The 461,373-nt window shown below is 52.2% G+C and carries 410 protein-coding genes, 5 tRNA genes and 3 pseudogenes (2 of these 418 cut by a window edge); 218 read left to right on the top strand and 200 right to left on the bottom strand.

The window, feature by feature from the left end; all coding sequences use genetic code 11:
• The 4 genes from RAHAQ2_RS06615 to RAHAQ2_RS06630 all read left to right on the top strand — a co-directional run.
• A protein-coding gene (locus RAHAQ2_RS06615; protein WP_015696488.1) for an Ig-like domain-containing protein crosses the window boundary here: on the top strand, nucleotides 1-4,129 show its final stretch. 9,659 nt of this gene lie to the left of the window's left edge; 4,129 of the gene's 13,788 nt are visible here — the last part of the coding sequence; the start codon falls outside the window, past its left edge; it ends in the stop codon at nucleotides 4,127-4,129.
• Nucleotides 4,130-4,205: 76 nt separating this feature from the next.
• On the top strand, nucleotides 4,206-5,582 hold the full coding sequence (locus RAHAQ2_RS06620; protein ID WP_015696489.1) for a TolC family outer membrane protein: 1,377 nt from the start codon (nucleotides 4,206-4,208) through the stop codon (nucleotides 5,580-5,582).
• 50 nt (nucleotides 5,583-5,632) lie between these two features.
• Nucleotides 5,633-7,810: a type I secretion system permease/ATPase gene (locus RAHAQ2_RS06625; protein WP_041682455.1), complete on the top strand. Its 2,178-nt coding sequence runs from the start codon at nucleotides 5,633-5,635 to the stop codon at nucleotides 7,808-7,810.
• A gap of 17 nt (nucleotides 7,811-7,827) precedes the next feature.
• Nucleotides 7,828-8,997, top strand: a complete 1,170-nt coding sequence (locus RAHAQ2_RS06630) for a beta-barrel domain-containing protein (protein ID WP_015696491.1) — start codon at nucleotides 7,828-7,830, stop codon at nucleotides 8,995-8,997.
• A gap of 444 nt (nucleotides 8,998-9,441) precedes the next feature.
• Here the strand turns inward: RAHAQ2_RS06630 and RAHAQ2_RS06635 are convergent, their stop codons facing one another.
• The gene (locus RAHAQ2_RS06635; protein WP_015696492.1) at nucleotides 9,442-11,430 is read right to left on the bottom strand and encodes a DUF4034 domain-containing protein; all 1,989 of its coding nucleotides are present in this window, start codon (nucleotides 11,428-11,430) and stop codon (nucleotides 9,442-9,444) included.
• Between the two features lie 775 nt (nucleotides 11,431-12,205).
• Between RAHAQ2_RS06635 and ompC (RAHAQ2_RS06640) the strand changes: the two genes are divergently transcribed.
• Nucleotides 12,206-13,333: a porin OmpC gene (gene ompC / locus RAHAQ2_RS06640; RefSeq protein ID WP_015696493.1), complete on the top strand. Its 1,128-nt coding sequence runs from the start codon at nucleotides 12,206-12,208 to the stop codon at nucleotides 13,331-13,333.
• 112 nt (nucleotides 13,334-13,445) lie between these two features.
• Here ompC (RAHAQ2_RS06640) and RAHAQ2_RS06645 read toward each other — a convergent pair whose 3' ends face one another.
• From RAHAQ2_RS06645 to RAHAQ2_RS06665, 5 genes are all read right to left on the bottom strand, one after another.
• On the bottom strand, nucleotides 13,446-13,832 hold the full coding sequence (locus tag RAHAQ2_RS06645) for a helix-turn-helix domain-containing protein (RefSeq protein ID WP_013574628.1): 387 nt from the start codon (nucleotides 13,830-13,832) through the stop codon (nucleotides 13,446-13,448).
• A 528-nt stretch (nucleotides 13,833-14,360) separates the two neighbouring features.
• Nucleotides 14,361-16,133, bottom strand: a complete 1,773-nt coding sequence (locus RAHAQ2_RS06650) for a penicillin-binding transpeptidase domain-containing protein (protein WP_015696494.1) — start codon at nucleotides 16,131-16,133, stop codon at nucleotides 14,361-14,363.
• A gap of 220 nt (nucleotides 16,134-16,353) precedes the next feature.
• Nucleotides 16,354-16,596: a DinI family protein gene (locus RAHAQ2_RS06655; RefSeq protein ID WP_015696495.1), complete on the bottom strand. Its 243-nt coding sequence runs from the start codon at nucleotides 16,594-16,596 to the stop codon at nucleotides 16,354-16,356.
• Nucleotides 16,597-16,789: 193 nt separating this feature from the next.
• Entirely contained in the window at nucleotides 16,790-18,571 is a 1,782-nt protein-coding gene (gene yejM, locus RAHAQ2_RS06660; RefSeq protein ID WP_015696496.1) for an LPS biosynthesis-modulating metalloenzyme YejM, read from the bottom strand.
• Nucleotides 18,572-18,595: 24 nt separating this feature from the next.
• The gene (locus RAHAQ2_RS06665; protein ID WP_015696497.1) at nucleotides 18,596-18,823 is read right to left on the bottom strand and encodes a YejL family protein; all 228 of its coding nucleotides are present in this window, start codon (nucleotides 18,821-18,823) and stop codon (nucleotides 18,596-18,598) included.
• A 178-nt stretch (nucleotides 18,824-19,001) separates the two neighbouring features.
• Between RAHAQ2_RS06665 and yejK the strand changes: the two genes are divergently transcribed.
• The gene (gene yejK, locus RAHAQ2_RS06670) at nucleotides 19,002-20,006 is read left to right on the top strand and encodes a nucleoid-associated protein YejK (RefSeq protein ID WP_015696498.1); all 1,005 of its coding nucleotides are present in this window, start codon (nucleotides 19,002-19,004) and stop codon (nucleotides 20,004-20,006) included.
• A gap of 123 nt (nucleotides 20,007-20,129) precedes the next feature.
• On the opposite strand, the gene rplY is transcribed toward yejK, so the two are convergent.
• Both rplY and radD read right to left on the bottom strand, forming a co-directional pair.
• Complete coding sequence (rplY, locus tag RAHAQ2_RS06675) at nucleotides 20,130-20,420, bottom strand: 50S ribosomal protein L25 (RefSeq protein ID WP_037038592.1); 291 nt, start codon at nucleotides 20,418-20,420, stop codon at nucleotides 20,130-20,132.
• A gap of 160 nt (nucleotides 20,421-20,580) precedes the next feature.
• Nucleotides 20,581-22,344: a DNA repair helicase RadD gene (gene radD, locus RAHAQ2_RS06680; protein WP_015696500.1), complete on the bottom strand. Its 1,764-nt coding sequence runs from the start codon at nucleotides 22,342-22,344 to the stop codon at nucleotides 20,581-20,583.
• A 332-nt stretch (nucleotides 22,345-22,676) separates the two neighbouring features.
• Here radD and rsuA point away from each other — a divergent pair, with 332 nt between their 5' ends.
• From rsuA to RAHAQ2_RS06700, 4 genes are all read left to right on the top strand, one after another.
• Nucleotides 22,677-23,384: a 16S rRNA pseudouridine(516) synthase RsuA gene (rsuA, locus tag RAHAQ2_RS06685; RefSeq protein WP_015696501.1), complete on the top strand. Its 708-nt coding sequence runs from the start codon at nucleotides 22,677-22,679 to the stop codon at nucleotides 23,382-23,384.
• A gap of 26 nt (nucleotides 23,385-23,410) precedes the next feature.
• A complete protein-coding gene (locus RAHAQ2_RS06690; protein ID WP_015696502.1) occupies nucleotides 23,411-24,610 on the top strand; it encodes a Bcr/CflA family multidrug efflux MFS transporter in 1,200 nt (399 codons plus the stop codon).
• A gap of 146 nt (nucleotides 24,611-24,756) precedes the next feature.
• The gene (locus RAHAQ2_RS06695; RefSeq protein ID WP_015696340.1) at nucleotides 24,757-25,263 is read left to right on the top strand and encodes a transposase; all 507 of its coding nucleotides are present in this window, start codon (nucleotides 24,757-24,759) and stop codon (nucleotides 25,261-25,263) included.
• Entirely contained in the window at nucleotides 25,263-26,090 is an 828-nt protein-coding gene (locus RAHAQ2_RS06700; protein WP_238532073.1) for an IS3 family transposase, read from the top strand. Before RAHAQ2_RS06695 ends, RAHAQ2_RS06700 begins: the two co-directional genes overlap by 1 nt.
• Before the next feature lie 68 nt (nucleotides 26,091-26,158).
• Here RAHAQ2_RS06700 and RAHAQ2_RS06705 read toward each other — a convergent pair whose 3' ends face one another.
• Together RAHAQ2_RS06705 and RAHAQ2_RS06710 are read right to left on the bottom strand one after the other, a co-directional pair.
• On the bottom strand, nucleotides 26,159-27,511 hold the full coding sequence (locus RAHAQ2_RS06705; RefSeq protein WP_015696503.1) for an MFS transporter: 1,353 nt from the start codon (nucleotides 27,509-27,511) through the stop codon (nucleotides 26,159-26,161).
• 174 nt (nucleotides 27,512-27,685) lie between these two features.
• Nucleotides 27,686-28,669 (bottom strand): LacI family DNA-binding transcriptional regulator, encoded by a 984-nt coding sequence (locus tag RAHAQ2_RS06710; RefSeq protein ID WP_015696504.1) that lies wholly within the window; start codon nucleotides 28,667-28,669, stop codon nucleotides 27,686-27,688.
• A 205-nt stretch (nucleotides 28,670-28,874) separates the two neighbouring features.
• On the opposite strand from RAHAQ2_RS06710, the gene idnO reads away from it, so the two are divergent.
• Both idnO and RAHAQ2_RS06720 read left to right on the top strand, forming a co-directional pair.
• The gene (idnO, locus tag RAHAQ2_RS06715) at nucleotides 28,875-29,639 is read left to right on the top strand and encodes a gluconate 5-dehydrogenase (RefSeq protein ID WP_015696505.1); all 765 of its coding nucleotides are present in this window, start codon (nucleotides 28,875-28,877) and stop codon (nucleotides 29,637-29,639) included.
• Between the two features lie 11 nt (nucleotides 29,640-29,650).
• Nucleotides 29,651-30,406: an SDR family oxidoreductase gene (locus tag RAHAQ2_RS06720; protein ID WP_015696506.1), complete on the top strand. Its 756-nt coding sequence runs from the start codon at nucleotides 29,651-29,653 to the stop codon at nucleotides 30,404-30,406.
• A 60-nt stretch (nucleotides 30,407-30,466) separates the two neighbouring features.
• Here RAHAQ2_RS06720 and RAHAQ2_RS06725 read toward each other — a convergent pair whose 3' ends face one another.
• The 3 genes from RAHAQ2_RS06725 to RAHAQ2_RS06735 are packed head-to-tail and all read right to left on the bottom strand — an operon-like array spanning nucleotide 30,467 to nucleotide 34,139.
• The gene (locus RAHAQ2_RS06725) at nucleotides 30,467-31,870 is read right to left on the bottom strand and encodes a cytochrome c (protein ID WP_015696507.1); all 1,404 of its coding nucleotides are present in this window, start codon (nucleotides 31,868-31,870) and stop codon (nucleotides 30,467-30,469) included.
• A complete protein-coding gene (locus RAHAQ2_RS06730; protein WP_015696508.1) occupies nucleotides 31,867-33,522 on the bottom strand; it encodes a GMC family oxidoreductase in 1,656 nt (551 codons plus the stop codon). The genes RAHAQ2_RS06725 and RAHAQ2_RS06730 overlap by 4 nt, the downstream gene beginning before the upstream one ends.
• Complete coding sequence (locus RAHAQ2_RS06735) at nucleotides 33,522-34,139, bottom strand: sorbitol dehydrogenase family protein (RefSeq protein WP_015696509.1); 618 nt, start codon at nucleotides 34,137-34,139, stop codon at nucleotides 33,522-33,524. The genes RAHAQ2_RS06730 and RAHAQ2_RS06735 overlap by 1 nt, the downstream gene beginning before the upstream one ends.
• Before the next feature lie 675 nt (nucleotides 34,140-34,814).
• Between RAHAQ2_RS06735 and RAHAQ2_RS06740 the strand changes: the two genes are divergently transcribed.
• The gene (locus tag RAHAQ2_RS06740) at nucleotides 34,815-35,159 is read left to right on the top strand and encodes a YejG family protein (RefSeq protein ID WP_015689537.1); all 345 of its coding nucleotides are present in this window, start codon (nucleotides 34,815-34,817) and stop codon (nucleotides 35,157-35,159) included.
• A 43-nt stretch (nucleotides 35,160-35,202) separates the two neighbouring features.
• Here RAHAQ2_RS06740 and yejF read toward each other — a convergent pair whose 3' ends face one another.
• From yejF to RAHAQ2_RS06780, 8 genes are all read right to left on the bottom strand, one after another.
• A complete protein-coding gene (gene yejF / locus RAHAQ2_RS06745) occupies nucleotides 35,203-36,810 on the bottom strand; it encodes a microcin C ABC transporter ATP-binding protein YejF (protein ID WP_015696510.1) in 1,608 nt (535 codons plus the stop codon).
• A 1-nt stretch (nucleotide 36,811) separates the two neighbouring features.
• Nucleotides 36,812-37,855 carry an ABC transporter permease gene (locus RAHAQ2_RS06750; RefSeq protein ID WP_037038600.1) on the bottom strand — a complete coding sequence of 348 codons (1,044 nt, stop codon included), beginning with the start codon at nucleotides 37,853-37,855 and terminating at the stop codon, nucleotides 36,812-36,814.
• Nucleotides 37,856-37,860: 5 nt separating this feature from the next.
• A complete protein-coding gene (gene yejB, locus RAHAQ2_RS06755) occupies nucleotides 37,861-38,955 on the bottom strand; it encodes a microcin C ABC transporter permease YejB (protein WP_015696512.1) in 1,095 nt (364 codons plus the stop codon).
• 10 nt (nucleotides 38,956-38,965) lie between these two features.
• Entirely contained in the window at nucleotides 38,966-40,771 is a 1,806-nt protein-coding gene (locus RAHAQ2_RS06760) for an extracellular solute-binding protein (RefSeq protein ID WP_015696513.1), read from the bottom strand.
• A 194-nt stretch (nucleotides 40,772-40,965) separates the two neighbouring features.
• Nucleotides 40,966-42,549, bottom strand: a complete 1,584-nt coding sequence (locus tag RAHAQ2_RS06765) for a cyclic di-GMP phosphodiesterase (protein WP_015696514.1) — start codon at nucleotides 42,547-42,549, stop codon at nucleotides 40,966-40,968.
• 165 nt (nucleotides 42,550-42,714) lie between these two features.
• A complete protein-coding gene (gene mepS, locus RAHAQ2_RS06770; protein WP_013574652.1) occupies nucleotides 42,715-43,290 on the bottom strand; it encodes a bifunctional murein DD-endopeptidase/murein LD-carboxypeptidase in 576 nt (191 codons plus the stop codon).
• 428 nt (nucleotides 43,291-43,718) lie between these two features.
• The gene (locus RAHAQ2_RS06775) at nucleotides 43,719-44,432 is read right to left on the bottom strand and encodes a phosphatase PAP2 family protein (protein ID WP_015696515.1); all 714 of its coding nucleotides are present in this window, start codon (nucleotides 44,430-44,432) and stop codon (nucleotides 43,719-43,721) included.
• 60 nt (nucleotides 44,433-44,492) lie between these two features.
• Nucleotides 44,493-45,467, bottom strand: coding sequence for a CobW family GTP-binding protein (locus tag RAHAQ2_RS06780; protein ID WP_015696516.1), 975 nt, complete (start codon nucleotides 45,465-45,467; stop codon nucleotides 44,493-44,495).
• A gap of 215 nt (nucleotides 45,468-45,682) precedes the next feature.
• On the opposite strand from RAHAQ2_RS06780, the gene RAHAQ2_RS06785 reads away from it, so the two are divergent.
• Both RAHAQ2_RS06785 and RAHAQ2_RS06790 read left to right on the top strand, forming a co-directional pair.
• A complete protein-coding gene (locus RAHAQ2_RS06785) occupies nucleotides 45,683-45,994 on the top strand; it encodes a hypothetical protein (protein ID WP_015696517.1) in 312 nt (103 codons plus the stop codon).
• Nucleotides 45,995-46,241: 247 nt separating this feature from the next.
• Nucleotides 46,242-46,973, top strand: a complete 732-nt coding sequence (locus RAHAQ2_RS06790; protein ID WP_041682445.1) for an FCD domain-containing protein — start codon at nucleotides 46,242-46,244, stop codon at nucleotides 46,971-46,973.
• Nucleotides 46,974-47,033: 60 nt separating this feature from the next.
• Here the strand turns inward: RAHAQ2_RS06790 and RAHAQ2_RS06795 are convergent, their stop codons facing one another.
• Together RAHAQ2_RS06795 and yeiP are read right to left on the bottom strand one after the other, a co-directional pair.
• A complete protein-coding gene (locus RAHAQ2_RS06795) occupies nucleotides 47,034-48,503 on the bottom strand; it encodes a mannitol dehydrogenase family protein (RefSeq protein ID WP_015696519.1) in 1,470 nt (489 codons plus the stop codon).
• A 270-nt stretch (nucleotides 48,504-48,773) separates the two neighbouring features.
• Nucleotides 48,774-49,346, bottom strand: a complete 573-nt coding sequence (gene yeiP / locus RAHAQ2_RS06800) for an elongation factor P-like protein YeiP (RefSeq protein WP_015696520.1) — start codon at nucleotides 49,344-49,346, stop codon at nucleotides 48,774-48,776.
• Nucleotides 49,347-49,590: 244 nt separating this feature from the next.
• Between yeiP and RAHAQ2_RS06805 the strand changes: the two genes are divergently transcribed.
• A complete protein-coding gene (locus RAHAQ2_RS06805; protein WP_015696521.1) occupies nucleotides 49,591-49,845 on the top strand; it encodes a YkgJ family cysteine cluster protein in 255 nt (84 codons plus the stop codon).
• Here the strand turns inward: RAHAQ2_RS06805 and RAHAQ2_RS06810 are convergent.
• Nucleotides 49,842-51,056: a sugar efflux transporter gene (locus tag RAHAQ2_RS06810; protein WP_015696522.1), complete on the bottom strand. Its 1,215-nt coding sequence runs from the start codon at nucleotides 51,054-51,056 to the stop codon at nucleotides 49,842-49,844. The two genes, RAHAQ2_RS06805 and RAHAQ2_RS06810, sit on opposite strands and share 4 nt — an antisense overlap.
• A gap of 463 nt (nucleotides 51,057-51,519) precedes the next feature.
• On the opposite strand from RAHAQ2_RS06810, the gene fruB reads away from it, so the two are divergent.
• Genes fruB through fruA form a run of 3 tightly spaced genes read left to right on the top strand, consistent with a single transcriptional unit; the run spans nucleotide 51,520 to nucleotide 55,298 of the window.
• Nucleotides 51,520-52,650: a fused PTS fructose transporter subunit IIA/HPr protein gene (gene fruB / locus RAHAQ2_RS06815; RefSeq protein WP_015696523.1), complete on the top strand. Its 1,131-nt coding sequence runs from the start codon at nucleotides 51,520-51,522 to the stop codon at nucleotides 52,648-52,650.
• A complete protein-coding gene (gene fruK, locus RAHAQ2_RS06820) occupies nucleotides 52,647-53,582 on the top strand; it encodes a 1-phosphofructokinase (RefSeq protein WP_013574663.1) in 936 nt (311 codons plus the stop codon). Before fruB ends, fruK begins: the two co-directional genes overlap by 4 nt.
• Nucleotides 53,583-53,597: 15 nt before the next feature.
• Nucleotides 53,598-55,298: a PTS fructose transporter subunit IIBC gene (fruA, locus tag RAHAQ2_RS06825; protein WP_015696524.1), complete on the top strand. Its 1,701-nt coding sequence runs from the start codon at nucleotides 53,598-53,600 to the stop codon at nucleotides 55,296-55,298.
• 230 nt (nucleotides 55,299-55,528) lie between these two features.
• On the opposite strand, the gene nfo is transcribed toward fruA, so the two are convergent.
• Both nfo and RAHAQ2_RS06835 read right to left on the bottom strand, forming a co-directional pair.
• Nucleotides 55,529-56,395, bottom strand: a complete 867-nt coding sequence (gene nfo, locus RAHAQ2_RS06830; RefSeq protein WP_015696525.1) for a deoxyribonuclease IV — start codon at nucleotides 56,393-56,395, stop codon at nucleotides 55,529-55,531.
• A 90-nt stretch (nucleotides 56,396-56,485) separates the two neighbouring features.
• On the bottom strand, nucleotides 56,486-57,592 hold the full coding sequence (locus RAHAQ2_RS06835; protein WP_015696526.1) for a YeiH family protein: 1,107 nt from the start codon (nucleotides 57,590-57,592) through the stop codon (nucleotides 56,486-56,488).
• A gap of 188 nt (nucleotides 57,593-57,780) precedes the next feature.
• On the opposite strand from RAHAQ2_RS06835, the gene yieE reads away from it, so the two are divergent.
• From yieE to RAHAQ2_RS06855, 4 genes are all read left to right on the top strand, one after another.
• On the top strand, nucleotides 57,781-58,653 hold the full coding sequence (yieE, locus tag RAHAQ2_RS06840; RefSeq protein WP_015696527.1) for a DNA-binding transcriptional regulator YeiE: 873 nt from the start codon (nucleotides 57,781-57,783) through the stop codon (nucleotides 58,651-58,653).
• A gap of 131 nt (nucleotides 58,654-58,784) precedes the next feature.
• Nucleotides 58,785-60,260: an amino acid permease gene (locus RAHAQ2_RS06845; RefSeq protein ID WP_015696528.1), complete on the top strand. Its 1,476-nt coding sequence runs from the start codon at nucleotides 58,785-58,787 to the stop codon at nucleotides 60,258-60,260.
• Between the two features lie 233 nt (nucleotides 60,261-60,493).
• Nucleotides 60,494-61,576 (top strand): FecCD family ABC transporter permease, encoded by a 1,083-nt coding sequence (locus tag RAHAQ2_RS06850; RefSeq protein WP_015696529.1) that lies wholly within the window; start codon nucleotides 60,494-60,496, stop codon nucleotides 61,574-61,576.
• A complete protein-coding gene (locus RAHAQ2_RS06855) occupies nucleotides 61,576-62,412 on the top strand; it encodes an ABC transporter ATP-binding protein (protein WP_015696530.1) in 837 nt (278 codons plus the stop codon). Before RAHAQ2_RS06850 ends, RAHAQ2_RS06855 begins: the two co-directional genes overlap by 1 nt.
• 193 nt (nucleotides 62,413-62,605) lie before the next feature.
• Here the strand turns inward: RAHAQ2_RS06855 and RAHAQ2_RS06860 are convergent, their stop codons facing one another.
• Entirely contained in the window at nucleotides 62,606-63,412 is an 807-nt protein-coding gene (locus tag RAHAQ2_RS06860) for a 5'-nucleotidase, lipoprotein e(P4) family (RefSeq protein ID WP_015696531.1), read from the bottom strand.
• A gap of 202 nt (nucleotides 63,413-63,614) precedes the next feature.
• The gene (ompC, locus tag RAHAQ2_RS06865) at nucleotides 63,615-64,724 is read right to left on the bottom strand and encodes a porin OmpC (protein WP_015696532.1); all 1,110 of its coding nucleotides are present in this window, start codon (nucleotides 64,722-64,724) and stop codon (nucleotides 63,615-63,617) included.
• Nucleotides 64,725-65,048: 324 nt separating this feature from the next.
• Between ompC (RAHAQ2_RS06865) and dinG the strand changes: the two genes are divergently transcribed.
• The 4 genes from dinG (at nucleotide 65,049) to RAHAQ2_RS06885 (ending at nucleotide 70,768) form a co-directional block, all read left to right on the top strand.
• The gene (gene dinG, locus RAHAQ2_RS06870; protein WP_015696533.1) at nucleotides 65,049-67,223 is read left to right on the top strand and encodes an ATP-dependent DNA helicase DinG; all 2,175 of its coding nucleotides are present in this window, start codon (nucleotides 65,049-65,051) and stop codon (nucleotides 67,221-67,223) included.
• 45 nt (nucleotides 67,224-67,268) lie between these two features.
• A complete protein-coding gene (ybiB, locus tag RAHAQ2_RS06875; protein WP_015696534.1) occupies nucleotides 67,269-68,231 on the top strand; it encodes a DNA-binding protein YbiB in 963 nt (320 codons plus the stop codon).
• A 220-nt stretch (nucleotides 68,232-68,451) separates the two neighbouring features.
• Nucleotides 68,452-68,793 (top strand): zinc ribbon domain-containing protein YjdM, encoded by a 342-nt coding sequence (locus RAHAQ2_RS06880; RefSeq protein WP_015696535.1) that lies wholly within the window; start codon nucleotides 68,452-68,454, stop codon nucleotides 68,791-68,793.
• Between the two features lie 112 nt (nucleotides 68,794-68,905).
• On the top strand, nucleotides 68,906-70,768 hold the full coding sequence (locus RAHAQ2_RS06885; protein WP_015696536.1) for a M3 family metallopeptidase: 1,863 nt from the start codon (nucleotides 68,906-68,908) through the stop codon (nucleotides 70,766-70,768).
• Between the two features lie 86 nt (nucleotides 70,769-70,854).
• Here RAHAQ2_RS06885 and RAHAQ2_RS06890 read toward each other — a convergent pair whose 3' ends face one another.
• Nucleotides 70,855-71,484, bottom strand: coding sequence for a flavin reductase family protein (locus RAHAQ2_RS06890; protein WP_015696537.1), 630 nt, complete (start codon nucleotides 71,482-71,484; stop codon nucleotides 70,855-70,857).
• A gap of 206 nt (nucleotides 71,485-71,690) precedes the next feature.
• Here RAHAQ2_RS06890 and rlmF point away from each other — a divergent pair, with 206 nt between their 5' ends.
• Complete coding sequence (gene rlmF / locus RAHAQ2_RS06895; RefSeq protein ID WP_015696538.1) at nucleotides 71,691-72,659, top strand: 23S rRNA (adenine(1618)-N(6))-methyltransferase RlmF; 969 nt, start codon at nucleotides 71,691-71,693, stop codon at nucleotides 72,657-72,659.
• A 457-nt stretch (nucleotides 72,660-73,116) separates the two neighbouring features.
• Here the strand turns inward: rlmF and RAHAQ2_RS06900 are convergent, their stop codons facing one another.
• The 10 genes from RAHAQ2_RS06900 to rhtA form a co-directional block, all read right to left on the bottom strand.
• Nucleotides 73,117-73,356 carry a hypothetical protein gene (locus RAHAQ2_RS06900; protein WP_015696539.1) on the bottom strand — a complete coding sequence of 80 codons (240 nt, stop codon included), beginning with the start codon at nucleotides 73,354-73,356 and terminating at the stop codon, nucleotides 73,117-73,119.
• Between the two features lie 757 nt (nucleotides 73,357-74,113).
• On the bottom strand, nucleotides 74,114-74,836 hold the full coding sequence (glnQ, locus tag RAHAQ2_RS06905) for a glutamine ABC transporter ATP-binding protein GlnQ (RefSeq protein WP_015696540.1): 723 nt from the start codon (nucleotides 74,834-74,836) through the stop codon (nucleotides 74,114-74,116).
• Nucleotides 74,833-75,492, bottom strand: coding sequence for a glutamine ABC transporter permease GlnP (gene glnP / locus RAHAQ2_RS06910; protein ID WP_013574682.1), 660 nt, complete (start codon nucleotides 75,490-75,492; stop codon nucleotides 74,833-74,835). The genes glnQ and glnP overlap by 4 nt, the downstream gene beginning before the upstream one ends.
• Nucleotides 75,493-75,599: 107 nt before the next feature.
• Nucleotides 75,600-76,343 (bottom strand): glutamine ABC transporter substrate-binding protein GlnH, encoded by a 744-nt coding sequence (glnH, locus tag RAHAQ2_RS06915; RefSeq protein ID WP_013574683.1) that lies wholly within the window; start codon nucleotides 76,341-76,343, stop codon nucleotides 75,600-75,602.
• A gap of 400 nt (nucleotides 76,344-76,743) precedes the next feature.
• Nucleotides 76,744-77,010, bottom strand: a complete 267-nt coding sequence (locus tag RAHAQ2_RS06920; RefSeq protein WP_015696541.1) for a DksA/TraR family C4-type zinc finger protein — start codon at nucleotides 77,008-77,010, stop codon at nucleotides 76,744-76,746.
• Nucleotides 77,011-77,136: 126 nt separating this feature from the next.
• Nucleotides 77,137-77,640, bottom strand: a complete 504-nt coding sequence (gene dps, locus RAHAQ2_RS06925; RefSeq protein ID WP_015696542.1) for a DNA starvation/stationary phase protection protein Dps — start codon at nucleotides 77,638-77,640, stop codon at nucleotides 77,137-77,139.
• Between the two features lie 412 nt (nucleotides 77,641-78,052).
• Complete coding sequence (locus RAHAQ2_RS06930; RefSeq protein WP_015696543.1) at nucleotides 78,053-78,730, bottom strand: anti-sigma factor; 678 nt, start codon at nucleotides 78,728-78,730, stop codon at nucleotides 78,053-78,055.
• Nucleotides 78,727-79,308: an RNA polymerase sigma factor gene (locus RAHAQ2_RS06935; protein WP_015696544.1), complete on the bottom strand. Its 582-nt coding sequence runs from the start codon at nucleotides 79,306-79,308 to the stop codon at nucleotides 78,727-78,729. Before RAHAQ2_RS06935 ends, RAHAQ2_RS06930 begins: the two co-directional genes overlap by 4 nt.
• Nucleotides 79,309-79,372: 64 nt before the next feature.
• The gene (locus RAHAQ2_RS06940; protein WP_015696545.1) at nucleotides 79,373-79,936 is read right to left on the bottom strand and encodes a fasciclin domain-containing protein; all 564 of its coding nucleotides are present in this window, start codon (nucleotides 79,934-79,936) and stop codon (nucleotides 79,373-79,375) included.
• 189 nt (nucleotides 79,937-80,125) lie between these two features.
• Nucleotides 80,126-81,112, bottom strand: coding sequence for a threonine/homoserine exporter RhtA (gene rhtA, locus RAHAQ2_RS06945; RefSeq protein WP_015696546.1), 987 nt, complete (start codon nucleotides 81,110-81,112; stop codon nucleotides 80,126-80,128).
• Between the two features lie 397 nt (nucleotides 81,113-81,509).
• Here rhtA and ompX point away from each other — a divergent pair, with 397 nt between their 5' ends.
• Nucleotides 81,510-82,043 carry an outer membrane protein OmpX gene (ompX, locus tag RAHAQ2_RS06950; RefSeq protein WP_013574702.1) on the top strand — a complete coding sequence of 178 codons (534 nt, stop codon included), beginning with the start codon at nucleotides 81,510-81,512 and terminating at the stop codon, nucleotides 82,041-82,043.
• A 94-nt stretch (nucleotides 82,044-82,137) separates the two neighbouring features.
• On the opposite strand, the gene RAHAQ2_RS06955 is transcribed toward ompX, so the two are convergent.
• The 3 genes from RAHAQ2_RS06955 to RAHAQ2_RS06965 are packed head-to-tail and all read right to left on the bottom strand — an operon-like array spanning nucleotide 82,138 to nucleotide 84,186.
• Nucleotides 82,138-82,902 (bottom strand): molybdopterin-dependent oxidoreductase, encoded by a 765-nt coding sequence (locus RAHAQ2_RS06955; RefSeq protein WP_015696547.1) that lies wholly within the window; start codon nucleotides 82,900-82,902, stop codon nucleotides 82,138-82,140.
• Nucleotides 82,895-83,536: a cytochrome b/b6 domain-containing protein gene (locus tag RAHAQ2_RS06960; protein WP_015696548.1), complete on the bottom strand. Its 642-nt coding sequence runs from the start codon at nucleotides 83,534-83,536 to the stop codon at nucleotides 82,895-82,897. The genes RAHAQ2_RS06955 and RAHAQ2_RS06960 overlap by 8 nt, the downstream gene beginning before the upstream one ends.
• Nucleotides 83,537-83,562: 26 nt before the next feature.
• The gene (locus tag RAHAQ2_RS06965) at nucleotides 83,563-84,186 is read right to left on the bottom strand and encodes a hypothetical protein (protein ID WP_015696549.1); all 624 of its coding nucleotides are present in this window, start codon (nucleotides 84,184-84,186) and stop codon (nucleotides 83,563-83,565) included.
• A 213-nt stretch (nucleotides 84,187-84,399) separates the two neighbouring features.
• Between RAHAQ2_RS06965 and RAHAQ2_RS06970 the strand changes: the two genes are divergently transcribed.
• The 4 genes from RAHAQ2_RS06970 (at nucleotide 84,400) to RAHAQ2_RS06985 (ending at nucleotide 89,654) form a co-directional block, all read left to right on the top strand.
• Nucleotides 84,400-85,074, top strand: coding sequence for a heavy metal response regulator transcription factor (locus tag RAHAQ2_RS06970; RefSeq protein WP_015696550.1), 675 nt, complete (start codon nucleotides 84,400-84,402; stop codon nucleotides 85,072-85,074).
• Entirely contained in the window at nucleotides 85,067-86,503 is a 1,437-nt protein-coding gene (locus RAHAQ2_RS06975; RefSeq protein ID WP_015696551.1) for a heavy metal sensor histidine kinase, read from the top strand. The genes RAHAQ2_RS06970 and RAHAQ2_RS06975 overlap by 8 nt, the downstream gene beginning before the upstream one ends.
• A gap of 221 nt (nucleotides 86,504-86,724) precedes the next feature.
• A complete protein-coding gene (gene eptB / locus RAHAQ2_RS06980; RefSeq protein WP_015696552.1) occupies nucleotides 86,725-88,401 on the top strand; it encodes a kdo(2)-lipid A phosphoethanolamine 7''-transferase in 1,677 nt (558 codons plus the stop codon).
• Between the two features lie 140 nt (nucleotides 88,402-88,541).
• Nucleotides 88,542-89,654: an endonuclease/exonuclease/phosphatase family protein gene (locus RAHAQ2_RS06985; RefSeq protein WP_015696553.1), complete on the top strand. Its 1,113-nt coding sequence runs from the start codon at nucleotides 88,542-88,544 to the stop codon at nucleotides 89,652-89,654.
• A gap of 125 nt (nucleotides 89,655-89,779) precedes the next feature.
• On the opposite strand, the gene RAHAQ2_RS06990 is transcribed toward RAHAQ2_RS06985, so the two are convergent.
• The gene (locus tag RAHAQ2_RS06990; protein WP_015696554.1) at nucleotides 89,780-91,834 is read right to left on the bottom strand and encodes a choline transporter; all 2,055 of its coding nucleotides are present in this window, start codon (nucleotides 91,832-91,834) and stop codon (nucleotides 89,780-89,782) included.
• Nucleotides 91,835-92,069: 235 nt separating this feature from the next.
• Between RAHAQ2_RS06990 and betI the strand changes: the two genes are divergently transcribed.
• The 4 genes from betI (at nucleotide 92,070) to RAHAQ2_RS07010 (ending at nucleotide 96,439) form a co-directional block, all read left to right on the top strand.
• Nucleotides 92,070-92,669: a transcriptional regulator BetI gene (gene betI / locus RAHAQ2_RS06995; RefSeq protein WP_015696555.1), complete on the top strand. Its 600-nt coding sequence runs from the start codon at nucleotides 92,070-92,072 to the stop codon at nucleotides 92,667-92,669.
• 44 nt (nucleotides 92,670-92,713) lie between these two features.
• Nucleotides 92,714-94,183, top strand: a complete 1,470-nt coding sequence (gene betB, locus RAHAQ2_RS07000) for a betaine-aldehyde dehydrogenase (RefSeq protein ID WP_015696556.1) — start codon at nucleotides 92,714-92,716, stop codon at nucleotides 94,181-94,183.
• A 23-nt stretch (nucleotides 94,184-94,206) separates the two neighbouring features.
• Complete coding sequence (gene betA / locus RAHAQ2_RS07005; RefSeq protein ID WP_015696557.1) at nucleotides 94,207-95,892, top strand: choline dehydrogenase; 1,686 nt, start codon at nucleotides 94,207-94,209, stop codon at nucleotides 95,890-95,892.
• A gap of 88 nt (nucleotides 95,893-95,980) precedes the next feature.
• Nucleotides 95,981-96,439 (top strand): GNAT family N-acetyltransferase, encoded by a 459-nt coding sequence (locus RAHAQ2_RS07010; RefSeq protein ID WP_015696558.1) that lies wholly within the window; start codon nucleotides 95,981-95,983, stop codon nucleotides 96,437-96,439.
• Between the two features lie 297 nt (nucleotides 96,440-96,736).
• Here RAHAQ2_RS07010 and RAHAQ2_RS07015 read toward each other — a convergent pair whose 3' ends face one another.
• The gene (locus RAHAQ2_RS07015) at nucleotides 96,737-97,666 is read right to left on the bottom strand and encodes a LysR family transcriptional regulator (protein ID WP_015696559.1); all 930 of its coding nucleotides are present in this window, start codon (nucleotides 97,664-97,666) and stop codon (nucleotides 96,737-96,739) included.
• Between the two features lie 101 nt (nucleotides 97,667-97,767).
• Between RAHAQ2_RS07015 and RAHAQ2_RS07020 the strand changes: the two genes are divergently transcribed.
• The gene (locus RAHAQ2_RS07020) at nucleotides 97,768-98,202 is read left to right on the top strand and encodes a DMT family transporter (RefSeq protein ID WP_015696560.1); all 435 of its coding nucleotides are present in this window, start codon (nucleotides 97,768-97,770) and stop codon (nucleotides 98,200-98,202) included.
• A 3-nt stretch (nucleotides 98,203-98,205) separates the two neighbouring features.
• Nucleotides 98,206-98,658: a DMT family transporter gene (locus tag RAHAQ2_RS07025; RefSeq protein ID WP_015696561.1), complete on the top strand. Its 453-nt coding sequence runs from the start codon at nucleotides 98,206-98,208 to the stop codon at nucleotides 98,656-98,658.
• A 27-nt stretch (nucleotides 98,659-98,685) separates the two neighbouring features.
• Here RAHAQ2_RS07025 and RAHAQ2_RS07030 read toward each other — a convergent pair whose 3' ends face one another.
• Nucleotides 98,686-99,144 carry an RES family NAD+ phosphorylase gene (locus tag RAHAQ2_RS07030; protein WP_015696562.1) on the bottom strand — a complete coding sequence of 153 codons (459 nt, stop codon included), beginning with the start codon at nucleotides 99,142-99,144 and terminating at the stop codon, nucleotides 98,686-98,688.
• Nucleotides 99,141-99,602, bottom strand: coding sequence for a type II RES/Xre toxin-antitoxin system antitoxin (gene parS / locus RAHAQ2_RS07035; RefSeq protein WP_013574723.1), 462 nt, complete (start codon nucleotides 99,600-99,602; stop codon nucleotides 99,141-99,143). The genes RAHAQ2_RS07030 and parS overlap by 4 nt, the downstream gene beginning before the upstream one ends.
• A 351-nt stretch (nucleotides 99,603-99,953) precedes the next feature.
• On the opposite strand from parS, the gene RAHAQ2_RS07040 reads away from it, so the two are divergent.
• Nucleotides 99,954-100,841: a nucleoside-specific channel-forming protein Tsx gene (locus RAHAQ2_RS07040; protein WP_037038636.1), complete on the top strand. Its 888-nt coding sequence runs from the start codon at nucleotides 99,954-99,956 to the stop codon at nucleotides 100,839-100,841.
• Nucleotides 100,842-101,026: 185 nt separating this feature from the next.
• Nucleotides 101,027-102,619 carry an ABC-F family ATPase gene (locus RAHAQ2_RS07045; RefSeq protein WP_015696564.1) on the top strand — a complete coding sequence of 531 codons (1,593 nt, stop codon included), beginning with the start codon at nucleotides 101,027-101,029 and terminating at the stop codon, nucleotides 102,617-102,619.
• A 180-nt stretch (nucleotides 102,620-102,799) separates the two neighbouring features.
• Here the strand turns inward: RAHAQ2_RS07045 and moeB are convergent, their stop codons facing one another.
• Nucleotides 102,800-103,561, bottom strand: a complete 762-nt coding sequence (moeB, locus tag RAHAQ2_RS07050; RefSeq protein ID WP_015696565.1) for a molybdopterin-synthase adenylyltransferase MoeB — start codon at nucleotides 103,559-103,561, stop codon at nucleotides 102,800-102,802.
• Between the two features lie 2 nt (nucleotides 103,562-103,563).
• On the bottom strand, nucleotides 103,564-104,805 hold the full coding sequence (gene moeA, locus RAHAQ2_RS07055) for a molybdopterin molybdotransferase MoeA (protein WP_015696566.1): 1,242 nt from the start codon (nucleotides 104,803-104,805) through the stop codon (nucleotides 103,564-103,566).
• Nucleotides 104,806-105,050: 245 nt separating this feature from the next.
• On the opposite strand from moeA, the gene RAHAQ2_RS07060 reads away from it, so the two are divergent.
• Nucleotides 105,051-105,284 (top strand): DeoR family transcriptional regulator, encoded by a 234-nt coding sequence (locus RAHAQ2_RS07060; protein WP_013574728.1) that lies wholly within the window; start codon nucleotides 105,051-105,053, stop codon nucleotides 105,282-105,284.
• Between the two features lie 69 nt (nucleotides 105,285-105,353).
• Here RAHAQ2_RS07060 and tsgA read toward each other — a convergent pair whose 3' ends face one another.
• Nucleotides 105,354-106,553 carry an MFS transporter TsgA gene (gene tsgA / locus RAHAQ2_RS07065; protein WP_015696567.1) on the bottom strand — a complete coding sequence of 400 codons (1,200 nt, stop codon included), beginning with the start codon at nucleotides 106,551-106,553 and terminating at the stop codon, nucleotides 105,354-105,356.
• Nucleotides 106,554-106,830: 277 nt separating this feature from the next.
• Here tsgA and RAHAQ2_RS07070 point away from each other — a divergent pair, with 277 nt between their 5' ends.
• The 5 genes from RAHAQ2_RS07070 (at nucleotide 106,831) to gsiD (ending at nucleotide 113,286) form a co-directional block, all read left to right on the top strand.
• Nucleotides 106,831-107,844 carry an isoaspartyl peptidase/L-asparaginase family protein gene (locus tag RAHAQ2_RS07070; RefSeq protein ID WP_015696568.1) on the top strand — a complete coding sequence of 338 codons (1,014 nt, stop codon included), beginning with the start codon at nucleotides 106,831-106,833 and terminating at the stop codon, nucleotides 107,842-107,844.
• Nucleotides 107,841-109,697, top strand: coding sequence for a dipeptide ABC transporter ATP-binding protein (locus RAHAQ2_RS07075; protein ID WP_015696569.1), 1,857 nt, complete (start codon nucleotides 107,841-107,843; stop codon nucleotides 109,695-109,697). Before RAHAQ2_RS07070 ends, RAHAQ2_RS07075 begins: the two co-directional genes overlap by 4 nt.
• A gap of 72 nt (nucleotides 109,698-109,769) precedes the next feature.
• Entirely contained in the window at nucleotides 109,770-111,326 is a 1,557-nt protein-coding gene (gene gsiB / locus RAHAQ2_RS07080) for a glutathione ABC transporter substrate-binding protein GsiB (protein ID WP_015696570.1), read from the top strand.
• Between the two features lie 110 nt (nucleotides 111,327-111,436).
• The gene (gene gsiC, locus RAHAQ2_RS07085) at nucleotides 111,437-112,357 is read left to right on the top strand and encodes a glutathione ABC transporter permease GsiC (RefSeq protein WP_015696571.1); all 921 of its coding nucleotides are present in this window, start codon (nucleotides 111,437-111,439) and stop codon (nucleotides 112,355-112,357) included.
• Nucleotides 112,358-112,365: 8 nt separating this feature from the next.
• The gene (gsiD, locus tag RAHAQ2_RS07090) at nucleotides 112,366-113,286 is read left to right on the top strand and encodes a glutathione ABC transporter permease GsiD (RefSeq protein WP_015696572.1); all 921 of its coding nucleotides are present in this window, start codon (nucleotides 112,366-112,368) and stop codon (nucleotides 113,284-113,286) included.
• A 166-nt stretch (nucleotides 113,287-113,452) separates the two neighbouring features.
• On the opposite strand, the gene fghA is transcribed toward gsiD, so the two are convergent.
• From fghA to ptrR, 3 genes are read right to left on the bottom strand one after another with little or no spacing between them, the layout of a single operon-like run.
• A complete protein-coding gene (fghA, locus tag RAHAQ2_RS07095) occupies nucleotides 113,453-114,310 on the bottom strand; it encodes an S-formylglutathione hydrolase (protein ID WP_015696573.1) in 858 nt (285 codons plus the stop codon).
• Between the two features lie 11 nt (nucleotides 114,311-114,321).
• Nucleotides 114,322-115,446: an S-(hydroxymethyl)glutathione dehydrogenase/class III alcohol dehydrogenase gene (locus RAHAQ2_RS07100; RefSeq protein WP_015696574.1), complete on the bottom strand. Its 1,125-nt coding sequence runs from the start codon at nucleotides 115,444-115,446 to the stop codon at nucleotides 114,322-114,324.
• Nucleotides 115,447-115,490: 44 nt separating this feature from the next.
• A complete protein-coding gene (ptrR, locus tag RAHAQ2_RS07105; protein WP_015696575.1) occupies nucleotides 115,491-116,420 on the bottom strand; it encodes a putrescine utilization regulator PtrR in 930 nt (309 codons plus the stop codon).
• A 199-nt stretch (nucleotides 116,421-116,619) separates the two neighbouring features.
• On the opposite strand from ptrR, the gene RAHAQ2_RS07110 reads away from it, so the two are divergent.
• From RAHAQ2_RS07110 to mglC, 7 genes are all read left to right on the top strand, one after another.
• Nucleotides 116,620-117,747: a YbfB/YjiJ family MFS transporter gene (locus RAHAQ2_RS07110; protein WP_015696576.1), complete on the top strand. Its 1,128-nt coding sequence runs from the start codon at nucleotides 116,620-116,622 to the stop codon at nucleotides 117,745-117,747.
• A gap of 125 nt (nucleotides 117,748-117,872) precedes the next feature.
• Entirely contained in the window at nucleotides 117,873-118,538 is a 666-nt protein-coding gene (gene folE / locus RAHAQ2_RS07115; protein ID WP_015696577.1) for a GTP cyclohydrolase I FolE, read from the top strand.
• A gap of 247 nt (nucleotides 118,539-118,785) precedes the next feature.
• On the top strand, nucleotides 118,786-119,940 hold the full coding sequence (gene yeiB, locus RAHAQ2_RS07120; protein WP_015696578.1) for a DUF418 domain-containing protein YeiB: 1,155 nt from the start codon (nucleotides 118,786-118,788) through the stop codon (nucleotides 119,938-119,940).
• Nucleotides 119,941-120,210: 270 nt separating this feature from the next.
• Nucleotides 120,211-121,242, top strand: a complete 1,032-nt coding sequence (gene galS, locus RAHAQ2_RS07125; protein ID WP_015696580.1) for an HTH-type transcriptional regulator GalS — start codon at nucleotides 120,211-120,213, stop codon at nucleotides 121,240-121,242.
• Nucleotides 121,243-121,492: 250 nt separating this feature from the next.
• Entirely contained in the window at nucleotides 121,493-122,491 is a 999-nt protein-coding gene (mglB, locus tag RAHAQ2_RS07130) for a galactose/glucose ABC transporter substrate-binding protein MglB (protein ID WP_015696581.1), read from the top strand.
• Between the two features lie 226 nt (nucleotides 122,492-122,717).
• Nucleotides 122,718-124,250 carry a galactose/methyl galactoside ABC transporter ATP-binding protein MglA gene (gene mglA / locus RAHAQ2_RS07135; RefSeq protein WP_015696582.1) on the top strand — a complete coding sequence of 511 codons (1,533 nt, stop codon included), beginning with the start codon at nucleotides 122,718-122,720 and terminating at the stop codon, nucleotides 124,248-124,250.
• Nucleotides 124,251-124,268: 18 nt separating this feature from the next.
• Nucleotides 124,269-125,279, top strand: coding sequence for a galactose/methyl galactoside ABC transporter permease MglC (mglC, locus tag RAHAQ2_RS07140; RefSeq protein WP_015696583.1), 1,011 nt, complete (start codon nucleotides 124,269-124,271; stop codon nucleotides 125,277-125,279).
• Nucleotides 125,280-125,432: 153 nt separating this feature from the next.
• Here the strand turns inward: mglC and sanA are convergent, their stop codons facing one another.
• From sanA to RAHAQ2_RS07185, 9 genes are all read right to left on the bottom strand, one after another.
• Complete coding sequence (sanA, locus tag RAHAQ2_RS07145) at nucleotides 125,433-126,356, bottom strand: outer membrane permeability protein SanA (protein WP_015696584.1); 924 nt, start codon at nucleotides 126,354-126,356, stop codon at nucleotides 125,433-125,435.
• 226 nt (nucleotides 126,357-126,582) lie between these two features.
• The gene (locus RAHAQ2_RS07150; protein ID WP_015696585.1) at nucleotides 126,583-128,280 is read right to left on the bottom strand and encodes an NAD-dependent malic enzyme; all 1,698 of its coding nucleotides are present in this window, start codon (nucleotides 128,278-128,280) and stop codon (nucleotides 126,583-126,585) included.
• Nucleotides 128,281-128,437: 157 nt separating this feature from the next.
• A complete protein-coding gene (gene cdd / locus RAHAQ2_RS07155; RefSeq protein ID WP_037038665.1) occupies nucleotides 128,438-129,322 on the bottom strand; it encodes a cytidine deaminase in 885 nt (294 codons plus the stop codon).
• Nucleotides 129,323-129,495: 173 nt separating this feature from the next.
• Nucleotides 129,496-130,230, bottom strand: coding sequence for an arginine ABC transporter substrate-binding protein (locus RAHAQ2_RS07160; protein ID WP_015696587.1), 735 nt, complete (start codon nucleotides 130,228-130,230; stop codon nucleotides 129,496-129,498).
• 222 nt (nucleotides 130,231-130,452) lie between these two features.
• Complete coding sequence (artM, locus tag RAHAQ2_RS07165) at nucleotides 130,453-131,124, bottom strand: arginine ABC transporter permease ArtM (RefSeq protein WP_015696588.1); 672 nt, start codon at nucleotides 131,122-131,124, stop codon at nucleotides 130,453-130,455.
• Entirely contained in the window at nucleotides 131,124-131,840 is a 717-nt protein-coding gene (gene artQ, locus RAHAQ2_RS07170; RefSeq protein ID WP_013574753.1) for an arginine ABC transporter permease ArtQ, read from the bottom strand. Before artQ ends, artM begins: the two co-directional genes overlap by 1 nt.
• Nucleotides 131,841-131,852: 12 nt before the next feature.
• Nucleotides 131,853-132,584, bottom strand: coding sequence for an arginine ABC transporter substrate-binding protein (artJ, locus tag RAHAQ2_RS07175; protein WP_013574754.1), 732 nt, complete (start codon nucleotides 132,582-132,584; stop codon nucleotides 131,853-131,855).
• 47 nt (nucleotides 132,585-132,631) lie between these two features.
• Nucleotides 132,632-133,360, bottom strand: a complete 729-nt coding sequence (artP, locus tag RAHAQ2_RS07180) for an arginine ABC transporter ATP-binding protein ArtP (RefSeq protein ID WP_086935294.1) — start codon at nucleotides 133,358-133,360, stop codon at nucleotides 132,632-132,634.
• 210 nt (nucleotides 133,361-133,570) lie between these two features.
• On the bottom strand, nucleotides 133,571-134,152 hold the full coding sequence (locus RAHAQ2_RS07185; protein WP_015696590.1) for a lipoprotein: 582 nt from the start codon (nucleotides 134,150-134,152) through the stop codon (nucleotides 133,571-133,573).
• Nucleotides 134,153-134,340: 188 nt separating this feature from the next.
• Between RAHAQ2_RS07185 and RAHAQ2_RS07190 the strand changes: the two genes are divergently transcribed.
• Together RAHAQ2_RS07190 and RAHAQ2_RS07195 are read left to right on the top strand one after the other, a co-directional pair.
• A complete protein-coding gene (locus RAHAQ2_RS07190) occupies nucleotides 134,341-134,667 on the top strand; it encodes a heavy metal-binding domain-containing protein (protein ID WP_013574757.1) in 327 nt (108 codons plus the stop codon).
• Nucleotides 134,664-135,512 carry an N-acetylmuramoyl-L-alanine amidase gene (locus RAHAQ2_RS07195; protein WP_015696591.1) on the top strand — a complete coding sequence of 283 codons (849 nt, stop codon included), beginning with the start codon at nucleotides 134,664-134,666 and terminating at the stop codon, nucleotides 135,510-135,512. The genes RAHAQ2_RS07190 and RAHAQ2_RS07195 overlap by 4 nt, the downstream gene beginning before the upstream one ends.
• A gap of 22 nt (nucleotides 135,513-135,534) precedes the next feature.
• Here the strand turns inward: RAHAQ2_RS07195 and RAHAQ2_RS07200 are convergent, their stop codons facing one another.
• The 7 genes from RAHAQ2_RS07200 to RAHAQ2_RS07230 all read right to left on the bottom strand — a co-directional run bounded on the left by RAHAQ2_RS07200 (nucleotide 135,535) and on the right by RAHAQ2_RS07230 (nucleotide 145,017).
• Nucleotides 135,535-136,569, bottom strand: coding sequence for an NAD-dependent epimerase/dehydratase family protein (locus RAHAQ2_RS07200; protein ID WP_015696592.1), 1,035 nt, complete (start codon nucleotides 136,567-136,569; stop codon nucleotides 135,535-135,537).
• Nucleotides 136,570-136,725: 156 nt separating this feature from the next.
• The gene (locus RAHAQ2_RS07205) at nucleotides 136,726-138,180 is read right to left on the bottom strand and encodes a DUF2867 domain-containing protein (protein WP_015696593.1); all 1,455 of its coding nucleotides are present in this window, start codon (nucleotides 138,178-138,180) and stop codon (nucleotides 136,726-136,728) included.
• Nucleotides 138,181-138,261: 81 nt separating this feature from the next.
• Nucleotides 138,262-139,275, bottom strand: a complete 1,014-nt coding sequence (gene ltaE, locus RAHAQ2_RS07210) for a low-specificity L-threonine aldolase (protein WP_015696594.1) — start codon at nucleotides 139,273-139,275, stop codon at nucleotides 138,262-138,264.
• A 101-nt stretch (nucleotides 139,276-139,376) separates the two neighbouring features.
• Nucleotides 139,377-141,101 (bottom strand): ubiquinone-dependent pyruvate dehydrogenase, encoded by a 1,725-nt coding sequence (gene poxB, locus RAHAQ2_RS07215; RefSeq protein ID WP_015696595.1) that lies wholly within the window; start codon nucleotides 141,099-141,101, stop codon nucleotides 139,377-139,379.
• Between the two features lie 179 nt (nucleotides 141,102-141,280).
• On the bottom strand, nucleotides 141,281-142,294 hold the full coding sequence (gene hcr, locus RAHAQ2_RS07220; RefSeq protein WP_015696596.1) for an NADH oxidoreductase: 1,014 nt from the start codon (nucleotides 142,292-142,294) through the stop codon (nucleotides 141,281-141,283).
• Nucleotides 142,295-142,300: 6 nt separating this feature from the next.
• On the bottom strand, nucleotides 142,301-143,953 hold the full coding sequence (gene hcp, locus RAHAQ2_RS07225) for a hydroxylamine reductase (protein WP_015696597.1): 1,653 nt from the start codon (nucleotides 143,951-143,953) through the stop codon (nucleotides 142,301-142,303).
• Nucleotides 143,954-144,117: 164 nt separating this feature from the next.
• On the bottom strand, nucleotides 144,118-145,017 hold the full coding sequence (locus RAHAQ2_RS07230) for a LysO family transporter (RefSeq protein ID WP_015696598.1): 900 nt from the start codon (nucleotides 145,015-145,017) through the stop codon (nucleotides 144,118-144,120).
• 189 nt (nucleotides 145,018-145,206) lie between these two features.
• Between RAHAQ2_RS07230 and RAHAQ2_RS07235 the strand changes: the two genes are divergently transcribed.
• Nucleotides 145,207-146,940, top strand: coding sequence for an ATP-dependent endonuclease (locus tag RAHAQ2_RS07235; protein ID WP_015696599.1), 1,734 nt, complete (start codon nucleotides 145,207-145,209; stop codon nucleotides 146,938-146,940).
• Here the strand turns inward: RAHAQ2_RS07235 and RAHAQ2_RS07240 are convergent.
• Together RAHAQ2_RS07240 and cspD are read right to left on the bottom strand one after the other, a co-directional pair.
• A complete protein-coding gene (locus RAHAQ2_RS07240; protein WP_015696600.1) occupies nucleotides 146,937-147,926 on the bottom strand; it encodes a VirK/YbjX family protein in 990 nt (329 codons plus the stop codon). The genes RAHAQ2_RS07235 and RAHAQ2_RS07240 overlap by 4 nt on opposite strands.
• Nucleotides 147,927-148,218: 292 nt before the next feature.
• Entirely contained in the window at nucleotides 148,219-148,440 is a 222-nt protein-coding gene (gene cspD, locus RAHAQ2_RS07245; protein ID WP_015696601.1) for a cold shock-like protein CspD, read from the bottom strand.
• A 393-nt stretch (nucleotides 148,441-148,833) separates the two neighbouring features.
• Here cspD and clpS point away from each other — a divergent pair, with 393 nt between their 5' ends.
• Both clpS and clpA read left to right on the top strand, forming a co-directional pair.
• Entirely contained in the window at nucleotides 148,834-149,154 is a 321-nt protein-coding gene (gene clpS, locus RAHAQ2_RS07250; protein ID WP_015696602.1) for an ATP-dependent Clp protease adapter ClpS, read from the top strand.
• 27 nt (nucleotides 149,155-149,181) lie between these two features.
• Nucleotides 149,182-151,464: an ATP-dependent Clp protease ATP-binding subunit ClpA gene (gene clpA, locus RAHAQ2_RS07255; protein ID WP_015696603.1), complete on the top strand. Its 2,283-nt coding sequence runs from the start codon at nucleotides 149,182-149,184 to the stop codon at nucleotides 151,462-151,464.
• 220 nt (nucleotides 151,465-151,684) lie between these two features.
• Here clpA and infA read toward each other — a convergent pair whose 3' ends face one another.
• From infA to trxB, 5 genes are all read right to left on the bottom strand, one after another.
• Nucleotides 151,685-151,903 carry a translation initiation factor IF-1 gene (gene infA / locus RAHAQ2_RS07260; RefSeq protein ID WP_002211347.1) on the bottom strand — a complete coding sequence of 73 codons (219 nt, stop codon included), beginning with the start codon at nucleotides 151,901-151,903 and terminating at the stop codon, nucleotides 151,685-151,687.
• Between the two features lie 93 nt (nucleotides 151,904-151,996).
• Nucleotides 151,997-152,731 (bottom strand): leucyl/phenylalanyl-tRNA--protein transferase, encoded by a 735-nt coding sequence (aat, locus tag RAHAQ2_RS07265; RefSeq protein WP_015696604.1) that lies wholly within the window; start codon nucleotides 152,729-152,731, stop codon nucleotides 151,997-151,999.
• A 51-nt stretch (nucleotides 152,732-152,782) separates the two neighbouring features.
• Nucleotides 152,783-154,504 (bottom strand): heme ABC transporter ATP-binding protein/permease CydC, encoded by a 1,722-nt coding sequence (cydC, locus tag RAHAQ2_RS07270; RefSeq protein ID WP_015696605.1) that lies wholly within the window; start codon nucleotides 154,502-154,504, stop codon nucleotides 152,783-152,785.
• A 2-nt stretch (nucleotides 154,505-154,506) separates the two neighbouring features.
• The gene (gene cydD, locus RAHAQ2_RS07275; protein ID WP_015696606.1) at nucleotides 154,507-156,273 is read right to left on the bottom strand and encodes a heme ABC transporter permease/ATP-binding protein CydD; all 1,767 of its coding nucleotides are present in this window, start codon (nucleotides 156,271-156,273) and stop codon (nucleotides 154,507-154,509) included.
• 129 nt (nucleotides 156,274-156,402) lie between these two features.
• On the bottom strand, nucleotides 156,403-157,371 hold the full coding sequence (gene trxB, locus RAHAQ2_RS07280; RefSeq protein WP_015696607.1) for a thioredoxin-disulfide reductase: 969 nt from the start codon (nucleotides 157,369-157,371) through the stop codon (nucleotides 156,403-156,405).
• Between the two features lie 731 nt (nucleotides 157,372-158,102).
• Between trxB and lrp the strand changes: the two genes are divergently transcribed.
• The 12 genes from lrp to RAHAQ2_RS07340 all read left to right on the top strand — a co-directional run bounded on the left by lrp (nucleotide 158,103) and on the right by RAHAQ2_RS07340 (nucleotide 174,950).
• Entirely contained in the window at nucleotides 158,103-158,597 is a 495-nt protein-coding gene (gene lrp, locus RAHAQ2_RS07285; protein WP_013574775.1) for a leucine-responsive transcriptional regulator Lrp, read from the top strand.
• Nucleotides 158,598-158,717: 120 nt separating this feature from the next.
• Nucleotides 158,718-162,188, top strand: coding sequence for a DNA translocase FtsK 4TM domain-containing protein (locus tag RAHAQ2_RS07290; protein WP_015696608.1), 3,471 nt, complete (start codon nucleotides 158,718-158,720; stop codon nucleotides 162,186-162,188).
• Between the two features lie 196 nt (nucleotides 162,189-162,384).
• Nucleotides 162,385-162,996: an outer membrane lipoprotein periplasmic chaperone LolA gene (gene lolA / locus RAHAQ2_RS07295; protein WP_015696609.1), complete on the top strand. Its 612-nt coding sequence runs from the start codon at nucleotides 162,385-162,387 to the stop codon at nucleotides 162,994-162,996.
• A gap of 7 nt (nucleotides 162,997-163,003) precedes the next feature.
• Nucleotides 163,004-164,347, top strand: a complete 1,344-nt coding sequence (locus tag RAHAQ2_RS07300) for a replication-associated recombination protein A (protein ID WP_015696610.1) — start codon at nucleotides 163,004-163,006, stop codon at nucleotides 164,345-164,347.
• Nucleotides 164,348-164,454: 107 nt separating this feature from the next.
• On the top strand, nucleotides 164,455-165,747 hold the full coding sequence (gene serS / locus RAHAQ2_RS07305; protein WP_015696611.1) for a serine--tRNA ligase: 1,293 nt from the start codon (nucleotides 164,455-164,457) through the stop codon (nucleotides 165,745-165,747).
• A gap of 199 nt (nucleotides 165,748-165,946) precedes the next feature.
• Nucleotides 165,947-168,403: a selenate/tellurate reductase subunit YnfE gene (gene ynfE / locus RAHAQ2_RS07310; protein ID WP_015696612.1), complete on the top strand. Its 2,457-nt coding sequence runs from the start codon at nucleotides 165,947-165,949 to the stop codon at nucleotides 168,401-168,403.
• 82 nt (nucleotides 168,404-168,485) lie between these two features.
• Nucleotides 168,486-170,933, top strand: coding sequence for a dimethylsulfoxide reductase subunit A (dmsA, locus tag RAHAQ2_RS07315; protein WP_015696613.1), 2,448 nt, complete (start codon nucleotides 168,486-168,488; stop codon nucleotides 170,931-170,933).
• Between the two features lie 11 nt (nucleotides 170,934-170,944).
• Entirely contained in the window at nucleotides 170,945-171,562 is a 618-nt protein-coding gene (locus tag RAHAQ2_RS07320) for a DMSO/selenate family reductase complex B subunit (RefSeq protein ID WP_015696614.1), read from the top strand.
• A 1-nt stretch (nucleotide 171,563) separates the two neighbouring features.
• Nucleotides 171,564-172,421, top strand: a complete 858-nt coding sequence (locus RAHAQ2_RS07325) for a dimethyl sulfoxide reductase anchor subunit family protein (RefSeq protein ID WP_015696615.1) — start codon at nucleotides 171,564-171,566, stop codon at nucleotides 172,419-172,421.
• A 69-nt stretch (nucleotides 172,422-172,490) separates the two neighbouring features.
• Entirely contained in the window at nucleotides 172,491-173,099 is a 609-nt protein-coding gene (gene dmsD / locus RAHAQ2_RS07330; protein WP_015696616.1) for a Tat proofreading chaperone DmsD, read from the top strand.
• On the top strand, nucleotides 173,099-173,671 hold the full coding sequence (gene napF / locus RAHAQ2_RS07335) for a ferredoxin-type protein NapF (RefSeq protein WP_015696617.1): 573 nt from the start codon (nucleotides 173,099-173,101) through the stop codon (nucleotides 173,669-173,671). Before dmsD ends, napF begins: the two co-directional genes overlap by 1 nt.
• A gap of 133 nt (nucleotides 173,672-173,804) precedes the next feature.
• Entirely contained in the window at nucleotides 173,805-174,950 is a 1,146-nt protein-coding gene (locus RAHAQ2_RS07340; RefSeq protein WP_015696618.1) for an MFS transporter, read from the top strand.
• Nucleotides 174,951-175,032: 82 nt separating this feature from the next.
• On the opposite strand, the gene pflA is transcribed toward RAHAQ2_RS07340, so the two are convergent.
• From pflA to RAHAQ2_RS07355, 3 genes are all read right to left on the bottom strand, one after another.
• The gene (gene pflA, locus RAHAQ2_RS07345) at nucleotides 175,033-175,773 is read right to left on the bottom strand and encodes a pyruvate formate lyase 1-activating protein (protein ID WP_015689580.1); all 741 of its coding nucleotides are present in this window, start codon (nucleotides 175,771-175,773) and stop codon (nucleotides 175,033-175,035) included.
• Between the two features lie 97 nt (nucleotides 175,774-175,870).
• Nucleotides 175,871-176,857 carry a phage integrase gene (locus RAHAQ2_RS07350; RefSeq protein WP_015689581.1) on the bottom strand — a complete coding sequence of 329 codons (987 nt, stop codon included), beginning with the start codon at nucleotides 176,855-176,857 and terminating at the stop codon, nucleotides 175,871-175,873.
• 102 nt (nucleotides 176,858-176,959) lie between these two features.
• A complete protein-coding gene (locus tag RAHAQ2_RS07355) occupies nucleotides 176,960-177,259 on the bottom strand; it encodes a helix-turn-helix transcriptional regulator (protein WP_015696620.1) in 300 nt (99 codons plus the stop codon).
• A 100-nt stretch (nucleotides 177,260-177,359) separates the two neighbouring features.
• Between RAHAQ2_RS07355 and RAHAQ2_RS07360 the strand changes: the two genes are divergently transcribed.
• The 6 genes from RAHAQ2_RS07360 (at nucleotide 177,360) to RAHAQ2_RS07385 (ending at nucleotide 181,516) form a co-directional block, all read left to right on the top strand.
• Nucleotides 177,360-177,731 carry a Cox family DNA-binding protein gene (locus RAHAQ2_RS07360; RefSeq protein WP_015696621.1) on the top strand — a complete coding sequence of 124 codons (372 nt, stop codon included), beginning with the start codon at nucleotides 177,360-177,362 and terminating at the stop codon, nucleotides 177,729-177,731.
• A 178-nt stretch (nucleotides 177,732-177,909) separates the two neighbouring features.
• Nucleotides 177,910-178,410 carry a hypothetical protein gene (locus RAHAQ2_RS07365; protein ID WP_015696623.1) on the top strand — a complete coding sequence of 167 codons (501 nt, stop codon included), beginning with the start codon at nucleotides 177,910-177,912 and terminating at the stop codon, nucleotides 178,408-178,410.
• Nucleotides 178,411-178,469: 59 nt separating this feature from the next.
• Complete coding sequence (locus tag RAHAQ2_RS07370) at nucleotides 178,470-178,712, top strand: DUF2732 domain-containing protein (RefSeq protein ID WP_015696624.1); 243 nt, start codon at nucleotides 178,470-178,472, stop codon at nucleotides 178,710-178,712.
• Nucleotides 178,712-178,930 (top strand): TraR/DksA family transcriptional regulator, encoded by a 219-nt coding sequence (locus tag RAHAQ2_RS24810; protein WP_013574793.1) that lies wholly within the window; start codon nucleotides 178,712-178,714, stop codon nucleotides 178,928-178,930. The genes RAHAQ2_RS07370 and RAHAQ2_RS24810 overlap by 1 nt, the downstream gene beginning before the upstream one ends.
• A gap of 2 nt (nucleotides 178,931-178,932) precedes the next feature.
• On the top strand, nucleotides 178,933-179,211 hold the full coding sequence (locus RAHAQ2_RS07380; RefSeq protein WP_015696625.1) for a DUF5405 family protein: 279 nt from the start codon (nucleotides 178,933-178,935) through the stop codon (nucleotides 179,209-179,211).
• A 7-nt stretch (nucleotides 179,212-179,218) separates the two neighbouring features.
• Nucleotides 179,219-181,516, top strand: a complete 2,298-nt coding sequence (locus RAHAQ2_RS07385; protein WP_015696626.1) for a replication endonuclease — start codon at nucleotides 179,219-179,221, stop codon at nucleotides 181,514-181,516.
• On the opposite strand, the gene RAHAQ2_RS07390 is transcribed toward RAHAQ2_RS07385, so the two are convergent.
• Both RAHAQ2_RS07390 and RAHAQ2_RS07395 read right to left on the bottom strand, forming a co-directional pair.
• Entirely contained in the window at nucleotides 181,482-182,468 is a 987-nt protein-coding gene (locus RAHAQ2_RS07390) for a DNA-processing protein DprA (protein ID WP_015696627.1), read from the bottom strand. The two genes, RAHAQ2_RS07385 and RAHAQ2_RS07390, sit on opposite strands and share 35 nt — an antisense overlap.
• Nucleotides 182,465-183,922: an HAD-IA family hydrolase gene (locus RAHAQ2_RS07395; protein ID WP_015696628.1), complete on the bottom strand. Its 1,458-nt coding sequence runs from the start codon at nucleotides 183,920-183,922 to the stop codon at nucleotides 182,465-182,467. The genes RAHAQ2_RS07390 and RAHAQ2_RS07395 overlap by 4 nt, the downstream gene beginning before the upstream one ends.
• Nucleotides 183,923-184,552: 630 nt before the next feature.
• Between RAHAQ2_RS07395 and RAHAQ2_RS07400 the strand changes: the two genes are divergently transcribed.
• Entirely contained in the window at nucleotides 184,553-185,281 is a 729-nt protein-coding gene (locus RAHAQ2_RS07400) for a hypothetical protein (RefSeq protein ID WP_015696629.1), read from the top strand.
• A 104-nt stretch (nucleotides 185,282-185,385) separates the two neighbouring features.
• Here the strand turns inward: RAHAQ2_RS07400 and RAHAQ2_RS07405 are convergent, their stop codons facing one another.
• Nucleotides 185,386-186,399: a phage portal protein gene (locus RAHAQ2_RS07405; RefSeq protein WP_015696630.1), complete on the bottom strand. Its 1,014-nt coding sequence runs from the start codon at nucleotides 186,397-186,399 to the stop codon at nucleotides 185,386-185,388.
• 1 nt (nucleotide 186,400) lies between these two features.
• Nucleotides 186,401-188,170: pseudogene (locus RAHAQ2_RS07410) on the bottom strand (terminase ATPase subunit family protein).
• 164 nt (nucleotides 188,171-188,334) lie between these two features.
• Here RAHAQ2_RS07410 and RAHAQ2_RS07415 point away from each other — a divergent pair.
• From RAHAQ2_RS07415 to RAHAQ2_RS07530, 26 genes are all read left to right on the top strand, one after another.
• Entirely contained in the window at nucleotides 188,335-189,180 is an 846-nt protein-coding gene (locus RAHAQ2_RS07415) for a GPO family capsid scaffolding protein (protein WP_015696631.1), read from the top strand.
• Nucleotides 189,181-189,223: 43 nt separating this feature from the next.
• Nucleotides 189,224-190,324 carry a phage major capsid protein, P2 family gene (locus RAHAQ2_RS07420; RefSeq protein WP_015696632.1) on the top strand — a complete coding sequence of 367 codons (1,101 nt, stop codon included), beginning with the start codon at nucleotides 189,224-189,226 and terminating at the stop codon, nucleotides 190,322-190,324.
• 2 nt (nucleotides 190,325-190,326) lie between these two features.
• Nucleotides 190,327-191,076, top strand: a complete 750-nt coding sequence (gene gpM / locus RAHAQ2_RS07425) for a phage terminase small subunit (RefSeq protein WP_015696633.1) — start codon at nucleotides 190,327-190,329, stop codon at nucleotides 191,074-191,076.
• Nucleotides 191,077-191,171: 95 nt separating this feature from the next.
• Entirely contained in the window at nucleotides 191,172-191,666 is a 495-nt protein-coding gene (locus RAHAQ2_RS07430; RefSeq protein WP_015696634.1) for a head completion/stabilization protein, read from the top strand.
• Nucleotides 191,666-191,869 (top strand): tail protein X, encoded by a 204-nt coding sequence (locus tag RAHAQ2_RS07435; protein WP_015689595.1) that lies wholly within the window; start codon nucleotides 191,666-191,668, stop codon nucleotides 191,867-191,869. Before RAHAQ2_RS07430 ends, RAHAQ2_RS07435 begins: the two co-directional genes overlap by 1 nt.
• A 2-nt stretch (nucleotides 191,870-191,871) precedes the next feature.
• Nucleotides 191,872-192,081, top strand: coding sequence for an HP1 family phage holin (locus RAHAQ2_RS07440; protein ID WP_015696635.1), 210 nt, complete (start codon nucleotides 191,872-191,874; stop codon nucleotides 192,079-192,081).
• Nucleotides 192,065-192,574, top strand: a complete 510-nt coding sequence (locus RAHAQ2_RS07445) for a lysozyme (protein WP_015696636.1) — start codon at nucleotides 192,065-192,067, stop codon at nucleotides 192,572-192,574. The genes RAHAQ2_RS07440 and RAHAQ2_RS07445 overlap by 17 nt, the downstream gene beginning before the upstream one ends.
• Nucleotides 192,571-192,993 (top strand): Rz-like lysis system protein LysB, encoded by a 423-nt coding sequence (gene lysB, locus RAHAQ2_RS07450; RefSeq protein WP_015696637.1) that lies wholly within the window; start codon nucleotides 192,571-192,573, stop codon nucleotides 192,991-192,993. Before RAHAQ2_RS07445 ends, lysB begins: the two co-directional genes overlap by 4 nt.
• The gene (gene lysC / locus RAHAQ2_RS25910) at nucleotides 192,875-193,120 is read left to right on the top strand and encodes an Rz1-like lysis system protein LysC (RefSeq protein WP_238532061.1); all 246 of its coding nucleotides are present in this window, start codon (nucleotides 192,875-192,877) and stop codon (nucleotides 193,118-193,120) included. Before lysB ends, lysC begins: the two co-directional genes overlap by 119 nt.
• Entirely contained in the window at nucleotides 193,083-193,550 is a 468-nt protein-coding gene (locus RAHAQ2_RS07455) for a phage tail protein (protein ID WP_015696638.1), read from the top strand. The genes lysC and RAHAQ2_RS07455 overlap by 38 nt, the downstream gene beginning before the upstream one ends.
• Nucleotides 193,543-194,001: a phage virion morphogenesis protein gene (locus RAHAQ2_RS07460; protein ID WP_015696639.1), complete on the top strand. Its 459-nt coding sequence runs from the start codon at nucleotides 193,543-193,545 to the stop codon at nucleotides 193,999-194,001. Before RAHAQ2_RS07455 ends, RAHAQ2_RS07460 begins: the two co-directional genes overlap by 8 nt.
• 87 nt (nucleotides 194,002-194,088) lie before the next feature.
• Nucleotides 194,089-194,718, top strand: a complete 630-nt coding sequence (locus RAHAQ2_RS07465; RefSeq protein WP_015696640.1) for a hypothetical protein — start codon at nucleotides 194,089-194,091, stop codon at nucleotides 194,716-194,718.
• A gap of 147 nt (nucleotides 194,719-194,865) precedes the next feature.
• A complete protein-coding gene (locus tag RAHAQ2_RS07470) occupies nucleotides 194,866-195,507 on the top strand; it encodes a phage baseplate assembly protein V (protein ID WP_037038675.1) in 642 nt (213 codons plus the stop codon).
• Between the two features lie 17 nt (nucleotides 195,508-195,524).
• Nucleotides 195,525-195,875 (top strand): GPW/gp25 family protein, encoded by a 351-nt coding sequence (locus RAHAQ2_RS07475; RefSeq protein ID WP_015696642.1) that lies wholly within the window; start codon nucleotides 195,525-195,527, stop codon nucleotides 195,873-195,875.
• A gap of 4 nt (nucleotides 195,876-195,879) precedes the next feature.
• Complete coding sequence (locus RAHAQ2_RS07480) at nucleotides 195,880-196,788, top strand: baseplate assembly protein (protein ID WP_015696643.1); 909 nt, start codon at nucleotides 195,880-195,882, stop codon at nucleotides 196,786-196,788.
• Nucleotides 196,781-197,311, top strand: coding sequence for a phage tail protein I (locus RAHAQ2_RS07485; RefSeq protein WP_015696644.1), 531 nt, complete (start codon nucleotides 196,781-196,783; stop codon nucleotides 197,309-197,311). The genes RAHAQ2_RS07480 and RAHAQ2_RS07485 overlap by 8 nt, the downstream gene beginning before the upstream one ends.
• 14 nt (nucleotides 197,312-197,325) lie before the next feature.
• On the top strand, nucleotides 197,326-199,062 hold the full coding sequence (locus RAHAQ2_RS25915) for a phage tail protein (protein ID WP_015696645.1): 1,737 nt from the start codon (nucleotides 197,326-197,328) through the stop codon (nucleotides 199,060-199,062).
• A gap of 18 nt (nucleotides 199,063-199,080) precedes the next feature.
• On the top strand, nucleotides 199,081-199,512 hold the full coding sequence (locus RAHAQ2_RS07495) for a tail fiber assembly protein (protein ID WP_015696646.1): 432 nt from the start codon (nucleotides 199,081-199,083) through the stop codon (nucleotides 199,510-199,512).
• A gap of 120 nt (nucleotides 199,513-199,632) precedes the next feature.
• A complete protein-coding gene (locus RAHAQ2_RS07500) occupies nucleotides 199,633-200,820 on the top strand; it encodes a phage tail sheath protein (RefSeq protein ID WP_015689609.1) in 1,188 nt (395 codons plus the stop codon).
• A gap of 11 nt (nucleotides 200,821-200,831) precedes the next feature.
• Nucleotides 200,832-201,350 carry a phage major tail tube protein gene (locus RAHAQ2_RS07505; RefSeq protein ID WP_015689610.1) on the top strand — a complete coding sequence of 173 codons (519 nt, stop codon included), beginning with the start codon at nucleotides 200,832-200,834 and terminating at the stop codon, nucleotides 201,348-201,350.
• Nucleotides 201,351-201,404: 54 nt separating this feature from the next.
• Nucleotides 201,405-201,701: a phage tail assembly protein gene (locus tag RAHAQ2_RS07510; protein WP_015696647.1), complete on the top strand. Its 297-nt coding sequence runs from the start codon at nucleotides 201,405-201,407 to the stop codon at nucleotides 201,699-201,701.
• Between the two features lie 32 nt (nucleotides 201,702-201,733).
• On the top strand, nucleotides 201,734-201,856 hold the full coding sequence (locus RAHAQ2_RS24815; protein WP_015689612.1) for a GpE family phage tail protein: 123 nt from the start codon (nucleotides 201,734-201,736) through the stop codon (nucleotides 201,854-201,856).
• On the top strand, nucleotides 201,846-204,299 hold the full coding sequence (locus RAHAQ2_RS07515; RefSeq protein ID WP_015696649.1) for a phage tail tape measure protein: 2,454 nt from the start codon (nucleotides 201,846-201,848) through the stop codon (nucleotides 204,297-204,299). The genes RAHAQ2_RS24815 and RAHAQ2_RS07515 overlap by 11 nt, the downstream gene beginning before the upstream one ends.
• 12 nt (nucleotides 204,300-204,311) lie before the next feature.
• A complete protein-coding gene (locus RAHAQ2_RS07520; RefSeq protein ID WP_015696650.1) occupies nucleotides 204,312-204,776 on the top strand; it encodes a phage tail protein in 465 nt (154 codons plus the stop codon).
• Nucleotides 204,773-205,936 (top strand): phage late control D family protein, encoded by a 1,164-nt coding sequence (locus RAHAQ2_RS07525; protein ID WP_015696651.1) that lies wholly within the window; start codon nucleotides 204,773-204,775, stop codon nucleotides 205,934-205,936. Before RAHAQ2_RS07520 ends, RAHAQ2_RS07525 begins: the two co-directional genes overlap by 4 nt.
• Nucleotides 205,937-206,019: 83 nt before the next feature.
• Complete coding sequence (locus tag RAHAQ2_RS07530) at nucleotides 206,020-206,238, top strand: DNA-binding transcriptional regulator (protein ID WP_015689616.1); 219 nt, start codon at nucleotides 206,020-206,022, stop codon at nucleotides 206,236-206,238.
• Nucleotides 206,239-206,654: 416 nt separating this feature from the next.
• Here the strand turns inward: RAHAQ2_RS07530 and pflB are convergent, their stop codons facing one another.
• The 3 genes from pflB to ycaO all read right to left on the bottom strand — a co-directional run bounded on the left by pflB (nucleotide 206,655) and on the right by ycaO (nucleotide 212,134).
• A complete protein-coding gene (pflB, locus tag RAHAQ2_RS07535) occupies nucleotides 206,655-208,937 on the bottom strand; it encodes a formate C-acetyltransferase (protein ID WP_013574828.1) in 2,283 nt (760 codons plus the stop codon).
• Between the two features lie 77 nt (nucleotides 208,938-209,014).
• Nucleotides 209,015-209,872, bottom strand: a complete 858-nt coding sequence (focA, locus tag RAHAQ2_RS07540; RefSeq protein WP_015696652.1) for a formate transporter FocA — start codon at nucleotides 209,870-209,872, stop codon at nucleotides 209,015-209,017.
• A gap of 498 nt (nucleotides 209,873-210,370) precedes the next feature.
• Nucleotides 210,371-212,134, bottom strand: a complete 1,764-nt coding sequence (gene ycaO, locus RAHAQ2_RS07545) for a 30S ribosomal protein S12 methylthiotransferase accessory factor YcaO (RefSeq protein ID WP_037038710.1) — start codon at nucleotides 212,132-212,134, stop codon at nucleotides 210,371-210,373.
• A 160-nt stretch (nucleotides 212,135-212,294) separates the two neighbouring features.
• Here ycaO and RAHAQ2_RS07550 point away from each other — a divergent pair, with 160 nt between their 5' ends.
• The 15 genes and pseudogenes from RAHAQ2_RS07550 (at nucleotide 212,295) to RAHAQ2_RS07620 (ending at nucleotide 228,737) form a co-directional block, all read left to right on the top strand.
• Complete coding sequence (locus RAHAQ2_RS07550) at nucleotides 212,295-212,984, top strand: DUF421 domain-containing protein (protein ID WP_015696654.1); 690 nt, start codon at nucleotides 212,295-212,297, stop codon at nucleotides 212,982-212,984.
• 172 nt (nucleotides 212,985-213,156) lie between these two features.
• Complete coding sequence (gene serC, locus RAHAQ2_RS07555; RefSeq protein ID WP_015696655.1) at nucleotides 213,157-214,242, top strand: 3-phosphoserine/phosphohydroxythreonine transaminase; 1,086 nt, start codon at nucleotides 213,157-213,159, stop codon at nucleotides 214,240-214,242.
• 104 nt (nucleotides 214,243-214,346) lie between these two features.
• Nucleotides 214,347-215,630, top strand: a complete 1,284-nt coding sequence (gene aroA, locus RAHAQ2_RS07560) for a 3-phosphoshikimate 1-carboxyvinyltransferase (protein WP_015696656.1) — start codon at nucleotides 214,347-214,349, stop codon at nucleotides 215,628-215,630.
• A gap of 196 nt (nucleotides 215,631-215,826) precedes the next feature.
• Nucleotides 215,827-216,525, top strand: coding sequence for a (d)CMP kinase (gene cmk / locus RAHAQ2_RS07565; protein ID WP_015696657.1), 699 nt, complete (start codon nucleotides 215,827-215,829; stop codon nucleotides 216,523-216,525).
• A gap of 156 nt (nucleotides 216,526-216,681) precedes the next feature.
• A complete protein-coding gene (gene rpsA / locus RAHAQ2_RS07570) occupies nucleotides 216,682-218,355 on the top strand; it encodes a 30S ribosomal protein S1 (protein WP_086935295.1) in 1,674 nt (557 codons plus the stop codon).
• A gap of 57 nt (nucleotides 218,356-218,412) precedes the next feature.
• Nucleotides 218,413-218,700, top strand: a pseudogene (gene ihfB / locus RAHAQ2_RS07575) (integration host factor subunit beta); the annotation flags it as partial.
• Between the two features lie 227 nt (nucleotides 218,701-218,927).
• Nucleotides 218,928-221,207 carry a ComEC family protein gene (locus tag RAHAQ2_RS07580; RefSeq protein ID WP_072010211.1) on the top strand — a complete coding sequence of 760 codons (2,280 nt, stop codon included), beginning with the start codon at nucleotides 218,928-218,930 and terminating at the stop codon, nucleotides 221,205-221,207.
• Nucleotides 221,208-221,245: 38 nt separating this feature from the next.
• Entirely contained in the window at nucleotides 221,246-222,994 is a 1,749-nt protein-coding gene (gene msbA / locus RAHAQ2_RS07585; protein ID WP_015696660.1) for a lipid A ABC transporter ATP-binding protein/permease MsbA, read from the top strand.
• Nucleotides 222,991-223,980, top strand: a complete 990-nt coding sequence (gene lpxK / locus RAHAQ2_RS07590; RefSeq protein ID WP_015696661.1) for a tetraacyldisaccharide 4'-kinase — start codon at nucleotides 222,991-222,993, stop codon at nucleotides 223,978-223,980. Before msbA ends, lpxK begins: the two co-directional genes overlap by 4 nt.
• A gap of 349 nt (nucleotides 223,981-224,329) precedes the next feature.
• Nucleotides 224,330-224,539, top strand: coding sequence for a transcription antiterminator/RNA stability regulator CspE (gene cspE, locus RAHAQ2_RS07595; protein WP_013574839.1), 210 nt, complete (start codon nucleotides 224,330-224,332; stop codon nucleotides 224,537-224,539).
• Between the two features lie 261 nt (nucleotides 224,540-224,800).
• The gene (locus RAHAQ2_RS07600; protein ID WP_015696662.1) at nucleotides 224,801-225,013 is read left to right on the top strand and encodes a cold-shock protein; all 213 of its coding nucleotides are present in this window, start codon (nucleotides 224,801-224,803) and stop codon (nucleotides 225,011-225,013) included.
• Nucleotides 225,014-225,108: 95 nt separating this feature from the next.
• Nucleotides 225,109-226,332 (top strand): winged helix-turn-helix domain-containing protein, encoded by a 1,224-nt coding sequence (locus RAHAQ2_RS07605; RefSeq protein ID WP_015696663.1) that lies wholly within the window; start codon nucleotides 225,109-225,111, stop codon nucleotides 226,330-226,332.
• 378 nt (nucleotides 226,333-226,710) lie between these two features.
• Nucleotides 226,711-226,893 carry a Trm112 family protein gene (locus RAHAQ2_RS07610; protein ID WP_013574842.1) on the top strand — a complete coding sequence of 61 codons (183 nt, stop codon included), beginning with the start codon at nucleotides 226,711-226,713 and terminating at the stop codon, nucleotides 226,891-226,893.
• Nucleotides 226,890-227,648, top strand: coding sequence for a 3-deoxy-manno-octulosonate cytidylyltransferase (kdsB, locus tag RAHAQ2_RS07615; RefSeq protein WP_015696664.1), 759 nt, complete (start codon nucleotides 226,890-226,892; stop codon nucleotides 227,646-227,648). The genes RAHAQ2_RS07610 and kdsB overlap by 4 nt, the downstream gene beginning before the upstream one ends.
• 195 nt (nucleotides 227,649-227,843) lie before the next feature.
• Nucleotides 227,844-228,737, top strand: coding sequence for a YcbJ family phosphotransferase (locus tag RAHAQ2_RS07620; RefSeq protein ID WP_015696665.1), 894 nt, complete (start codon nucleotides 227,844-227,846; stop codon nucleotides 228,735-228,737).
• 1 nt (nucleotide 228,738) lies between these two features.
• Here the strand turns inward: RAHAQ2_RS07620 and elyC are convergent, their stop codons facing one another.
• Nucleotides 228,739-229,518 carry an envelope biogenesis factor ElyC gene (gene elyC, locus RAHAQ2_RS07625; RefSeq protein WP_015696666.1) on the bottom strand — a complete coding sequence of 260 codons (780 nt, stop codon included), beginning with the start codon at nucleotides 229,516-229,518 and terminating at the stop codon, nucleotides 228,739-228,741.
• 156 nt (nucleotides 229,519-229,674) lie between these two features.
• Between elyC and cmoM the strand changes: the two genes are divergently transcribed.
• The 7 genes from cmoM (at nucleotide 229,675) to RAHAQ2_RS07660 (ending at nucleotide 240,578) form a co-directional block, all read left to right on the top strand.
• Nucleotides 229,675-230,460: a tRNA uridine 5-oxyacetic acid(34) methyltransferase CmoM gene (gene cmoM, locus RAHAQ2_RS07630; RefSeq protein ID WP_015696667.1), complete on the top strand. Its 786-nt coding sequence runs from the start codon at nucleotides 229,675-229,677 to the stop codon at nucleotides 230,458-230,460.
• Entirely contained in the window at nucleotides 230,457-231,779 is a 1,323-nt protein-coding gene (mukF, locus tag RAHAQ2_RS07635) for a chromosome partition protein MukF (RefSeq protein WP_015696668.1), read from the top strand. Before cmoM ends, mukF begins: the two co-directional genes overlap by 4 nt.
• Nucleotides 231,760-232,491: a chromosome partition protein MukE gene (gene mukE, locus RAHAQ2_RS07640; protein WP_015696669.1), complete on the top strand. Its 732-nt coding sequence runs from the start codon at nucleotides 231,760-231,762 to the stop codon at nucleotides 232,489-232,491. Before mukF ends, mukE begins: the two co-directional genes overlap by 20 nt.
• Nucleotides 232,488-236,936, top strand: coding sequence for a chromosome partition protein MukB (gene mukB, locus RAHAQ2_RS07645; RefSeq protein ID WP_015696670.1), 4,449 nt, complete (start codon nucleotides 232,488-232,490; stop codon nucleotides 236,934-236,936). Before mukE ends, mukB begins: the two co-directional genes overlap by 4 nt.
• Nucleotides 236,937-237,297: 361 nt before the next feature.
• A complete protein-coding gene (gene ldtD, locus RAHAQ2_RS07650) occupies nucleotides 237,298-239,148 on the top strand; it encodes a L,D-transpeptidase (protein WP_015696671.1) in 1,851 nt (616 codons plus the stop codon).
• 179 nt (nucleotides 239,149-239,327) lie between these two features.
• Nucleotides 239,328-239,879, top strand: a complete 552-nt coding sequence (mepK, locus tag RAHAQ2_RS07655; protein ID WP_013574851.1) for a peptidoglycan L,D-endopeptidase MepK — start codon at nucleotides 239,328-239,330, stop codon at nucleotides 239,877-239,879.
• Between the two features lie 51 nt (nucleotides 239,880-239,930).
• The gene (locus RAHAQ2_RS07660) at nucleotides 239,931-240,578 is read left to right on the top strand and encodes an MBL fold metallo-hydrolase (protein ID WP_015696672.1); all 648 of its coding nucleotides are present in this window, start codon (nucleotides 239,931-239,933) and stop codon (nucleotides 240,576-240,578) included.
• A gap of 84 nt (nucleotides 240,579-240,662) precedes the next feature.
• Here the strand turns inward: RAHAQ2_RS07660 and RAHAQ2_RS07665 are convergent, their stop codons facing one another.
• The 4 genes from RAHAQ2_RS07665 to pncB form a co-directional block, all read right to left on the bottom strand.
• On the bottom strand, nucleotides 240,663-241,853 hold the full coding sequence (locus RAHAQ2_RS07665; protein WP_015696673.1) for an amino acid aminotransferase: 1,191 nt from the start codon (nucleotides 241,851-241,853) through the stop codon (nucleotides 240,663-240,665).
• A 241-nt stretch (nucleotides 241,854-242,094) separates the two neighbouring features.
• Nucleotides 242,095-243,243: a porin OmpC gene (ompC, locus tag RAHAQ2_RS07670; RefSeq protein WP_015696674.1), complete on the bottom strand. Its 1,149-nt coding sequence runs from the start codon at nucleotides 243,241-243,243 to the stop codon at nucleotides 242,095-242,097.
• Between the two features lie 300 nt (nucleotides 243,244-243,543).
• Nucleotides 243,544-244,944, bottom strand: a complete 1,401-nt coding sequence (asnS, locus tag RAHAQ2_RS07675; protein ID WP_015696675.1) for an asparagine--tRNA ligase — start codon at nucleotides 244,942-244,944, stop codon at nucleotides 243,544-243,546.
• Nucleotides 244,945-245,203: 259 nt separating this feature from the next.
• Nucleotides 245,204-246,409 (bottom strand): nicotinate phosphoribosyltransferase, encoded by a 1,206-nt coding sequence (pncB, locus tag RAHAQ2_RS07680; RefSeq protein WP_015696676.1) that lies wholly within the window; start codon nucleotides 246,407-246,409, stop codon nucleotides 245,204-245,206.
• A 690-nt stretch (nucleotides 246,410-247,099) separates the two neighbouring features.
• On the opposite strand from pncB, the gene pepN reads away from it, so the two are divergent.
• The gene (gene pepN / locus RAHAQ2_RS07685; RefSeq protein WP_015696677.1) at nucleotides 247,100-249,715 is read left to right on the top strand and encodes an aminopeptidase N; all 2,616 of its coding nucleotides are present in this window, start codon (nucleotides 247,100-247,102) and stop codon (nucleotides 249,713-249,715) included.
• A gap of 192 nt (nucleotides 249,716-249,907) precedes the next feature.
• On the top strand, nucleotides 249,908-250,366 hold the full coding sequence (tnpA, locus tag RAHAQ2_RS07690; protein ID WP_014333746.1) for an IS200/IS605-like element IS1541D family transposase: 459 nt from the start codon (nucleotides 249,908-249,910) through the stop codon (nucleotides 250,364-250,366).
• A 136-nt stretch (nucleotides 250,367-250,502) separates the two neighbouring features.
• Here the strand turns inward: tnpA and ssuB are convergent, their stop codons facing one another.
• The 5 genes from ssuB to ssuE are packed head-to-tail and all read right to left on the bottom strand — an operon-like array spanning nucleotide 250,503 to nucleotide 254,873.
• Nucleotides 250,503-251,285: an aliphatic sulfonates ABC transporter ATP-binding protein gene (ssuB, locus tag RAHAQ2_RS07695; protein ID WP_015696678.1), complete on the bottom strand. Its 783-nt coding sequence runs from the start codon at nucleotides 251,283-251,285 to the stop codon at nucleotides 250,503-250,505.
• Nucleotides 251,282-252,073 (bottom strand): aliphatic sulfonate ABC transporter permease SsuC, encoded by a 792-nt coding sequence (gene ssuC / locus RAHAQ2_RS07700; RefSeq protein WP_015696679.1) that lies wholly within the window; start codon nucleotides 252,071-252,073, stop codon nucleotides 251,282-251,284. Before ssuC ends, ssuB begins: the two co-directional genes overlap by 4 nt.
• 11 nt (nucleotides 252,074-252,084) lie before the next feature.
• The gene (ssuD, locus tag RAHAQ2_RS07705; RefSeq protein ID WP_015696680.1) at nucleotides 252,085-253,239 is read right to left on the bottom strand and encodes an FMNH2-dependent alkanesulfonate monooxygenase; all 1,155 of its coding nucleotides are present in this window, start codon (nucleotides 253,237-253,239) and stop codon (nucleotides 252,085-252,087) included.
• Between the two features lie 59 nt (nucleotides 253,240-253,298).
• Entirely contained in the window at nucleotides 253,299-254,273 is a 975-nt protein-coding gene (locus RAHAQ2_RS07710) for a sulfonate ABC transporter substrate-binding protein (protein WP_015696681.1), read from the bottom strand.
• An 18-nt stretch (nucleotides 254,274-254,291) separates the two neighbouring features.
• Entirely contained in the window at nucleotides 254,292-254,873 is a 582-nt protein-coding gene (gene ssuE, locus RAHAQ2_RS07715; RefSeq protein WP_013574862.1) for an NADPH-dependent FMN reductase, read from the bottom strand.
• 315 nt (nucleotides 254,874-255,188) lie between these two features.
• Here ssuE and pyrD point away from each other — a divergent pair, with 315 nt between their 5' ends.
• Entirely contained in the window at nucleotides 255,189-256,199 is a 1,011-nt protein-coding gene (pyrD, locus tag RAHAQ2_RS07720; protein WP_015696682.1) for a quinone-dependent dihydroorotate dehydrogenase, read from the top strand.
• A 184-nt stretch (nucleotides 256,200-256,383) separates the two neighbouring features.
• Nucleotides 256,384-256,932, top strand: a complete 549-nt coding sequence (locus RAHAQ2_RS07725) for a cell division protein ZapC (RefSeq protein WP_015696683.1) — start codon at nucleotides 256,384-256,386, stop codon at nucleotides 256,930-256,932.
• Nucleotides 256,933-256,962: 30 nt separating this feature from the next.
• Here the strand turns inward: RAHAQ2_RS07725 and RAHAQ2_RS07730 are convergent, their stop codons facing one another.
• Complete coding sequence (locus RAHAQ2_RS07730) at nucleotides 256,963-258,066, bottom strand: YcbX family protein (protein ID WP_015696684.1); 1,104 nt, start codon at nucleotides 258,064-258,066, stop codon at nucleotides 256,963-256,965.
• A gap of 110 nt (nucleotides 258,067-258,176) precedes the next feature.
• On the opposite strand from RAHAQ2_RS07730, the gene rlmKL reads away from it, so the two are divergent.
• The 6 genes from rlmKL (at nucleotide 258,177) to rmf (ending at nucleotide 266,207) form a co-directional block, all read left to right on the top strand.
• Nucleotides 258,177-260,297 (top strand): bifunctional 23S rRNA (guanine(2069)-N(7))-methyltransferase RlmK/23S rRNA (guanine(2445)-N(2))-methyltransferase RlmL, encoded by a 2,121-nt coding sequence (gene rlmKL, locus RAHAQ2_RS07735; protein WP_015696685.1) that lies wholly within the window; start codon nucleotides 258,177-258,179, stop codon nucleotides 260,295-260,297.
• A 5-nt stretch (nucleotides 260,298-260,302) separates the two neighbouring features.
• A complete protein-coding gene (locus RAHAQ2_RS07740; protein ID WP_015696686.1) occupies nucleotides 260,303-262,207 on the top strand; it encodes an ABC transporter ATP-binding protein in 1,905 nt (634 codons plus the stop codon).
• Between the two features lie 77 nt (nucleotides 262,208-262,284).
• Entirely contained in the window at nucleotides 262,285-263,559 is a 1,275-nt protein-coding gene (gene pqiA / locus RAHAQ2_RS07745; RefSeq protein ID WP_420802814.1) for a membrane integrity-associated transporter subunit PqiA, read from the top strand.
• Nucleotides 263,546-265,198 (top strand): intermembrane transport protein PqiB, encoded by a 1,653-nt coding sequence (gene pqiB / locus RAHAQ2_RS07750; protein ID WP_015696688.1) that lies wholly within the window; start codon nucleotides 263,546-263,548, stop codon nucleotides 265,196-265,198. Before pqiA ends, pqiB begins: the two co-directional genes overlap by 14 nt.
• Entirely contained in the window at nucleotides 265,198-265,764 is a 567-nt protein-coding gene (pqiC, locus tag RAHAQ2_RS07755) for a membrane integrity-associated transporter subunit PqiC (RefSeq protein WP_015696689.1), read from the top strand. The genes pqiB and pqiC overlap by 1 nt, the downstream gene beginning before the upstream one ends.
• Nucleotides 265,765-266,039: 275 nt before the next feature.
• Entirely contained in the window at nucleotides 266,040-266,207 is a 168-nt protein-coding gene (gene rmf, locus RAHAQ2_RS24830; protein ID WP_013574871.1) for a ribosome modulation factor, read from the top strand.
• Between the two features lie 149 nt (nucleotides 266,208-266,356).
• Here rmf and fabA read toward each other — a convergent pair whose 3' ends face one another.
• Together fabA and RAHAQ2_RS07765 are read right to left on the bottom strand one after the other, a co-directional pair.
• Nucleotides 266,357-266,875: a bifunctional 3-hydroxydecanoyl-ACP dehydratase/trans-2-decenoyl-ACP isomerase gene (gene fabA / locus RAHAQ2_RS07760; RefSeq protein WP_013574872.1), complete on the bottom strand. Its 519-nt coding sequence runs from the start codon at nucleotides 266,873-266,875 to the stop codon at nucleotides 266,357-266,359.
• Nucleotides 266,876-266,943: 68 nt separating this feature from the next.
• Entirely contained in the window at nucleotides 266,944-268,710 is a 1,767-nt protein-coding gene (locus RAHAQ2_RS07765) for an AAA family ATPase (RefSeq protein ID WP_015696690.1), read from the bottom strand.
• A 210-nt stretch (nucleotides 268,711-268,920) separates the two neighbouring features.
• On the opposite strand from RAHAQ2_RS07765, the gene matP reads away from it, so the two are divergent.
• A complete protein-coding gene (gene matP, locus RAHAQ2_RS07770; protein WP_015696691.1) occupies nucleotides 268,921-269,382 on the top strand; it encodes a macrodomain Ter protein MatP in 462 nt (153 codons plus the stop codon).
• Between the two features lie 106 nt (nucleotides 269,383-269,488).
• Here the strand turns inward: matP and ompA are convergent, their stop codons facing one another.
• Both ompA and sulA read right to left on the bottom strand, forming a co-directional pair.
• A complete protein-coding gene (gene ompA / locus RAHAQ2_RS07775) occupies nucleotides 269,489-270,565 on the bottom strand; it encodes a porin OmpA (RefSeq protein WP_015696692.1) in 1,077 nt (358 codons plus the stop codon).
• Between the two features lie 357 nt (nucleotides 270,566-270,922).
• Nucleotides 270,923-271,429 carry an SOS-induced cell division inhibitor SulA gene (gene sulA / locus RAHAQ2_RS07780; protein ID WP_015696693.1) on the bottom strand — a complete coding sequence of 169 codons (507 nt, stop codon included), beginning with the start codon at nucleotides 271,427-271,429 and terminating at the stop codon, nucleotides 270,923-270,925.
• A 216-nt stretch (nucleotides 271,430-271,645) separates the two neighbouring features.
• On the opposite strand from sulA, the gene RAHAQ2_RS07785 reads away from it, so the two are divergent.
• Nucleotides 271,646-272,278 (top strand): TfoX/Sxy family protein, encoded by a 633-nt coding sequence (locus RAHAQ2_RS07785; RefSeq protein WP_015696694.1) that lies wholly within the window; start codon nucleotides 271,646-271,648, stop codon nucleotides 272,276-272,278.
• 21 nt (nucleotides 272,279-272,299) lie between these two features.
• On the opposite strand, the gene yccS is transcribed toward RAHAQ2_RS07785, so the two are convergent.
• Together yccS and RAHAQ2_RS07795 are read right to left on the bottom strand one after the other, a co-directional pair.
• Nucleotides 272,300-274,441, bottom strand: coding sequence for a YccS family putative transporter (yccS, locus tag RAHAQ2_RS07790; protein WP_015696695.1), 2,142 nt, complete (start codon nucleotides 274,439-274,441; stop codon nucleotides 272,300-272,302).
• A gap of 44 nt (nucleotides 274,442-274,485) precedes the next feature.
• Nucleotides 274,486-274,947, bottom strand: a complete 462-nt coding sequence (locus RAHAQ2_RS07795; RefSeq protein WP_015696696.1) for a YccF domain-containing protein — start codon at nucleotides 274,945-274,947, stop codon at nucleotides 274,486-274,488.
• 177 nt (nucleotides 274,948-275,124) lie between these two features.
• Here RAHAQ2_RS07795 and helD point away from each other — a divergent pair, with 177 nt between their 5' ends.
• Nucleotides 275,125-277,179 (top strand): DNA helicase IV, encoded by a 2,055-nt coding sequence (gene helD, locus RAHAQ2_RS07800; RefSeq protein ID WP_037038739.1) that lies wholly within the window; start codon nucleotides 275,125-275,127, stop codon nucleotides 277,177-277,179.
• A gap of 66 nt (nucleotides 277,180-277,245) precedes the next feature.
• On the opposite strand, the gene RAHAQ2_RS07805 is transcribed toward helD, so the two are convergent.
• Nucleotides 277,246-277,707: a methylglyoxal synthase gene (locus tag RAHAQ2_RS07805; RefSeq protein ID WP_015696698.1), complete on the bottom strand. Its 462-nt coding sequence runs from the start codon at nucleotides 277,705-277,707 to the stop codon at nucleotides 277,246-277,248.
• A gap of 119 nt (nucleotides 277,708-277,826) precedes the next feature.
• Nucleotides 277,827-278,486 (bottom strand): DUF2057 family protein, encoded by a 660-nt coding sequence (locus tag RAHAQ2_RS07810; RefSeq protein WP_015696699.1) that lies wholly within the window; start codon nucleotides 278,484-278,486, stop codon nucleotides 277,827-277,829.
• Nucleotides 278,487-278,675: 189 nt separating this feature from the next.
• On the opposite strand from RAHAQ2_RS07810, the gene RAHAQ2_RS07815 reads away from it, so the two are divergent.
• The gene (locus RAHAQ2_RS07815; RefSeq protein ID WP_015696700.1) at nucleotides 278,676-279,089 is read left to right on the top strand and encodes a CoA-binding protein; all 414 of its coding nucleotides are present in this window, start codon (nucleotides 278,676-278,678) and stop codon (nucleotides 279,087-279,089) included.
• Nucleotides 279,090-279,171: 82 nt separating this feature from the next.
• Here the strand turns inward: RAHAQ2_RS07815 and hspQ are convergent, their stop codons facing one another.
• Together hspQ and rlmI are read right to left on the bottom strand one after the other, a co-directional pair.
• Complete coding sequence (hspQ, locus tag RAHAQ2_RS07820) at nucleotides 279,172-279,489, bottom strand: heat shock protein HspQ (protein ID WP_013574884.1); 318 nt, start codon at nucleotides 279,487-279,489, stop codon at nucleotides 279,172-279,174.
• A 126-nt stretch (nucleotides 279,490-279,615) separates the two neighbouring features.
• Nucleotides 279,616-280,809 carry a 23S rRNA (cytosine(1962)-C(5))-methyltransferase RlmI gene (gene rlmI, locus RAHAQ2_RS07825; protein WP_037038742.1) on the bottom strand — a complete coding sequence of 398 codons (1,194 nt, stop codon included), beginning with the start codon at nucleotides 280,807-280,809 and terminating at the stop codon, nucleotides 279,616-279,618.
• 98 nt (nucleotides 280,810-280,907) lie between these two features.
• Here rlmI and yccX point away from each other — a divergent pair, with 98 nt between their 5' ends.
• Entirely contained in the window at nucleotides 280,908-281,186 is a 279-nt protein-coding gene (yccX, locus tag RAHAQ2_RS07830; RefSeq protein WP_015696702.1) for an acylphosphatase, read from the top strand.
• A 6-nt stretch (nucleotides 281,187-281,192) separates the two neighbouring features.
• Here the strand turns inward: yccX and tusE are convergent, their stop codons facing one another.
• Both tusE and yccA read right to left on the bottom strand, forming a co-directional pair.
• On the bottom strand, nucleotides 281,193-281,522 hold the full coding sequence (gene tusE, locus RAHAQ2_RS07835; RefSeq protein WP_015696703.1) for a sulfurtransferase TusE: 330 nt from the start codon (nucleotides 281,520-281,522) through the stop codon (nucleotides 281,193-281,195).
• 106 nt (nucleotides 281,523-281,628) lie between these two features.
• Nucleotides 281,629-282,291 carry an FtsH protease modulator YccA gene (gene yccA / locus RAHAQ2_RS07840; protein ID WP_037038768.1) on the bottom strand — a complete coding sequence of 221 codons (663 nt, stop codon included), beginning with the start codon at nucleotides 282,289-282,291 and terminating at the stop codon, nucleotides 281,629-281,631.
• 387 nt (nucleotides 282,292-282,678) lie between these two features.
• Here yccA and RAHAQ2_RS07845 point away from each other — a divergent pair.
• Nucleotides 282,679-282,766 (top strand) — tRNA-Ser (locus RAHAQ2_RS07845).
• Nucleotides 282,767-282,965: 199 nt separating this feature from the next.
• A tRNA-Ser gene (locus RAHAQ2_RS07850) sits at nucleotides 282,966-283,053 on the top strand.
• Nucleotides 283,054-283,136: 83 nt separating this feature from the next.
• Here the strand turns inward: RAHAQ2_RS07850 and RAHAQ2_RS07855 are convergent.
• A complete protein-coding gene (locus RAHAQ2_RS07855) occupies nucleotides 283,137-284,054 on the bottom strand; it encodes an AraC family transcriptional regulator (protein WP_015696706.1) in 918 nt (305 codons plus the stop codon).
• 118 nt (nucleotides 284,055-284,172) lie between these two features.
• Here RAHAQ2_RS07855 and RAHAQ2_RS07860 point away from each other — a divergent pair, with 118 nt between their 5' ends.
• The 5 genes from RAHAQ2_RS07860 (at nucleotide 284,173) to RAHAQ2_RS07880 (ending at nucleotide 291,004) form a co-directional block, all read left to right on the top strand.
• Nucleotides 284,173-285,063: an SDR family oxidoreductase gene (locus RAHAQ2_RS07860; protein ID WP_015696707.1), complete on the top strand. Its 891-nt coding sequence runs from the start codon at nucleotides 284,173-284,175 to the stop codon at nucleotides 285,061-285,063.
• A gap of 198 nt (nucleotides 285,064-285,261) precedes the next feature.
• Nucleotides 285,262-286,350 (top strand): ABC transporter substrate-binding protein, encoded by a 1,089-nt coding sequence (locus tag RAHAQ2_RS07865; RefSeq protein ID WP_015696708.1) that lies wholly within the window; start codon nucleotides 285,262-285,264, stop codon nucleotides 286,348-286,350.
• A gap of 97 nt (nucleotides 286,351-286,447) precedes the next feature.
• On the top strand, nucleotides 286,448-288,217 hold the full coding sequence (locus tag RAHAQ2_RS07870; RefSeq protein ID WP_013574892.1) for an ABC transporter permease: 1,770 nt from the start codon (nucleotides 286,448-286,450) through the stop codon (nucleotides 288,215-288,217).
• Nucleotides 288,210-289,280, top strand: coding sequence for an ABC transporter ATP-binding protein (locus RAHAQ2_RS07875; protein WP_015696709.1), 1,071 nt, complete (start codon nucleotides 288,210-288,212; stop codon nucleotides 289,278-289,280). The genes RAHAQ2_RS07870 and RAHAQ2_RS07875 overlap by 8 nt, the downstream gene beginning before the upstream one ends.
• Before the next feature lie 98 nt (nucleotides 289,281-289,378).
• The gene (locus tag RAHAQ2_RS07880) at nucleotides 289,379-291,004 is read left to right on the top strand and encodes a methyl-accepting chemotaxis protein (RefSeq protein WP_015696710.1); all 1,626 of its coding nucleotides are present in this window, start codon (nucleotides 289,379-289,381) and stop codon (nucleotides 291,002-291,004) included.
• A gap of 8 nt (nucleotides 291,005-291,012) precedes the next feature.
• On the opposite strand, the gene RAHAQ2_RS07885 is transcribed toward RAHAQ2_RS07880, so the two are convergent.
• Nucleotides 291,013-291,612 carry a hypothetical protein gene (locus tag RAHAQ2_RS07885; RefSeq protein WP_015696711.1) on the bottom strand — a complete coding sequence of 200 codons (600 nt, stop codon included), beginning with the start codon at nucleotides 291,610-291,612 and terminating at the stop codon, nucleotides 291,013-291,015.
• A gap of 240 nt (nucleotides 291,613-291,852) precedes the next feature.
• Here RAHAQ2_RS07885 and osmE point away from each other — a divergent pair, with 240 nt between their 5' ends.
• The gene (gene osmE / locus RAHAQ2_RS07890; protein ID WP_013574896.1) at nucleotides 291,853-292,185 is read left to right on the top strand and encodes an osmotically-inducible lipoprotein OsmE; all 333 of its coding nucleotides are present in this window, start codon (nucleotides 291,853-291,855) and stop codon (nucleotides 292,183-292,185) included.
• A 54-nt stretch (nucleotides 292,186-292,239) separates the two neighbouring features.
• Here the strand turns inward: osmE and RAHAQ2_RS07895 are convergent, their stop codons facing one another.
• The gene (locus tag RAHAQ2_RS07895; RefSeq protein ID WP_015696712.1) at nucleotides 292,240-294,072 is read right to left on the bottom strand and encodes a glycosyltransferase family 28 protein; all 1,833 of its coding nucleotides are present in this window, start codon (nucleotides 294,070-294,072) and stop codon (nucleotides 292,240-292,242) included.
• Between the two features lie 171 nt (nucleotides 294,073-294,243).
• Complete coding sequence (locus RAHAQ2_RS07900; RefSeq protein ID WP_015696713.1) at nucleotides 294,244-294,993, bottom strand: GntR family transcriptional regulator; 750 nt, start codon at nucleotides 294,991-294,993, stop codon at nucleotides 294,244-294,246.
• Between the two features lie 241 nt (nucleotides 294,994-295,234).
• Here RAHAQ2_RS07900 and RAHAQ2_RS26110 point away from each other — a divergent pair, with 241 nt between their 5' ends.
• Together RAHAQ2_RS26110 and RAHAQ2_RS07910 are read left to right on the top strand one after the other, a co-directional pair.
• Nucleotides 295,235-295,714, top strand: coding sequence for a PTS sugar transporter subunit IIB (locus RAHAQ2_RS26110; RefSeq protein ID WP_015696714.1), 480 nt, complete (start codon nucleotides 295,235-295,237; stop codon nucleotides 295,712-295,714).
• A gap of 13 nt (nucleotides 295,715-295,727) precedes the next feature.
• A complete protein-coding gene (locus RAHAQ2_RS07910; protein WP_015696715.1) occupies nucleotides 295,728-296,657 on the top strand; it encodes a DUF7916 family protein in 930 nt (309 codons plus the stop codon).
• 67 nt (nucleotides 296,658-296,724) lie between these two features.
• Here RAHAQ2_RS07910 and RAHAQ2_RS07915 read toward each other — a convergent pair whose 3' ends face one another.
• Nucleotides 296,725-298,452, bottom strand: coding sequence for a potassium/proton antiporter (locus RAHAQ2_RS07915; protein ID WP_015696716.1), 1,728 nt, complete (start codon nucleotides 298,450-298,452; stop codon nucleotides 296,725-296,727).
• 194 nt (nucleotides 298,453-298,646) lie between these two features.
• Here RAHAQ2_RS07915 and RAHAQ2_RS07920 point away from each other — a divergent pair, with 194 nt between their 5' ends.
• Nucleotides 298,647-298,841: a hypothetical protein gene (locus RAHAQ2_RS07920; protein WP_015696717.1), complete on the top strand. Its 195-nt coding sequence runs from the start codon at nucleotides 298,647-298,649 to the stop codon at nucleotides 298,839-298,841.
• A gap of 63 nt (nucleotides 298,842-298,904) precedes the next feature.
• On the opposite strand, the gene RAHAQ2_RS07925 is transcribed toward RAHAQ2_RS07920, so the two are convergent.
• The 3 genes from RAHAQ2_RS07925 to puuD are packed head-to-tail and all read right to left on the bottom strand — an operon-like array spanning nucleotide 298,905 to nucleotide 301,634.
• A complete protein-coding gene (locus RAHAQ2_RS07925) occupies nucleotides 298,905-300,218 on the bottom strand; it encodes an NAD(P)/FAD-dependent oxidoreductase (RefSeq protein WP_015696718.1) in 1,314 nt (437 codons plus the stop codon).
• Nucleotides 300,219-300,268: 50 nt separating this feature from the next.
• Nucleotides 300,269-300,826, bottom strand: a complete 558-nt coding sequence (gene puuR / locus RAHAQ2_RS07930; RefSeq protein ID WP_015696719.1) for an HTH-type transcriptional regulator PuuR — start codon at nucleotides 300,824-300,826, stop codon at nucleotides 300,269-300,271.
• Nucleotides 300,827-300,830: 4 nt separating this feature from the next.
• Nucleotides 300,831-301,634: a gamma-glutamyl-gamma-aminobutyrate hydrolase gene (gene puuD, locus RAHAQ2_RS07935; protein ID WP_015696720.1), complete on the bottom strand. Its 804-nt coding sequence runs from the start codon at nucleotides 301,632-301,634 to the stop codon at nucleotides 300,831-300,833.
• Nucleotides 301,635-302,003: 369 nt separating this feature from the next.
• Here puuD and RAHAQ2_RS07940 point away from each other — a divergent pair, with 369 nt between their 5' ends.
• Both RAHAQ2_RS07940 and RAHAQ2_RS07945 read left to right on the top strand, forming a co-directional pair.
• Nucleotides 302,004-303,428, top strand: coding sequence for a glutamine synthetase family protein (locus RAHAQ2_RS07940; RefSeq protein WP_049796151.1), 1,425 nt, complete (start codon nucleotides 302,004-302,006; stop codon nucleotides 303,426-303,428).
• Nucleotides 303,429-303,889: 461 nt separating this feature from the next.
• A complete protein-coding gene (locus RAHAQ2_RS07945; protein WP_015696723.1) occupies nucleotides 303,890-305,266 on the top strand; it encodes an APC family permease in 1,377 nt (458 codons plus the stop codon).
• 146 nt (nucleotides 305,267-305,412) lie between these two features.
• Here the strand turns inward: RAHAQ2_RS07945 and sbcB are convergent, their stop codons facing one another.
• Complete coding sequence (gene sbcB, locus RAHAQ2_RS07950; protein WP_037038778.1) at nucleotides 305,413-306,840, bottom strand: exodeoxyribonuclease I; 1,428 nt, start codon at nucleotides 306,838-306,840, stop codon at nucleotides 305,413-305,415.
• A gap of 229 nt (nucleotides 306,841-307,069) precedes the next feature.
• Here sbcB and RAHAQ2_RS07955 point away from each other — a divergent pair, with 229 nt between their 5' ends.
• Both RAHAQ2_RS07955 and RAHAQ2_RS07960 read left to right on the top strand, forming a co-directional pair.
• The gene (locus RAHAQ2_RS07955) at nucleotides 307,070-308,167 is read left to right on the top strand and encodes an FUSC family protein (protein ID WP_015696725.1); all 1,098 of its coding nucleotides are present in this window, start codon (nucleotides 307,070-307,072) and stop codon (nucleotides 308,165-308,167) included.
• Nucleotides 308,168-308,335: 168 nt separating this feature from the next.
• The gene (locus RAHAQ2_RS07960; protein WP_013574907.1) at nucleotides 308,336-308,668 is read left to right on the top strand and encodes a DUF496 family protein; all 333 of its coding nucleotides are present in this window, start codon (nucleotides 308,336-308,338) and stop codon (nucleotides 308,666-308,668) included.
• 76 nt (nucleotides 308,669-308,744) lie between these two features.
• Here RAHAQ2_RS07960 and RAHAQ2_RS07965 read toward each other — a convergent pair whose 3' ends face one another.
• Nucleotides 308,745-309,704 (bottom strand): D-2-hydroxyacid dehydrogenase family protein, encoded by a 960-nt coding sequence (locus RAHAQ2_RS07965; protein ID WP_015696726.1) that lies wholly within the window; start codon nucleotides 309,702-309,704, stop codon nucleotides 308,745-308,747.
• Between the two features lie 93 nt (nucleotides 309,705-309,797).
• Entirely contained in the window at nucleotides 309,798-310,901 is a 1,104-nt protein-coding gene (locus tag RAHAQ2_RS07970; RefSeq protein ID WP_015696727.1) for an ABC transporter ATP-binding protein, read from the bottom strand.
• Between the two features lie 276 nt (nucleotides 310,902-311,177).
• Here RAHAQ2_RS07970 and RAHAQ2_RS07975 point away from each other — a divergent pair, with 276 nt between their 5' ends.
• The 6 genes from RAHAQ2_RS07975 (at nucleotide 311,178) to RAHAQ2_RS08000 (ending at nucleotide 318,404) form a co-directional block, all read left to right on the top strand.
• Entirely contained in the window at nucleotides 311,178-312,404 is a 1,227-nt protein-coding gene (locus RAHAQ2_RS07975) for an extracellular solute-binding protein (RefSeq protein WP_015696728.1), read from the top strand.
• An 85-nt stretch (nucleotides 312,405-312,489) separates the two neighbouring features.
• Nucleotides 312,490-313,791, top strand: a complete 1,302-nt coding sequence (locus RAHAQ2_RS07980) for a carbohydrate ABC transporter permease (protein ID WP_037038756.1) — start codon at nucleotides 312,490-312,492, stop codon at nucleotides 313,789-313,791.
• Between the two features lie 14 nt (nucleotides 313,792-313,805).
• Nucleotides 313,806-314,657 (top strand): sugar ABC transporter permease, encoded by an 852-nt coding sequence (locus RAHAQ2_RS07985; protein WP_015696730.1) that lies wholly within the window; start codon nucleotides 313,806-313,808, stop codon nucleotides 314,655-314,657.
• Nucleotides 314,658-314,721: 64 nt separating this feature from the next.
• Nucleotides 314,722-315,873 carry a glycoside hydrolase family 53 protein gene (locus RAHAQ2_RS07990; RefSeq protein WP_238532079.1) on the top strand — a complete coding sequence of 384 codons (1,152 nt, stop codon included), beginning with the start codon at nucleotides 314,722-314,724 and terminating at the stop codon, nucleotides 315,871-315,873.
• 64 nt (nucleotides 315,874-315,937) lie between these two features.
• The gene (locus RAHAQ2_RS07995; RefSeq protein ID WP_015696732.1) at nucleotides 315,938-318,007 is read left to right on the top strand and encodes a beta-galactosidase; all 2,070 of its coding nucleotides are present in this window, start codon (nucleotides 315,938-315,940) and stop codon (nucleotides 318,005-318,007) included.
• A 79-nt stretch (nucleotides 318,008-318,086) separates the two neighbouring features.
• Complete coding sequence (locus tag RAHAQ2_RS08000) at nucleotides 318,087-318,404, top strand: PTS sugar transporter subunit IIB (protein ID WP_015696733.1); 318 nt, start codon at nucleotides 318,087-318,089, stop codon at nucleotides 318,402-318,404.
• Between the two features lie 322 nt (nucleotides 318,405-318,726).
• Here RAHAQ2_RS08000 and RAHAQ2_RS08005 read toward each other — a convergent pair whose 3' ends face one another.
• On the bottom strand, nucleotides 318,727-319,983 hold the full coding sequence (locus tag RAHAQ2_RS08005) for a maltoporin (protein ID WP_015696734.1): 1,257 nt from the start codon (nucleotides 319,981-319,983) through the stop codon (nucleotides 318,727-318,729).
• 278 nt (nucleotides 319,984-320,261) lie between these two features.
• Here RAHAQ2_RS08005 and RAHAQ2_RS08010 point away from each other — a divergent pair, with 278 nt between their 5' ends.
• A complete protein-coding gene (locus RAHAQ2_RS08010; protein ID WP_015696735.1) occupies nucleotides 320,262-321,332 on the top strand; it encodes a LacI family DNA-binding transcriptional regulator in 1,071 nt (356 codons plus the stop codon).
• 215 nt (nucleotides 321,333-321,547) lie between these two features.
• Here the strand turns inward: RAHAQ2_RS08010 and RAHAQ2_RS08015 are convergent, their stop codons facing one another.
• The 9 genes from RAHAQ2_RS08015 to RAHAQ2_RS08055 all read right to left on the bottom strand — a co-directional run bounded on the left by RAHAQ2_RS08015 (nucleotide 321,548) and on the right by RAHAQ2_RS08055 (nucleotide 329,653).
• Nucleotides 321,548-322,096, bottom strand: coding sequence for an RBBP9/YdeN family alpha/beta hydrolase (locus RAHAQ2_RS08015; RefSeq protein WP_015696736.1), 549 nt, complete (start codon nucleotides 322,094-322,096; stop codon nucleotides 321,548-321,550).
• Complete coding sequence (gene citG, locus RAHAQ2_RS08020; RefSeq protein ID WP_015696737.1) at nucleotides 322,093-322,932, bottom strand: triphosphoribosyl-dephospho-CoA synthase CitG; 840 nt, start codon at nucleotides 322,930-322,932, stop codon at nucleotides 322,093-322,095. Before citG ends, RAHAQ2_RS08015 begins: the two co-directional genes overlap by 4 nt.
• Nucleotides 322,910-323,449 (bottom strand): citrate lyase holo-[acyl-carrier protein] synthase, encoded by a 540-nt coding sequence (gene citX, locus RAHAQ2_RS08025; RefSeq protein ID WP_015696738.1) that lies wholly within the window; start codon nucleotides 323,447-323,449, stop codon nucleotides 322,910-322,912. The genes citG and citX overlap by 23 nt, the downstream gene beginning before the upstream one ends.
• A complete protein-coding gene (gene citF / locus RAHAQ2_RS08030) occupies nucleotides 323,449-324,975 on the bottom strand; it encodes a citrate lyase subunit alpha (protein WP_015696739.1) in 1,527 nt (508 codons plus the stop codon). The genes citX and citF overlap by 1 nt, the downstream gene beginning before the upstream one ends.
• 30 nt (nucleotides 324,976-325,005) lie before the next feature.
• Complete coding sequence (gene citE, locus RAHAQ2_RS08035) at nucleotides 325,006-325,881, bottom strand: citrate (pro-3S)-lyase subunit beta (protein ID WP_015696740.1); 876 nt, start codon at nucleotides 325,879-325,881, stop codon at nucleotides 325,006-325,008.
• Complete coding sequence (gene citD, locus RAHAQ2_RS08040; protein ID WP_015696741.1) at nucleotides 325,878-326,168, bottom strand: citrate lyase acyl carrier protein; 291 nt, start codon at nucleotides 326,166-326,168, stop codon at nucleotides 325,878-325,880. Before citD ends, citE begins: the two co-directional genes overlap by 4 nt.
• Nucleotides 326,169-326,183: 15 nt before the next feature.
• Nucleotides 326,184-327,278 (bottom strand): [citrate (pro-3S)-lyase] ligase, encoded by a 1,095-nt coding sequence (gene citC / locus RAHAQ2_RS08045; protein WP_015696742.1) that lies wholly within the window; start codon nucleotides 327,276-327,278, stop codon nucleotides 326,184-326,186.
• An 86-nt stretch (nucleotides 327,279-327,364) separates the two neighbouring features.
• Nucleotides 327,365-328,252, bottom strand: a complete 888-nt coding sequence (locus RAHAQ2_RS08050) for a fumarylacetoacetate hydrolase family protein (RefSeq protein WP_015696743.1) — start codon at nucleotides 328,250-328,252, stop codon at nucleotides 327,365-327,367.
• Nucleotides 328,253-328,288: 36 nt separating this feature from the next.
• Nucleotides 328,289-329,653 (bottom strand): 2-hydroxycarboxylate transporter family protein, encoded by a 1,365-nt coding sequence (locus RAHAQ2_RS08055; RefSeq protein ID WP_015696744.1) that lies wholly within the window; start codon nucleotides 329,651-329,653, stop codon nucleotides 328,289-328,291.
• 370 nt (nucleotides 329,654-330,023) lie between these two features.
• On the opposite strand from RAHAQ2_RS08055, the gene RAHAQ2_RS08060 reads away from it, so the two are divergent.
• Nucleotides 330,024-331,691, top strand: coding sequence for an ATP-binding protein (locus RAHAQ2_RS08060; RefSeq protein WP_015696746.1), 1,668 nt, complete (start codon nucleotides 330,024-330,026; stop codon nucleotides 331,689-331,691).
• Nucleotides 331,681-332,367 carry a response regulator gene (locus RAHAQ2_RS08065; RefSeq protein WP_037038781.1) on the top strand — a complete coding sequence of 229 codons (687 nt, stop codon included), beginning with the start codon at nucleotides 331,681-331,683 and terminating at the stop codon, nucleotides 332,365-332,367. Before RAHAQ2_RS08060 ends, RAHAQ2_RS08065 begins: the two co-directional genes overlap by 11 nt.
• Nucleotides 332,368-332,377: 10 nt before the next feature.
• Here the strand turns inward: RAHAQ2_RS08065 and RAHAQ2_RS08070 are convergent, their stop codons facing one another.
• Together RAHAQ2_RS08070 and RAHAQ2_RS08075 are read right to left on the bottom strand one after the other, a co-directional pair.
• Entirely contained in the window at nucleotides 332,378-333,808 is a 1,431-nt protein-coding gene (locus tag RAHAQ2_RS08070) for an EmmdR/YeeO family multidrug/toxin efflux MATE transporter (RefSeq protein ID WP_015696748.1), read from the bottom strand.
• Between the two features lie 232 nt (nucleotides 333,809-334,040).
• Nucleotides 334,041-335,489 (bottom strand): AMP nucleosidase, encoded by a 1,449-nt coding sequence (locus RAHAQ2_RS08075; protein WP_015696749.1) that lies wholly within the window; start codon nucleotides 335,487-335,489, stop codon nucleotides 334,041-334,043.
• A gap of 127 nt (nucleotides 335,490-335,616) precedes the next feature.
• On the opposite strand from RAHAQ2_RS08075, the gene RAHAQ2_RS08080 reads away from it, so the two are divergent.
• Nucleotides 335,617-336,258, top strand: a complete 642-nt coding sequence (locus RAHAQ2_RS08080) for a glutathione S-transferase family protein (RefSeq protein ID WP_015696750.1) — start codon at nucleotides 335,617-335,619, stop codon at nucleotides 336,256-336,258.
• A gap of 66 nt (nucleotides 336,259-336,324) precedes the next feature.
• Here the strand turns inward: RAHAQ2_RS08080 and shiA are convergent, their stop codons facing one another.
• The 5 genes from shiA to RAHAQ2_RS08105 all read right to left on the bottom strand — a co-directional run bounded on the left by shiA (nucleotide 336,325) and on the right by RAHAQ2_RS08105 (nucleotide 341,898).
• Nucleotides 336,325-337,644: a shikimate transporter gene (gene shiA, locus RAHAQ2_RS08085; protein ID WP_015696751.1), complete on the bottom strand. Its 1,320-nt coding sequence runs from the start codon at nucleotides 337,642-337,644 to the stop codon at nucleotides 336,325-336,327.
• Between the two features lie 200 nt (nucleotides 337,645-337,844).
• The gene (locus RAHAQ2_RS08090) at nucleotides 337,845-338,543 is read right to left on the bottom strand and encodes an RluA family pseudouridine synthase (protein WP_015696752.1); all 699 of its coding nucleotides are present in this window, start codon (nucleotides 338,541-338,543) and stop codon (nucleotides 337,845-337,847) included.
• A gap of 132 nt (nucleotides 338,544-338,675) precedes the next feature.
• Nucleotides 338,676-340,184 carry a YfcC family protein gene (locus RAHAQ2_RS08095; protein WP_202946912.1) on the bottom strand — a complete coding sequence of 503 codons (1,509 nt, stop codon included), beginning with the start codon at nucleotides 340,182-340,184 and terminating at the stop codon, nucleotides 338,676-338,678.
• The gene (locus tag RAHAQ2_RS08100; RefSeq protein ID WP_015696754.1) at nucleotides 340,181-341,116 is read right to left on the bottom strand and encodes an N-acetylglucosamine kinase; all 936 of its coding nucleotides are present in this window, start codon (nucleotides 341,114-341,116) and stop codon (nucleotides 340,181-340,183) included. Before RAHAQ2_RS08100 ends, RAHAQ2_RS08095 begins: the two co-directional genes overlap by 4 nt.
• Nucleotides 341,113-341,898 (bottom strand): hypothetical protein, encoded by a 786-nt coding sequence (locus RAHAQ2_RS08105; protein ID WP_148267117.1) that lies wholly within the window; start codon nucleotides 341,896-341,898, stop codon nucleotides 341,113-341,115. The genes RAHAQ2_RS08100 and RAHAQ2_RS08105 overlap by 4 nt, the downstream gene beginning before the upstream one ends.
• Before the next feature lie 590 nt (nucleotides 341,899-342,488).
• Between RAHAQ2_RS08105 and RAHAQ2_RS08110 the strand changes: the two genes are divergently transcribed.
• Nucleotides 342,489-344,231, top strand: coding sequence for an ROK family transcriptional regulator (locus RAHAQ2_RS08110; protein ID WP_015696757.1), 1,743 nt, complete (start codon nucleotides 342,489-342,491; stop codon nucleotides 344,229-344,231).
• Nucleotides 344,232-344,305: 74 nt separating this feature from the next.
• Here the strand turns inward: RAHAQ2_RS08110 and RAHAQ2_RS08115 are convergent, their stop codons facing one another.
• Genes RAHAQ2_RS08115 through RAHAQ2_RS08125 form a run of 3 tightly spaced genes read right to left on the bottom strand, consistent with a single transcriptional unit; the run spans nucleotide 344,306 to nucleotide 346,890 of the window.
• On the bottom strand, nucleotides 344,306-345,118 hold the full coding sequence (locus RAHAQ2_RS08115) for a PfkB family carbohydrate kinase (RefSeq protein WP_015696758.1): 813 nt from the start codon (nucleotides 345,116-345,118) through the stop codon (nucleotides 344,306-344,308).
• 11 nt (nucleotides 345,119-345,129) lie between these two features.
• Nucleotides 345,130-346,107: an SIS domain-containing protein gene (locus tag RAHAQ2_RS08120; protein ID WP_015696759.1), complete on the bottom strand. Its 978-nt coding sequence runs from the start codon at nucleotides 346,105-346,107 to the stop codon at nucleotides 345,130-345,132.
• A 3-nt stretch (nucleotides 346,108-346,110) separates the two neighbouring features.
• Complete coding sequence (locus RAHAQ2_RS08125) at nucleotides 346,111-346,890, bottom strand: ABC transporter substrate-binding protein (protein WP_015696760.1); 780 nt, start codon at nucleotides 346,888-346,890, stop codon at nucleotides 346,111-346,113.
• A 234-nt stretch (nucleotides 346,891-347,124) separates the two neighbouring features.
• Between RAHAQ2_RS08125 and RAHAQ2_RS08130 the strand changes: the two genes are divergently transcribed.
• Nucleotides 347,125-347,889 (top strand): GntR family transcriptional regulator, encoded by a 765-nt coding sequence (locus RAHAQ2_RS08130; protein WP_015696761.1) that lies wholly within the window; start codon nucleotides 347,125-347,127, stop codon nucleotides 347,887-347,889.
• Between the two features lie 23 nt (nucleotides 347,890-347,912).
• Here the strand turns inward: RAHAQ2_RS08130 and RAHAQ2_RS08135 are convergent, their stop codons facing one another.
• On the bottom strand, nucleotides 347,913-349,376 hold the full coding sequence (locus RAHAQ2_RS08135; protein WP_015696762.1) for an efflux transporter outer membrane subunit: 1,464 nt from the start codon (nucleotides 349,374-349,376) through the stop codon (nucleotides 347,913-347,915).
• 89 nt (nucleotides 349,377-349,465) lie between these two features.
• On the opposite strand from RAHAQ2_RS08135, the gene RAHAQ2_RS08140 reads away from it, so the two are divergent.
• From RAHAQ2_RS08140 to RAHAQ2_RS08150, 3 genes are all read left to right on the top strand, one after another.
• Nucleotides 349,466-350,080 carry a TetR/AcrR family transcriptional regulator gene (locus RAHAQ2_RS08140; RefSeq protein WP_015696763.1) on the top strand — a complete coding sequence of 205 codons (615 nt, stop codon included), beginning with the start codon at nucleotides 349,466-349,468 and terminating at the stop codon, nucleotides 350,078-350,080.
• A gap of 75 nt (nucleotides 350,081-350,155) precedes the next feature.
• Nucleotides 350,156-351,265 (top strand): efflux RND transporter periplasmic adaptor subunit, encoded by a 1,110-nt coding sequence (locus RAHAQ2_RS08145; RefSeq protein WP_015696764.1) that lies wholly within the window; start codon nucleotides 350,156-350,158, stop codon nucleotides 351,263-351,265.
• Nucleotides 351,262-354,375, top strand: coding sequence for an efflux RND transporter permease subunit (locus RAHAQ2_RS08150; protein WP_015696765.1), 3,114 nt, complete (start codon nucleotides 351,262-351,264; stop codon nucleotides 354,373-354,375). Before RAHAQ2_RS08145 ends, RAHAQ2_RS08150 begins: the two co-directional genes overlap by 4 nt.
• An 873-nt stretch (nucleotides 354,376-355,248) precedes the next feature.
• On the opposite strand, the gene RAHAQ2_RS08155 is transcribed toward RAHAQ2_RS08150, so the two are convergent.
• Nucleotides 355,249-355,791 (bottom strand): TetR/AcrR family transcriptional regulator, encoded by a 543-nt coding sequence (locus RAHAQ2_RS08155; RefSeq protein ID WP_015696766.1) that lies wholly within the window; start codon nucleotides 355,789-355,791, stop codon nucleotides 355,249-355,251.
• Between the two features lie 134 nt (nucleotides 355,792-355,925).
• On the opposite strand from RAHAQ2_RS08155, the gene RAHAQ2_RS08160 reads away from it, so the two are divergent.
• From RAHAQ2_RS08160 to RAHAQ2_RS08180, 5 genes are all read left to right on the top strand, one after another.
• On the top strand, nucleotides 355,926-357,017 hold the full coding sequence (locus tag RAHAQ2_RS08160; RefSeq protein WP_015696767.1) for an alkene reductase: 1,092 nt from the start codon (nucleotides 355,926-355,928) through the stop codon (nucleotides 357,015-357,017).
• Between the two features lie 60 nt (nucleotides 357,018-357,077).
• Nucleotides 357,078-357,860 carry an SDR family NAD(P)-dependent oxidoreductase gene (locus RAHAQ2_RS08165; RefSeq protein WP_015696768.1) on the top strand — a complete coding sequence of 261 codons (783 nt, stop codon included), beginning with the start codon at nucleotides 357,078-357,080 and terminating at the stop codon, nucleotides 357,858-357,860.
• A 132-nt stretch (nucleotides 357,861-357,992) separates the two neighbouring features.
• On the top strand, nucleotides 357,993-358,811 hold the full coding sequence (locus RAHAQ2_RS08170) for an oxidoreductase (protein WP_037038835.1): 819 nt from the start codon (nucleotides 357,993-357,995) through the stop codon (nucleotides 358,809-358,811).
• Nucleotides 358,812-358,814: 3 nt separating this feature from the next.
• Nucleotides 358,815-359,225 (top strand): hypothetical protein, encoded by a 411-nt coding sequence (locus RAHAQ2_RS08175; RefSeq protein WP_015696770.1) that lies wholly within the window; start codon nucleotides 358,815-358,817, stop codon nucleotides 359,223-359,225.
• Nucleotides 359,222-360,241, top strand: a complete 1,020-nt coding sequence (locus RAHAQ2_RS08180) for an NADP-dependent oxidoreductase (protein ID WP_015696771.1) — start codon at nucleotides 359,222-359,224, stop codon at nucleotides 360,239-360,241. Before RAHAQ2_RS08175 ends, RAHAQ2_RS08180 begins: the two co-directional genes overlap by 4 nt.
• Nucleotides 360,242-360,599: 358 nt before the next feature.
• Here the strand turns inward: RAHAQ2_RS08180 and RAHAQ2_RS26115 are convergent, their stop codons facing one another.
• Nucleotides 360,600-360,722: an IS3 family transposase gene (locus tag RAHAQ2_RS26115; RefSeq protein WP_274378176.1), complete on the bottom strand. Its 123-nt coding sequence runs from the start codon at nucleotides 360,720-360,722 to the stop codon at nucleotides 360,600-360,602.
• Nucleotides 360,723-360,832: 110 nt separating this feature from the next.
• Here RAHAQ2_RS26115 and RAHAQ2_RS25930 point away from each other — a divergent pair.
• A pseudogene (locus RAHAQ2_RS25930) lies at nucleotides 360,833-361,096 on the top strand (IS630 family transposase); the annotation flags it as partial.
• A gap of 125 nt (nucleotides 361,097-361,221) precedes the next feature.
• Nucleotides 361,222-362,241, top strand: a complete 1,020-nt coding sequence (locus RAHAQ2_RS08190) for a DUF4917 family protein (RefSeq protein WP_015696773.1) — start codon at nucleotides 361,222-361,224, stop codon at nucleotides 362,239-362,241.
• Between the two features lie 158 nt (nucleotides 362,242-362,399).
• On the opposite strand, the gene RAHAQ2_RS25685 is transcribed toward RAHAQ2_RS08190, so the two are convergent.
• The 6 genes from RAHAQ2_RS25685 to RAHAQ2_RS26290 form a co-directional block, all read right to left on the bottom strand.
• Nucleotides 362,400-362,543, bottom strand: coding sequence for a hypothetical protein (locus RAHAQ2_RS25685; RefSeq protein ID WP_015696774.1), 144 nt, complete (start codon nucleotides 362,541-362,543; stop codon nucleotides 362,400-362,402).
• A gap of 68 nt (nucleotides 362,544-362,611) precedes the next feature.
• On the bottom strand, nucleotides 362,612-364,492 hold the full coding sequence (locus RAHAQ2_RS08195) for an AAA family ATPase (RefSeq protein ID WP_015696775.1): 1,881 nt from the start codon (nucleotides 364,490-364,492) through the stop codon (nucleotides 362,612-362,614).
• Nucleotides 364,489-364,983, bottom strand: a complete 495-nt coding sequence (locus tag RAHAQ2_RS08200) for an ABC-three component system middle component 2 (protein ID WP_032693520.1) — start codon at nucleotides 364,981-364,983, stop codon at nucleotides 364,489-364,491. Before RAHAQ2_RS08200 ends, RAHAQ2_RS08195 begins: the two co-directional genes overlap by 4 nt.
• Complete coding sequence (locus tag RAHAQ2_RS08205; protein WP_015696777.1) at nucleotides 364,980-366,068, bottom strand: ABC-three component system protein; 1,089 nt, start codon at nucleotides 366,066-366,068, stop codon at nucleotides 364,980-364,982. The genes RAHAQ2_RS08200 and RAHAQ2_RS08205 overlap by 4 nt, the downstream gene beginning before the upstream one ends.
• Nucleotides 366,065-367,060: a restriction endonuclease gene (locus RAHAQ2_RS08210; RefSeq protein WP_015696778.1), complete on the bottom strand. Its 996-nt coding sequence runs from the start codon at nucleotides 367,058-367,060 to the stop codon at nucleotides 366,065-366,067. Before RAHAQ2_RS08210 ends, RAHAQ2_RS08205 begins: the two co-directional genes overlap by 4 nt.
• 477 nt (nucleotides 367,061-367,537) lie before the next feature.
• The gene (locus tag RAHAQ2_RS26290) at nucleotides 367,538-367,825 is read right to left on the bottom strand and encodes a JAB domain-containing protein (RefSeq protein ID WP_428829825.1); all 288 of its coding nucleotides are present in this window, start codon (nucleotides 367,823-367,825) and stop codon (nucleotides 367,538-367,540) included.
• 287 nt (nucleotides 367,826-368,112) lie between these two features.
• Between RAHAQ2_RS26290 and RAHAQ2_RS08215 the strand changes: the two genes are divergently transcribed.
• The 4 genes from RAHAQ2_RS08215 (at nucleotide 368,113) to RAHAQ2_RS08230 (ending at nucleotide 373,588) form a co-directional block, all read left to right on the top strand.
• Nucleotides 368,113-369,057 carry an ArdC family protein gene (locus tag RAHAQ2_RS08215; RefSeq protein WP_015696779.1) on the top strand — a complete coding sequence of 315 codons (945 nt, stop codon included), beginning with the start codon at nucleotides 368,113-368,115 and terminating at the stop codon, nucleotides 369,055-369,057.
• A gap of 746 nt (nucleotides 369,058-369,803) precedes the next feature.
• Nucleotides 369,804-371,645 carry a retron Ec67 family RNA-directed DNA polymerase/endonuclease gene (locus tag RAHAQ2_RS08220; protein ID WP_015696780.1) on the top strand — a complete coding sequence of 614 codons (1,842 nt, stop codon included), beginning with the start codon at nucleotides 369,804-369,806 and terminating at the stop codon, nucleotides 371,643-371,645.
• Nucleotides 371,646-371,936: 291 nt separating this feature from the next.
• Nucleotides 371,937-372,434 (top strand): hypothetical protein, encoded by a 498-nt coding sequence (locus tag RAHAQ2_RS08225; protein ID WP_015696781.1) that lies wholly within the window; start codon nucleotides 371,937-371,939, stop codon nucleotides 372,432-372,434.
• Nucleotides 372,435-372,712: 278 nt separating this feature from the next.
• On the top strand, nucleotides 372,713-373,588 hold the full coding sequence (locus RAHAQ2_RS08230; RefSeq protein ID WP_015696782.1) for a hypothetical protein: 876 nt from the start codon (nucleotides 372,713-372,715) through the stop codon (nucleotides 373,586-373,588).
• 421 nt (nucleotides 373,589-374,009) lie between these two features.
• Here RAHAQ2_RS08230 and RAHAQ2_RS08240 read toward each other — a convergent pair whose 3' ends face one another.
• Entirely contained in the window at nucleotides 374,010-375,446 is a 1,437-nt protein-coding gene (locus RAHAQ2_RS08240) for a protein kinase domain-containing protein (RefSeq protein ID WP_015696783.1), read from the bottom strand.
• Nucleotides 375,447-375,990: 544 nt separating this feature from the next.
• On the opposite strand from RAHAQ2_RS08240, the gene RAHAQ2_RS08245 reads away from it, so the two are divergent.
• Nucleotides 375,991-377,079, top strand: coding sequence for a hypothetical protein (locus RAHAQ2_RS08245; protein ID WP_015696784.1), 1,089 nt, complete (start codon nucleotides 375,991-375,993; stop codon nucleotides 377,077-377,079).
• A 538-nt stretch (nucleotides 377,080-377,617) separates the two neighbouring features.
• Here RAHAQ2_RS08245 and RAHAQ2_RS08250 read toward each other — a convergent pair.
• Both RAHAQ2_RS08250 and RAHAQ2_RS08255 read right to left on the bottom strand, forming a co-directional pair.
• The gene (locus RAHAQ2_RS08250; protein WP_015696786.1) at nucleotides 377,618-378,055 is read right to left on the bottom strand and encodes a hypothetical protein; all 438 of its coding nucleotides are present in this window, start codon (nucleotides 378,053-378,055) and stop codon (nucleotides 377,618-377,620) included.
• 306 nt (nucleotides 378,056-378,361) lie between these two features.
• Complete coding sequence (locus RAHAQ2_RS08255) at nucleotides 378,362-378,922, bottom strand: hypothetical protein (protein WP_015696787.1); 561 nt, start codon at nucleotides 378,920-378,922, stop codon at nucleotides 378,362-378,364.
• A 382-nt stretch (nucleotides 378,923-379,304) separates the two neighbouring features.
• Here RAHAQ2_RS08255 and RAHAQ2_RS08260 point away from each other — a divergent pair, with 382 nt between their 5' ends.
• A complete protein-coding gene (locus RAHAQ2_RS08260) occupies nucleotides 379,305-380,642 on the top strand; it encodes a HEPN/Toprim-associated domain-containing protein (RefSeq protein ID WP_015696788.1) in 1,338 nt (445 codons plus the stop codon).
• Between the two features lie 27 nt (nucleotides 380,643-380,669).
• Here the strand turns inward: RAHAQ2_RS08260 and RAHAQ2_RS08265 are convergent, their stop codons facing one another.
• The 4 genes from RAHAQ2_RS08265 to RAHAQ2_RS08280 all read right to left on the bottom strand — a co-directional run bounded on the left by RAHAQ2_RS08265 (nucleotide 380,670) and on the right by RAHAQ2_RS08280 (nucleotide 384,108).
• Nucleotides 380,670-380,849, bottom strand: a complete 180-nt coding sequence (locus tag RAHAQ2_RS08265) for a hypothetical protein (RefSeq protein ID WP_015696789.1) — start codon at nucleotides 380,847-380,849, stop codon at nucleotides 380,670-380,672.
• A gap of 235 nt (nucleotides 380,850-381,084) precedes the next feature.
• The gene (locus RAHAQ2_RS08270; RefSeq protein WP_015696790.1) at nucleotides 381,085-381,372 is read right to left on the bottom strand and encodes a hypothetical protein; all 288 of its coding nucleotides are present in this window, start codon (nucleotides 381,370-381,372) and stop codon (nucleotides 381,085-381,087) included.
• 107 nt (nucleotides 381,373-381,479) lie between these two features.
• A complete protein-coding gene (mobC, locus tag RAHAQ2_RS08275) occupies nucleotides 381,480-382,226 on the bottom strand; it encodes a MobC family replication-relaxation protein (protein WP_015696791.1) in 747 nt (248 codons plus the stop codon).
• 10 nt (nucleotides 382,227-382,236) lie between these two features.
• On the bottom strand, nucleotides 382,237-384,108 hold the full coding sequence (locus RAHAQ2_RS08280; protein ID WP_015696792.1) for a type IV secretory system conjugative DNA transfer family protein: 1,872 nt from the start codon (nucleotides 384,106-384,108) through the stop codon (nucleotides 382,237-382,239).
• 394 nt (nucleotides 384,109-384,502) lie between these two features.
• Here RAHAQ2_RS08280 and RAHAQ2_RS08285 point away from each other — a divergent pair, with 394 nt between their 5' ends.
• The 4 genes from RAHAQ2_RS08285 (at nucleotide 384,503) to RAHAQ2_RS08300 (ending at nucleotide 387,780) form a co-directional block, all read left to right on the top strand.
• Nucleotides 384,503-385,312, top strand: a complete 810-nt coding sequence (locus RAHAQ2_RS08285) for a pentapeptide repeat-containing protein (RefSeq protein ID WP_015696793.1) — start codon at nucleotides 384,503-384,505, stop codon at nucleotides 385,310-385,312.
• A gap of 2 nt (nucleotides 385,313-385,314) precedes the next feature.
• Nucleotides 385,315-385,950, top strand: coding sequence for a nucleotidyltransferase domain-containing protein (locus tag RAHAQ2_RS08290; protein WP_015696794.1), 636 nt, complete (start codon nucleotides 385,315-385,317; stop codon nucleotides 385,948-385,950).
• Entirely contained in the window at nucleotides 385,943-386,260 is a 318-nt protein-coding gene (locus tag RAHAQ2_RS08295) for a hypothetical protein (protein ID WP_015696795.1), read from the top strand. The genes RAHAQ2_RS08290 and RAHAQ2_RS08295 overlap by 8 nt, the downstream gene beginning before the upstream one ends.
• Before the next feature lie 149 nt (nucleotides 386,261-386,409).
• Nucleotides 386,410-387,780 (top strand): hypothetical protein, encoded by a 1,371-nt coding sequence (locus RAHAQ2_RS08300; protein ID WP_015696796.1) that lies wholly within the window; start codon nucleotides 386,410-386,412, stop codon nucleotides 387,778-387,780.
• A 920-nt stretch (nucleotides 387,781-388,700) separates the two neighbouring features.
• On the opposite strand, the gene RAHAQ2_RS08305 is transcribed toward RAHAQ2_RS08300, so the two are convergent.
• From RAHAQ2_RS08305 to RAHAQ2_RS08330, 6 genes are read right to left on the bottom strand one after another with little or no spacing between them, the layout of a single operon-like run.
• On the bottom strand, nucleotides 388,701-389,006 hold the full coding sequence (locus RAHAQ2_RS08305) for a hypothetical protein (protein WP_015696797.1): 306 nt from the start codon (nucleotides 389,004-389,006) through the stop codon (nucleotides 388,701-388,703).
• Between the two features lie 18 nt (nucleotides 389,007-389,024).
• Complete coding sequence (locus RAHAQ2_RS08310) at nucleotides 389,025-389,327, bottom strand: TrbM/KikA/MpfK family conjugal transfer protein (protein WP_015696798.1); 303 nt, start codon at nucleotides 389,325-389,327, stop codon at nucleotides 389,025-389,027.
• Nucleotides 389,328-389,376: 49 nt separating this feature from the next.
• Nucleotides 389,377-390,405: a P-type DNA transfer ATPase VirB11 gene (gene virB11, locus RAHAQ2_RS08315; protein WP_015696799.1), complete on the bottom strand. Its 1,029-nt coding sequence runs from the start codon at nucleotides 390,403-390,405 to the stop codon at nucleotides 389,377-389,379.
• Nucleotides 390,395-391,690 carry a VirB10/TraB/TrbI family type IV secretion system protein gene (virB10, locus tag RAHAQ2_RS08320; protein WP_015696800.1) on the bottom strand — a complete coding sequence of 432 codons (1,296 nt, stop codon included), beginning with the start codon at nucleotides 391,688-391,690 and terminating at the stop codon, nucleotides 390,395-390,397. Before virB10 ends, virB11 begins: the two co-directional genes overlap by 11 nt.
• On the bottom strand, nucleotides 391,687-392,571 hold the full coding sequence (virB9, locus tag RAHAQ2_RS08325; RefSeq protein WP_015696801.1) for a P-type conjugative transfer protein VirB9: 885 nt from the start codon (nucleotides 392,569-392,571) through the stop codon (nucleotides 391,687-391,689). Before virB9 ends, virB10 begins: the two co-directional genes overlap by 4 nt.
• Nucleotides 392,571-393,254, bottom strand: a complete 684-nt coding sequence (locus RAHAQ2_RS08330) for a VirB8 family type IV secretion system protein (RefSeq protein ID WP_015696802.1) — start codon at nucleotides 393,252-393,254, stop codon at nucleotides 392,571-392,573. The genes virB9 and RAHAQ2_RS08330 overlap by 1 nt, the downstream gene beginning before the upstream one ends.
• Here RAHAQ2_RS08330 and RAHAQ2_RS25745 point away from each other — a divergent pair.
• Entirely contained in the window at nucleotides 393,253-393,447 is a 195-nt protein-coding gene (locus tag RAHAQ2_RS25745) for a hypothetical protein (protein ID WP_162470875.1), read from the top strand. The two genes, RAHAQ2_RS08330 and RAHAQ2_RS25745, sit on opposite strands and share 2 nt — an antisense overlap.
• Nucleotides 393,448-393,476: 29 nt before the next feature.
• Here RAHAQ2_RS25745 and RAHAQ2_RS08340 read toward each other — a convergent pair whose 3' ends face one another.
• From RAHAQ2_RS08340 to RAHAQ2_RS08395, 12 genes are all read right to left on the bottom strand, one after another.
• The gene (locus tag RAHAQ2_RS08340) at nucleotides 393,477-394,508 is read right to left on the bottom strand and encodes a TrbL/VirB6 family protein (RefSeq protein WP_015696804.1); all 1,032 of its coding nucleotides are present in this window, start codon (nucleotides 394,506-394,508) and stop codon (nucleotides 393,477-393,479) included.
• A gap of 73 nt (nucleotides 394,509-394,581) precedes the next feature.
• The gene (locus tag RAHAQ2_RS08345) at nucleotides 394,582-394,857 is read right to left on the bottom strand and encodes an EexN family lipoprotein (RefSeq protein WP_015696805.1); all 276 of its coding nucleotides are present in this window, start codon (nucleotides 394,855-394,857) and stop codon (nucleotides 394,582-394,584) included.
• A 10-nt stretch (nucleotides 394,858-394,867) separates the two neighbouring features.
• On the bottom strand, nucleotides 394,868-395,587 hold the full coding sequence (locus tag RAHAQ2_RS08350) for a TrbJ/VirB5 family protein (RefSeq protein ID WP_015696806.1): 720 nt from the start codon (nucleotides 395,585-395,587) through the stop codon (nucleotides 394,868-394,870).
• Between the two features lie 23 nt (nucleotides 395,588-395,610).
• Entirely contained in the window at nucleotides 395,611-398,358 is a 2,748-nt protein-coding gene (locus RAHAQ2_RS08355; protein ID WP_015696807.1) for a VirB4 family type IV secretion/conjugal transfer ATPase, read from the bottom strand.
• 11 nt (nucleotides 398,359-398,369) lie between these two features.
• Nucleotides 398,370-398,648 carry a TrbC/VirB2 family protein gene (locus RAHAQ2_RS08360; protein ID WP_037038866.1) on the bottom strand — a complete coding sequence of 93 codons (279 nt, stop codon included), beginning with the start codon at nucleotides 398,646-398,648 and terminating at the stop codon, nucleotides 398,370-398,372.
• Nucleotides 398,648-399,295: a lytic transglycosylase domain-containing protein gene (locus RAHAQ2_RS08365; protein ID WP_015696809.1), complete on the bottom strand. Its 648-nt coding sequence runs from the start codon at nucleotides 399,293-399,295 to the stop codon at nucleotides 398,648-398,650. The genes RAHAQ2_RS08360 and RAHAQ2_RS08365 overlap by 1 nt, the downstream gene beginning before the upstream one ends.
• 68 nt (nucleotides 399,296-399,363) lie before the next feature.
• Nucleotides 399,364-399,585: a hypothetical protein gene (locus RAHAQ2_RS08370; RefSeq protein ID WP_015696810.1), complete on the bottom strand. Its 222-nt coding sequence runs from the start codon at nucleotides 399,583-399,585 to the stop codon at nucleotides 399,364-399,366.
• A 394-nt stretch (nucleotides 399,586-399,979) separates the two neighbouring features.
• Nucleotides 399,980-400,189, bottom strand: a complete 210-nt coding sequence (locus tag RAHAQ2_RS08375; RefSeq protein WP_015696811.1) for a TraR/DksA family transcriptional regulator — start codon at nucleotides 400,187-400,189, stop codon at nucleotides 399,980-399,982.
• Nucleotides 400,179-400,766 carry a DUF2857 domain-containing protein gene (locus tag RAHAQ2_RS08380; protein ID WP_015696812.1) on the bottom strand — a complete coding sequence of 196 codons (588 nt, stop codon included), beginning with the start codon at nucleotides 400,764-400,766 and terminating at the stop codon, nucleotides 400,179-400,181. The genes RAHAQ2_RS08375 and RAHAQ2_RS08380 overlap by 11 nt, the downstream gene beginning before the upstream one ends.
• Before the next feature lie 14 nt (nucleotides 400,767-400,780).
• Nucleotides 400,781-400,975, bottom strand: coding sequence for an AlpA family transcriptional regulator (locus RAHAQ2_RS08385; protein WP_015696813.1), 195 nt, complete (start codon nucleotides 400,973-400,975; stop codon nucleotides 400,781-400,783).
• Between the two features lie 286 nt (nucleotides 400,976-401,261).
• The gene (locus tag RAHAQ2_RS25940) at nucleotides 401,262-402,023 is read right to left on the bottom strand and encodes a hypothetical protein (RefSeq protein ID WP_337999433.1); all 762 of its coding nucleotides are present in this window, start codon (nucleotides 402,021-402,023) and stop codon (nucleotides 401,262-401,264) included.
• Between the two features lie 54 nt (nucleotides 402,024-402,077).
• The gene (locus tag RAHAQ2_RS08395) at nucleotides 402,078-402,698 is read right to left on the bottom strand and encodes a TetR/AcrR family transcriptional regulator (RefSeq protein WP_037038853.1); all 621 of its coding nucleotides are present in this window, start codon (nucleotides 402,696-402,698) and stop codon (nucleotides 402,078-402,080) included.
• Nucleotides 402,699-402,745: 47 nt separating this feature from the next.
• Between RAHAQ2_RS08395 and RAHAQ2_RS08400 the strand changes: the two genes are divergently transcribed.
• Complete coding sequence (locus RAHAQ2_RS08400; protein ID WP_015696816.1) at nucleotides 402,746-403,594, top strand: N-acyl homoserine lactonase family protein; 849 nt, start codon at nucleotides 402,746-402,748, stop codon at nucleotides 403,592-403,594.
• A gap of 178 nt (nucleotides 403,595-403,772) precedes the next feature.
• On the opposite strand, the gene RAHAQ2_RS08405 is transcribed toward RAHAQ2_RS08400, so the two are convergent.
• Nucleotides 403,773-404,390 (bottom strand): TetR/AcrR family transcriptional regulator, encoded by a 618-nt coding sequence (locus RAHAQ2_RS08405; RefSeq protein WP_015696817.1) that lies wholly within the window; start codon nucleotides 404,388-404,390, stop codon nucleotides 403,773-403,775.
• A gap of 237 nt (nucleotides 404,391-404,627) precedes the next feature.
• Here RAHAQ2_RS08405 and RAHAQ2_RS08410 point away from each other — a divergent pair, with 237 nt between their 5' ends.
• From RAHAQ2_RS08410 to RAHAQ2_RS08425, 4 genes are all read left to right on the top strand, one after another.
• Nucleotides 404,628-405,692 carry an efflux RND transporter periplasmic adaptor subunit gene (locus tag RAHAQ2_RS08410; RefSeq protein ID WP_015696818.1) on the top strand — a complete coding sequence of 355 codons (1,065 nt, stop codon included), beginning with the start codon at nucleotides 404,628-404,630 and terminating at the stop codon, nucleotides 405,690-405,692.
• Nucleotides 405,693-406,784: an efflux RND transporter periplasmic adaptor subunit gene (locus RAHAQ2_RS08415; RefSeq protein WP_015696819.1), complete on the top strand. Its 1,092-nt coding sequence runs from the start codon at nucleotides 405,693-405,695 to the stop codon at nucleotides 406,782-406,784.
• On the top strand, nucleotides 406,781-409,831 hold the full coding sequence (locus RAHAQ2_RS08420; RefSeq protein ID WP_015696820.1) for an efflux RND transporter permease subunit: 3,051 nt from the start codon (nucleotides 406,781-406,783) through the stop codon (nucleotides 409,829-409,831). The genes RAHAQ2_RS08415 and RAHAQ2_RS08420 overlap by 4 nt, the downstream gene beginning before the upstream one ends.
• 67 nt (nucleotides 409,832-409,898) lie before the next feature.
• Nucleotides 409,899-411,356: an efflux transporter outer membrane subunit gene (locus RAHAQ2_RS08425; RefSeq protein WP_015696821.1), complete on the top strand. Its 1,458-nt coding sequence runs from the start codon at nucleotides 409,899-409,901 to the stop codon at nucleotides 411,354-411,356.
• 77 nt (nucleotides 411,357-411,433) lie between these two features.
• On the opposite strand, the gene RAHAQ2_RS08430 is transcribed toward RAHAQ2_RS08425, so the two are convergent.
• Nucleotides 411,434-411,916 (bottom strand): MarR family winged helix-turn-helix transcriptional regulator, encoded by a 483-nt coding sequence (locus tag RAHAQ2_RS08430; RefSeq protein WP_015696822.1) that lies wholly within the window; start codon nucleotides 411,914-411,916, stop codon nucleotides 411,434-411,436.
• Nucleotides 411,917-411,986: 70 nt separating this feature from the next.
• Between RAHAQ2_RS08430 and RAHAQ2_RS08435 the strand changes: the two genes are divergently transcribed.
• Complete coding sequence (locus RAHAQ2_RS08435) at nucleotides 411,987-412,922, top strand: quinone oxidoreductase family protein (protein ID WP_015696823.1); 936 nt, start codon at nucleotides 411,987-411,989, stop codon at nucleotides 412,920-412,922.
• Between the two features lie 456 nt (nucleotides 412,923-413,378).
• Here the strand turns inward: RAHAQ2_RS08435 and RAHAQ2_RS08440 are convergent, their stop codons facing one another.
• Nucleotides 413,379-414,647, bottom strand: a complete 1,269-nt coding sequence (locus RAHAQ2_RS08440) for a tyrosine-type recombinase/integrase (RefSeq protein ID WP_015696824.1) — start codon at nucleotides 414,645-414,647, stop codon at nucleotides 413,379-413,381.
• 161 nt (nucleotides 414,648-414,808) lie between these two features.
• Nucleotides 414,809-414,884 (bottom strand) — tRNA-Asn (locus RAHAQ2_RS08445).
• A gap of 527 nt (nucleotides 414,885-415,411) precedes the next feature.
• Between RAHAQ2_RS08445 and nac the strand changes: the two genes are divergently transcribed.
• Nucleotides 415,412-416,338, top strand: a complete 927-nt coding sequence (nac, locus tag RAHAQ2_RS08450) for a nitrogen assimilation transcriptional regulator NAC (RefSeq protein ID WP_037038858.1) — start codon at nucleotides 415,412-415,414, stop codon at nucleotides 416,336-416,338.
• Between the two features lie 68 nt (nucleotides 416,339-416,406).
• Here nac and RAHAQ2_RS08455 read toward each other — a convergent pair whose 3' ends face one another.
• From RAHAQ2_RS08455 to spy, 4 genes are all read right to left on the bottom strand, one after another.
• Nucleotides 416,407-416,706 carry a phage holin family protein gene (locus tag RAHAQ2_RS08455; RefSeq protein ID WP_231572388.1) on the bottom strand — a complete coding sequence of 100 codons (300 nt, stop codon included), beginning with the start codon at nucleotides 416,704-416,706 and terminating at the stop codon, nucleotides 416,407-416,409.
• A gap of 235 nt (nucleotides 416,707-416,941) precedes the next feature.
• Nucleotides 416,942-417,247, bottom strand: coding sequence for a YbdD/YjiX family protein (locus tag RAHAQ2_RS08460; protein ID WP_015696827.1), 306 nt, complete (start codon nucleotides 417,245-417,247; stop codon nucleotides 416,942-416,944).
• Nucleotides 417,240-419,306, bottom strand: a complete 2,067-nt coding sequence (locus tag RAHAQ2_RS08465; protein ID WP_015696828.1) for a carbon starvation CstA family protein — start codon at nucleotides 419,304-419,306, stop codon at nucleotides 417,240-417,242. Before RAHAQ2_RS08465 ends, RAHAQ2_RS08460 begins: the two co-directional genes overlap by 8 nt.
• Nucleotides 419,307-419,594: 288 nt before the next feature.
• Entirely contained in the window at nucleotides 419,595-420,104 is a 510-nt protein-coding gene (gene spy / locus RAHAQ2_RS08470) for an ATP-independent periplasmic protein-refolding chaperone Spy (protein WP_015696829.1), read from the bottom strand.
• Between the two features lie 368 nt (nucleotides 420,105-420,472).
• Between spy and RAHAQ2_RS08475 the strand changes: the two genes are divergently transcribed.
• Nucleotides 420,473-421,906, top strand: a complete 1,434-nt coding sequence (locus RAHAQ2_RS08475) for an aminotransferase-like domain-containing protein (RefSeq protein ID WP_015696831.1) — start codon at nucleotides 420,473-420,475, stop codon at nucleotides 421,904-421,906.
• A gap of 10 nt (nucleotides 421,907-421,916) precedes the next feature.
• Here RAHAQ2_RS08475 and RAHAQ2_RS26120 read toward each other — a convergent pair whose 3' ends face one another.
• From RAHAQ2_RS26120 to RAHAQ2_RS08500, 6 genes are all read right to left on the bottom strand, one after another.
• Nucleotides 421,917-422,048, bottom strand: coding sequence for a hypothetical protein (locus RAHAQ2_RS26120; RefSeq protein ID WP_274378169.1), 132 nt, complete (start codon nucleotides 422,046-422,048; stop codon nucleotides 421,917-421,919).
• Between the two features lie 25 nt (nucleotides 422,049-422,073).
• The gene (locus RAHAQ2_RS08480) at nucleotides 422,074-423,714 is read right to left on the bottom strand and encodes an FGGY-family carbohydrate kinase (RefSeq protein ID WP_015696832.1); all 1,641 of its coding nucleotides are present in this window, start codon (nucleotides 423,712-423,714) and stop codon (nucleotides 422,074-422,076) included.
• Between the two features lie 29 nt (nucleotides 423,715-423,743).
• Nucleotides 423,744-424,697, bottom strand: a complete 954-nt coding sequence (locus tag RAHAQ2_RS08485) for an ABC transporter permease (RefSeq protein ID WP_015696833.1) — start codon at nucleotides 424,695-424,697, stop codon at nucleotides 423,744-423,746.
• 1 nt (nucleotide 424,698) lies between these two features.
• Nucleotides 424,699-425,688 carry an ABC transporter permease gene (locus RAHAQ2_RS08490; protein ID WP_015696834.1) on the bottom strand — a complete coding sequence of 330 codons (990 nt, stop codon included), beginning with the start codon at nucleotides 425,686-425,688 and terminating at the stop codon, nucleotides 424,699-424,701.
• Nucleotides 425,681-427,201 (bottom strand): sugar ABC transporter ATP-binding protein, encoded by a 1,521-nt coding sequence (locus RAHAQ2_RS08495; RefSeq protein WP_015696835.1) that lies wholly within the window; start codon nucleotides 427,199-427,201, stop codon nucleotides 425,681-425,683. Before RAHAQ2_RS08495 ends, RAHAQ2_RS08490 begins: the two co-directional genes overlap by 8 nt.
• A 265-nt stretch (nucleotides 427,202-427,466) precedes the next feature.
• Nucleotides 427,467-428,453, bottom strand: a complete 987-nt coding sequence (locus tag RAHAQ2_RS08500; protein ID WP_015696836.1) for an autoinducer 2 ABC transporter substrate-binding protein — start codon at nucleotides 428,451-428,453, stop codon at nucleotides 427,467-427,469.
• An 816-nt stretch (nucleotides 428,454-429,269) separates the two neighbouring features.
• Here RAHAQ2_RS08500 and RAHAQ2_RS08505 point away from each other — a divergent pair.
• The 6 genes from RAHAQ2_RS08505 to RAHAQ2_RS08530 all read left to right on the top strand — a co-directional run bounded on the left by RAHAQ2_RS08505 (nucleotide 429,270) and on the right by RAHAQ2_RS08530 (nucleotide 436,185).
• Nucleotides 429,270-430,490 (top strand): aspartate aminotransferase family protein, encoded by a 1,221-nt coding sequence (locus RAHAQ2_RS08505; RefSeq protein WP_015696837.1) that lies wholly within the window; start codon nucleotides 429,270-429,272, stop codon nucleotides 430,488-430,490.
• A 28-nt stretch (nucleotides 430,491-430,518) separates the two neighbouring features.
• Nucleotides 430,519-431,592: an arginine N-succinyltransferase gene (gene astA, locus RAHAQ2_RS08510; protein WP_015696838.1), complete on the top strand. Its 1,074-nt coding sequence runs from the start codon at nucleotides 430,519-430,521 to the stop codon at nucleotides 431,590-431,592.
• Nucleotides 431,589-433,067, top strand: a complete 1,479-nt coding sequence (astD, locus tag RAHAQ2_RS08515) for a succinylglutamate-semialdehyde dehydrogenase (protein ID WP_015696839.1) — start codon at nucleotides 431,589-431,591, stop codon at nucleotides 433,065-433,067. The genes astA and astD overlap by 4 nt, the downstream gene beginning before the upstream one ends.
• A gap of 10 nt (nucleotides 433,068-433,077) precedes the next feature.
• Nucleotides 433,078-434,421 carry an N-succinylarginine dihydrolase gene (gene astB / locus RAHAQ2_RS08520; protein ID WP_015696840.1) on the top strand — a complete coding sequence of 448 codons (1,344 nt, stop codon included), beginning with the start codon at nucleotides 433,078-433,080 and terminating at the stop codon, nucleotides 434,419-434,421.
• Nucleotides 434,422-434,441: 20 nt separating this feature from the next.
• A complete protein-coding gene (astE, locus tag RAHAQ2_RS08525) occupies nucleotides 434,442-435,422 on the top strand; it encodes a succinylglutamate desuccinylase (RefSeq protein WP_015696841.1) in 981 nt (326 codons plus the stop codon).
• 244 nt (nucleotides 435,423-435,666) lie between these two features.
• Nucleotides 435,667-436,185, top strand: a complete 519-nt coding sequence (locus RAHAQ2_RS08530; protein ID WP_015696842.1) for a DUF4760 domain-containing protein — start codon at nucleotides 435,667-435,669, stop codon at nucleotides 436,183-436,185.
• A 63-nt stretch (nucleotides 436,186-436,248) separates the two neighbouring features.
• Here the strand turns inward: RAHAQ2_RS08530 and RAHAQ2_RS08535 are convergent.
• A tRNA-Ser gene (locus tag RAHAQ2_RS08535) sits at nucleotides 436,249-436,338 on the bottom strand.
• A 194-nt stretch (nucleotides 436,339-436,532) separates the two neighbouring features.
• Nucleotides 436,533-436,622: transfer RNA gene (locus RAHAQ2_RS08540), tRNA-Ser, on the bottom strand.
• Between the two features lie 395 nt (nucleotides 436,623-437,017).
• Between RAHAQ2_RS08540 and RAHAQ2_RS08545 the strand changes: the two genes are divergently transcribed.
• The 4 genes from RAHAQ2_RS08545 (at nucleotide 437,018) to RAHAQ2_RS08560 (ending at nucleotide 441,019) form a co-directional block, all read left to right on the top strand.
• Nucleotides 437,018-438,499 (top strand): peptide MFS transporter, encoded by a 1,482-nt coding sequence (locus RAHAQ2_RS08545; protein WP_015696843.1) that lies wholly within the window; start codon nucleotides 437,018-437,020, stop codon nucleotides 438,497-438,499.
• 125 nt (nucleotides 438,500-438,624) lie between these two features.
• Nucleotides 438,625-439,566 (top strand): glyoxylate/hydroxypyruvate reductase GhrA, encoded by a 942-nt coding sequence (gene ghrA, locus RAHAQ2_RS08550; protein ID WP_015696844.1) that lies wholly within the window; start codon nucleotides 438,625-438,627, stop codon nucleotides 439,564-439,566.
• Between the two features lie 67 nt (nucleotides 439,567-439,633).
• A complete protein-coding gene (locus RAHAQ2_RS08555) occupies nucleotides 439,634-440,374 on the top strand; it encodes a phosphatase (protein WP_015696845.1) in 741 nt (246 codons plus the stop codon).
• Between the two features lie 60 nt (nucleotides 440,375-440,434).
• Nucleotides 440,435-441,019, top strand: coding sequence for a TorD/DmsD family molecular chaperone (locus tag RAHAQ2_RS08560; protein ID WP_015696846.1), 585 nt, complete (start codon nucleotides 440,435-440,437; stop codon nucleotides 441,017-441,019).
• Nucleotides 441,020-441,092: 73 nt separating this feature from the next.
• Here RAHAQ2_RS08560 and RAHAQ2_RS08565 read toward each other — a convergent pair whose 3' ends face one another.
• The 3 genes from RAHAQ2_RS08565 to mdtH form a co-directional block, all read right to left on the bottom strand.
• On the bottom strand, nucleotides 441,093-441,656 hold the full coding sequence (locus RAHAQ2_RS08565) for a lipoprotein (RefSeq protein ID WP_015696847.1): 564 nt from the start codon (nucleotides 441,654-441,656) through the stop codon (nucleotides 441,093-441,095).
• Between the two features lie 142 nt (nucleotides 441,657-441,798).
• Nucleotides 441,799-442,446 (bottom strand): glutaredoxin 2, encoded by a 648-nt coding sequence (grxB, locus tag RAHAQ2_RS08570; RefSeq protein ID WP_015696848.1) that lies wholly within the window; start codon nucleotides 442,444-442,446, stop codon nucleotides 441,799-441,801.
• 209 nt (nucleotides 442,447-442,655) lie between these two features.
• Nucleotides 442,656-443,861: a multidrug efflux MFS transporter MdtH gene (mdtH, locus tag RAHAQ2_RS08575; protein WP_015696849.1), complete on the bottom strand. Its 1,206-nt coding sequence runs from the start codon at nucleotides 443,859-443,861 to the stop codon at nucleotides 442,656-442,658.
• A 212-nt stretch (nucleotides 443,862-444,073) separates the two neighbouring features.
• On the opposite strand from mdtH, the gene rimJ reads away from it, so the two are divergent.
• From rimJ to murJ, 4 genes are all read left to right on the top strand, one after another.
• Nucleotides 444,074-444,661: a ribosomal protein S5-alanine N-acetyltransferase gene (rimJ, locus tag RAHAQ2_RS08580; RefSeq protein WP_015696850.1), complete on the top strand. Its 588-nt coding sequence runs from the start codon at nucleotides 444,074-444,076 to the stop codon at nucleotides 444,659-444,661.
• A 10-nt stretch (nucleotides 444,662-444,671) separates the two neighbouring features.
• Complete coding sequence (locus tag RAHAQ2_RS08585; RefSeq protein ID WP_015696851.1) at nucleotides 444,672-445,325, top strand: YceH family protein; 654 nt, start codon at nucleotides 444,672-444,674, stop codon at nucleotides 445,323-445,325.
• Nucleotides 445,326-445,337: 12 nt separating this feature from the next.
• On the top strand, nucleotides 445,338-446,249 hold the full coding sequence (locus RAHAQ2_RS08590; protein WP_015696852.1) for a Gfo/Idh/MocA family protein: 912 nt from the start codon (nucleotides 445,338-445,340) through the stop codon (nucleotides 446,247-446,249).
• 193 nt (nucleotides 446,250-446,442) lie between these two features.
• Nucleotides 446,443-447,978 (top strand): murein biosynthesis integral membrane protein MurJ, encoded by a 1,536-nt coding sequence (gene murJ, locus RAHAQ2_RS08595; RefSeq protein WP_015696853.1) that lies wholly within the window; start codon nucleotides 446,443-446,445, stop codon nucleotides 447,976-447,978.
• Between the two features lie 66 nt (nucleotides 447,979-448,044).
• On the opposite strand, the gene argS is transcribed toward murJ, so the two are convergent.
• Nucleotides 448,045-449,778 (bottom strand): arginine--tRNA ligase, encoded by a 1,734-nt coding sequence (argS, locus tag RAHAQ2_RS08600; RefSeq protein WP_015696854.1) that lies wholly within the window; start codon nucleotides 449,776-449,778, stop codon nucleotides 448,045-448,047.
• Between the two features lie 216 nt (nucleotides 449,779-449,994).
• Here argS and RAHAQ2_RS08605 point away from each other — a divergent pair, with 216 nt between their 5' ends.
• Complete coding sequence (locus RAHAQ2_RS08605) at nucleotides 449,995-450,564, top strand: VOC family protein (protein ID WP_037038898.1); 570 nt, start codon at nucleotides 449,995-449,997, stop codon at nucleotides 450,562-450,564.
• Here RAHAQ2_RS08605 and RAHAQ2_RS08610 read toward each other — a convergent pair.
• Nucleotides 450,561-451,709, bottom strand: a complete 1,149-nt coding sequence (locus RAHAQ2_RS08610) for a MalY/PatB family protein (RefSeq protein WP_015696856.1) — start codon at nucleotides 451,707-451,709, stop codon at nucleotides 450,561-450,563. The genes RAHAQ2_RS08605 and RAHAQ2_RS08610 overlap by 4 nt on opposite strands.
• A 113-nt stretch (nucleotides 451,710-451,822) precedes the next feature.
• On the opposite strand from RAHAQ2_RS08610, the gene cutC reads away from it, so the two are divergent.
• Nucleotides 451,823-452,581: a copper homeostasis protein CutC gene (gene cutC / locus RAHAQ2_RS08615; protein ID WP_013575024.1), complete on the top strand. Its 759-nt coding sequence runs from the start codon at nucleotides 451,823-451,825 to the stop codon at nucleotides 452,579-452,581.
• A 386-nt stretch (nucleotides 452,582-452,967) separates the two neighbouring features.
• Here cutC and RAHAQ2_RS08620 read toward each other — a convergent pair whose 3' ends face one another.
• The 6 genes from RAHAQ2_RS08620 to RAHAQ2_RS08645 form a co-directional block, all read right to left on the bottom strand.
• Complete coding sequence (locus RAHAQ2_RS08620) at nucleotides 452,968-453,171, bottom strand: hypothetical protein (protein WP_015696857.1); 204 nt, start codon at nucleotides 453,169-453,171, stop codon at nucleotides 452,968-452,970.
• 171 nt (nucleotides 453,172-453,342) lie between these two features.
• The gene (cmoB, locus tag RAHAQ2_RS08625; RefSeq protein WP_015696858.1) at nucleotides 453,343-454,314 is read right to left on the bottom strand and encodes a tRNA 5-methoxyuridine(34)/uridine 5-oxyacetic acid(34) synthase CmoB; all 972 of its coding nucleotides are present in this window, start codon (nucleotides 454,312-454,314) and stop codon (nucleotides 453,343-453,345) included.
• Complete coding sequence (cmoA, locus tag RAHAQ2_RS08630) at nucleotides 454,311-455,054, bottom strand: carboxy-S-adenosyl-L-methionine synthase CmoA (RefSeq protein ID WP_015696859.1); 744 nt, start codon at nucleotides 455,052-455,054, stop codon at nucleotides 454,311-454,313. The genes cmoB and cmoA overlap by 4 nt, the downstream gene beginning before the upstream one ends.
• A 136-nt stretch (nucleotides 455,055-455,190) precedes the next feature.
• Complete coding sequence (locus tag RAHAQ2_RS08635) at nucleotides 455,191-455,586, bottom strand: MAPEG family protein (RefSeq protein ID WP_013575030.1); 396 nt, start codon at nucleotides 455,584-455,586, stop codon at nucleotides 455,191-455,193.
• 111 nt (nucleotides 455,587-455,697) lie between these two features.
• Complete coding sequence (locus RAHAQ2_RS08640) at nucleotides 455,698-456,516, bottom strand: DUF72 domain-containing protein (RefSeq protein WP_015696860.1); 819 nt, start codon at nucleotides 456,514-456,516, stop codon at nucleotides 455,698-455,700.
• Nucleotides 456,517-456,599: 83 nt separating this feature from the next.
• Nucleotides 456,600-457,175 carry a hydrolase gene (locus RAHAQ2_RS08645; protein ID WP_015696861.1) on the bottom strand — a complete coding sequence of 192 codons (576 nt, stop codon included), beginning with the start codon at nucleotides 457,173-457,175 and terminating at the stop codon, nucleotides 456,600-456,602.
• A 334-nt stretch (nucleotides 457,176-457,509) separates the two neighbouring features.
• On the opposite strand from RAHAQ2_RS08645, the gene aspS reads away from it, so the two are divergent.
• The 5 genes from aspS to ruvA all read left to right on the top strand — a co-directional run.
• Nucleotides 457,510-459,306 (top strand): aspartate--tRNA ligase, encoded by a 1,797-nt coding sequence (gene aspS / locus RAHAQ2_RS08650; RefSeq protein ID WP_015696862.1) that lies wholly within the window; start codon nucleotides 457,510-457,512, stop codon nucleotides 459,304-459,306.
• Nucleotides 459,306-459,752 (top strand): dihydroneopterin triphosphate diphosphatase, encoded by a 447-nt coding sequence (gene nudB, locus RAHAQ2_RS08655; protein WP_015696863.1) that lies wholly within the window; start codon nucleotides 459,306-459,308, stop codon nucleotides 459,750-459,752. Before aspS ends, nudB begins: the two co-directional genes overlap by 1 nt.
• A 25-nt stretch (nucleotides 459,753-459,777) precedes the next feature.
• Nucleotides 459,778-460,521, top strand: a complete 744-nt coding sequence (locus RAHAQ2_RS08660; protein ID WP_015696864.1) for a YebC/PmpR family DNA-binding transcriptional regulator — start codon at nucleotides 459,778-459,780, stop codon at nucleotides 460,519-460,521.
• A gap of 107 nt (nucleotides 460,522-460,628) precedes the next feature.
• Nucleotides 460,629-461,150 carry a crossover junction endodeoxyribonuclease RuvC gene (gene ruvC, locus RAHAQ2_RS08665; protein ID WP_015696865.1) on the top strand — a complete coding sequence of 174 codons (522 nt, stop codon included), beginning with the start codon at nucleotides 460,629-460,631 and terminating at the stop codon, nucleotides 461,148-461,150.
• Nucleotides 461,151-461,237: 87 nt separating this feature from the next.
• Nucleotides 461,238-461,373 carry the 5' portion of a Holliday junction branch migration protein RuvA gene (gene ruvA / locus RAHAQ2_RS08670; RefSeq protein ID WP_013575037.1) on the top strand. 479 nt of this gene lie beyond the right edge of the window, so 136 of the gene's 615 nt are visible here — the first part of the coding sequence; the start codon lies at nucleotides 461,238-461,240; its stop codon lies off the right edge, out of view.

The following is a 461,373-nucleotide window of genomic DNA, read 5'->3' on the forward strand; positions in this document are numbered from 1 at the left end:
CACGACGGTGACCGCATCAACGCTTGTTCCGGTGACCAATGTCACGCAAGGCGTGCTGGTGGATACCACTGCACCGACCCTGACCATCAGCGCCTTTACCGGCGATGATATTCTCAATAATACCGAGTCGAAATCCGCCCAGCTGATTTCAGGGACGGCGGATACCAGTGAAGTGGGCCGTGTGGTCACGGTCACCCTGAATGGCAAAACCTACAGCGGCACGGTGCAGACCGGCGGCACCTGGTCAGTCAGCATACCCGCCGCCGATTTGCAGGCATTACCGCAAGGTACCGGCGCAACCAACGTGATCTCCGCCACCCTCACGGACGCGGCAGGCAACGTGGGCACGGCGGTTCCGCATACGGTGAACGTTGATACGTCAGCGCCGTTACTGGCGCTGAATGCCGTCGCCGGTAATAACGTCATTAACCTGGCGGAATCCCTGCTCAACGTGCTGGTGGGCGGAACCTCCAGCGGTGCGGACGGGCAGACGGTGAATGTCACCCTGGGCGGGGCGTCTATCGGTACGGCGCTTATCCAGCCTGGCGGCGCATGGTCGCTTAACCTGACACCTGAACAACTGATTTTGCTCAATGACGGTACCCTGACCCTGGCTGCGACCGTAACAGATGCAGCGGGTAACACCACCAGCGTCAGTACCGGTCTGGATATCTTCTTCAATAAACTGCTTGATCTGAATGTCACCAGCGGACTGGGGCTGACGGATGGCTTCCTTAATCTGGCGGAATCGCAGGTAGCGCAAACCCTCAGCGGCACGGCGATTGGCGCGGGTGTCGGTTCTGTGGTCTCGACGGTTATCAACGGCACGCCGCTCTCGGCGATTGTCGGGGCGAATGGCGCGTGGTCGCTGAACATTCCGGCAGCGTTACTCGGTGCGCTGGGTGAAGGCCAGCAGGTGCTTAACATTAACCTCACCGATGCGGCAGGTAACGTGACCGCGTCCGTGCTGAATCTGAATGTCCTCAAAACCATTCCGGTTCTGGGTGATCTGGAGCCTCTCTTCGGTGGCAACGGCCTGCTCAATGCTGCGGAAGCCCTGCTGGCGCAAACCATTGGCGGGGTGGCAAATGCGGTCGATGGCACTCTGGTGACCGTGACCCTCGGCGGTAAAACCTACAACACGACCGTAACGGCAGGCACCTGGGATCTGCAAATTCAGCCGGGCGATCTGGGTGCGTTGCTGGACGGCAACCTGAATCTGGGCATCACCCTGACTGACCCGGCGGGCAACTCGTCTACCACCAATATTCCGGTGGGGATTGCAGTCCAAAATCTGCCGCAAGTGGTGCTTAACACCGTGTTTGGCGACGGCGTGCTGAATATCGCCGATCTGCTGGTCAATCAGACCATCAGCGGCACGGTCTCTAACGTGGCTGCGGGGACAGCCATTGCGGTGCAGGTCGGTACACAAACTATTAACGGCGTGGTCGATGCGACGGGGCATTTCCTGGTCACCGTTCCGCCGTCCGTTCTCGGGTTGCTGAGTGGTACCACTGCGGCGGTCAGCGTGACGGTTGCCGATGCGGCGGGCAACGTCGGCAGCGCGGCCGCGAATGCGGTGCTGGATCTGGTCAGGCCGGTCATTAACCTGACGTCGGTTCTGGGCGATGGCTTGCTGAATGCGGCCGACGCGCTGACCACGCAGGTGATTGGCGGTACGGTCAGCGGCGTGACCACCGGGACGCAGGTGCAGGTGACGCTGGGCGGGAAAACCTTCCTTGGCGCAACCGATGCCAGCGGTGCGTTCAGCATCACCCTGCAACCGGGTGACCTGAAAGCGCTGGGTGATGGCACCTTCCCGGTCGTGGTTTCTGTTACCGATGCCGGCGGTAATACCAGCACCACCAGCGGAACGCTGAACTCCATCATCAACGCGGTACCGAAAATTGTGCTGGATCCTGTTTTCGGTGCAGACGGCATCCTTAACGCGGCTGAAGCCCTGCTGACGCAAACCATCAGCGGGACAGTCACCAACGGGCATGTCGGTGAAACGGTCAATATCAACATCGGCGGGGGGCTGATTAATCTGACGGCCGCCGTAGGCAGTGACGGCAAATTCACCGCGTCGCTGACGCCGCTACAACTGTCCGGCCTGCTGGACGGCAATCTGACTCTCGTCACCTCGGTGACTGATGCGGTGGGCAACACGGCGTCCAATACCGTGGGGCTGAATGTCGGTATCCACAATCTGCCGTCGATTGTCCTTAACCCGCTGTTCGGCGACGGTGTGCTGAATGTGGTTGACCTGCTGACCGGACAGACCATCAGCGGTGTCGCCACCAACGTGGCGCAGGGCACTCAGGTTCAGGTTTCCCTGAATGGCAAAAATTATCTGGCGACGGTGGGCGCGGGCGGCATCTTCAGTGTCACCGTGCCGGCGCTCGATCTCTCCGCCATCCTTAACGGCACGCAGTCGGTGGTCGCCAGCCTGACGGACGGATCCGGTAACCCGGCCTCTGTCACCGGTCTGCTGAATGTGGTGTCGCAGTCGCTGCCAACCATCACGCTGAATCCGCTGTTTGGCGATGGCCTGCTGAATGCGGCAGATGCGCTGCTGACCCAAACCATCAGCGGTACCACCACCAACGCGCAGGGCTCAACCGTGACCCTGAACGTGGGCGGGAATACCCTGACGGCGCTGGTGAAAGCCGACGGCACCTTCAGTGTGGCGATCCCGCAACTCACCCTGGCGGGCTTGCTTGACGGTACGCTGAACGTCGGTGCCTCGGTGACCAACGCCGCCGGTCATGCCGTCAGCGGCAGTGCCACGGCAACGGTCGGGATCCATACCTTGCCGACGCTGCTGGTCAATACTCTGTTCGGCGGGGACCAGTATCTCAATGCCGCAGAAGCCGGGGTGAATACCAATATTACCGGCACATCTAACCTGCTCAACGGCACGGTCTCAGTCACGGTCGGTAACGTCACACACAACGGTACCGTCACCAACGGTGTCTGGAGCGTGCCGTTCACCACTGCCGAACTGAAAGGACTGGCGGACGGTTCCACCCAGGTTTCCGTGGTGGTGAGAGACAGCGTGGGTAACACCGCGACGTCTTCCAACCTGCTGAATGTCCTGACCCATGATCTGCCGCTGGTGGCGCTGAATCCGGTTCTCGGGCTGACGCTCGGTCTGGTGAGCAACATCCTCAGCGGTCAGGGGCTGACGCTGAGCGGCACCAGCCGCAACATCGCGCAGGGCGGTCTGGTCAGTGTCACCCTGTTGGGGAATACCCTGGCGGGTACGGTGCAGGCAGACGGTTCGTGGACGGTGAAATTCAGCAGTGCGTTGCTGAGCAGTTACGGACTGGTGGGCTTACTGTCGGCCTTGCTGGGTTCGATTGTTGAACTGAAAGCCGTCGATGCCGCCGGTAACGGATTTGATGCCCACGTCGGGCTGACCGTCGGTTCATCATTACCGCCAGAAACGGCCACGCTGATGGCGACATCGCTGTCTGTCGAGAATAGCGATACGCACACACTGGCAGCCAGTATGACAGCCGACTCCTCCACAACCTCCGCAACGGACTCCACCGACACCACACATGCCACCAGCACACGGGTCTCGTCGCTGGCGACCACGGAATCCGCCACGACGACATCAGAAATCCCCGCGCATGCTGATACCGCCTTCTCGATTGGCGGGATGACTATCGATCTGACGGCAACGGACGGTGTCGCACTGGGCGGCACCGGCGACGACGTGATTGCGGTTCACACGCTGGACTTCGGTCTGATCGACGGTGGAACCGGTGTCGATACCTTGCTGCTGGCAGGCACCCATCAGCATCTGGATCTGACGCTGCTCGGGCTGAAAGTTGAGCATATCGACATTTTCGATTTGGGCAATTCCGGCACCAACAGCATTTCGCTGAACCTGCATGAGGCGCTGAGCGTGAAGGATAACCCGGCCGATGAAGTGATCATCAAAGGCGGCGAGGGCAGCCTGGTGAATCTGCACATCGGCACTGACGGCGCGTGGAACGAAACCGGGCAACGCACGGTGGATGGCCTGACATTCGACGTTTACCACAATGCCGCCATGGAAATCTCAAATACGCTGGGAGACGTTCTGGTGCAGCACGGCCTGCACGTACAACAAAGTTAATTTCTGTACGCCTCCCCCTGCGAAGGGGGAGGGAGCAGTAATAACAAAAAATCGGCGTAATTAAGTGGTGTCGGTAATGAAAAATAAGAAAGTGATGCGGTCACTGACCGTGATGTTGGGCACCTTGTGCCTGACGGGTTTAACAGGGAATACGGGTGTGATGGCGGCGGTGAAACAGCCGGAATTTAACTGGCAGGCCGCGCCGACTGAGGAGATGCGTGCCAGCCTGACGTTACAGGATGCCATCCTGCGGGCGTTTGCACGCAATCCGCAAATTTCAGAAGCGGCGGCGCAAATTCGCGTCGGCAGAGGCAACCTTGATGAGGCCAAAAGTGCGTGGTATCCGCAGATCTCCTTACAGGGAACCGCCGGAAAATCGCATCAGACCGACTCCGCAGGTAGCCTGAGCAACAACGCATCGGCGGGTGTCCAGCTCAGCCAGTTGCTGTATGACTTCGGTCGTACCGGCGGCAGCATCAGTCAGCAGGAATACCTTTCTGATTCCTATCGTTATTCGCTTTACAGCACGATGACCGACGTGGCGCTTAGCACCCTGCAGGCCTATCTCTCGGTCAAACGCTATCAGGCGCTGAGCCTGGCAGCGCGCGACAACATCGCTTCTCTCGAACGTGTGCGTGACACCGCCAGACTGCGGGCAGACGCCGGGCTGAGTTCGCAGTCTGACGTGTTGCAGGCGCAAACGCGTATCGCCGGAATGAAAGCCACCGTTGAGCAATATCGCGCACAGCAACGTTCCGCACAGGCACAGCTGACGGTGCTGACCGGCGTGGTCTCCGATAATTTGCCGGATCTGCCGCAAAGCCTGCTGGATCAGAAAGTCACCCTCAACAAAATCCCTTATGAAAACAGCACGCTGGTGCGTGCCGCACAGGCTAAACAGCAGGCGGCAATCGAGGAAGTCAATCAGACCGAAGCTCAGCACTGGCCGACCCTGAAAGTCCAGGCAGGACGTACGCGCTATGAAAACAGCGGCGGTGGCGGTTCTTACTGGGACGATCAGGTACAACTGGCGGTGGATGCGCCGGTGTATCAGGGCGGGGCGGTCAGCGCCAAAATCCGCGCGGCAGAAGGCCAGCGGCAGGCGGCGCAGGCGGAAGTCGAAAAAGCCAAGCTGGATATCAACCAGAAGGCGTCGGCGGCTTATGCCGACATGATCGGCGGCCAGCAGCGGCAGCTCGCGGGCGAGGAGCAGTTCGGCAGCGCGACGCATACCCGCAGCGTATATCAGGACGAATACAAACTCAGCAAGCGCAGTCTGAACGATTTGCTCAGCGTCGAGCAGGACGTTTTTCAGGCTGATACGTCGCGCATCGGCGCGCTGTATGACGGCTGGGACGCGACGGTGCGCTACGCCGCTGCCGTGGACAATCTGGTCGACATGTTAGGCATCGACCGGCACAAACAAACAGGTGACACCATCCCGTCGCTGTAAGGGTCGGGCAGGACATGAATAAACCAGAAGCATTCGATATCGAGGTTGAAATGAGTAATGAAGCAACAACACCGTTGTCGATCGACATCTGGATAAGCGCCATGGGGCGTGTGGCCGAAATATTTGGTAAACCCGCAGATCCGCTTTATCTTCGCCAGCAGATGCGCTGGTTTGAACATCAGCCGTTGCGGCGTCAGCTTGACCGCCTCAGCGGTCTGATGGGCCTTCAGGTCGGTATGGTCAGCTGGGATCAGGTGCGATGGCGTCAGGAAGTGTTACCCGCAGCGATTACGCTGCAACAGGGCGGCATCGCGGTACTGGAAAATCTGCATGACGACGGCACGGTGGACTACTGGCTGAGCGACGGCGGCAATTTATTGCGTTCGGCCGAACTGGTGGTGTTGCTTGAGCAAAGTACCGGTCCGGTCTTTCTGGCTGGCGTGGCACCGCGCGGGCGCGATCAGCGTATCGACCCGTTCGTTCAGCCGCATAAAAAACACTGGTTCTGGGATAATTTTCGCGGTTCGGGGCGCAAAATTGCGGAAATCTCGCTGGCTTCCGTACTCGGTAACGTGCTGGCGCTGGCCGGTATTTTGTTCTCGATGCAGGTGTATGACCGCGTTATTCCTGCGCAATCTTACCCGACGTTGTGGGTGCTGTTTTTCGGCGTGGTGCTGGCGGCGGGGATGGAATATGTCATCCGCCTGATGCGCACGCTGGTGTCAGATCTGATGGGCAAGAAAGTTGATCTGAAAGTTTCCTCACTGTTTTTCGTGCGGGCGATGAATATCAAAAACGACGACCGGCCAAAATCCACCGGTTCCTTTATTTCTCAGTTGCGTGAAATCGATCAGGTGCGTGAATTGCTGACCTCGACCACCATCAGCGCGGCGGCGGATATGCCTTTCGTGTTGCTGTTCCTCGGCATTATGTTTTTCATCGGCGGCCCGCTGGTGATTATCCCGCTGCTGGCGATCCCGCTGATTGTCATTCCCGGTATTCTGATCCAGTGGCCAATGGCCAAACTGGCGAAAGAAGGCATGCGCGAAAGTGCGCTGCGCAACGCCGTGCTGGTGGAAACCATTGAAGGGATTGAAGACATCAAGGCGTTACAGGCGGAAGCCTATTTTCAGCGTCAGTGGGAACAGACGCACGAAGTCAGCGCCGCTGTGGGCATGAAACAACGCGTGTGGGGTGCGCGCCTGACTGGCTGGGCCTCCACCGTGCAGCAACTGACTTACGGCGGCATGCTGGTGTTCGGCGTGTATCTGGTGCTCAGCGGCGACATCACCACCGGTACGCTGGTCGCCAGCAGCATGTTGTCATCGCGCACTATCGCGCCGCTGATGCCACTGACGATGGTGTTTTCCCGCTGGCAGCATGCCAAAAGCGCGATGCGCGGGCTGGATGAATTGCTGAAAAAGCCTGTCGACCGGCCCGCCGATGCGCAGTTGTCACATTGCCCGACGCTCAGCGGCCATTTTAACGTGCGCAACCTGCAATATACCTACGACAAAGAGAACGCGCCGAATGTGTTAGGTATCGGCCAACTGGAGATTAAACCGGGCGAACGTGTGGCCATCCTCGGGAAAGTCGGCGCGGGTAAATCCACGCTGCTCAAACTGCTGGCGGGTCAGGCCAGCCCGTCGCAGGGGAAAATTCTCATCGATGGCGTCGACATGACCAAAGTAGAACCGGCGGATATCCGCCGCCAGCTCGGTTATCTGTCGCAGGATTCGCGGCTGTTTTTCGGCACGTTGCGTCAGAACCTGATGCTGGGTTATCCGCACGCCACTGACCAGGAAATGCTGCAGGCACTGCGTATCAGCGGTGCGCTGTCGATGGTGCAGGCCGACGCATCGAGCCTGGATAAAATCATCAACGAAGGCGGTCGCGGGTTGTCCGGCGGTCAGCGGCAGATGGTGATGCTGAGCCGCATGATCCTGCGTAATCCGCAGGTGGTGCTGATGGACGAACCGACCGCGTCGATGGATGAACAACTGGAAGAATACGTCATCCGTCAGTTACATGGCTGGCTGGTGGGGCGGACGCTGATTGTGGTGACGCACCGTCCGGCGCTGCTCAGGCTGGTGGACAGGATTGTGGTGATGGATAACGGGCGCGTGGTGGCTGACGGACCGCGTGATCAGATCCTCGCCAAAGCAGCCAGCACCACACCCGCTCCGGCAGCGGCGATGGCGGACGATAAAAAACAAGGCGCAGCCTGAGCGGCTAAGGACACTGAATGGCACATCTGACATTGCATGATGAACTGGAAGCTGAAGGCCGCAAAGTCTCATGGATTATCTGGGTCACGCTGGGCAGTTTGCTGATGTTTTTTGTCTGGGCTCGTTTTGCCGTGCTCGATGAAGTGACGGTCGGCACCGGCAAAGTGACGCCATCGAGCAAAGCGCAGCAAATTGATTCACTGGACGGCGGCGTGATTTTAAAACTGATGGTGCAGGAAGGCTCGGTGGTCAATCGCGGACAGCTTCTGGCGCAGCTTGACCCGACACGCTCCCGGTCAAACTACGGTGAAGCGGCCTCCCGTGTGCGGACATTGCGTGCGTCATCCGAGCGTCTGAGTGCGGAACTGACCGGTGCACCGCTGAAATTCAGCGCCGAAACCATGAAATCCCCGGAACTGGTGGCGCGTGAGCGTCAGTTATATTTATCGCGTAAGCAGAACCGTGATGAAACGGTGACGAATCTGCAACAGTCCCTCAGGCTGGTGAACGATGAAATCAACATGACGCAACCGCTGGTGGCAAAAGGCGCGGCGGGGCAGGTTGAGGTCATTCGTCTTAAACGTCAGGCCAGCGAACTGCGCGGAAAAATCGACGATGCGACGAACCAGTACGCGGTGCGTGCCCGTGAGGAACAGGTGAAAAATAACGCCGATCTGGACGCTGAACTGCAGGTGCTGGCCGGTAAAGAAGATCAGGTGACGCGCTCCGAGCTGTATTCGCCGGTTCACGGTATCGTTAAAGACATTCAGGTTTCCACTGTCGGCGGTGTTCTGCAACCCGGCGGTAAACTGATGGAGATCGTGCCGATTGAAGATCAGTTGCTGATCGAAACCCGCATTAATCCGCGCGACATCGCCTATATCCGCCCCGGACTGCCTGCCACGGTAAAAATCTCGGCGTACGATTCATCAATCTATGGCGATCTTGATGGCAAAGTAGAAGGTGTCTCGCCGGATACGTTGCAGGATGAAGTGAAGCGCGACCAGTACTATTACCGCGTGTATGTCCGCACCGATAAAGCTTTCCTGACCAACAAAGCCGGCCGCCAGTTCCCGATCGTGCCGGGGATGGTGGCGAATGTGGATATCAAAACCGGTCAGAAAAGCGTGCTGGATTATCTGATTAAGCCGTTGAATAAGGTGAAAGAATCCCTGAGGGAGAGGTAAGCAGGAGGCGGGTGCTTGTGCGCCTTCAACTTCAACATCAAGGTCGTGGGCTCTTTCACTGCGCGCTGTCGCTCGCTGACTATGTTTCATCAACCACAGCGGCGGACATAAAGCTCCCTCCCCGCCTCCCCCTTCGCAGGGGGAGGAGCAAAGATGAAAAACAATCTGCTTTTGAATTTAAGATCGTGCGGGCGATTCAGAAATCTTGCTGAACGGAGCGGCTTCGAGACCTGTGGCTCGAAGACCGAGAGAAGGAACCGCGCAGCGGCAAGATTTCCAGCCTGTCGCGGTGGTTGCTGAAACATAGCCAGCGAGCAGAGCGCGCAGTTAAAAAACGCAGGATTCCAAAGGGTTTCGTTTAAAACCCTTTGGGCCCGTGTGGGCGGCGAGCCCACGGTGTTGATCTTAAGGCCGGAGTGGGCAGCAACCCAAGATATCAGCCCGCTATTGCAACGGCTCCTGCAACCGAAACTCCGCTACCGGATCTTCCACCTCGGTTTTCCGCTTATCCTGCCAAAGATTCATCCTCGCACGCAGGGAACCGTTGAGGTCATCGTGAACCTGCTTCGCGGCCTCAGATCCCGGGTTAAGCTCGAGCACGAATTCCATGAATTTACCGGCGATGTAGCGGTTTTTCTTAACGCCGGTGCCGGTCAGCCATGCCATGCCAAGGGTATAAGCGGCTTCGGCGCGATCAGGGTGCGCGGCGTTATGCAGAATTTCCGGCAGCCAGACTTCTGCGGCCTGACGTTTTTCAGCATCTGAACCGTTATCCAGCGCACAACTGGCGCGGTAGTAGGCGGCGGAGAGGTGCCCGGCGTCCATTGCGCGCTGATACCAGTGCATCGCCTGTTCGTAATCCGGTTCCCCGCCCAGCCCTTCGCGCAGTGCGTTAGCGCAGGTAAACATTGCAGGGACCATGCCGGCGCGGGCGGCGCTGAGAACACAATCCATCGCATTGCTGTCATTGTGATAATGCTCAGGCACATCGTGATGCCAGCCGTTGCGGTAGAAGAAATACAGCTCGTAGCAGTGGATGGCGCTGCCGTGGCGCGCCATGCCGGTCATCAGAAAATGGGCGGCGTCGATATCGTCATTGATTGCCATATCATGCGCCAGCGTGACCAGATCGCTGACCGGTTGTTCATCGCCCGATTGCTGGATAAGCGACCACGCGTGTTCCATCAGCCCTTCACTTAATTCCGGGCGGGCAGGCAACCCGTACAATCCGAATTGCAACGCCGTGGCAGCAAAAGCCACCAGCACCGGATCACTGGCCTGGCTCAGACCGCGGGTCAGTAACTGGGTAAGTACCGGCAAGCCTTCTTCATGGCCGTTTGCCAGCACAGCACGGGAAATAAACATGCGGGCAGAATGGCCCGGCATCGCCTGCGGTGAAACGGCGAATAATGTGTCATACACGGCCAGCCCGGCCTGATCATCATCCTCCCAGTACGCGGTACAAATCCCGGCGAGATCCAGCAGACGGATACGGGTTTCAGGTTCGAGAGGCTGAGCCAGTAAAGTGGCCAAACGCTGCCGGAGTTCCAGTGCCTGCGGCGATTCGCGGTCTGCAATATCGCCGGAAAGTGCATCGCACAGCGCATTCGCACGAAACTGGTTACGTTCTTCCTCACTGAATTCCGCACACAGCGGGCTGTCGATGATCCGCATCTGTTGCTCGTCGCTGCCGCCCCAGAAAGCGGAGTGGAATAACAGGTAGGATCCCATGGTGCCGACGTCGGCGTGACGCACGGACATCGCCATGCGCAGCCAGTAATCCAGCGCTTCTTCGCCGCTTTTCCGGGTTTGCTGTAACGCGGCAGGTAACATTTGCGGCCAGTGTGTGGCGGGTTCGAACCCGAGGGCGTGGATATGCGCCACACCGGCTTGCCAGATTTCACTGTCCTGAATCGAAAACTTCTCATGCAAAGGCTGGGGGATTTCGCCAGCGAAAAGGGATTTCAGCCAGTAAGGCTCACCGAAACCTCCGCTGAGGTTCATCAGATGCCGGAAGGCATGGGTCGGGCGCGGGTGTAATTCGATGGCGCGTAAAAACGCCAGCACAGCGTAATCGCAACACAACTGGGCACCGAGCCACTGGTGATCTTCAATTTCATTTTCGCCCTGCGACTGGCGAATTAACCAGGCATTTTCATGCCAGACCATGCCCAGTAATACGTGAGCATGGTAGCTCTGCGGGCATTGCTGCGCCCAGTCACTGAGCACTTCCAGCGGGTTAAGGGCAGGCGATTCCGTACCGGTAAACAGGGTGCCCGGATGCAGCAGCAGGCCATAATCGCGTTGACCTTCGCCCTGATTCTGCCAGCCACGCATCAGTGACAACAGCCACTCGTCGAGTTTTAGAAAACGGCGGGTTGCCAGAAGCATTCTGGCTTTGGAGATGTTGTCGAGCTGATCCTGTTGTGGCATGGGGTTCCCTGAACTATTGAATAAAGAAGATGTTGCGTGGCACCGCAGTCTATCGGTCTTCCCGGCAGTGATCAGCGGGATTGGTCTGACTTTGGCTATAATAACGGATCTGACGTGTCGCTGACCAACAAAGCCTCTCCACAATATTCATTAATAATTTTCCGAAAATACCTTATTAATTTAATGGATTAGATATCAACTATTAATAAAATCGTAATTTAAAAGATGGAGAAACGATGAAGTCATTATGGAGAAATACAGTCAACCTGCGCGATATAATTAGTGATGAATATCACAGAGTGTAATTATATCTTTGTAAACCAAAAAAAAACCGGCCACAAAGGGCCGGCTGTTGTTTCCACAAAACGGGGAATGAGGGTAATTGAATAACAAATAATGATGATAGCGAGAGAAAGTATATATTATTGCTGAATAGATGATTTATCACTTAGTGCGGTAATTATTTAAGATAACTCATTGATAATGATTAAATTTTCGATATATTAGCTTTGAGTGCTTTATTTTTACAAAAATAAATAGACGTAAATTTACTCAAAATTAATATTTTGTTACAGGTTCTAATATATAAGTAATGTCTTCACTAATTTCGTATCATTTTCTTTCTGGATTAAAAGAATCTATATCATGAGAATGGAACTGCCATGTCGGGCCAACATTTATACAGATACAAAAAAACCTTATGCAGATTTAAAGCAGTAGAAAACCTGTACTTTACATTCAGTGGCACGGTCCGACACTTATTGAGGACAAAAAAATGAAAATCCGTGTTCTTTCACTCATGATCCCTGCTTTAGTGGTGGCAGGATCAGCAAGTGCGGCAGAAGTTTATAATAAAGATGGTAATAAACTGGACCTGTACGGTTTAGTTGATGGTTTGCACTACTTCTCTAACGACAAAGGTTCAGACGGCGATCAGAGCTACATCCGTCTTGGTTTCAAAGGCGAAACTCAGATTACTGATCAACTGACCGGCTACGGCCAGTGGGAATATCAGGTTCAGGCTAACCAGGCTGAAAGCTCTGATGACGGTGACCGTGCATTTACCCGTTATGGTTTCGCAGGTCTGAAATTTGGTGACATGGGTTCATTCGACTACGGTCGTAACAATGGCGTGATGTATGACGTTGCTGCCTGGACCGATTTGCAACCTGAGTTCGATGGTTCCACTTACGGTGCTGACCAGTTCCTTTATCAGCGTACCAATGGCGTGGCAACTTATCGTAACGATAACTTCTTTGGTCTGGTCGATGGTCTGCACTTTGCCCTGCAATATCAGGGTAAAAACGACAGCGGCGGCGGTGAACCGGGTACCCGTGATGTGTTGACACAAAACGGCGACGGTTACGGTATGTCTCTGAGCTATGATATTGGTGCGGGCGTCAGCGTGGCGGGTGCATTCTTTAACTCTGACCGTACTGACGAGCAGAACTCCGCACCCGGTATCATGGGCGACGGTAAAAAAGCTGAAGGCTACACCGGTGGTCTGAAATATGACGCCAATAACGTCTATCTGGCTGCGATGTTCACCCAGGCTTACAATGCTTCCCGCTTCGGTTCTACCGATTCAGAAGCTTACGGTTATGCTAACGAATCCCAGGCATTTGAAGCTTACGCAAGCTATCAGTTTGATTTCGGTCTGCGTCCGTTCGTGGCTTATAACCAAACCCGCGGTAAAGATTTAGGTTCAGACCGTCTGGGGAATAACTATCAGGATCAGGATCTGGTTAAATTTGTTGACCTGGGTGCGACTTACTACTTCAACAAAAACATGTCAGCCTACGTTGACTATAAAATTAACCTGATCGACAGCAGCACCTTCACCGACAACGCCGGTATCAATACCGATGATGTCACTGCGGTAGGTCTGGTGTATCAGTTCTAAGCGTGCCTTTCTCAGACACAGAACAGCGCTTAGTTTTTAGTGGTAAAGAACAGCAGTAAAGCACAAGAACGCGGCCTGTGATGGCCGCGTTTTTTGTGGGTTTCTGACCGCTTCAGGCTGATTTCTGGTGGATCAGATGCAGCGGGGGAGATACATCAAGTTTGATGTCCGGGTTCTGACGGAATTCATGCGGCGTTATGTTGAAACGCTTGCGGAACATGTAAGTGAAATGCGATTGCGAACCGAAACCGAAATCCATCGCGATATCAAAAATCGGGGTTTCACTGCTGCTCAGCTGATAAACAGCACTCGCCAGACGGCGTTCCCTGATGTACTTCCCCAGAGAAATGCCTGTCGATTCTTTGAACAGTTTTTGCATGTGCCAGAGCGAATAGCCTGAATACTCAGCCAGTTCTTCAAGATGGATCACACGACCAAGATGGCCTTCAATCCATTTGCTGAGTGCGCAGACGATAGCGATATGAATGTCTTGAGCCATAACCAGTCTGTATTAAGGTTGAATACCGCTATTATACACGAGTTCGTCAGGTTGGCGTGGCAGGTGTTGCTCAGAGAGGTTCAGGGATTGACCAGACAATAATGGCCCGGTGGGCAGGACTGTCGTGACAGCCTGACGGGCCATGTTTTAACGCAACAGGATCCAGTGGATTAACCGGGCGATGCCATCGTCCACCATAACCATCCCGACGAGAATAAGAACGATTAAAATCGCGAAGTTCTTACCGGTTGGCAAAATGATGTCTCCTTTTATCCCTTTTCAGGAAACGGAACTCAATTACCACGGGCCGCTGCCCTGCATATTCAGTGCAATCACACCCAGACAAACCGCGACAAATATCAAAAATACGATAAGAAGCCGTTTCATGCTTTTTCTTACAGAGCGTGCGCTCTTCCTCCACCGTGTCAGCCAGAAATTTCATCAGCCAATAAACACTGCGAACGTTAACCGCTTATTTCTGCAAGATCCAGTCTGTCAGAAGTTTTTAATGATTTTGCTTGTCTTGGGTTAACCATCCGTGGCCGGGCGACGCACCAGATCGGTTTTTTGACCCCCATTAATCACGGTGGTTGGTGGCGTTTCCGGCACCAGCGCATCCGGCGCAATGTTCATATGGTTGAGGATTTCGCCCATAATCTGTCCGAAAATCGGGCCGGCAACTGAACCCCCAAAGTGCTTACCCGCTTGCGGATTATTGACCATCACCACCAGTGCGACACGCGGATTACTGGCTGGCGCAACACCGGCGGTGTAGTTGATGTAACCGCCGTCATATTTGCCACTGGCCCCCATTTTTTCCGCTGTACCGGTTTTAATCGCCAGACGGTATCCCGGCACCGCCGCGCTGAGGCCGGAGCCGCCGGGCAGGGCGTCACTTTCCATCATATGAATCACGGTTCTGACCACGTCAGCCGACATCACACGGGTGCCGAGCACCGGCGGTGTCACTTTGGTTATCGACAGCGGGCGGTAAATACCTTCCGCGCCGATCGTGGCGTATTCGCGGGCGATTTGCAGTGGCGTGACGCGCAGGCCATAGCCGAAGGAGAAGGTCGCACGTTCGATATCGGCCCAGCGGTCACGGTGTGCCGGGAAATAACCACTGCTTTCGCCACCGATACCCAGATCTGTCGGTTTGCCCAAACCAAAGGATTGATAAAGCTGAACCAGTACGCTGGCAGGCATCGCCAGCGCAATATGCGAAACCGCAATGTCGCTGGATTTTTGCAAGATACCGGTAATGGTCAGCGCCGGCCAGTGGCCCACGTCGCGGATCAGGTGGCCGTTAACGGTGTACGGATGGGTATCGAGAACCGAATCCGGGCGGATCATATGTCGGTTCAGACCTGCCATTACCACCAGCGGTTTGACCGTCGAACCCGGTTCGAAACTGTCGCTGATCGCCACATTTCGCATGTCTTTTGCCTGCACACCGGCGTAGTTATTCGGATTATAGGAAGGGTAGGACGCCATCCCTAAAATCTCACCGGTATTCACATCCACCAGAACAGCCGCTCCGGATTCGGCCTGGTTAAGCGTCACACCGTCGCGCAGCCGCGAGTACAACACGTACTGCATAAAGCTGTCGATACTCAGGTTAATGGTCGGTGGCTGTTGCGGTGCCACTTCTTTCAGGATGCCGATCACATTGCCGTGGCGATCCTGACGGTATTCCCGCATGCCCGGTTTGCCCTGCAGCAGGGCATTAAAGCCTTTTTCAACGCCCGTCAGACCTTCATTATCTGTCCCGACCACGCCGACCAGATTGGCAGCGGCTTCGCTCATCGGGTAATAACGGCTGTCATCCAGCTGACTGCTGATACCGCCGAGATGAAGCTGGCTGATATCTGCGGCAATGCCTTCTTCTATTTTGCGACCGAGATACACGAAGCGGCGCTGGGGATCACTGGTGATGGTTTGCTGTAGCTGCGAAAGCGGCATATTCAGCGCAGAAGCCAGATATTGCCACTTCGGACTGTTCAGATCACTGTGTAACTCCAGCACACGGAACGGGTCGGCGATAATGTCTTTTGAGGCGACGCTCAGCGCCAGCGGATGACCGTTACGATCAACAATGGTACCGCGCCCGGCAGGGATAACGGTGGAACGCAACGAGCGGGAGTCGGCCTCTTTTTCCAGCATCGGCTGGTTGAGCAATTGCAGGTAACCTACCCGACCCAGCAGAAGCGCCAGACAACAGACAATACCGAGACAAATCAGCGCAAAGCGCTTGGTGTAGAAATTAGGTTGGGCGCTGGATTTTTTTAGGCTCGGTGGCATGGCGGTTTCGCAAAGTCATTGGCGCGTGTGAAGCGAAAAGCAAAGGTGCCGGGAACAATGTACCGGATGAAATCAGCCCGGTCTGTACCGCATTAAGTGCAACTCATCGCTCTGATTGATAATGAATTTCGTATAACACGCACATCTTATAGTAAGCCATAGCGATGGATTGTTTATTTCAATTGCGCTTTGTAAGTAAGTGCAACGGCAGGGCGGATTTTTACTCCATGGCGAGCCAGTCATCGGCTTCTTCGAACATTTCCTCTAACATTTGGTTTAATTGCGAACGTTCCTGCTTGCTGGCACCGTGGGTGTTCAGCCCGTTAGCCTGCATGGGTTTCACTTTTACTTCAGCCTCAGGAAACAGCCGGTGTACACGTTTAACCAGTTCCGCTTCAATCTTTTCACTGGCATTGGGGATGCCGGAGACATTCCGTTTGTCAAAAATCAGTTCGACCCGCATAACTTTCCTCATAAAAGAAGGGAGAAATAACTGTTAAAATATACAGTGTTATCCGTGCGGGTCCAAGCGATTTTTAGTCTGTTAACGGCATAACACCGCGACCGCTAAAACGCTGACGATCAGGGGGACGCCGCGCCAGTAAAAAAGCCAACCGGTCAGGGTTGGCTTTCATCCTTGCGCTTAACGGTGAACGTCAGTTTGCCAGGAAGCGTTTTTCATCTGTCAGCACCTGGAGCAGCAAACCCAGTTCCGGTTTCTGATTTTTAATCCGCTTGCCGTTAATGTCAAAGGCGCGGTAATCACCGTTACTTTCCAGCTCCAGCGTCTGGTCCGGGGTGGTGATCACCAGCGTACCGTCATCGCTGGTCGTGACCCAGTTATGACGTCGCTTGGCGGCGAACAAATCTTCGCCCTGCGAGTAATCCGCCGGAGCCGTTGTCGCGTGCAACAGACGTTGCATCAGCGTGGTCATCACATCAGCATGATCCGTCAGCTTATCGATATTCTGCGCCGGTGTGCCCGGCCAGTGAATGATCAGCGGAACCTGTAACTGGCGACGGTTCATTGCATTGCCTGAACCCCATGTCCCGTTCTCGTTGAATTCAATACCGTGTGAGGCGGTAATGACGACCACCGTTTTATCCAGCTCCCCGCGATCTTTTAACGACTGCAGGATGGCTTTGATTTGGTCATCCACATCCTGTGCACCGTTCTGGTAACGACGAATAAAGGTGTTACCGGTTGGCACACTGGCCCCGTCCTGACGCAATGCGCTGCTGATCCCGTTCAGGTTCATGTAGGAGAACCACGGGCCGTTGCCTACGCCATTCAGCCATTGCTGCCACTGGTAGACGGTTTGCTGGTCAGTTTGTTTGACCGGCGGCGGCAAGGTGAAATCGGTCAGTAATGCCTGACGGTACAGCGGACTGTTAAAACCGTCTGAAGCAAATAAACCGAATTCGTAACCTTGTTGTTCCAGCGACGACACCAGCGCAGAAGGTTTTCGCGCCGCCAGAATGCCCTGCATATAGCTCGGCGAAATCCCATAGAACAGGCTGAACTGCCCGGTGTCATTACGGTTTCCGGAACTGAAATGCTGATCAAAACGAATGTTATGTTTGGCGAAATCGCTGAGCGCTGGCATGTCTTTATCCAGCGTGGTGGTATGAACACCATCGAGCACGACCATCAGCAAATTATACTTCGAGCCGGTTTTCGCAAAGCTGATGTTGTTCAGCGGGTATTCCACTGCCAGCGCTTCAGGATTGCCTTGTTCTATCAGCCGTTTCTGGTATTCCCCGGCATTCAGCAGGCCGTGTTTTTCGAGGAATTTGCGTGCCGTCATCGGATACGACAGCGGCAGATTCGCACGCTGCATGGTGATCGGACGATAGAAGTTGGCATCCGCCCAGATGTACATCAGGTGCGAAGCAAAGAAACTGCTTATAAACAGCACCACAATCGGTTTGGCGAAATTGCGGCGGTTGAGGCTGCGCAGCTTCTGCCAAGCCCAGGTACCAAACAGCATTTCGAGCAGGAATATCACCGGCACAGCGATAAACATCAGCTGCCAGTCACGCGCCATTTCGCCCTGACCGGGATTGACCACCAGTTCCCACACAACCGGATTAATATGCAGGTGGAAACGGGTAAAGACTTCGGTATCCACCAGGAGCAGTGTCAGCCCGGTGGTAGCCAGAATGGCGGATAAGAACCGCAGCAGGCGTTGCGACATCACCACAAAGGTGAGTGGGAAGATGATCAGCAGATACGCCGCAAAACCGATAAAGCTGAAATGCCCAAGCCAGCTGACCAGCGCGTAAATACGCCCCTGCAATGAAGAAGGCCAGTCGGAAACAAACAGGTAGCGGCTGCCGATCCCCAGGATGAGCAGGATATTAAACAGGGCGAACCAGTGGCCCCAGCTGATCATCTGGGATACTTTTTCGCGATAGCGCTGACGATTTGTCACCATGAGAGGGTTTGGGCAAGTTGTGAATTAATGGGCTTTATCTTCTCTTATCGACGCTTGCAACGCTTTCGCAAAGGACTGCGACAAGGCTTTACGCTGTGCAGGAGCGACGCTGGTATTAATAAGGTTTGTCACCATATTGCCCAGAACCATCAGAGACAGGTCTGTCGGCGCGCGGTGTTTTTCCAGAACTGTCGCCAGCTCGGAAAGCAGCTGTTCAACGTGTTCGTCACTGTAACGGGATGATTGTGCCATAGAGTATTGTGCTTCTTGATCTGACAAAGTCCAATATCTTAGCCGATCACAGACTCACTTTCCGCATTTTTATAATCCCTTCATACTTCGGGTTGCGGCTTCGTCGCTTCGGTGTTTGAATACGCCCCGCAGACAAACCCTTCTTGCACGGCTGCAATTCTTACAGGAGAAAATCCCCATGAGTCTGGATCTTGAGCAGATCGCTCTGCACCAGTTGAACAAACGTGATGAGCAAACGCTGGATGTTGTGCTGCGTGATACGCTTCTGACGCCCAATGCTGCCGTTGATGAAATGATGGCAGAACTGCACCGTGTTTACAGTGCAAAAAGCAAAGCGTACGGTCTGTTCAATGAAGACAGCGAGCTGGCAGTCGCATTACGCAGTTGCCGCAAAGGGGACGACGATTTCCTGTCATTCAGCCGCGCTGCCACGGGGCGTCTGCGTGACGAACTGGCGAAATACCCGTTTGCCGAAGGCGGCGTGGTGCTTTTCTGCCATTACCGTTTCCTGGCAGTCGAATATTTACTGGTTGCCGTGCTCAACAGCCGCAGCAGTATGCGTGTCAATGAACAGCTGGATGTCAGCAGCATTCACTATCTCGACATCAATCATGCGGATATTGTGGCGCGCATTGATCTGACGGAATGGGAAACCAATCCGGAATCGACCCGTTACCTCACCTTCCTGAAAGGCCGGGTAGGGCGCAAAGTCTCTGACTTCTTTATGGATTTTCTCGGCGCATCCGAAGGTCTGGATACCAAGGCGCAGAACCGTGGCCTGTTGCAGGCCGTTGACGACTTTTGTACTGAAGCGCAGCTCGATAAAAACGAGCGTCAGAACTACCGTCAGCAAGTTTATACCTACTGCAACGAGCAGTTACAGGCGGGCGAAGAGATCGCGCTGGATGATTTGTCCGAAGAACTGCCGCCGTGGAATGACAAGAAATTTAAAGAATTTACTCAGGAGCAGGGTTATCAGCTGGAGGAAACCTTCCCGGCCGACCGCAGCACCTTGCGTCAGCTGACCAAATTCGCCGGCAGCGGCGGTGGTCTGAGTATTAACTTTGACGCCATGCTGATGGGCGAACGCATTTTCTGGGATCCGGCCACGGATACCCTGACCATCAAAGGCACACCACCGAATTTGCGGGATCAGTTGCAGCGTAAAGCGGGTCATAAATAATCGCTCCCTCCCCTGCGAAGGGGAGGCGCAAATCAGAATAGCGCCCAATAAAAAACGCCGCATAAGCGGCGTTCTTTATTTGTTCTCGCACGGCGTCCCGATGCGCAACAACTCAGTCAGCGATTAAACGCGAACGAAGTCAATGTGAGCCAGTTTTGGCTTGAACGGGTGACGCTGTACAGCCTGAACTTTAACTTTGGTTTCTTTACCGTCGATAACCAGAGTAATAGCTTCAGAGTAGAACTCCGCTCTAACTTCCATGTTCTTAACAGAATCATGGTCCAGTTTGATAGAAACCGGAGCAGCTGAGCCACCGTAAACGATAGCCGGGAATTTGTTTTCTGTACGCAGGCGGCGGCTCGCACCTTTGCCCTGCTCGTCCTGTGGACGTACTTCTACATTGATAGTGATCATTGTATGTTTCTCTATTAGAACTACTTCTAAAATGTGCCCCGCCACCTGCGACCGAGTGACGAGTTGAGTACTGCGGCTTTCACACAAGGCGAAAGCGGGCGGTATGATACCGGAGTCGGCGCGCAGCAACAACGAATAATTACCGATTTGATCATCCCTGTTACCCGCGCAGTTCATTCGCGCGCCGGTAGCGGCCTTCATAATCGAACACTTTTTCCCGCACCTGCCAGAACTGGCCTTTCATGCGCGCCACCACAAAATCAGGATGGCGCAATAAAATCTGCTTCGCGATGATATCCGCTGCGCTATTCCATTCCAAAGGCACGCCCGGTGCGCGCTGGTGCGGACGCAGGAAGTTATGCAGAAACGCCAGGCGCTGTGCAGGCGTTTGCAGACGAAAGCGCTCAGAAACGTCAGCGCCGTCTTCATCGTAATAGGTAATTTTCAGCCATTCCCCTTTGTCATCACGACCGTTTTCCAGATTCATACCACCGCAGCGCAATACCAGCGCATCTTTCAGACGCAGTGCGGCTTTCAGCATGTCATCGGGGTCGACCAGAATTTCCTGACACTGATGGCAACGCCGAGCGGCGATATCATTTTCTGCACCACAGTGCGGACAGCTCTTAAAGCGGAAGCGGAAATCGCATTGCTCACGGTTGCCTTCATCATCTTCCAGCACGCCCTGACAACGGCGGCCAAAATGCTCGATGATGGTGCCGTCTTCGGTGGTTTTCCCCCAAAAAATATTGGCGAAACCGCAGGCCGGGCAGAATACCTGCACGGGCTTATTATCGCCCGCTGGCTTGTGGCTGCCGACTTCCGGCGTAAACAGGTCGTGCGGGTTTCCGGCGTAATCGAGGATCAGGCAATCCGTTTTGCCCGGTGAGAGCCGCAGCCCGCGACCGACAATTTGCTGATACAGACTGACAGACTCAGTCGGGCGCAGGATGGCGATAAGATCCACGTGCGGTGCATCAAAGCCGGTGGTCAGCACGGATACATTCACCAGATAGCGTAACTGCTGAGCTTTAAAAGCGGTGATCAGCCGGTCACGTTCTACCGCGTGAGTTTGCGCGCTGATCAGCGCCGCTTCGCCTGCGGGCAGCAGACCAAAAATCTCACCTGCATGTTCTACCGTAGAGGCAAAAATCATCACCCCTTTGCGGTCCTGTGCGAATTCAATAATCTGGCTGATGATGTGCGGCGTAATGCGCTTTTGCTGACGCAGTTCGTCATTCAGATCGGCTTCGCTGAACAGACCATTACTGTTGGCCTGCAGGCGGCTGAAATCATAACTGACCACCGGCATATCGAGCCGTTCGGGTGGCACCAGAAAGCCGTTTTTGATCATATAACGCAACGGCAGTTCATAGATGCAGTCACGGAACAGGCTGTTGGCATCGCCGCGCACAATACCCTGATGGTGATACTGATAAATCCAGCCTTTGCCAAGCCGGTAGGGCGTGGCAGTCAGGCCGAGCAGCCGCAGGCGCGGGTTTTGTGCTTTGAGATGGCCGATGATTTGCTGATACTGACTGTTGTCATCGTCGGAAATACGGTGACATTCATCGACAATCAGCAGGGAAAACTCACCGCTGAACGCCGCCAGGTTAGGCGCGACGGACTGCACGCTGCCAAACACCACTTTGCCGCTGCTTTGTTTCAGGTTCAGACCGGCGGCGAAAATATCCGCTTCCAGCCCGTAGGAAAGGTATTTGCTGTGGTTTTGCGCCACCAGCTCTTTGACGTGGGCGAGCACCAGCACACGTCCGCGAGCAACGCGCGCCAGTTCGGCGATCACCAGACTTTTTCCCGCACCGGTCGGCAACACAATGACGGCCGGTTCGTCATGCTGGCGGAAATGACGCAGCGTGGCATCCACGGCATCTTGCTGGTAGGGGCGGAGGGTAAAAGCAGTCACGCGATGATCACCTGTTGATTTTCCGGTTAACAACCCTGTTTATAAAAACAGTAATGCAGTATGCCAAGAAATCTGCCCGATGGCGATGAGCAAAGAAATCATCTGCCATGAATCTTTAGCCTGCTTATTTTCCTTCTTCCTTACAGGATGCGCGGCTATACTAATGTGCTCAATGCGGCAGTGTTTCTGCCCCCCCGAAGTAATAATAACTCTTTGCAATTATTACGAAACGAACAAACCTGAACCCTGTCAGTTGCAATATTGCGACGGCGGGGTCTTGTGTTTTATCAGTAACGCGATCACTCAGATCGCCATGAAGGCAAGTTGATCCAATGCGTCTGGACAAGTTTCTCTCTCAGCAATTAGGCGTAAGCCGCGCGCTGGTTTTGCGCGAACTGCGTAACAAACGTGTCACCGTAGACGGTGAAATCGTCAAAACCGGCTCAATGAAAATCAGCCCTGAACAGCGCGTCGAATTTGATGGCAATGTGCTGGATCAAATTACCGGCCCGCGTTATTTCATGCTCAACAAACCGCAGGGGTATGTGTGCTCCACCGATGATCCGGATCACCCGACCGTGCTGTATTTCCTCGAAGAACCCGTTGCCTACAAACTGCATGCGGCGGGGCGTCTGGATATCGACACTACCGGTCTGGTGCTGATGACCGACGATGGTCAGTGGTCACACCGCATCACCTCGCCGCGCCATCACTGTGAAAAAACCTATCTGGTGACACTCGAACATCCGCTGGCTGACGACACCGCCGCGCAGTTTGAAGCGGGCGTACAATTGCATAACGAAGATTCCCTGACCAAACCGGCACAGCTCGAAAAAATTGAAGATTGTCTGGTGCGTCTTACCCTCAGTGAAGGCCGTTACCATCAGGTAAAACGCATGTTTGCTGCGGTCGGTAACCGGGTGATTGCGCTGCACCGTGAGCGCATCGGCGAGATTGTGATGGATGAAGATTTGGAACCGGGTCAGTATCGTCCGTTAACGGAGCAGGAAGTGGCCAGCGTTGGCGTTCCTTCGCGATAGTTTTTTTCTAACTGGAGCAGCGTAAAGTGCAAGAAAAACCGGTCTCCCACGTCGGACTGATTTTCATCCTGGGACTGATATCGATGCTGATGCCTCTGGCCATCGATATGTATCTGCCAAGTATGCCCGTCATTGCGCAGGAATATGGTGTTCCGGCAGGCAGCGTGCAAATGACGCTCAGTGCTTACGTGCTGGGGTTTGCGATAGGGCAGCTGTTTTACGGACCGATGGCGGACAGCCTCGGACGTAAGCCGGTTATTTTCTGGGGCGTGATGATCTTTGCCGTCGCGGCCGGTGCCTGTGCGCTGGCGCAATCTGTCGAGCAACTGGTCTGGATGCGTTTCCTGCACGGTCTGGCAGCCGCTGCTGCGAGTGTGGTCATCAACGCGCTGATGCGCGACATGTTCACCAAAGATGAATTCTCGCGAATGATGTCTTTTGTGGTCCTGGTGATGACGGTTGCGCCGCTGCTGGCACCGATGATCGGCGGTTTGCTGATGGCCATTTTCAGCTGGCACGCGATTTTCTGGGCGATGGCCATCGCCGCGCTGATTGCCGCGACGCTGGTGGGCGTGTATATCAAAGAAACGCTGCCCAAAGAGCGGCGGCAAAAATTCCACCTGCGCACCAGCGTCGGCAATTTTGCTTCCCTGTTCCGTCATAAACGTGTGCTCAGTTATATGCTGGCGAGTGGTTTCTCATTTGCCGGGATGTTCTCTTTCCTCAGCGCCGGTCCGTTTGTGTACATCGAGCTTAATGGCGTTTCGCCGCAGAATTTCGGTTTTTACTTTGCGCTGAACATCGTCGCTCTGGTCATTCTGACACTCATCAACAGCCGTAATGTGCGCCGCACGGGCGCGGTGAAAATGTTCCGTTTCGGGTTGTTTGTGCAACTGACGATGGGGATGTGGCTGGTGATCGTCTGTACCTTCGGATTGCCGTTCTGGGCGATGGTGATTGGTGTGGCGGGGTACGTTGGTGTGATTGCGATGGTCACGTCTAATGCGATGGCCGTCATTATGGATGATTTCCCGCACATGGCCGGTACCGCCGCTTCTCTGGCCGGCACGATTCGTTTCGGCACCGGTGCGGCGATAGGTTCTGTGTTGTCACTGTTTACCGCGAAAAGCGCCTGGCCGATGGTGGGGTCGATGGCGTTCTGCATTCTGGCCGCCACGTTGTTGTATCTCTATGCCAGCCGTCCGGCGAAAGCAGTATCTGCATAACTTCCTCCCCCTTCGCAGGGGAGAAACAAAGTCCGGTTGGCCTGCTGATTTTACAGATGTCGAAGCAGGAATTCGGTCTGCTCCCTCCCCTTCGCATGAACTGAACCCCGAATGTTGGACGTTTTAATCCTCATTCGGAGTTTAGTATGAAGTACGATTTTCAAATCAAAATGATAGCCGTCAGGCACTATCTTGACGGCCACGATGGCTTCAAAATTACCGCCCGCAAATATCACGTTCCGGCATCCTCACTTCGTGCATGGACTGCTGCCTATCAATTTCACGGTGAGCAGGCTTTTCGTAAGGCGACTCGCATCTATTCCGAACAGTTTCGTGCTCATGTCGTCGATGTGACTCTTCGCGAACATCTTTCTATGCGTTCTGCCGCCGCCCGATTTAATATTGCTGATTATCAGACAATCAAACGCTGGATCCTGGCTGCTAAAAACTCAGCTTTTCCAGCTCTGAAAGAGAGGAATAACATGGCGCAGAAAACGCAAAAACCTGAGATAAAGCCTGAAGACATGACGCCTGCCGAGCTTCTGGAAGAGGTGCGCTATCTGCGTGCTGAACGCGCTTACAACGAAAAGCTCGACGCCCTGATGAAGTCAAAAACAGAACGGAAGAAAAAATCCACGCCATCAGGGCATTAATCGGAGAACACCGTCTCCAGGATCTGTTGAAATCTGCGAGGTTGCCACGAAGCACCTGGTACTGGTGGCAATCGCGGGAGCAAGCCGGGGATGACGTGACGTTATGTGACGCCATCGGGCAACTGGCCGTCCGCCACAAGCGGTGCTATGGCTATCGCCGCGTCACGTTAGAACTGCGCAATCAGGGCGTGCGGGTCAATCATAAAAAGGTGTTCCGCCTGATGCGGGAAATGGATGTACAGGCGCGGGTGCGGCCTAAAAAATACCGGAGTTATAAGGACGATATCGGGATGGCGCCAGCGCCCAATCTGCTGAGACGGAAATTTAACGCCTCCGGACCGGGGGTAAAGCTGGTGACGGATGTTACCGAGTTCAATGTGGGCGGGGATAAACTGTATTTATCGCCGGTCATGGATTTATACAATGCAGAAATCATCGCGATGAGTATAGGTACGCGGCCGACTTTCGAGCTGACTGAAAAGATGCTAAATGATTTACTTACATCAGGTTACGTCAGAAAAAAAGCCATTCTACATAGCGATCAGGGCTGGCAATATAGGATGCCTTCGTGGCAAAAAAGGCTCAAAGAGGCAGGGATAAGACAGAGCATGTCGCGAAAAGGCAATTGCTATGACAATGCCGCAATGGAAAGCTTTTTTGCGGTGTTGAAGACGGAGATGTTCCACGGTTATAAGTTCGAGAGCAGGGAAAAACTGGCTGAGTCGATAGAAGCGTATGTCGCTTACTATAACCACGATAGAATAAAGATGAAGTTGGGTGGAATGAGTCCAGCAGATTACCGGACTCAAATGTTCCCCCTGCACTAACCTGGTGTCCAAGTTTAGGGGTTCAGTCCACGCAGGGGGAGGAGCTAAACCAGCACCGTTTTGGATCATTAAACTACTTCTGCTTTCACTCCCTGAACCCTGCGCGCTGCTTTGGCACGGGCGTATTCATCCGCCATGGCTTTGGCTTTCGCACCCGGCACCAGCGCCATATCGCACTCTTTTGGCAGCAATGTGGTCACCGCTGCGGCAATCAGTAATGAGGCCACCAGCGCATAAATTGCGGTGCTCTGGCCGTACAGGCTGACCAGCACGCCCACCAGATACGGACCGCAGAAACCACCCAGATTCCCCAGACCATTAATTACACCGCGTGCGCTGCCTGCCACTTCCGGCGTGGTGACTTTGCCCGGAATGGTCCAGAAGGCGCTGGTTGCAGCCTGCAGGAAGAAACCGGCCCCGACCAGGAATCCGTAGGCCGCCATGATGTTATGGCCAAATGCTACGGATGCCGCCAGACAAGCGGCGAAACCACACAGCGGCAGGGCGATAAACATACGACGCTTACCGGTTTTATCCGACAGCACAGACATCGCCAGGATCCCCAGCATGGTGCCCACGTAAGGGATAATCGCCAGCATACCCACTGAACTCATATCTCCGCCGGTCAGGTTTTTCAGGATGGTCGGCAACCACAAGGTGTAGCCGTAAATCCCGGTCTGATAGAAGAAGTTAATAATGATCAGTTTGATGATAGACCGGTTGCGGAACACTTCTTTCAGCGGGGCGTTATTTACCGGTGCCAGTGCTCTCAGGGCTTCACGTTCGCGGTTCAGTTCCGTCACCAGATAGTCGCGTTCGCGCTCTGACAGCCATTTCGCTTCTTCCGGACGATCGCTGATGGTGAACCACCAGAACAGCATCACCACGAAAGACAATGTCCCTTCAATGATGAACAACCAGCGCCAGTCGAGCGTATCGAGAATCAAACCAGACAGCGGGGCGGTGATCATGCCGCCGAGGGGCGCGAACATCAGCACGTAAGCATTGGCGCGTCCGCGTTCTTTATCGGGGAACCAGTTGCTGACCATCGTCAGCACCACCGGCAACATCCCGCCTTCTGCCACACCCAGCGCAAAGCGCAGGAACAGCAACTGATACTGATTGGTAATCAGCCCGGTCAGAATCGAGATAATCGCCCAGGCAACCAGGGAACAGGCGATAAATTTCCGTCCGCTGCCGTGCACGGCCAGGCTGCCGCCCGGAACCTGCAGGAATAAATACCCGATAAAGAAAATACCGGCGGCCAGACCGGCCATTGAAGCAGTAATCCCCAACTCGGCATCCATCCCGCCGGGCATGGCAAAACTAATATTGACCCTGTCCATGAAGGAAATAATGCAAGCGATAAGGATTGGCGTAATGACACGTAACCAGCGGGCCTTAGGAATTTTATTATCCATGTTCTTTCCTCTGTGTACTTGTAACGGCGATGGCTTAATAAAAGCATTTTGAGGAAAGTATTTCGTGACAGGAGTCACGTTGAATTATGTTAAGAAAAGGTGTTACCACTTACGTGATCCTGCACCGGAGTTGGCGTGCAGGACGGCGGGGGAGAAATGGACGGGAAAGCAGAATTAAATGGTGCCGCCGAGGGAGATACGGTAGTGCAAATCCACCCGTTCGATCGTAGGCAGGTTTCTGATTTTTTTGAGTAATATCTCCGCCACCACTTTTCCCATTTCAAAGCGCGGGGTGATAACACTGGCTAATAAAGGTGTGGTCGCGAGACCGATATCCAGCCCGTGGAAACCGGAAATAGCCATATCTTGCGGTACGCGGATCCCCAGTTTGATACATTCCTGTAACACGCCGACGGCAATATCGTCATTGGTACACAAAATCGCGTTGGTCTGCGGATATAACTGACGCGCCATGGCCAGCATGCCCGCACCGATAGATACCGACGACACTTTATTAGGCGTGATATGCACCGGCGTCAGTCCGCGTTCATTCATGGCGCGGCTGTAACCCTGATAACGCTTCTGGTCGCGGGCATCCGACATCGAACCGAAATACACCACATGTTGTTTGCCACTGGCGAGCAATGTATTCGCCATATCGTAACCGGCCTGCTGGTTATCAAAACCGACGGCAATCCGCCCGTGCGGGTCGTCGAGATCCATCACCTGGGCAACAGGAATTTCTGCGGCATTCAGGTACTTATCGGCTTTCAGGGTATGCACGGAATCGGTGAGGATCAGCCCGGCCAGTTGATAACCAAGCAGATTAATGATGTGTTCTTCTTCGCGCTCTTTGCTGTAATCGTAATTGACCACCAGCGTCTGAAAGCCCTGCGCGGAAGTGACCGACTCAATGCCCGCCAGCAAGTCGGAGAAAATCTGGTTGTTAAACGAAGGCACTAAAATACCGATACGCGGCGCTTTGGCCGGTCCGCGGGCTTCTTCCAGCGGATAGCCCACTTCTTCCATCACCTTCGTGATGCGTTCGCGGGTTTCAGGAGACACCTTTTCCGGCGTGCGCAGAAAACGGCTCACCGTCATCTTCGTGACATCCGCCAGTTGGGCGATGTCCTGTAGTGTCACGCGCTGGTTTCTCATGCGGAGTTTTCCTGATTGGGCCTGCAAAGAATCTTTGTTATTGAAACAGAAAGCGCCGGAGATTGTTATCAAAATGATGATGATCACACCGGGAGTAACAGGGTTTTTTAACATCCCGTCAGGTGATCTGCATCACAGTTTAGCGCGGAGTAAACCGGTGTAGTGAAGCTAACTTTTTAAATCCGCATTCAATAAGGCCAACGTCATGACAAATCTCTTCTCACTGGACAATAAAAAGATTCTGATTACCGGTTCGACGCGCGGTCTGGGTTTCCTGCTGGCGAAAGGGCTGGCGCAGCATGGTGCAGAAATTATCGTTAATGGTACACAACAGGGATCCACGCAAAAAGCCGCTGAAGCCTTGCGGGCAGAGGGTTTTATCGCCCATGCGGTGTCATTTGATGTCACCAGCAGCCAGGCGGTGAATCAGGCGATTGATCATATTGAAAGCACCATCGGGCCGATTGATGTGCTGGTGAATAACGCCGGTATTCAGCGTCGCCATAAATTTACCGAGTTTCCGGAAAAAGACTGGGACGACGTGATTGCCGTGAATCAGAAATCCGTGTTTCTGGTGTCACAGGCGGTGGCGCGTTACATGATCCGGCGCGAACGCGGCAAAATCATTAATATCGGTTCGATGCAAAGCGAGCTGGGCCGCGACACCATTACGCCCTATGCCGCCTCGAAAGGTGCGGTAAAAATGCTGACCCGCGGCATGTGTGTTGAGCTGGCACGCTACAATATTCAGGTGAACGGTATCGCGCCTGGCTATTTCAAAACCGACATGACGCAGGCGCTGGTGGATAACAAAGAGTTTTCCGAATGGCTGTGTAAACGCACACCAGCCGCGCGCTGGGGCAATCCTGAAGAGCTGGTGGGCGGCGCGGTTTATCTGTCCTCCAAAGCCTCGGATTTCGTCAACGGACATCTTCTTTTCATTGATGGCGGCATGTTAGCTGCTGTGTAGAAGGAGCCGAAATGAGCACTGAAGACATAAAAATCGCCTTAGTGACCGGCGGCGGGAGCGGTATCGGGTTAAGCGCCGCGAAAGCGCTGGAAGCGATCGGATTTAAAGTGATCCTGGCCGGACGCAATAAAGAAAAACTCGATCAGGCGGTTGCGTTGTTTGCACCGGGGCAGGCGGTGGCACGTCAGCTGGATGTTACCAGCCCGCAATCGGTCGCCGCGCTGTTTCAGGATATTCAGGAAACCTTCGGGCGGTTGGATCTGCTGTTCAATAACGCCGGTAATAACGTGAAGGATGTGCCGGTCGATGAACTGCCGGTAGAAGACTGGCTGTCGGTGATCAATACCAATCTGACCGGCGCATTCTTGTGTACGCAGGCGGCGGTTAAGCTGATGAAACGTCAGACGCCGCAGGGCGGACGTATCATCAATAACGGTTCGATTTCGGCACAATCGCCGCGTCCGAATTCCGCCCCTTACACCGCCAGTAAACATGCGATCACCGGCCTGACCAAATCCACCGCGCTGGACGGACGGGCGTTCAACATAGCCTGCGGGCAAATCGATGTCGGCAATGCGGCGACGGACATGGGTAATAAGGCGCTGGCGGGCAGGATGCAGGCGGACGGACATATCGCTGAGGAGCCGGTTATTCCGGTGGAACGCGTCGGCGAGGCCGTGGCGTTTATGGCCGGTTTACCGCTCGACACCAACGTACTGACCATGACCGTGATGGCAAGTGCCATGCCGCTGGTCGGGCGCGGTTAAGCTGAGTTTCAGGCATAAAAAACGGCCCGTCATGGGCCGTTTTGCATTTCAGTGTACGGATTACGCCGCTTTGGTTTTGCGTTTCCGGCCGAGCCAGAAAATCAGCACCAGCAGAACAATCACGCCAGCCACCATCGCCGGAGCCATGAACGGTTGCAGTTTTGCCAGCAATGTCACCGGACCGCCTGCGCGTAACACCGCCACATCCTGCGCGCTGACCTGAATGGCCGCGTTGCCGTAGTTCTTCAGCACGTAGTTGGAGATGTCGGCAATCTGCTGATCATCGAGCTGACCGACATACGAGCCCACGCCGAATTTCGGCATCAGCACGTGATGGTCGCCGACCTGACGATCCACGCCGTAAAGGATGGCAGAAATCAGGTTAGAGGCATTACCCATACCGGTCGCAGTATTATTAAACAGCGACGGATAAGCCTGATTTTCGCTGCCAGAACCATCCGGCTGGTGGCAACTGGCGCAATAGCCGCTGAACAGTGCCGCACCGTTGTCGATGGTTTTATTGGCGTTAAACGGATGGGTGCCGCGTAAACCTTCTTCCACATTCACCGGTTTACCGAAGGTGTCCGCCGCCTGCGTATCACGCGGGTCGCGAACCGGCGTGCTGTTTTTCAGGTAGAAGGCGATCGCGTTCAGGTCGCTGTCAGACATGTATTGCAGACTGTTCTGTACCGCTTCCGCCATGCCGCCCGCCGCCTGGTTTTTCCCTGCGGTGCGACCGGTTTTCAGATATTCCACCAGTTGCGCCTGCGACCAGTTGCCAATACCGCTGACCGGGTCCGAGCTGATATTGGGGGCATACCACGGGCCGACCATGCCACCCGCCAGCGGTTTATCGGTCACGGAACCCATCATCAGGTTACGTGGCGTATGACAGGTATCACAGTGACCGGCACCGTTAACCAGATACGCACCGCGGTTCCATTGCTCACTTTTCGACGTATCCGGCTTAAACGGCGTGCTGTCGAGATACATCATGTTCCAGCCCGCCATGGCAATACGCATGTTGAACGGGAACGGCAGAGCGGTTTCAACATTCGGCTGCTCGACCGGCTTCACTCCCTCTTTGAAATAGACATACAGCGCATGCATGTCGGCATCGCTCATATGGCTGTAAGAGGTATAAGGCATGGCCGGATACAGATTCGCGCCGTCAGGACGAACGCCTTCACGTACAGCACGAGTGAACTGCTCTTCAGTGTAATTGCCGATACCGAACTGCTTCGACGGCGTAATGTTGGTGGTATAAATCGTGCCCATCGGCGAGTGGATTTCATAGCCACCGGCAAAAGGTTTGCCCCCTTCCGGTGCGGTATGACAGGCCTGACAGTCGGCGGCTGTTGCCACTTCCTGACCCTGACGGATCAGCTCTGCCTGATTATCTGCGGCAAAAGCCATTCCGCTAAGGGATGCGCTTAACAGGCAGGCGGTAAGAAGTTTTTTCATGCCGCACCTGCCAGTTTTTTCGCCATGTCATCTGCGGCTTTCAGGCCCAGTGCCGCCATGGTCAGCGTACTGTTCACCACGCTCGATGACGGGATCGCGCCGCCGCCCGGTAGCCACAGGTTGGCATGGTCATGAGTACGACAGTTGCCGTCAACCACAGAATCTTTCGGATCACTGCCCATGATGGTACCGCCCATGATGTGGTTATTGGCGTTCAGGCTGGTGGTGATATTGAATTCTTCGGCCATGAACAGGGAACCGATGTGCTCAAGCTGCTTATGAGCGGCTTCTGCGCCTTTGCGCACGTAATCGCCGACATCATAATGAATGTCCGGGCACGGCAAACCGTGCGGATCTTTACGTGTGGTACTGAGCGTCAGGCGATTATTCGGATCCGGTAACGGTTCCAGGCTGATGGAAAGATCTACGCCGAAGATTGAACGACGGCGGATCTCTTCATCCAGTTCTTTACCCACCAGCCCCATCTGCAACGCTTTAGACGTTGCCGGGATCACGCGGCTGATGTTGTTGAGGATCATTTTGTTGGCCGAATAATCTTTGCGGAAATCGCCGTCGCGCGGACCCACCAGACAACTGCTCTGCGCCGGACCACGGCCAATCCACAGCGGCTCTTTGGCAATGAAGGTGCAGTGGAAACCGGAGTGATCCATCATGTTGCGACCTACGTGATCGGACGAATTGGCGATACCGTTCGGGTTCTTTTCGTTGGCGGCCATCAGCAGCAGGCGCGGCGTCTCGATGCCGTTACAGGCCAGCGCGAACACTTTACCGGTGGCTTTATGTGATTTCTGCTGATTGTCCAGCCAGTGAACGGCAGTCACATTGTTGTTTTCATCGGTGTCAATTTTGTAGACCACCGCTTCAGCCAGTACCACGGCACCTTTATTCTCAGCGCGTTCGACGTGCGCAATTCCGTTATACATCGCGCCAATCGGGCAGATCGGCTGGCAGTTGTTGTTACCGCAGCAGGTCGGGCGACCGTTCCACGGACGGGTACTGCGACCCTGTGGGATCGGCACTGAACGGTAACCGTGCGGATTCACGATTTCAGCAAAACGGGTGTCGCCGTAACCGTAAGGCACCTGCTCCATCGGATAGGGTTTGCTGCGCTCAGAAGGCGACTGCAACTCAGGGTCATTCGGACCGGCTACGCCAATCTCTTCTTCAGCACGGCAGTAATAAGGTTCAAGTTCATCATAGGAAATCGGCCAGTCGCGGCCCACGCCGTACAACGTTTTCATTTTGAAATCGTTGGGAACGTGACGCCAGCAGGACGCTGCCCAGTGCCAGGTGGTGCCGCCAACGGTGCGCAGATAACCTTGTTTGAAGCTGCTGGCGCTGGGCCCGGTCAGATGGACGTAGTTATTTTCCGGAAAATACAGCGGTGCGGGCGCTTTTTCAGACTGCGGGTAAAGCCCCTGGAAGTCAGAACCGGCGCGGTTTTCGAACGGCATGTTGCGCCAGTTTTCAACGGCCTGAGCACGCTCAATGCGTAAACCCGCTTCCAGCACCAGCACAGAATATCCCTGGCTGACCAGCTGATCGGCAATCATGCCGCCCACGATGCCGGAACCGACAACAATCACATCAGCAGACGCATCGCCGTCTGCCGTAAATTCAGGTTTTTTCATCAGGCTTTGCTCACAACATTTGATTCAGAAGGATGGGTAAAACGGTCTGCGTTCATGGATTCCGGCATCGCTGCGGCGGGAGGTGCGGCGGTGAAGTACAGCGGACCATTTCCACAGTAAGTCGGCACAATCAGGCCGTCACTGACGGGACGATACATCAGCGCATCTTTATAGGAAATTAAAATGGAATCGGTTCCATGTCCAACCGTGCCGGTGTACCAGGCGGTGACGATGCGGGTCACCAGTTCACCTAAACCGTTTTGCTTTGCCACTTCCTGCAAATCTTTTGCCGCCTGGCCCGGTTTTACCAGCGCATGCAGCTTGCTGACCTGCGCTGGGAAGTCGGGTTGTGAGCGATAAAAGGCGTTGAAAATCTGGGCAGAAGAACCCTCGCTGATATTTTTATGTTCAGTGATGGCCTGTGATACCAGATAGAACTGGCCGAAGATGACCGGATCCTGCGTGGCAGTTTCTTTCTCCGCCTGGCTCAGGAACGGGAAGCCGAGCAGGGTAGTTGCCACCATCGCAGACGTCAGACCTTTCAGCAGTTCACGACGACTGAAACCGGTTCCATTTTCGGGTGTGTTGCTTCCAATGATTGAAGGATCGTTTTCCATCTCTTTCTCGCTGGGAATGGGATTTTGCCAAAAGGCAGGGAGTTCGCTTATGTGATGCTTATTATAATTTGCGTAATACGAGATTTATCATTGGGTTAGTTTCCGCCGATGTCTGTCCCGATAGGGTATATCACTTATCACGGTGCGGATGATAAGCCAGAGAAGAGGGATTTGTGCAAACAAATTGTGCTGATTTATTAACATTAGATCCTTATTTTAACGTATGATGCGCGGCGGAAAAATGTAACCTACTGGTTCATTTCTAAATGAAATTAACTGAACCCGCATCATACCCGCGCTCTCATCTATTCATATCTTGTTGATATTATTTAATTTAATGAATAACGGTATCGTTCGTGCAATCTGATTTGTATATTAAATGTAAATAATTAAGAAATGAAAGGTAGCGCTAATTGATTAAAATGGTTGAGAATAAAGGCGAAAAAGGTTACAAATAAGCCAAAACGAGATCTGCATCTCAGTATGTCCGGGAGCAGAGATAAAAATAACGATAGCCTGTCAATTTGTATCCGACGACGTTAATTTAATGTTAATTATTTGAACGCAAAGTGGGCAAAGTGCAGCCTGTCGGCTATAACTTAAACAGTGCGGTTGTAGCAATTTTGTAAAAACATTGTGTAAATGATTTGCATGAATCATTGTCTGGGGAACCACGTGAATAATATCCAGCTTTCGGTAGTACATCGTTTGCCGCAAAGTTATCGCTGGTTGTCAGGTTTTGCGGGTATTAAAGTTGAACCGATTCCGCTGCCTGGTAATGATGAAGATAACAATCTGATCGGCCTGAAACTGCTCAGCCATGAGGGCGAATTCGCCTGGCAGGTGATGCATCAGCTGACCGATGCTTTAGAAGATATTCAGGTTAAAGCGGCGATTGTAGAAATCGACGGTGAGCCTTGTTTATTCGTTCATCGTGAAGATGAAAGCGCCACGCTCTGTTGCCTGAAAAATATCGGCGCAGCTATCGCGGAATCGGTGACCGCACTTTATCCTTTCTGAAACGCCGGAATTTCGATGCATTCCGGCGTCTTCTTCCTGCGTCTCAGGGCAGGGTGTCGAAAGCATCTGATGCCGCCAGTAACGTGCGGGTGTAAGCCTGTTGCGGTGCAGTAAAAATCTGTTCACACTCTCCCTGCTCCACCACTTCTCCGTTTCGTAAAACCATCAACTGGTGGCACAAAGCCCGTACTACCTGTAAATCATGACTGATAAACAGATACGTCAGGCCGTGGCGCTGTTGCAACTCGCTTAAAATAGTCAGAATCTGTGCCTGAACCGATTTATCCAGCGAGGATGTCGGTTCATCCAGGATCAGCATTTCCGGTTGTAAAATTAACGCACGGGCGATCGCGATACGCTGGCGCTGGCCGCCGGAAAACTCCGTCGGGTAACGGTAGCGGGATTGCGGATCCAGCCCCACTTCCTGCATGGCGCGGATCACTTCTTTATCACGTTCCTGCTCGCTGACATGGCGGTGCACCAGCAAACCTTCGGCGATGATTTGCCCGACGGTAAAGCGTGGATTTAACGCAGAGAAAGGATCCTGAAACACCACCTGAATCCGGCTGCGGAACGGCAGCATTTTCTTGCGTGAGAAAGCATGCAGCGGCTGGCCGTCAAACCAGATTTCTCCCTGCGATTTAAGCAGACGCAGCAATGCCAGTCCGGTGGTGCTTTTTCCCGAACCTGACTCACCGACCACGCCGAGACTTTCTCCGCGACGAAGCTGGAAACTGACTTGTTTCACCGCGTGTTTGATAGCGACCGTGCGACGCAACAGGCCGCGCCTGACGGGAAACCCGACATCCAGATTTTTTACATCCAGCAGAACTGGCGGTTCGCCGGTCAGCGGTTGCGGACGGCCTTGTGGTTCGGCCTGTAAAAGCTGGCGTGTGTAAGGGTGCTGAGGCTGGCTGAACAGCGTGGTTCGTGATTGCTGCTCAACGACACGCCCGTTTTGCATTACCGCTACGCTGTCCGCCAGACGGCGCACAATGCGCAGGTTGTGGGTGATAAACAGCATCGCCATCCCCATTTCCTGCTTCAGTTCGTCGAGCAGAGATAAAATCTGTGCCTGTACGGACACGTCAAGCGCGGTGGTCGGTTCATCGGCAATCAGCAGTTTTGGCCTTGTCAGTACCGCCATGGCAATCATCACGCGCTGGCGTTCTCCGCCGGAAAGCTGGTGCGGAAAATCCCGCAGGCGCGAGGCGGCCTGCCTGATCCCCACCCGGTCCAGACAGCGCAGAATTTCAGTGCGTGCCGCTTCACCGTGAAGATTACGGTGCAGCGTCAGCACTTCAGTCAGTTGTTTTTCGAGGGTATGCAACGGGTTCAGCGATACCATGGGTTCCTGAAATATCATCGAAATCTGGTTGCCACGGATTTGGCGCAACGTGTTGGCATCGGCTTGCAATAAGGACTGACCGGCAAACAGAATATCACCCTGAGGATAAATCGCCGATGAGGGCAGCAGACGCAGGACCGACAACGCTGTCACGCTTTTGCCGGAGCCGGATTCCCCCACCAGCGCCAGCGTTTCGCCGGCACGGATATCGAGTGATACATTGCTGACCACTTCACGTTTCAGTTTTCCCTGACGAAAAGCGACGCTGAGGTTTTTAATTTGTAAAAGAGGAGTATCCGTCATCTCAGAGCACCTCATTGTGGTGTGCGGACGGATTGAAGGCATCACGAACAGCTTCACCAATGAAAATCAATAATGACAGCAGCGCGGCCAGTACCACGAAAGCGCTGATCCCCAGCCACGGTGCCTGCAAATTGTTCTTACCTTCCATCAGCAGTGTGCCCAGCGACGGCGAGCCCAGCGGCAGGCCAAAACCGAGGAAATCCAGCGACGTCAGCGTGGTGATCGAGCCACAAAGAATAAAGGGCAGATAGGTCAGGGTGGCGACCATCGCGTTAGGCAGCATATGCCGCCACATAATGGCGCGATCGCTGACGCCCATTGCCTGTGCGGCGCGGATGTAATCAAAGTTGCGGGTGCGCAGGAATTCCGCGCGCACCACGCTGACCAGCGTCATCCAGCCGGAAAGCACCGTAATCAGCAGCAGCCACCAGAAGTTGGGCTGAACCACGCTGGCCAGAATAATAATCAGGAACAGAGTCGGGATGCTCGACCACACTTCGATAAAGCGCTGCCCGAGCAGATCAATTAATCCGCCGTAATAGCCCTGCGTGGCACCGACCATAATACCCATCACCGAGGTCATCACCGTCAGCAGAACGCCGAAGAACAGCGAAATCCGCAACCCATAGAGAATTTGCGCCAGCACGTCGTGCCCGTTGCTGTCGGTGCCCAGCCAGTTCTGCGCGGAGGGCGGAGAAGGGAAGGGCCGGGTGGTGGAAAAATTGATGGAGCTATAACTGCTGCGAATCGGTGCCCACAGCGCCCAGCCGTGGTCTTCAATCTGGCGCAGAACAAAGGGATCCTGATAATCGGCCGGTGTTTCCAGCTCTCCGCCAAATGTTGTTTCGCTGTAATTGACCATAAAGGGCACATACCAGTGCCCCTGATAGCGCGCCAGCAGGGGTTTATCATTCGCCAGCACGTTAGATAACAGCACCAGAATCAGCATCACCATGAAAATCCACAGTGACCAGAAGCCGCGACGGTTCTGACAGAAACGTGCCCGGCGCGCCTGACTGACGGTGCTCAGCTTAAAAAATTTCATACGCATCAGTGGCGGCCCTCAAAATCAATACGCGGGTCGACCAGCGTGTAAGTGATGTCGCTGACGATATTGAGCAGCAAACCAATCAGGGTGAAAACGTACAGCGTGCCGAATATGACCGGGAAATCGCGCTGTACAATGGCGTCGTAGCCCAGTAATCCCAGCCCCTGTAATGAAAACATCACTTCAATCAGTAATGAACCGGTGAAAAACATGCTGATGAAAGTGGCCGGGAAACCGGCGATCACCAGCAGCATGGCGTTGCGGAAAACGTGGCGGTACAAAATTTGTTTTTCGTTCAGCCCCTTCGCGCGGGCAGTCATTACATATTGTTTACCGACTTCATCCATAAATGAGTTTTTGGTCAGCATCGTCAGGGTTGCGAACCCGCCAATCACGGTCGCCAGCACCGGCAACGTGATATGCCAGAGGTAATCGGTCACTTTGCCGTACCAGGGCAGCGTATCGAAATTCGGCGACGTCAGGCCACGTAACGGGAACCAGTCGAGATAGTTACCGCCGGTGAATAACACAATCAATAAGATCGCAAATAAGAAAGAGGGGACGGCATAACCGACGATGATGACTGAACTGCTCCAGGTATCGAATTTGGTGCCGTTGCGCACCGCTTTGCGGATACCCAGCGGGATTGACACCAGATAGATAATCAGCGTGCTCCACAGGCCGAGGGTTACGGATACGGGCAATGCGCTTTTCACCAGCCCCATCACGGATGAGCCGCGGAACAGGCTGTCACCGAAATTGAAGCGCACATAATGGGATAACATCTCGACATAACGTACATGCAGCGGTTTGTCGAAGCCGAAGCGGTGGGTGATTTCGGCAATGACTTCCGGGTCCAGGCCACGTGCACCACGGTACTGGCCCTCGCCAAACTGCGCTAAGCCCGGCGAGGCTTTGCCATTTCCGCTGCCACCGTCGGCGCCAGGCAAACCGCTGGATTGCCCCATTTCAATAGCGGCAATGGCCTGATCGACCGGGCCGCCGGGGGCAATCTGCACAATAAAAAAGTTAATCGTGATGATCGCCCACAGCGTCGGGATCACCAGAAGCAGTCGTCTTAACAAATAGGCGGCCACAATATGCTCCTCAGCGGCGTTGCGCAGGTAAACGGGCTGCGCGGTTAACGTCGTACCACCACGTATCAAGTTCCATTCCGTTGGACGGGGTGACGGCAGGCATAGAGAATTTATCCCAGTACGCGTAGCGCTCGTGATGGGTGTACCACATCGGGATCATCAGCATATTCCATGTCAGCACCCGGTCAAGCGCATGGCCCAGCGACAATAATGCCTCAGGTTTGCCCTGATTCGCGGCGATCTCGTCGGTCAGTTTGTCAATGGCCGGATCGCTGACACCTGATTTGTTGTAGGTGGAATCGAGATATTTGCTATTCCAGTAAATCTGCAAATCGCTGCTCGGATACGACGTGGCGGGATAAACCGTCGGCAGCATATCGTAATCACGCTGGCGCATACGGCGCACGAATTGCGAGTTATCCACTTCACGGATCGACATCTTAATGCCCAGTCGCTGTAAATTATGCTGGAACGGCAAGACGTACTGCGAATTCCCGCCGCCGGGTAACAGCAGCTCGAAGGTAAACGGCTTGCCGGTTTTACCGTTCACCAGCACCTGATTTTTCACTTCCCAGCCCGCTTCTTTCAGTAATGCGGTGGCTTTCAGCAAATTCGTCCGGTCATTTCCGCTGCCGTCAGAGCCGGGGGGCTGATACATCGTGGTGAAGACTTCCGGGGGCACTTTACCTTTCAGCGGCCCCAGCCACGCCAGTTCCGCAGAGTTGGGATAATCTTTTGCCGCGTAGTCGGTATTCTGGAAATAACTGTTCACACGCTGGTAGGCACCGAAATACAGCGCCTTGTTCATCCAGTCAAAATCAAAGGCCAGCGTGATGGCTTCCCGCACCTTGCGGTCAGCAAATTGCGGGCGATGAATGTTGAATGCCAGCCAGCGCGTATCCTGCGCCGCCTGGTTTATCTCATCGGCTTTAACAATAAAGTTTTTGCTGAAATTACCGCCCTGATATTGCGTCGCCCAGTTTTTCGGCGAAGTTTCCATACGGAAATCAAATGCGCCGGACTTAAACGCCTCCAGTGCCACCTTGTCGTCGAGATAATAATCATAGCGGATGGTGTCGAAATTATAGCGGCCGCGGTTGACGGGCAAATTGGCAGCCCAGTAATCCGGCACGCGGGAATAGGTGATGTACTGACCGAGTTTGTAATCGCTGATACGGTAAGGGCCACTGCCCGGCGGCGGCACACTCAGCGGTTCATTGAATTTATGCTTTTCCCAGAATGTCTGCGGCAGAACAGGCAAGCCCAGCAGGCCGAGCATCATGTCTTTATCTGCTTTCGGCAACACCATGCGTACTGTCAGGCGCGAAATGGCTTTCACTTCCACGCCTTTATACACCACACGAAATTGCGGTACGCCTTCGGTCATGAATTTGCGGAAGCTGAAGGCCACATCGCTGGCGGTGATGGGCGTATTATCGTTAAAGCGCGCACGCGGATTGATATCGACTTCGACCCAGCGGTACTGGCTGTCATAACGGGCAGAATCGGCGATCAGCGGATAATAGCTGCCGATTTCGTCGCTGGAGGTGGTGAACAGGCTGTCGTAAAGCGATCCGCTGCGCGCGGCCGGATTACCGCGTGAAGCAAAGCGGTTGAAGTTGTCGTAGGTACCAATGGCCGCCAGGGTGATCTGACCACCTTTCGGGGCGGCAGGATTGACGTAGTCAAAACTGGTGAAATTTGAGACATACTTTGGCTCGCCTAATATGGCGAAGGCGTAGCTATCCTGTATGACTTCAGCTTGTGCGCTGAGACTCAGCAGGCACAGCACACCGGCAAAAACGCGAGAAAACATCCTGAATCTGCACTCCTGTGATGACGACAGCATGATGCGGCATTGCCGCAGGCTATTTCGATATTAATCAATTGAAAGCAAAGATTTTGTCACGTACGACGCTTCAGTTTCGTCCCTGATTTTGGCCTTTTTAACACAACCGGATGCAGACGCCTAAAAGAAAAATGGAACAAAAGATGCGGGACTGATGCAGGTCAAATCTGCCAGGTGGCTTCTTTCTCATTGAAATCACGTACAAAGTCCAAAAGCTCGGGAACACCCAGAGACTGACTGTACAGATATCCCTGCAAATAGGTCACGCCGTGATTGCGCAGATATTCCGCCTGCGTCTGGGTTTCGACGCCTTCGGCTACGGTTTTGATCTTCAGCTCTTCCGTGAGTTTAAGGACGGTATCCAGCACCGGCGCGATCAGGGTTTTCTGATCAATTGACATGACAAAGCCGCGATCGATTTTCAGATAATCCAGCGTAAACTTCTCAAGATAAATCAGCGCGCTATGGCCGGTGCCAAAATCATCAATGGCTATTTCAATCTTATGGCGGCGCAACCAGTTAAACTCCCGTAAGGCACCTTCCGTATCAATCATCCCACGTTCTGTAATTTCGAATACCACCTGAAAAGCATTTTCAGGTAACGCTTCAATAAAATTCATCACATCGTCATGAAAGCTGATTTTGTTCATGTGGTGAGGGGAAATGTTGATGCTGAGTTTTCCCGGTTCGGGAAAAGCGTGTTGCAAGGTATGGGCATCTGCCGCCACCAGCGCCATCATATGTTGTGTCAGTTCGACGATAAGTCCCTGATTTTCAGCGTAGCTGATAAAAACATCGGGCGGGATGCGCCCTTCAATCGGGTGCTGCCAGCGCAGCAGGGCTTCAACGCCGGTCACTTTCAGGCTTTTTGCGTCGATAACAGGCTGATATTCTACAAAGAATTCTTTATCTTTCAGCCCGCGGAGGACCTCGCGCTCAAGGTTATGGCGGTTCAGCAGGCTGTGATAAATCAGCGCACAAACCAGCAGACTCAGCAGCAGACCACCGGAGAACGTAAAAAATACATTAGCGTGGGTCAGGGCAGGGGAGTAGAGACGAATACTGAAAGGATAATCACCGATTTTGACGTGAGTAAAATGGCTACGGGGTAAATCATTGACCCTGATCAGATCTGTCTGAGAAGAAATCAATGCGCGGTCTCCTACCAGCAGCGCAAAGCCACGGTAGCCGGAACCTGGCTGTGCAAAAAGCATATAAGGCGACAGCGTCAGTTCCAGCGTGGCTATGACACCGTCATCCGTTGCGCCGGGGTTACGCTGCCATACCAGGATCACCGCGCGATTAGGAACGGCCGGCGTTCCCATCTGCAGGCCGATACTCATACTTTTATCGAAATCGATGTCATGCAGGGTACTGTTTACAGGAATGTGTTGATTGCCGGAAGCCGAGGAACAAAAAACGATGCCATTACGCACCAGTTGGAAATCACGAACGCCAATGCTGAATGCAACGTCACGGTTTAATTCCCCGGCAATGGAATGGCAGGATCCCGTCGTGAGCAGCCCGATTCTGAGCATCGTGTCGGTTAACTGGCGCAGGTAATCAGAGGTAAATTGCGCTGTTCTCTGCGCGATTTCATTTTGTTCGCGGAGATTGTTGGTTTTAATAACGGTAAGGGTGGCAGCAGTGAATAAAATGAAAAACAGGGCTGAAAAAAACACGCTTCTCTTTAAATACAGGCGTTTGGGCAATACGGTGTGTGTTAACGCCGTTTTTAAACCCATATGTTGTGCCCTTTTCGCGCAGAGGAAATAAAAGGATTATGTCGTCAAAAAAACAACAGACACTTAATACACTTTATTACAGGCATAAAAAAACGCCATCCAAAGATGACGTTTTTTTATTCGCTTGGCATAGGACAACAAGAACTAAATCATAAGGTAACGGGATTAACCGTTAGCTAAAACTCGTCTTGCTTCACGATAACGTGCATTCCAGTAGGACTCTTTCAGATTTGAAATCATCACACCGTTGCTGGTGGAGGCATGTACAAACTGATCGTTGCCTAAATAAATACCGACGTGACGGCCTGTTGAACCCGCACGGAACAGAACCAGATCACCCGGACGCAGTTTCGTGCGCTGGATTTTCTTGCCTTTCTCTTCCTGTTCATAGGTTGAACGAGGTAAATCCATACCAAATTGTTCGCGGAATGTTACCTGAACGAACGCTGAGCAATCGATACCACGCTTGCTGTCACCGCCTAACCGATAACGAACGCCTTTCCAGCCAGCGTACTGATCCATAATTTTGGATTTAACGTTGACGTTGCGAACCATTGCTTCGAATTCATCCTGAGAGGCTTGCAGTAGAAGGCCATCATTGCCATTTACTGCACGCATATCAGTTTGCGCGTTTTCTGTGTTCGAAGAATGTGTACCACTACATGCAGAGAGAATAATTGCTGCACCAATCGCGGGAATTATCCGCGTGATATATCTCAGAAACGGTTGAGACTTGACCATTATTGTTGTTATCCCTTGCTGTCCTTAACGATGAAATCGTTATTAAAATTGCCAAACGAAGCGAGACTACCTGCCATATATCCGTGGGACAAATACTTCAGGGGGGAAATGTGCGTCAGAGCACGTTTATTCTCTCAACCGGGGTATTTTTAACACATTTCTATACAGGCGAACTGGAGATTACCGTAATGAACAAGTGATTGCGAGAGGTATTATGAGATTTTTTATAAGAAATTGTGATGTAAGGTGATGTAAGTAAACATGTTAAAAATGATGACTGATCTTTATACAAATTTTGGTTAAAACAGCATCATTAGGGCGTTGAAGGCACATTATACCGGGCAGAAGCGTTAAGAAACATCCCATAAAAAGGCCCGGCAGATCATCAGCATCTGTCGGGCCATAATTATTATGTATGTGTCCTAACATTATGCGCGTGGCTTAGGATTTTTTTTACCGGGTAATTTTTTGTCAAGCCAGTTAATCAGCATATCGCTGGCGGGCGTCATTAACCACCAGCTTGCACCGACCAGTACGACGGACATTGAGCCTACCGCGATGTCAGTAAACCAGTGCGCACCAATCATCACACGGGGTAGTGAGAAGACGAGGGTGATGATCAAGGCGACAGCGAATGCTGACTTGCTCAGGTAGCGCAGCATAAAGCACGAGAAAATAATCAGCATCATGCCATGGTCGCCGGGGAAGCTGTCACTGGAGGCATCTTTAGTGGGAATGCCCGTCAGTTCGCTCACCCGGTTTACGCCCGGGAAACTCAGCGACGGACTTTTATGGCTGACAGGCAATAAATGTCCGAGCTGGTTGAGTACCACAGCGGTCAGCAGCATCACAATACCAATAATGATGTAGCGGCGACGCCCGTCGCTATCCTGCTTCAGGAAATAGCCCAGATACAATATTCCCATCGCCAGCAGTGAAATAAGATCAAAAGCACGATTATTGGTCACGGCGACCAGGTGCAGAAACCACGCATCAGTTGCCAGATGTTGATTAAAAAAGAAGAAGATCGATTTATCAATCGGGAACCAGAAACCATGGTTTGCTGGCAGATAGAAAGATAAAAATAAGGCAACGCCTAAGACATTAAGTATCAGGATTGCGGGAATATTGCGGCGCCACATAAAGGAAAACCTATTCTTAGCAAGGTAAGGAATAACTTAGTTAGCGTTAACTTAATCCGATCAACTTAAACGAAACTTCAACAAAGATGATTGTATTGTATTCCATTGCACTTCATTTTGCGTAATAAGCTCAATTCTGCTGTCTAACGGCGCCACCGGTTTCGTTTCTATGTGTAAGTCATTGCCCTGGCGGTTAATCAGTAATGTGCCTTCTTTAATGCGCATAATCCCTTTGACGCGATCAACCGGTACCGCACGTGCCCAGTCGAGAATGCCCGCGGTCTCAAACTGCGTTTCTCCATCAAATATCCATCCACAACTGGTATAACCGTCTGCCTGATTTAGCGCACGACGCCAGCGCTGTTTCCCCGGCAGGCTCAGCGCAGCAAGCCCAGGTTTTGCAGCATGCGCGTGATGATGTTTACCTTGCGGTAACTCAACCAGATTCTGGCGCGGTAAATCAAGTAATGCAGGGTCGATCCGGCCTTGCGAAGCTGTCACCAGAAGGCGCTCGCGGCCATTATGCTGATACCACTCTTCCAGCTTCTGTTTGTCCTGCGCCTGCATCACATCAGACTTATTCGCCACGATAACGTCTGCCGAGGCCAGTTGATCGCGGAAGTTTTCATTATCAATGACGCGCTGATCGCTTAACTGGCGTGGATCCAGCAGACAAAGCGTGGCATTGAGTGTCAGCCAGTTGCTGTAAACGTCAGACGTCAGTAAAGAAAGGATCTGTTTCGGATGCCCCAGCCCGGTGGGTTCTATCAGCAAGCGGTCAGGTTTAGCCTGCTGCAATAACATATTCAGGCCGACCTGCATGGGCAAACCGTTCACGCAGCACATGCAACCACCGGGAATTTCCTTCAGCACCGCACCACTGTCAGCCAGTAATGCACCATCGATGCCGACTTCGCCGAATTCATTCACCAGCACGGCCCACTTTTCACCTTCAGGCTTCTGAGCCAGAAGGTGGCGAAGCGTGGTGGTTTTTCCGCTTCCCAGAAAGCCGGTGATCAGGTTGGTTTTGGTCATGGTTGCACATCCTTTTTGAAAAATTCCCCGCCAATGTGCAGCGACTCCTTAAGAAAATCCAGCGTTGCGCCGATGTAAGACATGGATTGCTTATTTTTGTCGGCAGGCAAGCAAGATTTATTTTTGCCTCCGGATGTGTAAATTCAATTAGATGTATTAATGTTAAATTGTGGTTGCGGGAATTTTAAAATTAATAGTTATGATGAGGTGTCACCATGAACAGAATGACCTGTGTACTGTTTTTGGGAGTCATGGCCTCAGGGACGATTCAGTTTGCCAGTGCCGCTGCAACAGGCGGAATTATTCATTTTACCGGGTCAATTGTTGACGGAGGATGTCACTTCAGTGCCGCACATAATGCGGTGATCAGCGACTGTGATCGTGGCGGAAAACAGGTGAGGCAAGTTCACACTCTGAATGCGCAAAATCCTTCTTCTTTCGCCTTGCCTTTGTCTCTCGGGCAGGTCACCACGCAGCATATTAATCATGATCCTCGCCTTGCGGTGATGACGGTAAGTTATAACTAAGTAGCCGTAAATAGTGAGTATCTTTAATATGTTTCGCTCCGGCATTGAGCGCGATAACGCAATCTATTGTTATGTGGCCGGACAACTTTACGAACTGGCTGGCCCAATCTTGATCGGGCCGTCAGTTTTCCCTTCCCGTCCTTTCCCTTTCTGCCGACATGTTATAATTTTCTCTCTTATTTCAGACATCAGAACGATTAATCAGGTGTCAGACCAATTGAGATTGTGTCAGAGAAAGGGGCAAAAAATGCGACTTTATCAGGAGATAGGCGGTCATCTGCGCCGCGATATCCATGCCGGGAAATATGCTCCTGGCGATCGCCTTCCTCCGGAACGTGACATTGCTGAATCTTATTCCGTCAGCCGAAGCGTGGTACGTGAAGCGCTGATCATGCTGGAGCTGGAAAAAGTGGTAGACGTGCGTAAAGGTTCCGGCGTCTATGTGTTGCCCCAGCCGCAAAACAGCCCGCCGGAAGACGCGGACAGCGGGTATGGTCCGTTCGAGCTGTTACAGGCACGGCAATTGCTGGAAAGCGAAGTCGCGGCTTTTGCGGCGATGCAGGCCACGAAGACGGATATTCTGCAAATGCGTGATGCCATTGATGCACAGCGTGAATGCATTGCCCGTGGCGTATCCGATGATGCTGAAGATCAGCGTTTTCATGCCTTGCTGGCACAGGCTTCCCAGAACAGTGTACTGGTTAAACTGGTGGATGATTTGTGGCTGATCCGCCAGCGCAGCTCAATGTGGCAGGGGATCCATCAGCATGTCGGCGATAAAAACTACAGTCAGATTTGGTTGCAGGACCATCAGACCATCTTGCAGGCCGTACTGCGCCGGGATCCGAAAGCCGCCAAGCAGGCGATGTGGCAGCATCTGGAAAATGTTAAAGACATGCTGTTACAGGTTTCGGATGCCGATGATCCGTCTTTTGACGGATTCCTTTTCTCCTCAGTCCCCTCCGGGCTGAACGACTGATACCGCCGGATAAATAAAAACGGCTGCCGCAGCAGCCGTTAACCGTTTCAGTTGCCGTGCTTAACCCACGTATTTTGCGACGGTTTTCTTCGCGCCGATCCTTTGCAGATCGGCATACGCGCTCAGTATGGCCTCTACGACTTTCTCTTCATGAGGCAATTGCTCACCGAATACGCCTGTCAGAGCCAGCAGGGCTTTCACTCGCGGTTCGCCATCTTCGGTTGATGCCACAATTTCAGCGACCGTTTCAGCCATCGGATCTTTAATCTCGATCGGCTGCCCGGCATCATCCGTACCGCCGACATAACGCATCCAGCCAGCCACACCGAGCGCCAGCAATGCATAGGAACCGCCATTCTTCACATGCCAGCGGATGGAATCAAGCATACGCTGTGGCAATTTCTGGGTGCCGTCCATAGCGATTTGCCAGGTACGATGCTTCAGTGCCGGGTTGCTGTAACGTGCAATCAGGCTGTCAGCATACGCGCTGAGATCAACACCCTCGACGCTCAGTGTCGGTGCCTGCTCATGCAGCATCAGATGATGGGCAGCGGCCTTATAGTTGGCATCTTCCATGCAATCGTTGATGTGCTGATAACCGGCCAGATAGCCGAGATAGGCGAGGAAGGAATGACTGCCGTTGAGCATGCGCAGCTTCATCTGTTCGAAAGGTAAAACGTCGGAAACCATCTGCGCACCGGCTTTTTCCCAGTCCGGACGGCCCGCCACGAAGTGGTCTTCCACCACCCACTGAATGAACGGTTCACAGGCGATACCGCAAGGGTCGGTCACGCCACCGAGCGCTTCGGTGATTTCTTCCAGCGTGTTTTCCGTTGCGGCAGGAACAATGCGGTCAACCATGGTGCTAGGGAAAGAGACGTTTTTGGTGATCCATTCCGCCAGTTCTGCGGAACGCGCTTTCGCCATGCCCAGAACGGCGTTTTTCACCACCAGACCGTTTTCAGGAATGTTATCGCAGCATAAAACAGTAAAGCCCGGCAGGCCGCGTTCATGGCGCAGGCGCAGAGCTTCGACCAAAACGCCCGGAGCGGTACCCGGTGCCTGACCGCCCGCCAGATCCTGCTGAATTTTTGGATTTTGCAGATCCAGTTCACCGGTGCCCGGCTCAATGCAGTAGCCTTTTTCGGTGATGGTCAGGGAAACAATCGCTACCTGTGGCTCGGTGAGTTTTTCAAGTACCGCTTGCAGCCCGTCAATGCTGCCGTGCACAGATTCATGCGCAGAGCCGATGATGATCGCCTGATTGCCGTCCGCACCTTTTTCCAGCACGGTAAACAGATGATTTTGCTGGCGTAAACTTTTTATCAGCGTTTCATTGCCAAACAGACTGATTTCGCAAATGCCCCAGTCGCCACCCTGGAGATTCAGCACTCGGTTGGTCAGCAGCGCCTGGTGAGCGCGATGGAAGGCACCAAATCCGAGGTGAACAATACGGCTTTTCAACGCATCGCGATCATAAGCAGGCAATGACACTGCTGCAGGCAGGGACGCTGTGGCAATAGTTTTCATGCAATACTCCAGGCAAGTCAGAAATAAATAATTGGTCAGGCCAAATTGGGGCTGTTTACCCGTCAGTTCAATTTTATGCTGGATAAAGCGACGATTTAAGCCGAAATCAGGGCTTAGAGTGTAAAGTCATATGATAGAAAGGGGAATTGGTAAGTCCAGATAGCCACTGATTTTGTGATGCAGATCCATTGTCTGAGGGATTAATCGCAAAATGCAGACAATAAAAAAGGAACGCCGGGGCGTTCCTTTCAGCAGGGTGCGGAGCGCAGATTAATCCGCGCGACCCATATAACGACGTTCTGCGATATGAATACGGATTTTGTCGCCAGAACTCAGGTATTCAGGAACCTGAATGTTCAGACCGGTGCTCATTACCGCAGGTTTTGTACGGGAACTGGCGGAAGCGCCCTTGATGCCCGGTGCTGTTTCCACGATTTCCAGATCCACCGTCTGTGGCATTTCCAGCGCCAGCAGCTGGCTGTCCAGCGTCAGAACCTGCATACCCTGCAAACCTTCTTCAGGGATGAACAGCAGTTCGTCTTCAATCTGCGCCTTGTTAAAGGTGTAGGGCGTGAAGTCTTCATCATCCATGAAGATATATTCGTCACCATCGACGTAAGAAAAGTTCACTTTACGACGGGTCAGGGTAACGGTATCCAGAATATCGTCGCCTTTGAAGCGTTCTTCCACTTTGCCACCAGTACGAACGTCAGCGAAACGCATTTTGTACAAAGTGCTGGCACCACGGGCGCTCGGGCTCTGAACATCAATATCTTTTACCAGCAGCAATTTGCCGTCGTAGTTCACAACGAAGCCGCGTTTAATTTCGTTAGCACGTGCCATATAAATAACCTGTCAGGAGAGAGATAAATAATTTGCGACACGTTACCCGCGCCGCTGTTTTCAGGCAAGCAGATAGCGTAAAAAGAGTCGCGAAAATCCGCTTTATAACGCATTTTTCACGCGCTACCTGCCAGCATGAAAAATGTTTAGTACAGGGTGTTAAAGAGTCGTGAATATTTAGCTGGTGGCGCTTTACGCCGCCTGCTATTGTCGCGCCTCAAAATGACGCCTGAGGAGGCTGTTGATGGACTGTCGTACTGATTGCGGAGCCTGTTGCATAGCGCCTTCAATCTCCAGCCCGATCCCCGGAATGCCCGATGGCAAGCCGGCGAATACGCGCTGTGTTCAACTGGCCGATAACTTTCGGTGTAAGATTTTCACCTCACCGCTGCGCCCGAAAGTTTGCGCCAGCCTGCAGGCCAGCCGCGAAATGTGCTTTACACATCGCGACCAGGCGCTGACTTATCTGATACAGCTTGAGACGGATACCGCGCCTTAAACCACCGCCGCGGATACGTCTTGCGTCGTTTTATCGACGTTTTTCACATTCCAGATACACAACACCGAACCGATCACCATCGCCAGTGCGGCATAAAACACCGCATGGTATGTCCAGAACTGCGCGATAACCCCAGCCAGTGAACCGGCGAGGATCCAGCCCGCACGCGTTGAATTGGTAAACAGCGTGGTGGCAGCACCCGCCTGACCCGGCATCAGATCCTGAAAATACAGCATGCCGATCCCGGCCAGAATGCCGATGAATATCGCGTTCAGCAACTGTAAAGCAATCAGCATTGCCGCACCGGTGGTAAACAGAATACCGCCGTAGAAAATCACGCCCGCCAGCACAGCGAAACGCATCAGGAAGCGTTTCCCCAACTGCTTAGCCAGATATCCGGCGATCAGCATGGTCGGAATTTCCAGACAGGCCGCACTGCCCATCAGCACGCCCGCCAGTTTTTCGGGCAGGCCCAGTTCACGCACCACATACAGCGGCATATTGATCAGATAAATGCTATTTGCTGCCCACATCAGTGAACAGGCGATGAACAACATCAGCGTATCGCGGCGGTTACGGCGTGGCGCTTCCAGCGTGGCGGTGGTCTTAATGTGCGCCTTAGGCATCGAAGGCAGGAACATCCATACCATCACGCCGCACAGCATGAAGGCCAGCGTCGCAGCGCAGTACATAAAGGTAAAACCAAAACCCATCGACAGGGCGAAGGCCAGCGGCGGGCCGACGACCCATGCCAGCGAAACCTGTGCGCGCAAAATGGAGCTGAACATCACGGCTTCGCGGCCGGTTTTTTCGGAATGCTCCCGTGCTAACGCGAACATTTGCGGGTTTGCCGTGGAACCAAAACTCGACAGCAAAACGCCGATGAACAGCAGGATAAAATAATTACGGTTGAAAGCGAAAAGCACACAAGCCAGTGCACCCAGAATGCAGCAATACAAAATCAGCGTCTTGCGGTCGCCGCGTTTATCAGACCAGGTCGCCAGCAACTGGCTAACGAAAATGCCAATCACGGCACTGCCGGTAAAGAAGATACCCACCATAAACGGGCTGACGTGCACCTGAGAAGTCAGGAACAGGCTGAGGGTCGGGGTCTGTAACGCGCCCGCAATGCCGGTAAGGAAGGCGATGATCAGAAAAGCAGTCGACGTCATGTCGGGTAAACGGCGGGCTGACGTTGTAGAAATTCGCATTAGCTAAGTGAACCAGAAGTAGGAGAGGGGACGAAATTTGCGCGAATGTTACGACAGTTTAAAAAAAACAAAAACAGGTTTTGATCATCAAAAATGTAAACCGGGGTGAATTTGCCATACTGAATAATTAAACCGCACTTTGTGTCAAAAATAACCGGATGATGGGCCGGTCTTTCACCCTGATATTTCCGTTAGAAATAAGGTCAGCTTGCTTCAGCTTTTTACGTCAGCCTGACTTCAGCATTTGCGTTAAGTTATCTGTTTCAGAAAGCTCTCAGAAAGGAAACTGTGCGTAGCATCAAAAAATTGTGACGTAAAATCAGGGAATGCTTGATTTAAAAACAGGCCCGATTGAGACTCCTTGAAACGTTTCAGCGTTGTCAGTTTTTCTCCTGAAATCTGATGGCGCTCCTTTTTTCTCAGTAAAGCTGAAACGATTCAATTTCAGCAGGAGAGGAGAATTATGTTCCAACTGTCACAGCAAGATATTCATCCCGGTGCAGTGGCCAGCGATAAGCAGGACGCTATTCGCCAGGTTGCAGCAGCATTGACTCAGGCCGGTCGCGTCAGCGAAGGCTATGTAGACGGCATGCTGGCGCGTGAGTTGCAAACCTCTACTTACCTTGGCAACGGCATCGCCATCCCGCACGGCACCACGGATACCCGTGATCTGGTACTTGATACCGGTGTGCAGGTTTTCCAGTTTCCGCAGGGGATTACCTGGGGCGAAGGCCAGACGGCATATGTCGTGATCGGCATCGCGGCCCGTTCTGATGAGCACCTCGGTTTGCTGCGCCAGCTGACGCACGTCTTAAGTGACGACAGCGTGGCCGATCGTCTGGCAAAAACAGATTCTGCTGAAGAGTTACGCAGCTTGCTGATGGGCGAGAAAAATGCGGCTGAGTTCCTGTTTGATACCCAGTTGATCGCCGTCGATGTGGCCGCTGAAAACCTGATCACGTTACAGGCGCTGAACGCGGGTCGCCTGAAAGAGATGGGTGCCGTCGATACCGCTTTTGTCAGCGATGTGATCAGCCGTAAACCGCTGAACCTCGGGCAGGGCATCTGGCTGAGCGACAGCACCGAAGGCAACCTGAAAAGTGCTGCAACGGTCAGCCGTGCGCAGCAGGCGTTTGATGTGGATGGCGAACAAGTGGCCATGTTGCTGACCATTTCCGTTGCCGATGATCAGCCGCTCGATGTGCTGAACTACCTCAGTGATTTGCTGATTGCCAACAAAGCTGAACGCTTGCTGACGGCAGATTCCGTCGGTGTGCTGGCATTGCTGACCAGTGAAGTTGAAGAACAAGCCAACGTGCTGACCGCTGAATACGTGATCCGTAACGAACACGGCTTGCATGCACGTCCGGGTACCGCACTGGTGAACGTGATCAAACAGTTCAGCAGCGAAATCACGGTAACGAATCTTGATGGCAGCGGTAAACCTGCCAACGGCCGCAGCCTGATGAAAGTCGTGGCGCTGGGCGTGAAAAAAGGTCATCACCTGCGCTTTACTGCCAGCGGTGAAGATGCAGAACTGGCATTAAAAACCATCGGTGAAGCGATTGCTGAAGGTCTTGGGGAGGGCGCATGAGCCGTCGGGTCGCCACAATTACCTTAAATCCGGCCTACGATCTGGTCGGTTACTGCCCTGAAATCGAACGGGGTGAAGTCAATCTGGTACAAACCACCGGCCTGCACGCGGCAGGTAAAGGGATTAACGTTGCCAAGGTGCTGAAAGATCTCGGCATCGACGTCACCGTTGGCGGTTTCCTGGGTAAAGAAAATCAGGATGGTTTCCAGCTGTTATTCAGCGATCTGGGCATTGCGAACCGCTTCCAGGTGGTTAATGGCCGTACCCGTATCAACGTCAAACTGACCGAAAAAGACGGCGAAGTCAGCGACTTCAATTTCTCCGGCTTCAACGTCACGCCTGCTGACTGGGAACGTTTCGTGACGGATTCCCTGTCATGGCTGGGCCAGTTCGACATGGTGGCTGTCAGCGGCAGTCTGCCAGCGGGTGTTGATCCTGACGCCTTCACTGACTGGATGAAACGTCTGCGCGCACAGTGCCCGTGCATCATCTTCGACAGCAGCCGTGAAGCACTGGTTGCCGGTCTCAAAGCCGCTCCCTGGCTGGTGAAACCTAACCGTCGTGAGCTGGAAATCTGGGCTGGCCGTAAATTGCCTGAACTGAGTGACGTGGTAGAAGCCGCACACGCCTTGCGTGATCAGGGTATCGCCCATGTGGTGATTTCTCTGGGCGCTGAAGGTGCTTTGTGGGTTAACGCATCCGGTGCGTGGATCGCCAAACCGCCAGCCTGTGAAGTCGTCAGCACCGTGGGTGCCGGTGATTCCATGGTCGGTGGTCTGATCTACGGTTTGCTGATGCGTGAATCCAGTGAACATACGCTACGACTGGCAACGGCTGTTGCTGCCCTGGCTGTCAGCCAGAGTAATGTCGGTGTCACCGATCGTCCGCAACTGGCGGCGATGATGGCCCGTGTTGATCTGAAACCCTTTTAACCCGCAGGAGGCAGAATGAAAACGCTGCTGATGATAGACAGTTCGCTGGGACAAGCTCGCAGCCAACTGGCGAAAAATTTACTCGCTGCTGCTGCGGCGAAAGCAGGCCACCAGCTGACTGAACTCGTCGCTGATGCTGATGTAGTGATCGTAGCGGGTGAAACCGTGCCAAACGATCCTGCACTGGCGGGCAAAAATATTTATACCGGTAATGTGGCTGATGCAGTCCGTGATCCGGAGGCTTTCCTGCAACGCGCTGTGGCTGAAGCTAAACCTTATGTCGCACCTGTTGCGGCAGCCGTTGCCGCTCCGGCAGCCAGCGGCCCGAAACGTATCGTCGCCATCACTGCCTGCCCGACCGGTGTTGCACACACCTTTATGGCTGCAGAAGCGATTGAAACGGAAGCTAAAAAACGTGGCTGGTGGGTAAAAGTTGAAACCCGCGGTTCTGTAGGTGCCGGTAATGCTATTACGCCGGAAGAGGTGGCAGCCGCCGATCTGGTGATTGTCGCAGCTGACATCGAAGTAGATCTGGCGAAGTTTGCCGGTAAGCCGATGTACCGCACATCTACCGGTCTGGCACTGAAAAAGACCAAACAGGAACTGGACAAAGCGCTGGTTGAAGCTGAAGTATTTGAGCCGAAATCTCAGGGCGCAGCGACGGGCACCAGGAAGAAAGAAGCGGGCGGCGCAGGTCCATACCGTCACCTGCTGACCGGCGTGTCTTACATGCTGCCAATGGTGGTGGCGGGTGGTCTGTGTATCGCACTGTCATTTGTCTTCGGTATCAAAGCCTTTGAAGTGAAAGGCACGCTGGCGGCGGCATTGATGCAAATCGGTGGCGCTTCAGCCTTCGCGCTGATGGTGCCGGTTCTGGCCGGTTTCATTGCCTTCTCTATCGCTGACCGTCCGGGTCTGACGCCGGGTCTTATCGGCGGCATGCTGGCTGTCAGCACCGGTGCTGGCTTCCTCGGCGGTATTATTGCCGGTTTCCTGGCGGGTTATGTGGCGAAAGCCATCAGCGGCAAGCTGAAATTACCGCAAAGTATGGAAGCGCTGAAACCTATCCTGATCATTCCGCTGGTGGCGAGTCTGATTACCGGTCTGGTGATGATTTATGTGGTCGGTACGCCGGTGGCTAAAATCATGGCGGGTCTGACTGCCTGGCTGCAATCTTTGGGTACAGCCAATGCGGTTCTGCTGGGCGCAATCCTCGGTGCGATGATGTGTACCGACATGGGTGGCCCGGTGAACAAAGCCGCTTACGCGTTCGGCGTGGCACTGCTGAGTTCCTCCGTCTATGCACCCATGGCCGCCATCATGGCTGCCGGTATGGTGCCACCTCTGGCGATGGGACTGGCAACATTGCTGGCGCGTCATAAGTTCGAGCAAAGCGAACGTGAAGGCGGTAAAGCGGCGCTGGTATTGGGCTTGTGCTTTATCTCTGAAGGTGCGATTCCGTTTGCAGCCCGTGACCCGATGCGTGTTCTGCCATGCTGTATCGCAGGTGGCGCACTGACCGGTGCTCTGTCGATGGCATTCCACGCACAACTGATGGCACCACACGGCGGTCTGTTCGTACTGCTGATCCCGGGTGCAATCACGCCGGTTCTTGGTTATCTGGTGGCGATTATCGCCGGTACGGTTCTGGCGGGTGGTGCATACGCGATTCTGAAACGTTCAGATGCTTCGGTAGCGGCAAAAGCGGCGGCATAACGGTAAATCGTTAAAAGCCAAAAGGCGCGACATGTGAATGTCGCGCCTTTTTTATTACGCCTCCCCCTGCGAAGGGGGAGGCGGGGAGGGGGTTTTAAGGACTAACATCCTTGCCCATGCACACTTCAGCTTTCGTTTTTGACCTTAATACCCCACCCCAACCCTCCCCTTCGCAGGGGAGGGAGCTGACCGAAATCCTACTCAATGACCGCGCATGAAAATGCTATATCTTAAGCTGCGGCTTCGTCATTCTCCGACTTCTGCTGCGCTTTCAGCCAGGCGATTTCATCTATCCAGATATCCGGATTGACGGTTTCGAGGATCATCGGGATGCCGTCGAAACGCGCATCTTTCATGATCCAGCTAAATACGGTATTGCCGATATTGCCTTCACCGAGGCTGTGGTGGCGGTCTACCCGGCTGTTGAACGCGCTTTTCGCATCGTTGAGGTGCATACCGCGCAGGTATTTAAAACCGACCACCTCGTCAAAGTGCTTAAAGGTTTTCTCGCATTCTTCCACTGTGCGCAGGTCGTAACCCGCAGCGAAGGCATGGCAGGTATCAATGCAGACGCCGACGCGGCTTTTGTCTTCCACGCCTTCAATAATTTTGGCCAGGTGCTCGAAGCGGAAGCCGAGATTACTGCCCTGACCGGCGGTGTTTTCGATAACTGCCGTCACGCCTTTGGTTTTATCCAGCGCAATGTTCAGAGATTCAGAAATCAGCGCCAGACATTTATCTTCTTCGATTTGCATCAGGTGGCTGCCTGGATGGAAATTCAGCAGCGACAGGCCCAGTTGTTCGCAACGCTGCAACTCATCAAGGAACGCCTCGCGGGATTTCTCCAGCGCTTCGGTGACCGGATGACCGAGGTTAATCAGGTAGCTGTCGTGCGGCAAAATCTGATGACTTTGGTAGCCGTATTTTTCACAAGCCACTTTGAATTTTTCGATGACGTCTTCCGGCAACGGTGCGGCTTTCCACTGGCGCTGATTCTTGGTGAAAAGCGCAAAAGCCGTGGCTTCCAGCTCGTGTGCCCTCAGAACCGCCTGATCGACACCCCCGGCCGCACTCACGTGTGCTCCCACAAACTTCATTTTTGCTCCTCAGTTATTCATCGCGTTTATGGACAAATGATAGCGCCTCCCGGCAGGAGGCGCAGCACTGAAGTGTTAAAAGCAGCAACATCAGCCAAAAAGATGCTGAACCAACTGGTTGATACCGGCACCGCCGACAATCAGCCAGATAAACAGCACCGCTGCCAGCAGCATGGGTTTCAAACCTGCCTGACGCAATGCGCTCATGTGAGTGGTCAGGCCGAGCGCCGCCATTGCCATCGCCAGCAGTACGGTATCGAGCGTGATCAGCGCCGGGATCCAGCTGTGCGGCAGAATATTCAGCGAGTTAAAGGCTGCCACCAGAATAAACAGCAGGGCAAACCACGGGATTGTAATGTTGCGCATACCTGCATTCCGGCCGCCTTGCTGCGCGGCTTTGCGAGATTTCCAGCCAGAGAGCAGCAGCAGGAACGGTGCCAGCATCATCACGCGGATCATTTTGGCGATCACCGCCGCGTTTTCCGCATCCGGGCTGACCCCCTGACCGGCCGCCACGACCTGTGCCACTTCATGCACCGTCGACCCGGTGTAAATGCCGAACTGGGCAGCGGTAAAACTCAGCCAGTGATACTGTGCATTGAGATGCCATAACCACGGATACAGAAAGATGGCGGCTGTCCCGAAGATAACGACAGTGGCCACCGCAACCGTCACTTTCTCCGCTTTGGCATCCAGCACCGGTTCCGTCGCCATCACCGCCGCTGCACCACAGATGCTGCTGCCCGCGCCAATCAGCATCGAGGTATCGCGATCCAGTTTAAATACCCGCTGTCCAAGCCAGCAGGCGAGGGTGAAAGTGGAGCACAGCATCAGTGCGTCAATCAGAATACCGGTCGCGCCAACGTCCGCGATTTGTGCAAACGTCAGCCGCAAGCCGTAAAGGATAATGCCCAGACGCAGAAGACGTTGCTTGGCCAGCGTCACGCCTTCCTCACACCAGGGTTTTGCCGCCGGATACACCGTATTGCCGATGACCATGCCGATGACAATCGCCAGGGTCAGCGCGCTCAGGCCGAGATGATTCAATGCAGGAATATCGCTGAGCCAGACCGCGAGTGCAGTGATTACACCGGTCAGCGCCAGGCCGGGTAACCGGTGGCGAAAGCCCGACAAAGGCGGGAAAGGGTGTTTATCCGCCGCTTTCTTATTTTCGTTTTTAAGCGCAAGTGTATTCATTGCCCGTTCCTCATTCAGGAGTGATGAGGTAAGGCTACGCCGCGCTTATATAAAAATGAAATAGATTATTACTTTATAACCTATCGCTAAAACTGGTATAAAACAATCAATCAAAACAGGCCGGTTATGCAAAGGTCTATACTTAAAGCACGGCGTGCCGACAGGCGCGTGAGAATAGCGGGACATTTATGCACATAACATTGCGACAACTTGAAGTTTTCGCCGAGGTGCTGAAAAGCGGTTCGACCACGCAGGCGTCGGTTGTGCTTTCATTATCACAATCGGCGGTCAGTGCGGCGCTGGCCGATATCGAAGGGCAGCTTGGCGTGCAGTTATTTGACCGTGTCGGGAAGCGGCTGGTAATTAATGAGCATGGGCGTTTGCTCTATCCGAAAGCGCTGGCGTTGCTCGAACAGGCGGGCGAAATTGAGCGTCTGTTTAATCACGATAACGGTTCGCTGCGCATTGGCGCGAGCAGCACCATCGGCAACTATATGCTGCCGGCGATGATCGCGGATTACCGTCTGGATTTCCCCAATACGCCACTGGAGCTGAACGTCGGTAACACTAACGATGTCATTAATGCGGTGGCGGATTTTCGTGTTGACCTCGGGCTGATCGAAGGCCCGTGTCAGATGCCGGAACTGATCACACAACCCTGGCTGGATGACGAACTGGTGGTGTTTGTTGCACCGGAAAATCCGCTGGCGGGACGGGTCATTTCGCTGGAGTCGCTGGCGCGTGAACCCTGGATCCTGCGCGAGCGCGGATCCGGTACCCGTGAAGTGCTGGATCACCTGCTGTTGCCTCAGTTGCCCGATTTTAATCTGGTGATGGAGCTTGGGAATTCCGAGGCAATCAAGCACGCGGTACGGCATGGCATCGGGATCAGTTGCCTTTCGCGGCGGGTGATTTCTGAGCAACTGAGCACGGGTTCGCTGGTGGAAATCCGGCTGCCTGTCGCGCCGCTGGTGCGTAAACTTTACCTGATCCATCACCGGCAAAAACATATCTCCGGGGCATTATCACGGTTTCTAACCTATTGTCGCGAAGCCCAATAACGGTCTTTCACTAATGATCCGCGGCCAGTTATGAAGGTGTCTTATAACAGGTCGTTCCTGCTATTCAGAGCGGCAGGTTTTGCTACAATCCGCGCTTAAATTTCCACATGACGAGCGGATATAGGGAAAAAATGGCTCAACAACCTACAAAAAATACGCAGGTGGCTCCCACACTGCGTCGCGAGCTGAAGGCACGTCACTTAACGATGATCGCCATCGGCGGTTCAATTGGTACGGGGTTATTCGTTGCATCAGGTGCGACAGTTTCCCAGGCAGGGCCGGGCGGGGCACTGCTTTCGTACGCATTAATTGGCATCATGGTTTACTTCCTGATGACCAGTCTCGGTGAACTGGCGGCCTTTATGCCGGTTTCCGGTTCATTCTCCACCTACGGCTCCCGCTATGTCGAAGAAGGCTTCGGTTTCGCACTGGGCTGGAACTACTGGTACAACTGGGCTGTCACCATCGCGGTTGACCTGGTCGCCTCACAACTGGTGATGAACTACTGGTTCCCGGACGCGCCGGGCTGGATCTGGAGCGCCTTGTTCCTCGGTCTGATCTTCCTGCTCAACTACATTTCCGTGCGCGGTTTTGGCGAGGCGGAATACTGGTTCTCGCTGATCAAAGTGGTGACCGTCATCATCTTTATCGCCGTCGGCGTACTGATGATCACCGGCATTATGCGCGGTGCTGAAAGCGCGGGCTGGCATAACTGGGCCATTGGTGATGCACCGTTTGCAGGCGGATTTGCCTCAATGATAGGCGTGGCGATGATCGTCGGCTTCTCCTTCCAGGGGACTGAACTGATCGGTGTGGCGGCGGGTGAATCTGAGGATCCGGGCAAGAATATTCCGCGTGCGGTTCGTCAGGTGTTCTGGCGTATCCTGCTGTTCTATATTCTGGCGATTCTGGTCATCAGCCTGATCATTCCTTACACCGACCCGAGCTTGCTGCGTAATCAGGTCGGCGATATCTCCGTCAGCCCGTTCACACTGGTGTTCCGTAATGCCGGTCTGTTATCCGCGGCGGCGGTAATGAATGCCGTGATCCTGACGGCGGTATTGTCTGCCGGTAACTCCGGAATGTACGCCTCAACCCGCATGCTGTTTACGCTGGCAAGTGAAGGTAAAGCGCCGCGCATGTTCGCCAAACTGTCGAAAGGCGGTGTACCACGCAACGCGCTGTATGCCACCACCATCGTGGCTGCGCTGTGCTTCCTGAGCTCAATGTTTGGTAATCAGACCGTTTACCTGTGGCTGCTGAACACCTCGGGCATGACCGGTTTCATCGCCTGGCTGGGGATTGCGGTCAGCCATTACCGCTTCCGTCGCGGTTATGTTTTGCAGGGGCGTGATCTGAAGAAACTGCCTTATCTGTCTGGTTTCTTCCCGTTCGGTCCGGTTTTCGCCTTTGTGCTGTGTCTGATCATTACGCTGGGCCAGAACTATCAGGCGTTCCTGAAAGACACCATTGACTGGGGCGGTGTGGCGGCAACTTACATCGGCCTGCCGCTGTTCCTGATCATCTGGTTCGGCTACAAGTTGAGCAAAGGCACCAAAGTGGTGAAATACAGCGACATGGAATTCCCGGATCACGTCGATAAGTAACAGACCCGGATTTTCATATTCTTGAAGCGCGGAGCCCAGGCTCCGCTTTTTTTTGTCTGCGATCCATGCCGGGAGCCTTATAACGTCATGCTTTGTTACCCCTTGTTTAATCTGCACGCCTGATAGGTTTTGCAAAACACATTGATAATTATTATCATTTCTTTCCTTCCTACGGGAACCACAAAACATGTTCTCCCGCCGTAAGTTTTTAACTTAATGAGATTGAAGCGAAAATGAGTGCAACTACCGAACCCGCCCTGAGGGTGAACGTCAACGCCGAAGACAGCGTTATGGGGCGATACCAGAATATCGTGCGCCGCCGTCTGTTCGTTATGCTGATCCTGGTACTGGCGATTGTCGTCTCCCTGGTGATTGATTTCATTATGGGGCCTTCGGGGTTATCGCTCGGCACGTTGTGGAAAACGCTGTTTGACGCCGCAGCGGCGGATCCGGGCACGCGGGTGATTGTCTGGGATATTCGTTTGCCTTACGCGCTGATGGCGGTGGCGGTCGGGATGTCGCTGGGCCTGGCCGGTGCTGAAATGCAGACCATCCTCAATAACCCGCTGGCCAGCCCGTTTACGCTGGGCGTGTCGTCTGCCGCGGCGTTCGGTGCCGCGCTGGCGATTGTGCTGGGTATTGGTATTCCGGGCGTGCCGGATCAATGGTTTATCTCTGCTAATGCCTTTATTTTTGCCTTATTTGCCGCACTGATGCTCGACGGCATCACCCGCTGGACGCGCGTCGCCAGCTCCGGTGTGGTGCTGTTTGGTATCGCGCTGGTCTTCACTTTCAACGCACTGGTTTCGCTGATGCAATTTATCGCCACCGAAGACACCTTACAGGGGCTGGTTTTCTGGACGATGGGCAGCCTGGCGAGAGCATCCTGGGTGAAACTGGGTGTGATGGTGCTGGCTTTCCTGATCCTGCTGCCATGGTCGATGATGAGTGCGTGGAAACTCACGGCGCTGCGACTGGGCGAAGATCGCGCCGTCAGCTTTGGTATTGATGTCCGCCGTCTGCGTCTGGGTACATTGCTACGTATCAGCATCCTTTCCGCGCTGGCGGTGGCATTCGTCGGGCCGATTGGTTTTATCGGACTGGTGGCACCGCATATCGCCCGCCTGATGTTTGGTGAAGATCACCGTTTCTATCTGCCCGCCAGTGCGCTGATTGGTGCACTGGTGTTGTCAATGGCGTCGGTGGCCTCTAAAAATCTGGTGCCGGGCGTCATTATTCCTGTCGGCATCGTGACGTCTCTGGTTGGCGTGCCGTTCTTCCTGAGTATTATTCTGCGCCACCGGGGGAATGTCTGATGTCTGTGATGTTAGAAACGCATCCTGAAGATTTACTGAATGCCGCGACACAAGGGTTGCAAATTCGTGATTTCAACGCCGGATATCCGAAACGACAAGTGATCCGTCATCTGAATGTGCCGATGTTGCCACGCGGGAAAATTACGGTTCTGCTCGGACCAAACGGCAGCGGAAAATCGACCCTGTTGCGTTCTCTCGCCGGGCTTAACCGCGCAGAAGGGCAACTGATGCTCGACGGACACGATTTAATGCCGATGCCGTTTGCACGACGTGCAGAGCAGGTGGTGTACCTGCCGCAAACTCTGCCTGCGGGCGTGCATCTGCATGTGCTGGAATCCATTATCGTGGCGCAGCGTGCGTCCGGCGGAAAAGGCAAAAATGCGGAAGGCACCGACAAAGTGATGGCGCTTTTGCGTCAGTTGGGTATCGAACATCTGGCGCTGAGTTATCTCGATCAGCTTTCCGGTGGTCAGAAGCAACTGGTCGGCCTGGCGCAATCGCTGATCCGCCAGCCGTCATTACTTTTGCTCGACGAACCGCTGAGCGCACTCGATCTCAACTACCAGTTCCATGTCATGGATCTGGTGCGTAAGGAAACGCAGAAACGCAATATCGTGACGGTGGTTGTGGTGCATGACATCAATATCGCCCTGCGTCATGGTGACCGCGTGCTGATGCTTAAAGATGGCAATCTGATCGCCGATGGCGAACCGGAAGACGTGATCACCGCCGACAGTCTGGCCCGCGTTTACGGCGTACGGGGGAGAATTGAGCGCTGCTCGCAGGGGACACCACAGATATTGATTGACGGGTTAGTGGGGGATCCGGAGATTTAACGTTATGTCCTGACAAAAGGCAGACATTACTCAGGCGTTCACCGATCCGCTCCCTCCCCTGCGAAGGGGAGGGCCGGGGTGGGGTATTAACGCAAACACATTGGGTGATGTTTCCGCTCAGACCATTGATTTACAGTCTAAAACCCCCTCCCAACCTCCCCCTTCGCAGGGGGAGGAGCAAACCGCAACGGGCTTACTTCCCGCTCCACGCCTTCAAATTCTGATCCCGCGCTGACAGTTTCTGCTCAGGCGTCAGCTTGTTGTAATCCTTCGCCAGACCGCTTTCCCAGTCGCCATACAGCGGGTTCGGCAGCACGATATATTGTGTGCCGAAGTGCTGATGGTTCTGATTCACAAACGCACGACGTTGCTCGTTACCCTGATGGTAAGTCGCTGAACCAAAATCATTCAGGTTATCGCCGATATAAATCACAACGTGATAGCCCGCGGCCTTGATGGAATCAAAACGTGGCTGCTTGTTAGAGGTATCAGAACTCAGCAACATGGTTTTTTCGTTGGCGCCGGTAAAGCCCAGACGGTTCATGTTGTCCAGTGTCGCGGCATATTCGCTGGTTTTGCGGTTAGACACGTAGAACATCGTGCCGCCGTGAGTGTTGACGTAATTAGCGAATTCAACAGCGCCGGGCACGGCCGTTGCCTGGCGGGCAGCGGTCCACTGAGCCCAGGTTTTGCTGTCGAATGGCTTGTTCGCTTTGACCTGCCACGCACTGTATGCGCTGTTATCTAGCATGGTTTCATCGAGGTCAACGACAACCGCTTTCTTCTGGCCGGCCAGAGGCTGCGCCTGATCAAAGGCCATTTTTGCCGTGTTAAATGCCTGATAAGCCAGCGCCTGATATTCACCAGATTGCTGGAACCAGTTCAGCGCCATGACGGACTGATCGTTGAGCTTCTGCTGGGCATCCGTTTTTTGCTGCGCACAGCCGCTGAGGGCCAGCATGATTAAGGCACTGGTGGTGCAAAGCGAAATTTTATTCATTGGTTGTCCCTATGCTTGTTAAGAAAGATTCGCATTCATGAAAATCGTTAAAACTTTAGCAGATTCAGCGGGGTGTGAAAGAATAAATGACAATTTACGCGAGATGCGCCGGAAAATGGCAAAAATGAAAAAGGCCGGAGGGTGAGTCCGGCCAAAAAAATCAAAGACAGAGAAATAACAATGAGGGGGTAAACGCTTAAATTTAGAACTGATAAACCAGGCCAACGGCAGTAACATCGTCGTTGTTCAGCGCCAGTTTATTGTCGTCAGACAGTTGGTTGATTTTATAATCAACATAAGCAGACATATTTTTGTTGAAATAATAGGTCGCGGCTACGTCAACGTATTTAACCAGGTCGGCATCACCGATGTTTTCAATATCTTTCGCTTTAGTCTGGACGTAACCCAGTGAAGGGCGCAGGCCATTTTCAAACTGATATTGTGCAACAGCTTCGAAGGTTTGTGTTTTATTCGCAAAACCGCTGCCAGCCGGTGCGTCTGCAATTCCGCCAGGCACGGTAATAGCCAGCATATTACGGGTTTCAGCATACATGGCGGCTAAATAAACGCCATTAGCGTCATATTTCATGCCGCCTGTCCATGCGTCCGCTTTATCACCTTTGCCGTAAGTGGAATTACTCTGAGCCGTGGTGCGGTCTGAAGAAGCATACGCGCCGCCGAAGCTCACACCAGTGTCACCCAGTGCGTAAGTGGTAGAAAGTGCATAACCGTCGCCGTTAGCTGTGCTGCTGCCGCGACCGTCGTTTTCATTTTTGCCCTGGTACTGAACGGCAACGTTCAGACCGTCAACCAGGCCGAAGAAGCCGCGGTTACGGTAAGTGGCTACGCCGTTAGTACGGCCAGTCATGAAGCGGTCAGCTTTGGTATAACCGTCGCCGCCGAATTCAGGGAACATATCGGTCCAGGCTTCAACGTCGTACAATGCGCCGTAGTTACGGCCATAGTCGACGGAACCGTATTGACCAAATTTCAGACCTGCAAAGGCCAGACGGGTTTTCGTGCCGGTGGTGCTTGGCGTTTTGCTGTCAGATTCAGCATGGTTAGCCATGACGTTGTATTCCCACTGGCCGTAGCCGGTGATCAGGTCATTAATTTGTGTCTGGCCTTTAAAACCGAAACGAATATAGCTCTGGTCGCCGTCATTGCTGGCAGAGTCAGAGAAGTAATGCAGACCTTTTACTTTACCGTACAGATCCAGTTTATTACCGTCTTTATTATAAACTTCCGCTGCGTGAGCTCCTGATGCAATCAGTAAACCAGGAATTAAAAGTGCCAGAATATTACGTTTCATGAATTTTTACCCTGCATTTTCTATTAAAAGCTTTTCGGGAAAGCTTTATATGAAGTCTTATGGAAAGACGCTAATTATCATTTTTTGCTGTGCATTCCGTGTGGACTCGGATTTTTCTCAGCGAGAGTTTTTTACCGTATATTTGTGATCAATTTATGACAAACAGAAATGAACTTTTTCTTTTTTTACACGTCGTGCATTTTTTCTCCATAAAGTTTGACCCCGCCAAATGCCTGGATCCACGATTTCGGGCTGCGCCAGAAGCCGGTCTGTGTGACAATAGCCCCTGACACTCCGGTCCTACTTTCAACTAAAAAGAGATGCATGGCGCTTTCCCCCGCAGTAAAAAATCAGATAAGCCAGTGGTACAAAGCCCTGCAACAGCAAATCCCGGACTTCATTTCCCGCGCTCCGCAACGTCAGATGATTGCAGAGGTGGCGAAAGCGTTCTCGGGTGACTCGGCACGGCATCTGGCCATTGAGGCGCCAACCGGCGTCGGGAAAACGCTGTCCTATCTGATCCCCGGCATTGCCGTCAGCCGCGAGGAAGAAAAACCGTTGATTGTCAGCACCGCCAACGTGGCGTTGCAGGATCAGATTTTCAGTAAAGATTTACCGCTGCTGAAAAAAATCATTCCTGACCTGAAATTCACCGGCGCATTCGGGCGCGGTCGGTATGTCTGCCCGCGCAATCTGGCGGCAATGAGTAACGAAAATGCGCAGGGCGATCTCGGCTTATTCCTCGGCGATGAACTGGCACCTTCCAGCGGCGAAGAACAGAAACTCTGTAAAACGCTGGAAACCGCTCTGTCCCGCTACGAGTGGGACGGATTACGCGATCACTACCAGAAAACTATTGACGATCCGCTGTGGATAAAAATCAGTACTGACAAAGCCAACTGCCTCAGCCGTAACTGCCACTATTTCCGTGAATGCCCGTATTTTGTCGCGCGCAAAGAGATTGAAAGTGCCGATGTGGTGGTAACCAACCATGCGCTGGTGATGGCCGCGCTGGAATCGGAATCGGTGCTGCCGCCGGCGAAAGATCTGCTGCTGGTGCTCGACGAAGGCCATCATCTGCCGGACGTGGCGCGCGATGCGCTGGAAGTCGATGCCGAAATCACGGCGGTGTGGAATAACCTGCAACTGGATAACTTTGTGCGCCAGATTGAGCAATGTCTGGCGCTGTTCACCCCGAAAAATCCGCCGCCGTTGACCCATGCTGAACGCCTGCATAATCACTGCGCCGAAATGCGTGAACTCATAGTGCTGGTTGAACAGTCGGTCAGTCAGCATCTGCCGCCTGCGGAACCGGAAGCCGAATACCGTTTCGAGCTGGGTGCTTTGCCGCCGGAACTCACCGAACAGTGCAGCCGCCTGTTTAAACTCACCGATGGCCTGCGCAGTCTGGCGGAATACATGGTCAACGACCTGAGCGAGAAGACCGGCAAACATGACATTATGCGTTTGCATCGCGCGATTTTGCATATGAGCCGCATGCAGGGGTATCTCGAAACCATGAGCAAACTGTGGCGGCTGGCGGCGATGGACAAAGCTTCGAATGCGCCGATTGGCAAATGGGTGACGCGAACGTATTTCGATAACCAGACGCATCTGGTGTTTCATTGCGCGGGGATCCGGGTCAGTGAACAGCTGGAAAAAATGCTCTGGCGCAAAGTGCCGCACGTGGTGATCACTTCCGCGACACTGCGCTCGCTGAACAGTTTTTCCCGACTTCAGGAAATGAGCGGACTGACAGAAAAAGCCGGTGACCGGTTTGTCAGCCTGGATTCGCCGTTCAGTCATGTCACTCAGGGCAAGCTGGTTATTCCACAAATGACGCTGGAACCGGTGATGGCGAATGAAGCCGCACATATTCAGGAAATGGCGGATTTCTTCCGCACCGAGCTGGCGAAAGGGCTGCATACCGGTCAGCTGGTATTGTTTGCCAGCAACCGGGCGTTACAGCAATTCGTCGCCCTGTTGCCGGACCTGCGCCTGATGTTGCTGGTGCAGGGTGACCAGCCGCGTTACCGGCTGGTGGAGGAGCACCGTAAACGTGTGGCGGCGGGCACCACCAGCGTGCTGGTCGGTCTGCAATCGTTCGCGGAAGGCTTAGATCTCAAAGGGGAATTACTGACGCAGGTGCATATCCATAAGATCGCTTTCCCCCCAATAGACAGTCCGGTTATTCTGACGGAAGGCGAGTGGCTGAAAACGCTCAAACGCTATCCGTTTGAAGTGCAGAGTTTGCCCAGCGCGTCATTCAATCTGATCCAACAGGTCGGGCGACTGATCCGCAGCCATGAATGCACGGGTGAAATCGTGATTTATGATAAGCGCCTGCTGACGAAAAGTTACGGCGCACGCCTGCTGGCCGCATTGCCAGTGTTCCCGATTGAACAGCGTGAAATGCCCGCGCCCGGTACAGTGAAGCGCCCTGATATTCTCAAGACCGCGAAGAAAGACCCGGTTCGTCGCCGTGCGCGCAGACGATAACTTCTTTGCACTGACACATGCTTGCACAGACAAGGTAAGGCTACGATGGATTACACTAAACTTATCAAAGAAGTGGGACGGGGCAAGAATCACGCCCGTGATTTGGACCGGGAGCAGTCGTATGCGTTGTATCGCGCCATGCTGGCGGGCGAGGTGCCGGATCTGCAACTCGGTGCGCTGTTGATTGCATTTCGTATCAAAGGCGAAGCGGAAGAAGAAATGCTCGGTTTTTATCAGGCGATGGAAGAGTGCGTGATGCACCTTCAGGCACCCGCTGACCGTCCGCTGCCGGTGGTGATCCCAACCTATAACGGCGCACGTAAACAGGCGAATCTGACGCCGCTGCTGGCTATGCTGCTCAGCCGTCTCGGTTTGCCGGTGCTGGTGCATGGTGTGGATGAAGATCCGACCCGTATCACCAGCGCTGAAATTTTCCGCGCCCTCGGCATCCACGCAGCGCAAAGCCAGCAGGAGGCACAACAGTTGTCAGATGCGGCTAACGCCCCGGTGTTTGTGCCGATCTCCGTACTTTGTCCGCCAGTCGAAAAACAGCTCGCGTTACGCTGGCAAATGGGGGTGCGAAACAGCAGCCATACCCTGGCGAAGCTCATCACACCGTTTACCGGTCAGGGTTCCCTGCGTTTATCGAGCGTTTCTCACCCTGAATACGTGCAGCGTGTTTCCTCGTTCTTCCGTCAGATTGATGGCCGCGCGCTCCTGACGCAGGGCACCGAAGGGGAAGTGTATGCCAACCCGTCACGCTTCCCGCAAACGCACTTTATCGCCGGTGGCGAATATCGTGTTCTGGCAGAAAAGGAAGAGATTTTCGGTGCGGACGTACCGGCAAGCAAAGACGTGGAGACCACCGTCGCGTACATCACCCAGTGTCTGAATGGCGAGCGCGCCATCCCGCAGGCGATTCTGACTCAACTGATGTGCTGTCTGGTGGCAACCGGCGTTTGTGCCGATATGGCCGAAGCGAAAATGATTGTGGATCCGATATTCTGATTACGTTCTGGCGAACTCGATCCGCTCCCTCCCCTGCGAAGGGGAGGAGTTAAAAAACTGCCTGTATTCCTCTATAAATCCTGCGTTTAAGTCCGGCTCAGCTCCCAAAAAACTCCATTACCCTGTTCAAAAGTGTGGTTAACCGCTAAAATAGAGAAACTACGAAATCTATTAACTGATTTCATTCGCTTTTTTTATAAAGCTTTATGGAGATTTAACTATGGAAACGTTACCGGCTTGCCCGACGTGTCAATCCGAATTCACCTGGCAGGACGGTGAAATGCTTAACTGCCCTGAATGTGGACATGTGTGGTCCATGAACAGTGATGCTGCTGCGGAAGATGATGTGCTGAAAGTCGTGGATGCCAACGGTAATCTGCTGGCGGATGGCGATTCTGTCACGGTGATCAAAGACCTGAAAGTGAAAGGCAGTTCTTCGATGCTGAAAATCGGTACCAAAGTGAAAGGCATTCGTTTAGTCGAAGGTGATCACAATATCGACTGCAAAATTGACGGTTTTGGCCAGATGAAACTCAAATCTGAGTTTGTTAAGAAAAACTGATCTCCGCACTATCCTGCCTGACATTCAAAAGCGGTTCTGCCATATCGACATAACCGCTTTGCGAACATACACTCAATGCATAATCTCGTTAACTTTCAGCAGAGAAGAATGCATGAAACAGGCTCAGGACTACTTTAACGCCCTCAATCGCGATTACCTCAAAGTCCATCAGGACAAAGAAAATTTGTTCTGGCAACACTATATGGGCATCGGTGATGACACTGTTTCTGCGGCTTTCTCCGCTGCCGAAACGGCGTACAAACGCTTTATCGCCGAACCTTCCCGCCCGCAGGCATTGCGTGATGCGATTGCCCGCGTCGAAAAAGAACCCGCCAGCGAAGCGCGTGATGCCTTACTTCACGGCCTGCGCGGCTGGCTGAGTTTCTTTGACTGCAACGTGATTGAAGACCCTCAGGCGCAGGCGCTGCTGGACGAAATCATTCAGGCGGAATCCGCGCTGTTTGGCAAACGTAAGCAATACCGCATGACGCACATCAACAGCAAAGGAGAGCGTGTTAACGCTTCTCTCGGCGAGTTGCTGACCAATCAGGCGAATAACGAAAATGAAGCTTATCGCCGCAGTTCGCAAAATGCGTTGCGCGAACTGGAGAACTGGCTGCTGCATAACGGATTGCCTGAGCTGATCGGTTTGCGTAACCGCTTTGCGCGTCAGCTTGGGTACCGCAACTACTTCGACTATAAAGTGAATAAAACCGAGCGCATGTCGCCGGAACAGTTATTCGCCATTCTCGATCGTTTCGAAGAACAAACCCGTGAAAGCAACACCCGCAGCCTCAATGAACTGGTCGCACGTGAAGGCGACGCCGCACTGCTGCCGTGGAATATCCGCTTTGCCAGTGCCGGTGACGTTACCCGCCAGCTTGATCCTTACTTCCCGTTCGCCGATTCCCTGCGTCGCTGGATAGACAGCTTCAAACGCCTGAATATCGGTTTCAACGGCGCAGAGATGCAACTGGATTTACTGGTGCGTGAAGGCAAATATGAGAATGGTTTTATGCACGGGCCGGTGCCGCCGTTTTACGACAACGGTAAATGGGTGCCAGCGGTGATTAACTTCACCAGCCTGGCGAAGCCTGATCAGATTGGCAGTGGCGCGAATGGCCTGAATACGCTGTTCCATGAAGGCGGCCATGCGGCGCACTTTGCCAATATCCGCCAGAATGCGCCATGTTTCTCGCAGGAATTCCCGCCGACATCGATGGCCTATGCGGAAACGCAATCCATGTTCTGCGACAGCCTGCTGGAAGATGCGGACTGGCTGAAGCGTTACGCAAAAAATACCGCCGGTGAGCCGGTGCCGGATGAACTGATCCGGGCAAGCATTGAAGCCCGTCAGCCGATGCGTTCCTTCAATGAGCGTCACATTCTGCTGGTGCCGTATTTTGAATGGCAGCTTTATCAGTGGCCGGATGAGAAACGCACGCCGGAAGCTATGACGGCGCTGGCGCGTGATGTCGAAACCCATATTCTGGGCGTAACCGGCAGCCCGCGTCCGACGCTCGCTATTCCGCATCTGCTTTCCATGGAATCCGCCTGTTCCTATCAGGGCTATCTGCTGGCGATGATGGCCGTAGAACAGACCCGCGCATTCTTCCTGAAACGCGACGGCTATCTGACCGATAACCCGGCTATTGGCCCGGATCTGGCCAGACACTACTGGACGCCGGGTAACAGCGTCAGTCACGACGATACGCTGCGCAGCCTGACCGGCGAGGGATTCAATCCCGATTATCTGGCACAGGCCTGTAATCAGACGGTGGATGCGGCGTGGCAGGATGCGCAGCAGACCATTGAAAAAGCCTCAAAACGTGAACAGCCCGAAGCGGATTTCGACCTGAATGTGCATATCCGGGTGGTGGACGGCAGTTTGATCCTCGCGGACAGCGCCGACGGCGATGACGCGATGTGTCAGGATTTTGCCGATTTCGTTGAGCAGAACTACGGTAATAAATAGTTACGGCAGCGAATAACCGTCATTGATGAAAAAGCCACCGGCAGTGTGAACTGCACGGTGGCTTTTTTTATCGCAAGATTGTTAACTCAGCGGGCGTCGGGGCGCGTCAGATCGAAACGTAAGTCTTCGGAAATGGCGTAATACGCCGACGGGCCGCCCGCGCGTAATACCGGTTCCGCCAGTGCAGTCTGATAAATCCCGTCCACCAGCAGATGTGGCGCGATATGTACGGCGACCACTTCACCCAGCACCAGCCAGGTATCGATATCGCCGCCAGCGGCGGTTTTCAGCTGAATGCATTGCGTGAGCCTGCATTCAAAATTCACCGGGCTTTCCAGCACACGGTCAGCGGCTACAAGCGTGCCGGGCTGCGCGGTCAGTCCTGCAAATTCAAATTCATCCACGCCGCGCTCAAGAGAGGTCGAGCTTTCATTCATTTTGACCGCCAGCGAGCGGGTGGTCAGGTTCCAGACGAATTCGCCGGTTTCCACAATGTTTGCCACGCTGTCTTTCCAGCCGCTGCTGGCGAAACCGATGATCGGTGGCCGGTAATTGAAGCAGTTAAAGAAACTGTAGGGCGCGAGATTGCGCTGTCCGGCGGCATTGCGTGAAGAGATCCAGCCAATCGGACGCGGGCCGACAATGGCGTTTAACGGGTCATGGGGCAGCCCGTGGCCTTTAGCCGGTTCGTAGTAATAGCGATCATCAGTGCTCATGATTTTCCTCAGCAAACAATTCATAAAGACTATGATTTGTACATTACCCGATTTAACCGGGCGGTGACCGTTTTTATGTGCCCGGTTCAGCCTGCATGCATCCGGCAGGCGGCGGCGCTTTGTGGTATCTTGTGCGCCATTCATGAATATCCAACGCCCCATCGCATATTTTATGCGTCGCGCACACCTTTCGGAGAGTCACTCAGGTGGAAAAAAAGAAAGTCTTCCCTCAGGAAAAAAGCGGTCTTCACCCGCGAAATCGTCATCGCAGCCGCTATGATTTCCCGGCCCTGATTGCCAGCAGCCCGGAACTTGCCCCGTTCGTGGTCGAAAATAAATGGGGCGATTTGTCGGTTGATTTCGCCAATGCTCAGGCGGTAAAAGCCCTGAACCGTGCCTTGCTGCGCGACTGCTATCAGATTGAAAACTGGGATATTCCGGCTGATTATCTGTGCCCGCCCATTCCGGGGCGTGCGGATTATATTCACCACCTGGCTGATTTACTGGCTGGCAGCAATAACGGCAATATCCCGCAGGGCAAAGACATCTCTGTGCTGGATATCGGTGTCGGTGCAAACTGTATTTATCCGATTATTGGCTTGCGTGAATACGGCTGGCGCTTTACCGCCAGTGAGATTGACCCGGTTTCTATGGCGGCGGCCAAGAAAATTGTCGCCACCAATCCGCAACTGACCAATCAGGTACGTTTCCGTTTGCAGGCGAAACCGCAGCGTATTCTCGACACCATTATCCGCCACGATGAGCGCTACGACGCGGTGTTATGTAATCCGCCATTCCACGCTTCGGCGGCAGATGCGGCATCCGGCAGTCAGCGTAAACGTCAGAACCTCGGTCTGGACAGACGTGCGGGTACGGCGGAGCTTAATTTCGGCGGCCAGCATAACGAATTGTGGTGTGAAGGCGGCGAAGAAGCCTTTGTTGTCCGCATGGCAGAAGAAAGTGCCGGTAAGGCGCAGAACTGTTTCTGGTACACCGTGCTGGTTTCCAAAAAAACAACGCTGCCGTTACTGTATGACGCACTTCGCGAAGAGGGCGCAACGGATGTCCGCACGGTCGAAATGGTGCATGGCAACAAGATCAGCCGTTTTGTCGCCTGGACTTTCCTGACACCTTCGCAGCAAAAAAGTTGGGCAATCAAACGCTGGTCAGTCTGATCACGTTGTGAATTCCTCTGGCGGTTGAAATTGATCAGTTCACGCAAAGCATCCGCGACGGCGAAGGCATGAGTTGCAGGGAGCCGCTGCAACGGGGCGGCTAACCGAACGCTTTCTCACTCGCCGTGAAGGCTGAATTGTGAAAATTTCGGTTTCTCAAGTGCGGTGAACGCTTAACGCGCTGCGCCGAAACCGCCCAAGAGAGGGAAGTGCTTTCCCTCTCTTGGATCTCTCCCCGCTTTTTTTACTGCGCGCTCCGCTCGCTGGCTATGTTTCAGGTACCACCGTGACAGGCTGGAAATCTTGCCGCTTTGCGGTGCCTTCTCTCGGTGTTCGAGCCATAGGTCTCGAACCCGCTCCGTTCAGCAAGCTTTCTGAATCGCCCGTGAGTTTCCACATACTCGATCTGCTCCTCCCCCTGCGAAGGGGGAGGCGGGGAGGGGGTTTTAAAGACGACTCAAACGGCTATTTGATCCATAACGTCTTCATCATTTGCTGAAAATGCCAGCACATCGTTTAAGAGGTTCAGCCTTTCCAAAAGAACAAAATTCAGTATTTCTTTAGCGACTGGATTGCAGATCTCGGTGATAGCCAGACACAGTGCTCGGCATTGATCACAAAGTTCATCGGGTTCAAGCGGTGTCTTATCGAACAGGCCATCAGCGGTAGGATTCGGTAAAGAAGTAGAAGTAATCATGGTAAACCCTCAAATGTTTGGTGTGGCGTCATACATGCGTTGCAAATCGCATGGGTGGCAGATCAAACAGAGTTTGCAATACCGGACATTTGAGAAAACCAGCCAGCCCGAAGGCTGCTCTGTCTGATCCGCCATAATATGCTGGCGGAGATCCACGGTGTATTTAACCATGAATATTTCAAATGTCACAGGTTGCAAATCCTGGCTACGGATTTTGCCGCAGCAGGAAACAATTTACGCCGATTAATTTAATAAAAAACTGGCTTTTCAAAGCATTGGAAAGCATCTCGCAAACAAAAATGTAATCAATGTAAAGCATAGATTCAGGTAATATTACGAGTAACTTCATCACTGAGTCGTTATTAAAACCCCCTACCCGCCTCCCCCCTTCGCAGGGGGAGGAGCAGATCGAGTATGTGGAAACTCCCCCTTCGCAGGGAGGAGCAGATCGAGTACGTGGAAACTCACGGGCGATTCAGAAAGCTTGCTGAACGGAGCGGCCTGAAGACCTGTGGCTTCAGGACCGAGAGAAGGCACCGCAAAGCGGCAAGATTTCCAGCCTGTCACGGTGGTACCTGAAACATAGCCAGCGAGCGATAGCGCGCAGTAAAAAAGCGAGGGGAAATCCAAAAGGGGAAAAGCACTTTCCCCTTTTGGGCGGTTTCGGCGCAGCGCGTTAAGTGATCATCGCACTTGAGAAACCGAAATGTTTTCGATCAAAGGGGGTTAAAAGCCGCCTTTGCAGCGGCCTTCTGCATCACGAAACGTGTTGCAGGAACTCACGCAGACGTTCACTCGGCGGATTGTTCACCAGATCAGCCGGTTTGCCGTCTTCTGCAATGCGACCTTTGTCGATGAAGATTAAGCGTGATGCCACTTTCTCGGCGAAGCCGACTTCATGGGTCACGATAACCATCGTCATGCCTTCTTCCGCCAGTTGCTTCATGACGGTCAGCACTTCGTGACGCAGTTCAGGGTCGAGCGCAGAGGTGGGTTCATCAAACAGCATCAGTTTAGGTTTCACTGCCAGCGCACGGGCGATTGCCACGCGCTGCTGCTGACCACCGGAAAGCTCTGACGGATAGTGGTGCGCGCGTTCGGACAAGCCCACTTTTGCCAGCAGTTCTTTCGCCAGTTTATGGGCTTCATCCTTCGACGCACCACGAACGCGAATCGGGCCGAACGCCACGTTTTCCAGCGCTGTCATGTGCGGGAACAGGTAGAACTGCTGGAACACCATACCGGCTTCCTGGCGGATCAGACGTTCATCGACTTTCGGGTCGTTCACTTTCAGACCATCGACAATCAGCTCGCCGGACGTGATTTCTTCCAGCTTGTTGATGCAGCGCAGCAGCGTGGATTTACCGGAGCCGGATGGCCCGATGATAACCACGACTTCACCCTGAGAAATGTTCAGATCGATGTCATGGAGCACCTGGGTTTTACCAAAGTGTTTTGAGACGTTCTTGAATTCAATCATATAATTTTCAGTTTGCGTTCTAAGCGGCGCAGAACAAAGCTCAGAGCCAGCGTGATGATCAGATAGATAACAGCAACCGCACTCCAGATTTCCATGGCGCGGAAGTTGCCGGCGATGATTTCCTGGCCCTGACGGGTCAGTTCGGCGACACCGATGACGATAAACAGTGAGGTATCTTTGATACTCACAATCCACTGGTTACCCAACGGTGGCAGCATACGGCGCAATGCCAGCGGCATGATGATGTAACGCAGCGTCGCACGGCGCGACAAACCCAGCGCCAGGCCAGCTTCACGGAAACCGTTGTGAATCGACAACACCGCGCCACGCGTAATTTCAGCGATATAAGCACCGGAGTTGATGATGATCGTCACCACCGCCGCGCTGAACGGGTCGATCCGCAGATCGGGCACCATCATCGGCAGGGCGAAATAAATGAACATTACCTGTACGACGATAGGCGTGCCGCGAATAAGCTCGATAAAGACCAGTGCGACGTTGCTGCTAAACCAGCCACCGAACGCGCGGGCAAAGCCCGCAATCACACCAATAATCAGGCCGCCAACCAGACCGAGGACCGAAATCCACAATGTCATTTTGGCGCCTTCGAGCAGGATAGGCAGAGCGGGCCAAATTACGCTCCAGTCAAACTGCATGGATTATCTCCTGGTAAAACAAAAAACTGCGCCTGGTCAGGATCGCTGGCAGGCGCTTCTTATCAAGTGCTCTTTCTGAAAAAGGAACGACTTAAATGAAAAAGGACTTATTTAGGTTCGGTATCAAACCATTTTTTGTAGATTGCCGCGTAAGTACCATTCTCTTTGATGGTTTTGAGCGCTGCGTTGGCTTTTTCGCGCAGATCACTGCCTTGCGGGAAAGCAATACCGTATTGCTGGCCAGCCAGTGAATCGCCAACCGCTTTGAACTGACCTTTGCCAGCCGTTTTGATGAAGTACAGAATGTTTGGCGTGTCGTGCATGACCGCATCAGCACGGCCGGTGCCCAGTTCCATGTAAGCGCTGTCGATGTTCGGGAACTGACGCAGATCTTTGGTCTGTACGTTAGCTTTCATGTAATCAACGGAGCTGGTGCCGCTTTTCACTGCAACGGTTTTGCCTTTCAGATCAGCAACGCTTTTGATGGCGTCGTTGTTGCTCTTAACCATGACCATCAGACCGCTGTTGTAATAGCCGTCAGAGAAGTCGATGGCTTTTTTACGTTCAGGCGTGATGGTGATACCCGCCAGCGCCAGATCGATGTTATGCGTCTGCAGGGCAGGAATGATGCCGCCGAAGTCCATTGGTTTCAGTTCATAGGAGACTTTCATCTCTTTAGCGACCGCGTCCCACAGGTCAATGTCGAAGCCGACGTACTTGTCGCCTTGTTTGAATTCAAACGGTACAAACGCAGTGTCGGTAGCTACGATCAGTTTTTTGTCTGCTGCGTGGGAGCTCACGGCAAAGGCCAGGGTTAACGCGGCCAGGGAAACTTTTAAGAGTGACTTCATCAGTGAATTTCCTTTGTACATATTATGGGAACGACTTTATATTACGGCGCTTTAATGCAATATTCATGCCAAATTCCATGCATATTAAAATTCAATAGCTTAACGCTTTGCTGAACCGTTCAGGCAGGGATTAAAAGCTGAAGCGCACCATGATAGTGCGTTGTTGCACATTGTCATGTTCTCTCGTGGTGCACGGCATCATCATTAACCATATGTTGTATTTTAAACAATCATTAATTAACAAGTACGCTGCTCAAATGATAACTTGCTCTAACTTTATCGGTACATGCGTAAAACGTGTGCTCAAATATGAAGCAAATGTAAAGGGGGGCAGGGAGGAATAACAGAGAAAATGCCTTTTGTTGAACCATAATGGTGCAAGGTAATATAAGAGAAAGTTCTAGCGTAGCTGGCTGTCTTTACTGCCACGACGATTGTAGCCCGCATGATCCTGCTGTTTTTTATCCAGAGCTGCCTGACAGGTGACACAATACTGCACACCCTGAAGCGCTTCCCGGCGCGCCTGTGGAATGGGTTCGCCACACTCCTTACAAAAATGCGCGCTTTCGCCATGCCCGAGAGACTGACGTGCGCGATCGACCGCATCATTTACCGTTGAATCAATCTGATCCTGCACTGCGCCGTCTTGCGCCCATCCGCTTGCCATAATGACCTCCTCAGAAGCGTATCAAAAAAGGCAAAACGGGCCGGTGATTGTCACCCGCCCGTTTCACATTCATCATGAAGCAATTATGGTAGCCACTGTTTTATGATTGTGGCTACCGGATCCTGATTACTCGATATTTGATTCGATGAACCACAGGAATTTATCCAGGTCGCGCGATGCGGCAGTGAAAATATCTGCGGTGTCTTCATCTTCGACTTCGCTTATGGCTTTGCGGGTATCATTAGCGACGACGGCATAACGTTCTGCCAGTGCTTTCAGATGTTCCTGCACGGTATGGATGTTGGTCGGGTAACTTTTCAGCGGAGTTTTATCGTTAACCACCTGCACGGTACCCAGCGCTACGCCACCTAACTGCACCACACGTTCTGCGATGGTGTCCTGATGGTCGATAATCGCGGTACGGAAACCATCAAGCATTTCATGCACGGCAATGAAGTTTGCGCCACGCATGTTCCAGTGAGCCTGTTTGGTGATCAGCGACAGATCGATGTATTCAGTCACCAGACGGTTCAGCACCTTGATAGTATTGAGTTTGACGCTTTCATCTAAATCATTGCGTGTATAGATAAGCTCAGAAGATTTCGTTTTGACCAGTTTAGCGGTACTCATATACATATCTCCTTGTTTCATTAAAATTAATCGCTACTATTGTATTTCGTAACTGCATTCAGTATAGCAATAAATTGAAAATTTGCAGGGCGTCTATTCCTATCGTTCTGATAGCGTGTGTCTTATAGACCCTGCGGCAATTTCACTTCTACCTTATCACGCTGATTTATAAGGTAGATAGGATTCATCCTGAACGTCACGCTCTATTAAGGTGATAAAATACACTAAAAGTGATAATTATTTTCATTACGCAGGGAAGATATTTTTAAATGTAAGTGGGCGTGTGTGGATATATTATTATCAGGCGTTTTCCTCTGGGGCGGAATACGAAAAATAAACCTAACCGTTGCAGTATCAATATTGAAAATATAACAGCGGGATAATACCCGCCGTTAATCACCGTTTACTGTTTTTAAAGCGCCATCGCACCGCTATACAAAACGGCGCCCGTCGGTTGCCCTGTCGTTGAACCGCCGCGCGGCTCGAGGCTTATCGCCAGCGTAAAACCTGCATCCGGCATTTTCGCTGCCAGCGCCAGTTGCGTGGGTTGTTGCGTATTCAGTAATCCGAGGGAGCGCGGCTTACCGCCCGGCGGAATAGCCCACAGTTCAAGACTGCGGTCCGCGGCAATATTCTGCGCATTAATTGGCGTCAGCAACAGGCTGCGGGTGCTCTTGTCAGCGCTGACCACCCATTGCCCGTTTTGTGCACCGGTACTGCTGGCCAGTATCGCCACCGGCAACGGGGCTTCTGGCTGGACCAGCAGACGAGGGATCAGCAACAACGCGGCAAGTCCGGCGGCCAGCGCCCAGCCCATGTACGCCCGCACCGGTCGTCTGGCCGGTAGCGGAGGTCTTGCCGGTTGCAGCGCAAGGCTGTGCTGAATGCGTTTCCACACCGATGCAGGCGGTATGACCGGAGTAATCTGATTATCCAGTTGCGTGAAGGCTTCCTGCCAGCGCGCCACTTCGGCCGCCAGTGCCGGGTCTTCCCGCATTTTTTGTCCGAACTGAATCCGGGCTGCGCCGCGCAAGGTGCCGAGCGCATATTCAGCCGCGAGGGCGGCATGATAATGGCTTCTGCTTTTCATAGTCCTACGCAGCTCTTTAAGTGATCCAGGGCGCGACGGATCCAGCTTTTGATCGTCCCGAGAGGTTGCTGAAGATGCGATGACACCTCGCCGTGCGACAGGCCCTGATAATAGGCAAGGATCAGGCTTTGTCTTTGTTCGGCAGGCAGATGGGCCAGGCAGGCGGCCAGAATTTTGGCGTCGCTGTCCTGTTGCAGCCGTTGCAAGGGTTCATCATGGTCGCTGGCATCACCGTCACTCATTGTCTCGTCCAGTTCATCTACCTGGTTGTCGCTCCCGCGCATCCAGTCGATAGCGCGGTTGCGGACAATATGGGTGAGCCAGGTCATCGGGGAACTGAGTGCCGGATTATACGAGGCAGCCCGGTTCCACGCGGTGATATAGCTGTCGTGCAAGACTTCTTCTGCCCAGGCATGCCGCCGCAACATACGTAATGCAACGGCGAACAGCCGGGGGGACGTCAGACGATATAACTGCTCAAATGCCTGATGGTTACCAACGGCCATGGCGCTCATCAGTTCGCGCTGTACTGCCTGCGCATTCTCTGGTGTTGGCTTAATTAAAAAATTGTCATGCATTCGCGCATCCTGGCTTACTGAAGTGCTGTTTCATAAAGAAATCATGCCCTCAGTATAGCCGGTATTATTTTGGCATCAGAACGGTATCAATGACGTCGATCACACCGTTCTTCTGCTGGACGTCATAAGTACTGATATTGGCGATATTTCCCTTGCCATCTTTCAGCTGAATATTGTGCGGGCCGTTGTTTAGGATCCACAATGGCTGACCGTTGACGGTTTTCAGTTCCGCCGTGCCGTTGCCTTTTTTCAGCAATTTTTCCAAATCTTTCATTTCATATTTACCGGCCACCACGTGATAGGTGAGGACACTGGTCAGCGTGGCTTTGTTTTCTGGTTTCACCAGATTATCCACGGTGCCTGCGGGTAATTTTGCGAAGGCGGCGTTGGTCGGCGCAAAGACAGTAAACGGCCCTTTGCCTTGCAAGGTTTCCACCAGACCGGCTGCTTTTACCGCCGCGACCAGGGTGGTGTGGTCTTTCGAATTCAGGGCATTTTCTACGATATTTTTGGACGGATACATTTCAGCGCCACCGACCATGGTGGTGTTTTGGGACATCATTGCTGCCATTGACGCGGTGCTGAGCAGCAGAGAAGCACAGATTGCGGTACGGAGTAATGTTTTCATGATGGTGTCCTTCGTCAGTTAAGTAGGTAAGGTCTTGCCTCACATCTATACATACGAATGACCCCCTGCTTTTGGATGCAGGAAAAGATGAAAAAAAGTGAAATAAATGAAAGGAATTTGCAACCTGCTGATAGAAAAGAAAAAGCCATATCGTGATGACATGGCTTTTATGAGGTCGACGTCGCGGAATTATTTTCCTGAAGGGGTATTCCCGGGGATATCCACCGTTTCGATTTTGATTTTGCGCTGCAGGGTCAGCGTTGAACCGGCGGAAGCCGCGATAATCGCCGCCAGCCCGAGCCACTGCGTCGCGGTCAGGAATTCACCGAGGAAGATAATGCCGGAAAGCGCGGCCATCGCCGGTTCCATACTCATCAGCGTGCCGAAGGTTTTGGCTGGCAGTTTAGTCAGTGCCATCATTTCCAGTGAATAAGGAATGGCGGAAGTGAGCAGGGCGATCAGCAAGCCGAGCGGTAAAATCCCCCAGCTGAAAATGGAGGTGTGCGCCTGTATTGCGCCAATCGGGAAGAAAATTAACGCCGCAATCACTGACCCCATTGCGGCGGTACCCGGCCCGTAACTGCTGCCTGCGCGTTGTCCGGCGAGGATATAAACGGCCCAGCAGGCACCGGCGATCAGCGCAAAACACGCGCCTTTGAGGTCAACCCCCCCGGCGCTTTGCCCGAGAGGCAACAGGAACAGTAAACCTGTCACAGCCAGCACGACCCAGATGAAATCCACCGGACGTCGTGAGGAGAACATTGCCACTGCCAGCGGGCCGGTAAATTCCAGGGCAACGGCAATGCCCAGCGGCACGGTACGCAGGGCCAGATAAAACGAATAGTTCATGCAGCCCAGCGCCAGGCCATACATCAGCAGCGCACGCAAATTACCGCCGCGCATTTTCAGACGCCACGGACGAAAATAGAGAAGTAACAGAATGGAGCCGATGCCGAGACGCAGAGCCGTGACACCTTGCGGGCCGACCACCGGGAACAGTGTTTTCGCCAGCGAAGCGCCGCCTTGTAATGAAAGCATGGCGATCAGTAACAACATGATCGCCACCAGCGGTGAGGCTTTTTTCGGTAATGCAGGAACGGGCGGGCTGTGGTTATGCGTCGCCGCCTGCAGAGCGATCTGCGGTTTTTTCGGCTGATTTTGTCCTGACTGTGTCATCCATTGCGCCTTTTGAGGTGATCCATGAATCCGGAAACTTCAGATTTATAGTTTTGAAAAGAAAGGTAAAGCGCTGTCAGTGTAGAGGGAAATGTGGCGAGAAAAAATCCTCGCAAAAAGTTTTTTTCGGAACGTTTCTGTTTAAAATCTTCCTAAAATCGTTCTTTTTTTGAGCATAATTTTAGGAATTATCTGCTAATCTCAAAAAGTTCAATAAGTTTACCTTATAGTTTATGCGACTAAAATCTCAATAAAATTAAATGGATAACCTATGCTGGAAACTTCCTGTTACACCATATGATGCTTTGGACATCTTAATTGAGGCAGAGTTTCACACTAGTTTTTGTTATATTTTCAAACGTGAAGGTTACTTTGGTTTCTCTTTTTGAGGTGGTTTATGAAAAAAATTGCATGTCTTTCCGCATTAGCTTGCGTCGTTGCATTGGGCGTTTCTTCCAGCGCTTTCGCTGATACCAGCACCGTAACTGCTGGCTACGCTCAGGGTGACGCACAAGGCGTTGCTAACAAAGCAAACGGCTTCAACTTAAAATACCGTTGGGAACAAGATAGCAACCCACTGGGCGCTATCGGGTCTTTCACTTATATCGAAGATGACAGCTCTCCGGCATCTGGCGACTACCGTAAAGCGCAATACTACGGTCTGACTGCGGGTCCTGCTTACCGTCTGGCTGACTGGGTTTCCATCTACGGTGTTGTGGGTGTTGGCTACGGTAAATTCCAGTACAACGAAGCAGCAGCATCAACTGCTAACCGTGAAAAGAATGACACCAGCGATTACGGCTTCTCTTACGGTGCTGGTCTGCAGTTCAACCCAATCCAGAACGTTGCTCTGGACGTGTCCTACGAACAGTCCCGCATCCGCAGTGTTGATGTCGGTACCTGGATCGCAGGCGTGGGTTACAGCTTCTAATTCTTCGCCGCAGCGTAACGCTTTGCCGTTACCCTCCCGCGAAAACGAAAACCGCTCAATTGAGCGGTTTTTTTATGCCTGTCTTTTATACCTGTCAAATACCACTGAACCAGTTATAGCCCTGATCTTCCCAGTAGCCGCCGGGATATTCGTTGGTGACGAAAATCGCGCCGATATGCTTGGCGTTTTTAAAGCCGAGTTTGGTTGGCATGCGCAGACGTAACGGGTAACCAAAATCGGGCGGTAAGGGTTTGCCGCCAAAATCCAGTGCCAGAATGGTTTGCGGATGCAGCGCGGTGGCCATATCAATACTGGAATAATAGCGGTCGTCACATTTGAATCCGACATATTTGGCCGTCAGATCCGCGCCGACATGTTGCAGGAAGGTTTTCAGCGGTACACCTTTCCACTGGCCGATGGCACTCCAGCCTTCAATGCAAATCAGCCGGGTGATCTGGCTTTCCTGCGGCAGGCGCTGCAATTGCTCCAGCGTCCACGGGGCTTTCTTTTGCACCAGACCCGAGACTTCCAGCCGGTAATTAGAGATGTCGATTTCCGGCACGTTGTATTCGGGGTAATACGCGTTGAAACGAAACGGCGTGGTGATCTGATCCGCACGATAGGTTTGCGCCAGTTTCTGGCCGCTGAACAGCCAGCTTTGTACCCGGTCGTTCCAGCGGGACATGGCCCACAGCACCTTATCGACCTGATCGCCGTCCTGCAAATTACAGCCCGTCAGCATCGCGACGCCGCCGAGCGTCAGCCCTGAGCGCAGCAATAAACGGCGCTGAATATTGACCAGTTGTTTACGCTGGTCGGGCTCAGGAATAATTTTTGGCCGTTGTGATTTTTCACTCATCGGCGTGGTTCTCCGTGCTCATCTTTTTGCCGCCGGTCAGCATCGCCACGAAGGTTTTAGGCACCAGCAGAACCATCAGTACGTGAATAATGACGAACAGCAACACGCCGCTCATCGCAAAGAAATGCACATAACGGGCGATACCAAAACCGCCAAACAGCCAGACCAGCCCGCTGAACTGCACTGGTTTCCAGATGGACAGACCCGACAACACCAGTAATGCGCCCAGCAACAGAACCCCGCTGTACATCAGTTTCTGCACGGCGTTGTACTGACCGGGCTTGTGGGGAAGTTTGAATGTCAGTGCGCGAACGGTATCGCGCCAGACGGCGCGGGGCGAAAAGGGGAAAAAGTCGCGCCTGAAATGACCGCTGAAAATCCCCCACAGCAGATAGAACAGGGCATTGGCCGCCAGCAGCCACATCACCGCCAGATGCCAGGCAATATTGCCGCCCAGCCAGCCGCCGAGGGTAGTGTTCTGCGGGAATGTGAAAGCGAAAAGCGGGTCGGCGTTATAAATCCCCCAGCCGCTCATCACCATGCCAATCATTGCCAGCACATTAATCCAATGACAAATACGAACCGGCCAGGAATGAATCCGGCGCTTGCGGGGCGATGAGAGCTGAGGTTTCACGCTTAATCTCCTGTTGACTGGCCGGATTACATCGGTGGCGCGATACCGTCTTTACCGGCAGCAATACCACGGGCAACCAGCGCACCTTTGTCGTCTTTTATGGCAAACAATACGATTTTAGTGCCCGGTTTCAGCAGGCTGCGGTCGCCCGGTGCCAGCAGAACGACCGGCACATCGTCAGGCACGACGACAGTTTTCTCAGCATCGTGATATTTCACGGTCAGGGTGCGGCCGTTGCTGTTCACCAGCTTGCCGACGGTGCCGTTGGTCATGGTATTGATTTTGCCATCGGCGGATTCAAACGGATTGAAGCCTTCACCGCTGCCGCGCAGGCTGGGTGCGAATACGTGAACTTCAAGCGCTTTCAGCGTACCGTCAGCCTGCGGAACGGCGGCCGTCCCGATGAAGCTGTCCGCTTTGATATCGCTGATTTTGCCTTTGGTGACGGCATTGATTTTGGTCTGATCAGTCAGCTTAACGTCAAGTTTCTCACCCTGACGGGTGGTGATTTGTACCGATGAGTCATTAACTGAATCAATGGTTCCGCGTGTGGGTTTAATCACATTATCGGCGGCAAATGCCGATGTCATCCCGCTGCACATCAGCAGGGAACCCAGTAACAGACCAGCGAGACGTGTTGGTGCATTCATGATTAATTCTCCATTTTCCAGCGTTTTTTCATTCTGTTAGATGAATCACTGAACCTGCCAGTGATGAATAACTTTCTTAAGAGTGGACGATAAACCGGTATTGGCTGATGACAAATTGATGACAAAATTGTCATCAAAGGTGTCTGACGAAACTGGTAAACTTTCGGATGAATCATTCTCTAGGTGAATGGTCATGCGGCGCTGAGGGCCTGAATGCGAATACTGGTGATTGAAGACGATGTCAGTACAGGCGACTACCTGAAAAAAGGGCTGACAGAAGCGGGTTACAGCGTGGATCTGGCGCGCAACGGTGCCGATGGCCTGTTTCTGGCGCTTGAGGAAGGTTACGACGCGGTGATCCTCGACGTCATGCTGCCGGGGCTGGACGGCTGGCAGGTGATGGAAGTCCTGCGCAAAAAAAGCGACGTACCGGTGTTGTTTCTCACCGCCCGCGATGAAGTGCAGGATCGCATTCACGGGCTGGAGCTGGGTGCTGACGATTATCTCATCAAGCCGTTCTCCTTCACCGAACTGGTGTTGCGTATCCGCACTTTGCTGCGCCGCCCGGCCGCCCGTGAGCCGGATGTGTATTCGGTGGCGGATCTGAATCTTGATGTGCTGCGCCGGCGCGTGACCCGTCAGGATCAGACCATCGCGCTGACCAACAAGGAATTCATGTTGTTGCAGTTGCTGATGCGCCGCGAGGGCGAGGTGCTGTCGCGCACTATGATTGCCTCCCAGGTCTGGGACATGAATTTCGACAGCGATACCAATGTGGTGGATGTCGCCATTAAGCGTCTGCGTGCCAAAGTTGACCGGGCATTTGAGGTGAAACTGATCCACACCGTGCGTGGCATTGGCTACGTATGCGAAGTGCGACATGAGTGATCGTCAATTGACTCACCTCCCGAAACGCGCCATGTCGCTGACGCTTCGCGCGACCTTACTGTTCGCGCTGATCGCCTCGCTGGTGGTCAGTGCGGTGGGATTTTATCTTTATTACTCGATGGATAAAGAGCTGGTGCGACGCGCGGATTATCAGGTCAGTGGCCGCGTGCAGTATTTCCGTCATCTGCTGGCCAACGAATTCCCGCTGTCGCAACTCAGCCGTAATCCCGGTCTGTTTGAAAATATGCTCGGCAACGAGCGCGATATCCTGACGTTTGGTCTGTCCGGTGAGAAGCTGCTGATCAACGTCAATCCGTCACGGCTGGCATTGCCGCCGGTGGCGGCGGTGGCGGACGGTCAGCCGCTGACGCTGAATACGGTGCATCATCTCGCCGCCCCTGATGGCACGCCGGTACGCTTTGCCCGTGCGGCGGTAAAAATTCAGGACGGACGGACAGTTGAAATCACCGGCGCGCATTTCATGACCGAGGAGTCGCGTCTGTTACAGACTTTTCGCTGGGAAATCATTGGCGCGGTGTTGTTCGCTTATTTGCTGATTGCCGCGCTGGGTTATCTGGTGATCCGCCGCGGATTGCGGCCGCTGCGCAATATGGCGCATGAGGCGGCGCAGATCCATCCGGCCAGTCTGTCTACGCGATTGTCTTCTGAGAACGCGCCGCAGGAATTGCAGCAGTTGATTTATTCTTTCAACGACATGCTCGACCGGCTTGCCGAAGGGTATCAGCGGCTGACGCAATTTTCCGCCGATCTGGCGCATGAAATCCGTACGCCGGTAGGGGCGCTGATGGGGCATTGTCAGGTGGCGTTATACCAGCCGCGCACGGTGGAAGAATACGAAACGCTGCTGGCGAACAATATGGAAGAGCTGGAACGCATTTCACGTATGGTGGAAAACATTCTGTTTCTGGCGCGGGCTTCAGATGCACGTTCCGTTCTGACGATCACGGCCATCGATGTTTCATCTGAAATGATCCGCATTCAGGAATATTTTGAGGGCCTGGCGGAGGAGCGCGGTATGACGCTGGGCGGCAAAGGCGCGGGCGTGCTGCATGCCGATGCCATTTTATTCCAGCGCGCGCTCAGTAATCTGGTGGCAAATGCAGTGCGTTATGGCCGCGAGGGAAGTGCCATCTTGTTGCGCGCCGAACCGCAGGGAAAAGGTATGAATATCCATGTGATCAGTCAGGGGGAGCCTGTCCCGCCGGAAAAACTCGGAAAACTTTTCGACCGCTTCTACCGCGCCGATGCTTCCCGCAGCGAAGGCGGCAGCTCCAGCGGTCTTGGATTGTCGATTGTTCAGGCCATTATGGCCCTGCATCAGGGCAGTGTAAGCGTGACCAGTTCCCCACAGGGAGAAACGTGTTTTACGCTTTCTTTTCCCGCTGCTGATCACAAGTTTTCTCAATAAAAGAGAAAAATTGCGTGAAAACATGGGAGAACTGTATTTTTCATTTCATTGAAAATTAAGGATTTCGTTAATTTCGTTACATTATCACATTGGAAGAAACCAATCAGTTTGAACGAAAATGCCCGGCCCGGAGTCTGAATGTCCTAAGGAGTGGGTTCCAACCTCCGGTACGAGCGGTCAGTTCGACGCAACCAGACTCACAAAAGAGCCAGTTATTACCAATGCATAAAATTCGTTCACTTTCGCAACAGAGCATTTCTTTGTTCATTGCACTTTATCTTGGGCTTCTGCTAAACCTTCCGATTTTTATCCGTCGTTATCAGCAACTGCATTATGACAATGCCTTGTCGATTGCTGTCGAAATGGTGGCCTGCTTCGCGCTGGTCTATTTCCTTTGTATGTTGCTGTCTTACACCGGAAAAACTATTTTCCGTGTGCTGATGACCGCCATTGTGATTTCATCCGCCGCCGCCAGTTACTACATGATTCTGTTTAACGTCGATATCGGCTACGGAATTTTAGCGGCGGCGCTGGCGTCTGATTCCATTGATTTATCGAAAGAATCTATCGGGACACATTTCATCGCCTGGACAGTACTGGTGAGTGTGTTGCCGGTACTGCTGCTGTGGCTGAGCAAAATGCCGGGCGCGGCACTGAAACAAACGACCTTTAAAAAACTGGCGGTCAAAACCCTGTTGCTCGCGGTCTCCGGCCTGCTTTGCTATATGCCGCTTCAGCTGATGGGTAAAGTGCAGGATCGTCACGACATCGTAAACAACCGCATGATGGCGAGTTACGGCGGCGTGGTGGCCGGAACCTATTCGCCATCCAACTGGCTTTCAGCACTGGGTTTGTATTCTTACAGCAGCTACAGTCAGGCGGAAGACACCAAAAATCTGTTCGATCCGGCCAAACACTTCACGTATACCGCACCGGCGGATGCCAAAGATATGTATGTGGTGTTTGTGATCGGTGAGAGCGCCCGCCGCGACCACATGGGGCTGTACGGCTACGATCGTGACAACACGCCCAATCTCGACAAAGAGAAGAATCTGGTCGCCCTGCAGGGTTATTCCTGTGATACCGCCACCAAGCTTTCCCTGCGCTGTATGTTTGTCCGCGAAGGCGGGGCGTCTGAAGAGCCACAGCGCACGCTGAAAGAAATGAACGTGTTTTCCGTGCTGAAAAGCAATGGCTGGAGTTCAGAGCTATATTCCATGCAGAGTGAAGCCTGGTTCTATAACAAAACCCGTGCGGATGATTATTCGTTGCGTGAAAACATCGCCTCTGAGAAGCGCAACGCCGGTAAACCGGTGGATGACATGTTGCTCATCGATGAAATGAAAGACTCGATGAATAACCATCCGAAAGGTAAGCACCTGATTATCCTGCATACCAAGGGGTCGCATTACCTGTATTCGGATCGCTATCCACGTTCTTTTGCCAAATATAAGCCGGAATGTATGGGCATTGATGATTCCTGTTCTACCCAGGAAATGATCAACGCTTATGATAATTCATTGCTGTATACCGATTACTTCCTGTCGCAGGTTTTTGACCAGTTGCGCGATAAGAATGCAATCGTGTTCTATGCCTCCGATCATGGTGAGTCGATTTCCAAAAGTATGCACTTCCACGGTACCCCGCGTGATCATGCTCCGGCTGAGCAACGCACGGTGCCGATCATGGTCTGGGCGTCAGACAAATTCCTGTCCAATGATCAGAACAAGGCCAGTTTCGAACAGCTGCAAAAACTGGCTGTCGCGAAAACGCCTGTTTTCCATGAAAAGCTGTATGACTCTATTCTGGGCTGTATGGGTTATACCTCGCCAAATGGCGGGATTGTCGAGCAGCACAACTGGTGCCATGTGCCTGAACAGGCCGCCGCAACAAAATAATCTTTGCTAAATTTGCCGCCTTTTTCTGATGACATGAGAAGGCGGCGACATCTCCCTTTTTTTCAGTCACAATCAGTTAACAACAAATATCCTTCATATTCAGGGTATTATTTTTGCTTTTTTATCAGGGTCGATAACCCATGCAAGCACTGAGAATCACCATTTGCGTACTGACAGTCATTATGACTCTGCTGACGCTCCTTCCTCTTTCTAAAAATCAGCACTGGTGGGTGCGTGTCTGGGATTTTCCGCGTTTACAGATGGCTTCGCTGTGCCTGTTTTTTCTGCTGACTGAACTGGCCATTATGCCGTTTGGTGATGCGATCACCACCACGGTGATCATCCTGACCGTTGCCTGCATGGCGTATCAGAGCTGGTGGATTTTGCCTTATACCCGCCTGTATCCGTTACAGGTGAAGAAAACCGTGCCCAACGGTCATTCACGGATCACGATCATGAACAGCAACGTGCTGACCACCAACCGTGAACCGGAAAAATTACTGGCGCAGGTCAGGCATTATCAACCGGATATTCTGGTGCTGCTGGAAACCGATCAGTGGTGGGAAGATCAGATGGCAGAACTGGATGCTGATTACCCGCACAGCCTGCGTTGTCCGCTGGAAAATCTGTACGGTATGCATGTGTATTCGCGCCTGCCGATGCAGGCGGCGAAGATTCAGTATCTGGTGGCTGATGACATTCCCTCCATGCATTTTCGCGCTGAACTGCCGTCAGGCGAGCAGGTGATTTTGCACTGTCTGCACCCGATGCCGCCCAGTCCGACGGAAGCGGATGAGTCTACCGCCCGTGACGGCGAGCTGATCGCCGTTGGGCATACCGCCGCCAAAGCACTTTATCCGACCATCGTCACCGGTGATCTGAATGATGTGGCATGGTCGCGCACCACTCGCCTGTTTATGAAAATCAGCGGCCTGCTGGATCCGCGTCGCGGTCGCGGCATGTACAACACGTTTCACGCCAGCTATCCGTTCCTGCGCTGGCCGCTGGATCACGTTTTCCACAGCAAAGATTTCACGCTCATTGATCTTAAACGTCTTGATTTTATGGGCTCAGATCACTTCCCGATCCTGGTGGAACTGGCGCTGACGCCTTCTCAGGGTATCAGTCAGGAATCACTGGAAATCGACAGTGAAGATATTGAGGAAGCGGAAGAAAAACTCTCCAGTGCCGGGGTGAAAAGCAGTGATGTGCATAAGGCAGAAAAGCTTAACCAGCCGGTTTACGGACGTTAATTCAAACTGCCCTGAATACCTCCCGCAAAGGATGTTCTCCGTTGTTGAACCTGTGGGGAGAAAGGGAAAAGGGTATGTAAGCGTATAAGAAACCCGCATGGCGCGGGTTTTTTTGTGGGTTCTTATCAGACCGGCAGTTCCGGGAAGGTGAGGGTGTTGCCCGGCGCTTCGCGGTTGATGTGCAGGAAGTTCAGATGACGCTCGTACTGATCCAGAATGTCATTGATCACCTGATGTTGGGTGAAGTCCATCAGGTCATTGCCCTGCGTGCCTTCCAGCAGGAAGGTTTCCAGACGGTAATAATGCGATTTACCGGCGCGTGCGCGATAGGTAAAGGCAGGCACCGCATAGCGTACCGGCCAGATCTGATAGACAAAGTTTTGCTCTTCGCCCAACGCGACCTGCAATTCCAGCGGCCCGATTTTCTCGTCTTCCTGCGGCTCGTGCTCGTTAAAAATCACTTTTGCCCCGCGCAGCTCCAGCTCCTGCGCCACTTCCTGCATCGCAGGGCGGCAAACGGTGTCCATCATTTTCTGCGTATGGCGCGTGCCGGGGTAATTCATCACCCGCGACAAACGTTGTTTCCAGTTCAGTGCCGCGTCGCTGGTGGCAGGCAGCGGAGCCAGAGTCTGCTGGGTACTGGCGCGGCGGTAATCTTCCAGGCGCAGCGATTTATACAATCCGGCCATAATGAAGAAAATCACAAAGCTGAACGGCAGACCCATAATCACCGTGGTGTTTTGCAGCGCGGAAACACCGTCGGTCATCAGCATACCCAGCGTCAGCACGCCGATGGTGACGGACCAGAAAATCCGCAGCCAGTTTGGCGCATCGTTATTAATGTCTGCCAGTTTTGAGGTGAAGTTACCCAGCACCAGCGAGCCGGAATCCGCCGAGGTGACATAAAACAGCAGGCCGGTGATGGTTGCGACGGACGCGCTCAGCGTAAAGCCCGGATACTGTGCCAGCAGGCTGTAAACGCCGCGTTCAGGGTGTGAAATCACTTCGTTGGCAAAATCCAGATTGCCATGCAGGATCTGATACAGCGCACTGTTACCGAAAATTGACAGCCACAGCAGGGTGAAGACGAACGGAATAATCAGGGTGCCGAGCACGAACTGACGAATGGTGCGTCCGCGTGAGATACGCGCCAGGAACAGGCCGACAAACGGCGACCACGCCACCCACCAGGCCCAGAAGAACAGGGTCCAGCTGTTCATCCATTCGGTTGGCCGGTCAAAGGCAAAGGTATTGAGCGTCATCCCCATAAAACGGTTGATGTAATCGCCAATATTGAGCACCAGCGCATTGAGCAGGAATTCGGTGTTGCCGAAAAACAGCAGGAACAGAATCAGCCCCAGCGCCAGCAGCACGTTGAGTTCCGACAGAATCCGGATGCCTTTGTTCACACCGGAGGTTACCGACACCGTCGCCATAATCACAGAAAGCAGGATCAGTGCGGCCTGAACGGTCAGGTTTTCCGGAATATGGAACAGCACTTTCAGGCCGTAGTTAAGCTGTACCACACCAATGCCGAGCGTGGTGGCGATACCAAAAATAGTCCCGACCACGGCAGCGATATCCACGCTGTGGCCGATCGGACCGTTAATGCGTTTGCCAAAAATCGGGTACAGCGCTGAACGGATGGTCAGCGGCAGGTTATAGCGGTAGCTGAAATAGCCCAGGGCGATGCCCATCAGTGCGTACATCGCCCAGCCGGTCAGCCCGTAGTGGAACAGCGTCCAGGTCATGGCCTGCCGCGCCGCCTCCAGCGTTTGCCCGTTGCCTTCCGGCGGCAACATGTATTGCGTGACCGGTTCGGCAACCGAGAAGAACATCAGATCGATGCCGATCCCGGCAGCAAACAGCATTGCGGCCCAGCTCATCATGCTGAATTCGGGTTTGGATTGTTCAGGGCCCAGTTTGATCGAACCAAAACGTGAACAGGCTATGAACACTACAAACACGATGTACAGCGTAGCCGCCAGCATGTAATACCAGCCGAAGGTGGCGGACACCCAGTTAAGGGTCAGGCTGATCCATTTCCCCGATAAATCGGTGAAGAAAATGGTCATTAATGTGAAGGCTAAAATCAGCCCGGCGGAGGTGAAGAACACAACCTTGTTCAGCGGGTCGCGCGGTTTTTCGCTCTTTCTCTCTGTCGTATCGGCAATCGCCATCTTTTCCCCTGTTATGTTAATTAATCACTATTTTTCAATAAAATAGATGCTTTAAAATCCCAAAATTCATACAAATTACTAACGTATTGGTAATAAAATATATGCATTTTTAATTGAACGTTCAATCAAAAAAAAGTTAAATAGGGGGTGTCAGAGCGTTGTAACGAGGTTGAGCAGGCGCGTAAAAAAGTTTTTTAAGCGTGCTTCAACCCGCTCATTTTCAGGAGCCGGAACCATGCCCAAAGTAGGAATGCAGCCCATCAGACGGCAGCAATTAATTGAGGCAACACTGGCCGCAGTGAACGAAGTCGGGATGCATGATGCTTCGATTTCGCAAATTGCCCGCCGTGCTGGCGTCTCCAACGGCATCATCAGTCACTACTTTCGTGACAAGAATGGACTGCTGGAAGCGACCATGCGCTTTTTGCTCAGTCGCCTGGGGGAAGGTGTGCAGTTGCGGCTATCGCAACTGACGGATACCGCACCGACGGCGCGGCTGCATGCAATTGCAGAAGCTAATTTTGACGACAGTCAGACCAACAGCGCGGCGATGAAAACCTGGCTGGCCTTCTGGGCGAGCAGCATGCACCACCCGCAGTTGTACCGGCTGCAACAGGTTAACAGCCGCCGGCTCTATTCAAATTTATGTTCTGAATTCAGACGCTTTCTGCCTAAAAGTGAGGCGCGTCTGGCGGCGCAGAGCACCGCCGCACTGATTGATGGCCTGTGGCTGCGCGGCGCGCTCAGCGGTAAAGGGTTCAACCGCGCCGAGGCGATGCAAATCACGCACAGCCATATCGAATCGCAGATCGCGCCGCGCGTTACTGCGCAGTAAACCGGGCTGAAAACTTTCAGACCGCACAGACCGAGGAGAGAGGTATGTCCCGCTACGGCAAACAAAAACTTTATATCAACGGGCGTTTTCAGGACAGCACCGGGGATGAAACCTTCGATGCAGTCAATCCGGCCAACGGCGAAGTGATTGCGACCGTGCAATCCGCAACGCATGCGGATGTCGATCTGGCAGTGAAATCAGCGCAGAAAGGCCAGAAAGTCTGGGCCGCGATGACGGCCATGAGCCGCGCCCGTATTCTGCGCCGCGCCGTGGATATTCTGCGTGAGCGCAATGACGAACTGGCCGCCATTGAAACGGCCGACACCGGTAAACCGCTGTCTGAAACACGGGCTGTGGATATCGTCACCGGCGCGGATGTGCTGGAGTATTACGCCGGATTAATCCCGGCGATTGAAGGCCAGCAAATTCCGCTGCGGGATTCTTCATTCGTCTATACCCGCCGTGAGCCGCTGGGCGTGGTCGCCGGTATCGGTGCCTGGAACTACCCGATTCAGATTGCCTTGTGGAAATCTGCCCCTGCACTGGCAGCCGGTAACGCGATGGTGTTCAAACCGAGCGAAAACACGTCGCTGACCGCACTGAAACTGGCAGAAATCTACACCGAAGCCGGTGTGCCGGACGGCGTGTTTAGCGTGGTAACCGGTGCGGCCAGCGTCGGGCAGGCATTAACCGAGCATCCGGACATTGCCAAAGTGTCTTTCACCGGCGGCATTAAAACCGGCAAGAAAGTCATGGCCAGCGCGTCGGCTTCCACGCTGAAAGACGTGACCATGGAACTGGGCGGTAAATCGCCGTTGATCATCTTTGATGATGCGGATCTTGATAAAGCTGCCGACATTGCGATGATGGCGAATTTCTACAGTTCCGGTCAGGTGTGTACCAACGGCACCCGTGTGTTTATCCCCAAAACCTTGCACAAAGCGTTCGAAGCCAAAGTGCTGGAACGGGTGAAACGCATTCGCTTAGGTGATCCGACAGATGAAAATGTCAACTTTGGCCCGCTGGTCAGTTTTGCGCATAGGGAATCGGTGCTGCGTTATATCGAAAGCGGCAAGCGTGAAGGCGCGACACTGCTGACCGGTGGTGGGCCCGTCACCACCGGCGAATACGCCAAAGGCGCTTACGTCGCGCCGACGGTCTTCACCGATTGTCGTGATGACATGCTGATTGTGCGTGAAGAAATCTTCGGGCCGGTGATGAGCATTCTGACTTATGAAAGCGAAGAAGAAGTGATCCGCCGCGCCAATGATACTGAATATGGTCTGGCCGCCGGCCTGGTAACGCGGGATCTCAACCGCGCCCACCGCGCCATCCACAAGCTCGAAGCCGGGATTTGCTGGGTTAATACCTGGGGCGAATCCGCCGCAGAAATGCCGGTTGGCGGCTATAAACACTCGGGTGTTGGCCGCGAAAACGGCATCACCACGCTTGAGCATTACACCCAAATCAAATCCGTGCAGGTCGAGCTGGGCGAATTCAGCTCAGTATTTTGATCCGCTGCAACAGAGGAGATTCAATGGATTACGATTACATCATTATCGGTGCCGGTTCTGCCGGCAACGTGCTCGCCACCCGGCTGACGGAAGACAGCAATGTGACCGTTTTGCTGCTGGAAGCGGGCGGCCCGGATTATCGTCTGGATTTTCGCACGCAGATGCCTGCGGCGCTGGCGTTTCCGTTACAGGGACGTCGTTACAACTGGGCGTATGAAACTGACCCGGAACCGCACATGAATAACCGTCGCATGGAATGCGGACGGGGCAAAGGGCTTGGCGGTTCGTCGCTGATCAACGGGATGTGTTACATCCGCGGTAACGCGATGGATTTTGATAACTGGGCGAAAGCACCGGGTCTGGAAGACTGGAGTTATCTGGACTGTCTGCCTTATTTCCGTAAAGCAGAAACCCGCGATATCGGCCCGAATGACTTCCACGGTGGCGAAGGACCGGTGAGCGTAGCAACGCCAAAAAACGGCAATAATCCGCTGTTCGGCGCGATGATTGAAGCCGGTGTACAGGCGGGGTATTCACGCACGGATGACCTGAATGGGTTCAAACAGGAAGGTTTCGGCCCGATGGACAGAACCGTCACCCCGAATGGCCGTCGTGCGAGTACTGCCCGCGGGTATCTGGATCAGGCCAAACCGCGCGCTAATCTGACCATTTTGACCCACGCGCTGACCGACAGGATCCTGTTCGACGGCAAGCGCGCGGTGGGTGTCAGCTATTTCCACGGTGATGAATACAACGCCAAAACAGCGAAGGCGAAACGCGAAGTGTTGCTGTGCAGCGGCGCGATTGCCTCTCCGCAAATTCTGCAACGTTCCGGCGTCGGCGCAGCGGAACTGCTGAACCGTCTGGATATTCCGCTGGTGCACGACCTGCCGGGTGTCGGCGAGAATTTGCAGGATCATCTGGAAATGTACCTGCAATACAGCTGTACGCAGCCGGTCTCTTTGTATCCGGCATTACAGATGCACAACCAGCCGGCGATTGGTGCCGAGTGGCTGTTTAAAGGCACCGGCGTCGGTGCCAGCAATCAGTTTGAAGCGGGCGGTTTTATCCGCAGCCGTGAAGAATTTGCCTGGCCGAATATTCAGTATCACTTCCTGCCGGTGGCGATTAATTACAACGGCAGTAACGCGGTAAAAGAGCACGGTTTTCAGGCGCATGTCGGTTCAATGCGTTCACCCAGCCGTGGCCGCGTTCAGGTGAAATCGAAAGATCCGCGCCAGCATCCGAGCATCCTGTTTAATTACATGGCGACGGATCAGGACTGGCAGGAGTTCCGTGACGCCATCCGCATTACGCGTGAAATCATGAATCAACCGGCGCTGGATCCTTACCGCGGTCGCGAAATCAGTCCGGGCGAAAATGTGCAGACTGACGAAGAGCTGGATGCCTTTATCCGCGAACATGCGGAAACAGCTTTCCATCCGTCGTGCTCCTGTAAAATGGGCACCGATGAGATGGCGGTGGTCGACGGAGAAGGGCGGGTTCATGGATTGCAGGCGCTGCGCGTGGTAGACGCGTCCATCATGCCGCAGATCATTACCGGCAACCTGAATGCGACAACGATCATGATCGCCGAAAAGATTGCCGATAAAATCCGTGGCCGTCAGCCCTTACCGCGTAGTACTGCGGCGTATTACACCGCCGGTAATGCACCGGTTCGCACGCCGCCGCTGAAGCAATCTGCCTGATAAATTGGCTGTAAAACCGGTGTTAAAAAGAGATATTCTCAGGAATATCTCTTTTTTGGCTTTCAGAAAACAGGCAGGGCATTCACTCATGACGGAATCATCATCGCTTCACTGGCAGGATTATCATCACAGTGAACTGAACGTGGCGCAGCTTTACGCCATTCTGGCACTGCGAAGTGAAGTATTTGTGGTGGAACAAACCTGTGTTTATCAGGATATCGACGGACAGGATCTGACCGGTGAAAACCGTCATATCATCGCCTGGCTGGACGGCAAGATTGCCGCCTACGCGCGTATTCTGCGTTTCGAAGATGACGTGGCGATCGGACGGGTGATTGTCGCTCCCTCTGCACGCGGCCTGAAACTGGGTTATCAGCTGATGGAACAGGCACTGGCTGCCTGCCAGAAACACTGGCCGGGTGCGCGTGTCGCCATTTCCGCTCAGGCGCATTTGCAGGGGTTCTACGGCAGACTGGGATTTGTGGCGTATAGCGAAATTTATGATGAAGATGGGATACCGCATGTGGGGATGGAGTTGAGGATTTAATCTTCAACTTCAACTTCAACTTCAACTTCAAAGTCAAAACCGTGGGCGTCGGTTTACACTGACTTGGGGGACGGCATATCGCCGCTGCCCATAAAGCTCCCTCCCCTGCGAAGGGGAGGGTTGGGGTGGGGTATTAAAAAAGAATCAAAGAGTTAAGGTTGGCTTTGATTCGGTGTTAGCCCTTAAACCCCCCTCCCAGCCTCCCGCTTCGCAGGGGGAGGAGCAAAGATAAAAACAGTCTGCCTTTGAATTTAAGATCCTGCGGGCGGTTTAGAAAGCTTGCCGAACGGAGCGGTATCACTCCCAGTACGCCGGACTGCCAAATTTCTCCACCAGAAAATCAATCACTGCACGGACTTTGATCGACGGGCGGCGGCTGTTCGGATACAACGCTGATATTGTCTGCGGTTCAGGCGAGGTCGATACCTGATAACTTTCCAGCACGCTGACCAGACGTCCGTCGCGCAGGGCATCGCCAATCAGCCAGGTGGGAAAGACCACCAGCCCCATGCCGTCGATAGCCGCCTGCGTCAGCGTTTCCGCGTTATTACTGGTCAGTAATCCCCCCAGATGCAGCGAGTGCCATTCCTGATCCGGCTGGCGGAAGTACCAGCGTTGCGGACCGGCAAATCCCTTGAACACCAGACAACTGTGACTGGCTAAATCCTCCGGCGTTCCCGGTTTTCCTGCGCGGGCCAGATAAGCAGGGCTGGCGGCAAGACGAAAAGTCTGATGGCCGAGTGTACGCGCCTGTAACGTAGAATCCGCCATCACACCGATACGGATGAGCAGGTCAACGCTGTCCTGCAACGGATCGACAAAATCGTCGGTCTGCATCAGCTCGATATGCAGGCGCGGATAACGGGTACTCAGCTCATGCAACCACGGCGCAAGATGTCGCTGACCGAACACTACAGGCGCATTGATGCGCACCAGTCCGCCGGGTTCGCTGTCCTGCTCCTGCAAATCCAGAGTGGCAAGATCGAGTTGCGCCAGCACCTGTCGCGCATGTCCGGCCAGCAGTTTACCGGATTCTGTCGGGCTGACGGCGCGGGTGTTGCGATACAGCAGTTGCGTCTGTAACGCCTGCTCCAGTTGGGAAATCACCCGCGATACGGTTGACGGCGACATCGCCTCACGCCGCGCCACTTCTGAAAAGCTTCCCTGATCGAGTACCGCGATATACAGGCGCAAAGACTGGATAGTGATCTGATTAAAACCTTTCATCTGTGTATTTTCCGCAAAGGTATTTTCCTGATTTTGCTGTTTTTTGCATAGTTATGCCACGTTATAGTCGCCGCCTCTTAAAAAAGCAAAGCAGGACAATGATGAATCTGATGTTAATTCCGCTGGTCGTCCTGGCGGGGATGGGGCTTTCACTGGAGGCCGGGCTGATTGGTCCGCTGGGAACTGAAGTGGGGCATTTGTGGGCCACACTGAGTATTTTTGGTGTGGGCGCGGTACTGACCGGCCTGCTGGTGCTGTTTTTCAGCCCGCGTAATGCACCCTCTTTCACCGGGCAACCGGGGTGGAAATTACTCGGCGGCGTGCTCGGGCCGGTCTATGTTGTGGTGCTGACGCTCTCGACGCCGGTGATTGGGATCGGCATGACCATGATTGCGATTTTGTCAGGGCAGGTGGCGAAAAGCGTGCTGATCGACCATTACGGCTGGTTTGGGACACCGCATAAAAAAGTCGGCGGTGAACGCCTGCTGGCGCTGCTGTTTATCATTGCTGCGCTTGTTTTAATTGCCTGGGACTGAACCATGACTGAACTGACTATGATTATTCTGGCCATTGTGGCGGGTGCCGCGCTGAGTATGCAGGCGGCGGTTAACGGGCAGTTAGGCGAGAAAGTGGGCGTACTGAAAAGTGCATTCCTGACGTTTAGCGTCGGGGCTGCCATTACCGCAGTGCTGGTACTGTTTTTGCAAACACCGCAGCCGCAAACCTTGCTCACCGTGCCAAAGTGGCAGCTCGCGGGCGCATTATTTGGCGTGCCGTACATCATTGTGATGGTGACAGCGGTACCCCGTGTCGGGACGGCAGTGGCAACAGTTGCGGTAATCCTCGGGCAACTGGCAATGGGTATGCTGATTGATAATTTCGGCTGGCTGGATAATCCGCAGATCGCCTTGTCATGGCACCGGATTGCGGCGATTCCCTGTTTGATCGTCGCACTGGCACTGATTTATCGCAGCAATCGCAAAACAGAATGATTTTCTGACCGACAACTGACCCGCGCTTTACTGAAGGCGCGGATCAAACATCATTGGCTCGCGTTCGACTGAACTCAGTAAATCGGCAAAAGCCGGATGCTGTGGATTGAGCAATACGTTGTATTCTGACGGCACAATCACTGACGGCACTTTCAGCCCGACGTATTCACCTTCCGCCAGCCAGGTGTCACCCTGACGTTGTGTGCTGTCAGGCACCGAGGCGCTACGCCAGTCGGCGGCCAGCTCTGAAACTTCCAGCGTATCAAGCCATTCCTCTGGCACCTCAATACTGAGCAAGGTATAGGAACGCATCAGCATGCTGTTTTGCACATGCACCAGGATTTCCAGGATCGCCAGCGAGATGCTGGTGGTGACATAAACCACCGACCTGCCCGGCGGATTCCAGCGACCGCCGTAAAGTTGCGCACCGGCTCCCGACCAGGCTGTCGCCAGGTGGCGGGTCTGCACGATACGAAACAGCTTCAACTGAAAACACCGTGCTGGAGACGACCAATCAGGCGGCTGACTTCCACCGCGCCAGCTTCAGAAGACAGCAGTTCCAGCGGGCGCGAACCATCCAGTGCCGGAGCAGGGCGGGTGAACCATTCCAGCGCCGAGACACGATCTCCTTCGAACAAATCTGTTGCTGCATCCACGATGCGCACCAGCCGTGCCACACGTTCACTCTCTTCACTTTTCAGCAATCCGTTCCCGGCTTTACGCCGTGCATAGTTGCGTTCGTTAATGCCCATGATTTCCAGTAACACCATTTTTGGCCATCCCAGCTCAGTATTAAGACGGCTGATACTATCAACCGGAAATCCTTTTTGTATGGCATTTATCAGACTGATTCCGCTGCTTGCGGGAAGGCCCGCAGATTGCCAAAGCGGCGTTGCAGAATCTTGCACAGAGCTGGAAGACAGCCCGGTAATTTTTGAATTCATGATGTGTGCCTCCGCACCGTTATTTGTCATGATTATAGCATGACAAATAACGAATGGTCATTTTATCAACGATGACTTTTTTGCATCACTCCGTGCTGAATAAAATCGTCCTGAAACATAAGTGTGATCGATATCACATTGGAGATGTATCGGAATGAAACAGAAATTGACAAACCTTGACCAAATCTATTTATTAGCTAAGAAAAGTCGACTCTTGTAGGAAGTAACTGGAAATTGCAGGTTTTTTGCACTATGCGCAGCAATCGGTTGCGGATCACAGTTTTAGGGTTTGTTTTATGCAACGTCTGAAAGTGGCAAGACGTTGTCCCACCCCCCGCTTCGGGTAAAAATATGAAAAATAAAATTATTGCAGCAGGCGCTTTGATGGCTTTGTCCTACAGCGCGACCGTGCTCGCTGATGATAGCAATGGCGAATTTGTTTCTGACTGGTGGCACCAAAGTGTCAACGTTGTAGGCAGCGCCGATACCCGTTTCGGGCCTACGCTGCGTAACGATGTTTACCTTGAATATGAAGCGTTTGCGCACAAAGACTGGTTTGATTTCTACGGCTATATCGATATTCCTAAAACCTTTGGTGCCGGTAACGGCAATGACACCGGTATCTGGGATAAGAACGGTTCTCCGCTGTTTATGGAAATCGAACCACGTTTCTCTATTGATAAGCTGACCGGCACTGATCTGAGCTTCGGTCCGTTCAAAGAATGGTACTTCGCTAACAACTATATCTACGACATGGGCCCGGACAGCGATAACCGTCAGAATACCTGGTACATGGGGCTGGGCACCGACATCGACACCGGTCTGCCGATGAGCCTGTCTCTGAACGTGTATGCGAAATATCAGTGGGAAAACTACGGTGCAGCGAACGAAAACAGCTGGGACGGTTACCGTTTCAAAGTGAAGTATTTCGTTCCTCTGACGCAACTGTGGGGCGGCAACCTGAGCTATATCGGGTTCACCAACTTCGACTGGGGTTCCTCACTGGGTGACGACGATTTCCGTGATCTGAACGGCAACAAAGCGCGTTCTAATAACTCTATCGCCTCCAGCCATATCCTGTCACTGAACTATACACACTGGCATTACTCGTTCGTGGCGCGTTACTTCCACAACGGCGGCCAGTGGGCTGACGGCGCTGAGCTGAACTTCGGTAACGGTAACTTCGATGTGAAGTCCACCGGCTGGGGTTACTACGGCGTAATCGGCTACAACTTCTGATTTCAGCGGTTGTACGACAAACCCGGCTCCGGCCGGGTTTTTTGCTTTTGTTGCTTTCTGAAAAGTCATCCGCCAGGCTTTTTTTTAGCTATTGAGTGAAAAATGAACATAACTACAGGCGATCCTGACGCGCTGTTGTGGCATAATGCGCGCCAAATCACATTTCCCAATTAAGAGCGAGCGTTGTGCTAAGTACTTACAACATCACCATGCAATTCGGCAGCAAGCCGTTATTTGAAAACATTAACGTGAAATTTGGCGGCGGTAACCGTTACGGCCTGATTGGCGCGAACGGTTGTGGCAAGTCCACTTTCATGAAGATCCTCGGCGGCGACTTAGTGCCTTCTGGCGGTAACGTCGTGCTGGACCCGAACGAGCGTCTGGGTAAATTGCGCCAGGATCAGTTCGCCTTCGAACAGTTCAGCGTGCTGGACACCGTGATCATGGGCCACACCGAATTGTGGGAAGTGAAGGAAGAGCGCGACCGCATTTACGCTATGGCGGAAATGAGTGAAGAAGACGGCTACAAAGTGGCTGATCTGGAAGTCGCTTACGGTGAAATGGACGGCTACAGCGCGGAATCCCGTGCGGGTGAATTGCTGCTGGGCGTGGGTATTCCTGTCGAACAACATTATGGCCCGATGAGCGAAATCGCACCGGGCTTTAAATTGCGTGTTTTGCTGGCGCAGGCGCTGTTCTCCGATCCGGAAATCCTGCTGCTCGACGAACCGACGAACAACCTGGACATCGATACCATTCGCTGGCTGGAGCAGGTGCTGAACGAACGTAACAGCACCATGATCATCATTTCGCATGACCGTCACTTCCTGAACATGGTGTGTACGCACATGGCGGATCTTGACTACGGTGAACTGCGTGTTTATCCGGGCAACTACGACGAATACATGACGGCGGCGACGCAGGCGCGTGAACTTCTCAGCGCCAATAACGCCAAGAAGAAAGCGCAGATTGCTGAACTGCAATCGTTCGTCAGCCGCTTCAGCGCGAACGCCTCAAAATCTAAACAGGCGACTTCCCGTGCCCGTCAGATTGATAAAATTCAGCTTGATGAAATCAAAGCATCCAGCCGTCAGAACCCTTACATGCGCTTCGAGCAGGACAAGAAATTGTTCCGAAATGCGCTGGAAGTGGAAAAAATCACCAAAGGTTTTGATAACGGTCCGCTGTTTAAAAACCTCGGCCTGATGCTGGAAGTGGGCGAGAAAGTCGCGATTCTGGGTGCTAACGGTATTGGTAAATCAACCCTGCTGAAAACGCTGGTCGGTGAGCATGAACCGGAAAGCGGTTCAGTAAAATGGTCTGAAAACGCCAAAATCGGTTATTACGCGCAGGATCATGAATATGAATTCGATGACACCCTGAACGTCTTCGACTGGATGAGCCAGTGGAAATCCGAGAAAGACGACGAGCAGGCCGTGCGCGGTGTGTTAGGCCGCCTGCTGTTCGGTCAGGACGATATCAAGAAGAAAGTGAAAGTGCTTTCCGGGGGTGAAAAAGGCCGTATGTTATTCGGGAAACTGATGATGCAACGTCCGAACATCCTGATTATGGATGAGCCAACCAACCACCTTGATATGGAATCCATCGAATCGCTGAACATGGCGCTGGAAATGTACGAAGGCACGCTAATCTTCGTTTCTCACGACCGTGAATTCGTCAGCTCGCTGGCGACGCGTATTCTGGAAATGACACCGACGCGCGTGATTGATTTCTCGGGTAATTACGAAGACTACCTGCGCAGTCAGGGCATCAATTAAACCTCGTCATCCTTCAAGCTGTCTCTGCGTTGGCTGTCTTCACAAACCCCGGTCACATACTGATGTATGCTCCCGGGGATTTGTTCAGTTGCCGCCTGGATACAACTCGAATGATTTAGAGGTTTTCATTATTTAAAAACCGCCGATAAAGGCGGTTTTTTTGTGTCTGAATTGACTGATTCAGCAATCACCACACACTTCACAATGCGGATCTTTCATCAGCTTCATTTCGCGAAACTGCAACGTCATGGCGTCAAACATCAGCAGTTTTCCGCGCGGGGTTTCACCCCATTTTGTCAGCAACTTGAGGGTTTCCATGGCCTGTAAACTGCCGATGGTACCGACCAGCGGCGCCATCACACCGGCTTCCACGCAGGTCAGCGCATTTTCGCCAAATAAGCGGCTCAGGCAGCGGTAACACGGCTCCTGCGGCTGATAGGTAAATACGCTGAGCTGGCCTTCCATACGGATTGCGGCACCGGAAACCAGTGGTTTTTTCTGTGCGAAACATTCACCGTTCAGCTGATTCCGTGTGGTGACGTTGTCGGTACAGTCGACCACCACGTCGCAGGCGGCGATCAGGTCACGCAGCATATCGTCGCTGGCCTGTGCATTAATCTGATGAATGGCGATGTGCGGATTGATTGCCGCCAGCGCTATGGCGGCGGATTCCACTTTCGGCATGCCGATCCGGGCATCCGTATGCAGCGTCTGGCGTTGCAGGTTGGACAGCGAAACCGTATCGAAATCCAGTAGCGTTAATGTACCGGTGCCTGCGGCCGCCAGATATTGCGCCGCGGCACAGCCTAAACCACCCAGTCCGACAATCAGCACATGACTGGCTTTCAGTTGCTCCTGACCGTCAAAATCAAACCCTTTCAGAACAATCTGGCGGTTATAACGCAGGATTTCGGCGTCCGTCAGTTCCGGCAATTGAGGCATGTTCAGCTCCGCAACAGGGCGTTAAACGGTTCGATTTCGACGATTTCGCCTGTCGACACATTGCCGCGTTCGCGTTCAAGTACGATGAAACAGTTGGCCTGACTGAATGAGCTGAACACATGCGAGCCCTGATGTCCGGTGGTGCGGACTTCCAGTTGACCTTCGGCACTGGTGCTGAAAATACCGCGCTGGAAATCGAGACGTCCGGGGGATTTTTTTAATGGTGTTACCGCTTTTGCCTTCAGGCGTGGCGGGAACTGCCAGGCCGTATGGCCGGACAATTGCGCAATAAAGGGCTGAACCAGTTGATAAAACGTCAGCGCAGCCGACACCGGATTACCCGGCAAACCGCAGAACCAGCTGTTTTCAAGTTTGCCGAACGCGAAAGGTTTGCCCGGTTTCATGGCAAGCTTCCAGAAACCAATTTCACCCAGTTCATCCAGGATCTGCTTAGTGTAATCGGCTTCACCGACCGACACGCCGCCGCTGGAAATCACCAGATCCGCAAACGCATTGGCTTCTTCAAAAGCTTTACGCAATGCCTGCGGATTGTCGCGGATAATGCCCAGATCCAGCACGGTGCAGCCCAGTTGTTCCAGCATCAGGCGCACGGCGAAACGGTTGGTATCGTAAATCTGGCCTTCCTGCAAAGGTGTGCCCACCGGTTGCAGTTCATCGCCGGTGGAGAATACCGCGACTTTCAGCGGCTTCCAGACATCAACGTGGGTGACGCCCAGTGAGGCCAGCAGGGGTAATTCTGCTGCACCCAGCCGCACGCCGGCAGGCAGCACGCTGTCACCCTGTTTTATGTCATCACCGGTCAGACGGATATTCTGGCCTTTGGTGATGGCTGCCGTGAAACGTACACCGGCATCCGCGACTTCGGTCTGTTCCTGCATGATCACGGCGTCAGCGCCTGCAGGCACCGGTGCACCGGTCATAATACGAATGCAGGTTCCGGCCGGCCATTCGCCATGAAAAGGCGCACCCGCAAAGGCTTTGCCTGCAACCGGGAACACTGCGCCATCGCACAACTCTTCGCAACGCACCGCATAGCCGTCCATCGCCGAGTTATCAAACGGTGGCACGAAAACCGGTGAAAGTACCGGTGCGGCGGTAATACGCCCCGCGGCACCAGCGAGTGGCAGAGATTCGGCCTCCTGAGTTGTTTTAGGCGGTACGCAGGCGCGCATTTTATCCAGCGCTTCGTCGAGTGAGATCAGACCGGCAGTATTGAATTCCATGAAAAATCCTTAGTCATTCGTCCCGGCGTAGCAGGTATTTTCACCGGAGCCGGGCAAGGAAAGGGAGCATGCGCATAGTATGACAGAGAAACGCAGCGAACCAAAAATCACTGAAGGCGTAAAAATTCTGCGAAGATTCCTGAAAAATTGAGATCGATCCCAAAATTAACAATGTAACGTGGGTATTATAGTTGCCGTTATTTGTGACTTTCGTCACATAACTGTCATATAAACAGGAATAACCGGTGCTTAAAAAAAATCGTCATCAGGCCATCCTTCAGTTGGTTGAACAACATGAAGTGCTACAGGTAAGCGAACTGGCACAATCGCTGGATGTCAGTCTCGAAACGATCAGACGCGATCTGAGTGAAATGCAGGACAAAGGATTGATTTTACGCCGCCACGGACGTGCGCGTCGTCTGGCCGCTCAGCCTGAAACATCCTGGCTAAACAGTTTGCAGCGTTGCCCGCAGCTTTAAACGCAGCAACGACAATAAGAAAAGGGAAGGCTTTTATGCCTTCCCTTTTTTATGGTTCGCCACTGAGACTCAGTGTGCGGTCACTTCGTGGTTAATTTTCTCTGCCTTGCTCTTCAGGCTGGCAAGCACCACCATCAGCACCAGCAACGCGTAGGAAACGGTCGCGATATTCAGCGCCCAGAACAAACCGTACTCGTTGTAGATGAAAGAAGAGAAGGACGCGAAAATCAGCGTGCCGACGGAACTGGTGGTCAGCAGTGCGGATGTCAGCGTAGGGGGTGAATTTTTCACCTGCAGGCTACCGTAGCTCATCAGGCCGGAGAACAGACCGGAGTTACAGAAACCGAACAGACCCACGGCAAAGAGCACCAGCGTCGGCGAATTGCTGGTGGTGAGCACTGCCAGGCTTGCCATGCCGATAATCACGGAAATTAGCAGGAAAGTCCGCAGTTTCACGAAACGCACGGTGAACTGGTTCAGGAACAGGCCAATCGCTTTCACCATCCAGTAGGTGGTGATGTAAATCGCGGCACGGTCTGTTTCCATACTGAAGTGCTCATGCAGCCAGCTTGGCATCCACAGCGTGAAGACCAGTTCGGTAAAGACAAAAGCAAACAACGCAATACACAGGAAGAAGACTGCGATTCCCCATGGCTCTTTCGCCACGTTATGACTGGCTTCGTTTTTAACCGGTTGCGGAACATTCGGGAATTTCTGACCCGCGCACAGCAAAATCATCAGCAAGCTCAGAACGCCCATGATGCCGTACATCGCCAGCCAGCTTGCGCCGTGTTTGAACAGGAAACCCAGCACCAGTGACAGCGTCATACCGGAAAGCGCAAAGAAGAAGTCGGTGAAGATTAAGTTCGCTGAACGTTTTTTCGGATCGTCATTAATACGAACGACCAGGTAGCTGCCGATAGACATCATCAGGCCCGCGGTGGCACCGATCAGGAACACGCCCACGCCGAACAGGGTAATCGACGGCATGATAAACAGCGCGATACACACCAGCACGGAAATGAAAGAGCCGGTCATCAGCTGTTTGCCCAGATCAAACTTACGCATCAGAATGCCGCTGATCATGATTGGCAGGAACAGACCGATGTTCATTAAGGAGAACATCTGGCCGATAAAGCCCGGATCTTTGTTAAATGCAGTGGCCACCGGTCCGATAACAATGCCCAGAGTGGAAACCAGTCCACCGGTAAAGAAATAGCTGAGCCATGAGATCACATTAATCCGACGGCGGTTATAAACAGTTTCCATAAACTGATTTCCTAAAAAGAGAAAATAAAAAAGCCACGGAAAGCTTATCCAGAGATGCTTTTATCCGCAGTTAAGACGTTTATTATTGCTGTTCTTTGGTCATTTGTCCCGCAGGTATATTCAATTGCAGCATTTGTTTTTCCTAAACAATCTAAGCAATTAGCGACCTTTTAATGGCGCGACATTTCTGCTTTACATACTGTTGCGGGCTAAATATAGTCAAAAACAGCTCAACATTTTCCTATACATAAATACAACATCGAAAGGTGCAGCGCTAATGAGTTTTTCTACTGATAATTCAGCGGCTTCCGTTTCGGACAAGAAGCGGCCGGTTATTGCGATCCACGGTGGTGCAGGGGCGATTACCCGCGCAGCAATGAGCGCTGAAAAAGAACGACTTTATTTAGCCGAACTGGAGAGAATAGTCACCAGCGGACAGGCTATTCTGGCCTCCGGCGGCAGCGCACTGGATGCGGTCACCGAAGCGGTGCGTCTGCTCGAAGAATGCCCGTTATTTAATGCCGGAAAAGGGGCTGTTTTTACCCATCAGGGCACTCATGAGTTAGACGCCTGCATTATGGACGGCCGTACGCTCGATGCCGGTGCCATCAGTTGTGTGAACCATATTCGCAATCCTGTTCTCACCGCCCGTAAGGTGCTGGAAGTCAGCCCGCATGTGATGTTTACCGGTGCGGGCGCGGAGGCGTTTGCCCGTGAACACGGCCAGGAAATGGTCGGACCGGATTATTTTTTCACGCAGGAACGTTATGACCAGTTGCAGCGTGCTATCGCGGCGGATACCGGCGTGATGCTCGATCACGACGGCGCATCGCTCAGTGCATCTGCCTCAGATGACCCGCTGGATCCTGAACATAAATTTGGCACCGTGGGTGCCGTGGCGATGGATGTTCTGGGCAATCTGGCGGCGGCGACATCGACCGGTGGTATGACTAACAAGCAGGCCGGGCGCGTGGGCGATTCGCCGATCATTGGTGCCGGGTGCTATGCCAGCAATAATACGGTGGCGATTTCCAGCACCGGCACCGGCGAAGTGTTTATGCGCACGGTGGCGGCTTATGATGTGGCGGCGCTGATGGAATACGCCGGTCTTTCTCTGGAAGAGGCCACCCGCAAGGTGGTGCAGGAAAAACTGCTGCCCCTGGGCGGAAGCGGCGGAATGATTGCCGTGGATAAATTTGGCAACGTGGTGCTGCCTTTTAACAGTGAAGGCATGTACCGCGGCTTTGCCAGGGTGGGTGATGCACCCGTCGTCAGTATTTACCGCTCATGAACAGTCCTCTGATCCTGCCTCCCGACCACGTGCTGGCTGTCAGCCAGCTCAGCGTACAGTTTGCCCATGAAGGGCAGGTGATCCCGGCGGTTAATCAGCTCAGTTTTCAGGTGAAACGGGGTGAAACGCTGGCGATTGTGGGCGAATCGGGTTCCGGAAAATCCGTGACCTCACTGGCACTGATGCGGCTGGTGGAACAGGGCGGCGGGAAGATTTCACAAGGGGAAATGCAATTTCGTCGCCGTAACGGTGAGGTGGTCGATCTGAGAAACGCCTCGCAGCCCGCCATGCGCAACCTGCGCGGCGCGGATATGGCGATGATTTTTCAGGAGCCGATGACGTCGCTCAATCCGGTCTTTCCGGTGGGGGAGCAAATTGCCGAATCGATCCGTTTGCACCAGAACAAAGATCACCGCGCCGCCCGCGCGGAAGCGTTACGGATGCTTGATCTGGTGCGCATTCCCGAAGCCCGGAATATTCTCGACAGTTACCCGCATCAGCTTTCCGGCGGTATGCGCCAGCGGGTGATGATTGCGATGGCACTCTCCTGTAAACCGGCGTTGCTGATAGCCGACGAACCGACCACAGCGCTGGATGTCACTATTCAGGCGCAAATTCTGCAACTGATCCGTGTGCTGCAAAAAGAGATGCAGATGGGCGTGATTTTTATCACGCATGATATGGGTGTGGTGGCCGAAATTGCTGATCGTGTGCTGGTGATGCATCAGGGCAACAGTGTGGAAACCGGAGAGGTGAACGCTATATTCCGCTCTCCGCAGGCGCCTTACACCCGGACGTTGCTGGCGGCGGTGCCAAAACTCGGCTCGATGGCGGGTAAACCGCTGCCCGCCCGCTTTCCCGCGCCTGAACAGCAGGAAAGCGATCCGGCGCTGATTCAAAACACTCTCACGCCAGGTGTGCCACCAATATTGCAGGTGCGTGATCTGGTCACGCGCTTTGACCTGCGCAGCGGCATTTTTAATCGGGTGACCCGCCGGGTTCATGCTGTGGAAAAAGTCAGTTTTGATTTACATCCTGGTGAAACGCTGGCGCTGGTAGGGGAATCAGGCTGCGGGAAATCCACCACCGGCCGTTCGCTGCTGAAACTGGTGAAAAGTCAGGGAGGCACTATCACTTTTAAGGGCCAGACGCTGACCGATATCGGTGGCAGCGAACTGCAACATCTGCGCCGCGATATTCAGTTTATCTTTCAGGATCCCTATGCCTCGCTCGATCCGCGCCTGACGGTAGGATATTCCATCATGGAACCGCTGCTGGTTCACAACCTGGCAAAAGGCGCGGAAGCCGAAGCCCGTGTGGCGTGGTTGCTGGAGAAAGTCGGGCTGCTGCCGGAACACGCGCAGCGCTATCCTCACGAATTTTCCGGCGGACAGCGGCAGCGAATTTGCATTGCGCGTGCGCTGGCGCTTAATCCAAAAGTGGTGATTGCCGATGAATCGGTTTCGGCGCTGGATGTGTCTATCCGCGCGCAAATCATCAATCTGCTGATGGATTTGCAGAAAGAGTTTGGTCTGGCATTTTTGTTTATTTCTCACGATATGGCCGTTGTGGAACGCATCAGCCACCGTGTGGCGGTGATGTATCTTGGGCAGATTGTGGAAATCGGCTCGCGCCGTGCGGTATTTGAAACGCCGCAACATGCGTATACCCGCAAACTGATGGCCGCTGTGCCAGTTGCCGATCCGGCGCACAAGCGAAAAGATCAGGCGCTGCTGGTTGATGAAATCCCCAGTCCGATCCGCGGGTTGCACGATGACCCGGTGGTGATGCCATTGGTGAAGGTGGGCGAAGGTCATTTCGTCGCCAGACATACGATTGCGGGTATTTACTGATTTTTGTGGCGGCTTATTTTGAACCGTCAATTCTTAGCAACACAAACGGGTAAGACAGGAAAAGGAACTGACATGAATCAGCAGAAATCTAAAGGTAAAAACGTTGTCCGTCAGGTCGTGCTCGCTGCCGCTGTTTTCGGTTCGCTGGCGTCGGCTTCTGCATGGGCGGCAAAAGACGTGGTCATCGCCGTAGGTTCTAACTTCACCTCGCTCGATCCGTATGACGCCAACGACACCTTGTCACAGGCCGTCGCCAAATCGTTCTATCAGGGCCTGTTTGGCTTTGATAAAAATATGAAACTGGAAAACGTTCTGGCGGACAGTTACACCGTCAGTAAAGACGGGCTGGTTTACACCATCAAACTGCATCCGGGCATCAAATTTCAGGACGGCACCGACTTCAATGCGGCGGCGGTGAAGGTTAACTTTGATCGCGCCAGTAACCCGGACAGTCACCTCAAGCGCTATAACCTGTTCAAAAATATCGCCAGCACCGAAGCGGTTGATGACACCACGGTGAAAATCACGCTGAAAGCGCCGTTCTCCGCCTTTATCAACATTCTGGCGCACCCGTCTGCGGTGATTATTTCCCCGGCGGCGCTGACCAAATACGGCAAAGACATCGGCTTCCATCCGGTCGGCACCGGCCCGTATACGCTGGAACAATGGAACCAGACTGACTTTGTGAAAGTGAAGAAATTCGACGGTTACTGGAAAAAAGGCGAGCCGAAACTCGATACGATTACCTGGCGTCCGGTGGTGGATAACAACACCCGGGCAGCCATGCTGCAAACCGGCGAAGCGGATCTGGCGTTCCCGGTGCCTTACGAACAGGCGGCCTTGCTGGAGAAAAACGCCAAACTGGATCTGGTGACTGCGCCGTCAATTCTGCATCGCTACATCAGTTTTAACGTCACGCAAAAACCGTTCGACAATGTGAAAGTGCGTGAGGCGATCAACTACGCGATTAATAAACAGGCGCTGATCAAAGTGGCGTTTGCCGGTTACGCCGTGCCATCGGAAGGACCGCTGCCGCAGGGCATCGAATATGCTGCGAAATTTAAACCGTGGCCGTATGACCCGGCAAAAGCGAAAGCGTTGCTGAAAGAAGCCGGTTATCCGGACGGTTTCACCACCACGCTGTGGTCTTCGCACAACAACAGCACCGCGCAAAAAGTGTTGCAGTTCACCCAGCAGCAACTGGCGCAGGTGGGCATCAAAGTGACGGTCACCGCAATGGACGCCGCGCAGCGTGCCGCCCAGGTTGAAAACGTCGGGCAGAAAGAGGCGGGCATCCGTATGTTCTATACCGGCTGGTCGGCGTCTACCGGTGAAGCAGACTGGGCGCTGTCGCCGCTGTTCTCCACTCAGGCCGCACCGCCGAAGCAGTTCAATACTGCCTTCTACAGCAATGCACAGGTGGATAAAGATTTGTCTGATGCGCTGAAAACTACCGACAAAGCTGAGAAAGCCAAACTGTACGCCGATGCCCAGAAACAAATCTGGACCGATGCGCCGTGGGCATTTCTGGTCACTGAACGTCTGGTTTCAGCCAAAAATAAACGTCTGACCGGCTTCTATGTGATGCCAGACACGGCCTTCAGTTTTGACGATGCAGATGTGAAATAATACGCGGTAAAGCTTTCAGGGCGCGTAACGCCACAGCGTGCGCGCCCTGAACTTATGTGTTCCGGGGGCCGGAACATGGATGTCTACCGTGAAATCACAGACAGCGAATCATGCTTAATTATTTTTTAAAACGATTACTCGGACTGATACCGACGCTGCTGATTGTGGCCGTGCTGGTGTTTTTATTTGTGCATCTGCTGCCGGGTGACCCGGCGCGGCTGATGGCCGGACAGGATGCCGATGCCAGCGTGGTCGCGCTGGTGCGTCAGGATTTAGGACTGGATAAACCGCTTTATCAGCAATTCTTCACTTTCTTTGGCAATGCGCTGACCGGGGATTTCGGCCACTCAATGGTCTCAAAACGCCCGGTCATTGAAGAAATCAGTTCGCGCTTTATGCCGACATTCTGGCTGACGCTGACCAGCATGGTGTGGGCGGTGATTTTCGGGCTGGTGATTGGTGTAGTCTCCGCCGTGTGGCGTAACCGCTGGCCGGACAGGCTGGGCATGGCGCTCGCCGTCTCCGGTATCTCCTTCCCGGCTTTCGCGCTGGGCATGTTGCTGATGCAAATTTTTTCCGTTGAGCTGGGCTGGCTGCCGACGGTGGGTGCTGACAGCTGGCAGCACTATATTCTCCCTTCTGTTACGCTCGGTGCAGCGGTGGCGGCGATCATGGCGCGCTTTACCCGCGCTTCTTTTGTTGAAGTGATGCAGGAAGATTATATGCGTACCGCGCGTGCCAAAGGCGTACACGAAGCGGTGGTGGTGGTCAAACATGGCCTGCGCAACGCGATGATCCCGGTCGTGACCATGATGGGGCTGCAATTTGGCTTCCTGCTCGGCGGTTCGATTGTGGTGGAAAAAGTGTTCAACTGGCCGGGGTTAGGGCGGTTGCTGGTTGATTCGGTTGAGATGCGCGACTATCCGGTGATACAGGCAGAAGTGCTGCTGTTTTCGCTGGAGTTCATCCTGATCAATCTGCTGGTGGACATGCTGTACGCCGTCATCAACCCTTCTATCCGATACAAGTGAGTAAGCGCATGAAAAACTGGCGGCGAAATGCCGTACTCGCGAGTTTACCGGTCATCACGCCGGGAGCTGCGCAATCACAGGCGGGAAGGACACCGTGGAAAGCGTTCTGGCGTCGTTTTCGCCGCCAGCATATTGCAATGATTGCGGGGGCTTTTATCCTGCTGCTGATCGTGGCGGCCATTCTTGCGCCGTGGCTGGTGCCGTTTGACGCGGAAAATTATTTTGATTACGACCGCCTGAACGAAGGGCCGTCGCTGATCCACTGGCTGGGGGTAGATTCTCTCGGTCGCGATATTTTCAGCCGTATCCTGATGGGCACGCGGATTTCACTCACCGCTGGCGTACTTTCCGTGGTGCTCGGTGCGGCAATCGGTACAGTGTTCGGACTGCTGGCGGGATATTACGAAGGCTGGTGGGATCGCATTACCATGCGCGTTTGTGACGTCCTGTTTGCTTTCCCCGGTATTTTGCTGGCGATCGCCGTCGTTGCGGTGATGGGCAACGGCATGTCGAATGTAATTATCGCCGTGGCGATTTTCAGCATACCGGCCTTTGCGCGTCTGGTGCGCGGCAACACGCTGGTACTCAAACAGCAAACCTATATTGAATCGGCGCGCAGCATTGGCGCCTCTGACGCCACGATTTTATTCCGCCACATCCTGCCGGGTACGCTGTCATCCATCGTGGTGTATTTCACCATGCGTATCGGTACTTCGATCATCACCGCCGCCAGCCTGTCGTTTCTGGGCATGGGCGCGCAGCCCCCGACGCCGGAGTGGGGCGCGATGCTCAACGAAGCCCGCGCCGACATGGTGATGGCCCCGCATGTGGCGATATTCCCCAGTCTGGCCATATTCCTGACCGTTCTGGCGTTTAATTTGCTGGGTGACGGATTACGGGATGCACTGGATCCGAAATTGAAGAATTGATTTTTGTGCTCCCTCCCCTGCGAAGGGGAGGGTTGGGGTGGGGTATTAAGGTCAAAATCCATAAGTTGGTGTGCTCTGACCGGGGGTTAGCCCTTAAAACCCCCTCCCAGCCTCCACCTTCGCAGGGGGAGGAGCAAAGCCAAACCCTTGTTGCATCAGCAGAATGTCAGACTTCAGAGTGCAAAAACTCCGCATGGAATCTCAGGTGATCTTCCACAAATGACGCAATCGTAAAGTAACTGTGATCGTACCCAGGCTGAACCCGCAGTTGTAACGGCCAGCCGCGTTGTCGGGCGATCTCCGCCAGTTTTGCCGGTTGCAACTGATCTGCCAGGAACTGATCGCTATCGCCCTGATCGACTAAAATCGGGAACGGTTTTTGACCGGCTGGCAACGCACTCAGCAGGTGACAACTGTCGTATTGCAGCCACTGACTTTCGTCATCCCCCAGATACGCGCTGAACGCTTTACGTCCCCACGGTACCTGCGCCGGATTGACGATTGGCGCAAACGCTGATACTGAACAGAAACGTTGCGGATTACGTAACGCCAGCATCAGCGCACCGTGGCCGCCCATCGAGTGACCAAAAATGGACTGACGATGGCTGACATTAAAATGCCCGCTGATCAGCGCAGGCAGTTCATCAAGCAGATAATCGTACATGCGGAAATGCGCAGCCCACGGGGCCTGCGTGGCGTTCAGGTAAAAACCTGCTCCCTGACCGAGGTCATAACCGTCATCGTTGGCGACACCTTCACCGCGCGGGCTGGTATCCGGCATCACCAGGATCACGCCGAGTTCTGCCGCGACGCGCTGCGCTCCGGCTTTGATCGTGAAGTTTTCGTCATTACAGGTCAGACCCGACAGCCAGTACAGCACTGGCGGCGGCGCGTCGTCAGGCGCCGGCGGCAGATAAATGCTGAACGTCATACTGCAATTCAGGCTCTCAGAGGTATGGCGGTAGCGCTGCTGCCAGCCGCCAAACATCCGGTGTTCTTCGAGTAGTTCAATCGAGCTGCTCATTGACACATTCCTTACTTATTAAAATGAATCACCGTACGGATAGATTTGCCTTCATGCATCAGGTCAAAGGCCTGGTTGATTTCTTCCAGCGGCAGGGTGTGGGTGATGAAATCATTCAGGGCGAATTCGCCGTCCAGATAACGTTGTACAATGCCCGGCAACTGGCTGCGGCCTTTCACGCCACCGAAAGCAGAACCACGCCATACGCGGCCGGTGACCAGCTGGAACGGGCGGGTGGAGATTTCTTCGCCTGCACCGGCCACGCCGATGATGACAGATTCACCCCAGCCTTTGTGGCAGCATTCCAGTGCTGAACGCATCACGTTCACGTTACCGATACATTCGAAGGAGAAGTCCACGCCGCCGTCGGTCATTTCGACGATCACATCCTGAATCGGCTTGTCGAAGTCTTTCGGGTTGATCAGATCGGTTGCACCGAGTTTACGTGCCAGATCGAATTTGCTGGTGTTCAGATCGACACCGATGATGCGGCCTGCGCCAGCCATCACCGCGCCGATAATCGCAGAAAGACCAATACCGCCGAGACCAAAGATAGCTACGGTGTCGCCTTTTTTCACTTTAGCGGTGTTGATAACCGCGCCCATACCGGTGGTCACGCCACAACCCAGCAGACACACTTCTTCCAGCGGCGCTTCTTTATTGATTTTCGCCAGTGAAATTTCAGGGACCACGGTGTATTCGGAGAAGGTCGAGGTGCCCATGTAATGGAAAATCGGCTTGCCGTCTTTGAAGAAACGCGTGGTGCCGTCCGGCATCAGACCTTTGCCTTGTGTAGTACGGATCGCCTGACAAAGGTTGGTCTTGCCGGATTTACAGAACTTACACTCGCCACATTCCGGTGTGTACAGCGGGATCACGTGGTCGCCCACGGCCACGCTGGTCACACCTTCGCCGACCGCTTCCACTATGCCGCCGCCTTCATGGCCGAGGATCGCCGGAAAAACGCCTTCCGGATCTTTTCCGGACAGCGTGTAAGCATCAGTATGACAAACACCGGTGGCGACAATACGCACCAGCACTTCGCCTTTTTGCGGTGGCATCAGATCCACTTCTTCAATAGACAGAGGTTGATTCGGGCCCCAGGCGACAGCCGCACGTGTTTTGATCATTTGCATTTTTTAGCTCCAGTCAGGTGTTTTTTACTTATTCGGTTTTTAATTTAATAAGTCGGATGCAACGCCGGATCAGGTTCCCCGGCGAGCGGATGTTTCAGTAACGGGATCACCCCGTCATTTTGTTCGATGATCAGTTCTTTCAGCGCCCGGACATTCGGGCTGAACGCGTCCCGGCGCCAGATAAGCCAGGTGGCGGTATCGGCGAACTCATCCGGGATTTCGTGAATTTCTACCCGCTCGTGGCCGGGCAATTGTTCCAGCACAGAACGCGGGATCATGGCGATACCCGCACCGCTGGCGACACAGGCCATCATGGAATGATAGGACTGAATCTCCAGCGTGCTGGCGACCGGCACACTCATCTGTTTGATCCAGCCCTGTAAACGCTGGCGGTATGAACAGCTGGGGCGGAAGGCAAAAACGGTATGTCCGCTGCGACCGGCGGGCGCTTCCAGCGGTGATTCGCCCGGCGGGGTGATCACCACCATCCGCTCACGAAAAGAAATACAGCCGTTGATGTCGTCAAAATCGATCGGGCCATCAACCAGTGCTGCAGCGAGACGTCCGGCACGGACGCTGTCAATGGTTTCACCGGACGTGGCCGTCACCAGCGACAGCGCCACCTGCGGAAACTTCTGATGATAGGCCGCCAGCAATGTCGGCAGACGTGTTGCCGCCGTGCTTTCCATCGAGCCCAGCGCAAAATTCCCGGCCGGTTCACCGGCATGCATGATGCTCATCGCCTCGTCGCTCAGGGCCAGAATGCGCTCGGCGTAGTTAAGGAAGTTGTGACCCATGGCGGAAAGGCGGATGCGCTGCTTCTCGCGGATAAACAGATCGGTGCCCAGTTCGAGTTCGAGCTGGCGCAGGCGGGTGGTCAGGTTCGACGGAACGCGATGCAGTTGCTCTGCCGCACGCGCCAGCGAACCGGTTTCCGCTACGCAGCAAAACATCCGTAACTGAGTGAGATCCATGATGGGTTCCTGTGTTCTCTAATCGTAAGCAAGTTGGTTTGTATTATTCAGTTTCCGTGATTGTATCCATAAGGCATCATAGCGACAACTTCCAATTCACTTTCTTTTAAGAAATCTGCTGTTTTCGGCGACAGGCTTTGAGTATGTTTACTTATTGTTTCTAATATGTTGCATTGCAGTTTCTTTTGACGGAGCAATTATGGCTTTTCGTATTGCGCTAAGTGGTTTTCTGGCTTTTGTCGTCGCGATGGGCATCGGGCGCTTCGCCTTCACGCCGCAGGTTCCTTTAATGATAGCTGAACATCAGTTCAGCCTGACCGGCGCGGGACTGGTCGCCGCGTTCAACTATCTCGGTTATCTGTGTGGCGCGTTTGATGGCATGCGTGCCAGCAAACATCTTGAACGCCGTTTGTGGCTGGGCGTGTGGGGCGGGGTGATCCTGACATTACTGTCGGCGGTGATTTCCGGCGAAGTGCTGCACAGCATCGTGCGCTTTATGATTGGCTGGACCAGCGGCTGGGCGATGGTGATGGTCTCGGCGTGGTGTAACGAACGATTAGCGCATTATGGCCGTCCGGCAATGAGTGCCGCGGTGTTTGCCGGGCCGGGCGCGGGGATTTTCCTCAGCGGCATGTTAGCGGTGGGTATTCACAGTTTGCAGCTCACTTCAGCGCAGGCGTGGTGCGTTTATGGTGTACTGGCGCTGATTTTCGTGGCGATCATTACCCCGAATCTGCCGCGAAAAGGCGATTTACACCGGTCGCATATGGCGACAGAACCGCTGGTAATGACGCCTGCGCTCAGGAGGCTGGTGTGGAGTTATAGTCTGGCGGGCTTTGGTTACATTCTGCCCGCGACATTTTTATCGCAGATGGCGAGTGCCCGTTTCCCTGACAGCCTGTTCGCGCAGTTTGTCTGGCCGGTGTTTGGTGGCGCGGCGGTTATCGGCATTGTCATCGGTATTCTTACCCGTCATTGTCTGACCACGCATACCCGTCTGGCGCTGACGTTATGGATCCAGGGGCTGGGGATTTTATGTGCGGAAGTGGTGCCGGGCGTCAGTGGTCTGGTGCTCGGCGCGTTACTGACCGGCGGGGGGTTCCTCAGCGTGGTGCAATTAGCCTTACAATACAGCCGCGAGCTGGCACCCAATCACAGCCGTTATATGGCCGGGTTGCTGACGACCGGTTATGCCGTTGGCCAGTTATTCGGCCCGCTTCTCTCGGCCATTTCTACCGCGCTGACGCATCGTCTGGAACCCGCGCTGTACGTGGCACTGGCCGGTTTTATTATCGCCGGTGCGCTGGTGGTTCGCCACAAACGATAACTTGCAGCTATTTCATCCATCATGAAAGACAATCACTGGATTCTGAACGGGCTCTCCACTACAGTAAGCCACCTCACTTTAGCGTGATCTGCGTCAAAGTGATTACATCTGCCGGAGAAGAAAGCATGTCAACCCTGAGTAAAGAAGCCATTTTGGTTCACGAGGCCCTGTTAGCCCGTGGTCTGGAAACCCCACTGCGTGAAGCTTTGCCGATCGACAACGAAACGCGCAAGCAGCGGATCCAGGAGCATATGACCGGCATCATGCAGCTTCTCAATCTGGATCTTTCCGATGACAGTCTGGCGGAAACGCCGCACCGCATCGCCAAAATGTATGTGGATGAAATTTTCTCCGGACTTGATTACGCCAACTTCCCGAAAATCACCGTCATTGAAAATAAGATGAAAGTGGATGAAATGGTCACCGTGCGCGATATCACCCTGACCAGCACCTGCGAACACCATTTCGTGACCATCGACGGTAAAGCAACCGTGGCGTATATCCCGAAAGAGACTGTGATTGGCCTGTCGAAAATCAACCGCATTGTGCAGTTCTTTTCACAGCGTCCGCAGGTTCAGGAACGTCTGACCCAGCAGATCCTCGTTGCCCTGCAAACCCTGCTCGGCACGACCAATGTCGCGGTTTCCATTGATGCGGTGCATTACTGCGTGAAAGCGCGCGGTGTGCGTGATGCGACCAGTGCGACGACGACAACCTCTTTGGGCGGATTATTTAAATCCAGTCAGAATACGCGACAAGAATTTTTAAGAACCGTCCGCCATCCGTCGTAAATAAAGCCGCAGCGGTGTTCGCTGTGTTCGTAGACCCGAATCACTGACATCAGTCAGCTCATCGGCTTTGTGAGCCTCTTCCTTGAGGCTCACCCTTCGGGCCAGCGCAGGCGCTGTTCAAATCGGTTCCCGACCAATTTGTCCTCGCTGGCTGCCTTGCTGCAACTTCATTTACCTGGAGGGTAGCCACCCTGATTTTCTTCCCTTATTCTTAAATATCTCAATAATCTTCAAAAGGAATGTCAGGGTGCGCTCACGTATTGCCACGCTCGACTTTGCCCGTGGTCTCGCCATTTTTGGCATTCTTCTGCTCAATATCAGCGCCTTCGGTTTACCGAAAGCCGCCTACCTGAATCCGGCGTTTGCCGGAACGCCTTCTGTTTCCGATACCTGGACATGGGCGGTGCTTGACGCCGTGGCGCAGGGCAAGTTCCTGATGATGTTTGCCATGCTGTTTGGCGGCGGTCTGTATTTATTACTGCCACGCGGTAAACCCTGGATCCAGGCGCGGCTGTCGATTTTATTATTGTGCGGTTTTCTCCATGCCACCTTGTTATGGGACGGCGATATTTTGCTGTCTTACGGGCTGATTGGTCTGGTGTGCTGGCGAATGGTACGGGAAGGGCGCAGCAGCCAGTCGCTGATTTCAACAGGCATCATTTTGTATCTTATCGGCGTGGCGGTGCTGGCGATGCTGGGATTGATTACCCCGCCAAAGCCCGGCAGTTTCTGGCTGCCGGGGCCGGCGGAAATTCAGTATGAACAATACTGGCGGCTCAAAGGTGGCTGGGAGGCGATTCAGAACCGGCTCGATTTGCTGTCGTCCAGTTTGCTGGCGATCGGCGCGCAATACGGTTGGGAACTGGCGGGCGCGATGCTTATAGGTTCCGGCCTGATGCGCAGCGGATGGCTGAAAGGCGAGTTTCGTCCATCGCATTACCGACAGGTTGCCGCCGTATTGTTACCGCTTTCATTACTGATTCAGATCCCGGCGATTTATCTGCAATATCGTACCGGCTGGGACTACCGCTGGAGCGGTTTTCTGTTGCAGGTGCCGCGTGAAATTGGCTCGGTGATGCAGGCGGTGAGCTATCTGGCGCTGTGTTACGGCTTCTGGCCGCTGATCTCCCGCTGGCGCGTGACGCACTGGATTTCACAGACTGGCCGCATGGCGCTGACTAACTATCTGTTGCAGACCGTCATCTGTACCACCTTCTTTAACGTCTTCGGCTTCTACCAGCATTTCGACCGGCTGCAACTGGTGGCGCTGGTGCCGCTGATCTGGGCCTGTAATGTGCTGGTGACAGTGCTGTGGTTGCGTCATTTCCGGCAGGGGCCGGTGGAATGGCTGTGGCGAAAACTGACCGTCAAAGCCTCCGGCGTTGAACTGAAAACGGCCTGAACCTGATGTCATTACATCATCCTAAATTATAGATTTGGGATGAAGGTTGCAGATTTGTATGTAAACGTTTTCTTTCCTGTGACGAGATTCACGCAGGTGTTTTCGCAAAATGTTTAGGATAGCGGTCGTGCCTCTCCGACGACCACTACACTAAAAAAGGAAACGCCATGCGCACTTCACCTCGCTTCTCTTTGTCTGGTTTCTTTACCTCCTGGGTCAAAAATTTCCGTATTCCTCCGTACCATTCTCTGGCTGATCACGGAGCGACGCATGGTCACAATTCGTGATGTTGCCCGGCTGGCGGGGGTTTCTGTCGCCACCGTGTCACGTGTTCTGAACAATCCGTCTATCGCCAGCAAAGAGGCGCGCGAGCATGTGTTACAGGCTGTCGCCACGCTGGGATACCGGCCCAATGCCAATGCGCAGGCACTGGCCACGCAAAGCAGCGATACCATCGGCGTTGTGGTTATGGATGTGTCAGATCCGTTCTTCGGCGCACTGGTGAAAGCCGTTGATACCGTCGCGCAGCAGCATCAGAAATACGTCCTGATAGGTAACAGCTATCATATTGCCGAAAAAGAAAGGCACGCCATTGAGGTTCTGATCCGTCAGCGCTGTAACGCACTCATCGTGCATTCTAAAGCGCTGGGGGATGACGAGCTTTCGCAATTTATGGATCAGGTGTCAGGGATGGTGCTGATCAACCGCGTGATTCCGGGCTACGAACACCGCTGTGTCTGGCTTAACAACGTCAGTGGCGCGGAAATGGCAACCCGCCTGTTGCTGTCGCAGGGGCATCAGCGCATCGGTTACATCGGTTCAAGTCATGGCATCGAAGACGATTTGCAGCGTTATCAGGGTTACGCACAGGCAATGATGCAGGCACATCAGAGCGGTGACGCGCCCCCTGCCGCATGGCGTGCGCAAAGTTCGCCGGATCTGCAGGGCGGGGAAGCGGCGATGGTCGAACTGCTCGGGCGCAATCTGCACCTCAGCGCAGTGTTTACCTACAACGATTCAATGGCAGCAGGGGCGATGGCGGTGTTGAAAGAAAACGGAATTAACATTCCTGATGACTTTTCGCTGATCGGTTTTGATGACATTCCGATTGCCCGTTATACCAGCCCGAAAATGACCACCGTGCGTTATCCGATCGTTTCCATGGCGACACTTGCCACCGAACTGGCTTTAAAAGGTGCAGCAGAACAGCTAGCTACGGGCGTTTCGCATTGTTTCATGCCCACGCTGGTCAGACGCCATTCGGTTGCACCCTGGCAAAATGTGGCACCCGTCACTTATTGATCAAATAACGCGATGTAACCGTTTTCAATCTGTGAGAACTTTCACAGTTTATTAACATCGCGCGCATTATGATTCATTCGTTTTCAATATGATTCAATTTGGGTCCGGTTTGCCGGACTTGTTTCACAGCGAGTCAGGACGTTATAAGTCAAGGATGGCAGGCACCCACAATCATGACGTGGAGCTGTACTGCTCCCGCAGGGATTTCCGGTGCCAAATTCTGTAACACCCTACATAACCGGAGATACAAATGAATAAGAAGGTCTTCACCCTGGCGACTCTGGCTGCAAGCATGATGTTCGGTTTTGCCGCGCATGCTGCTGATACTAAAATCGGCGTCACCATCTACAAATATGACGACAACTTCATGTCCGAAGTTCGTAAAGCCATTGAGAAAGATGCGAAAGCGACCCCAGATGTGCAACTGCTGATGAATGACTCGCAAAACAGCCAGTCTACCCAGAATGACCAGGTTGACGTGATGCTGGCGAAGGGTGTTAAAGCGTTGGCCATTAACCTGGTTGACCCGGCTGCTGCCCCGGTAATCATTGAGAAAGCCCGCGGTGCTGGCATTCCTGTCGTTTTCTATAACAAAGAACCTTCCCGTAAAGATTTAGACAGCTATGACAAAGCCTACTACGTCGGGACTGACTCTAAAGAGTCCGGCGTTATCCAGGGTGAGCTGATTGCTAAACACTGGAAAGCTAACCCGGCCTGGGATCTGAACAAAGACGGCGTGATCCAATACGTGCTGATCAAAGGCGAACCGGGCCATCCGGATGCTGAAGCGCGTACTAAATACGTCATCAGCACCCTGAACGGCAAAGAAGGCCTGAAAACGCAACAGCTGCAACTTGATACCGCGATGTGGGATACCGCACAGGCGAAAGACAAGATGGATGCATGGTTGTCCGGCCCTAACGCTAACAAAATCGAAGTGGTTATTGCCAATAACGATGCCATGGCAATGGGTGCTGTAGAAGCGCTGAAATCCCATAACAAAACCAGCATTCCGGTATTTGGCGTGGATGCCCTGTCAGAAGCGCTGGCACTGGTGAAATCTGGTGCAATGGCCGGTACCGTGCTGAACGATGCAAACAACCAGGCGAAAGCCACGTTTGATCTGGCGAGAAACCTGGCTGACGGTAAACCCGCCGCTGAAGGGACTAACTGGAAACTTGAAAACAAAGTTGTTCGTATTCCTTACGTCGCCGTGGATAAAGACAATCTGTCTTCCTTTGTGAAATAAGAATACGACAGCAGCAGTAAAGACAGACAGCAATAAAAAACAAAGCTAAGCAGTGGCAAAAATAATTGCGGTTAAGCCGTAAATAAAGACTAAGTATGATTAGACGTTAATGCTTATCTGACAGGACGTCATGTCGCTCTGCGTGTGGTGCGTTTACCGGCTGCACGCAGGGCTGACATCAGGTATTAATACACCCGTTTATTTTTATCTTTAGCCAGGTATAACTATGGCCGATAATTCGTTATCTGACACAACACAAAAACCGGACGAATTCCTTCTGGAAATGAGTGGCATCAATAAATCATTTCCTGGCGTCAGGGCGTTAGATAATGTGAATTTAAAAGTGCGTCCACATTCCATTCATGCCCTGATGGGTGAAAATGGCGCCGGTAAATCCACATTATTAAAATGCCTTTTCGGGATATACAGCAAAGACTCCGGTACCATTCTTTTTCAGGGACAGGAAGTTAATTTTAAAAGTTCGAAAGAAGCGCTTGAACAAGGCGTGTCGATGGTCCATCAGGAACTAAACCTGGTGTTGCAACGTACGGTCATGGATAACATGTGGCTGGGACGTTATCCGACCAAAGGACTTTTTGTCGATCAGGACAAAATGTACAAAGACACCAAAGCGATTTTTGACGAACTGGACATTGATATCGACCCGCGTGACAAGGTCGGTAAGCTGTCCGTTTCACAGATGCAGATGATCGAAATCGCCAAGGCGTTTTCCTACAATGCAAAAATCGTCATTATGGACGAACCGACGTCCTCGCTGACGGAAAAAGAAGTGAACCATCTGTTCACCATCATCCGTAAGCTGAAAGATCGTGGCTGCGGCATTGTGTATATCTCTCATAAGATGGAAGAAATTTTCCAGTTGTGCGATGAGATAACCATCCTGCGTGATGGCCAGTGGATCATTACCCAGCCGCTGGAAGGTCTCGACATGGATAAAATCATTTCCATGATGGTCGGCCGCTCACTGAGCCAGCGTTTCCCTGACCGCCAGAACGTACCGGGTGAAGTCATCCTCGAAGTACGCAATCTGACTTCGCTGCGTCAGCCTTCAATCCGCGATATTTCCTTTGATTTACATAAGGGGGAAATCCTCGGGATTGCCGGTTTAGTCGGTGCAAAGCGTACTGATATCGTCGAGACGTTGTTTGGCATCCGCGAGAAAGTCGCCGGAACCATTAAATTACACGGCAAAAAAATTAATAATCACAGTGCCAATGAAGCCATTAACCATGGTTTTGCACTGGTGACGGAAGAGCGTCGTTCAACCGGTATTTATGCGTATCTGGACATCGGCTTTAACTCGCTGATTTCCAATATTCGTCAATATAAGAATAAAGCCGGTTTACTCGACACCGCCCGGATGAAAAGCGATACCCAATGGGTTATTGATTCCATGCGGGTAAAAACGCCGGGACATAAAACCAGCATTGGTTCATTGTCAGGCGGGAATCAGCAAAAAGTCATTATCGGGCGCTGGTTGTTAACCAACCCTGAGATATTAATGCTGGACGAACCGACGCGCGGCATTGATGTTGGCGCTAAGTTTGAAATTTACCAGTTAATCACCGAGTTGGCGAAAAAAGAGAAGGGGATCATTATTATCTCCTCTGAAATGCCGGAGTTGCTGGGTATTACTGACAGAATATTGGTTATGAGTAATGGACAGGTTGCGGGTATTGTTGAAACCAAAAATACTTCGCAGAACGAAATATTACGCCTGGCTTCCTTGCATCTCTAATTTTTAAGGGTTCTTATTATGAAAGCATTAAATAAGAAAAGTTTTCTCACTTATTTAAAAGAGGGTGGGATTTATGTGGTATTGCTGGTTTTACTGGCCATTATTATCATCCAGGATCCCAGCTTCCTCAGTCTCGTCAACTTAAGTAACATTCTTACCCAGTCTTCCGTGCGCGTTATTATTGCACTGGGCGTGGCGGGGCTTATCGTCACGCAGGGTACTGACCTGTCAGCCGGGCGTCAGGTGGGCTTAGCGGCGGTTGTCGCGGCCACCATGTTGCAGGCGATGGATAACGTCAATAAAGTCTTCCCGCATCTGGAAGTGGTGCCTATTCCGCTGGTTATTCTGACCGTGTGTATTGTTGGCGCGTTAATTGGTTTGCTGAACGGTATTATTATCGCTTACCTGAACGTCACGCCGTTTATTACCACGCTGGGTACCATGATTATCGTCTACGGGATTAACTCTCTGTATTACGATTATGTCGGTTCTTCACCGGTGGCAGGCTTTGACCCGGGCTTCTCCCAGTTTGCACAGGGCTTTATCCATTTAGGGGGCCTGAAACTTTCCTATATTACCTTCTACGCACTGATTGCGATCGCCTTTGTCTGGGTGTTGTGGAACAAAACCCGCTTCGGTAAAAACATCTTTGCTATCGGTGGTAACCCGGAAGCCGCGAAAGTTTCCGGCGTTAACGTCCCGTTAAACCTGATCATGATTTATGCATTGTCTGGTGTGTTCTACGCGTTCGGCGGTTTGCTGGAAGCGGGGCGTATCGGCAGTGCGACTAACAACCTCGGGTTTATGTACGAACTTGATGCCATCGCAGCCTGTGTGGTCGGCGGCGTGTCCTTCGCGGGCGGTGTGGGTTCTGTGGCAGGGGTAGTGACCGGGGTGCTGATTTTCACCGTCATCAACTACGGCCTGACCTACATCGGCGTGAACCCTTACTGGCAGTACATCATCAAGGGCAGCATCATCATCTTCGCGGTGGCGCTGGATTCCCTGAAGTACGCCAAGAAGAAATAAGCTATCAGGCAGTAAAACAAAAGGCCGCTTATGCGGCCTTTTTTGCTGTCGTAAATTCAGAACCGGACTGCTCCCTCCCCTGCGAAGGGGAGGGCTGGGGTGGGGAGGCGCTAAAGGCCAAACCCTTTCGCAGGGGAGGGAGCAGTCGGGTTTTCACTGCTGGAAAGGATTTCTGCCTGCCGGCTTTGCCGGTTCGGGTTTTGCGGTCGGCTCAACATCTTCCGTTTCATCCTGTGCGGCGTCATTGGCTTCCTGTTCTGCTTTCAACCTGGCCGCTTCGTCTGCCGCAGCTTTGTCTGCTGCGGCCTTTTCCGCCGCCGCCTTATCAGCAGCGGCTTTGGCAATGGCGGCTTTCTTTTCGGCTTCCAGTTGCTGTTGTAATGCCAGTAGCTGCTCCGGTGTTACAGCCGGATAGCCCTGGGCATCGTCCGGAATGGTGTGTACCGCGGGAATGGGGATCAGCGGGCCGAGGAAGCGGGGTTCACGTTTAAGCAGATACAAATCTGTCAGCGCGCCGATGCGGGCGAAGATCTCGCGGCTGCGTACGCTGAGCATATTCTTCGGCGAAGGGACGGCGAAACATTGTGCCTGAATGCCCATGTGCAGCGCGATAAACAACGCCCGTTCGCAGTGGAAACGCTGGGTGATGATAATGAAATCGTTGGTATCGAAGACTTTGCGGGTCCTGACAATGGAATCGAGCGTGCGGAATCCGGCGTAGTCGAGCACGATATCACTGGCAGGAATACCGGCGGCGATCAGGTCGCGGCGCATGGTGCTCGGCTCGTTATAACTTTGCTGCGCATTATCGCCGCTCAGCAGCAGATATTTCACCTTGCCGCTGTTGTAGGCGTTAATCGCGCCCTGGATACGATACAGGTAATACTGATTAATGACGCCGGTGCGGTAATACTTCGCGGTGCCGAGCACCACGCCGACCTGGCGGTGCGGCAGAGTCTGCACTTCATCATAAATGTAGGGCTGGGTGCGTATGCTTATCCACTGATCAAGCCCAATAGCGACCGCCAGCATCAGAATAATGATGCCGAAAACGCCAGCGATGAGTCGCTTAATCATAGGTATCCCTGTTATGACCGGATGGAAATCGGATCCAAGGCTACTTTACCTCTTCGGGGTTCGCAATACGTTGGGCTCTGCATCCACAGGCTTCGCAGGTTTTTTCAGCACTTTTCAGTGAATTACTTCTTAATCTGCGCGACGGGCTGCAATTTGAACGAAAAAAAAGACCAATGCGCAAAGCATTGGTCTGGATCATAGTCTGACTTCTTTTACTACATCGGGATCAGAAAGAGGTGCGCTTATAACTGCGGTACTGCGGTGCCCAGAAGTTGTGCTCAATGGCTTTCGACAGTGAATCTTCTGAGGTCACCATCGCGACACCCTGCAACTGCGCGGCTTTACCGACGGCCATCGCGATGCATTTAGACACGCCCTGAATGTCGTCCACATCCGGCAACAATGAACCTTTACCTTCCGTCGCCAGCGGGGAACACTCTGCCAGCGTCCGGCTGGCGGCCATCAGCATACCGTCGGTGACGCGGGTGGCTCCCGAAGCAATCACACCCAGCCCGATGCCCGGGAAGATGAAGGAGTTGTTGCATTGTGCGATAGGGTAGAGCTTGCCTTTGTGGCTCACAGGGGCAAACGGGCTGCCGGTGGCGACCAGCGCGGCACCGTCGGTCCAGTTCAGGATGTCTGCCGGTGTGGCTTCAACGCGTGATGTCGGGTTGCTGAGCGGCATGACGACCGGACGGGCGCAGTGTTTGTGCATCTCACGAATGATTTCTTCGGTGAACAGGCCAGGCTGGCCGGAAACACCGATCAGTACCGTTGGCTTAGCGTTACGCACCACGTCCAGCAGGGAAACACTGTCGCTTTCCATGCCCCAGCTTGCCAGTGCGCTGCTTTTTTGCACCAGTTTGCTCTGGAAATCCAGCAGGTTAGGCAGTTTGTCGGTCAGCAGACCGAAACGATCCACCATAAAGACTTTGGCGCGGGCTTCTTCTTCGCTCAGACCTTCAGATTTCATCTGCGCAACGATTTGTTCTGCGATACCACAACCGGCTGAGCCCGCGCCGAGGAATGTGACTGTCTGATCGCTCAGTTTGCCACCGGCGGCTTTACTGGCGGCAATCAGGCTGCCCAGCGCCACGGATGCTGTGCCCTGAATATCATCGTTAAAGCAGCACAGTTCATCACGGTAGCGTTCGAGGATCGGCATGGCGTTCTTCTGCGCGAAATCTTCAAATTGCAGTAAAACGTTTGGCCAGCGGATTTTCACGGCCTGAATAAACTGATCAACGAACGCTTCATATTCTTCGCCGGTAATACGCGGATGACGCCAGCCCATGTAAAGCGGGTCGTTCAGTAATTGCGGATTGTTGGTACCGGCGTCCAGCACCACCGGCAAGGTATACGCCGGGCTGATGCCGCCACAGGCGGTATACAGGGAAAGCTTACCGATCGGGATACCCATACCGCCGATGCCCTGGTCACCCAGGCCGAGGATGCGTTCGCCGTCAGTGACTACCACCACTTTAACGTGTTGTTTGGTGGCGTTTTGCAGCATGTCGTCAATGTGGGCACGGTTCGGATAAGAGATAAACAGGCCACGTGCGCGGCGGTAGATATCGGAAAAGTGCTCACAGGCTTCGCCGACTGTCGGGGTATAAATCACCGGCATCATTTCGCTGAGATGATTGTCCAGCAGACGGTAAAACAACGTCTCATTGGTGTCCTGAATGTTTCTCAGATAGATATGTTTATCGATGTCGGTTTTGAAATTCTGAAACTGGCGGTAGGCACGGTCAGCCTGTTCTTCGATGGTTTCTACTGCTTCAGGCAGCAAACCGTGAAGGTTAAAGTTGCTGCGCTCTTCTTCCGTAAAAGCGCTGCCTTTATTCAGTAACGGAAACTCTAACAGGATCGGGCCAGCGTGGGGAATGTACAGGGGGCGTTTACTTTCGTATTCAAGTTCCATCGTTTTACTCTTCCGGTTTCAGAATGTTGTTTTTTATATTTCGGAGCGGTGAGGGTAACAGAGAGGAAATAAGGATTTCAAATGACAAATGTAATGACAATGTTATGTAACTAAAGACTCCGGAAACGAAGTCTTTAGTGTTAACCGGCTCACATTATCAGCAGGCCAGCGTGGTGATATCTTCGCAGCCCAGTGCTTTTAACGTGGCGCGCGTGGCATCGCTTTGTGTGATCAGCGCACCTTTTTGTTCGACCAGTACTGCCCGGCGAACTTTCAGGCAATCTTCCCCTGACATATTCAGCAGGATTAACGCCGCCTGCAGCGGAGGCAGGCCCGGGTTGAATGCGGCGTTTTCGGCGTAACGGCCACCGAACTGTTTGCCGTTATGCGTTTCCAGCGCCACACCACTGTGCGACTTACTGTAAGGCGCATGACTTTGGTTGCAGGCATCCAGCGCAATAAGGGCAAGGGGATCAGCATTTTTCAGCGTATAGCCGTGGTTCACTTTGTCCATCAGCAGGGTGGTGATGTCCAGATCCTTCGGGCCGAAGGAGTGCGGCAGATAATCGCCAAGTGTTGCCACTTCCCGGTCGGGCAGATGAATATCCAGCGCCGTGCCGCTGGTCAGCTCATTCATAAACTGACGGCAATGCCCGCAAGGGGTGTAATTCACGGTAATGGACGCCAGACGGGTTTCACCGCGCAACCAGGCGTGGGTGACCGCAGATTGCTCGGCATGAACGGTCTGCTGCATCGGCGCACCGGCGAATTCCATGTTGGCACCAAAATACAGATTACCCGACGTGCCGCGTGCGACGGCACCGACATTGAAATGAGAAATCGGCGTAACGGAACAGGCAGCGGCCAGAGGCAGCAGGGCAAATGCCAGCGCGTCATCATCCAGTCCGGTCGCCTGTTTTACCTGCGCAACATCAGCCGCAGTGAGCATGGCGGGGAAGTCATCATGTCGCAAAAACGGCTCAAGTGCGGAGGATAAATTTTCAGGGAGTGCCGCAAAGGCGGTGTGAAAACGTGCGTGCATAAACATTCGGTCTCGCAGTGATTACGGTTGAACAGTGTAAAAGTCATTCCATGAATGTGGTGTGACGAATGTCACTTTTTGGATGTAATAAGTTCTGCTTCGTTGCATATTTGGGAGATGTCACGCATAACAGCCGCCTTTTTAGACGGCTGTTAAAAAAGGATGACGGGGAATCAGTGTGCCGGGAACCATTTATCATTCAATTTCTGGAATTCGCCGTTGGCTTTGATGCCTTCAAGCGCCGTGTTCAGTTTCGCCAGCAGTGCCTTATTATCAGGACGCACAGCCATGCCAACGCCGGTACCAAAGTATTGCGGATCTTTAATCACTTCGCCCACTTCACCGAGATTCGGATTGGATTTCAGCCAGCCGTTCAGTACGGCGGAGTCTCCTAACAGCCCGTCCAGGCGACCACTCTTCAGATCCAGAATCGCATTCTGATAGCTGTCGTAACCGACAGTGGTGATTTCAGGATGCTTTTCCATCAGGTATTTCTGGTGCGTGGTGCCATTTTCCAGACCGACACGCTTACCTTTCAGGTCCGCAACAGAAGCGAACTTGCCTTTCGGCCCGATGATCATCGCGGTGTTGGCATAGTAAGGTTGGGTAAACGTCACCTGTTTGCTGCGCTCTTCGGTGATATCCATACCGGAAATAATCACATCGAAACGACGGAATTTCAGTGCCGGGATCAGGCCATCAAACGGCTGATTGGTGAAGGTACAGGTTTCCTGCATTTGCTTACACAGCGCGTTCGCCAGATCGATATCAAAACCAATAATCTGGTTGTCAGCGCCGATCGATTCAAACGGCGGATACGTGGCGGAAGTACCGAAACGAAGGGTTTCAGCAGCGGTGGCATTGAAAACCGTGGCAGACAAGAGGGCGGCGAGGATCAGCTTTTTCATGCAATACATTCCCGTTTATAAAATGACATTCCCTTCATGGTACAGTGTGCTGATTTTATTAATATAATCGGACAACTGGCAGGAAGTGAAACCAGCTAATAAAGTGCCATTAAATGAATTTATATGCAATAAATTTGATTAAAAATTTATAAACAAGGATGGGGTTCGTTTTTCAGGCACAAAAAAAGGGACGATTTCTCGTCCCTTCAGCTTTTTGTCTGGCTATCCGTTACGGCGCTCAAACGCCAGGGCGCGACGCTCAATCAGGCGCATCATCAGGGTCAGCAACCCGTTCACGCAAAGATACACAAGACCGGCTGCGCCAAACACCATCACGTCATAGGTGCGGCCATACATCAGCTGGCTGTGCCCCATCACATCCATCAGCGTAATCGTGTAGGCCAGCGAGGTACTTTTAAACACCAGCACCACTTCGTTGGAATACGACGACAAGGCGCGTTTAAAGGCGTAAGGCAACAGAATACGCAGGGTCTGTGGTTTCGACATGCCCAGCGCTTCGCAGGATTGCCACTGACCGGACGGAATTGCACGTACCGCCCCGGTAAACAGCTGCGTGGTATACGCCGCGCTGTTCAGCGCCAGCGCAAACATCGCGCAAAGCCACGGCTGCGACAGGACTTCCCATAACCACGGGATTTCACGGATCGACGGAAACTGACCCGGTCCGTAGTAAATCAGGAAGATTTGTACCAGCAACGGCGTGCCGGTAAACAGCGTGATGTAACCTTTAACGATCTGACTGGCCACCGGCACTTTCAGCGTCAGGATCACGGTAAAAATCATCGCCAGCAGCAGCGCCACAATCAGTGCCGCCAGGGTCAGCGTCAGGCTGGTGTGCAATCCTTTCAGGACTTCAGGTAAATATTCCCACATCAGGAAGCACTCCGTTCAAAGCGTGTGGTACGCAGTTCAATGCGTTTAATCACGAACTGGCTGAACAGGGTGACAAGCAGATAAATACACGCCGCAATCACATACCAGGTAAACGGCTCCTGCGTACGGGTTGCGATGCTTTTGGTTTGCAGCATCAGGTCATTCACGCTGATAAGCGACACCAGCGCGGTATCTTTAAGCAGAACCAGCCACTGATTACTCAGCCCCGGCAACGCATGACGCCACATCTGCGGCATGATCAGACGGAAGAAAATCGCTGACTTTTTCATGCCCAGCACCTGACCGGACTCCCATTGTCCTTGCGGCACGGCTTTCAGTGCACCGCGCAAAGTCTGTGAAGCGTAAGCCGAGTACAGCAGGGAAAGTGCGATCACACCGCATACAAACGGGCTGACTTCAAAGTTCTCGATCGGCAGTTTTATCGGAATGGCAAACAGGCCGAGATTAATGCTAAAGCCGTCGGCCAGCACCATCAGCAGTTGCGAGGAGCCAAAATAGATGAACAGCACCACCAGAATTTCTGGCAGCCCGCGCAGGACGGTAACCCACGCGGTGCCCAGCCAGCTAAGCGGCTTCCACGGCGCAGATTCCCAGACGGCGAAGATCATCGCCAGCACCAGGCCGAGGATCAGCGCACAAACGGCAAGGCCGACGGTCATCCCGGCGGCGCTTGCTAAAGGTTGGAATTCAGTCATTGATAGGCAAACTTATTGCTGGAACCATTTTGAATACAGCGTCTTGTACGTGCCGTCTGCTTTCACTTTTGCCAGAGCATCATTCAGTTTAGTCAGCAATTCGGTATTGTTCTGACGAACCGCAACACCCAGACCGGTACCGAAGTAAGTCGGATCAGTGATTTTGTCACCCACAGCGGCCAGGTTTTTGTTCTGTTTCAGCCATTCGTTCACCACGGCGGTGTCACCGAATACGGCGTCCAGACGACCATTTTTCAGATCCAATACGGCATTCTGATAGCTGTCGTAAGGAACGGCGGTGATTTCAGGGTGCTTATCCATCAGGTATTTCTGATGCGTCGTGCCGTTTTGCATACCGACACGTTTGCCTTTGAGTGCTGCAACGTCAGTGAACTGACCAGAATGGGCGATGAAAATAGCAGAGTTATCATAGTACGGGTTGGTGAAAGCCACTTGTTTCTGACGTTCAGGCGTGATGTCCATACCGGAAATGACCGCGTCAAAACGGCGGAATTTCAGGCTTGGGATCAGGCTGTCAAACGCCTGATTGGTAAATGTACAGGTCGCCTGCATCTCTTTACACATGGCATTAGCCAGATCGACGTCAAAGCCCTGGATCTGATTGCTGGAGTCGACAAACTCAAACGGAGGATAAGACGCTTCCATCGCGAAACGGATGGTATCAGCAGCGCTGGCAGACAAACTGACGGTAGCCAGAACCGCGGCAATTACTAATTTTTTCATCGCAAACTCCGTAGAAACATCAATCAATATGTTGAGAGAAATACAGTTTAGTGGGAAAGGTAGCTGGCAAACTCTTTGGTTTGCGGCTGTGCGAAAACGGAGGCATCGCCTTGCTCGACAATGCGGCCATTTTCCATGTACACCACGCGGCTGGCGGTTTTACGCGCAACTTCAACTTCGTGGGTCACGATAACCTGAGTAATACCGGTGCCGGCCAGTTCGCGAATAATGCTGACAATCTGGGCAGTGATTTCCGGGTCAAGCGCGGCGGTCGGTTCATCAAACAGCAGAACCTGAGGCTCCATCATCAGCGCACGGGCAATCGCCACACGCTGTTGCTGACCACCGGAAAGATGTAACGGAAAACGATCGGCGTAATCGGTCAGACGCAGACGGGTCAGCAATTTCTGGGCACGCGCGAGCGCAACGTCTTTCGTCAGCCCCAGCACACGCACAGGCGCTTCCAGTAAATTGTCGAGCACCGTACGGTGCGGCCACAGATTGTATTGCTGGAAGACCATACCGACGTTCTGACGCAATTCGCGAACCGCTTTTTCATCCGGCTTGCGGGTGAAATCGAAGGTATTACCGGCGATCTGCAAAGTACCTGAACGCGGCATTTCCAGCAGGTTCAGAACACGTAACAGGGAGCTTTTACCTGCACCACTTGGCCCAAGTAAAACCAGGGTTTCACCGGCAGGGCAGTCGAGCTGGATGTCAAAAAGCGCCTGATGCACGCCGTAGAAGCAGTTGATGCTATTAAGTTGAATACTCATGCGCAAATAGTGAATAGCCATTGATGCCGCAGATGGTAACTTCCGCAGCATAGTTATGCAACGATCGCGGCTTAAAAATTATGTGTTGCCGCAGGAATGCCAAAGTGTAGCACAACATATTGTTAAACCGCTGTGACGGGGATGTTGGTCAATGACGATATTCATCACTGACCCACATTATGCAACCGCTGTTTTAGAGAAAGGAAGGGCTTACTGGTGTTCTAAAACCTGACGCAGTGTGCCACTGGAAGCAAAATCGAGGTTTGCCATATAACGCACGTCATCCACCGTCCAGCATTTGCCTTCACGCACCATCAGCACTTCATCTTTCCAGCTTGTCGATGCGCCTTTGTCTTTATCATGGGTGAAGGTGACTCGCAGGGGAATATTGCGGGCGTCGGTGTTCGGAATGGTGGAGGCGCTGTCTACGGAGGCAGACGTCGGGCCATCAAACAGGCTGGAGAAGATATCGCCATCGCCTGAACCCGTGCCGGTTTTCTCGTTAGGTGAAGCAGCGATATCCACTTTCGGCTGTGACCGGGCTTTCAGCAGCGCATCATACAAGGCGGTGCTCAGATAAGGGCGGTATGCGGCGAGCTGGCTGGAATTGGGTAATCCGCTGCCGCCTTGTTTGATGCGAAAATCATAAAATTGCTGGGCCACGCTGTCGGGGCCGCCATCTACACAGGGTGCGGTGCGGCTGCCGATATCCTTATAGGCAGGTTCTACCGTGGTGCAGGCACTTAACATCAGTACCAGCGGAATTGCGGCGACGGGAGTTTTCTTTTTCATTGTATTCCTTACTGAAAGATTGAACATTTTCACCATGACGTTCTTTACCATACAGTATAAAACCGATTTGGCTTAATGCATGGCGAAGAGAAAATCTGTCGCAGGCCATACCTTGATCTCCCGCGCAGGGTTTATGCTATTAATGGCATTATTGCCAGGATTTGGACGACAACTGATAAGGAATACTCATGCAAATTTCAACCACCCCGACTCTCGAAGGTTTCACCATCGCTGAATATTGTGGCGTAGTGACGGGCGAAGCGATTTTAGGGGCGAACATTTTCCGCGATTTCTTCGCGGGTGTGCGCGATATCGTCGGCGGACGCTCCGGCGCTTATGAAAAAGAGCTGCGCAAGGCGCGTGAAATTGCTTTTCGTGAACTGGAAGAACAGGCGAAAGAGCGCGGTGCGAACGCGGTTGTGGGTATTGACATCGATTATGAAACCGTGGGCAAAGACAGCAGCATGCTGATGGTCAGCGTGTCCGGTACCGCAGTGATTGTGCACCGCAAATGATCTTCCAGTATGTGAAACGTGGCCTGTTCACCGTCGCATGGCTTATGCTGGCCGGTTGTCAGCACGCCGGCCAGCAGAGTGCGGATGCGCCGTTCCGGCTGGAAACGGCGCGACAGGCGCAGGGTGCGGATCAGCGGATCCGTTTTCTGGTGATCCATTACACCGCTGAAGATTTCAACAACGCATTAAATACGCTTACAGATGAACACGTCAGCGCACATTATCTGATCCCGGCGCAACCGCCACTCGAAGCGGGTAAACCGGTGGCGTGGCAACTGGTGCCTGAAAATATGCGCGCCTGGCATGCCGGTGCCAGCGGCTGGCGCGGGCGAACCAATCTCAATGATACGTCGGTGGGCATCGAACTGGAGAACAAAGGCTACAGCCACTATTTGCTTGGCAAAAAGTTCTATCCGTTCCCGCCTGCACAAATTGATTTACTGGCTGATCTGAGTCAGGAAATTGTCGCGCGTTATCAGATAGAACCGCGCAATGTCGTGGCGCACAGTGATATCGCGCCGCAGCGCAAAGATGACCCCGGCCCGTTGTTCCCGTGGCAGGAAATGGCTGAACGTGGGATTGGCGCCTGGCCGGATGCGGCGCGGGTGAATCATTATCTGGCGGGGCGTAATCCGCAACAACCTGTCAGTCAGGCGCAGTTGCTGGCGTTGCTGAAAGCGTACGGATATTCGGTGGAAGAGAATATGACGCCGCCTCAGCAGCGTCGGGTGATTGCGGCGTTCCAGATGCATTTCCGCCAGAGTGATTATCGCGGCAATGCAGATGCCCAAACCGAAGCGATCGTCCGGGCGTTGTTACAGCAGTTTCCGGATAAGAACGACTGACATCAGCGGCTGACCTTTACGGTCAGTCGCGTTTCGGACCGATGCCGTGCAGCCCCTGAAGTTTACCGTGATCGCGCAGCCAGTCGGCGGTGCGGATAATCCCCTGATCGAGTGAAATCACCGGCACATAACCGAGTTCTTTCTGCGCACGCTGCGTGTCGAGCGTGAGATCGAAATTGAGTTTTGCCACGCTGTAATGCGTCAGCACCGGTTCTTTCTGCGAGCTTTTGCTGATGTGTTCCATGCCCCGCGCCATCATATCCAGCAGCGGATACGGCACCGAACGGATGCGGTATTTGATATCCAGATTTTCCATCAACTGTTTCACCAGCGTATGCAGCGGACGCGGTTGCTGGTTGGTGATATTGAACGCACGGCCAGATTCTGTCGCCTGTGAGTGCGTCGCCAGCCACATCGCATGCACGGCATTCTCGACGTAGGTCATGTCTACCAGCGCTTCACCGCCGCGTGGCAGCATCAGTGTTCCGCCATATTTCAGCATTTGCAGTAAACGCGGCATCATGACGTTATCGTGCGGGCCGAAAATGCCCTGCGGGCGCAAAATAGTGAAATGTGTTTGCGGATTCGACAATGCCAGCGTGTGGATCACCTGTTCCCCGGCGGCTTTACTGCGCGCAAAGGAGTTGGCGAAACGGTGCGGGCGGAAGTCTTCCTGAATGTCGCGGTGATGGTGAAAATCGAAGTAGATCGCCGGTGACGAAATATGCACGAAGTTTTCCACGCCATACGCGGTGGACCATTCGCCCAGACGCCGCGTGGCGCGCACGTTCGCCAGCTCGAATTCCTGTTCACTGCCCCACGGCGACATCAGCCCTGAGCAATGCCAGACGGTATCGATATCTGCCAGCAGGGCTTTGGCCTGAGCAGACACCAGTGTGGTGAGATCGGCGTGAATAAATTCTGCACCCATTTTCTGCAAAAGCGGTCCCATGGCGGCATTCCGGCCCGTCGCCCTGACTTTGATGCCTTTATTTCGCAGAAACTCAACGGCATTTCGTCCAAGACCGCCGCTCGCACCGGTAACCAAAACCTTCATATACAGGCCAATGCCTTCATAAACAGAGAAAAATCGTTGTCAGCGTCGGGGTTCTGGCACCCCTGAGCAATAAGGGTGCCATTCTTTCGTGAAATTGTGCGGGTTGCAATGGGAAACGGGGAAAGCTGTGTCTGACAGCAGATTAAATGAGCCTCTTTAGCGTCCGCACCGGTCTTTCTGCCGGGCGAGGCTGGCGATGCGTTTTGCCATGCCACGAAAAATAAACTGATGAGCGGGCATCATACTGAACCAGTAAAGCAGGCCGCTGAACCCTGCCGGATGCCACCAGGCACGCACATCCAGGCTGCGGCTTTCACCGTGGTCGGTAATGGTGAATGTTAAACGACCGAGCCCCGGCGCTTTCATGCCGAATAACAACGCCAGCTCCCGCTGAGGTTTCAGCCCGATAACTTTCCAGCCATCAATTTTATCGCCGGGTTTCAGGAAGTCCCGTTCAGGACGGCCATATTTCACGCCGCCGCCGAGTAAATCGTCGATCCGTGCCCGTGTTTTCCACAAGCCGTTGGCATAGAAATACCCTTCAGCGCCCCCAAGCTGCTGGATGACTTTCCATAATGCGGCTTTTGACGCCGACGTTTCCAGGGTGAAACCCGCCTGTTTCGGATAATAACCGTAGCCTGGCCGCCAGCGCGCACGGGCATCAGGATCATATCCCCAGTCCGGTGAATCCATGATTTGTTGCTGTTCTTTTTCCAGCGTACTGCGGATCGCCTCATCAAGGGGGATCAGTGTCTGCGGGATCAGCTTTTGCAGTTTCTCACTGTCAGCCGGTAAATCGTGGTTCAGCCCCTGGATCAGCGCTTTTGCCAGCGACGTCGGTACGGAGGTGATCAGGCTGAGAAAATATACCGAAACAAAAGCTGTCGGCAGGGGAACGGGGATCAGCCAGCGGCGTTTACCGCTCATCGCGATAAAGCGTTTAAACAGCGTCTGATAGCTGATGTATTCCGGTCCTGCCGCCTCCAGAATCTGATTTTCTGTGGCAGGCAGCGTCACCAGTCCCTGTAAATAATTAAGCAGATTTTCCAGTGCAATGGGTGATGATTTGGAGCGAACCCAGCGCGGCGGCGTCAGCACCGGCAGGTTGTAAACCATGTCACGCATCACTTCAAACGCGGCAGAACCCGCGCCAATCACGATGCCGGTGCGCAGTTCCGTCACCGGAATTGTGCTCATGCGCAGTAAATCGCCGGTGAGTTTTCTTGCCTGCAAATGCGCCGAATGGTTGCCTTCCGGCTGCATCGAGCCGAGATAAACAATGTGCTTAATGGAGGAATCTTTCAGTGCCAGCAGGGTGTGCTGCGCCGCCTGCCGTTCTTTTTCAAGTAAATCATCATCTTCTGCCATGGCATGCACCAGATACACCAGCACGTCAGCACCTTCGAAGGCGGCGGCCAGCGTTTTACTCTGATAGACATCCGCGAAGCAGCAGCGGACGTTTGGCCATTTTTGCTGTTGCAGCCATTCGATACGGCGTGCGGCTGCCGTGACCTGAAAACCTTGCTGGCTCAGGTGCGCCGTCAGATGTTGCCCGATATACCCGCTGGCACCGAGAACGACGATCCGGCCAGTGTGTGTCGTGATTGGCATTTCCATTTGCTCGGTCAGTGTTAGGGAGATAAAGCAGAAAGTACGGCGATACCGCGCAGGCTATCGCCGTCAACCGGACTGTCAGGCGTGCTGATGCAGGAATTCCTGCCACAGCGCCACGACTTTTTGCAGATCTTCGCGGCTGATATTGATGTGCGTGAGCACGCGTGTCACGGGACCCGCGCTGATAATCACGCCACGCTCCAGCATCCATGGCCCCATTTTGGCGGCCAGTTCTGCGCTTTGTTTAATGTAAAGCACGTTGGTTTGCGCGCCGGGTTCTGCGATTTCTGCGCCAATTTTGCTCAGTTCTTCTGCCAGCCACTGTGCATTGTCATGATCATCTTTCAGACGTGCCACGTTGTTTTCCAGCGCGTAAATGGCCGCTGCGGCCAGAATACCGGACTGGCGCATGCCGCCGCCGGTCATTTTACGCCAGCGGTTGGCGCGCTGGATGTACTCTTTGCTGCCGACCAGCAGGGAGCCGATGGGCGCGCCCAGACCTTTCGACAGGCAAATAGTCAGCGTGTCGCAATACCGAGTGATCTCACGCAGTTCTACGTTCAGCGCCACTGCCGCATTCATGATACGCGCGCCGTCGATATGCAGTGCCAGCCCTTTTTCGCGGGTGAAAGCATACGCCTTTTGCAGATAATCCAGCGGAAGTACTTTGCCGCTGTGGGTATTTTCCAGGCTGAGCAGGCGGGTTCGGGCAAAATGGATATCATCCGGTTTGATGGCTGCCGCGACTTTATCCAGCGGGATAGAGCCGTCAGCATCCATATCCAGCGGCTGAGGCTGTATGCTGCCGAGCACCGCGGCTCCGCCCGCTTCGTACATATAATTGTGGGCTTTCTGACCCACAATGTATTCCTCGCCGCGCTGGCAATGCGTCAGTAACGCCACCAGATTGGCCTGCGTGCCTGTCGGCAAAAACAGCGCCGCTTCTTTGCCACACAGCTTTGCCGCCATGTCCTGTAAAGCATTTACCGTCGGGTCATCGCCGTAGACATCATCGCCGACTTCAGCGCGGGCCATGGCCTGTCGCATAGCTTCACCGGGGCGGGTTACGGTATCACTGCGTAAGTCGATCAACGTGGCTTCCTTCTGGGTTATTGCCCGTCATACTTCGAATTATTTAGGGCTTAATAGTCGAGTTATTACTCGTCGAATCCTCCACTATAGCCCTGTCAGGGTTATCGCAGCCAGTTGGTTTTTGCCAGTTCGACCACTTCGTCGCCCCGGCCGCTGATCACCGCACGCAGCATATACAGGCTGAAGCCTTTTGCCTGCTCGAATTTTATCTGCGGCGGCATCGCCAGTTCTTCAGTGGCGGTAATGACATCAATCAGCACCGGCCCTTCGTAAGCGAATGCATCCTGCAGCGCGGTGTCGATATCCGAAGCTTTTTCAACGCGGATGCCTTTGATGCCAGCCGCTTCAGCGATAGCGGCGAAATCCGGGTTTTTCAGCTCGGTGCCATCCGTCAGATAACCGCCCGATTTCATCTCCATCGCCACAAAGCCCAGCACGCTGTTGTTGAAAATGATGATTTTCACCGGCAGCTTTTGTTGCGCCAGGGTCAGGAAATCCCCCATCAGCATGGCAAAGCCGCCGTCGCCACACAGCGCTACCACCTGTCGTGTGCGGTCAATGGCCTGTGCGCCAATCGCCTGCGGCATGGCGTTGGCCATCGAGCCGTGGTTGAACGAACCGAGCAGGCGGCGCTGGCCGTTCATTTGCAGATAACGGCAGGCCCAGACGGTTGGTGTGCCGACGTCGCAGGTGAAAATGGCGTCGGCAGCAGCGAAGCGGCTGATTTGCTGCGCCAGATATTGCGGGTGGATTGGCTGCTTGTCGTTGGGTGTCGCCAGCCCGTCGAGATCTTTGCGTGCTTCTTCGTAATGCTTCAGTGCCTTGTCGAGGAACTTGCGCTCATTTTTTACCTGTAATTGCGGCAGAAGGGCGGTCAGGGTGGATTTGATGTCGCCGACCAGCGCCATATCCACATGGCAATGCGCGCCGATGCTGCCCGGATTAATATCGATCTGAATGATTTTTGCATCGGTCGGGTAGAAGGCGCGATACGGGAATTGCGTGCCGAGCAGAATCAGCGTATCGGCATTGAGCATGGCATGATAACCGGAAGAAAAGCCGATCAGCCCGGTCATGCCGACGCTGTACGGGTTATCCCATTCGATATGTTCTTTGCCCCGCAGCGCATGCACCACCGGCGCTTTCAGGGTTTCGGCGAGTTTAATCACTTCGTCGTGCGCTCCCGCACAACCGCTGCCGCACATCATCGTAATGTTGGTTGCGCCGTTCAGCAGTTCGGCGAGTTTCGCCAGTTCCGTGGGCTGAGGTGTGACTTTGGGCAGCACCGGCGGATACCAGCTGACTTTAGCGTCTTCCGGCGCAGGCTTGAGCGCCACATCACCCGGCAGCACAATCACGGACACGCCACGGTTGAGAATAGCTTTGCGCATGGCGATCGCCAGTACCTGAGGAAGTTGCTCGGGATTGCTGATCAGTTCGCAGTAATGGCTGCATTCACGGAATAATTCGGTCGGATGGGTTTCCTGGAAGTAACCGCTACCGATTTCGCTCGACGGGATATGCGCGGCAATGGCGACAACCGGCACGTGATTGCGATGGCAATCGAACAGGCCGTTAATAAGATGCAAATTACCGGGCCCGCAGGAACCGGCGCAGACCGCCAGTTCGCCGGTGATTTGCGCTTCGGCACCGGCGGCAAAGGCGGCCACTTCTTCATGGCGCGTGCCCAGCCATTCGATGGTACCCATGCGGTTCAGGCTGTCGCTCAGCCCGTTCAGGGAGTCGCCGGTGACGCCCCAGATCCTTTTTACGCCTGCTGCCTCGAGAGTTTTTGCCAGATATGCTGCTACGCTTTGTTGTTTCATTACTGAATCCCTCCACTGATGCTGAAAAATAACTGCGTTAAGCATAGTCCACTGATTACATCCTTGAATGTTCAGCTTTAAACCATACAAAAATATGCGGAGGAGGGAGGTGAAGTTTTGTAAATCTGCCCGCGCAGACTGTAAAAAGTCATGTGCGGGCAGGGCGTTAACGCGGAGGTTCAGGCGAGGGTGACGTCGCCCTGTAGCTGACAGCTACAGGCCAGCACATAGCCCTGGGCGACTTCTTCATCGGTCAGCGTCATGCTGCTGGTGGTCTGATAATCACCGGAAAGTATCCGGGTTTTACAGCTGCCGCATACGCCTGCACGGCAGGCCGCGGTGACCGGTAGCTTGTGCTGTTCCATGGCAGCCAGCAACGTAGACCCCACCGGTACGCGGTAATTCTGTAAGGGGGTCAGGCGGGTCAGTGTCAGTTGCTGATCAGCAGACACTTCCGCTTGCGCAGCCTGAAACTGTTCTTTGACGATATTCTCTGTCGCCGCGCCCAGTTCTTTTACCCATTCTCCGGCCAGTTGCATATAAGGCGCAGGGCCACAAATCATCACCCGTCGTTCACGGAGATCCGGCACCTGACTTTGCAATAAATCCTGGCTCAGACGTCCGGCGATTTGCCCCGGTTTTGCATCCTGTTCAGCAAGAAGGGTCAGATTCAGTTGCGGATATTTTGCCGCAAGTTGCTGCCATTCTTCGGCAAAGATAATGTCCTGCGGGCTGCGCACGCTGTAAAACACCTGCACGCTTTGCGCCGGATGATGCGCCAGAATATCGCGGGTGACCGACATCACCGGCGTCACGCCACAGCCTGCCGCCAGCAATAACAAAGGCTGTTCCGTGTCACAGGTAAATTCGCCCTGCGCATCGCTCAGCCATAAATAATCACCGGGTTTAACCTGCTGTGTCAGCCACTCTGAACCTTTACCGCCTTCGATGCGGCGCACCGTCAGCTGGATAAAGCGGCTCTGACCCGGCGTGGAAGACAGGGTGTAGGCACGCTGTACGTCGCCACTCCGGGCAATATTCACCAGCGCAAACTGGCCGGGACGATAGGGATACACATCGTGATTAATCAGCGACAGCGTGCGGACATCCGGCGTTTCCTGTGTGACGGAATACACCTGCATGCGGTTCTGGCACAACGCGGTCGGCTGATCGGGAAATAAGGGAAAATTCATCTCAGCTTACTCCGGCAGCATGGTTTTCAAATCCTGCTCAACCGAGGTGATTGCGCGCAGGCCAAATTTTTCATTCAGGATCGCCAGCAGGTTGTCGGTGAGGAAGGCCGGTGCCGTCGGGCCGGTGGCGATATTTTTTACGCCAAGCGACAGCAGGGTCAGCAGGATCACGATCGCTTTCTGTTCAAACCACGACAGCACCATACTCAGCGGTAAATCATTCACACCACAACCTAATTTCTCAGCCAGATTCACGGCCAGAATAATGGCGGAATACGCGTCGTTACACTGACCGACGTCCAGCAGGCGAGGCAGGCCTTCAAGCGTACCGAAATCCAGTTTGTTGAAGCGGTATTTGCCACAGGCCAGCGTCATGATCAGGCAGTCCTGCGGTACGCTGCGCGCCAGATCGGTGAAGTAGCTGCGTTCGCCGCGGCTGCCGTCGCACCCGCCGATCAGGAAGATATGGCGCAGTTTTTTCGCGGCAACTAAATCAATCACGGTGTCTGCCGCGCTGAGTAAGGTCTGGCGGCCAAATCCGACGGTAATTTCCTGTTCAATTTCGCTGTAACGGAAGCCCGGAAGCTGCAACGCCTGTGCAATCACCGGCGCAAAGTCTTCGCCTTCCAGATGCTGTACGCCCGGCCAGCCGACGATGCTGCGGGTCCAGATACGGTCACCATAATTGCCGACATTCGGGTCAATGATACAGTTTGAGGTCATGACGACAGGGCCGGGGAATTTGGCGAATTCCACCTGCTGATTTTGCCAGCCGCTGCCGTAGTTACCGGCCAGATGCGGGAATTTTTTCAGTTCGGGATAACCGTGCGCTGGCAACATTTCGCCGTGGGTGTAAATGTTGATGCCGGTGCCTGCGGTTTGCTCGAGCAGCATCTGCAAATCTTTCAGGTCGTGACCGGAGATCAAAATTGCTTTGCCTGCCAGCGGACGGACGTTTACCGCGGTCGGTTGCGGATGTCCGTAAGCGTCAGTTTCACCTTTGTCCAGAATGGCCATCACGCCAAAGTTCATTTTGCCGATGGCCATCGCGTTCGCGAGCAGTTCGCCCATGTCCGACGGTTGCGTGCCGAGCCATGCCATCAGACGATGATATTCGGCGTAAATGGCGGTATCAGACTGGCCCAGAACATGGGCGTGCTCCATATACGCCGCCGCTCCTTTCAGTCCATACAGGCACAGCATACGCAGGCCGTGAATGTCATCGCCGATCTGCGCTTTGTCACCGTTGAGGGCAAATTGCTGCGCCTGTTGTTGCAGCTCGCTAAGCTTATCACTTACCAGTTCCAGGGCGGCCAGCGGATGACTGACGGTAATTTGCGGATCCATCAGACGGCAGCGGACGGCCAGTGATTCGCGGTAAAGCACGGCTTCACGGGCGTACCCGACGATACGGTCAGAATCGAAGTTTACGTTGGTCAGCGTGGAGAAAAAGGCGCGGGGTGCGAAGCTGTCGATCTCTTCATCAATGATGCCATAGCCTCGTGCGGTCAGTGCCCAGGCGGATAAACCTTCTAATACCGCGACCAGTAAGTCTTGTAAATCAGAGGTTTCTGCCGTTTTGCCACACATACCTTGCGCATACGCGCAACCATTGCCCGCCGGGGTACGGACTGTTTGTTCACATTGCACACAAAACATAATGAGGTCCTTTTAAAGTTGCATTTGAAATGCTTGTTTTGATGCAAGCCTAGAACTGGCTGAGACAGAAATGAAGGGATTTTTAAGACAAAGTGACGCGGAGTTGATTTATCGCAATTTTTGCGGGAGGTTCCCGCTGCGGGAAGGCAGCGGGACGGACAGGATCATGCAGAGAAAAAGGCCATTAGGACCGGGGCAATCAGGCTGAGGATAAATCCGTGTACCACGGCTGGCGGCACCATATCCAGCCCGCCGCTGCGCTGCAATACCGGCAGGGTAAAGTCCATGGATGTCGCGCCGCACAGGCCGAGCGCCGTTGAACGGCTGCTGCGTACCAGTGTCGGGATCAGCATAATGGCGCAAAGTTCACGGGCCAGATCGTTAAAAAAGGCCGCGCTGCCAATCACCGGGCCAAAAGAATCGGTCAGAACGATGCCGGAAAGCGAATACCAGCCATAACCGGAGGCGATGGCCAGCCCGGTTTTCAGCGGTAAACCCAGCAGCAGGGCGGCCAGTGCGCCGCCAATCAGGGCGCTGAGGGCGACCACTATCGCCACCATCATGCCGCGACGGTTCAGGATGATCTGGCGCAGAGTCATGCTGCTGTTACGCAGTTGCAGACCCACCAGCGCCAGCAGGAATAACAGCGCAATTTCGCTGGCCTGCGACGCGAACGTCAGCCAGTGCCATTGTGTCAGGCCCAGGGCAAAACCCCCGACCACCACGCCGCACAGTTTCAGTGATTCGAGCGCCATATGAATGCGGGACGGTAACTTTTCCTGTTTATACTGCGTTTTCCAGGGCTTGCGGCGTTCCAGCAGCCACAGCGCGGCGTAGTTCATCACGAAGATGCACAGGAAACAGACGGCGGCATATTTGAAAATCAGCAGCAAATTCGCGCTGAGATTATCGAGGAAAGCCAGACTGATACCCATAATGAACAGGATGACGTACACCATCCAGCTCAGTAACTGGTTAACAAGATGCAAGAGGGCACGGTTTTTAAGCGGAATGAGATAGCCGGCAATCAGCGGCAGGAGAATAATTAACAGCCCGGAGTACATGATGCAAAAGTCCCTGAAAAGTGTGATCCCGTGAGTGGTGCGCAGCACAGAAAATGCCGCCCGCCACGCTAACGAAAAGTTATCGGACTGTAAAGCAGCTTTGGCGCGCAGAGATATCTCAGCGCGCTTGACCTGAACCAATTTTTAACGCCATGCTCAGGAAAGCTTTGAGCGCACAGGAGGCGTCTGATGTATCTGGAACGTGTTGATATTGTCGGTTTTCGCGGGATTAACCGCCTGTCTTTGACGCTGACGCAGCCCGCGCAACGTGGCGCATCGATTACCGGTTCTGTCCATCAGGGGCAGGCCGAATCCTTTCTGACCAACACCGTGTTAATCGGCGAGAACGCCTGGGGGAAATCCAGCCTGCTCGATGCCTTAACCTTGCTGCTTTCCCCGGAACCCAAACTGTATTGCTTTAAAGAGGAGGATTTCTATTTCCCGGCGGGCGAAGAGGAATCCAAATCACAGTATCTGCACGTGGTGTTTACGTTTTGCGAGAACCAGGCGGGGCATCATATGTCGCCGCGGTTTAATCCGCTCTCACCGCTTTGGGTGAAATGTGCTGACAAACTGAACCGTATTTATTACCGGCTGGAAGGCGAGCTGGACGACGATGGCAGCGTGATGACGCTGCGCAGTTTCCTGTCGTCCAACGGCCAGCCTTTAAATCTGACGACGATAGATCCGCTGGCGCAGGCGCTGATCCGCCTGAATCCGGTATTACGTTTACGCGATGCCCGTTTTATCCGTCGTCTGCGCAGTGAAACGCTGGCACCGCGGCTGGCAGTCAATAATGAAGAACTGGCAAAGCAGCTCGATGAACTGACGCGCGAACTGGTCCACAGCCCGCAGACGCTGAAAAACAGCGAACTGCGCAGTGGCCTGTCGGCGATGCGACAACTGCTGGAACACTATTTTGCCGAGCAGGGGACTTCCAGCAGCGCGCCATGGCAGCAAAAGCGTCATGGCCGGGCGGAGAGCCGACGCGCATGGCGTTCGCTGGATAACATCAATCGCATGATTGCCGAGCCCAACAGCCGCAGTATGCGGGTGATGCTGCTTGGCATGTTCTCTACGTTGTTACAGGCGAAAGGTTCGGTGGTGCTGCATCCGGATGCCCGGCCACTGTTACTCATCGAAGACCCTGAAACCCGTTTGCATCCGATTATGTTGTCGGTGGCCTGGGGGTTACTGGATCAGTTACCGTTACAGCGCATCACCACCACTAACTCCGGCGATTTGTTGTCGCTGGTACCGGTTGAGCAAATATGCAGACTGGTGCGTGAGTCCGGTCGTGTCGCGGCTTACGCCATCGGTCCTGAAGGGCTGAGCATGGAAGACAGCCGTCGTATCGCTTTCCATATACGTTTTAACCGGCCCTCGTCTTTATTCGCCCGCTGCTGGCTGCTGGTGGAAGGCGAAACCGAAGTCTGGTTGCTGAATCAACTGGCGCGTCAGTGTGGTTATCATTTTGAATCGGAAGGGATAAAGGTTATTGAGTTTGCACAATGTGGCCTGAAGCCTCTGCTGCGTTTTGCGCGGCAAATGGGCATCGAATGGCATGCGCTGGTCGACGGTGACGAGGCGGGTCGCAAATATGCGGCAACAGTGATTGCGAACGTGGAAAATCACAACGATACGCTGCGGTATCGCCTGACTGCATTGCCGTCACAGGATATCGAGCACTTTCTGTATCGTGACGGTTTTGAGGACGTTTACCGCAAGAATGCGGCGATACCGGACAATGTACCGATGTCGCCGAGAAGAATTATCGATAAAGCCATTCACCGCAGTTCAAAGCCGGACCTGGCGATTGATGTGGCACTTGCGGCCTCACTGAGGGGAACCTCGTCGATTCCTCCGCTGCTGCGGCAAATGTTTTCCCGCGTGGCATGGCTGGCACGCGGCAGGGCAGATTAAGCGGCATGGCTGTTTTCAGTCATCGCCGGATGACCATGACCGCTGGAGAAAGTGTGACGGATCTGCGTTTCCAGATCGTCTAACAGCTGGTAGCGGCGACGATACTCCGAGCGCCGTTTACTGGCGATTTCTTCCAGCGGGCGATGGGCAATCTGCGACGGTAAATGGAAATAGCCATCATCGCCCGGTTTTGCGTCCAGGGTTTCCCAGAAACTGTCGTAATCGGCAAACACCATGCCTTTGCGTTTTTTGTAACGCGGGTTTTCATAAATATGGGTGTGATTACCCACCGCTACGATTTGCTGCATGCCGGTCACATCCGCGAGTGTGGTCAGCGCTTCAATCACCAGGCGTTTCGGGAATAAACCGTGACAGGCTTTGGTCGCGGTCTGAATTTCCTGGTGATCAACATGCGCACGCGGCCCCTGTAACGCACCGATGAACAGCGTCGGACGGCCCAGATAGACTATAAACGAGAACGTCACAATCGCAATCGGCTCACCCTGCGGATTATTAAAGGTCAGGGTGGCTTCTCCTTCTTTATCCAGACGACTGACAGCATTAAAGGTGACAGAAAAATGCTGCCCCTCTTTGCCGGTCAGCGTGGCAATCGGCATCGGTTTTTTATTCAGATAGCCATGATTAATCGCGTCAGGCAGGCAATGGCCAATCATATCGTAATGATCGGTGATGCGTTTCATTGCCTGTTCCGGGGTGATATTCGCCGACTGATAGGCGCGGTGTAGCTTACAGGGCAGGCTGGGCATGGCGGTCAGAATTTCGTCGCGCTGCGGATGCTGTGCCAGATAATCAAGCATCCCAATTGTTCTGCGCGGGTGCGCCAGCGTGCGGAAAAGAAATTTGAGGCGATAGCGCGGTAATTCCCATGACGGCCCCGGCGTGATCTGACGGGAGAGCAAGGCCTTCATTAACTGAAGGCCGGAAAGTGGCGCCTTTTCTACAGAAGGGTAGCCGTAAGTAGTCATGGTAATACCTGTTGTCGTGAGCCAGAGTTTTGTAGTGGCTATTTCATCAGGTCATGAATAAACAGGTGTACAACGGCGGGAATGATGGAGAAATTGAACGTGATTTGTTGAGATTATGTTTAGGCTTACGTCGTCATATGACATGTCTTAGCAATTGGTGTCTAAAAAATGTACTTTTTTTCACGCTGAGGGCTTGAAGCCGGAGGCATTCTCCCCCATAAATAAAAATGCCAGTCAGTAAGTGACCGGCATTTGCAGTTGAAGCGTTATCTGATGCGTGATGCTGAACCGGTCAGGCGACCGCTTCACTTTCCACTGGAATGATGAGACTGGCATGATTCCCCTTTGGGCCTTCATGAACGTCGAAATTGACCTGCTGGCCGGCTTTCAGAGTCCGGTAACCCTCCATCTGGATTGTGGAGTAGTGAGCGAAGATGTCTTCACCGCCATTTTGCGGGCAAATGAAGCCAAAGCCTTTAGCATTATTGAACCATTTAACAGTACCCGTCTGCATGCTTCTTCATCCCTCTCATGACTAGTCTGGTAGTAAATAGATAAAGCCAGTTGGGTGAGCACGAAGGCCGGAACACAGCGGATAAGCGTTGGTTCAGGCCGGTTTAAACTCCGTTCAGCTCACGAATTTACACTCTAGTGGAATAGAGTTAGACGTCAAGGAAACGGCATTTGTCGCGGGGGAGCAGATAACCAAAGTTTGAAGCAGGTAACGCTATTGGCATATTTTGTTAAGTTTTCACAAGCGTTGTCTGACGCATGTAGACATTTTGTGCAGCGGCAAGGTGAGGCCAGAGATGGTAAAATACGGTAATAACAACGCGAGGCTCTACAGAAAGCCTTCTCGTTTGTGTATTTGGCTTCCTATACGATCTTCACAGGTGATGAACAGGCAATGGGCAATAATCAAGACGGGTTAAATTTTGAACATTTGGCGGCGGATAAGCAAAAGGATGAGGTAAAACCGCCGTCTATGTATAAAGTTATATTAAACAACGACGATTACACTCCGATGGAATTTGTGATTGACGTTCTGCAAAAGTTCTTTTCTTATGATATTGAACGTGCAACGCAACTGATGCTCCAGGTGCACTACAGAGGCAAAGCGATATGCGGCGTTTATACCGCCGAAGTCGCGGAAACCAAGGTCGCACACGTAAACCAGTACGCCAGGGAGAATGAGCATCCGTTGCTGTGTACGCTGGAAAAAGCCTGATTAAGGCAATCTATTTGGGAGGTGCCTATGCTCAATCAAGAACTTGAACTCAGTCTCAACATGGCTTTCGCAAGAGCCCGTGAGCACCGGCATGAGTTTATGACCGTGGAGCACCTGTTGCTGGCGTTGCTCAGCAACCCTGCTGCCCGTGAAGCGCTTGAAGCTTGTACAGTGGATTTAGTGGCCCTGCGCCAGGAACTGGAAGCCTTCATCGAGCAAACCACACCCACCTTACCTGCCAGTGAAGAAGAACGTGACACCCAGCCTACGCTGAGTTTCCAGCGCGTTCTGCAACGTGCGGTATTCCACGTGCAATCTTCCGGCCGCAGCGAAGTGTCCGGCGCCAATGTTCTGGTCGCAATTTTCAGCGAGCAGGAATCTCAGGCTGCCTACTTACTGCGTAAACATGATGTCAGCCGCCTTGATGTGGTGAACTTTATCTCGCACGGCACCCGTAAAGATGAATCGGGCAGCCAGGCGCAAAACAATGCGGAAAGCCCAGTTAACGAAGAACAGTCGGCGGGGGAAGATCGTATGGAGAACTTCACCACTAATCTTAACCAGTTAGCGCGTGTAGGTGGCATCGATCCGCTGATTGGCCGTGACAAAGAACTGGAGCGTGCCATTCAGGTGCTCTGCCGTCGCCGTAAGAATAACCCGCTGCTGGTGGGCGAATCCGGCGTCGGTAAAACCGCGATTGCTGAAGGTCTGGCATGGCGAATCGAGCAGGGTGACGTGCCGGAAGTGATGGCCGATTGCACCCTGTATTCTCTGGATATCGGTTCGTTACTGGCGGGTACCAAATACCGCGGTGATTTCGAAAAACGTTTCAAATCTCTGCTCAAGCAGCTGGAGCAGGATAAAAACAGCATCCTGTTTATTGATGAAATCCACACGATTATCGGTGCCGGTGCGGCGTCAGGTGGTCAGGTGGACGCGGCAAACCTGATCAAGCCATTGCTGTCGAGCGGGAAAATCCGGGTGATCGGTTCGACAACGTATCAGGAATTCAGCAATATCTTTGAAAAAGACCGTGCACTGGCACGTCGTTTCCAGAAAATTGATATTACTGAGCCAAGTGTTGAAGAAACCGTCCAGATCATTAACGGGCTGAAAACAAAATACGAAGCCCATCACGATGTGCGTTATACCGCGAAAGCAGTGCGTGCGGCGGTTGAGCTGTCGGTTAAATACATTAATGACCGTCATCTGCCGGACAAAGCCATCGACGTGATTGACGAAGCGGGTGCACGCAGCCGGTTAATGCCGATCAGCAAACGCAAGAAAACCGTCAACGTCAGCGATATCGAAAGCGTCGTGGCGCGTATTGCCCGTATTCCGGAAAAAACCGTGTCTGCGACAGACCGCGATGTGCTGAAAAACCTGGGCGACCGCCTGAAAATGCTGGTCTTCGGACAGGATCCGGCCATCGAAGCACTGACCGAAGCGATCAAGATGAGCCGCGCCGGTCTGGGTCAGGATCACAAACCTGTCGGTTCATTCCTGTTCGCCGGTCCGACTGGTGTGGGGAAAACCGAGGTCACGGTTCAGCTGGCGAAAGCGCTGGATATCGAACTGCTGCGCTTTGATATGTCGGAATACATGGAACGTCATACGGTCAGCCGTTTGATCGGTGCGCCTCCGGGATATGTCGGTTTTGATCAGGGCGGTTTGCTGACGGATGCGGTGATTAAACATCCTCACGCCGTGGTGCTGCTCGATGAAATCGAGAAGGCGCATCCGGATGTCTTCAACCTGCTGCTGCAGGTGATGGATAACGGGACGCTGACCGATAACAACGGCCGCAAAGCGGATTTCCGTAACGTGATCCTGGTGATGACCACTAACGCCGGTGTGCGTGAAACGGAACGTAAATCGATTGGTCTGGTGCATCAGGATAACAGCCCGGATGCGATGGAAGAGATCAAACGGACCTTTACGCCGGAATTCCGTAACCGTCTGGACAATGTTATCTGGTTCAACCATCTGTCTACGGAAGTTATCCAGCAGGTTGTCGACAAGTTTATCGTCGAATTGCAGGCGCAGCTGGATGCGAAAGGTGTTTCTCTGGAAGTCAGCGACGAGGCTCGCGACTGGCTGACAGTGAAAGGCTATGACCGTGCGATGGGTGCGCGTCCGATGACCCGTACCGTTCAGGAAAACCTGAAAAAACCACTCGCCAACGAGCTGCTGTTTGGTTCACTGGTGGATGGCGGTTCCGTCTCTGTTGCACTGGATAAGGCGGCTGACAAGCTCATTTATCACTTCATGAGTGCGCAGAAGAAAAAACCGGAAGGTGCGGTGCATTAATTTTCATCAGGCATGAAAAAATAAAAGGCGATGTGAAAACATCGCCTTTTTTCTTTCTGAAATTCTTTATGTAATTGCAGTAATTAGTGAGGGATTTCAGAAAGGATAGTGGAACAAAACGCCGGATTGCGGATACCACAAAACGCCCTTGCAACAGCAGGAAGGGCGAAAAGGGTATCCTCAGGTATCGCCGGAAAATCAGCGATGAGTGAGCCGCTTATTAACGGCTACGGAAGACAATGCGGCCTTTGCTCAGGTCGTACGGGGTCAGCTCTACAGTGACTTTGTCGCCCGTCAGGATGCGGATGTAGTTCTTACGCATTTTACCGGAGATGTGAGCGGTAACTACGTGTCCGTTTTCTAATTCTACGCGGAACATAGTGTTTGGCAGCGTATCAAGTACGGTGCCTTGCATTTCAATGTTGTCTTCTTTGGCCATCGAATCCTCTAGGTCTAACTACCATAGTTTTTAACCGGCAAGATAATGCCGAAAAACCCACATTATGTAAAGAAGTATGGTCCATGACCGCACCTATTCCCTATCCTTCGGGAACACCGGCAGGTCTTCATCATGTGGGGATAAGTCTTGTGGCAACCAGCAATCCGGCGCTAACGCGCGTTGCGAAAGTTCGGATAACTGCTGCAAAAATTGGCGGCGGGGGATCTCTCTCGCACCCAGCGACGCAGTGTGAGGGTTGAGCACCTGACAGTCAATCAGTTCTCCTCCATTGCGGGAAAAATGTTGGCAAAAAAGCATAAGTGCGCACTTGGAGGCATTCTCCCGGCGACTGAACATCGACTCGCCGCAAAATAACCTGCCGACAGAAACACCGTACAAACCGCCGACCAGTTCGTCACCTTCCCAGACTTCGACTGAGTGCGCGCGACCGGCTTCATGCAACTCCTGATAACCACGCTGCACCAGCGGCCCGATCCAGGTGCCATCTTCACGTTGCATAGCGCAAGCATGTATCACCTGCTCAAATTGCTGATTAAGGGTGAAACGAAACGGCATCTTGCGCATAAAACGTTTCAGACTGCGGCTGGCATGACGTTCTTCGGGAACTAAAATCGCGCGCGGGTCAGGCGACCACCAGAGGATCATTTCCCCCGGTTCGAACCAGGGGAAAACGCCATGCTGATAAGCGGAAAGCAGGCGGGGAGCGGTGAGATCGCCGCCGATAGCCAGCAGGCCATTCGGCTCCTGCAATGCAGTTTCAGGATCCGGGAAATTAACGGAACTGGCCTCAAGCTTAACTAACCGCATAGATCTCCTTATCCGGCGGGTACGCCCGCCGTAAAACCACAAACAATCACGTCAGGCGCGGGCAAGGAACCTTGCATAACGACTTTGTGCCGCGGCTAACGTCTGGTGATCGCCTTGTTCCACAATCTGACCCTCTTCCATAACACATATCCTGTCGAGGGCTTCCAGACCGTGCAAACGGTGCGTCACTAAGAGTAGCGTCTTATTCTGACAGTGCGTGTGCAGCAGTGCCAAAATATGTTGTTCCGTTTCTGCATCCAGCCCTTCAGTGGGTTCATCCAGCAACCACAGCGGCGCATCATGCAATAACGCACGGGCCAGTCCGATACGACGTTGTTCGCCGCCGGAAAGCTGACGGCCGCCTTCACCAAGCCAGGCGTTCAGCCCTTCGTTTTCCAAAAGCACATGTAAATCAACCTTTCTCAACGCTTCTGCAAGCTGTTCATCGGTACTGTGTGGTGAGGCCATGCGCAGGTTTTCACGCAGCGTGGTATTAAACACATGCGCACGCTGACTGACGACAGTGATCATCTTGCGCAGTGTGGCTTCATCATAATCAGTGACCGGATGGCCGTTAATTTCCAGTGTGCCACGGCTGATATCCCAGCCACGGGTCAGCAATTGCAGCAGCGTGGATTTACCGCAACCGGTCTGACCGAGCAAGGCAATATGCTCACCGGCACGGATATCCAGAGTGATATTTTTCAGAACCGGTAGCGGCTGGTCAGGATAAGTAAAATTCACATTTTTCAGCGACAGACTGATCTGTTCACCAGCCAGCGGGCCTTGTGACGGGAAGGTCACATCTGCAGGTTGATCAATGATCTGGCTGACGCGCTGGGCGGAGGCGATAACCTGCCCAAGATGCTGGAATGCGGCGGCTACAGGTCCCAGCGCTTCGAATGCCGCCAGCGGGGTGAAGACAAACAGCGCGATCAGCGCACCCGGTTGCGGGAACTGACTGATACCACCGGCAGCCAGCCACAGCATCAGCGTAACGGTCAGACCGGCCGCGGCAATCACCATCGCCTGCGACAAGCCAGTGAGTTTGGCCTGCTGCTGCTGACGCAGCATCCAGCGCTGTTCGATATCATTGAGTCGCTGGCGAAAGCGTGGCTGAGCGCCGAACACCACCAGTTCAGACTGCCCCTGTAACCATGATGTCAGTTGCATCCGGTAATCGCTGCGCAGCGCCGTCAGTTCACGTCCGGCAGGTTTTCCCGCGCGGTAGAAAATCACCGGCAGGAGCAGCATCAGCACCAGCATAATCGTGCCCAGCGTCAGCGCGAGGGTGATATCCAGGAAACTCAGGCCAAACGTCACCAGAAGGATCACCACCAGCGCACTCACCAGCGGAGATATCACCCGCAGGTATAAGTGATCGAGCGTATCGACATCAGCGACCAGACGGTTGAGCAGATCCGCCTGACGGAAGCGCGCAATGCCGCCCGGCGACAGCGGCATTATTTTTGTGAAAGTGAACACCCGCAAATGCGCCAGCACGCGGAAGGTCGCGTCGTGACTGACCAGACGTTCGGCGTAGCGGCCTGCGGTCCGAAATATGGCGGCCCCCCTTACACCGGCGGCGGGAAGCATGTAGTTGAAGCTGTATAAACCGGCGATACCGGCCACGGCAGAGGCCGCCAGGAACCAGCCGGAAAGCGTCAGCAGGCCGATGCTCGCCAGTAAGGTGACGATAGCCAGAATGACGCCCAGTGACAAACGGAACCAGTGACGGCGGTACAGGGCGAGATAAGGCAGAAGAGTTTTCATGATTACAGCTCCTTATTCCGCTGGGAAAGCAGACTGGCGAATAAACCGTTCTGAGCCACCAGTTGCGCGAAGGTGCCGCGCTCAGCGATCAGGCCTTTCTCCATCACCCAGATTTCGTCGTAGTCACGCGTATCCTCCAGCTGATGTGTCACCAGCAGGGAAGTCTGTGCTTTTGAGGCTTCGCTCAGCGCGCTCATCACACGTTTCTCGCTGTGCGCATCGAGGCTGGCGGTCGGTTCGTCGAGCAGCAACAAACTGCAGGGAGAGAGCAGGGCGCGGGCAACGGCGACGCGTTGCGCCTGGCCGAGGGATAACCGTGCAGCGCTGTCGCCCAGTTCGGTTTCCAGCCCCTGCGGTAACAGCGGCAGGAATTCATTCACATAAGCACGATCAATGGCGGACTGAAGCTGTTCGTCACTGACATCCGGCTGATTGAGCAGAATATTGGCGCGCAGGGTTTGCTCGGGCAGATGCGGATTCTGGCCCACCCAGCTCAGCTGTTTACGCCATTCGTCATTGCGCAGTGATTTCAATTCAATGCCGCCAGCGGTTACCGAACCCTGATAAGGCAGGAAACCCAGCAGGACATTGAGCAGCGAGCTTTTCCCCGCGCCACTCAGACCGACAATGGCGATACGTTGCCCGCTCTGAATAGTAAACGTTAACGGACCGGCCAGCGTTTTGCCCTGCGGCGACTGAATAATGACGTCGCGGGCTTCGAGTGCCACCGGTTGTCCGGCAGGCCAGTGTTGCTCACCGTCACCCATGTCGGCACTTTCCGCACTCAGGAACGTGACGAGACTTTCGGCAGCCCCCACCGCCTGCGCTTTGGCGTGATAAAACGCGCCCAGATCACGCAGAGGCTGGAAAAATTCAGGGGCGAGTATCAGCACCAGGAAGCCGGCGAACAGGGTAACAGGGGTACCGTAGCTGCCGAAATTGAGCTCACCGAGATAGGAGAAACCGAAGTAAACCGCGACAACTGCGATGGAAATAGACGCGAAGAATTCCAGCACAGCGGAGGATAAAAAGGCCAGGCGCAGGACGTCCATCGTGCGGGCACGAAAGTTCTCAGTCGAACGTTTGATTTGCTCGGTTTCCGCCGTGCCGCGATGAAAGAGACGCAGCGTATCGAGGCCGCGCAGGCTGTCGAGAAAGTTCCCGCTAAGACGTGCCAGCGCCACAAAGTTACGGCGGTTGGCATCAGCTGCCCCCATCCCGACCAGCGCCATAAACAAGGGGATCAGCGGCGCGGTGACCAGCAGAATCAGCCCGGCAGCCCAGTTAATCGGGAAAACGCTGACCAGAATAAGCAGCGGGATGATACCCGCAAGGGCGATCTGCGGCAGATAGCGGGAATAGTAATCCTGCATATCTTCGATTTGTTCAAGAATAATGCTGGCCCAGCTGCCCGCCGGTTTTCCCCGGATCCACGCAGGCCCCAGTTTTTCCAGACGATCCAGCACCAGCTTACGCATTTCCTGACGGATAACGCGTCCGCAAATAAAGCCCACCTGTTCACGCAGCCAGGTGATGAGCGCGCGCAGAACAAACGTCAGCGCCATTAACAGGAAGCTTTGCAGCAGGGCATCACGGGAGGTGTGCTCAATGATCAGGTTATGCAGTAATCCGGCCATCAGCCAGGCCTGAGCCAGGATCAGCAAACCAGAAAGTAAGCCCAGCATCATAGACAGACGGATCCAGCCTTTGGCGCGTGAGCTTTGTTGTTTTAACCAGCGGATAAGTTCTTGTTGTCGTGTTTTATTCATCAGGCATCAGTCTGTGCAGCAATCCGGATGGGAGGGCGCTTATGTTACATGCTCAGACCGCAAACTGAAAATATGAAAAAGGCGGCAATTACGCCGCCTCTTTTTAAGGGCAAACAGAAGGGGAGATTCTTACAAATCCGGGGCTTGCGATAAACCGTCCAGATAGCGTTCGGCATCCAGCGCGGCCATACAACCGGTTCCGGCGGAAGTGATCGCCTGACGGTAGATATGGTCCATAACATCGCCTGCAGCAAAGACGCCCGGAATACTGGTCTGGGTAGCATTGCCATGAGAGCCGGACTGCACTTTGATGTAACCGTCTTTCAGTTCCAGCTGGCCTTCAAAAATACCGGTATTCGGGCTGTGACCGATGGCAATGAACACCCCCGCCACATCCACCTGAGATTTCTCGTCAGTGCGTACATCCATCAGGCTCGCGCCGGTCACACCCATCTGATCGCCGACCACTTCGTTCAGGGTTTTGTGGGTATGCAGCACAATATTGCCGCTGGCCACTTTATCATTCAGACGATCCACCAGAATTTTTTCTGCGCGGAAGTTGTCACGGCGGTGGATCAGATGCACTTCAGAAGCAATATTTGCCAGATAAAGGGCTTCTTCGACAGCAGTATTGCCACCGCCGACAACCGCGACTTTCTGGTTACGGTAGAAGAAACCGTCACAGGTTGCGCAGGCTGAAACGCCGCGGCCTTTGAAAGCTTCTTCAGAAGGCAGGCCGATATAGCGTGCTGAGGCACCGGTGGCGATGATCAATGCATCACAGGTGTATTCGCCGCTGTCACCGGTCAGGCGGAACGGACGGTTCTGCAAATCGACTTTGTTAATATGGTCGAAAATGATCTCGGTATTAAATTTGGTGGCATGTTCGTGCATACGTTCCATTAAAGCCGGACCTGTCAGACCTTCCGGATCGCCCGGCCAGTTTTCCACTTCGGTCGTGGTGGTCAGCTGTCCGCCTTTTTCCACGCCGGTAATTAATACCGGATTGAGGTTTGCACGCGCAGCATAAACCGCTGCGGTATAACCCGCCGGACCGGAGCCCAAAATCAATAATTTACTGTGTTTAACCGTACTCATGCGTAATTCATCTCCGCGATGGCGACAAGCGATAGACCGATTGTAGGGAAAACGGCGCAGTAAAAAAAGCAAACTCAGATGATGTTAACGATTTGTCTGATAGTTTTTACTGCGAAACCCGCGTAAAAAGGGGCTGCCTAAATCGATGAAGCAGGTAACTGCTTGATGGATAGAGTGAAAAATCAACGCATTTCAAACGGTGCGCTGTGAAGATTGTTGATCAGATCGCGTTAATTTAGTCACATATCAGGGCGGTTTGCAGGGATTTGGCTGAAATAACGGGTGAGATGCGTTGTTATTGTCCAAAGAGAAAAGACAGCTAAAAAGGGGGCGTCAGCTTTTCAATATGGCACGTTCTTCTGATTTTGCTTCTTTTACTTTGACAATCCGCTGTGCATTTGCGAAAACATCAGGGGAAGAAGAAATTAACCGCCTGTCCGTGACTTGAATTTATGCAAATGGCTGCTACGGACTCGTTCCGGTATTGCTTTTTGCTGTTTTTGTTGTGGCAGGGTTTAGTGAATCAGGTCGGTTGTTGGCGATCTATTAATTTCGCAGGGTTATTTCTTTTGAGTATCCGTTTTACGGCCGTGTTCCTTTTGACAGGGGATCAACGCGGCTTTTGGATGCGTAAACCTTAATCATCGGGTCTTCGCTTGGGACAACCCTTAGACATTGAAGTTGGCTGGGGTATGGCAGGTGCAGGGAAGGACAGCAGAGAGACAATAATAATGGTAGACAACAAAAAACGTCCGGGAAAAGATCTCGACCGTATTGACCGTAACATCCTCAACGAATTGCAAAAGGATGGCCGGATTTCAAACGTCGAGCTTTCCAAACGTGTGGGATTATCTCCAACTCCATGTCTGGAGCGCGTTCGTCGTCTGGAACGTCAGGGCTTCATCAATGGTTATACTGCATTGCTCAACCCGCATTATCTGGATGCATCGTTGCTGGTATTTGTTGAAATTACCCTCAACCGCGGCGCGCCGGATGTGTTTGAGCAGTTCAATGCGGCAGTACAAAAACTCGAAGATATTCAGGAGTGTCATCTGGTTTCAGGGGACTTCGACTACCTGTTGAAAACCCGCGTACCTGATATGTCTGCTTACCGTAAGCTGTTAGGTGAGACTTTACTTCGTCTGCCAGGTGTTAACGACACCCGCACCTATGTAGTGATGGAAGAAGTGAAGCAGACAAATCGCCTGGTCATTAAGACCCGGTAATTGTTCTGGTGCAAACCCCTGTAATTTTAGCTACACTCCTGTGTATCTATACAGCTATGGCGCCGGGGAGTCTCGGCGCTGTTGCTTTTTCTCAGTTCACAGGAACCTGGAGAGCCTTTCTTGAGCCAGGAATATACAGAAGATAAAGAAGTTACCCTGAAAACACTGAGCAATGGCCGCCGTCTTCTGGAGGCTTTGCTGGTTGTGGTAGCGATTTTTGCTGCTTATTTAATGGCGGCATTGGTGAGTTTTAACCCCTCTGATCCCAGTTGGTCTCAGACCGCCTGGCATGGGCCAATTCATAACTGGGGCGGTGGTGTAGGTGCATGGATGGCCGACACGCTGTTCTTCATCTTTGGCGTATTTGGCTACGCTATTCCCCCTATTATTCTGTGTCTTTGTTGGGCGGCTTTCCGTCAGCGGGATAAACAGGATTTCGTCGATTATTTTGCTCTTTCGCTGCGCCTTATTGGCACGCTGGCGCTCATTGTCACGTCTTGTGGTCTCGCGGCCGTCAACGTTGATGACCTGTATTACTTCGCTTCCGGCGGTGTAATCGGCAGTTTGCTCAGTACCGCGATGACACCGTACTTTAATAATGTGGGTGCGACCCTGGTGCTGTTATGTGTCTGGGCTGCCGGCCTGACCTTATTTACCGGCTGGTCCTGGCTGACGATTGCCGAAAAGATCGGTGGAGCCGTGCTGGGGGTGACGAATATCGTGACCAACCGATCCCGTCGTGACGATGATTATGATTACGATGAGGACGACGACCCGCTACTGGAAGACGACGCCAAACCGGCCGCTAAAGTCGCACCTGTCGTCGCTGCTGCAGCGCCTCCTGCCGCTGTCGCCGCTTCTGAAGCCGATGAAGATGACGTACTGTTCTCTGCGCCTTCGGTGAATGAACCTGCGACGCAGGCATCTGCTGCTGCGACTGCACCTGCTGCCACTGCGCCTGTCGCTGAGCCAGCACAGGCAGCGGATCCTTACGCTGCTGAACCGCCGGTTGCCAATATTGCTCCGCCGCCCGCACCGGCAACGGCCACTCCAACCTTATACAATTTCGAGATCCCGGAAGAAACGCCGGTGCCGCGTCATCCGCAGCCCGTTCAGCAATCGCCTTCACCTGCGCCTGTTGAGCGCAGAGAGGAAGACGGTCCGAGTTTGGGCAACTGGCAAACGGCCGTGGAACCTTCCCGTTCTCCGTTTGATTTCAGTTCAGCAGTGCCAGATGCCGCTCAGGCGGCCAGCGTTGCGGCCACCGCAGCTCTGGCGACCGGCCTTGCACAGGCAGGGCAGTCCACAGCATCTTCCGTTGGTAACACCTTTATGCCGGCTTTCAGTGCGGTGAGCGATGAAAATCCACAGGTGAAAAAAGGCTTTGGCCCTGAGTTGCCGCGTCCTAATCCGGTGCGTATACCTACACGCCGTGAGCTGGCCTCGTATGGCATCAAACTTCCGTCTCAGCGTATGGCTGAACAGCAGGAGCAGGTGCTGTCTGCGACGCCTCAAGAAGCGGAGCAGAACGTATGGCATAACGATCCTCTGGCTCAGGCCGACGAGCAAGCCATGCAGGAAGCTGCGTTGCATGAGGCGTTTGCCGCTCAGCAACAAGAGCGCTATGGCGATACGGTTACTGAAAATGAACCTGATGAAGAAGCAGCCTTGCAGCAAGCCGAATTGCGCAATGCGTTTGCTGCACGTGAGCAGGCGCGCTATCAGCAGGATGTCGAACCTCAAAGTGGCGTGGTACAGCATCACCATTCACAGAATCAGCAGACTGAATTGCCTGCGGTTGCTGATGATTTTGCCGCTGCGGCCATGAAACTCAGCCAGCATGATGCCTTTAGCTTCTCGCCAATGGCTGACCTGGTGGACGATACGCCTTCTGAGCCACTGTTTACATTGCCGGCGCAAGCGGAAGAAGAACCGCAACCTGCAACGTTTGCACAACAACCTTATCAGCGCGCTGCATCTTCTGAGCCCGTGCAACACGCACAGGAATATGAAGCTCCACGTCAGTCTTCGCCATCGGCGCAGCCTGATATGGACAGCCTGATCCACCCGTTCCTGATGCGTAATGAGCAGCCGCTGGTGAAACCGACCACACCGCTGCCATCACTGGATTTGCTGACGTCACCTCCGGCTGAAGCTGAGCCGGTGGATGAGTTCGCGCTGGAACAGATGGGCAATCTGATCGAAGCGCGTCTGAACGATTACCGCATTAAAGCCGATGTCGTCGGCAAATTGCCCGGACCGGTGATCACGCGTTTCGAACTGGATCTGGCGCCGGGCGTTAAAGCCGCGCGTATTTCTAACCTTTCACGTGACCTTGCCCGTTCATTGTCAGCAGTTGCGGTGCGTGTTGTAGAAGTGATCCCTGGCAAACCCTATGTCGGCCTGGAATTACCCAACAAGAAGCGCCAGACGGTATATCTGCGTGAAGTCCTGGACTGCGCGAAATTTAAAGAAAGTACGTCGCCGCTGACCATTGTGTTGGGGAAAGATATTTCGGGTGAACCTGTTATCGCCGATCTGGCTAAAATGCCTCACCTGCTGGTGGCCGGTACAACCGGTTCCGGTAAGTCCGTCGGCGTTAACGCCATGATCCTGAGTATGCTGTACAAATCCAAACCGGAAGATGTGCGTTTCATCATGATCGACCCGAAGATGCTCGAGTTGTCGGTGTATGAAGGTATTCCGCATCTGCTGACCGAAGTGGTTACCGATATGAAAGATGCCGCCAACGCGCTGCGCTGGTGTGTCGGTGAAATGGAACGTCGCTATAAACTGATGTCGGCACTGGGTGTGCGTAACCTTGCCGGTTACAACGAACGTGTTCTGGAAGCGGAAGCGATGGGGCGTCCGATCCCTGATCCGTTCTGGAAACCGGGCGATGGTATGGCCGCTGAGCCGCCATATCTGCAGAAAGAACCGTTTATCGTGGTGATGGTCGATGAGTTTGCCGACCTGATGATGACCGTCGGTAAAAAAGTTGAAGAGCTGATTGCTCGTCTGGCCCAGAAAGCCCGCGCAGCCGGTATTCACCTGGTGCTGGCGACGCAGCGTCCTTCTGTCGATGTGATTACCGGTCTGATTAAAGCTAACATTCCGACCCGTATTGCTTTTACGGTGTCGAGTAAAATTGACTCCCGTACCATTCTGGATCAGGGCGGCGCAGAATCACTGCTGGGTATGGGTGATATGCTGTATATGGCACCAAACTCCTCGATTCCGGTGCGTGTTCACGGTGCTTTTGTCCGTGATCAGGAAGTGCATGCGGTGGTTCAGGACTGGAAAGCGCGCGGTCGTCCAAAATACATCGAAAGCATTGTTTCCGGTGGTGAAGAGGGTGAAGGCGGTGGTTTAGGGCTGGACGGCGATGAAGAGCTTGATGCGCTGTTTGATCAGGCAGTGGCATTCGTGGTCGATAAACGCCGGGCGTCAATTTCCGGAGTTCAGCGTCAGTTCCGTATCGGGTATAACCGTGCGGCGCGAATTGTTGAGCAAATGGAAGCGCAGGGCATTGTCAGTACGCCGGGCCATAACGGTAACCGTGAAGTTCTGGCACCGCCGTCACACGAATAAAGCTGTACCGATCTGCCTGTATTTTGTTAAGAAGGGTCGCGGATGCGACCCTTGTGCAAAGAAGCGTAAAACAACGATTTTTCAGATGATTGAGCTACCTTCTGAGCCTCTCCTCGGATAGAGTTCGCACCATACGTCTTTTGCCGGTATAAAAGGCATCGTCTGAAGTTTATGGATTTCTGAGGTAAGAATAAGAATGAAAAAATTATTAATGATAGGGTGTTTACTGACTGCATTTACCTCCGCTTCTGTTTTAGCGGACGCCAGTAGTGATCTCAAATCCCGCCTGGGTAAACTTAATACTTTCCACGCCAGCTTCACACAGACGGTAACCAGCGATGATGGTGCAGCTGTTCAGCAGGGTGAAGGTCAGTTGTGGGTGAAACGTCCAAATCTGTTTAACTGGCATATGACCACGCCAGATGAAAGCATTTTGGTTTCCGATGGTAAAACCCTGTGGTTCTACAACCCGTTCGTTGAGCAGGTTACAGCGACCTGGCTGAAAAATGCTACAGGGAATACGCCGTTCATGTTGATTACGCGTAATGACAGTAGCGACTGGGCAAAATACAACGTGAAGCAGAAAGGCGATGATTTCGAGTTAACGCCGAAAACGGCGACCGGTAATCTGAAACAATTCGCGATCAACGTGACCCCTTCAGGCACTATCAAAAGCTTCACTGCCGTTGAGCAGGATGGGCAGAAAAGCGCCTACACACTGAAAGGCGAGCAAAATGCGTCTGTTGATGATGCCAAGTTTAAATTTACTCCGCCGCAGGGTGTGACGGTGGACGACCAGCGTCAGTGAGGTTAGTTTGAGTAATCTGTCACTCGATTTTTCCCAAAACGAATTCCAGCCACTGGCCGCCCGTATGCGGCCAGTCACTCTTGCAGAATATATCGGACAGCAGCATCTGTTAGCGCCGGGCAAACCTCTGCCTCGGGCGATTGAAGCAGGGCAATTACATTCGATGATTTTGTGGGGGCCGCCGGGCACCGGGAAAACGACGCTGGCAGAATTAATTGGTCGTTATGCGGACGCCGACGTTGAACGGATATCGGCGGTGACATCCGGCGTTAAAGATATTCGTGAAGCGATTGAACGCGCCCGGCAGAACCGCGATGCCGGACGTCGTACGATTTTGTTTGTTGACGAAGTCCATCGTTTTAACAAAAGTCAGCAGGACGCTTTCCTGCCGCACATTGAAGATGGCACCATCACGTTTATTGGTGCCACCACCGAAAACCCGTCTTTCGAACTCAATTCCGCTTTGTTGTCTCGTGCCCGTGTGTATTTGCTGAAATCACTGACCGCTGAAGATATCGAGAAAGTTATTGATCAGGCACTGACCAATGCTGAGCGCGGTTACGCCAACGAGAAAATTCGTGTTCCGCCGGAAACCCGCCGGATGCTTTCGGAACTGGTGAATGGCGACGCACGCCGTGCGCTGAACAGCATTGAAATGATGGCCGATATGGCGGAAATCGACGCCAAAGGTTACCGGACACTTACGCCGGAATTGCTCACCGAGATTGCCGGCGAACGCAGTGCGCGCTTTGATAATAAAGGCGATCGTTTTTACGATTTAATCTCTGCATTACATAAATCAGTGCGTGGTTCTTCGCCTGATGCGGCGCTTTACTGGTATGCCAGAATCATCACGGCCGGTGGCGATCCGTTGTATGTCGCGCGACGCTTACTGGCGATTGCTTCAGAAGATGTCGGGAATGCGGATCCGCGGGGCATGCAGGTAGCGCTCGCTGCCTGGGATTGTTTTACCCGTGTTGGCCCGGCTGAAGGTGAGCGTGCGATTGCCCAGGCGATCGTATACCTGGCCTGTGCACCAAAAAGTAATGCTGTTTATACCGCATTCAAATCGGCCATGCGTGATGCACGCGAAATGGCAGATTTCGATGTGCCGGAACATTTGCGCAATGCGCCGACCAAACTGATGAAGGAAATGGGGCTGGGTGCAGAGTATCGTTATGCGCATGACGAACCGAATGCCTATGCGGCAGGCGAGGATTATTTTCCGCCTGAAATGGCTCATACGCAGTATTATTACCCGACATCACGCGGGCTTGAAGGCAAGATTGGCGAAAAGCTGGCATGGCTTGCCGAACAAGATCAAAATAGCCCGACAAAACGCTACCGCTAATTTTATCGTTGCGGTAAGGTTACCCGTGATAACTCTTTGACACGCTGCCGTTTCAGTCAGCGTGCATCGTCAAATTAACATTCAATAACGACACGTACAGGATTAGCATGCTGGATCCCAATCTGCTGCGTAATGAGCTAGACGCAGTTGCAGAAAAACTCGCTCGCAGAGGTTTTAAACTCGATGTGGAAACGCTACGTTCTCAGGAAGAACGTCGCAAAGTCTTGCAGGTAGAAACGGAAACTCTACAGGCTGAACGTAATTCCCGATCGAAATCTATCGGTCAGGCAAAAGCCCGTGGCGAAGACATCGAACCCCTGCGTCTGGAAGTGAATACGCTGGGTGAGAAACTGGATGCAGCGAAAGCTGAGCTGGATGCATTGCAAAATGATATCCGCGATATCGCTTCTGCTATTCCAAACATGCCTGATGACTCCGTGCCTGCCGGTAAAGATGAGAACGATAACCAGGAAGTGAGCCGCTGGGGCACTCCGCGTCAGTATGATTTCGCCGTACGCGATCACGTATCGCTGGGCGAAATGGCTGGCGGCCTGGATTTTGCCGCTGCCGTTAAACTGACAGGTGCGCGTTTTGTGGTGATGAAAGGGCAAATCGCCCGTATGCATCGTGCGCTGTCACAGTTCATGCTGGATCTGCACACAGAGCAACACGGTTATCTCGAAACCTACGTTCCCTATCTGGTGAACCAGGAAACGTTGTTCGGTACCGGTCAGTTGCCTAAATTTGGTGAAGACCTGTTCCATACTAAACCGCTGAGTGAAGAAGCGGGCAGCAGTAACTATGCGCTGATCCCAACGGCAGAAGTGCCGCTGACCAACCTGACTCGTGATGAAATTCTTGAAGAAGAATCTCTGCCACTGAAGATGACGGCCCATACGCCATGTTTCCGCTCAGAAGCCGGTTCTTACGGTCGTGATACCCGTGGTCTGATCCGCATGCACCAGTTCGACAAAGTTGAGATGGTACAAATCGTTCGTCCTGAAGATTCAATGGATGCACTGGAAGAACTGACCGGTCATGCTGAAAAAGTGCTTCAGTTGCTGAATCTGCCGTACCGTAAAGTTCTGCTGTGTACCGGCGACATGGGCTTTGGTTCGTGCAAAACCTACGATCTGGAAGTCTGGCTGCCGGCGCAGGATACTTACCGTGAAATTTCATCATGTTCAAACATGGGTGATTTCCAGGCACGTCGTATGCAGGCGCGTTGCCGCAACAAAACTGACAAAAAACCGCGTCTGGTTCATACCCTGAACGGTTCTGGTCTGGCGGTAGGTCGTACACTGGTTGCCGTACTGGAAAACTACCAGCAGGCTGATGGTCGTATCGAAGTGCCGGAAGTATTACGTCCGTATATGGGCGGTTTAGAATATATCGGATAATCCCGTTATAGATGCATTAACATAGCGAAAAAGCGCCTGAGGGCGCTTTTTTTATGCATGAAACCGTGCGTTGCGTTAAGAATCCCGCATTTGTTTCTCTTCAACCCCGCCTTTTTTGATAGCAGACAAAGTTTCGTACCTCCTAATAAGTAGTATCCATGCAATCTGAGTGGGTATTGCCTCGTTACCGGAGCGAAAAATGTCGGAAATCAAACCAGAAATCACCACACTGACAAGTGGTATCAGCCGCCGGACGCTGATGAAAACATCAACGCTGGCAGGCCTGGCCATCGCTGCGGGGGGTGTATCACTTCCTTTTGGCCGTAAAGCATTGGCCCAGTTTGCCAATGAGGCGAAGCATTCAGTTTCTGCTGATAAAGTGGTATGGGGAGCCTGCTCAGTCAACTGTGGCAGCCGCTGTGCGTTACGATTGCATGTGCGTGATGATGAAGTTTACTGGGTTGAAACGGATAACACCGGACAGGATATTTATGGCGATCATCAGGTTCGAGCCTGCCTGCGCGGACGTTCTATACGCCGCCGAATGAATCATCCGGAGCGCCTGAATTACCCGATGAAGCGCGTCGGCAAGCGCGGTGAAGGCAAGTTCAAACGCATCAGCTGGGAAGAGGCCTTCGATGAAATTGCCAATAACCTGAAGCGTATTGTCGCGAAATACGGTAATGAAGCGGTATATATCAATTACACGTCCGGCATTGTAGGCGGCAACATCACCCGTTCCTCGCCTTATGCCTCTCTGGTTGCCCGCCTGATGAACTGCTACGGTGGTTTCCTCAGCCACTACGGCACTTACAGTACCGCGCAAATCGCCTGCGCCATGCCATACACCTATGGCAGTAACGACGGTAACAGTACGTCAGATATTGAAAACAGCAAGCTTATCGTCCTGTTCGGTAATAACCCGGCGGAAACGCGCATGAGTGGTGGCGGGATCACGTACTACCTCGAACAGGCGCGCCAGCGTTCCAATGCTCGCATGATCGTGATCGACCCGCGTTATACCGATACCGCCGCAGGCCGGGAAGACGAATGGATCCCTATCCGGCCAGGGACAGATGCCGCACTGGTTGCAGGCCTTGCTCATGTGCTGATCACCGAGAACATGGTCGATCAAGCTTTTCTTGATGCGTATTGCGTGGGCTACGACGAAAAAACATTGCCTGCGGATGCGCCAGCCAACAGCCACTATAAAGCGTACATTTTGGGTCAGGGTGAAGATGCGATAGCGAAGACCCCTGAATGGGCGTCCCGTATTACCGGCATCCCGGCGGATCGCATTGTCAAACTGGCACGCGAAATCGGTCAGGCCAAACCCGCCTACATTTCTCAGGGCTGGGGCCCGCAGCGTCAGGCCAACGGTGAACTGACGTCACGTGCCATCGCCATGCTGCCGATATTAACCGGCAATGTCGGCATTAATGGCGGCAACAGCGGTGCGCGTGAATCCACCTATACCATCACCATTGAACGCATGCCCGTGCTGGAAAATCCGGTCAAAACACAGATTTCCTGTTTTAGCTGGACTGATGCCATTGCCCGTGGCCCGCAGATGACTGCCACGAAAGATGGCGTGCGCGGCAAAGACAAACTGGATGTGCCGATCAAGTTCATCTGGAACTATGCCGGTAATACCATTACCAACCAGCATTCCGACATCAATAAAACCCACGATATTCTGCAGGACGATGCGCAGTGCGAGATGATTGTGGTGCTGGAAAACTTCATGACTTCCTCGGCGAAATACGCCGACATCCTGCTGCCTGATCTCATGACCGTCGAGCAGGAAGATATTATTCCAAATGACTACGCCGGAAATATGGGATATCTGATTTTCATCCAGCCTGCAACGTCCGCTAAATTCGAACGTAAAGGCATCTACGAAGTGATGAGCGAAGTGGCGCGTCGTCTTGGCCCGGATGTTTTTAACAAGTTCACCGAAGGGCGTACCCAGCGGGAGTGGCTGCAATATCTGTACGCCAAAATGCTGGCGAAAGACCCGGCATTGCCTGCTTATGAAGAACTGCGTGAAATGGGAATTTATAAGCGTAAAGACCCGGCCGGACATTTCGTGGCGTATAAAAAATTCCGTCAGGATCCTCATGCCAATCCGCTGAAAACACCTTCCGGTAAAATCGAAATTTACTCCTCCGCTCTGGCGAAAATCGCCAGAGAATGGGAGCTGCAAAAAGACGAAACCATTAGTCCGCTGCCGGTGTATGCCTCGACCTTTGAAGGTTGGGACGATCCGAAACGCAGCCAGTTTCCGCTGCAGATGTTCGGCTTCCACTACAAAGCCCGCACCCATTCCACGTACGGCAATATCGACGTGCTGCAGGCGTCATGCCGTCAGGAAGTGTGGATTAATCCAATGGATGCCAAAACCCGTGGCATTGAGAACGGTGACAAAGTGAAAGTGTTTAACGACCGCGGCGAAGTACGTGTGGCAGCGAAAGTCACGCCACGCATCATGCCCGGTGTCGTCGCGATGGGGCAGGGCGCATGGCATCAGGCCAATATGAGTGGTGACCGTATCGATCATGGGGCTTGTATGAACACGCTGACAACCCAACGGCCGTCCCCGTTGGCGAAAGGTAATCCTCAACATACTAATTTGATTCAAATAGAAAAAATCTAAAGAAACTACGAGCCAGGATCCTGGCCCGATAACAAGATTGTTAAATTTTCGTCCCTGAGATAAGGACGTTACGGAGTAAGCAATGTCAGATTCGAACAGTCATAAATCCGGTTCAGGCGGTGGGATCAGCCGCCGTGACCTGGTTAAGGGAACCACACTCGCCGGTATGGCAGCTGCGGTTGGCGGCATATCGTTGCCGTTTAAATCTATACGAGCGGAAAAACTACCGGCGCCAGCCAAAACCGCGGATGAGAAAATCGTCTGGAGTGCCTGCACCGTTAACTGCGGCAGTCGTTGTCCGTTGCGAATGCACGTTGTTGATAATGAGATCCGCTATGTCGAGACCGACAATACCGGTGATGACAATTATGAAGGACTGCATCAGGTTCGTGCCTGTCTGCGCGGGCGCTCAATGCGTCGTCGTGTTTATAACCCCGACCGTCTGAAGTATCCGATGAAACGCGTGGGTAAACGTGGTGAAGGAAAATTCAAGCCCATCAGTTGGGACGAAGCTTTTGACACCCTGGCGGGCAGCCTCAAAGACATCATTCACCGCTATGGTAACGAAGCGATCTATCTGAATTACGGTACCGGCACGCTGGGTGGCACGATGACGCGTTCATGGCCGCCAGGCAAAACATTGATCGCCCGTCTGATGAACTGTTGCGGTGGTTATCTGAATCATTATGGCGACTACAGTTCGGCGCAAATTGCCGCGGGCCTGAATTATACCTATGGCGGCTGGGCGGACGGCAACAGCCCGTCTGATATCGAAAACAGCAAACTGGTGGTGCTGTTCGGTAATAATCCGGGTGAAACCCGCATGAGCGGTGGCGGGGTGACATATTACCTTGAGCAGGCTCGTCAACGTTCGAACGCCCGCATGATCATTGTTGATCCGCGTTATACGGATACCGGTGCCGGGCGCGAAGACGAATGGGTGCCGATCCGTCCGGGTACGGATGGTGCGCTGGCAGCGGCGCTGGCGCATGTCATGATCACAGAAAATCTGGTTGATCAGCCATTCCTCGATAAGTATTGCATCGGTTATGACGAAAAAACTTTACCGGCTGGTGTGCCTGAGAATGCGCATTATAAGGCCTATATTCTCGGTAAAGGTCCGGATGGTGTGGCGAAAACGCCTGAATGGGCGGCAAAAATCACCGGCATCTCGGTGGACAAAATCGTCAAACTGGGCCGTGAAATCGGGCAGGCAAAACCCGCATTTATCACGCAGGGCTGGGGCCCGCAGCGTCACGCTAACGGAGAGATTGCGACCCGTGCGATCGCGATGCTGGCGATCCTCACCGGCAATGTAGGTGTTAATGGCGGGAATTCCGGTGCCCGTGAAGGTTCCTACGAGATCCCATTTGTACGTATGCCGACGCTTGAAAATCCGGTTCAGACCAGTATTTCGATGTTCCTGTGGACGGATGCGATTGTGCGCGGTACACAAATGACGGCCACGAAAGATGGCGTGCGCGGCAAGGAAAAGCTGGATGTGCCGATCAAGTTTATCTGGAACTACGCCGGTAACTGTTTGATCAACCAGCATTCTGATATCAACCGTACCCATGACATTTTGCAGGATGACAAACAGTGCGAAATGATTGTGGTGATTGATAACCACATGACCTCTTCGGCGAAATACGCCGATATTATCCTGCCGGACTGCACGGCTTCTGAGCAGATGGATTTTTGTCTCGATGCCTCGTGCGGCAACATGGATTATGTGATTTTTGCCGATCAGGCGATTACGCCACGCTTCCAGTGCAAGAACATCTATGAAATGACCAGCGAGCTTTCCCGCCGCATGGGGGTAGAGCAGCAGTTCACCGAAGGCCGTACGCAGGAAGAATGGTTGCGTCATCTGTATCAGCAATCGCGTGAAGCGCTGCCAGAACTGCCGGATTTCGATACTTTCCGCAAACAGGGCATATTCAAAAAACGTGACCCCGACCAGCATCATGTGGCTTACAAAGCATTCCGTGAAAATCCTGCGGCCAATCCGCTGAGTACACCGTCCGGTAAAATTGAAATCTACTCCGCTGAACTGGCCAAAATTGCTGCCGAATGGGAACTCTCTAAAGAAGACGTGATTGATCCATTACCGGTGTATGCCGCAGGTTTCGAAAACTATGACGACCCGCTGGCCAGTAAATATCCGTTGCAGCTGACGGGATTCCACTACAAAGCGCGTACGCACTCCACTTACGGCAATGTTGATGTGCTCAAAGCCTCCTGCCGCCAGGAAATGTGGATCAACCCCATGGACGCCGCACAGCGCGGTATCACCAACGGCGACATGATCCGCATCTTTAACGATCGCGGGGAAGTGCATATCGCTGCCAAAGTGACACCACGCATGATGCCGGGGGTTGTCGCGCTGGGCGAAGGTGCCTGGTATTCCCCTGACAGCAAAAAAATCGACCGTGCGGGCAGCATTAATGTACTGACTTCTCAAAGACCTTCACCGCTGGCGAAAGGTAACCCCTCTCACACCAACCTTGTGCAAGTGGCTAAGGTTTAACGGAGTAAAACATGACAACTCAATATGGATTTTATATTGATTCAAGCCGCTGCACGGGATGCAAAACCTGTGAGCTGGCATGCAAGGACTTCAAAAATTTAACACCGGACGTCAGCTTCCGCCGCATCTATGAATACGCCGGTGGTGACTGGCAAAAAGACGGAGATGGCTGGCATCAGAATGTGTTCGCCTATTACCTGTCCATTTCCTGCAATCATTGTGCGGATCCGGCCTGCACCAAAGTCTGCCCAAGTGGTGCGATGCATAAGCGTGAAGACGGCTTTGTGGTCGTAAACGAAGACGTCTGTATCGGCTGCCGTTATTGCCATATGGCGTGTCCGTATGGTGCGCCGCAATACAATGAAGCCAAAGGTCACATGACCAAATGTGACGGATGCTACGAACGCATTGCTGAAGGTAAAAAACCGATTTGTGTTGAATCCTGTCCGTTGCGTGCGCTGGATATGGCACCCATAGAAGAACTGCGTGCGAAATACGGTGAACTGGCTGAAGTGGCACCGTTGCCGGCTTCACATTTCACTCACCCAAATATCGTCATCAAACCCAATGCGAATTGCCGTCCTGTAGGCGATACCACGGGTTATCTGGCTAACCCGAAGGAGGTTTAAGATGGGAAACGGATGGCATGAATGGCCTTTGATGGTCTTTACGGTTCTGGGGCAGTGCGTCGTCGGTGCATTTATCGTGCTGGCCATTGCGTTGTTGACTCAGCGCAGTACGGAAGAGTACCGACGGGTCCATCTCTCGATGTTTTTCCTGTGGGTATTGATGGCCGTTGCCTTTATCGCCTCGGTTCTGCATCTGGGGTCGCCGCTGAGAGCATTCAACTCACTGAACCGTCTGGGGGCCTCGCCACTCAGTAACGAAATTGGCAGCGGTTCACTCTTCTTTGCTTTGGGCGGGATTTACTGGCTGCTGGCGATGATCAACAAGATGCCACGCGCTCTCGCCAAAATCTGGTTAATTGTGACCATACTTGCAGGGATTGGGTTCGTTTTCGCGATGTGCCGTGTGTATGAAATCAATACTGTGCCAACGTGGAACAATGCCTATACTGCGTTTCATTTTGGCCTGACAGTACTGATTGGCGGTCCGGTTCTGGGTTATCTGCTGCTGCGTGGTGCCAGGATCAATGGCTGTGCGTTGCGTCTTTTACCGGTCATCAGTCTCTCGGCGCTGGTTGTAAGCATGGCGGTTGTGATGATGCAAAGCGCCAGTCTGGCCGGTATCAATAGTTCCGTTCAGGCTGCTTCTGCACTTATCCCACAATACGGCGTGTTGTCGGTATGGCGGCTGGTGCTGGTTGTGCTTGGACTGGGCTGCTGGTTCTGTCCGCTTATACTGCGTAAACGGCCTGCACTGGGCTCAATGATACTGGCCTTTGTGCTGGTGTTTGCCGGAGAACTGATGGGTCGGGCGATTTTCTACGGTCTGCATATGACCGTGGGCATGGCGGTGAGTGGTTAATTTCGGGTAGTCAGGTTTATCAGGAGGTACATCGCCCGTAAGGATGTGCCTCTGCAAAATGAGTGAATTATGTCAGCTGAATCAATTAGTCTAACCGGTAAAATATTGGGTGCGATGCTGTTTTATCCACCGAGTTCTCCTGAAGTTAGTGTCTTAATTACCTTACTTGAAGGAAGTGTCTGGACCGAATCATGGCCATGTGCGAGTGACGAGGCTAAAACTCAGGCGGGAGAAACGTTCAGCCAGATTACCGCCGCATCTGAAAGTCTGGATGACGCGTATCAGCGTCTTTTTATCGGCCCTTATGCGTTACCTGCGCCACCCTGGGGCTCGGTGTATCTGGACAAAGAATCTGTGGTGTTTGGCGATTCAACGCTGGCATTGCGCCAGTGGATGCGTGAAAACGGCATCGAGCCGCATCTGCAACAGGCAGAACCGGAGGATCATATTGGTTTGCTGCTGATGATGTCCGCATGGTTAGCCGAGAATTCACCCTCATTACTGGATGAATTTCTGACTGTGCATTTATTGCCATGGGCCGGACGTTATTTTGAATTACTCCGTCAGAAAGCCGCACACCCGTTTTATCTCGGAATTGCCGTACTGGCAGAATCCACACTCCAGGGCTGGAAGCAGCAACGTAGTCTGGAAACGCCAGTCGTGGATTTGTATTTCTGATGAGCGATTCCCGTGATGCCAGCTACTATCGTGCCTGGATGAGCAGCAGAACCGTCAGCCGCCGTGGGTTATTCCGCGGCTTGCTGTCACCGGGAAAACCGGTAATTGAACAAGTGCCTCAATCTTCTGCAGACGTGCTGACGCGTTCTGTTGCCCGTCCGCCTCAGGCCATTGCCGAACCGGTGTTTCTGCAACAATGTGACGGATGCGGACACTGTGCACAGGCGTGTCCGGTCGGTATTGTAAGCGTTCAGGACGGGAAGGCTTCGCTGGCTATAGATTATGCCGAATGTGATTTTTGCGGAGCCTGTACACAGGCTTGCAAAAGCGGAGCGCTGGATGAATGTATCCCGATGGATATCGGTTTGCGTCCGGTAATTTTGTCTCAGTGTCTGGGGCGGTTAGATGACATGTGCAGGATGTGTGAAATTGCATGTCCGCGTACGGCAATATTTTTTAATCAACAAAATCAACCCGCGGTTGATGATAAGAGATGTAACGGGTGCGGTAAATGTAAACTTGTTTGTTATCATGGAGATATTATATTGTCTTTAAAACATCATGATTCTTAATCCCAGGATTTGATTAACGATTTCAATCATCACTCTTCCGTTTGTGCTCAGGTTCGTTTTTGCCGGATTGACTTTTAAACCGCCGGTGGCATGATGCGCGCAATTTCTTCCTCTTTGTGGTCACCATCGCCCTATGTCCGCCTATTCCCGTCCTGTTTCTCTGCTCCTGTGCGGACTCCTGCTGCTGACGATTTCTATCGCCGTTTTAAATACACTGGTCCCTTTGTGGCTCAGCCATGAGCAACTTTCTACCTGGCAGGTTGGACTCGTCAGTTCGTCCTATTTCACCGGTAATCTGCTGGGTACTTTACTCGCGGGCGGGCTGATTAAACGTATTGGTTTTAACCGCAGTTATTATCTTTCCTGCATTCTGTTTGCTGTCGCGACCGCAGGTCTGGCATTTTCAATGAGTTTCTGGAGTTGGGTGACGGCGCGCTTTGTTGCGGGCATCGGCTGTGCGTTGATCTGGGTTGTGGTGGAAAGTGCGTTGTTGCGCAGCGGAACCGTCAATAATCGCGGCCAGTTGCTGGCAGCGTATATGATCATGTATTACATCGGCACGGTGGTCGGCCAGCTTCTGGTAGGTACTGTTCCAACGGCTATTATCAGCGTACTGCCATGGGTGACAGCTCTGATCGTTATCGCCATGCTACCGCTGTTGTTGACGCATATAGAGAATCAGGACAGTCAACAGCCGCGTCATGCCGTCATGCCGATGTTCAGACGCCGTAATGCCCGGTTGGGGATTAACGGTTGCATTATTTCCGGCATCGTTCTGGGCTCTCTGTACGGCCTGATGCCGCTGTTCCTGACGCACCAGGGGATGAGTGATGCCGATGTAGGTTACTGGATGGCATTGCTGGTCAGCGCCGGGATTATCGGGCAATGGCCGGTAGGGCGTTTGGCCGATCGCTATGGACGCCTGATGGTGCTGCGTATTCAGATTTTCGCCGTTATCCTCGGTAGTATCGCGATGCTCAGCGGTTATGCGATGGCACCGACGTTATTCATTCTGGGATGCGCGGGTTTTACGTTGTATCCGGTTGCTATGTCCTGGGCTTGCGAAAAAGTAAACGCAGAGGAACTGGTGGCGATGAACCAGGCCTTACTGATGAGTTACACCATCGGCAGCCTTGCAGGACCGACGATGACCGCGATACTGATGCAAAGTTATTCAGACCGCCTGCTGTTTGTGATGATTGCAGTGGTCTCGCTGGTCTATCTGGCGATGCTGATGCGCAAAGCGGATCATACACATAATCCGGTTGCAACCGCCTGATACCCTGCATCTTAAGCCGCGGTCGGCTGCAGAAAGCAAAAAAGACGCCGGTTGGCGTCTTTTGATGGGCTAAGTCAGGTTATTAATAAATAACTTTATGCCCGTAGCTGGCAAGAATATTTTTCACTCTTTCCATGATCTCTTTGGTCGGTGGATTGACACCATCCAGACCGTATTTCTCACCCATTGCTGTCCATTTGTGTTTGCCCAATTCGTGATAAGGCAGCAATTCAATCTTCTCGATATTGGTCATATCTTTGGTGAACTCACCCAGTTTATGCGCAGAATCATCATCATCAGACCAGCCCGGCACAACGACATAACGGATCCAGGTGCGCTGATTACGTTTTGCCAGATAGCGGGCAAAGTCCAGCGTGCGGTGATTGGATACGCCCACCAGATTTTGGTGAATATCGTCGTTCATCTGCTTGAGATCAAGCATGACCAGATCAGAGACATCCAATAATTCGTCGATCACCGGATCATAACGGCGTACAAAACCGTTGGTGTCCAGACAGGTATTGATCCCTTCTTTCTGGCAGGCGCGGAACCAGTCACGCACAAACTCCGCCTGAAGGATGGCTTCGCCACCGGAGGCTGTTACGCCGCCGCCCGAAGCATTCATGAAGTGGCGATACGTCACAACTTCTTTCATTAAATCATCGACATTGATCTCTTTCCCGCCATGTGTGTCCCAGGTATCGCGGTTATGGCAATACATGCAACGCATCAGGCAACCCTGGAAAAAAACAATGAAACGGATACCTGGGCCGTCAACGGTGCCACAGGATTCATATGAGTGGATGCGACCTTGAACGGACATATGCCCCCCTGACTCGGTGGTGCTTTCCGTGGAAATACAATCAGTTAAGTTACTCATAAAGTTTCACTTAGTCCTAAATAGTGCAGATTCGTGGACATTATATGGACACTCCGTTAAGTGGGTTTAATGAGACTGCATCCTGCAAAAAGTCCGGTGCAAAGTGCGCATAAACCATGGTCTGTTGTACGGTGGAATGCCCTAAAATTCGCTGTAGTGTAATAATATTACCTCCATTCATCATAAAATGCGTGGCGAATGTGTGCCGCAGTACATGGACAGCCTGTCCGGCGGGTAGGTCTGGCTTCATAGTTCGCAGTGTGTTTCGCACCGTGTCGTAATTGGGCGTAAACAGTTTCCCGGTACTACGTTTTTTCACCATTTTAACCAAGCCCTCAGACAGCGGTATTGTTCTGCGTCTACCATTCTTTGTTTTCATGAATGTCAGCATGCAGTTAATAATGTGCTCAGCTTTAAGATCTGCAACTTCACTCCAGCGACCACCGGTGGCCAGACAAAGCAGCACAGCGTTGCGGTTGTCTCCTTCCAGCATATCGAGCAACTGCGTGATTTCTTCCGTGGAAAGAAACGCCATTTCTGGCTCAGCCTCTTTAAGCTTTTTCACGCCTCTGAAAGGATGCTCGCTGTGATATTCATTGGCATCAATCAGCTTGGTAAACATGCCGCTGAATATAGCCTGATGACGGTTCACACTGGCTGGCTTCAAGCCTTCATTCATCATCTTGACCCGATAATCCGTTATAGCTTTCTTGGTTATCTGGTCTGCTCTGGTCACCCCGATTTCAGCAAACTTAATCATGATTGCTGAAAGCCTGCCTTTTTCTATCAGACCACGGTTATGGTGCTTACCGTGGTATAGCCACCACAATTCCAGCAAATCAGTCAGTTTGCGGCGGTCTGCCGGTTTTTCTAACCACTCTTTATTATGGTAGTTAACCAGCACATGACGCTCATAAATCTGAGCCTCACCTTTCGTATTAAATTTACGCCGGATTCTTCTTCCCTCGGAACCCTGCGGCCTTACGTCCACTTCATATCGACCATCATCGAGCTTCTTAATTGACATAGCGAAGCCCTCCAATGGTTATAACTTTGTTCGGTACTGTCTGTTTGTGGCTATAACAGTCGGCCACTGTACAAAAATCACATATTTGTGCGGCGTATATGGTCAGCCAGTCTTTTGGTCTGAGTGGGATGAGGTTGGATTTTCTGGCCCAAAGTGTGCGAGTGCCGGCGCAATTTGGCCGGAAGCTGGGTCGGTTTCGTCAAACATGAACCAATCGCGATACTTGCGAAAACGCGGGTGTTTAAAGAACTTCATCCCCGCTTCCATAGACATTTTCGACTTGCCAGATTCATAGCCATGGTAAGTCACATAATTTAATCCAACTAATTCAGCGGCTTCCTTAACTTTTAGTCGTTCAGACTCACGGATCAGCTTTAGCTTCTCTGACTGTTCAGTTGACATAAAATATCAGATCTCTTATTTTATAAGCATTGAGATACCCGATAAGACATTAGATAGGTCTAAATGGTGTCAGATCGGAAAGGAAATAGGAGAATACCAAATGAATACGAAAGCTAAAACATCAGACCAGTCGAATGATGACGAACTTTTAGGGGAAAGCGGCGATATCGTTAAGCGTAAACCTGTCAGTTTGTCTGAGAAACCGGGCAATCTTCTTTCAAAAGAAGGATTCGCTCTGTATGTAGGTAAAACTCCGGCGGCGATCGTAGCGATGGCAAAAGCTGGAAAACTCCCAGCTTTTTACATGGCTGATCCTCTAAAGCCCGGAGGACATGCAGAGTTATGGATTAGCCGTAAAGAGTGGGACAAGTTTGCTGATCAGCTTGTTGAAGATGCACCGGCAGAGTGGCACGGATGGAAAGACCGTATTAGTGCAAGTAAGCCTTGCCGTGGACGCGGCCGTGCAGCATAGAAGAGGCCAGTAATATGCAAAACCCAATCTCTTTAGCACCACTGCTCTGGAATCATCAAACCGCACGTCCCATGAATAATTCAATTACACATGGGAAAGGTCGCAAAGGAATCATTATCTGTTCACGCCGTTCTATGCGCGCGGTAGCGGTAAAACGGTTTTTATCATGGGGGAGAAAATGACAGTAATCACTGCGGCTATTGTAATGAATCAGCCTGCCGGGCTTCGCGCTGCTGTTGGGGAACGCCTTGCGCCCGCTCGCTGGCAAACCTCTTGTGATTTCTATAATAAGATGAGCGAACGTGAACGTCTGACCATCTGTTTTCATGCTCAATTAAGACAACGCCATTCCGTAATGAAATTGCAGGAAATGAACGATTGCGATCGTGAACGTATTGTCTGTGCAATTGATGAGCTCCGGGCTGCTTTTGCAAAGTACCGCAGTTTCAGGATCACCAAGTCATGTTTTATCGGACGTTTAAAGATTAGCGAACGTCGAACTTTATATTTTCATGCAGGATTAACGGAAGAAGAATTCAGCCAGCCATATTGGCGAATCGATGACGAAACCTGCTCATGGAGAGAGGCTTTATTCCGGGCACTACGGGAATTATTTAGCCTGTTCGAAAATGCGCCGACTGTATTAACGTCGGTTCGCCCCGAAACTTACCTCCACTAATTAACCATTTTTAATTCTGCGCTTGATTGCGTAGGGGATCCCTTTGTCTGGAGCCAGAGATGAGCTTAACAGTTGGTCAGGAAATGAGAAATAAAGCAGACAGCGAAGCAACGAATTGGATGTTAAATCAGGCACGAAATCAGGCTAAGGCTGATGCAGCAATCACCTTTTCCTCGCATCTGGATTCGCTAATTAGTCACGCGATTCAAGAGCAATTAGACAGGGTTGAAATTCTTGAATTACTCGGACAAGAGTCCATCCGTTTTCACAACGAAGGTTTAGAAAATAAAGAGGTGATGTAATGCCAGATTTAATGGATTCCGTGCAGGAAAGAAATCTCGAAATTTTGACTCATCAGGTAGCTGCACATCGTATTCATAGCAATGGGGTATCGGCCTCAGTCTGTGAAGACTGCGACCAGCCAATCCCTGCGGCGCGGCGCGCTGCATTTCCCGGTGTCGTGCGTTGTGTGCCATGCCAAGAAATCACCGAACAACAGAAAAAACATTTCAGGAGCTAAGCATGATTCGAATTTCTGTCGGTGACAATTGGGTTGTGACGAGCGACTGCTACCAGTTCATTCTCAACAAAAAGAAAACTGTTCTTTCTGGCGATAAGAAAGGGCAGGAATATTTAGAAGCCACTGCTTACTACGCCAAGATTGACCAGTTGGTGAAAGGATTACTGCACTTTCATATCAGAGATTCTGATGTCCGTACCCTTGCGAAACTGGCTGATGAAATAGCGAATATTGGAGATCTTTGCCGGGTTGCTTTTAACGTGACGCAGTCCGGTAAATAACGTGCTGATGAATGCGAGAGGGCGTATCGCGCCCTCGCCACCACCTAAACTAATAAAAGCCGACAAGGTTCCTTTTGTCGGCGCATACCCTTGGAACGCTCCCCGTCCTGCAATCTCAAAAGAAAGACCTCTTACCCGTGATGAATTCCATCAGGGGCAAGATGCCTTACGCAAGATCCACGCGCTGCCATTTTTTCTAAGTGGCGTTTTCTCTGGCCGGTATGAATACCTTAAAGAAAACTCAGGGTTGCTGGCTGCACATCGTTACCTCATCAATGTTTTTATGCCCCGAATTTGGCCACGTATAGAGGTTGTACAGGCTAAATATGCGTTGGCCTTAAGTGGCAGAGCTAATGAAATTTTTACTGATGAGGCTGAGAGTTATCGCCAGTTAGCTGGAATGAATGATAAAGCGCTAAAACGTCTTGCAATGCAAATTTCATCCCGGCTGTTCACTGAATATGAAGAGCAGAGCGATCGGCTTCTTAGTCAGCACAACGGGGTTCAAGCCAAGTTATTCACCGATAGCGCACAGCAGAAAATTTATGGTGAGGTTGCCGGTGCTGCCCGCGTTTTTAATATCACTCCAATGCACTGGCAAAAATACTGTAAACGCAAACTGGATATGCGCTCAGCGTTCTCCAGCATCGCGCGGTTGGTAAATGATGAGTGGTGGATTCGACAGTTAAAAGCGCAGCGCACTCAATGGCGCGAATCTCTCCTGATTGCTGTTGGCGAGGTTAGTCTGCAAAAGTCTGGCTATGCCAGCAAACAGGCTATCCGGGATGTTCGGGCGCGCCGCTTAGCAAACATGGAATATCTGAAATCCTGTGATTTAGAAAACATCGAAACAGGGGAACGTATAGATCTCATCGATAAGGTTATGGGGAGTATTTCTAACCCTGAAATCCGTCGTATGGAGTTGATGAGCACTATTGCAGGAATTGAAAAATATGCCTCAGAAGTTGGTCATGTTGGCATGTTCCTCACGATAACCACTCCCTCAAAATACCATCCAACACGCATGGTCGGGAAAAAGACTGATCGCCGCGTTAATTTCAATCATAAGTGGGATGAAGAGGCGTTTTCACCAAAGGATGGCCAGCACTATCTGGTGAAAATATGGGGCAAGATGCGTACAGCATTCAAAGATAACGGCATCAAGGTATACGGAATGCGCGTAGTTGAGCCTCACCACGACGCTACACCTCACTGGCATATGATGTTGTTTTGCGATAAAGCTCACCGTCAGCCTGCCGTTGACATCATGCGCCGCTATGCACTCCAAGAAGATGGTGATGAACGGGGGGCACAAGCTCAGCGTTTTGAGTGTAAGCATTTAAATAAAGGCGGGGCGGCAGGCTATATCGCTAAATACATAGCCAAGAATATTGATGGTTATGCTCTGGAAGGTGAGATAGACCATGAGACTGGCCGATCATTGTCAGAGACTGCCGCAGCCGTTACTGCATGGGCTTCTACGTGGCGCATCCCGCAATTTAAATCAATCGGTGTACCAACAATGGGAGCCTATCGTGAGCTGCGCAGGTTGCCGCGTGGCGTGAGTATCGCAAGCGAGTTTGACGAACTTGTCGAAGCTACAAGAGCAGCAGCCGACGGTGGCGACTTCGCCGCATATATTTCTGCGCAGGGTGGGGCGAATGTCCCTCGCGACGAGCAAACGGTAAGAACCGCCCGCCAAGTGATTGATGAATTAAACGAGTACGACGAAGAGATCCAGAAAATCATCGGCGTTTATGCCCCTCATCTTGGCACTGACCTCATCCACGAAACACGCACAACAAAATGGCGCATTGTCGCCAAGTCTGTTGAAGTTGCCGTTCATCCTTTGAATTTAATAAGCGCCTCCGGCGCGCCTCGGAGTCCTGTCAATAACTGTGGGAAGGTTGAGAGAGAATCAGGACAGTTAATAATTCCGATATCTTCGGAGTATACCGCAGCGGTCTTGAAGTTAATTGAAGAGGGGAGTATTGGGTGGGACGACACAGACGTCGTTATGGTGTTGAGAGACGCTATAAGGAGGCGATTACCGACGGTTAAACATCTACAGCAAAGCTATAACCCTTCAAAAGCTCGAAAGCTAGCACCCTCTTCGAGACTAACGAGGGAAGAGCGAACAAGATTCGTAAGGATATTCCTTGATTTGGTGAAAATAGGTATCCACCCATCAAATTGGCAATTAGATGTGCTGGCGCGTGGGGCCACGATGCTAATTAATGGGAAGGAAATATCTTATCCTATTATAGATTTCAAAACCCAAACCCTTCAGCAGGGGTTTCTTTAACAGTAAAAAGGTAATTTTGTAAAACATCATCTACTTTTTTATAGTATGATTTATTCGGCATTGCTATTATTAGGTTTTTGTCGAACGAGTTTATTTTTAAAGCTTTTTTAATCTCATTTAGATTGTTACCAGACAATAATATATTAGCTTTGCATTTGGATTCATTATTAATCAAATCTGTTTTTGACTGGCCAACGACGATTAAAGGTCTGTTTAAATCCAAAGCAGCTTTTGATGCGTGCAAGCTACCGCCGGGTACACCACTTTGAACGAGAAAAACAGCAGACGCTAGCGCAGCTTGTACGGCATCTCTTTTTACAAAGTTAGATCTTGCTATGAAAGAATCATAGTGATATTCACTAACGAGCGTACCATTTTGAGCTAAAATATCCTCAGCAAGCTTTCTATTACTTTTAGGGTAAATAGTTTCCAGGCCGTGAGCTAATACAGCAATTGTTTTTCCTTGCACATCGATACAGGCCTGATGTGCAAGCGAGTCAACACCAATTGCTAAACCGCTGACTATATTCCAACCATTTTCAGAAAACCATTTTGTAAGGTTTTTTGCGATGATCTCCCCGTGTCCAGTTGGTTCGCGAGTACCAATTACAGTAATGCATTTTTCGTTAAGCGCTTCTAAATTACCTGCACAGAAAAGTATCGGCGACGGGGTTTCTATGAGTCTCAGAGAATGAGGATATTCCTTGTCAAAAAAAGAGATTATCCTGTGTTTCTGTGTGTCAGATTTATGAATCTGATCTTCAGCAAAAGAAACCGCTGAATCGATTTCATTTGCTGAATATTTTTTGTTTAAGGACTTCTCTGTAATGTCACTAATACTCATATCATCAAAGTGTTCTAGATTAGCCAAAGAAGAAAGTGACTTTTCTCCGACACCTTTTAATTGGCTAATTGCTAAAAGCTTTTTTGTGTTTATAGAGACAAAACTCACAAGATATCCTCTGTATATCGACAATTTCTCACAGTATAGTACTCTTCACATGTCAGGAAAAGTTCTCCCTTCTTGTTTCTCTTTTGGTACATGTTTCCACCACAAGATGGACATTCTTTAATCCTCATGTTCTCTGTGTGTTTACATTGAGGGGTTTCATGAAATCCGGTACACCCCCAGAAGTGAGTGTCGTCTTTGTGATTCGTGCGTAATTTCATTCGTCTTCCGCAATCCGGGCAAAATTTTAACTCTGCCGAAACACTCACGGTTTTAGCTAAACAAATCCCTAAAATACGTTCAGGGCGATAGCTACTTAGTAGATTAAATGCCCCCTCAAAGGTTGCGCCAGTTGTAACAACATCGTCAATAATAAGTATTTTGGCATTGCCAATCAATGTAGAGTATTTATCTTTAATTCGAAGGTTCTGGCCTATCTCATGCTGCCTATTTTCCTTTCTACCTAAAGTTTTTAAACTCTTCGCATTTTCTTGAAATTCGAAAAGATCAGGAATGAATTTTGCTGTGGATTTTGATATCCTCGAAATCCTATTTAGCATATTTTCAAGGCGAGGGTTTTTAGATTTCTTTGATGGTATAACTGTAACAATATGAAAATCGCTAGTGTTATTAAAAATATATGCTGGGGTTTTTTCTACAAAATGATTCAATAGTCTAACCCAGTACTCGGGGATTACATATGTGTTCGATAACTCTTTCTTGTAAATTTCTTTAGACAGTGGATGCATGTCATGTATTCTAGCGGTTAACTCACTTCCTTGGCTGAAATACCTTCCTAAACATATGATGTCGATATCATCTTTTTTAATAGCACCAATTTGCCCGTCAATTGTCATGGGTATGAAATAAAGTTGCTTCTTCTCTATTTCAAAACTGTTTTCATTTGCACATCTGTCAGCTATGAGGTTTATATTACTAAATTTTTGTATTTCACTAAGTAGCAGACTGGTGCTTAACATCGCAGCAGGTACTTGCCCAATGAATTCCTTTGATGCCCAAGCTGGGGCAATAGGTTTGACTCCTGCAGCATATGAAGCATTTACATCATTTTCTTCATCACCAATAAAAAGAATATTGTTTTTAGAGCTTAGCCCCAGTTGAGCTAATGCTAGATTAATACCTATAGGAGAGGGTTTTGCTCCGCCATTTTTAACGTCATCATAGGTAATTATAACTTTAAAATAATTAGTCAGATCATAGTGTTCTAACAGTTTTAGTGCGTATCTTTTTGGAGAGTTAGTGACTACCCCTAATGGAATGTTCCTTTGCGCGAGACTGTCCAGAATGCTTCTTGTCTTTGGATAGATCTTTGTTAAATCTAGAAGTCCTTGTGTAAAATCGCCTCGCAAACTATTTTCTCTATAGTTCTTTAGGGCTTGAGTGTTTATGAGTGTGTTGTCTAAATCGAATAAAATAGCATCAACCTGATCCGTCATTTTATCTTTCCCCACTAGTTTGATAAGTTTTTTTAAATTATTTTTTATTTCCCGTCAATGCCAAACATAAAATATTATTATGATCTAATTCTTTGAAATACGATTGCAAGTTGATAATTTTCATGAAGTAGGAGAATGTTAGTCCCACTCAAGATTAGCATGCACATCTCTGATGAAGCCTTTGCTTTACGCATAGAGATTTGCATTCTTGTTGCATGACTTTGCATTTTTTTTTGGAACGGCAATCAGAACTTCCCACCAGTGCAGACCACTATAAAATGATTTTAAAAAGCTGCATTACAATCGACATGTAAAGCGGGTAGGCGTGGCGGGGATAGCATTGCGCGCTACTAACTATTTCATATTTATCCTCGCGCCTGAGACAGTCGTGTCCTGTTGTTGAGATAGACCAGTATGCAGGTGCTACGTAATACGGCGCTCATGGCTTTGTGCTTAGGTGAAGAAATCTTGAAACATTTTGATACTTTTTTGGCTCAGAGCTATACTCAATCGCGCTGTTAGCTCTATGCCAGTCGGAAGCGCTGGCGCTTAAGTCATTTCAAAGATGCAATGTAAAAGCGTAATGGCACTACATATACAAACTTAAAGACTTGTCTAATGGGAGAGGGGATGGCCAACTATATTTCAGGAAATATAATTTCTCAATCGTACATTCATGTGAATCCTAAGTGGTTATCTGGTGCAAGTCCCGCCGAAAAAAAAGAAAAAATCGCAAGAATAGAGGCGCAGATAACTAGCTTTGCGGAAAGTCGGATTCCGTTTTTTATTGGTAATAATGTTCATATAGAAGTTGAGTTTTCCGAAGGCTCAATTATAGCTAAAATAACCGCTTACGGTAAGATACTCCCAATCTTAGGTGGCCTTGTAGTGGCATACCCACAGTTTAGTGAAGGTGTGAGAACAGCTGTAAAGGATGCCCACGATCTTGGTTCTTACATCAACTCAGAGCTCTTGTTTCAGACAGAAGCTAGATATAAATCTGAACGTAAATCAGTTGAAGCTAGGTTGGGGGTTTTTGGAACAATAGACCGGGTTAACGGCAAGATAAATGAACTGAGAAGCATCTCCTCTCGGAAGAATAACTCCCTATCAGCTACATACAAGCAGTTGCTACAGCTACATGACGATATCCTAGTCTCACTGGATAAAATATCGTCAAAAGCTATTGATGACTCTGATGCTGATACCGCCAGAGAAATGTGGCTTGATGGTGTTTTAGGTTTGAAATTGAGCCGTACATATTTTCGATTCAATAACGTAGGTGATCCAGCAACTTATAAATTACTGATTGCAGAAAGGGAAAGTATTATCGCCGACCTAAAAAAACGCAAAAAGTGATTAATGCCCCTGTGGAAGGTATATAAAAATACACGGGGGCGTTATCGTTTTCAAATTATCTGACCGCGAGAAATACTGAGCCTAACTCTCGGAAATTTTATCTGTCAGAGTTCGTAATCAGTAAACCTGACCACCTCCTTTCCAACCCACTCGTTTATCTCCTTCATGCGCTCCTGCAACGGAACCAGCTCGTTACGCACAAATACCTTTGCTGCTTTCTCAACATCACCAAAGCCGCCGGTGTTATTTGGGATAATGCCCATCATCTGTGGTGGCACCCGGTGCGCGCTAAGCAGATCGTCGCGTGTCGCGTTCTTGATGTTAAAGAAATCATCCTTGGTCGCCACTTCGCTGAGGGGAATTATTTTGATCGCATCTGATTTTCCGCCGGGAGCGTGGTAGAAAATATTTTTAAAATTCCCTGACCCTTTGGATTTGGTCATCATGTCGCGCAGTGCGGTCACGTCCTGCGAGTTTTGCGCCGGGTCAGTTACGTACATGACATAGCCCGCGTGTGCGCCGTTGAGGAAATATTTCCGACGGTACAGCGTCGCTGACTCATTGAGCCACGCACTATTTAATGCGCTGAGGTATTCCGGCAGGCCGTACAGTTCCTGATTAATGTCCGGTTCTTGCAAATGAAATACGCTTCCCTGACCAAAGGCGTGAGGGGTTATGTAATTCTCCACGAACCAGTAAACATTTTCCTCAACACCCCGGCGCGTGTACTTGGCCGGTGATGCCTCCAGTTTGAGAAGCTGGCCGGTCACGCTCAGGCGTTTTTCGATGAACGCATTACCAAAAACAATGTAGTCCAGCGCGTAGCGGCTGAATTGCTGCTGAGAAAGCAGTGGGTGAGGGATGAACGTACTCGCCAGAATATTACGCTTAACGTACATCGGCGAACTGTGGTGAACGGCGGCGCGGAAGCTTTTAGCCAGCCCGGAGAAAGTGACCGGCGGCTCGTACCATTTCCCGTTGCTGAGGCATTCCAGATAATTAAGAATATCGCGGCGATCCATCACCGTGGCCGGTTCGTCAAAGCGGAAAATCTCACTTTTCTGGGCGTCGGATTGCGGCGTCAGTTTTTTATTGATGCGGTTTTTTTTACGGGTCATATCAGAACATCACCAAGGTAGATTTTATTTGTTTGCCGGAGGCGGCGGTCAGCGGCTCGTTAATCAAAACGTGCATCGTTGCCCACGCGACATCGGCGTGGCTGGCTTCTTCACTGCGACTCGCGCGGTAGGTTGATTTCGCCCCGCTGGTCGTCATTGTTTTCTGAATGGCCATGAATGACGCCGTGATATCCGTGTGGCCAGCGTCGTATTGCAAACAGCCGCGATGGATGGTGTTTTTTGCTTTCAGCACCATTTCCGTTTTCACTTCCGGCGTGTATTTGATTTCGCGCGCCGCTGGGTAAAACTGCCTGACGAGCTGATAAACGCCCTGACCCACGGTGGTGGCATCGATACCGATGTATTCAACGTTATATTTTTCTGTCAGTGCCTCGATGGCTTTGGCCTGCGCATCAAAATCCATACCCTGCCACTGGTGACGTTCCAGAATGCGGAAAATGCCGCCCGGCTGATCGGGTGGAGCAATGACCACACACCCGGCACTGTCGCCGCCGTTCGCTTCCGACGGGTCGTAACCAATCCACACCGGATTGTCATCGAACGGGTGAAATACGTAGGGATTAAAGTCCGGCCACTCTTCGAGACTGTCCACCATGCAGCCCTGCAACTCCTCAAACGGGAATACCGAGGACTTATCATCGACAAATTCACACATCAGCAGGTTCTGATATTCAGACGGGCTGTATTCGAGCGAAAGCTGATTGATATCGAACAAGTCGCAGCCCCCGGACAGTGCATCTTCCACTGTGACAATCTGCCGCTACTGGCCGTCGGCACATTCCACCCCGGCGGCTAAATGGCTGTGGCTGAGGTCGAGCTGAATACGTTGTTCTTTGTGCCGACGTCCTTTGTTAAATAACTCACCTGACCAGAAGGGATAGGCACTGTGGGCAAGGCTAGACGGTGTGGAGAAATAGGTGGTACGCCATTTTTTATGCAGTGACATCCCGGAGGCCACTTTGCGCAGCTCCTGAAATTTGGGGATCCAGAAATATTCATCCAGATAAAGATTACCGGTGTAGCTCTGCGCGGTGCGGATATTTGTTCCAAGAAAGAACAGGCGCGCCCCGTTTGAAAGCTGCATCGGATCGCCTTTGAGGTCTACGTCAACCTGACGGGCAAAGTCGATGATGTAATTTTTAAAGACGTGCGCCTGTGATTTACTGGCCGAGATAAATATCTGATTACGTCCGGTGGTCAGCGCATCAAGCAGCGCCTCGCGGGCAAAAAAGAAGGTCGCGCCAATCTGGCGAGATTTGAGAATATTGCGGATGCGGTGCTGTAAACCCGCCTGATGCCAGCCGCGCTGATACTCAAACGCCTCATCGAGAAAAATGTCACTGAGTTTGGCGATAGCGTCATCCGTGAAAACATTTTTCTCCGCCTTTTTCCGCTCCCCTTTGTTGCGGTTCGCCACGTTCGGATTTAAATCCGCTTCGCTGCCGGTGGACATGTAGCGGTTAACTCTTGCGAGACGCTCAATCTGTCGGCCTAGCAGGTCGATTTCTTTAAAATCCTGCCCCTCTTTTTTACTCTTCATCACCAGTTGAATGACCCGCGCCTCGATGCTGGTTTCAATGCGCGAAATCGGGGCGACGGCGTCCCATTTTTCGCGCTGTTTCCAGCTCTGCACTGTGGGTTTTTTCAGACTGAGCATTTCCGCTATTTGCGTGACGGAAAAACCCTGCCAGTAAAGCAGTGCTGCCTGTCTGCGCGGGTCGCTGATTAATCCTGCGTTGTTCTCGGTCATTGTGTCGCTCCGCTGAATGGATGAGCGTCACGCTACGCAACCGCTCACACCCTCGCATTAACCCCCTGTTGTGTAATGGATCGTCAGACGGCCACCGCTGGCCGTGCGGGCGTCAGGTCGGGAAACTAGCCCCGAACCTAACTCCCACTCAGGACATCTGAACAATGGCAAAGAAAGTATCGAAATGGTTTCGAATCGGCGTTGAGGGTGATACCTGCGACGGCCGCAATATTGAGGCAAGCGACATTCAGCAAATGGCCGCAGCGTTTGATCCGCGCGTCTATGGTTGCCGCATCAATCTGGAGCACATCAGAGGCTTATTACCCAGCGGTGACTTTAAGCGCCTCGGTGATGTCGTCGAACTGAAAGGCGAGAAAATTGATGATGATTCAGCCCTGAAAGGTAAGTGGGCACTGTTTGCCAAAATCACCCCGACTGACGAGCTGGCCGCAATGGTCAAAGCAGGGCAGAAAATTTATACCTCCATGGAAATTCGCCCGAATTTCGCCAACACCGGTAAAGCCTATCTGGTCGGTCTGGCCGTGACTGATGACCCCGCCAGCCTTGGAACGGAAATGCTCGAATTCAGCGCCCGCGCTAAGGTCAACCCGTTCGCCGGTAAGAAAGACCAGCCGGATGATTTGTTCTCCGTGGCCACCATTGCCGAGCTGGATTTCGAAGACCTGCCCGACAACCTGCTTACCAACCTGACTGAAAAGATCAAAGGGATGTTCAGCACTAAACAGACCAGCGATGACGCCCGTTTTTCTGACGTGCAGGGCGCGATCACTGTCGTGGCAGAAGAATTACAAACCGCCGGTGAAACCACCGCAAAACGCTTCTCTGAACTGGAGCAGGAAATTACCGCGCTGAAAGGGCAGGTGAAAACCAGCGATGAGGCGCTTAGCTCGTTAAAAACCTCCCTCGACAGCACCGAAAGTTTCAAACAACCGAAACGTCCGGTCTCTCCGGGTGGCAACGGTGAAAGCACCTTTTTGACGAACTGCTAACCGGCGGCGTTCCCCTTTATTCCTGATAAACAGTGAGAGAAACATGCGTAAGAACACCCGTTTTAAATTTAATGCCTACCTGTCCCGTCTGGCCGAGCTGAACGGCGTCGATGTGGAGGATTTGAGTAAAAAATTCAGCGTTGAACCTTCCGTCACGCAGACCCTTATCACTACCGTGCAGGAGTCCTCAGAATTTCTGAGCCGCATCAACATGGTGCCGGTGGACGAACAGGAAGGTGAAAAAATCGGCCTTGGCGTGACCGGCTCTATTGCCAGTACCACGGATACCGACGGCGGCAGCGAGCGTAAAACCGCAGATTTTCAGGCGCTGGCTTCACGCAAATATAAGTGTGAACAGGTCAATTTTGATTTCCATATCCGTTACAACACCCTCGATTTGTGGGCGCGTTATCAGGACTTCCAGACCCGTCTGCGCGATGCAATCGCTAAACGTCAGGCACTGGATTACATCATGGCCGGTTTCAACGGCGTAAGCCGCGCGGAAACGTCTGACCGCAGCAAGTTCCAGATGTTGCAGGACGTGGCTGTCGGCTGGCTGCAAAAGCTGCGTAACGAAGCCGCCGAGCGCGTGATGGATAAAATCACCGACGACACCGGCGCGGTGGTTTCCGACACCGTGCGCATTGGCGTGAAGGGTGATTTTGAGAATATCGACGCGGCGGTCATGAACGCCACCGATTTTCTGCTGGATGCGTGGCATTCAGAAGACCCCGGACTGGTAGTGATTTGCGGCCGCAAAATGCTTTCCGATAAGTATTTCCCGCTGATTAACAAGTCGCAGGAAAACAGCGAAAAACTGGCCGGTGACATTATTGTCAGCCAGAAACGCATCGGTAATTTGCCTGCGGTGCGTGTGCCTTATTTCCCGGACAATGCCCTGCTGATCACCCGTCTGGATAACCTGTCTATCTACATCATGGACAGCTCACACCGCCGTCATATCGAAGAAGTAGCGCGCCGTGACCGCATCGAAAACTACGAGTCCCTGAAAATTGACTTTGTGATCGAAGACTACGGCTGCGCGGCGATGATTGAAAACATCGAGCTCGGCGATTTCATCCCTGAAAAAAACGAACCGGCCTCATCACCGGTGACTGAAACCCAACCTGAAACCGAGGCGTAACCATGCTGAGTCCCGCACAGCGTCACATGATGCGGGTCTCTGCTGAAAAAGCCTCATCGCAGCGGGTCAGTGATCCGCTGCGTTCGGCACTGCCATACGGTCAGATGCTGATGAAGCTGCGCGGAGACCGCCAGATACTCAAATCCATTTATTCCGTTGAAGACAAAGCCCGACGCAAGCGCGACATGTTGCCAGCCTATGCGCCGTGGATTGCCGGTGTGCTGGCCAGCGATGCCGGAAATCAGGATGACGTCCTGATGACGATGTTGCAGTGGTCACTCGATGCGGGGGACATTCGCGGCACGTTCGAGATGGCGCGCTATGCGTTAAAACACGATCTGCGTGTGCCGAATAACAAGCGCCCGACGCCGTATTTATTTGCCGAAGATGTTGCGCTGGCCGCGATGCGCGCCCGCAGTGCCGGGCAGACCGTCAGCGTTGATGACCTGCTGACCGTTATTGATATGACCCTCCCGCACGACATGCCGGATCCTGTGCGCGCCAAGCTGCACAAAATTACCGGTCTGGTACTGCGCGACAACGGCCAGCCCGAACAGGCGCTTATTCAGCTAAAACGCGCGATGCAGCTTGATAACGTCGCTGGTGTGAAAAAAGACATAGAGCAACTGGAGAGGGCGCTGCGGCCAGCGGTGGTGGTGGCGAAGCCTGATGCCGCACCGCGCAAAACCAAGCCTAAAGCAGCCACCCCGGCTAAGCGTGGTCGCCCGCGTAAGACAAAGCCCAGTTGTTAACAGAAAGCGCCCCGCGCCGGACGGCACGCAGGCCGATGCAGGTTTTCACCTCGTCTGACGCCTGCGTCCACCGTCCACCTATTTGAGGTTTGAACATGGATATTGTCATGACCGCAGCAGCGGCGAGCTCCACCGTAGTGATCCCCCCAGAGCAGGCGGTCATTCCCGTTATCACCAATACGTTCTTTTTCCCGGACGTTGATCCAAAACTGGTGAGCGAACGTATCCGCCTCGGTCACGTGGTGACGGATGAACGCCTGCGCGCCGCGATTAAGTCCGCAATGGCCGAGGTCAACGCCGAGCTTTATCTCTTCCGGGAGGCGCAGATCGAAGCAGGATTTAAAACGCTGGCGGATGTGCCCGCTGAAGCGCTCGACGAGGAAAGCGTGAAGTGTTTCCACTACCTGAGCGCGGTCTGTGCGATGACCACCGCCGTGATTTATGAGCGTTACCGCAGCTATGACGCCAGCGCGAAGGGTGACAAAAAGGCCGATGCGCTGGAGGTGTCGGTGGATGACCAGTGGCGTGACATGCGCTGGCATTTGTCCCGGTTACAGGGGCAGGCGCGCGGCATGGTGAGCCAGCTCTGATGAAAGTCATCGCACAGCAGGGCGACACGCTCGACGCCCTGTGTTTTCGCTACTACGGGCGAACCGGGGGCGTCGTTGAGACGGTACTTACCGCGAATCCCGGTCTGGCTGAATTAGGCGAAGTCCTGCCGCACGGCACCACCGTGATTTTGCCAGACGTTGATACCGCCTCCACTTCTGAAACCGTCCAGCTATGGGACTGACGATGGAAAAAATATCTTCAATGTTTGCCTATGGGCTCGCGGCATTGCTGGCTTTTATCGGCGCGCTGACGCCGCAGGATTTCGCCTTTCTGGTGGGTGCTGCGGTGGCCGTGGGGACGTTTTTCGTTAACTGGTACTACCGGCGCAAAAGCTACAAATTGCTGGAGCGTAACGGCCTGAGTCAGAGGGTTTTCGATGAACTCAATCGTTAAACGTTGCAGTGTGGCCGTCGTGTTGGCACTCGCCGCGCTGATGCCTGATTACCGGTTTGTCAAAACCTCCGCCGAGGGTCTGGCCATTATTGCCAACCTTGAAGGGTGCCGCCTGAATCCGTACCAGTGCAGTGCCGGAGTCTGGACGTCAGGCATTGGCCACACTGCTGGGGTGAAGCCCGCGCAGAACATTACGGAGCAGGACACCGCCCGTAATCTGATCGCTGACATCATCATGACGGAGCGTGCCGTGGATAAATGTATGCCGGTGACCATGCCGCAGCCGGTGTATGACGCCGTGATCAGTCTGGCGTTTAACGTCGGTACGGGAGCGGCATGTAAATCCACGCTGGCTTATTTCATCAGGCACGGTGAATGGTCGCAGGCCTGCCAGCAGCTTCCCCGCTGGGTGTATGTCAATGGCGTGTGGAATAAGGGACTCAACAACCGCCGGGCTGTTGAACTGAAACATTGCATGAAGGGGGTGCCATGAAATACATCATCACGGTGTTAGTGCTGACCCTTGCGGGTGCGCTCTTTGCGTGGCGGGGAGCAAATCAGAAAGTGGCAGCGGCAAACCAGCACATTCAGCAATTAAAATCGACGCTGGAATCCAGCGCGCTGGCCATCAGTGAGCTGAAAGCCAGCGGTCAGCGTAATGAGCGTGCGCTGGTTGTGCTCCGTCAGCAGGTTAATGCGGCGGGTGCGCTGGCCGCGCGTCGGAATCAGACAATTACGAGGTTACTCAATGAAAATGAAGCATTGCGCGGCTGGTTTCAGTCTCCTTTGCCTGATGACATTATCCGGCTGCACACCCGCCCCACGTTCGACAATCCCGGCGATTATTTACGTTGGCTGTCCGAAAGTCAGCAGTTGTCTAATTCCGGGAAGCACCCCGAAAACCAATGGTGACTTAAGCGACGACAATCGCCAACTGGAGAGCGCGCTGGTCAACTGTGCGCTGCAAGTCGAGACCGTTAAACAGTGTCAGGAGTCCCACGATGTTGAAGCCCGCCAGCCTGAAAAACGCGATTTTTAAGTCCGTTCCGTTGCTGCGTGATAACCCGGACATGCTGCACATGTTTGTTGATGGCGGCACGATTAATGCCACGCTGGCTACCTCGTTATCGTTTGAGAACCGCTATACGCTGGATATTGTTGTAACGGATTACACCGGGGATTTAAACCTGCTGATTGTGCCGGTTAACGTGTGGTTGCGTGAGCATCAGCCGGACATCATGACCACAGAGGAAGGGAAAAAACGCGGCTTCACCTACGTAGCGGATATTAATAACGACGACAGCAAAGACGTGCGCATGAGTCTGCAACTGAACGAGCGCACCATCGTCAAAGAAGCTGAGCGCAGGTTAACCGTTACGCCACTGGATGAGCCCCCGTTGCCGGTGCCGGTACACCGGCCAATGGAACTATATGTGCATGGTGAGCTGGTGAGTCAATGGAATGAATGAGCTCAAGCCCTTTGATGATAAGCTCGCCGGATTACTGGCCAGCCTGTCCCCCGCTGGCCGTCGCAAGATGGCCGCTGAAATAGCTAAAAAGCTGCGAGCCAGCCAGCAGCAGCGCATCAAGCAACAGAAGGCACCGGACGGTACGCCGTATGCAGCCCGTAAGCGACAGCCTGTCCGGGGGAAACGGGGCAGGGTAAAGCGAGAAATGTTCGCCAAATTGCGTACGGCGCGATACCTCAAGACGAAAGGCAGTAGTGAGGCTGCGGTGGTCGAATTTGCGGGGAGGGTTCAGAGGATTGCGCGTATTCATCAGGAGGGGCTAAAAGACAAACCCAATCGCTACAGCCAGCCGGTGAAGTATGACATCCGTCCTCTACTGGGATTTAATGCTGCTGACCGACAGATTTTTGAAGATGTGATCTTTCGACATTACGTTGATGAGATGAATTAAATGCTAACTTTTAACATTGTTACTTTTTAATCACGCTCTGTAGCGATATATTAAGATAAAATAATATTGCGGATTTAAGAGGGAGTTATGGAGTTATTAAAGTATTTGGTAGATCATGTAGAATCATTGACAAAAATCACATCGTTTATTGCTGTTGTGTCTATGACTTTTGCCGCGACAATGAAAAGGTTTTATTTTAGTTACAAGTTTAGAGAGCCTAAGAAAGTAGTAAAGCAAATAATGTATCTAAATAAATATAGTGAGTACATGAGTGAGAGTGATAAAGCCTACACTCGATATCGTATTAATGATGAGATAATGAGAGATATAACTAAAATCCCATCAATTAATAACAGGAAGGAGCTTATTTATATTTTTAATAATCTTGAAAAGAAGCAATATATAAAGGATATTTGCAATCTACAGAATGATATGGAAAGGGTTGATGGTCGATTTTTTATTAAAGCAAGTCGTTTTGGTTTTTTATTTATGTTTAACAGATTTATGTCTATTATCTTAGGTGCTGTTTTTTTTATGTTCATTGCTTTGGGCCTCATTTCTGTCTATGAAGGGAAGAGTGTTATAGTAATGCTCGCATTTCTTACGATTTCTGTGGTCTACGAGTTCCTTGGGTTATATTTTTTAAGCCTTTCTCCAACCCAAAATACCATCGATAAAATTAATTTAGAATTGGCAAAAATTAAAGTTCCAGAATAAATATCTTTGCAGCATCCATGAGTAGCTAAGATTTAATTGATAATGTGTTAAATGCCAGTATGCAATAGACGATCCCCATTGTTGTATCACCGATAGTCCTACGCCCGCATGTTGTCGCCGAATCTCTCCGGCGGCATCCTTTCCATCATGAATACACACGAAACGCTCTCCGAACTTTCCCGCGCGATGCGCGACATTATCCGAATAGGTGTGGTCGCTGAAGTCGATACCGAACTGGCTCTTTGTCGCGTCCAGACGGGTCAAATTCTTACAGACTGGCTGCACTGGCTGACGCCCCGCGCCGGTAGTTCGCGCATTTGGTGGGCTCCCTCCGTCGGTGAGCAGGTCCTGCTTTTATCTCTTTGTGGTGAGCTTGATATCGGGTTTGTTTTGCCGGGGATTTACAGCGATGACTTTCCCGCACCGTCTATATCCGCAGAGGCGTATCACGTTAGCTTTTCTGACGGCGCTCAATTTCAGTATGAACCGGCCAGCGGTGCGCTGACGGTGAGTGGTATTCAGACCGCTGATGTATCTGCCACAAAATCTATTCAGGCTACCGCCCCTAATGTGACGGTGACGGCCAGCGGGAAAATCACGCTCGATACGCCGGAGGTGGTATGTACCAACAAACTGACTACCGGCTCATTAGAGGTGAAAAAAGGCGGTGCGATGAAAGGCAATATTGCGCACACCGGCGGCGCGTTTACCTCCAACGGTGTGCAGGTAGATACCCATACACACGGTGGCGTTCAGACCGGCGGCGGAAATACCGGTAAACCGAATTGATAGCTGAGGTTTTGATAATGAGTAATGCGAGGTATCTCGGCATGTCCCGCCATTCGGGGCGCGCGGTGGAAGACATGGCGCACATCAACCAGTCGGTGAGCGATATTCTGAGAACGCCGATAGGTTCGCGCGTTATGCGTCGTGATTACGGCTCGTTGCTTTCCGAACTGACTGACCAGCCGCAAAACGCAGTGATCCGCCTGCAAATCATGGCCGCGTGTTATTCCGCGATCCTCAAGTGGGAGCCGCGTATCAGTCTGACGGGCATCACCTTTGATTCGTCTTTTGACGGCGCGATGGTGGTCAATATCACGGGTAACCGAACCGATACCCCCGGCAGTTTCTCCTCTTCCCTCTCACTGAGTTAACGCTATGGCACTTATTGATTTAAGCCAGCTCCCCGCGCCGGATGTGGTCGAGGAACTGGACTATGAAACCCTGTTTGAAGAACGCAAAGCCACGTTGCTGTCACTGTATGACGAGAGCGAACGCGAGGCCGTTGTCCGCACCTTGGCGCTGGAATCTGAGCCCATCGTTAAGTTGTTACAGGAGAACGCTTACCGTGAGGTGATTTTGCGTCAGCGGGTAAACGAAGCGGCGCGCGCCAATATGCTGGCCTACGCCACCGGCGCTGACCTCGACCAGCTCGGTGCAAATTATAACGTTGCGCGTCTGATTATCACTGAGGCTGATGATTCCGTTTTGCCGCCGGTGGCTGAGGTGCTGGAAAGTGACGGGGATTTCCGCGTGCGCATTCAGCAGGCTTTTGAGGGGCTGAGCGTGGCCGGATCAACCGGCGCTTATCAATTTCATGGCCGCAGTGCCGATGGTCGCGTGGCGGATGTGTCGGTGATTAGCCCGGCACCGGCCAATGTGACTATTTCCGTGCTTTCGCGTGAAGGTGACGGCACGGCCAGCGCGGAGCTTATCGCAATTGTGAATAAAGCGCTTAACGCCGACGATGTGCGTCCGGTGGCTGACCGTGTGACGGTGCAGTCGGCGCAGATTATCCCTTATCAGATTGCCGCCAAGCTCTATGTTTATCCGGGACCGGAATTAGAACCCGTCAGGCTGGCCGCAGTGGATAAGCTCAACGCCTACACGCTGGCACAGCACCGACTCGGGCGAGATATTCGCCTTTCCGCTATCTATGCCGCGCTGCATGTTGAAGGTGTGCAACGGGTCGAACTCACGCAGCCGCTGGCTGATCTCGTACTGGATGACATACAGGCTTCATATTGTACTGAGTCCTCAATCACTATCGGGGGCACCGATGAGTAATGTGCGCCTGTTACCTGTGGGTTCTTCTCCGCTGGAGGTTGCCGCCGCTGCGGCCTGCGCCGAGCTGACCGCTGTCCCTGTGCCGCTGCGTGATTTATGGAACCCGCAGACCTGCCCGGCGAAGTTCTTACCCTATCTTGCGTGGGCATTTTCGGTTGACCGGTGGGACGAAAGCTGGCCGGAGGCAACGAAACGCGGGGTGATCCAGTCGGCTTATTTCATCCATACCCATAAAGGCACCATCAGCGCGATCCGCCGGGTGGTTGAGCCGCTGGGGTACGTCATCAAGATTTCTGAATGGTGGGAAACCAATAGCCCGCCCGGCACGTTTCGCCTTGATATTGGCGTGCTGGAAAGCGGCATCACCGAAGCGATGTATCAGGAGATGGAGCGGCTCATTACAGATGCGAAACCCGCCAGTCGCCACCTTGAGACGCTGACCATTATTCAGGATATCCCCGGCCATATTTTCGTCGGCGCACTTTCTTACGACGGCGACGTCATCACCGTTTATCCGGCCTAAGCAGAGGAAAACTTATGGCGACTTATAAAGCATTACTGACCACCGCCGGAGCGGCCAAAATTGCCGCCGCCACGGCAGGCGGAACGCAGGTCAAAATCACACGTATGGCCGTCGGTGACGGGGGCGGAAAACTCCCGACGCCTGACCCAAAACAAACCAAACTCGTTAATGAAGTTTATCGCGCCAATCTTAACCGGCTAAGCATCGATGCCAAAAACAGTAATTATCTGGTGGCCGAGCTGGTTATTCAGCCTGACGTCGGCGGCTTCTGGATGCGTGAAATGGGCTTATACGATGCTGACGGTGTGTTGGTTGCAGTCAGCAATATGGCTGAAAGTTATAAACCTAAGCTGGCCGAAGGGTCTGGCCGGTTGCAGACATTGCGCATGGTACTCATCGTCAGTGAAATTGAGTCAATCGCGTTGAGCATTGACGGCTCGACGGTGATGGCCACAAAAGATTATGTGGACGATAAACTGTTCGAACATGAGAAATCGCGTAATCATCCGGACGGAACGCTGACGGCAAAAGGTTTTGTGCAACTGAGCAGCGTTGTGAGCAGTGAAAGCGAGATGCTGGCCGCCACGTCAAAAGCCGTCAAGGCGGCGAATGATAATGCCAATGGACGCCTGCCGTCCGGCGGAACAGCGGTAGCAGCCAATAAGCTGGCAACATCACGAAAGATTGCTGGTATGGCTTTTGATGGTACTGCTGATATTAATCTGACGCCTGATAACGTCGGCGCGCTTCCTTCTGGCGGGACTGCGGTAGCAGCCAATAAGCTGGCAACACCACGAAAGATTGCCGGTGTGGCTTTTGATGGTACTGCTGATATTAATCTGACGCCTGATAACGTCGGCGCGCTTCCTTCTGGCGGGACTGCGGTTGCCGCCACTAAGCTGGCAATGTCACGAAAGATTGCCGGTGTGGCTTTTGATGGTACTGATGATATTAACCTGACGCCTGATAACGTCGGTGCACTTCCTGCAGACGAAACGGCGGTTGCTGCTACAAAGTTGGCAACGTCACGAAAGATTTCCGGTGTTGCCTTTGACGGCACCCAAGATATCGAGATCACTGCCGCAGATGTCGGGGCATACCCTATTCAGGGTGGAAAAGTTAAAGGGTTGGTAGAAGCTGACGGTTTTTCAGCACACGGGAAGCCCGTCGTATTGCCCAAAGAGGGAGGGATTTACATTGGTTACAACGAAAGCGCAGGGTATGGCGAAACTGATTTTGTGAATAACAGCGGTAATGCCAACAATCCTGGCAACCAGATGGGTGGGTTTATTTTCCGTAATGTCTCAACCCCCCTCGGCGTTGAGGTCAGTCGCGTAACGATTAGCGGAAATGGCGATGTAAACACCAGTGGTGTTTTTAAAGAAAACGGCCAGCGGCTTTTCAGTCCGAGTAATACACCACCTTATCCCGTTACCAGCGTTAATGGTCAAACCGGCGCGGCTCGAACGTCATTAGCATCACTGGATTATCGCGGCTGGTTCAAAGACGAATACACCGGAAAGCTTGAACAGTGGGGAACATGGACAAGAACGGCAGACACAACGTGGATTGTTTTTCCTGTGGCTTTTGCGGTTGGTTCCTTCAACATACAGCTTACTCTTATCAGCGATACCAGCGGTGGATCGGGGTCGAATATTTCCGTGCTTGATGGCTCGATGAACTCAACAAGCTTCGCTATTTTTGCGAGAGCCGGTGAATCCGGCGGTTTTTGGCGCGCAGTAGGCAAATAGATGAAAGTGGGATAGAAAATGAAAAATTATTATTACAGTGCTAAAAATAATGGAATTTATCCTTTAGAGCTTAAAGCTGCTTATGAGGACTCGGTCAACGGCTGGCCAGACGATGCCAAAGCTATCAGTAATGAGGAATATGTTGCGTTATTTGAAGGTCAAGCCAGCGGTAAAATTATCACCGCCGGTAAAAACGGTTACCCCGTCTTATCAGAGCCTCCCGCACAAACGCAGGCGCAATTAATCATGGAGGCAGAGGTAGTACTCGACAGTCTGCTCAATGAGGCAAAAGATAAAATCATTGTCTGGCAAACGAAATTGGCCATCGGGCGGGTGCTCATGGAGGGTGAGAAAATAAAGCTTAATGCGTGGTTAGATTATATCGATGCGCTGGAGGAGGTGGATACCGGCACTGCACCTGATATTGAATGGCCAGAAATACCCGCTTAAAAGTTGCCCCGAAAGGGGCTCTTTTTGTCTGTTGTACTGATCCCCTCCCAACGTTCACTCCTCGCCCTGACCCCCGTTAAACAACAAAATGACGTTGCCTATTTTAACGGAGTTAACCCGATGAGTGATTTTCACCACGGCGTGCAGGTCGTCGAAATTAACGACGGAACGCGCGTCATTACCACCGTATCCACCGCCATTATTGGCATGGTCTGCACGGCCAATGATGCTGATGAAAAAGTCTTTCCGCTGAATACGCCGGTTTTAATCACCGATGTGATCGCTGCGCAGGGCAAGGCGGGAAAAACCGGCACCCTGTTACCGGCGCTGACGGCCATTGGTGACCAGTGCAAACCGGTCACCGTGGTGGTGCGCGTGGCTGAGTCAGAAAACGAAGACGAGAAAGCCGCCGCAGCCGAAACCCTTTCTAATATCATCGGCGGCGCTGATGAGAACGGCCATTACACCGGCATGAAAGCCCTGCTCACCGCCGAAGCGGCCACCGGTGTAAAACCGCGTATTCTCGGTGTGCCGGGGCTGGATCCGCAGGAAGTCGCCACGGCGCTGGCCACGGTCTGTCAGTCGCTGCGCGCGTTCGGTTATATCAGCGCGTGGGAATGCAAAACGCTCTCTGATGCCATTAAGTACCGTGACAATTTCAGCCAGCGTGAACTGATGCTTATCTGGCCTGATTTTATTTCTTGGGACACCACGGCAAACGCCAGCTCTACCGCTTACGCCACGGCGCGCGCGCTAGGTCTGCGCGCTAAAATCGACCAAGACACCGGCTGGCATAAAACCCTGTCAAACGTTGGTGTTAACGGCGTGACCGGTATCAGTGCCTCGGTGTTTTGGGATTTGCAGGCAGCGGGTACTGATGCTGACCTGCTCAATGAGGCCGGTGTTACAACGCTGGTGCGTAAAGACGGCTTCCGCTTTTGGGGGAACCGCACCTGTTCTGATGACCCGCTTTTCCAGTTTGAGAACTACACCCGCACCGCGCAGGTTCTGGCTGACACGATGGCCGAGGCGCATATGTGGGCGGTGGATAAGCCGATGACCGCAACGCTTATCCGCGACATCATCGACGGCATCAACGCCAAATTCCGTGAGCTCAAATCGAACGGCTACATCATTGACGGCAATTGCTGGTTTGATGAATCGGCGAACGACAAAGAGACCCTGAAAGCCGGGAAACTTTACGTTGATTATGACTACACGCCGGTGCCGCCGCTGGAAAGCCTGACCCTGCGTCAGCGCATCACTGACACCTACCTCGTCAATCTGGCCGCATCTATTAACAGCTAAGGGCATTCATCATGGCACTTCCTCGCAAACTGAAATACCTCAACCTGTTTAACGACGGTCTGAGTTACATGGGCGTCGTGCAGTCGGTCACGTTGCCGAAGCTGACCCGCAAGCTGGAGAACTATCGCGGCGGCGGCATGAACGGCTCGGCAGCGGTGGATTTTGGTCTGGACGATGACGCGCTGACCGTTGAGTGGTCAATGGGCGGGCTCCCGGACAATGCCCTGTGGGCGCAGTATGCCGCCTCCGGTGCGGCTGATGTGCCGCTGCGTTTTGCCGGTTCTTTCCAGCGCGACGACACCGGCGACACCTCCGCCGTGGAAATCGTCATGCGGGGTCGCCACAAAGAAATCGACACCGGCGACATGAAACAGGGCGAAGACACCGAAAGCAAAATCACCACGCAGTGCAGCTATTACAAGCTGGTGATTGACGGGAGCACCCTGATTGAAATCGACACCGTGAACATGGTCGAAATCGTCAACGGCACGGACATGCTGGAAAAACATCGCCGCAATATCGGCCTGTAATTTTTGCGTGGTCAGCGCGCTGGCCACCTTCACCCAATCCAACGGAAATCACTCATGAAAAAGAAAGAAACTACCCCGGAAAATCAGAACGTCGTGACACTCCATACTCCGATTAAACGCGGTGAAACCGTCATTAGCGAAGTCAATGTGATCTGCCCGAATGCCGGTGCGCTTCGCGGTGTCAGTCTGGCTGACGTGGCCAGCTCGAACGTCGATGCGTTGCTGGTCGTGTTGCCCCGCATCACCTACCCGAACCTGACGAAAGAAGAGTGCGCCGCGCTGTCATTACCGGACATGATCAGTTTAGCGGGCAAGGTGATTGGTTTTTTAGTGCCGAATTCGGAGAGCTGATTTTTCCACCCCGGCTGTCAGTGGATGACCTGATGGCCGACGTGGCGGTGGTCTTTCACTGGCCACCGTCGGAGCTCTATCCGATGAGCCTGACCGAGCTCGTCATATGGCGCGGAAAGGCGCTCGAACGAAGTGGACACGCCAATGAGCAATAACGTCACCTTACAGGTTTTACTCAAAGCCGTTGACCAAGCCAGCCGCCCGTTTAAATCCATCCAGACAGCGAGTAAATCGCTGTCTCAGGATATCCGAAGTACCCAAAACACCATTAAGCAGCTCAACGCTCAGGCTGGTCAGATTGAGGGGTTTCGTAAAACCAGCGCGCAGCTTGCGGTCACCGGCCAGTCACTCAAAAACGCAAAGCAGGAAGCCGCCGCGCTGGCGATCCAGTTCAAAAACACCACCAATCCGACGCGGGCGCAGGCTAAGGCAATGGAGGAGGCCAAACGTGCCGCGTCTGACCTGCAACTCAAATACAACGGCCTGCGCCTGTCCGTGCAACGCCAGCGTCAGGCGCTGTCAGAGGCCGGTATCAGTACGCGCTCGCTGTCAGAATCTGAACGCCGCCTGAAAAGCTCAATCAGTGAAACCACCGCGCAACTCAACCGCCAGCGTGATTCACTGGCTCGCGTCAGCGCGCAGCAGGCCAGACTCAACGCCGTCAGGCAGCGGTATCAGTCCGGTAAACAGCTTGCGGGCAGCGTGACCGCCGCCGGGGCGCGCGGTGTCGGCGTGGCTGCGGCCGGAACGGTTGCGGGTGGCGCGGCGCTGAAGCCGGGCTATGACTTTTCGCTGAAAAACTCAGAGCTTCAGGCGGTTCTCGGTCTGGAGAAAGATTCCGCCGATATGCTGAGTCTGCGTAAGCAGGCGCGTCAGCTCGGTGATAACACCGCTGCCTCGGCGGATGATGCCGCCGCCGCGCAAATCATCGTCGCCAAATCAGGCGCGGATAAAGACGGCATTCTGGCGGCCACGCCAACCATCCTGAATTTGTCGCTGGCCAATAGACAGAGCATGGAAGACAACGCCAGTTTGCTGATGGGGGTGAAATCGGCTTTTGGTCTGGCGAATGACAAGGTTGCGCATATTGGTGACGTGCTTTCCACCACCATGAATAAAAGCGCCGCTGACTTTGCGGGCATGAGCGACGCACTGACCTATGCGGCACCGGTGGCTAAAAATGCCGGGGTCAGCGTGGAGCAAACCGCCGCGATGGTCGGCGCGCTGGCCGATGCGAAAATCACGGGGTCAATGGCCGGTACGGGGAGCCGGGCGCTCATCACTCGTTTACAGGCACCGACAGGAGCCGCCGCCACCGCGCTGGATGAGCTTGGCGTTAAAACGGCTGACCGCAAGGGGGATTTCAGGCCGATATTTACCATTCTGAAAGAAATGCAAAAGAGCTTTAAAAAAAATAATCTCGGCACGGCGCAGAAAGCGCAGTACATGAAAGCCATTTTTGGTGAAGAGGCCAGCTCTGCGGCAGCGGTGCTGATGAATGACGCCTCATCGGGCAAGCTCGACGCGCTGACCCAAGCCCTGCGGACGTCTGACGGAAAAACGGCGGAGCTGGTCGAGATTATGCAAAACAATCTCGGCGGGGATTTTAAAGAGTTTCAGTCGGCGTATGAGGCCGTCGGCACTGATATTTATGACCAGCAGGAGGCATCGCTGCGCAGCCTGACCCAAACGGCCACAAAGTATGTGCTGAGGCTGGATAAATGGATTGTTGATAATAAAGCGCTGGCCACGACGCTGGCGAAAATTGCCGGTGGCGCGCTGATGCTGGTCGGGGCGCTGGGGGTGATTGGGCTGATAGCGGGGCCGGTTATCGGTGGGATAAACATGATTGTGGCGGCGGCTACCGGTTTATGGTCGGCGCTGAGTATCGCAGGCGGCGCGATTGCGACGGTGATCGGCGGGCTGACGTGGCCGATTGTGGCCATTGGGGTGGCCATCGTCGCCGGTGCGTTGCTTATCCGCAAATACTGGGAGCCCATCAGCGCCTTTTTCTCCGGCGTGATTGAAGGGTTGGGTATTGCGTTTGAGCCGGTGAAAGAAATGTTTGCGCCGTTGAAGCCGGTCTTTGAATGGCTTGGAGATAAGCTCAAGATCGTGTGGCAGTGGTTTAAAGACCTGATTCAACCAGTGAAATCAACCAAGGAAACCCTCGATAGTTGTAAAGATGCGGGGGTGTCGTTTGGTCATGCTGTGGCAAATGCACTTACCGCACCATTGCAGGTAGCCAATAAGCTGCGTAGGGGCGTGGTTTGGCTGCTGGAAAAACTCGGCGTAGTGAAGAAAGAGTCTGACGACCTCGACAAAAACGCTGACAAAGCGGAACAACGGTCAAAATCCGATACCGAGGATGCGGTGCCGTATCAGCCACCCGGCGGTAAGTTTGGGTTCAGTTACGGTTATGTGCCGGTGGCGGCAGGCGGTGGCCGCAACTACACCGATAACAGCAAAAACAGCTATCAGATTTCAATCGGTTCCGGTACAGGCGCGCAGGATACCGGCCGTCAGGTGATGGATGCGCTGGATGCTCGCGAACGCCAGCGCCGGGCAGATTTACGCTCACGGCTGGGTTATGACTAAGGAGATATTCGCATGATGTTAACGCTCGGATTGTTTGTATTTCAGCTACAGACCGTCCCTTATCAAAGCCTGCAACGCAGCGTGGATTATCGCTGGCCGTCGAACAGCCGTATTGGCCAGCGCCCCGCGCTGCAATTTCTTGGCGTCAGTGAGGAGAAAATAACTCTGTCCGGTGTGCTGATGCCGGAAATCACCGGCGGGCGCATTTCCCTGCTGGCGTTACACCTCATGGCCGACGAGGGTAAAGCGTGGCCGCTGCTGGAGGGAACCGGCACCATTTACGGTATGTTTGTGGTGAACAGCATCAGCGAAACGCATACTGAGTTTTTTTCTGACGGCAGTGCGCGCAGCATCGAGTTTTCACTGACCCTGACCCGCGTGGATGAGTCTCTGACGGCGATGTTTGGTGATTTGCAGACGCAGGCTAACGGGCTGCTGAACAAAGCCAGTTCAATGGTGCCGGGGGTATGGTCATGATCACCGGTATGACACTTGATGCCGGGGCGAAAGTGGCACCGGCGTTTATGCTGACACAGACGGGTCATGACATCACGAAAGATATCAGTTCCCGGCTGCTGTCATTGACGCTCACGGATAACAGAGGGTTCGAGGCCGACCAGCTCGACATTGAGCTGGACGACAGCGACGGTCAGGTGGAAATGCCGCTGCGCGGTGCGGTGCTTTCGCTGTTTTTAGGCTGGCAGGGTTCGGCGCTGACAGGCAAGGGGAGCTTTACGGTTGATGAGGTGGAGCACCGGGGCGCGCCGGATACGCTGACCATCCGGGCGCGCAGCGCAGACTTTCGCGGAACGCTCAATTCACGCCGTGAAATGTCTTACCATGACACCACGCTCGGTCAGGTGGTCGCGCAGGTGGCTACACGTAACAACCTGACCGCCAGCGTCGCCGCGCCACTGGCCGCTATCCCTGTCCCCCACATTGACCAGTCGCAGGAGTCTGACGCCAAGTTTTTAACCCGGCTCGCTACGCGCAACGGAGCTGATGTGTCGATAAAAGCCGGTAAGCTGTTATTTCTCAAAGCCGGGAGCGCCACCACCGCCAGCGGTAAAGCCATTCCGGCGATGACCATTGAGCGCGCCGACGGTGACCGGCACCAGTTTGCTATTGCAGACCGGGGCGCATATACCGGCGTCACGGCGAAATGGCTGCATACCAAAGACCCTAAGCCGAAAAAGCAGAAGGTTAAAATCAAGCGTAAACCCAAGGTGCAGCACCTGCGCGCGCTGCAACACCCCAAAGCCAAACCGGTGAAAGCCACCGCCGCCGCTAAAACGCCCGAAGCCAGAGAGGGTGAATATATGGCCGGTGAAGCGGATAACGTTTTTGCGCTGACCACCACTTACGCCAGTAAGGCGCAGGCCATGCGCGCCGCGGCGGCGAAGTGGGACAAATTACAACGGGGCGTGGCGGAATTCTCGCTAACGCTGGCGATGGGGCGCGCCGATTTATTCCCTGAAATGCCGGTTACCGTCAGCGGGTTTAAGCGCGTCATAGACGATCAGGCGTGGGTGATCACTAAGGTGGTGCATTCACTCAGTAATAACGGCTACACGACATCCCTAGAGCTTGAGGTGCGGCTTTCAGAGGTGGAGTATGAGAGCGAAGAGGAAGAATGACTTATCTGATTAACTCGTTGTTTTATATGTATTTAGTGGCTAGAATATGCTGCATATTAAAGCGATTCGTCGAGGTGATGATCATGTTCCATTGTCCAATTTGCAAACATGCGGCGCATACCCGTTCCAGCCGTTACCTGAGTGAGAACACCAAAGAGCGATACAATCAGTGTCAGAACATCAACTGCGGACATACCTTTAAGACGATGGAGTCATTCGACGGCTCAATTATGAAGCCGGGTCACATCAATGCGGTGTTGCCTCATCCCACCTCACACGGTCAACAAACCTTCCTGATGTAATCGTAGAAACAGAAAAGCCCCGCAAATTAAAATGCGGGGCTTTTCTGTCGTTAAATCTCGAAATGGTCAATATGTGGACGTGGTTTGAAATAAATCCTTATATTTCAATTAAATAGACCCTAAATTATGTCACCTTGAACTGACATTGCGGGTTATTCTCCATATTGACCAATGAATAGCAGTCTACATGTGCGTGTGCTGGCCTGGCAGAGATAAACTGGAAACAACAGGTTTATGATACCAGACAATCAATAAGGTTGATTGTCAGCAATGGCGCTACTGCTTTGCCAGAGGTCCACAATGTATAGCGCTCTGGCAAAACAGACTGTCATACAGACAGTGCGGGCAGGGAGGGATGAAACAAAGGCTCCACATTGTGGAGCCTTTTTATCAGACCAGATTACAAGGCTGAATTATTACAGGGACTTGGTGAAAGTACGGGTAATAACGTCTTGTTGCTGTTCTTTAGTCAGTGAGTTGAAACGTACTGCATAACCGGAAACACGGATGGTCAACTGAGGATAGTTTTCAGGATGTTCCATCGCGTCTAACAGCATTTCACGGTTCATGACGTTCACGTTCAGGTGCTGACCACCTTCGATGGACGCTTCGTGGTGGAAGTAACCATCCATCAGACCCGCGAGGTTTGCTTTACGCACATCATCGTCTTTACCCAGTGCATTTGGAACGATAGAGAAGGTATAAGAAATACCATCTTTCGCGTAAGCAAACGGCAGTTTAGCAACGGAAGTCAGAGAGGCAACCGCACCTTTCTGGTCACGACCGTGCATTGGGTTAGCACCTGGGCCAAACGGAGCACCAGCACGACGACCGTCTGGAGTATTACCTGTTTTCTTACCATAAACCACGTTAGAGGTGATGGTCAGAACAGACTGAGTTGCTACAGCGCCACGGTAGGTACGCAGTTTCTGAATTTTCTTCATGAAACGTTCTACCAGGTCACAAGCGATGTCATCTACGCGAGAATCATTGTTACCGAACTGTGGATATTCGCCTTCGATCTTGAAGTCTACAGCCAGGCCGTCTTCGTCACGGATGGTGCTAACTTTTGCATATTTGATAGCAGACAGGGAGTCCGCAGCAACTGACAAACCTGCGATACCACATGCCATGGTACGATAAACATCACGGTCATGCAGAGCCATCAGCGATGCTTCGTAGCTGTATTTGTCATGCATGTAGTGAATGATGTTCAGCGCAGTCACGTACTGTTTAGCCAACCAGTCCATGAAGTGATCCATGCGATCCATGACTTTATCAAAGGTCAGCACTTCATCCATCATTGGTGCTTCTTTAGGACCAACCTGGATTTTCATTTTTTCATCAACGCCGCCGTTGATTGCGTACAACATGGTTTTTGCCAGGTTTGCACGAGCGCCGAAGAACTGCATTTGTTTACCCACAACCATTGGGCTCACACAACAAGCGATAGCATAGTCATCGTTGTTGAAGTCAGGACGCATCAGGTCATCGTTCTCATACTGTACAGATGAGGTATCGATAGACACTTTTGCTGCGTACTTCTTGAAGTTCATTGGCAGCTTTTCAGACCACAGAATGGTCATGTTTGGCTCTGGTGAAGGCCCCATGGTGTACAGAGTATTCAGGAAGCGGAAGCTGTTTTTGGTAACCAGAGTACGACCGTCAACACCCATACCTGCCAGGGATTCTGTCGCCCAGATCGGGTCACCGGAGAACAATTCATCATATTCAGGGGTACGCAGGAAGCGGACCATACGCAGTTTCATGACCAGATGGTCAATCAGTTCCTGAGCCTGTTCTTCGTTCAGTTTGCCTGCTTTGATATCACGTTCGATGTACACGTCAAGGAAAGTAGAGACGCGGCCAAAGGACATCGCAGCACCGTTCTGGGATTTAACTGCTGCCAGGTAGCCGAAGTAAGTCCACTGAACAGCCTCTTGTGCAGTTGTTGCAGGACCAGAAATGTCGCAGCCGTATTTTGCTGCCATTTCTTTAATCTGACCCAGAGCACGATGTTGTTCAGAGATTTCTTCACGCAGCTGGATGGTCATTTCCAGGTTTACGCCGTTTTCCAAATCGTCTTGCAGAGACTGGAATTGCGCGTATTTGTCGGCCATCAGGAAGTCGATACCGTACAGAGCAACGCGACGGTAGTCACCGATGATACGGCCACGGCCATAGGCATCAGGCAGACCGGTCAGAACACCAGATTTGCGGCAGTTCAGGATGTCTTTAGTATAAACATCGAACACACCCTGGTTGTGGGTTTTGCGGTAATCAGTGAAGACTTTTTTCAGTGCCGGATCCAGTTCACGACCATAAACTTTACATGAACCTTCCACCATTTTGATGCCGCCGAATGGGATCAGGGCACGTTTTAATGGCGCGTCAGTTTGCAGACCCACGATGGTTTCTAATGATTTGTTGATGTAGCCGGCATCGTGAGAAGTGATGGTAGAGGCAACGTCGGTATCGAAATCTACTGGAGCCTTAGTGCGGTTCTCCAGTTTGATACCATCCATTACTTTATCCCACAGGGTGGTTGTCGCTTGGGTAGCGCCAGCCAGGAAGGACTCATCACCTTCATACGGTGTGTAGTTCTTCTGAATGAAGTCACGGACGTTTACGCCATTCTGCCATTCACCAGCACTAAAACCCTGCCATGCGTTGGTCAATTTTTCATTGAGCTTGGACATTTTGCACCTACCTTCTAATTTGGATTTCTTTAAAAATCACGTGTAAAACTGTCGTAACAAGAGACTGCCACGTTGGCTCAGTGGTGTTTCTCATCGCGAAGATATATGACCCAGTACGTTAACCCTACCAGTAAACCACCCCCGATGATGTTACCGATGGTCACAGGGATCAGATTGTCGATGATAAAGTTTGTGATATTTAGTTCTGCGAATTGTGCCGGTGTTGCCCCGACGGCCTGCCAGAATTCTGGTGTCGCAAAATTTTTCACTACAATGCCTAAAGGGATCATGAACATGTTAGCAATGCTGTGTTCAAAGCCGCTGGCGACGAACATGCCAACCGGTAAAATCATGGCGAACATTTTATCCATCAGACTGCGGCCGGAGTAACTCATCCATACCGCCAGGCATACCATCAGGTTAGCGAGGATCCCCAGACATACGGCTTCGATAAATGTGTGATGCATTTTATGATCAGCAGTTTGCAGAACGTTCAGTCCCCACAAACCATTATCAACCATGTATTCACCGGAGAACCAAATCAGAGCCACAAAGAATAAGCAGCCAAACAGGTTACCAATATAGACATTGACCCAGTTACGCGCCAATTGCCCCCAGGTGATTCTCCCGCTGGCTTTCGCAATGACGATAAGCACAGTGGACGTGAACAGGTCCGCGCCGCATACGACAACCAGCATAAGACCCAGAGAGAAGCAGATGCCTCCAACCAGTTTTGCCAGACCATAAGGGACGGTACCGGCGCCTGTTGTGGCGGTGATATAAAAAGCAAAGGCTATAGAAATAAAGACGCCAGCAGTAATGGCTAAAAAGAATGTTTTTAACGGCTGTTTGGTGGCTTTATAAACGCCAGCATCTTCAGCAATTTTCGCTGTAGCGGCGGGTAAAATGAGATCGAAGGGGTTGTCAGCTTTCACATTAACTCTCTTATTCAGGGCTATGCACTGCGCAACGAGATACTAGCAAAGCAGTATAACGTAAAAATTGACGTGGATCATATGAGGGGGTTTTTAGTGGTTTCCAGTATACTACTGAAGGGGTGAATTTCAGATTAACCTATTGAAAATAAAACAATAAAAAGATTTTAATTTTTGCAAATAAAGTTGATGAGCGAGGAATTTATTTTTAGGTTCAGGTTAATATTAAGGATTCAGTGTTAATAAATATCGTTATTTTTATTTTATAAATTTTACTTTCAATTAACTTATAAAAATAAGTCCCCTATTTTTTTCGTAAAAACGACGCGCAGATATTATTTCGCGCAGAATTACACGTCATTTTAGTGACCGAGTCAAACTTTTGAGGATAAAGAGAGCAGCGGAAGCTCAGGATGTAGAATGAACGGATGTTGAATTTATAAACAAAAAACCGGCAGTAAATTCTGCCGGTTTTAGTCGGTTCACCCTGTCAGTGGATCAGGCTTTCGACCAGTGACGACGTTTGGCGACTTGCAGCTTTTCGTATGCGCCAAGCAGCGCCTGATGGGCGGGCAATGCTTTCAGCTCAGGGTCGACTGCAAACAGACTGTGGAAACGGACTTCGCCACTGATCGCTGCCGAAGCATCTTCAACCGCTTTCTGACCATACATTTTCACGAAAGCGTTGTAGTACTGGGCTGGCTCGCGATCTTCTTCCAGAGACAACTGCAGCAGGGTTTGCAGGCAACGGTAATAGTTATTGCGCTCATCGCTGTACACCGAGGCGTTGAACTCATGCGCCCATTCCGCCCAGGTCAGCGCCTGATCCAAATCACCACCTGCGAGGGCCAGCATAGATTTCAGCTCGCCAACACGCAGCGTGTACCAGCCGTTGTCTTTGCCGCTGGCGATACCCAGCAGTTCGCGAACACGGGTAAAGTCATCCAGACCTTCATCATCAAGCTGTGTGATCATCTCAAGATACGTTTCTTTTGGCAGATCACTGTCCGGCAACGCCAGAAGCTGATCACGCAGATGCGCGCCCATGCTGTTATTCGCCAGCAGTAAATCTTCCGCAGGATAAATGTCAGACATACCCGGCACGATAATACGGCAGGCATACACATCCAGATGCTCGTAATCGGCGATATACACTTCAGCATCTTCTTTATCGAAAATAGCCATCAGGGTTGCAAATTCTTCTTCAGTGGTACCGCTGAAGCTCCAGTCTGCAAACGGATAATCTGCGTCCTGCTTGAACATATCCCATGAAATCAGACCGCTTGAATCGATGAAGTGAGTTTCAAGGTTGGCGTGTTCGGCAACTTCTTCATCATCAAAAGTCGGTGCAGTGAAGACATCCAGATCTTTCAGGCTGCGGCCTTGCAGCAGTTCAGTCACCGTACGTTCCAGTGCTACCCCAAAATCAGGGTGCGCGCCAAAGGATGCGAAACAGGTGCCGTTTGCCGGGTTGAACAGAACCACACAAATGACCGGGTAATTACCCCCCAGCGAGGCGTCATAAGAAAGGATAGGGAAACCTTCTTCTTCCAGTTTTGCGATGGCTTCAACCACACCAGGATAGCGTGCCAGAACCTCTGAAGGGATTTCAGGCAGACTGATGGATTCTGCAATAATGCGGTTTTTGACATAGCGCTCGAAGACTTCTGACAGCCCCTGAACCCGCGCTTCATTGGCGGTGTTACCCGCGGACATGCCGTTGGAGACGTACAGGTTGCCGATGATGTTCATCGGTATATAAACGGTTTGCAGATCAGACTGACGGGTAAATGGCAGGGCGCAGATACCACGGTCAGGATTGCCTGATTGCAGGTCGATCAGATCACGGGCAACCAGTTCTTTATCGGCATCATAAAATGCATGCAGGCGCTCATCCAGAATCCCGGCGGGCAGACTGTCGTCTTCCGGAAGCGGGAACCACTTCTCATTCGGATAATGAACGAAATCACCGTTAGCGATTTCTTTGCCCAGATAGAAATCAGCGAAGAAATAGTTAGTCGACAGACGCTCAAAATATTCACCCAAAGCAGAAGCCAGTGCGGCTTTTTTGCTGGCACCTTTACCGTTGGTGAAGCACAGCGGGCAGTCGCGATCGCGAATGTGCACTGACCAGACGTGGGGAACCGGATTCAGCCACGAAGCTTCTTCGATATTAAAGCCGAGATCGGTGAGTTTTTGTTGGAAGCGGGAAATGGAATCTTCCAGCGCCGCGTCTTTACCAGGAATAAAAGTTTGGGTCATTGAGTTCACTTTTGAGCGTGCTAAAAACGCGCAATGATACGGGGTTTTGCGCATTAGCTCCATGTATTCGTGTTAAGAATGTAATCGCGTTGTAACGCGCTAAGCTTGTCTGTAAAACCTCGGTCGCTAATCTGCTGTTTTCACTTTCTATGAGGCATCTATGCAGGCTTTTGATATCAAACGTATGGCGCTGGATAAATTTCCCCTCGAGTATCTGGGAGAGGTGTCATTCCGCTGTTTTTTCATCTTTGTGGTGGTGTTTATATTTCTGAAACTCACCGGGCGACGTGGGGTAAACCAGCTTTCTTTATTTGAAGTGGTGATCATCCTGACACTGGGATCTGCCGCTGGTGATGTGACTTTCTATGACGATGTGCCTCTGCTGCCTGTGTTTGCGGTCTTTTTCTCGATTTTGCTGCTGTACCGCCTTTCGACCTGGCTAATGAATAAAAGCCGTCATTTCCAGAACTGGATGGAAGGCAAACCGCTGATCCTTATTCGCGACGGCTTGTTCGAATGGGAAACCATGGCCCGGGAAAATATTACGAAGGGGGAATTTTATATGGAGTTGCGGCAGAAGGGTGTCGAGCATCTCGGGCAAGTCCGGCTGGCATTTTTGGAAGCCAATGGCGGTCTGAGTGTTTTTTTCCGACAGGCTGAAGATGTCCAGCCGGGGCTGCCTGTATTACCGGAAGATTATATTGATATCGAAATGCTTATGCTCACCAGTGGTCTGTATGCCTGTCACCAGTGCAGCTTGATTCAGAACTTCAAAGTCGGCGAAAAAGCAGCGTGTCCGCGTTGTCAAAATATCACCTGGGTGAAGGCGCTGAGTACCGTGCGGGCGTGAACAGATAATCCTGTTAAATCAGCTTTCCAGGGAGGAATGAACCTTGTGACCAACATCTCATCGCTGTTTATCAGGTCGTCATCAATAACCGTTGCAGACTGCTTGTCTCGGATGATAAAACCGTTAAATTAGTGACTACTATGTGGCTGTCTCAGAGAAGTGGTGAGGGGAAATGACTCAGGTTTATAATTTTAGTGCAGGTCCGGCAATGATCCCGGCTGAAGTGTTGCGTCGTGCGGAACAGGAACTTTGTAACTGGCACGGACTGGGTACATCGGTGATGGAAATCAGTCACCGCAGTAAGGAATTTATCCAGGTTGCTGAAGAATCCGAAAAGGATATTCGTGATCTGCTGAATATTCCCTCGAACTATAAAGTGCTGTTCTGTCATGGTGGCGCACGTGCGCAATTCGCCGCAGTGCCCATGAACCTTTTGGGCGATAAATCCTCCGCTGACTACATTGATGGTGGTTACTGGGCACACAGTGCAGTCAAAGAAGCCCAAAAATATTGCACGCCAAACGTGATTGATGTCACCACCACGATTGAGGGTAAACGTGGCATTCTGCCGATGAGCGAATGGAAGCTGAGCGCCGATTCTGCCTACGTTCATTACTGCCCGAATGAAACTATTGATGGTATCGCTATCGATGAAATGCCTGATTTTGGCGATAAAATCGTGGTAGCAGACTATTCATCCTGCATTCTTTCCCGTCCGATTGATGTCAGCCGCTTTGGGGTGATTTATGCGGGCGCGCAGAAAAATATCGGTCCTGCGGGCCTGACCCTGGTTATCGTTCGCGAAGACCTGCTGGGTAAAGCGCGCACTGAGTTGCCTTCTATCCTCGATTATACCGTGCTGGCTGAGAACGATTCTATGTTCAATACCCCGCCAACATTCGCATGGTATCTGTCAGGTATGGTATTCAAATGGCTGAAAGAACAGGGTGGTCTGCGTGAGATGGAAAAACGTAATCGCGCAAAAGCCGAACTGTTGTATGGCACCATTGACCGTACCGGTTTCTATCGTAACCCTGTGGCAGACGCGAACCGTTCGTGGATGAACGTTCCTTTCCAGATGGCTGACGCCTCTCTGGATAAACTGTTCCTTGATCAGGCGCAGGAAGCGGGTCTGCATGCATTAAAAGGCCATCGTGTGGCTGGTGGTATGCGTGCATCTATCTATAATGCAATGCCTGTGGAAGGTGTAAAAGCACTGACTGACTTTATGACTGAATTCGAAAAACGTCACGGTTAAGTGCGCTGGCTTTCGGGCCCGCAGGATGCTTTAGTAAGAAGCCTTAAAAATGACCCCGGCTCACTGTCCGGGGTCATTTTATAAAAAGAAGAATTGGAGAAAGAGTGGAATCCCTGACATTACAACCTGTTGCGCTGGTTAACGGCAGCATCAATTTACCTGGCTCAAAAAGTGTTTCAAATCGCGCACTTTTACTGGCTGCTTTTGCACAGGGCACTACCCGCCTGACTAACCTGCTCGACAGCGACGATGTGCGCCATATGCTGACAGCACTGACTCAGTTGGGTGTCACGCATCGTTTATCTGCGTCCAGGACAGAGTGTGAAATCGACGGTCTGGGCACGGCTTTTTCCAATGCTAAAGGTCTGGAACTGTTTCTGGGGAACGCCGGTACCGCTATGCGTCCGCTGGCTGCGGCGTTGTGCCTGGGTGAGCAGAATGTGGTGCTGACCGGTGAGCCGCGCATGAAAGAGCGTCCGATCGGGCATCTGGTCGATGCGCTTCGTCAGGGCGGCGCGCAGATTGATTATCTTGAGCAGGAAAACTATCCGCCTCTTCGCCTGCACGGTGGGTTTAGTGGTGGTGACGTTAGTGTCGATGGCAGCGTTTCAAGCCAGTTCCTGACTGCGCTGTTAATGATGGCTCCGCTGGCAGGTAACGACACCACCATTCAGATTAAAGGTGATCTGGTTTCCAAACCTTATATCGATATCACGCTGAACCTGATGAAAACCTTTGGTATCGAAGTGGAAAACCACGCGTACCAGACATTCAGTATCAAAGGCCGTCAGCAGTACGTGTCTCCGGGTTCCTATCTGGTCGAAGGTGATGCCTCTTCAGCGTCGTACTTCCTGGCCGCTGCGGCCATCAAAGGGGGTACGGTTCGCGTGACCGGAATCGGCAAAAACAGCATGCAGGGTGATATTCGTTTTGCAGACGTGCTGGAAAAAATGGGTGCGACTATTCACTGGGCTGATGATTACATCGAATGTACCCGCGGTGAACTGAAAGGCATTGATATGGACATGAACCATATTCCTGATGCAGCAATGACCATTGCTACTGCTGCGTTGTTTGCCGAAGGTCCGACGACGCTACGCAATATTTACAACTGGCGTGTTAAAGAGACTGATCGACTGACAGCGATGGCGACTGAGCTGCGTAAAGTCGGGGCAACGGTGGAAGAGGGCGAAGATTACATTCGTGTTGACCCGCCTCAATCACTAAAATTTGCCGAAATTGGCACCTATAATGATCACCGGATGGCAATGTGTTTCTCGCTGGTGGCGTTATCTGATACACCAGTGACCATTCTTGATCCGAAGTGTACCGCGAAAACATTCCCGGACTATTTTGAACGTCTGGCAGCCATCAGCACACTGGCATAGTGTTTCACTTGTTTGCCCTGCCTGAACGGACATCCCGGATGTCCGTTTTTTTGTTTTTCAGGCTCAGAACCGTCCGCTTTTTAGGCAACTGAAAAATGTGGGGTAACAGTTGTCGCAAAGGCAGCGTATAATGCCGCTCCTGAATTAGTCCTGTGAGACTAATGAAGCGGGCAGACCCCACCGAAAGGAGACAAAAATGACGGCTTTAGCCCCGGTAATCACCGTTGATGGGCCAAGTGGTGCAGGCAAAGGTACGTTGTGTAAAGCGTTGGCCGAGGCCTTTAACTGGCATCTGCTGGATTCCGGCGCGATTTACCGCGTTTTGGCGCTGGCGGCATTGCATCACCAGGTTGATATTGTCTCAGAAGAGGCGCTCGTTCCGCTTGCCGCACATCTCGACGTTCGTTTTGTGGCTCAGGATGGGCAGTTACACGTTATTTTAGAAGGTGAGGATGTGACCCATGAAATCCGCACCGAAACGGTAGGCAATACGGCGTCTCAGGCGGCGGCATTTCCCCGCGTTCGTGAAGCGTTATTGCGCAGGCAGCGCGCATTCCGCGATGCTCCGGGCCTGATTGCCGATGGTCGCGATATGGGGACGGTGGTTTTCCCCGATGCACCAGTGAAGATATTTCTGGATGCCAGTTCGGAAGAGCGTGCAAACAGAAGAATGCTACAGTTGCAGGAAAAAGGCTTTAGTGTTAACTTTGAACGGCTTTTAGCCGAGATCAAAGAACGCGATGACCGTGATCGTAACAGGCCTATCGCGCCTTTAGTGGCTGCTTCCGATGCGTTGTTGCTGGATTCAACCAGCATGTCCATTGATGAAGTCATCGAAAAAGCGCTGGCTTATGCCACAGAAATTCTAGGATTGCCGCAAAAACAAACCCGGTAATCGAGCCTTAATCTGGTGCTGAAGAATATTCAGTGCCAGTTTTGGCTATAGTTTTTTTTAACCTCGCCGCAAGGATCTGTAGCGGGGCATTTGAAACAACCCCATCCAGCAGGACGCCAGATGGACGTTAAACTTAAGAACCTAAAGATTATCAACATGACTGAATCTTTTGCTCAACTCTTTGAAGAATCCTTAAAAACAATCGAAACCCGTCCTGGTTCCATCGTTCGTGGTGTTGTTGTGTCTATCGACAAAGATATCGTACTGGTTGACGCCGGTCTGAAATCCGAGTCTGCAATCCCGGCAGAACAATTCAAAAACGCACAGGGCGAACTGGAAATCCAGGTTGGCGACGAAGTTGATGTTGCGCTGGACGCTGTTGAAGACGGCTTCGGTGAAACTCTGCTGTCCCGTGAAAAAGCTAAACGTCATGAAGCTTGGATCACGCTGGAAAAAGCTTACGAAGAATCTGCAACTGTTACCGGTGTTATCAACGGTAAAGTTAAAGGCGGTTTCACTGTTGAGCTGAACGGTATCCGTGCGTTCCTGCCAGGTTCACTGGTAGACGTTCGTCCTGTTCGCGACACGCTGCATCTCGAAGGCAAAGATCTTGAGTTCAAAGTCATCAAACTGGACCAGAAACGCAACAACGTTGTTGTTTCCCGTCGTGCAGTAATTGAGTCTGAGAACAGCGCAGAGCGCGATCAACTGCTGGAAAACCTGCAGGAAGGCATGGAAGTTAAAGGTATCGTTAAGAACCTCACTGACTACGGTGCATTCGTTGATCTGGGCGGCGTTGACGGCCTGCTGCACATCACTGACATGGCTTGGAAACGTGTTAAACACCCAAGCGAAATCGTTAATGTTGGCGATGAAATCACTGTTAAAGTTCTTAAATTTGACCGTGAGCGTACCCGTGTATCACTGGGTCTGAAACAACTGGGCGAAGATCCTTGGGTCGCTATCGCTAAACGTTACCCAGAAGGTACTAAACTGACGGGTCGCGTTACCAACCTGACTGATTACGGCTGCTTCGTAGAAATCGAAGAAGGCGTTGAAGGTCTGGTTCACGTTTCTGAAATGGATTGGACTAACAAAAACATCCACCCATCTAAAGTTGTTAACGTGGGCGATGTTGTTGAAGTTATGGTTCTGGATATCGACGAAGAACGTCGTCGTATCTCCCTGGGCCTGAAACAATGCAAAAACAACCCATGGCAGCAATTCGCAGAAACCCACAACAAGAACGACCGCGTTGAAGGTAAAATCAAGTCAATCACTGACTTCGGTATCTTCATTGGTCTGGACGGCGGCATCGACGGCCTGGTTCACCTGTCTGACATCTCCTGGAACGTTGCAGGCGAAGAAGCAGTACGTGAATACAAAAAAGGCGACGAAATCGCAGCTGTGGTTCTGCAAGTTGATGCAGAACGTGAACGTATCTCCCTGGGCGTGAAGCAACTGGCTGAAGATCCATTCAATAACTACCTGTCTGTTAACAAGAAAGGTACTATTGTTACTGGTAAAGTCACAGCAGTTGACGCCAAAGGTGCTACAGTTGAATTAGCTGGCGGCGTAGAAGGTTACCTGCGCGCTTCAGAAGCTTCTCGCGACCGTATTGAAGACGCAACTCTGGTTCTGAACGTTGGTGATGATGTTGAAGCTAAATTCACCGGTGTTGATCGTAAGAACCGCGTAGTAAGCCTGTCCGTCCGTGCTAAGGATGAAGCAGACGAGAAAGATGCAATCGCTGTTGTTAACAACAAACCAGACGAAAGCAACTTCTCTAATGCTATGGCTGAAGCGTTCAAAGCGGCAAAAGGCGAGTAATGACGGGGGGCGGCTCAGTCGCCCCGAAACGGTAGTTTAGCTGCAAAGCTTGGAGGTACTATGACCAAGTCTGAACTTATTGAAAGACTTGCTGGCCAGCACTCTCATATCCCGGCGAAAGCTGTTGAGGATGCAGTGAAAGAGATGCTTGAGCATATGGCTGCAACCTTGGCTGATGGTGAACGCATCGAAATCCGTGGGTTTGGCAGTTTTTCTCTTCACTACCGTGCTCCGCGTGTTGGGCGCAACCCTAAAACTGGCGATAAAGTCGAGCTGGACGGCAAGTACGTTCCTCACTTTAAGCCAGGTAAAGAGTTGCGCGATCGCGCGAATATTTACGGCTAAGGCTTTCGCCTGAACGTAAATGTCTGCCTATAGCGAACGTAAAACGGTACCTTTCGAGGTGCCGTTTTTTTTGTTTTATGCCTCCCTTTTTCAGTTCTGAAAACAGAATGTTTGCGTAATGTCTCGCAGCGTTTTTCTCTCCTGCTTGCCTCTTGTTTGCGTGAAAATCATACTCCGGCACGAAAACATTCTGATGAACGTGAAGGGAGTAAAACATTAAAATCTCACTGGACGAGGCTGCTTTAGCTGTTATTGCAGGCATGATGCCGCTGCTCATTTTTTTCCGACTTCCTTCCCTCCTTCAGTTGACTATGCTGTGTATTGCCGCTGCCTGTTGTTTCAGATTTCATCACAAAACATTCAGCCTGATAGCGATAGGCCTCCTGAGTTTCAGTTGGGCCTCGTTTCAGGGGAATATGCAGCTTGATCAGATTTCAGTACTTCAGGGGACACAGCGCCATGTTACCGCAGCGGTGGAGAGTATTAATCTCGGGAGCAACGGCACGTCTTCTGTACTCTTCAAATTAGAAAAAGCGGAAGGCAAAATAATTTTCCCGCCGGTCATGTTCCGTACTAAATGGGAAGAGGCAGAGCAAGAACTGTTAGCGGGTCAGCGTTGGGATATGACGGTCAGTTTGCGGCCCGTGCACAGCGTGCTGAATGAAGGCGGCTTTGATGCCCAGCGTTGGGCGCTGTCTCAGCATGCACCACTGACCGCAACTGTTCGCAATAGTCGGCTAATAGATTCAAAAATATCGCTTCGTCAGCAATTTATACAGCGGGTGCAGCAGAAGATGCCACCGATGGAAAATACACCCATACTGATTGCATTGGCCTTTGGCGAAAAAGGATTAATACAGAGTACAGATAAATTGCTATTACAAAAGACTGGCATCGCCCATCTGGTGGCGATATCAGGCTTACATATTGGAATTGCGGCGTTATTCGGATGGTGGCTGGCGCGTGGATTGCAATATCTGCTGCCGGTAAAACTGATTGATTACCGCTTTCCGTTATTCATGAGCGGTATTTTTCTGCTGACTTATACCTGGCTTTCCGGAGGCAACGCACCCGCGGTGCGGGCAGCGTTAGCGGTGTCGATGTGGATCCTGCTGCGTCTGTTTCGGGTCCGCTGTCATCCATGCCAGATATGGCTTTGGGTGGTTGCTACGCTTCTGCTGGCCGATCCTATGAATTTATTATCCGACAGCTTCTGGCTGTCATGTTTCGCGGTTGGGGCACTGGTTTTCTGGTTTCAATGGGCACCACTTCCTGCAATGTTTCAGCAAGCATGGTATTGGGCATTGTTCCGCTGGGGACATCTGCAACTGGGGATGACGCTTCTCCTGTTACCCTTACAGGTCGGGATTTTCCACGGCATAAACCTCTTTTCGTTTCCGGCTAATATGTGGGCAGTACCGGTTGTTTCGCTAATCACAGTCCCGCTGGTGTTACTGGCTCTGTTGATGAACACCGTGCCCTGCGTATTCATGGATTACCTACAAGCTCTGCTTTGGCAACTGGCGGATGCCACCCTGAGGCTGGCCCTGTGGGGTGTAAAAGCATTACCGGACGGCTGGATCCCATTGGGTGAATCATTTGTGGTCGCGAGCCTGATGGGATGGTTGGTGCTACTGTGCTGGCGGATTTGCCCGTTGAGACAATGCCTTTCATTGTTGCTGTCTCTTTTTGCGATCTCTTTCGTCTGGCTGAACAGAAATCCGGCAGAGCGCTGGCGGGTTGATATGCTCGATGTCGGGCACGGCTTGTCGGTACTTATCAGCAAAAACGGCAGAGGTGTTCTTTATGATACCGGCAACCGGTGGGAAGGGGGATCAGCCGCTGAGCAAAATATTATCCCTTTTTTAAATTGGAAGAATATTCAGCTGGAACAGATAATTATCAGTCATAATGACATGGATCACCGGGGGGGCCTGGCTCCGTTACAAAGACGATATCCCGCCGCCAGCGTACGTGAAAGTGCCTTGTCTGAGCAGCAGCATCTGAAATGTATGGCGGGCGAACAATGGCGCTGGCAGGGGCTGGATTTTAACGTTTTGTGGCCAGAGAAAATGTCCGGGGATGCAGGGAATAACGACAGTTGCGTTATCCGCATTGATGATGGTTCATTCAGTTTGCTGCTGACCGGCGATATTGAAGCTGAAACAGAAAAAGCGTTAGTCAGGAAGTGGCGGAGCGAACTGCAGGCCACTGCACTTCAGGTTCCTCATCATGGCAGCAATACATCATCGATACCGCCATTCCTTCGGGCAGTTAAGCCGGTTATCGCGCTGGCTTCCGCATCCCGTTTCAATAAATGGCATCTGCCGGCCCATAAAGTTGTTAGCAGATACAACAAAGCGCGCTATGACTGGCATTCCACCTCTGAATCGGGTCAGCTCAGCCTCTTTATTTTTGATGATTATTGGACAATTAAAGGCTTACGCGAGCAATTAATCCCCCGTTGGTATCACCACCAGTTTGGAGTATCTGCAGATAATGAGTAGAATAGACCGCTATTTCTTTCGATGCTGGTTGATATTGCATGATGAACGATAAAGATCTCTCCACATGGCAGACATTCCGTCGACTGTGGCCGATGATCACACCTTTTAAAGCCGGGCTGATCGCTGCGGCTATTGCGCTGGTCGCAAACGCCGCCAGTGATACTTTCATGCTGTCTTTGCTGAAGCCGCTGCTGGATGACGGTTTTGGTAAAGCTGACCGCTCAATTCTACTCTGGATGCCATTGGTCGTTATCGGCCTGATGATTGTGCGTGGTGTCAGTGGCTATATTTCGAGTTACTGTATTTCATGGGTTTCGGGCAAAGTGGTGATGCATATGCGTCGCCGTCTGTTTGGTCATATGATGAGAATGCCCGTTGCATTCTTTGACCAGCAATCTACCGGTACCTTACTTTCCCGTATCACCTATGATTCCGAACAGGTCGCGTCTTCGTCTTCCAGTGCGCTGGTGACCGTTGTACGCGAAGGTGCGTCAATCATTGGTTTGTTTGTAATGATGTTCTATTACAGCTGGCAGCTTTCGGTAATCCTGTTAGTGATTGCGCCAATTGTTTCTGTTGTGATCCGTGTGGTGTCTAAACGCTTTCGTAATATCAGTAAGACAATGCAAAACACGATGGGGCAGGTGACGACCAGTGCGGAACAGATGCTGAAAGGCCATAAAGAAGTGTTGATCTTCGGTGGTCAGAAAGTCGAAACTGCGCGTTTTGATAAAGTGAGTAACCGTATGCGCCAGCAAGGTATGCGTATGGTATCCGCCTCTTCAATTTCAGACCCGATTATTCAGCTTATCGCTTCTCTGGCACTGGCATTTGTGCTGTATGCGGCAAGCTTCCCGTCAGTGATGGAAACGCTCAGTGCGGGTACCATCACCGTTGTGTTCTCTTCTATGATTGCCCTGATGCGGCCGTTGAAGTCACTGACTAACGTGAACTCCCAGTTCCAGCGCGGTATGGCAGCTTGTCAGACGCTATTCTCAATTCTGGATATGGAACAGGAAAAAGACGAAGGGAAACTGGAAGTCAAACGTGTAAAAGGGAATGTTGAATTCAAAAATGTGACCTTCACTTATCCGGGGCGTGATGTTCCTGCTTTGCGTGACATTTCCTTCAACCTGCCGGAAGGTAAAACCGTTGCACTGGTTGGCCGTTCAGGTTCCGGTAAATCGACTATCGCGAATTTGCTGACCCGCTTCTATGATATTCAGGAAGGTAAAATCCTGATGGACGGTCATGATCTGCGGGAATATACGCTTTCTTCATTGCGTGACCAGGTGGCACTTGTTTCTCAGAACGTTCACCTTTTCAATGACACTATTGCCAACAACATCGCTTACGCCCGTACGGATATTTACTCCCGCGAAGAAATTGAAAAAGCAGCGACGATGGCTTACGCAATGGACTTCATCAGCAAAATGGATAAAGGGCTGGATACGGTCATTGGTGAGAATGGCGTTCTGCTCTCAGGTGGTCAACGCCAGCGTATCGCAATTGCCCGTGCCTTGTTGCGTGACTCACCGGTTCTGATACTTGATGAAGCAACCTCTGCTCTTGATACCGAATCTGAGCGCGCTATTCAGGCTGCGCTGGATGAACTGCAGAAAAACCGCACATCGCTGGTGATCGCACACCGTTTATCCACTATCGAAAAGGCCGATGAGATCCTGGTAATTGAAGATGGTTGCGTGGTGGAACGTGGTTCGCATGTAAGCCTCCTCGAAGAACGCGGTGTTTACTCACAACTCTACCGGATGCAATTCGGGCAATGATTGATCGTATCTGGTCAGGAAAGTCACCGTTATATCTGTTACTCCTGCCGCTGGCATGGCTTTACGGGCTTATCTCGAATCTCATCCGTTTGAGCTATAAATTTGGGGTTAAAAAAAGCTGGCGTGCACCGGTGCCCGTGGTGGTGGTTGGCAACCTGACCGCTGGTGGGAACGGTAAAACACCGGTGGTTATCTGGCTGGTAGAAACGTTGCAGCAGCATGGTTTTCGTGTCGGTGTCGTTTCGCGTGGTTATGGCGGAAAATCTGAGCGTTATCCGCTGTTACTGACCCGCGAAACGTCTACTCTACAAGCGGGTGATGAGCCTGTGCTGATTTTTCAAAGAACAGGGGCACCGGTTGCAGTGTCCCCGGTTCGCTCTGATGCAGTGAAGGCATTACTCGATGGACATGAATTAGACGTTATTATTACGGACGACGGGTTGCAGCATTATGCACTTCAGCGTGATATCGAAATTGTTGTGATCGATGGTATCCGCCGTTTTGGTAATGGTCACTGGTTACCTGCAGGCCCTATGCGTGAAAGAGAATCTCGTTTGCGTTCAGTGGATGCGGTGATTACCAATGGCGGCACAGCCCGTACCGGCGAGTTAGCGATGCTCTTGCAGCCGGGAAAAGCGATAAATTTGATTACAGGTGAACAATGTGATGCTTCTGCATTGAAAAATGTGGTGGCTATTGCCGGCATCGGGCATCCCCCACGTTTCTTCTCCACGTTGAAACAACTAGGGATAAACGTACAAAAGGAAGTCGCCTTTTCTGATCATCAGGCTTATACCTCCGGACAACTGTCCGCAGTAAAAAAGCCAGGTCAGGCCCTTCTGATGACTGAAAAGGATGCCGTAAAATGTCGTTCTTTTGCTCAGCCAGACTGGTGGTATTTACCGGTCGCCGCAAAAATCGAGGGTGGCCAGGCTGAGAAACTGCTCCAAAAAATAGCTGATCTTATTTTGAAAAAGATGCATTGATACAGTAAAAATAGACCATTTCTCTGCATCTGATAAAAATTTACGTAAATCTAAAGTTTCAATCTTCATGATTTTAAAGGTTAATATTTACCGTTAATGTTTAATGTAAGAATAATTGCGCAACGTGACTTGCTATTGCTCTGCACTTATGAGTAAATGCGTGCAGCCTGTGTTGCAGCGCTATTTATGTATGAGTGTAGAGTAAAGCAGTTCCTCCCAGACGTTATCTCTTTCCCGATGATTCCGCTTCCAAGACGAACCTTCTAAGTCCTCCCCATAAGTAATTGTCTGAACTATTGGCTAACATTGCCGAATGGCAGGATTTTATATTTTGTAAAAGGTTTTAAATATGTCTAAGAAAAATGGTCAGGTTAAGTGGTTCAATGAAAGCAAAGGTTTTGGTTTTATTGAACAGGCTGATGGTGGCAAGGATGTGTTCGTACATTTCTCTGCAATCGCAACCGATGGTTTCAAAACTCTGGCCGAAGGCCAGCGTGTAGAATACACCATTCAGGATAGCCCGCGCGGTCCTGCTGCTGCTAACGTTATTGCGCTCTGAAAAGAGACAAGCGTGATGATATGAAACAACGTTAATCGCTACTCATATCAGCAGAGTAAAACCCGCCGGATGGCGGGTTTTACATACCTGAAAAGGTAAAGATGGCGTTTATAAAACGTCGTGAAAGTTGTAAAAATAATGATTAAAACAAATTCGCTCATTAGAGGTTTTTTATAAAAAAATAACTTAGCAATGGGCAAACGCATCCGAACAATAATAAAAAAGTGTGTTCATGGATGCCCAAAAGAAAGGATAGAAATTATGATGTTAAAAATGGGTTTAGTTAAATGGTATAATCAGGCTAAAGGCTACGGTTTTATTTGCCCGCTCGATGGTTCTTCTGAAATTTATGTTCAGCGTACTTCTATTGCGAATACCGGGGATAAATCTCTGAGTGCCGGTCAGAAGGTGGAGTTCACCACTTACCGCAGCGTAGCACATGGCCCTTCTGCGGCTGATGTTATTGCTTTCTGAGTCTGGTTTTGTTGTACACCGTTGAGTTGAATTTTACGCTCCGGTAAAAATATGCTATCGGTATCCACAGTTTACTTGCTGCTACGGATACCGATATGTCTCACCCGGTTATATCTCTTGCTTCAGCCCGCACCCTGCATCTGTCTGCACAAAATCTCCTAAAACCTTTTACCCGAAAGCCTTCGGCTGTGGATGTCGTTCAGGCGATCCGTGATATGGGATTGCTGCAAATTGACACGATAAGCGTGGTTGCGCGCAGTCCTTATCTGGTGCTCTTCAGCCGCTTAGGTAATTACGCCCCCCAATGGCTGGAACAAGCCCTCTCGGCAGGAAAAATATTCGAGTACTGGGCACATGAGGCCTGTTTTATTCCCAGTGAAGATTACGGACTCCTGCGCCACCGGATGCTCAATCCTCAGGGAATGGGGTGGAAATTTTCTCAGGCCTGGTTTGATGAGCATCAGACGGATATTGAGGCGCTGCTGGGATATATCGCCGAAAATGGTCCTGTGCGTTCGGCCGATTTCAATGCAGATAAAAAGTCTGCCAGCGGCTGGTGGGACTGGAAGCCTCATAAAAAGCACCTGGAAACATTGTTTACTTCCGGGAAACTGATGGTGTCTGAGCGGCGTAATTTCCACCGGGTTTACGACCTTGCTGAACGGGTGATGCCTGGCTGGGACGATGCGAGCCAAACTCTTGAACAGGCTGCAGCGGAATATCAGATGCTGCGGCGTTCGGCGCAATATCTCGGCATCTTTAAACCTGAATGGCTGGCGGACTACTACCGCCTCAGGCGAGTGAATACCAAAGCTGTGATTGCACAATTACTGACGGATGAGGAAATCACACCGGTAGAAGTGTCAGGGCTTGAAGGTATTTATTATGTTCATCGCAAACAGTTTCCCCTTCTGCAACAAGCCACCGAATCACGGATCGGTTCAACCGTCACCACACTGCTTTCGCCTTTTGATCCGGTGGTATGGGATCGTAAACGCGCATCGACATTGTTTAATTTTGAATACCGGATCGAGTGCTATACGCCGGAAGCAAAACGCCTGTACGGATATTTCACGCTTCCCATATTGCAACGGGGTGCGCTGATTGGCCGGGTAGATGCAAAAATGCATCGCAAAGAAAAAATACTGGAAGTGAAGAGCCTGCATCTTGAGCCTGATGTGACGATGGCTGCACGACGGGCAAAAGACGTACACGGGGCAATCAGCCGTTTCGCGCAGTGGCAGGGTGCTGAAAGAGTCATCACCGTGAATGTACCCGACACGTTAACGGCGTGTTGGGGGAAAGACTGGCAGATTTGATGTCACAAAATGAAACGGCTGCATCAGGCAGCCGTTATTTCACGATGATTGCAGGTGGCATGCAGCTTAGTGGCTGAAGTTAGCGAACATTGCGATGATTTTGTTAATAGTTTTCATTTTTAGTGCTCATATTGAAGGTGTTTAGTGTGATGTGCATCACAAAAAAATTGTACTCCCGCAAAATCGACAGCGCAATCCTCCTTAAAAGATATTTTTTATTCACAAAAATGTAACTTTTTGCAGTCGTTTCGGAGAGGGCGTGAGGATTAACGCGGGTGTAGCGTTATGCTATTCTCTTCAACCACCGTGTTGGGTTTCCAATGCTTTTTGCGTTGCACCTTGCTGAAAAAGCGGTGTATTCGCCTCCGGGAGGAATTTATGGACCACCGTTTGCTTGAAATCGTTGCGTGCCCTGTATGTAACGGAAAGCTTTACTTCAATAAAGAGTCGCAGGAGTTAGTGTGTAAGGCAGACAGCCTGGCTTATCCCGTGCGTGAGGGTATCCCCGTATTATTAGAAAACGAGGCCCGCCCGCTTTCTGTTGATGAGACACACCCATGAGTTTTGTTGCCATTATCCCGGCCCGATTCGGGTCAAGCCGTTTGCCGGGTAAGCCGTTGGCCGATATCAACGGTAAACCTATGGTTGTGCATGTGATGGAGCGTGCACTGGAGTCGGGTGCTAAACGTGTGATTGTTGCGACAGACCATCCTGACGTTGTGGCGGCGGTTGAGGCTGCAGGTGGTGAAGTTTGTCTTACCCGGCCTGATCATCAGTCAGGCACTGAGCGTCTGGCTGAAGTCATCGATTTATGTCAGTTTTCCGATGATGAAATTATCGTCAACGTACAGGGCGACGAGCCGCTGATCCCGCCGGTTATTATCCGTCAGGTGGCTGATAATCTGGCAAACAGTGAAGCAGGAATGGCGACTCTGGCAGTGCCGATTGAAACAGCGGAAGAAGCGTTTAACCCGAATGCGGTAAAAGTAGTTCGGGATGCCAAAGGTTACGCCCTGTATTTTTCCCGCGCTGCAATTCCGTGGGAACGTGAACGTTTTGCCGTGTCGAAAGAAACGATTGGCGATGTCTTCCTCCGTCACATCGGCATTTATGCTTACCGTGCTGGCTTCATTCGCCAGTATGTGAAGTGGGAACCGACTACACTTGAGCACATTGAATTGCTCGAACAACTCCGGGTGCTGTGGTACGGTGAAAAAATTCACGTTGATGTGGCGAAGGCCATTCCTTCTGTGGGGGTTGATACCGCTGAGGATCTGGAACGTGTGCGCGTGATTTTAGGCCATAAAAATTCCTGACCAGATAGCGTATAAAAAGTCATAAAAGCGGAATGTTCCGGCATTCCGTTTTATCATCACTGTTCTCTTTTCGTTTTGCGCGCTGCCTTCCTGTTTCTGCCCCGACTATCCGGTTTTTGTTTGATCTGAAACGGGGTAATCCTTTCCTGAAGCTTTCATCATAAACGTTAATTTATTCGTCACTGCGAACACGTTATGGAACAGCTAAAAGCCGAATTGAGTATTGTGCTGGGCGAGCGTTTATCCCGCCTTGAATGTGTCAGTGAGCAGCCTTATGCCCATCTTTTTTCTCTCTATGATGAGCAGGGTTACGCAATGCCTTTGATGGCCAAAAGTTTTGTCTGCCAGGGGATTGCCGGACAGGAGGCTTATAAATTATCAATGCTGGCACGGGAAGGTGTGGTACGTGTGCCGACGGTTTATGGCATGGTCACCACGCATCAGAAACCGTATCAGGAAATATTGCTGATTGAACGACTGCGTGGTGTCTCTGCCGAGGCGCCAACGCGTACTCCTGAGCGCTGGCAAATCTTACAGGAGCAAATTGTTGAGGCGATGCTGGCGTGGCACCGGATTGACAGCCACGGCTGTGTCGGTTCGGTAGACAGCACGCAGGAAAATCGCTGGGAAAACTGGTATCCGCAACGGGTTGAAGTGTTGTGGGCAACGTTATCAAATTTACAAGCCTCTGAACTTACACCTGAAGATCGCACATTGCTTTTCCGTTCCCGGGCCTGTATCCCCGCGTTGTTTGCAGAATTTGACGACACGCCGGTACTGGTCCACGGCAATCTCTCGTTGCGCAGCATGCTCAAAGATCCGCGCAGCGATCAGTTGCTGGCGATGATTAACCCCGGCACCCTGTTGTGGGCGCCGCGCGAGTTTGATCTCTTCAGGCTGTGGGAAAAAGGTATGAGCGAGCAACTGCTGTTCAGTTATCTGCAAAAAGCACCTGTTTCTGAAACCTTCCTTGCCCGCCGCTGGTTGTATCTGGTGTGGGAATCTGTCGCGCATCTGATCCATACCGGTAAGCTTGACCGCCAGCAGTTCGATTATGCACGGCAACAATTATTGCCGTGGCTTAACTGAGTTACTTCGCAATGGGTGCCGGCAGCGTTATCCATTGCCATGCGCGCCCCAGCGTTTCATACCATGCCCGCTCGCTGTGAGACAAGAACAGTGCCTGTGGCAACGCTTTTTCCCACGGATTGAGCGGGGAATCTATCGCAAGCTGATTCGCCGGTGCCGGAATAGGGTTCAGTCCCAGTTGGCGGAAGAAAATGATTGCCCGCGGCAGATGGTTTGCCGACGTCACCAGCACAAACGGCTGCTCTCCCAGCATTTCTTTAACCTGCAAAGCTTCCTGATGTGTATCCCGTGGTCTGTCGAGCAGAATAATATCGCTCTCCGGCACCCCTAAACTCTCCGCCACTTTCCCGGCGACCGCAGCACTGCTCATCGGGTTGGTTATGGCCCGCGCACCGGTGAAGATCATTTTCGAACCGGGGTTTGCCCGGTAAATGCGGATCCCTTCTGCCACGCGAGGAAGGCTGTTACTGATGAGATTAGAACTCGGTGCCCACGCCGGGTTATAGGTATAACCGCCACCCAGTACGACGACATATTTTACCGGCACTTTGCCGCTGGCCTGATAAGTAGGATAAGCCGATTCAATAGGGCGCAGCAGGTTATCCGCAACAGGTTGCAGGCTGAGCAGCAACAGAAGCAGCCAACTCAGTGAAAAAAACACTTTTCCGGTTTTTTGCCAGCGGGTCATCCACAGCAACACCAGGGCTATCGCCATGAGGAGCAGAATAAATGGCAGAGGTAATAACAGTCCCCCCAGCGTCTTTTTTAGGATAAATAACATCAGAAACCGATCCTTTTGGGTGAAAAAACGACATCCGGGCGTGAATCCGCGTCAGGATGATTTATTCTATGCCAGCCTGTGCCAAAATAGCACTTCACCCGGCATCGCCGCACAACCATCATTCAACAAATTGTTTTCTGAAACAGGGTTCATTTCATGCAGGATCGTAATTTCGACGATATGGCCGAGAAATTTTCGCGCAATATCTACGGCACAACAAAGGGACGTATCCGTCAGGCTGTGCTGGGTCAGGATCTGCATGATTTGCTACAGACGTTGCCTCAGCGTCCACTGCGCATTCTTGATGCGGGGGGCGGTGAAGGACAAATGGCCTGTGAACTGGCAGCTTTAGGACATAAGGTCTTGTTGTGTGATCTGTCCGGTGAGATGATCCGCCGCGCCGGGGCTGCCGCGCGGGAAAAAGGTGTGAGCGACAACATGCAATTTGTACAATGTCCGGCTCAGCATATTGCCGAACATTTGGAACAGCCGGTTGATCTGATATTGTTCCATGCGGTCATCGAATGGCTGGCTGAACCCCGGCAAGCGCTGGCTGCACTGGTCGATTGTCTGACACCCGGTGGCGCAATATCGCTGATGTTTTACAATATCCACGGTCTGGTCATGCGGCACATGATCCTCGGCAATTTTGCTCATGTCGAAGCGGGTGTGCCAAAAATCAAAAAGAGCTCCCTGTTACCCGATCACCCGCTGGAACCTGCGCAGGTTTACCAGTGGCTGGAAGAACTTGGGATGCAGATCAGCGGCAAGACCGGTGTTAGAGTGTTCCACGATTATTTGCGAAACAGACAACAACATAAACAGGATTTTGACGAGCTTCTGGCGCTGGAACAGCGCTATTGCCGCCAGGAACCTTTTGTTAGTTTGGGACGTTACATCCACGTGATGGCGCACAAACCCATTCTGAAGGACGAATTATGAGTGAATTTTCCCAGACTGTACCCGAACTGGTCGCCTGGGCACGGAAAAATGATTTCTCAATTTCGCTGCCAACGGAGCGGCTGGCTTTTCTTCTGGCAATTGCCACATTAAACAGCGAGCGCCTTGATGGGGAAATGAGTGAGGGTGAACTGGTTGATGCGTTTCGTCATGTCAGCAAGGGATTTGAGCAGACAAACGAGACCATCACCGTACGTGCCAATAACGCCATTAATGACATGGTGCGTCAGCGTTTGCTCAACCGTTTTGTCAGTGAACTGGCTGACGGTAATGCCATTTATCGCCTGACGCCTTTGGCGATCGGTATTTCCGATTACTATATCCGCCAGCGTGAATTCTCTACGTTGCGGTTGTCTATGCAGTTGTCGATCGTTGCGCAGGAACTCAAGCGTGCTGCTGATGCGGCCGAAGAGGGCGGCGATGATTTTCACTGGCATCGCAATGTTTACGCGCCCCTCAAATACTCCGTTGCTGAAATTTTTGACAGCATCGACATGACTCAGCGGATCATGGATGAACAGCAGCAGGGCGTGAAAGACGACATTGCCGCGTTGCTCAATAAAGACTGGCGCGCGGCAATTTCCAGTTGTGAAATCCTCCTGTCAGAAACGTCCGGTACGCTGCGTGAATTGCAGGATACGCTCGAGGCCGCAGGTAACCTGTTGCAGGCGCATCTTATGCGTATTCAGGATGCCACGATGGTCGAACTCGATTTGAGTTTTGTCGACAAACTGGTTTTCGACCTGCAGAACAAACTCGATCGTATTACCAGCTGGGGCCAGCAGGCTATTGACCTGTGGATTGGCTATGACCGGCATGTGCATAAATTTATCCGTACCGCCATCGACATGGATAAAAACCGGGTGTTCGCCCAGCGTCTGCGTCAGTCGGTTCAGAATTATTTTGATCAGCCGTGGACGCTGACGTTCGCTAATGCCGACCGTCTGCTGGATATGCGTGACGAAGAACTGGCCTTGCGAAGCGAAGAAGTGACCGGCGAACTTCCGCCAGATCTTGAATTTGAAGAATTTAACGAAATCCGCGAACAACTTGCGGCATTGATTGAACAGGCATTACAGGTTTATCAGCAACAAAAAACGCCGCTCAATCTGGGCATAGTAATGCGCGAATATCTTAAACAGTATCCGCGTGCCCGACATTTTGATGTCGCGCGAATTGTGGTCGACCAGGCTGTGCGCCTTGGTGTGGCTGAAGCAGATTTTTCAGGGTTGCATGCCGAATGGCAGGCAATCAATGATTACGGAGCCAAGGTGCAGGCCCATGTCATCGACAAATATTGAACACATAATGCCAGCTAAGCTGGCGCAGGCACTGGCAAATTCAGTGTTTCCTGCTCTCGACAGCCAGCTGCGTTCTGGCCGTCATATCGGCATTGATGAACTGGATAACCACGCATTCCTGATGGACTATCAGGAAGAAATGGAACTCTTTTACAGCCGCTACAACGTGGAGTTAATCCGGGCACCGGAAGGCTTCTTCTATCTGCGTCCGCGCTCCACCACGCTTATCCCGCGTTCAGTCTTATCTGAACTGGACATGATGGTCGGGAAAATCCTTTGCTATCTGTATCTCAGCCCGGAACGTCTGGCGCATGAAGGGATTTTTACCCAGCAGGAACTGTATGACGAATTACTGAGTCTGGCGGATGAAAGCAAATTGCTTAAATACGTCAACCAGCGCTCAACCGGCTCAGATTTAGATCGTCAGAAGTTGCAGGACAAAGTCCGGACATCACTCAATCGCCTGCGCCGCCTGGGCATGGTGTATTTCATGGGTGTCGACAGCAGCAAATTTCGTATCACTGAAGCGGTATTTCGTTTTGGTGCAGATGTCCGCAGCGGCGATGACGCGCGCGAAGCACAGCTGCGGATGATCCGCGACGGTGAAGCAATGCCAGTCGACAGCGCGCTGTCGCTCAATGATGAAAGTGAGGACGGCGAATCGCCGGCAGTGCAGCAAGGGCATGAGAGCGCAGAGGATGAACAGGAATGATTGAACGCGGTAAATTTCGCTCACTGACGCTGGTTAACTGGAACGGGTTCTTTGCCCGCACGTTTGACCTCGACTCACTGGTCACCACGCTTTCCGGCGGTAACGGGGCCGGGAAATCCACCACGATGGCGGCCTTCGTCACGGCGCTGATCCCTGATTTGACGTTGCTGCATTTCCGTAACACCACGGAAGCGGGCGCAACCTCCGGTTCGCGTGATAAAGGCCTGCACGGTAAATTGCGCGCGGGTGTTTGTTACTCGGTTCTGGACGTGGTGAACTCCCGTCACCAGCGTATTGTGGTTGGGGTTCGCCTGCAGCAGGTCGCCGGTCGTGACCGTAAAGTGGACATCAAACCTTTCACTATTCAGGGCTTGCCGGTTGCGGTGAATCCGACGGAAATGCTGACTGAAACGGTCGGCGAGCGTCAGGCGCGGGTGCTGTCTTTGCAGGAACTGAAAGATCGCGTAGAAGCGATGGAAGGCGTGCAGTTCAAGCAGTTCAACTCGATTACTGATTATCATGCCCTGATGTTTGATCTGGGTGTTATTCCGCGTCGCTTGCGTTCAGCATCCGACCGTAGCAAGTTCTATCGTCTGATTGAGGCGTCACTTTACGGCGGTATTTCCAGCGCCATCACCCGTTCCCTGCGCGACTACTTGTTGCCGGAAAACAGTGGTGTGCGTAAAGCCTTCCAGGATATGGAAGCAGCGCTGCGTGAAAACCGCATGACGCTGGAAGCGATCCGCGTGACGCAATCTGATCGCGACCTGTTTAAGCATCTGATTTCTGAAGCGACGTCTTACGTGGCCGCCGACTATATGCGTCACGCTAATGAACGCCGCATTCATCTTGATGGCGCGCTGGTACTGCGTAATGATTTGTTCACCAGCCGTAAACAGTTGTCCGGTGAACAATACCGTCATGTCGAAATGGCCCGTGAACTGGCTGAGCAAAGTGGTGCGCAAAGCGATCTGGAAACCGATTATCAGGCTGCCAGTGATCATCTGAGTCTGGTTCAGACCGCGATGCGTCAGCAGGAAAAAATCGAGCGTTATGAAAGTGACCTCGAAGAGCTGACATATCGTCTGGAAGAACAGAACGAAGTGGTGGCCGAAGCCAGCGAGCAGCACGCCGAATACGAAGCGCGCGCTGAGGCCGCTGAACTGGAAGTGGATGAGCTGAAAAGTCAGCTGGCCGATTACCAGCAGGCGCTGGATGTTCAGCAGACCCGTGCTATCCAGTATCAGCAGGCGTTACAGGCCATTGAGCGTGCACGCGACTTGTGCCAGATCCCCGATCTGAGCATTCAGAACAGTGAAGAATGGCTGGAAACGTTCCAGAGCAAAGAGCAGGAAGCGACTGAAGTCCTGCTGATGCTGGAACAGAAGATGAGCGTCGCTTCTGCCGCCCATAATCAGTTTGAAACGGCTTATCAGCTGGTGGTGAAAATCGCCGGTGAAGTGAGCCGCAGCGAAGCCTGGCAGACGGCGCGTGAGTTACTGCGCGACTGGTCATCTCAGCAGCATCAGGCGGAGCGTGTCGAACCGCTGCGCATGCGGTTGTCCGAACTTGAAGGCCGCCTGCGTGAACAGCAGGATGCCGAACGTCAGTTGCAGGAATTCTGCAAACGTACGGCGCAGGATGTGCATCCCGAAGATCTGGACGAAATGCAGCGTGAGCTGGAAGTTCAGATCGAAGAATTACAAGGTGTTGTGTCGCAGGCAGGCGAACGTCGCATGGAAATGCGTCAGGAACTTGAACGTGTTCAGTCGCGCATTCGTGAACTGACCGCCCGTGCACCTGTCTGGCTGGCCGCGCAGGAAGCACTCAGCCAGTTAAGCGAGCAAAGTAAGGAACCGCTGGAAAGCAGCCAGCAGGTGACCGAATACATGCAGCAACTTCTGGAAACGGAACGCGAAACGACGGTTGAGCGCGACGAAGTGGCTGCCCGCAAACGTCGTATTGAAGGGCAGATAACCCGCCTCAGCCAGCCGAGTGGTGCGGAAGATTCCCGCATGATCGCGCTGGCAGAACGCTTCGGCGGTGTGTTGTTATCGGAAATTTACGATGACGTCACTATCGACGATGCGCCTTACTTCTCTGCCTTGTATGGTCCGTCCCGCCACGCGATTGTGGTGCCTGATTTATCCCTGATCCGCGATCAGTTGGATGGGCTGGATGATTGCCCGGAAGACCTCTATCTCATCGAAGGGGATCCACAGTCATTCGATGACAATGTCTTTGAAGTGGAAGAAATGCAGGGCGCGGTACTGGTCAAAACCGGCGATCGCCAGTGGCGTTATTCTCACTTCCCACAGGTGCCGTTGTTTGGCCGTGCGGCGCGTGAGAACCGCCTTGAAACCTTGCATAAAGAACGCGAAAACCTTTCAGAACGTTACGCGACATTGTCATTTGACGTGCAGAAAATTCAGCGTGCGCATCAGGCATTCAGTCGTTTTATCGGCAGTCATTTAGCCGTGGCATTTGACGCCGACCCTGAAGCTGAAATCCGCACCCTGAGCGGGCGTCGTGGCGAACTGGAACGTGCTATTAATGCGCACGAAGGCCAGAATCAGCAACAGCGCCAGCAATACGAGCAGGCGAAAGATGCTATCGGCATGCTCAATAAATTGCAGCCACGTGTCGGCTTGCTGTGTGACGAAACGCTGATTGATCGTGTTGAAGAAATTCGCGAAGAAATGGAAGAGGCACAGGATTGCGCCCGTTTCATTCAGCAGCACGGTGTTTCACTGAGCAAGCTGGAACCGCTGGTCTCAGTGCTGCAAAGCGACCCGGAACAGCATGAGCAACTGAAAGAAGATTACGCCCAGGCGCAGCATGCACAGCGTCTGGCGAAGCAACAGGCGTTCGCGCTGACGGAAGTGGTTCAGCGTCGTGCTCACTTCAGCTATACCGACTCTGCCGGTATGCTGAATGAAAACAGTGACCTGAATGATAAGTTGCGCCAGCGTCTTGAACATGCGGAAGCAGAACGTACGCGTGCCCGTGAACAAATGCGTCAGCATCAGACGCAACTGACGCAGTACAGTCAGGTTCTGGCCTCGCTGAAAAGTTCGTTCGATGCCAAACGTGATATGCTCAAAGAGCTTAGCCAGGAATTGCAGGATATAGGCGTTCAGGCTGATGCCAATGCCGAGGCACGCGCTAAAACCCGCCGTGACGAACTGCACAGCGCGCTCAGCACTAACCGTGCGCGCTGTAATCAGCTCGAAAAGCAAATCACCTTCTGCGAAGCTGAAATGGATAACCTGCAGAAAAAACTGCGCAAACTTGAGCGTGATTATCATCAGAGCCGCGAACAGGTTGTGACCTCGAAAGCGGGCTGGTGTGCTGTCATGCGTCTGGTGAAAGACAATGGCGTGGAACGCCGTTTGCACCGTCGCGAGCTGGCTTATATGGATGGCGACGAACTGCGTTCCATGTCGGATAAATCTCTCGGTGCACTGCGTCTGGCGGTGTCTGATAACGAACATCTGCGCGACGTGCTGCGTTTGTCGGAAGATCCGAAACGTCCTGAGCGTAAAATTCAGTTCTACATCGCCGTGTATCAGCATCTGCGCGAGCGTATCCGTCAGGATATTATCCGTACCGATGACCCGGTTGAAGCTATCGAACAGATGGAAATCGAGCTGGGCCGTCTGACCGAAGAACTGACTGCCCGCGAGCAGCAACTGGCTATCAGTTCGAAAAGTGTGGCCAATATCATCCGCAAAACTATTCAGCGCGAACAAAACCGTATCCGCCAGCTCAACCAGGGCCTGCAGGCAGTGGCGTTTGGTCAGGTGAAAAGCGTGCGTCTGAACGTGAATGTACGTGAAGCACATGCGGGACTGCTGGATGTGCTGTCTGAACAACAGGAACAGCATCAGGATTTATTCAGCAGCAACCGTCTGACCTTCTCGGAAGCGCTGGCGAAACTCTATCAGCGCCTGAATCCGCAAATCGATATGGGTCAGCGCACACCGCAAACTATTGGCGAAGAACTGCTGGATTACCGCAATTATCTCGAGATGGAAGTGGAAGTGAACCGTGGTTCTGACGGCTGGTTACGTGCAGAAAGCGGGGCGTTGTCAACGGGTGAAGCCATCGGTACCGGTATGTCAATTCTGGTGATGGTTGTTCAGAGCTGGGAAGACGAATCGAGCCGTATGCGCGGGAAGGATATTTCACCTTGTCGTCTGCTGTTCCTTGATGAAGCCGCGCGTCTGGATGCTAAATCTATCGCCACGCTGTTTGAGCTTTGCGACCGTCTGGAAATGCAGCTGATTATCGCAGCACCGGAAAACATCAGCCCGGAAAAAGGGACAACCTATAAACTGGTGCGTAAAGTCTTTGGCAATAATGAGCATGTACACGTGGTCGGTTTGCGTGGATTCGCGCCTGAACTTCCCGCGCTGGTCAATACGGAAGCTGACGTTTCCTGATTGTGTTCAGATAAATCAGGTGAGTGATTTTTAAAAGCCCCGGCCTCAACACCGGGGCTTTTTATTGAAATGGCATTCATTTCACTTATATTTCTTTAAGAAGTTGCGGTGAGCTTAATAGTTTGTATGACAACGCTAAAGTGCTGCGTAATTTATAGACGAATGCTTGAAAACAACACATAAACACGTAACGGAAGACTTTATTTAAACTGACAGCTGGCTTAGAGTCTTTACGTTACACGCGGGCTCTATTTCATTGAGTTCCTACGCAAAAAAAGAATTCTCTTTATATACTTAATCCAAGAGCTGCTGGCTCAATTTTGGGGATGAAATTGGGCACCTTATCGGGAGGCAAGGGAAGATGTTAATGAATCAAAGGTCTCTCAGGTTTTTAGTCGCCAGCTGCCTGCTGGCGAGCGGTCTGTCGCCGTGGTTTGCTGCATGGGCCACCGTGCCCGCGCTGCCATTAGGAAAAACCACGTTATCGAGCGTACAGAGTATGAGCCAGTTGCAGGCAGAGTTATTGCCAAGAGGCATCAGGCCATTGTATCTGTCATCTCTGTCATCGCTTTATGCTGCAAACCATATGCAGCCTATGTGGAACGATCGCGAAACAGTTCAGATATTCCAGCAGCAACTCGCCGAACTGGCCATATCGGGGATCCAGCCTCAGTTCACGCAATGGGTGAAATGGCTGACGGATCCGCAAGTCACCGGCATGGCCCGTGATGTGGTGTTGTCAGATGCGATGCTGGGATATTTGCAGTTTACGAGCAGCGTCGAAGCCAATGGGGACAAGTGGTTATACAGTTCCACACCCTACAAAATGACGACGCCATCGCTGACGGTGATTAATCAGTGGCAGCTGGCCGTGCGTCAGGACAACACGTCACACTATTTGTCGACTCTCGCGCCGCAGCATCCTTACTACACCAAAATGCATGATGCGTTGAAGACGATGCTGGCGGACAATCGCCCATGGCCCGTCATGACGGGATCAGTCAGTTTGCGTCCGGATCAGATCAGTGACGATGTCCCGGCTTTGCGGGAGATCCTGACCCGCACCGGTATGATGGTCGCATCGCCTGAAGAGAACAGGGCACCTAAACCGACAGATGAAACAATCGCTCCTAACATGCCGGGAAGCGCGGCAAATGACGATTTGTCTGTTGATGAAACCGCCGATAAGGCCCAGCAATCGACGCCAGCCGTCAGCCCTTCCGCAACATCGGTACAAGATGTTCTGCCAACTGTTCAGTCGACAGAAGCGCCAGCGACACCCGTGCCGGTTGCTGTTGTCCATAATCAGTACACGCCGGATTTAGTGGAGGCCGTTAAACGTTTTCAAAAATGGCAGGGTCTGGAAGCTGACGGTATTATTGGGGCACGTACACGCCAGTGGCTGAATGCCTCTCCGCAATTGCGTGCGACCTTACTGGCACTGAATATTCAGCGCCTGCGCATTCTCCCTGGCAATGTGAACACCGGTATCATGGTGAACATTCCAAACTATCAGCTCACCTATTATCTCAATGGCAATGAAGTGTTGTCGTCACGGGTGATTGTCGGGCGTCCAAGTCGTAAAACGCCGTTAATGAGCAGTGCGCTGAATAATGTTGTGGTCAATCCGCCATGGAATGTGCCAACAACGCTCGTGCGTGAAGACATCGTGCCCAAAGCCATGAACAATCCGGGTTACTTCCAGCAACATGGCTATCAGGTGTTGTCTGGCTGGAGTAATGATGCTGAAATCATCGATCCTTCAATGATCGACTGGGCCATGGTGTCACCCAATCATTTCCCATACCGCATCCGTCAGGCACCGGGCGTAAGCAACTCCCTGGGCCGGTATAAATTTAATATGCCAAGTTCTGATGCCATTTACCTGCATGACACGCCAAATCACAATCTGTTCAGTAAAGACATTCGTGCCCTGAGTTCAGGCTGTGTGAGGGTAAATAAGGCTTCTGAATTAGCCAATATGCTGTTGCAGGATGCGGGCTGGAATGACACGCGGATCTCATCAACATTGCAGGGCGGCAATACCACGTATGTAGCGATACGCCACCACATACCGGTAAAACTGTTTTATCTGACGGCGTGGGTTGCAGATGACGGTAAGCCGCAATTCAGAACAGATATTTACAATTATGATTCAACGGTGAGATCCGGTGCACAAATTCTGCCTCAGGCGGAAATTTTGCTTCAATAAATGCAGTAAAACTAATCTGATAAGGGTCAGAGTATTTGGCCATCGAACGAGCGTGAGCCACTGGCACGCTCGTTTTGCTTATATGGGTTCCCTTGACTCGCAGAAAATTGGCAGTTAAGGTTCAAAACGGCTCAGATCAGAGCTTATTTTTGACTCTCTTACCGGATAGTAAACTGTTCATGAATGAAATCGACAAACATCGCCGTAAATGGCTGGCATTAGGCAGTGCCGCTATGGGGATTGCATTGCTTCCAGGTCGTGCATTCGCCACTCTTTCCACACCTCGTCCGCGTATTTTAGTCGTTAATAATATAAATACCGGCGAAACCCTCAAAACCGAGTTTTTTGATGGAAAGCGTTACAACAAGGATGAGTTGGCCCGGTTGAATCATCTGTTCAGGGACTATCGTGCGGAAAAGGTAAAATCTATCGATCCCGCGCTGTTCGATCATCTCTATCGTTTGCAGGTGATGCTCGGCGGAACCAATAAACCGGTCCAGCTGATTTCGGGTTACCGCTCACTGGCGACAAACAACAGCATGCGAGAACCCGGAAGCGGGGTAGCGAAGCACAGTTATCACACCCTCGGGCAGGCAATGGATTTCCACATTCAGGGCATCGAACTGAGCAATATCCGCAAAGCTGCATTAAAAATGCGGATGGGTGGTGTAGGATATTATCCACGAAGTAACTTTGTGCACATCGATACCGGCCCTGCGCGGACCTGGTGATGTGTGTCATTAATGGCCTGCCGGAATGTGCAGGCCATTTTGTGGAGCTTTATGAAAATCCATCTTATTACCGTCACGGCCTTCAGCCAAAACTGCTCACTGATTTGGTGTGCTAAAACCAATCAGGCTGCCATTGTCGATCCCGGTGGTGAAGCCGCAAGGATCATCCAGGAAGTTTCTGCGAAAGGTGTGCTGGTTACGCAAATTTTGCTGACCCACGGACATCTTGATCACGTGGGTGCTGCCGCAGAGCTGGCTGCTCACTATCAGGTACCGGTTGTCGGTCCTCAGAAAGAAGATCAATTTCTGCTGGATGCACTGCCGACCCAAAGCCAGATGTTTGGCCTCGACCATTGTGACCCGCTGACGCCCGATACCTGGCTGGAAGAAGGGGATTCAGTGAATGTCGGCGAGGAAATCTTATCCGTGCTGCATTGCCCGGGCCATACGCCGGGGCATATTGTCTTTATCAATGATAAAGCGCGAATTGCCGTTTCCGGTGATGTGATTTTTAAAGGTGGCGTAGGCCGCAGTGATTTCCCGCGTGGTGACCATCAGGCGCTGATTCATTCCATCAAAACGAAATTATTACCGCTCGGCGATGACATGGTATTTATTCCCGGTCATGGCCCGATGTCAGACTTTGGCTATGAGCGTAAAACCAATCCGTTCCTGCAGGATGAAATGCCGGTCTGGTAATGACATCTGCTGCTTATCAGCAAGAAACAAAAAGCCCGTCAGTTTCCTGACGGGCTTTTTTAATTGGGCAACACAAATTATCTTTTACAGTACGGCGACGATGGCTTCACACAGCGGTGCCATGTTTTCGAGTGTAATCCCAGCAACGTTAATACGGCCGGAGTTCACCGCGTACACGCCGAATTCATCACGTAAACGCAATACCTGATCTTTGGTCAGGCCGCTGAAAGAGAACATCCCGTTCTGGTTGATAATAAAGCTGAAATCCTGTTGAGCGCCTTTTTCCTGTAACGTGCTGACGAATAGCTGGCGCATACGATGGATACGCAGGCGCATATCGCTTAGTTCCTGCTCCCACAGCGTGCGCAGCGTTTCGTTACCCAGAATGGTGGCTACCACCGCAGCACCGTGTGACGGCGGGTTGGAGTAGTTTGCACGGATAACCGATTTCATTTGGCTGAAAGCGCGACCGGCAGTTTCTTCATCGGCTGCGACTAACGTACAAGCACCCACGCGTTCATTGTATAACCCGAAGTTTTTCGAGTAAGAACTGGCGACCAGCAATTCTTTGTGTTTTGCCACGAACAGCCGCAGACCTGCCGCATCTTCTTCCAGACCTTTTGCAAAGCCCTGATAGGCGAAGTCGAACAACGGTAACCAGCCGTTGCTCACCGACAATTCTGCCAGCTGTGCCCATTGTTCTTCCGTAGGATCGATACCGGTTGGATTATGGCAGCAGCCGTGGAACAGCACCACGTCGCCTGCTTTAGCTTCGCTCAGGCTTCTCAACATGCCATCGAAATCAAGACTGTGACTGGCGGCGTCATAATAATTGTATTCCACAACTTCCAGACCCGAAGCTGAGAACACACCTTTATGGTTTGGCCAGCTTGGATTGCTTACCCACACGCGTCTGGCGCTGGTTTGTGTCGCGATGAAATCTGCTGCGATACGCAGGGCGCCCGTGCCACCCGGAGTCTGCGCGGTGCGTGCCCGTTTATCAGCGATAATCGCACTGTCTTTGCCAAACAGCAGTTCTTGTGTGCAATGTGCGAAATCAGGCAACCCGTCGATACTCAGATAGGTTTTCGTGGTTTCATTTTCCAACAGGAATTGTTCGGCTTTTTTCACGCTGGCCAGAACCGGCGTTTTACCTGTTTCGTCTTTATAAACACCAATCCCCAGATTGATTTTATTAGAGCGGTCGTCAGCGCGGAAAAGATCGGTAAGACCCAGAATAGGGTCAGCAGGTGCTGCAGTGATTTTTTCAAACATGTCGGAAAATTCCATAGCCTGATATGACGAAAGAGGTCCTCAGGGTAACGCCAGCGCCCCCGTTTGCCAACCGTTTGCGGCAAAAAGAAAGCAGAGTTGTGAGAAGGCGTGGGAGATTAAAATATTTTATGGCGAGGGTGGAAAAACGATATTTTCAAACATACACAAACGCAAAAGGCAGAGCCGAAGCTCTGCCTTGATATCCGCTTTGCTACGCCCGTAAGCGCATCGTTAAGCGATATTAGAACTGGTATTGCAGACCAACACCAACAACATCATCGGTAGAAACACCAGCGGTACGGGTATAGCTGTTGTCGTCCAGCAGATTGATTTTGTAGTCTACATAGGTAGACATGTTTTTGTTGAAGTAGTAGTAAGTACCAACTTCTACGTATTTAACCAAGTCAGCATCACCGCCTGCAAAGCCAGTACCCAACGCATTAAGATCTTTACCTTTGGACTGCAGGTAAGCAATGGAAGGACGCAGGCCGAAATCAAACTGGTATTGTGCTACAACTTCAAAGTTTTGAGTTTTGTTAGCAACTTGGTTGAAGTCTCCGCCATAGATGGTGGTGTTCTCGGATTCACCGTAGAATGCTGCCAGGTACAGGTTGTTAGCGTCGTATTTCGCGCCCAATGCATATGCGGAAGCTTTGTCACCGTTACCATCAAGTTTCTGAGAGTTAGTACGGTTAGATGAGAAGTAAGCACCACTTACGCTAACGCCAGAGTTGCCGATAGCATAAGCTACCGAAGAACCCCAACCGTCACCATTCTGGTTTTTAGTTGAACTTCCAGGAACACCCAAGTCGGTACCATCAGCAGCAAAGTCATGGCCATCACGATCGTTTTGGTTTTTGCCCTGGTACTGTACTGCGAAGCTCAGGCCGTCAACCAGACCGAAGAAGTTGCTGTTACGGTAAGTTGCCATGCCATTACCACGACCAATCATGAAGTTGTCGTTGTTCTGGTACATAGTGTCATCGCCATAGATTGGCAGTTGGTCGGTGTAGGACATTACGTCGTAGATTACGCCGTAGTTACGACCGTAGTCGAAAGAGCCTGCATCACCGAATTTCAGACCTGCGAAGCCCAGACGAGTTTTGTTACCTTCGTCGCCAGCGCTTTCTGCGTGGTTTGCCTGAACGTTGTATTCCCACTGGCCGTAACCGGTCAGTTGGTCAGTAATTTGAGTTTCGCCTTTGAAGCCGAAACGGACATAGGTCTGGTCGCCATCGTCGCCAGCATTGTCAGAGAAGGTGTGACGGGCGTCAACTTTACCGTACAGATCCAGTTTGTTGCCATCTTTGTTATAGATCTCAGCTGCATTAGCTGCACCAGCAACTAACAGAGCAGGGATTACCACTGCAAGAATATTGCGCTTCATCATTATTATTACCCTCATTGGTTTTATTTGGACACCTGCCACTGCCTTAAATAATTCTTTACGGAACTATTCGCGAAAGTTTGGTGTCTCCTGTGTCTGAACGCACTATTCCATCCGTGGTGAGCTTAATCCATAGCGAAAATGCTACTAAATTACTAAATATGTTTCAGTTGGAAAAAATGTATTTCAAAATGTGTATTTTACGGAACTTTGTGACAGGGATCTATCTTTGAAAATGACTAAGGCCAGCAAAGCTGGCCTTAGTTTTGTAACTATTCTGTTAACTAAAAATATTTTAATTAATTAGAAGGTTGCATTCCGTGGTGTACGCGGGAACGGAATCACGTCACGCACGTTTTGAACACCGGTCACATAGGCGACTAAACGTTCAAAGCCGAGGCCGAAGCCTGAATGCGGCACAGTACCGTAGCGACGAAGATCGCGATACCACCAGTAATCTTCTTTATTCAGTCCCATTTCAGCCATACGGGCGTCCAGAACATCCAGACGTTCTTCACGCTGAGAGCCACCAATAATCTCGCCGATGCCCGGAGCCAGAACATCCATTGCTGCGACGGTTTTACCATCTTCATTCATACGCATGTAAAACGCTTTGATATCTTTCGGATAGTTTTTAACCACCACCGGCGCTTTGAAATGCTGTTCTGCAAGATAACGTTCATGCTCAGAAGAAAGATCGACGCCCCATGAAACCGGGTTTTCGAATTTCTGACCACAATTCATTAATATTTCTACTGCGTCGGTATAGTCCACCTGGGCGAAATCGGATGTTACAAATCGCTCCAGGCGCGCAACAGCATCTTTGTCTACACGGTCAGCGAAAAAGGCCATATCGTCTGCACGTTCGTCTAAAACGGCTTTGAAAACATATTTAAGCATGTTTTCGGCCAGTGCCGCGATGTCATCCAGCGTGGCAAAAGCAACTTCCGGTTCTACCATCCAGAATTCCGCCAGATGGCGACTGGTGTTAGAGTTTTCTGCACGGAATGTCGGGCCGAAGGTGTAAACCTTGGACAGCGCACAGGCATAAGTTTCGCCGTTCAGCTGACCGGACACTGTCAGGAATGCTTCTTTACCGAAGAAATCTTCGCTGAAGTCAATTTCGCCTTTGTCGGTACGCGGCAGATTTTGCAGATCCAGTGTGGATACGCGGAACATCTCACCCGCACCTTCGGTATCGGAAGCCGTGATCAGCGGTGTGGATACCCAGAAATACCCGTTTTCATGATAGAAACGGTGAATGGCCTGGGAAAGGGTGTTGCGCACACGAGCGACGGCACCTATCAGGTTGGTGCGCGGGCGAAGGTGCGCCACTTCGCGCAGATATTCGATGCTGTGGCGTTTTGCCGCCATCGGATAAGTATCAGGGTCATCCACCCAGCCAACAACTTTGACGTTCGTTGCCTGCAGCTCAAAACTCTGGCCTTCGCCAGGTGAGGCGACAACAGTACCGGTCACTTCTACTGAACAACCCGTCGTCAGACGTAATACGTCTTCCTGATAATTGGGCAGAGAATTATTGATGACGGCCTGTAAAGGATTAAAGCAGGAGCCGTCATAAACGGCGACGAATGAGATGCCAGCTTTAGAATCTCTCCGGGTACGTACCCAACCGCGCACGGTGACTTCACTGTCAACCGCAGCACGGCCTTGCAGTACGTCGACTACAGGCACAACGCTCATAGATTTCTCTCTTTCTTTATATATGTTGACTAAGAAATATTGGACACCCTGTAAATAGGGATTTTGCTATGTTACTTAGGCTTTCTCAGGACACAAGCAGAAATCGTTCTCGCCGGACAAGAATTGTGGCGCAAATGCAGTGATCGAAGGGGAAATATTGAGAGAGTGAATAAAAGCCGAGCAGAATTAGATCGCAACTATATAAAGGAAAGGAAATCCGAATAAAGCGCCGGATGCGTCTCCGGCACTTTATGGAGAGTCAGGACGCTTTTTTCACCAGCGGCAGATCGAAAGCTTTGCGCAAGGCCTGAACAAAAGCTTTGTCCTGACACATTGTTTTGCCCGGGCTGTCCGAAAGTTTCGCGACAGGTTTGCCATTGCACTGCACCAGTTTAATGACAATATTGAGCGGCTTCACGTCTGGAATATTACACGTCAGGCGCGTACCAATCCCGAATATCAGATTCACCCGCTGATGGAAATGGCGATACAGGTGCAACGCTTTGTCCAGATCCAGATTGTCGGAGAACACCAGTGTTTTGGTCATCGGATCGATATCCAGAGCGTGATAATGCGCTATCGCTTTCTCACCCCATTCAAACGGATCCCCGGAGTCATGACGCAGGCCCTGATAAGCATTGGCGAATTTACTGCCGAAATCACGCAGGAAAGCGTCCATCGTAATGCAGTCGGTGAGGGCGATCCCCAGCATATCCGGGTATTCATCCAGCCAGGCCTGCAATGCCGCGCGCTGGCTGTTAGCCAGAACCGGACTAATCTGCTGATGCGCCTGGAACCATTCGTGGGCTTGTGTACCGACTGGCGCCAGCTGTAATTTATGCGCTAACTCGTAGTTGCTGGTGCCCACCAGATAAGGGAATTCATTTTTCAGGGTGCTGACGATGGCTTCCTGAACGTCACCGGAGAAACGGCGACGTGTGCCGAAATCCATCAGACGGAACGCGCCAAGGTCGATATCTGCGGCCTGTTCTTTAAAGCTGGCGAGATTTTTACGCAGCTGTTCCACTGCCATTTGCGCCGTGACTTGCGGTGAGCGCTGGCGATGGACAACCTCACTGATGACCGCGAGCAGTGGCACTTCCCACATAATGACTTCACGCCACGGGCCTTCAATGCGCACATGCAAATGTCCGTTGCGATCGGAAACCATGACATGTTCAGGATTGTAGCGGAAGATTTTCAGCCAGTTCAGGTAATCCTGCGTGAAGAAAGGCAGCCCTGAAAGGTAGGTGAACTCGTCGTCCGTCAGCGCCAGCTGACTCATCATCTGGATTTGCTGGCGGATCTCGCTGGCGTATTCGCCCAGCAGTTCATCGCCACGGCAACGGAACTCTGCCACGACGCTGATGTTGCGGTAGCGATGGTAGACTGCTTGCTGCATATGAAGCTTGTAGGCATCGGTATCTAACAGCGAAGTCAAAATCGGGGAGGCGTATGGAGTCATAGCGCGTTTACAGCATCCTCGTCAGAAACTGAGTGTTTGAACACAAACAACCGTTCCGTAAAAAAAACGTTCTGGATAAAACAGCAAAGTCTGTGAAGTATACCGCATTATCCCGCCAAAGAATCCTCATCACATCATAATTGTCAGGGGATGGTCGAGGCTTAAATGTGCTTAAATGCAGGAAATATGGGCAAGCTGGCGATTTTCCGGCTTCGAAAAAGCACGAATTGATTACATAAATTTAATCAACCTGACATTAAGAAAGAAAAAAACGGGGCGGTTAAACCCCGCTTTTCTTATCTTCATTTCCCTACGTTTGTTCACGATAGTAAACGCAATAATGTTTTCGAGAGTGATTCAGCGGTTTTTTGGCCCAAAATACCGATCACCTGCATCACGACCCGTATGCGTCATACCATGACACCATATGACAAGCTGTCCGTGACGGTTGTGTTTTTGCCGGATGCGCCAAAACCGCTGTTTTACAGAAATTTCTGTGTTTTGGTTGAAAGGTGCGCATACGCACTCACAAACCGGCAACAATCTGGGATTTCCTCAGGCCTGTGTTAAAGTTTAAAGATAAAAAGTATGAAGGTCGTCCGGTGTGCTGTCAGCCATTCGCTGTCCAGCGGAACCTGCCTCATCAACTAAATCGCCATTATTAACAACAAAAACGTCAAAAGGTTTTTTATGACTCAACTGCCACAAGCCAAGTTCCGCCACGATTATCGTGCCCCGGACTATACCATCACGGACATTGACCTTAATTTCGAGCTTGATGCACAGAAGACCCTTGTGACCGCTGTCAGTCAGATTAAACGACAGGGCGCAGAAGGCGTGCCGCTGGTGCTCAACGGCGAAGACCTGACGCTTATTAGCCTGAAGGTTAACGGCCAGGACTGGCCTAAATATCAGTTAAAAGAGGGCGCGCTGGAAATCACTGGCTTGCCGGAAGCCTTTGAACTGACGATTGTTAATGAAATTCATCCGGCAAAAAACACCGCGCTCGAAGGGTTATATCTTTCCGGTGAAGCGCTTTGTACGCAATGCGAAGCCGAGGGTTTCCGCCACATTACGTATTATCTGGATCGTCCGGATGTGCTGGCGCGTTTCACAACCCGCATTGTGGCGGATAAAGCCCGCTATCCGTATCTGCTGTCCAATGGCAACCGTATTGATCAGGGGGAGCTGGAAGGCGGCAAACACTGGATCAAATGGCAGGATCCGTTCCCGAAACCTTGTTACCTGTTCGCGCTTGTCGCCGGTGATTTTGATGTTTTGCGCGATTCCTTCAAAACCCGCTCCGGCCGCGATGTGGCACTGGAACTGTTTGTCGATCGCGGTAATCTGGATCGTGCGGACTGGGCGATGGAATCGCTGAAGCAATCCATGAAATGGGACGAAACCCGTTTCAATCTCGAATACGATCTCGACATCTTTATGATTGTCGCCGTTGATTTCTTCAACATGGGCGCGATGGAAAACAAAGGCCTGAACGTCTTTAACTCCAAATACGTGCTGGCGAAAGCGGAAACCGCGACCGACAAAGATTACCTCGGCATCGAAGCGGTGATCGGCCACGAATACTTCCATAACTGGACCGGCAACCGCGTGACCTGCCGCGACTGGTTCCAGCTGAGCCTGAAAGAAGGCCTGACCGTATTCCGGGATCAGGAATTCAGTTCCGACCTGGGTTCGCGTTCAGTGAACCGTATTGATAACGTCCGCGTGATGCGTGGCGCGCAGTTCTCTGAAGATGCCAGCCCGATGGCGCACCCGATCCGCCCGGAAAAAGTTATCGAAATGAACAACTTCTACACCCTGACGGTGTATGAGAAAGGTTCAGAAGTTATCCGCATGCTGCACACTTTGCTGGGTGAAGAGAAATTCCAGGCCGGGATGCAGCTCTATTTCGAGCGTCATGATGGCAGTGCGGCAACCTGTGATGATTTTGTGCAGGCGATGGAAGATGCCTCAAACGTCGATCTTTCCCTGTTCCGCCGCTGGTACAGCCAGTCCGGTACACCTGTACTGACCGTGCGTGACGACTATGACGTGGAAAAACAGCAATACACCCTGACAGTCAGCCAGAAAACCCCTGCGACGCCTGATCAGAGTGAAAAACTGCCTCTGCATATTCCGCTGGATATTGAATTGTATGACCCACAGGGCAACGTCATTGCGCTGAAACAGAATGGTCAGGTGGTCAGTAATGTACTGAACGTCACCGAAGCGGAGCAGACGTTCATCTTTGACGACGTGCAATACCCGCCGGTGCCTTCTTTATTGCGTGAATTCTCTGCGCCGGTGAAACTCGACTACAAGTGGGGCGATCATCAGCTGACTTTCCTGATGAAATACGCGCGTAACGATTTTGCCCGCTGGGATGCAGCACAAAGCCTGCTGGCAACCTACATCAAGCTGAACGTAGCGCGTCACCAGCAGAAACAGCCATTGTCTCTGCCGTTGCATGTGGCGGATGCGTTCCGTGCGGTATTGCTGGATGAAAACATCGATCCGGCGCTTGCTGCACAGATCCTGACCCTGCCGTCTGAAAATGAAATTGCTGAACTGTTCGACATTATCGATCCGCAAGCGATCAGCGCCGTTCACGATGCGATCACCCGTTGTCTGGCAACAGAAATGGCGGATGAATTCCTGGCAGTCTACAACGCTAACCGTCTGCCTGCGTACCGCGTCGTGCATGAAGATATCGGTAAACGTTCACTGCGTAACACCTGTCTGCATTATCTGGCCTTTGCTGATGTGGCGCTGGCCGACCAGTTGGTGAAAGCACAGTTTGAGCAGGCTGATAACATGACAGATTCGCTGGCGGCGATGTCTGCGGCAGTTTCTGCACAGTTGCCTTGCCGTGAATCCCTGATGGCGACCTACGATGAGCGCTGGCATCACGACGGTCTGGTGATGGATAAATGGTTTATCCTGCAGGCGACCAGCCCGGCAGCCGATGTGTTGCAGAAAGTCCGTTCACTGCTAAACCATCGTTCATTCAGCATGGGCAACCCGAACCGGGTCCGTTCATTAATCGGCGCATTTGCTTCTGCGAATCCTTCTGCATTCCACGCCGCAGATGGCAGCGGTTATCAGTTCCTGGCTGAAATGCTCACCGATCTTAATACCCGTAACCCGCAGGTCGCGGCGCGGATGATCGAGCCGCTGATCCGCCTCAAACGCTACGACCAGAATCGTCAGGCGCTGATGCGTCAGGCGCTGGAACAACTGAAAGGGCTGGAAAACCTGTCCGGTGATTTGTTCGAAAAAATCACCAAAGCGTTAGATGCGTAATTGCAAATAACCGTAAAGCAAAAGGGCGATGGAAACATCGCCCTTTTTTGTCTATAGAAAACCCCCAGCTAGGCTGGGGGTTCCGTAAAGCTTCCAGCTTTGAGCCGGATATAAAAACCCCTTTTGATTTGTTAAAACACCTTGCGGTCTGGCAACTGCATTGGTCAAACAAGAAATCAAAAGGGGGTCCCAATGGGGGACGAAAAGAGCTTAGCGCACACCCGATGGAACTGTAAATATCACATAGTTTTCGCGCCTAAATACCGAAGGCAGGTCTTCTACGGCGAGAAACGCCGTGCAGTAGGGAGTATTTTAAGAAAACTGTGTGAATGGAAAAATGTGCACATTCTGGAAGCAGAATGCTGTGCAGATCACATCCATATGCTTGTGGAAATCCCGCCGAAGATGAGTGTATCGAGCTTCATGGGGTATCTGAAGGGCAAAAGTAGTCTGATGCTATATGAACAATTTGGTGATCTTAAATTCAAATACAGGAACAGGGAGTTTTGGTGCCGAGGGTATTATGTAGATACAGTGGGTAAAAATACATCGAAGATCCAGGAATACATAAAGCACCAACTGGAGCAGGATAAACTAGGGGAACAGTTATCAATCCCGTATCCAGGGAGCCCGTTTACGGGCGGTAAGTAACGAATTTGGATGCAAATGTCAGATTGCTATGCGCCTGTTAGGGCGCGGCTGGTAACAGAGCCTTACAGGCGCATATGAAAAACCTCCGGCTATGCCGGAGGATATTTATTCGTTTTGGATCCTCTGAATATACCGGTCAACTCCGTGCGCGTTTCGCTTCCTGCAGCGCAACGCGAGCAGGCTGTGGCGTCAGTACACGTTCCAGCACTTCAGCTTCCAGTTCCGCCAGCCGCGCAGAACCTTTACGGCGCGGACGCGGTAAATCAACCGTTAAATCCATGCCAATCTGACCCTGATCGATAAGGATTACGCGGTCAGCGACGGTCACCGCTTCACTGACGTCGTGCGTGACCAGCAGCACGGTGAAATCATGTTGCTGCCACAGGCGTTCGATCAGGCTTTGCATTTCGATGCGTGTCAGGGCATCCAGCGCACCCAGCGGTTCATCCAGCAATAACAGACGCGGGCGATGGATCAGCGCACGCGCCAGCGCCACACGTTGTTTTTGTCCGCCGGATAATGCCGACGGCCAGTCGTTGGCGCGATCTGCCAGTCCGACTTCTTCCAGCGCGGCCTGTGCGGCTTCACGCCACTGGCCTTTCAGTCCTAATCCCACGTTATCAATCACCTTTTTCCAGGGCAGCAGGCGGTCATCCTGAAACATGAGACGCGTATCTTCGCGCACCTGACTCAGCGGTGCGCTGGCGCTGAGCAGTTCGCCTTGCGTGGTTTTCTCCAGTCCGGCCAGCAAACGCAGCAAGGTACTTTTGCCACAGCCGCTGCGCCCGACGACGGCGACAAACTGGCCGGGCGGAATGCGCAGATTGATATCGTTCAGCACGGCGCGGTTACCGTATTTTTTGGTGATGCCGGACAGTGTCACCGGCGTGCCTTGCCCAATGCGTGCAGGTGTGTTCATGCGGCATCTCCTTGTTTTTTCTGATATGCAGGGTGCCAGCGCAGCCAGACACTTTCCAGCAGGCGGGCAAGGACATCGGCCAGTTTGCCAAGAATGGCGTAAAGCACGATGGCGACAACCACGACGTCAGTTTGCAAAAACTCGCGGGCATTCATCGCCAGATAACCAATCCCGGAGTTGGCGGAAATGGTTTCGGCTACAATCAGCGTCAGCCACATGAACCCCAGCGCAAATCGTACCCCGACCATAATTGACGGCAACGCGCCCGGTAATACGACCTGAATAAACAGTGGGAAACCGGAAAGCCCGTAGCTGCGTGACATTTCAAGCAGGCCACGGTCAATATTACGGATGCCGTGATAGGTATTGAGATAAATCGGGAACAGCGTTCCCAGCGCCACCAGGAAAATCTTGGCGGATTCATCAATGCCGAACCATAAGATCACCAGCGGGATCAGCGCCAGATGTGGAATGTTTCGCAGCATTTGCAGAGAGCTGTCGAGCAGACGTTCGCCCCAGCGGGAAAGCCCGGTAATAAAACCGAGGAGCAACCCGAGGCTGCCACCGATGGCGAAACCCGTCAGCGCGCGGAAGGTGCTGATTTTCAGGTTCTGCCAGAGGTCACCGCTTTTCGTCAGTGTCCAGAAGGCTTCCACCACTGCGCTTGGTGCGGGCAGAATGCGGTTGGATAACCAGCCCGCTTCGACAGCCAGCTGCCAGCCACCGATCAGGACCACTGGTACCACCCACGGCGCTGCGCGGTTTAGCCAGCGTTGTGTCGTTGTCATCTGCGTTCTCCTTAATGCTGGCTGGCGGTGCGTTTGCTCGCAAAGTCATGAGCGACCAGCTCGCCACGCGGCAAAATGGCTTTCTTCACGGTGTTGTCATCTTCCGGTTTTGCCAGATCCAGATGCGGGAACAGCAGCTCGCTGACGCGGTACGCTTCTTCCAGATGTGGATAACCAGAGAAAATAAAGGTATCGATGCCCAGATCAGCATATTCCTGCATACGCGCGGCGACGGTCGGGCCATCGCCCACCAGCGCGGTCCCGGCTCCGGTACGTACCAGACCAATGCCGGCCCAGAGATTCGGGCTGATTTCCAGCTTGTTGCGGTCGCCGCCGTGCAATGCCGCCATACGATGCTGGCCGACAGAATCGGTTTTAGCGAAAGCCGCCTGAGCACGTTGAATAGTTTCATCATCTACATTGGCGATCAGTTTGTCGGCGGCGCGCCAGGCTTCTTCGGTCGTTTCACGTACAATTACGTGCAGACGGATGCCGAAACGCACGGTGCGGCCTTTCGCAGCCGCTTTGGCACGAACCTGCTCAATTTTCTCTTTCACTAACGCCGGAGGTTCGCCCCAGGTCAGATAAAGTTCCACCTGCTCGGCGGCGAGATCCTGCGCTTCGTCAGAGGAACCGCCGAAGTACAGCGGCGGGCGAGGATATTGAACCGGTGGATGCATCAGACTCGCGCCCTTTACCTGAATGTGTTTGCCTTCGTAATCGACGGTTTCGCCTTCCAGAACACGACGCCAGATACGGGTAAATTCCGCTGACGCTTCATAACGTTCTTTATGATTGAGGTGCAAACCTTCCGCCGCCAGTTCAGCCGGATCGCCACCCGTCACCAGATTAAACAGGGCGCGACCACCGGAAAGCCGGTCGAGGGTCGCCGCCTGACGGGCTGCCAGGGTCGGAGAAATAATGCCGGGACGCAGTGCCACCAGGAATTTCAGCCGCTGCGTGACGGAAATCAGCGAGGCGGCCACCAGCCATGAGTCTTCGCATGAACGGCCCGTCGGTAACAAAACGCCACCGAAACCTAAGCGGTCAGCCGCTTGCGCGATCTGCTGCAGATAGCCGTGGTCGACCACACGGGCACCTTCCTCAGTGCCTAAATAACGACCATCGCCGTGGGTAGGTAAAAACCAGAATATGTTCAGACTCATCGTTATGTTCCTCTCAAAATTTGCGATTCGTTACCGCTCAGCGACGGCTCAATGGATGTTCAGTTAGCTTGTACAGTGGGTTTCCAGATGCGGTCTTTAATTTCAACCGGCTTCGGTAAAATGTGGTTTTGATAGAACAGGTCGGCGGTTTGCTGCTGGCGTTTTTCTGTTTCTGCACTGACCGGCATGATTGGCATATCCGGCAGATGATCCAGATAAGACGCCACAACTTTTTCCGGCAGCCCCATCGACTGGGAAAGCAGTTTGATACTTTGCTCACGGTCGGTTTTGGTCAGCGCATTCGCCTGCGTCAACACGTCCAGAACCTGGCTGATAAACTGCGGATTGGCTTCGGTGTATTTTTTCGGTGCCAGATAGAAGGAGCCGGTCTGATGCAGCGTCGAGCCGTCGGTCAGAACCCGCACATCGCCCTGAACCAGTGCAGCCGAATAGTACGGATCCCAGATGGCCCAGGCATCCACATCGTGTTGCTGGAACGCGGCCCGTGCATCGGCAGGCGTCAGATAAACCGGCTGAATATCACTGAATTTCAGTCCCGCCTGTTGCAGGGCACGAAGCAATAAGTTGTGCGAGCTGGAGCCTTTCTGGAAAGCGACTTTATGGCCTTTGAGATCTGCCACGGTCTTAATCGGGCTGTTGTTGTCGACCAGAATCACTTCTGCTTTCGGTTTAGGGGGTTCAGAGCCGATATACAACAAATCTGCCCCTGCTGCCTGCGCGAACAAAGGCGGCAAATCACCGGTACCACCCAGATCAATACTCCCGACGTTCAGCGCTTCAAGAATTTGTGGCCCGGCAGGGAATTCTACCCAGCTTATTTTTGTATCCGGAAAACGTTTTTCCAGTAACTGGTGTGATTTCGCCAGCACCAGCCCGACAGATCCTTTCTGGTAGGCAATACGTAATTGCGCCGGATCTTTTTCCTGAGCCGCTGCGGTGCCGTTCAGAAAAAGGCTGGTCAGCAGACCGGCCACAATCGGGATACGGCGTAGGAAAGAGAATGAAACAGGCATGATTAATTCCTTTTAATGTCAGACACGCAGGGCTTGCGCAGAAAGAGACGCTACAGACGGAAGCTGCGGACGGCGGCGGCTCAGCGCCAGGTAGAAGTTTTCCAGAGATTCGATCAGGCGCTCTTCCAGTGCCGGGGCCAGCTTCGCCGGGAACGTCTGATAATCGGTGATCAGGCTGTCATCAGCGAAAACGCCCTGCAAAACTTCCTGTGCTTTCAGCGAGGCGAGTACCGGTTTCAGTGCGTAATCGACGGCCAGCATATGGCCGATGGATCCGGCTGTCGCCAGCGGCAGCACCACTTTATGGTCGAGAGCGCGCTCTGGCAGTAAATCAAGCAGGGTTTTGAGTGCGCCGGAAAAAGACGCCTTATAGACCGGCGTGGCGACGATCAGGCCATCTGCACTTGCCAGTTCGGCATTCAGTTGCTTTAACTGCGGGCTGCCGAAGTTGGCGAACAGCAGATCATCAGCGGAAAAATCCTGAATATTGTAGGTGAAAACTTCAACGCCACGGCTCGCCAGCCACTGGTGGCTGAGCGCCAGCAGGGAAGAGGAGCGGGAGGGTTGTCGCGGGCTGCCTGCCAGAGTCACTACACGCATTTGCTTATTCCTTATAACAATCTGTTATAGAACTATCATTTTTCTTAACGAAGTGAAGTAAACCTAGCAGCCAGAGGTGGCGCAGCGGAAATCTCAATTTTGGCTATGGAAAGTTTCAAATCAGATAAAGCACGTGTTGTGCGCGCTGTGGGGCGATGGCGGAAAAGGAAGGAAAAGTGAACTAAAGGTAACAAAAAAGTAATCGTTTGCGCAGCGAAGCAATTATTTGACCAATATGCCGGTTATCATTTCCAATTGTCCGGCGCTTAGTCAATAATACCGCCCCGTCTAGCCACCGGGAATCCAGGAGTTTCCATGTATTATCCTCTTGTCAGGAAAGCACTGTTTCAGCTCGATCCAGAGCGCGCCCATGAGTTAACCTTTCGTCAGCTGAGCCGCATTTCCGGCACCCCTTTTGAATTTTTGATCCGCCAGTCAGTGCCGTCCAGGCCGGTGACCTGCATGGGATTATCCTTTAAGAACCCTCTGGGGCTGGCCGCAGGCCTGGATAAAGACGGCGAATGTATTGATGCGCTCGGGGCAATGGGCTTTGGATTTATTGAAGTGGGTACCGTGACTCCGCGCGCGCAGGCCGGTAATGATAAGCCCCGTTTATTCCGTATTGTTGAAGCAGAAGGCCTGATTAACCGTATGGGTTTCAATAACCATGGCGTGGATAATCTGGTGAATAATGTCAAAAAATCACATTTTGGCGGTATCCTGGGGATTAATATCGGCAAGAATAAAGACACGCCGGTCGAGCAGGGCAAAGAGGATTATCTGACCTGTATGGAAAAAGTATATCCCTACGCAGGTTATATCGCGGTGAATATTTCATCACCTAACACGCCGGGATTACGTTCATTGCAATACGGTGAAGCGCTGGATGATCTGCTGGCAGCGATTAAGAATAAGCAGCTTGAACTACAGCAACGTCATCAGAAATATGTGCCTGTCGCAGTGAAGATCGCGCCGGATCTTTCTGAGGAAGAATTGATCCAAATAGCCGACAGTTTAGTGCGTCATAATATGGATGGCGTGATCGCGACGAATACCACACTCGATCGTAAACTGGTTCAGGGGCTCAATTATTGCGAACAGATCGGTGGCCTGAGCGGACGTCCTTTGCAACTGCGCAGCACAGAAATTATCCGCATGCTCTCAAATGAATTACAAGGACGTCTGCCTGTTATTGGTGTGGGCGGTATTGATTCATTAACGGCGGCCCGTGAAAAAATGGCAGCAGGCGCTTCCTTAATTCAAATCTATTCCGGCTTTATCTTTAAAGGCCCGGGCCTGATCAAAGATATTGTTACCCATATCTAATATTTTTCATCCTGAAGGCGAGTCAGGGGTTTATTTATTAACCCGGCTCGTCTATATTTTGTCCACTGACCGTAATTCAGGCTCAGGATTTGTCTGATATCGTTTCGTTACTGAAAAATCTATTCTTACAGATTAGCCGGTAATGACATCAGGCAGAGTGCATGAGGGTAAACAGGATGACGAGATGAAAATTAAACCAGATGATAATTGGCGTTGGTATTTTGATACAGAACATGACCGGCTTATGCTGGATCTCGCCAATGGCATGATTTTTCGTTCCCGTTTTCCCGCTAAAATGTTAACCCCTGATGCCTTCGGAAATATGTCATTTTGTGTCGATGATGCGGCACTGTATTTTGATTTTGAAGAACAGTGTAAACATATTCGCCTCACGGCTGAACAACGCGCTGAATTAGTTCTGAATGCCTTAGTCGCTTACCGTTTTTTAAAACCGCTGATGCCGAAGAGTTGGCATTTCAGTCAGCAGTTGCGTCCTTTCCAGCCCGCTAACGGTCAGCTTGCTCAGGTGCAGGTGATGGAAAGCGGTGAACAGGCGACATTACTGGTGGTGGAATCCGGAGATAATGCCAGTCTGTGCCTGCTGGCGCAGGAACGACTGACGGTGGCCGGACGTGGCATGGTGTTGGGTGATGCAATCAAAGTGATGCATGACAGGTTAATGCCAGCAGCATTGCGCGTTGACAGAGATGATGTTTACGATCAGGCAGTGTAGTCTTCTGCCTGATCCTCATTCAATACCTCTCTAGCCGAGCACAATATCCGAGGCCGGAATACAACTGCACGACAATATCGTTCCGTCTTTTCCCACAGCACTCTCTTTCAGTGGCGCCACTTTCCCTTCTTTTAACGTCATTCTGCATGCGCCACAAATTCCGGCACGACAGGAATAGGGGATACGTAACCCCTGCAATTCCAGCTGTTCGAGCAAAATCTGCTGATTATTACCGGTGAACTGCGTCCCCTGATAATGAATGCTGATGTCCTGTGCGGTGCTTTTTGGCGCTTCCACATTTTCAATGATATCGCCCGCGCTGTAAGGTCGTGGTGGTTTGGTGGCCAGCACCTGAACACTGTCACCTGCGCGTATCACGCCGCTGTTGCGGGCAATCATGTTTTGACCAAAATCGACATCGCCGTCGCTGGCGGTTCGATACCCCTGCAACGTTTTCAATGGTTCGCCACGCGGATGTTTGCGTCCTTTTTCGACGCTGACCGTGGTCAAAATGCAACGGCTACACGGTTTCACCAGATCGAAAATCACTTCCCCGATGCGGATTGTCTGCCAGCTGTCTTCGGCATAGGCATGCGCGTCGCTGACCACGATATTTGGCCGGAACTGTTCCATCCTGACGCCGCCCGGACAGCGGCGTTGTAAATCCTGCAGTGAGGCTTCATTGATCAGCAGATACGGGAATCCGTCAGCGAACGACAGCGGCACTTCCGGATGTTTTTTCACCCGGCGCGTCGGTTCGTCGCCAACCCAGCGCAGTTGAACGTCACGCTTTAAATAGCCACTTAACCCGCGATTTACGGGTTCCGGCGCGATGAGTGAGGTAAACTGGTTGCCCCAGACTTCTGTCGGGGAATTAACGCCTGCGAAATCACGAAATTTGACGATGATACTTTCGCCTTCGGGTGTACAAATCATCAGACCATCAGGCAGCAAAACCGGCGTGAACAGCACGAGATTCGGATACTGGCGTGCTGTAATGAACATGCCTTGCGGATCGGTAATCATGAACTGGCGATCAAACGCCAGACCGGTTGCCGTCACCAGCGAGTGTGAAACCTGCAGGCCGCGCATGGATTTGACCGGGTGAACAAATAAACGTGAAAGAATGGGCACTGAAGACGGCCTCTCAGAGTGTAAAGTCTTAAGAACAACCAGAGACTTTATGACAAGAGGCGGGGATTAGCTATAATGCGCAACAATTTTATTTTTGGTGATATGTCGATATGAACTCTTTGTTTGCCAGCACGGCGCGTGGACTGGAAGAACTGTTAAAAAGCGAACTGGAAACGCTGGGTGCGCAAGCCTGCAAGATTGTGCAGGGAGGGGTGCATTTTGAAGGTGACGATCGCCTGTTGTACCGCAGCTTACTGTGGAGCCGTCTGGCTTCGCGCATCCTGTTGCCGCTGAACGAATTCAAAGTTCACAGCGATCTGGATCTCTATCTCGGCGTGATGGCGATTGACTGGCCGTCCGTTTTTAGCGTGGATAAAACCTTTGCCGTGCATTTCAGCGGCCTGAATGATGAAATCCGTAACAGCCAGTACGGTGCGCTGAAAGTAAAAGACGCCATCGTCGACAGCTTTACCCGCAAAATGGATGAACGCCCGAATGTGGCAAAACAGCAGCCCGACATCCGCGTAAACGTCTTCCTGCAGCGTGATACGGCCAGCGTGGCACTGGATCTCAGCGGCGAAGGCCTGCATCAGCGTGGCTACCGTGATCTGACCGGTCAGGCGCCGCTGAAAGAAAACCTGGCGGCGGCGATTGTTATGCGTTCCGGCTGGCAGGCTGGCACGCCGATGGTCGATCCGATGTGTGGTTCCGGTACGTTGCTGATCGAAGCGGCAATGATCGCCGCCGATCGCGCGCCGGGCTTGCATCGCCAGCACTGGGGCTTTACCGGCTGGAACCAATTTGACGCAGAACTGTGGCGCGAACTGACTGCGGAAGCACAGGTTCGCACCCGCCGTGCGGTGCAGGAAACGACATCCCGTTTCTTCGGTTCTGATATCGACCGTCGCGTGATCGAAATGGCGCGTGCCAACGCCCGTCGTGCCGGTGTGGCGGAGCTGATTAGCTTCGAAGCTGCAGAAGTCGGGAAACTGGTGAATCCGCTGCCGGAAGGCCCGGTGGGTACTGTGATCAGTAACCCGCCATATGGTGAGCGTCTGGAAAGCGAACCGGCATTGATTGCGCTGCATAACTTGCTCGGCCGCATTATGAAGACCCAATTTGGTGGCTGGCAGTTGTCGCTGTTCAGTGCGTCACCGGAATTGCTGAGCTGCCTGCAACTGCGTGCTGAACGCCAGTTCAAAGCTAAAAACGGCCCGCTGGAATGTGTGCAGAAAAACTATCAGCTGGCAGAAAACCCGACGGGGGCGGCGGGTACGCAAATGGCGGAAGATTATGCTAACCGCCTGCGTAAAAACGTCAAAAAACTGGAGAAATGGGCCAAACAGCAGGGGATTGAATGTTATCGCCTGTATGACGCCGATTTGCCGGATTACAACGTAGCGGTTGACCGCTACGGCAGCAAAGTGGTGGTGCAGGAGTATGCGCCGCCAAAAACCGTTGATGCGCAAAAAGCCCGTCAGCGCTTGTTCGACGTGATAAACGCCACACTGTCTGTGCTGGACATTTCGTCCAGTCAGTTGATCCTCAAAACGCGTGAACGTCAGAAAGGCACCAGTCAGTACGAGAAACTGGCGCAAAAGGGCGAGTTCCTGCTGGTTGAAGAATTCAACGCTAAACTGTGGGTTAACCTGACGGATTATCTTGATACCGGTTTGTTCCTTGATCACCGCATCGCTCGCAAAATGCTGGGTGAAATGAGCAAAGGTAAAGACTTCCTCAACCTGTTTGCTTACACCGGTACCGCCAGTGTTCATGCCGGTCTGGGCGGTGCACGTAGTACGACCACGGTAGATATGTCCCGCACGTATCTGGAATGGGCGGAAAAGAACCTGCGCGCCAACGATCTGACCGGCCGTCAGCATCGCCTGATCCAGGCGGATTGTCTGTCTTATCTGGGTATGTGCGACGAACAATTCGATGTGATCTTTATCGATCCGCCGACGTTCTCCAACTCGAAACGTATGGCCGAAAGTTTTGACGTACAGCGTGATCATCTGGCCCTGATGAAAGATCTGAAACGCATTTTACGTCGCAACGGCACCATTATGTTTTCCAACAACAAGCGCGGCTTCCAGATGGATCTCGAAGGACTGAGTAAGCTGGGGCTGAGCGCGAAAGAAATCACCAGCCAAACCCTGTCACAGGATTTTGCCCGTAATCGTCAAATTCATAACTGCTGGCTGCTGTCCCATGCCGGCGAGGAAAAATAAAGTTTATGTCGTTAATTAGTATGTCAGGTGCCTGGCTGTCATTCAGTGACTCGCCGCTGTTGGATAACACCGAATTACACATTGAGCCAAATGAGCGTGTCTGTCTGGTCGGCCGTAACGGCGCCGGTAAATCGACGCTGATGAAAATTCTGAACCGCGAAGTGCCGCTTGATGACGGGCGCATCGTGTACGAGCAGGATTTGATTGTGGCGCGTCTGCAACAGGACCCGCCGCGCAATGTTGAAGGTACGGTGTTTGATTTTGTCTCAGAAGGCGTCTTCGAGCAGGCTGAACATCTGAAGGCGTATCACGCCATTTCGCATCTGGTTGAAACCGACCCGAGCGAAAAGAACATGAATAAACTGGCTCAGGTAATGGAGATACTCGATCACCAGGGCTTGTGGCAACTCGACAGCCGTATCAACGAAGTTCTGTTAAAACTGGGACTGGATGCGGATACCGAGCTGAAATCACTCTCCGGTGGCTGGCTGCGTAAAGCTGCGCTGGGTCGTGCGCTGGTCAGCGCGCCGCACATTCTGCTGCTTGACGAACCGACCAACCACCTGGATATCGAGAGTATCGCGTGGCTGGAAGATTTCCTGAAAGAATTCCAGGGCAGCATTATCTTCATCTCCCATGACCGTTCCTTTATCCGCAATATGGCCACGCGCATTGTCGATCTTGATCGCGGCAAACTGGTCTCCTATCCGGGCAATTACGAAGCGTATCTGCTGGCGAAAGAAGAGGCGTTGCGTGTTGAAGAGTTGCAGAACGCCGAGTTTGATAAAAAACTGGCGCAGGAAGAAGTGTGGATCCGTCAGGGTATCAAAGCCCGTCGTACCCGCAACGAAGGCCGCGTTCGCGCACTGAAAGCCCTGCGTCGTGAGCGTTCAGAACGCCGCGAAGTAATGGGTACTGCGAAAATGCAGGTGGTCGAAGCCGCAAGTTCCGGCAAAATTGTCTTTGAAATGGAAGACGTTTATTACAGTGTGGCCGGTAAACAACTGGTGAGCAACTTCTCTGCGCAGGTCATGCGCGGTGATAAGATTGCGCTGATTGGCCCGAACGGCTGTGGTAAAACGACGCTGCTGAAACTGATGTTAAGTAAGATTCAGGCAGACAGCGGCCGCGTCCACTGCGGTACTAAGCTGGAAGTGGCGTACTTCGACCAGCACCGTGCGGAGCTGGATCCTGAACGTACCGTAATGGATAACCTGGCCGAAGGTAAGCAGGAAGTGATGGTTAATGGCCGTGCACGCCACGTACTGGGCTACCTGCAGGACTTCCTGTTCCACCCGAAACGCGCTATGACACCGGTGAAAGCGCTGTCAGGTGGCGAACGTAACCGTCTGCTGCTGGCAAAATTATTCCTGCGCCCGAGCAACCTGTTGATCCTCGATGAACCGACCAATGACCTGGATGTGGAAACTCTTGAACTCCTGGAAGAGATGATCGACAGCTATCAGGGCACGGTACTGCTGGTGAGCCATGACCGTGAATTCGTGGATAACTCGGCAACTGAATGCTGGATTTATGAAGGCGACGGCGTGATCAATAGCTACGTGGGTGGGTACCATGATGCACAGCATCAGCGGCGCAACCAGAAGCCAATCCGTCAGGCGGTGACAACGGAAAATAAACCCGCTGCACAACCAAAAGCAGAACCGGCCAAACGCACTGCGAATAAGCTCAGCTATAATCAGCAACGTGAGCTGGAACAATTGCCTTCGCAAATCAGCACTCTGGAAGAAAAAATCAGTGCCTTGCAACTGCAAATGAGCGATGCGAATTTCTTCACCCTTCCTCATGAAGAAACTCAGCAGGTGCTCACTGCTTTCGCTGCCGCAGAGCTTGAGTTAGAGCAGGCGTTTGAACGTTGGGAAGCGCTGGAAGCGCAGAAGAACGCTTAACACTGCATATGATTGGCAACCGGATAAAGGGAAGACCGGTTGCCGATATTCGTAGTCTTTCCGCTGTTGAGGAGTCGATAGTGTGTTCTGACGCCCATGACCCTGGCCCGCACATTTTATGCCCCCAATGCGATATGCTGGTGGCCATTCCTGGTCTGCACATCGGGCAAAAAGCGGTGTGTCCCCGTTGCCACACTACGCTGACTTCCCGCTGGAATGAGCCTCGAAGACGTCCTGTCGGTTATGCCATCAGTGCGTTGTTCATGCTGTTGCTGGCCAATCTCTTTCCCTTCGTTAATATGAATGTCGCCGGGCTGAGCAGTGAAGTCACGCTGGTGCAGATCCCTCAGGTTCTGGTTTCAGAAGATTACGCCAGCATGGCGTCGCTGTTTATGATTGTGGTGCAACTGCTCCCGGCCATCTGCATGTTGTCTATTATCATCCTCTGCCAGGGGGTCAATATTCCCGTTCGCTGGAAAGTTGGCATTGCCCGTACCTTATTCCAGCTGAAAGCCTGGTGTATGGTCGAGATTTTCCTTGCCGGTGTACTGGTTAGCTTCGTGAAACTCATGGCTTACGGTGACGTGGGCGTGGGCACCAGTTTTTATCCCTATGTCCTGTTTTGTCTTCTGCAATTACGTGCCTTTCAGTGCACTGATCGCCTGTGGGTATGGCAGCATATCGAACCTGCTCCGGCGGTGTCTCACCCGCTGCGCGTGGGCGAAAGCGGGCTGCGTCAGGGATTGCGTTCCTGTCATTGCTGTATGGCGATTTTACCGGTTGATCAGAAAGAATGTGGCCGCTGCAAAACCCATGGTTATGCGCGGCGTAAAAACAGTCTGCAATGGACCCTGGCTCTGCTGGTGACCTCCGTTCTGCTGTATATCCCGGCAAATCTGTTACCCATCATGATCACTCAGGTTCTGGGCAATCCGATGCCGTCCACGATTATGGCCGGGGTGGCGTTGTTATGGAGCGAAGGTTCCTATCCCGTGGCGCTGGTTATTTTGATCGCCAGTATCATGGTGCCGACGCTCAAAATGATCGCTATTGCCTGGCTATGCTGGGATGCGAACAGCGATAAAGAGATCGACAGGGAACGGTTGCATGTCATTTACGAGATGGTTGAGTTCGTTGGCCGCTGGTCAATGATCGACGTGTTTGTTATTGCGGTACTGGCGGCGCTGGTGAGAATGGGGCAACTGATGAGTATCTATCCGGATATTGGCGCGCTGCTTTTTGCCTGCGTGGTCATTCTCACCATGTTTGCCGCAACGACATTTGACCCAAGGCTCATTTGGGATCGCGCTGGAATGAAGTCTACAAAGGAGCCACAAGATGGCAGGAAATAACATGGCAGAGCATGATGGAACTGCCAAAGTCGAAAAAATTAAACGCTGGTCGCCGGTGTGGATCGTACCGATCGTCACCGCGCTGATTGGCGCGTGGATCCTGTTTTATCACTACAGCCATCAGGGCCCGGAAGTCACGCTGATCACCACCACCGCCGAAGGCATCGAAGGTGGCAAAACCACCATCAAAAGCCGTAACGTTGATGTCGGTAAAGTAGAGTCGGTTACGCTGAGCGATGATTTACAACAAGTTATCATCAAAGCACGACTGAACACCGGCATGGAAAAAATGCTGCGCGATGACTCTGTTTTCTGGGTGGTGAAACCACAAATCGGACGTGAAGGCATCTCCGGTCTGGGCACATTATTGTCCGGTGCTTATATTCAGTTGCAGCCAGGCAACAAGGGTGGAGAAAAGTCAGAGTATAAATTAGATGACTCACCGCCGCTGGCTTCGCCGGATGCGAAGGGGATCCGCGTGAGCCTGGAAAGTGAGCGCTCCGGCCAACTGAGTCCAGGTGACCCGGTACTGTTCCGTGGTTTCCAGGTCGGTACAGTAGAAACCAGTCACTTTGATCCGAAGGCACGTAACATCAAATACCAGCTTTTCATCCGTGCGCCTTATGACACGCTGGTGACTGATAACGTCCGTTTCTGGAAAGACAGCGGCGTGAACTTTGATATGTCTGCCGCCGGCATGCGTGTCGAAATGGGTTCCCTTACTACCTTATTCAGTGGGGGTGTCAGCTTTGATATTCCCAATGGCTGGACGCAGGGCAATGAAGCTAAAAATGGCGACAGTTATAAGCTCTTCGACGATCAGAAAAGCATTCAGGAGTCGTTGTATACCCGTCATACAGATTACGTGATGTTCTTCTCGGATTCTGTTCGTGGTCTGCAGCCTGGCGCGCCGGTTGAATTCCGCGGTATTCGCCTGGGGACTGTGGCCGACGTGCCTTATCCGATTAATGTTGTTAAACAACAGATGTCGGATGATTATCGCATTCCGATACTGATCCGCATTGAACCGGATCGCTTTGCTCAGCTGCTGGGCAGCAATTTCAATATTGAAGATCATATCCGTGACGGTATTGCTCAGGGGCTGCGTGCTTCGATGAAATCCGCAAACCTGTTAACGGGAGCGATGTATATCGATCTGGATTTCTATCCGAATGAGAAGCCGTGGAAAGGGCCGCTGGAAATCGGCGGGCATAAATTGTTGCCAACGGTGAGCGGAGGCTTTGCACAGATTCAGCAAAAACTGATGACCACGCTTGATAAGATCAACAATCTGCCAATCGAACCGATGATGCGTGAAGCGACAAGTACGCTGGCGGAAAGTCAGAGAACGATGAAGTCAACGCAGAAAACGATTGAGTCCCTGAACGCGATTGTCAGCAGTAAAGAGATGAAAAATCTGCCTCAGGATATGCAACAGACGCTGATCCAGCTGAATCGCAGCCTGAAAGGCTTCCAGCCAGGTTCACCTGCGTATGGCAATCTGGTCGGCGATATGCAGAGTCTGGATAAAACCCTGCGTGAGCTGCAACCGGTATTGAAAACGCTGAACCAGAAAAGTAATGCACTGATTTTCGCCGCCCCAGGGCAAGATGATCCTCAGCCGAAGAAGGCCAAATAATGATGAAATGGATACCTGTCGTCTTAGCATTATTCCTGACTGCCTGTAGCAGCAGTGATCAGAAAACCTACTACCAGTTGCCTGTGCTGAGCAGCACTGCGACAACCGGCAGCGCGATGTCTTCAGGTGCCGTACAGCGGCATCTGTGGGTTGAGCGGGTGAGTGTCGCAGACTATCTGGCCGGTTCAGGTCTGGTGTATCAGACCAATGATGTGCAGTACACGCTGACGCAGAATAACCTCTGGGCCAGCCCGTTGGATCAGCAACTTCAACAAGCACTGGTGACCTATTTACGCCGTGACTTGCCGGGTTCGCTGGTGTCTACTCAGGCAGCAAATACCGACGAGCAGGATGTGCTTAATGTTAATGTCACCGGTTTCCACGGCCGCTATGACGGCATTGTAGTCGTGAGCGGTAGCTGGAGCCTGACACGAAACGGGCAGGTGATTCAGCGCGATTTCACCCTGAACCTGAAACAAAAGGAAGATGGTTATGATGCGCTGGTGAGAACGCTGGCAGCGGGCTGGCAGCAAGAAGCGAGCCAGATCGCCATGCAAATAAGATAATGTTTTTTTAAGCTTAATAATTTTTAAGTAAAACGTTAAAAATCCCGGATTCTGTCCCGACAGAGCCCGGGATTTTTTTATGAGGATCAGCCAGATGAGATTTTTTACGGCACGATTATCTTGCGCGCAATCCAATAATATAGCTCACAAATATGACATTGGCGTGAATTTTGCGCATTGACCTCTCCTCATATTGCAGCTATTTGTTAGATGTGGACGCAGAAGCGGCCCACTGTTTTCTTTCCACCTGACCTGAATAATGAGGGATACAAGGCATGAAGAGACAAAAACGCGATCGCCTGGAACGGGCACAATCACGTGGATATCAAGCAGGTATTGGCGGACGCTCAAAAGAGATTTGTCCGTACCAATCATTAGATGCCCGATCACACTGGCTCGGGGGTTGGCGACAAGCCATGGAGGACAGGGCTGTTACCGCTTAAGCGGCTCCCCTGTCAGAAAAAGGACAACCTCCGCTGCGCGCGGAGGTTTTTGTTTGTGGCAAACGATGAGAATTTCCGTCTTTGTGACAGGCATAAAAAAAGGCGAGCCCTGAGGCTCACCCTTTCTTCAGAGGCTGTAGCGGGCTTTCTCAGAAAGCCGCAGCGTCTTTAAACAGACCCACTTTCAGGTCAGTTGCGGTGTAAATCACCACGCCGTCAACCAGCACTTCACCATCGGCCACGCCCATGATCAGTTTACGGTTGATAACACGTTTGAAATTCAGGCGGTAGGTGACCAGTTTTGCGGTTGGCAGAACCTGGCCGGTGAATTTAACTTCACCCACACCCAGTGCGCGGCCTTTGCCTTCGCCACCGAGCCAGCCCAGATAGAAGCCGACTAACTGCCACATGGCATCCAGACCCAGACAACCAGGCATGACCGGATCGCCAATGAAGTGACAACCAAAGAACCACAGATCAGGGTTGATATCTAATTCAGCTTCAACATAGCCTTTGCCATGGGTGCCGCCATCTTCTTGCATCTTTACGATACGATCCATCATCAGCATATTGCCTGAGGGTAATGGAGGGCCGCCAGCACCGAACAGTTCACTGCGGCCAGAAGCTACGAGGTCTTCTTTCGTATAGGAATCGCGTTTATCTACCATGTTCTCTGTAAGCCTTATTTTGATGAAGGGCGGAGTTTAGCGAACAGCTGTAAGCTGAACAACTCCGATCAGCTGCGATTGAACCAGTTCAACCAGCGAAGAGGCCACGGATAACGCGGGCTGCCTTGCAATGTTGCCAGCGCAATACGCTGCTGAATTAATCCCAGCAGACTCGGACGCTCTTCTTCAGCTTCTTCTTCGTTTGTGTAAATCAATCCGGTCAGGATAGGCAGCGCTTCGGCTGCGTTATCAACTGCCCACAAGTGAAACTGGCCTTCGCGAACGGCGTCCAAAACCTGCGGATGCAGGCACAGGTTGCGCACGTTGCTGGTTGGCAGAATGACCCCTTGCTTACCGGTCAAACCGCGGCGCTGACAAACTTCGAAGAAACCTTCGATTTTCTCATTTACGCCACCAATAGGTTGCACATTCCCAAACTGATCGACGGAGCCGGTGACCGCAATTTGCTGGTTGATCGGCTGCATCGATAACGCACTGATCAGTGCGCAGAGTTCAGCAAGTGAAGCGCTGTCGCCGTCCACTTCTCCGTAAGACTGCTCAAATACAATCGATGCGGAGAAGGGCAGAGGCTGGTCGAGTTCTAACTCGGAAATCAGAAAGGCCTGCATAATCATCATGCCTTTGGCATGCAGATTACCGCCTAACTCGGCTTTACGTTCGACGTCGGTAAATTCACCGTCGCCGGTGTGTACGACACAACTAATTCGGGAAGGTTCACCCAACGCACGCGGATGTCCGGGATATTCCAGCACAGACAGGCCATTAATCTGCCCGACAACTTCGCCTTCTGTTTCAATGCGAATTTGTCCAAGCTCGATTTCATCCTGCATACGCTCCTGCAGATAACTCTCGCGCCACGCGCGTGCATTGGATGCCGCCTCAAGAGACTTGACGCTGAGCAGCTCATCTTCATTATAGAGTGCCGCTTCGCTCAGCTGGGTGTTCAGCCATACCGGATCGAGTGTCAGACTGCCCTGATCTGTGCTGTGGCGAATGGCCATCTTCAAAAACTCTGGCCATGCATCGGCGGCCAGACGTGGGATCTCAAGTTCATCAGCCAGCGTATTGACATAACCACACCAGGTTTCCATATCGCTTTCTTCAGTCAGCGGCAGGTCGGCTTCGAATTCACCATAAATGGCAGAATCCACCAGCTCGGGTTCCATATCATTGAGGTCGCCAAGCGATAAGCGGTCACCGACCAGAATCAGGCGGATATCCAAAGGCATCGGAGGGACTGACACAGGTAACGGTGTAGTCTCATCTGGCGAAACCCAATGATATTGACCTTCAGTGATCATCTGTTTCAGACGTAACCACATCAGAGGCTGCGCGATGAGAGTACGGATAGAAAGGACCAGTACACCACCATTCACCTGATGTACTAATCCTGGCTCCAGCTGAATTTGTTCTTTGTAAATGCGCACGCACCCGAACAGCTGTTCAGGTTCAACCCATTCACGATACTGGCAGGTCGATTTAGCCGCGAAGGCATCTTCGGCAGACTTTGCTGCCAGCAGCGTTACCCTATTGCCTTCAATATGGTAGCGGTTACCCTTGACTTCAGCCGGTTCAGGCAGTAAATCGCTGACTACCTGTGCGATGCGTGACAAGTATTCGCGATTTTCCTGCGCCTTGAGCGTCATAAAACGCGGACGTGAGCGGGGATGACAAAACAGCGTTAAACCATTTTCCAGCCGAGGCTGAATTCCTGCGAAATCGACAGGGGCTAACTGGGCAGCCGTTGCAAAGATTGCCTCGTAAGGCGCGGAGTCGGGCAGTAAAAGCTGCCAGTCAAGTCGGTTATTGGTCAATGTGTTAGCTGTTTTCTATAAAAAGGGAAAGTGCGATTATACAAGAATAAATACGGCTGCATACAATGAGAGTCATAGCAGAATTGTTCTTAGTGCACATTGTTGTACGGGTGAGCAAAAAACAACCAGAATAAGCGGTTTTATTTGGAGTGAAAATTGAATTAAAGCTGTTATGCTTAGTAAAGTTACGTGGTCACCGAAGAGTTCACGATGAAATATCAGCAACTGGAAAATCTCGAAAGTGGTTGGAAATGGAAGTATCTGGTGAAAAAACACCGGGAAGGTGAGCGGATCACCCGCCATTTGGAAAACAGCGCTGCCCAGGAATCCGTGAATCAACTTCTCAGCCTGGAAAACGAGCCGGTCAAAGTATCAGACTGGATTGTTAATAATATGAATCCTGCGCTGGAAAACCGCCTTAAGCAAACTATCCGTGCACGCCGTAAGCGTCACTTCAATGCCGAGCATCAGCACACTCGCAAAAAATCTATCGATTTAGAATTTCTGGTCTGGCAGCGTTTAGCGGGACTGGCGCAAAGGCGGGGGGTAACGCTTTCTGACACAATCATTCAGCTTCTTGAAGATGCTGAGCGCAAAGAGAAATATGCGAATCAGATGTCTTCACTCAAAGAAGATTTAGAACAAATCCTCGGCAAGAAAGATCCCGGATAATTTGCTTTCGTGTCTCAGGGAGTCAGCTATTCCCCTGACTGAAGGCAAAAAAAAACCCCGCCATGGCGGGGTTTTTAGTATCTGGAGCAAAAGCTAAAGAGTGTTATTAAGCCTGTGGCTGAGTAACAGTATCTTTGTAGCCTTTAACTTCGATTTCTACACGACGGTCTGGTGCCAGGCAGTCGATCAGAGCAGCACGGCCTTTAACGGAGTCACAGGTAGAACCAGTAACTGGGTTAGATTTACCCTGGCCTTGTGCAGAGATCTTGTTAGCAGGGATACCTTTAGATACCAGGTAATCTACTACGCTCTGAGCACGTTGCTCAGACAGTTTCTGGTTGTATTGTTCTGAACCGATACGGTCGGTGTAACCCAGAACGATAACAGAACCGTCTTTAGGATCGATGGAGCTCAACTGGCTGTACAGCTGATCCAGAGCCTGTTGGCCTTCTGGTTTCAGAGTCGCTTTGTTGAAGTTGAAGAGAACATCAGATTTCAGAGTGAATTTCTTAGTCTCTACAACTGGAGCTGGAGCTGGTGCTGGAGCAACAACTGGAGCAGCTGCTTCATCTTGACCGAAACGGTAAGAAACACCTACAGACAGCATTGCGTTATCAGGACGTGCACCAACGGTAGCCGCGTCACCAATGTTGTTAACCCACTGGTAATCCAGACGGGTAGCCCAGTTTTTGGTTACTGCGTATTCAAGACCTACGGCTGCCAGTGGAGAAACACCAGTGTCGTGATCATTTACGCGACCATTAGCACCGTTGTTGAAGTTACCCTTAGCATCTGCACGCCAAACCATACCACCCAGACGGGTGTACAGGTCCAGATCGTCAGTCAGCGGGTAGCTCAGTTTAGCAGCCAGCTGAACGCCTTGTGCTTTGAACGCGCCGTTGTTTACGCTGCCTTTGTAAGGCATACGGCCAAGCCAGTCATATCCCATTTCAAAGCCCAGGTATTGGTTCGCTTGGTAACCCAAGAACGCACCTGCACCCAGTTGGCTTTCGTGGGTAGGGCCGTTGCCGATACCGTTGTAAGCATTTGCGAAACCAGTGTCATGGTATTGGGACCAGCCCAATTTACCACCGGTATACCAGGTGTTATCTTTAGGGGCGGCTTGCGCTACGGTAGCGAAACCTGCCAGTGCCACTGCTAATGCGATAGCTGTCTTTTTCATTTTGCGCCTCGTTATCATCCAAATAGGCAATTGAGCTTTAAGCTTTTTAAGCCCTTGGTTAAAATCCTTACGCCAAGATTATTGCTTCATTTCAGAACTTGCCACTTTACGTTGGCATTATCGAGCAACCTTGGCGTTGTAAAGTCTACAACGTGGCGCGAAACTTACAAGCTTGATGTGTTAACACCGTGGAAAAAAAGGGAAAAATGTACACATTTCTTAACGTGTTTGGCAATTTGCTGACAAATTCTGGCTCTAATCGGCATTCCGGAAGCCCGTTTTTACTGGCTTGCAGGCATTATTCAGCACAAATCACTAAGTTCCGCATTATTTTCATAGGAAAATTCCTATTTTGAACTAATGGTATACGGAAGAGTGAATTTTTACTGTTGAATGATGTCCACAAGCTGAATTCTGTTCAATTGTCGGTTTCATAATGAAGCCATAAGCCCCTCCCTGACGCGCGGCAATTTGCAATCTTTCCCTCTCAGCATCACTCAAATCCGGAAGCCATCCCAACACGACACTGTAGTTACCCGTCTGCAATGCTTTCTCCATCGCATCCACTGTCGACATCGCCGTAATTTGATTTACCTGCACCATCTTATCCACCGGCAACCCTGACTGAGATAACCAATGACGGCTCAGTTTTTGCTGAGGCGTGAGCCACAACAACCAGCGAGACTGCATACCTAAGTGTTGCAGTAAGGGCAGCAGTAACTGCGCAAAAGCAGGCTGGCTCGCACTATAGACGAACTCAGTGATCAGACCATTATTCAAGGATGCAGACGTATTTACCTGTGACGGAGTAACGGGCAAAGCAAGCTGACTAAAATGATGATTTGTATGGTGTTGAGTTCGCATAAAGATGTACCCCAGTGAGTTACTGTATGTATGTACAGTACTCTGGCGGTGAGCAAAGATCAACCCAATTTTTCCAAGATATCTCGCAAATTTTGAAGGCAACAGGCTGTAACGGCATTTTATGTTTGTTGCGGTTCATAAGATTGCGTATTTTGCTTTTAGCTGTTTTGGTAACTCAAAATGGAAGCAAGGGATTAACGTGAAAAGGATAACGCAATGATAAACAAATCAAAAAAAAGAGTGCTCGAGTGTCTGGAGATTTTTTCCCCGCTGGGCAATATTCGTTCCCGCACCCAATTTGGGGGGATGAGCCTGTCTGCTGACCGCGTCATGTTCGCCCTGGTTTCTGATGGTGAACTTTATCTGCGAGCGACCGGCGAAACCGAAGCGCATTTTTGCCGCAAGAAGATGGAGAGGCTGATCTATCGCAAGCGGGGCATGGATGTGCAGTTGCGTTATTTCAAAGTGAATGCCCGGCAATGGAATGATCCCAAGGCGCTATGCGAACTGGGCAGATTATCGTTGCAAGGCATGCTGCGGGATAAAGAACTGAAAAAAAACAGCGAAGCGGTCCGCCTGAAAGATTTACCCAATCTCTCGCTGGCGCTCGAAAGGATGCTCTGGCAAGTCGGCATTGAGAACTCGGGAGACTTGCGGTTGCAGGGTGCCTGCCATACCTATCTCAAACTATGTGCCATTAAAAAAAAGAATTTAGGGATTAATTTACTGATGGCGCTGGAAGGGGCAATTTTAGGCTTCCATGAAGCTGCTTTGCCGGTGGAATCCAGAGAATTATTAACTCACTGGTTTAACCATCACAAAGAGCAGCTATCAATGGTCGTGCACTAAATTTGCGTAGGGTATCTGCAACTAGAGCTGACTCTTTGCCGGCAGGATTTTAGTATTGAGACTGGTGAGTTCAGGCAAATGGGCCACCAGTAATCCAATCTGCTGAAGCACGAGTTGCTCTTTACTGTCGATATCTGCTGTTCGCAACTGAATACGCGCAGTCAGTTGCCCGAGCGCATTTTGAATGCGTTCTGCTTCAGAAGGCAGATGATGCAAAGCACCGTCAACGCAGCATGCTGCATCATCGAGCAATCTCAGGGTTTCAGCATCATTGAGTTTTTCGCGATGAGCACCCAACGCCGAAATGTAACTCAGCATCGTATGATTGAGGCATAACAGGCGAAACGCCGCTTCGAGGGTCGCCGGATCGTTATTTCTCTCAGAGCTCATGTTCGACACAACGGACGCCAGTTCGGCATCGCAATTATGTGCATCACGACGGGCCAGACGATAGTCGAGACTATTGTCTTTCCCCTGATGGTATTGCACCAGGATTGCATCAAGATAGCGGCAATTAGCATCGAACGTTTTGCTGACAACCTTATCCAGTTGTCTGAATTTCCAGTCGGGCCATATAAAAGTTACTGCCGCCCAGGCGATACCACAACCAATCAGGGTATCTATTACCCTCGGAATAGCGACTTCAAATCCTTCGCCCAGCAAATTGAAGCATAACAACACCAGAAGGGTGATGAACATCGTGGCCTGTGCATATTGCACTGTACGGAACGCAAAGAACAATAATCCGCTGATGACGATCAGAATCATTTGTCCGTCAACGGAAGGAACGAAGTATAGGATAGGGATACCGAGTGCAATACCGGCAAGTGTTCCGATTATCCTTAGTGCTAACCTTCTGCGGGTCGCACTGTAGTTTGGTTGACAGACAAAAAGGCTGGTGAGCAAGATCCAATAGCCGTGATTTAAGCCGCTAACCTGAATGAAAACGTAGCCCACAAAGAGCACCACAGACATACGAATTGCATGGCGGAACAATACAGATTGCGGTGTGAAATGACGTGAAATACGCAGCCAGATGTCATCAAGGCCGGTCAGGCGGTCTTCCGCAAACGGGCTTTTGCCGGTCTGGTTTTCCGGCAGAGACTGCTCAGACTCAATATTTGCCAGTTGCGCATCAATCGCATGCAGATTGCGTAACAGATGGCGCAACGCCTGCAACGTTTCACGGTGTTCATTGTGAGATTCCAGGCGCTTGAGGGCTTCTTCCAGCCGGGAAAACGCCCGTTCGAACTGGCCGTTGTGGGTATATTGCTGACGATAAAGAATGCATTGTGACAGTTGTAAACAGGCCCGTGCCTGCATGCTCATCAGACGCTGAAAGCGGAACAAAATATCACTGTGATGGAATTGTTCACTGAGCTTGAGATATTGCACGTGGGACGAACTGGCGCGTTCATGAATATCCTGCACCACAAAATAATAATGCAATGTCCGACGTGTTCCTTTCTGGCCGCGATCCCCCTTCAGCCGGGTCTGTAGCGTATTTTTCGTTTGGTTGAGTGTGGAGACCAGTTGACCATTGGCCATGGCCAGCTCGACAAGTTGCTGGTTGTTATCTTCCTGATCGGGATCAAACAGCGTTGCTTTGGCTTCAAGATAAGCCGCCAGTTGCGTGAAACAACGGGAAATCTGATCCTGTAAGGGGCGTATGGGAAAAATAATATGGCCAGCCAGTGTCAGCAGGTTGTACCAGATAGCACCCGCAAGCAGGATCAGCGGTTGCTGATACCAGATGTGATACATGCTGGTGCCGAGCATTGTATATATGGCGATCAGCAACGCGCCAAAGGCAATCGTGGCATAACGCTGGCCCAGGGCTCCCAGCAGGATAAATCCGCAGGTTGAAATCATCAGTCCTGGTGCAAAAAGCCACGGGTAAGGGAAAAGTAATTCTATGGAAGCTGAAGCAATGAAAAAGCAGACCAGGGTAATCAGCAAATTGCGCAGACGACCGGCGAGACGATCGTCAAGGTCAGCAAGAGCCGCTGCAACCACGCCGAGTGTCAGGGGAATTGTCAGCGTAAACTGCCCCAACCACCACGGCAATGCCGCAGCGCCTGTGAGCGCAATGAAAATTCTGATGTGATAAAGAACATTGCTGTTATAAGCATAACGCCGTAAACCGGGTGCAATAGAAAGCACGAAAAAACCCCGCCTTAAAATTCAAAAATGATGAAACACCGCAATCAGCGAATGCGTCCGTTTTCTCTCTGACGGCTTGCATTAGCTTCGCGGACTTGTTTTGCCAGCTCGACGGAAACGACCCGGCGTCCTACCGGCCAGAGTGCAATGGCTGCGATTTTAAAGTTTGCAATGCCCACCGGAATACCAATTATGCTGATACATTGCGCAATACCGGCAATGATATGCGACAAGCATAACCACCAGCCGAAAAAAATAAACCAGAAGATATTCAACAGAGTACCTCCACCGGACAGTAACACGTTGCGTTTTTCCGGATACAGTTCATCGACATGCACGGCTTCATTGCCAAATGGCAACAGTGAAAGACGGGTAATTTCCCAGCAAGAGCGGGTGAGTGGCAGTGTAAAGATCAGCACGATACTGACCAGCGTAGCAAGCAACCAGGCAAGCGTGGTGAAAAAACCACCTAAAACAAAGTTGAGAATATTGAGTACGGTGCGCATGGCAGCTCTTCCCGAAGAGATTAAAAAATTGATAAATTTCATGTTCACGTAACGCAAACATACCCCTTATTCTACTCTGTTTTGGCGCGTGGATCGCCTGCGCTTATCAAAGGTAAACTCTTAAATGCTCTTGCATGTAAAATGTCAGGAATTAAAGAGAAAACACGGTGTGATGATATGGAATTGAAATCGACCTCATTCGGGAAACATCTGGCGCAGCACCCTTATAACCGGGTGCGCCTGCTTAATGCAGGCGTGGAAGTCAGTGGCGACAAACATCACTACCTGATCCCTTTTAATCAGCTTATCCAGATCCGCTGCAAGCGCGGTATCGTCTGGGGGGAGCTCGAATTTGAATTGCCGGAGCAAAAAGTGGTCCGTTTGCACGGCACTGAATGGCAGGAAACCCAGCGTTTTTATCAGTACCTTCTCAATATCTGGCAGACCTGGAGTCTGGAGATGAGCGAGGTCAGCGCCGGGGTATTACACGGACAGGTTAAAAAAATCCTGCAGATTGAACAGCAAGATAAATGGTTCAAACGTGTTGATCTGGCTGATGTGCAGAAAGACATCACTGAGGCATTTTCTGCGATCCCGGTGCCTGTTGAACGTCTTACTGAATTTGATAACTGTCGGGAAGATTACCAGACCTGCCTGCGCTGGCTTGAGCAGGGTAAACGCAGCGTTGACCGGCGCAATCTGGCATGGACTGACAGAGTGATTGCCGATAACCGTGACTTTTTTGATACCGTTGAAGTGTCGCCGCTTAATGACAGCCAGTGCCGTGCTGTCGTGAACGGTGAAGATGCGGTGCTGGTGCTGGCTGGCGCGGGCAGTGGTAAAACGTCGGTACTGGTGGCGCGCGCGGGCTGGCTGCTGCGCCGTCAGGAAGCGCATCCTGAACAAATTCTGTTGCTGGCTTTCGGGCGTCAGGCAGCAGATGAAATGAACGGGCGTATCAAAGAGCGTCTGCATACGGAAGGCATCAAGGCCAAGACGTTCCATGCGCTTGCGTTGCAGATTATCCAGGAAGGAAGCAAGAAAGCCCCCAAAATCAGCAAACTTGAAACCGACTCGAAAGCCCGTCGCAGCTTACTGATTAAGACGTGGCAACAGCAGTGTGCCGAGAAAAAAGTGCAGGCCAGCGGCTGGCGGCAATGGATGACCGACGAACTGGAGTGGACGGTTCCTGACGGAGATTACTGGAAAAATAAATCGCTGGCGGAGCGTCTTGGAAGTCGCCTTGAGCGCTGGCTGAGCCTGATGCGTATGCACGGTGGCAGCCAGGCGCAGATGATTGAAAACGCACCGGAAGAAGTCAGGGATCTGTTTACTAAGCGTATTCGCCTGATGGCACCGCTGATGAAAGCCTGGAAAACCGCACTGAAAGAAGAGGGCGCGGTTGATTTTTCGGGGCTTATCCATCAGGCAGTCAATATTCTGGAAAAAGGGCGTTTTGTCAGCCCGTGGAAGCATATTCTGGTGGATGAATTCCAGGACATTTCCCCCCAGCGTGCGCTGCTGCTTTCGGCTTTGCGTAAACTTAATAAGCATACCAGCTTGTTTGCTGTGGGGGACGACTGGCAGGCGATTTACCGTTTCAGCGGGGCTGAGTTGTCGCTGACCACGGCGTTTGCAGACAATTTTGGCGAAGGGGCGCAATGCGCGCTGGATACGACTTACCGGTTCAATGACCGCATCGGAGAAATCGCCAATAAGTTTGTGCAGCAGAACCCTTATCAGTTGAAGAAGCCGCTGAACAGTCTGACCAAAGGCAACAAAAAGAATGTCGTGATCCTGCCTCAGGACCAGATGGAAAAATTGCTGGATAAACTCAGTGGTTATGCCACCGCCGATGAACATATTCTGGTGCTGGCGCGTTATCACCATCTTCGTCCGCAAATTCTGGAGAAAGCCGCGACCCGCTGGCCAAAGCTTAATCTTGATTTCATGACGATTCACGCCAGTAAAGGACAACAGGCTGAATATGTCATTATTGTCGGATTGCACGAAGGCAATGACGGTTTTCCTGCCCCCGCACGGGAATCTTTGCTGGAAGAAGTGTTATTGCCTGAACCGGAAAACTTCATGGATGCTGAAGAGCGGCGCTTATTGTATGTGGCGATGACGCGTGCGAAGCATCAGGTCTGGTTGCTGCAGGATAAAGAACGTCCTTCTGTTTTTGTTGAACAGCTTGAAGATATCGGCGTACCGGTCCAGCGAAAACCGTAGATAACATCAACAAAAAGCCCGGCAGGCGCCGGGCTTCTTACGTTGAAAAATCACCGCATTGAAGGATTATTCTTTCAGGCGTGACCACAGATAGCGCTGATAGTCAGGAATAGTGATTTCGACTTCAGACCGGAACAGCGGGGACTGGATGAGAAAGTCAGCAGTAGACAGATTGGTCGCTACCGGGATATTCCACACGGTCGCCAGACGCAGCAGAGCTTTCACGTCCGGATCATGCGGGACGGCGTTGAGCGGATCCCAGAGGAAAATCAGCATATCGATTTTGCCTTCGGCAATCAGTGCGCCCACTTGCTGGTCGCCGCCCATCGGGCCGCTCAGCATGCTTTTGACATCAATGCCGGTATTGCGCTGAACCAAATTGCCCGTCGTGCCGGTGGCATAAAGGACATGCTGCGAAAGCTCAGCAACGTTTTTATCAACCCATTTCAGCAGGGTACTTTTGCAGTGGTCATGCGCGACCAGGGCTATATGTTTTTGTTTTGCGATCGTGCGGGTCGTGTATTCCATCTAATTCCCTTCAACGCGAAAATAAAAGTGGATCACAGAATACTGAAACTCCGTTTTACTGCATAGCTCAGAGGGAATAATTCGGCGCTAAGAAGGGGGAATGCGTGACGCAGGTTAAGTTATGACGTCCGTTCCTGATTATCCGGCAGTTTTAACCAGAGCAACAACCGCTCAAAGCCAGCGTTCGCGGCCAGACGTGTCCACAATGGATGAAGATAAACGACAGAAATTTGGGATGTTACGTCGGTGGCTAGCGCCGATTGTTTATCCGTGCTGCCTTTGGCGAATGAAGGAACCGCCGCGCGCGCGCCCGACAAATTATAGGTCATCATTAATTTTTCAGCGTCGGCGGCATGCCCGCGATTAAACCTGTTCAGGACGTCGCGTTGCGTCGGTATCTGACGGCCTTGTTCATCAACGAGCTGATAATTCATCTGCTGGCTAAATTGCGACGTTTCATTGTCATTGCTCAGTTTTGGCAACACGAAAGAAACGGAACGATTACTTTTAGCATTGAAAGTGACGATAAGTGCAGGCGAATGGTAGAGCATCGGTGTCTGCTGAGTCACAGAACTGACATTTTTGCTGACCTGAAAGAGGATCTGGTGCTGACCGCCATCCAGTTCAAGGCTGTCCGCGCCTTTAAGGATTGCGCCAGACATCTGTTTGCCATCGATCACCAGAACATCGACATCGGGGGACAATTTAAGTGAGGTCGCCGAAGCTGACACCATCAGGCTGAGACTCGCTAATGCGACCAGCGCATGACAGATTTTCATTCTTCTCTCCTCAGATACAACGTTGCTCATCCTCTATTATTCAGGAATGACGATTGTGTGTCAAAGTTTTACAAAATGTTTTAATTTCCCACTGAGAAGCGCCTGAGCGCAGCTCTTTTTCTCGCTGAAGCTGTCGGAATGGTCAGGCTGCGTTACACTTAATGCATACAGGCCAAAGGAGATAAACCCGTGCAAGACAATGATATTCGCAAGATTCTTGAAGAAGTGAAAACCGTCGCGCTGGTGGGGGCCAGTGATAATCCTGGCCGTCCAAGCTACGGCGTAATGGCGTATTTACTTTCTCAGGGCTTTGAGGTCATCCCGGTCAGTCCGAAACTGGCAGGACAGGAACTGCTTGGTCAGAAAGCGTATGGTTCGCTGGCAGAAATCCCTCATCCGGTAGATATGGTGGATGTATTCCGTAATGCCGATGCTGCTTATGGCGTGGCGCAGGAAGCGATTGCGATTAAAGCGAAAGTGCTGTGGCTGCAACTGGGCGTCATTAATGAACAGGCTGCGGTGCTGGCAAAAGAGGCCGGACTGAAGGTGGTGATGGATCGCTGTCCGAAAATTGAAATCCCGCGACTGGACATGGAAAAGTAAACGTCTGAGGATCCTGCCCGTAAAAAAACCGGCTGCTGGTGCCGGTTTTTGTTTTTCATCTGTCAGGAAAAAGCCATCATTCTCAGTTACGCAGGCGCGGTGCCTGTAACTGATTGCGGATTGACGCCGCCAGGTCGTCCAGCGAGGCTTGTTCCGGATGGGAACGCGCCGCTTCATGATCGATCTGAATTTCAGCCAGATAGGTGTGAACCGGCTGGCCTTCTTCATCTTCCATCACGACATGGTACCAGGGAGCGGTACGCATTGAATCATCAGCAACGACATCATTGACGTCAGGCTTATCGAGCGAATATTGCGCATCAACATCAATGACCACACCCAGATAACCTAACATTCTGTGCCGAACCTGCTGTCCGATACCGTATTTACTGGCAATCATAGTCACCTCCCAAAATAATTCATTAATCTCTATATGGAGATAAAACGGGCTATTTCAAGTTTTGACCACGTAATCTGCTTAAAATTCGCTGGTGTGCCGTCGCAACAGCACACCGCGCTTATTTTGTCAGTTCATTACACGGCAGGCGAACCCTTTCAGATACAGTCCTTCAGGGTAAGCGCCGGTCACCGGATGGTCGGCTGCCTGACGGAACTGCTCAACGAACTGGATCTCACGACCGGCATCCAGCGCCGCATCAGCCAGAATTTTCTGGAATAAATCCGTGGGCAACAAACCGGAACAGGAGAAGCTCAGCAGAATTCCGCCTGGACGCAGCAACTGCAGCGCCAGCATATTAATATCTTTGTAACCCCGGCAGGCGCTTGCCAGCTGGTTTTTGTTCTCAACGAATTTCGGCGGATCCATCACAATCATATCGAACTGCTGGCCTTCAGTGCGGTATTTGCGCAACAGCTGGAACACGTCTTCACGCACGAATTCTGCTTTCAACAAATCCAGGTTGTTCAGCTCAACGTTCTGACGGGCTACATCGAGCGCAGCCTGCGAGGTATCCACGTTGGTGACTTTGGTACAGCCCCCCATCAGCGCAGACACTGCAAAAGCGCCGGTATAAGAGAAACAGTTCAGCACGTTGCGGCCTGCGGCATAATGACGGGCGGCAAGGCGGCTGTCACGCTGATCGAGGTAGAAACCAGTTTTGTGGCCTTCTTTAATATCCACCAGCAGGCTCATTCCGTGTTCCTGGATTGGCAGCAGGGCAGGAGGTTCGTCGCCAAATACATGTCCCTGAGCCAGTTCCAGACCTTCTTTTTTACGCACAGCGACGTCAGAACGATCCCAGATAGCGCATTGCGGATAGCAATGTTGGAGTGCAGCAATCAGCGGGGCACGCTGATATTCTGCACCGGCTGAAAGCAATTGCAGCACAAGGAAATTCTGGAAGCGGTCAATAGTGATGCCCGGCAGGCAGTCAGATTCACCGGCAATCAGGCGGTATCCGTCCAGCCCGTCACGTTTGGCGATATAATCGCGCCAGCTCTGTGCCTGTTGTAAACGGCGGATGAAAAACGCGATATCAATGTCTTCATCTTGTTTGAATGTCCAGACGCGTGCACGGATCTGGGAGGACGGCGAATAGGCGCCGCGCGCCAGCCATTTTCCCTGACTGTCTACAATATCTATAGTCTCGCCGGAATTGGCTTTACCTTCGATGCGTGATACAGCGCCGGAAAACACCCACGGGTGGCGACGAAGAAGTGATTTTTCACGGCCTTTGGCCAGAATTAAACGTGCAGTCATAAAATTAGGTTCTGTCAGTTCGGAGACAAAAAAGAGCGACATTGTCCGGTCATGCAGGTCAAATTGCAACGAACCATACCGCTAACGGAGAGAATATTATGGCAACAGTCAGTATAGCCGCCTATGTGTACGGCATGGTGCAGGGCGTCGGTTTTCGTTTTGCGACCCAACATCAGGCCACCGGTTTAGGTCTGACCGGTTACGCGAAAAATCTTGAGGATGGCAGCGTCGAAGTGGTGGCGTGCGGTGAGCAGGAGAAAGTGGATCAGCTTTTAGCCTGGCTGAAGCAGGGCGGACCAAAACATGCACGCGTGGACCGCGTGCTCAGCGAGCCGGCCGCGCCCGGCCATTACAGCGATTTTACGATCAAATACTGAAATTTTTCACAGGCACTTCACCGGTTTTGGCAGGCCCGCGATCTTTGTAGCCTGTTTGGCCGGGCCTTTCGGGAACAGCCGGAACAGATAACGGCTGTTGCCTTTCTCTTCGCCGTATTTCTGCGCCATTGCTTTCACCAGCATGCGCACGGCGGGAGACGTGTTGAATTCGAGGTAAAACTCGCGCACGAACCGCACGACTTCCCAGTGGGCCTCAGTCAGAACGATCCCTTCTTCTGCAGCCAGCAGCGGTGCCATACCTTCCTGCCACGCCTGACTGTCTTTCAGGTATCCCTGAGCGTCGGTTTCAATAACCTGACCTTCAAACTCCAGCATACAACCTCAAATCTGTAAAAATGCGGCGGTCAGTTTAGCAAAAACGCCGGTAAGACAAAATAAAAAGCCCCGCACTCGGCGGGGCTTCAATACGCATCAGACATGATCAGTTACGTGATGACAGGCCCAGAATGCTCAGCAGGCTGACAAAGATGTTGTACAGCGAGACATACAGGCTGACGGTCGCGCGAATATAGTTAGTTTCGCCGCCGTGAATAATATTGCTGGTTTCCCACAGAATTGCCCCTGCGGAGAACAAAATAAACAGGCAACTGATCGCCAGTGACAGCGCCGGAATTTGCAGGAACAGGTTAGCAATCACCGCCACCAGCAGCACCACAAAACCTGCCATCATCATGCCGGACAGGAACGACATGTCTTTGCGCGTGGTCAGCACGTAGGCTGAACAGCAGAAGAACACCAACGCGGTCCCGCCCAGCGCCAGCATAATAATGTCACCGGCACCGGCTGAAAGCAGCGAGCTCAGTAACGGCCCCAGCGTGTAACCCATAAAGCCGGTCAGTGCGAAGGCAGACAAAATCCCCGCAGGACTGTTAGCCGTGCGGTAGGTCAGGAACATCAGGCCATAGAAGCCAACGATGGTCAGCAGAAAACCGGGAGACGGCAATCTCAGAACCGTACTTGCCGTCGCAGTGATTGCTGAAACGCCGAGGGTTAGTGCTAACAGGAAATAAGTATTACGCAGCACCCGGTGCGTGCTTAGCAGCGAGCCAGCGCGTGATGACGAAGAGGCAACGATACGATCCATGCGGTTCATAATAAAATTCTCACTTAAGCCCTTCATACTTTGTGTCGCAGATGCGTTGGCTTCGCCCGGTCACCCGAATCACTTACCTGTGTAAGCTCATCGGGACTCCCTCTCTTGCCGCCTTCCTGCGACCCAAATTATTTTGGGTATCTAATTGGAGTCGGTGAAAATACAAACAGGTTGCAGTGTAAGGAGTTGCGGTGTGTCATTAAAGACGTTTTACCCTTCTTTACCTGCTCAGGTCGGGCAGGGAGCGGCATCCTGAGGACAAAGTCACCGAAATGATGCTTAAATCGCCGCTTGCGAACCGAATGCCTGTTTTTCAGGCAATCGGACATGTTCAGACTTTACAAGCGGATCGGCACTGTTTATAGTTCGCTTCGTTGCGGAGGGGTGGCCGAGCGGCTGAAGGCACCGGTCTTGAAAACCGGCGATGGGAAACCATTCGAGAGTTCGAATCTCTCCTCCTCCGCCATAAACAACACAAGAAAGCTGCTAAGCAATTAGCGGCTTTTTTTGTGTCTGTCATTTATGTCTGCACGACTTTGTGTATGCGGTTTAAATGCTCATAAAATCAACAAACTAGACTGAAAATAATGTTTGCATCTTTTTTCCGGTCTTGTATACTACGCCCCGTACTGAACGACTGAAGTCGTAAAGTGCTTGTTGTTTACGGAGGGGTGGCCGAGCGGCTGAAGGCACCGGTCTTGAAAACCGGCGATGGGAAACCATTCGAGAGTTCGAATCTCTCCTCCTCCGCCATAAACAACACATTAAAGCTGCTAAGCAATTAGCGGCTTTTTTTGTATCTGAAATTCGTGTCTTCTCAACATTCCTGCTTTGTCTCAGCCCGCTTCACGCTGGCTGTACTGCCTTGGTGAGCACCCCAGCGTGCGTTTGAATGCCGTACTGAAGGCGCTTTCAGATTCATAACCGAGTGACAGCGCCACGGCGGACACCGGTTCTTTACTGTTCGCCAGCCGGTCTCCGGCCAGCAACATCCGCCAGCGCGTAAGGTACTCCAGCGGCGCACTGCCAACGGCCAGCTTAAATTTCTGTGAAAACACCGAACGCGACATACCTGCACGTTCCGCCAGCGTCTGCACCGTCCAGCGTTGGGCCGGATTTTCATGCATGGCATTCAGCGCCCGGGATAGCTGCCTGTCGGCCAGCGCGGCAAACCAGCCGCTGTTTTCATCTTTTGCTGCGTTATCGACGTGCATCCGCAACGCCTGCACCAGCATCATGTGTGCCATATGCTGCGCGATAAGCAATCCGCCTGGTCGCGGGTCACGCAGTTCCTGCATCATCCGTTCAACCGCCCAGCGCAAACTCTCTTTGTCGGATTCTTTTGAGATATGCACTACCGGCGGCAGCATCGCCAGCAACGTGGTGGCGTTAGAGCCGCTGACCGCAAACCGGCTACCGGTGAGGAAGAAATCATGGCCGCCGTTGCATGAAACGGTCCCGCCATCCTGTGCCTGTTGAAAAATAAGTCCGGCATCGACCGGTTGAATACTCAGATCGCTGGCCAGCCGGAACGGGCGACCGCTGGGTAACACAAAACAATCACCCGCTTTGAGATGTACCGCGCCGGGCACCGAATCGACCGCCAGCCAGCACTCGCCGGTAATGATCGCGTTACATTTAATCGACTGATAATGCGCGGGAAATTGTACCGACCAGGCGCCTCCGGCTTCAAAACCTTTGGACATATAACTGCGCGGCTTCAGCAGCGATAACACATCAGAAAGAGGGTCCATGAACGACTCCGGACGATTGCAAAGATAATGCGGACATTAGCGCATAGATCGTCTTTTCTCCAGCCATTATATTCTGTTTCGTAAGCAGCAGATTGAGCCAACAACAGAGGAATTCGCAATGCGTGTATTCGTGACAGGTGCTACAGGTTTTGTCGGTTCTGCAGTGGTGCAGGAATTACTGCGTGCAGGCCATCAGGTGCTCGGTTTAGCGCGTTCTGATGCCTCGGCGCAGGCGCTGACTGACGCGGGGGCTGACGTGCTTCGCGGCAGTATTGAAGATCTGGACAGTCTGAGGTCCGGCGCAGCGCAGGCTGATGGTGTGATCCACATGGCGTTTATTCATGATTTTTCGAAGTTTCACGAGAACTGTGAAAAAGACCGGCTGGCGATTGGCGCTTTAGGCGCTGCGCTGAAGGGCACCCATAAACCGCTGATCGTCACGTCCGGCACGGCGCTGGTAAACACCGGACGTCTGGCGACGGAAAATGATTTACCCGATCCGCAGGGGCAGAATCCGCGCGTGGCATCTGAACTTGCCGTCGCTAATCTGGCAGAGCAGGGCGTGCGTGTTTCTTTGGTGCGTCTGCCGCCGTCGGTTCATGGCGAAGGCGATCACGGATTTGTGCCGATGATTATTGCAATGGCGCGGGAAAAGGGGGAATCGGCGTATCCCGGCGATGGCGAAAACTGCTGGCCTGCGGTTCACCGTTTTGATGCTGCACGGGTATTTGTACTGGCGCTGGAGAAAGGTGCGCAAAATGCTATTTATCACGCCAGCGCAGAAGAAGGTGTGCCATTTCGTGAGATCGCCACAATGATTGGTAAACATCTGAATCTGCCGGTAATCAGTAAAAATGCGCAAGAGGCCGCAGCACATTTTAGCTGGTTTGCCCACTTTGCCTCGCTTAACAATCCGACTTCCAGTCAGATCACCCGCCATGTTCTGGGCTGGAAACCCACTCATCAGGATTTACTGACGGATATTGATACCGCCGGATATTTCCAATAAGCGCAGTTTTAGTGCTAAGCAAAACAGGTCATCGGATTGGCCTGTTTTGCATTTTAGCTGTGGTTTTTATGGTGTTAATTGCCTAAAAAACGCCCCGACTCACAAATCGGGAAGATAAAAAAATTACCCCATTGCCTGTCAGATGTTATGCGCTATGTTGATTTTTAGTTTCCCAAATGTAACTAGAGGTTAACAATAATGACGAACAACTTACGATTCTCTCTGATTGCTGCGGCTGTACTGATGTCTTCCTCTGCAATGTCTGCACTACCTCAGGGCTACCCGGCCGACTATCAGAAAATCGTCGATGCGGCGACCAAAGAAGGCAAAGTCGTGGTCTATTCTACGACCGACACCAAAGCCGCAGGTCCGCTGATTCAGGGCTTTGAGGCCACTTATCCGGGCATCAAAGTTGAATATAACGACATGAACAGTACCGAGTTGTACAACCGTTATATCAGCGAACAGGCCGCTGGTGGCACCAGTGGTGACGTGGTGTGGAGCTCCTCAATGGACACCGCGCTGAAACTGGCGACCGATTACGCGCAGGAATATAAATCCCCGGAACAGGGCCAGTTGCCAAAATGGGCAGTATGGAAAGACAAAGCTTACGGCACGACCTATGAGCCGGTGGTGTTTATTTATAACAAACGTCTTATCCCGGCCGGTGATGTCCCTGATTCTCACGCGGCGCTGGCGAAACTGATTGCCAGCCAGACCGACAAATTCAATAAAAAAGTCACCACCTACGACATCGAAAAGTCCGGTCTGGGTTTCATGTTGTCAGTGCAGGATTTCAAAGCCGACCCAAATTATTTCAAAACACTGGCTGACGTCGCCAAAGGCGGCCTGGCGGTGCAGTCTTCTACCGGCACCATGATGGAACGCGTCTCATCCGGCGAGAACCTGATCGGCTTCAACATCCTCGGGTCCTATGCCGAAGCCCGTGCCAAAACGGACCCGTCGCTGGGGATTTCCTATCCGAAGGATTACACCCTAGTGCTTTCACGCGTCTCCTTCATCAGTCAGGAATCGAAAAACAGCAACGCCGCCAAACTGTGGCTGGACTATGTGCTGTCCGAGAAAGGGCAGAGCATTCTGGCCAATCAGGCCGATATTCCCTCCATCCGCAACGATATCGAAGGCAAAAACGACATCGACGGTATGACCAAAATGTTAGGCAATGCGCTCAAGCCCATCCCGGTGGATGAAACCCTGCTGGAATACCTGCAACAGAAAAAACGCCTCGATTACATCAAACAATGGCGTACCGCTGCTGCCAAGTAGTGACATGTAGTGACATATCGAAGCGCGGCCTTTTCCGTCGCGCTTCCTTTTTCCTGCCTGATTTCGCTCTCCTTGTTTCTAACCGAAGGGAAGTAACATGAATGCATTGCGCAGAAAGTGGCAGAGCCTGCCGCGCGGCATTGTGGTGTTGATAACGGCGCTGGTTATCTACATCCCGTTGTCGTTTATCGTGATACAAAGTTTCCTCTCCGCGCCGTTCTTTTCACCGTCGAAAGAATGGAGCCTCGAATCTTTTGGATTTATTTTTACCGATCCGGATTTCTACAAAGCGTTGAAAAGTGGTTTTATTCTGGCTTTCGGGCTGGTGGTGATCGCCATTCCGCTCGGCGGTATTCTGGCGTTCCTGATGGTGCGTACGGATTTACCGGGCAGACGCGTCATTGAGCCGCTGATCCTGGTGCCGATTTTTGTGTCGCCGATGGTCTTGGGTTTCGGCTACGTGGTGGCCGCCGGGCCGGTCGGGTTCTTCTCACTGTGGGCACAGGCGATCCTCGGTTTCGTGCCGTGGAACATCTACGACATGTCGAGCATCGTGGTGATTGCCGGTCTGACGCACGTTCCGCACGCCTATCTGTATATCTCTTCGGCGCTGCGCAGCGTCGGGTCGGATGTTGAGGAAGCCGCGCGAACTGCCGGTGCGTCGCCGCTACAGGTGATGACGGCTGTCAGTCTGCCGATGGTGCGTCCGTCGATTCTTTACGCCACCGTTCTGCTGTTCTTCCTCGGGCTGGAAGTGTTCGGCCTGATGCTGGTGCTGGGCGATCCGGAAGGCAACATGGTGCTGGCGACCTATCTTTATCAACTGACTAACAAACTCGGTACGCCGTCTTATCATCTGATGGCGGCGGTGGCGGTGGTACTGATATGTATCACTATTCCGCTGGTAATGTTGCAGCGCCGCCTGATGCGTACCGCAAACCGTTTCGTGACGGTGAAAGGTAAAGCTTCCCAGGCGCGAGCCTTACCGCTCGGCAAATGGCGCTGGGTGGCCGGGGCTGTAGTGGCGTTCTGGCTGACGGTGACCATCGGCGTTCCGCTGATTGGCGTAATGCTGCGGGCATTTATCTCCAACTGGGGTGTCGGCGTTTCCATCTGGGATGAACTCTCGCTCAACACGTTCCGTACTATCTGGGAACAGCCTAACCTGCTGCGCGCTATCGTCAACTCGATGGCTATCGGGGTTATCGGCGGCGCGCTGGCCGTGGCCTGTTATCTGTTTATCGGTATTGCAATGCACCGTAAACCGGACGGCGTGACCCGTTTCCTCGATTACAGCGTACTGGTGCCGCGTGCAGTGCCGGGGCTGCTGGCCGGTCTGGCGTTTCTGTGGGTGTTTCTGTTCCTGCCGATGTGGCTGGATAACGCGCTCAAATCCGGCTGGCTTTCCGGCATGCCGTGGTCACAGTGGTTGCGCGACAATCTGGTGGTCTGGCTGCGATCGTTGCGCAGTACGATTTTCAGTGTCTGGCTGGCCTATACCGTGGTGTGGATGGCGTACGGCCTGCGGCTGATCTCCTCGACGCTGTTGCAGGTCGGGCCGGAGCTGGAAGAGGCGGCGCGCAGTACCGGTGCGACGCGCGGGCAGATCACCCGTCACGTCACCATTCCGCTGTCGCGTTACGGCCTGATTGGTTCGTGGCTGCTGATGTTCCTGATTTTCGAGCGCGAATATTCCACCGGTGTCTATCTGCTTTCGCCGGGCACGGAAACTATCGGCTCGATGCTGGTTTCCCTGTGGGCGGCGGGGGCTATTGATATCGTTGCCGCGCTCTCCTTTATTAACATCCTGCTGGTGGTGTTAGGTCTGGGTATTGCCCTTCGTTTCGGAGTCAAATTACATGATTGAATTATCGGTCGACAATCTGCACTTAACTTATGGCGACAATCCGGTGCTGAAGGGCGTTTCCATGGAACTGAAACGCGGTGAAGTGGTGTCATTGCTCGGGCCTTCCGGCAGCGGAAAAACCACCTTGCTGCGTGCCGTCGCCGGGCTGGAAAAACCGGTGAAAGGCACCATCGTCATCGGCAAAAATAAGGTCTACGACGGCACACCGCGCAGTGAAATTCCGGCCGAAGAGCGAAATCTCGGGCTGGTGTTTCAGTCTTACGCGCTGTGGCCACACAAAACCGTGTTTGAGAACGTCGCGTATCCGCTTAAATTACGTAAGGTTTCGGCGGATGAAATTACCCGGCGTGTGCAGGATGTCCTGAATCAGCTGGGGCTGGGACATCTGGGCAAACGCCATCCGCATCAGCTTTCCGGTGGCCAGCAACAACGCGTGGCGATTGGGCGTGCGCTGGTCTACAACCCGCCGGTGATTTTGCTCGATGAGCCGCTGTCGAACCTGGATGCCAAACTGCGTGAAGAGGCGCGGGTGTTCCTGCGCGAACTGATCATTAAACTCGGGCTGTCGGCGCTGATGGTGACGCACGACCAGAACGAAGCGATGGCGATTTCTGACCGCATTCTTTTGCTCAACAACGGCAAAATTGAACAGCAGGGTACGCCGCAGGATATGTACGGTTCGCCGAAGACCCTGTTTACCGCAGAATTTATGGGCAGCAACAATCGTCTGCACGGTAAAGTCACCGAAGTGCGTGATGGCAAAGCGCGTATCGAAGGCAGCGACTGGGTGCTGTGGGGGCTTGCGGGTGAAGGGGTACAGGCAGGGCAGGAAGGGACCGCGGTGATCCGCGTCGAACGCGTGGTGCTGGCCGACGGGCCGGGCGAGAATCAGCTGGAATTGCCGCTCCTGACCAGCATGTATCTCGGTGACCGCTGGGAATATCTGTTCCGTACCGCCGGCGATGATTTTGTGATCCGCGCTTACGGCACAGACGTGCGCGACCCGCAGCATTGCCGTCTGGCACTTCCCGAAAACCATGTGTGGATCTTCCCGAAACAATAAGTGAGTCGCAGGGAGCGGTTCAGCGCCGCTCCCTGAAATATTTTTGTCATTTCCCGCGCGTAAAATTCTGCTTCTTCTCTAAATAACGCAGAATAATCATGAATTTAACTTCTTGTTTACGTATTGGTAAAATGCCATTCAACAAATTGTTTCGATCGGGGTTCACCAAACGTCCGCGGGGGATCCTTTTTGGGGTAATTTGCGTTATCGCCCTGTTTTCTGCTTTGCAAATCTTCTCCACCGTGGTGCTCACCAAAATCCTGCAGGATGCCCGTAACAACGTTATTGCCACCGAAAGTCTGCGTCAGCAGCAAGCCGTCATGGATAAAGCCCGCATGGAGTTGCTGATGGCCAGTGACAAACTGAACCGTGCCGGTATTTATTACATGCAGGATAAAGAAACCGGCTCGGTTGGCAGCTGGAACAGCCTGATGGAAGAATCCTTGGGTTCGCTTGCCGCGTCGCAAAAAGCTTTTACACAATTCGAAGGCATGACGAAAAACGCCGATACGGCTGCCACCGAGTTGAAAGCCAGCTATCAGATGTTCTATGACGGCTTGCGGGAACAGGCGGCAGGGCTGCAAAAAAACAGCAATATCGACACCTTCTTTGAAGTGCCGATCCAGGCCTTTCAGGATGATTTCAGTCAAAAATATTATGCTTATCTGGCGGTAAATGAGCATACCGCGGTGTCCCTGAGCGACCGCCTGCTCAACGCGCTGACGCAGGCGAAAACGCTGTTTATGGGCGCGCTGGTGCTACTGGCGGTGATTGCGGTGCTGGTCTGGCGCGGCGTGTCGGCGTGGATCATCCGTCCGTTGCAACGCATGATCGGCCATATCAGCGTGCTGGCTGCCGGGGATTTATCGCGCGATGTCAAAGATGACCAGGCGCGGGTGATTGAAGTGCGCGAGCTGGGTGTCAGCCTGCGCAATATGCAGCGCGGCCTGCAAAAACTGGTCAGTGAAGTGCGTGATGCCTCCTCGCATATCATGCTCAATATCAACCAGATGGCGAAAGGTAACGAAGAGTTGTCGGCGCAGGCGGCGATTCAGAGCGAAGAACTCAGAGCCGCCACTGAACATATCACCCATCTCAATGAACGCGTGAAAGAAAACGCCGCCCATGCACAGCAGGCCAGTCAACGCGCCGGGCAGGCGAAAGGCGTTGCGACGCGCGGCGGTGAAGTGATGGGGCAGGTGGATACGGCGATGAAAGAGATTGTCAGCCAGTCTTCAGAAATGAGCAGTATTGTGTCGATGATCGACAGCGTGGCGTTTCAGACCAACATTCTGGCACTGAATGCCGCCATTGAAGCCGCACATGCCGGGCAGCACGGGCGCGGTTTTGCGGTGGTGGCGAAAGAAATCGGTCTGCTGGCGCAAAAGAGCAGCCATTCGACGCGCGGTATTCACCAGTTGATTGATGATTCCGTACAGCAAATCAGCCGGGGTTCCGCGTCGGTCACGGTGCTGAGCCAGAGCCTGGAAGAGATCATCAGCATCTTCAATGGCCTCAGCACGTTAGTGAAGGAGATTTCAGAAGCGACGCAATACCAGGGACAAAGTGTTCACGATGTCTCCGAACGCATTACCGCGCTTAACCATCTGACACTGCAAAACGGCAAACTGGCGGATCACGCGGCAGCCTCTTCCCAGCAGTTACTTGAGCAGTCACAGCGGCTGGAAAAAGCCGTGGCGCGTTTCGCCCTGACCGCTGCGTGATGTTGCAGTTATTTTTGATGCCATACCAGCAGGCTGCCTTCGCTGTGTCCGGTCACCGGATCGGTGGCGGGCAGCGGGACGGCCTTGACTGCTTTGGTGCGCGCCGCCAGTTGCGGCACTTCGTCGTGGCATAAATCGGCTTTAATGCCCGGCGGATACGCCCCGACCAGCATAAAATCTTCATCGGCGGAAATTTGTTTGTGGCCAATCCCGGCCGGAAGCAGTAATACATCGCCGACTTTCACCTCGATAATATTGCCGTGCTCGCCGCCCAGTTGCAGCTTCGCCGAACCGGCAAAAACACCCAGTACTTCATGTGTATTGGAATGAAAATGCGTGAAGGTGTAGACGGGATAACGCCACTGTGGCGGCCAGCCGTTGGCGCGGAAAAGGTGTTCGAGATATTCGGCATTATCGGGGGTATCAGGCGGAATAACGCGGTGGTAGATCAACACGGGTAACGTGTTATTCGGCACACCGCCGTCGGGTTTCTCAATCAACAGAGTATCCATAGCAACCTCCCGGGGCGTCGCGAAGCCCGTTTGGGGTATCGGCATCAGGGCAATCACACCCAGCAAAGTAACGAACCGGCGTCGATCCAAATGCATCAGGAATGGCTCCTTGTCGCGCATTCAATGGCTTATCTCTTTCATGTATAGATCAAAAAGCCCTGAATATCCTCTTTTGCCCACACAAAAATGTCCCTCCGGCCACGCGCAAACTGTCAGTACCGGTTATCAGAAAAAACTTAAAATATGGTGTAATCAACAAATAAAAGTCATATCGGCTGGCGAAATCCCTTATGTCTTCTATGCTTAACAAGACAAAAATACTCAGGAGGAGAAGTTATGAATAAGAAAATGTTACTTGTGGTTGCTACAGCAGTTTCGGTACTGGCCGGGTGTCAGACTTATGACCGTGCAGCGAGCTATGTGAAAGAGCCGGTCGTCAGCGACGTGAAAGTCGGGATGACGAAATCGCAGGTTCGTGCTATTGCAGGGCCACCGTCAACGGAAGCGACGCTGATCCATGCGAAAGGGACGTGTCAGACTTATGCGGTCGCACCGCGTGATGGTAAAGCTCAGACCTACTTCGTCAGCTTTAACGACACCGGTCATGTCATGAACAAAGGTTATCAGTCTTGTTCTGACTACGACAAAGACCCGCAGGCTGCCCAGTAACACATCCTCTGTGCCGCCCCTCGCGGCACAGATTTTCCGTCGTGAAAAATAGCGTCAAAAACCCGTCACCATAAATTCCCCAAACTCTTCTTTTAGCTTAGCCACCGCTCCCGCCGGGGGAGAATCGCCGTTCGCCAGTCCTGAGAAATACTGCCTGACCTCCCTGAGCAGTGGCATCTCAGCGGCTTGACCGGGAGATTTTAGTCCGATAATTTGTGCCAGGCTTGCGGGGTTTTGTAAGGTACGACTCAGTTCTTTTACATTGGCGAATGTATGGGTTGACCCCTGCTGGAATGAAACTGAAAGACTATTTTTTCCGTTCGTGGCGCTCAGAGACTGAAAAACCAGCTTCAGATATTTACGCGTGGCCCGTAGCAACGGATTTTGGTTCATCAGCTGTTCAACTTGTTGGATGTTGCTGAAATTGACCGTCGAGGCATCACTGAAGAGCAGGTCATAAGCTTGCTGTACATAGGTGTTCGGATTGCTTATGGCAGTAATAAATTCATTCATGGTCTGCGGTGCCTCCCGACTTCGGCTGGCACCACTCACGAAACGTTGCAGAGAATCAGAAAGTTGTTCGCTTTGCAGCGTTCTTACCACAAAAGCTTTGATGACATTATCTTGCGAGATAACATCCGCATTCTTTTCCTGCTCATTGTGGCCTTCTATCGGCAAAATCAATAGCCTGGAACTACAGCCTGCCTTCTTTCTCAGATAAGCATATTCGCCCACGGTGCCTGCGCCCGCAGTGGTTATACCATCCGCGTCAGCTAAATAAGCCAGATGCATGGCATTCAGATTTCCCACGGCGCCTGCGCCACAGAAGAGGAATATCAGTTCGCAGAAAGCGGGATCACCCGCGAGCATCCTTTCATTCACACATCTGGCGATAATATTGGTTTTCTTATGGGCATAAACGTAGATGATATTTCGGGCATCTCCGCCATGTTTCACGCCTGAGCCACATATCACACCTGCGAAAGGTTTATCAGACTCATTCAGCCGGGTATCAATCTGTTCTTTTGAAAGGGCGAAGGTCAGCAGTAAGTCAGCAATTTTTATGCGGGAAATATATTTCGGTGTTCCGCTATAAATATTCAGGCGTGTAGCGATTTCACACAGGCTATTGAGTGTGTTGCATCCTCCTAAATCAATATGGGAGATTTTTTCTCCGTATCCGCCAAGGACTTTAGACAACAATGCATATTTGGGTAACAAATTGAGTTGGGTGTCATTGAGATTGAGTAATATCGCATGGTTTTGCTGATCCAGACAGCGTTTCCCGGGGACACCAGCCGATGAGGCGGCTTTTTGTAAATAGGGATCCATATCAGTCAGCAAATAAGTTCGCTCAGCGATGACGGTGTGACCAAATTCCGCTAAAACCCCGGACATCAGATCCTTTGCTGAAATAACGGATAACGCATTTTCTGAGGTGTCGTTCTTAAAATAAACACATTCATTCAAATTGGTTATGATTTTTTGTTTTTTTTCACTGGTATTGATTTTATTCTGCTGATTGCGTAAGGGGAAATGTGTGACACGTTGCAAAATATTGGCATCGTCAGAACCGCCGGTATCTTTATTTAAATATCCGTAAATTGATTTATCAGACTCGGCAATCCAAACATGAATTTTTTGGCTGACCAGTTTCCTGGCCAGTGAGGCCACCAGAGGGGATCGCGGCGTCCCTTCCCATGGGCAGGGAACGTGAAATATCACGATACTGTCCTCGGGAATGGATTTTTTTTCTAATGCCAATGTAATGATATTTAACAAACGTGCGGTATGTCCGCCACCCGTAGGGGAATAACTGACAATAATTAATTTAGCAGACGCGTCTTGTTTTAACTTTGTTATTGATGCATTTATCATAGCTTTCATTACGCCCTAATAATATATCTAGTGAATGGTTTATTGTTGGCTATTTTACAAATGAATAGAAATTTTTAATTCTTTAATTAAAAACGGGGAGGAGCAATACCTGATGATAAAAAGGCATTGCTACGAACTGTTAAAAATGGATGTTGAAACCTGTGCTAAGAACAATCCTTTTTATTTTTGGGGGAGGCGCAGCTCGATAGTAAAATCATAATAATCATTAAGACACCATGTACAGGTGTATTCTACAGGTTGCTCATGGTATGTGTAACCCGTTCGCGTCACCAGTAACAAAGGATGATGTTCTTTGATACCAAGATAATAGGCCAGTTTGTTATCTGTCATCACAGCTTTAAAATGCTGGCTCGCTCTCAGCACCGGGGAGCCTTTTTTCTCCAGATACAGGTAAAGGGACTCATCGAGTTCATTAATTTTATCTAACAAATGTGCGGGCAGAATGGCCGTTTGAAGAGAAACGGCGATGCCGTTGATTTTTCGTAAACGGGTCAGTTCGACGACTTCTTTTTGCTCATCCGCCAGGCGCAGAATTTCCCGTTCCTTCGGCGTTGATGCCCGCCGCAAATATCCCACCAGTTCACTTTGTGCTTTTCCCCCGCTGGCATCAGCCATTTCGCTGAAACTTTCCAGCAGCGGCAGGGACTGGCGGACATGCGGGGCGACAAAAGTGCCGGAGCCCTGATTACGGATAAGTATTCCCTCCTCAAGCAATTGCTGAAACGCCTTGCGGATCGTGCCACGCGCGATGTTGAGCGACTCGACCAGGTCACGCTCTGATGGGATCGCATCTCCCGGTTGAAGCTCATGCCTGGCAATCGCCGATTTAACGGAATTAATCAGCTGCATATACAGCGGCATGCCATTGCTGGCATCAAGCTGAAACAGGCTGGCGGGAGAAGTTGTCATTGTTTATCCAGTATTGTACAGAGTGGTTTATTAAATAGTGAACCAGTTGTTATTTGGAAAATCAATCTGTCCATCCTGACTTTCTTAGAAACTCATTAATAATGATAGCATGATCACAAACTAAGTCTTCCAGACTGCATAATAACACAAGTTTCCTTATGGTATCCAAGTGGTACATAATTGGTACTTAAATCATAAGATTTTTTACCATTCCGGATGAATAACAACCTCAGGTGAATTTATGCAAGGGAACTTTTTCGTCATCATGCAGCGGTTAGGCAAAGCGTTAATGCTGCCTATTGCTGTGCTACCCGTTGCCGGACTCTTGTTACGTCCGGGACAACCAGACGTATTTGACATTGCTTATGTGACTAAAGCAGGACCAACACTTTTCGATAATCTGCCCTTACTCTTCGCGATTGGTATCAGCGGCGGGCTGGCAAAAGATAATCATTGTGCTGCCAGTCCTGCAATTAACGCCTCACAGCTTGCTGCCGCCTGTCTCGATGCCCTGGGCGGAGGAAAAAATCTGATACGGGTTGATGCCTGTATAACCCGGTTACGCCTCGGAATTGTCGACATGGAGATGATCCGGGAGTCAGCGTTAAAAAAACTGGGAGCGATGGGGGTGATAAAACGTGGAGATTCAGGTCTTCAGGTTATCATTGGTACACAGGCGGAAATTATAGCCAGTGAAATTCGTGAATTAGTGAATCAATAAGGACATCTATCTCATGACAAAGAAACGATTACTGGATTGTTGTGCTTCGGATATCGTTAACATGGACCGGGAGATGCTTCTTTATGCTATCCGTGCCAGCGAAGGCCGCGTGTTAGTCAGTGAAACGATCGCCATCACTCAGCCTTTACTGAACAACGTCAGCAATGCGGAGCTCGCCGCGTCACAGGGTGCAGATATTTTACTGATCAATATGTTTGACCTTGAGAGTCCGGAGATCAAAGGATTGACTGCAGATATCGCACCTCAACATATTTTGCACGAATTGCAGAGGCTTACCGGTCGCATTATTGGTGTCAATCTGGAAGCGGTGGATCCTGAATTTGCCTCCTCGCATGAGGATATCTGGAAAATGAAACCCGGCAGGATGGCGACGGCAGAGAACGCCCGTAAGCTGGTTGAAATGGGGGCGCAAATTCTGGTACTGACCGGCAATCCGAACAACGGTGTCAGCAACCGCGCGCTGGGACTGGCGATCAGTGATATTCGTCAGGCTGTCGGAGACCATGCTGTGGTGATCACGGGTAAAATGCACGGTGCCGGTGTGGTGCGGGAAAGTGGTGCTGCCATTATCAGCGAAGAAGATGTTGCCTGGTTTGCCTCACAGGGTGCAGATGTTGTTCTGATCCCTGCTCCGGGAACCGTTCCGGGGATGAGCCAGGAGAAAGTCACGTCGCTGATTGCCCGTGCGCATGCGCACGGCGCGCTGGCAATGACCACTATCGGCACGTCACAGGAAGGCGCAGATGTCAGTACGGTGCGACAAATTGCGCTGATGAGCAAAATGGCCGGCGCTGATTTGCATCACATCGGCGATACAGGTTATATGGGGATCGCACTGCCCGAGAATATCATGGCTTACAGTATTGCGATCCGCGGTGTACGCCATACCTATACCCGCATGGCGAGATCGATTAACCGCTAATCTGAACAAATCCCGGTGTCACACCGGGATTTGCATTATCTGAGGAAGCTTTTGATAAAACTACTTTTCAGGCCTTCTGCGTCACAATCCTCACGCCGACTTTACTCACCCGATTTCCTTCCATTTCCGCAATTGTCCACGTCAGCCCGTCCCATTCAATATGGTCGCCGATAACCGGTTCGCCACCGAGCAGATTGATCACGAAATGTCCCAGGGTTTGCGACTGATCAACGGTGTCTTCCAGATTCAGGCCATACAACTGGGAAATCGCATCCAGCGGGGCATCGGCCTGCAAAATAAAATCACCGAAGAAACGGTCATCGAGCACCACTTTATTGCTGTCGCTGAACAACTTACCCAGCTCCGGTAAATCTTTTTCCTGCCCGATCACACAAAGAATATCGCCTTCCTTCAGCCGCGTACTGCCGGTCGGATGCAGCATCTCTTTGCCACGGAACAGCGCCGCAATGCGTGTTGCCTGCGGCATTTGCAGATCACGCAGCGCCGCGCCGACGCACCATTTATCGGAGCCGAGCTGATACACGAACTGTTCCCAGTCGTTATACACATCGATATCCAGACCGACGCGGGAAATCGGCGTCGGTTGCGGCGGCACCAGCACTTTGGCTTTTTTGGCCGCGAAGCCTAATGACGTGCCCTGAAGCAGCAGGGAGACCAGCACGATAAAGAAGGCGACATTAAAATACAGCGTGGCATTGGGCAGACCGGCCATCATCGGAAACACCGCCAGAATGATCGGCACTGCACCGCGCAGGCCCACCCACGAGATAAAGAAGCGTTCGCGCAGGGTAAAGTTTTTGAACGGGATCAGGCTGACAAACACCGACAGCGGACGCGCCAGCAGGATCATCCACAATGACAGCGCCAGCGCCGCGATAGCAATAGGCAGCAGATCGCTGGGCGTCAGCAGCAAACCGAGCACCAGGAACATGCCAATCTGGCTGAGCCACGCCAGCCCGTCGAAGGTTTGCAAAATACCGTGACGGTTGCGGATGGGCATATTGCCGAGCATCAGACCGCACAGATACACCGCCAGAATGCCGCTGCCTTCCAGTGACATGGTTGCCGCGTACACCAGCAAACCACCGCTGAACGCCAGTAGCGGATACAGCCCGGCCGCCAGCGTAATCTTATTAATCAGCTTGTGCAGCAGCCAGCCGCCGCCCACACCAAACACAATGCCGAGGCCAAACTGGCGCACCACATCAACAACAAACATCAGGCTAAGGCCGTGTTCACCTTTAGATATCATGTCGATCAGGGTGATGGTCAGGAACACCGCCATCGGGTCGTTGCTGCCGGATTCAATTTCCAGCGTGGCGCTGACACGCTCATTCAGACCTTTACCGCCAATCAGCGAGAAGACGGCTGCCGCATCGGTTGAACCGATTATCGCGCCAATCAGTAAGCCCTGCATCAGGTTGATATTGAACAACCACGCGGCCGCCAGCCCGGTCAGACCGGCGGTAATCAGAACACCGACCGTTGCCAGCGACAGCGCGGGCCACAGGGCAACACGAAAGGAAGAGGCGCGGGTGCGCATCCCGCCGTCGAGCAAAATCACCGCCAGCGCCAGGTTGCTGACCAGATAGGCGGCGGGGTAATTATCAAACGCAATGCCGCCAATGCCATCGATGCCTGCCAGCATGCCGATCGCCAGAAAAATGACTAAAATAGGGATGCCAAGCTTAGAAGAGAACGAACTGAGCAAAATGCTCGCTGCGACTAACAGGGCGCCAATAAAGAAAAGAGTATTAATTGTGCTGGCGTCCAAGAGCGTTCTCCTTGTAAGGCATGAGTGGTGCGGGGGCGTGCGGTGTCGTCATCAGTGACAATACCTCTAATTTATCAGGAAAATGCGCGCGTTGCTGGGGTCATTTAGGATTTTTATTAGTTGCACTTAAGAATAAAAAACTATGCTTAAAGATGAGTGATGTCTATGTGCAGTTCATCAAAAAGGAAACCACAATGAGTGAATTTACCGGTGTACACCGTGAGGTGATGAAAGACGGCGCGATCAAACATGTACTTATCCGCGATGCGCAAGGCAATGAACAGTCCATTGCGGCAAAAGATTACATTTCGCAAGGGATCGAGCCGGATCTGAATGAGTTGCCCGAAGTTGGCACTGACAGTGAATTTCCGGTGGCAGGAAAAGCCTGACACACGCCTCTCCCCGCAGAGAAACTGCGGGGGGCTGTTCGGGTTTTTACCCGGGTAAAAGGTTTACACGCCTAAACGGTCACGCAGGGAATAATACGCCGCGCCCAGCATGGTAAACGGCACCTGGAAATTGCGGCCACCGAAGAATGGCATGTGCGGCAACCGGGCGAACGCATCAAAACGTTCGGCGTCGCCGCGCAGCATTTCGGTGATGAGCTTACCGGCCAGATGGGTCAGGGTCACGCCGTGCCCGCTGTCACCCTGCATGTAATAGATGTTATTTTCCAGCCGGCCAAACTGCGGCAGGCGCGACAGCGTCAGCAGAAAATTGCCGCCCCATCGGTAATCAATCTTCACGCCCTTAAGCTGCGGGAAGGTGCGGTTGAGTTTGGGCAGGATCACTGAATCGATATTGGGCGGATTCTTGCCGCCGTAGGTCACACCGCCGCCGTACAACATCCGGTTGTCTGCGGTGAGGCGGAAATAATCGAGCAGATAGTTACAGTCTTCCACGCAGTAATTGTTCGGCAATAATGAAAGCGCCATGTCATCCGACAAGGGTTCGGTTGCCACAATCTGCGAGCCACACGGCATGCTGAGACGCGTGAGGCGTGGCGCAAGCTGCTGACTCAGATAGGCGTTGCCCGCCAGAATCACATATTTAGCTTTCACCTGACCTCTGGCCGTGTGCACTAACGCCGGTTCGCCAGGGTCAATCCGGGTGACGGCTGAGCCTTCAAATATACGCCCGCCGTGACGTCGCACCGCTTCGGCTTCACCCAGCACCAGATTCAGCGGATGAAGGTGGCCGCCATTTTTATCCAGCAGCCCGCCGACGTAACGGTCGGTGGCGATTTCACGCCGCACGGCAGTTTCATCCAGCAGTGTCAGTTCAGTATGGCCGTAACGGTTCCACAGTTTTTGCTGGTCGCGCAGTTTCGACAACTGACGCGCACTCAGCGCGGCAAAAATACAGCCGGGGCGATAGTCGCAGTCGATGGCATACTGATCGATGCGCTGACGGATAATGTTCGCGCCTTCAAACATCATGCTGCCGAGCATATCAGCGGTCTGGCGTCCGTAGCGGTCTTCAATCACATCAATATCGCGGCTGTAAGAATTGACCACCTGGCCGCCATTGCGCCCGCTGGCACCCCAGCCGACGCGGGCGGCTTCGAGCACCACCACGTCATAGCCGGCTTCACACAGATATAAAGCAGAAGAGATGCCGGTAAAACCGGCACCGACAATGCAGACATCGCACTCAATATTGTCCGTCAGCTCCGGCCACGGCGCGTGGTCGTTGACAGAACTGGCGTAATAGCTGTCGGTGTGCGGCACACCGGCAGCGCGGGGACTTCCTGTTTGAGCAGTCATGGTGACATCCTTCTTTGGGTTCCCGTTGCCGCGCCCGGAGCCGGTGACAACTAGAAGGTATTAGGGGTATGCGCGCTGACAATCCTGCAAATCCGCGTCGAAATATTACTGAAACTGTGAGGGTTCGCGGTGTTAATGGCATAACTTTGCCCCGCACGCAGCGGGTAACTCTGACCGTTGATGGTTAAGATGATTTCTCCTTCTAACAGGGTGCCGACTTCTTCGCCCTGATGTTTGATTTTATCGCCCGTGGTGCTGCCTGGCTGATAGGTCTCCAGCAACATGGCAACGGTGTGGTTTGGCGTGCCGTTGTGGACCATACGCATGGACACGCCGCGGCTGCCGATTTCAATTAAATCCGCCGCATTAATCACGATCCGCGGCGCGTCACTTTTATGCTCTTCGGCGAAAAACTCCGAAAGTGACAGCCCGTAAACCCGCAATAGCTTCTGTAAAGTACTGACGGCGGGGCTGACTTTATCCTGTTCGATGGTGCTGATGGCGCTGTGTGTCAGGCCAGACAACTCGGCGGCTTTGCGCTGTGACATCCCGAGTTGCTGGCGAATTTCAGAAAGCCGGCGACCAGGCGCCAGACTGACTTCGCTCATCCGTTTATTCCTCTCGTGCGCGCCGGGCCTGATGGCCTTTGCGACAGGCAGCGATAAAAGCGTTAAACAGCTGACGCGACACCGGGTCGGTCAGACTGTGCCATTCCGGATGCCACTGCACACCAAGGGCAAACGGATGATTACGGACACTCACGGCTTCCACCAGATTGTCCGGTGCGCGTGCTTCCACGGTCAGGACTTCACTCAGACGGTTGGCTCCCTGACCGTGAAGGGAGTTCACCTGAAACTGCTGATAATCGGGTAATAATTCTGAAAGTAAGCCGCCCGGTTCGATATACACCGGATGCACGAGATCATACTGATTATCATGCGGCAGGCTGGTATCTTCGCGGTGATCCATATAACCCGGTACCTCCTGCACTTTGCGGTGCAGACTGCCACCGGTGGCCACCACCAGCTCCTGCAAACCGCGACAGGCGGCAAAGAGCGGGATTTTCTTATCCAGCGTCGCGCGGATTAACTGCAAACTCAGGCGGTCACGGCCGGGATCGGCCAGCTCCTCGACACCTTCTTCACCGTACTGATGAGGTTCAATATTGCTGGGGCTGCCGGTGAGGAAGATGCCGTCCAGACCGCGCAGAATCTGATCTATCGCGCCTTCGCGAGCCGCCAGTTCATGCGGCAGACAAACGGGAAGGGCATCGGCGTTGAAAATGGCGTCCAGATATTTTTCGTGGACAGTGAGGGCAGGGTTTTCATCAACCGTGTTTTCACACATGACTACCCCAATGACCGGTCTGTAGCGCGTCTCTTTTCCCGCAGATGCCGTGGAAAATATATTGCCCATAATACCGCCTCGTTGAGTAGATGAATTGACTGACAGCACGCGCCTCCCCGCACGTCGCTGCTCAGAATATTGACCTTGCATTGACCAATTTAGCAGCGGCCTGCACGCTTTTCAAACGGATATGTTGCGTATATGTAGATGTTGCAAATAATTAATGTTAAGTCTAGGGTTAATAATATGGCTGTTATTTTGAGCAAAAAAGAGTTTACGCAAAGAGAGTTTGAGCATAACCGAGAGGATCCTGAACCCATGAGAGCACAGCGTTGAACACAGTGATGACCCGGTAAAGATAACCGGCTGGCACCATGGTGGTGCCTGATATGCCGGAAACCAGCAAATGGCGGATAACCTATGCAAGCGACCGAACTGATGAATGAAATCAAGAAAGAGATTAGCGGGACCGAACCCCTCGCTAAGCACGTTGAAGAGCGAAGTAGCGCGTTCCAGGATGAAGTGTCCCAATACCTGGAGCGTCACCCGCAAACCCTTCACGTCGACGTCCTGCTCACCGATCTCAATGGCTCCTTCCGCGGCAAACGCATTTCCGTCTCAGCACTTCGAAAAATTGAAAAAGGGTGTTATTTCCCGGCATCGGTCTTCGCCATGGACATTCTTGGTAATGTGGTGGAAGAAGCCGGATTAGGCCAGGAACTGGGCGAACCTGACCGCATCTGTGTGCCGGTTCCCGGTACCTTAACGCCTTCCGCCTCGGACCCCGAACATACCGGCCAGTTGCTTCTGACCATGCTTGACGAAGATGGCACTCCCTTTAACGTTGAACCACGCAATGTGCTTAATCATATCTGGCAAACATTGCGCCAGCGGGGGCTGTTCCCGGTGGTAGCGGTAGAGCTGGAGTTCTATCTGCTCGACAGGCAGCGCGATGCGGAAGGCTATATTCAGCCACCCTGTACACCGGGGACGCAGGAACGCAGCATGCATACTCAGGTTTACTCCGTCGATAATCTCGATCACTTTGCCGATGTGCTCAGCGATATTGATCGCCTGGCGCGCATTCAGGGTTTACCGGCGGATGGCGCGGTGGCGGAATCCTCACCGGGACAATTTGAAATCAATTTGCACCACAGCGAAAATATTCTGCGCGCCTGTGATCACGCCCTGATGCTTAAGCGTCTGGTGCGACTGGTGGCGGAAAATCACGATATGGACGCCACTTTTATGGCGAAACCTTACGATGAATATGCGGGCAGCGGGATGCACATCCATCTCAGTGTGCTCGACGACAACGGTAAAAACCTGTTTGCCGATGCCAATGGCGAAGATTCTGCGCTGATGAAACGCGCACTCGCCGGCATGATTGCGCTGATGCCTGCCTCCATGGCGGTACTGGCACCTAATGTGAATGCTTTCCGCCGCTTCCAGCCAGGTATGTATGTGCCGACGCAGGCGTCGTGGGGGCACAATAACCGTACCGTTGCGCTTCGCGTACCGTGCAGCGGCACCGCCGATCACCGCGTGGAATACCGCGTGGCGGGAGCGGATGCTAACCCGTATTTGGTGGTTGCTGCCGTGCTCGCAGGCATGCTATATGGTCTGGATAATGATCTGCCCTTGCCGGAGCCGGTCACGGGTAACGGTCTGGAACAGGAAGGTATTCCGCTGCCTATCCGCCAGAGCGATGCTTTATATGATTTCAATGACCAGCCCGCACTGAAGAAGATCCTCGGTGAGCGCTTCTCGCAGGTTTATCACACCTGTAAATCCGATGAACTTCTGCAATTTGAAAGAAGAGTAACGGAGACAGAAATCGACTGGATGTTGAAAAACGCATAGAAATGGTTAATGCGCATGCGCGAATGTTTTAGGTTTGAAAAGAATTTTGAACCTGACGTCTGTGAATGTTGTCATTCATGCGTGATTTGTGCAAAATACGCCGCACTGCAGATAACCGACGCTTAAAGGCGCCGGTTATTTTTTTTGTATAGGCAGTACCCAAACTAATTTAACAGAGGCCGGACCCGGATCCGGATAGATAACAAGGTTCGTGTGCGATCCCAAATTAAAAACGGTCGCCACTATGAGGAAATGTAATATGGGGCAATATTTCACATCTGTACCGGTGCCCGCCGGTGCTTCTTTCCGCTGCGGCCAAATTCGCACCGTCTTCACCTGCGCCTTAATAGACGTGAAGATGACTCCCCCGTTTACTGGTAATAACTCCCGAAGTTTTCCCTGTACGTTGCTTTCAGAGGCGTTTAAGCGCCCGGTGTCTGCAATTCAGGGAGGGCTGAACCATGTCTGCTAATGCATCTGCCGCGCCGGCCACTCAGCGTGTACAACTGCGTAAAACTCTGACGCTGGTTCAGGTTGTCATGATGGGGCTTGCCTATCTGCAACCGATGACCATTTTCGATACGTTCGGCATTGTTTCCGGCCTGACCGACGGTCACGTCGCGACCGCGTATATCTTCGCACTGATCGCCGTTCTGTTTACCGCCGTGAGCTACGGCAAACTGGTGCAGCGTTTCCCGTCTGCCGGTTCTGCTTACACTTACGCGCAAAAAGCGATCAGCCCGCACGTCGGCTTTATGGTCGGCTGGTCATCGCTGCTGGACTATCTGTTCATGCCGATGATCAACATCCTGCTGGCGAAAATCTACCTGGAAGCTATCTTCCCGGGCGTCCCTTCGTGGATCTTCGTGGTGGCGCTGGTCGGCATGATGACCGCGTTCAACCTGCGTGGCATCAAAATCGTCGCTAACCTCAACAGCATTATTGTTGTGGTGCAGGTGGCGATCATGGTGGTCTTCCTGGGCCTGTTAGTTCGCGGTGTTTACATGGGCGAGGGCATGGGCACACTGGCGACCACTAAGCCATTCTTCAGTGAGAATGCGCATGTGGTGCCGATGATCACCGGTGCGACCATTCTGTGCTTCTCGTTCCTGGGCTTTGACGGCATCAGCTCGCTGTCTGAAGAAACCCCGAACGCGGGCAAAGTGATCCCGAAAGCGATTTTCCTGACCGCGCTGATTGGCGGCATCATCTTCGTGGTGGTGTCTTACTTCCTGCAGCTGTATTTCCCGGACATCTCGCGCTTTAAAGATCCGGACGCGTCTCAGCCTGAAATCATGCTGTATGTGGCAGGTAAGTTCTTCCAGTCCGTCATTCTGTGCTTCAGTTGTGTGACCGTTCTGGCATCCGGCATGGCCGCCCACGCCGGGGTTTCCCGTCTGCTTTATGTGATGGGCCGCGATGGTGTATTCCCGGAAAAACTGTTCGGTTATGTGCATCCTAAATGGCGCACCCCGACGTTTAACGTATTGCTGGTCGGCGCTGTGGCAATGTCTGCGGTGACCTTTGATCTGGTGACAGCGACCGCGCTGATTAACTTCGGTGCGCTGGTGGCGTTCACTTTCGTGAACCTGTCGGTAATTTCACAGTTCTACATCCGTGAAAAACGTAACCGTACACTGAAAGATCACATCAGTTACCTGATCCTGCCGGTAATTGGTGCGCTGACCGTCGGTGCGCTGTGGCTGAACCTGGAATCGAGTTCAATGACGCTGGGCTTAGTCTGGGGTGCGATTGGGCTGGGATATCTGGCGTTCATCACTAAAGCATTTCGTCAGCAGCCACCGCAGATGAGCGGTGAGATTGTTTCCGAATCCTGATTTGGTCGGCTCCCTCCCCTGCGAAGGGGAGGGCTGGGGTGGGGTATCAAAGCGAAATCAATGAGTTGAAGTTTGCTTTGACGAGATGTTAGCCCTTTAAACCCCGCTCGCAGCGTTTCCCCTTCGCATGGGGAGGCGCAAACCGATTAACCCACCAGTTTCTTCCCGTATTCAAACAGCGCCTTGAGAAGCGCCATCTTCTCAACATTCCCCTCATGCAGGTTATAGAGCGATTCAAGCTCTAATGCATAATTCTGAAAACGTTCATCAGTGAGCTTCGTCTGCCGGTGCGCCATCCAGCGCTTCTGCTCGGCATCGGTCAGCGTGGCAGGGTAGTTGCGTGCCCGGAAGCGGAACAACAGCGGCTCAATACGGGAATCGTTAAAGGTCAGATCGAGCGCGGGAAGGTTCTCCGGACGGGTTTCCAGAATGATGCGCATGGCCGCGCGATCGGCATCGCTGAAAAAACCGTCGTAAAGGCGGGCATCCACATCATCGGAAGGCGTAAACGGCTCAGCCTCGGCAAACAGGGTGACCACTTTCTCGCGCACCTGCGGGTTCTGACGCAGTAACTGCAAATTCTCGAGACAACGCTGACGGTCAATCCCCAGCCGTTCGGCATTTTCCGGTAACAGTGTTTTGGCCGGTGCCAGTACCGGACATTTATTGATATGCACCAGCTTTATCGGCAGCGGAGATTGCCCGGATTGCAAAGTATCGCGGCGGCTGTACAGGCGCTCGCGCATTTCATCAGGATTGAGATCTAACAACGTCGTCATATCACCGGCCAGATCGCACATGATCACCGCGTTCTTATTCTCCGGGTGCCAGGCCAGCGGGGCGACCCACGCGGTATTACCACGCGCCGCGCCGAACATACCCGAGACATGCACCAGCGGCCCCATCGCAGGAATATCGATCAGGATGTTGAGTTTATGCTTGCTACGATGCTCGAGCAGGAAACTGAATAAACGCGGCTGCGCCTGCTTCACCAGTTTCGCCATGGCGATAGTGGCGTACACGTCAGCCATGGCATCGTGCGCATTTTCATGTTCGATGCCATTGGCTTTGGTCAGATGTTCCAGACGAAAACTCGGGAAACCGTCATCGTTTTCCGGCCAGTTGATGCCTTCCGGACGCAGCGCATAACAGGCGCGCATCACGTCAAGTAAATCCCAGCGGGAATTGCCGTTCTGCCAGCTGTAAGCGTAAGGGTCGTAAAAGTTGCGATACAGAATATTGCGACTGACTTCGTCGTCGAAGCGGATATTGTTATAACCGACAATGCAGGTGCCCGGCACGCTGAATGCCTGGTGAATTTGCGCGGTAAATTCTGCTTCGATCACCCCGCGTTCCAGCGCGATCTGCGGCGTAATACCGGTGATCATCACCGCTTCCGGTTCCGGCAGGTAATCGTCAGAAGGGCGGCAATAAATCACCAACGGTTCTTCGATAATATTGAAATCTTCGTCAGTTCTCACTCCGGCAAACTGCGCCGGGCGATCCAGCGCCGGGTTTTTACCGAAGGTTTCATAATCGTGGAAGTAGAACGTTTTTTGCGGCTTGTCTGACATGACGAAAATAACCTTAATCAGTGCGGAATGGATAAACTTGACGGCAACTAGGATACCATCCGCCACAATGAAGTCATGACAAAATGCGCAGGCATGGAAGACATCATCAAAACCGGCATATTCTTGCGCACCGGCCCCCAAAATCCCTGACAAAAACCAGGGTGATCCCCTCTGGTAACTCGGCTAAACTACCGCCTTCTTTGAATTCACGCCTTACGGCAGGCTCATCGTGCGTCTCGATAAGAAAATTTCTGCGCTGGATAACGTCATTTACCGTCATTACCGCATCACTCATGCCCTGCGTATCGCGGTGGCGTTTATTCTGACATTCCTGATTGTCCGGCTGACAAAAATCCCCGAAGGCACCTGGCCGCTGATCACCCTGGTCGTGGTGATGGGGCCGATTTCGTTTTGGGGGAACGTGGTTCAGCGCGTGCTGGAGCGCATCACCGGTACGGTATTTGGCTCAGTTTCAGGGCTGATTGCCTTATGGCTCGAGCTGTATTCCTTTCCGCTGATGCTGGTGTGGTGCGGGATTGTGATGTTTGTCAGCGGTTATCTGACACTCGGCAAGCGTCCGTATATGGCGCTGCTGATTGGTATTACGCTGGCGGTCGTGTGTGGCGCAGGGCCGGGCGATATGGATACGGCGTTATGGCGCTCCGGTGATGTGATTTTCGGCTCTCTGCTGGCGCTGCTTTTCGCCAGTATTTATCCGCAGCGCGCGTTTATTCACTGGCGCATACAGATGGCTGATTACCTGATGTCGCTGAACAAACTCTACAGCGCCTGGTTATCACCCAATATGCTCGAACGTCCACATCTGCACGGTAAAATGAAAACGACGATGGGGCAGATGGTCAAAATGCGCGCGCTGTTTGCCCCCGCCAGTAAAGAATCGCATATCCCGCGTGAAGTGTTTGACGCGATCCAGACCCTGAGCCGTAATCTGCTGTGCACCCTTGAACTGCTGGCTGATGCCTACTGGAGTTCGCGCGAAAGCCATTTCCTGATGCTCAATGCCCGCACGTTGCGCAGTGCGCAACTGCTGATGCTCAATACGCTGGAAAAACTGAGTCTGATGCTGATGAACGGCACGATAGGTGACGAACTGACTATCAATCATCAGCTGAATGAATCTGCGGAAGAACTGAAGGCACTGATGTCGGAAATGAATGCCGCGAATCATCTGGAAGCGCAGGTGTATGGCTACGTGTGGCTGAGTTCACAGGTGGCGGAACAGCTGCGGGCCATGGGCGACCTGATCACCATGACGATGCAAAAAGAAGATGCTCAAATAAGCAGCGTTAAAACGCCGAAAGCATGAAGGGATTTTTTTCTGCGGCCTAAAACGGGTAAGATGACCTTATTGGACGATTATCTGAGCGCGCCGCCCGATCTTTGCTACTCTTCCAGCTAGCTGCCAGTCAGGGCAGGACAAGCGGTTGCGACAAGTCAGTCACTGAATCTGTGTAACTTAATCGAAGGTGTTAAAATGGACAATATCAATAAGCCAAGTTTCCAGGACGTTCTGGAGTTTGTGCGCATTTTCCGTCGTAAAAACAAATTACAACGTGAAATTGCTGACAACGAGAAGAAAATCCGTGACAACCAGAAACGCGTTCTGCTGCTCGACAACCTGAGTGACTACATCAAACCAGGCATGAGCATCGACGAAATTCAGGCGATCATTGCCAGCATGCGTGGCGACTATGAAGATCGCGTTGATGATTACATCATCCGCAATGCAGACCTGTCGAAAGAACGTCGTGAAATGTCCAAAAAGCTGAAAGCGATGGGCGAAATCAAAGCCAACGAAACCAAGTAGTTTCGTCGCCGCTGAAAGCCAAAACCGGGTTTATGCCCGGTTTTTTTATGCCTGTTTTTTAGGTTTGTCGTTTGCTTTAATCCAGCACGCGAACCGGTTTGCCCGCCAGAAACGCCTGAATGTCTTCGACGGCTTCGGTGAAATACACCCGATAATTACCGTCGGCAACATAACCCAGATGCGGTGTCGCCAGCACGTTGGGTTGCGTTCTGAAAGGATGGTCTGCCGGCAGGGGTTCGACATCAAACACATCCAGCCCGGCACCGGCAATGACTCCGCTTTGCAATGCACTGAGCAGGGCGGGCTGATCGACAATGGCGGCGCGCGACGTGTTGATCAGCAGGGCAGAGGGTTTCATCTGCGCCAGTTCCTGCGCGCCCAGCAAGCCGCGTGTGCGGTCGCCGAGCACCAGATGAATCGATACCACGTCGCTGGTTTGCAGTAATGCTTCTTTCGATGGGCAAAGTGTCACGCCATGTTCGGCGGCGCGTTCTGCGGTCAGGTTCTGGCTCCATGCACACACGTTCATGCCAAAGGCCTGCGCGATATGTGCCACCTTCTGACCAATTTTGCCCAGTCCCAGCAGGCCAAGCCGTTTGCCGTTCAGGCCAAAACCCAGTGTGCTTTGCCACGGGCCGTTGTGGCGTAGCGCCCTATTTTCAGTGACCAGATGCCGCGCCAGTCCGAGGATCAGCGCCCAGGTCAGCTCAACCGGGGCGGCCTGCCCGCTGCCGGTGCCGCATACCGTTACGCCATGCTTTTTCGCCGCCGCAAGATCGACCGCCGCATTACGCATGCCGGAGGTGATCAGCAGTTTCAGTTTGGGCAGGCGGGCAAACAGACTGGCAGTGAATGGCGTGCGTTCGCGCATAATCACCACCATGTCGGCGTCTTTCAGGGTTTCGGCGAGGATATTTTCATCAGCAATATGTTGCGTGAGCGCCCGGCATTCCACCTGCGGCGCAAGTGCTTGCCAGTCAGCCAGCGAAAGGGAAACGTTCTGGTAATCATCAAGAATGCGGCATTGCAGTGACATGGAAATCCCTTATCTGAAAATCATGATAAAGAGATATAGCACTGAAACAGCCGGGACGTGAAGTGTCCCGGCAACGCGGCCTGAAAAGATTAATTAATGCAGATGGGAAAGGCTCGGGGCGCTGATGCGCAGACCGTCCTGGCTGAAAACCATGCAGCGCTGGGCATCAAACCAGGTGGTCAGGCTCTGATAAGGGTTGAAAGCCATGTCGCCCGGCAGCAACATTTTAAAGCCGTCAATGCCATAACACTGGCCGAACAGATAGGTGCTGTTGCCGAGCCGTTCTACCACTTCGCAGTTGAATTCCAGCCTGTTTTCGGTTTCCTGCGACAGCAAATGTTCAGGGCGGATCCCAAGCGTCACTTTATCGCCTGCCGCCAGTTCGGAGGTGCGCAGTGCCAGCGTCAGGGTTTTCTCCGGCGTCAGACGCACTTCGATCTGATCGGGCTGCCAGCGGATCACTTCAGCAGGCAGGAAATTCATTTTCGGCGAACCGATAAACCCGGCGACAAACTGATTCACCGGATTGTAGTAAAGGTCCATCGGCGCGCCCATCTGCTCGACCTTGCCGTAATTCATCACCACGATTTTATCGGCCAGCGTCATGGCTTCGGTCTGATCGTGCGTCACGTAAACCATGGTGGTTTTCAGTTCCTGATGCAGTTTGGAAATGTGCAGGCGCATGTCCACGCGCAGTTCGGCATCCAGGTTAGACAGCGGCTCATCAAACATAAACACCTGCGGATTACGCACAATCGCCCGGCCAATGGCGGTTCGCTGGCGCTGACCGCCGGAAAGCTGCTTCGGTTTTCTGTCCAGCAGATGAGAAAGCTGCAATGTTTTGGCGACCATCTCCACCTGATGACGGATCTCCTCTTTTGGCACGCCGTTGACTTTCAGCCCGTAACCCATGTTTTCCGCAATGGTCATGTGCGGATACAGCGCGTAAGACTGAAACACCATCGCCACGCCTCGCCGTGAAGGATCGACGTCATTCACCCGCTGCTCGCCAATGTAAACGTCTCCTTCCGTAATATCTTCCAGCCCGGCAATCATGCGCAACAGGGTGGATTTCCCGCATCCCGACGGCCCGACGAAAACGGTGAATTCGCCGTCTTCAATATCAATATTGATGCCATGCAACGTCACGGTTTTATCGAAACGCTTGACCACATTTTTAAGTCTGATGCTGGACATGTTTGACCCCATAAAGAATTCATACCGCTGATGTTTCGGACTATAACCACCTTGTGTAAGCGTTTGCACAGGCGGGTTCGAATTTTGGAGAGAAGATCACACAATACGCATCTTTTTGTAGTGATTTATGGCTTGTAAGTTTAACGTATAACATAGTTTTCAGGACGACATTAATCACTTTTCAATCAGCATATAAAGGGTTTTTGGCATAGGTTGTTGATTGAACGTCGTGTTTAACCCTACAAAAATGTTATACCTTCACATTCAGGAGCAACAATGAAAATTACACACCTTACTGCCCTGGTACTGATGTCATTAAGTCTTAGCAGCCAGGCCGTCCGGGCAGCCGAGGGTCAGTTACTTATCTGGGAAGACATTAAGAAATCTTCCGGTATTGCCGACGCGGTGAAAGATTTTGAAAAAGAGAACAATGTCAAAGTCGTGGTGCAGGAAACGCCTTATGCACAGCAAACGGAGAAACTACGACTGGATGGTCCGGCGGGAATTGGCCCGGACGTGGTTGTGATCCCCAATGATCAGTTGGGCACGGCAGTGGTACAGGGTTTACTGGCACCACTGACTCTCGACAAAGCGTTTCTTGCGAGCTTTACGCCTTCGGCTATCAACGCCTTCCAGCTGAAAGGCCAGACCTATGGCGTGCCGAAAGCGGTGGAAACGCTGGTGCTGATTTACAACAAAGATTTGCTGCCACAGGCTCCGGCGACCCTGGATGAGTATTACACCTTCTCCAAAACCGAAAGGGCGAAAGGCAAATACGGCCTGCTGGCCAAGTTTGACGAAGTCTATTACGCCTACGGCGCGATGGCTTCCATGGGCGGCTATATCTTCGGTAAAGACGCCAAAGGCGAAATCAACGTCGAAGATATCGGCCTGAACAAACCGGGCAGCATTGAAGCCATTACCTACCTGAAGAAATTCTATGCCGACGGATTATTCCCGGCAGGGATTGTCGGCGATAACGGCCTGAACGCCATCGACTCGCTGTTTACCGAGAAGAAAGCGGCTGCGGTGATCACCGGCCCGTGGGCCTTCCAGCCGTATGAAGCGGCAGGCATTAACTACGGCGTCAAAGCGTTGCCGTTGCTGCCGAACGGCAAACCGATGAGCTCGTTCCTCGGCGTGAAAGGTTATGCGGTCTCGACGTACAGCAAGCAAAAACCGCTGGCCGAGAAATTCATCACCTTCATCAACCAGCCGAAGTACGCCAAAGTGCGTTACGAAGTGACCAAGGAAATCCCGGCACTGACGGTGCTGGTCAATGATCCGATGATCAAAAACGATGAAAAAGCCAATGCGGTGGCTGAACAGTCTACCCGTGCCACGGCCATGCCGGGTGTACCGGAAATGCAGGAAGTCTGGGGTCCGGCCAACAACGGCATCCAGCTGGGTGTGACCGGTAAACAACCGGTTGACGCGGCGCTGAACGATGCGGTGAAAAATATCCAGATGCAAATCGAAGCGGCGAAAGCCAGCAACGAGTAACCGGTAACGCCTGCTGAAATCCCGTATGTCTGACAGGAGGGAGTGATTTCACTCCCTCACCAGTGAAAGGAATATCTTTGTGTCTATGCGTCTTCATGAGGAAAACCAGGCGCCACTTTCCGCCAGCCACCATGCCCCGGTGGCGCTGGCTGTGGCGCTGATCCCCGGTTTTGGGCAGTTTTATAACCGGCAATGGGCCAAGGGAATACTGTTTTTTATCATCCTTATCTGTTTCGCCGGCGTGTTCTATGATTTTCTGCGTCAGGGATTAGGGGGTTTATATACGCTGGGCGAAGAAGTGCCGCGTGATAATTCGATATTTCTGTTAGCCAAAGGCATTATCAGCGTATTGATTGGGGCATTCGGTGTGGCCTTTTATTACTGGAGCCTGCGTGATGCCTGGGCAAACGGTAAACGCCGTGATCAGGGCAGGGAATTACCCGGCGTGCGTAAGCAATATCATTTGCTGCTGCGTGAAGGTTTTCCTTATTTAATGATCACGCCAGGTTTTATTTTACTGGTGTTTGTGGTGGTCTTCCCGATTATATTCGGCTTCTCTATTGCGTTTACCAACTACAATTTATATCACACACCACCGGCGAAACTCGTCGACTGGGTGGGGTTCAAAAACTTTATTAATATCTTCACGCTCAATATCTGGCGCTCGACCTTGCTGGACGTATTGCAATGGACGGTGGTCTGGACGGTGCTGGCGACCACGCTGCAATGTACGGTAGGGGTGATGCTGGCGATTCTGGTCAACCAAAAAGATTTGCGCTTCAAGGCGCTGATCCGCACCGTGCTGATTTTGCCATGGGCGGTACCGGGTTTTGTCACCATTCTGGTGTTTGCCGGCATGTTTAATGACTCGTTTGGTGTGATTAACAACGGCATTCTGGCGGCCTTAGGCATCGAACCGAAAGCCTGGCTGACCGATCCGTTCTGGACCAAAACCGCGCTGATCATGATGCAGACCTGGCTGGGTTTCCCGTTTGTGTTTGCCATGACCACCGGCGTATTGCAGGCCATTCCGAACGATTTATATGAAGCGGCGACCATGGACGGTGCCAGTACCTGGAAGAAACTCAAAACCATTACATTGCCGCTGGTCTTATATTCCATTGCGCCGATTATTATCACGCAATACACCTTCAACTTTAATAACTTCAATATTATCTATCTGTTTAATAACGGTGGCCCGGCGGTGGCCGGTTCGAATGCAGGCGGAACGGATATTCTGGTGTCGTGGATCTATAAACTCACCATGTCATCTTCGCAATATGCCATTGCCGCGACCATTACCATTTTGCTGTCGATATTTGTGGTCGGTATTGCGCTGTGGCAATTCCGTTCAACCAATTCATTTAAACAAGATGATATGGCGTAACCGGGGGAAGGGGTATGAGTAAGAACAGCAGTATTAAAAGAAACCGGTTTATCCGCCTTGCGCTGAGTTATTTCCTGTTACTGATAGTGGCGGTGATCATTATTTATCCGCTGATCTGGACCGTCGGCGCGTCACTGAATGCCGGTAACAGCCTGCTCAGTACGTCGATTATTCCCGAGAACGTCTCGTTCCAGCATTACAAAGACCTGTTTAACGGCGAAGTGAATTACGTCGGCTGGTACTGGAATTCAATGAAAATCAGTTTCCTGACCATGATCCTGACGCTGATTTGCGTCAGTTTCACCGCCTATTCCTTCTCGCGTTTCCGGTTTAAAGGCCGTAAAGACGGGCTGATGTTGTTTCTGTTATTGCAGATGATCCCGCAATTTTCGGCGCTGATCGCCATCTTTGTGCTGGCGCAGTTACTCGGGCTTATCAACAGCCATCTGGCGCTGGTGCTGATTTATGTCGGCGGCATGATCCCGATGAACACTTATCTGATGAAAGGCTATCTCGATGCCATCCCGAAAGATCTGGATGAGTCAGCGCGGATGGACGGCGCGGGGAATTTCCGCATTTTCATCGAAATCATCATGCCGTTATCGAAACCGATACTGGCGGTGATCGCGCTGTTTTCCTTCACCGGACCGCTGGGGGATTTCATCCTCTCCAGCACCATTTTGCGTACGCCGGACAAGTACACCCTGCCGATTGGCCTGTACAACCTGGTCGCGCAAAAAATGGGAGCCAACTACACGATGTACGCCGCAGGCGCGGTACTGATCGCCGTGCCGGTCGCCATTTTCTATCTCGCCTTACAAAAATACTTCGTTTCCGGCCTGACGGCTGGCAGTACAAAAGGATAATCCGATGACTTTCTTTTCTAAGAAGATGTTCAACAAAAGCGCAATGGCCTGCGTGCTGCTGGCGATGTCATTTTCCGGCGTGGCGCAGGAGGTGGTGATCAAAAAAGTCGCCAACGTTCCGGCGGATTTCATCAAAGGCGCGGACATTTCGACGCTGATTGACGTCGAAAAACACGGTGGCAGGTTCTTTGATCAGAACCACAAGCAGACCGACGCGATGGTGATCCTCCGGCAGAACGGTTTTAACTACGTGCGCCTGCGCTTGTGGGTGGATCCGAAAGACGCGCAGGGGCATCCGTACGGCGGCGGCAATAACGATCTGGCCACCACGCTGGAACTGGCGAAACGCGCCAAAGCGCAGGGGTTTAAGATCCTGCTCGATTTCCATTACAGCGATTTCTGGACCGACCCCGGCAAACAGTTCAAGCCAAAAAGCTGGGAGAAAATGGATTATCCGCAACTGAAAACCGCCATTCATGATTACAGCCGTGAGGTGATCGCCAGATTCCGTGCACAAGGCACCGTGCCGGATATGGTGCAGGTCGGCAATGAAATGAACGGCGGTATCTTGTGGCCGGAAGGCAAAAGCTGGGGGGCGGGCGGCGGCGAGTTTGACCGTCTGGCCGGACTGCTGAATGCGGCGATTTCCGGTGTGCGGGCGGACGAAAAAAATCCGTCGGACATCAAAATCATGCTGCATCTGGCGGAAGGCACCAAAAACGACACCTTCCGCTGGTGGTTCGATGAAATTAATCAGCGCAAGGTGCCTTACGACGTGATTGGCCTGTCATTTTACACCTACTGGAACGGCCCGATTTCCGCCTTACAGGCCAACATGGATGACATCAGCAAACGTTACAACAAAGACGTCATCGTCGTGGAAGTCGCTTACGGTTACACCACCAAAAACTGTGATGCGGCCGAAAACAGCTTCACGGAAAAAGAAGCCAAAGACGGCGGCTATCCGGGCACGGTGCAGGGGCAGGCCGACTTCCTCAGCGACATGATCAAAAGCCTGGTCGCTGTGCCGGATCATCGCGGCAAGGGTCTGTTCTACTGGGAACCGACCTGGATCGCCGTTGACGGCGCAGGCTGGGCGACACCGGCCGGCATGACCTACATCAACGACCACTGGAAAGAGGGCAACGCCCGCGAAAATCAGGCGTTGTTCAGCTGTGACGGCCAGGTTCTTCCTTCCATCAAAGTCTTCAATTAATCCCTTTTTCCCCGGCTGGATTAGCCGGGGAGTTGATATTTCTTAAAGTTCCTAAGGACCAAGCATGACGAAATTTCCTCTTCTGAGCAGTAAGATTTCCGGCCTGTTACATGGCGCGGATTACAACCCGGAACAGTGGCTGGAAAGCCCCGACGTACTGATTCGCGATGTCGAAATGATGAAAGAGGCACGCTGTAATGTCATGTCAGTCGGGATTTTCAGCTGGTCAGCGCTGGAACCTGAAGAAGGCCACTTCACGTTTGGCTGGATGGATCAGGTGCTGGACCGTTTACATGAACACGGTATCTCGGTCTTTCTCGCCACCCCAAGCGGGGCGCGCCCGGCGTGGATGTCACAAAAATATCCGGAAGTCCTGCGCGTGGGCCGTGACCGTGTGAAAGCGCTGCACGGCGGGCGTCACAACCACTGCATGAGTTCGCCGGTGTATGCCGAAAAAGTGCAACTAATGAACAGCGCGCTGGCGAAGCGCTATGCCCGTCATCCGGCGGTGATCGGCTGGCATATCTCCAATGAATACGGCGGCGAATGTCATTGCAACTACTGTCAGGAACGTTTCCGCGACTGGCTGAAAGCGCGCTATGTCACGCTCGATGCGCTGAATAAAGCCTGGTGGAGCGCCTTCTGGAGTCATACGTATACCGACTGGGCACAGATTGAATCGCCGTCACCGCAGGGCGAAAGCGGTGTTCATGGCCTGAACCTCGACTGGCGTCGTTTTAACACCGATCAGGTGACCCGTTTTTGCAGCGAGGAAATCCGTCCGCTGAAAGCGGAGAATCCGGCGTTACCGGCGACCACCAATTTCATGGAATATTTCTACGATTACGATTACTGGAAACTCGCCAGCGTGCTGGATTTCATCTCGTGGGACAGTTACCCGATGTGGCACACCCGTCAGGACGATATCGGTCTGGCAGCGTACACCGCGATGTACCACGACCTGATGCGCACCCTGAAACAGGGGCAGCCGTTTGTGCTGATGGAATCGACACCGAGTTTCACCAACTGGCAGCCGGTCAGCAAACTGAAAAAGCCGGGCATGCATATTCTGTCTTCCCTGCAGGCGGTCGCGCACGGTGCGGATTCGGTGCAGTATTTCCAGTGGCGTAAAAGCCGCGGTTCTTCGGAGAAATTCCACGGCGCGGTGGTCGATCACGTCGGGCATATTGATACCCGTGTCGGGCGCGAAGTGGCCGAACTGGGCGGGATTTTATCGGCTCTGGCTCCGGTGGCAGGCAGCCGCGTGGAAGCCAGAGTGGCGATTATCTTTGACTGGGAAAGCCGCTGGGCGATGGACGACTCCCTCGGGCCGCGTAATGAAGGGCTGGAGTATGAAAATACCGTCGCCGGACATTACCGCGCGCTGTGGGCGCAGGGCATTGCGGTCGATGTGATCAATGCCGATTGCGATTTAACCGGTTATGACCTGGTGATTGCGCCGATGCTGTATATGGTGCGCGCAGGCGTCGGCGAGCGGATCACCGCGTTTGTGCAGGCCGGTGGGCGGTTTGTCGCGACTTACTGGAGCGGCATTGTTAACGAAACGGACCTGTGTTTCCTCAGCGGATTCCCCGGACCGTTGCGTCCGGTGCTGGGTATCTGGGCGGAAGAAATCGACAGCCTGACTGACGACCAGCACAACAGCGTCAGCGGCACCGAAGGCAATGCACTGGGCTTAAACGGCCCGTACCGTGCCAGCGAATTGTGTGAAGTGATCCATCTGGAAGGCGCGGCGGCGCTGGCAACTTACGGTGATGACTTCTATGCCGGAACGCCAGCCGTGACCGTGAATCTGTTTGGCAAAGGGCAGGCGTATTATCTGGCCTCGCGCAATGATCAGCAGTTCCACGCTGATTTTTATAGCGCGCTGGCCAAAGAGATGAAACTGCCGAAGGCGATAGATACCGAACTGCCGGAAGGCGTCACTGCAGCACGCCGCACCGACGGGGAAAGTGAATTTATCTTCCTGCAAAACTACGCGGCAGACAGCCAGACAGTGACGCTGCCGGACGATTATCGCGACATGGTGCACGGCGGTATATTACCGCGCAAGCTGACGCTGCCGGCGTTTGGTTGTCAGATCCTGTCGCGCCGCTTATCCGTTATTGCTTAACCCCTTATTTTTAACAGCGACGTGCAATCAGGTTCTCCCGGTTGCACGTTTTTTTCATTCCTGAAAGAGAGTGTTCATCATGGTAAATATTAAAGACTTTATGCATGTATTCTCTGCGAAGAATAAAACGCCTGACAATGAAGTTCCGCCATCGACTGACGTGGTGTTATTAATTGATGCCCTCGGCGGGCGCGAGAATATTATTAACGTTGATGCCTGCATTACCCGTTTGCGGGTGACCGTGAAAGAACTCAGGCGGGTGAACTCCGGCGCTATCCAGCAGACCGGCGCAATTGGCGTGGTGATTATCGGCCAGGAAGTGCATGCGATATTCGGTAAACAATCCGACAGCCTGAAGAAATTAATGACTGAGAAGTTTGGACTGAAAAGTAATTAAACTCTGTTGCTGAAACAATCCCAAAAATAAAGGCAGCCCGACACAAGGCTGCCTTTATTGTTTCTGCTTTTTATAAATAATAATAATGATGCTGCTGTGCGGAGAAAAAACGTAACGATCCCCTACAAGAGAAATTAAGTTTTTGTCTGTCGCTGTATAACAATGAGGATATTTATTTTTGTACAATATAACTTCACATTTCCAAAATTATTGGAGTTGTAGCCAGGCGGCAAGTGAACGAATCCCAATGAGCTGACAAGTGTCAGTGATTCGGGTGAGTAAACGCAGCCAACGCAGCAACAGCTTCAAGAATGAAGGAAATTTACCACCAGGCTTCGACCTGTACCCCAAAGTTCCACGTATCCGCTTTGGTATGGTCGTCAAAGGTATCGCCATGCTCAGAATCATTCAGATACGAGGCAAATACACGTAATTCAGGACGTGACATAAATTCCGGACCGGCTGCCAGACCCATCGCCAGGGTATATTTCTGACCGCCTTGCTTGCTGTTCGAACCATTCTTGTAATCATCTTTCTGATAGAAGGTACCGACTTCACCGATGGTACGCACATAATCAGTCCACTGGTATTGCGCGCGACCCACCAGTGAAACCAGCTCAGTGGTGTCGGTGTAATCCGTGATATTTTCTGCGTGGCCGTAGGTCAGCACATGGTTGAGGCTGAACTTACTGGTGATCGGGATCAGACCGGTGATGATACCGCGATAACCGCTGGCGTCATTGGTGTAGTTCCACATATCGTACCAGCCGCCGCCCTGCGAAATCATGTTCTGCGCCAGGCCCTTATTCGCATACTGCAACACCAGTTTGTTGTAGCCGCCCCACATGTCCTGACTGATTTCACCGGTCAACATCACGCCGTTATCCGCATCGTACAGACCGCCGTACTCTTTCTGGTCATGCGACAGGTTTGGCATGGCGTAGTCGGCACCGATTTCCATCCACGCACCGCTCCACGGTTTGATCCCGGCATAGCGCACGTCGATGTAGTTAATGTTCACATCGTTATTGCCATCCACGCGGTAATCCACGTCATTGGCATCGCCACGGATCCACGCCAGAGAAAGCGCACCTTCACCCATTTTCAGGTTCTCAATACCGGCACCGGCACCGGAAATGTTCCAGTATTTGGTATCGATAATGTGTAAGTCGTGGCGCTGGTAATAACGTTTACCGCCCCAGATCACCGCATCTTTATCCCACGGCACGAGCCCTTTGATTTGCAGATTCAACTGACGCAGGCCGAACTGTGCATCATCATTGAGGGTGTTTTCATCATCATTGGAGCCGTCAGACACCATACTGACCATAGAGTCGACATAAAAACTCACGTCGTCTTTCTTGTAAACTTCGCTGCCCAGTTCGACTTCGCCGTAGGTGTCATCTTCGTTACCCAGACGCCCGACTTTGTTTTTCTGGAATTGTTCCAGACCGCCACCGCCAGAAACCCCCAGCCCCGAACGCAGATATCCATGGAAATCAATATCATTTGCCACAGCAGGGCCCGCTGTGATGGCGAGGGAAACCGCCACAGCCAGAGTGCGTAAGTTGTGTTTCATTTTTTTTCCTTATGATTGTATGACGTTCACATTTACGGAATCTATAAGATACCCAGAAACAATAATGATCAATTTTACATATTGTGAAATGTGAGTTATGTCTACAACTTATGGATTAATGATAAATTATGAGTGATATAAATCACGATTATATGCAATGTTAACGTATAACTTATGCAGTGATGCGATGCCCGGATTGAACTTTTAAATGAGATCCCGTACGTTGGCTCGATTATCATAAGATTGCGTAAAAACACGGGTTGCGGTCTGGGGAAAGAATGAAATCAAAAAGTTCGACATTAGAAGATGTTGCCCGCTATGCCGGTGTCTCGTATCAGACGGTGTCGCGGGTGTTAAATAAGTCGGCCAATGTTTCAGATGCCACGCGTCTGAAGGTTGAACAGGCCATTGAAGTTCTGCGCTATGTGCCGAACCGGCTGGCGCAGCAACTGGTAGGAAAGCAGAGTTTTACCATCGGACTGGTCACCACATCACTGGCATTACACGCGCCGTCGCAAATTGCCGCGTCAGTGAAAAAATATGCCCATCAGGCGGGGTATCAGGTGCTGATTTCAATGATTGATGAAGACGTCAATCAGAGCATTCAGGACTCGATCAACGAGCTGAAATCGCAACGTGTTGACCGCATGATCATTAACATCCCGCTGGAAAGCACCGAGGCGGAACGGATTTATGAAAATAACCGCGACATTCTGTGTCTGTTTCTCGATGTCGATCCGACCAGCACAGTGTTTAACGTCTGCTTTAATCCGGCGGATGGCTCGCGTGCCAGCGTGGAATATCTGCATGATTTAGGGCATCGCGAATTTGCCTTGCTGGCGGGGCCGGAAGATTCCGTGTCTTCCCGTTTGCGTCTGAAAAGCTGGCAGGAAACGCTGGCAGAGAAGGGGATCCAGCCGGTGACCGTGATCCACGGCGACTGGAGCGCGAAAAGTGGTTATTACAGTGCGTTGCAGATTTTACGTGAAACCCCGCAGTTCACCGCCATGCTGGTGGGCAATGACCAGATGGCGCTGGGCGTGATCAGTGCGCTGCATCAGCACAATGTCGCCATCCCGCAGCAGGTGTCGATCATTGGTTACGATGACACCTACGACAGCGCATTCTTCCATCCCGCACTGACTACCGTGTCACTGGATCTCGATTTGCAGAGCAAAGAGGCGGTTGAACATTTGCTGGCTGACAGCCCCGAAGCGACCTCATCCAAAATTCTGCCCGCGAAACTGGTGGTGCGTAATTCCACCCGAGCGCCGGGGCAACAGGATAAAGATCTCAATCAGATAGCCGACCAGCTCGATATTCTGGCGCAGCAATTGCGGGGCCAGTAAGAAAACGCTCTGTTCGATTACGAATTGAAAATTAACGTTATAAAACTGATTAACCGGTAAAATGACGTGATGAGATGACGGTATGGCAGTGTTATATGCTGGGCTGGATCCCGCTGCTGGTGATGGTTTTCCTGTGCTGTCAGAAATCGCAGCCTGCGCCGACCACACAAACCCGCATTGTTGAGTAACGTCACGCTGAAAGCATTATTGCGCATTTAATCCGACAAGTTTGCCGCCAGTTGCGCGGCAAACACCTCCAGTTTTGCCAGCCCCCACGGCCAGTCGCCGAATCCTGATTCCACGTTGATGTGTCCGGCTTCGCCGATATCGGCCAGCTCGCAGCCCCATGCCTGTGCCCAAAACTCTGCCCGGCCGAAAGACAGCAACGGATCGGTGTGACTTGCCACCAGCAGCCCCGGCACGGCCAGCGGTGCCGGGAAAATATCATCATCGAGACCGAACCGCATGGGCTCGGCGGGGGCGACCAGTATCACACCCGCCACGCGTTGCGGATGACGGTTCGCCCACACCAGACTGGCGAGTGCGCCAAAACTGTGGCCGATCAGCAACAGCGGGGATGTGGCCTGTTTTTGCTCGCGATCGATGGCGGTGATCCAGCCCTCGAGATCAACCTGCGCCCAGTTGCGTTGTTTTATACGCAGCCAGTGCGGATGCTGCTCATGCCAGCGGCTTTGCCAGTGTCCGGCCTCGCTGTCACGTAATCCGGGCACCAGCATGCGGGTGAATTCAGGGAACGAATTCATTGCGGGAAAGCCATCAGCACGGTGGCAATTGCCAGTAAATCAGCACTGCCGCCGGGGCTGAGATGTCGGGCGATCAGCGCCTGATCCATCTCCTGTAAATCCTCTTTCTGCCAGCCCGATGTCAGTAACCGGCGGGCATAATTTTGTACGAAATGTAATCCGCTGAGCCCGCCGCGCGCCACCAGATTGGTATCCGGGTTATACGCCATAAGACGCAGCAGGGCGTTCAGGCTGCGGCGTTCAGGATGGGTTTCGCTGTACCAGTGCGGAAATACGTGACGGCGCAGGGTAAGGAAACCGCTCTGCACTTCGCCACGGGCACCGGTCATGCCGTGCGCCATAAACAGCCGTTCACCGGCAGTCACCGGCTGGCGGCAGCTTTGTAATTCACGTTCAACCAGCCCCTGCGTCATGGCGGCCACTTCAGCGCATAAACGGCGACGGGTCAGTGGCTGGCTCTGGCCGGTCAGCCTGCCTGCGGCGGTGCACAATAATCCCAGTGAAAAGATACCGCCTTTATGCGTATTAACGCCTTGTGTGGCACCGAACATCGCCTGTTCGCAGGCTATTCCGGTCGGGCGGATGCGCGTCAGCATCGCCTGCGCGGGGTGCAGGAAATCCTGCTGACCGAGGGTGAAAAACTGATGCAGCCAGGGCGTGATAGCGTCAATGCTGCGCAGAAACAGCGGTAAATCCATGTCGCGGTGCGAGCCGTTATTGGCGCTGTCCACCAGACCCGGTTTGGGCGTCAGCCAGACTTCACGGCGCAGCGCATCGGCTGCCAGCGTGGCGATGTCAGCACAGCCAGGGCGCTCAGCGCGTGCGGTGCCAGCCATCAATCAGTGCCTCCACTTTAGCGATAACGTGTGGCAGCGGATGCCGACGCGAACGGGAGCAGGCATGCGCAGGACCGTCGCAAATCAGGCACCGGCGGCTGGCATTGTCCAGCGAACGGCGACCAACAACGCCCGCCTGCGGGCAGATCACATCGAAATCCCATAAACGCCCGAGAGCATGTGAGTGTTCCAGTTCAACCGTGGCGGCTTTCACTTCCGGTGCCGGATGTGCCACACACCAGAACGCTTCCGCGCCAGTAGGCAGCCAGAAAACCTGATGTTTCAGCACCGGCCAGCCGTGTTGCAGCAGCATGACTTCGGCATGTTGCAACGCCTCGCGCATCACCTGACGGTAGCTCACGGAATCTTTCACCGGCCCCGGCGTCACCAGCGTCAGTGAAATCAGCGGCTGTGAGAATTGTGTCAGCCAGTCGGTTTGCCGTTGGGCACGCAGTTCTTTTGCTGCCAGCAAATCCTCCAGGCTGACGCCTGCATCAGCAGGCGTCATGATGGTCATTATGCGTCCTCTTTTACCTGGTGAACCACATCGATCACGCTGCCGTCGCGATAGCGGATAACACCCACGATGTGGTCGGTGAATTCAATCGGTTTCGGTTCGCCGGTCAGGGAAATCGCCCGCTGATAAAGGGCTTCGATATCCATGATTTTCAGACCCGCCTCTTCCAGCCGCTGCCGGATTTCCGGACGTGCCGGATTGACGGCAATCCCGTGATCAGTCACCAGCACATCAATGCTTTCCCCCGGCGTGACGCGGGTGGTGACACGACGCACCACGGTCGGAATGCGGCTGCGCAGTAAAGGCGCGACGACAATGGTCAGATTGGCCGCACTGGCGACATCGCAATGACCGCCGGACGCGCCACGCATGACACCGTCGGAACCCGTGATCACGTTAACGTTAAAGCCGGTGTCAATTTCCAGCGCACTTAAAATGACAATATCCAGTTGATCGCAGCTCGCCGCTTTCGCGCCCGGATTGGCATACACATTGGTGGAAATCTCGATGTGCTGCGGGTTACGGCTGAGTGACGCCGCCGCCTGGCCGTCGAAACATTGCGTATCCAGCAGCGTTTCAATCAAACCCTTTTCATGCAAATCCACCAGACTGCCGGTGATGCCCCCGAGGGCAAAACGGGCGGTGATCTGGTTGCGTTCCATTTTCTCTTCCATGAAACGGGTACAAGCCGTAGCCGCTGCGCCGGAACCGGTTTGCATCGAAAAGCCCGGTTTGAAATAACCGGAGTATTCGATGACTTCAGCCGCCGTGCGGGCGATCATCAGTTCGCGCGGATTACTGGTCACCCGCGCTGCGCCGACGCTGATTTTCGCCGGATCGCCGACCTGATCGACTTTAACGATGTAATCCACCTGATCCTGCACCAGGCTGGCGGGCATATTAGGGAAGGGCACCAGTTCTTCGGTCAGCAGCACCACGGTTCTGGCGAACTGCGCATCCACCATCGCGTAGCCCAGCGAACCGCAGCAGGATTTACCGTGCGTGCCGTTAGCGTTGCCGAATTCATCGCTGCATGGCACGCCGAGAAACGCGACATCAATCTTCAGTTCGCCGTCCTGCAACAATTTAACCCGGCCGCCGTGCGAGTGGATTTGTACCGGTTCTTCCATCAGTCCGTGAGAAATGGCATCGGCCAGTTTGCCACGCATTCCCGAGGTATAAATACGGGTGATGACGCCGCTGCGGATAGGTTCGATCAGCGCATCGTTGCAGGTCATCAGCGAGCTGGACGCCAGCGTGAGGTTTTTAAAACCGAGCTTCGCCAGTGTGGCGACGACGTTATTAATGACCTGATCACCTTCACGGAAAGCATGGTGGAAGGAAATGGTCATGCCGTCTTTCAGGCCGCTGCGGGCAATCGCCTGTTCCAGAGAATCGCAAAGTTTACGGTGCAGGCGGGCATCGGGATCGGAAAGATACGGCGTATTGCGGTGCGCACCGTCAAAGGCAGTCAGATGCCTGAGCTGCGGATAAAGGCTGTGCAAAGTTTCAGTTAAATGACTCATTATCTTGATATTCCTGTGCAAAATTGAGGGCTAGCGACGGATGCCGGATGCACTGGCGCGTTCCAGTACCACCTGCGCATGGTTAATGATCGGGCCATCGATCATCTTGCCGTTGAGCGAAATTACGCCCAGACCGTTGCGCTCGCCTTCCTCTGCGGCAGCAATCACGCGGTGCGCATAGTCGACATCTTCCTGCGTCGGCGCGTAAGCGTTATGCAGCAACTCAATCTGTCGCGGGTTGATCAGGGATTTGCCGTTAAAGCCCATCTTGCGGATCAGTTCCACTTCACGCAGGAAACCGGCCTCATCGTTGATGTCGGAATACACCACATCGAAGGCGTCAATTCCGGCGGCGCGTGCCGCGTGCAGCACGGCGCAGCGGGCATAAAACAGTTCGGTACCGTCACCGCGCTCGGTTTGCATGTCCATCACATAATCGAAAGCCGCCAGCGCGATGCCGATCAGACGCGATGAGCAGCGGGCGATCGCCACGGCGTTAATCACGCCAATGGCCGATTCGATGGCAGCCATGATTTTGGTCGAACCGGGTTCACGACCGCAGTCTTTCTCGATGCGTTCGATATGTGCTTCCAGCTCAAAAATATCGTCCGGCGTATCGGTTTTGGGTAAGCGCACCACATCCACTCCGGCACGTACCACGGCCTCGAGATCTTTAAGGCCAAAGGGGGTGCTGAGCTGATTGATGCGCACCACGGTTTCAATATCGCGATACATCGGGTGTTGCAGGGCATGAAATACCAGAATGCGTGCGGTGTCTTTCTCGCGCAGCGAAACGGCATCTTCCAGATCGAACATGATGGAGTCCGGACGATAAATAAATGCAGTGGACAACATGGCGGCGCTGGCTCCCGGCAGGAACAGCATGCTGCGGCGGAGTTTTTTCATCGTAACGTCTCCCAGTTAATCTCTTCAGCCTGTGCCGCGCGCAGCACCGCACTTTGTACCCTGGCGCGGATCACACAATCGAGCGCGCCTTTATCTTCGATAATCAGTAAGCCTTCGGTCACGCCGAGGGCGGCGAGTGTCTCGCTGACCACGCTTCGGATCTGATCACCAAACTGTTTGATGACTTCACTGTTGATCACCACATTCAGCTCACTGGCCGGGGCGATTTTGACCAGCAAATCGCTGGATTCAACCGTGCCTGCCAGCGCCTCCTTCACAATTTTCATCGATTTTTCCTGCTGTTAACAAAGTGAGGGTGAAATAATATGGACATCGTCATGCACCGGTTCAGCGGGCGCAGTGGCGGAATAATGTTGCTCAAGGTGCGAGTAAGTGCCGGGCGGGACAATGTCGCGGATACGCGGTAACTGATGCGCCCGGAGCAACGCGCGCACTTCAGATGCCGAAATGGCCCGGCCGCTGGCGTGACGTTTGCGCGGCAACTCAACGACCTTCAGCGGTGGCGATGCCAGGCGGTCGGGTGCTTCCAGCCAGTCATGCATGTCGCAGTTGTACTGATGAGTCACCGGGCAGAAAGGCTCGCTGCCGACAAAACGGTGCGTAATCCCTAACGCCGGTGCGATGTACTGACGGAAAATCAGTAAATCCATCACGCTCCACGCCTGATTCACCAGCCCGGCGTCCTTGAGGAAATAGCCGGGGAAGGTTGCGCGGGAGATCAGATATTCAGAACCGGCATGCACCGTCACGTTGGGCAGGTCTGCGACACCCAGACGGACCATGGCAAGGCGCTCCTGAAACGGGAAATACGACACATCTTCGCTGACCACAAACACATGCAACCAGTCGCAGGTTGCCGCTGCCTGTTCTGCCAGAAAGCGATGCCCGAGGGTGAACGGGTTCGCGTTCATCACCACGGCACCGATGCGCTGACCGTGGTGGTAATGGCGCTGCAACCCGCGGCAATACTGGCTGATGCCCACCGGTGTGTTTTCCATCAGCACGGCAACGTCATCCCATTGCACCAGCGGGTAAAATCCGCAGCCGCGAAAGCGCTGCAGATTCGATGGCCGCGTATAGAGAAATAAATGGAATTTGCCGCCGGACACCGCCAGATTTTCCACTTCACCCAGCAATCTGGCGCTGAGATTTTCCCCGCGCCAGTCGGCGGCCACGGCGACGCATTTGATCGTGTTGCTGACCAGACCGGCGCAGCCGACCAGCCGGCGGCCGGAGCAGGCCACCACGAACTGCTCAATGTCGTCATCCATGCCTAACTGGCTTTGTTGCAACAGGGCGCGGATATCCTCCAGCATGCCTTCCGGCGGCTGGCTGACACTGATGACATGAAAGTCCGGTTCGTCACGGCTGAACATAATGCGTTCCTGATGTCGGGTGTAAGTCAAAGTAATGCTTAAAACGCCGGGCGGAGCGCCCGGCAAGGTCAGTGGGTTTTAACCGGTTAGTGAGCTGCCTGGGCATGACTCACCTGACGGCCAGCGGCAACCTGCGTGTCTGCTGCGACAATCACATTGCTGAGATGACCAATCTTTTCGATTTCTACTTCGATACGGTCGCCGGGTTTCATAAACAGCGGTGGTACGCGCTTTTTACCCACGCCACCCGGCGAACCGGTAATGATCACGTCACCGGCACGCAGCGAGGTAAAGGTGCTGATGTACTCAATCAGTTCGGCGACTTTGTGGATCATGCTGCGGGTGTTGTCGTCCTGTACCATGTGACCGTTCAGCCAGGTACGGATCGCCAGTGTGTGCGGATCAGGGATCTCATCGGCGGTGGTCATCCACGGCCCGAACGCGCCGGTCTGCGGCCAGTTTTTACCGGCAGTAAACCAGGTGTGCTGCCAGTCGCGGGCAGAGCCGTCCATATAACAGCTGTAGCCAGCGACGTGCGCCAGAGCATCTTCACGAGCGATATTTTCCCCGGCAGAACCGATGATTACCGCCAGTTCACCTTCGTAATCAAACTCGACAGAACGGCTCGGTTTGATGACGGGAGAGTCGTGGCCGGTCTGGGAATCAGCAAAGCGGACGAACAGTGTCGGGGCCGGATTATGCTGATCAAACTCTTTACGCTTTTCGGCGTAATTCATGCCGACACAGAGAATTTTTTCCGGATTCTGGATCACCGGCAGAAAAGTCAGGTCGTCGAAATCCACATCAGCGGGCAGGGTAGCCAGCGCCTGAGCCTGTGCCAGCGCATTGCCCGCCAGCAGGGCCTTGAGGTCCGGATAACGCTGGCCGAGATGGCGGCCGAGGTCGATCATGCCGTGCTCTGTTGCAATGCCGTAGGACTTGCGCCCCTGATAAAGATAACTTGCCAGTTTCATAAAAAATGTCCTGAATTAAAAAGGGTTAGCGCGGTATCAGACGAGGAAATTGCCGAGCACCAGCAGGGCAACTGAGACATTGATGGCCCCGCCAATACGTGTGGCAATTTGGGCAAACGGCATCAGTTGCATGCGGTTACCTGCAGTCAGAATGGCGACGTCACCGGTACCGCCCTGGCCGCTCTGGCAGCAGGAAACGATGGCCACATCAATCGGGTGCATACCAATTTTCTTGCCGACGAAGAAGCCGGTGGTGACCAGCGCGGCAACGGTGCTGATAATGACCAGCAGATTAGAAACCGTGAATGCGGCGACCAGTTCATTCCACGGTGTGATGGCCACGCCGACGGCGAACAAAATCGGATAGGTGACGGATGTCTGGAAGAATTTGTAAACCACCTGAGAACCTTCCAGCAGGCGGGGAGAAACGCCGTGCGCCAGTTTCAGGCCAACGGCCGCAAACAGCATGCCGACCGGTGCCGGGAGGCCAGTCAGTTTGTGTAACAGCATGCCCACCATATAAAGCAGAACAGCCAGTAATGCGCCTGCAGCAATGGTGGTGACATCGGTTTTACCGCCGGTAACGGCCGGTGCATTGCTTTGTGTTGTGGCATTTTTAGCAGACGGCATCAGCTGGCCTTCGCCGGTCAGGTGCGGATACCGTTTACCTAACTGATTGAGCGAGCCGGAAATGACGATAGCCGTCAGGCTGCCCAGCATCACGATAGGCAAGATGCGGCCCAGTGCCACGCCCTGATCCATATGCAGTAAGGTCGCGTAACCGATGGAAAGCGGAATGGCACCTTCACCGACGCCACCGGCCATAATCGGTAAGATCAGGAAGAAGAAAATCTGGAAAGGTTCCATGCCCAGCGCCAGACCGACGCCCATCCCGGTTAACATGCCGATCACTTCACCGCACAACATCGGGAAGAAGATGCGCATGAAGCCCTGAATCAGCACCTTGCGATCCATACTCATGATGCTGCCGACGATAATGCAGCAGATGTAGAGATACAGAATATTGGTGCTTTTATAGAACTTGGTGGTGGATTCCACCACGACATCCGGCAGCAGGCCGTAATAGACCAGCGCGGAAGGAATGAACGTGGCGCAAATCGCCGCCGCGCCCATCTTGCCGATGAAAGGAAGGCGTTTGCCGAATTCGCCGCAGGCGAACCCAAAGAACGCCAGCGTGGCGACCATGACCACGATGTCGCTCGGCAGTTTGCCGTCGAGACAATCTATTGCGATAAGCAATCCTGCCATGGCAAACAGCGGTAAAGGTATAATGCCGATTTTCCAGGTGTCGAGAATGTGCCACCATTTTTCTTTTAATGAGAGCTGTTTTGCGGAAGAAACTCCCGCGGGAACAGAATAAGTGTCGTCGGTTGTACTCATGATGAATCCCCTGTGTCAATTTGTGCAGGGAGTGTAAAGGAGAGAGTAACCGGTAATATGTGAGGTGCCGCAAATCAGAAACGGTATTTTAAAGGAGTGAAAGGTTTTTATGGTTTTAATTGATTTAAAATGCGCGGTGATTTTATTTTTTCGTGGTTTTTATGGTGTTATTTGTAATTATAATATTACTGTTAATTTATGGTGAAATAGCTGTTGTGAATTATGTGCTGTGTTGCCAAGGGCTTGCTGTGCCTGACGGTGTTCTGCGGCATGCCTCGCAACTTTGATGCTTCGCGCTGACGGAAATACCGCCGGGTGATAATATCTGCGCACTGTTTATTAATATCATTGTCCGGTTATAGGTTCCCCGATGCGGTTCCGTCCTTCATTTCAGATAAAGCTTTTTGTTTATCTTGTCATACTATTTATGGCGCTGTTTTCGATAGTGGGTATTTATTACTATCACGATATAGAACGCCAGTTATATGAAGATATGGGTATTCGTGCAAAAGTTCAGGCAGAGGAAATTGCACTTATTCCCTCATTAATTACCGCCGTTGAAAATAAGGATGTTTCAGCAATTAACCGTTTAATGAAGAATATTTCTGCGCACAGCGATGCCAGCTATATGGTGATCGGCGATGGTAAAGCGATACATCTGTTTCATTCGATTTATGCCGACCGCGTGGGAAAAACGCTGGTCGGGGGTGACAACGAGGACGTGCTGGCGGGCAAAAGCACCACCACCATCCGGCTCGGTGGCATCGGGCTGTCGCTGCGCAGTAAAGCGCCGATCATGAATGCGCAAGGCAAGGTGATGGGTATCGTTTCTGTCGGCTATCTCACCAGCCATATCAATAGCCTGACCGTTGAAAAAGCCATCCGTATTTTACTGGCGGCCGCTACCTTGCTGCTGGCGCTGTTTACCTTCTCATGGTTTTTTTCACGTTCGATTAAACGGCAGATGTTTTCGCTGGAGCCCCGGGAAATCGGCCTGCTGGTGCGTCAGCAAAAGGCGCTGATGGAGTCGATTTACGAAGGGGTGATCGCCATTGATGCGCAGTTGCGCGTGGCGGTCATCAACCAGGCGGCCAAAAAACTGCTCAACCTTGACGTGCCGTCCCGTGAACTGCGCGGTCAGCCGCTCGGGCAGGTCATTGCGCCGGTCAGTTTCTTTGACCCGCAGGTCATGCTGGAAAAAGACATTCATGATGAAATCTGCCTGTTTAATAACCTGACGGTGATCGCCAGCCGGGTGCGGATCATGCTGGAAGATCAGCTTCAGGGCTGGGTCATCACTTTTCGTGATTGCAGCGATATCGACCGGCTCAGTATCCAGTTGAGCCAGGTGCAGCGTTATGCCGATAACCTGCGGATGATGCGGCATGAACAGCTCAACTGGACAGCAACGCTCGCCGGGCTGCTGCATATGGGGCGTTACGATGAGGCAATTCGTTATATCGAAGCACAATCTGAAAGTGCACAGGAATTACTGGATTTCGTTTCAGAGCGATTCTGTTCGCCAAGGTTATGCGGCCTGTTACTTGGGAAATATGCCCGTGCACGGGAAAAAGGGGTCGAGCTTGAATTTGATCCTGCCTGTGAATTAACGCATCTGCCTGCCGCGCTCAGTGAAACCGAACTGATGTCGATCATCGGAAATCTGCTGGATAACGCCATCGAAGCCACGTTACTGCGCGGCAGTGAGGCCGGACCGGTAGAAGTGTATGTCGTTTCCGGCACAGATGAACTGGTGATTGAAGTTGCGGACCACGGCATCGGGATTGCGCAGGACAGACGTGAGCAGATTTTTTCGCTGGGCGAGACATCTAAAACGCAAGGCGATCACGGACTGGGGCTGCATCTGGTTGCCAGTTACGTCAGCCATGCTGGCGGAACCGTTGAGGTATCCGACAACCCACCGACCGGCGCTGTTTTCTCGGTCTTTATTCCGGTCTGCCGCCCTGAAGACAACGGTGGCTTTATGCCGGTAATCCCCGACCAGAAGAACTGGAAGAGAGCAAATGATGCAAGCTGAAATGATTGACGTAATGATTGTTGAAGATGAAAACCAGCTGGCACAACTGTATGCCGAACTGATTGATAATCACCGCTGGTTGCGGCTGGTGGGGGTAGCATCCACGCTGCATGAAGCGAAAGTGCTTATCGCAGAGAAGCGTCCGCAATTGCTGTTGCTGGATAACTATTTGCCGGACGGCCAGGGGATTTCACTGATTGAGGATGACCTGCTGAAGAAAACGCACTGTTCGGTGATTTTTATTACCGCCGCCAGCGACATGAACACCTGCAGTCAGGCGATCCGCTGTGGTGCGTTTGATTATATCCTCAAACCGGTGTCGTGGAACCGGCTGCAACAATCGCTGGACCGCTTTATCCAGTTCAGCCAGACGCAACGGACATGGAAAGTGGTGGATCAGCAAAACGTAGACAGTCTGTATCAGCTACAGGCGAAGGATTTTACGCCGAAAGCGGGCAACAAAGGCATCGAGGAAAACACGCTGAATCTGGTGGAAGGCATCTTTATGCAGGATGCCGGACGCTGCTATTCAGTGGATGAAGTGGTCAGCGAAACGAAATTGAGTAAAACCACCGCCCGACGCTATCTCGAACATTGTGTACAGAAAGGGGATTTGAAAGTCGAAATGCTCTACGGGAAAATCGGTCATCCCCGCCGGATGTACCGGCGGGCATAATAGCAGAGGGTCATTCTGTCCTTTTGGCCTTCGGGTATTTCCACAACCAGCGGCCGCTGGCCATACGCCAGTAGAAAAACAGGCCGCGCACGATCCAGTCGAGGAACATCCCCAGCCAGATGCCGACGACGCCGAAACCCAGGACGATCCCGAGGAAATAGCCCACCACAATACGGCAGCCCCACATCCCGAGCATCGAAACATACATGGTGAAGCGGGCGTCACGCGCGCCTTTCAGGCCCGCAGGCAATACCCACGAGGCGGCCCAGAAAGGCATAAATGCGGCGTTCAGCCAGATCAGGATTTTGACGACGTCGATTACATCCTGTTCATTGGTATAAAACCGTGCCAGCAAACCGGCAAAGGGCACGGAAAGAAATGCCAGCACACACAACCCGAAGGTGGACAGCCAGAAAATATGCCGTAACTGACGTTCGGATTGGGCGATTTGCCCTTTGCCCAGACGGGTTCCGACGATAATGGTCGAGGCAGACCCCAGGGCGTTCCCCGGCAGGTTGATCAGTGCCGCAATGGAGAAGGCAATAAAGTTACCGGCAATCACGTTGGTGCCCATGCCAGCAACAAAAACCTGCGTCAGGAGTTTACCGCCGTTAAACAGTACGGATTCAATGCTGGCCGGAATACCGATGCCTAAGACTTCGCGCAAAATATTGGTATTGAGCGGCAGAAAATAACTTTTCAGCGAGATTTTCAGGGAAGGATTGAAACCGATCATCAGCACGAAAATGACGGCCACCGCGCCGATATAACGTGAAATGGTCAGCCCCAGTCCGGCACCGATAAAGCCGAGGCCGTGCCAGCCTAAACAGCCGTAAATCAGCACGCTGCTGATCACCAGATTAAGGATGTTCATGCCGCCATTGAGCAGCATGGGGATCTTAGTATTACCGGCACCGCGCAAAGCCCCGGAACCGATCAGCGCGATAGCCGCAGCCGGATAGCTCCAGCTGCTCATTTGCAGGTAAGACAGCGCCAGTTCTTTTACCTCCGGCTCGGCATTGCCGGCGATCATGTCGATAATCACATGCCCGGAAAATTGCAGAAGTATCGCCAGCAGGACCGCAAAAACGGTCATGATCGCCAGTGACTGACGGGCTGCCGCACGGGCACGTTCGTGATCGAGTTTGCCGAGGCTGAACGCCACCACCACTGTGGTACCCAGATCCACCGCGGCAAAGAACGAAATCACCACCATATTAAAACTGTCGGCCAGACCCACGCCTGCCATCGCTTCCTTACCCAGCCAGCTGACCAGAAAAGTACTTAATACGCCCATCAGCAGGACGCAGGCATTTTCGAAGAAAATAGGCACCGCGAGGGGCGTTATTTCGCGCCAGAACAACGTACGGTAAGAACGCCGCTTCGGATACCAGGGCGTGCGCTCGATGGCTTTGCGCAAAGAGACGATGACGTTTTGCAAGAGAGTTCCAGGATGGCAGAAAGTAGAACAGCGTTTTAAATTATGATGGTAAAAGACTGTGCATTATGCAAAGTCTTTTTTAGGAAATCCTTAATTCCCCGTCATATTTCGTGCCGCAGATGCGTTGGCTGCGTTTAATAACCCGAATCACTGACGTAATGTAAGCTCATCGGGATTATCAAACTTGCCGCCTGCCTGCCACCCGAACTATTTAGGGGGATCAGAGTGATTATCAGCGGAAAGGCGGTTCATTAAATGTGCGCAATTTGCGTGAATGCAGATGATCGCCCTCCGCACGCAACAGGTCGATGGCGCAGATACCGATTTGCAGATGTTCGGAGATGGCCCCTTCGTAAAATTTGTTCGCCTGACCGGGCAGTTTAATTTCACCATGCAACGGTTTATCCGACACGCACAGCAGCGTGCCGTAAGGCACCCGGAAGCGGTATCCCTGTGCGGCAATGGTCGCGCTTTCCATATCGACGGCAACGGCGCGACTGAGATTAAAACGCAGCGCCGAGGCGGAATAACGCAATTCCCAGTTACGGTCATCGGTGGTCACCACCGTGCCGGTACGCAGGCGTTGCTTGACCAGCTCACCCGGCATGCCGCTCATCATTTTGGTCGCGTCATACAAGGCACGTTGCACTTCAGCAATGCTGGGGATCGGGATATCCGGCGGCAGTACGGCATCCAGCACATGGTCATCACGCAAATACGCATGCGCCAGCACGTAATCACCGATCGCCTGTGTTTCACGTAATCCGCCGCAGTGACCAATCATCAGCCAGACATGCGGACGCAGAACCGCCAGATGGTCACAAATGGTTTTGGCATTGGCCGGGCCGACGCCGATATTTACCAGCGTAATCCCCGCACCGTCGCGGGCAATCAGATGATAGGCGGGCATCTGATGTTTTTTCCAGGCCAGATCAGACACTGCCTGTTCAGGGTTTTGCGTTTCCGCCGTGATAAATACACTGCCCGCGCAGGCCAGAGCTTCATACGGGCTTTCCGGATCAGCAATCTGCGCACACGCCCAGCTGACAAACTCATCGACGTACCGGGTGTAGTTGGTGAATAACACATACGGCTGGAAATGTTCGGTGAGCGTGCCGGTGTAATGGCGCAGGCGTGCCAGCGAGAAATCAGCGCGCAGCGCATTGAAATGGGACAGCGGGAAGGTGTCGCCGGGATAATGCAGGCCGTCTGCGGTTTCATCGCCTATCTGCGACAGTTCTGTGGTCGGGAAATGCTTCGCCAGCCCGGCACTCATCGATCGGTCAAGCGTCAGATCCGAGCCGTCAATCACATACGAATAAGGGATTTCCTGCTGTGACGGCACCACTTCAATCACCGCATCATATTCCTCTTCCAGCAGGGAAAGCTGTTCCAGCAGATAATCACGGAACAGCTCAGGATGGGTGATGGTATTGGCATAACGGCCAGGATGCGAAAAACGGCCATAAGCGCGGGTCGGGTTTTTGGCTGGCGTCACGCCATCCCAGCTAACCCGCAGTTCCGGATAAACAAACAGCCCGGCAGCACGCGCTGTGATATCAGGCAACGTACCCTGAACGATGAAATCTTTAATCGCATCCCGCAGGGCGGCCACAGAGTCGTTGTACATCTTTTCGAGCTTCTCAATCGCCTGTGAGGGGGTGAGGGACTTGTTATCCATACGCTTTTCCTTTGGGCTTCGTTTATCGTCATTCATTCTAAATATGGCTTGTCTGCACGGTGTCGCCAATGTTTTATTAGGGTACAAGAGCCGGATGGTGCTTTTATGAACGAACAGGGGGAAGTGAATGATTCGGGTATGGGGCAGAAAAACGTCGTCAAATGTGCAGGCGCTGATGTGGTGTATCGGGGAATTAGGGCTGGAGTATGAGCGGTTTGACATCGGCCATAAATACGGGGGGAATGACACCCCGGAATTTCTGGCGATGAACCCCAATGGCACGGTTCCTGTGATCCGCGATGGTGAAGGCCAGCCGCTGTGGGAAACCGGCGCCATCCTGCGTTATCTGGCAGGAAAATACGGCGCTGATGAATTCTGGCCGCAGGACCCTGAACGGCGTGCCGAAACCGATAAATGGACAGAATGGGCAAAAATCAGCGTGGCGATGAATTTCACTACGCCCGTATTCTGGATGGTGGTGAGAACGGCGGCGAAAGATCAGGATCATCAGGCATTAGAAAAATCATTGCAGCATCTTAATAAGAAGCTGGCGATTGCCGAAGTGCAGATTGCCCGGCATGGCTATCTTGTCGGAAGTGAATTCACGCTGGCTGATATTCAGTTTGGCCACAGTTTGTATCGCTACTTCGATATCGCCATTGAACGGCCATCCTTCCCGGCGATTGAACACTATTACCAAAAACTCACACAGCGCCCGGCGTTTGCGGAACATGTGATGATCTCTTACGAAGAACTGCGGGTGGTATAAATCTGTTTCAGGTGCAAAAAAGCCCGCTTAATATTTTTAAGCGGGCTTTTCTAAAGGCTTTGCCGCTTAGCGTGGCTGTGTTGTTTTCATAAAAATCGCCGTGAGGGCGGAAAGCAAACAGCCTGCCATCAGATAAATGGCGACGCAATGCCATTCACCGCCGGAGAAATTCAGCAATGCGGCGGCAATAAACGGTGTAAATCCGCCCCCCACCACGCTGGCAACCTGATAACCCACACCCGCACCGCTGTAGCGGTAACCGGCGCCGAACATTTCTGTAAACATTGGCTGCTGTACGCAGACCACCATATCGTGAGCGATATTTGCCAGCAGCAGCGAGAAAATCACCACGCCGACAATAGAACGGGCTTCCAGCGCCATAAAGAACGGAAAAGCGCTCAGCGCGCCGACTAATGCACCGGTGATGTAGATGCGGCGGCGACCGTAACGATCTGCCAGCCAGGCGAACAGGGGGATCGTCAGGCAACTGATACCGCCGACCAGCAGCCCGATATTCAGAAACAGCTCACGCGACAGCCCCAGATTGTGCGTCGAGTAGTTAAGGGCGAACGCGGTGACAATGTACATCGTCAGCAGTTCGCACAGGCGCAGGAGGATGATTTTCAAAAACGCGCCGGGATGGCGCAACAGCGCTTCAAATACCGGCAGACGTTTTTTTGCTGCTTCGGGTCGCTTTTCCTGAGCACGTTCGAACTCGACCGACTCTTCCATGCCATTGCGCACCCACAGCGCGCCCAGCACCAGCACAACGCTGAACAGAAACGGCAAACGCCAGCCCCAGCTGAGGAACTGCGCGTCGGTGGTCAGGCTGCTTATCAGCGACACCAGACCGGTCGCAAGCAGCAGGCCGACGCCATATCCCATCTGGATCCCGCTGCTGTAGAACGCTTTTTTACCGGCAGGCGCACTTTCAACGGCCAGCAGTGTCGCGCCACCCCATTCACCGCCCACGGCAAACCCCTGAATGGCGCGCAGGATGACCAGCAGGGCCGGAGCCCACCAGCCAATCGTGGAGAAAGCCGGAAGAATACCGATACACGCGGTGGCAATGCCCATGATCCAGACGGTCATCATCAGCATCCGTTTACGGCCCAGACGATCGCCAAAATGGCCGAAGACAATGCCGCCGAGCGGGCGAAAAAGAAAGCCGACGCCGAAGGTGGCAAAGGCCGCGAGCGTGCCCATTGCCGGGTCGATTTGCGGGAAAAACTCGCTGTTAAATACCAGTGCCGCAGTGATGCCGTAGAGCAAAAAATCGAACCAGTCTACGACTGCACCGACGAAGCTGCCCCAGGCAGCACGGCGGGCACGGTGACAGGAAAGTGTCTCCTCATCGGGGCGGGGGGCAGTGAGCATGGAGTCCATAATTGTCCTGTCTGTTCCTCAGATTCCTGAAATTTTTGGTTATTAAAATAGTTAAAAGGTTATTCATTTGGCGCAACGCTTAACAAAAACCGTTACTGAGACTACAGCGTCAACCGTCAGGTTAAAAACGCTTTTGCAAAACGAAAGGGGACTTTAGCGCAGGGAACGGGCCCGGCAGGGCATTACAGGGAATTTGGCTTTCAGAACGGGCTGGCATTGCGGGCTTCGATCCGTTCCCCGTTAACCGGATGTACAAAATGCAGTTCGCTGGCGTGCAGCATCAGCCGCGGGGTCTGTTCGGTGCCCGGCAGCAGGCGGCCGCCATACAGATCACAGCCCAAAATAGGATGGCCCAACTGCTGGCAGTGAATGCGAAGCTGATGAGTGCGTCCGGTCTCCGGGGTCAGTTGTACCCGCGTCAGTGGCAGTAACGCGCCATTTTCCGACTCATGATAAAAGCGCTCAACCACCCGGTAGCCGGAGCGGGCGGGCTTGCCGTGGATGGCGCAAATTGACATCAGCGGGAACAGCGCCGGGTCCTTGGCGATCGGCGCATCTGCCATCCCTTCGTCATGTTGCAGATGTCCGCACAGCAGGGCGCTGTACAGTTTGGTCACTGTGCGCTGACTGAATTGCTGGCAGAGGGCGGCATTGATGGCCTTATTGCGCGCAATCACCATCACCCCGGACGTCCCGAAATCCAGGCGGTGGACCAGCGTACAGCCCGGAAATATCTTTACCAGCCGGTGATGTACGGAATCAAGGTTTTGCGGATTTTTCCCCGAGAGGCTGAGCAGTCCGGTGGGTTTATTGATAAGCACCAGATGCTCGTCCTGATAGAGGATCTCGATCTGCTCATGACAAGGCGGGGCAATAAAAGTATCGATAATCGCAGACATCGGGCTACCGGATAAAGAGTGGGAACGGATGATAGCGAATTTTAAAGCGGGTGGCGAATCTGGCGGTTCACCTGGCAGATCAAGGGATGGCAACAGAAAATCCCCGCCGAAGCGGGGAGAGGTTAACGCTTATTACAGCGCGGCGCCGAGCACCAGAAACAGGCAGTTGAGCACGACCAGCAAGCCGAGCAGTGGCAGCACCCACAGCAGATAGCGCGTATAGCTGACTTTGGCCAGCGCCAGTCCGCTCATCACGATGGCTGAGGTGGGCGAAATCATCGCTATTGTACCGACCGCGCACTGAAATGCCGTCACCACCATTTCGCGGCCGACGTCGGTAAAATCCGCCATGGGTGCCAGCACCGGCATCGCCAGTGTCGCCAGCCCGGACGAACTGGGTACCAGGAACGACAGCGGCATGATCAGCAGATACATCAGGACATTGAAGGTGCCGGAAGGCGCGCCGCTCGCCAGACTTTCCATGGAGTGCAGCACCGTGTCGGTGATCTGCGCGTTGTGCATAATTACCGTGATGCCACGCGCCAGCACGATAACCAGCGCGGCACCCATAAAGTCGGCGATGCCCGCCAGCATAGCATTGTAGAGCCCGTTGCCGCGCAGGCCGCCCAGCAGGCCGGTCACTATCGACATAACAAAAAACAGCGCGGTCAGCTCGGGGAAGTACCAGTCCAGTTGCCAGGACCATGAGGTGGCGTCCGGTCCGGCGATCACCTGCGCCCAGGGAATGATGGCGAAAATCATGAAGACGAATGTGGCGGCGAAAGTCAGCATCACGCCTTTCTGGCGGCGGGTCATAGGCGGTGGCAACTGCAATCTGGCCTGCGCCAGCTCCCGGTCCTCAGCGGAAAAGCCTACTACCGAATGTGCGGCGTTGCGCTGCACGCGGCGGGCATAGCGCACCACATACAGAATGGCGACGGCCGTCAGCACGATAAACATCGCGAAGCGCAGACCGATGCCGCTGCCCATCGGCACGCCAGCACCCGCCGAGGCTGCGCCGGTCATGAACGGATTGACGGTGGAGTTCATGTTGCCCACCACCGATCCCACCAGAATCACGCCCACCGCTGTCATCCGATCGAAGCCGAGCCCCAGCAGCAGCGGCACCAGCAGCGCATAGAAGCCCAGCGTTTCTTCACCCATGCCGTAAGTGGAGCCGCCGATGGCGATAAGCAGCATCACCATGACGATAAGCAGCCCGCCGCGCTGTCTGAAGCGCTGCGCCACATGTCCGAGACAGGCGTCAATCGCGCCGGTTTTCGTCGTTGTGACGATAAAGGCGCCCAGCGACAGCACGTAGAAAAATACGCCGATGGCACCGAACAGGTTACCGCTCTCGTAGGGACCGACATGGCCTGCCGCATTCTCCACGCCGTAAAGTCCGTTCACCGGTGCCAGAAACAGTTCTTTGATCCGCTGCACGGTGGTCAGCGGACTGGCGGTAACCTGAAAGCTGCCCGCCACCGGGCGACCGTCCGCCATGTGGTATTGTCCGGACGGAATGATGAACGTCAGCAGCCAGACGACGGCGGTGATGACCAGCAGAACGGTGTAAGTGTTAGGAAAGCGCCAGGCTTTACGGGTCGCCGGTGCGACGGCGTTTTCATATTCAGACATCATGCACCTCGTGAAACGGAACGGACTAAGGAAGGGGCGACCAGGCGGCGCGCCAGCGCGACCCCGCCCATAACCGGCGGACACGCTAACAACAGCAGCGACAGCCGGGGATCGTGTTTGCGCAGACGCGCGGCCAGCCGGTCGAACAGCGGCGGCTGATGGCGGATTACGCCGCCCGCTGCCACCACGCAGTCGACTCTGGCACCGCGGCGGCACAGCCGGGCGATAAGCTCCGCCAGCGATTCGGCCGCAGCATCGACCACGCCCGCCGCCAGAGGCGAACCGGCCTGCAGGCATTCGAAAATAACGGACGCGTGGCGACTCCAGGCGCTGACAGGCTGGCGCAGCAGTTGCGACGGCAGGTCCAGCAGGTGGTCCACCTCGAAGACGCGCGTCAGCGCGATGGCGAGCGGATCGTCGCTGTGACCCCGATCCCAGTCTGTCAATACCGCGCGGATCCCTTCACGCACCAGACCGCTGGCCCCGCCTTCGTCGCCCACCAGCCAGCCCCAGCCGCCCGCCAGCAGCCAGTTGTCTTCCGGCCCCAGGGCCGCCGCCACCGAACCCGTACCGGCAATCAGCCCGGCCGCGTGTGGCTGGCTGGCACACAGCGCGACCAGCGCCGCGTCGTTAACCACCCGACACACGCTGTCGGGAAAGTGATCCGCTATCAGTGCCGTCATGCGCGCGCATTCGTCGGGCGTATCGCAGCCGTGCGCACCGATGCCTATCGCCGGTGGCGGCGAGGCGAGTCCGGCCTGTCCGGCGGCGAGGGCAATCAGCTCAGCCATGCGCGCGGCCTTGAAGGCATAGCTTTCGCCGCCCCAGCGTCCGGTTGGCCACTGCGCGTCCACCCGCGCCTGTCCGGCGCTGTCTTCGATGCGAATATGAATTTTGCTGCCGCCTACATCCATTCCCAGCCAGCTCTCTGTCATGACGCGACCCCGCTGATTTTGGTGTCCAGCCGTGCGACAACACCGGCATCGATATCGCGATCCAGAACCCGGCCCAGCGCGATCGCCAGCAGATCCATGACCAGTATTTCCAGCGCCAGCCGCTGCAGCGGCGGCAGGACCGGCAGTTGCACTGTCTCCGCGCCGGGCAGCGACACGGCTTGATCTGTCACAAGCAATATCGGTACACCGAAAGGTACAAGCTGTTTCGCCAGCAAGATTTCCCGTTCGCCGCCGATCAGCACGTGTGCGGTGCCGTGACCAACGGCATCGGTCATGCCGTGCAGATAGTGGCGGGTTCCCATGCCCATCGCTGCCATTTTCGGCCCTTCGCGCAGTAACAGTGCGCCCTGTTCAGCGGCGCTGAGACTGGTGCCGCCACCGACGAAATCGATACAGCCGGTCTGGCTGGCCTGCTGTGCGAACCGGTCCACGGCCGCCCGGGCGGTATGCCTCACTGCGTCCAGTTGCGCGGGCAACTGACGCCAGCCTGTGCTGCAGTCGCGTCCGATCAGCGCATCCGTCAGCAGGCCCAGACAGACGCTGGTGGCCAGCAGCGCCACGGAGGACATGCCGGAATCGATCAGCGTGCCGAGCCAGAGCGTGTCGGCGCTCACCGCCGACAGCGGCGAGTCGGCCTGATTGACCAGCGCCAGCCGCCGCCCGGGGCGCTGCTGTTCCAGCACTCTCACGACTTCCGGGCTGCGTCCGCTCTGAGATACGCCCAGATACCAGTCTGCCAGCGGCGGCGTGCCGGCAGGCATGTCGTCACCGTTGCTGCGTAGCGCCTGGTAACCGGCCGCCCGCAGTTCATGCACCGGCGCGGCGAGCACCGCATAGGATGCGCCGATACCGGCAAACAGTAGCGTGCCGCCGCGCAGTGCGGCGATATCCAGTGTGTCGAGCCACGCCTGCGCTCGCTCGCAGGTCGACTCCAGCACGGCAGCCTGCCGGGCGACACCCTGGGCGAAAGGGATTAAAATTTCTGTGCCGGTCATGTCATCATTTCCCTGTAGTGTTAAGGATGAAACTTTTATGTCTCAAACAACTTCGCACAGTTTGTTCAGCGCGGGAAATGGCATAATAAATTGATAAAAATCATATAATTGACGTTTTTATGTCGCATTTTTCTCGTATCATTTCTGCCGGTGAAGACAATTTTCTCCGTGATCACTTGACCGGGGGGCATCATCTCATGCATAAAAATTGACCTTAATACCATAACATTGACCGCAGTAGCCCGCAGCAGCAGCGGAGCGGCAAGGTAAATAAGTATTCCCTATGATGGAGTCGCCCGTTTCGGGTGAATCCGCCCCGCTGCACACCGTGCGGTTAACCGCGTAAAGGAGAGAGAATGGCTCATTCATCATGGCCGGTGCTGGTGCTGGCCCGCGACCACGACGCGGCAGTGATTAGCCGGGCGCTGAAGCGGCGGCGGCTGCAACGTCTGGCGCGTGGCGTCTACAGCGGTGACATTGACACCCCTGCTGACATCATCGTCAGACGTTATCTGTGGGAAATTGCCGATTATTTCTTTCCGCAGGCTGTGGTGTGCGGGGCGAGTGCAATGCGGGCCGATCCGGCCGCGGGCAGCGTCATCGATCTCTGTCATTCGCGGCGGCGGCCGGTTGTCCTGCCAGGGATAACGCTGCGTCCTCAGACCGGTGCGCCACGCCAGTCTGACGACACGCCGCTGCACGGATCGCTGTGGCTCAGTTCGCCCGTGCGCAGTTTGTTGTGGTTTTTCAGCCAGCCGGTGGCCGCACGCGACAGCGGGCTGCTCTACGGCTGGTGGCACCGGCAGGAGGTGGATCGCCGCGAGCTGCTGTCCGGTCTGGCGCAGCGCGCTCATGCACTGAATCAGCAGGCGGCTGTGGCGGAGGTGACGGCGTTTTTACGCCAGCGCGCCGGGGATACTCTGCCGGACGGGGAAGGGCCGGGGCCGTCTGCGGCGCTCAGTGTTACGGCGCAATTGCTGGCGATCGAACTTATCGCGCTGGGCGGCGCGACTCAGTCCGAGCTGACGGCAAGGCTCGGCATGGCCAAAAGCACGGTGTCTACCGGTCTGCAAGAGCTACAGCGTCACAGTTCGATCGTCGCCACGGCCGGCGCCAGAGGGCGCGGTGCCAGTGTTTATCAGCTGGCGCGTCAGGCTGGGTGGGTGCTCGGTGCGGATATCGGCAACAGTCAGGCGCTGTTTATCGCCCGTAGTCTGGACGGCCGGCAACTGGCGCTGCGTCAGTTCACCAATGGCGCGTCCGCGCAGCTTGTGATTGCGGCGGCCGACGCCATCGCCGCACTGCGTCAGGAATTGTCCGCCTTTGGTCCGCTGCTGGCGGTGACGGTGGCTTTGCCCAAACCGGTGCGCCCGGATGTGCCGCTTTCCGGACGCGACGGTCCGTCGCAGGCCGGACTCTCGCCGGATGCCATTCTGGCACGGCTGCCGATACCTGAAGGCGTGCATCCGTTGGTGGAAAACAACGTCAACTGCGCGGTGGTGGCCGAAGTCAATCACGGCATCGGCCGGGGGCTGCAGGATGTCGCTTTCCTGCAGATAGGCGAACGCATCGGTTGCGGCATTATTGCCGGGGGCGCGCTGATTCACGGCGCGCGCGGCTGCGCCGGTGAAATCGCCGACCTGCCGTTTCCCTGGAGCGAGCGGGAGAAACCGGGCGAGTTGCTGCTTGAGCAGCATCTGGCGCAGCGCGGATTTCTGGATAGCTTCAACGCACGCCGGCCGCCGGGCGCTCCGGCGGTACGCTCGCTTGAGGCGCTGCTGGAGCGGGCGGCACGCGGCGAACCTGTCGCCCAGCAGGCGGCGCAGCATTACGGCGAGCAGATCGGCTTTCTGGCGTTAGGTCTGGTGGCGATACTGGATCCGGCAATGATCATTCTCGGCGGCAGCGTCGGCTCGAACCGGTTGATTGTCGCGGCGGCGCGGCGGACGGTTGCCGCCATATCGCCCTATACCACCGTCGCCGCCTCGCAGTTTGGTCATCTGGCGACGGCGGAAGGGGCGGCTCAGCTGGCGCTCGAGGCTGCGCAGCGCAAACTGCTGGGCAAGGCGGTGCGGCCGCGCCAGGGCGACGCGGTCTGATCTGATGCGGACAGGGACAGAAATTTATGCGATTTGTGACCAAACCGCGAATTGTTAGCGTTAACCGGGTCGTATTAGTAGGGACGACCTTCCCCAAAAGCACCGTCAGTTAAACAAATCTCTGCGGCGAAAAGGGCGCCCTGACGCAGGCTCTGGGGCAGGGTGTTGCCTTTAACCTGTGCCAATAAAAAAGCCGTGATAAAAGCATCGCCTGCCCCAAGCGTGTCTACCGGTGTGATAATTTCCGGCGGCTCACTCATCCAGATACTGCCATTGAACAGCAAAGCGCCTTCAGCCCCGCGTGTGGCAACGGGAAGACGGCATCCCGCCTGCCATGCCGTTTCCAGTATCCCGCGTGTTTCTTCCATACTGCGCTCAGCGCATGAGAAAAAACCGTAGTCTAACCAGCGACATAAAGGACCTATTTTTGCCGCATCAAAATCATCAGAGAAATCATAGGATAAGCTGCCGGGAAGCGCCCCTAATCCGGGTAATAGCGCATCAGCGTAGCTGTAAGCACTGGTATGTATCAGTGAAAACTGACGAAGCCAGGGAATATCATTTAAGACAAAATCCATCGGCGTGGTCTGCCGGATCCCTCCGGCATTGGAGTCAATAAACCGTCGTTCCCCTTGTTCAACGGTCAGACTGGCATAACCATTTTCACCAGGCACTACCCGGCAATGAGAGATATCTATCTCCCTTGCTTCCAGTACGCGGCGAATATGTTCTGCCGCGCTGTCGTCGCCAAAAACGCCCAGATACGCCGCCTTTGCGGATAATAACCGGGCGTACACACTGAAGTTAAGCGCGTTCCCTCCCGGATAGCCGATACCTGTATGGGTATAGCGGTCAATAACGTTATCGCCCAGGCCAAGTACTTTCATTTCGTTATCTCCTAATAAGCGACCTGTCCCATGTATCGTCGTGTTTCCAGCGGGTGCTGACGTACCTTCGCTAATGCAGCGCGATATTCGCACATAACACTGTAGAAGAGGACGGGGTTAAAATACTCCACCACACTGGCGGGAATGACGCCAAGCCCCAGCTCCTTAGCATCAACAATTTCCACCTTATTCCCGTATTGATGAAGGAAATTGCGCGCTCTTTCATCAAGCACTCTGGTGCGGCCTTCATTCATCATCAGGATCCAGGGGGTATTCAAATCCGTCACTTCAAACGGACCATGGAAAAATTCGCCACTATGAATTGATGCCGCATTAAGCCACTGCATCTCCATTAATGAACAGATGGCAAAGCCATAAGCATGTCCGTAGGAAGCCCCGCTCGACAGAATGTAAAAAAGTGATTCCTGGGCGTAGCGCTCAGCAAAGGCTGCGCTGCGCGCCTGTACCTGACGCCGGGCCCGGGAGATAATCCCGTCAATTTGCGCCATGCCTGCGCGGAAATCGGCATACCCTTCGTAACCTTCGGTTTGTTGCAAGGCATCGACACAAAGACTCAGAATAATTGCTATCGGGTTATTAATAACCTGGCTGTCATCTCCCCAGGCATAAAGCAGATTACTGTCAGAAAAGCCGATAAGCTGCGCATTTTCATTGTGCGTCAACGTCACGGTGACGCTGCCCCGGCTTTGGGCCAGTTTGGCAGCGGCGACAGACTCGGGCGTATTTCCCCCGTGCGAGCAAACAATCGTCAGCGAACGGGGGCCCAATGTCTTTGGCGCGGCATGAACAAACTCGTTTGCGGTCATCATGTAACTGTGCAAAGCCGTCGATTCACTGTTAAGAAAATAATTTGCCGGGTACATATCCACCAAAGACCCGCCGCAGGCCACAAGAAACACCTGTTTCAGTCCACCCTGCGGGAGGAAGCGCTGCTCAAGAAGGGAGGAAATAATGGCTGACGTATTCATAAATTACTCACCGTACACATTGAAATTGAAATATTTTTTAGCCAGCCGGTCGTAGGTGCCGTCTTTGCGTATCGCCTTAATCGCACCGTTGAGTTGTTCCAGCAGCTCACTATTTTGCTTCGCAATGCCAATACCGGTGCCCGGACCAAAAATGGCATCATCTTTTACCTGCGGTTCAATCAGGCTGAAATGCTTTCCCTGGGGTTTGTCCAGCAACGCGGTGGTGACCACCGTCGCATCGTCCAGCGTGGCGTCCAGACGACCGACGACTAAATCGGCGTAAACTGCCTCTGCTGCGGGATAGGAAACCAGTTCAACCCCTTGTGATTGCCAGTGTTTCTTTGCATAGGCTTCGAATACTGAGCCCTGCTGTACGCCCACACGCTTACCCTGCAAAGATTCGGCCAGCGGTTTGAGACCGCTGTCTTTTGAAGCGACCAGATATGCCGGTGTGTTGAATAATTTATCGGAGAAGTTGATCGCTTTTTTACGTTCATCTGTAATCGACAATGACGAAATAATGGCATCGAATTTACGCGCCTGGAGCGCAGGGATCAGGCCATCAAATCCGTTTTCAACCCAAATACATTTCGCCCTGAGCTGAGCGCAAATCGCATTACCCAGGTCAATATCAAACCCCTGCAGGCTGCCATCCGCAGCTTTAAACTCAAAGGGCGGAAACGTCGCATCAGTACCAAACCGGATTTGCTGCTGTGCTGATGCATGACAGGAAAGCCCCGTCATAGCCAGGCCAATGGAAAATAGGACAAGCGCTTTTTTCATCATTCACTCCCATTAAATATACCGTAAAATGTACCATGAAAGATATACGCCCGCCGGTCAGGATACGCAATCACTTTAATAAATTTAATCAACTATAATAATAAGTTATGGTGATGTGGTCTGGTTAGTTATTGTCAGTGATTGTTCGGTGTCTGATATTTCCGGTGACAGATCAACGACTCATTGGCTAGAATAGCCTCTGTTCTTTAATTTTATTGGGCTATAAAACAGACCATGACAGAACTGAGTGAAAGTAAACGCCGTCCGCGCAAGGCCTATCTGGCGGCCAGACAGGCACTGCTGAATTTATTAAACACGGAATTCAGCGAAGGCGATCAAATTCCGGCAGAACGTGAGCTGTCAGTCCTGTTAGGTATCAGCAGGATGACCTTGCGGAAAATTACAGATGAGCTTGTCACTGGCGGAATTCTGGAACGGCGGGGGAATCAGGGAACATGGCTGACGGAGACCACCATTGAGCGGCCACTGACACAGGCGATTGAGCATGGCATTAGCAAAATCACGGAATTAAATGGTGCGGTACCGGGAAGCCGGTTGATTTATTTTCAGGAGGCTCAGGCCAGCTCCCGTATTGCCGCGTTATTAAAAATTCAGGCGGGCGACCCTTTGGTGATGATCAAACGCCTGCGTCTCGCTGACGGTGAGCCTTTTTGTCTGGAAACCAGCTATCTGCCAAGAGCGATTATTCCTGAGCTGACCGCTGAGATGCTTGAGCAGAACGGATCGCTGTATCGTCTTCTGGCAGAAAATTACGGTGTTTTAGGTGTTTCAGACGAAGGCACTCTCCGGGTGACCATCATGAATGAAGAAGAACAGGCGTTATTAAACGCACAACCCAATAGTCCTGCTCTGGTGTATCGCGGGGTGATTGCTGATCGTTTTCATCAACCGGTTGAATATTTAGTGTCAGTCAACCACCCCCAGCGGGTGACATTTCGGATAAGCCATGGCACCCCCCGGCCTGCACAACAGGTTTAGGTTTTATCATCGCCCCTTTTCATTCAGGGGTAAGTCAGGGGTAAGTTTTTGTCTGGCGGCTGCCAGCCTCCTCCGAGCGCCCTGAACGTCGCGACAGCGGCGCGTGCCGATTCTGTCTGAGCCTGTGCCCTGGCGTCGGAAGCCTGTAACAGGGTTTCATCATTACGAAGGACGTCAGTCAGGCTGGCCGTTCCCTGCCGGTAGGCGATGAAAGATGACTGGCGGGCGCTGGCCAGCGCGGATTCGCCTTGGGCCAGCATTGCTGTCTGTGTTTCACGATTGATCAGGGCGGAGAAGGCATTTTCGACGTCTTCGGTGGCGCGTAATACCGACAGGCGATAGGCGGCGAGTGCTTCCGCTTCCTGGCCTTTCGCCTGGTCTATCCGGGCGTTGATACGACCGAAATCGAAAAGCCGCCAGCGCAGACCCAGCAAGCCTGCCGACTGACTGGCACCGCCGGAGAACAGGTTGTCGCCCGACACTGCCGTTGCGCTGCCGAGCAGTGCACTGAGTGAAAACTTCGGATAATACTCACTGACCGCCACGCCGATGCGCGCACTCGAGGCAGCAAGATGACGTTCTGCCACAATAATATCGGGCCTGCGGCGCAGCAGGTCGGCAGGTGTGCCCGTTGAGGTTATCTGCGGAGCCTGCGGAATAGCACCCGGCAACATTAACTGAGGGCGATGAGTGCCGGGCGGCGTACCGAGCATAACGTCTAATGCATTCATGGCAGCATCCAGCCCTGTGCGCAGAACCGGGACGGTTGCCTGAACCTGCGCCAGTTCCCCTTCGGTCTGGCGAACCTGATATTCGGGAGCCAGTCCTTTGCTGTGGAGGAGCCGGACCTTTTCCAGCAGTTCCTGTTGCGTACTGACCTGTTTATCAGCGATGGCCAGCCGGGCCTGTAATCCGCGCAGGGTGATATAGATATCGGCAGTCTGAGCCGCGACGGCAAGTCGGGTCGCGGCGACACCTGCTTCAGAGGCCTGATAGTCAGCCAGTGCAGCCTGGCGGTCGCGGCGCAGCCCCCCGAAAACGTCAATTTCCCAGCTTGCGTTGAGATCGGTTTCATAGCTGTTGCCGTAGCGATTATAATCCGGCGTTGCGCTGAGAACCTGACCCAGCGGCGTTTCGGCCGACTGATACGCGCGTGCCGCTTGCCCGCTGATGTTCCCCGACGGTAACAATGCTGCTGTGGCGGTGCTCAGTCCTGCGCGGGCCTGTGTCATGCGGGCGGTGGCTTGCGCGAGATCGAGATTCTGCGCCAGGGCGTCGGTAACGAACTGACTTAACAGGGGATCGTCGAAACCGTCCCACCAGACGGCAAAACTGGCTGGCCGGGATGCGCGACTTTCCCGGACGGCAGACTGAGCCTGATAGTGTTCCGCAAGTGGCGCATCCGGGCGATGGTAATCCGGCCCGACTGTGCAACCCGCCAGTAAAACACTGCTCACGACCAGTGCAAGGGTACGTTGGGGGAACATGCAAATACCTTGAGTCAATTTGTAAGTGTGACTACATTACCAAATGGTCACTCGTTGTCAATCAGGGCTCATTGAGCTAAGCTGGAAAAATGACTAAGCACATAAATGTACATTCCCCACGGGGGCCATCGGATCACAGCGTCCGCGATCAGGTTGTGGACGCTGCGACAGAGCATTTCGGGCATTTTGGTTATGAAAAAACCACCGTATCCGATTTGGCAAAAGCGATAGGTTTTTCCAAAGCCTATATCTATAAATTCTTCGATTCCAAGCAGGCTATCGGCGAAGTGATCTGCAGCAACCGGCTGGAGATGATCATGGCGATTGTCAATTCAGCGATTGCAGATGCCCCGTCGGCCTCTGAAAAATTACGGCGTTTATTCCGTGCACTGACTGAAGCCGGCAGTGATTTGTTTTTTCACGATCGCAAGCTTTACGACATTGCAGCCGTCGCGGCGCGGGATAATTGGCCGTCGGCAGAGGCTCATGAAGCGCGTCTGCGACAACTGATTGAGCACATCATTGTTGAAGGGCGGCAGGCGGGAGAGTTTGAACGAAAAACACCGCTGGATGAGGCGGCGCACGCCCTATATCTGGTCATGCGGCCTTACATCAGCCCGGTTCAGTTGCAATACAATCTGGAAACGGCACCGGCTGCGGCTGCGCTGCTGTCCTCTCTGATACTGAGAAGTCTGTCACCCTGAGTGGTGACTATTGACATTATTGGTCACTAGTCTGAGAATGCGGTTACTGTCCTGTTAACTCAATTAAGGGAACCCATGCTCAGGCTTAATCCTGCCACCTTTGCTGTTTGCCTGTTGCCGCTTGCCCTTGTGGCCTGCGGTGACTCTGCTGGCACCGACGATCCCCGTACTCAGCCTCCTCTGGTCAGGTCTGCGACCGTAGTGAGTGCGGTGGATGTCTCCCGCGCCTTTACCGGCATTGTTGTCGCCCGGATCCAAAGCGACCTCGGTTTCAGAGTGCAGGGCAAAATCCTTGAACGTCTGGTCGATACCGGTCAGACCGTTAAACGCGGCCAGCCATTGATGCGTCTGGATCCCGTTGACCTGGGCCTGCAGGCACAGGCTCAGCAACAGGCTGTCGCGGCTGCACGGGCCCGTGCAAAACAAACCACTGATGACGAGGCGCGTTATCGCGGCCTGGTCGCCGCAGGCGCCGTGTCGGCATCGGCCTACGATCAGATAAAGGCCGCGGCAGACACAGCCAAAGCTGAACTCAGTGCGGCTCAGGCACAGGCCAATGTGGCACAAAATGCCACGGGTTACGCCGTACTGCTGGCCGACGCTGACGGCGTGGTCATGGATACGCTGGCGGAACCCGGTCAGGTTGTCAGTGCCGGGCAACCGGTGGTCCGGCTGGCCAGAGCAGGGCAGCGCGAGGCCATCGTGCAGTTGCCTGAGACGTTACGTCCGGCTCCCGCAAGCGAGGCCGAGGCCACGTTGTACGGCACGGGTAAACAGTCAGTTCCTGCGAAACTGCGGCTCCTTTCCGATGCGGCTGATCCGGTAACACGCACCTTTGAGGCGAGATATGTGCTTGAGGGGGCACTGGCAGGTGCACCTCTGGGATCCACGGTGACTCTCCACATAGCAGAAGATAAATTACCGGGGCAGGTGCTGCAGGTGCCTTTAGCGGCCATCTATGATCCGGGCAAAGGGCCGGGTGTCTGGGAGATTTCGGGTAAGCCCGCCAAAGTGTCATGGCGGCCCGTTCAGGTACTGGGATTGGGTGACGATGCGGCAAGGGTGACCGGGAGCTTAAAGCCGGGTGAACAGGTCGTCGCTCTGGGAGCGCATCTGCTGCATGAGGGTGAGGCCGTACGCATGGCTGAGCAGAGCAAGGCCAGCGTCGCCGGGAGCCAGCCATGAGCGGGGGTCGATTCAATCTTTCAGCGCTTGCCGTGCGTGAGCGCTCAATCACACTGTTCCTTATTATCCTGATCACCGTGGCCGGTATTCTTTCGTTTTTTGAACTGGGACGGGCTGAAGACCCGCCGTTTACCGTCAAGCAGATGACCATTATTTCTGCCTGGCCGGGTGCCACCGCACAGGAGATGCAGGATCAGGTGGCTGAACCGCTGGAAAAGCGTATGCAGGAGCTCAGGTGGTATGACCGCAGTGAAACCTATACGCGTCCCGGTCTGGCTTTTACCATGCTTTCGCTGCAGGACAGCACGCCGCCTTCACAGGTGCAGGAAGAGTTCTATCAGGCGCGTAAGAAGCTCGGTGATGAAGCCAAAAACCTGCCGGCAGGCGTCATCGGGCCGATGGTCAATGATGAATTCTCCGACGTGACCTTTGCGCTCTTTGCGCTGAAGGCGAAAGGGGAGCCACAGCGGCTGCTGGCCCGGGATGCGGAAGCGTTGCGTCAGCGAATTTTGCATGTGCCCGGCGTCAAGAAGGTCAATATCATTGGCGAACAGGCTGAACGCATCTTTGTCTCGTTCTCGCATGACCGGCTGGCCACGCTGGGCATTTCGCCTCAGGATATTTTCTCCGCCCTCAACAGCCAGAACGTCCTGACGCCCGCCGGTTCGATTGATACCAAAGGGCCGCAGGTCTTTATCCGCCTGGACGGTGCCTTCGATAAACTGGAGAAAATCCGAAAAACGCCCATCGTTGCACAGGGCAGGACCCTTCAGCTTTCTGACGTGGCAACCGTTGAACGCGGCTATGAAGATCCGGCGACCTTCCTGATCCGCAATCAGGGTGAACCGGCACTGCTGCTGGGCGTTGTCATGCGGGATGGCTGGAACGGTCTGGATTTAGGCCAGGCGCTGGATGCGGAAACGGCCAAAATTAATGCGGGTATGCCGCTGGGCATGACCCTGACCAAGGTCACCGATCAGTCAGTCAACATCAGCTCCGCCGTTGACGAGTTCATGATCAAATTCTTCGTCGCGCTGCTGGTGGTGATGGTGGTGTGCTTCGTCAGCATGGGCTGGCGCGTGGGTGTGGTAGTTGCGGCGGCGGTGCCGCTGACGCTGGCGATTGTCTTTGTGGTGATGGAGGCTTCCGGCAAAAACTTTGACCGTATTACCCTGGGCTCGCTGATCCTGGCGCTCGGGTTGCTGGTCGATGATGCCATCATCGCCATCGAAATGATGGTGGTGAAAATGGAAGAGGGCTACGACCGCATTAAAGCCTCGGCCTATGCCTGGAGCCACACGGCGGCCCCGATGCTGGCAGGCACGCTGGTCACCGCCGTCGGATTCATGCCCAACGGTTTTGCCCAGTCCACTGCCGGTGAATACACCAGCAACATGTTCTGGATTGTCGGTATTGCCCTGATTGCTTCCTGGATTGTGGCGGTGGTGTTTACGCCTTATCTGGGCGTGAAAATGCTGCCGAAAATCAAAACAGTGGAGGGCGGGCATGCGGCGATTTACGACACCCGTCATTACAACCGTTTTCGCCGGGTGCTGACCCGCGTTATCGCGCGCAAGTGGATAGTCGCCGGTACCGTTATTGCCGTCTTTACGGTTGCTATTCTCGGGATGGGGCTGGTGAAAAAACAATTTTTCCCTACCTCTGATCGCCCGGAAGTACTGGTTGAAGTGCAGATGCCTTATGGCACCGCGATTGAGCAGACCAGCGCCACGACGGCGAAAATCGAAGCCTGGCTGAAAAAGCAGAAAGAGGCAAAAATCGTCACGTCCTACATCGGACAAGGGTCGCCGCGCTTTTATCTGGCGATGGCGCCAGAGCTGCCCGATCCGTCGTTTGCGAAAATTGTCGTACTGACGGACAGTCAGGAAGCGCGCGAGACGCTCAAGTTTCGGCTGCGCGAAGCGGTGGCCGGAGGGCTGGCACCGGAAGCGCGCGTGCGCGTGACTCAACTGGTGTTCGGTCCGTATTCTCCTTATCCGGTGGCCTACCGGGTCATGGGGCCGGATCCGACTAAACTGCGCGAAATTGCCGACAAAGTAGAAAAGGTGATGCAGGCCAGCCCGATGATGAGAACTGTCAACACCGACTGGGGCCCGCGGGTACCGGCGCTGCATTTCACGCTCAATCAGGACCGCCTGCAGGCAGTGGGGCTGTCATCGAATGCGGTCGCGCAACAGCTTCAGTTCCTGCTTTCAGGCGTTCCGGTCACCTCGGTGCGTGAAGATATCCGTTCGGTGCAGGTGATGGGGCGGGCGGCAGGAGATATCCGGCTTGATCCGGAAAAAATCGCCGGTTTTACCTTAGTGGGGGCTGCCGGTCAGCGCATTCCGCTGTCGCAGATCGGAGAGGTTGAGGTGCAAATGGAAGATCCTGTGCTGCGTCGTCGCGATCGTACGCCAACCATTACCGTGCGGGGAGATATTGCCGAAAACCTGCAACCACCCGATGTCTCCACGGCAGTGATGAAAGAGCTACAGCCTGTCATCGACACGCTTCCGGCGGGTTACCGCATTGAGCAGGCCGGGCCGATTGAAGAATCCGGGAAAGCCACTCAGGCGATGGCACCGCTGTTCCCTATCATGATCGCCATGACGCTGTTGATCATTATCCTGCAGGTGCGATCGATGTCGGCGATGGTGATGGTCTTCCTCACCGCGCCGCTGGGGCTGATTGGGGTGGTGCCAACGCTGCTGCTCTTTAACCAGCCGTTTGGCATCAATGCGCTGGTAGGGTTAATCGCGCTGTCGGGCATTCTGATGCGTAATACCCTGATCCTGATAGGGCAGATCCATCACAACGAACAGCAAGGACTGGCACCGTTCCATGCAGTGGTGGAGGCGACAGTGCAGCGGGCCCGACCGGTGTTACTGACGGCGATGGCCGCTATCCTGGCGTTTATTCCGCTGACGCACTCGGTGTTCTGGGGCACGCTGGCTTATACCCTGATTGGCGGGACCTTTGGCGGCACTATCATCACGCTGGTCTTCCTGCCGGCAATGTATGCCATCTGGTTCAGGATACGTCCTGACAATCAGCCGCAGAGTGAAAGTCGACATCCGGCCGGGCCTGTTTCCGGCGAAAATGAATGAACGGCGTTTTTGTCGCGTAGTCTCACCACAGACCCTTGTCATCGGATGATGGTCTGTGGTTTTGCAACGCTAACAGACAGAATGGGGGATATAGGAAGAAGGATCATGGAGACATAAACAATAAAAGCCCTGACCATTGCAGTCAGGGCTTTTAAGGTACAACAGACTTTACATTTAACATTAATGGACTTACTAATGATTACTGCTCATGGTACTGCTTTTAAATGTACACGTTTACCACAGATAATATCGGGTACTAATCTTAAAAAATCCCCCTTTATTTACCGTTAAAATTTTCCTGCAACCCCGGGAATACTCATCAGGCATTGCAATCTAAACAAGTACACTCCCCATTGCGACATATTAACTTTTGATGCGTGGCCTTACTTTCGTTGCGATGACTTAACCCAAACTACCTGATAATTAATCGCAATCAATTACTTTTGTATCATGGCCTTACATCGTCGCACTAACGTTACTACTGTCATTCATACTGTGTGTTTCATATATCAACTGCATAGCCTTAAAGCATCACCGATGTTATAAAAACGACTGACTCTCAACATCGGATATCCCATACAAAAATACTTCGTGGCCTTTATTGAAATCACACTTTCTGCTTAACTAAAACTATTTACATTACACTATTTCACTTAAACAACAGGCTCGTATTGCACTGCTGTTGACGGCTAATTTACGGTTTTTTAAAATAGTGTCAATACTGTTTTTAATAACATGTTTTTATTGCCAGCGTTCACACAGGCTTTCTACCCCGTGTCCTTTAACACCGGCCGCGAGAATATTCCCATTGCCCGAATGAGTAAAAGTACAGGTATAAATGCCTGGACCGGCGCATCTGGAGTTTGATTTTTCTCACCCCAAAATTCGCGCGCGGCAAACTTCCAGAATTTCATCAGCAAGAGACGAATCATCCGGGCAGGCGCGGGATAACACCAGCGCACCGACAAGATGGGCAATAGTGTCAATCAGGTCGGCACGCGTTCTGCCTTCTCCATTATTTTCATTGACTAAAACTGCCAGCTGGCGTTCAATCCCGGCCGCAAATGTGGCCTTGATTGTTGCGGGCTGACGGGCTGTGTCAGTGCCCAGTGCCGACATCACACACCCCTTTCCCCTGTCATCGCGATGTTGCCGGGAGAGGTAATATTCAACAAATTTTTCCCGGTCCACACCTTCCGTGCTTTCTGCGGATCGCTTAAAACCGCAGCTCATCGCCTCCGACATCAGGTCAGCTTTGGAACCAAAGTGTTTGTAGAACCCGCCATGGGTTAAACCCGCCGCAGACATCAGTTCCGCCACGCCCACGCCATCGTAACCGCGCTCACGAAAAAGTTCTGAGGCCGTTTCAACAATGCGCATCCGGTTTTCCCGGACCTGCTCTTTCGACACTTTCATGCTTTCCTGCCTCTCTCAAAAATAGGGTTTAAGTATACATTGATGATGACCATAATCAAACCGGTTGACTTTATAGATTATGATCATCATCATTATATTGACACGTTGACCCACCACTTAGCAGGCAAATAAACATGACGAACCCACCACTATTTCAACCCTATGATCTTGGCTCCATAACACTGGCCAACCACATCGTGATGGCACCGCTGACACGTAACCGGGCCGGAGCGGGGCTGGTACCGGGCGAACTGGCGGCGACCTACTACGCCCAGCGTGCCACAGCAGGATTACTGATTACCGAAGCCACGCAGATCTCAGCACAGGCGCAGGGCTATCAGGATACGCCGGGGATCTATACGCAAGCTCAGATCGATGGCTGGCGCAAAGTGACTGACGCTGTGCATGCCAGGGGCGGCCGCATATTTGTACAGTTGTGGCACGTAGGACGAATTTCGCATGTCGATTTACAGCCTGGTGGCGCTGCACCGGTCGCGCCGTCTGCCATTCGCGCCGAAACGAAAACCTTTGTGAACAACGGATTTGCTGACGTCTCTGAACCACGTGCACTTGAGTTGCAGGAAATACCGGGGATTATCGACGATTTCAGAAAGGCATCGGCCAATGCCATTGCCGCAGGATTTGACGGCGTGGAGATCCACGGCGCGAATGGTTACCTGCTGGAACAGTTCCTCAAAGATGGTGCAAATCAGCGTACTGATGAATACGGCGGCTCTGTCGAAAATCGTGCGCGCCTGCTGTTAGAAGTCACGGCGGCCGTAAAAGAGGAGATTGGTGCAGAACGCACCGGCGTGCGCATTTCACCGGTTTCACCTGCTAATGCGATTTCATGCAGCGATCCGCAGCCACAATATGACTATGTCGCTGATCAACTCGATGCATTAGGTATCGTGTACCTCCATGTGGTTGAAGGTGCGACGGGCGGCCCGCGTGACGTCTCACCGTTCGATTACGACTCCCTGCGCCGGCGTTTTAAAAATACCTACATCGGCAACAATGGCTATGACCTGGCGCTGGCCAGCGCTCAGCTTGCACAGGGCAAAGCCGATCTGTTTGCGTTCGGTCGTCCGTTCATCTCCAACCCGGATCTGGTCGAAAGGCTGAAGACGGGCGCGCCGCTGGCCTCGCTCAATCCTGAAACCCTTTATGGCGGTGGCGCAGCGGGATATACCGATTACCCGTCGCTGACGGAGACCAGCAAGTAAAGCCCTACATACATCGCACATTGCGGATTCTGTTTACACATTAATAAAGAAGATCAACTTATGACTAAAGCTTCAGTTCTCATTACAGGCGCATCCACGGGTATTGGTGCGGTTTACGCTGAACGGTTTGCCCGCCGGGGTCACGACCTGGTTCTGGTCGCGCGCGACAAAGCAAAATTAGAGACACTTGCCGCCCGTCTGCGACAGGAAAATGGCATTTCTGTCGATGTTTTGCCTGCTGATCTCACGCAAACAAGCGATTTAGCCCTGGTCGAAGCCCGTCTGCGAGATGACACGCAGATTGGCATTCTTATTAATAACGCGGGTATCGCGCAGTCCGGCAGTTTTACCGAGCAGACGCCTGATTCGATAGAAAGCCTTATCGCGCTTAACGTCACCGCCCTGACCAGACTGGCCAGCGCCGTGGCACCACGCTTTGTGCAAGCGGGGGAAGGATCGATCGTCAACATCAGTTCCATTGTCGGACTCGCCCCGGAATTTGCCATGACAGTTTACGGTGCCACCAAAGCCTTTGTGCTTTTCCTGTCTCAGGGAATGAATGTCGAGCTGTCGGCTAAGGGCATTTATATCCAGGCGGTGCTCCCTGCGGGCACTTATACGGAAATCTGGGACCGGGCGGGTATCGACATCACTAACTCGGCAAAATTCATGGAAGTGGGCGAGTTAGTGGATGCCGCACTGGTGGGGTTTGACCGCCGTGAACGGGTCACCATCCCGCCTTTACATAATGCTGCCCGCTGGGACACCCTCGATACCGCGCGTCAGGCTCTGCTTTCAGACATCAAACAAGATGAAGCCGCAGAGCGATATAAAGCACAGTAATCAATGAGGTGCACTGTGCAGAACGGTCTTCCGGCGGTTCTGCACAGCGGTAAATCCGGCATAAATCCCTTACAGCCTGTCGTCTCATCAGCGATGAGAAACCTCAAACACATCATGAAGGCCTTATTCAGCATGACAAAAAAACGTGTAGCACTGGTTACCGGTGCGTCCTCAGGTATTGGCGAAGCGTCTGCCCGTAAACTTTTAGCCGCTGGATTTACTGTATATGGCACGAGCCGGCGTGGTTCACAGGCGGGAAAACATCCGTTTCCGTTACTGACGATGGATGTGACCGACGACGCTTCTGTCGGGGCCGCCATTGAGGAGTTGCTGGGTCTGGAGGGGCGGATCGATGTTCTGGTGAACAATGCGGGCTTTGGGGTCGCTCCGGCGGCCGCAGAAGAAAGTTCTGTCGATCAGGCCAAACACATTTTCGACACCAACTTTCTGGGCATCGTCAGGTTGAGCCGGGCAGTGATCCCTTATATGCGCCGTCAGGGCAGCGGGCGCATCATCAATATCGGTTCGATACTCGGCATCGTTCCGCTGCCTTATGTGGCACTTTATGCGGCCAGTAAGCATGCGGTGGAAGGGTATACCGGAGCACTGGATCATGAACTGCGCACGCAGGGCATCAGAGTTTCTGTCATCGAACCTGCTTACATGAAAACACAGTTTGAAGCCAATAATATTGAGCCGGATGCCAGGCTTCAGGAGTATGACCAGATCCGGGCTAAGCTGACGAAAGTGGTGAGCAAGGCAATGGCTGAAGCGGAAAGTCCGGAGGTGGTGGCTGACGTGGTGGTTAAAGCGGCCCAGACTTCACGTCCAAAGATTCGCTACACGGCGGGAAAACTGGCTGGTCAGTTGAATTTTATTCTCAGATTCGCCCCTGCGTCATTCCTGGATAAGGTGGTGCGAAAAAGTCTTCAGCTTGATGGGAAAGAATAAAAAATGAAATTTTCTCAACTGGCTATTCTGACCGCTGTGTTGTTTTTTATTCTGGCCACGGTATGGATGTTTTTCCCGGAACAGCTCTTAACACAATGGGGAATTGACCCGACGCCGGGTACCAGCGTGATCAGTCGTCGCAGTGCGGCATTTTTTGCGGGAATGGGGGTGATGTGTGTATTCGCCAGAAATGCAGAGCCTTCACAGACCCGATATGCTCTGGCCGCCGGTATCAGCACGATATCTCTTATATTGGCCATACTGGGCATCGTTGAATGGCGCGAAGGACACGTCAACGGGCAGATCCTTTTTGCCGTGTTTATTGAGCTATTCCTGGGGATTGCCTTTTTACTCAGCAACAGGGCGGTTAAGAAAAATTTCACTGACAAACGCGACAGAGTAAACAATAAATGAAGACTAAGACGATGAAAGCATTTACGTTTAAACGCTATGGTAAATCCCCTGAGCTGGGATTTGATGACGTAGATTACCCTTCACCCAATGCTGATGAAATCCTGGTTAAAGTTTACGCGGTGGGTCTGAACCCGATTGATAACATTATTCCGACCGGGATATTTAAGCCGGTTTTGCATTTTAAGCTCCCCGCCACATTGGGCAGCGACTTGTCCGGGGTGGTCATCGCAGCGGGGAGTCGTGTGACACGTTTCAAACCAGGTGACGAAATCTTTGCCAGTATTTTCGACACGGGAACGGGTTCCCTGGCCGAATTTGCTTTGGTGCCTGAAAGCGCTGCGGCCATGAAACCTGCAAATCTGGATTTTGTGCAGGCGGCTTCGTTGCCGATGGTGAGCCTCACGTCCTGGCAGGCGCTGACAGAGCGGGCCAGGTTGCAGCCTGGTCAAAAGGTTTTCATCCCGGCAGGTTCCGGGGGGATTGGCAGCTTTGCCATCCAGCTGGCGAAGCACCTTGGTGCCAAAGTGGGAACAACAACCAGTACAGGCAATGCTCAATGGGTGAGTCTTCTTGGCGCAGATGAAGTGATTGATTATAAAAAGCAAAAATTTGAAAACGTGCTGAGTGGCTACGATATGGTTCTCGGTACGACCAGAGGCGACGCCATTGAAAAGTCTACCCAAATTCTTAAGCCGGGTGGAAAAATTGTTTCTCTCATCGGCCCGTTAGATGCTGCGTTCGCCCGGACGCGGGGATTAAACTTCTTGTTGCGTGTTGTCTTCGGGCTGATGAGCCGCAAGATTATGCGTCTTACGAAAAAACGGGGGCTGACCTATTCATTTCTTTTTGTTCGTCCTGACGGCGATCAGCTTACCCAAATCGGCAAACTCATTGAGGCTGAACAAATCAAACCTGTGATCGACAAGGTATTCCCTTTTGCAGAAACAAAGGCGGCTCTTAGCTACCTGAGTCAGGGACATGCGAAGGGGAAAGTGGTCGTGAAGATGCAGGAGTGATAACCACTGAGGTTTACATTGGCGGATTTCTTGTCATCAGGAAACATAAGGTGGCCACATCCTCATCGAACTGCATATGACCCCCAATCAGACCCCCAGATTTCTCCCCAACCGCAGTTGCCTGACGCTAAAAAGCAAAAAGCCCGCTTAAGTTTCCTTAAGCGGGCTTTTCTAATTTGGCTCCTCTGACTGGGATCGCCTTTGCCAGTAACTGGCTAATAAGTAAGCTAAACCTGAATTCCCTTTCTGTCAAGACCCCCAGAATGACCACTAATAGTTGCGGGTTACATAAATCTGGTTTGAGCTCCACGCTCTGCATATGCTGGACTGACCCCAAGACATTAGACACTTCCTGCCCTTACAACGAGACCTGTTCGAAGGCCTCGGGGCTGACACCGCTGAGATGGCTGTGGTGCCGGATCCAGTTGAAGAAGACTTCAATGTAATCGAGGATATCAACGCATACAGCGCCAGCTCTCATGAAAGCGTCGGTTTTATTGACCAGCCCATTACGTTATGGGTTTTGAGGTAGATAACCGACTCTTTGGCGTGTCACTGCATCCAGCTACATTGCATTGATATCAGAGACGGGCAGGTATTGTCTGGCGCAGAGCTTCGCTAACACTGAAAATGTTAGACCCTCATTCAGAGGAAAAGCGACTCTCCATCGAACAGGCTGTCGCCCAGAAGCAGACGGACCATCCAGTATTTTGTCAGGATGAATTCGATATCGATCTGAATCCGAAAATTGGCGCGGACTGGATGCTCAAAGGGCAATAGAAGTGTATTACGACAACGGGACAGAACCAAAAGTATTATCTGGCGGGTAAGCTGCATTGGGATACGGGACGAGTCCATCGCGCCGATACGCACAGAAAGGCCCTAAACTCCACCAAAAAGATTATCCTTAAGAAATAGTGGAAAATGGTTCATCACAGCTATTTCATAATAAACGGCAAGGAAAAAGAGAGGAATAAGATATGCCATACCCCATTGTGCCTTGGATGCAAATTGCACCTCACTATCATCGGGATACGATATTGTTGGGTAATGGTGCAAGCATTGCTGTTTCACCGGATCTTGACTATGGTTCTTTACTGGCTTACGCCCTCCGGGCAGGTTTGCTCACAGATGATGTGAATCAACTCTTTCAATTTTTCAGAACATCCGATTTCGAGCTGATTCTTCGGCTGGTTTGGCAGGCGTCAAACGTCAATAGATCACTTCAAATTCCAGACAATCGCACACACCAAGCCTACCTGAGAGTTAGAGAGTGTTTGATTCAGGCCGTTCGTGATGTACACCCTGAATATGAGCAAGTTAGCGATCAATTGCCTAATATGTACCAGTTCCTCAAACGGTTCGATACGGTTTTATCATTGAATTATGACTTGTTGGTCTACTGGACAATGACCTATGGCTTAGACATCAGAGATGGCCATTTATTCAAGGACTGCTTCCGTGGGAACAGAATGTTCGACGATGCCTGGTGGAGATTTCGTGATCCTTTATTCGAGCGGACTAACACTTTGGTCTTCTACCCGCATGGGAGCTTGGCTCTGTGCAGAAATGTTGTGGAGCAGGAGTTCAAGATTCACAACGCGGGAGAAGGCTTGCTAGAGGCAATCCTTGAACAATGGCGCAGCGAGCAAGTCGTGCCGTTATTTGTCAGCGAAGGAACGATGCAGCAGAAAGTATCGTCTATCCAGAATAGCTACTATCTGTCTACCGTGTACCGGGAGGTGCTAACGTCGCGACGATCCACTTTAACGCTACTTGGTTGGGGACTTGGGGAGCACGATCGACATATTCTGAAGCGGATGCGCGGAACCGGCATCCAACGTGTAGCGGTTTCCGTCTATCGTGGTAGTCAGGTCTATTGCAACTATGCGTACCAAGTTATTCAGGACGACTTAGGGCCCGTCCCTGTGGATTTTTTTGATAGTGAAAGTCCTGGATGCTGGATTCACCCGATGCCGCCAGTTATACCCAGAGTTTAGCCAACTCGCGGGTTAACGTCGTTACCTGAGCGATTGCTGCGACGGAGATTTTGCTTTGACTTTTGAAACCGGTCGCGGCGGATCACAACCGCGACTGGTTTTTTGAAAAGCCGACCCAAGGACAAACTGACCTGGGGCCGGGGCTGCTGTGCTAACCGTTACGCGGCAATCGTTTCAGCCTGCGGCTGTTCACCTGCTACGGCGGTGTCATTCTCCGATTCCTTGAGTTGTGAATCTTCCACCACATCCTGCTGCTGGTTTTCGGCTCGGAAGATGGCAGAGAGCCAGCCTATTCCTTTCATCAGCAGTTCGGCCTAACTGGCAATATCGCCCTTCTTGAACTTCGTCAATCGGGTGATTCCATGCTCATTTATTGTTCAGGGTCCGCTATAAAAGGGAACAGACCGTAACGGCCATGATGCGGGTTCTTGCCAAACATAAGAGACTGCTCACGTTTCATGATTGCATCAGGCGGGTCGGTGTTCTCAACAACGATGACTTGGGTGTCCTCAGGCAGAGCTTCAAGGTACGCGTAAAATTGATCTTTAAGGTCAGTACCGGTCAAATCATATTCCGTTCCATCAGGCTCTCTGTATGCCAGCAATGGAGAATCGAGCACAACGAATCCCGTATGTGGTGTGTGGCGTGCACGGCAGAAAGCAAGCAGCCCGAGGGTGAAAGCTGCATGCGTAATGGCGCGAAGGCCCTTACCAAAAGCACTACGCGACTTTCCGGCAATGACAAGGTCCCGAGTCTTGGAATCGAAGTACACATCCCCAGCCTCTGGGAAGTGCCAACCAGTCAGTATGCCTTCAACAGTCTTAGCAAAACTATGGGCCACAGTGGTTGAGAGATCTGCATTAGCAACCCCCCCAGCCTTCCCGTCTTCAGTGCCCTTTTCAAGATCAGCGCGACGGCGCTCCATGTCTTGCACAGTGGCGTAGAGTGCCAGCGCTTCGCGCACCTCGGCCCGCTTGTCGGCAAAGCCTGAATAGGACTTGCGAAGGGTCGAGAGCTTAGGTGCGAGCAATTCTTCAACTGACCCTGAAATTGACTCCAGTTCTCGAACAACAGTAGGCATTCTGCGATCAAGGCTGGCACCTTCGCGCTCAAGGGTTTGGACGGTATCTACAAGTTCCGTGCGCAAAACTTCGATCTTGGCAATCTCCACTCGTGCAGCCTGAACGACGACATCAGTATCTCCATCACACCCAGTATCGGCGCGATGATGATCGGGGTCAGCTCCACAAAGAGGACAATGCCCGGCACCCAGTACGCTAAACAGCGTCCCGCCTTCTTCAATGGCACGTAGCCTTTCAATATCGGACCAGTAGTGTCTGTCAAGCAACCTGAACCGCTCAAGCATCGCACTCACCTCTGCACGTCGCTCTCGGCTTTCTTCCAGTTTCTTGCGCAATTCTCGCCGCTTCCCAGCAGCCTCCTGAAATTCATCTTCGGTGGTGTTTACCTGGGCCGCCTGTTGACGAAGTGAGTTGTCGATCTTCTCTAGCTGCTCCTCCAGTTCCTTCGGACTCTTTGTCAACTCCTTGAGCCGGTCACGATAGTCGTCAAGAAGCTGATCGAGAAGACGCAATTGTGCCTCGCGCGATAACTCTTCTGGCTCACTTTTATTACTGGTGGCGACCAATGCGGAGTCGTCTGCTCCGGTTAGAAGTAACTTGAATGTGGCCAAGTTCGGCGTGTTAGCGGTGGGATTGCCATCAATGAGCGGTGAGCTTTGTTGTGTGATCTCCGTCTCATCGACGATCATCAAACGCGCAATGTTGCGAAAGCTTAAACTGATGGTTTCGTTCCGGGAATTTTTGCGAACACGCTTGCCACCAAGGCCACATAGATCCAGCAAGAATGATGAAAGGTTCGTGTTGTTCTTATCGCTGTGTTTTTCGTCAAGCTGCGTATACGTAATTTCGTTTGTTGGTGGCGCCTGGTGCAAGTCTTCATAGAGCCGAAAACCACCACCATCTATGCTGCGCCAGAGTGTAAATGACTTCCCATCCAGGGTTTCAAGCCCCAATAGAACAAGGTCGTAGCCAACGCGCTCAGGGATATCGCGCAGAGGCGGCTTTCCACCGAGCATGAAGTCGATGGTTTCGACAATGAAAGATTTTCCAGTGTTCGATGCGCCGTAAATGACATTGAGGCCAGCACCGAAGGTCACTGTTGCGGATGGCTTTTGTGGCCCAAAAAAACCGAGAAAGCGCAAGCGTAAGCCGGGAGTTACTGCCGTCATACCTCACCTCCCAAGCTTTGCTCAATGCTCTGAAACTGTTCGACCCATTTATCGAAGAAACGACGCATCATGCCTTTGAACTGTTCATCCGTCAGATCACCAATGGTTTCGACAAGCCATACAGCGCGATCCTTCAGGGATAGCAAATAGTTGGAAGATACTGATGACAGGAACGTTGCAGCATTTTCGCCCGCGCCGTACTTGATTCCCTCGGATGTGACTTCGCGCTCCACGAGGTCACGGGTCATCATCAGAAGCAGTGATTGCTCAACCAACTTGCGGCGCACGAGCAATTCAGCAGACCGCATAGGCGTCGGTGGGTGCAAATTGTCTGGTCCATCAATATCGCCTGTATGAACAAGAAGGTAGTCAAGGGCCACAAGCCGCTGGAGGTCGTAGGTTTGCGGATAGGCAGCACCCAGTATCGAGACTGCACGGATACCAGCCTCAAGTGGGCTATTGAAGGTAATTGGCTTATGTTCTTGGCTCATGATCGTGTCCACCGAAGGCGCTCCTCATTCACAAGTTGGTGGCAGATTCCGTCTCTATCCTTGGGGTTCGTACAAATGATGAGGGCGTTTGCCGTAATCTGCATGTCGCGGGCAGCCTTGGTGACAGCGCAGACCTTTTCGTAGCCGTCAGCATGGTTCCCGTCTTGTGTATCAATAACGCCATCATGAATGTCATCCAGCAAAGCTTCGAACGTGCCTGGCGGGACACTATCACGTGCGAAGACGCGCAGTGACTCAGCCTCATAGAACGCCTCGCGCTGGCGGCGGAAATGATCCTTGAGTTTCGTCACGGACAAGGCCGAAGGGTCAGTCACTATTGTTCCTGTGTGCTCGCTGTATGCGCCGAACAACTGCGTCACATAGCGACTCTCGGTGACGGCAACTTCTTGGGGCGGCATTTCAGATGCAGGCCGCGTTGGTAGTCCACCACCAAAGCGCGCTGTGTGAACCGGCGTGGCTCTGTGATCGTCAACAAGCTGAAGCGCAGTCTTGGCATCGAAGATGGTAAAATCGAATGAGTCTACATAGGCACGGAGCTTTGCATCGAGCAACACTTCTTGTGTGCTAGTGATCGCATCTTTCACATGCTTATCCCAGTTAGCTAACAATTCCTCACGCAACTTCGTGCCATTTGAAAATAGGCGGCTAAGCGACGTACCAGCACCTCGAGGCGAAACAAAATAGTAGCGACGAGGGACCGTGTATTCACCTTTGTACGAGTACCAGATGATCTTGCCGAACTCAACCCAAACATCACTAGGCCTGATGGCATTGCCGTAGTGCTTGCATTGGAAGTTGTCCCATACACCCTGAAGGCGTTCATCGCCAACGAACCCGGCGACATCAATACCCATATCGCCAGCACCAGAGAAACGCAGGACGTGTTCATACTTCGTCGCGAGGCAGTAATAAGCCCATTCCTCGACGAATCCCTCCCACTCGTCTGGCGAGTAGGTCAGTAGCCTTTGCTGCGGCGGCATAATGGGGCCGTTCGCCACCTGAGCTGCCGTAACAGCGCTTGCTGGGCTCGGCGGCTTATTGATGTCCATCCAACTCGCCGTCATAAAGCACCTTGTCCTTGGTTATCGAGTGGGCAGAAGTACGGGTTTTTGTGTATCTGCGCAGCCTGGACTTTCTTTGTGAAGAACTCCGAAAGGTCGTCTTGCTGCTCAAGCAGACGGACGATCTCATGAAGCGTCGAGAGGACTAAAACTTTGTGTTGCAGAAATTCACGTACCGTATGAATGGCAGGTTCTGTGTAGTCACTGGCAGAAATGAAGATGCCTCGAACCTCGGCATGAGACATGAGGCGAACAAGATGCTCTGAAATCTCAGGCTTACCCACAGGATTGCGATACCACTTCATTTCAACGAAATACAGAACACCACCGAGTTCAATGATCCCATCAATCTGCTCGACGATCCCTCCACCAGCCTCACCAACCAAATGAAAGGATTTACGAATGACAACACCATAGGCTTGAAAAAGATTGTTGAGAGCCGTCTCCAGCAATTTTCCGCGTTCCTGTGCAGTCGCAGTAGTGCTAAACAATGTATATAAACCCTTCTTGGCATTCTCGATTCTGTAACAGAGATCACGGTTTTCTGCTGCGATCCGCTGTGACTCAGCGAGGCGGGTTTGCCGTTCTTCTTCGCGGGCATTGTTCATGCGCATGAAAGCGTCTTTTTGGTTGACGACTTCGCGGATACTGGCGACAAGACCCTTGGCTTTAAGTTGGTCAGCGGGCCAGCACGAATCAAAGTTCGCAAAGTCCACCACGCGCCGCAGCACCTCGCGCCGTTCACGGAGAGCGTGTTCCCCCTTCGTGTTGAGGCGTTCAAGCACCGTGCGAACCATCTGGTACTTGTTGACATCCTTTGGTGCAGCCCTCAAGTGAACTGCAATGTCAGAAGTTATGTTGTCAGGTACTCCTGCGCCCCGGAAGAAAACCAGCACATCCTGCTTAGAGCGATTGAGCAACGGCAAAACATCCACCAGGAGGTTGAACAGCTCCGGTGGATAGTGGAATATGATGTCTGAGGGTGCATTAGTCATGCGCTACTTCCCCTCCAAATACACTCATCAATGTAAGCAAAGGATTTGTTCCCTTCCGTCATAAAGCTTCCCTATTCAGGCTTTATATGCTTGTTAATCTTATAACAGTAAACAGTTGGGCCAGTAGGGAGCGATCTGATAACCATTCGTGATTCAGCTTCGACAAGGTCCAAATCGTACAGTGCCTACAAGTGCATCCAGAACTGCGAGTAATCGCTGAACCAATGAGCAAGCTGTAGTGCTGAGTCGCTGGTAATACTACGTTTGCCGTTGATGATCTGGGTGAACCATTGGCTGGGACGCCAAGCTGGCGCGCTAGCTCAGTCGGTAACACACCACCAGCCTCATGCCATTGGGTGAGAACTTCACCTGGGTGACGGGCTGCTGCGATCATATTACGCCACAAAATGGACAGGCTATTACCCCAACGGTAAGCGTTTTGAGGATGTACGTCAATCGTACATAAATTGAGTTTAATCATATACAAAAAGCGAGCAGCGCGCGCATACAGTAGGTACTCCAAAGCGTAAGGAACATGCTGCCACGGAGAACTCGACATAGATCACAGAAAAAAGGGGGCCGAAGCTCCCTGCGATCAAAACAACTCCCGTTCGACGAAGGACACCGTGGGCTCACCGCCGAAGTAAAGTGATCCAATGCACGCACGTCAACCATTGCCAATCCTTTTTTAATCCGCACCCTAATCGCCTTGTCAACATGACTTGGCTCAGGGATACCACTCGGATGGTTATGTGCAAATATCACCGCTGCAGCGTTAAACCCCAATCCCAACCCCCCACCCCCCCAAACCCCCAAACCATTTCACCGCTGCGAACCAAGGGGCGCTAAGCCCGGCTATGCATGGGCTAGTTATTTCTCCAGTGCGTTTTTCGTTCTTCATATCTGCTTCCGTTTAATCGTTTCCCAGTACAACCCATCCCGCAAGGGTAAATAGCACGCATTCTGCGCCCTTGCAGGCTGGAACGATGCCGGGAAAGCGAACCGTCAGGCGATACGAAGACGAAAATCACACCACTGACGGAGAAAAAACCATGACGATATCCCTGCATACCCAGACTGGCGCCCCTAACACCTCAGCGGCGACCAGCGTATCCCCGCTGGAGCAGTCAGGCTCCTCAAAAACGAAATTTTCTAAAAATAGTACCGATATTTATCAGGCAGTTACTTACAGTATAATTACGGCACTGGAAGCCGGTGTTAAGCCGTGGTCATGCCCGTGGCAGCGCGTACCGGGCATGTCAGGATTACCTTCAAATTATGCGACTGGCGCTGCATACAGCGGGATGAATATCATGTTGTTGTGGAGCAGTGCGTCAGAACAGGGGTTCAATGATTCACGCTGGATGACCTACAAACAGGCAAAAGCGGAGGGCGGGCAGGTACGCAAGGGAGAACACGGCACTACCGCCATTTTCTATACCACGCTGGAAAAGGAAAATGACGACGGAGAAACTGACTATATACCGATGCTGAAGACGTTCACCGTATTTAATGTTGAGCAAATTGATGGTTTGCCTATGAGGGACGAAGCCGTTTTCCCAGCAGGGACTTTTGAGCCGTTGCCGCCTGCGGAGGCGCTTTTCCTTTACAGTGGTGCAACCATCATTGAGAAGGGACAGAATGCCTTTTTTGCACCATCAACCGACGAAATCCATTTACCGGAACGTCGTCTTTTTAGCGATGCTGCCAATTTCTACGCTACGGGCCTGCATGAGTTAATTCACTGGTGTGGGGCAAAAAGCCGGCTGAACCGTGAAATGAAAGGGAAGTTTGGCAGTGAGAGTTATGCTTTTGAGGAGCTGATCGCCGAGTTGGGAAGCGCGTTCCTGATGGCGGATTTGGGGGTTGTCGGAGAGGTTCAGCATGAAAGCTATATCGCTTCCTGGCTGAAAGCACTGAAAAACGATAAACGCTATATTTTTAAAGCTGCCAGTGCGGCATCCAAAGCGCATCGTTATTTGATGGATAAAGCCTGAGGGCAGGGGAGAAGAAGCTACAAAAGAATGTGACTTTAACCTTTAACGTGTGTAGGCAGCAAAGAGCCCGCTCACCCCTATAGATGTATTGGCTTAAACTTGATCTGGCAGTGTTCGCTGCTAGAACATGATTCAACCTGACAATCGGCAATGAGCGAAAAGCGGACATTTGATTATTGTCAGCAATTACATTTTCTAACTCCACCTAACCCTTGTGAAGTCTGTAAAAAACAAGGTGAAAAGCTCCGCTGGCGGTAAATCGTACTCGGTTAAAGCCTCCGCTGCCGGAGTTTTACCGAATGGCGCAGCAGGCAAACCGGTGCGTTCTTGCCCGGTGCTGACCGCCAGTCCCCTATATCTGGTATGTCTCCTCACTGAGAGAGGCACAATATGTAGCGTTCAGCGCTGCAGCAGGGCGATTCGATAGAGTTGGCGTTTTACCGAAAGGAAAGAAAAAACATCAGGGGCGGTCAGGCCGTGAAATGTGAACAACGTCCCTCTGTACAAGCAGCGGATGCTGCTGAAATCACAAAATGTCAGTCGGGCAGGAACAGAGAAATTGCAAGCCGCACGATTTTTGATATATTGAAGATGGTTTATGGGCAGATTTTGGGTCGCGTTTCGCGATTAGTGAAAAAAATGTCCGGTAGGATTGCCCTTTCAGGAACTCATTGTCCTGGCGCTTCTTAGGTTCTTGTCAAGTTTGCGTAAGAGTGCCCATAAACCTTTTTAAATGGTGACGTATAGTGAATAGACTTTTATTATTAAAATCGGCAAAGACAAAGCCGGATTTAGCAAGGATTTTAGGCGTAAAACCTTCTGCATTAACGCATTGCTTATATATCGTTAAGCCTGAAAATCAATACGTACAATTCGAGATCCCCAAGAGAAAAGGGGGTAAAAGAATTATCAGCGCTCCCTCAGGAATGCTAAAAAACCTGCAATCTTCCCTTTCGGATTTATTACTTGACTGCCTGGATGAAATTATCTTTCTGAAGTTCCCCGATTCAGAGATAACGAGGCAAAAAGCAAAAAACTCTCTTTTTTTAAAAGTGAAGTGCTCTGGCTCAGAAATAAAACAGCCCTCGCTTTCGCATGGATTTGAAAGAAAACGTTCAATTATTACCAATGCAATGATGCATTTAGGGAAAAAGCACGTCTTCAATATTGATTTAGAAAACTTCTTCGGTAGTTTTAATTTCGGAAGGGTGAGAGGTTTTTTCATTAAAAATGGAAACTTTTTGCTTGAACCAGAAATAGCCACGGTGATTGCAAAAATAGCCTGTTATAATAACGAACTGCCTCAGGGAAGTCCGTGCTCACCCGTCATTTCTAATTTAATCACTCATGCTTTAGATATTAAATTAGCGGCGGTCGCCGCAAAACATTCATGTACGTATACGAGATATGCAGACGATATAACTTTTTCAACCAGGAAGGAAAGTTTACCCTCTTCTGTAGCGAAATCAGATAATAATACTTTTGTTGCAGGGAAGGTCATCAGAAGAGAGATTGCTCGTTCAGGATTTTCGATTAATGAATCTAAAACGAGGGATCAATACAAAGACTCCCGGCAGGAAGTTACGGGGTTAGTTGTAAATAAAAAACCAAATACTAAAAAAGAATACTGGCGGCTTGTGCGCGCTCAGTGCAATCATCTGTTTAACACGGGCGAGTTTAAAGAGACGATAAATGGCGCTGAGGTGGCTGGCAACATTCATAGGCTCGAAGGGAAACTGACTTTCATTGACCAGGTTGATCATTATAACCGGCTTCGTCAGGGCGAAAAGTTAAATCCTAAGTATCATTTAAAAAAAGACGCCATCAGAAAAAGTAACCCTTCAAGAAGGCGTTATTTACATACGTCCAGAGAGACAACATTTAGTAAGTTTCTTTTTTATCGCTGGTTCTATGGTAACACCAAACCTACGATTCTTACTGAAGGTCAGACTGATAATATTTATTTAAAGTCAGCAATATGGAAGCTCGCAGTCCAATTCCCTAAACTGGCAACTGGGAAAAGTGCCACAGAGCCTTATAAGACTTTGACTCAGTTTTTCAAATATAATGAGCGAACCCGATACTTATTAGAGCTTTTTGGTGGTGGTGATTATCTGAGGGATTTTGTAGCCAATTACAAAGAATTGTTTAATGCTTATAAAGCACCTAAACCATCGCACCCAGTAATTATATTCGTGGATAATGACTCCGGGCCTAATAACCTGATTAATGAAGTTAAAAGAGTTAAGGGCATTGATATTTTACCGGCGGGTGTAGGTGTGGCCGACATCCGTCAGTCTGAATTTGTTCATATTTTTTGCAATCTTTATCTGGTGCTCACACCTCAGGGAGCGGGAAGCTCTGAGACTGATATTGAGTATTTCTTTAGTGATGCTGATCGGCTCAGGGAACATAAAGGAAAGAGTTTTAATACGATCGCCGACCGTGACAAAGTTAATGACCTAAGTAAAGAAGCATTTGCGACGCATATTGTTAAGGCGCAGAAAGGTATTATTGATTTTTCACGGTTTACTCATCTTTTAGAACGCATAGAAAAAGTGATAGATCACTATAATTCAATAAAGTGATCTCGCTTATAGCAGGTAGATATCAAATCTAGGTACTGGTAAGGTTTTGATTGCCGGTAAACTGCGGGTTTTACCGAATGCGGTCGAACAGGAAAGTATCAGTCCGATTTTGGCACGGAGCAGACGGGGACGGTGGTGATGGGGGCCGTTTTGAGTGAATTGCAGAAGTCTCGGATATGCTTGATAGTAATGCTTGCAGATATAATCGGCATGATCCTGAAAATTTATATTTAAAGAATTATTAAGTGCTGCCGATATTTGTAATTAAACTAAAAAAGGAAGATGGAATTTATGTTAGATTTAGACGAAATGCGCCGCGCGTTAAGGAAACAATACTCTATAACAGCAGGTCAAGATGGTGAGAACTATGCTAGTAAATGGCTGGAAAAATCCAACTGGAAATTTGAATGTGTTGAGCAAGGAACAAATGCCTTATCTGCAAACTTGAAATCATATGGGGGGAAACGCCCCGATTTTATTATTGAGGCTGACGATTCCTCTTATATTATTTTAGATGCGAAGTATCACTCAACAGATGGGTGTACCTCCTTTACACTTACTGATTGTGAAATAGGAAAGTATCGAGCACTTCAGCAATTCTTAAAAAACGCTTATAGTGATTGTACTTTCGAAGTAGTCTTCATGGTGTTTCCGAAAGAAAAAAATGGTGATGAATTCACATTTGTGAGTCTAGATGAGTTTGATAAAGGAGAGTGTACGACTCTAGCATCAAAAGATGCAACGAAAATTAGTCTGCTCAATCGAGATGACTTATGGTTTAAAAGTTAATTAATGAAAAATAATTGACTTGCGCTTTTTTGATTACTGTTTCCAGTATGCCGAAAATGTCTCATTTATTTTAATAATTGTATAATTAATAGATATACAATTATCCCTAAGCTTATTTCTAGTTGTTAACAAGACTGTGTGCTATGAATGTCTGCTTCTGGCACGAAGCGGATGTATAGATGGACATAATGTCCACGATGAGCGAAGAGTGGACCTTCAATTTATTGTGGTATATTTAACAGCTAGTGTAGGCCGAAAAATTAATTAAGGAACTTGAGATGACTATAGCTGCAGCTTGGGTAAGAACTTTAAAAAATTGCAAAGAATTGATTGTAGTATCAGATAGTAGGTTAAATGGGGGCATGAAAATGGACTGTGGGCAGAAGATAATAACACTGCCCCGTTCAGATGCTTTTATATGTTTCGCGGGTGATACTAGTTGGGCATATCCTTTGATGCATCAAGTGGCATCAGCAATTGATATCTATGATCGTTGCTCCTCACGCGCTCAAGATATTAAGGAACTCAAAACCCATATTCTTAAAATTTTTGAAAGATTGAGAGAGCAAATTCACGATGCCGTAGGTGATATGGATATACCTGATGCGAAATTCATTTTTGGAGGGTATTCATGGATCAGAAAAAAATTCATGATTTGGCACATCACCTACCAAAGAAGTACCAACTCTTTTCGTGCCGATCCTGCGCGTGAAATATATGGTTCTCCAGTTGTATTTACTGGTGATGAAGAGCATGTAACTGAAGCTAACACCATGCTTCGAGATAAATTACAGTCAAGAGGAAAACTGGATAATTTAGTGAAAGGGATAAAAAAACCTGTTAAATTTGAATGGGAACCATTCGAGGTTATTCGTGACATGCTCTATAAGGTGAATGCAAATCCTTATGAATTCAAAAACTCATCAATTGGTGGCGCACCACAAGTTCTAAAAATATATGAGCATTTATCAAGTCAAAAATTTGGTGTTCTTTGGATGAATAGGATGGATAGTGAACCGTACATATATTTGTCGGGCCGAAAGCTTACTAATTATGGCCCGAGAGATATGTGGGTTCTCAATCCTGAAAAGTTAATAACATATAATCCACTGAAAAGTAATTCTAACAAGGAGGTTATTAATCAATTCATTTAAACCTTCTTGGCTTATTTAACTGTAACTGATAAAAATTAAGTTATTTAATCTACATTAAAAGTTTATTTAACGAAGCTGGATTTATCTCGTCACAGAAATAAAATGGGGTGGGAATTAAACCATTCCACCCATTTTTGTTTTAGCTATCTAATATTCTGCCCATTTAATAAAGCAAACTTATGTTAGTGTTAGCAATGTCTGCAACTGGCACTTAGCAGTTATTATAGGTCCATTGATGCGATAATGTTATTTTCTACCAACGAGAGACGCAGATATTTTAGTGTGCTGCAGGAAAAGTGTAACACCCTAAAATAATAGCCGAAATATATCTGCTTATCTGAAAATTAAGGCTATATGACACTCTTTCTTTTTGCTGTAGTGACCAATTAAGTATTAAATGTTCCCTACCGCAGTTGATATATTATTTGATAGGTCTACGGCTAGAAGCATGCTGAGCAAATTTTGCGATTAGCTTTCTGAATTCATCTTCACCCACATTCTGCCAAGCTTCATACGTTTGGCTTATTCTGTTATAAGTTGATGACTTGCAGAAAAATACAAAACTGCCCTTAATATACCTACTGACAACTCTAGCAGTTTCAGGTAGAGGTTTACCTTGATACTCAGAGATTTCCCAACAATCTGGAGGTACGTAATTCCCTGGTGCAATTTCAACCATGTATTCTTCCATTGTTGAATTATTAATGGGACCCGAAATTTTTATTGGTTCGATTGTTTCACATTCAAGACGGAAATAATTCCACTCGGGATCATGACCAAATGATTCAAATGAAAGTTTCTTGGGCATTAAAATTTCAGCGCATCGTTCATAGGCTATAAGAGCGATAAATCCTTTTTCTGCGGCTGGCTCGACACGAATCAAATCGTTCCCCCCACCTGAGGGATAAAACATGTGATTTAGAGACTCTCTTTCAGCAATTAAATTGAGTATATTTATTATATCATCATTATTTTTCCACTCTACACTGTTAGGTGTACTGTAAGGGAATAGTAGGTTTTGTATTTCAAACCACTCAGTTAAATTCCGTTGGATGAAATCATTATTAATCTCTATCCAATATTCAAGTCCTGCCTTAAACTCGCTAGCAGTTGGTCGCTGATGCGGATCGTTATCTGTTGCACGTACTAATAGATCATCTAGGGGCGGTAGATATAGTTCTTTTATATAGTTTGATAATCCGATATTAGATTTTGCGCTGTACTGACCATCGAAACCAAGATAGTCTTTGGTCAGAGACATCCATACTGATTTTGCCAGAGAATAAATGTCTGCCGGGAGCCCATCAGCACGATTTGCTATCCGTCTCATTTCTGGGGCCATAGTGAATTTTGCGCCAACGTCTCGCATATTGGGTGTTAATTCAATTCTTTCAGGATATTTTACCAATCCAAAGTCCGCTAAAAACATCCTGTCATTCAAATATAGAAGATTATCTGGTTTTATATCCCGGTGAGATATGTTTTGGCCATGGAGTTCTATAATAGTTTGAGTGAGTGGAATGAATTCAGATATGATTGATAATGAATCTTTTTGCTTTACCCTTTCTTTAAATGTTTCAGCCAATGGCATAAGATACCAAGCTTGTTCTTTTTTTGCATTCTCTGGAAGGTAAAAATTAAGTAGAGGCATTACCCCATCTATTTTATTTTTTTTCAAAAAATCAACTTCTATTTTGAATCTATTATAAGTTGATTCTTGTACGTTCCTTAGTATTTTTAAAGCGAGTTTTTTCGTGCCATCATCTGACGTTACAAGATACACATCACCGTTCCCACCGTCTCCCAAAAAGTCCGTTATGTTATAACCTTCAATTGGGCATGAAATTTTGTCATTCATCCTGTAATCTCTTTATCTGCAGTGAGGGCAATTAATTAATATGTCTATAGATTAGTTGATTCTATCAGGAATATTTTCAAGAAATTTTGACACTTGTTATAAATTTTGATTTTTACATTTGATTTTGTCGTCCAGCCTGAGGTAGGCTCTTTCGGCCTGATGTAGTAGTGAGGCCATAAACTTTTGATTAGTTTTTTTTCACCTACTTTGGTGATTTGCTCCTGAAGATCTGACGATTAACAAACGAGCCGTCCGCTTTTGGCACACAGCAGACATTTTAGCTTCACCCTATCCCGGCCATCTGAACTTATCCTTGAAAAAGTGATTGATTTGTATTTTATTTATTGAATCACACATTTACGTTATGGAACTCCGCCCAGCGAGTTACGTCAATAAATATGCATAAGCATGAATAGAGGTGTTAAATTTTATAATGAAAAATAAGATACCCGTATTATCAATACTGCTACTGGAGAAGTTCTTACTGAATGCCCAAGACGCACTGCAGTTGCAGTGTGGACATAATTGATTTAAGGAATAGTAAATGCAGGAAGAAAATGGGTCCTTACCGGAAGCTAAACTCAGTAAGGAAGTTCAGGCTCTTATAAACAATGGTCTGGACTTTCTTGATCAGGCTCGCGAAGAGTTAAAGAAATCCAAACCGAAGTTCTCGGTCGTTAGTTTCTGGACCGCAGTCGAGATCCTCCTAAAGGTTCCTTTGGCTCATGAACACTGGAGTCTTATATGCAGCCGAAAATCGCCCCCCAAGAAACAGGATTTTCAGGATGGCGACTTTCAGTCAATAACCTATGATGAAACTCGCAACCTCCTTCGTGATGTTCTCAATAAACCACTAAGCAGCGAAACCCATCAAGCATTCGACAAAGTCAGGAAGCACCGAAATCGTCTGGTTCATTTCTATCACCCAAAATTTACGGATACTGAGGTACAGCAAATTCTCGACGAACAAGCCGATGCCTGGTTTCGTCTTTATCAGCTGATTCGTAAGGACTGGATGACTATCATTGGTGTTGCTTTGTATCACAAACTGCTCAACGACGAGAGCCGTTTACTACGATCCTCGTTGTACTATAGCAAGGCAAAATTTCGCTCGCTCGCTGACACTCTAAAGCGTCACCGGGACGAAGGAAAAACTATAGTTCCCTGCCCAATTTGTAAACAAAAGGCTGCTGTTCGTTCAGCATTTAATGAGGAATGTGATCATACGCGGTATGAGTCAAACTGTTTGGTATGTGGCATTGCCGATGTCTACGTCGAAGTCTTATGTCCGGAGTGTGGCATCAAGCAACGTATTGAACCTGATGGTGAGCTGGATTTTACATGTGAAGAATGCCAGCACTCCGAGCCTAAAATTGAATTACTGGATGAAAGCGATTGTTCCCCAGAGGACGCGATGATAATGGGGGGACCTGCTAGTTGTTCAGATTGTGAGGGTTATGAAACTGTTTGTGATTTTGGAGGTAGCTATCTTTGTGTCAGTTGCTTAACCCTTCATGAAGCTGTTGGCTCATGCGAGTATTGTGGTGCAAATTCAACGAACATTCCTGAGATGAGTGCGCTTGTTGGTTGCAGTTTTTGCAGCGGAAATGAGAAACTTCTTTATGATGACTGATTAAGTCTGATGGTTTGGACTGACATGTTCCCCAGACCTTTTTAAGGTAAATTACTGCCCAAGTGGTGCTTTTCCGCAAATCATCATCTCCTGACTGGTACTTCCATAAAGGAGGAGATTCCATGCTATTCATTGCCATGAGGATCTCACTCCATTATGTATTATTCATGCGGCTATACAGCATTCGAATCTCCCAGGATCTGCTCCCAACAGATTTACACGTCACGGGGATAACAACGTCCGCTTCTGACACACTGGGACGTCCGGGCCCGGCAGTTCCCCCCTAGACGCGCGATCAATTCAGTCCATCAGCGATGAGGACTGTCTCCTATCATGCTGAATGCGAGATTCTTAACCGGCAGCTATGAGCGATAAGTCGCTATTATACTTGAAACATAGAGTTATATTTTTATGATGAAATTCCACTCACATTTTTTGTTATGACGTATTTTTAATCATCACATGCGTGACTATTTTATCGTTTTCAATATATTTCAACAATGAAAAATATTGAAAATCAGCAACCATACATTTATTCCTATTCGTTAAATCGCTCAATAGTAATCCCAGTTATTTTTATTTCTACTTTCTTTATATTTAAAAATCTCTTCAATGCGTGGCTAAATTTATTTGTCTTATGACATTTTTTGCAAAAAATTTCGGCCTCAAATGTAAAATAATTCTCGTTTCTTTCTATTTTGCAAACTTTGTATTCAAGGTTTGCTGCATCATTACAACTTGGACAAAGATAGCTATCACATTCAATTGGTATCATTGTTTCAGCAGCGGTGTACATCATGCCACACATCGGGCATCTGCATTCAACATGTAGAGTTCCTTTACCGTGGATCCTCCAACCGTAACTCAAATTCTTTTCAATAGTCATAATCTTAACATCACTTACATAGTGAGATTGGCAGTGATGACATAGATCAGGCTGTTTAAATACAATCTTTTGGTCTGGTAGTGAGCTCATCCGTATCTCCTTTCAGTGGCTTACTAAATGCTTAATTGTATTTCTTTCCTACCCTCAGCTATCAGGGCTAGATGAGATTATTAAGTGTCCAATGATATGCAAAACTCTTTTAAATAGCATGAATTATTACAAACCGTCCGATCCTGGCACAGAGCGGCTATTCAGTTAGGTTAACTTTTGTGTCTAGGTTCCTAGGCTGAACGGTGATGTTTTTTGCTGGATATACTCAAGTAGAATACGAAAAGGAATTCAAATCAGATGGAATTATGCACACAGGAAAGGCACCTTTCAGGATGCTGGTAAAAATTACCGAACAAGCAGATCCAGCCAATCTGGGTTCTCAATTTTACGGGAATAGGGCAGCATCGCACGATTAATCAGCTCAAAGAATTCTGACTCCTCCATCCTTACTGCTTCGCTTGTGCCAGGTCCCTCCCATTCATCAAAGAGATGCCAGTAAAGCGATTTCAGGGTATCGATCACCGCCGCGAAAATCTTTACGTCAGGTTCAAGCCAATGACACACCAGAAAATACATTTTCTGTTCTGCATCATGGATGGACGCGCACTGGGAAAGTTGGCTCATAAATAGCTTGATCCAGACCAATGCTGCTGTTTTTAGCTGTGGCAGATCTATCCGCTGCTCTGCCATGTACCGTGACATATATAATTCAACCTCGGTCCGTTCAGGTTGCTTATCAAGCCCTAGTGAAGCGAGAATTAAAAGAGTCTCCGAATCATTTCCTTCGGTGATTTGATCTTCAGCCCATGCAATGATCAGGCAGTCCAGATCATTGTGGAGAAAGTGATATTTCCGTGAAAAAACAAGCAGCCCGAGCAGGTCATTGAATGTGTATTGAGATGGCATCTGATATTCCCTTACCTGTATTGTTTACATGAACCCTGGCAGTGATAATTTCTGAGTCCACCATTAATTGAACGGTGGGTCTATATAACCGAATGAAACTCCAATTAACCTTCATTTTATCTTAACTATTGATATAAATTCTATAAAGAGTAGTGGCATACCGATTTTGTCCACATAAGCAGAAGTGTGAAATGTCTGCTCCTGGCACGGAGCTGCCTCTAGAAAATCTTCGGCAGCTATGAGCGAGGAGCAGACGCTACCGGGGTGGGGTTAGTCCAATTTGCTAAAAACAGAGTATGGAAGCCAGTTCAAATCATGGATGCGCAATCGGCGTATTGGTAGTATTCCGGTACTACGGAAAATGCCATTCAAAGGTTGAACTATGGGTACTGTGATTTCTCTTGAAGTGTCAGGAATGGAGCTAGATTCGACTAAGAACTCGCTGGGTATAGATCATGGAGGGCTGTTTCAAAGTGCCGATCATCACGTCAAGCCACTAAATGAAGATCAAATAGAGGAAGGAGAAGACTACGACACTCCTGATGGCATCCTCTGTCGTACTGTGTTGCGTAAACCTTTGGGGCAAGTAGCTTACCGATTGGAGTTGTTGGGTTTCACCCTTGAAAATATACGCTATGAGTATGAACTCATGGCTAAAGATTCAATTGAATACCAAGAGGAATTTAACGAATCCTGTCCGGAATATGCAAAGCCAATTAGTAACATGATGGGCTTTGATGAATTCGTTAACTTCATCAAGAGCGTAAACATTAGCGAACTAAACGATAATTATATTAGCTTAAAAGATAGGAAAAAAGAACGCGAGCTTATCATGGGCAGATTTAATAATGATGAGTTATTAAACAGAATACCTCAATACGACAATACCTTTAATAATGCATGGTCTGAAAAATCTGCTTTTGGGACTTTAGTTAGCATACTGCATCCATATTCTGTAATGCGACTTTTGGCCGAAAATCCAAATAATTATAATGAATTCGTCACTTGGGATTACGGAGATCTAGTTTCTGCTGGTTATGCGAATATAAAAGATATTCAGGTAAATGCTCGCAGACGTGACAAGTTCCTGATTGCCACCGAGGGAAGCACCGACTCCAACGTAATCAAATATGCATTGCATCTCTTACGGCCTGATATAGAAGATTTTTTCCACTTTATCGACATGAGTGAAGGGTACCCGTTCACTGGTTCAGGAAATCTGGTTAAGTTCGCAGCTGGACTCGTAAAAATCGACATTCAAAACTTGATTGTTTTCGTTTTAGATAATGATTGCGAAGGGATTGAAGCATATGAAAAAATCCGCAAACTTGCATTGCCTCACAATATTTACTGTATTCATCTGCCTGATCTTCCTGATTTTAATCAATTTCCAGCTATTGGTCCTCACGGCGTTACCTATGAAAACATCAATGGCCGGGCTGTAGCGATTGAATGCTATCTGGATCTAAGATTTTCTGATTATGATGAAGCTCAAATTCGATGGTCAAATTACAAAAAGGAAAGCGATGCTTATCAAGGCGCGCTGGAAAATAAAGACTATTACACGAAAAAATTCATGAAACTAAAACCAGGGAGTAAGGATTTTAGCAAATATGATTTTGCCAAACTCGCTATTGTCTTGGATGAATTAATAAAGGCGTGTTCAAAAATCTCATCAGAAATTCGAAAAAATGAAGTAGATGTTCAATATCCAGATTAAAAAGGCCGCATGTGCGGCCTGTATGAGTTAGCCGATATTGCGATGGCCAATTAGGTACATCACTCGTTGGTAATGTTCCTGCCGGTTGCGGTGAAGTTGTAACCCCTGCTCCCAGGCAATATCTGCCACCCTCTCCGCATCGGATCCGGTGCGCTCGTTTTCGCCCCTGGATTGCCAGAGTTTCAAAATCTCAGTATTCACGTTCATTTTCTGTTTCCTGTGTGTTTGGGAACACTCAGCGTCGTGTCACGACAGTGGGAATGCCAACATAATTTGATGCGGGCAACGAAATATTCGCCCCCGCTGTTAACGTGGACTGAAGGTTTGACCTGTTCCCTGTTGATTAACACATTTTGATGTCAGCAATGACCGCTCCTAGCACAGAGCTGCCTGTCAGATTAGGTTTGGCCCTGTGTCGTAGTTGTGCCAGGCCAAGTCTGAGCTAATACAAATTATCAGTATCTTTCTGGAGCGTCTGCAGCCGCTGTTCCAGGCTATCCAGTCTTTCTTCGAGGTCATGGCTCTGCTGCTCAATATCTTCCAGCGTTTCTGACAGAACGTCACGTAGCAGCACAAAATTTGCGTGCAGGGCGTACACAAAATCGTGGCCGCGAACCAGTAATGCTTCGCGCGGTATGTCCTGCAATGCGGAATGCGTCATCCATGTCACCAGCGCTTTTGCGCTCATTTCAGTCGGTACGTCCGAAAGTTGGTCAGTTTCTCTGTTCATTCTGGTGTCCTGTCTGTTCTTATTTTGGGTGAGTATTTAGAGGGGCATTATTTCAGGTCGTTGCGCTGCTGGTTGGGTGGGTTGGGACTGTAAGTGATAGAGAAGAACTATATGCCGTGGTCTAAATCGATCCGTTGCAACTCGTCGAGCGTATAGATGCGGAAGACATTCCGGTGGCGGGTTTCCAGCGGAATGTGTTGATGGTTAACGATGACGTGCCGGATGCTGTCAAACAGCCTTTCAAGACCGCGCTTTTTCTGCGTGTCTGGCACGATATAAAAAACGTAAATCCAGTCTTTACGGGTGCGTGCCAGCAAATGGCTGGCGATGATCGACTGATAACGGGCTCTGGTTTTCAGACGACGCTCGGTCTCAATGGCGATCACGGTGCCGCCGGGGAGGGTAATCAGACCGTCCGGTCGGTGACTGACCTGGTAACGACTGAGGAAGGTTGTGCGATCGCCATTTATCCATCCGGATGCGCCTTTTTGCTCAAGGATGATACGGGCGGTCTGATTATCAAGGTGATGTTCCAGCGTCCAGCCGGTGATTTTTGAAGGCTCAAACCGTGCTGGGAAAAGCGCATCGTTTGGGGTTAACACAACGGCCAGTCCGTCACTGGTTATGCCCCATAATGAAATTTTCATCGTGCGCGATACCAGGACGTGCTTTTGTATTAAGCCCATGCCCTCGACTTTTGAAAGCAGGGAATATAGCGATTTATGATCCCTGAAGCCAAACAGCAGCATCAGCGTTTTAAAATCACTGTACGTTTCTTCTTTCAGGAAATTCAGTAGTCGTTGTATTTTTTCGAGTTGTCGCGTCTGGCGTTCGCTATATGTGGTGATCAGCATCATTCCCCCTTTAAAAATCCAGCAATGATGGGTTTTCCTCTTTATCGGCGTTCGGTGTTGTTGTGTCTTCTTCGTCCGTATTATCAAAAAAAAGATCGGGTCGCGTTGTGGTGATATCCGTCTTTGATGCGGGTCCGGGGGAAGTTTCCTCCTCGCTAAAATCCAGGGTGATATTTACCGTTGCGGCGGTGGCGGCAATCGCGGGCGAAACGGCACAGATCTCCAGTTCACGTTTTTTCACCCTGATTGGGGAAATCAGTGAGGCGGAGGGAAGTGTCTTCGTCGTAAAGATAAAGCTGACAAAATCGGGTAGGTTCAGGATCATATTGCTGTCGGTAAAGAAACGCTCTGCCTGCCTGATAGTGCGTTCATTGTCGATAGTCTCTGTAAGCACGGCATCGGTTTTCGCTTTGCGGACCTCATCATCGACTAATATGGTGCCTGACATCCTGGCTACCCATTCAGCGGTGTCCGGATCCATGACCCGATAAACCAGTTTGAATTTAGCGTTCTCAACGACCGCACCGACAACGGCATCACCTTTCAAATCTGCCGGACAGTCTTTTAAATCGGCAATAGACTGATGGTCCATAATAATATGCACGCCTTTATCGCGTGCCGCGCCTAAACCTTCCAGTGCGGGCCTGGATAAATGGTATTTCAGTTCGGAAAGATAAATAGCAATGGGGCGTGGCACGTTTTTCACTCGCTCGCGCCTTTCTGCCAACTGGTACAGGCGAACTAGCAGCATGCGCTGAGCGGTAATGATTTTGCTGTTGCGCATTGAGCCAATCACATAACAGCAACCACCTTCCTCGAATATCGTATTTAGTGAAAATCCGGTGGGGGCATTGATGGCATTGAGTAAGGCCAGCTCTTCGATTTTCCCAAAAAAGGCTTTTATTTTATCGGCAATACCCTGAACGTAGTCTCCGTTATACACATCCCGAATGGTTGAGGCAGTATTACGGGTGACAAACTGCGCGGCTATCCGGGCAGCTTTCCGGTCGTCAATGCGATAAAAGTCAGATTCCTGACCTTTTTCTGCCAGGCTGAACCCGGCAACAAACAATTCTTCCAGCTCTTCGGCGGTGATCTCTTCAATCAGGTTTAACTGGTATTGGGGCTTTCGCAGGTCAATCAAGGCAAAGGGTTTCCCTGCATCTTCGCAGGATTTGCGGTATAGGTGGGGTGCCCATTCATCATCTTTGGGGTCCATAACAAATACGCCTTCACCGGCCAGAATACTTTGATAAAGTAATATGCCGGTGGCAACCCCTTTACCGGCGCCGGTGGTGCCGATAATATCCGCGTGTTGTTTTTGCCAGTCTTTTAACGGCAAATACATCGGGTGAGTATCTCGGTCAATGCCAATAAATAACCCTTTGTTCAGATCGATATAATCCAGCGGATCATAATGCAGCGTTTCCGGCAGCAGTGATTTCACCGTGCGGACATCGGTGCGTAATTCCCGTTCAAGTGCGGTTTTCCTGACGAGGCGTTTTTTTATTTTGTCTAATTCAGGTGTTAATACCCTGCGCAGCAGAATATGGAAAATAAAGCCTGTTACGGTAAAGGTAATCAGTACCGGCCATGCCAGAACAGGAATGCTGGCGACTACCCGGCCTTTATAAAGCCACTGGGAAATCCGAATAACAACCGGGGCCATCGTACCCGAAAGAAAACACAGCAGAGAAAAAGCAATAATCAGCTTTTGCCACAATGGGGCTTTTTGCCGTTCATCGCTTTTCATCGACGCGAAAAACGGCATGGTTAGCCCCGATAACAGCGCCAGCATCAGCTGATGCTGTTGCGTAAAAGCAATGGAGCTCAGCGCGCCATCCACTATCAGCGATAGTGAAACAGACATTTTATATAACATTAAGGTACCTGCTTGGTTGGTAACTCATACTAGCGTATTGCTCCTTCCATTCGCCCAGCACCGTGGTGAGTACGGATGGGCAGGTGAATGGGATAAACAGATTCGGCGCGTTGCGGTCACATGCAGGAAATACACTTCCAAGCACCGAACGGCGTGCGCTAGGAAGTTTCGCACGTCATCAAGTTGTTGCCTTGTGCCAGTTAGGGATACACTGGGATATCTGAGTCAGATAAATTCTAAGTATGTCAGGACTGCAACAGAAGCACTGTGCCAGAATCTGAAGTTATTAATGAGTATTGGGTTTGGGCCTAGGGATAGGTCAGTATGGCTACAAATCCACCTCGAGACCTGGTATGATCCTTATGGTTCAATGAATTAATACGTAGAGCTTAAGATGATAAAAGATAGCGGAAGAGAAAAGCTTTCAGACAAAAAATTCGATTCTTTAGTAACTCAGGTGGGTTTTGTTAATAAATTGTTTGAGCGGTTAGTAGCATTGAAAATTGAGTTCAAAAATGTGAACTTTCGTTACTGTATTTTTGATGCCGCCTACATTAGAAACTGTAGCTTTCAGGATTGTGATTTTACCGGATGTAGATTTCTGAATTGCAACCTACTAGGGTCAAACTTTAATGGTTGTAAGTTTGATTATGCTACATTTGATAAAACGCATATTGATAATGATATTCTCGATGTTGGCTGCCCAGGCCTCGAGAATTTGAAACTTAAATTTGCTCGTTCATTGCGATTAAATTACCAGCAAATCGGCGATTCAAAATCTGCAAATAAAGCCATTGCTATCGAACTTCAAGCAACTGAAGCTCATCTTCACAAGAGTTGGAAATCTAAAGAATCATATTATCGAAAAAAGTATAAAGGAATTAATCGCTTAAAAACATTTGGTGAATGGACTGAATTCAAACTTCTGGATTTGATTTGGGGGAACGGAGAGTCAGCATATAAATTGTGTAGAGCGGTTATGCTGATACTAATCGCTATTGCCGGAATTCATGTTTTTAATTTTGGCAATCCAAAACTAGTAAGTTCATATTTTGAAGCATTGCTTCTTTCACCACAGATATTCCTAGGGGTTAATATTCCAATTATATATCCTACGTCTTATCTAACCGTAATTGTTTTGGTTAGATTAATCATGTTTGGTTTCTTCATGTCTATTATCATTAAACGTTTTAATAGGCGTTAATTATGCATATTTACGCTTTTGGATCAGTATGTCGAGGTGAGGTTGATTCATTTTCGGATGTTGACTTGCTAGCTATTGTCAATGGCCGAGATGAGAGGTTTAATCCTAAGGATTACTCTATTTACTCCTATGCGCGAATTAATGAGCTTTGGGAACAAGGCAACCCATTTGCCTGGCACCTCTTTTTAGAGTCTAAACTAATCTATTCCCCAGATAGTTCAGACTATTTACGTTCTTTAGGGGAGCCGAACGCTTATAAATCAGGTTTAGCTGATTGCAAGAAATTCCGTGAAATATTCCTTTCTGCTAAAAAATCGATTGAAACATCAGATCTTACAGAAATATTTGATTTGTCATCGGTATTTTTGGCGATACGAAATTTTGCAACATGCTACTCTTTATTCAATAATATAAGGCCCGACTTTTCACGAAATTCAGCACGTAAGATAGTTGTTCACAGCATCCCTATCGATGATTTAACTTATGAATTACTTGAAAGGGCTAGAGTATTATGCACAAGGGGGGTAGGTGAACTTCTAAATTCCAATGATATTGATAAAGTGAAAAATATGTTAGATAAAATTGACTCTTGGATGGAAGAAATAATAAATATAATTATTGGTGACGAATATGAGTGAGTTTAACAATAGAATAATAGCTCAGAGAAATGCTTTAAAAATAATAAACGGATCAGGTTTATTCTCAGAGCCATTACTAAGTTTAACAGAAAAAGCAATAGATAGATGGTCAAGAAATAATGGGGTTGGTAATTGTGACTCTGCGGTGTTATTACTGAAGTTAATGTCAGGAACTCTATTTTTCTTAGCTAATAAGAGTCAGGAGCAAATAACTGAAGACTATGAAGCTCTCTGTGAGAAAGTAGATAATCAGTTGTCAGAACTACAGCTTGAAATGGAGAGTAAAATGTTACAAAAGACAAATCGTTGAATTCAAAGTCAATGCATATTACTTGCTCAGAGCTGCCCCACGAATATTACTGTTGGTGGCTGTGTGCCAGAAGTTGGTAACGCTAACGCCTCATTGCATTAACCATTGGGGTTCAGGTCATTACAATTAATTTAACAAGGTGTAGTTGCGTGGAAATTCAATCAATTAAAGAATCAAGATTTAATGCGCTTGCGGCTTATGCGAGGAACCCATCTGTTAAACTTATTAGTAAGGAGGTCAGTTGGTATCAAACAGATGATCTGCTTATTGTAGCTTGTATGATATTTGACTATACCGATGGTGAGTATGCAGGAAACATAATGGTAAGAGATGAAGCTGAAAGGTATCGTAACGTAACTATGTCGGACTTCTTCTCTGATATTGAGCTTGCAAAGGTTAATTTATTTACACGAATTGAAGAATATCATGAAGATATTGATAATATTCGATTGCAGTACCTAGGTGAAGTTAATACCCCAACTCCAGTTGAGTTCTTTACGCCGTTGAATAGGACGCGAGAGAGACTAGATCCTTTATTTGATCAATTGATTAACAACCCGATGCATTTGTCCGCAAAAAATATCATTGAACCCATGATGCGATGGTATGAGGATGCCGACGGAAACTTTATTGAGCAGTTTCAAACCACAGGCTTTAAGCAGCGGATTTGGGAGTTATATTTATTTGCTATGCTCATTGAGAATGATGTAGTCCTCGATCCCAGAGGGGCAATTCCTGATTTCATATGTAATTGTTTCTATGGTCATTTTTGTGTGGAGGCAACCACGGTAAATCCAACAGTAACAAGAGGTGTGGTCGAATCCATTCCAGTACCATCTTCCTTGGCAGAATTGGAAGATATTCAGCGTAATTATTACCCAATTAAGTTCGGGAGCGCTTTATTTTCCAAGCTGAGGAAACAGTACTGGTTAAAGGAAGCATGCGTTGGAAAACCTTTGATTTTTGCGGTTACTGATTGCCTAAGCCCTGAGTCAGGAAAAATTTCCAAAAACTCATTAGCATACTATCTCTATGGTTATATTCATGAGTGGCAGCATGATGATAATGGTCAGTTACAAATACTACCACGACGAATTGACGAACATAGATGGGGTGGTAAAGTGATCCCTTCTGGCTTTTTCAATTTGGAGAGTTCTGAACATATTAGTGCTGTGATATTTTCAAACGACGCATCATTCGGGAAATTTAATCGAATGGGGTTATCGAATGGTTTTGCTCCCGAGGGAACTCAAATGAGACGGGTCGGAACACACTATAACCCGGACCCTAATGCTACAGAGCCGTTGCCGTTTTATTTAAACGTTAATGATCCAAGTTACCAGGAATTGTGGATCGAAGGGTTAGATGTTTATCACAATCCGAATGCACTTATTCCTCTATCACCTTCATTCTTTGAAAACGCAGCTCATCACTATTTGCTGCCTGATGGAAATGTAAGAACTAACTATCCTGCATTTCAGCCACAAGGTTCTATTACTCGGATAAGTCTCCCCGAATAATTTTGTCTATGTCTGCGATTAGATGCTGGCTGAAAAACAAAGTAGTACCAGAATCACTACTAATCTGGTCTACCGCCCGTTTGCTCGTTGGTCAACCCGCTACCGCATGTCAGCTTTTCGCTTGACCGGCTGCCAGATTAAGCAACGACTTATCCTGCTTATTTCAACATCATGATGCCTCCTTCGTCAGCAGTTCGCCCCATGACATCGCCCCATCAGTTCGCCCCACGGTGTTGGGCGAAAAGGCGGGGCGAACGTCCGGGGTAAAGAAGGTGGCCGCTGTGCGACCATGTGCAGGTAAACATGCTTCCCTGCACGAAACGGCGTGCACCAGTACATGCGGGCTGGACGCCCTTATTGCCTGTCGCATGGGGGTAATGTCGCGGCTGGACGCCGTGCCAAAACCCCCAACGTCAACGGCGGCACACCGTCGCCCGCTACGCGCGACCACCCCCTTTAAGACGGTCGCTTTCGCCTTTTTCTTCCCTTTGCTCGTTTCTCGCAGCGGGAATAAAAGGGAAGCTGACCTTTAAAGAGGGTGGTCGCGCCACGCTACCGGCTTTTGGCCGGAGACTTAGCCGCGACGGTGTGCGGGGCGATGCCCCCCAAATAAACCGCTGTCGTGGGCGACAGCTTTTCGCTCGCTGGGGCGGCGAAATTTATTCGGCTCCCCCGGCCGGCAAAATCCGCGTGGGCGCGGCTGTTTGCCGGTGAGGCGCGGCGCCTGAACTATTTTCGCTCCTTAACCCGCGAAAATAATTCTGTCCGCTGCCTCATTTTTACGGCCCACATTTCTTCACTCCTTAATCCGTGAAAAATGTGCCGGGCCGTAAAAACCTGAAAACCACCACGCCTCAAGCCGGACCCGGCTGAAATTTTTTGGCGCTATAGGAGACCTGCGAATAAAATTAAGGCAGGGGTTAATATTGGCTCTCGCGGATTTCCCTGATGATGTTGGAATAACACTGACGACTTTCTTTAATGCTGGTTTCATCCAGCGTAAATCCTCGCCGGTTAGCTTCCTCTGTCAGCGTTATTCTGTCGGTGCCGTTCAGCGTTTGCAGTAATTGCAATAACCGGCAGATAACCCGGTGGTGATAAATTTCATAATAAAGGCCGCATCCACGCATCGCCTCATTTTCAATGTGCTCAATAACACAGGCTGCGCTCATGGAATCCCCGCGCTGATGTGTCCAGGGATGCTGAATAAAACCCGGTTTTGTCATGATGACTACCTCCGTTAATTAACCACGCATGCGCCCAAATTTACTGATTATCTGGCTGATAATTGCCGGGTCTGCCGAATCACACTCAAGTAAGAACGATTTTCTGGCATCGGCAGTGTGGTCCGGCAGAAAACCGTGCTTGTTCTTTTTCACGATATTAAAGAATGCACGTTCAGCCGAATGGCATTCATTGCCGCCGCCGTTACCGGTAGCTTTACCGTACATGCATAACACCACTTCACAGGCGTCAGCGGCCATGACGGAGGTTGAGTATGACGCCATAATGCAGAGTAATAATGCGGAAGATATTGTTTTTTTCATTTCGGTCACCTTCATATTTAAACGAGGGTTGCGTAATTCGATAAGTTATTTATTGAAGCCCTTTACTGAATACACCTCTCATGTCATTGAGATGAAGGGGTTTAAAATAAACATCACTCATCCGGCGTATGTCACCGTGAATATCAATGCTGACTATCACATCAACGCTCTTAAGCACCTTGCGTAACAGCACGTCGAAAGGCATGCTCCGGCAGTCGGGGTTTTCATAGCAGCGGTCAATTAACCCTTCAATACATTCTTCCGGGCTGCCCGCATGCAGGGAGGTCATCAATCCCTCATGCCCGGAACCGACGATTTTCAGCGCATCCCAGGCTTCTTGTCCGCGAATTTCTGCCAGTAATATCCGGTCAGGGTTCATACGATAATTGGCGCGTATCAGTCTGCCGGGCGTGATAATGGCATTATCCCCGGCATCCGCCGGATAAAAGAGATGGACATAATTGGTGTGGTGATAGAACCGGATTTCGGGATTATCCTCGATGGTGGTCAGCCTGAGGTGCCGGGGAATAGAGTGCAGCAGCGTTTTCATATAGGTAGTTTTACCGGAGCCGGTTTCACCGACGATAAAAATCGTCTTGCCGTATTCCACCGCTTTTTCCATAAAGCGGGGCATATCCTCACTCTGATAATAGCGGGTCAGTTCAACATCTTTGCTTTCCGTTCGCTCCTTACCGGTCACCCGGTTATAAAATCCCGCATCAATCCATGACTGATGCGTTTTCTGCCCGAATGAGGGTTTGCGCAGCGTAATAGACACGGTATTACGCTCACAGGCCGGGGGAATAATGGCCTGAATGCGCTCGCCTGATTCAAGCGTGGCGGAAAGGATCGGCGAGGTGTCGTCGATATTATCGTCCTGCCACGACGCCAGCGCTCTGGCAAAGGCGTAACACTGGCGCAGCGTAATCGGGGCTTCATGTCTTCGCCATTTCCCCCGGATTTTGGTATGCAGTTCACCCGGCCGGTTAACGGCAATTTCCGTCAGGCCGTCCTGCGCAATAAAATCACCAAACAGCTGGTTTTTCATAAAATCCAGCGACAGGTTTTCAGCGTTCATACCACCTCTTTTTCAGTCGTAGCTGCCAGACGGATGAGAAATCAATATCGGTGCCGGTCATGATGCCGATGACATCACCCTGATTCAGGTACAGGGTTGGCGGGATATTGATACTGTTGTCCAGCGTCGTTTTCGCCATTTCTGCCGTGGCGGCGCGGGTGTTTTCGGTGTAGTCGGTATTGCGGTCTTTCCCCGGGGCAGCATCCGACACCGCCGCTGCCACGTCCTGCACGGTACTGAGCATCAGGGCATTGCCGAAGCGTTCCCAGAAATGGTTGTCGATCCAGCCGGCGATCCCCGCCTCGCCGAGCGGTCCGCTGGCCTGCGTATCAGTTAGCGGGATTTGCAGGCTGCCGGGCTCAGGCGTACGCAGCTCCGTCCACAGCACAAACATCCGGCTGCGTCCGTGTTGCAGCGCCCCGGTGCGGTAGATGCCACGGGCGACCGTTCCCGCCGGGATCAGCGCCACATGGTTGCTGGCGCTGTAAACATCTTCACTGATCAGGCAGGAAATATGCCCCCCGACATCGGACACGAAGCGCCACATCATCGAACACGGGATATAGCGGTCCACCGGGATATAGAGATTAGGATCGAGGCCCAACCGTCTGACGCCGGTTACTTGGGCGACGCCTGGATTGTCGTTGTTAGCCGTTTCCGGCGCGGCAGTATCCGTGCAGCGAAGGCTGCCATCCTTTCCCTTGGTCAGTACTGACGGGCAGGATGTGTACGTCGTGGATGATGACCCACTGTCGGATGTTTCTGCGTGGCTGCGCGTTTCACCCGGGGACGTGCGTGCATTATCGCCCGGCATTGTTCGGGCGTTGTTCACCCCGTCAGCCAGCGCGGCTGCCTTGTTCAGGGCGGGTGGCTGCGTTGGTGCGGGAGTAACGGTCTGGCTGACAGGGTCTGTTCCGTCCTGTGTGTGTGGCCCGAACAGGCCAAACGGGTTACTGTCCATGCCCAGATTTTGACGCTCATGCAGCGTCTTCCCGGAGGAGGGCTGCGGCGCGGTGTCGGCTTCTTTCTTATTACCCCCTTTCAATGCACTGAAAAGACGATCGCCGCCGGATGCCAGGGCGATCACCAGCGCCAGACTCAGCAGGCTGACGGTCAGCGTGCGGCGACCGGATGCCTTACGAAAACGGGTCACTTCCGGCTGGCCGGGTTGTGTTCTCTGCTCCGGCTCCTGATACGCCATTGCCGCCCGGGCGCGTTCGCGGGCATCCGCTTCCCGCTCTGCGGTGGTTTTTTCCGGTTCGTCCGGGACAGGTTTATCGGTCATTTGGCCTCCAGCGTAACGGACGGTGAAACAGTGTCGCTGCGGGTTATTGGGATGCGCCCGAATCCGTCGTTTTCGAGCCCCACCACCGAGGTACCGTAACGCAGCACCAGTTGTGGTGATGCCGACACCACCATCACGATGTAGTTACCCTGTTTAACCGTCCGGGGCGTGAGTGCCTGCTCCCGTCCGTTAACCACCCGGAAAACGGAAGGCAGGGTTCTGATGGGGGAAAAACCGATATAAGCAAAACGACCATCATCCCAGGCAAAATCCGGTGCGATGGTGGCCGAACCGGCAGCGACCCGTTTGGTGTAGCGCCAGTTGCGCGGCGTGCTGGCCTGTCCGAATGCCGCTGCTATCTGCTGCTTCTCCTGTTTTTCACGCTGCTGCGTCTGACGTGCGGCGCTGGCGGCGGATTGCTGGCGAACCTCGGCCGGATAGTGGTAACGGATAACGAACGCCTGCGCGGGGGAATCGTGGTCCAGCACGTTCAGCTCCAGGCTGTAATCACGCTTTGAGGTCACCACGAAGAGGTTGGTCTTCCAGTCCTTTGCCGTGGGTAAAAATACCTGGCTGACGTTGTTGTCGCTGGCGTCCGTCACCGGCTGGGTGATGGGTTTCGGGCTGACGTCCACCCGGTTATCACTTTTCGTTACTGTCCAGCCTTTGGGAAAGCCCGCTTGCGCGTCAGTCACGGTCTCATCGTCGTCAAACAGCAGCGTGGTGACGTAGCCAGGGCGGGTATTGACGACCGTTGCGTTCTGGCTGTTATACGAGACGTTCTGCATCCGGCTATCATACGTGCTGCCGCGTGGGGTTGCGGCGCTCCATGTCGCCCATGACGCGAGTAAGCCTGTCAGGAGCAGGATGTTTTTCAGCATCATTCGCTCCTCAGTTCTTTATCGCGCTGGTAGCTGGTGACGATAAAGCCCAGCGGGTTCACTTCACGCTGACTGTCCGTCAGTAGCTGATGCGGGACATAACGGTAAGTGAGGCGGATATTCCAGAAGTCCGTTTTCACTGAATTATCAGAAATACGGCGAAGGGTACGCTTGATACGCAGGGTTGCCAGGTTATCCGGCCCGGTGGCAGGCGCGTGCACATTAGAAATAATGTCGATATAGACGACATATTCGGCTTTATTAAAAATAACGTCCGGAGCCTGGTCGCCGTTAAACCCGTCCAGATAATCCCGGTTCACGCTGTCGCTGTTAAATAACTGTACGTCGTCATAATCACGCTGGAGGGAGAAATAATTATATCCTTCGCGGAGTCTGACATAGTGTGCCGCCAGTGAATGGGCCAACGCTTTTTCAGACGCAATATCCCGCTCTTTAATGCGGGTCATATACTCATAACGACCGGTCTGTTTATCCACCGACCACAATTCAATGTCAGTGGTTTTCATCGGCAGCAGAATAATAATGGTCGTGATCGCCAGTGCAGCCAGAATCAGCCCGGCAGCGGCCACCCGCCAGGCTGTTTTGCGGGAACGCTCTTCCTTTTCAAGCAGGATGGATTCAAAAGAGCGGGAAACATTAATGATGCGCTGAATATCAGACATGGTGAGTCAGCTCCTGAATTATGGCAGGGGAATTAACCGGCTGGGGATCGCCGGACACCGGCGGGAGGTCGCCCTGATGCTGCGCGCAGCCCGTAAGCGCACACAGCACCAGAAGCAAGATGCTGAATTTCATGGAAGCCTCTTATCGGATAAATGCAGGAAGGCCGCACCGCTGGCAGAGGCCACGGCGTGACGGAGAAAAGAAATTAGTGGTCGGGAGGATTAACGGTGACGCTGCTGATTCTGGCGTTTCATGCTTTCGATGGCGGTGGCACGTTTCTGCCAGGCGTTCCCGGCTTTGCCCGCACCAGCGGCAATGAACCTGCCGGTTGTCGCGGCTGCTGCCATGCCACCTTTGGCGGTCAGTCGGCCCCCGGCCTTTATGCCGGGTCTGGCGACGTCGGCAGATTTGCTCACCAGCCCGCTCAGTCCGCTCATGGCTGCACCCTGTAACACGGCCTGCACGGCTGCACCGCTTAGCGCAGTGGCTATTTTCGCTGAAAAATACACCACTACGCCTGCTGCAATCCCGGCCAGCAAACATTGCGCCGCCAGGGTCACCATATTGCTTTCAGCAGACGTTGCTGTGGCGGCATCCAGTATTTTATTCAGGTAGTTGATGGCGATCCGGACAGACAGGGCAGAGAACATGATCGTTAAGATTGCGGTAAATAGTGTTTTCAGCCAGTTATCAAACATGGGTTTAAGAAAACCGTACAGCAGGCAGAAAATAAAGAGTGGGGCGGTGGTGGTCATTAACAGAATGGTGATTTCGGCGAGCAGGTTGACAAACGTTGCAGCCAGTAACAGAAAGATTGCACCGCCCCAGACCAGCACCTCGGCAAAACCGCCATTCACTTTAACGTAGGTGGAGGTATCGAGATTAAACAGCGTTTGCCCCAGCGCTTGTGCCTTTTCCCACACCGTGTCGAGCAGTGCCCAGACATTATCATCGCCACTGATGCCGTCCTTAAGCCCTTCAATGGCCGCAATGATGGCATTCAGCCAGCCATCGCGGTTTAAAACAAAGGTGGTGATCAGCAACATGCGCCCCACATCCCAGACAACATCTTCAACCGGTGTCTGGAGTTTGCCGCCAAGCGTCTGATACCCGCGATACGTAATAAATAGGGTGAAGGAACTGACGATAATCACACTGATTAGGGTGCCGTAGGTAGAAGACTGACCTTCTAACACGGCGTTAAGTCCATCCATGATGTTTTTGTCCATACCAACAAAAATACCACCGGACATGGTGCCTCTCATTAGTCAGGAACAGACAGGGGATAAAAACAGGGAGGGACCCCTGTTTTTGTTGGCGGGGACCTTACTGAGTGACGGATTTTCTTTTTTGGGCTTCCTGCTGAAACCGCGTCTCGAATTTTTCCCTGATGCCGGGTTTCCCTGTCTGGGCAAACATTAATGCTGCCCGGTGCGCAAACTCGCAGTTGTCGCTTGCCTCACCATCCCTGAGGCATTGCATATAGACCTTATAGGTTTCACCGGGATGTTCTTTATACCAGGCTTCTGATTTCGTCTCTTTACAACCTGATAAGACGAGCATGCCTGACATGACGCACAAGGTTAATACGGGTTTTAACATGTTAACCTCCCTATAGAGAGTTCAGATCGGCAACGGGCGCAGTTAACTGCTGTTGCTGAAAGGCCTTCTGTTTTTGCTGTTCCAGCAGCACTGTTCGCTGTTCAGTCTGTTTGACTGACATCTCCCACTGGCTGGTCAGCGCGTTTAATTGTACGCTTTTGGCCGCGATGGCGTTAGCCAGGTCCTGTGACTCTTTCGAATCCTGCGCATTAGCAATACGGTCTGATAAATCTGATATATCACCGAGCGTGCCCGTGATCTTGTTTTCAATCTCGGACGTATTTTCTATCGCTACGGCCTGATTCAGGATCATCTGTTTGCAACTGTCCAGATAGCGTGGTGAAGCGCTGGACGGGTTACAGGTATCAAAAGATTTATATTTGTTATACAAGCTATTAAGTTCAGAAGAATAAGAACCGCTCTGGTTGCTCAGCAGGTCATCGAGTGAAATACCGTTTTGACGAAGATTATCAATATCGGTTTTCAGACTTTTGGCCTCGCGGAGAAATGCCTGAACGTCACGCACGCCCGTTGCCGTGGCTAATTGCTGCTTGTAGGCATCAAGTTCACTTCTATAGTGGGTAACGGTTTCCTGCCACTGCTGGAGTTTCTGGATCCACTGATTCATGGATTCGGTATTCTGTACGGCGTCGAATACCGGTATTCCGGCGCTCATCGCCTGGGTGGAAATCAACAACGATAATGCCAGTATGATATTTCTGAACCGCATTTTCATTACCTCCGTCGTGAATATTACAGGGCTTGTTCAAGGAAGGCGGCTTTCCAGTCATCAGGCTGCATTCCTTCCTGATACAGGGTGTCGAACAGTTTCAGGTTGTCTTCGCTGCCGCTCAACATTTTGGTGAGTTTCCCGAGGCCCGATAAATCCATTTTCGCCATCGCCACAAAAGGCCGGGTTTCACCCGCGCGTAACGGCGTTTTCAGGACCACCATAGAGCGCTCACCCGGATCGAGGTTTCTGACGATGTCGTACACGCTTTCCGGCACTTTCATCTTTTCCACGTAATCCGCCCTGCTGGCCTTCGGGTTGGCGAGAAAAATCTGCGTGCTGCATTGCTCGATAATCGCCGGGGCAATCGGGTGCTTGACGATTTCGTCAGGCGACTGCGTGGCGGGGACGAAGATGCCGTTCAGTTTGCGGATCACTTTCAGCATATTGAGCGAGAAGCGGGAGAATTCGACATCGGCCAGCCATTTCCAGAACTCGTCCATGAACATCACCAGCCGGCGACCGTCCAGCAGGCTGGTGACGCGGTAAAGCAGATAAAACGTGATGGGGCCGCGAATGTCGTCATCATCGAGAAATTCCGTACCGTCGATACCAAAATTTTCGACGTCGCTGATATTGAAGGTGTCCTCCTCATTGTCGAATACCCAGCCGAACTCGCCGCCCTGCGCCCACTGTTTAAGGCGAATACGTAGCCCGTTGATGCGGGCGTCGGGGGTTGGCGGCTCCGGCAGGACTTCCAGCAGCCGGGTGATACCGAACTTGCGGTATTCCGGCGGGTAGTCGAGCATGATGGTATCTACGGCGGCACTGATCCGCTCCTCATCGCGCGGATCGAGCGGCTTGCCGTTGCGGCCGCACAGCATGCGCACCACTCGTTTGATAAAGCTGATATTCCGCCGGGTCGGCGCAAGCTTAAACGGGTTAAACCCGGTGGGAGTGCCGGTACGGATACGGAAGTAGCGTCCGCCCATCTGGCGTATCGCCATCTCCGCCGCCCGGTCCTTGTCGAAATACACGGTGGTCAGCTGCTTAAGGAGGGCTGATTCAGAGAACGTCGCCGGATTGCGGTACTTCTGCATCAGTTGCTGCATCATGGTCATCAGCATCGTTTTCCCTGAGCCGGTTTTACCGATAATCGCCGTGTTACCCGGCGTTTTTGCGTTGAAGTCATCCCGCCCGCTCTGGCTGTCGTGCAGGTTCAGGTAATACCCGCCACCGCCAGGGGATTTGAGGATGGCGATGGCATCGCCCCAGGGATTGCCGTTTCGTTTATGAGGATGAAAATTGTGCAGGCTCGCCAGGTCGGCAAAGTTCTGGCTGCTGACGGCCACCAGACGAGGGCGCAGCGTATAGTTACCCGGCAGTTGCGCCAAATACGCGGCGGGCAGCGACAGCGTGGACAGCGTCGTCATGATGCCGAGGTCGGCGAAGGGCTGTGCCAGCGCGTTGGCATCCTTCACCACCTGCTCGGGGCTGTCTGAAGATACCAGCAGGGAAAAGTGGTATTTCCCGCAGGAGACATGCCCGGACTGGAGCAAGTCGCGCAGGACAATCAGCTCTTCACGCTGCGAAATAGCGTCGTCATCCGCCGAAGTCAGGCGCTTTTCCGCCAGACGGATATGCTTCTGCGCCTCATCGCGGGCCATGCAGGTGAAGGACTGCGTCAGCACATACTCGCTTTCGGCATACAGCAGCGCGTCCAGCAGGCCGGTCGCGGTTTCAGGCGAATAATCTTTGATTTCCAGACTGCGGAAAAAACGGGAGCCGCCGACCGTCTGGCACTCGGCGGTGTCGGTGGTAAAAAAGACATCCGGCGTGCTTAATGTTTCATAAAACGGCGCACGCGTGACCGCCACCTTTTGCCAATTGCCGGTGAGCAGGCGGTGATAAAAGGACAGCTGGGCGGAATACACCCGCCCGTTGCCTTCATACATCCCCAGCGGCGTCGCCGTATAGCGGGACAGCGCCGATGCCAGCGCCTCCCGGTGCTCCAGCATCACTTTCAGGGCATCATCCAGCGCCGCTTTACGTTTACCGGACGGCTGCGCCTTCATGGCTTTTTTTTCCAGCGGAGAGAAGGGCGCATAGCAGACGGTGAAAAACAGCCGGTGCCGCCAGAGTGGTTTTTCGCTGATCGGCTGGTAATACAGCCGGGTCACTTCATCAGAAAAGGGAATGCCTGAATTCGCGTCAAAGACATCGTGGTACTTTTCCCGGATACGGTGAAGATAGAAAGTGATAGGCAGGCCTTCATATGCGCGAATCACGTTATTGAGATGCGTCGCCATTAACGTCAGATGATGTTCGTCCTCGCATTCAAAAACGGTGCCCTCCAGCTCCCAGCTGGCAACCAAATCACCCTGGCGGTTTCTGATGACGTGCGGATGAATATGGGAGGAATACGGAATGTATTTCTCCAGCGTAACGCGCTCGTTTAACTTCATCTTTTCAATAAACTCCGAGACGTCGACGGCGTCATAGCGGTTTGCCAGCAGGGCATTGGCACCAAAATGTTTATTGGTGCCAAACCGGCCACGGGTTTTAAAGGCCAGCCAGAGCAGCCCGAAATAGTGAATATCGGTTCTGGCCTTTGCCTTCATCTCCAGCCAGGCGGGAATAAGCAGTAATACCAGGTAATAACTGACATAGACCGCCAGCAGGACGATGGCCCCGCTGACAATCACGAACGGCACGAGGGGAATACCGGCTATGGCGGCAGGCCGCGTCAGCGCTTTGTTCAGCGTAGCCATCGTTACCTCCCTTATGACGCCCAGTAGGCACCGAAACCTGACGCACCGACGATAAGGATGGCGCCAATGATGACGTTGCGCATGTCATGCAGGCTCTTGCCGTCAAATAAGACTTTGTATCCCACCCACATGGTGGCCAGCGTGATGGTGACGGCGGCAAGTCCGAGCAGGCCGGTAGAGGTGTTGCTCAACGTCTCATTGGCTTTATTAAATCCGCTGTCTGCTGCCAGCACCGGGCTTGCCATTAACAAGGAAGAGAGGACGGGCCAGTCAGTCTGTTTTCGTTTCATCATTGTTCCTCCTGGGGGCCGGGAATGGGTAACGCGCCGCGTATCACGGCATTGGGGTAGCGCAGGGATGTCAGAACTGGCGCAATGTTATCGGTAAGCTCGCCACGCATGACAGCGGTGGGGTAATGGATTTCCGGCACGAGCTTTTCGGCGGGAGGTCGCTGCCGGTCTTCCCGCGTTGACGGTACGGCGTAGCCGATGCGCTGGATGTAGCTGGTCTGGTTAAACGCGGATTCCGGCTGTTGGCCGGTCGTGAAATTTCCCGAGTAGTAGCAACTGAGCGCACGCTTGAGGGAACCGCCGCGGCGGTAGCAGTCGCTGAGGATGTGCTCAAAGACGGACAGGTTGGTACAGGGGTCAAGAAGGTCACGGGCGCTCACGCCGTAATGACGGAAATTGGTGCTGGTGATTTGCATCAGCCCCACCGAATAGCGTCGGCCCTGTGCCGCCAGCCGTCCGGTGAGGCTGACGGCTTCATCCTTACTGGCGGGGAAATGTGAAGTCACGCCTTTGCCACCGGGCAGGATTTCAGCGATGGCATACGGATTCAAACCGGATTCGACCCGCGCCACATCAAGCGCCATGGACGGGTGAATGCTGGCGGCGCACTGCATGGCCGCCGCCAGAAATACGGTAGTGGATAGCATGGTGGTCTCTTAACAGTCAGCCCGGCGGGTGTATACCAAGCCCCTGCCGGAGGAAGGTAAAAAGCGGATTAAGCAGAGGCGGTATCCTGCGAAATGCCGCTATCTTCTCTGGGTTCAAGCAGCACCAGCTTGCCGGAGACAGCAATACAGGGTGTCAGCATGATATTCAGGCCAGACTTACCGTTATGAGCGAACGCCACGCCAACCCTGGTCCAATACGTGTTTATTTCGCCCTGTGCATCGGGTTGACTTTCCTGGGTGACAAATACGTGATAAATGGGTTTTCGCATGTGGCCTCCTCTAATAAAAACAACGATAAGTAAATAAATGTCACATCCCAATTCTGCATTCCGGTTTTAACGGGTCAGCGAGAACATTCAGCGGCACCCTGAATTGTGGTTATGTGACAGCCCGAACCTTATTTTTAAAGAGCAATGCCCGAACCGGGGAAATTAACGACCATTCGGGCAACCATTCTGTAATGACGTTTTCAGGATCAGATATCCGGGGCGGCATATACACGATAAATTCAAAGTTAAAATGGGAGAGATAAATTAGTGGTGGAGGGGGTAAACTCTGCGAGAAATAAAATTAAGTGAAATAGCTAATAAAGACGACTGTGTATTCATAGTTAATGATAGAGACATGCAGGGGAAATATTCCTGCATGTCTCTGTGACCATTATTAACGTGTTCGACGTTCAAGTTTTTCCTGGCATTCCGTGCAGGTGGTTATGCCCGGGAGTGCCTGCCGTCGCTTTTCAGGAATGGGCTTACCGCATACACGACAATGGAATAATGATGGCGTAGACCCGGTCTTAAAACGACTCTGTTCAATCATCTCCTCCAGTTGTTGCTCATTAAATTCCTGATCACGGTCAATCTCATCCGGCATGTGCGGCCCTCCGGTCTGACGCCTCCTGTTCACAAAGTGCGATACGCTTCCAGACGATGGTCAGTGACAACCCTTCGACTTTCGGCAGCAGGGTTTGCGTTACCTGCATCATGGCGGCCAGCGCATCGGTCGATTCCAGGTTGGCCACCCGGCATTGTTGCCATTGCCGCCAGATGGCCGCATCCGCCTCTTCGTCCGGCTCTGGTGTCCGGCCATAAGGCACACGGACGCCCAGTAACCGGCGGCGAAGGCAAACTTCGTTGGAGGTGAGGCCAAAATACTTGTTGAGTAGCGCAATTGACCCACCCAAGCGGATTGCGAGGTTGGTACGCTGTTGCAGCAGAACCTCCTCACGGGATTTCGCCAGAAGCAGGCGTAACGCGTCGTGATGAACCGTCACAGCCAAAAACTGCGCAGACTCCCGGCTGATGATAAACAGCTCGTCTAGTGATAATTGGTTGAGGGCATTCATTTCGTCGAAAGTGAATCCTAGCGATTCACAATAACGAATGTTGCCATCCTTCAATGCATGCAGGGCATCGGTTAACACGGCGTAATTCAGTGATGGGATAATCATGTTATTTTCTCCCTTTAGTCTATTGAGCGGCGGACTAATTTAATATTTATCCATTCGTCAATTTCCGATTCGAGCCACGCGACACTCGCAGGGCCAATCTTGATTGAGCGGGGAAAGGTACCGCCCTTCATATACAGATAGATTTGTGATCGCTTCAGGCCCGTTTTTTCTTCGACCTGTTTTAGACGTAATAGTTGATAAGGTCCCATGCTCTCTCCGATTATGTGAACAGGAGGCTGTACCTCATCATAGGGGAGAATTTAAAAAAAGCTGTTGAGTCCGTATTAAGGACATGCTAATCCTTAATACGGATTTTTTTGGGGAGTTTAGCATGTGATTTTTTCCTAAAGGGAGTGTGGGTCGCCTCGCTCAAGTGCATTTTTAAGTGTGTCACCACTAAGCCGATCTGTAATACCATCAACTGAAGCCCATTGTTCAAAAATTGAAATTAATTTATAGGGGTGGTTAATTAATGGGCTAATTACTTCGTTGTGTTTACAAGCCAGCCATAATAAACGAGATATGGGGGTTGATATTCGCGATGAAGATGGTTGAGGGTTTTTTTTTAGCCAATAGAGAACCGAGTTTCTGAAATTCTGACTGTTTAAGAACAAAGCAAGCATCTTGTGGTAGTTCATAAACAGGAAAATATTCACTGGAGGAATTTGATACTTCTTTATGCTTCAATATATAGTCATAAACATCAGATGGGGCATTTTGAGTTAAACGCATGATCTGCTGATCGACACGTGTTTGTCGGGACAGCCTCTCGAAAACCTGAAATGTTTTGTTTGATATGGTAACTGTGATGCCATAATTAACATCAATTGATTGGTGTGTAAGGAGTGGTATTTTCAGAGCCTTAGCAAGTAGTTGTTGCAGAAGAACATATTCATAGCCGCAGAACATCGTGTCAATTATTTTTTCATGTGGATAGATGTAATCACCCTCTGTGCTAAATGTTAAGTTTATTCCGTTAAGAAAACAATCCTTATCTAATAAACAAAGGCGATTGATGAAAGAAGAATTGATCGGGCTAAGCTTCAGCTTTTGTTGTGAGGTTTTTATTTTTCTTATGATTACAGGTGACTGAAAGTAAATAGAAAGAAAAATATCACCATGAAGGGCATAGCGATAAATATCACTTTCTCTTATTTTTTGATCGAATAGTTCATTGGCCTTTTTTACGGATTCTCTTACAGTCATCCAGCCAGTCTCTCTGAATATTCTTCTGGTAGTAGGTATGGTTTTTGGCATGATGAATTTCCTCGAGCAATTTTTTCATAAACATAAAGCCCAACGTGATTTAGTTTAACTATATTGTAAAAATTTAGTTAATGTTGAAGTGTGAATTTGAATATATTCATCGCTTATTTCTTCACAACTAATTATTGCTTTAAACCAAAGTGGCGACACCAACATTTCAGTAGCTTGTCTAACACGAATGCTGTTACTAATCTCGCCTCGTTTAATTGCTTCTTCAAATATTTTATCAGCCAGTTTTAATCTTGACTGCCATATGCCCTTGATTGCTTCTTTAACTTCTTCATCTCCCGTTCCAACAGCGGAGATTAAGCTATATACAAATCTTTTACCTTTTCCAGAGTTTAATAAATTGGCTATGGATTTTAAAAGATCTCTTAAATCATCCTGAATACTTCCTGTATTTGGCATCAGAACATAGCTTTCAGCTGTGTGATTAAGAGTGTCTGCAATTAGTCCGGCTCGCTCCGGCCAGCGCCTATAGATGGTTGATGGGCTTACATTTGCGAGAATTGCTATCTTCCTGTAGGTAAGAGCCTCAACCCCTTCTTCTGACAAAAGATGCTCTGCAGCTAGAAGTACAGCAGCACGATTCTTGGCACTACGGCCGCCAGTGCGCTCTGTTACATGGTCTAAACGATTAGCTCGAATAAAACTTGATCTGGCCATAATTACCCCATAATCTAAATGCAATACTTGTTGCATTAGAGGTTGGCATGAAAATTCATTGTTTGCAAACAGGTGATGTTCAGATTAAGAGTCGCCATGAGTTAGCTCGTTATGAATCGCGTCCGGCAAGGTTGTTTGACGTGCTCAAAGATAAGCATTGGAGTTCTCGTTTACCGATCGGTTGTTGGCTTGTCGAGCATCATGAAGGCCTTATACTTATTGATACTGGCGAAAGTACACATGCAAATGATCCCGGATATCAGCCTTGGTGGCATCCATTTATGCAAAAATGCGAACGTAGATGGGTCAGACCTGAAGAGGAGGTGAATGAAAAAATTAAGCAGTTAGGATTTATGGCTAATGATGTTCGCTGGGTCATTATGACACACATGCACGGAGACCATGCTGGCGGAATAAGACATTTTCCAAATAGTGAATTTATCCTAAGTGAGCTTGAAGCATCAGAGTGCTTATCTTGGAAGGGCCCTGTACAAGGATTTCTGAATATGCATTATCCTAATTGGTTTAGACCATCTACTATAAGATACGAAGATGGCCCATTTGTATCCTTCGAGAAACATCAATGCCTTACTTCAGATGGTTTAATTCGTATTGTTCCAACACCGGGGCATACAGCAGGTCATCAGTCTGTCATTATAGATTGTGGAGAATATAACGTTTTAATCGCTGGTGATGCCTCTTATCAGGAGAGTTACATGCTTGAAGGAAGTGTTGATGGGGTTGCGGTCGATGGAAATCTTCACCAGGAAACTACTAAGAAATTGCGTGCACTATGCAAAAGTAAACCTACGATAACGCAATTTGCTCATGACAATCTCAGCGCTGAGAGATTGGAAAATAAAATTTTCACTGTGCCAAATGAGCATTTTGACTGAAGTGTTTTCCCTCGACCCTTTTCATTATCTAACTGTATTAAGATAGCTCGTAATTTTTAGGTTCTAGGTCAGAATTCTTTTAATGATTTTGTTAATAAAATTTTTTGATTATTGAAGTAATCATTAAATGGAGAGCGAGTATTAAGGACGTTCTCCAATTAGAATTATTTTTCTACAGTTAACGTGTTATCAACCCATTAAGCATGAGATCCAAGTGCGCTTCTATTAATATTTCCTTCTTAAGATGACGGCGGCCGGTGACGTTTATGTGCAATATCATCAGGTTTAGAATAGAACTCATAATCACCTCAGGGAAACCTGACGCGGGTCCATCACGAAACTCTCCTGCTTCGACTCCTTCTTTTAATAATTTGCCTATTGCTCCTGCCAGAGGTTCTACGAATTCGTCATAGTGACGCTCAACAATTTCGGGAAGACGTACACCCTCAGTCAAAGACAAGCGCAGCATTTGCTGGATTTTTTTATCCTTTGATATTTTCTCAAAGGCATAGAGAAGCAGCTGACGCAGGCGTTCAGTGCAAGTACCATTGAATGAGTCTGACATGCTCAACACATCACGGTATGGTTGGGAATGGTGATGAGCCATCGCTTCGAAGAGCGCCTCTTTGGTGGGGAAATACAGATAGATTGTGCCCTTACTGATACCCAGTCGTCTGGCTATATCATCAAGTCTGGCAGCGGCATAGCCCTTAATTGCGAACTCTTCGAAAGCAGCCTCCATAATTTCTTGAGGGCGTTGCGCTTTTTGTTCAGCCCGTGTCATCTTATTTATCATGTTGAAAACTCCATAAATTACCTTGTCCGGGCCTCGATTTTATCCTGGTAGGATCATGTCACAGTTCTGCATCTCCGCAAATACCCTTAGTGTCCTGTCACTGATTTCAAAACCATTCAACCCAGTCTGTCTACTGTCGCACAGGTGATTGTCAGAAGTTAATCATTAAATTGACTGACTGGTCAGTCAGTGATAAATATAGCGTCTATTTTTCGTGGTTTCAATGATGGGGATCCCATGCAACGGGTTTCGATAATCGCATGCAGTTTGATATGCATAGCTCTGACAGGGTGTGACGGACAAAAACAAGCATCTGCCCCACTACAGCCGGTGCGTGCCATCCAGGTGCAACGGGTTCGATATCATAACGTGGCACATATATCGGGTGAGGTTGCTGCCCGGTTCCAGGCCGATCTGGCGTTCAGGACAGAAGGTCGGGTGATCGCGCGGCTGGTTGATGTGGGGAGCCGGGTGCATAAAGGAGACGTGCTGGCCCGGCTCGACGACGTAGAAAAAAAAGCAGACGTGGAGGTTGCGCAGGCCACACTTAACGGCGCACGCGCAACGCTCAAGTTAAAACTAAGCACCTTCAGTCGCGATCAGAAGTTGCTCGCAACCCATGCGATTTCACAGGCTGAATGGGATCAGGCGCGCGAAGACCTCAGCAGTGCACAGGCGGGGTTGGTCAGCGCGCAGTCATCACTTAATACGGCAAACGATGCGTTAACCTACACCGAACTCAGAGCGGATGCGGATGGGGTGATCGTTTCGCGACAGCTGGAGGTCGGCCAGGTAGTTGCCTCGGCCCAGACCGTTTTCACACTCGCTCATGATGGCTTACGCGATGCCGTGTTTGAGGTACCGGAGGCCCTGTTAGTCAACGAGCAGCCGGGAGATCACATTGAAGTCGGACTGCTTTCAATGGCTTCTTCTCCTTTAACTGCCAGGGTGCGGGAAGTGGCACCGTTGCTGGATGAGTCACGCGGCACCGTCAGAGTGAAAGCTACGCTACCGGCACCGGTACAGTGGTCACTCGGCGCACCGGTTGTCGGCGACTTCGAGGCGAAAGAAGAGCAGGGCATTTTACTCCCACCCGGTGCGCTGACCTCAATTCAGGGTAAACCCGCCGTATGGGTGATAGATAAGCAAAAAGACGTCGTTTCGCTGCAGGCTATTAAGGTTTCACGTTACCGCGCCCATGACGTGGTTGTGGCCGCTGGGTTAACGTCAGGGAGCTGGGTAGTCACTGAAGGCGGAAAGTTTCTGATAGCTGGTCAGCGCGTTTCTCCGGAGCAAAAATAGATGAACAGAAATTCATGGTTTTTTTTATGCCCACTGACCCTGCTGCTGGCAACTGTCTATGGTTGCGATGATAAAACTACAGCACCTCCGGCCCCGCGTTACGTCCTTTCCGCAGCAGCCCTCGCCGAGTCCGCCGCTGGTATGCATCTCGCCGGCACAGTGCAACCCCGCATCACGTCCCCGCTTTCCTTCCAGACTCCGGGGCGGGTGGTGTCACGTCATGTCGTCGTAGGCGATGAAGTCAATGCCGGTGATGTGCTTGCTGAATTGGACCCTCTCTCTCTGGAGTTTTCGGAACAAAGCGCGAGGGCGAGTCTGCAGGATGCGCAGGCCAAACTTCAAAATGCCATGGTCAGTGCCAAACGGCAACGTAGCCTTGCCACAGCACGAGTTACGAGCGTTGAAGAACTGGAAGAGGCCGAACAGAATCTGACTGCCGCTCAGGCAGCGGTAGGAGAGGCCCAGGCGAGGCTGCGTAAAGCCGGTGAACAACTGAGTTATGCCCGGTTGAAATCGAATTATAACGGCGTAATCACATCGGTATCTGTCGAAGCCGGACAAACCGTTGCCGCAGGTCAAACCGTTTTTCAGGTGGCCAGCCTGGAGGGGCGTGACGTCGTGGTTGATGTGCCTGAAGAAGAGTTAAGAAATGTAACGCTTGGGCATAAATTTGAAATGACATTACAAATAGATCCCTCCATCAAATGGACTGGCGTACTAAGAGAAGTTGCGCCGGCAGCGGATGCGGCTACGCGTCTGCGGAGGGTCAAGATCGCCATAAATGATGCCCCGCCGGCATTTCGATTAGGCACTGTGGTCACTGTTTATCCCCTGATATCAAACAACTCAGGTACGTCCGTGATCATTCCTGAAACCGCCGTCTTTGAGCGTCAGCAGACGCACTTTGTCTGGGTGATTAACCCAGCTTCCCTGACCGTCGAACAGAGAAAGGTCCAACTCATACCATTTAATCAGGCAAATTCGGTTCGTGTACTAAGCGGACTGAAAGAAGGGGAGCAGATTGTTACGGCCGGTGTGAACAGCTTACTACCGGGGCAAAAAATTCGCATTGAGAGGACGTCAACGCTGTGAACAAATTTAACCTTTCGGACTGGGCGCTCGAACATCGCTCTCTGGTCTGGTACTTCATTATTATTTCGGCAGTGATTGGCTTCTTCTCTTATCAGGAACTGGGAAGAGAAGAAGACCCGGCTTTTACGATCAAAACGATGGTCATACAGGCGCAGTGGCCTGGGGCGACTGCGGAAGAAATGACAAACCAGGTAACAGATCGTATTGAGAAGAAGCTGCAGGAAATTGATACGTTAGACCACACCCGCAGTCAGACAACGGCGGGGCAAACCATCATTTTTGTGGATTTGAAGGAAGAAACGCCATCTAAGGACGTTCGCGCCGTCTGGCAGCGGATCCGAAATATGATGGCGGACATTCAGGGAGATTTTCCCGCCGGCATACAGGGGCCTTTTTTAAACGATCGTTTCGATGATGTGTTTGGCAATATTTATGCCTTTACCAGCGAAGGTATAAGCCAGCGTCAACTGCGTGATTATGTTAATGAGGCACAAAAGAAAGTGCTGACTATTCCCAACGTCGGCAAAGTTGAGATCCTGGGAGCTCAGGATGAAGTCATTTATCTGGAGTTCAATCCACGTAAAAGTGCCGAACTGGGCGTGAGCCGCAGTCAAGTTATCGCCGCGCTGCAGGCGCAGAACGCCGTCACCGCTAGCGGGTTTATCGAAGCCGGTTCGGACCGGATCGCACTGCGGGTCGATGGGGGGTTTGCGTCTGAGCAAAGCCTGCGGCAAATCAACCTGCGTATTAATAACCGGTTCTTCCCTCTCACCGATGTGGTCAATATTACGCGCGGTTATGTTGATCCGCCGACCTCGCTGTTTCGCTACAACGGTAAACCTGCCATCGCACTGGCGGTGGGCATTAAATCAGGCAGCAATTTGCTGGTGTTTGGGCGCGCGCTGGACCAGATGGTTGACAATATTGTGCACGACCTGCCTGCCGGCGTGTTTGTTTCAAAAGTCTCCGACCAGCCTGCCATTGTGGATGAGGCCGTCTCCGGATTTACCCGCGCGTTATTTGAGGCCGTCGTCATAGTACTGGCGATCAGTTTTATCAGCTTGGGTGTCCGGGCCGGTTTGGTGGTCGCCATTTCAATTCCGCTGGTACTGGCCATTACTTTCCTGGTGATGTATTACGCGGGTATTTCGTTGCAACGCATCTCGCTGGGCGCATTGATCATTGCGTTAGGATTGTTAGTCGACGATGCGATGATTGCCACTGAAATGATGGTGGCGCGCCTGGAAATGGGCGACAGCCTCAGAAAGGCGGCCACGCATGTTTATACCTCCACTGCGTTTCCGATGTTGACGGGAACGCTGGTCACCGTAGCCAGTTTTATTCCTGTAGGATTTAACGCCAGCAATGCGGGCGAGTTCCTCTTTACGCTGTTTGTTGTCATTGCCGTATCGCTGATTGTCTCATGGGTCGTGGCAGTATTGATTGCGCCACTGCTGGGCGTGGCACTGCTGCCAAAAACGATTAAAAAGAAAGCGGAACATAAGAGCCGTACCGATAAAACCTTTTCCCGTATGTTGCACTGGTGTCTCCGCCACCGGTGGCTGACGATTGGTAGCGCCTGTGCGGCATTTATTCTCTCTGTTCTGGGCATGTCGCTGGTTCAGCATCAGTTTTTCCCCAGTTCAGACCGCCCTGAACTGATTATTGACTGGAACCTGCCGCAGAACAGTTCTATCGATGAAACCAGCCGGCAAATGGCGCAGTTTGAGCGGGAAGAGCTGCAAAACAGCCCTGACGTGGATCACTGGTCGAGCTATGTGGGCACCGGTGCTCCAAGATTTATCTTATCGTTTGACGTTCAGCCCTCGTCGTTGTCATTTGGCCAGACTGTCATTGTGGCAAAAGACATCAAAACGCGGGACCGTTTGCAGATAAAGTTCCGCACCTACTTAGCCCACACCTTCCCCGGCACCGACGCCTACGTCAAATTGCTGGATATCGGCCCGCCGGTTGGTAAGCCGGTACAGTACAGGGTAGCAGGACCGGATATTCAACAGGTGCGCAGCGAAGCACACAAACTGGCCGCCATCCTGGGACAGGATCCTGCGCTGAACAATCTTGCCTTTGACTGGAATGAGCCTGCCCGGGTGGTCAGGGTCAACGTCCTGCAGGATAAGGCCCGCCAGATGGGAGTCTCATCGCAGGCAATCGCTCAGGCGATGAATGGTCTGGCTGGGGGGGAAGCGATCACACAGGTCCGGGACGATATCTATCTGATAAACGTATTATGGCGTGGTCAGGCAAAAGACCGCGGCTCAGTCGATGCATTGAGAGACCTCCAGCTTGATGGTGCTAATGGTCAGCAGATACCGTTATCTTCTGTCGCCACTTTCAGCTATCAGCTTGAGCAACCGACCATCTGGCGGCGTGACCGTGCGGCCACCATTACGCTCAAAGCGGGCGTGACCGGAGATATTCAACCGGCCACCATTGTGCAACGCCTTGAGCCAAAAGTAGAGGCGTTCCGGCAAAGCCTGCCTCAGGGATATTCTGTCGAGACGGGCGGGGCGGTTGAGGAGAGCGCGAAGTCACAGGCGCCGATCGTGAAAGTAGTGCCCGCCATGCTGTTTGTCATTGCGACCATTTTGATGATCCAGTTGCAAAGTTTCCATCGTCTTTTTTTGGTCTTTTCCGTCGCACCGCTCGCGTTAATAGGCGTGGTAGCCGCGCTGCTGCTCAGTAACGCACCGCTGGGTTTCGTGGCCATACTGGGCGTGTTAGCGCTGGTCGGCATACTGATCCGCAACTCGGTTATCCTGGTGGTACATATCGACACGTTGCGGGCCGAGGGCTTAGCGCCCTGGCATGCAGTCGTGCAGGCAACCGAACATCGTATGCGCCCTATCATGTTAACGGCCGCAGCCGCAACGCTTGCACTTATCCCTATTGCGCGGGAAATATTCTGGGGGCCTATGGCGTACGCCATGATGGGCGGCATCATTATTGGGACAGTCCTGACGCTGTTATTCCTTCCCGCGCTCTACGTCACGTGGTTCAAAATCCCACAAGAGGAGAAAGCAGAATGATTCGTTTGCTGATGTGTGCCGGCTCGAACAAAAGACCCTCTTTTACACTGAATCAGGTAGCAAAGGCATGAGTTATTTTATTGTTTCCCGAACCCTGCGCTTATCCCGTCGCGCCCTGACGCCGGTCGCTGCAATGGTGTTCGCCACCTTGTTCACAGGTTGCACGTTAACGCCCGAGTATCATCGTCCCACTGCCCCCATGCCACCTGTGTGGCCAGTAAAGACTAAAACGAGCGTGTCAGACACGTCCGTTGCATCGATAACCTGGCAAACGTTATTCATAGATCCTAAGCTACGGCAGGTCGTTCAGCTAGCCTTGGACAATAATCGTGATTTGAGAATCGCGATTCTGAATATAGAGAAGGCCCAGGCGCAGTACCGGATACAGCGCTCAGCGCTGATGCCTCAGGTTGGAATAACGGGAGCAGAACAAGCCCAGCGCACACCTGCGTCGGTATCTTACACGGGGATTGGTGGGGTAAGCCGAGGGTACAGTCTCGATGTCGGTATAAGCGCTTATGAGCTCGATCTTTTCGGGCGCATCCGTAGCCTGAAGGAAGAGGCTCAGCAGGATTACCTGTCGACAGCCTGGTCTCGACAGGCTACGCAGATAAGTCTGATCGCTGAAGTTGCGGGAAGCTATCTATCGCTGGCTGCAGACCAGGACCTGCAGCGTCTGGCACGGGATACATTGCGCAGCCGCCAGGAAGCATACGATTTGCAAGAGAGCCTGACCAGCGTCGGTAAATCCTCCCAACTGCCGTTGCATCAGGCTGAAAGTGAGCTCGAGAGCGCCCGCTTCCAGTCCCTTCTTGCCGATAAGCAAGTGATGTCAGACAGTAATGCGCTGGCTTTACTGGTAGGCACACCTTTACCCGCAAACCTGTTGCCTTCAACAGACTCATTAGCGCACATGATCAGTGATAAGACTTTATCTGCGGGCCTCCCCTCTGATTTGCTGCAACAACGCCCTGATATCGTTTCAACAGAACATAGTTTACTGGCTGCTAATGCTGACATCGGTGCAGCACGTGCGGCGTTCTTCCCAAGCATTAGCCTGACAACTTCTGCTGGGCGTGCGAGTAACGCCCTAGGGGAACTTTTTGACGCGGGTGGGCAAAGCTGGGGTTTTGCGCCTCAGGTTAATCTGCCCATTTTCAGTGGCGGACGGCTGATGGCTCAATTAGAGACCTCCAAAGTTGAACGTGACATTGCGGTGGCAGAGTATGAGAAATCTGTTCAAACCGCTTTTCGTGAGGTTTCGGATGCGCTAGCAGAACGCAGCGTGGTTGATGATGAAACCCAGGCGCAGCAAAAGAATGTCCAGGCTGCTCAGGCAGCATTTGACTTCGTTCAGATTCAGTATGCTAACGGTGCGACGGACTACCTGAATGTGCTGGATGCGCAGCGGACATTATTCTCTGCGCAACAGTCTCTGATTCAGAGCAGACTTTCGCAGCAAAACAGTCTAATTACCCTTTACAAGGCCTTGGGAGGAGGGTGGGAGCGTGGAGCTGTAGACTAGCGGACCCTGCCATGTACGGCTGTTTACGTGCAGGCTAAGTATATTGCGCACTTCGCCTGCATGTTCATAAGTTCGGATTAAACGGATTTAATTGATTCCAATCCATTGAAATCTTGTAAAAATTTTTTCAATAATCTTTCCAATTCTATGCGGTCTTCATTTAGCCAGCTATTGAAGACGTCGTTATAAATGAGAGCTCGCGTATGATCGATTTTATCTGTCATCATTTTTCCTTCAGGCGTGACTACTGCTTCGTTAATTCGCTTATCTTTAACATTTTTCTGTCGGTAGGTTAGACCTATTTGCTCGAGTTTAGTTATCTGACGGCTCACCGTCGTGTAATCCCGGCCCACCCGGTCAGCGAGTTCTCCTACGCCTACAGGCCCAAAGCGGCCGATCAGGACCAGCAATGGAAACAATGCTCGATCAATATTAATACCGGAGTTTTTTATCATTATTTCATCACGTTGCGGCCGATTAAAAGTACCGACAATAGCCAGCAACGTATCATGTAAGTCATCAAAATTATCGTTTTTATGTGTATTCTGCACTCTTTTCATTGACGGCATCCTGGAACGTGGATAATATGTGTATTATACACATCTATTTCTTTAACTAAAGGTTAACTCAATGAAAGCAGCACTTGTTAATGGCAAAGGCGAAACCCCGATTTACGGTGATTTTATGGATCCACAGGAAGATGAGCAGCATTTTGTGGTCAATGTTAAAGCCGCCGCAATCAGTCAACTGGCTAAGGCACGGGCCGCCGGAATACACTACAGCTCAGTAACTGAATATCCGTTTATACCCGGAATTGATGGTGCAGGTTATCTGACTAACGGTGAGCCGGTCTATTTTTTCTCATTGAGCTCCCCTTTTGGCAGTATGGCTGAGCTGAGCCTGGTAACGCCTAAAAGTATTGTGCCGCTCCCGGCAACACTTGATCTCTCAATGGCAGCCGCTATTGGTAATCCAGGAATGTCATCCTGGGCGGCATTAACGCGCAAAGCACAGTTGCGCGCAGGAGAAACTGTTCTTATAAATGGTGCGACAGGCACCTCAGGAGGGCTGGCTGTGCGTATCGCTCGTCACCTGGGTGCGGGGAAAATCATTGCGACTGGGCGTAACACTGAAGAACTGGCGAAACTTTGTACTCAGGGGGCTGATATCACGCTTACGTTGGATGAGTTACCGCATGAACTCCCGGCCCTTATGAAACAGGGTGTTGATGTCGTGTTGGATTATCTCTGGGGGCACAGTGCTCTTGGCATTATGAAATCCGCCTCTGACGGAGGTGCTAGGTTGGTGCGTTTTGTGCAGATCGGCTCATTAAGTGGGCAAGAAATATCATTACATAGCAAATTATTACGCTCATCAGGATTGACCATGATGGGGAGCGGGCTTGGCAGCGTATCTAATACTGAACTGGTCGCTTCGGTTGGAGAACTATTACAAGCCGCTGCTTTGAATGATTTCTCAGTCCCGTTTAGTATTCGGCCGTTAAGCGAAGTAAACGACGCCTGGAACAAGGATGACAGTCGTTGTCGTACTGTTTTCAATATCTGATATTAAAAATACGATCTGGTACTTAACAATTCCTAGTAATTTCCACTTCGCTCGTGAATAAATGGAAATTTCTGCTGAGATACTTATTGGCTCATAACAGTTTTTGAGAAGGTGGGCCATTATCGTAATAGGCGGATGAGAAATCAGATAATCAGTTGAAATACCCTTATAAGGAAAAATATGAATATAAAAATCATCACGATTTCCTTTAGGTAATTCTGATAGCACTTTTTCTACTGGCAGTCTGCAATGTCCGCTGCTCGCTCATAACAGACCTAATCCGTTTCCGTGGATAGTTCTGTATGAGAAGCGGATCTCACACTTTGGATTCACTCAGGACATTTTACCTGAAGATGTTAATAAACGGTTTAGCAATTAGTCCGAATTGAAGCCAGAAAAATGCCGTAACAGTACAGACTGATACGGCTATTTTTGTGGTTTATTTTATCAGAGGGGTTATAACATTGTGCAACTGATTTCCTTCCCACAAATATAAGGCGGCACATACTGTTTCGGGCACATATCCAGATAATCCGACCACCACTGCATCATCGCTTTACGGGCATCGAGATATTCTGCTTTATGGATGTAAGCCGCTCGAACGCTGTTACGCTCCTGGTGACTCATCTGCCGTTCAACCGCATCCTGTGCCCATAGGCCAGACTCCATTAGGGCACTACAGGCCATTGCCCGTAATCCGTGGCCGCAGATTTCATTTTTTGTGTCATATCTCATCAGGCGCAACGCCTTGTTGACGGTGTTTTCACACATTGGCTTATACGGATTATGGTCACCGGGGAATATCAACACGCGATGACCGGATATTTCCCGTATCTGTTTCAGAATAGCGATGGACTGACGGGAGAGTGGAACGATATGTGGAGTGCGCATTTTTGCACCACGCTCAGAGTAGCGGACACCGGGGATGGCCTCGCGAGTGGCAGGAATGGTCCAGATTCTATTTTTGAAATCGATCTCAGACCAACAGGCGAAACGCAGCTCGCTGGAACGGATGAATAGGTGAAGGGTGAGTAATACGGCCAGGCGGGTTAACTCTCGTCCTTGCTGGTAGTCCTCAATGCGAGCCAACAGTTCCGGTAGTCGTTCCAGCGGAAGGGCGGGGTAGTGACGTTTAACGGGCGGGGCAATAATACCCTCCAGATTTGCTGCCGGATTGTTCTTTATCAAATCCTGATGTATGGCATGACGCATGATGTTGCACATATGCTGCCGGGTACGTGCTGCGACTTCCAGCAGACCTTTTTGCTCAATGCCTTTCAGCAGGTCGATAAAGTGACGAGGTTTCAGTTCAGCTACCGGCAAGTGTCCAATCACAGGGAATATATGATTGTTCATGCTGGCAAGCAGACGGGAGGCGTGGTTCTCTGACCATGTTCGGTTGCTTTTATGCCAGTCCAGTGCCACATACTTGAAAGTTTTTTCTGGCGAGGAAGTGGCTCTTTCAGCAGAGCGCTGTTGTGCTGGATTGATATTCTGCGCCAGCAATTTACGGATACCATCACGCTGTTGACGAGCATCAGCCAAAGACACGTCCGGGTAGGCGCCTAAGCCAAGGCGGGATTCTTTACCATCGATACGATATTTGAGATACCAGAGACGTGAACCGCCTGGATTAACTAAAAGATACAGACCGTGAGAATCGGAAATTTTGAAGGGTTTTTCGGATGGTTTTAAGTTGCGGATTTTTGAGTCATTAAGAGACATTTGGGGGTCACTCCGTCATCGAACCAACATGACCCCAAATCTGACCACCAAATTCTCCCGATGCGGAGGGAAAACTAAAAATGCATCGGGAAGATTTTTCGCGCTAACTTATTGAATCTAAATCACATAAGGATTCGCAAAGCGGCATGAAAACAAGAATTTGGCTCCTCTGACTGGACTCGAACCAGTGACATACGGATTAACAGTCCGCCGTTCTACCGACTGAACTACAGAGGAATCGTTGGAACGGGGCGAATAATAGCGACTGCCTGTGGGCATGTCAAAGGGGAAACTGTATAAATGCGTGCGTTTGCTGATACTTTAGTCAAGTTGTTGAGAATAGAGTCAAAAAGTCGCGTTTTTATATCCAGACGGGCCTTTTGCGGCCTTAACGTAATGCGTGGCAAGCGCGGGGGTATTCAGGGGCGCATGGTGCTGGCGGGTTGTAAATACCGGCCCGTGAAGCGCCATCGCTGTTATTAACCCTGCTAATTTATAAGGATGACCGATAAGAATGCATGATATTGGTGCAGGCTTCTTTCGTAGCGCATTTAATTATTCGCCGTTTCCTCCCCGTCATCTGTTTCTCATTGATCCCGCGTAATAGTTTTCTCTTATATTTTGTGGTCTTAGTACCGGAGACGGGCGTTTTTAAGCGGTATGCCGGAGATTGGCGTAAATCTTGCTTTTATCAGTCACACTTATTATTCACATCAACAATGGCAGCCCAGGGTTATCCCTTTTCGCGCAAGATGGAGACAGAGATGAATCTCAGACGTCTGAAGTACTTTGTGAAAATCGTCGATATTGGCAGCCTGACGCAGGCCGCTGATGTTCTGCACATCGCTCAACCGGCATTAAGCCAGCAACTGGCGACGCTGGAAGGAGAATTGCAGCAACAATTGCTGATTCGCACTAAGCGCGGCGTCACTCCCACCGAAGCCGGTAATATCCTTTATGCTCACGCGCAGGCCATTTTACGCCAGTGCGATCAAATCCACAGTGCCGTAAACAACGCCGGACAATCCCTTACCGGACAGGTTTCCGTCGGCCTTGCGCCGGGCACAGCCGCCTCCGGGCTGGCGCTGCCGCTGCTGCAGGCCGTCCGTAAACAACATCCGGGCATTCTGTTGTATCTCAACGAGAATTTCGGCACTGCGCTGGGCGATTTAGTGCTTAACGGACGCATGGATATGGCGGTATTTTACGGTTCCGGTATGACTTCCGGGCTGAGCAGTCAGCCACTGATAAAAGAAGATTTGTATCTCGTCGGGGCACACTCCGTGCCGAATCCGGGGAAATATGTCGAGCTGAGTGATGTGGCAAAGCTAAACCTGTTCATGCCGCGTTCACATAATGTTACCCGACGTCTGGTGGATGATGCGATGGCGGTGCGCCGTTTAAGTGCCAATATTATTGGTGAAATTGAATCTTCAGCCACGCTGACCGCCGCCGTCGCCAGCGGTCTGGGCGTCACGATATTGCCTGAATCCGCTGCCCGTGCCATGACCGGCCCGGCCAAAGCCTGGATGTCGTGCATCAGCGGCCCGGTGATTCAGGTTCCGCTGTCGCTCTGTGTTTCTGAAACGCTGGCGTTATCGCAGGAAGCTATGGCGGTGAAAAAAATCCTGCTGTCTCTGGTCTTTGAGCAGACTGCGCCGGTGATAGAGCCGATGTTAGTGGCAAGTTAAGCGGGGGAGTGAATATGATACTAAAAATTCCCCGGCGTAAGCACTTGCCGGGGAAGGGGTGAATGCGCTCATTTAGGTGCCGGGCTGTAGTTATCAATAAAGCCTGTCACTTTTTTACCCAGCAGGGTGAGGAGCGGTCCGGCAAAAACACCACCCAGACCGGCAATAATCAGCAGCCGGTCATCATTGGCATTGCGCGAAAGAACGAAAATACTCAGCAGCATCCCGCTGAAGCAAGAAACGATAATCTGCAACAGACATGTGCGGATTTCTTCCATAAAGGGTTTCTTCTTCCTCAGCATGATATAGCGAACAATTCCGCCCCATGCCGCCATGCCGATAACCGCGAGTACAATCCTGTGCTCCATTAATAGAATATCTCTGATATGTGTTGCCCCGACCATCATGTTGTCCTCAGAAGTAAAAATTAAACCGATATAAAACGAATTCGGTTAAATTATCACCAGGTGAGGCAGGGTGAAAATCACACGGCAACACATTTCCCTGTGAGGTTTTTTAGTCAGACCTCACATTATTCATTGATGATTTTATACTTACACCCACCGGGCATTTAGAAAATAAATAGCGTTAACAAACAGCGCTTCAGCACGGACATTTCCCCATCTTCCCGCCTTCGCTCGGGAACCGCGCCTCAAGGCATCGCCGGTGAAACTCGCGTTCCGTCATCGGTGTCATTTCCGGGTGTCTGACCAACATGTGCCGGACATAATTCTGATAATCCTGCACGCCGACCATCAGGCGAAAACTCTGTGCAGTACGTTTTATCGCCAGTTTCAGCCAGCCGGTGACATTGTGCGGTTTTGTCTGCACGATGAATAACGGCTGACAGCGGATGATGTGTAACGCTGCAGGCCGTGATGTTTTAAATAATGCTCTCGAATCAGACATGGCGGGCCTCGCGACGTTGTACGACAGCCGTTTCATGCACTGTCGGCGTACCTGACTGCAGTGCGCGGCGGATAACGAAGAATGCTGAAATCAGCATGGTGACCGCCACCAGCATGAAGAATCCACACAGGATGGCGTTGATCTGATTGTTCAGCACGATGGTATGCATGTCAGCCAGCGTTTTGGCCGGTTTAATGATTTCACCACTGTCGATGCCTGCGCCGAATTTCTTCGCCTGCGCCAGGAAACCAATCGACGGTTTTTCGTGGAAAATCTTCTGCCAGCCTGCGGTCATCGAGGTGATAAACAGCCAGATAGTCGGCAAAATCGTGACCCATGCGTAGCGCTGTTTTTTCATTTTGAACAGCACCACGGTGCCCAGAATCAGCGCCATCGAGGCCAGCATCTGGTTGCCGATACCGAACAGTGGCCACAGGGTATTAATGCCGCCTAACGGGTCGACGACGCCCTGATAAACGAAGAAGCCCCAGCCCGCCACCGCGACGGTAGTACCGGCAAACGTGCCGATCCACGAGCGGTTATTAGCCAAAGAAGGGACGGCGACACCCACCAGATCCTGCACCATAAAGCGGCAGGCGCGGGTACCGGCATCCACGGCAGTCAGAATAAATAAGGCTTCGAACAGGATCGCGAAGTGATACCAGAAGGCCATCATCGCGCGGCTGTTGAACACGTCGGTGATGATGTGCGCCATGCCGACGGCGAAGGTCGGCGCGCCACCGGCACGGGAAAGAATTGACTGCTCGCCAACATCTTTGGCGATTTGCGTCAGAATGTCCGGCGTGATCACAAAGCCCCAGCCGTTAATAACCTGTGAGGCGCTTTCTACCGTGGTGCCGATCAGCGCCGCCGGAGAGTTCATGGCAAAATACACACCGGGGTCGATAACGGATGCGCAAATCAGCGCCATGATCGCCACGAACGATTCCATCAGCATCGCGCCGTAGCCGATAAAGCGGATATGGCTTTCGCGCTCAACCAACTTCGGTGTGGTGCCGCTGGACACCAGCGCATGAAAACCGGAAATCGACCCGCAGGCGATAGTGATAAACAGGAACGGGAACAGGCTGCCGGAGAACACCGGGCCGCTGCCGTCGATAAAGCGCGATACCGCAGGCATTTTCATTTCCGGCATGGCGAAAACAATACCCACGGCCAGCCCGGCGATAACGCCTATTTTAAGGAACGTTGAGAGGTAATCGCGCGGTGCCAGCAGCAGCCAGACCGGCAATACCGAGGCAATAAAGCCATAGATCACCAGCACCCAGGTCAGCGTGGTGCCGTGCAGGGTAAAGAACGGTCCCCAGTAAGGATCCGCCGCCACATTGCCGCCGTAAACGATGGCGAGCATCATGAGCACGAAGCCAATCACCGACACTTCAGCAATTTTCCCCGGACGCAGAAAACGCATGTAGATGCCCATAAACAGGGCGATCGGAATGGTGGCGGCAATGGTGAACAGCCCCCACGGACTGTCAGCCAGTGCTTTAACCACCACTAAGGCCAGCGCGGAAAGAATGATGATCATCACGCCCAGCGCGCCGAGCATAGTGATAACGCCCGCGAAATTCCCCAGCTCCTGTTTTGCCATTTCACCCAGAGAGCGGCCGTCACGACGGGTGGAGATGAACAGGATCAGGAAGTCCTGTACCGCACCCGCCAGCATCACGCCGACCAGGATCCAGATCGTGCCCGGCAGGAAACCCATTTGTGCGGCGAGGATCGGGCCGACCAGCGGACCCGCGCCTGCGATGGCGGCAAAGTGGTGGCCGAACAAGACCCATTTGTTGGTGGGCACATAATCCAGTCCGTCGTTATGACGCTCGGCAGGCGTCATGCGTTTGTCATCGAGTTCGAAAACTTTTTCAGCGATAAACAGGCTGTAGAAGCGGTAAGCAATGCTGTAACAGGCAATAGCGGCGACCACCAGCCAGAGAGCATTAACATGTTCGCCACGGCTCAGGGCCAGCATCCCAAAGGCAAAAGCCCCGATTAACGCCACCACCAGCCAGGTTATCCCGGACTTGACGCTTTTCATGATGTACAACTCCTTATGAGTGGTCCGGTGATAGCCGGCCACTTTTTATGTCGAGAGTATGATGTGGAGAGGTAAGGGTCGCGTGGCTGAATGCGGTTGCGACTTTGTTAAATTACTGTTTAAAAATAATGTGTTTATACAGAAAAGTATGAAGTTAAAGATGAATTTGTGATGGGGTTGACGCTTTGCGCAGAGAAGACTGGTCGGATGACAGTAAAGTTGTGGCGGGTAAGTAAAAAAGCAAAAAAAAACCGGCCACGGGAGCCGGTTTTCCTGTCAGGTCAGCGTTTATTCAGCGGTTGCAGGCTTTTCCTGACCGGGTTTGTGATCACGCATCTGTTCCATTTTGGCCGCGCGATTCTGGTAGTTTTCATTGAACTGTTTTTTCTGCTCTGGCGTCAGCAGGTTATACATTTTGTTCTCAGCACGGGCGCGGTCGAGCATACGGTCAGACTGGGCTTTAGTGATGGTATCAATCTGCGATTTTACCTTGGCTTCATCGAAGCTGTCGGAAGCCACCAGGTTATGCATCTGATCCATCTGGGCTTTCATGGCTGCGCGGTCAGGACGCGCGCCGCTGTCTTTCATGATTTCTTTCATCTGAGTTTTCTGCTGCTCAGTCAGATTCAGCGCCGCAAACGGGTTCATATGTTGCGGTCCTTTATGATGCAGCATTTTTCCGTGCGTCGCGGTCGTGGCATCAGGTGCCGGTGTCGCGGTGGTTTCAGCAGCGAATGCGAAAGAAGCAGAGCTCAGAGCCAGGGTTGAAGCCACAATCATTGCGGTAAGTTTACGCATAATTAAATTCCTCATTGGAGATTCAGGCAATTCGCCCGTTTTGTTTCGACGAAAACAAGTCTACTCAATCCAATGAATAGTAATGCGGTGTGGATGTAAAAGAGTGAAAGGTGAAGTGTTACTTTTCCAGCGATCGTGGAGAAAGTGTTTAGAAAGCGTAAGGTTGCGCGAACAGGTGTGAAGGGAAGCTCAGATAAATCTGAGTAATGCGGTGAATTCATACATTACCATGGTGAATGTTTCGCCGCCATAGCCCTCTGGTAAAACATTGATTGCTGTTGATGCGCAGTTTACGTCAAGGGAAAGTGCAAAATCAGGCATAATAGTTATCATTTGATTAACACTTCCTATAACAGTGCTGATGAATCATGACTCAATCCCGTTACGAAACGCTGGCGCGCACGTTGCGCAGACAAATTGACACACAGGTCTGGTTGCCGGGCGACCGGCTGCCTTCATTGCGCGATACCTGCAAACAGTCCGGCCTGAGTCTGATGACCGTTTTGCAGGCCTATCAGTTGCTGGAGAGTCAGGGCGTGATTGTCGCGCGTCCGCAGTCCGGTTATTACGTGGCAGCGGGGGTACAGCGGCCGGTGCGCCACTCTCCCGACGGGCGTTTGCATGCCGCAGAGCAGGTGGACGTCAATGACGCCATTTTCGATATTCTCAAAGCCGGGCAAGATCCCGCCGTGGTGCCGCTCGGTTCCGCGTTCCCTGACCCGACGCTTTTCCCGCAGCCACGTCTGGCACGTTCACTGGCCAGTGCTGTCAGGCGGATGTCACCCCACAGCGCCATTGCTAATCTGCCGCCGGGGAATGAAGAACTGCGCCGCAGCATTGCGCAGCGCTATGCGCAAAACGGTATTGAAGTGGCCCCCGATGAAATCGTGATTACCTCGGGGGCGATGGAGTCGCTCGGGTTAAGTTTGCAGGTGGTGACGGAGCCGGGTGACTGGGTGGCTATCGAATCACCGGCTTTTTACGGCGTATTGCAGGCGATTGAGCGGCGTAAATTAAAAGCCGTGGCCATTCCGACTGACGCGCGTTACGGCATGGATCCCGATGCACTGGAACAGGCGCTGGACATTTATCCGATCAAAGCCTGCTGGCTGATGTCGAGTTTTCAGAACCCGCTCGGATGCAGTTTGCCACCGGCGAAAAAGGCACGGCTGGTGAGTATCTTGCAGGCGCATAACGTGGCGCTGATAGAGGACGACGTCTATAGCGAGCTGTATTTTGGCAGTGAACGGACGGTGCCGCTGAAGGCGTCAGGTTACCGCAGCGAAATTTTGCATTGCTCGTCTTTTTCGAAATCCCTCGCGCCGGGATTTCGCGTGGGCTGGGTGGCGGCGGGAGCTTATGCCGAGCGTATTCAGCGCCTGCAACTGATGAGCACGTTATCGGCCAGTGTGCCGGTTCAGCTGGCATTAGCCGATTATTTGCAAAAGGGTGTGCAGCAGGGCGGTTACGATACCCATTTGCGGCGGTTACGACGTGTGCTGGAACAACGGCAGATGGCGATGCGTCACGCGATCCTGGCTGAATTTCCGGCGCAGGTGTCGGTGACGCAACCGGCAGGCGGGTATTTTTTGTGGCTGGATCTGGGTGATAACGTGGATGCGGCGCGGGTCTATCAGCGCGCGCTGACAAAAGGCGTCAGCGTTGCGCCCGGCAGCATGTTCTCCGCCGACAAGCGTTTCAGCCATTGCATCCGCATTAATACTTCTTTCGAATGGGGACCGCACACCGCGCGCGCCATTTCAATTCTGGCAGCGCTGGTGGCGGAGGAGATTAAAGGGTGAGCGAGATGTTTCACACATCCTGCTCGCGCAGCGTCTTGCCGACGTTGCCACCCGGATGGACTTTCAGCGGTCGCTGCTGATCAAAACCGTTGCGCAGCATGATGCTGCCGCACAACGCATCGAACACGGCCAGCACCAGCACGCCAGGGTAAATTCTTCATCCGCATTCATTGGGTTTCCCCCTGCATCAGGCGGCGGTATTTCATGCTGTCGTGGTACATCTCATGGAATACGCGGTATTTGCGATCGTAATACTCTTTGATTTTGTTGGTTTGCGGCGTCACGGTTTTGCCGATACGGCTCATGGCCGCCATGGCTTCCGGCAACGAGTCATACGCGCCCGCCGCGACGGTGCCCATCATGGCGCTGCCAAGCAACATTGCCTCGCTCTCTTCCGGCAATAACATCGCACAGCCTGTCGCGTTGGAGTGCTCCTGCACAAACACCGGGTTTTTGGTGCCGCCGCCGCTCGCCATCATGGTATCAATGCGATATCCGCTCTGGTTCATGGTTTCGATAATGTGGCGGGTGCCCAGCGCCAGCGCCTGGATGGTGGCCAGATAATGCAGCGCCATGTCTTCCGGCGTGCGCGAGAGTTTCAGGCCGCTCAGTGTGCCGGTCAGCGTCGGGTTGGCGCGTGGCGAACGGTTGCCATGGAAGTAGGGCAACATATGAATATCCCGGGTCAGAAAGGCAATATTCTCCGGTTCGCCGGCCATTTTGCGCAGGATGCCGTTCAGCACTTCATAAATGGTTTTGCCGCTGTCTTTGCCCTGTTTCAGCAAATCCTGATAACACGGGTGCGACTGGATCACGTGGTCAATCAGCGCGCCGGTGGTGGATTGTCCACCTTCATTCAGCCAGTAATCCGGCAGGATCGCGGAGTAATACGGCCCCCAGATGCCGCCGATATAACGCGCGCTGCGGGACATCGCCATATGCGCCGTGGAGGTGCCGCCAATCAGCGCGATGCGGTTGTCGAAATCGGCCGATTCACCGGATGCGCCGCTGGCCCCGAGAATACCGAGGCTGCCGGCATGGGCATCAATGATAGAAACGCTGACCGCAGTCCCTGCCATCAGCCCCATTTCTGCGGCGGCACGCTGTGTCAGGCCATGCCCGAGCGGTTCGCCCATGGTTTTCACTTCGCTGCCGATTTTCGCCGCGTTGTTTTCCAGCAAATCTTCCAGCCCGATCTGGCGGAAATAGCTCGGGTCCCAGCGGTCTTCATGGCCGATATAGGTCCATTTACAGACGGTGGAACACAGCGAACGTGTGGTGTCCTGCGTGGCGCGCCAGGTCAGGAAATCCGGCAGGTCGAAAAGATGCCCGACGTTGTTCCAGGTGGTCGGCATATGCTGTTTCAGCCACAGCAATTTCGGCGTTTGCATTTCCGGCGAAATAATCCCGCCAACAAATTCCAGCACGCGGTGACCGGTGGCGTTGATGCGCTCGGCCTGAGTGATGGCACGGTGATCCATCCAGACAATAATGTTTTGCTCGCTGCGCCCGGACGGGCTGACGGTCAGCGGCTTGCCTTCTTTATCCAGTACGACCAGCGAACAGGTGGCGTCGAAGCCGATACCTTTCACCTGGATCGGGTTGATGTCAGCCTGATTGACCGCATCTTTCACGGCGTTACAGACCGACTGCCAGATCTCATCAGAAGATTGCTCGACGAAATCGGCTTTCGGGCGGTACAACGTGATCTCACGGCTGGCCTGACCGACCATGCGGCCGGTCATGTCGAAGACGCCCGCGCGGGCGCTGCCGGTTCCTACGTCTACTCCAATAAAATAACTCGCCATGTTCTTTCCCTTCGGTAAAAAGCTTTCGCTTAAGATTTTCTGTTTTGCAGAGCGATAAACAGGATCAGGACGCCGCCCCACAGGGCCATTGTCAGGTAACTGCTGACGCCCATCAGGTTCAGGCCGCTTTCCAGCATTTGCAGGACGATCAGCGCCAGTACCAGCCCGATGACCCGGCCGAAACCGCCGTCGGGATTAATCCCGCCAAGCACCGAGGCCAGAATGGTCACCAGCAAATAGGAGTCGCCGTAGCCCGCTTTCGCCGAGTTAAATTTGGACATCATCAGCAGTGCCGCGCCCCATCCGAGCAGGGCGGAAAGCACATACACCGCGATGGTGACTTTGTGCGTATTGACGCCGCTGAAACGTGTGGCCTGTTCGTTGGAACCCATCAGATACAGGCTCCGGCCAAGCGTGGTGTGTTCGAGTAACACCCACAGCAAAAGCGCGACCAGCAGGAAGAGCAGCAGGGCGACCGGAATGCCCAGCAGGCTGCCGTTACTGAGATACTGGATTGCCGCCGGGAAGCCGGAAATGACGGCCCCGTTGGTCAGCAGAATATTCAGCCCGGCAATCAGCGTCATGGTGCCGAGCGTCGCCAGAATCGGTGATACGCCGATATACGCAATCAGCGCGCCATTAAGTACGCCAATGATCACCGCCACAGCCAGACCGGCGAGCATCGCCAGCACGAAATATTGCGGCTGATCCGGATGTGCCACCAGAATGGCCGCCATTGCCAGCGAACAGGCATTGGCACCGGCAATGACCGAAAGGTTGATACCGCCGGTGAGCATGGTGATGCCCATCCCCAGCGCCAGCATGCCCAGAATCGGCAACTGCGAAGAGATCGACTGGAAATTGCCGATGCTGTAAAAACTGCCGCCCAGCGTGAACGAGAACAATACGGCAACGGCAACGATGATCAGCAACTGCAAGCGGATGATGCGGTCGCCGGGGAAGAATCGGGTTAAGGTTGTCATGTCACATCCCCTTTGCCAGTTTACGTTTTTCATTCCACGCGGTGCTGCTGATGCTGACCAGAATGATCACGCCGCTGAATACCTGATGCCAGTAAGACGAAATACTCAGCAGCGTCAGGCCGTTTTGCAGGAAGGCCAGCAGCATCACACCGAGGATGGTACCGGTCAGTGAGCCGCGTCCGCCGGTCATGCTGGTGCCGCCTAAAACCACCGCCGCCAGTACCGTCAGTTCATAACCGAGCAGCGAGTTGGGGGCCACGGACTGGGTAATCTGCGCCTGCACCACGGCAGCGATGCCGGCCAGTAAGCCCATAAAGCCATACACGTAAAAATGCAGACGCAGGATGTTCAGGCCGAGGCGTGACGCGGCGTCACGGTTGCTGCCCATGGCGTAAATCTGACGGCCCACGCGGGTGCGGTTCATCAGCACGCCGGTGGCGATAATCACCCCCAGCAGGCTGAGCAGCGGCAGCGTCAGGCCATAGTCGTAACCGTCGGCGGCGGTAAAGGAGAACCAGTTTATGCCGTTCATAAACCAGTCAGGGAAGCCATACAGCCAGGTGCCGTTGGTCAGATACACCAGCAAACCGTAGAACAAATTCAGTGTGGCAATGGTGATAATAATGGCCGGTACGCGCAGCCAGTAGACCAGAAAACCATTGACCAGCCCGAGCAGTAAACCGACGCCCATCGACATAGCAAACGCCAGCGGAAAGCTGCCGCCGTGATGAATGATATAACTCGCCATCACGTACTGACCGATGGAGGTCACCGCCGGGAAGGAGATGTCGATGCCACCGGCAATCAGCACCACAAACAGGCCGCAGGCCAGAATACCGAGAATGGCGTAACTGGTGGCGACGTCAGTCAGGTTACCGAGTGTCATAAATTCACCGGTGCTGACACTCAGGCCAATCACCAGCAGCAGTACCAGTAATCCCAGCCAGAATTCGTGCAGGGAAAACAGTTTCGAGAGAGATTTGTTATCCATTGATCGCCTCCGCAATCTGCGCTTCGCTGCTCTGGTGGGGCGCGAATTCCGCCACCAGTTCGCCTTTGCGCATTACCAGCACACGGTGACTGTTGTAATAAGCCTCCGGGATTTCATCGCAAATCATCAGCACCGCCATGCCGGATTCCGCCAGATCGCGCGCGATGCGGTAAATCCCTTCTTTATTGGCGATATCAACGCCGACCGTTGGCGAATCGAGGATCAGGATGTGCGGCTGCGTTGCCACCCATTTGGCGATGGCGATACGCTGGGCATTCCCGCCGGAAAGGGTTTTCACCGGCAGGCTGCTGTCGGATACTTTAATGTTCAGATCGCGGATCAGATCTTTCACCACTGACGCGGCTTTGCGGTGATCCATCAACCCGGTGGCGGTGTGCAGCCTGTCGAAAATCGACACCAGCGTGTTGTCGTAAATGGATTGCTCCATGATCAGCCCCTGTGTCAGACGGTCTTCTGACACATAGGCAATGCCGTGACGGATTGCGTCGCGGTTGCTGTGGAATTTCACCACGTTGCCGTTAACGCGGATTTCCCCGCTGTCCGGCTGGCTCATGCCAAACAGGGTCAGACAGAGCTCGGTCCGCCCTGAACCGAGCAGGCCGATCACCGACGTGATTTCCCCCTGACGCAGCGACAGTGAAATGTCCTGATACTGGCCTTTGCGGCTCAGGTGGCTGACTTCCAGCAGCGGGGTTACGTTGGCCGGTGCGCGTTGCGGCAGGTGACTGTAGGTAAAACGCTGTCCGGTCATCAGGAAGGCCAGCTCATTGCTGTCCAGTTCACTGGACGGATAGGTACCGACCAGTTTGCCGTCGCGCATCACGCTGATACGGTCAGCGACTTCCATCACTTCATCGAGGCGATGGCTGACAAATACCACACAAATACCGGCGGCTTTCAGCTCATTCACCACCCGCAGCAGACCGTTCACTTCCGTGCGGGTCAGCGACGCGGTCGGTTCATCCATGATAACCAGACTGGCGTCAGCGGCGATTGCCCGGCATATTGCCACTAACTGACGGTCTGCGATCGACAGCTTTTCGACTTTACGATCCGGATCCAGAGAGACGCCCACCCGTTGCATCACCGCAACGGCTTTTTTGCGCATTGCCTCGCGATGTACCCAGAAATCGCCGCCCGGTAAATAACGGTGAATAGCGATATTTTCAGCCACCGATAAATTCGGGAATAAAGATAAATCCTGATAAATAACCTGAATGCCGTAATAAGAAGAAAGTTGTGGCGTCAGGGTATGAAATAATTTGCCGTCGAGCGTAATGGCTGCGCCTTTTTCCGGCTGATAGACCCCGGAAATCACTTTAATAATGGTGCTCTTGCCGCAGCCATTCTGACCCGCGAGACAATGCACTTCGCCTTTATTGAGCGTCAGGCTGACATTATCCAGGGCTAATACGCCGGGGAATTTTTTACTGATTTTCTCGAGGCTGATAAAGGCCTCAGCAGGGGCAGGGGACGTGCTGAGAGTATTCATCGCAATCCTTACAACATACCCTTCATACTTCGTGCTGTGGATGCGTTGGCTGCACTCGCTCACCCGAATCACTTACTTATGTAAGCTCATCGGGATTCACTCATTTGCCGCCTTCCCACAACCCGAATTATTTAGGGTATAAGTTTCAATGTCTGATTAGAAATTCAGATACGGCACAGCAAACAACGCCGTATCTGTTTCTATTTGCCTGGTGTGGCGCTGGAGATAATGTATCTCCGGTAAATAAAAATATTAAAAAGCTAAATCAGAAGCCCAGTGATTTCGCATTTTCTGGTGTGACTTCCAGAATTTTATTAAAGCGGATCACGTGCTTATCCATATCCACATCAGCTTTGCCCAGCCCTTCGATGCTCAGATCTTTAGTGACTTCTTTACCCTGCAACATCTGGTCGGCGACGGTGACTAAGGCGTAACCGGCATCTTTCGGATCCCACAGCAGCACTTTCTTAATATCACCGCGCATCAGATAGGGCGCGGCCTGAGCTGGCATGGCGATACCAACCACTGCAATTTTATTTTTCGCACGTTTCTGCTGAACGGCCTGACCGGCACCGATCGGGCCGAGCGAACCGAAACCGATAATCCCTTTCAGGTCAGGATAGGTTTTCATTAAGTCGAGCGTGGTGGAGTAAGACTTATCAATATTTTCTGCGACCGGCAGGCGTGAAGTCACTTCATGCATATCCGGGTATTTTTCTTTCTGATATTTAATCGCCGCATCTGCCCACGCGTTATGCAAAGGTACGGTCAGGGAACCGACATAAATCGCATAACCGCCTTTACCGCCCATATCTTTCGCCAGCTCGTCCATATTGGCTTCGGCGTATTTCTGGCTGTCGATGGTTTCGATATCCCACTGACCAATTTGCTGATCCGGCGATTCATGCGTTAACACCACGATGCCCTGATCACGGGCTTTTTTCAGCACCGGCTCAAGCACTTTGGCGTCGTTCGGCACCACGATAATGGCGTCGACTTTTTTGGCGATCAAATCTTCAATCACTTTGACCTGCTGTGCCGGGTCCGGCGTGGATGCGCCTACCTGATAGGCGTTGACATCCAGCTTCTGCGCGGCTTCTTTTACGCCGACTTCCATGCGGGTGAACCAGGGAATACCGGTGACTTTAGCGACGACGGCAATGTCGTAAGGCTTGGCGGCGAACGACGGTGTTGTGAATAACATGCATGCTGAAACCACACATGCACTGACTAATGCGAGGTTAAATTTCATGTCTGTACCTTTCTTATGAGGTTCTGTTTTGGTGTAGGGAACGGGTGGTGGTTATTTATTCCACATTCAGAGATTAACTTAAGGGGAAAGCTGTTTTCGCGTGGTCGTGAACGGAATGTGATCAAAGTCCTTTAATGTTAAATTTAATAGTTTTATATGTTAAAAATAGGTGAATTAAAACCATGGGAAATCATGGATTAGAGTGAGTGTCGGATGTTACCCATAACAATTAAACAATAACGCATCTATTTATTAACAAATAATACACATAATCAGTTTGCCATGGTCGTTTTTCAGAAAGAAATCCCGCCCGGTATTTTTTATTTGCGCAGAGTGTGAACGGGGTCACGGGGCGGGGATGCGCCAAAATTGTGCACCCTTGCACCTTAATCAGGCACCGGGCTGTGCGTAACGGCGCGCGATACGCGCCTGATCACAATCCTGTATAAAATATTCCGCCAGAAATCAAAATATTTCCCTGCATACTCATTCTTCTGTCCTCGTTGCTGCAAAAGGGGATTTTTTCTTTTATTCATTTTTTATGCAATTAAAGTGAATAACAGGCAATATTAAGTGGTTGTTTTTTCTCAATGTCACTTTTTTTATTCACTTTTTTCCTTTGCTGGCATGAAGACTGCAATCTATGATGAGACTGAGTGAGATTATTTATTAACTTTTAAATAACAAACTAATAACTGCCATTTCTCGCCAGCGCGATTGCCCGCTAAATGTGCAAAAACATCGGAACCCGGTGCATTTCCCGTCGGTATGGGGGACGGGGGCGTGCACCCTGAAATCAGCTCAAAAGAGGTTTATATGGAACACCAACAGCAGCCGCAAAACGTCAGCCGCCAGAACTTTGATGACTGGATGGTCCCGGTTTATGCCCCGGCGGCGTTTATTCCTGTGCGCGGTGAAGGATCCTGGCTGTGGGATCAGGCGGGCAAGGACTATGTCGATTTCGCAGGCGGCATTGCCGTAAATGCGCTGGGGCATGCGCACCCGGAAATCCGTAAGACCCTGCATGAGCAGGCAGATAAAGTCTGGCATCTGGGCAACGGCTACACCAACGAACCGGTGCTGCGGCTGGCGAAGCAACTGATCGACGCCACCTTTGCGGACAAAGTGTTTTTCTGTAATTCCGGCGCGGAAGCCAACGAAGCGGCGCTGAAACTGGCCAGGCTGTACGGTAATAAATCCGGCGGCGAAAAGAATGAAATTATCGCCTTCAAAAACGCATTCCATGGCCGCACGCTGTTTACCGTCACCACCGGCGGTCAGCCGAAATATTCTGAGGATTTTGCGCCACTGCCGCAGGCGATCACGCATTTGCCATTTAATGATCTGGCCGCCGTTGCCAGCCAGATTTCTTCACGTACCTGTGCCGTAATTGTTGAGCCGATCCAGGGCGAAGGCGGCGTGGTGCCGGCAGAGGCCGGATTCCTGCAGGGTCTGCGTGAGCTGTGTGACAAACATCAGGCCGTGCTGATTTTCGATGAAGTGCAGACCGGCGTCGGGCGTACCGGCGAGCTGTATGCCTATCAGCATTACGGCGTGGTGCCGGACATTCTGACCAGCGCCAAAGCGCTGGGCGGCGGTTTCCCGATTGGCGCGATGCTGACTACTGACCGCTATGCTGCGTTATTCCAGCCGGGCACCCACGGCACCACTTACGGTGGTAACCCGCTGGCGACGGCGGTGGCGGGAAAAGTCTTTGAGCTGATTAACACGCCGGAGGTGCTGTCCGGTGTCAGTAAACGTCACGAATGGTTTATCGCCGGGCTCAAACGCATCAACGACCGTTATCAGGTGTTCAGCGACGTACGTGGCCAGGGCTTGTTGCTCGGTGCCGTGATGAGCGAACGGTATAAAGATCAGGCCAAACAACTCAATACACTGGCGGCAGAGGAAGGGCTGATCGCCCTGATTGCCGGGCCGAATGTGCTGCGCTTTGCGCCATCACTGATTATTCCGGGCGCGGATATTGAAGAAGGGCTGAACCGTCTTGAGCGTGCCGTTGCGCGCCTGTGCGTGTGATTCATTGGGTTAAATGAGGTAGAGCATCATGATGTTGATTCGACCTGTGCGGCCCGGCGATCTCGCCGATATCCTGCAGTTGTCAGGCAAAACCGGCATCGGTTTAACGTCTTTGCCCAAGGATGAAGCGCATTTACGCGGGCGCATTGAGCGCTCGGTGGCGACCTGGGAAGGTCGCCTGGAAAAAGGCGAACAGGGTTACCTGTTCGTGCTTGAAGACACGGAACAGCAAAAAGTGGTGGGCGTCAGCGCCATTGAAGTCGCCGTCGGGCTCAGTGAACCGTGGTACAACTTCCGCCTCGGCACGCTGGTGCATGCCTCCAAAAGCCTGAACATCTATAAACCGGTGCCGACGCTGTTTCTCAGTAACGATCACACCGGTTATACCGAGCTTTGCACGCTGTTCCTCGATCCGGACTGCCGTCACGGCAAAAACGGGCAATTGTTGTCGAAGGTCCGTTTTCTGTTTCTGGCGGCATTTCGCGGGCATTTCTCCCGCAAGGTGATTGCCGAGATGCGCGGTATGTCTGACGACAACGGCCATTCACCGTTCTGGGACAGCGTCGGGCGTCATTTTTTTGGTATGGAATTTGCCGAAGCTGACCGTCTGACCGGCATGGGACAGAAATCCTTTATTGCCGAACTGATGCCGAAACATCCTTTATATACCGAACTGCTGAGTCATGAGGCGCGGGAAGTGATCGGCGAAGTGCATCCGCAAACCGCACCGGCGCGTGCCGTGCTGGAAGGTGAAGGGCTGCGTTACGAAGGTTATGTGGATATTTTCGATGCCGGTCCGACGCTCGAAGGTGAAATCGATCAGTTACGCGCGGTAAAAGAAAGCCGCCTGCTGCCGGTGCGGCTGGCGGAGCACCGCAGCGGGCGCGACGAACCGCTGTATCTGGTCGCCAATGAGCAATATCAGAATTTCCGCGCGCTGCTGGTGCCGGGTGGCGATTCGGCGGAGTCACTGACGCTTAATTCCCGCGAGGCTGAACTGCTCGGCCTGCGCGAGGGCGATATGCTGCGCGCCGTGGCGCTTTTCCCCGGCGATAACCCGGCTTCTGCAACCCCCATTCTCAAAAAGGAAAGCCTCGCATGATGCAACCTGCACTTTTTATTCAGGGCCAGTGGCGCAGCGGACAAGGCGCGCAACTGAACAAAACTAATCCGGCCGATAACACATTGTTGTGGTCGGCGCTGAGTGCCAGTGCGGAAGATGTCGATGCCGCCTGTACGGCAGCCCGCACGGCATTCCCCGCCTGGGCACGTAAAACCGTGGCCGAACGCGCTGACGTGATTAAGCGTTTTGCGGATTTACTGACAGAACATAAAACCCGGCTGGCGGAAATCATCAGCCTGGAAACCAGCAAACCACGCTGGGAAACGCTGACTGAGATCCAGGCGATGATCGGTAAGGTGGCGATTTCACTGGAAGCCAACCAGCAACGCACGGGCGAGAAACACACCGCCATGCCCGACGGTGAAGCGGTGCTGCGCCACCGGCCGCATGGCGTGCTGGCGGTTTTTGGTCCGTATAATTTTCCCGGACATCTGCCGAACGGCCATATCGTTCCTGCCTTGCTGGCGGGCAATACGCTGGTGTTTAAACCGAGCGAACTGACGCCTAAAACCGCCGAAGAAACCGTGAAGTTGTGGGAGCAAGCCGGACTGCCGGAAGGTGTGCTGAATCTGGTGCAGGGCGGTCGTTCGACCGGCGAAGCGCTGGCAGCCTGCGGCAATATCGACGGGTTGCTGTTTACCGGCAGCGCGGGCACCGGCTATCAGTTGCACCGCCAGCTCGCCGGTCAGCCTGAAAAAATTCTGGCGCTGGAAATGGGCGGCAACAACGCGCTGATTGTCGAGCCGGTGGAAGATATTGATGCAGCGGTAAACCTGACTGTTCAGTCGGCGTTTATTTCTGCCGGACAGCGTTGTACCTGTGCGCGCCGTCTGCTGGTGAAAGAAGGCGCGGCGGGTGATGCATTTATTGCGCGCTTGCTCGATGTCACCATGCAACTGCGCGTCGGAGGCTGGAACGACGATCCGCAACCATTTATGGGCGGGGTGATTTCGGACGTGGCGGCACGCAATATGCTGAAAGCACAGGACGCGTTGCTGGCGCTGGGCGGAAAACCGCTGCTGTTGCTGACGCGCCCGGATCCGCTCAATACCCTGCTGACGCCGGGCATTATCGATCTGACCGGCGTGGCGGGCATTCCTGATGAAGAATACTTCGGCCCGTTGCTGAGCATTTACCGCTACGGCAGTTTTGATGAAGCCATTACGCTGGCTAACCAGACGCGCTTCGGACTGGCGACCGGGCTTATCTCTGCTGAGCGTGCTCAGTTTGAGCAGCTATTATTGCAAGCAAGGGCGGGTATTGTTAACTGGAACAAACCGCTGACCGGTGCATCAAGCAACGCGCCTTTCGGTGGCATCGGGGCTTCGGGTAACCACCGTCCAAGTGCTTATTACGCGGCGGATTATTGTGCCTGGCCGATGGCCTCGCTGGAAACAGACAAACTGGAACTCCCTGCGACGCTGTCGCCTGGTATTGATTTCCGTACAACCTGAGGAGACAGGAATGTCTGGATGTGAAGCAAATTTTGACGGATTAGTCGGCCCGACCCACCATTACGCCGGGCTGTCGTTTGGTAATGAAGCCTCGACCAAAAACCAGAATGCGGTGGCGAACCCGCGTCTGGCGGCAAAGCAGGGCTTGCTGAAAATGAAAGCGCTGGCCGATCTGGGTTTTGCACAGGGAATTTTACCGCCACATGAACGCCCCCATCTGAGCACATTGCGCAAAATGGGCTTCGGTGGCAGCGATCGCGAAGTGCTGACCAACGCGCAGGCTTATTCGCCGCGCTTGCTGTCGTCACTGAGTTCGGCGTCTTCCATGTGGGTGGCCAATGCGGCCACGGTGTCGCCTTCGGCGGACAGCGCGGACGGGCGTGTACATTTCACGGTCGCCAACCTGAACAATAAATTTCACCGGGCCATTGAGGCAGACACCACGTCTGCCATTTTGCGCGCGACCTTCCATGCCGATAAATATTTTGCCCATCACGATGCGCTGCCGCAGGTGGCCGCCCTGGGAGATGAGGGCGCGGCGAATCATAACCGGTTATGCGGTGAGTATGATAAACCCGGCGTGCAGGTATTTGTTTACGGACGCGACGGGCTGGCAACCGGTGAGAACGAACCGGTGCGTTATCCGGCACGCCAGACCCGTTTGGCCAGTGATGCCGTGGCGCGTTTGCATCAGCTTGATGAAAAACGCACGGTGTTTATTCAGCAAAATCCGCAAGCCATCGACAGCGGTGTGTTCCACAACGACGTCATTTCTGTCAGCAACGGCAACGTGCTTTTCCATCACGAGCAGGCGTTTGTGAATTCAGGCAACGCGCTGGAGGAAATCCGTCGCAAAATGGCGGCGCTTGAGCTGGATTTCTTACCCGTTGAAGTGCCGCAGTCAATAGTGTCTCTCGACGATGCGGTCGCGACGTATCTGTTTAACAGTCAGTTGCTGACCAAGCCCGACGGTAAAATGATGCTGGTGGTGCCGGAAGAATCCCGCCAGCATACCGGCGTCTGGGCCTATCTTTCTGCACTGAAAGACAGCGGCGGACCGGTCGATCAGATTGAAGTGTTTGATCTGCGCGAAAGTATGCGTAACGGCGGCGGCCCGGCCTGTCTGCGCCTGCGGGTGGCGCTCAACCGCAACGAACTGAATGCGGTGAATGTCGCCTCGCTGATGAGTGACAGCCAGTTCGCACGGCTCAACACCTGGGTGGACACGCATTACCGTGACCGGATGCAGGCCAAAGATCTGGCCGATCCGCAGCTTCTGACCGAAGTGCGTACTGCGCTCGACGAACTGACCAATATTCTCGGGCTGGGTGCGATTTATCCGTTCCAGCGCTGAGCCATCACAGGAGTGACAGTATGTTTGATTTACTGGCAACGACGCTTTCCGGTGACGCAGTGACTGAACCTGCCGGACAAAGCGAAACGCTGGACTGGCAATGGCGCGGCGAGGGGATCCTCGAGCTTTCACCCCGTCAGCCCTGTGAGGCGGCGGTGGTGATCTCCGCCGGTATTCACGGCAATGAAACGGCGCCCGTTGAATTGCTCAATCAGTTGGTCAGCGAGCTGCTGTCAGGCGAAAGGCTGTTGCGGGTCCGGCTGCTGGTTATACTGGGTAACCCGCCGTCAATGCGCATCAATAAGCGATTTGTTGAAGCTGACATGAACCGCATGTTCGGCGGGCGTCATGCACGTTATACACCCAATGATGAAACCCGGCGGGCGCAGGAGCTTGAACAAGTGATGGCGTTGTTTTATCGCAGCGCCACTGCGGCAGGCACGACGCAGCGGTTTCATTATGATCTGCATACCGCAATCCGTGGTTCGAAACATGTGCGCTTTGGATTATTGCCGTTACAGACGAGAGCGAAAAGCGAAACCATGCTCGCCTGGCTCGACGCCGCCGGGCTGGATGCGCTGGTGCATCACCGCTCGCCGGGCGGAACATTCACGCATTTCAGCAGCGAGGTTTTTCAGGCCGACAGTTGCACGCTGGAACTGGGCAAAGCGCTGCCGTTTGGCAATAACGATCACACGCAGTTCACCGCTATCCGCCGCGCGCTGGAAACGCTGGTCAGTGGTGAACCGCTTCCTGCACGCCAGGCGGCGTCACCTTTGGTGCATTACCGCGTGGTGCAGGACGTGATCCGCTCACAGGAAGATTTCGAGCTGTTTATCCCGGCTGAGGCACTGAATTTTACAGCGTTCAGTCAGGGTTTTGTCATCGCGAAAGAAAGCGGCAAAATCTACAAGGTGGAAGCAGAGGAAGAAGTGGTGCTGTTTCCCAATCCGAACGTGGCGTTGGGATTAAGGGCAGGGCTGATGCTGGTGAAAATGTGATTTTTTGCGAGATGTCTTCCTGAATTGTTCATACAGTATTGCAAGTTAGCGACCTTTTGCGTACTTTGTGCTCATTGGGTTCGGCATGATGTTGAATTCATTACATGTTTTTGTTACGTGAACACGTTATAAAAAACGTCTCAGGGAGGATCATATGAACATGATGTATGACGAATACGATTGGTTCTAAAAGAAACTGATCTAAATAAGGCGGGGAATCCCGCCTTTTTCATGGATGAAAATCATGAAATTTGACGTGTTAGAACTCCAACTTATCAGCAATATCATTCTGCTTATCGGTGTCTTTGTCGCCATAGGCACGATTGTTTATAACGTCCGCATTGCGAAAAGAACTCAGACAGCCGTTTTTCTTTTTGAAAGTCGAACAGATACCCGTTATGCCCAGTCATTGAAAGTACTGAAAAAGGTACATAGTTCAGGAAAGTCTTTTCGCTCATTTGTATTTCCTCCGGAAGCTTCGCCGCTTACTGAAGAGGAAATCCGCGAATGTAGTAAGTTCCAATACATCCTTAATTTTTATGAGCGTGTTGCGGTGACTATTCAGAGCGGTATTTATGATGAAGATATGATTAAACGGACTTCTTATTCGACCGTGATCGACACCTGGAATATTGCTGAGCCTTTAATTAAAGCTCTGCGGGAAGAACTGAAATCGGATAATACTTATCAGGAATTTGAATGGCTCGCCGCGCGATGGAGAAATCAGCCACTGAATTTGAAAAGAGGCCGGTTTATCCGCTGAGTACAGGGTCTTCACCAAAAGAAAAAGGGTCCTGATTTCCATCAGGACCCTTTTTCTTTAATTTGGCGGTGAGAGAGGGGTTCGAACCCTCGATACGATTTCTCGTATACACACTTTCCAGGCGTGCTCCTTCAGCCACTCAGACACCTCACCGTGTTCGTAACAACGCGAGCGTTGCAACGGGGCGCTACTATAGGGAGACAGCCGCGAAGGGTCAAGAAAATTTTCAGCGTTTTGTGCCAGACGCTCAGAGTCTGTTCAGCGAAAATAATGCAGTGGCGGGCGGGTTTTCACGCACCCAAAACAAAAAAGGTTCTGATTTTCATCAGAACCTTTTTTGTTTAATGTGGTGGAGAGAGAGGGGTTCGAACCCTCGATACGATTGCTCATATACACACTTTCCAGGCGTGCTCCTTCAGCCACTCAGACACCTCTCCAGTCGTCGGCCGCACCGCAGTGCTGCTGACCGGCGCTAATGTAGGGAAAACTCGCCTCACCGTCAACACTCTTTTGCAGGTTCCATGCCGTTTAAACAAACTTAGAGCAATCTGATGATTTAAAGAGCAAAAAGTGCGTTAAGGATGAGCAGTCGGGATTTGGTTGCACGGCGTGATTAAAATTGCTTATAAGAATGCATAAATAAGTAGAATTTTTGCATGAAAGCACAATTATCCCGCAAACACTTTTTGTTACGGCGAAATAGCAAGATATGTTGTGGTAATCGTCCGGGGTAGCGGTATAACAATGCACTCTGAAAAAATGCTTCGCATAAGAACTGTATAAGTCATCCTTTGAAGCAGGGTTATTTATCACATAAGGGCAGGGGTCATTCTTGAGTCAGTCAAATAACGCGACCGGGTCGCAGCACCGCGCGGCAATTCCTGCCGGGGCGGGCACATTATTCTTCGTGCAGACATTCGCAACGCTTGGCTTTGCGGTGCTGTATTCCACACTGGTACTGTACGCCACCAAAAAACTCGGCTTCAGTGAAGATAACGCCAACGCCATCATGGGCGTGTTCGGCGCATTCAACTACGGGCTGCATATGTTCGGCGGCTACCTCGGCGGGCGTTATCTCAGCAACCGCAATCTGTTCGTGCTCGGTATGGTGTTGCAGGTCTTTGGCTGTGCGCTGATTGCGCTGGCAGGCGTGACCGGTTTGTACTGGGGGCTGGCCATGTTCCTGACCGGCAGCGGACTGAATGTCACCTGTCTGAATATGATGCTGACCCAGCGGTTTGCGCCGGACGATGACCGCCGTGAATCGGCCTTCCTGTGGAATTATGCCGGGATGAACCTCGGCTTCTTTATAGGTTTTGCGGTCGCCGGTTATTTCCAGCTGAGTGAAAACTACCGCGCGCTGTTCCTGTTTGCCACGCTGGGTAATGTGGCGGCAATCCTCGTGACACTTTCCCGCTGGTCGATTCTGGCCGATATCAGCACGCCGCTGAAAGAGGCCAGCCGCAGCCAGTTGCTGCGCCGGATGGCGGTCGGCATAGCCATTCTGATTGTGCTGGTACCGGTCATCCGCATGTTGCTGACCCACGCAGAATTCAGCAGTTATTTTGTGGTCGCGCTGGGCATTGTGATTTTCGCGCTGATGGCGCTGGTGACATTCCGCCATCGTGATGCGGATGAACGCCGTCGCATGAAGGCGTATCTGCTGCTGGCGCTCGGTTCGCTGGTTTTCTGGACGCTGTATCAGCTGGCACCGATGGGGCTGATGCTGTTCTCTGAGAACAACATTAATCTGAATGTGTACGGTATCCGTGTGGCACCGCAGTGGATCCAGAATATTAATACCGTGGTTATCGTGATCGGCGGCCCGCTGATGGCGCTGTGGTTCAACCGCCTGCGTCAGCGCGGCTGGAATATTGATATCCCGGCACAATTCTCTGCCTCGTTATTTTGCATGGGACTTGGGATGCTGGTACTGCCTTTCGGCATCCATCTGGCGGGCGGCGACGGTCTGGTGGCGTTCAAATGGATTGCCATCAGCTATCTGCTGCAAAGTATCGGTGAGTTACTGATTTCTCCAATCGGTTACGCGATGATCGGCAAACTGGCGCCGCCGCGTTATCAGGGCGTAATGATGGGCTGCTGGATGATGGTCACCGGCGTAGCGTCGGTGCTGGCGAGCTACATTTCCGGACTGATGCCGCAGAACGCGGGCAGTACGCCGGTGCTGACCAATCCGGGCTACAGCCAGGTGTTTAACGCGCTGGGCTGGGGTTCTGTTATCACCGGTGTGGTTCTGCTGGTGCTTATTCCGTTGCTGCGCCGGATGATCCGCCGTGAGCCGGTTGCCGCCTGATTTATTAGCAGTCTCCGACAGTCACTTCACAAGCCCCGAATGCCGGGGCTTGTTCTTTTTTACGCCACAGGGTTGCATCCCGATGATATTCAGGGAAATCTATCGGCTCACAGGAGGCTTCCCCGATGAACATTATTTTTTACCACCCTACATCTGATGCAAAACCCTGGATTGACGGCATAACAAAAAGATTACCGCAGGCCAACGTGCGCGTGTGGAATGCTAATGATCATGAACCGGCGGATTACGCGCTGGTCTGGCGGCCGCCTTACGCTATGCTCGCGCCGCGCACCATGCTGAAAGGCATTTTCGCACTGGGGGCGGGCGTTGATGCCATCCTCACGCAGGAACAACGTCAGCCGGGCACATTGCCGGGCGGCGTACCGCTGCTGCGTCTGGAAGACACCGGTATGTCTTTGCAGATGCAGGAATATGCACTGGCGACGGTATTACGTTATTTTCGCCGGATGGATGAATATCAGCTGTTTCAGCAACAAAAGCAGTGGCATCCGCTTGCGCCGCATTCACGCAGTGAGTTCACCCTCGGTATTCTCGGTGCCGGCGTGCTCGGCAGCAGCGTGGCGAAAGCGCTGGTGGATATGCAGTTCACCGTGCGCAGCTGGAGCCGCAGCCCCAAGTCGCAGGAAGGCGTAGAGAGTTTCTATGGTGACGATCAGCTGGCGGCGTTTGCCGGTGGCTGCAAGGTCCTGATCAATCTGTTGCCCAATACCCCGCACACCGCCGGTATTCTCAATCATCAACTGTTCACAAACCTTTCGCATAATGCCTATCTGATTAACCTTGGCCGTGGCGGACATCTGGTGGACGGTGATTTGCTGCGCGCGCTCGACAGCGGGCAGATTGCGGCTGCTACGCTGGATGTCTTCGTTGAAGAGCCGTTACCGGGCATGCACCCGTTCTGGTCGCATCCGCGCGTCAGCATCACGCCACACGTCGGTGCAGATACGCTGCCGGAGCAGGCGATGGACAGCATCGTGAGTAATATTCTGGCAATAGAAGCAGGGCGGGAGCCGTCAGGACGTGTCGATCTTGGCCGGGGTTACTGATATTCATCTGCTAACATTAGAATGCTGCGGTTATTTCGCGGCAGCGGAATACTTTCAAGGAGAGCACATGCCTTACCCGGTTGATTTACATATGCATACGGTTGCCAGCACTCACGCTTACAGCACGTTACATGATTACATTGATGAAGCAGCGGAAAAGGGCATCCGGCTGTTTGCCATCACCGATCATGGCCCTGATATGGCTGATGCGCCCCACTACTGGCATTTTATGAATATGCGGGTCTGGCCGCGTCTGGTGAATGGCATCGGCATCCTGCGCGGCATCGAATCAAACATTAAGAACATTCATGGCGATATCGACTGTACCGGCCCGATGCTCACAGAAATTGACGTGATTATTGCCGGTTTTCACGAGCCGGTGATGCCGCCTGTTGATAAAGAAACCCATACCGCCGCCATGATTGCAGCGATGGCGGGCGGTGAAGTGCATATTATTTCGCATCCGGGCAACCCGAAATACCCGATTGATATTCCGGCTGTGGCGGCGGCTGCCGCGAAATATAATGTGGCGCTGGAGCTGAATAACTCGTCGTTCATTCATTCGCGTGTGGGCAGTGAGCCTAATTGCCGCGCCATTGCACTGGCCGTAAAAGAAGCCGGTGGCTGGCTGGCGCTGGGGTCGGATTCGCATATCGCTTATTCGCTCGGCGGTTTTGAACATTGCGAGCGTATCCTGCGTGAAATTGATTTTCCGCAAGACCGTATTCTTAACGTCAGCCCGCGCCGGTTCCTTGATTTTCTGGAAACGCGTGGCCGCGCACCCATTGCTGAATTAAGCGAACTGTGACATTGTCGCGACCAAATTGCGGGTGATGAACCCTTTTCATTGTCGGATCAGGTTACTGTTATGAATGAATTTTCGATTGTCTGCCGCGTACTGGGCACGTTGTTTTATCGTCAGCCGCAGGATCCGTTACTGGTTCCGCTATTTGGTCTGATTCAGGACGGCAAGCTGCGTGAACACTGGCCGCTGGAACAGGATGCATTGCTGATCCGTTTGCAGGAAAGTGCCAACCCTGAAGCGCTGGCAGCGGAATTTAACCGTCTGTTTGTCGGCTCAGAATGCGCGGTTTCGCCATTTCGCAGCGATTATGTAGATGGCGCAAATAAAATGGATGTGCGCACATTCCTGCAACAGCGCGGAATGCCTTTGGGCGAAACGCCTGCCGATCATTTCGGTGCCATGCTGCTGGCAGCATCCTGGCTGGAAGATCAGTCGCAGGAAGACGAAGTTGGTGCGCAAATCACGCTGTTCGATGAATTCCTGTTCCCGTGGTGTGGTAAATTTCTCGGTAAAGTCGAAGCCCATGCCACCAGCGGTTTCTACCGCACACTGTCTGAAATCAGCCGCGAAGCCTTGCAGGTGATGCGCGACGAACTGGAAGAGCAATTACCGCAGGATCTGGATGACGCCGAAGAAGACGATCAGTAATCCTGATGACGGCACGTAAAAAAGCCCGGCGGTGAGTTATCACGCCGGGCTTTTTATTACCGGTTTATGCAAATTAATCAGTAAAGGGGATCACCAACTGACCCGGTTTCACTTCAATTCCTTTCGCCAGTTTCTTCGCCATCGCTTCGCCTTTGCTGTGCTCAGCATTGAGCACATAAGCCGGACGCTGGTTGAAATAGGTGTTCAGCGAGTTGTTCAGGTACGGCATCAGGCCTTTCATCACGTTGTCCATTTTTTCAGGTTTGATGGTGTAATCCACCACCTGCATATCCCGCAAGAAAATGGCGCCTTTTTCGCGATCATAAGAAGGATGGGCTTTCAGGGTCAGATGCATATCGGCTTTCTGCGGCCCGAACAGCGAGGAAACATCCACATGCGCATCGCCGGTCAGCGTCACAACGCCGGGTTCAGCGCGGCCAATCTGGCTGCTGAGATGGGTCAGCACCAGTTTGGCATCCACCAGTCCGGGAACACCCAACTGCTTCTCAAAATTGTTGTTCTTTTGCAGATAATCATTCACCTGCTGCTCACTGATGGTGTACTGCGTCAGTTGATTACAGCCTGCCAGTAAGCTGGCACACATCAGTACTGCGGCACCCAGAAATCGCTTTGTCATTCTTCCCTCATTACGTAAAAACTATTTCGTCAGCATGACCGCAACGCGGCGTCGCTCCAATCAGACAACGCTGATTAGCCTAAGTGCTGAAGGAAGGGAAGAAAAGGAAAATAGCCGGAAGCGCACTTCCGGCCAACACATCTTAACGGGCTAAGCGGGTGAATAAATTAACCTGCGTTTGTTTTGCCATATTATCGCGGTAGGCCAGAACGCGTGAAGGCCAGTCGATTCCCTGTACGATCGACAGTGAACGCAGCACCGGCCACAGGTTAATGTCATCCTCGGAAAGCTCGCCGTTAACTGCGTTAGGCTCGACAATCAGCTTGTCGAGAGCGCGCAGATCCTGACTGATTTTCTTCACCAGCCCTTCGGAATGTTGCAGGTGTTCCGCGAAGCTGCCGCTGGCGGCCTGTTTTTTATCGGAGAAGTATTTGCGGGCTTCCGGCGTGGAGAATTCTTCCAGCGGTGCGGCGGCGAAACGTGGCAGTAACAGGCGGCCGGTATATTCGGACACCTGACGCAACCAGGCGGCAATGGAGGCATTCAGCGGTCCGGTCAGCAGCGGCTTTCCGTCACTTTTGTCGATGTAATGCACGATATCCATACTTTCAGGCATGAAGCCGCCATCCTCTTTTTGCAGAATGGGGACCATTTTTTTACCGACCATGGATACAGGCGTTTTTTCATCGTCGTTAAGCAACACTTTGATCTCAACGGGAATGTTCTTCAGACCGAAAATCATGCGGGCTTTTACGCAGAAAGGGCAATGTTCGTAAATGTAAAGTCTCATAGTACGTAGCTCCTGTTATCGCCGGCGGTGACCTGTAGGGTGCATGAAAACTGCCGGATGTAGGTTCGGATTTTATCTAACGCTATGATTCAGTATGGGGATAGATATCCCTGAGATCAAACCTACCCGTCATGCTTGTCGCCGTAACCACATTGTCTACGCTCGTTACAGCGTCAGCCATTTTGGGTATTTATAAGAACAGCAAAAGATTAGCTGCCGCTGAGCATCGCCGGTTCGATGCGGCGCAGGTTGAACTGCCAGTACAAACCGGTGAGGGTGATGAAGCCAACGACACCGAGTAATAACCATGGCAGTTCAGGCAGTTCGAGCGCCCGGCCGGTGTCGTACATCCAGCCGCCACCGGTGTAACCGATCACGCCGCCGAGAGCCAGCCCGAGACGGCTGAAGCCCATGTAGCTGCCGCGGGCGCGGGCGTCGGCAAGAGAGGCGCTGAGGGTTTCACGCGCCGGTTCGGCGATGATGGAACCGATATAGAAGAAGCCAATCAGCAGCAACAACGGATTGATTGAGGTGACCAGCCCGACCGGCAACAGGCTCAGTGTCATGATCAGCAGGCCAACCATCAGGCGCTGTTCAAGGCGGAAACGTTTTTCGCTCCAGCGGGCAATCGGATACAACAACGTCAGCGAGAGCACGGCTTCGATGGCGTACATCCATTTCACCGCCGCCGGGCTGCCCGCGACATCATTGACCGCGATCGGCAGCATCAGCATGACCTGAACGGTCAGCATGTAATAGCCGGTCAGCGTCAGGACGTAAGCCAGAAAACGGCGGTCGCGCAATACGCGCATCATGCCTTCGCGCATCGGTGTGCGCAGGGTGGAAATACGGTAAGCCGGAAGCAGCCAGGCGTTGCAGGCCGCGGCCAGACAGAAAATCGCGGCGCCGGTCCAGCAGACGTAATGGAAATCATATTGCAACAGCCAGCTGCCAATCAGTGCGCCAATGACGGCACCGGCGCTGTCCTGCATCATCATCAGGGAAAAGAAGCGGCTGCGCTCATGCGGACGGGTCAGTTTTATGACCAGCGCCGTGCGCGGCGGATCAAACAATGTGCCGCCAAGGCCGGAGAGAATACATGAACAAACCAGGATCCAGGGTTGATCGGCCATCGCCATCGTGGCAAAGCCCGCAGCCCGCAATAACATGCCGGTGATAATCATGGGCTTCGCGCCAAACCGGTCAGCAATCGCGCCGCCAAAAATGCCTAATCCCTGCTGCGTAAGCTGACGAACACCGAGCGCCAGACCGACGGCCATTGCCGCCCAGCCAAGCTGATCGACAAATCGGATCGAGATCAACGGAAAAACCACGAAAAAGCCTAAAATAACCAGCGCGTTGTCTAATAACAGAAAATACTTACCCAAGCTCCGAGCTTGTGATACCAGAGACATGCTTCACCATGAGCGATTATTTGTATCCTGTCCGGCAGATACAGAAAGGAGAAAAGACCGTTCCAGTCTGAACCGGAAACAGGTATTTAGATAGGGCGCTATTGATAATATTTTTTTATCGTCAAGCCGCGTTCTGACTGGCAGAATTAGCGGTGATCTGTCGTTTCCTATAAATTCTATTTATCGACCCATGCGGGATGTGGAGGGAAGGGATGTTTGGCTACAAATCTGCCGTGCCAAAGGTGCGGCTTACCACTGACCGGATGGTCCTGCGTCTGGTTCATGACCGCGATGCGCACCGGCTGGCCGAATACTACGCGGAGAACCGCGCGTTTCTGAAACCGTGGGAACCGGTCAGGGATGAAAGCCATTGTTATCCCTCAGGGTGGCAGGCACGTCTGGGGTTGATTACCGAGATGCAAAAACAGGGCAGTGCGTATTACTTTATTCTGCTCGACCCTGATGAAAATCGCGTGATGGGCGTGGCGAATTTCAGCAACGTGCTGCGTGGTTCTTTCCATGCCTGTTTTCTGGGGTATTCGCTCGGTCAGGAGTGGCAGGGCAAGGGCCTGATGCAGGAAGCGTTGCAATCGCTTATCCGTTATATGCAACGCCAGCAAAAAATGCACCGCATCATGGCCAATTACATGCCGCACAATAAACGCAGCGGCCAGCTTCTGGAACGTCTCGGCTTTGAACGCGAAGGTTACGCCAAAGATTACCTGCTGATTGACGGCAAATGGCAGGATCACGTTCTTACAGCATTAACCTGGCAAGAATGGACACCCCCGTCCCGATAAGGAGAGCAAGATGAAGCATGAACTCAGCGTCCGGGAGGCCCGTGTTGTGGGCTGTTTACTGGAAAAACAACTCACCACGCCAGAACAGTATCCGATGACCCTCAACGGCCTGACCACGGCCTGCAATCAGAAGACCAACCGCGAACCGGTGATGGAACTGAGCGAAAGTGAGGTTCAGCAAACGCTGGATTTGCTGCTGCGCAAACACATTATCCGTACCCTGAGCGGCTCACGGACCATGAAGTATGAGCACCGTTTCTGTAATTCTGAATTCGGCAATCTCAAATTTTCCCCGCAGGAAGTGGCGGTGGTGACTACGCTGTTGCTGCGCGGCGCACAAACGCCGGGAGAACTGCGTACCCGCACTAACCGCCTGCATGATTTCTCTGACGTCGCCGAAGTTGAACACACGCTGACTGAACTGACAAACCGCGAAGACGGCCCGTTCTGCGTGCGTCTGGCACGTGAACCGGGTAAGCGTGAAAGCCGCTATATGCATCTGTTCAGCGGCGAAGTCAGTAATGTGGCCGGTACCGCCGAAGAACCGCTGTTCAGCGCCGCGCCGGAAAGCGCGGATCTGACCGCGCGCGTGGAAACACTGGAAGCCGAAGTTGCTGAGCTGAAACAGCGTCTTGAAAATTTGTTGCAACATCTGGCCGATTAAAAGGAGCGCGTTTTGAGTAAATTGCGTATCGGGGTTATCGGGCTGGGCGGTATCGCGCAAAAAGCGTATCTGCCGGTGCTGAGTCATGCACAAAACTGGACGCTGGTGGGCGGGTTTTCGCCCAATCAGCAAAAAGCGCAGGCTGTCTGCGACAGTTACCGCATGGCAAATTTTTCGCGGATGGATGAACTGGCGGGCCAGTGTGATGCCGTTTTTGTGCACAGCAGCACCGCCAGCCATTTTGAGGTGGTCGGGCAACTGCTGGCGCAGGGCGTGCATGTGTACGTTGATAAACCGCTGGCCGCTGAACTTGAGCAGGCTGAGCAACTGGTTGAACAGGCACATATTGCCGGTAAAACACTGATGGTCGGTTTTAACCGCCGGTTTGCGCCGTTATATCGTCAGCTCAAAGATAACATGCAGGGCGCAGCGTCCTTGCGCATGGACAAGCACCGCACCGATAGCGTAGGGCCAAACGATCTGCGTTTCACCATGCTGGACGATTATCTGCACGTGGTGGATACCGCGCTGTGGCTGGCCGGGGGGAATGCCAGTTTGGAAAGCGGTCTGATTCAGATTAACGAAGCGAATCAGATGTTATACGGCGAACATCATTTCCTTTGTGGTGAAACGCTGGTAACGACATCGATGCATCGCCGGGCAGGGACTTTCCGCGAGAGCGTGCAGGCGGTGACAGAAGGCGCGGTGTACCAGCTGGACAATATGCAAATCTGGCGCGAAGAGCAGCAGGATATTCTTACGCAACTGCCGGTACCGGGCTGGCAAAGTACGCTGGCGCAGCGCGGATTTGTCGGTGCCATTGAACACTTTGTGGACTGTGTGAGTCACCAGACGGCACCGGAAACCAGCGGTGAGCAGGCGATTTATGCGCAGGCAATGATTGAGAAAATCCTGAATTCTTAACAGAAAAGCCGCGCGGGATGGCGCGGTTAACACTCTATAACAACATAAAACAACTGCCGGTGGCTATTGCATGGCGGATGCGTAGACTAAGCGCATCTTTGAGCCATGCCGGTTCATCTTTCACGCCTGCTGAGGCAGGCGTGATGGCTTAACTGTTTGATATACCTGTAAACCGGTAAACAAGAAAAGTGACATGAATCTACTTAAATCTCTGGCAGCCGTCAGTTCCATGACGATGTTTTCACGTGTATTAGGTTTTGCCCGCGATGCCATTGTGGCACGCGTGTTTGGCGCCGGAATGGTCACCGACGCCTTTTTTGTGGCGTTCAAACTCCCCAATTTGTTGCGGCGTATTTTTGCCGAAGGCGCATTCTCACAGGCTTTCGTACCGATTCTGGCCGAGTACAAAACGCAGCAGGGCGAAGAAGCCACCCGCACCTTTATCGCGTATGTCTCTGGGTTGCTGACGCTGGTTCTGGCGATTGTCACCGTGCTGGGCATGATCGCGGCACCGTGGGTGATTTATATCACTGCGCCGGGCTTTGTGGATTCACCGGACAAATTTGCGCTGACCAGCTCGCTGCTGCGCATCACCTTTCCGTATATCCTGCTGATTTCACTGGCGTCTCTGGTCGGGGCAATACTTAACACCTGGAACCGTTTCTCTATACCCGCTTTTGCGCCGACCTTCCTGAACGTCAGCATGATCGGTTTTGCACTGTTTGCTGCGCCGTATTTCCACCCGCCGGTACTGGCACTGGCCTGGGCGGTGGTGGCCGGTGGTCTGCTGCAACTGGGTTATCAGCTGCCGCATCTGAAGAAAATCGGCATGCTGGTGCTGCCGCGCCTGAATCTGAAGGATGCCGGTGTATGGCGGGTGATGCGTCAGATGGGACCGGCGATTTTAGGGGTGTCCGTCAGCCAGATTTCACTGATCATTAACACCATCTTCGCGTCGTTTCTGGTCTCCGGTTCCGTATCATGGATGTATTACGCTGACCGGCTGATGGAATTTCCTTCCGGCGTACTGGGCGTTGCGCTGGGCACTATTTTGCTGCCTTCGCTGGCACGAAGCTTCTCCAGCGGTAATCACGGTGAATACAATCGCCTGATGGACTGGGGGCTGCGTCTGTGTTTCCTGCTGGCACTGCCCAGTTCTGTGGCGCTGGGTATTCTGGCGAAACCGCTGACGGTTGCGCTGTTCCAGTACGGTAAATTCAGCGCCTTTGATGCCTCGATGACGCAACGTGCGCTGGTGGCTTATTCCGTCGGGCTGATGGGGCTGATTGTGGTGAAAGTACTGGCTCCGGGCTTTTACTCGCGTCAGGACATCAAAACGCCGGTGAAAATCGCTATCATTACCTTACTGATGACGCAGGTGATGAACCTGGCCTTTATCGGACCACTCAAACACGCGGGGCTTTCCCTGTCGATTGGTCTGGCTGCCTGCCTGAATGCCTCGCTGCTCTACTGGCAACTGCGTAAGCAGGATATCTTCCAGCCACTGCCGGGCTGGCGGGTGTTCCTGATCAAGCTGATAGTGGCGGTGGTTGCCATGTCAGCAGCGCTGCTCGGCATGATGTGGCTGATGCCTGCGTGGGACGTGGGCGGAATGGCGTATCGTCTGGCGCGTCTGGCGGCTGTGGTGGCTGTCGGCGTAGTTGCGTACTTTGCTGTTCTTGGCCTGCTGGGCTTTAGGGTGAGAGAGTTTGCCCGTAAGCTGGACTGATTAACGCAGATTACAGAAACACAAAAGGGCGCATGAGCGCCCTTTTTTAATATCCACAGCCCTGAGTTACATCCGTTCTACGGTTTCGATACCCAGGGTATCCAGACCTGTTTTCAGCGTGCGCTGTGTCAGCAGCGCCAGTTTCAGGCGGCTGTTACGGCTGGTTTCATCTTCTGCATTCAGGATCGGGCAATGCTCGTAGAAGCTGGAGAACAGGCCTGCCACGTCGTACAGATAGGCACACATGGTGTGTGGCGTGCCTTCGCGGGCGACGACAGTCAGCACTTCTTCGAACTGCAACAGGCGGGTAGCCAGCGCGGCTTCGCGTTCTTCGCTCAGTACGACCGGCTGGGTCAGGCTGTTCACGTCAATGTCGGCACGTTTGAAGATGGATGCCACGCGGGTGTAGGCATATTGCATATACGGCGCGGTGTTACCTTCGAAGGCCAGCATGTTGTCCCAGTCGAAGATGTAATCGGTGGTCCGGCTTTTGGACAGATCAGCGTATTTGATGGCGCCGATACCTACCGCGTTAACCAGTTTTTCCAGTTCAGCGGCGTCTTTCATTTCCGGATTTTTTTCGGTGATGAGCTTACGCGCACGATCAATCGCTTCATCCAGCAGATCGGACAGTTTCACCGTGCCGCCTGAACGGGTTTTGAACGGCTTGCCGTCTTTGCCCAGCATCATGCCAAACATATGGTGTTCGAGTGCCACGGAATCAGGCACATAACCGGCTTTGCGCGCGATGGTCCACGCCTGCATCAGGTGCTGGTGCTGACGGGAGTCGATGTAATACAAAACGCGATCGGCACCGAGGGTTTCGTAGCGGTATTTCGCGCAGGCGATATCGGTGGTGGTGTAGAGGTAGCCGCCATCTTTTTTACGGATGATGACGCCCATCGGGTCGCCTTCTTTATTTTTGTATTCATCAAGATAGACAACCACCGCGCCTTCGCTGTCGACCGCCAGCCCTTTGGCTTGCAAATCGGCAACGATGCCCGGCAGCATGCTGTTGTACAGGCTTTCACCCATCACATCGTCTTCGGTCAGGGTGACGTTCAGGCGATTGTAGGTCAGCTGGTTTTGCTTCATGGTCACGTCAACCAGTTTGCGCCACATCTGCAGGCAGTATTCATCGCCGCCTTGCAGCTTCACTACATAGCCCCGCGCGCGCTCGGCGAAGGCTTCGTCTTCGTCATAGTTTTTCTTGGCGGCACGGTAGAATTCTTCCAGGTCAGCCAGATTCATGTCCGCTGCATTTTCGTTCTGCACTTTTTCCAGATAAGCGATCAGCATCCCGAACTGTGTGCCCCAGTCGCCAACGTGGTTCGCGCGGATCACTTTGTGGCCGAGAAATTCATTCGTGCGTACAGCAGCGTCGCCGATGATGGTGGAGCGGATATGGCCAACGTGCATTTCTTTCGCCACGTTTGGCGCGGAATAGTCGATGACGATAGTTTGTGGTTCAACCGGTGTGATGCCCAGTTTTTCATCGTTCAGTGCACTGTCAACGTGCGCGGCAACAAAAGCGGGATCCAGGAAGATATTGATGAACCCCGGCCCGGCGATGTCGATTTTGTTGGCAATGCCGCTCAGGTCTAACAGTTCAACCACTTTCTCTGCCAGTTGTCGCGGTGGCATACCGAGTTTTTTCGCCACGGACATAACACCATTAGCCTGATAGTCGCCAAACTGAGCTTTAGCGGACTGACGGACTTGCGCTTCGCTGTCGGCTGAGGCGCCTGCAGCGATCAGCGCCTGGCTGACTTTATCTGAAAGAAGTGACTGAATATTCACCGAAGTACCTTTATTTAGGAATGGGTTGTTTGCTGTTCATCCCAATGTGGACGAACCTAAAATGATGTGTGTTTATATCATATTAGCCCTGCGGCGTCAGTATCGCCGCACGTCCGGACTAAGGAAAACGCGATTCTGCGGCATGTCTCTGGCAACCGGATGAAAGGCTGTGTAAATTACCCGACCCTGAAGATTCTCAAACGGAAACAAGATAGGATGACCGCCATGAACCATGTGCCGGAATTACAGGATTTAACTGATGATCTGCCGCGCTTTGCCGGCGTACTGACGGCGTTCGCCGCAAAGTTGAACATTAATCTCGACGAGTTTCACGCGGATCATATTTCAGTGCGTTGTCATCAGAACACCACGGCGGACCGCTGGAAAGCCGGGCTGGAACAGTGCGGCAGTCTGCTGAATGAAACCCTGATTAACGGGCGGCCAATTTGTCTGTTTTCACTGAACGAACCTTTGCAGGTCGGACCGCTGAGTATTGATCTGGTCGAGTTGCCTTACCCGGGTGATAAACGTTATCCGCACGAAGGCTGGGAACACATTGAGATTGTTCTGCCGGGTGCTGAAGACGAATTATATACGCGGGCGCTGGCGCTGATTGCCGATGAAGCGCTGATGACACCCGGTATTAAGCTGAAACAAAGTGCGCCGAAAGGGGAAAACGAGCGTTTGCCGAATCCGACGCTGGCGATCACCGACGGTACGGTGACCATCAAGTTTCATCCGCACAGCCTGCGGGCGATTGTGGCCAGTGAAAGGGAAGAGGGTTAACGTTGCAGCGCCTGTAAGGCGGCCTCCATGCGATCCAGCGCCTTTTCCAGTAATGCGCGCTGGCAGCCCAGATTGATTCGCACATAAGCGGGTGCGCCAAAATCGGCTCCGCCAGAGAAACCGACACCGGCTTCAACAAAGAAACGGTAAGGGTCCTGCACCGGTAATGCGCTGGCATCAATCCAGCCAAGGTACGTGCCTTCCGGTGCCAGCATACGTAAGCCCGGCATCGCGTTGATTCTGGTCATCACCAGCTCGCGGTTACCCCGCAGGTAATCGAGTTGTGCATCAAGCCATTCTTCGCCATCACGGTAAGCGGCGGTTGCGGCGACATACGCCAGGATATTGACGTGCGGCACAATGCCGTTACTGGCCTCAATGAATTTCCGGCGCAGCTCCGGGTTAGGAATAATCGCCATCGATGCCCCCAGACCGGCAAGGTTGAAGGTTTTGGACGGCGACATCAGCGTGATCGAACGCTGTTCGGCATCGGTATTGAGTGATGCGAACGGGATATGCTTCAGGCCCGGTTCGAGGATCAGATCACAATGGATTTCATCCGAACACACTACCAGATCGTGACGTTGCGCAAAGGCCTGCTGTTCGAGTAATTCCTCGCGACGATACACCGTGCCACCGGGGTTATACGGGTTGCAGAGCATCAGCAGCTTTTCGCTGCCATCGAGCAGGTTTTCGGCACGGGAAAAATCGGCCACCCAGCGCTGTTGCTGTTCAGTTACATTAACAGATTTAAACTGACGCCCTTCAGATTGCGCCGCCTGCATAAATGGCGGGTAAACCGGCATCGGCATCAGGCTGGAGTTTTGCCGCGAGACAGTGGCGCGAACGGCGACGTTTAATCCGCACACCAGCCCCGGTAACCAGACAATCCATTCGGGCTTAATCGTCCATTCGTAGCGATCGGCCAGACGTTTTATAACTAAATCAATCAGTTCCGGTGGTGTGAAGCCATATCCGAAGACGCCTTCTGCAACGCGTTGCTGTAACTCTTTGATAACCTGTGGCGGAGAAGTAAAGTCAGTATCGGCAACCCAAAGCGGGATCACATCCTGATTATTGTATTTATTCCACTTAACGCTATCACTGTGACTGCGGTCTACCCATAAATCAAAATTGAGTGTCATAGTTAGCTTTCCTAAGCAAGCAGGTTGGGCGGGGATGCTCATCTCAAAGCCTACGCGACATGGCCGGTTACAGACAAGTGTTGTAGCATAATGCCGTAATCAGGAGAGATCACATGACTAAATTAGAAGTGTGTTGTTACAGCGTGGACTGTGCGTTGACAGCAGAACAAGCCGGAGCCGATCGCGTCGAATTATGCGCCAGCCAGGCTGATGGCGGCATTACGCCGAGTTACGGCACCCTCAAACTGGCGAGGGAAAAAGTGACGATCCCTGTACATCCGATTGTCCGTCCGAGGGGGGGGGATTTTTGCTACAGCCAGAGTGAATTTGAGGTGTTGAAAAGCGACATTGCCTGTATTCGCGATCTCGGCTATCCGGGGTTGGTTGTCGGCATGCTGGACGCGGAAGGCCACATTGATATGGCGAGGATGTGGGAAGTGATGGCGCTGTGCGGCGATATGGCCGTCACATTTCATCGCGCATTCGACATGTGCCTTAACCCGAAAATTGCGCTGGAGCAATTGACTCAGTTAGGGGTGGCGCGCATTCTGACTTCCGGACAGCAACAAAATGCGGAAGTCGGTTTACCGATGCTTCGGGAACTCAATCAACTGACGCGTGGTCCAATCATTATGGCTGGTGCGGGTGTGCGCCTGACGAATCTGCAAAAGTTCGTCGATATCGGGCTGACCGAGTTGCACAGCTCAGCAGGGCGTCAGGTTAAATCCGCAATGCGTTACCGTAAAGCCGGTGTCACGATGAGTTCTGACACGGACTTTGATGAATTCAGTCGTTATTGCGTGGACGGCGATATTGTTGCTGCAATGAAAAGTACCTTGCAGTTTGATGATGAAATATCCCGCACGGCGTAATAAATAAAATTTAACCGGGTCATCCGACCCTTATTGCGTCGCCCTGCGCAAGTACCAGGCCCCGTCCATTTTGGCGGGGCTTTTTTTGCCTGTTAAAAGCGTTCTGAAAGACGCTTTTTTGATCGGGAAATTTCAGCCCCAGGTCAGCAGCGCCACGCCGAACATTCCTGCTTTCACGACCAGACACATCACAAACAGGCCTAGAACAATAACGGCCCGATCCATGAGGAAGCGAATTCTTCTGCGCATTGATTTCTCCGCCAAATACTTGCGTACTAATAAATAGGTTTGGCCGAGTTTATACACGAAATACGGTGAATCAATCCAATGATAAAGCGTCAAAATGCGAAGCTTTACAAAGGGCTGTGACAGGCAGGGGGAAACAGCTACTTCTCGTAGAAATTTTTAATTTTTATCGCGACGTCAATATTTGCCCAGTGCAATTCGTTTTCCTTGTGCAGACTGCTGCTGCCATCTTCCCAGGAAACATAATACGACACGATGTTTTGCTCTGATTCAAAAGTATTCATCACGGTACCTTTGATTTCGCCGGATCTGTGTTTAACGATGCTGCCTTTAGGGAACTTCATACTTCCTCCCATAATGCGAACGACGATCTCCGTCATAACAAACCGATAGTCTGATGAAAGGTTAGACCTTTTTACAGCCGGATGTACAGAGCAACAGGGTACAAAATAGGGATAAAGTGTATGCAATGACGTTCGCCAGACAGGGAAGCGCCTGGCGGATAAGACAGTAAGTTATGGTTTACGGGCGATGAGCAAGGCGCGGCGCGGTGCCGGATAGCCTTCAATGGTTTTGGTCGGATCGTGCGGATCGAGGAATTCAGCCAGTGATTCGCTGGTCATCCAGTCGGTACGGCGCTGTTCTTCACGTGTTGTGACGCTGACATCCGCGATACGTACATCGACAAATCCACATTTGATCAGCCAGTTTTGCAGGGCTTGTGCGGAAGGGATGAAATAGATATTTCCCATCTGCGCGTAACGGTCACCCGGCACCAGAACCTGCTCACTGTCACCTTCGACAACCAATGTTTCCAGTACCAGTTCACCTTCGCTGACCAGCTGATTTTTCAGTTGCAGAAGATGATCTAATGGCGAACGGCGGTGATACAAAACGCCCATGGAGAAAACGGTGTCAAACGCGTTCAGCTCGGGTAATTGCTCGATGCCCAGCGGCAGTAAATGCGCACGCTGATCGCCGCCCAGTAATTTACGCACGGCCTCGAACTGACACAGGAAAAGCTGCATCGGGTCGATACCCACGGCCAGATGGGCGCCTGCGCCAATCATGCGCCACATGTGATAACCACTGCCGCAACCGACATCTAAAATCGTCCGGCCGGCAAGGGATGAAATATGTGGCAGAACCCGATCCCATTTCCAGTCTGAACGCCATTCGGTATTAATTTCAACGTCGTACAGTGAAAATGGTCCTTTGCGCCATGGCATCATATTGCGCAGCAGGTTTTCAATGCCTTCACGCTGGCCCGCAGGCAACGGCATTTCCATATTTGCGCTGACGCTGTGCAGTAAATCCAGACGATCGGGTTGTAGCAACGGCAGACGATCCACCGAGTTGAACCACAGTTTAAATTTGCCGTGCAGGGATTCTTTCTGCCACGCGGTCAGTTGCGACGGCAGGGTATTGAGCCAGGGGCTCAGCGGACCTTTAGCGATGACGCGATAAAAATCACCAAAATCAATCATTGTGCTTCTCCGGCTTTCAGTGCAATCAGTGAACCGAAGTTAAAGCACTGGAACCAGACTTCCGTATGCTGGAAACCGGCCTGATGCAAACGGGCTTTATGCGTTTCAACAGAATCGGTCAGCATGACATTTTCGAGCATGCTGCGTTTCTGGCTGATTTCCAGCTCGCTGTAGCCGTTCGCGCGTTTGAAATCATGATGCATATTGAACAACAGTTCGCCGACGTCTTTGTCTTCAAAGCTGAATTTTTCGGAAAGCACCAGTGCCGCGCCCGGACGCATTCCCTGAAACACCTGATTGAGCAGACGCTGACGGTCGGCCGGTTCGAGGAATTGCAGGGTAAAGTTAAGCACCACCATCGAAGCATTTTTCAGCTCGATATCCAGAATATCGGATTCAATCACGCTTACCGGGGTATCAGCACGGAAAGCATCAATGTGTCGGCGGCAGCGTTCCACCATGGCGGGGGAGTTATCGACAGCAATAATTTCGCAGCCCGGCACTTTGATATTACGACGCATCGACAGCGTGGCAGCACCCAGCGAACAACCCAGATCATAGACATTGGAGTCGGGCTGAACGAAGCGCTCGGCGAGCATGCCAATCATCGAAATAATGTTGGAATAGCCCGGAACTGAGCGTTGGATCATGTCGGGGAAAACTTCCGCGACGCGTTCATCGAACGTCCAGTCGCCAAGCTTATCTATAGGTGCAGAAAACAGCGTATCGTGGTTTGCCATAGCGGTGAGTCAGGCCAAAAAGAATGTGGGTAAAAAGTTGAGGGCAGATTTTAGCAGATACTGGCGCAGGCAGATACCTGCGCGCCTGGGAGTTGTTTCAAAAGGGCATCAAATCTGTCTGGCAAAGGCGCGGTGATCAGTCAAAATTCAGGAACTGTGACCACGGCAGATAAATAATATTGATCACAACCATCAGCACCAGCGAAATATAGGTGGCTGCCATGCCATTGCGGCGCCAGGCAAATTCGCGGTTTTTCAGCCCGTAATAATGAAATAACCGGCCAAGGATCAGTAACAGGCCGCAGGCGTGTACAGTCCAGATTGCCGCGCCGTTCATTTCCATATACAGCAAGAGTAAACAGCCGATCGGCAGATATTCTACGGCATTACCGTGTACGCGGATGGCGGTTTGTAATTCGTAGGATCCGCCGTCGCCGGTGGCGATACGGTATTGCATCCGCAAACGGACAACATCGAAAGAGAGTTTGATTAAAAGTATGGCGGCAAGCACGACATATAACGCGCTAATCATGATGACTTCCTTGGTTATTCCCTGTTTTCCGGCGGAACAACACTGATTTTCCGCTGCGTCACTATGATAACGGGATGAGGTAAAACTGTCGTCAGAAAAACATCAATATTCTCAGAACAATGTGTCCTGTTCCGGCCAGTCCGGCGCGGGCTGAACTGAAGGAATATGCTGGCGCAGGTCCTGCCACAGGCTGCGCGCCTGCTGAGGCGCGTCGGAACAATCGGGTGTATGAATAAATAGATACGGTGATAACCCCTGCGATTGCCAGTCGTTGAGTTTGGTGATCCACTGGCCGAACAGCGGGCGGTTCGCTTCGAGACTGTCGCCACCGATAAAGCGGACAATGGGCCGGGATGATGTCGCCAGCGCGTGCAGCGGCAAGACGGGTTTTTTGCGTTTAGCTTCAAGCACCGCGCGTGTCACGGATGTTGAGCTGTGAACCGGGCGGCTGTCGAGGATCGCACGGTTGATGCCGCGCTGATGTAATCCCTGATTCAGTGCACGTTCCGCCTCGCCTTTTTTGAAGAAATCCTGATGGCGCACTTCGACGCCGTAATCGAAACCGGCGGGCAGGGCATCAAGAAACTGCCATAAGCGGTCAAGATGGACAGACGCGAATGCCGCCGGAAGTTGCAGCCAGAGTTGCCCGGTGCGGCCGCCAAGCGGTTCGAGCGTACGGTAAAACATATTGACGTCTTCCTGACAATTCGTCAGTGCCGCTTTATGGCTGATGTCAGAAGGAAATTTGAAACAAAAGCGGAAAGATTCAGGCGTCATATCACGCCAGCGCATCACCACTTCCTGTTTGGGCAGGGCGTAAAACGTGGTATTGCCTTCGACACAATTGAAGTACCGCGCGTAATCAGCCAGATCACGCAAACCCATCTTTGCCCAGGCGCTGTGATGCCATTGCGGTAAGCCAATATACATATCGATGCTCCTTTTTCCGGGCCGGATCCCAGGTAAAACGCCGCCTCAGCGGGCGGCGTTGAGGCATGAAAATCAGGTTAACGTTACTCAGGCAACGCGGCAAGCACTTCGGCAGTGGAACGGACACGGCTGATACGCGGGAAAATAAACTGCATGCTGGACTGATGATGGTCATTGTTATGTGCGCTGCACGCATCTTCAGCGATCACCAGTTCATAGCCATGTTCCCAGGCATTGCGGGCCGTAGATTCCACGCCGATGTTGGTGGAAATACCGGCCAGCACAATGCTTTTAATGCCGCGGCGGCGCAGTTGTAAATCGAGATCGGTGCCGTAAAATGCGCCCCACTGACGTTTGATCACCAGCAGGTCGCTGTCGGTAACGCCAAGCTGTTCCGGGAATTCCCACCAGCTTGCCGGAAAACCGCCTTCCGGTGCGGCAGAAGGGATATCGACAGGCTGTTTCAGCGCTTCGTCAAAGGAATCAGACCAGCCCACGCGGACCATCACCACCGGGGCACCAAGTTGACGGAAACGGGTTGCCAGATCAGTCGCGTTGTCCAGCACCTGTTGTGCGGTGTGCGGACCGCCAGCGAACGGTAAAATCCCTTTCTGTAAGTCGATCAGGACCAGCGCGGTCGTTTTTGGATCAAGTTTCATGTCTAGCTCCCGGTTTCAAAATGGGTAATAAGAGAAAGGAATCATTTACTGCGTGTACAAAGGGGATTGCGCGAGTCTATGCTAACGCGGGAAGCAAAAAGATATAATTTTGTTAAATTATGTGTAGCTAGCAACACGAGTAAATTTCCGCGCCAGCGTTGATGTGTTCGCACTTATCCTTCGCCGGAAATTCCTTTATAATAGCCGCCTTTTTTCGACCTGAATAAAACCCATTCCGTGCGCTGCTGAGTTTTGCGGCGGGCGACCAGAGTCAATAACCGTTTCTGTGCCTGTGAGCCATGAGGCCGGGTAGTGGGATCAAAAGGATACCGTTATGCGTACTGTATATTGTGGAAAACTGAATGCGTCCAATGTGGGCCAGGAAGTAACATTGTGTGGCTGGGTTAACCGTCGCCGCGATTTGGGTGGTTTGATTTTCATCGATATGCGTGACCGCGAAGGCATCGTTCAGGTTTTCTTCGACCCCGATCAGGCAGAAGCCTACAAACTGGCGTCTGAACTGCGTAACGAGTTCTGCATCCAGTTAACCGGCATCGTGCGTGCACGTCCGGAAAGCCAGTTCAACAAAGACATGGCGACCGGTGAAGTGGAAGTGTTCGCCAGCCATCTGAACATTATCAACCGTTCAGAATCGCTGCCGCTGGACTCCAACCACGTCAACACCGAAGAAGCACGTCTGAAATACCGCTATCTGGACCTGCGTCGCCCTGAAATGGCGAACCGCCTGAAAGCGCGTGCCAAAATCACCAGCTTTGTGCGTCGTTTCATGGACAGCCATGACTTCCTCGACATCGAAACTCCGATGCTGACCAAAGCCACGCCGGAAGGTGCACGTGATTATCTGGTGCCAAGCCGTGTGCATAAAGGCAAGTTCTACGCCTTGCCGCAGTCTCCTCAGCTGTTCAAACAACTGCTGATGATGTCTGGTTTTGATCGTTATTATCAGATCGTAAAATGCTTCCGTGATGAAGATTTACGTGCTGACCGTCAGCCAGAATTTACCCAGATCGACGTCGAAACGTCCTTCATGAGCGCGGAGCAAGTGCGTGAAGTGATGGAGAAACTGGCCCGCGAACTGTGGCAGGAAGTGAAAGGTGTGGATCTGGGCGATTTCCCGATCATGACCTTCGCAGAAGCGATGCGTCGTTATGGTTCTGATAAACCGGACCTGCGCAACCCGATGGAAATGGTTGACGTTGCGGACCTGATGAAAAACATTGAGTTCAAAGTGTTTGCCGATCCTGCCAACGATCCGAAAGGCCGCGTGGCTGCATTGCGTGTTCCGGGCGGTGCCTCCCTGAGCCGTAAACAGATCGATGAATACGCAAAATTCATCGAAATTTACGGCGCGAAAGGTCTGGCTTATATCAAAGTGAATGAAGTGGCGAAAGGCCTGGAAGGTATCCAGAGCCCGGTGGCGAAATTCCTGAATACAGAACTGTTGGCAGCCCTGATCGAACGCACTGGCGCGCAAGATGGCGACATGATCTTCTTCGGCGCAGCCAGCGCTAAGATTGTGACTGACGCGATGGGCGCACTGCGACTTAAAGTCGGCCGTGACCTGAAAATCACTAAAGAAGACATGTGGGCTCCGCTGTGGGTCATCGACTTCCCGATGTTTGAAGACACCGACGAAGGCGGCCTGAGCGCTATGCACCACCCGTTCACTGCACCGAAAGACATGACCGCAGAAGAGCTGGCCGCGAACCCGGTTTCTGCCATCGCTAACGCCTACGACATGGTCATCAACGGCTACGAAGTAGGCGGCGGTTCCGTGCGTATTCACCGTGGCGAAATGCAGCAGACCGTCTTCAGCATTCTGGGCATTACCGAGCATGAGCAGCGCGAGAAATTCGGCTTCCTGCTCGACGCCCTGAAATACGGTACGCCTCCTCACGCGGGTCTGGCATTTGGTTTGGATCGTCTGGTGATGTTGCTCACCGGTACGGATAACATCCGTGACGTGATTGCCTTCCCGAAAACCACCGCTGCGGCCTGTCTGATGACCGAAGCACCAAGTTTTGCCAACCCGGCGTCACTGCTGGAACTGGGCATTGCGGTTGTGGCGAAAAAAGAAGTGACACCAGACACAAATACAGAGAATAACTAATGAGCTATAAGCGTCCTGAGTCGATACTGTGCGTCATCTACGCCAGAAACACCGGCAGGGTGCTGATGCTTCAACGTAAGGATGACCCGAATTTCTGGCAGTCGGTGACCGGCAGTCTGGAAGGCGGGGAATCCCCGAATCAAACCGTGCAGCGGGAAGTCATGGAAGAAGTCGGTATCGACATTGCAGGTGAAAATCTGCCGCTTCAGGATTGTAACCGCTGCGAGGACTTTGAAATATTTGCGCATTTGCGCCATCGCTATGCTCCCGGCGTGACCCGTAATAAAGAACATTGGTTCTGTCTGGCGTTACCCGACGAGCGTGATGTGGAACTTAGCGAACATCATGCATACCGGTGGCTCGATAAACGGGCAGCGGCTGCGCTGACGGTTTCCCCGAGCAACCAGCAGGCGATTGAAGAATTTGTAAACTATTCGGTCTGTTAAGACTTTAGACTTTTTGGAGATATTTATGGCAGGTCACAGTAAGTGGGCCAACACCAAGCACCGCAAAGCGGCGCAAGATTCTAAACGCGGCAAAATTTTCACTAAAATCATTCGTGAGCTGGTTACTGCTGCACGTCTGGGCGGCGGCGATGCGGGTTCAAACCCTCGTCTGCGCGCGGCTATTGATAAAGCGCTGTCCAACAACATGACCCGCGATACCCTCAACCGTGCTATTGCGCGTGGCGTGGGCGGTGACGAAGACACCAACATGGAAACCATCATTTATGAAGGTTACGGCCCTGGCGGTTCAGCCATCATGGTCGAGTGTCTAAGTGACAACCGCAACCGTACCGTGGCAGAAGTGCGTCATGCCTTCACCAAAACCGGTGGCAATCTGGGTACCGACGGTTCCGTGGCTTATCTGTTCTCCAAAAAAGGGGTGATCACTTTCGCTCCTGGCCTGGACGAAGACGTGCTGATGGAAGCTGCGCTGGAAGCGGGCGCAGAAGACATCATTTCCTATGATGACGGCGCTATCGACGTCTTCACCGCCTGGGAAAACCTGGGTGAAGTGAAAGACGCGCTGGAAGCGGCAGGTTATAAAGCTGATTCCGCAGAAGTCACCATGATCCCATCGACCAAAGCCGACATGGATGCAGACACTGCACCGAAACTGTTGCGCCTGATCGACATGCTGGAAGATTGTGACGATGTGCAGGAGGTTTACCACAACGGTGAAATCTCCGACGAGATCGCAGAAACTCTGTAATCTCAGTGCCGCCGGTGGCTGCCACCGGCTGGCTATCCTGTTGTGCCTCAGCAGTTTATACTCTCCCCAACTTTGCAAAAAACGACAACACAAGGCGTTGACTGGCTATGGCTATTATTCTGGGGATCGACCCCGGTTCGCGTATTACCGGCTATGGCATTATCCGCCAGACAGGGCGTCAGCTCAGTTATCTCGGGAGCGGCTGTATCCGTACCGTAGTGGACGATATGCCGGGACGTCTGAAACTGATTTACGCTGGTGTGTCGGAAATCATTACGCAATTTCAGCCTGATTTTTTTGCCATCGAATCCGTATTTATGGCGAAGAATGCCGATTCTGCGTTAAAGCTCGGGCAGGCGCGCGGTGCAGCCATTGTGGCCGCCGTTAATCAGGACCTGCCGGTGTTTGAATATGCCGCGAGGCAGGTCAAACAGACCGTCGTCGGTACCGGTGCCGCTGAAAAATCGCAGGTGCAGCATATGGTGCGTTCGATCCTGAAATTACCGGCGAACCCGCAGGCGGATGCCGCCGATGCGCTGGCGATTGCCATCACCCATTGTCACATGAGCCAGAATGCCATCCGGCTCAGCAGCGATAAATTGCAGATGGCGCGCGGACGTATGCGATAGACGCCGCAAGTCCATTGGGCTGGATATCCATCCAGCTTTTTTTATGATATAAACATCGCTGCTTTTGACCTGATAAGGAAAATGAACGTGATAGGCAGACTACGAGGCATTATTCTGGAAAAACAGCCCCCTTTGGTGCTGCTTGAAACCAACGGCGTGGGCTATGAAGTGCATATGCCGATGACCTGTTTTTATGAATTGCCGGAACTGGGTCAGGAAGCTA

Source organism: Rahnella aquatilis CIP 78.65 = ATCC 33071 (assembly GCF_000241955.1).
In the GTDB taxonomy this organism is placed as follows: Bacteria; Pseudomonadota; Gammaproteobacteria; order Enterobacterales; family Enterobacteriaceae; genus Rahnella; species Rahnella aquatilis.

Excerpts from the sequence above, each read along its gene's own strand:
- RAHAQ2_RS06620 (WP_015696489.1), top strand. The coding sequence starts at position 4,206 with ATGAAAAATAAGAAAGTGATGCGGTCACTGACCGTGATGTTGGGCACC.
- RAHAQ2_RS06625 (WP_041682455.1), top strand. The coding sequence starts at position 5,633 with ATGAGTAATGAAGCAACAACACCGTTGTCGATCGACATCTGGATAAGC.
- RAHAQ2_RS06630 (WP_015696491.1), top strand. The coding sequence starts at position 7,828 with ATGGCACATCTGACATTGCATGATGAACTGGAAGCTGAAGGCCGCAAA.
- RAHAQ2_RS06635 (WP_015696492.1), bottom strand. The coding sequence starts at position 11,430 with ATGCCACAACAGGATCAGCTCGACAACATCTCCAAAGCCAGAATGCTT.
- ompC (WP_015696493.1), top strand. The coding sequence starts at position 12,206 with ATGAAAATCCGTGTTCTTTCACTCATGATCCCTGCTTTAGTGGTGGCA.
- RAHAQ2_RS06645 (WP_013574628.1), bottom strand. The coding sequence starts at position 13,832 with ATGGCTCAAGACATTCATATCGCTATCGTCTGCGCACTCAGCAAATGG.
- RAHAQ2_RS06650 (WP_015696494.1), bottom strand. The coding sequence starts at position 16,133 with ATGCCACCGAGCCTAAAAAAATCCAGCGCCCAACCTAATTTCTACACC.
- RAHAQ2_RS06655 (WP_015696495.1), bottom strand. The coding sequence starts at position 16,596 with ATGCGGGTCGAACTGATTTTTGACAAACGGAATGTCTCCGGCATCCCC.
- yejM (WP_015696496.1), bottom strand. The coding sequence starts at position 18,571 with ATGGTGACAAATCGTCAGCGCTATCGCGAAAAAGTATCCCAGATGATC.
- RAHAQ2_RS06665 (WP_015696497.1), bottom strand. The coding sequence starts at position 18,823 with ATGGCACAATCATCCCGTTACAGTGACGAACACGTTGAACAGCTGCTT.
- yejK (WP_015696498.1), top strand. The coding sequence starts at position 19,002 with ATGAGTCTGGATCTTGAGCAGATCGCTCTGCACCAGTTGAACAAACGT.
- rplY (WP_037038592.1), bottom strand. The coding sequence starts at position 20,420 with ATGATCACTATCAATGTAGAAGTACGTCCACAGGACGAGCAGGGCAAA.
- rsuA (WP_015696501.1), top strand. The coding sequence starts at position 22,677 with ATGCGTCTGGACAAGTTTCTCTCTCAGCAATTAGGCGTAAGCCGCGCG.
- RAHAQ2_RS06695 (WP_015696340.1), top strand. The coding sequence starts at position 24,757 with ATGAAGTACGATTTTCAAATCAAAATGATAGCCGTCAGGCACTATCTT.
- RAHAQ2_RS06705 (WP_015696503.1), bottom strand. The coding sequence starts at position 27,511 with ATGGATAATAAAATTCCTAAGGCCCGCTGGTTACGTGTCATTACGCCA.
- RAHAQ2_RS06710 (WP_015696504.1), bottom strand. The coding sequence starts at position 28,669 with ATGAGAAACCAGCGCGTGACACTACAGGACATCGCCCAACTGGCGGAT.
- idnO (WP_015696505.1), top strand. The coding sequence starts at position 28,875 with ATGACAAATCTCTTCTCACTGGACAATAAAAAGATTCTGATTACCGGT.
- RAHAQ2_RS06720 (WP_015696506.1), top strand. The coding sequence starts at position 29,651 with ATGAGCACTGAAGACATAAAAATCGCCTTAGTGACCGGCGGCGGGAGC.
- RAHAQ2_RS06725 (WP_015696507.1), bottom strand. The coding sequence starts at position 31,870 with ATGAAAAAACTTCTTACCGCCTGCCTGTTAAGCGCATCCCTTAGCGGA.
- RAHAQ2_RS06730 (WP_015696508.1), bottom strand. The coding sequence starts at position 33,522 with ATGAAAAAACCTGAATTTACGGCAGACGGCGATGCGTCTGCTGATGTG.
- RAHAQ2_RS06735 (WP_015696509.1), bottom strand. The coding sequence starts at position 34,139 with ATGGAAAACGATCCTTCAATCATTGGAAGCAACACACCCGAAAATGGA.
- yejF (WP_015696510.1), bottom strand. The coding sequence starts at position 36,810 with ATGACGGATACTCCTCTTTTACAAATTAAAAACCTCAGCGTCGCTTTT.
- RAHAQ2_RS06750 (WP_037038600.1), bottom strand. The coding sequence starts at position 37,855 with ATGAAATTTTTTAAGCTGAGCACCGTCAGTCAGGCGCGCCGGGCACGT.
- RAHAQ2_RS06760 (WP_015696513.1), bottom strand. The coding sequence starts at position 40,771 with ATGTTTTCTCGCGTTTTTGCCGGTGTGCTGTGCCTGCTGAGTCTCAGC.
- RAHAQ2_RS06765 (WP_015696514.1), bottom strand. The coding sequence starts at position 42,549 with ATGGGTTTAAAAACGGCGTTAACACACACCGTATTGCCCAAACGCCTG.
- mepS (WP_013574652.1), bottom strand. The coding sequence starts at position 43,290 with ATGGTCAAGTCTCAACCGTTTCTGAGATATATCACGCGGATAATTCCC.
- RAHAQ2_RS06775 (WP_015696515.1), bottom strand. The coding sequence starts at position 44,432 with ATGTGGCGCCGCAATATTCCCGCAATCCTGATACTTAATGTCTTAGGC.
- RAHAQ2_RS06780 (WP_015696516.1), bottom strand. The coding sequence starts at position 45,467 with ATGACCAAAACCAACCTGATCACCGGCTTTCTGGGAAGCGGAAAAACC.
- RAHAQ2_RS06785 (WP_015696517.1), top strand. The coding sequence starts at position 45,683 with ATGAACAGAATGACCTGTGTACTGTTTTTGGGAGTCATGGCCTCAGGG.
- RAHAQ2_RS06790 (WP_041682445.1), top strand. The coding sequence starts at position 46,242 with ATGCGACTTTATCAGGAGATAGGCGGTCATCTGCGCCGCGATATCCAT.
- RAHAQ2_RS06795 (WP_015696519.1), bottom strand. The coding sequence starts at position 48,503 with ATGAAAACTATTGCCACAGCGTCCCTGCCTGCAGCAGTGTCATTGCCT.
- yeiP (WP_015696520.1), bottom strand. The coding sequence starts at position 49,346 with ATGGCACGTGCTAACGAAATTAAACGCGGCTTCGTTGTGAACTACGAC.
- RAHAQ2_RS06805 (WP_015696521.1), top strand. The coding sequence starts at position 49,591 with ATGGACTGTCGTACTGATTGCGGAGCCTGTTGCATAGCGCCTTCAATC.
- RAHAQ2_RS06810 (WP_015696522.1), bottom strand. The coding sequence starts at position 51,056 with ATGCGAATTTCTACAACGTCAGCCCGCCGTTTACCCGACATGACGTCG.
- fruB (WP_015696523.1), top strand. The coding sequence starts at position 51,520 with ATGTTCCAACTGTCACAGCAAGATATTCATCCCGGTGCAGTGGCCAGC.
- fruK (WP_013574663.1), top strand. The coding sequence starts at position 52,647 with ATGAGCCGTCGGGTCGCCACAATTACCTTAAATCCGGCCTACGATCTG.
- fruA (WP_015696524.1), top strand. The coding sequence starts at position 53,598 with ATGAAAACGCTGCTGATGATAGACAGTTCGCTGGGACAAGCTCGCAGC.
- nfo (WP_015696525.1), bottom strand. The coding sequence starts at position 56,395 with ATGAAGTTTGTGGGAGCACACGTGAGTGCGGCCGGGGGTGTCGATCAG.
- RAHAQ2_RS06835 (WP_015696526.1), bottom strand. The coding sequence starts at position 57,592 with ATGAATACACTTGCGCTTAAAAACGAAAATAAGAAAGCGGCGGATAAA.
- yieE (WP_015696527.1), top strand. The coding sequence starts at position 57,781 with ATGCACATAACATTGCGACAACTTGAAGTTTTCGCCGAGGTGCTGAAA.
- RAHAQ2_RS06845 (WP_015696528.1), top strand. The coding sequence starts at position 58,785 with ATGGCTCAACAACCTACAAAAAATACGCAGGTGGCTCCCACACTGCGT.
- RAHAQ2_RS06850 (WP_015696529.1), top strand. The coding sequence starts at position 60,494 with ATGAGTGCAACTACCGAACCCGCCCTGAGGGTGAACGTCAACGCCGAA.
- RAHAQ2_RS06855 (WP_015696530.1), top strand. The coding sequence starts at position 61,576 with ATGTCTGTGATGTTAGAAACGCATCCTGAAGATTTACTGAATGCCGCG.
- RAHAQ2_RS06860 (WP_015696531.1), bottom strand. The coding sequence starts at position 63,412 with ATGAATAAAATTTCGCTTTGCACCACCAGTGCCTTAATCATGCTGGCC.
- ompC (WP_015696532.1), bottom strand. The coding sequence starts at position 64,724 with ATGAAACGTAATATTCTGGCACTTTTAATTCCTGGTTTACTGATTGCA.
- dinG (WP_015696533.1), top strand. The coding sequence starts at position 65,049 with ATGGCGCTTTCCCCCGCAGTAAAAAATCAGATAAGCCAGTGGTACAAA.
- ybiB (WP_015696534.1), top strand. The coding sequence starts at position 67,269 with ATGGATTACACTAAACTTATCAAAGAAGTGGGACGGGGCAAGAATCAC.
- RAHAQ2_RS06880 (WP_015696535.1), top strand. The coding sequence starts at position 68,452 with ATGGAAACGTTACCGGCTTGCCCGACGTGTCAATCCGAATTCACCTGG.
- RAHAQ2_RS06885 (WP_015696536.1), top strand. The coding sequence starts at position 68,906 with ATGAAACAGGCTCAGGACTACTTTAACGCCCTCAATCGCGATTACCTC.
- RAHAQ2_RS06890 (WP_015696537.1), bottom strand. The coding sequence starts at position 71,484 with ATGAGCACTGATGATCGCTATTACTACGAACCGGCTAAAGGCCACGGG.
- RAHAQ2_RS06900 (WP_015696539.1), bottom strand. The coding sequence starts at position 73,356 with ATGATTACTTCTACTTCTTTACCGAATCCTACCGCTGATGGCCTGTTC.
- glnQ (WP_015696540.1), bottom strand. The coding sequence starts at position 74,836 with ATGATTGAATTCAAGAACGTCTCAAAACACTTTGGTAAAACCCAGGTG.
- glnP (WP_013574682.1), bottom strand. The coding sequence starts at position 75,492 with ATGCAGTTTGACTGGAGCGTAATTTGGCCCGCTCTGCCTATCCTGCTC.
- glnH (WP_013574683.1), bottom strand. The coding sequence starts at position 76,343 with ATGAAGTCACTCTTAAAAGTTTCCCTGGCCGCGTTAACCCTGGCCTTT.
- RAHAQ2_RS06920 (WP_015696541.1), bottom strand. The coding sequence starts at position 77,010 with ATGGCAAGCGGATGGGCGCAAGACGGCGCAGTGCAGGATCAGATTGAT.
- dps (WP_015696542.1), bottom strand. The coding sequence starts at position 77,640 with ATGAGTACCGCTAAACTGGTCAAAACGAAATCTTCTGAGCTTATCTAT.
- RAHAQ2_RS06930 (WP_015696543.1), bottom strand. The coding sequence starts at position 78,730 with ATGAAAAGCAGAAGCCATTATCATGCCGCCCTCGCGGCTGAATATGCG.
- RAHAQ2_RS06935 (WP_015696544.1), bottom strand. The coding sequence starts at position 79,308 with ATGCATGACAATTTTTTAATTAAGCCAACACCAGAGAATGCGCAGGCA.
- RAHAQ2_RS06940 (WP_015696545.1), bottom strand. The coding sequence starts at position 79,936 with ATGAAAACATTACTCCGTACCGCAATCTGTGCTTCTCTGCTGCTCAGC.
- rhtA (WP_015696546.1), bottom strand. The coding sequence starts at position 81,112 with ATGACACAGTCAGGACAAAATCAGCCGAAAAAACCGCAGATCGCTCTG.
- ompX (WP_013574702.1), top strand. The coding sequence starts at position 81,510 with ATGAAAAAAATTGCATGTCTTTCCGCATTAGCTTGCGTCGTTGCATTG.
- RAHAQ2_RS06955 (WP_015696547.1), bottom strand. The coding sequence starts at position 82,902 with ATGAGTGAAAAATCACAACGGCCAAAAATTATTCCTGAGCCCGACCAG.
- RAHAQ2_RS06965 (WP_015696549.1), bottom strand. The coding sequence starts at position 84,186 with ATGAATGCACCAACACGTCTCGCTGGTCTGTTACTGGGTTCCCTGCTG.
- RAHAQ2_RS06970 (WP_015696550.1), top strand. The coding sequence starts at position 84,400 with ATGCGAATACTGGTGATTGAAGACGATGTCAGTACAGGCGACTACCTG.
- RAHAQ2_RS06975 (WP_015696551.1), top strand. The coding sequence starts at position 85,067 with ATGAGTGATCGTCAATTGACTCACCTCCCGAAACGCGCCATGTCGCTG.
- eptB (WP_015696552.1), top strand. The coding sequence starts at position 86,725 with ATGCATAAAATTCGTTCACTTTCGCAACAGAGCATTTCTTTGTTCATT.
- RAHAQ2_RS06985 (WP_015696553.1), top strand. The coding sequence starts at position 88,542 with ATGCAAGCACTGAGAATCACCATTTGCGTACTGACAGTCATTATGACT.
- RAHAQ2_RS06990 (WP_015696554.1), bottom strand. The coding sequence starts at position 91,834 with ATGGCGATTGCCGATACGACAGAGAGAAAGAGCGAAAAACCGCGCGAC.
- betI (WP_015696555.1), top strand. The coding sequence starts at position 92,070 with ATGCCCAAAGTAGGAATGCAGCCCATCAGACGGCAGCAATTAATTGAG.
- betB (WP_015696556.1), top strand. The coding sequence starts at position 92,714 with ATGTCCCGCTACGGCAAACAAAAACTTTATATCAACGGGCGTTTTCAG.
- betA (WP_015696557.1), top strand. The coding sequence starts at position 94,207 with ATGGATTACGATTACATCATTATCGGTGCCGGTTCTGCCGGCAACGTG.
- RAHAQ2_RS07010 (WP_015696558.1), top strand. The coding sequence starts at position 95,981 with ATGACGGAATCATCATCGCTTCACTGGCAGGATTATCATCACAGTGAA.
- RAHAQ2_RS07015 (WP_015696559.1), bottom strand. The coding sequence starts at position 97,666 with ATGAAAGGTTTTAATCAGATCACTATCCAGTCTTTGCGCCTGTATATC.
- RAHAQ2_RS07020 (WP_015696560.1), top strand. The coding sequence starts at position 97,768 with ATGAATCTGATGTTAATTCCGCTGGTCGTCCTGGCGGGGATGGGGCTT.
- RAHAQ2_RS07025 (WP_015696561.1), top strand. The coding sequence starts at position 98,206 with ATGACTGAACTGACTATGATTATTCTGGCCATTGTGGCGGGTGCCGCG.
- parS (WP_013574723.1), bottom strand. The coding sequence starts at position 99,602 with ATGAATTCAAAAATTACCGGGCTGTCTTCCAGCTCTGTGCAAGATTCT.
- RAHAQ2_RS07040 (WP_037038636.1), top strand. The coding sequence starts at position 99,954 with ATGAAAAATAAAATTATTGCAGCAGGCGCTTTGATGGCTTTGTCCTAC.
- moeB (WP_015696565.1), bottom strand. The coding sequence starts at position 103,561 with ATGCCTCAATTGCCGGAACTGACGGACGCCGAAATCCTGCGTTATAAC.
- moeA (WP_015696566.1), bottom strand. The coding sequence starts at position 104,805 with ATGGAATTCAATACTGCCGGTCTGATCTCACTCGACGAAGCGCTGGAT.
- tsgA (WP_015696567.1), bottom strand. The coding sequence starts at position 106,553 with ATGGAAACTGTTTATAACCGCCGTCGGATTAATGTGATCTCATGGCTC.
- RAHAQ2_RS07070 (WP_015696568.1), top strand. The coding sequence starts at position 106,831 with ATGAGTTTTTCTACTGATAATTCAGCGGCTTCCGTTTCGGACAAGAAG.
- RAHAQ2_RS07075 (WP_015696569.1), top strand. The coding sequence starts at position 107,841 with ATGAACAGTCCTCTGATCCTGCCTCCCGACCACGTGCTGGCTGTCAGC.
- gsiB (WP_015696570.1), top strand. The coding sequence starts at position 109,770 with ATGAATCAGCAGAAATCTAAAGGTAAAAACGTTGTCCGTCAGGTCGTG.
- gsiC (WP_015696571.1), top strand. The coding sequence starts at position 111,437 with ATGCTTAATTATTTTTTAAAACGATTACTCGGACTGATACCGACGCTG.
- gsiD (WP_015696572.1), top strand. The coding sequence starts at position 112,366 with ATGAAAAACTGGCGGCGAAATGCCGTACTCGCGAGTTTACCGGTCATC.
- fghA (WP_015696573.1), bottom strand. The coding sequence starts at position 114,310 with ATGAGCAGCTCGATTGAACTACTCGAAGAACACCGGATGTTTGGCGGC.
- RAHAQ2_RS07100 (WP_015696574.1), bottom strand. The coding sequence starts at position 115,446 with ATGCAAATGATCAAAACACGTGCGGCTGTCGCCTGGGGCCCGAATCAA.
- ptrR (WP_015696575.1), bottom strand. The coding sequence starts at position 116,420 with ATGGATCTCACTCAGTTACGGATGTTTTGCTGCGTAGCGGAAACCGGT.
- RAHAQ2_RS07110 (WP_015696576.1), top strand. The coding sequence starts at position 116,620 with ATGGCTTTTCGTATTGCGCTAAGTGGTTTTCTGGCTTTTGTCGTCGCG.
- folE (WP_015696577.1), top strand. The coding sequence starts at position 117,873 with ATGTCAACCCTGAGTAAAGAAGCCATTTTGGTTCACGAGGCCCTGTTA.
- galS (WP_015696580.1), top strand. The coding sequence starts at position 120,211 with ATGGTCACAATTCGTGATGTTGCCCGGCTGGCGGGGGTTTCTGTCGCC.
- mglB (WP_015696581.1), top strand. The coding sequence starts at position 121,493 with ATGAATAAGAAGGTCTTCACCCTGGCGACTCTGGCTGCAAGCATGATG.
- mglA (WP_015696582.1), top strand. The coding sequence starts at position 122,718 with ATGGCCGATAATTCGTTATCTGACACAACACAAAAACCGGACGAATTC.
- mglC (WP_015696583.1), top strand. The coding sequence starts at position 124,269 with ATGAAAGCATTAAATAAGAAAAGTTTTCTCACTTATTTAAAAGAGGGT.
- sanA (WP_015696584.1), bottom strand. The coding sequence starts at position 126,356 with ATGATTAAGCGACTCATCGCTGGCGTTTTCGGCATCATTATTCTGATG.
- RAHAQ2_RS07150 (WP_015696585.1), bottom strand. The coding sequence starts at position 128,280 with ATGGAACTTGAATACGAAAGTAAACGCCCCCTGTACATTCCCCACGCT.
- cdd (WP_037038665.1), bottom strand. The coding sequence starts at position 129,322 with ATGCACGCACGTTTTCACACCGCCTTTGCGGCACTCCCTGAAAATTTA.
- RAHAQ2_RS07160 (WP_015696587.1), bottom strand. The coding sequence starts at position 130,230 with ATGAAAAAGCTGATCCTCGCCGCCCTCTTGTCTGCCACGGTTTTCAAT.
- artM (WP_015696588.1), bottom strand. The coding sequence starts at position 131,124 with ATGTGGGAATATTTACCTGAAGTCCTGAAAGGATTGCACACCAGCCTG.
- artQ (WP_013574753.1), bottom strand. The coding sequence starts at position 131,840 with ATGACTGAATTCCAACCTTTAGCAAGCGCCGCCGGGATGACCGTCGGC.
- artJ (WP_013574754.1), bottom strand. The coding sequence starts at position 132,584 with ATGAAAAAATTAGTAATTGCCGCGGTTCTGGCTACCGTCAGTTTGTCT.
- artP (WP_086935294.1), bottom strand. The coding sequence starts at position 133,360 with ATGAGTATTCAACTTAATAGCATCAACTGCTTCTACGGCGTGCATCAG.
- RAHAQ2_RS07185 (WP_015696590.1), bottom strand. The coding sequence starts at position 134,152 with ATGAAAAAGAAAACTCCCGTCGCCGCAATTCCGCTGGTACTGATGTTA.
- RAHAQ2_RS07190 (WP_013574757.1), top strand. The coding sequence starts at position 134,341 with ATGCAAATTTCAACCACCCCGACTCTCGAAGGTTTCACCATCGCTGAA.
- RAHAQ2_RS07195 (WP_015696591.1), top strand. The coding sequence starts at position 134,664 with ATGATCTTCCAGTATGTGAAACGTGGCCTGTTCACCGTCGCATGGCTT.
- RAHAQ2_RS07200 (WP_015696592.1), bottom strand. The coding sequence starts at position 136,569 with ATGAAGGTTTTGGTTACCGGTGCGAGCGGCGGTCTTGGACGAAATGCC.
- RAHAQ2_RS07205 (WP_015696593.1), bottom strand. The coding sequence starts at position 138,180 with ATGCCAATCACGACACACACTGGCCGGATCGTCGTTCTCGGTGCCAGC.
- poxB (WP_015696595.1), bottom strand. The coding sequence starts at position 141,101 with ATGAAACAACAAAGCGTAGCAGCATATCTGGCAAAAACTCTCGAGGCA.
- hcr (WP_015696596.1), bottom strand. The coding sequence starts at position 142,294 with ATGAATTTTCCCTTATTTCCCGATCAGCCGACCGCGTTGTGCCAGAAC.
- hcp (WP_015696597.1), bottom strand. The coding sequence starts at position 143,953 with ATGTTTTGTGTGCAATGTGAACAAACAGTCCGTACCCCGGCGGGCAAT.
- RAHAQ2_RS07230 (WP_015696598.1), bottom strand. The coding sequence starts at position 145,017 with ATGTACTCCGGGCTGTTAATTATTCTCCTGCCGCTGATTGCCGGCTAT.
- RAHAQ2_RS07235 (WP_015696599.1), top strand. The coding sequence starts at position 145,207 with ATGTATCTGGAACGTGTTGATATTGTCGGTTTTCGCGGGATTAACCGC.
- RAHAQ2_RS07240 (WP_015696600.1), bottom strand. The coding sequence starts at position 147,926 with ATGACTACTTACGGCTACCCTTCTGTAGAAAAGGCGCCACTTTCCGGC.
- cspD (WP_015696601.1), bottom strand. The coding sequence starts at position 148,440 with ATGCAGACGGGTACTGTTAAATGGTTCAATAATGCTAAAGGCTTTGGC.
- clpS (WP_015696602.1), top strand. The coding sequence starts at position 148,834 with ATGGGCAATAATCAAGACGGGTTAAATTTTGAACATTTGGCGGCGGAT.
- clpA (WP_015696603.1), top strand. The coding sequence starts at position 149,182 with ATGCTCAATCAAGAACTTGAACTCAGTCTCAACATGGCTTTCGCAAGA.
- infA (WP_002211347.1), bottom strand. The coding sequence starts at position 151,903 with ATGGCCAAAGAAGACAACATTGAAATGCAAGGCACCGTACTTGATACG.
- aat (WP_015696604.1), bottom strand. The coding sequence starts at position 152,731 with ATGCGGTTAGTTAAGCTTGAGGCCAGTTCCGTTAATTTCCCGGATCCT.
- cydC (WP_015696605.1), bottom strand. The coding sequence starts at position 154,504 with ATGAAAACTCTTCTGCCTTATCTCGCCCTGTACCGCCGTCACTGGTTC.
- cydD (WP_015696606.1), bottom strand. The coding sequence starts at position 156,273 with ATGAATAAAACACGACAACAAGAACTTATCCGCTGGTTAAAACAACAA.
- trxB (WP_015696607.1), bottom strand. The coding sequence starts at position 157,371 with ATGAGTACGGTTAAACACAGTAAATTATTGATTTTGGGCTCCGGTCCG.
- lrp (WP_013574775.1), top strand. The coding sequence starts at position 158,103 with ATGGTAGACAACAAAAAACGTCCGGGAAAAGATCTCGACCGTATTGAC.
- lolA (WP_015696609.1), top strand. The coding sequence starts at position 162,385 with ATGAAAAAATTATTAATGATAGGGTGTTTACTGACTGCATTTACCTCC.
- serS (WP_015696611.1), top strand. The coding sequence starts at position 164,455 with ATGCTGGATCCCAATCTGCTGCGTAATGAGCTAGACGCAGTTGCAGAA.
- ynfE (WP_015696612.1), top strand. The coding sequence starts at position 165,947 with ATGTCGGAAATCAAACCAGAAATCACCACACTGACAAGTGGTATCAGC.
- dmsA (WP_015696613.1), top strand. The coding sequence starts at position 168,486 with ATGTCAGATTCGAACAGTCATAAATCCGGTTCAGGCGGTGGGATCAGC.
- RAHAQ2_RS07320 (WP_015696614.1), top strand. The coding sequence starts at position 170,945 with ATGACAACTCAATATGGATTTTATATTGATTCAAGCCGCTGCACGGGA.
- RAHAQ2_RS07325 (WP_015696615.1), top strand. The coding sequence starts at position 171,564 with ATGGGAAACGGATGGCATGAATGGCCTTTGATGGTCTTTACGGTTCTG.
- dmsD (WP_015696616.1), top strand. The coding sequence starts at position 172,491 with ATGTCAGCTGAATCAATTAGTCTAACCGGTAAAATATTGGGTGCGATG.
- napF (WP_015696617.1), top strand. The coding sequence starts at position 173,099 with ATGAGCGATTCCCGTGATGCCAGCTACTATCGTGCCTGGATGAGCAGC.
- RAHAQ2_RS07340 (WP_015696618.1), top strand. The coding sequence starts at position 173,805 with ATGTCCGCCTATTCCCGTCCTGTTTCTCTGCTCCTGTGCGGACTCCTG.
- pflA (WP_015689580.1), bottom strand. The coding sequence starts at position 175,773 with ATGTCCGTTCAAGGTCGCATCCACTCATATGAATCCTGTGGCACCGTT.
- RAHAQ2_RS07350 (WP_015689581.1), bottom strand. The coding sequence starts at position 176,857 with ATGTCAATTAAGAAGCTCGATGATGGTCGATATGAAGTGGACGTAAGG.
- RAHAQ2_RS07355 (WP_015696620.1), bottom strand. The coding sequence starts at position 177,259 with ATGTCAACTGAACAGTCAGAGAAGCTAAAGCTGATCCGTGAGTCTGAA.
- RAHAQ2_RS07360 (WP_015696621.1), top strand. The coding sequence starts at position 177,360 with ATGAATACGAAAGCTAAAACATCAGACCAGTCGAATGATGACGAACTT.
- RAHAQ2_RS07365 (WP_015696623.1), top strand. The coding sequence starts at position 177,910 with ATGACAGTAATCACTGCGGCTATTGTAATGAATCAGCCTGCCGGGCTT.
- RAHAQ2_RS07370 (WP_015696624.1), top strand. The coding sequence starts at position 178,470 with ATGAGCTTAACAGTTGGTCAGGAAATGAGAAATAAAGCAGACAGCGAA.
- RAHAQ2_RS24810 (WP_013574793.1), top strand. The coding sequence starts at position 178,712 with ATGCCAGATTTAATGGATTCCGTGCAGGAAAGAAATCTCGAAATTTTG.
- RAHAQ2_RS07380 (WP_015696625.1), top strand. The coding sequence starts at position 178,933 with ATGATTCGAATTTCTGTCGGTGACAATTGGGTTGTGACGAGCGACTGC.
- RAHAQ2_RS07385 (WP_015696626.1), top strand. The coding sequence starts at position 179,219 with ATGAATGCGAGAGGGCGTATCGCGCCCTCGCCACCACCTAAACTAATA.
- RAHAQ2_RS07395 (WP_015696628.1), bottom strand. The coding sequence starts at position 183,922 with ATGACGGATCAGGTTGATGCTATTTTATTCGATTTAGACAACACACTC.
- RAHAQ2_RS07400 (WP_015696629.1), top strand. The coding sequence starts at position 184,553 with ATGGCCAACTATATTTCAGGAAATATAATTTCTCAATCGTACATTCAT.
- RAHAQ2_RS07405 (WP_015696630.1), bottom strand. The coding sequence starts at position 186,399 with ATGACCCGTAAAAAAAACCGCATCAATAAAAAACTGACGCCGCAATCC.
- RAHAQ2_RS07415 (WP_015696631.1), top strand. The coding sequence starts at position 188,335 with ATGGCAAAGAAAGTATCGAAATGGTTTCGAATCGGCGTTGAGGGTGAT.
- RAHAQ2_RS07420 (WP_015696632.1), top strand. The coding sequence starts at position 189,224 with ATGCGTAAGAACACCCGTTTTAAATTTAATGCCTACCTGTCCCGTCTG.
- gpM (WP_015696633.1), top strand. The coding sequence starts at position 190,327 with ATGCTGAGTCCCGCACAGCGTCACATGATGCGGGTCTCTGCTGAAAAA.
- RAHAQ2_RS07430 (WP_015696634.1), top strand. The coding sequence starts at position 191,172 with ATGGATATTGTCATGACCGCAGCAGCGGCGAGCTCCACCGTAGTGATC.
- RAHAQ2_RS07435 (WP_015689595.1), top strand. The coding sequence starts at position 191,666 with ATGAAAGTCATCGCACAGCAGGGCGACACGCTCGACGCCCTGTGTTTT.
- RAHAQ2_RS07440 (WP_015696635.1), top strand. The coding sequence starts at position 191,872 with ATGGAAAAAATATCTTCAATGTTTGCCTATGGGCTCGCGGCATTGCTG.
- RAHAQ2_RS07445 (WP_015696636.1), top strand. The coding sequence starts at position 192,065 with ATGAACTCAATCGTTAAACGTTGCAGTGTGGCCGTCGTGTTGGCACTC.
- lysB (WP_015696637.1), top strand. The coding sequence starts at position 192,571 with ATGAAATACATCATCACGGTGTTAGTGCTGACCCTTGCGGGTGCGCTC.
- lysC (WP_238532061.1), top strand. The coding sequence starts at position 192,875 with ATGACATTATCCGGCTGCACACCCGCCCCACGTTCGACAATCCCGGCG.
- RAHAQ2_RS07455 (WP_015696638.1), top strand. The coding sequence starts at position 193,083 with ATGTTGAAGCCCGCCAGCCTGAAAAACGCGATTTTTAAGTCCGTTCCG.
- RAHAQ2_RS07460 (WP_015696639.1), top strand. The coding sequence starts at position 193,543 with ATGAATGAGCTCAAGCCCTTTGATGATAAGCTCGCCGGATTACTGGCC.
- RAHAQ2_RS07465 (WP_015696640.1), top strand. The coding sequence starts at position 194,089 with ATGGAGTTATTAAAGTATTTGGTAGATCATGTAGAATCATTGACAAAA.
- RAHAQ2_RS07470 (WP_037038675.1), top strand. The coding sequence starts at position 194,866 with ATGAATACACACGAAACGCTCTCCGAACTTTCCCGCGCGATGCGCGAC.
- RAHAQ2_RS07475 (WP_015696642.1), top strand. The coding sequence starts at position 195,525 with ATGAGTAATGCGAGGTATCTCGGCATGTCCCGCCATTCGGGGCGCGCG.
- RAHAQ2_RS07480 (WP_015696643.1), top strand. The coding sequence starts at position 195,880 with ATGGCACTTATTGATTTAAGCCAGCTCCCCGCGCCGGATGTGGTCGAG.
- RAHAQ2_RS07485 (WP_015696644.1), top strand. The coding sequence starts at position 196,781 with ATGAGTAATGTGCGCCTGTTACCTGTGGGTTCTTCTCCGCTGGAGGTT.
- RAHAQ2_RS25915 (WP_015696645.1), top strand. The coding sequence starts at position 197,326 with ATGGCGACTTATAAAGCATTACTGACCACCGCCGGAGCGGCCAAAATT.
- RAHAQ2_RS07495 (WP_015696646.1), top strand. The coding sequence starts at position 199,081 with ATGAAAAATTATTATTACAGTGCTAAAAATAATGGAATTTATCCTTTA.
- RAHAQ2_RS07500 (WP_015689609.1), top strand. The coding sequence starts at position 199,633 with ATGAGTGATTTTCACCACGGCGTGCAGGTCGTCGAAATTAACGACGGA.
- RAHAQ2_RS07505 (WP_015689610.1), top strand. The coding sequence starts at position 200,832 with ATGGCACTTCCTCGCAAACTGAAATACCTCAACCTGTTTAACGACGGT.
- RAHAQ2_RS07510 (WP_015696647.1), top strand. The coding sequence starts at position 201,405 with ATGAAAAAGAAAGAAACTACCCCGGAAAATCAGAACGTCGTGACACTC.
- RAHAQ2_RS24815 (WP_015689612.1), top strand. The coding sequence starts at position 201,734 with ATGGCCGACGTGGCGGTGGTCTTTCACTGGCCACCGTCGGAGCTCTAT.
- RAHAQ2_RS07515 (WP_015696649.1), top strand. The coding sequence starts at position 201,846 with ATGAGCAATAACGTCACCTTACAGGTTTTACTCAAAGCCGTTGACCAA.
- RAHAQ2_RS07520 (WP_015696650.1), top strand. The coding sequence starts at position 204,312 with ATGATGTTAACGCTCGGATTGTTTGTATTTCAGCTACAGACCGTCCCT.
- RAHAQ2_RS07525 (WP_015696651.1), top strand. The coding sequence starts at position 204,773 with ATGATCACCGGTATGACACTTGATGCCGGGGCGAAAGTGGCACCGGCG.
- RAHAQ2_RS07530 (WP_015689616.1), top strand. The coding sequence starts at position 206,020 with ATGTTCCATTGTCCAATTTGCAAACATGCGGCGCATACCCGTTCCAGC.
- pflB (WP_013574828.1), bottom strand. The coding sequence starts at position 208,937 with ATGTCCAAGCTCAATGAAAAATTGACCAACGCATGGCAGGGTTTTAGT.
- ycaO (WP_037038710.1), bottom strand. The coding sequence starts at position 212,134 with ATGACCCAAACTTTTATTCCTGGTAAAGACGCGGCGCTGGAAGATTCC.
- RAHAQ2_RS07550 (WP_015696654.1), top strand. The coding sequence starts at position 212,295 with ATGCAGGCTTTTGATATCAAACGTATGGCGCTGGATAAATTTCCCCTC.
- serC (WP_015696655.1), top strand. The coding sequence starts at position 213,157 with ATGACTCAGGTTTATAATTTTAGTGCAGGTCCGGCAATGATCCCGGCT.
- cmk (WP_015696657.1), top strand. The coding sequence starts at position 215,827 with ATGACGGCTTTAGCCCCGGTAATCACCGTTGATGGGCCAAGTGGTGCA.
- rpsA (WP_086935295.1), top strand. The coding sequence starts at position 216,682 with ATGACTGAATCTTTTGCTCAACTCTTTGAAGAATCCTTAAAAACAATC.
- msbA (WP_015696660.1), top strand. The coding sequence starts at position 221,246 with ATGATGAACGATAAAGATCTCTCCACATGGCAGACATTCCGTCGACTG.
- lpxK (WP_015696661.1), top strand. The coding sequence starts at position 222,991 with ATGATTGATCGTATCTGGTCAGGAAAGTCACCGTTATATCTGTTACTC.
- cspE (WP_013574839.1), top strand. The coding sequence starts at position 224,330 with ATGTCTAAGAAAAATGGTCAGGTTAAGTGGTTCAATGAAAGCAAAGGT.
- RAHAQ2_RS07600 (WP_015696662.1), top strand. The coding sequence starts at position 224,801 with ATGATGTTAAAAATGGGTTTAGTTAAATGGTATAATCAGGCTAAAGGC.
- RAHAQ2_RS07605 (WP_015696663.1), top strand. The coding sequence starts at position 225,109 with ATGTCTCACCCGGTTATATCTCTTGCTTCAGCCCGCACCCTGCATCTG.
- RAHAQ2_RS07610 (WP_013574842.1), top strand. The coding sequence starts at position 226,711 with ATGGACCACCGTTTGCTTGAAATCGTTGCGTGCCCTGTATGTAACGGA.
- kdsB (WP_015696664.1), top strand. The coding sequence starts at position 226,890 with ATGAGTTTTGTTGCCATTATCCCGGCCCGATTCGGGTCAAGCCGTTTG.
- RAHAQ2_RS07620 (WP_015696665.1), top strand. The coding sequence starts at position 227,844 with ATGGAACAGCTAAAAGCCGAATTGAGTATTGTGCTGGGCGAGCGTTTA.
- elyC (WP_015696666.1), bottom strand. The coding sequence starts at position 229,518 with ATGTTATTTATCCTAAAAAAGACGCTGGGGGGACTGTTATTACCTCTG.
- cmoM (WP_015696667.1), top strand. The coding sequence starts at position 229,675 with ATGCAGGATCGTAATTTCGACGATATGGCCGAGAAATTTTCGCGCAAT.
- mukF (WP_015696668.1), top strand. The coding sequence starts at position 230,457 with ATGAGTGAATTTTCCCAGACTGTACCCGAACTGGTCGCCTGGGCACGG.
- mukE (WP_015696669.1), top strand. The coding sequence starts at position 231,760 with ATGTCATCGACAAATATTGAACACATAATGCCAGCTAAGCTGGCGCAG.
- mukB (WP_015696670.1), top strand. The coding sequence starts at position 232,488 with ATGATTGAACGCGGTAAATTTCGCTCACTGACGCTGGTTAACTGGAAC.
- ldtD (WP_015696671.1), top strand. The coding sequence starts at position 237,298 with ATGTTAATGAATCAAAGGTCTCTCAGGTTTTTAGTCGCCAGCTGCCTG.
- mepK (WP_013574851.1), top strand. The coding sequence starts at position 239,328 with ATGAATGAAATCGACAAACATCGCCGTAAATGGCTGGCATTAGGCAGT.
- RAHAQ2_RS07660 (WP_015696672.1), top strand. The coding sequence starts at position 239,931 with ATGAAAATCCATCTTATTACCGTCACGGCCTTCAGCCAAAACTGCTCA.
- RAHAQ2_RS07665 (WP_015696673.1), bottom strand. The coding sequence starts at position 241,853 with ATGTTTGAAAAAATCACTGCAGCACCTGCTGACCCTATTCTGGGTCTT.
- ompC (WP_015696674.1), bottom strand. The coding sequence starts at position 243,243 with ATGATGAAGCGCAATATTCTTGCAGTGGTAATCCCTGCTCTGTTAGTT.
- asnS (WP_015696675.1), bottom strand. The coding sequence starts at position 244,944 with ATGAGCGTTGTGCCTGTAGTCGACGTACTGCAAGGCCGTGCTGCGGTT.
- pncB (WP_015696676.1), bottom strand. The coding sequence starts at position 246,409 with ATGACTCCATACGCCTCCCCGATTTTGACTTCGCTGTTAGATACCGAT.
- pepN (WP_015696677.1), top strand. The coding sequence starts at position 247,100 with ATGACTCAACTGCCACAAGCCAAGTTCCGCCACGATTATCGTGCCCCG.
- tnpA (WP_014333746.1), top strand. The coding sequence starts at position 249,908 with ATGGGGGACGAAAAGAGCTTAGCGCACACCCGATGGAACTGTAAATAT.
- ssuB (WP_015696678.1), bottom strand. The coding sequence starts at position 251,285 with ATGAACACACCTGCACGCATTGGGCAAGGCACGCCGGTGACACTGTCC.
- ssuC (WP_015696679.1), bottom strand. The coding sequence starts at position 252,073 with ATGACAACGACACAACGCTGGCTAAACCGCGCAGCGCCGTGGGTGGTA.
- ssuD (WP_015696680.1), bottom strand. The coding sequence starts at position 253,239 with ATGAGTCTGAACATATTCTGGTTTTTACCTACCCACGGCGATGGTCGT.
- RAHAQ2_RS07710 (WP_015696681.1), bottom strand. The coding sequence starts at position 254,273 with ATGCCTGTTTCATTCTCTTTCCTACGCCGTATCCCGATTGTGGCCGGT.
- ssuE (WP_013574862.1), bottom strand. The coding sequence starts at position 254,873 with ATGCGTGTAGTGACTCTGGCAGGCAGCCCGCGACAACCCTCCCGCTCC.
- pyrD (WP_015696682.1), top strand. The coding sequence starts at position 255,189 with ATGTATTATCCTCTTGTCAGGAAAGCACTGTTTCAGCTCGATCCAGAG.
- RAHAQ2_RS07725 (WP_015696683.1), top strand. The coding sequence starts at position 256,384 with ATGAAAATTAAACCAGATGATAATTGGCGTTGGTATTTTGATACAGAA.
- rlmKL (WP_015696685.1), top strand. The coding sequence starts at position 258,177 with ATGAACTCTTTGTTTGCCAGCACGGCGCGTGGACTGGAAGAACTGTTA.
- RAHAQ2_RS07740 (WP_015696686.1), top strand. The coding sequence starts at position 260,303 with ATGTCGTTAATTAGTATGTCAGGTGCCTGGCTGTCATTCAGTGACTCG.
- pqiB (WP_015696688.1), top strand. The coding sequence starts at position 263,546 with ATGGCAGGAAATAACATGGCAGAGCATGATGGAACTGCCAAAGTCGAA.
- pqiC (WP_015696689.1), top strand. The coding sequence starts at position 265,198 with ATGATGAAATGGATACCTGTCGTCTTAGCATTATTCCTGACTGCCTGT.
- rmf (WP_013574871.1), top strand. The coding sequence starts at position 266,040 with ATGAAGAGACAAAAACGCGATCGCCTGGAACGGGCACAATCACGTGGA.
- fabA (WP_013574872.1), bottom strand. The coding sequence starts at position 266,875 with ATGGTAGATAAACGCGATTCCTATACGAAAGAAGACCTCGTAGCTTCT.
- matP (WP_015696691.1), top strand. The coding sequence starts at position 268,921 with ATGAAATATCAGCAACTGGAAAATCTCGAAAGTGGTTGGAAATGGAAG.
- ompA (WP_015696692.1), bottom strand. The coding sequence starts at position 270,565 with ATGAAAAAGACAGCTATCGCATTAGCAGTGGCACTGGCAGGTTTCGCT.
- sulA (WP_015696693.1), bottom strand. The coding sequence starts at position 271,429 with ATGCGAACTCAACACCATACAAATCATCATTTTAGTCAGCTTGCTTTG.
- RAHAQ2_RS07785 (WP_015696694.1), top strand. The coding sequence starts at position 271,646 with ATGATAAACAAATCAAAAAAAAGAGTGCTCGAGTGTCTGGAGATTTTT.
- RAHAQ2_RS07795 (WP_015696696.1), bottom strand. The coding sequence starts at position 274,947 with ATGCGCACCGTACTCAATATTCTCAACTTTGTTTTAGGTGGTTTTTTC.
- helD (WP_037038739.1), top strand. The coding sequence starts at position 275,125 with ATGGAATTGAAATCGACCTCATTCGGGAAACATCTGGCGCAGCACCCT.
- RAHAQ2_RS07805 (WP_015696698.1), bottom strand. The coding sequence starts at position 277,707 with ATGGAATACACGACCCGCACGATCGCAAAACAAAAACATATAGCCCTG.
- RAHAQ2_RS07810 (WP_015696699.1), bottom strand. The coding sequence starts at position 278,486 with ATGAAAATCTGTCATGCGCTGGTCGCATTAGCGAGTCTCAGCCTGATG.
- hspQ (WP_013574884.1), bottom strand. The coding sequence starts at position 279,489 with ATGATTGCCAGTAAATACGGTATCGGACAGCAGGTTCGGCACAGAATG.
- rlmI (WP_037038742.1), bottom strand. The coding sequence starts at position 280,809 with ATGACTGCACGTTTAATTCTGGCCAAAGGCCGTGAAAAATCACTTCTT.
- yccX (WP_015696702.1), top strand. The coding sequence starts at position 280,908 with ATGGCAACAGTCAGTATAGCCGCCTATGTGTACGGCATGGTGCAGGGC.
- tusE (WP_015696703.1), bottom strand. The coding sequence starts at position 281,522 with ATGCTGGAGTTTGAAGGTCAGGTTATTGAAACCGACGCTCAGGGATAC.
- yccA (WP_037038768.1), bottom strand. The coding sequence starts at position 282,291 with ATGGATCGTATCGTTGCCTCTTCGTCATCACGCGCTGGCTCGCTGCTA.
- RAHAQ2_RS07855 (WP_015696706.1), bottom strand. The coding sequence starts at position 284,054 with ATGGACCCTCTTTCTGATGTGTTATCGCTGCTGAAGCCGCGCAGTTAT.
- RAHAQ2_RS07860 (WP_015696707.1), top strand. The coding sequence starts at position 284,173 with ATGCGTGTATTCGTGACAGGTGCTACAGGTTTTGTCGGTTCTGCAGTG.
- RAHAQ2_RS07865 (WP_015696708.1), top strand. The coding sequence starts at position 285,262 with ATGACGAACAACTTACGATTCTCTCTGATTGCTGCGGCTGTACTGATG.
- RAHAQ2_RS07870 (WP_013574892.1), top strand. The coding sequence starts at position 286,448 with ATGAATGCATTGCGCAGAAAGTGGCAGAGCCTGCCGCGCGGCATTGTG.
- RAHAQ2_RS07875 (WP_015696709.1), top strand. The coding sequence starts at position 288,210 with ATGATTGAATTATCGGTCGACAATCTGCACTTAACTTATGGCGACAAT.
- RAHAQ2_RS07880 (WP_015696710.1), top strand. The coding sequence starts at position 289,379 with ATGAATTTAACTTCTTGTTTACGTATTGGTAAAATGCCATTCAACAAA.
- RAHAQ2_RS07885 (WP_015696711.1), bottom strand. The coding sequence starts at position 291,612 with ATGCATTTGGATCGACGCCGGTTCGTTACTTTGCTGGGTGTGATTGCC.
- osmE (WP_013574896.1), top strand. The coding sequence starts at position 291,853 with ATGAATAAGAAAATGTTACTTGTGGTTGCTACAGCAGTTTCGGTACTG.
- RAHAQ2_RS07895 (WP_015696712.1), bottom strand. The coding sequence starts at position 294,072 with ATGAAAGCTATGATAAATGCATCAATAACAAAGTTAAAACAAGACGCG.
- RAHAQ2_RS07900 (WP_015696713.1), bottom strand. The coding sequence starts at position 294,993 with ATGACAACTTCTCCCGCCAGCCTGTTTCAGCTTGATGCCAGCAATGGC.
- RAHAQ2_RS26110 (WP_015696714.1), top strand. The coding sequence starts at position 295,235 with ATGCAAGGGAACTTTTTCGTCATCATGCAGCGGTTAGGCAAAGCGTTA.
- RAHAQ2_RS07910 (WP_015696715.1), top strand. The coding sequence starts at position 295,728 with ATGACAAAGAAACGATTACTGGATTGTTGTGCTTCGGATATCGTTAAC.
- RAHAQ2_RS07920 (WP_015696717.1), top strand. The coding sequence starts at position 298,647 with ATGAGTGAATTTACCGGTGTACACCGTGAGGTGATGAAAGACGGCGCG.
- RAHAQ2_RS07925 (WP_015696718.1), bottom strand. The coding sequence starts at position 300,218 with ATGACTGCTCAAACAGGAAGTCCCCGCGCTGCCGGTGTGCCGCACACC.
- puuR (WP_015696719.1), bottom strand. The coding sequence starts at position 300,826 with ATGAGCGAAGTCAGTCTGGCGCCTGGTCGCCGGCTTTCTGAAATTCGC.
- puuD (WP_015696720.1), bottom strand. The coding sequence starts at position 301,634 with ATGGGCAATATATTTTCCACGGCATCTGCGGGAAAAGAGACGCGCTAC.
- RAHAQ2_RS07940 (WP_049796151.1), top strand. The coding sequence starts at position 302,004 with ATGAATGAAATCAAGAAAGAGATTAGCGGGACCGAACCCCTCGCTAAG.
- RAHAQ2_RS07945 (WP_015696723.1), top strand. The coding sequence starts at position 303,890 with ATGTCTGCTAATGCATCTGCCGCGCCGGCCACTCAGCGTGTACAACTG.
- sbcB (WP_037038778.1), bottom strand. The coding sequence starts at position 306,840 with ATGTCAGACAAGCCGCAAAAAACGTTCTACTTCCACGATTATGAAACC.
- RAHAQ2_RS07960 (WP_013574907.1), top strand. The coding sequence starts at position 308,336 with ATGGACAATATCAATAAGCCAAGTTTCCAGGACGTTCTGGAGTTTGTG.
- RAHAQ2_RS07965 (WP_015696726.1), bottom strand. The coding sequence starts at position 309,704 with ATGTCACTGCAATGCCGCATTCTTGATGATTACCAGAACGTTTCCCTT.
- RAHAQ2_RS07970 (WP_015696727.1), bottom strand. The coding sequence starts at position 310,901 with ATGTCCAGCATCAGACTTAAAAATGTGGTCAAGCGTTTCGATAAAACC.
- RAHAQ2_RS07975 (WP_015696728.1), top strand. The coding sequence starts at position 311,178 with ATGAAAATTACACACCTTACTGCCCTGGTACTGATGTCATTAAGTCTT.
- RAHAQ2_RS07980 (WP_037038756.1), top strand. The coding sequence starts at position 312,490 with ATGCGTCTTCATGAGGAAAACCAGGCGCCACTTTCCGCCAGCCACCAT.
- RAHAQ2_RS07985 (WP_015696730.1), top strand. The coding sequence starts at position 313,806 with ATGAGTAAGAACAGCAGTATTAAAAGAAACCGGTTTATCCGCCTTGCG.
- RAHAQ2_RS07990 (WP_238532079.1), top strand. The coding sequence starts at position 314,722 with ATGTCATTTTCCGGCGTGGCGCAGGAGGTGGTGATCAAAAAAGTCGCC.
- RAHAQ2_RS07995 (WP_015696732.1), top strand. The coding sequence starts at position 315,938 with ATGACGAAATTTCCTCTTCTGAGCAGTAAGATTTCCGGCCTGTTACAT.
- RAHAQ2_RS08000 (WP_015696733.1), top strand. The coding sequence starts at position 318,087 with ATGGTAAATATTAAAGACTTTATGCATGTATTCTCTGCGAAGAATAAA.
- RAHAQ2_RS08005 (WP_015696734.1), bottom strand. The coding sequence starts at position 319,983 with ATGAAACACAACTTACGCACTCTGGCTGTGGCGGTTTCCCTCGCCATC.
- RAHAQ2_RS08010 (WP_015696735.1), top strand. The coding sequence starts at position 320,262 with ATGAAATCAAAAAGTTCGACATTAGAAGATGTTGCCCGCTATGCCGGT.
- RAHAQ2_RS08015 (WP_015696736.1), bottom strand. The coding sequence starts at position 322,096 with ATGAATTCGTTCCCTGAATTCACCCGCATGCTGGTGCCCGGATTACGT.
- citG (WP_015696737.1), bottom strand. The coding sequence starts at position 322,932 with ATGGCTGGCACCGCACGCGCTGAGCGCCCTGGCTGTGCTGACATCGCC.
- citX (WP_015696738.1), bottom strand. The coding sequence starts at position 323,449 with ATGACCATCATGACGCCTGCTGATGCAGGCGTCAGCCTGGAGGATTTG.
- citF (WP_015696739.1), bottom strand. The coding sequence starts at position 324,975 with ATGAGTCATTTAACTGAAACTTTGCACAGCCTTTATCCGCAGCTCAGG.
- citE (WP_015696740.1), bottom strand. The coding sequence starts at position 325,881 with ATGAAAAAACTCCGCCGCAGCATGCTGTTCCTGCCGGGAGCCAGCGCC.
- citD (WP_015696741.1), bottom strand. The coding sequence starts at position 326,168 with ATGAAAATTGTGAAGGAGGCGCTGGCAGGCACGGTTGAATCCAGCGAT.
- citC (WP_015696742.1), bottom strand. The coding sequence starts at position 327,278 with ATGTTCAGCCGTGACGAACCGGACTTTCATGTCATCAGTGTCAGCCAG.
- RAHAQ2_RS08050 (WP_015696743.1), bottom strand. The coding sequence starts at position 328,252 with ATGAAACTGGCAAGTTATCTTTATCAGGGGCGCAAGTCCTACGGCATT.
- RAHAQ2_RS08055 (WP_015696744.1), bottom strand. The coding sequence starts at position 329,653 with ATGAGTACAACCGACGACACTTATTCTGTTCCCGCGGGAGTTTCTTCC.
- RAHAQ2_RS08060 (WP_015696746.1), top strand. The coding sequence starts at position 330,024 with ATGCGGTTCCGTCCTTCATTTCAGATAAAGCTTTTTGTTTATCTTGTC.
- RAHAQ2_RS08065 (WP_037038781.1), top strand. The coding sequence starts at position 331,681 with ATGCAAGCTGAAATGATTGACGTAATGATTGTTGAAGATGAAAACCAG.
- RAHAQ2_RS08075 (WP_015696749.1), bottom strand. The coding sequence starts at position 335,489 with ATGGATAACAAGTCCCTCACCCCCTCACAGGCGATTGAGAAGCTCGAA.
- RAHAQ2_RS08080 (WP_015696750.1), top strand. The coding sequence starts at position 335,617 with ATGATTCGGGTATGGGGCAGAAAAACGTCGTCAAATGTGCAGGCGCTG.
- shiA (WP_015696751.1), bottom strand. The coding sequence starts at position 337,644 with ATGGACTCCATGCTCACTGCCCCCCGCCCCGATGAGGAGACACTTTCC.
- RAHAQ2_RS08090 (WP_015696752.1), bottom strand. The coding sequence starts at position 338,543 with ATGTCTGCGATTATCGATACTTTTATTGCCCCGCCTTGTCATGAGCAG.
- RAHAQ2_RS08095 (WP_202946912.1), bottom strand. The coding sequence starts at position 340,184 with ATGATGTCTGAATATGAAAACGCCGTCGCACCGGCGACCCGTAAAGCC.
- RAHAQ2_RS08100 (WP_015696754.1), bottom strand. The coding sequence starts at position 341,116 with ATGACAGAGAGCTGGCTGGGAATGGATGTAGGCGGCAGCAAAATTCAT.
- RAHAQ2_RS08105 (WP_148267117.1), bottom strand. The coding sequence starts at position 341,898 with ATGCCTGCCGGCACGCCGCCGCTGGCAGACTGGTATCTGGGCGTATCT.
- RAHAQ2_RS08110 (WP_015696757.1), top strand. The coding sequence starts at position 342,489 with ATGGCTCATTCATCATGGCCGGTGCTGGTGCTGGCCCGCGACCACGAC.
- RAHAQ2_RS08115 (WP_015696758.1), bottom strand. The coding sequence starts at position 345,118 with ATGAAAGTACTTGGCCTGGGCGATAACGTTATTGACCGCTATACCCAT.
- RAHAQ2_RS08120 (WP_015696759.1), bottom strand. The coding sequence starts at position 346,107 with ATGAATACGTCAGCCATTATTTCCTCCCTTCTTGAGCAGCGCTTCCTC.
- RAHAQ2_RS08125 (WP_015696760.1), bottom strand. The coding sequence starts at position 346,890 with ATGAAAAAAGCGCTTGTCCTATTTTCCATTGGCCTGGCTATGACGGGG.
- RAHAQ2_RS08130 (WP_015696761.1), top strand. The coding sequence starts at position 347,125 with ATGACAGAACTGAGTGAAAGTAAACGCCGTCCGCGCAAGGCCTATCTG.
- RAHAQ2_RS08135 (WP_015696762.1), bottom strand. The coding sequence starts at position 349,376 with ATGTTCCCCCAACGTACCCTTGCACTGGTCGTGAGCAGTGTTTTACTG.
- RAHAQ2_RS08140 (WP_015696763.1), top strand. The coding sequence starts at position 349,466 with ATGACTAAGCACATAAATGTACATTCCCCACGGGGGCCATCGGATCAC.
- RAHAQ2_RS08145 (WP_015696764.1), top strand. The coding sequence starts at position 350,156 with ATGCTCAGGCTTAATCCTGCCACCTTTGCTGTTTGCCTGTTGCCGCTT.
- RAHAQ2_RS08150 (WP_015696765.1), top strand. The coding sequence starts at position 351,262 with ATGAGCGGGGGTCGATTCAATCTTTCAGCGCTTGCCGTGCGTGAGCGC.
- RAHAQ2_RS08155 (WP_015696766.1), bottom strand. The coding sequence starts at position 355,791 with ATGAAAGTGTCGAAAGAGCAGGTCCGGGAAAACCGGATGCGCATTGTT.
- RAHAQ2_RS08160 (WP_015696767.1), top strand. The coding sequence starts at position 355,926 with ATGACGAACCCACCACTATTTCAACCCTATGATCTTGGCTCCATAACA.
- RAHAQ2_RS08165 (WP_015696768.1), top strand. The coding sequence starts at position 357,078 with ATGACTAAAGCTTCAGTTCTCATTACAGGCGCATCCACGGGTATTGGT.
- RAHAQ2_RS08170 (WP_037038835.1), top strand. The coding sequence starts at position 357,993 with ATGACAAAAAAACGTGTAGCACTGGTTACCGGTGCGTCCTCAGGTATT.
- RAHAQ2_RS08175 (WP_015696770.1), top strand. The coding sequence starts at position 358,815 with ATGAAATTTTCTCAACTGGCTATTCTGACCGCTGTGTTGTTTTTTATT.
- RAHAQ2_RS08180 (WP_015696771.1), top strand. The coding sequence starts at position 359,222 with ATGAAGACTAAGACGATGAAAGCATTTACGTTTAAACGCTATGGTAAA.
- RAHAQ2_RS26115 (WP_274378176.1), bottom strand. The coding sequence starts at position 360,722 with ATGAGAGCTGGCGCTGTATGCGTTGATATCCTCGATTACATTGAAGTC.
- RAHAQ2_RS08190 (WP_015696773.1), top strand. The coding sequence starts at position 361,222 with ATGCCATACCCCATTGTGCCTTGGATGCAAATTGCACCTCACTATCAT.
- RAHAQ2_RS25685 (WP_015696774.1), bottom strand. The coding sequence starts at position 362,543 with ATGAAAGGAATAGGCTGGCTCTCTGCCATCTTCCGAGCCGAAAACCAG.
- RAHAQ2_RS08195 (WP_015696775.1), bottom strand. The coding sequence starts at position 364,492 with ATGACGGCAGTAACTCCCGGCTTACGCTTGCGCTTTCTCGGTTTTTTT.
- RAHAQ2_RS08200 (WP_032693520.1), bottom strand. The coding sequence starts at position 364,983 with ATGAGCCAAGAACATAAGCCAATTACCTTCAATAGCCCACTTGAGGCT.
- RAHAQ2_RS08205 (WP_015696777.1), bottom strand. The coding sequence starts at position 366,068 with ATGACGGCGAGTTGGATGGACATCAATAAGCCGCCGAGCCCAGCAAGC.
- RAHAQ2_RS08210 (WP_015696778.1), bottom strand. The coding sequence starts at position 367,060 with ATGACTAATGCACCCTCAGACATCATATTCCACTATCCACCGGAGCTG.
- RAHAQ2_RS08215 (WP_015696779.1), top strand. The coding sequence starts at position 368,113 with ATGACGATATCCCTGCATACCCAGACTGGCGCCCCTAACACCTCAGCG.
- RAHAQ2_RS08225 (WP_015696781.1), top strand. The coding sequence starts at position 371,937 with ATGTTAGATTTAGACGAAATGCGCCGCGCGTTAAGGAAACAATACTCT.
- RAHAQ2_RS08230 (WP_015696782.1), top strand. The coding sequence starts at position 372,713 with ATGACTATAGCTGCAGCTTGGGTAAGAACTTTAAAAAATTGCAAAGAA.
- RAHAQ2_RS08240 (WP_015696783.1), bottom strand. The coding sequence starts at position 375,446 with ATGAATGACAAAATTTCATGCCCAATTGAAGGTTATAACATAACGGAC.
- RAHAQ2_RS08245 (WP_015696784.1), top strand. The coding sequence starts at position 375,991 with ATGCAGGAAGAAAATGGGTCCTTACCGGAAGCTAAACTCAGTAAGGAA.
- RAHAQ2_RS08250 (WP_015696786.1), bottom strand. The coding sequence starts at position 378,055 with ATGAGCTCACTACCAGACCAAAAGATTGTATTTAAACAGCCTGATCTA.
- RAHAQ2_RS08255 (WP_015696787.1), bottom strand. The coding sequence starts at position 378,922 with ATGCCATCTCAATACACATTCAATGACCTGCTCGGGCTGCTTGTTTTT.
- RAHAQ2_RS08260 (WP_015696788.1), top strand. The coding sequence starts at position 379,305 with ATGGGTACTGTGATTTCTCTTGAAGTGTCAGGAATGGAGCTAGATTCG.
- RAHAQ2_RS08265 (WP_015696789.1), bottom strand. The coding sequence starts at position 380,849 with ATGAACGTGAATACTGAGATTTTGAAACTCTGGCAATCCAGGGGCGAA.
- RAHAQ2_RS08270 (WP_015696790.1), bottom strand. The coding sequence starts at position 381,372 with ATGAACAGAGAAACTGACCAACTTTCGGACGTACCGACTGAAATGAGC.
- mobC (WP_015696791.1), bottom strand. The coding sequence starts at position 382,226 with ATGCTGATCACCACATATAGCGAACGCCAGACGCGACAACTCGAAAAA.
- RAHAQ2_RS08280 (WP_015696792.1), bottom strand. The coding sequence starts at position 384,108 with ATGTTATATAAAATGTCTGTTTCACTATCGCTGATAGTGGATGGCGCG.
- RAHAQ2_RS08285 (WP_015696793.1), top strand. The coding sequence starts at position 384,503 with ATGATAAAAGATAGCGGAAGAGAAAAGCTTTCAGACAAAAAATTCGAT.
- RAHAQ2_RS08290 (WP_015696794.1), top strand. The coding sequence starts at position 385,315 with ATGCATATTTACGCTTTTGGATCAGTATGTCGAGGTGAGGTTGATTCA.
- RAHAQ2_RS08295 (WP_015696795.1), top strand. The coding sequence starts at position 385,943 with ATGAGTGAGTTTAACAATAGAATAATAGCTCAGAGAAATGCTTTAAAA.
- RAHAQ2_RS08305 (WP_015696797.1), bottom strand. The coding sequence starts at position 389,006 with ATGACAAAACCGGGTTTTATTCAGCATCCCTGGACACATCAGCGCGGG.
- RAHAQ2_RS08310 (WP_015696798.1), bottom strand. The coding sequence starts at position 389,327 with ATGAAAAAAACAATATCTTCCGCATTATTACTCTGCATTATGGCGTCA.
- virB11 (WP_015696799.1), bottom strand. The coding sequence starts at position 390,405 with ATGAACGCTGAAAACCTGTCGCTGGATTTTATGAAAAACCAGCTGTTT.
- virB10 (WP_015696800.1), bottom strand. The coding sequence starts at position 391,690 with ATGACCGATAAACCTGTCCCGGACGAACCGGAAAAAACCACCGCAGAG.
- virB9 (WP_015696801.1), bottom strand. The coding sequence starts at position 392,571 with ATGCTGAAAAACATCCTGCTCCTGACAGGCTTACTCGCGTCATGGGCG.
- RAHAQ2_RS25745 (WP_162470875.1), top strand. The coding sequence starts at position 393,253 with ATGGTGAGTCAGCTCCTGAATTATGGCAGGGGAATTAACCGGCTGGGG.
- RAHAQ2_RS08330 (WP_015696802.1), bottom strand. The coding sequence starts at position 393,254 with ATGTCTGATATTCAGCGCATCATTAATGTTTCCCGCTCTTTTGAATCC.
- RAHAQ2_RS08340 (WP_015696804.1), bottom strand. The coding sequence starts at position 394,508 with ATGTCCGGTGGTATTTTTGTTGGTATGGACAAAAACATCATGGATGGA.
- RAHAQ2_RS08345 (WP_015696805.1), bottom strand. The coding sequence starts at position 394,857 with ATGTTAAAACCCGTATTAACCTTGTGCGTCATGTCAGGCATGCTCGTC.
- RAHAQ2_RS08350 (WP_015696806.1), bottom strand. The coding sequence starts at position 395,587 with ATGCGGTTCAGAAATATCATACTGGCATTATCGTTGTTGATTTCCACC.
- RAHAQ2_RS08355 (WP_015696807.1), bottom strand. The coding sequence starts at position 398,358 with ATGGCTACGCTGAACAAAGCGCTGACGCGGCCTGCCGCCATAGCCGGT.
- RAHAQ2_RS08360 (WP_037038866.1), bottom strand. The coding sequence starts at position 398,648 with ATGAAACGAAAACAGACTGACTGGCCCGTCCTCTCTTCCTTGTTAATG.
- RAHAQ2_RS08365 (WP_015696809.1), bottom strand. The coding sequence starts at position 399,295 with ATGCTATCCACTACCGTATTTCTGGCGGCGGCCATGCAGTGCGCCGCC.
- RAHAQ2_RS08370 (WP_015696810.1), bottom strand. The coding sequence starts at position 399,585 with ATGCGAAAACCCATTTATCACGTATTTGTCACCCAGGAAAGTCAACCC.
- RAHAQ2_RS08375 (WP_015696811.1), bottom strand. The coding sequence starts at position 400,189 with ATGCCGGATGAGATTGACCGTGATCAGGAATTTAATGAGCAACAACTG.
- RAHAQ2_RS08380 (WP_015696812.1), bottom strand. The coding sequence starts at position 400,766 with ATGATTATCCCATCACTGAATTACGCCGTGTTAACCGATGCCCTGCAT.
- RAHAQ2_RS08385 (WP_015696813.1), bottom strand. The coding sequence starts at position 400,975 with ATGGGACCTTATCAACTATTACGTCTAAAACAGGTCGAAGAAAAAACG.
- RAHAQ2_RS25940 (WP_337999433.1), bottom strand. The coding sequence starts at position 402,023 with ATGCCAAAAACCATACCTACTACCAGAAGAATATTCAGAGAGACTGGC.
- RAHAQ2_RS08395 (WP_037038853.1), bottom strand. The coding sequence starts at position 402,698 with ATGGCCAGATCAAGTTTTATTCGAGCTAATCGTTTAGACCATGTAACA.
- RAHAQ2_RS08400 (WP_015696816.1), top strand. The coding sequence starts at position 402,746 with ATGAAAATTCATTGTTTGCAAACAGGTGATGTTCAGATTAAGAGTCGC.
- RAHAQ2_RS08405 (WP_015696817.1), bottom strand. The coding sequence starts at position 404,390 with ATGATAAATAAGATGACACGGGCTGAACAAAAAGCGCAACGCCCTCAA.
- RAHAQ2_RS08410 (WP_015696818.1), top strand. The coding sequence starts at position 404,628 with ATGCAACGGGTTTCGATAATCGCATGCAGTTTGATATGCATAGCTCTG.
- RAHAQ2_RS08415 (WP_015696819.1), top strand. The coding sequence starts at position 405,693 with ATGAACAGAAATTCATGGTTTTTTTTATGCCCACTGACCCTGCTGCTG.
- RAHAQ2_RS08425 (WP_015696821.1), top strand. The coding sequence starts at position 409,899 with ATGAGTTATTTTATTGTTTCCCGAACCCTGCGCTTATCCCGTCGCGCC.
- RAHAQ2_RS08430 (WP_015696822.1), bottom strand. The coding sequence starts at position 411,916 with ATGAAAAGAGTGCAGAATACACATAAAAACGATAATTTTGATGACTTA.
- RAHAQ2_RS08435 (WP_015696823.1), top strand. The coding sequence starts at position 411,987 with ATGAAAGCAGCACTTGTTAATGGCAAAGGCGAAACCCCGATTTACGGT.
- RAHAQ2_RS08440 (WP_015696824.1), bottom strand. The coding sequence starts at position 414,647 with ATGTCTCTTAATGACTCAAAAATCCGCAACTTAAAACCATCCGAAAAA.
- nac (WP_037038858.1), top strand. The coding sequence starts at position 415,412 with ATGAATCTCAGACGTCTGAAGTACTTTGTGAAAATCGTCGATATTGGC.
- RAHAQ2_RS08455 (WP_231572388.1), bottom strand. The coding sequence starts at position 416,706 with ATGGAGCACAGGATTGTACTCGCGGTTATCGGCATGGCGGCATGGGGC.
- RAHAQ2_RS08460 (WP_015696827.1), bottom strand. The coding sequence starts at position 417,247 with ATGTCTGATTCGAGAGCATTATTTAAAACATCACGGCCTGCAGCGTTA.
- RAHAQ2_RS08465 (WP_015696828.1), bottom strand. The coding sequence starts at position 419,306 with ATGAAAAGCGTCAAGTCCGGGATAACCTGGCTGGTGGTGGCGTTAATC.
- spy (WP_015696829.1), bottom strand. The coding sequence starts at position 420,104 with ATGCGTAAACTTACCGCAATGATTGTGGCTTCAACCCTGGCTCTGAGC.
- RAHAQ2_RS08475 (WP_015696831.1), top strand. The coding sequence starts at position 420,473 with ATGACTCAATCCCGTTACGAAACGCTGGCGCGCACGTTGCGCAGACAA.
- RAHAQ2_RS08480 (WP_015696832.1), bottom strand. The coding sequence starts at position 423,714 with ATGGCGAGTTATTTTATTGGAGTAGACGTAGGAACCGGCAGCGCCCGC.
- RAHAQ2_RS08485 (WP_015696833.1), bottom strand. The coding sequence starts at position 424,697 with ATGACAACCTTAACCCGATTCTTCCCCGGCGACCGCATCATCCGCTTG.
- RAHAQ2_RS08490 (WP_015696834.1), bottom strand. The coding sequence starts at position 425,688 with ATGGATAACAAATCTCTCTCGAAACTGTTTTCCCTGCACGAATTCTGG.
- RAHAQ2_RS08495 (WP_015696835.1), bottom strand. The coding sequence starts at position 427,201 with ATGAATACTCTCAGCACGTCCCCTGCCCCTGCTGAGGCCTTTATCAGC.
- RAHAQ2_RS08500 (WP_015696836.1), bottom strand. The coding sequence starts at position 428,453 with ATGAAATTTAACCTCGCATTAGTCAGTGCATGTGTGGTTTCAGCATGC.
- RAHAQ2_RS08505 (WP_015696837.1), top strand. The coding sequence starts at position 429,270 with ATGGAACACCAACAGCAGCCGCAAAACGTCAGCCGCCAGAACTTTGAT.
- astA (WP_015696838.1), top strand. The coding sequence starts at position 430,519 with ATGATGTTGATTCGACCTGTGCGGCCCGGCGATCTCGCCGATATCCTG.
- astD (WP_015696839.1), top strand. The coding sequence starts at position 431,589 with ATGATGCAACCTGCACTTTTTATTCAGGGCCAGTGGCGCAGCGGACAA.
- astB (WP_015696840.1), top strand. The coding sequence starts at position 433,078 with ATGTCTGGATGTGAAGCAAATTTTGACGGATTAGTCGGCCCGACCCAC.
- astE (WP_015696841.1), top strand. The coding sequence starts at position 434,442 with ATGTTTGATTTACTGGCAACGACGCTTTCCGGTGACGCAGTGACTGAA.
- RAHAQ2_RS08530 (WP_015696842.1), top strand. The coding sequence starts at position 435,667 with ATGAAATTTGACGTGTTAGAACTCCAACTTATCAGCAATATCATTCTG.
- ghrA (WP_015696844.1), top strand. The coding sequence starts at position 438,625 with ATGAACATTATTTTTTACCACCCTACATCTGATGCAAAACCCTGGATT.
- RAHAQ2_RS08555 (WP_015696845.1), top strand. The coding sequence starts at position 439,634 with ATGCCTTACCCGGTTGATTTACATATGCATACGGTTGCCAGCACTCAC.
- RAHAQ2_RS08560 (WP_015696846.1), top strand. The coding sequence starts at position 440,435 with ATGAATGAATTTTCGATTGTCTGCCGCGTACTGGGCACGTTGTTTTAT.
- RAHAQ2_RS08565 (WP_015696847.1), bottom strand. The coding sequence starts at position 441,656 with ATGACAAAGCGATTTCTGGGTGCCGCAGTACTGATGTGTGCCAGCTTA.
- grxB (WP_015696848.1), bottom strand. The coding sequence starts at position 442,446 with ATGAGACTTTACATTTACGAACATTGCCCTTTCTGCGTAAAAGCCCGC.
- mdtH (WP_015696849.1), bottom strand. The coding sequence starts at position 443,861 with ATGTCTCTGGTATCACAAGCTCGGAGCTTGGGTAAGTATTTTCTGTTA.
- rimJ (WP_015696850.1), top strand. The coding sequence starts at position 444,074 with ATGTTTGGCTACAAATCTGCCGTGCCAAAGGTGCGGCTTACCACTGAC.
- RAHAQ2_RS08585 (WP_015696851.1), top strand. The coding sequence starts at position 444,672 with ATGAAGCATGAACTCAGCGTCCGGGAGGCCCGTGTTGTGGGCTGTTTA.
- murJ (WP_015696853.1), top strand. The coding sequence starts at position 446,443 with ATGAATCTACTTAAATCTCTGGCAGCCGTCAGTTCCATGACGATGTTT.
- RAHAQ2_RS08605 (WP_037038898.1), top strand. The coding sequence starts at position 449,995 with ATGACCGCCATGAACCATGTGCCGGAATTACAGGATTTAACTGATGAT.
- RAHAQ2_RS08610 (WP_015696856.1), bottom strand. The coding sequence starts at position 451,709 with ATGACACTCAATTTTGATTTATGGGTAGACCGCAGTCACAGTGATAGC.
- cutC (WP_013575024.1), top strand. The coding sequence starts at position 451,823 with ATGACTAAATTAGAAGTGTGTTGTTACAGCGTGGACTGTGCGTTGACA.
- RAHAQ2_RS08620 (WP_015696857.1), bottom strand. The coding sequence starts at position 453,171 with ATGAAGTTCCCTAAAGGCAGCATCGTTAAACACAGATCCGGCGAAATC.
- cmoB (WP_015696858.1), bottom strand. The coding sequence starts at position 454,314 with ATGATTGATTTTGGTGATTTTTATCGCGTCATCGCTAAAGGTCCGCTG.
- cmoA (WP_015696859.1), bottom strand. The coding sequence starts at position 455,054 with ATGGCAAACCACGATACGCTGTTTTCTGCACCTATAGATAAGCTTGGC.
- RAHAQ2_RS08635 (WP_013575030.1), bottom strand. The coding sequence starts at position 455,586 with ATGATTAGCGCGTTATATGTCGTGCTTGCCGCCATACTTTTAATCAAA.
- RAHAQ2_RS08640 (WP_015696860.1), bottom strand. The coding sequence starts at position 456,516 with ATGTATATTGGCTTACCGCAATGGCATCACAGCGCCTGGGCAAAGATG.
- RAHAQ2_RS08645 (WP_015696861.1), bottom strand. The coding sequence starts at position 457,175 with ATGAAACTTGATCCAAAAACGACCGCGCTGGTCCTGATCGACTTACAG.
- aspS (WP_015696862.1), top strand. The coding sequence starts at position 457,510 with ATGCGTACTGTATATTGTGGAAAACTGAATGCGTCCAATGTGGGCCAG.
- nudB (WP_015696863.1), top strand. The coding sequence starts at position 459,306 with ATGAGCTATAAGCGTCCTGAGTCGATACTGTGCGTCATCTACGCCAGA.
- RAHAQ2_RS08660 (WP_015696864.1), top strand. The coding sequence starts at position 459,778 with ATGGCAGGTCACAGTAAGTGGGCCAACACCAAGCACCGCAAAGCGGCG.
- ruvC (WP_015696865.1), top strand. The coding sequence starts at position 460,629 with ATGGCTATTATTCTGGGGATCGACCCCGGTTCGCGTATTACCGGCTAT.